The following is a 461,373-nucleotide window of genomic DNA, read 5'->3' on the forward strand; positions in this document are numbered from 1 at the left end:
CTTCGAATTTAGCAATTCTTTGTTTCAGAAATAAATTTAAGTTTTCATGATAAGCTAGACTTTTTAAATACAAGTATGCTTTTTCAACATGCTGAATGCTAATTTTCATCACGCCACCCCAACCCGAACCTTCCCTGTCAACAACACCTGCATCAACGCCTTTTTCTCTTGCTGTAAATCGGCAAGCTGTTGTTCCAGCAAGTCGATTTCTTTATCGGCATTAGTTAATACCGCAGCGATTTTTTGTTGTTCTTTGAGGGTTGAAGGGATTTTGATAAGTTGTCTTTCAACATCTTTCTTACCTAAGCCTAATTGAGCTGTACCATTAGCATGTCTTCTAAGTTGTTTATTAACTGGGAACGAGTTTATTAAATAACTTAGAAATAATGAACATCCACTTCTTGATGTTAGACAATATACGTGGTCAGATAGAATATACTTAAAGTCTTTGTCGACATACCCAACTCTACCAATGATTTGACCACCACCGATATCATCTTTTGGCATTATTAACTGACCCTTCGATAAGAAGTCTTTATTAATTAATGTTTTCTTAGTGGGCTTGAGTTTACCATCTCTTGTTACAGAACCCATATCAAGTATGTAGTTTGTTCCAGTTTGATCGATAAACTTTGATTTGGAGGATGAGGTAGAAAATTCAAATAAATCTCCTAACTTAACTTCCTCCCATTCACCCTCAAACCGCTTACCGTCCTCATCAAGCAAACGCTTTTTACCAGTCAATAGCTGCTGCATTAATGCTTTTTTCTGCTGTTTGCTGTTATCAATCAAACGCTCAGTAGTATCAATCGCTTTATCCCAAGTGGTTAGGATTGTGGCGATTTTTTGTTGTTCGGGTAGGGGCGGAAGAGGAATCTCCATGCTTCCGTACTCTTTAGCATTAATATTAGGTTGAGCTCCTGCTCTTAGCTGGGACTGAACCCATTTATGATAATACTCACTAAAGCAATATTGCTTTAAGTATTCAGCTAAGAGAAGCTTTTGATTCGGTCTATATCGAATTAAATATCCTGCGTAAGCAGATTTTGGGTGAATATTTTCATCAAATAAAAAAGTTTTACCAACAGTATTTCCACTTCTTGCAAATAAAAAGTCATGGTGCTTGAGGCTATAATTTATACCTACACTCTCTTCGATACCAACACAGTCTTCGTTTAGATTTCCAAAGTCATTGATGTCAGTAATTCTTATATACCTTAAAGCGTTTTCTCTATATTTACATGAAGGTGCATTAGCTCCATATGATAGTTTCTCATTAGTAAGTTCAGTTAATGTTTTGATCTTCCATCCATTAGGCATCATAACCAAGCTCCTTAAGATAGTGTTCCATCTCAGTCTCTAAGCTGGCAAGCTCAGCTTTGAGTGCCAAACGCTCTTTGCGAACGGCTTCCAGATCAACCTCTGCCTCAGGCTCAAAGGTATCGACATAACGCGGAATATTTAAGTTAAAGTCGTTCTCTTTAATCTCATCAAAGCTGGCAACATACGCATATTTATCGACAAAGGCGCGGTTGTTATAAGTCTCAATGATTTTTGCTAAATTGTCCTCAGTCAGCTTGTTTTGATTTGAGCCAGATTCAAATTCACGACTGGCATCAATAAACAGTACAGAGTCATCAACTTTACCGCTAACAGGATCCGTTTTGTTCTTCTTAAACACCAATATCGCCGCAGGAATCCCCGTACCAAAGAACAGCTTTTCCGGTAAGCCAATCACCGTATCAAGCAGGTTTTCTTCAATCAGTTGCTGACGGATTTTGCCCTCACTTGAGCCACGGAACAACACCCCATGCGGCACAACCACGCCCATACGACCGGTATCGTTTTTCAGCGTTTCAATCATATGAGTGATAAACGCATAATCGCCCTTGGTCTTAGGCGGCAGACCACGATGGAAGCGGCCATACTCATCATCGGCGGCATCATCATAACCCCATTTAGTCAATGAAAACGGTGGGTTGGCAGTTACGACATCGAATTGTAATAAGCTGCCTTTATCATCAAGCAGTAGCGGATGACGCAAGGTGTCGCCCCATTCGATACGGTGGTTGTCCTCACCATGCAAAAACATATTCATTTTTGCCAATGCCCACGTCGAGCCAATCGCCTCTTGCCCAAACAGCTCATAGTTCTTGCTGCCTGAGTTTTGGCGCGCCATGGCGCCGCATTTGATCAGCAAAGAGCCAGAACCGCATGCTGGGTCGCATATCGCATCACCAGCGACAGGATTTAGAATAGTCGCCAGCAAGCTTGATACCTCAGGCGGCGTATAGAACTCGCCAGCACTGGCGCCAGAGTCAGCAGCGAAGTGCTTAATCAAGAACTCATACGCATTACCAATCACATCAAGGCTACCCACACGTGACGGGCTTAGGTTGAGCATTGGCTTACCGAAGTCCTCTAGCAGGTGACGTAATAGCTCGTTTTTCTTCTTCTCATTGCCCAAGCGGTCGGTGTTAAAGCTGATGTCTTGGAATACGTTTTTTAGCTTATTGCCATTGGCTTCCTCTATCGCGTGTAATGCTTCATCGATACGCTGACCATTGCCTGGCTGATGACGCTGCTCGTATAAGTCCCAGAAGCTGGCACCATCGGGTAGCACAAAGCGCTGATTGCTCATCAGCTCTTTTACCAGCTCTGCATCGCCATACTCAGCCATAAGCGTGTCGTGCTCATCTTTATACACATCGGACAAATACTTCAAAAACAGCATGGTTAAGATAAAGTCTTTGTAAGTATCGGCGCTAATCACACCGCGGAAGGTGTCACACGCATTCCAGACGGCTTTGTTAATCTCAGATTGACTGATGGGGGTGCTCATGGATGAGGTGGCGGAAGTCATATAAGGGTCTTTCCTTAAATAAAATGATTTTTAATTATTATCGGTACGGTTAATTGGTGAGTGCATCAAGGCATGTGCGGCTGTTTATTTGTACATCTGCAAGCCTTCGGTAATCTTGATCATGGAATGAATATATCAACGTGTAATTATTCGCCAGCATGAAATCATTAGGTATAAAATAGTCTATGCAGAGCTCTTGCAGTAATTGTTTAGAAGAGAAGTTATTAATCACTTCGCGTCTCTCATCCTCCGTGAAATGTATGGTGTACATTGCTTGCACATCGGCAAAGTAGGGGGTAAACATGGCGCTTTGAATGCGAGTGAAGCTATTGATATCACTAGGTAAGGATTGAGCATATTGAGTAGTCGTTAATCGAAAAAATGCCGCAGCCAGATCATCATCTGTATATTTGTAATCTTCATCGATTACGCCGATAGCTTTTAACGCCAAATCCACGTCAGACTCTGCCAAAGCAGAATGAGAAAGAACTAAGCTAAGTAAAAATAGAAAGCCTTTTTTCATCATTATACTCACTCTATGCGCATGGTTGTTAGGTTTTGGACGATATGAATATAATAGGTGAGCATCCAAAATTAGTCTATCGCAATAGCACGTTATACGACAATATATGTCGTCAAAGAGCCATCTACATTAAAGGCAATGCATCATGCGCGGCTTTGGACAATCGCCATAATACAGGACGACCTGAGTTTTCAATAAAAACTCAGTAACAAAGCCAACCTGCCAATCACGCCGCACCATCCATTTGCCAGAACGACAGTACACACCGGCTTTGCTTATCATTTACAAGCAGTTAACATACTTATAATCATAGCAAATAACCCAATTTTTCACACACAAAATCAATAACCTTGCTAAAGTCCTACTGCTAGGCAGAGTTATTGATAACAGCCATGGTTGTTTTGGCCAAATATTTATATACTGAGGGCAACTAGGAGTAATTATTATGATCAAATCTATTTCATCAAAGACAATCACACCGACTCTCAAAGCCAGCTTTATGGCCGCTGCCGTAATGTTCGGTAGCCTAGGCGCGTATGCAGCCGATACCCAAGACGATGCGCCCGATGAGCTGTGTGTCGATATCGCTGCTATGGCGGGCAAGGTAATGCAGGCCCGCCAAGAGGGCGCTACCAAAGCACAATTAAATAAAGTTGCGCAAAAGGCCGATGAAACCTCACAAGCCTTGGCAGCCGGTATCATCGATAAGGCATTCACCGTTAAGCGCTATGAGAACAAAGCCGATCAAGAAGCCCAAATTGATAAATTTATCTCGCAGTACTACAACACCTGCTTTAACGCACTAAATAAAGGCTAAGCGCCCAAGCACACCAAGATACAAGTCGTCTAACGCACATAAGCTGTCTAAAAATAGCCACCATAAAGCGCTATTTTGATTTTGCCTAAATCCATAAGCTCTCTGGGATTTAGGCTTTTTTTGTGCTCAAATAATGTGAGATGTTAAGCCAAAGCCTAACGCAGCCAAGAGATGACGACTATCATAAGCCAGCCCATGCTCAGTACCCGAGCTGTGGTGCTATAGCCCTCACGCAGTACTAGCCAGCTAAAGATATAGGGAATAAATAAGATACCCAGTAGCAGGCCAAAGGAGACTTTGCGGTACTCGTGATCAGGGTAAGTACCCTGCGTATCAGTTGCACGAGGAGCAGGCGGGCGAGAGGTGGCTGTCGATGACAGCGCATCGGGCGAATGTAGATCGGGCGAATATAGAGAAGAGGGCGGTACAGGCGGCGGTGCAGGATGCGCAGTGTCAGCTTTGGCACTGCGAGACTTGGCGCTGCGAGATTTGACGCTGCGAGATTTGGCGCTGCGAGACTTGGCCGGGCCGCTTAACTTTTGAGTATAAGATAAGCCGGTGCCGGGCAGCCCAGTGCTGGCAGTGGTGCCACGCTTACCGATATTGATACGGGCACCTCGGCCACCGACAGAGACACTGGAGATGCCTTTTTTGCCGATATTTAGGCGCACACCAGGTGCAATCTTAATGCTTTTTCTAAATCTAAATCCCATGCCACACTCCCAGCTGTATTTAGACCTTAATGTGTTAATTTAAAAAGACGGCTTGAGGCGACGGCCACCGTTGAGCGCTGCCATCTTAGTCTATTTGGACATAGTCCCCTTTTAATACCATATTGCCCTGACATAACAGCCCCAACGCTTGCGGATTGTTGCTATCAATGCTTAGCACATTGTCTTTAAAGCGGAAAAACAGCAGCCCATTGCTGTGATCGGCATCTAATAAGGCAGAGCTGGTGCCGCTATGGATTAAGCTGCTCACTGGGGCGGTATAGATAACACCATGCAGGGCGTCTTGGCCCATCAGCTTGGCTGAGCCGTGGTAAGTACAGCTTGAGGCCGCGTCAGTAGTGCTGGCGCTGAGTGCTGGTGGGGTAGCAGAGTCAGTGGTTATGTCGATTTTGATGTCTTTGGCTGGGGTAAATAGCCCGACTTTTTTGACAGTTACGGTTAGATTGGCAGGATGCGCCCCAGAGTGCAGTAGGCGGTAGCGGCCTGAGATCTGCGGGTGTTCGTCGCTATGTTGCATTTGGGTGGCGTGCGTCTGCCCAGCCAGACCAGACTGAGAGTGAGGCTGCACATAACAGCCCGATAAGGATGTGGCGCAGACAGTGGCTAATAACAAGAATTTTAAACCGTTGATACGGGTCACAATCGAACTCATAGACATACCGCCTTACCTGATATAGCGCTTAATTGCGACAAGCAGCATCCTTGCTACTAAAGAATGACGCCGCATGGCACAGAAGCTTGGCTGCTATATAACGTGATCGCTATATGATTGCTCCTAGCCATCGACATGATGAATTAAGCAAGATATTCACTCAACAATTAGCGTGACAAAAAACTACAATAATTAACAATATAAATAAATTAGATTATGCCATAGAATCAAAAATTATTCCCATTTATTGTGGCTAATTACGATATGGTGAGTCATTTTTTGTATGTATATTCTATTTGTTCACTAAGATAGCCAAAATCATCATTAAACATGATCACAGCGTCTTGTTACCATGGCACCCTAAAATTACTTTTGTATCTAAAAGTATGGTGACTCATGACTACTACTCATGACTACTATGGTTACTCATTACTAAATAGATAGCTCTTAAGTTTTATCCTATAAGTTTGCTAATAAAGGACACAGACCATGGCGATCAGTTTTAAGCTTAGCCAAGCCCCTCTTACCCAAGCTGCCAAGCTTGCCTCTATTACCACAGTGGCGACCCTAGCTTTAGGTCTGGCTGCCTGTGGCAATCAAAAAAACACCGAGACTGAAGGCACTGATAAAGCAGGTGATACCGCCGCTGCCAGCACAGATGCTCAAGACATCGAGCTGCTAAACGTCTCTTATGACGTGGCGCGCGACTTCTATAAAGACTACAACCCCATGTTCATTGAGCACTACAAGTCTGAGCATCCTGGGGTGAATATCAATATCAAGCAGTCGCATGGCGGCTCAAGCAAGCAGGCCTTATCTGTGGCCAATGGTCTACAAGCCGATGTGGCAACCATGAACCAAGGCTCAGACATTGAGCTACTACAGAAAAAAGGCCTTGTGGCAGACACTTGGGAAGACGCTTTCCCAGATCACGCCGTACCTTTTACCAGTACCATTGTATTTTTGGTACGTAAAGACAATCCAAAAAACATCACCACTTGGGAGGACTTAACCAAGCCGGGTGTTGAGATTGTTATGGCCAACCCAAAAGTGACGGGTAACGGCCGTTATGCATTCTTAGGTGCCTATGGCTATGGTCTACATGCCTTTAATAAAGATGAGGACAAAACCAAATCTTTTGTTAAAGATGTGCTAAAAAACGTCAAAGTTTATGAAAATGGCGGCCGTGCGGCAACCACCACCTTTATGCAGCGCAACATCGGTGATGTGCTTATCACTTTTGAAAACGAGTCAAACCTAGCCGCGACTAAGTTTGGTAAAGGCCAAGTACAGATCGTGTATCCTAAATACTCTATTAAGTCAGAAAGCCCTGTGGCTGTAGTCAACACAGTGACTGACAAAAAAGGCACGACTGAAGCGGCCACTGAATACCTAAACTATCTATGGAGCGAGCCGGCGCAGCAGTTAGCCGCAGACTTATACCTACGTCCTAGCGTACAGTCTGTTCTTGATGCCAACAGCGATAAGCTACCTCCGATCGAAACCTTCCGTCCAAACGATGTATTCGGTACTTGGGATGAGATTATGGACACCTATTTCAGTGATGGTGGTGTGTTTGATCAATTGGCAGTGAACGCCCCAAAATAAGCACATCGCTCTAAAAGCCGCTATTTATAAGCCCTTTCAAGCCAGCCATCTATCTAAGATTGCCTAACTTGAAAGGGCTTTTTTGTGCCCAAAAATCACTCGTTTTATATTCCTATTATTCATTAAGATAGATATATTTATCACTAAATATAATAACGAAGCCCTGATAGCATAACCTTATGGTTTTATAACTGTCTGTAAATACACTATTTAATTATAAAGCAGACTCACTTTTTTAAGGACACACGCTTCATGGCAACTTTTAATATTTATCGCCGATCTGCTGCTGTGACGACAGCTGCATTAAGCGCCCAGATTACACCTTCTGCCACAAAAAAATGGGCCAGCGCTGCGCTAATGACGACGCTTGCCTTTGGACTCATTGCCTGTGGCAGCCAAAAACAGACCAATGCCGATGGCAGCGTCAGCACAGTGGACAGTCACAATGTGCAGTTATTAAACGTCTCTTATGACATCTCACGTGACTTTTATAAAGCGTACAACCCGCTATTTGTGGCGCAGTATAAGGCGGCGCATCCTGATAGCAACATCAGTATTAGCCAGTCGCATGGCGGCTCAAGTAAGCAGGCTTTATCAGTGGCCAATGGCCTACAAGCCGATGTGGTCACCATGAACCAAGGCTCAGATGTGGCGCTGCTTGAGAAAAAAGGCTTAGTGGCCAATAACTGGGCAGAAGCCTTTGACAATCATTCGGTGCCCTTTACCAGTACCACGGTGTTTTTGGTACGTAAGGGCAACCCAAAGCAGATTAAGGATTGGAATGACTTAACCCAGCCTGGTCTTGAGCTGATTATCGCCAATCCCAAGGCGTCAGGCAGTGGCCGTTATAGCTTCTTGGGCGCTTATGGCTACGGCTTACATGCCTTTAATAACGATGAGGACAAGACCAAGGCATTTGTTAAATCGCTTTTGGGTAATGTCAAAGTCTATGAAAATGGCGGGCGTGCGGCCACCACCACCTTTGTGCAGCGCAACATCGGTGATGTGCTTATCACCTTCGAAAACGAAGCCAATTTGGCCGCCAATAAGTTTGGCAAAGGTCAGGTGGAGATTGTCTATCCAAGCTACTCAGTACAGTCCGAAAACCCTGTGGCCGTTGTCACCTCAGTCACTGATAAAAAAGGCACCACAGCGCCGGCTGCCGAGTACCTTGAGTATCTGTGGAGCACGCCTGCGCAGCAGTTGGCCGCCGATCTGTATCTACGCCCAAGCGTAGCATCTGTTCTTGAAGCCAATAGCGATAAGCTACCTGCCATGGATACCTTCCGCGCCAATGACGTATTTGGCAGCTGGGATGAGATTATGAGTAAGTTCTTCGCTGAGGGCGGGGTGTTTGATCAGTTGGCCAGTAGCCAAAATAAGCCGCAATAAGCGACTGCACCATCTGCCTCACCTGTAGCACCGACTTAGCGGCCGCAAAACAACGGCGCCTATCGTGCTAATAACAGTCAGCTCAGGGCGGCAGTTAAGGTGAGCGTAGCCGCCCAGTATATTCCTTTTATTCACTACGATAGCCTTATTCATCATTAAACTTAATAACTTTGCCCTGTTAGCATGAGCAGCACCATATAAAAGCATGACCCATTTTCATCAATGCAGTGAGACCTTCATGAACCAGTCAGCCCCATCGACAGCTCCTATCCGCAAGCGCTCTTGGCTTACCCGATTGCGTCAGCGCAACGTGTTACCCGGTTTTGGCTTGTCTATGGGTATCACCGTATTGAGCTTATCGTTATTGGTTATTCTACCCTTTGCGATGATGGCTTATACCACCACCCAAATGGGGCTAAGTGGTTTTATTGAGGCCATCAGTCAGCCTCAGGTGAAGGCTGCGATTATTTTGTCACTGAAGATGTCGTTTTATGCCATGTTGACCAATATGGTGTTCGGTACCTTGGTGGCGTGGGTATTGGTGCGTTATGACTTCATAGGTAAGTCGCTGATTAATGCCTTGGTGGATCTGCCTTTTGCTTTGCCCACGGCAGTGACTGGTATTTCACTGGCCACCTTGTATGCGCCCAATGGCTTAATCGGTCAGTTCTTTGACAAGGTGGGTATTCAAGTTGCCTTTACTCCCATTGGTATTTGGCTGGCCTTGGTGGTGGTAAGCTTTCCATTTATCGTACGTGCTGTACAGCCGGTATTAGAGGAGCTGTCAGTTGAGTATGAGGAAGCGGCTGCGGTACTTGGGGCCAATCGCTTGACCACCTTTCGTACGGTGATACTGCCAGAGCTGTTTCCTGCCTTATTGATGGGTGCAGGCATGATGTTTGCACGCGCCACCGGAGAGTATGGCTCGGTTATCTTTATTGCTGGTAATATCCCGATGCAGTCTGAGATTTTACCGCTGATTATTATCAGTAAGCTTGAGCAATTCGATATCCAAGGGGCATCCGCGGTGGCGTTATTTATGCTCATGATCTCCTTTGTCATCTTATTGGCCATCAACCTACTACAGTGGCGTTTGTCTCGCCGTGTCGGGGCTAAATAAGCCACTCTAGGCCAATTTATAGGCCAGGTTAGGCCAAGTTATGGGTTACGTTGTGAGTCAAGTTCAGCCTGCTTTATACAGTACATTCGGATAATTAGGACAGCATATGCAAATCTCAAATGGGTATAACTATCAAGACAATGCCGCCACCCGCGATGCCCCTTGGGTGCGGGCGCTATTTATCGGTATCGCCTCGATATTTATGATTGTGATGCTGGTTATCCCGTTGTTGGCCGTGTTTTATGAGGCGTTTAAAGGCGGCTGGGACTTGTATGTGGCTGCGCTTGTAGAGCCTGAAGCGGTCTCTGCCATTAAGCTGACCTTACTGACTGCGGCCATCGTGCTGCCGGTGAATATCGTGATGGGTGTGGCCATTGCTTGGCTGGTGACCCGTTATAAGTTTAAGGGTAAGCAGCTGGTCACCACTTTATTAGACTTACCGTTTTCGGTATCGCCGGTTGTGGCGGGTCTGATGTTCGTGATGCTGTTTGGTCTGAACTCGACCATGGGCGGCTGGCTTGAGTCGATGGGCATTCAGGTGATCTTTGCGGTACCTGGCATTGTGTTGGCGACCTTGTTTGTGACCTTTCCCTTTATTGCCCGTGAGCTGATTCCTTTGATGCAGTCACAGGGCGACAGTGAAGAGCAGGCGGCATTAACCTTAGGTGCGTCAGGCTGGCAGGTGTTCTGGCACATTACCTTACCCAATATTAAATGGGCGCTGCTGTACGGCATTATCTTAACCAATGCTCGCGCGATGGGTGAGTTTGGTGCGGTGAGCGTAGTATCAGGCCACATCCGCGGTGAGACCAATACCATGCCGTTGTTGGTTGAGATTGCTTATAACGAATATAACTTTACGGCAGCGTTTGCCTTATCGAGCCTACTTGCAGCCTTGGCACTGCTGACGCTTATTGTGCAGCAGATTATGTCAAAATTGCAGACACGCAAATACGCCAAAGGCAATGACCGAGAAGCGATTACCGCGCCCGCTTTGGTGATTCCGGCCACTGAACCGGCCAAAGCGACTGATGCCAAAAACTAAGCCAGCGTAGTTATCATTTAGGCCACAAGTTAAGTCATAAGCCAAGCCATAATAGACCGTTCACTATTACGCTAAGGCTTGCCGCACCGCTATATACACATTAAAAAAATGAGGGTAAAGATGAGCATTGATATTCAAAACGTCCATAAAAGCTTTGGCAATTTTGTTGCCCTAGAAAACATCTCGCTAAGCGTACCAACCGGTAAGCTGACCACATTATTGGGCCCCTCAGGCTGCGGTAAGACCACCTTATTACGTATTATTGCCGGTCTTGAATACTCAGACAGTGGCCGTATCTTATTTGACGGGGTGGATGTGACGGATACGCCAGTACAAAAGCGTCATATTGGCTTTATGTTTCAGCACTATGCGCTGTTTCGTCATAAGACCATTGCGGAGAATATTGCCTTTGGCCTCAAGCTATTACCCAAAGATCAGCGCCCAAGCAGCAGCGATATTAAAAAGCGGGTAGAGCACTTGCTTGAGCTGGTACAGTTGCCGACTTTGGCCAATGCGTATCCGCACCAGTTATCCGGCGGTCAGCGTCAGCGTATTGCCTTGGCACGTGCCTTAGCCGTTGAGCCTAAGCTGTTATTGTTAGATGAGCCATTTGGGGCGTTAGATGCCAAAGTGCGTAAGGAGCTGCGCACTTGGCTTAAGACCATTCATCATGAGCTGGGCGTGACCAGTATCATGGTGACCCACGATCAAGAAGAGGCGCGTGATGTGTCGGATGAGATTGTGGTAATGAATCATGGCTCGGTAGAGCAGATTGGCACCCCAGAGGCACTTATCGCCAAGCCTGCCAACGCGTTTGTGGCTGACTTTCTAGATTTGGTCTAAACGGCTTATGAGAGCGAATAGCGTGAATAGAGCGAGTACTGGTATCCGGTATCGGTGAATCTATAGCATGACTTTGTACCATGATTCTGTCCCATGACAATAAAAAAAGACCCAGCGCTATTGCTGGGTCTTTTTTATGGGGTATGTGTAGCAGCGTAGCGCCGCCGCTTATGAGGTTACCGCATCGCTATATTAACGCAGCAACATCACAGGCGCTGTGGTCTTCGTCAAAAGCTTGGTGGTGGTGCTACCGACGAAGAAGCGCCGCCATTTGGCATGGCCATAGGCACCGATAACGAACATGCTGATGTTGTGCTGGTTACGAAAGGCTGTGAGGGCTGAGACCACATTACCCTCACCATATTTTTCACTGCTGATTAAATGGGCTGTGACCTCGAAGCCGGCATCGCTAAGCTGTTTTTGTGCTTTATACAACGCGCTTTCGTGCACGCTGTTCTTATTATCGACCATGACAATGTGGCCGGTAAGATTTTTGGCAATTTTATTGTCGCATACTTTTTGTACGGCTTTTTTTGCCGTTTCGCTGCCATCGAAAGCTATCATATAAGAGTCGGGGGTAATAAAGCCATCTGAGCAGATCAATATCGGGCAGTCCACGGCGCGTACCACACTCTCAATCTGGCTGCCTATGGTCATGTGATCGCCTTGATGATCGCGCCCACGGCGTCCTAAGATGATCATTTTGCTGTCATCAATGAAGTGTTGAATGGCGGCAAGCAGCTTACTACGGCGCAGATAGCGGTAGACATTGGCTTGGGGGAGATTGATTAAGATATGGGCTTTGGCATCTTGTAGTAGCGCCTCACCGTGCTGGTTGGCCACGCGCGCGCTTTGTTCATCAAGGAGGGTAAGCTGTTGTAGCAAGGTATTGCGGCTATCCATGCCAATAGAGCCGCTTAAATCATGACGATAGCTTTTGGGAACATCAATCACATGCAGCAGGCTAATAGGCAGCTTAAGCTCTTGGGCATACCAGGCGGCGTAGTCACAGACCGACTCTGTCACGCTCGAGCCATCGATACAGGCCAATATGGCAGGCTTATGAGGGGCTGGTGTAGAGCTTGTATCAGGCTCGGGTGTGATGGCCGTATCCACCGCCAAATCCAAGGCAGAGTCTGTCGCAAAGCGTGTCATGGCAAAATCCTTTTTTTTATAACGGGTCTATAAACACTATAGTTTGACGTTTTTTAATTATCAATGACTAATCCGTTGTGAGCCGTAATTAACCGATGTTTATATCTGACGCTTATAACCGATGTTTATATCTGAGGCATGCGATAAATGATGTCTTGGCACCACTGCGGCAAGTCAGGGTTAATGGCATACCACATCCAAGTGCCACGGCGCTCGCACGTCACAAGCCCCGCTTTTTTTAGGTGACTTAGATGACGAGAGATGGTCGGCTGCGGCTGCTGTAAGTGTTCAGTTAAGTGACACACACACAGCATGTCTTGCTCACGCAGCTGTAACATGAGCTTTAGGCGTGTGGGATCTGATAATGCTTTAAAAAATGTAACCGATGACACCATAGTCGACCCTCTGTTTTATGCAGACTTTAAGCAGTTTTATCACATCAGGGGTTATATCCGCATAACCGAATATAGTATACTCGGTTTTATACTATAAAGATAATCTATTAAAGCAAGCCATCTGTGGTCATTGTTGGCGTATTTTAGCGCTAGATTTTATAGCTTTTATGCCCTGCTGTTATGCCATCAATCGCTTTATCAATAGTACGAACTTTCTTAGTACGGATTCCCTGATTGATAAATAGTAGCACAGGCTTATGCGATATTTTTGAATATATATAGTTTAAATATAGTTATTTAATTCACTACACAATAGAGAGTGGTTATGGTACTTGCGGCGCTTATTTTTGTGGTTACATTGGTGCTGGTTATCTGGCAGCCCAAAGGGCTTGGTATCGGGGTAAGCGCCAGCCTAGGCGCACTGGCGGCGTTATTAATGGGGGTAATCTCCTTAGCGGATATCCCTGTGGTCTGGGACATCGTGTGGAATGCTACCTTTGCGTTTATTGCCATTATTATTATCAGTCTGCTTCTGGATCAGGCCGGGTTTTTTGAATGGATAGCGCTGCATGTGGCACGACTGGGCGGGGGTAATGCCAAGCGGTTATTTGTGCTTATTGTGCTACTTGGGGCTGTGGTATCGGCGTTGTTTGCTAATGATGGCGCAGCGCTAATTTTGACCCCTATTGTGATAGCTATGCTGCTTAAAATGCGGGTGTCTGCCGCCACTACCTTGGCTTTTATCATGGCAGCAGGTTTTATTGCGGATACGGCAAGCTTGCCGCTGGTGGTATCCAACCTGGTTAATATTGTATCGGCAGATTTTTTTAACTTAAGCTTTGATCGTTATGCTCAGGTGATGCTGCCGGTGAATATGGTGTCGGTACTAAGCTCACTTGCGGTACTGTACTTTTTTTATCAAAAAGACATTCCCGCCACATATGAGGTGGCTAATTTACCAAGTCCGCATAGTGTCATTAAGGATAAGGCGACCTTTGTTACTGGCTGGGCGGTATTGGCTGCCTTATTGGTGGGGTTCTTTGTACTAGAGCCTAGAGGCGTGCCCATTAGCCTAATCGCAGCCATAGGGGCGTTGGTGTTAATCTTGACGGCATTGGCCAATAAAAAACTGTCAGTATCTAGTGTATTAAAAGGGGCACCTTGGCAAGTGGTGGTGTTCTCACTGGGCATGTATCTGGTGGTTTATGGCCTAAAAAACGAAGGGTTAACCGGTTATCTTACCCAAGCTCTAAATGCTCTGGGCGGGCAGGGGCTGTGGGCAGCCACAATTGGCACCGGCTTTATGTCGGCGGGTCTGTCCTCGATTATGAATAACATGCCCACTGTATTGATGCAGTCGCTGGCCATTGCTGATGTAAATACATCGACCTTTAGTGAGCCTGAGCAGATACATCAAGCGATGGTCTATGCCAATGTGATTGGCTCAGACTTAGGGCCAAAGATTACGCCCATCGGCTCACTGGCAACCTTGTTGTGGCTACATGTGCTGGCAAGTAAGGAGGTGGTCATTACTTGGGGTTATTACTTTAAGGTGGGCGTTATCCTAACGGTGCCGGTACTGCTGGCAACTTTAATGGCACTGGCGCTTTGGCTACCTATGGTCAGTTAGTAGTTGGCTAGTAGTTGGCTAGTAGCAAGTAAGTAGAGAATAGGGCGCAGCTAGTAAATAATAGAATAGAGCGCACTAAACAAGCGCTGTAATATGGCCTTAGCCAAACGGCCTAATAAAATAGCCTAAGCAAAAAACACCTATTTATACTCACTGTTAACACTATTTACTCATAGCCATTCACCCATTGCCTATTCAACAACACACAATCAATACGCAAGCCCTACTTTACCAACACTCATTACCAATGGACTAAGAGAGCGATATGACGCCCCTAAAAATATTATATATATGCACCCACAACCGCTGCCGTAGTGCCTTATCAGAGGCCATTACCAATCAATATCAGCCTCAACAAGACGCACAGAGCAAGAAAGACCAGAAGTTATTAGTGGCTAAGAGTGCAGGAAGTGCGCCGGTGGGGCAGGTACATCCTTTAACTTTAGAGTATCTAACGCAGGCAGGCTATAGCGTAGAGGGGCTAACCAGCAATGGTTGGGATGATAAGGAGTATATGCAAGGCTTTGAGCCGGATGTGTTAATCACTGTGTGTGACAATGCGGCAGGCGAGCAGTGTCCGCTGTGGCTAGGTAATATCCCTAATCTGGTCAAGCTACATTGGGGGTTGTCTGATCCTTCAAAAGATACGCAAGATGCAACAAAAACTGCTCAAAACTTCGCTAAGACCATTGCTATCATTGAGCAAAGAGTCGCCAAGTTACATCAGATTGCCAGCGCTGAGCTGTCAGCTGAGGCGCGCAAACAGGCGCTGCTTGATTTGGTACATCACGTTTAATCACCACGGCTGACTGATCAAAGAATGAAAGAATGTGAGCCACTCTGGATTAGAGCGGATGACCCACAGACATGGCTTTATATTAAAAAATAGCCTAAGCAAAAAAAGTAAAACCCCCCCAATCCAGCGCCATTAACAAAACAACCATCACACAGGACACCACTTATGAGCAAAATCCGAGAATTTGACGATTTACCAAACATTGACCCTGAACAGTTTCATATACCGCACACCAATGACTTCAAGCTAGAGCTGTCGAGTCATAAGCCAAAGTTTGTATTGTTATATGGCTCATTACGAGAGGTGTCTTATAGCCGTCTGGTGGTAGAGGAGTGTGCTCGTATTCTGCAAGCGATGGGGGCAGAGGTTAAGATATTTGACCCAACTGGCCTGCCTTTGCCTGATAGCGAGGAGGTCACTCATCCGAAAGTTAGCGAGCTGCGTGAGTTGGTACAGTGGAGTGAGGGGATGGTGTGGTGCTCACCTGAGCGTCACGGTGCGATGACTGGCATAATGAAAGCGCAAATCGATTGGATTCCGTTGTCGCTGGGCGCAGTTCGGCCAACACAGGGTAAGACCCTTGCTGTGATGCAGGTCAATGGTGGCTCTCAATCATTCAATACGGTCAACCAGTTACGTATCTTAGGGCGCTGGATGCGGATGATTACCATACCCAACCAATCTTCGCTGCCCAAAGCCTTTTTGGAATTTGAAGACGTTGAAAACACCGATGGTAGTATTAGCAAGCGTATAAAGCCATCTGGATATTACTTACGCATTGTGGATGTGATGGAAGAGTTGGTACGATTTACGTTATTGACACGCGATCATGCACCTTATTTGGTGGATCGATATTCAGAGCGAGTAGAGAGTGCAGAAGCGCTGATGCAGCGTGTCAATCAAAACAATCTTTGAGTATTAAAAGATGACAATATGAATTAGGATAATTTACAAAGGAAGTAATTTATGCTGGATTTAGATATTAACTTCGGGTTGATGGGCTACCATTTATTAAAGCTGTTTATTGCTTTTTTATTGTCATTGCCTATTGCTTTGAATCGCGAGATGAAGGACAGTGGCGCAGGGCTTAGGACGTTTCCGCTAGTCAGTATTGCCTCATGTGCCTTTATGCTAGTAGGCATGGACATTTATAAAGGCGATGCCGAGGCGCGTATTATGTATGCGATTATCACGGGCATGGGGTTTATCGGTGGTGGTGCAATATTTAAGACAGAAGATGGGGCGAGGGGCACGGCAACCGCGGCAAGTTTATGGAACACGGCCGCTATTGGCATCTCTGTGGCCACGGGCCGATACGAAATTGCCATCATTTTATCTGTTGTGGGCTTCGTTATCTTGCAGTTCTCCGAACCCTTTAAAGTAAAGGACAACAGGCTACCTTAAATGTTAAAACTGATCAGTGTGATGATAATGAGCAGCGCTATGATGGCAGGCTGTAGTTCAGCCCCATTTAGCCAACAATACTCAGGCCGAGCTGCAAACGCTATGAGTGCTGCCTCCCTGGACCAAGAAGAGACCATTTTAGGTATGGCCTATCCAGTATATGACGGGGCACGCCAGCCTGGTATAGTGCTCATCGGTAGCCAATACAGCTATCTGATATCCAGTGGCACTCAGGCACTTGATCAAGTGACTCAACTGAATGGGGGGAATAGGTTGAACGGGTTAAATAGGCTGAATGGACAGCAATTAGACATCCATGAGCCGATAATTATCAATAAATACCCCGATAACAGCGTTCAAATCCAGCTTGCCTTTGAGATCCAGAGCGCCCATAGCACCAAAAACAGCCTACCTGCACCGCTTAACAGCAGCTGTAAACTCACTGATGCGGCACACTATAGCTGCAACTTATCCTTACAAGGCGGTATGTATGCAGCACTAGATAATCACAGCTCAATGGGGTTTAAACTCGGTGAGGGGGTAAAAGCGCTGATACATCCTACGGGTAGTAAACGTTTTAAGACACAAGCTGAGCTTGGGGTGGTTCCACTAAAAGTCTTATTAGAGACTCTAGCGCTGCCGCTGGAGATTATCTCTATTTTTAAATAAGGTCTTAAAAAAGATAGCGTCATAAAAAAAGGGAGAGCCGCTTGGCTCTCCTTTTTTTAGTGCATCATTAAACACTCAAATAAACACTTAAATAAGCACTGAAAATCGCTTAGTTGAGTAATCCATACGCCATTAAGGCATTGGCCACACGGATGTAGCCGGCAATATTCGCCCCTGACATGTAGTCAATACAGTCATCAGAGTTATAGCCATACTCTTCAGACGCCCGAGCGGCATCATCATGGATATTTTTCATGATGATTTGAAGCTGCTGATCCACATCTTCAAACGTACGATACTGACGTACGGAGTTTTGTGACATCTCAAGACCAGATACTGCCACACCGCCAGCATTGGCCGCTTTGCCTGGCGCATAACGCATTTTTTTGTCACGAACGACGTCAATGGCTTCGGCATCAAGAGGCATATTAGCCCCTTCAACCACATAACGAACACCATGCTCGTACATGGCTTCGGCATCAGCCGCGGTCACTTCATTTTGAGTGGCGCAAGGGATAGCGATATCGCCATCGAACTTCCAAGGCTTCTCACCAGGTAGCCATACGCCGCTGCCTGAGAATCTTCTATGGTACTCAAATAAAGGCTGACGATTGGCTTTTTGTTGTTTTACCCAATCGAGTTTTTCTTGATCAAAACCAAATTCGTCGTACAACGTGCCTTTTGAGTCTGATAAAGTAATGACTTTGGCACCCAAAGCAATGGCTTTTTCGGCGGCATGGACGGCCACATTACCAGCACCTGAAACCAGTACCGTTTTGCCTTCCATGCTGTCGTTGTGAGCGCTTAGCATGTTTTGTAGGAAGTAAACGGCCCCATAGCCAGTAGCTTCTGAGCGACATAAGCTGCCCCCAAAGCCGACGCCTTTACCGGTCAATACCCCAGTGTATTCATTGGTAAGGTTCTTGTACATCGCAAACATATAGCTGACTTCTCTGCCACCAACCCCGATATCACCGGCCGGTACGTCCATGTCTTTACCAATATAGCGATACAGCTCACGCATAAAGGCATAACAAAAACGGCGGATTTCGCTGTCTGATTTACCATGTGGGTCAAAGTCTGAGCCACCCTTTGCACCGCCCATAGGCAGACCGGTTAGGGCGTTTTTGAAGATTTGTTCAAAGCCTAAGAATTTTAAGATAGACTCGTTAACGGTGGGATGGAAGCGGATACCGCCTTTGTAGGGACCTAGAGCATTACTAAACTGGACACGCCAGCCGCGGTTGATTTGAATGTTACCTTCATCATCTTCCCAGTTAACACGGAAGCTAATAATACGATCAGGCTCAGTCAGACGCTCAAAAATTTTATATTTCGCGAAGTTCGGATCACGATCATATACAACGTCAATAGTGCTCGCTACCTCTTTTACTGCTTGAATAAACTCCGGTTGGTGTGGGTAGCGTTCTTCAATACGTTTAATGACGTCTTGCATGCTCATAGGGCCCTGTCCTTATCAGATTAAATTAACATTACAGTATTGTTACATTAAAAAATTACTCTAATTTCAGTGTAAATTCAACATTTTTTTATATCTTTTTAACCACTCATTACTAAATTCTATAAGTGCCTTAGGAATAAGTTATTAAAAGTATGATTTTAAAGTAAATTTATGATCTAAACAGACAAGGTTTTTCATCATTTTATCGACAACTCGTTATGGGCAATCACTTAGTATAAGCCGCGGCCATCTTCAGGTTTTAATCTTAAAAATGACAGCCCAGAGATGATGGTGATAATACCCAGCACATAGTAGGTGGCATGAAAGGCACTGACAATCTCAAAGTTAAGCCTATCGCTAAAGACGCTCAATATGGTGGCGCCAAAAGCAATACCAAAACTAATGGCCAACTGCTGATTAACAGCCATCAAGCTATTACCACTACTGGTTTGACTGCCTTCTAGATCACCGATAGTAATGGTGTTCATGGCGCTAAACTGCATGGAGTTACATGCCCCCATAATCACCAAAAGCGGTGCAATATAGTACCAAGGTATCGAGGCATTTAGCTGCGCCAATAAAATAATCAAAATACCAAGGATGGTGGTATTGGTGACTAATACTTTGCGGTAGCTAAAGCGCTGAATGATTTTACTTACCCAAGGCTTGATGCCCATGGCGCCGACAGCAATAGGAGTTAACAACCAGCCTGCCTGCGATGGCGTATATTTAAATGCCACCTGTAACAATAGTGGTAATAAATAGGGCACAGCACTGATACCAAGTCGGGTAAATAAGTTGCCGGTGATACCAATTCTAAAGGTTCGAACATCAAATAACGACAGTGGAAAAATAGGGTTGCCTGCCTTTCGGGCATGGCGCACGTACATGAGTAATAAGCCAAGTGCTGCCGCGATAAGAACAAAGCCTGGGATGGCCTCTCCTGGCTTGGATAACAGCTCAACTGCCAGCGTCAATAATCCAGCGGCGAGCGCAAATAGACCAAAACCAAACCAGTCCAACTTGCCAGCGGCTTCTTTGATATCAGGTACCAATTTAAAACCAAGGATAAAGCCCAGTATCCCCATCGGAATATTAATCAAAAAAATCCAGTGCCAGCTGGCATATTGCACCAGATAACCGCCAACCAGCGGGCCGACAAGGGGCGCTATCAAAGCTGGGATAACGGCAAAGTTCATCACCGTCAGTAGCTGGTTGCGCGGATAGGACTTGACCAATATCAAGCGGGCCACGGGTGTCATCATTGCTCCGCCCACACCTTGTAGTATGCGAGAGGCGACCAAGATATCCAGATTAGGGGACATGGCACAGAAAATTGAGCCAATGCTAAACAGTACAATCGCAGTTAAGAATACTTTGCGAGTCCCATACTTGTCGGCCATAAACCCGCTTATTGGGATAAAGATGGCTAAAGTTAATGCATAGCTGATCACAGCCCACTGCATCTTGAGCGGCGACTCACCTAACGCCAGCGCCATTTCAGGCAGGGCCGTGTTTAAGATAGTCGCATCCAAAATCTGCATAAACAAAGCGACAGCAAGAACATAAGGCAAAAACTTGGCTTGAACCGCAGATAAAGTGAATTTGGGCTGTAAATCTGATGCCAATGAAGTGGCGGTGGTGTTAGTGATTTCTTGATTATTAGAATTATTGGGCATAAGACGACCTAAAAAATTAGGTTTAACTAAGAAAATAAAGTTGTCTATAGTACCACGGCCGCCGCACGAACTATTTAGTGTTAATGTTAGTAATGGGCTGTCAATTAATCTGTAACTGAACTTAACCAAAAAATTGTTTATGATAGGCTAAATCAAAATATATAAAGCCAATAAAACCTCAATAACACGTTAATAAAAAAGGACTTATCATGAGCTCAAACAACACCTTAAACAACACCTTAAATAACACCTTAAATAACACCTTAAATGATACCAATACAGATTATGTACCCCCTAAAGTGTGGCAGCCAGTAGAGGGCAATGGCGGCAAGTTTGCCAATACCAACAAGCCCACAGCAGGCGCCCGTCATCAGCAAACTCTACCCAAAGGCGACAATCCCCTACAGCTGTATTCGCTGAACACGCCCAATGGCATTAAGGTAAATATATTGTTAGAGGAGCTCGCTGAGCTTGGCATAGAGTCGGCTAAGTATGATGCCTATAAAATTGACATTATGGAGAATGATCAATTCGGCTCAGACTTCGTGGAGATTAATCCAAACTCTAAAATTCCTGCGCTTATCGATTACTCTGATGCCAACAATCCTGTCAAATTGTTTGAATCGGGCGCCATCTTGATGTATTTGGCAGAAAAATTTAATAAATTTAAGCCACAAAACACACAAACCCAAAAATACGCCACCTATCTAAGCTGGGTGATGTGGCAAATGGGCAGCGCGCCTTATTTGGGCGGTGGTTTTGGTCATTTCTTTAGCTATGCGCCATATCCGATGCAGTATCCCATTGACAGATTTACGATGGAGACCAAACGACAATTAGATTTGCTAGATAAGCACTTAGCCCACCATGAATATATGATTGGCGATGGCGAGGACAACTATAGCGTGGCTGATATGCTCATCTGGCCTTGGTATGGCCGCTTGGCGTTGGATGAGTCGTATGAGCGCGCTGGAGAATTTTTGCAAGTGGACAGCTACACCCATCTACGGCGCTGGGCGAAGCAAATCTCTACACGTCCTGCGGTACAGCGTGCGGTCAACCTTGAGCTAAAGCCGATTAAATAACCGTCTTTAAAGTAACTATCTTTAAAATAGTAAGCTTTAAAATATCTCGCTTTAAGACAGTAAATTTTAAGATAGCAAATAGCGTCGGACAAAGGGCAGGGTATGCGATACTGAGTGAGCTAGGTGGATGTTTTTAAATATAATTTTAAATTAGTCCACCTATTTAAATTAGTTGTGTTATACTCTGCGCTTGCTGATTGATAACATCGCCCGCAATTGTCGTCTGGAGAAGACACCTTTTAAAATTGTTGCCGATGATTTTGCTGTTAGCCTAACAAAAGATAATTATGTCTCTTGCTGCTAACGACCTCACGGTAACAACCACCAAAATACGTTGCTAACTTGTACATAGGATGTACAGCTTAACTAACGCTTATCTGTGTTGTGCCTTATAACTTTAACTGTTTCACTACTTGCCCTCAGCATTGGCAGGATACTCAGTGGCAGTATTTAAATGGACACACATTTATGTCAAACTTAGACACTCTTTTAGACAATGCCGCAAACGAAGTAGACGGTATCACCACCACTCAAGATTTAAACGATAAGACCCATCCTAACAGCGAAGTAGACACTGAAGATAAAGTGACCTTTGTTGACCTAGAATTGGCGCCAGAGCTACTTGAAGCATTAACTTCAAGCGGTTACAAGCACCCAACACCTATTCAAGCCCTATCTATCCCGCCAGCACTGGCCGGCCGTGATTTATTGCTATCTGCCCAAACCGGTAGTGGTAAGACAGCCGCTTTCGTACTACCTATGCTGGATAAAATCATTCGTGATAAAGCCACCAATAAAGTGGTACATACCGTAATTTTGACCCCAACACGTGAGCTTGCTAACCAGGTGAGTGATAGCGTACGTCAATACAGCTCAAAAACCCGCAATATCTTCAGTGTGCCTCTTGTGGGCGGCGCCCCTTACGGTGGTCAGATTCGTGCGCTAAATAAAGGCGTTCAAGTGATTATCGCCACACCAGGACGCTTTATCGATCACATGAATTCAGGCCGTATCGATTTATCTGAATTAGATATTCTAATTCTTGATGAAGCCGATCGCATGCTTGACATGGGTTTTGCTGAAGACATCGAAAAAGTCATGAAAGCGGCACCAAAAAATCGTCAAACCATTATGTGTTCAGCCACTTGGGATGGCCCGGTAGGCAAAATTGCCGCCAGCTTCACCAACAACCCTGAACGTATCGATATCAAAGCTGAGACCAAGCACATTGATGAGTCGGTATATTACGCTGATGATTTTAATCATAAAAACCGTATCTTAGATAACCTATTAACTCAAAAAGATGTGAACCAAGCGATCATCTTTGCTGCCACCAAGCGCAGCTGTGAGACATTGGCTAAGAGCTTAAAAGAGCAAGGCCATAAAGCCAGCTTCCTACATGGCGACTTACCACAGGCCAAACGTAGCCGCATCATTAATGATGTAAAAGCAGGTAAAATTACTATCCTAGTGGCAACTGATGTCGCTGCCCGTGGTATCGATGTTAGTGGTATTACGCACGTATTCAACTACGACTTACCACGTCAAACAGAAGACTACGTGCATCGCATCGGTCGTAGTGGTCGTGCCGGCCGTACCGGTATCGCTATCAACATCTGTAGCATTGATGACCGTGCACAGCTTGATGCCATCAACCGTTATCTAAAACGTACCATGTCGGTTGAAGAAATCGAGGGTATGGAGCCTAAGAAAAACACCAAAGACATGCACGTCGGCACAGCAGCCAAACGTGGCCGTGGTGGCAATCGTCGTGGTGGCCCAGGCGCGGGTAACCGTCGTGGTGGTAACGGTGGCGGCGGCTACCGTGGTAAGTCTGCTGACAATGCCAGCGGTGAGAAACGTGGCGCAGGCGCTGGTCGTCCTAGTGGCAAACCTGCCGGTCGCCGCTTTGGTGGTAAACCTACCGGTGCAAGCGCTGGCAAACCAGGTGGCCAACGCCGCAGTGGACCAGCTCGCTCAGGTGAAGGCCGTCCAGCCCGCCGTAGCAGCAATGGCTAATTAAATAGCTGATTAAATGGCTAGTTAATGGGTTCACTCTCATTAACTGCTAATAAAAAAGACCAACTTTAACGAGTTGGTCTTTTTTTATGCCTGAATGTTATTCATAGCAGCTGCTGTTTAAATGGCGGCTCATTACCCTTATATAAGACGTTAAGATTTTATACACAGGAATTTATTATGAAAATTAGTTATTGGTCGGACTATGCATGCCCATATTGCTACATTGGTGAAGTACGACTGGATAAAGCCATCGCTCAGTTACAGACGCAAAATGAGATCACTACCAATGTAGATATAGAACTCAAAGCATTTCAATTAGATCCCAATGCACCACTAAAGGCGACTGCTTCAACTTTAGAACGCTTGGCGCACAAATATGGTATCAGCGATGAGCAAGCTCGCCAGCAGATTGCAAATATCTCTCAGACTGCAAGAGAAGAGGGGTTAGACTTCGATTACACCGATACCTTATTTACCAATACGATGGATGCGCACAGACTGACCAAATATGTGCAACAAAACAAACCTGAATTGGCGGACCGCTTTAAAAAGGCGGTCTATAAAGCTTATTTTATTGATAAGAAAGAGTTGGCCAATCGTCAGGTATTAGCCTCAATTGCCAGTGATATTGGTTTAGATATTGATGTGAATGCACTGCTTGATAGCGATGAGTATAAAGATGAAGTCGCTATTGACCAACAACAGGCAATGCAATTAGGGGTACGCGGTGTGCCGTATTTTGTGATTAATGATAAATATGCGATTCCAGGCGCGATGGCACAAGCAGACTTTGAGCAGGCGCTCAGACAGATTCATCAAGAGCAGTTAGCGGACAGCCAAGCTGATACTACAAGCTGCGGTATTGATGGCTGTCAGATAACCGATGAGTAAACAATGAATAACGACTCATAAAAAGACCCGCCTTATTAATAAGGCGGGTCTTTTTTAGCTAAAATAATAAGCCAGTACTAATGACCTAGCACTGCGGATAACCCACACCGACCTCAACCATCTCAATGCGTGAACCATCAACGCTACCATCTTGAGGGTTATACGCATGGACAGCAAGCCCGCCCATGGCCGTCTCTTTATATTTATCCATCATATCAGCGCCAGTAGCTTTCATGGTAGCAATGGCCTTATCTAGCGACACATGATGCTTGCCGTCACCGCGGCTGGCCAATCTTGCCGCGTTAATGGCCTTAACCGCACCCATCGCATTGCGTTCAATACAAGGCACTTGCACCAGCCCGCCAATAGGGTCGCAAGTCAGGCCTAAATTATGCTCAATGCCAATCTCAGCGGCGTTGGTGCACTGCTCAGGGGATAGATTCATCACATGGGCCAGACCGGCTGCCGCCATAGAGCAGGCTGAGCCTACTTCACCTTGACAGCCCACCTCGGCACCGGAGATTGAGGCGTTTTGCTTGATAATGGTACCGATAGCGGCGGCCGTCAACAAAAACTCACGCACCCCTTGCTGGCTGTAGCTGGGTAAAAAGTCGCGGTAATAATGTAATACAGCAGGGATAATACCAGCTGCACCATTGGTGGGGGCAGTGACCACACGCCCGCCATTGGCATTTTCTTCATTGACCGCGAGAGCAAAAAGATCTACCCAGTCCATGGCCATGAGCTTATCACTGGCTTTTTTGGGACTTTCAAGCTCATTTAACAGCTGACGGTACATGTCTTTGGCTCGGCGCTTTACTTTTAACCCGCCCGGCAAGATACCCTCTCCTTTACAGCCGTTTCTGACGCACTGCTGCATGACTTCCCAGACCTCATCTAAGTAAGCATAGATGGTGTCTTTATCACGGATAGACAGCTCATTGGCCATCATGACCTGACTGATACTAAGATTGTGCTTAGCACACTGCTCTAGTAGCTCATTGCCATTGCCAAAAGGATAGGGTACTGTGCGATCACTGGTAATGGCCACGTTGTCAGCGGCATGGGCAGCTTCAGCTTCCGTCTCACCTGCCTGCGCCTTAGCGGGAGTATCAAACTCCTCTTCGGTGGCCACAAAGCCGCCCCCGATAGAGTAGTAAGTCTTAGACAGCTGCTCACCGCTGTTATGATACGCAGTAAAGCTCAGGCCATTGGGATGATGCGGCAAGCTGTTGCGCGGATGCCAAATGATGTCATGATCGTAATCAAAGCTTAGGGTGTGCTCACCATTTAGATTCAGCGTGTGCTGCTGTAATACGGGCGCTAAATACTCGCTCACTTTGGTGGTGTCGATTTTGTTGGCCTTAAACCCCAGCAGGCCTAAGATACAGGCAGTATCTGTGGCGTGTCCCTTACCGGTCGAAGCCAGTGAGCCATAGAGATCCACTTGTAGGCGCACGATGTCTTGCAATCTAAATTGCTGTTTTAATTCATCGATAAACATGCCAGCTGCGACCATAGGTCCCATGGTATGGGAGCTTGAGGGGCCAATCCCAATTTTAAACATATCAAATAAGCTGATCATTTATAAGTAGTCCATTGTTCTTTTATTTAAAAAATTATCTAAAACATTAAGTATAAAATTATCTATACAAATAGTTAGACCTATTATAACCAATTGGCTATAAATAATATGCAGTTTTCTCAAAAGTGGCTATTTTAGAGCACAGGCAGGCAAGTTGTCAGTGAACTTGTGAGTATTTTTGGGAGGCGACTTTGAGATAAGCGTGGCATTTACAAACAATTTGGTGTGCCAATAGTAAGGAGAGTGCAGTTTTGGCAGATAATTTTGTTAGAATGGCAGGTCAGTGCCCTTTGCTCTGTATGCATCTGATTTATATGCATCGTCTATCATAAAAAGCGCTAGCATAAAAAGTAATATATAAATGCAAAATCGGAATTAGGGTTATCATTGAATAATTTATAGCTGTACCCATCAAGGGCTACTCCTGCAAGATGGTTAAAGTGGTCACTTATTTTGGATGGAATACCTTGCTTGGTTTGGACATCTTGCAACGGGTTCAATCCAGATTATATTTTTTACTGATGTTTTTTTATTTTATTTATTCAAGGAATTGCTATGTCTTATCGTGGATTAAGAAATCTAACCGTAATGGCAACCGGCGCCATCTTATTGGCCGCTTGTAACCAAACCCCCTCAACCGATAGCGCCAAAGAGGCAGAGGCGACACAATCTACAGGCACAGACTCTGACTTATTAAGCCGCATCAACAGTGGTGGCACCATCAACGTAGGGACTGAGGGCACATACCCTCCATATACCTATCATGATGAGCAAAACAAACTGACCGGCTATGATGTGGAAGTCACCCGTGCTGTGGCAGATAAGCTTGGTGTAAAAGTTGAGTTTAAAGAGACCCAGTGGGATGCGATGCTTGCCGGCCTAGATGCCAAACGCTTTGACATGGTGGCCAACCAAGTGAGTCTTACCACCCCTGAGCGTCAAGCCAAGTATGACAAAGCAGAAGCTTATAGCTGGTCAGGCGCTGTGGTACTTGCCCCAAAATCAGACAGCCGCTTTAACTCTTGGGAGTCTTTAAAAGGCTTAAAATCAGCGCAGTCACTAAGCAGCAACTATGGCGAGTTGGCCAAAAAATATGAAGCTGAAGTGGTGCCTGTAGATGGTATGGCCCAAGCGGTGGAGTTGGTCAAACAAGGCCGTGCTGATTTTACTTTAAATGACAATCTAGCCGTGCTTGATTATCTAAAAAAATTCCCAGACAGCTCACTTGAAATTAAGCTAAAAGCCCCTGCTGAGGAAATGACTGGCTCAGGCTTGGTGATGCTAAAAGGAGATGATGCGGCACTGGCAAAAATCAACGAAGCGATGGATGAGCTACATAAAGATGGCACATTAACCCGATTAAGCGAGCAGTTTTTCGGTGAGGATATCAGCAAAAAATGATCTCTTCGCTGCTAAACGCACTACAAAGTCTGCTCGCCATGCTGCCATTTATGTCACCAGCGCGGGCTGATATCGTTATCCAGTCGTTTTGGCCGATGCTAAAAGGCGCCATTTACTATTCCATTCCGTTGGCCATTGCCTCATTTATTATTGGTATGGCCATCGCCTTGGTGGTGGCGCTGATTCGAGTGGTGCCACGTCAGGCACTTTGGCATAAGATTGCGTATAGGCTGGCACGTATTTATGTGTCGGCCATACGTGGTACGCCAATGCTGGTGCAGCTTTTTATTATATTTTATGGTCTGCCAAGCGTTGGGGTCATGCTTGAGCCTTTCCCCGCAGCAATTATTGCCTTCTCGCTCAATATTGGTGCTTATGCATCAGAGACTGTACGTGCCTCTATCTTATCTATTCCTAAGGGGCAGTGGGAAGCGGGCGCTACCGTGGGTCTGACTTATTTGCAAAGCTTTCGTCATGTCATCTTGCCGCAAGCACTGCGAGTGTCTGTACCACCCTTGTCGAACACCTTTATTAGCCTTGTAAAAGACACCTCTCTTGCCTCACTTATCTTAGTCACTGAGATGTTTAAGCAGGCTCAAATTATTACTGCGCGAAACTATGAATTTATGCTGGTCTATACTGAGGCGGCTTTAATATATTGGGTCATCTGTCTGGCTTTGAGCGCCGTGCAAGGTCGACTCGAGACCCGTTTGGATCGCTACGTGGCCAAATAGTTTGGTCAGGATATGGCCAGCAGCACTCATTAGGAAACCGCTATGATAAAAATAACTAATATTCAAAAAGCCTTTGGCGACAATGAGGTGCTCAAGGGCATTGATTTGGATATCAAAAAGGGCAGCGTGGTGGTGATACTGGGGCCGTCGGGCTCAGGTAAAACCACTTTTTTACGTTGTCTCAATGCCCTTGAAGTGCCTGAGCAGGGGGTTATTGAATTTGATGATGGCAGCTTAAAGGTCGACTTTGGCGCTAAGCCCTCAAAGGCTGTGATGCGCAAGTTACAACAAAAGTCCGGCATGGTGTTTCAGTCTTATAATTTATTTCCGCATAAGACGGCCATAGAAAACCTGATGCTTGGCCCTGTGGTGGCGCAAGGCAAAAATAAGGCAGAAACTCGAGCCAAAGCTTTACAACTGCTTGAAAAAGTGGGGCTATCAGACAAGGTGGATTTATACCCATTTCAGCTATCAGGGGGCCAACAGCAGCGGGTAGGTATTGCTCGAGCGCTGGCCATTGAGCCTGATTTGTTATTGTTCGATGAGCCCACCTCAGCACTTGACCCAGAGCTGGTACAAGAGGTACTAAAAACCATGCAGCAACTGGCCTCTGAGGGCTGGACCATGGTGGTGGTCACGCACGAGATTAACTTTGCGCGTCATGTGGCCGATGTGGTGATGCTAATGGAAGATGGTTATGTGGTCGAGGTCGGTCCACCAGAGCAATTGTTCGAACACTCCCAGCATCCGCGGACGCGTGCCTTTTTACAGCGTATTGCGTCTTAATTTAATGATTACATGCCCAATAATAAAGGAGCCCAGCTGCATGCAGCTGGGCTCTTTTATGACCGATGTCCCGTCCTAAAATAAGTTTACATAAAAGAGGCTTATACCTGCAACAAAAAGTTTGACAGCAAGCGCTTGGCGCCCTCAGTGGCAAACGACTCAGGATGAAACTGCACCCCTTGGATGGGATATGTTTTGTGGCGAATGCCCATAATCTCCTCACCATTTTTGACATGGCTCATTAAGTCTTGACCGGCATAGGCTTCATTGGATACCACAGAGGTGACCGTTAAGCACTCAGGCAAGGTATCTGCTTTGACCATCAATGAGTGATAACGCATAATCTCAATGTCTTGTGGCAGCCCTTGATACACCCCTTGCTCATCATGGCGAATGGGTGAGGTCTTACCATGCATCGGCACGCCAGCGCGCACCACATCACCGCCGAACACGTGTGCGATGCCTTGCATCCCTAAACACACTCCCAATAGCGGTATCGTCGGCCCAAGCTCGCGGATAACCTCAGCACATACCCCAAAGTACGCCGGATCATCCGGTGAGCCAGGACCAGGAGAGATGATGATGCGGTCATAATTGGCCGCCTTAATATCGGCTAAGCTGATCTCATTATTGCGCTTAACAGTCACTTGAGGAGCCGCCGCTTGGTCTGGCTGCGTGTGTAGTATCTCGCCCACATATTGATACAAATTAAAAGTAAATGAGTCGTAGTTGTCTATGATTAATACATTCATCGGTAATCCTTGAGGATAGTTTTTAGCTATTTTTTTGATATAAGTATAGGCTCGATAAGGCGTCTGCCTATGCTAAAGACAGATCTATGCCAAAGACAGCTTTAGCTATGAATAAAACTGTCTAGCACCACCTTCATCGCTGATAATTTGCGCTGAATCTCTAGATACTCATCTTGTGGGTTTGAATCATAGACATTGCCGCCACAAGTTTGTGCATAAGCGGACTCACCATTGATAAACAGACTGCGAATGGGAATGGCAAAAATACAGTCGCCATTGAAGTTAAATGAACCCAGCGCTCCGCCATAAGCACCGCGGCCATCGGGCTCTAGCTCATTAATAATCTTAATGGCTTCAATTTTTGGGGCGCCAGATAAGGTGCCGGCTGGGAAGTTGCTGGCAAGTGCGCTGAACATGTCCTCATCAGGGTGTAATACGCCGACAATCTCTGATGAGATGTGCTGCACGTGAGAGTAGCGCTTAATGTCCATTAGGCTGCGTACTTTGACCGTACCAAAGCGGGCGACTCGGCCAATATCATTACGGTGCAAGTCAACGAGCATATTGTGCTCAGCAATCTCTTTGGCATCGTTTAGCAAGGCGCGCGCCAATTGACGGTCTTCAACCTCATCTTTGCCGCGTCTGGCTGTACCTGCCAGCGGATAAGTCTCCATCTCACCTTGACGCAGGCGGAACAACAGCTCAGGTGAAGCACCAATAATGCGCTGGGTACCGAATTTCATAAAGTACATGTGCGGTGAGGGGTTTACCTCACGCAGCTTTTCATAAATAGGAATGTGATCACCGCTAATCTTATATTTGGACTTAAAGCCGACCTCACACTGAAAAATACGCCCTGAGATGATGTCCTCTTTGACCTGCATTACCGCTTGGGCATGCTGCTCACGACTCATGCCATCACCTAAGAATTCAACGGTAGGTGTGCTATAGCTGGGTACAGGTGAGCTTAGAAGCTGTTTTACGGTATCGATGCGGTTTTGCTGCTGATGAGTGGGGTAATAAAAATAGAAGATTTCACCGGTCATTTTATCGAGGGTTAGGCCATCTAGGTAGACGCCAAATTTGAAGGCTTCGAAATGCTCGCTGGCTTTGGCATTGAGGCTAGGCTCAAAAAAATTGACGCTGTCATACCCAAGATACCCCACCAGTCCACCGGTTTGATCACGAGCAATCACATGCTGAGGGGTGATGCTGCGCAGCAGCTGGTAAGGATTGTCGGTGGGATAGTCGGTTACCTCACCGCTGTGATTGTCAGTAATGCGTAAGGTTTGGCGATCGGGTGCGGCGATTGTCATGGCTGGCGAGAAGCCAATGGCATGATGACGAGACATATGACCTTCTGCGCCCAATGACTCAAGCAGATAGCAGGTATCAAACTGCGCTTCAATGCGCTTAAATAACTCAAAAAAATCAATGTCTTGGGTCAGTTTAATACGAACCGGCTTGCTGGGTATGGCAATGGGATCAGGCTGCTTTACGGTGGCTGTACTCATAAATAAATTCCAAAAAAGACAAGGGTGTAATCAGTAAATATGCAGTAAAAATGAGGATAAAAGGTCATGTGTGTTAAGATAACTTGATATGAAGACAATTTGGTATAAAGACAATAAGATAGATTTATTCTATCTTACTATTGGCCGCCTCTTGCTGACGATGAGTGGCCAAAAGCTTATCAATGGCTGTCGCATCTTGTTGCTGTAGCGCTCTGGCACCGCGCGATACTGTGGCGATCCCCACGCCCAGTTGCTGAGAGATAACGCGCTGGGTCACCCCTTGCTGTAACAAATCAAAGATACGCACACGATTGGCAATATCTTGCTGCTCTTTATCAGTTAAAAGCGCTGACAATACTGCATCAATCTCTTTGTCGCAGGTCAGATGTGCCAAATGGCCAAGTAGGCTTTTATAAGCGGGGTTTGGGGTGGTCATAATACTGTCCGTTAAAACTATGTTTCAGTATTCTAGTACAGTAGTACATCAATGTAAACCCTCAATTTTATGTCACAAAAAAAGCAGCCTGACACAGGCTGCTTTTTTTGTGGTGAACTAACGCAGTCTACCGCAGTAACTTTACGTTGAGTCTTCTTAACGCTTAGCCTTATTTGTTTAGGCAACTGGGATCAAAATCTTCATTGATTAAGATGGTGCGGCTGATATGACCTTTGGCATCTTTTTCATAATCAATAATCACAGGGCGGCCCAAATCTGGGTCACACTGAGCCAACAGCGCTTTTGGGGTTAGGTAGCGCATGGTGGTTATTTTGGCATCATTGGGGATGTTTCCCTTAAACCAGCTTTGATTTAAGCTCTCTGGAGATTCATCATAAAAATCGTCGCTATACGCGTACAGCTCATTGCTTTGCGCCAAAAAACAGCTGGTCTGATCATCTAAAGCGGATAAAGGCTGCGGTGTGCGCTCATACAAATTCACCCAGGTATCATCTAGGTAATATTTTTCACTTTGCTGCTTAAGCTTGCTCAAGTCACAGCTGCCGGGATGAAACGCGGCGCTGATGTCTTTGATCTCATTAGCAGTAAAAGGGATGGGGGCATCATTTTTTACCACAGGTTTGCTTGAGCTCGGTGTGCTGATCACCGGACGTTTAGCGGCTGTGTCTGGGGTAGAAGCACAGCCACTTAGGGCTAAAAGTAGGGCGGAGTAGCTAACATACTGCAAAACTTTGGAACGATTCATGGATAAGTCTCAGTGACGAAAAAGATAAAATATGACCTTTGTTAGTGAGTTTATAACAGGTATCGCCTAATGCCACAAGCCAAAGGTCAATTGATGCTATTTAAAACAACACATTTTAAGACAACGCATTTAGACTAAATATGACCAAAAGGCGTCAACGCCTCTTGTCTGTCTTCAAAAGAGGCTGAGTCGTGATAAGGCTCAATCTCGCTAGACGCTTTGTAAGGTAGTGGCTCGGCAGGGATAGAGTCATCTTTTAGCACATAAGCCCATGCCTGCTTGCGGCCTTCTTCATTATACTCCCAGTACACGCCTTGAACCTCCGGCTCAAAGCCTGGCAAGGAATTAACCCCTTCTTCTAATGCTAAGAAATAATCCAGCACTGCGCCGCCCCAAACTTCACCAGGCACGATACAATAGACGCCAGGCGGATAAGGCAGGGCACCTTCCATCGCAATACGGCCTTCAATATGCGCCAAAGGCACCAGCTCAATGTCATTACGAATAAAGGCATTGTGCGCATCAAAAGCACGCATCGCAAACTTAGGACGGTGCTCACGCTTAAACATTTGCTGCTGTAACTGGTTCAGCTTGTGCTTGGCATAAAAATCATGCAGACGCTGACACAGCTCATTGATACCTAAGCTTCGATATTGTGGGTAAGCTTTGGCCAGTGAGGGCAGCACCTCGCTCACCGGACTGTTAGACTTAATGTGCGCCTCAAAGCGTACAATACGCGCCACCAGATGCTGGAACTTGGCCAGCGTCTCGGCAGGGGTTAGCAAAAAAAGAATGGAGTTTAAATCCGCTTTTTCTGGAATGACCGAGCTTTCACGCAGATAATGCGCCAGCAGCGGGGCGGGCACACCAGTTGCTTCATATTCACCTGTATCCATATTGATGCCAGGGGTGGTCAATAGCAGCTTACAAGGGTCAATAAAGTACTGCTTGTCGGCATATTGCTCGAAGTCATGCCAGCGCTCACCTTCTTTAAATTCAAAGAAGCGAATGTCATTGGCAATTTGCTCAGTATCGTAATCTTGCCACAGCTTGCCATCAATGGTTGGCGGCACAAACGGCTTAATTAAAGTGCAGGTATCGAGCAGCATTTTGCGCGCTTCAATCCCCCCAATGACACACTCATGCCACATACGCTGACCCGCTTTGCCCTCGTGCATCTTAGCGTTAACATCCAAAGAGGCAAACAGCGGATAAAAAGGGCTGGTCGACACATGCATCATAAACGCATTGTTAAAACGCTTGTGGTTGACATAACGCGCCTGCCCACTGATGTGATTGTCTTTTTTGTGGATTTGTGAGGCTTGTGAGAAGCCGGCTTGCTGCTTGTGCACTGACTGAGTCACAATAATACCTGGGTCATCTGGCGTCAGCTCTAATAATAGCGGTGAGCAATCTTGCATCATAGGGATAAACTGCTCATAGCCAACCCAAGCGCTATCGAACAAGATGTAGTCACATAAATGACCAATCTTATCCACCACTTGGCGAGCATTATAAATGGTACCGTCATAGGTACCCAGCTGGATCACGGCCAGACGAAAAGGGCGCTTTGCATCAGCACGTTCTGGAGATACCTCACGAATGCGCTCACGAATCTCCGCCTCATCAAAGCAGTGTGAGGCAATGCCTCCTATAAGGCCGTATGCATTACGGTCAGTCTCAAGGTATACCGCCGTACCGCCACTCATAGACAGTGCACTTTGATACACAGACTTGTGGTTATTGCGATCAAAGAGTACCAGATCATCATGCGCCACAAGGGCACCAATGGCGATTTTGTTCGAAGAAGACGTACCGTTTAATACAAAATAGGTTTTGTCGGCGTTAAACACTTTGGCGGCATGGGCCTGCGCTTGAAAAGCAGGGCCTTCATGAATCAATAAATCGCCTAAGCCCACATCCGCATTACAGGAGTCAGCACGAAATAGGGTCTCACCGAAGTATAAAAAGAAGCGGCGACCTGAGGGATGGCGGCGAAAAAACTGACCACCTTGATGACCCGGGCAATCAAAGGCGGCATTGCCATAATCGGTATACTCACGTAGCGCTTGGAAAAACGGAGGATCTAGGGTGTCTATATAGTGCGCTGCTGCGGCATTGACCAACTGGCCGTTATAGTATTTTTGATCATCAGCCAGCTCTAGCACGCCGTATACGTGAGGCAGCCATTCATCAGGAACGCTATCGCCATACTTGATGGCCACAAAGATAGGAATGCTAAAGCCCAAATCTTCAATTTCAGCATGCGCCTTGGGCAAATCTTCCATAGTCACCACAATGACGGCAATATTGGTAAAATCAGTGGCTTCAACTTCCGTCAAACGGTAGTTACAATTGAGCGCGTATTCGATGCCATCGCTGACGGCTATTTTCATTATACTTTCCTTAATTCTTTATAAGCGGGTATGCTGATATCTAAGATAGGCTACTATTAAGCAGCAAGGGTGCGTATTATTCCCAAGATGCTTTCATTTAGCAAATTTGTCCGTCATTTTACGCTAATTATCTGACTCATTCATTGCTTTGTGTTTGCCTTTGATAACCTGTGCGCCATTCGTTTAGGTTGACGGCGGGCTTTATTATGCTTATAGCGGCAGGCGGTATTGTGCTGGCAGGCCATATTAAGCTTTATTACGATTGTGTTGCAGCAAAAATAGGGCTTCTTTATACTGACGTGATTTTTTTGCAATAAACGTTGCTTTTTAGCAGTCCATTTTATTTTGCTATCCTGACCGGAGTTAGCCAATGCCTGATTTATCTCATCTACTTGCCTCAGTCACGGCCATTGAAAGCTTGCCATTAGCTTTTGGCATCATCATGGCCATTATTGGCTTGGTTTTTTATACCCAAGGCCTACCGGGCAAATTCTGGCGCAGGTTTTATGCGGTATTACCCGGCATCGTACTGTGCTGCTTTATTCCTGCTACTTTAAATAGCTTAGGGGTGTTTGCAGAAGGTATTGGCTCGCAAATATATAACTTTACCGCCACTTATTTATTGCCTGCCAGCTTACTGCTGATGACACTGTCGATGGATGTGCCTAAGATTTTGGGATTGGGCTGGAAAGCCATTGCCATGTTCTTTGCAGCAAGCTTTGCCATTATCATCAGTGGGCCGATAAGCTTAGGCATTGCCAAATGGATCTCTCCTGAGATGTTTATGGATGACACTTTATGGCGGGGGTTTTCGGCAGTGGCCGGCAGCTGGATTGGTGGTGCGGCCAACCAAGCGGCCATGAAGGAGCTGTTTGGGGTCAGTGATGACTTGTTTGGCATGATGATATTGGTTGATACCACCAATGCCTCTTTATGGCTATTGGCTATCTTGGTGATGGCCAAACACAGCGAGAAAATTGATAAGTTTTTGCGTGCAGATACCGGCAGTATTGAAAAAGTGGTGGCAGCGGTTGAGAGCTATGAGCGCGATAATGCGCGCCCCGGCAGCTTAAATGACTTGATGGTAATGTTTGGTCTGTGCTTTGCTATGGTGGGTTTGGCGCACTTCTTGGGCGCAGAGATTGCTGGCTTCTTCTCGCCGTATACTTGGGCGGTGCAATACAGCTTTGCCAGCTCGTTCTTTTGGATGGTGGTTATCATTACCTTAATTGGTGTGGGTTTCTCCTTTACGAAGGTGCGCCGCTTAGACCATATTGGCGCCTCAAAAATGGGCACAGTGTTTATCTTTATTCTGATTGCTGCCATTGGCATGCAAATCAACCTAAATGGCCTCGTCTCTCAGTGGCGCCTGCTACTTATTGGTCTATTATGGATGTGTATCCATGTGGTGATTGTCTTTATCGTGGCAAGGCTTATCCGGGCGCCTTTCTTCTTCTTAGCCGTGGGCTCGAATGCCAATACTGGCGGCGCCTCTTCAGCCCCTATTGTGGCCACGGCCTTTCATCCATCACTTGCGCCTGTGGGGGTCTTCTTGGGAATATTGGGCTATGCGGTGGGTACTATTGGCGGTTATGTTAGTACACAGCTTATGCGTTTGGTTGTGGGGTAGAGCGATAGTAGGACAATAAGACAGTAAGATAGGATATATCTAGGGCAATTGGTGTCCGCCCTGCCATAGGAGGTTATTCATGTTCAACCTGATAAAAGACTGGCGAGAACAGCGTATATTAGAGGATAGTCGCTTTAGTGAGGATGATTGGCGCCAAGTGGCGGGCAAGATTGCTGTCTTAGATAGCCTATCTGAGGCTCAGCGATTAAAACTGTTTGATTTGGCCACTTTGTTTTTGCATGAAAAGCATATTCAAGGGGCAAATGGCTTTGAGGTGACAGATGAGATGCGCCAGTCCATTGCACTACAAGCCTGCCTGCCCATACTCAATTTGGGGCTTGAGTGGTATAAAGGCTGGTCATCGGTTATCGTCTATCCGAGTAGTTATCGTACTAAGAGCACCACGACCGATGAGATGGGGATTGTACATGAAGGACATCAGCATCGCAGCGGTGAGGCATGGCTACGTGGTCCGGTGATTCTATCATGGGAAGATGTTAAGGATGCGGGCCGGCGTGATGGGCACAATGTGGTTATTCATGAATTTGTGCATAAGCTTGATATGCTAAATGGTCGTGCCAACGGCTTTCCGCCAATACAGTCAGATATGGATGCTACTGAATGGACCAAAGTTATGGAGCAGGGGTTTGCTGATTTTCAATACAGCCCTAAGGCTGGCATTGATGATTATGGGGCGACCAATCCAGCTGAGTTTTTTGCGGTATTAAGCGAGGTGTTTTTTGAAAGACCCAATGATCTGATGGCAGCTTATCCGGATATTTATCAGTTAATGGTTGCGTTTTTTCGGCAACAGCCGTTGTAATCAACTGTAATCAACGCTCATTTTGGGCATGTTTTAGTGGCTATATAACACTAATTAGTGACGGGCTATTTTGGTTGTTGTGTTTTATCCAGTCGATATCGTTTTATCCAGTCGTTATCCTTGATAAATTGATAAATAGCTATTCTCGGTAAGCACGGCCATTATACAGCAGTGTATCAGCAATCGCCTTCGCGTAGCTTTCTATACTGACGCTTGAGCCTGCCTGCACCAGCGCATGGGTGTTTACCGTGACATTCAAATCAGACTGTGAGGTTATCTCAAACTCACCCCATTGTTTGTAAATAGGGTCAAGTCCATAATCGCATACTTGAGGCATCTCTACCCAGTATGCATCAGGGTGATGCTGGGTTAAATAATGCCACAAAACGCTGCGTGTGTGTTTTGCAATCTTGGTGCCCGTATCGTGCTCATCAAAGGCTTGCTGATATTGATTTTCATCAAGTAGTGTCTGCTCAGTGAACTCAACATCCACATCGTGCCATTGATTATAAACCAGAGCGTGTAGCGACAAACCACGTCGTGCTAAAGTCTCAAGCACCAACAAGGTGTAATCAATACTTTGTGCTTGCCCAGAGGTGATGACTATTACCGGATAGCCCTGCGAGGCCATATAATCTATGGTCAGTACGGATTCATTTAAAGGCGACATAATGCCGCCCTCAATTTCTAATAAGACTAATTCGTGCTTCAGCTGTAGTTGTTTGGTTGCGACGGCAAGTCGTCTGGGATGAATACTGACATTTTGTAACTGTGAGGCCAGAGACGGTGACGCAGAGAAGGGGAATACAAAAGGGCAGCTTTCAGATGCTTTATCAACCATTTGCAACGGCATTTGCATTATTTTTCGATGAATCATGATGTCAGTAGCGATGTCGCGATCACAGCCAGTTTGTACCAGTTTTTGAGTGATGACATTGACGCCTTGTTCCATAAGCTGTTTGCCAAGATAGCCGGTTGCATAAGTTTTGCCAATATGAGGACCGGCGCCAGTAATAAAAAATACGCTCATGATTTTTGCTTCTGTTATATATTTTAGTACTTGGTTATTATATCCGAACAGCTTACTTAAAAACTCATCTTTAACATGGTATCGTAGGTTAAATAGCCCACACCATAAAGCTGACCATAAGGCTTTAACCTCGCTTTATTTTATTATTAAATCTCAATGACTCCACTTAAGTAACGTACAGCATGCCCTGATATCAGCACTCTATCGCCTTGTAGCTCGCATTGCAGTTCGCCGCCACGGCTTGATGCTTGGTAGGCGAGCAGCTGATCTTTACTAAGTTGTTTGCCCCATAATGGTGCCAGTGCCGTATGTACAGATCCGGTTACCGGGTCCTCAGCACCGCCTAAAGCCTGAGAGAAGTACCGCGAAATAAAATCATACTTGCTGTATTTATTTGATTGCGCTTGGGCAGTTAAAACCAGACCTAGCGGCGCCAATTGTGTCATCAACAGGGTGTCTGGTTCAAACCCTAAAACCGCCGCTTCATTATCAAACATAATAAAATAAGCCTGATGGTTTTTATAGATTTTATAAGGTGCGTTAGGTAAGTGCGCTAACACTGTATTTATGGCGGGATCTACATCTGCTGCAAGCTCATGAGTGGCAGAGTAAATCAGCGACGGCAGGGTATTTGGAAAATTCATACGAATTTTACCCTCAGGCGTCTTTTGAATGATTAAGCTTCCCACGGCTTCGGCATAAAAATGAATGCTTGTGGCGGTACTATGCTGTTCAAACAATAAAAATGCAGACGCTAAGGTCGCATGACCACAAAAGTCCATCTCTTTAAGCGGCGAGAACCAGCGAATATGGTAATCAAGCGTCGCCTTATCTTCTAAATCGGTCTCATTTTTTACCAAAAAAGCCGTTTCTGATAGGTTGTTCTGACTGGCTATAGACTGCATGACCGAGTCTTCTAACCACTGGTTTAGGATTATAACTGCTGCTGAATTGCCTTTAAAAACCGTGTCTGTAAAAGCATCTATTATGTGTATATCTAATGGCATAGGGTTCTCTTTTTTTGGTGCGGTATCACAGTTCAAGGTCATGATACTTCTTAATACTTATTAGACCGTTTAATACTTGTTAAACCGTCCACTGATCGTTAACGATGGCGACCAGATAGGATTTACCTTGGTAATCTTCAAACACTAGGCGCATAGCACGCCAGTCCATCCCTTGATACTCAGGGTTTTTTCCGGAGTGATAAAATTCAACAAAGTCGGCATTGGGATACACCTCTTTAAGGTTATTCAAGCTATTGCCTGAGCCTTGAAACTGATTAAATGTGGCGTCTTTAAAGTCATATTGTTGTGCGGCCACCCAGTGATCTAAAAAGTTAGGTAGGGTGGTGATGTATAAGTCGCCTGTACCGTCTTTGGCGCCCCAAGTAAATTTCACCCGAGACTGCTGTAAGTAAGTGGTGAATTGCTCACGGCGAAACACCTTGTCAGCATCTTTATGTATATAAGCATACATACTAAAGCGCACACCTTTAACAGGATGGATATAAGGGGTTAGCGCCTCATAGTTACCCGCAGCTAAGTCATCTTTAATCTGCTTGGCCTGCTGCAAGACCTGTGTCTCTTTGTTTTGTGCGACTGCATCGTTATTGCTAACATCAGAGTGATTTGCCTCATGCTCCGGGCTATCGGCAGGGATAGAGGCTGCTGTACAGGCGCTGGCAAGTAAGCAGCTGGTCAATATCATCCCTAGCTTAGCACTAATCTTGACACGCTTAGCATGTCTATTGGGGTTTAGCAGCTGAGTCATAGCGTTTTATCCTTGATGTCTGGGTTAACCATATTTTAAATGTGTTATCTAATTTTTATGATCATTATCAAACAGTCGGTAGTGCATCGAGTAATTCGCTAGCATACTTAGCCATCGACTGTGATGTGTTTTGGGAAGTATCTACCGAATCTGTGTCTGTTATGTGGGGTAGATTTACCCAATAAGTCTGTGGATGGTGGCGTTCTAAATAGCGCTGTAAGTAAATCTGGGTGTTTTGTTTAATAGCATTGTCAGGCGTATACGCTGACGCAAGATACGTATTAGGCTGCCACTGATTATAGATCACTGCATGTAGCGGTATCTGGCGCTGAGACAATGCTTCAATACTTAATAACGTATGGCTGATGCTGCCAAGACGTCCTGAGGTCACCAAAATAACGGGGTAGCCCATAGCTGCCACATAATCTAGGGTAAGCAAGGACTGACTCAGCGGCACCATCAGTCCGCCAGCACCTTCTAGTAATACGATATCATAGCTTGTCGCTAACGCCTGAGTGGCTTTGGTAATCACAGCGGGGTCAATAAAAGTATCTTCTAGGTAGGCCGCTAGATGCGGTGAGGCAGGTTTTGTAAATACATAAGGGCAGGTTAAGCCGTCATGATCTGCCGGTTGTAGCGGTATGTCCATCATTTTTCGATGGCTAATAATATCCTCGCTAATGCCTAGGCAGCCAGTTTGTACCAGCTTTTGGGTGATAACCGACTTTAGGCGTTGATTAGACGCCATTTGCCGCAATAGTGCTTGCGCTAAAGCGCCTGTCGCATAGGTCTTACCAATATCGGTATCGATTCCGCTGATAAAAAATACACTCATGACCAATACTCCGCCAAGACTTGGGTTAGCCGCTCACATAATAGAGCCAATTCTTCATCGGTCATAATTATCGGCGGCATAATATACACAAGCTTACCAAAAGGTCTAATCCAGACTTTGTGCTTGATAAGCAGTGCTTGAAACCGCGGCATATCAACGGTGTCATACAGATCTATAACGCCAATCGCACCTAATATGCGTACATCAGCGACCTCATGATTGGTGGCCAACGGTTTTAGATATTGCCGTAACAGCTGCTCAATGTGGCGGGCACGTTTGGCATAATCACCTTCAATAATCAGCTCTAAAGAAGCCAATGATACAGAGCAGGCGAGGGGATTACCCATGAAAGTCGGCCCGTGCATTAACGCCGAATACTCACTATTGGCAATACTGTCTGCTACAAAACGTTGGCATAAGGTCGCCGCAAAGGTCATATAACCGCCAGTTAATGCTTTGCCCACAGTCATAATATCAGGTGATATATTGGCATGCTGGCAGGCGAACATCTTGCCAGTACGGCCAAAGCCTGTTGCTATCTCATCGGCAATTAATAACACCTGATACTCATCACACAGTTTACGCAAAATTTGGAGATATTCAGGGCTGTAAACCCGCATACCACCGGCACCTTGTACCACAGGCTCAATGATAAAAGCGGCCATTTTATGCTGATTTTGTTCAAAAAATGTACACAAGCTTTCTTTTATACAGGGTGTTAATGCCGTGTCGTAACCGGCTTCTGGCTTGTCCGTGAACAGCTGTATCGGCAGCTGTTTCCCATAGATACTGTGCATTCCATTTATAGGGTCACAGATGCTCATGGCATGCCAGGTATCGCCATAATAGCCGGATCGAGTGGTTGCTATCTGATTGCGCTCAGGCTTATTCTGAGACAATTGATATTGTAGCGCCATCTTTAAGGCAACTTCGACAGCAATGCTGCCGCTGTCAGCATAAAAAATGGCATCTAGGCCATGAGGTGTAATGGAAAGCAATTTTTTGCCCAAATCAATGGCCGGTTGATGGGTTAAGCCGCCAAACATGATGTGGGCCATATTAGACAACTGAGCTGTAAGCGCTGCGTTTAATTTCGGATGATTGTATCCGTGCGTGGCTGCCCACCAAGATGACATTCCATCGATAAGCTGCTCACCAGATTTGGTATACAGATAAACGCCGTCAGCTTTATCTATGACCACATTAGGATATGATGGCGGCAGACTTGCGTATGGATGCCACAGATGGCGCTGGTCAAAGTTATCGAAGTGCTGATTAAATAGATTAAAATTATTATTGTGCATAACGTTGGCAAACTTATGATTAAAAATCTCAAAGCGAAATAAAAAATAGCCGCAACATGTTAGCATTATTTAGAATCATATTAAGAGATAGATTCTGCATAACAATAATTGTTCCAAAAGTGAGTCATGACAGTCATCTTGAATCTTATAAAAGCGGTTGGTTTGTTTTCGCATAATGTATATTATGTTAAACTAAGGATACCAGACAATAACTTCATGGGATTATAATTATGTGATAAATCCTTATAAAGATTGGTTGATGATTGATTAATTCTCATACGTACTACCTACTCATAAAGACATCTTAATCACCACTAATAAAGTTACTAGCTGAGCTGTCTTAAGGAGTTAATGTGCAAAGCTATCATTAATCCTATTGTATTTGTAATCGAGCTTAACGTATTAAACCATGTCGCTAGTTAACCTGTTTGATAAACTTGTTCTACTCATCATTGCTAAGTTTACTACCTTCATACTGCACAATGAGCCCTCTGAATAATCTGTCACTCCTAATCATCACCTAATAAACAAATCACCCATCAATCGATTGTTGGTAGCTTAGCCGACTTCCTGATTAATGCGAATGTGATTGAACTATGTTAGGTACAGAAGTATTCGCCACCAAGTGACAATCAGCTCAAAGTAAAAGCAATAACCCTTCTGGATGCCTATTACTCTATATCATCGATAAGAACGTATACAAGCTCTGATAATGCTCCTACTTGGCATCTCAGTAAGTCCAAGTCTATATACACCTTATAGCTGCTATTATCATAGCTAACTACGTTGTAATACGTTTTCATTTAGAGTCACCAAAAGAGTCTTGAGCCGTCCCGGGATTGTCGGAGACCCAAAACTCTGAGACAATACCCTTATGAAAAACACACAATACTCAACAGAAGTTAAGACACGAGCCATCGAATTATTGATTGAATCACAAAAAGATTATCCCTCACTGTGGGCGGCCATCCAAGCCATAGCACCTAAATTTGGCTGCACACCCGAAACCCTACGCTCATGGCATAAAAATCACCTAGACTAGCAAAATCCTGTTATCGTTACTGCTCAAAGCCAAGCTGCTCGTATCTCCGAGCTTGAGCGAGAAAACCGAGAACTCGAACAAGCGAACAAAATTATTCGCAAGGTAGCCGCTTTTTTCGCCCAGGCGGAACTCGACCGCCCACGCAAGTAATGGTCAAATTCATCGATGATGAAAAGAAAAAGTATGGGGTCGAGTCGATTTGCAGAATCCTGCCAATCGCCCCATCCACCTACTACCGCATCAAAGACGAGCAAGCGAACCCAGAGAAGCAAAGCCGACGCAAACAAAGCTACAAACACCTTATGGAGCAAATCAAACAGATTTGGCAATACCGTGGCTGTCGCTATGGCATTCGTAAAATCTGGCACAAGCTCAAACAAGACGGCTTACCTACATTGGCTCGTTGCACGGTCGAACGTCTGATCAAGAAACTTGGTATACAAGGCGTATGGCGGGGTAAAGGAAAAATCACCACCAAACAGCGAGATGACCAAGACAAGCCAAATGACCTTGTCAAACGCAACTTTACCGCAGATGCCCCAAACAAGCTATGGGTGGCTGATTTTACCTACATCAAGACCAAAACAGGCTAGGTCTATACTGCCTTTGTCATTGACGTGTTTAAACGTGTTATCGTCGGTTGGAAAGTATCTACCCGTATGGACACTCAGCTTGTACTCGATGCGTTAAATCAAGCGTTAGATGCTCGTGGCAGACCAAGCCGGGGGATTCATCATTCCGATAGAGGTAGCCAGTATCTATCGATTAAATACGGCGAACGGCTGAAGCAATCTGGGCTTGCTGCCTCGGTAGGTACAACAAACAGGTGATTCTTATGACAACGCCTCGGCTGAAAGCGTCAATGGGCTATATAAAGCGGAGGTGATTAATTACTTAAAAGAAGAATGGGATCGCGTAAATGATGTTGCTCTAGCAACCCTCGATTGGGTACGCTGGTACAATCATGAACGATTGCATTCTACCAATGGATATGTATCGCCTATTGATGCGGAAAATATCTACTATTGTTCATTGATTCCGTCAGGTTATGCTGCCTGACTCAAGTAAACCTGTCTCCGATAAAACCAGGACGGTTCAGTTGCCTTAAAACCGCTGCGTTGGGTATTATTGACTAATATACCATCCCAACAAAAGATGATAGGATGTAAAATTTATCATACCTCTTTAAATTGATTACCTTTACTGGTGGCGGCCTCACCTCACCTCCCCTCTCCCTTGAATATCAGCTAAATTTTTTCACACAATAAAACCCTGGAATTTATAACAATGGCATTTATAGACTCAATAGATGATGAATTCAAGCTTAAAATTAAAGAAGAATCGCAGACTGATTTACTAGAAGTGTGGAAGTATTTAGATAATGACACAGTGTTTAAACTGAAATTTTGGTATGCAAAAAACTCACTTAATGAAGAGTTGGCCAAAGAGATTTGGTTAAATGAAACTCGGCAATTAAATAAGCTAAAGTCTGTTACTAATGCAGAAAAATATCTTGAAGTAATACATGACAGCTTCATTGATGACAGTGGTAATTACTGCCTAATCTACCCCACTGATCAAGACTCTAAAGCACTGGATACTAAGCTAATAGAAATAGAAGCCAAGCCCACAAGGATAGGTTTGTTTTCTAAGAGCAAAAGTCATTGGTTAAGCAAAAACAAGATAATGTCTACTATCAGTAGAATGCTTTTATGGAAAAATGTATTAAGGCTGATAGAGGGCATTGAGATATTGCATGGCCAGGATATCATTCACAGAAACATCAATACTAATAGCGTGATTTATAAAGAAAGTGAAGAAATTGACGACACCGAAAGATTTGTGCTGAGTGGTTTTGAAAAATCATTAGATTTTAACAAGATTAATAAACCTATATTTATGGGTGAGCACAAGGATGTTATTTGCACGACTCACCAAGACTGGAGCGACTTAGGTGTTTTAATATTAGAATTATTGGGAATTGAGTCCAACAGTTTTCAAGAAAAACTACTGCGCAACGAAGCATTGGCGGTAAGACTTCTACTAGAGGGTCATTCAACTGGCCATACTAAATTAGTGGATAAGACTCAGCTAAAGTTATTGGTAGAGCAAGCCGTTACAGACTTGTCAGAAGTTGATAATTCATTCTCGCCGGTATTTCACATCGCAATAACAGGCTTTAATTCTGTTCACTTTAGTGGTATCAGGAACACTATAAAAAATTATCTAATCGATAATCAAAGTCAAAATTATGATGCTCATAATTTAACAAATACTGATGTCGTCGACATTATCAAAGAGGATCTTAAATTAGACCCTTTCACTGTATTTAACGATAGATATGGCAATGAATTTATCTTAAAAGGGAGGAATTTCCTATATAGATTTAAAGAGTTCAAGCACGATAACTTTGGTGATTGGTATGTTTCTAATATGACGGCAATATATGATAGCGTCCCTGACTGGCTCAACTATAGAGAATCCATCGAAATTAAGGGGAGCTTGGTTTTTACACCTAATGCATTTAGGCTTATGCAAAAGAACGAGTTCTCGGATGAAAACTCATGGAAGCTAAAGTTAATACAGTTCAAAAAAGAGCAGAAGTATACAGATTCTGAGCTAGAATGCCTTCAGGGGTTATTGTTATCTTTTGCGATTGACGTAGCGCGCTCGGAAACGGAAAAGTACCTAATTAGCCTAGATCGCATTGAAAATGACCAACTAAAAGAGGGAAAAGGGTTAATCCTAGATGATGGGCTCTTTTATTATACGTTAGAGTACAAAAAAGAAAATAATGATATTAACAGCAAGCTATCAGACTCACTAAGCCTAAGACAGCCTTTTGATAGATTTAAACAACACTTTAGCGATCCATCTAAACTTACTAACAAATGGGTTATTGAGACTAACACCAAGTCTAGTAGAAGCATGGAAAGAAAAGATAAGTTAGATGCGCAGTATGTAGGGCAATCACCCAATCTAGACTATATATTCTCCACAAAACAACCGTTAGAGCGGAGCATAAATAATTTATCAGAAGAATTGGTTAGAATTTACCCTAAGGACCATGATGGAACAATCGCTCAACTTGAAAGGCGGCAGAGAATATTTTATTTTTTACTCAATCAAAGCTCTTTAATATCAAGTATCGCAGACCCGTCCAAAAAATTCTTTGTTACCTCTCGCAAATTTGATCTTGCGGCTTCTCTTATTTCATTAGATGAATCCAAAAAAGAAGTGTTTTCTTCTTTGGTGAAAACCCAACCAAATTACTTCATTGAAGGCCCTCCAGGTGTGGGTAAAACACACCTTATAACCAGCTATGTTGATTATCTTTTCCACGAAGAAAATAGTTCAAAAGTTCTTTTGTCTGCTCAGAGTCATGCCACTGTCAATATGCTTTATGATGAAATCACTGAAAAACTAAAAAAGCATGAGTCTTTTGATAGCCTAATTATCATTCCAAACTTTAAGGCTGAAAAAAATGACGATGGTAGTCATGTAGAAACATTCATTCAAAACGCGACAAACCCTTATATTGATAAATTCAAAAAAAGTGAAATGTTTAATAAATATTCCAAAGAACCGCTTATTAAGCAGAAGCTCGATAAATTTATTAGTAAATCAGACGCTAAATTTTTCAATCAAGTTTTACGTGCTGCCAATCTAGTGTTTACAACCTCTAACTCTAAATTAATGGAAGAATTAATAGAGAATAATATCAATTTTGATGTGTCTGTTATGGAAGAGTGCGGCAAGACATCAGGTATCGAATTGGTGTCACCAATGATAGTATCGAGAAAAAGAGTTCTTATTGGTGATTACAAGCAACTTCCAGCATTTTCAGAACAGCATGTCAAAAAGATTATTAGAAACCCTGGTAATTTCGATATGAACTTGGTTGTAGAGCAGCTGTCAAATATAGGGTTTAGAAAAGGCGTCATTTTTGATCTTGATTTTAACGATGCTGATATAAACAAAGCCTCTAAAGCTGAGCATTTTAGCAACCTTTCTAAATATTTCTCTTTATTCAAAAGTCTGTGTCAAAGTGCAGAAAGTATTAGGATTCGAGGAAAAGAAAGTTTTGGTAGCATGATCGATACACAGCATAGAATGCACCCTCAGATTTCTCGGATTGTTTCTAACGCTGTATATGAGGGTAAATTAAAAGATTATCCTCAAACCGCAGATTTCTATAATAGCGCGTCCCCATTTATCTTTAAGGACTCTAAATTAGAAGGATTGAATAAAGATAATGCAGTAATATGGATCGATTTACCTGATAAAAATAGTGATGTTAGGATGCGTAGTCTTGAAAATAAGAACGTCAATAAACACGAAATCCGTATTATTAAAGAATTATTATCCAAAATACATACTAATAGTGATAAAGATTATTCAATCAAAATACTCAGCCCTTATGTAAATCAAGTGAATATGATCAATAACCTGGTTGAAAAGAGTGAGATAAATAGCTGTTTTTCGAGCACACATAACGATCAAGACATAGCAAAAACAGTAGACTCTTATCAGGGTGATCAGGCCGACGTTATTATCATTAGCCTAGTAAGGCATAATAGTTATCAGCCTATTACTTCTGCTTTGGGTTTTTTATCAGATATGCGCAGAATGAACGTACTGCTGAGTAGAGCTAAACATAAAATGATTATTGTTGGCTGTTTCGGTTTATTCAGATATTGGCAGCTGCTTGAAAATAAAGCTTATACTAACAATAGGGGTTATTTGGACGATATAGATAGGGAATTTTTGAATCTCTTTGTTGAAATGTTTGTTAATGATTTTGAATTAATGAACGATCATTCAATTGATACTGAAAATAAGGTGTTTAATAACATCAACTTTGTTCAATCAAAATCATTTTTGGGCCTCTAATGAATAAAGAAAACACTATAAAATATACGATTGCTATCCCATTCCTCACTAATGAATATACATTTAGCATTAGTAGAAAAACCAATTGGTCAATTATCGATTACCTTTTCTTAAAAGAATTAAGTCAAAGAGAGATGACTGTTAAGAGTCTTAGCGACTTCTCCAATCTAGAAACTCAAGTTGTCATTCAGATTTTACTACCCATGTGCAATGTCGGGTGGATTGATATTGTTACTTCTAGAGACAGTTTTATTTTTAGAATAACGGAAATGGGTGAGATAGCTTATTCTTTAAGCGTTAAAGAACATGAGCTAATTTGTAAGGTCGATAAATATCAAAAAAGAAGAGAAGTTTTTGTAGATTATTTTGATAACTATTACAGCTTTTATAGTTTTGACTCCCCTTTGCTTACTCATGCAAGATATATGAGTGAGATTAATAAAAACAAGAATATAGTTACCTTGCCTATAGATGCTAGCAATTCTTATCCTAAGTACACAAAAATGTATAGCGTTATGGCCAGAGAGCATGAAAAAATAGACAACGTACATGACGAGGCTGTGTATGCGTTAACTACTAAGAAGTATTTACTGGTAGATATGTTGTATATAGAGGGTCGTAAGGAAGGAAGGATAATCGATGACAATAAAGTAAAAAAGCTGAATAACAAGCTTATTAGACAAATCAAAAATACACTTCCAACTATAATCAAAGACGATAATTCTTTGCTTAAAACACCTTTGACTAAAGATGAAAATAACTATGAAATCAAGGTCGTTGCCAAGAAATGTGATGTAGATTTTGTTTACGGCGGTCACAACACTAAAGCCAAGCTCATTGAGCTAATCCAGTCCTCTACTGACTTTTTAGTCATTCACTCTACCTTCATAGGTAAATGGTGCATTGTCAATGACGATGGCTATACTCATTTTTTTCTAGAAATTAAAGAGGTTTTGAAACGAGGCGTTCAAGTTTATATATTATGGGGCAAAAGTAATGCCGAAGAAACAGATGAAAACTTTGAAAAATCAGATAGTGAAGATAAGGCTGTTGAAAGCAAATTAAGAGATTTTAATGAAAGCTGCCACCAGGAAGGCATACTAAATGTTGTAAATTATAATGACTTCAGACGTACCGACTCGCATGCAAAGTTCGTTATAACCAATCACACAGACAGGGGGTTGTGTACTATGGTCAGCTCATGCAACTTCTTATATGCAAAATTTGAAAGATTTGAGGCGTCAGTTATTGTTTGCAATGATCAATTTACTAAATATTTTTTAGAGATCGCCGCTAATATTTGCTGTGGAAAAAGCACTTTTGACAGCAAAGTGCGTAAGGAGTTTCGGGGGTTTTCAAGCAATATAGCCGATACACCAAATGACGTTGATATTCCTAACAATGAAAAGCTGGAGCTGCGATTAGTGCTAAAGCACCAGCATCATAGTTATATTGACTTAGCTGCTCAAGCAAAAGACAGGATATATATTATAAGTGACTTTATAAACACCTCACCTATAAGGCCTATATTTGATGCTTTAAAAGAGTCAGAAGCTAAAAAATATTATTATTACTCTAAGAAATCAAGCTATATCGATCATTCAGAAATTGTTGAGATGCATGATGATCTGAAGTCTGCCGACTCTTTATCTCAATTGGGTGCACATCATTCCAATAGTCATGCCAAGGTATTAGCTTGGGATAATAATGACTTGCTGATTACTAGCTTAAATTGGCTGTCTGCAAGTGCCCCTGATAACCTTGTAGAGGTTTATCATGAGATAGGTATTTATGTTCAAGGTTGGGATATAGCTAAAGATTTTATTAAAGTATTTAGAAGTCTTTAAATCCGAATTAACGCTATGAATTACCGAAAAACGATTTTGAGACAATCCAGCATGCCAGCCAAAATGATTTGTTAAGCATGTTAATCGCCTCTATGAGCGTTGTTAGCTCGGTTTAGTGTAGTATCGCCCTAAACTAAAAACAGCGGCTATAAGCGGCTATTTTTTGATGCTGGCGGGTATGATCGTCGGTGCCTTGACTCTTATTGTTTGGATATACGACGGCTTTATTGGCAAAATCAGACAGGTCATCATCAATTTGTCGATAAACATGGAAATTTGAACTGTTGGCAAAAACCTGTGAGTCCTCCTCTAATCGATGACAGGTTAAAGACTTATCAGTTATAAAATCGAGCACTATTAAGCGGCTTTGATCCTAAATTTGCGCACTACCGCTCACCACGTTACCGCTTAGGTCCAAAACTGCATTATCAGTATAGCGGACAAGTTCTTTGGCGTATAAGTCTTTAACGCCTGCCAAGTACAACCAACTCTCATTTATCCAGATATAGGTGATGTCACTGACCCAAGACTCATGAGGACGCTTAGCATCAAATTGCTGGTCAATCACGTTCGAATAGACCAGCTTATTGTGATTTGAGTCCGTAGTGACTTTAAAGCATTTGTCGCTTGAGCTGCTTTATTTCTTGAAGAGCACTCATAAGATCAGGATCATATTGTTCTGTGCCGATAAGCTTGCCTTGATTGGCTTTGTTGTTCCAGTTCGATAAGGCTTGCATGGCGATACCAAGCTGCTTCGCAGTCGCTGAAATATTTCCATTGTTGTCCGCTATCTTCTTGACGGCTTCTGCTTTGAATTCTGCACTGTAGGTTCTAATTTTCTTGACAAGGATAAACTCCGATTAATACGCTTAGTTTACCAAGTTTATTTGTACGGTTTCTTCAACATAGCTCAATTTGAGTATTAGCCCAAGATTCTTGAAACCCAATAACTTGTTAAATAAATCCCTTTAACCCGATTCTAGGCCAAAAATAGGCTCTCAGATTTGCACAGAACAGCACTAACCTAACACCTTGCTTTTATAATTCTATGCAAATACAGGTACCTATTATTCGTATGAAAATTTGTTTTTCTATCTAGTAAACTGTCACTTGCCAGCATTTATGTGTTATTTGCTCTATAATAAACTAAATTATCCCCAAGGTACACTTGGGGATGATTGTGCATAAAAGCTTTTATATATAAGGGTTTTATTTTTATAAAGATGATTTTGGTGTCCAGTTTGGTGTCCAAATAATAGGATATTTAGTACTGGATTTTAGAGGCAAGACTACAGATAAAAGACGGTGATTATTAAACTGTATGCCTTTAATGCTAGGCGTTAGGCGTGATGAAGATTACTAACAATACTTTAGCACAATAAAAGCGAAGATTGTACAAAAATGTGTGCTCCTATTTATATGACAAAACAACAAAGTGAGTAGTATGGTTATTCATAATAGACGGGATATTAATAGACTTGAGTGCCGTGACAAAGATTATTTGGTCGCAGTCGCTGGCGTACCCGGACTTAGTGTACGTATCTATCCCAATGGAAAAAAAGAATATTATCTGCGTTACCCCCATCCACATCAGCCCAATAAACGTCCGCGTATGAGGTTGGGTTCTGTGGAAGATATCAGCCTGCATGAGGCAAAAACCAAAGCTGAGTCTATATTGGATATGGTGCGAAATGGCACCGACCCTAAAGCCATACGTCAGCAAAAGCAGGTGAATAAATATGCGCATCTAAAAAACGCCACGTTTGCTGAGATTGCTGCAGCTTGGCGTGATAATAAAATCAATAGCCGCCGCCAACGTAAGACCGGCAAGCGCACCTTTAGCGAGTCAACCTTAAAGTTTTGGGATTTGTGTCTGGGTTATATGTGCGCCGAGATTGGTAACTTGAGGATGAATGACATCACCAGTGAAACCATCTTGAATGTTTGTGAGTCTATTCAAAAGAACGATAATGAAGCTGCCTTCGTGGGTGCCAGTACCCGTTTATATACCGAAAAGGTGTTTTCATTCGCCGTGGCTCGTGGGTTATGTGACACCAATGTCGCCATTTATACCCGTGGAGAGCTGGCACCAGCGGGCTCAGGAAAACACTTGCCAGCACTGACCAAACCCGATGAGTTTGCCGCTTTATTGAAGGACATGGCGACGTTTACTGCAGCAAGTGAGCTGACGTTAATGGCAATGAACTTATTGCCTTATGTCTTTGTGCGCAGTATTGATTTACGCTCTATGCGCTGGGATGAGATTGATTGGGCGCATAAGCTCTGGGTTTTTTCACCAACCAAAGGCGAAGGGCGTGAAGATATGGTCTCAAGCTTGGTGGTGCCTTTAGCAGATCAGGTGATGACTCGCCTGCGTGACATCCAAAAAATAACCGGTGATAAGCCTTATGTGTTCGCCTCGATACGCAGCTCAAGCAATGCTTATATGAGTAAGGCCACTTTGGTTCAGGCATTTCACCGGCTGGGTTACAAGGGAAAACATTGTACGCATGGATTTCGAGCCGCCGCCAAGACACTGCTTATGGAGCAGCCCGAGCTTCGCTATTCAGACATTGTCACTGAGCTACAGCTCGGCCACAGGATCAAGGATACCCATGGCGGAGCGTACAACCGATTGGATGAAATAAGCACACGTACTCAAATGATGCAGCACTGGGCTGACTATATTGATAGTCTGCGCAGCCGTTAATACCAAGTGGCCTGCTCTACTAGTCTTTCGCTACTAGTCTTTTTTCATTTTTACCACATTCATGCTGGGATAAGCTAAGTCAATCTTGTATTTTTTGCCACCTCGATAAGCGGTGGTTTTGACAATGCCTTGCTTTTGTTTATAGTCGACTTTCTGTACTTGGTAACCCATTGCATTTAGCTTACGTGTGGCCAGTCGTTCGGCATTACCTTGGTTGTACTCGCTCTTGTTATATTTTTTGTTTTGATGCTTTTTGTTCTGCTTATAGGTATTATGCCCTTTTTTATCATAGGTACCATTAGGATAGTGCATCCCTCGAGTATCCAGAGGTGTCGATGCACAGCCCACAACAGCTGCACTCAAAAATATAGCAGTAAATCCTGTGGCCAATGTTTTAAGTTTTATCATGCGGATTTATCCTTATAAAATCAATTTACCCAGTACTCTTTAGCTAAATCAGGGCTTGAAATATTTCATTACAAATATATGACTATGATAGCTGTCTTATATTGATAGTTAGTATCTTAAGCGTTATAAGTTGTAATTGCTCAGTCTATGTGTCGGCCGGAGTCAATGCAGAGCATAGGACCATATAAATGGAAAAAACCGAGCGGTTTAGACTCGGTTTTTTAGATGATTTACTACAAATAAATTAACTTTTTTTAGTACTTAGAGCGGGCTTAACTTTAAATCTGACAAATCTCAGAGCGCACAATAAAGCGCTTGCCCTCAGGTATCTCAAGCGAGAAGCTAGCACCGCGTCCGGCCACAACATCTATCGTTAAGTCAGTATGCTGCCATAGTTCAAACTGAGCCTTGCCCATATAAAAAGGACAGCCGCCAATCTCGCCTACCAGCACATCCTGCCCTCCTGTCTTAAACTCACCAAGCGGATAACACATAGGTGAGCTGCCATCACAGCAGCCGCCAGATTGGTGGAACATCAGCTCGCCATGCTTAGATTTTAATAACTCAATGAGCTCAATGCAGGCTGGCGTGGCATCAACTTTCATAATTTGTACTCCTAAAATATTCAGCCTTGTCATTATGGTTTGGTAATGAGCACCTTAAAATTAAAAAAAGCAATCCACCTGACGATAGATTGCTTTGGTAAGTTGATACAGAGTTGAATTTAGGTTTTAAAAGAAGCCCATCGCCTTGGTGCTATAAGAGACCAGCATATTTTTGGTTTGCTGATAATGATCTAGCATCATTAGATGGTTTTCACGACCAATACCTGACTGCTTGTAGCCACCGAAGGCTGCGTGTGACGGATATAGGTGGTAGCAGTTGGTCCATACACGGCCTGCTTGGATGCCACGGCCAAAGCGATAAGCTTTATGCACGTTGCGGGTCCAGATACCTGCGCCTAAGCCATACAAGGTATCGTTAGCCAAGCGTAATGCTTCCTCATCATCCTTAAAGGTAGTTACCGCCAGCACAGGTCCAAAGATTTCTTCTTGGAAAATGCGCATGTCGTTGGTGCCCTCAAAGATAGTAGGCTGCACATAATAGCCGCTGGCAAGATCGCCTTCATGCTTGGCCTGCTCACCGCCGACCAGCACTTTAGCACCTTCTTTTTTACCAATATCTAGATAAGATAAGATTTTTTCTAACTGATCTGAGCTGGCTTGGGCACCAACCATGGTTTCGGTATCTAGCGGGTTGCCAAGTTTAATGGCTTTAACGCGCTCAATACAGCGTTTGATAAATTCATCATAAATGCTCTCATGCACCAGTGCACGTGAAGGACACGTACAGACTTCACCTTGGTTGAGCGCAAACATCACCAGACCCTCTACCGCCTTGTCTAAGAAATCATCGTCTTCATCCATGATGTCTGCAAAGAAGATATTAGGACTCTTACCACCAAGCTCTAGCGTAACAGGAATAATGTTTTCACTGGCGTATTGCATGATTAGGCGACCGGTGGTGGTTTCACCTGTGAAAGCGATTTTGCTAATACGAGGGTTTGACGCAAGTGGCTTGCCTGCCTCTACCCCAAAGCCATTGACCACGTTTAATACGCCTTTTGGCAAGATGTCTGCCAGCCCAATGGTTTCAATTAAATACAAGATTGAGGCAGGCGTCTGCTCAGCCGGCTTAAGTACGATACAGTTACCTGCAGCCAATGCCGGAGCAATTTTCCAAATCGCCATAAGTAGAGGGAAGTTCCAAGGGATAATCTGACCGACCACACCTAAGGGCTCATGGAAATGATAGGCTACGGTATCTTCATCAATTTGACTGATGCCGCCTTCTTGAGCACGGATGGCGCCGGCAAAATAACGCAAATGATCGATAGATAAAGGGATATCTGCTGCTAGGGTTTCTCTAACTGGTTTGCCGTTTTCATAACATTCGGCCACCGCGATTTTTTCAAGATTTTCTTCCATCTTGTCAGCGATTTTTAGCAGGATATTTGAGCGCTCTGTGACACTGGTTTTGCCCCAAGCTTCTTTGGCCGCATGTGCAGCATCTAGGGCTTTTTCGATGTCGGCAGCTTTTGAACGGGCAACTTGGCAAATGAGTTTGCCGTCGATAGGACTGGTGTTATCAAAATACTCACCATCAATGGGAGCAACCCACTCTCCGCCAATAAAATTATCGTATTTTTCGCGGAATTTAACCAAGCTATTGTCAGTATTTGGGGTTTGGTAAAGCATGTGACGCTCCTTGTGATTATTATTAAGCCTTAACCTTTTGTTATTTTTGAATAAATAAGCGTTAAGGCCGGTTCTTATAAGCCGCAATTCTCCTTTGCGTGCTTGCTTATCCTAATCCCTAATTAGTTAGAAGGGAAGTTACTTATTTTATGCGGTGCTTGCTTAATAGATAAAATATAGTTATAAAATATGCTATCAGCAAACTTAGGGTTAACTTAAGTGTATTTTTAATGATACGTTCTGCTTCTGCTGTGGGTTTTATAACTAAAGGAGTGGTCGGTCATAACCATATTCAATTAGTTGCAATACTATACGTGATAGTATATTGAGTTTTTTGAAAGCTGAGCTTAGCGCTTATGATTACTGCCACCACTGCCAGTTGCGCTGATCTAAGCTTTCTGACTCATTCGAGGTATTTATGAGCGCAGCATCCCCTAATTTAGATCAAAACTCGGATAAATTTAACTGGCGTATCTTCGGCCCTGGCATCTTGCTAGCTACTGGCGCTGTTGGTGGCTCACATCTTATTTCATCGACACAAGCTGGCGCGTTATATGGCTGGCAATTGGCGATTATGATTATTCTCGCCAACTTTTTTAAATACCCCTTTTTTAAATTCAGCACCGACTATGTGTATGACACAGGGGAGTCACTAATTGCCGGTTACGCCAAAAAATCGCGGGTATATCTTTGGTTATATACCTTGCTTTTGTTAGCGTCAGCGCTTATTAGCGTGGGTGCTGTGGCCTTGTTAACCACGGTTATTTTGGGCTTTATGTTGCCCTCAAGCATCAGTCCCTCGATGACGGTACTGTCATTTATCGTTATGGGCGTCTCTTGGCTGTTTTTGGTGTTGGGCCACTACAAGCTGCTCGATAAGTTCAATAAGTGGATTATGGCCGCTTTAATTGTCTCAACCATTGCTGCTGTTATGATTGCAGCGGGTAAGCCGACGGTTATGGCACCAGATTTCATAGCCGCTTCGCCTTGGAATATGGCTTCGCTGGGCTTTATCGTGGCCTTAATGGGTTGGATGCCAGCACCGCTTGAATTTGCGGCCATGACCTCGATGTGGACCAAAGAAAAGGTAAAAGCCGATCACACTACCCACCGCCAAGGTTTAATTGACTTCAATGCCGGCTACATCTCAAGTGCCATTTTGGCGCTGTTTTTCTTAGCGCTTGGGGTCTTTGTACAATATGGCACAGGGACCGAGATTCAAACCCAAGGCGGCGCTTACATTACTCAATTAATGAATATGTACACCGCCACCATTGGCGATTGGTCCAAGTTATTGGTGGCGTTTGTGGCCTTTATGGTAATGTTTGGCACCACCATTGCCTGTGCCGATGGTTATGGCCGCTCTATTGCTGAAGGGATGCGTTTGATTAATAACAATCCAAACGAGGCCTCGCAAACCCAGATTTTTTGGTGGACCACCTTTTCAGCCTTAGGCGGCTTTGTTCTTATCACCTTTTTCAAAGGTCAGCTTGATATCATGCTTAAGTTTGCGATGATTTCAGCCTTTGTGTTAGCCCCTGTGTATGGCTGGCTCAACTATTCATTGATTAAAAGTCAGCAACGACTGTCACCGCTTATGACCTTTTATAGTATCTCAGGCCTTATCTTTTTAGCGGGTATCGCTTTATTGTTTATGGCACAGCTGACAGGGATTCTTGCCTAGCGCTTTGCTAGTAAAAACTTAAATAAATTTAAAAAACACACCTACTGCACCTATGAGTAATCTTATAAACCAAGCCCTTTAAAATAAGCACAAATTAAGGTTAACCTGCTATGAGCACATCTTCGACTCACGCCTCGCCCAAAGACAAAGGCATTAATTGGCAAGCTTTTGGTCCCGGTATCTTACTGGCCTCAGCGGCCATTGGGGGCTCACATCTTATCTCATCGACACAAGCTGGCGCGTTATATGGTTGGCAATTGGCGATTATGATTATCCTCGCCAACTTTTTTAAATATCCCTTTTTTAAATTCGGTACCGACTATGTTTATGAAACCGGAGAGTCGTTGGTTGCCGGATATGCCAAAAAATCACGCCTATATCTGTGGGCATTTTTTATCTTATCTTTGGCAGCTTCGATCATTAGCACCGGTGCAGTGGCGCTATTGGCGGCAGTTATTCTAGGGTTTATGTTGCCTGAAAGCTGGGGGCTATCTAATGGTGTTTTGTCGATTATCGTCATGGGCGTGTCTTGGCTATTTTTGATTCTCGGTCACTACAAGATGCTTGATAAGCTTACCAAATGGATTATGGTGGCGCTGACTGTGACCACGTTAGCTGCGGTGATTATTGCGGCAGGCAAGCCTACCATTATGGCACCAGATTTTGTGGCCGCCTCACCTTGGAATTTGGCCACCTTGGGCTTTATTGTGGCCTTAATGGGCTGGATGCCAGCACCACTTGAGTTCTCAGCGATTAATTCTATGTGGATTTCGGCCAAAGTAAAATCGGACCACACCACGCACCGTCAGGGCTTAATTGACTTTAATGTCGGTTTTATCGCCACCTCTTTATTGGCACTGGTATTTTTGGCATTGGGTGTGTTTGTACAGTATGGCTCAGGCGTTGAAATCCAGACCCAAGGCGGTGCTTATGTGGGGCAGCTGATTAGTATGTACACGGCCACCATTGGTGAGTGGTCACGTTTCTTGGTAGCCTTTGTGGCCTTTATGGTGATGTTTGGTACCACCATTACCTGTGCTGATGGTTATGGCCGTATCAATGCCGAAAGCTTACGATTAATCAAAGACGATGCCAATATTTCACAACAGCAAATCATCCTGTGGACCACCTACTGTATTGTGGGCGGCTATATTATTATCACCTTCTTTACTGGGCAGCTGGGCGCTATGCTAAAGTTTGCTATGATTACAGCTTTTGTTTCAGCCCCAATTTTTGGTTGGTTAAATTACTCACTAGCCAAAGATCAGCAGCACCTATCAGCTGGCATGAAGCTGTACAGTATTGCCGGCTTGATCTTCTTAGGCGGTATTGCTTTGTTGTTTATGGCGCAATTATTTGGCCTAATCTAAAAAAACCTCTCTGTTTAGCCTCTTTAAAAGACCTTACAATAGCCGTAAGGTCTTTTTTTATACCCCCTTTTATACCCCCTCATATTTAGCTGGCTTAAGCGCAGGGTTGGATTAGGGTTAGAATTGTAATTACAATCCAAAGGTTTCGTTGTATGCTATCTTAATAGCGACAATACGCCTTTTTTGGCACGTTTTTTGGTGATTTTCTTTTGGCCCCTTAGATAGATAACTGGAGTAAGTGCCATGACCTTAATTCCCGTACGTCCTTTTGTGAGCGCAGTTGTACTGGCCACCCTCACTGCTTTGGCAGGCTGTGATACGCGCACCCAAAACCCAATGATGCAGACCATTCCTACCGATGCCGAGAAGTGGCAAGACAAATTGGGTGACACCTTAGAGCAGCTTTCAGAAGAAGATCGCCAGCTTCTAAGCCGTTATATGCTACGGATGCGTTTAAGTGACGCTTATGAAAAAGGCGCTGTCCCTAGAATTACCATTGGCCGGGCATTAGAGCAGCAGCGAAAGTACGAAGCACTGCATCCGGATAATCCCACAGGTAAAAAAAGCCCAGTAACCACAGCTGTGCAGCCTGATAACTATCCGATAACCCTACTGCCGGCCAAAACCAGTGAAAACGACAGTTTGAATAATGTTAAATTGTCTTTTGTGCTGTCAAATGAAGGGCAAACAGCTGTAAAAAGCTTTAAAGGTACCTTAATGCTGCGTTATCCGGCATTCAAAAAACCCAAGCCGGTGGTCATTCCTTTTACCCTATTTGATCCGCCCATGTCGCCCAAACAGTCTCGGAAAATGGAGGCGGATGTGAGCATAACTGACATCAATGTGATGAAAGCCATTCAAAATCCACAAAATATTGAAATTGAGATAACCAATGGCGCTATGGTATTAGAAGATGGTCGCGAGATTGTGTTTAAGTAAGCACTATTTGGTGCAATTTATGTGTTTTAACGTATGGTGAGTGAGTGATGCAGTTAAAAAGATTGACCGCCTTTCATAGCGTAGCACGCTTAAAAAGCTTTAGTGAGGCAGTATCACAAACCCAGCTGTCACAGCCGACTTTAAGCCGCTTAATCAAGCAGTTAGAGGATGATCTGGGCGTTATCCTCATTGACCGCTATCATCGTCCGTTACAGCTGACTGAGGCGGGCAGATTTTTTTATGAAAAAATTGATATCATCTTAAAAGAGCTCGATAGCACCATCAGTCTGACCCAAAAAATCGCGCATCCGCCAGATACCCTAAACATTGGCTTTGTGCCCTCAGTGCTTTATGGCTTATTACCGACGGTTATTTCAAGGTTAAAGCAGCGCTTGCCGAATTTGGAGGTGCATTTAAAAGACATCAGTTCCTTCAAACAGATCGGTGCGCTCAAGGCCGGCGAGATTGACGTGGGTTTTGGCCGATTTGCCCATAACGATGAGCATATTTATCAGCTGTTACTACGTCATGAACGCTACGTCGCCGCCCTTCCCAATACTCATGAACTGGCTGGCAGCCATGATATTCACTTATCACAGCTGCAAAATAGCCGAGTTATCTTATACCACCAAACCCATCTTCCTGTCCCTCAACTTGCCAGCGCTTCAACAACTGAGGCTCAAAACACAGACCCTAGTCTTATTAGCGAGCCGCTGCTGCATCTTTTTGCCAAGCGCTCAGCCTTACCGCATCACACCACCTCGGTTAGTGACATTCAGTTGGCATTAGGCTTGGTAGCCGCCGGTGAAGGCATAACGTTAGTGCCTGATAGCCTAAAATCAGTACGCTCTGAGCAAATCAGTTACCGCACCTTAATTCATGAAGATGCCACCTCACCGATTTACATCTGTAGCCTTACTACCCCCACGCACCCAGCCTTTACTACCTTACTTGAGGTGATTTATGCCATTTATGAAGAGCGTGGTATCACCTATCGCCGAGTGATCTAATTCTTTATCAGCTGTATTTTCTACACAAATTGTAATTTTTTGTAAAAAAGCATCTGGTTTTTGATTGCTCTATTTTGCATATTTTAAATACGGCTTAAGATAAATCATCAAAATTCAAATAACCATACTCATTTTATGAATAGTATTAGTAAAAATACATCTAATATTTAGTATTTGTAATTAATATCGCTTTATACCCCTCTTCCTTATTGGCCAATTTAGGGCTATTCTTATTGAAAATACAATCTGCATAAAAATAAGTTATCCCTCCCCCTTCTATTCAAAGGACTGATTATGAGCACTTATTCTGCCGGCAAGCGCTTTCGCGAAGCCCTCTTAGCACAAAAATCAAATAACCAGCCGCTACAAATTGTCGGTACCATCAACGCCTATACCGCCATGATGGCCAAACAAGTTGGTCACAAAGCCATTTACTTATCAGGTGCTGGCGTGGCAAACGCCTCATACGGTCTACCAGATTTGGGTATGACCAGTCTTGATAACGTATTAGAGGACGCCAGCCGTATTACCAATGCGGTGGATACACCACTATTGGTCGATATCGATACCGGTTGGGGCGGTGCATTTAATATCTCGCAAACCATCAAAAAGATGGAAAAAGCAGGTGTTGCAGCAGTGCATATCGAAGACCAAGTGGCGCAAAAGCGCTGTGGTCACCGTCCAAACAAAGAAATCGTGTCAACCGCCGAGATGGTTGACCGTCTTAAAGCGGCGCTTGATGCCAAAGTCGATCCAGACTTTGTGGTGATGGCACGTACTGATGCCCTATCGGTCGAAGGCTTAGAAGCAGCTGTTGAACGTGCCGTGGCTTTTGAAGAAGCTGGCGCCGATATGATTTTCGCTGAAGCATTAACCGATATCGAGATGTATCGTAAATTCACCGATGTATTAAACATTCCGGTACTCGCCAACATGACTGAGTTTGGCCAGACTGACTTATACACCACAGAGCAGCTATTTAATGTGGGCGTCGATATGGTGTTATACCCACTATCGGCCTTTCGTGCGATGAACAAAGCGGCGCTAAACGTGTATCAGCATCTATTAAATGATGGTACTCAAGAAGCTGTGGTCGATACCATGCAGACGCGTATGGAGCTATATGACTTCTTAAATTATCACCAGTTTGAACAAAAGCTAGATGAGCTGTTTGCTCAAAAGAAGTAAACATCTTAAATGTGAAAAGTTTTAAGAAGGTATTTTCGAGTAAACCAAATATTTTAATTTAATAATAGTTTGAAGGTTTGTAGCGTCACAAGGCGGTTGACTGCAGATTGTACAAATCGTACATCTAAGGAAACCAACACAGTGACGCTGCAACATACAAACTATTTCAGCCACCAAACAAAAAAAGGATTTTTACTATGGCAGCAGGTAAACAACTATCAGGCGCAGGCTTACGTGGTCAAGTAGCAGGTAAAACGGCATTATCAACCGTCGGTAAATCAGGCTCGGGCTTAACTTACCGTGGTTATGATGTCAAAGACTTAGCCGAAAATTGCATCTTTGAAGAAGTCGCCTATTTATTGTTATACGGTAATTTGCCTACCCAAGCCCAGCTTGATGACTACAAAGCCACGCTAAAACAATTGCGTGATCTACCGCAGCCTCTAAAAGACGTATTAGAGCGTATTCCACAAGATGCGCACCCAATGGATGTGCTGCGTACGGGCTGCTCGATGCTAGGTAACTTAGAGCCAGAAGACAGCTTTGATGAGCAGCTGGACAAAACCAACCGCATGCTATCAGCCTTCCCAGCGATTATTAACTACTGGTACCGCTTTAGCCACGAAGGCGTCAAGATTGACTGCGTGACCGATGCCGAAACCATTGGTGGTCACTTTTTGCAATTATTAAAAGGTGACAAGCCAAGTGAGCTACACGAGCGTGTGATGAATGTGTCGCTTATCTTGTACGCTGAGCATGAGTTTAACGCCTCGACCTTTACCGCGCGTGTCTGTGCCTCCACCCTGTCAGATATCTTCTCTTGTATCACAGGTGCCATCGGCTCGTTACGTGGTCCGTTACATGGCGGTGCCAATGAAGCAGCGATGGAGCTAATCGAAGGCTTTGAATCGCCAGAAGACGCAGAAGCTGGCTTGCTGCGTATGCTAGATAACAAAGACAAGATTATGGGCTTTGGTCACGCCATTTATAGCGAATCAGATCCACGTAACGTCATCATCAAGCAGTGGGCTGAAAAACTAGCCGCCGATGTCGGCGATGAGGTGTTATACCCAGTATCTGTGCGCTGTGAAGAGGTGATGTGGCGTGAGAAAAAACTGTTCTGTAACGCAGACTTCTTCCATGCCTCGACCTATAACTTTATGGGTATTCCAACCAAGCTATTCACGCCAATCTTTGTCTGCTCTCGCCTAACCGGCTGGGCTGCACACGTATTTGAGCAACGCGCTGATAACCGTATTATCCGTCCAAGTGCCGAATATGTGGGCGAAGCGCCACGTGAGGTAACGCCTATCGCTGAGCGCGGTTAGTTTATAAAGTAGAGTCAGATTGTTTAGGGCTCTATCTTTTTTATTGAAGATAGGGCCTTATTTGTTAGATGATTATTTTGTTAGATGATTGCATTTAATGACCGTTAGCGCATTAATATTTTATTGATTTCAAAATTTAGCGATTTTAGCAATTAGGGCTACTTACTGCTAAGTGTTAAATTTAATTTAAGGACAGCCAGTCATGTCAAATCAGAGTATTGAAACAAACCAGCCAGAGCTGACCCACAAACATCCCCAGCCAATGAATACAGAATTTAAAAAACCACTACCTTTGCCAAATGGTGAGGACAGTGGTCTGTATTATTTTGACGTTGAACAAGCAGTTAATGCTATTGAACCAGGCGCTTATGCCAAGCTGCCTTTTAGCTCAAAAGTTCTTTGTGAAAACTTAGTACGCCGCTGCCCACCAGAAGATTTGACCGAGGCGCTATCACAGCATATCTACCGCAAACAAGACATTGATTTTCCTTGGTATCCGGCGCGTGTGGTGTGTCATGACATCTTGGGCCAAACCGCCTTTGTCGACTTAGCTGGCCTTCGTGATGCCATCGCTGCTGAAGGCGGTGACCCGGCGAAAGTTAACCCCATTGTGCCGACCCAATTGATTGTCGATCACTCATTGGCGGTTGAACACGCCGGCTATGAAGAGAATGCTTTTGAGAAAAACCGGGCCATTGAAGAGCGCCGCAATGAGGACCGTTTCCATTTTATCAACTGGTGTGAATATGCCTTTGATAACGTTAACGTGGTGCCGCCTGGCAATGGCATCATGCACCAAATTAACCTTGAGAAAATGTCACCTGTGGTCCAGGTCATTACCGATAAAAACGACGGCACACCTGTGGCCTATCCAGATACCTTGGTCGGTACTGACAGCCACACGCCCATGGTCGATGCCTTAGGCGTTATCTCCATTGGTGTGGGCGGGCTAGAAGCTGAAAGCGTGATGCTGGGCAATCCCTCATATATGCGCCTGCCTGATATCATCGGTCTAGAATTAACCGGCAAATTACAACCTGGCATTACCGGTACAGATTTGGTACTGGCTATGACTGAATTTTTGCGTGATGAAGGTGTGGTCTCCGCCTATGTCGAATGCTTTGGGGACGGGGCTCGTAGCTTATCTGTAGGCGATCGTGCTTCAATATCAAACATGACACCTGAATATGGCGCAACCGCTGTTATGTTCTATATTGATGAGCAAACCATTGATTATCTACGTTTGACCGGCCGTACAGAAAAGCAAATTAACGTCGTTGAGGCCTATGCTAAGCACACGGGGCTTTGGGCAGATGGCATGCAACAAGCCAAATACGAGCGTGTATTAAGATTTGATTTATCAAAAGTGGTGCGTAATATCGCAGGCCCCTCTAAGCCGCATGCTCGTGTATCTACCACAGATTTAGTTAACAAAGGCATCGCTCAAGAGCACTATGACCCCACCGCACCCGCAGATGGCTCAATGCCTGATGGCGCTGTGATTATCGCCGCCATCACCAGCTGCACCAATACCTCAAACCCACGCAATATGGTTGCTGCGGGGATTGTGGCCCGTAATGCCCTCAAAAAAGGTCTGGTGCGTAAACCTTGGGTCAAATCATCGTTAGCACCGGGCTCAAAAGCGGTAAAACTGTATTTAGAAGAAGCCGACTTATTGCCTGATTTGCAAGCCCTTGGTTTTGATGTGGTGGCCTTTGCTTGTACGACTTGTAATGGTATGAGCGGTGCGCTTGAACCTGAAATTCAGCAAGAAATCATCGACCGCGACTTATTTGCCACAGCAGTGCTCTCAGGTAACCGTAACTTCGATGGCCGTATTCACCCCTACGCCAAGCAAGCATTCTTAGCCTCGCCGCCTCTGGTTGTCGCCTATGCAATTGCAGGTTCTATTCGCTTTGATATCGAAAAAGACCCACTGGGTCAAGATCAAGATGGCAATGATGTCTATCTAAAAGACATCTGGTTTGATGATGCGGAAGTTGATGCCATTGTGGCCTCTGCGGTGAAGCCTGAGCAATACAGCAAGGTGTATATCCCCATGTTCGATGAAGGAAAAGTAGATGCTGAGCGTCACGATGCTGTCACTGACCCTCAATACAACTGGCGAGAGATGAGCACCTATATTCGCCGTCCGCCTTACTGGGAGGGTAATATGGCTGAGGCCAACCAGTTAAAAGGTATGCGACCACTGGCAGTATTAGGAGATAACATCACAACTGACCACTTATCACCCTCTAATGCCATTATGCCAGATAGTGCTGCTGGCGAGTATTTGGACACCATGGGCTTGCCTGCTGAGGACTACAACTCCTATGCCACTCACCGTGGTGATCATTTAACCGCTCAGCGTGCAACTTTTGCCAATCCAAAACTGTTAAACGAAATGGTTCGTGACGAAAACGGCCAAGTCATTCAAGGCTCTCTGGCCCGTGTTGAGCCAGAAGGCGAAACCATGCGCATGTGGGAAGCCATTGAAACGTACATGAAACGCAATCAGCCGCTCATCATCATTGCAGGTGATGGCTATGGTCAAGGCTCTAGCCGTGACTGGGCTGCTAAAGGGGTTCGTTTAGCTGGGGTTGAGTGTGTGGTCGCTGAAGACTTTGAGCGTATTCACCGTCAAAACTTAGTGGGTATGGGTGCGCTACCGGTTCAGTTTGAAGCTGGCACGACCCGCAAAACCCTAAACATCGACGGTACAGAAGTGTTTGATATCGAAGGTGAAGTGTCTGCAGGTGGCACAATGACACTCGTGATTCACCGCAAAGATGGTAGCGTAGATAAAGCGCCAGTTAAGTGTCGTCTAGATACCGCTGATGAAGTTAAAATGTATCAATCAGGTGGTATGTTACAGCGCTTTGCTAAAGAGTTCTTGGCAGGCAATGTGGCTTAGTTTATTGAAGCTAATTCGCTGATAAATCGCGTCTTAATTAAGCGCATAAGCCACCTTTTATTGTGCTTGTGCGCTTTTTTAATAAAAAATAATACCCCCCTCATAAGGATTTGTCATGACCCAATCTAATACACCCTTTGCCCCCCAAATTTCAGTACCTGCCACCTATATGCGTGGCGGCACCTCCAAAGGCACGTTTTTTAAATTAAGTGATTTGCCTGAGCGTTGCCAACAACCTGGCGAGGATCGCGATAACTTTTTAATGCGCGTCATTGGTAGCCCCGATCCTTATGGCAAGCAAATCGATGGCTTGGGTAATGGGTCATCTAGTACCTCAAAGACGGTTATTCTCTCTAAACCTGATCAAGCCAAGTCTGAAAAAGATAGCCACGATGTGAATTACCTGTTTGGGCAAGTGAATATTGCCAAGCCCATGATTGATTGGGGGGGTAATTGTGGTAATTTAACCGCTGCAGTGGGTGCTTGTGCCATCAATATGGGTCTGGTCAATGCTGATAAAGTAGCTGCTAGTGCCAAGAGCGGTATTTGTGAAGTGCGTATTTGGCAGCAGAATATTAGCAAAACTATCATTGCCCATGTGCCGGTCTACACTGATGAGCAAGGACAAGTGCAGGTACAAGAAACCGGCGATTTTGAATTAGATGGGGTTACCTTCCCTGCCGCAGAGGTAAAAATTGAATTTATTGATCCGGTTGACGCGTCAAGCGCTATGTTCCCAACAGGCCATCTGGTTGACGACTTTGATGTCTCCGGGTGCGGACTGGATAAAGACTGTGTTCAAGCCACCTTTATCAATGCCGGCATCCCCACCATATTTATGAAAGCTGAGGACTTAGGCTTTAATGGCACTGAGCTTCAGTCTGATATTAATGGCAATCAAGAGCTGCTTGATAAGCTTGAGACTATCCGCGCCAAAGGCGGTGTGGCTATGGGCTTATTTCAGGATGTAAGTGACGCACAAAAAAGCCAGCATATCCCTAAGATTGCTTGGGTGGCACCTGCTCAGTCTTACACTGCCTCAAGTGGTAAGGTGGTCGATAAAGACGACATTGACTTGGTGGTACGTGCCATGAGTATGGGACAGCTGCACCATGCGATGATGGGTACAGCGGCGGTGGCCATTGCCGCTGCTGCCACCACGCAAGGTACATTGGTTAACCAATCAGCTGGCAATGGCTCAGCAACACAGCTGTCTGAAGTACGCTTTGGTCATCCCTCTGGTACACTGCTTGTGGGCGGTAAAACTGAGCTGGTAGATGGCCGCTGGCAAGCCAAAAAAGTGTCTATGAGCCGTTCTGCTCGCCGAATTATGGTCGGGCAAGTGTTTGTGCCTGGTGACTGCTTTTAGAGTTTTTGGGATGACAATTGGCCTCTATAATGACCTTGGTGAGCGGATATAAAGAGTCACCATAGGGCTTTGCTTTCAAAAATATTACAATGGCGCCATAGTAAGCGTTTATGATTATGAAGGTATAATTACCCAAGCCAAGAGCGCGAATGGTAAACTTCATAATCATCCGCTTTATATTTAATCTTATTTATAATTAATGAGCTAGAGATAATATGGCCTCACCTCCAAAACGTGTCCCCCTAGATATCAAACCGCCCACCAAAAAAACCGAACGGGGGGCATTGCTGTGGTCGATATTAAAACGACTGGGTGAGTTTGCTCGCCCTTATCGTGGCCTGTTTATCCTAACCTTAATTTTGACGGTATTGGGGTCGTTTACCGCTCAGGTTAACGCATTCGTGCTGCAGTACACCATTGATACTTTAACGGGTATCGTGGGTTTACCTGACCCGTGGATTAAAGGCCTGAAGCTATTAACCTTAATTAGTAGTATTTTATTGGCTAAAGAGGTGCTCAACGTTTTTATCACCTTCGGTCAGCGCTATTTTGGTGAGCGTATTCGTATTAACTTATCGCGCGATTTATCACAAAAAGTCGTCGATCGTATTTTGTCCTACAAAATGTCGTTTTATACCAGTGATGAGAATGCCAGCGGTAAGCTGCAGACCCGTATTGACTTGGGCGTTAGCAGTTTGACGCAGCTGGTACAAAACTTCTTTATCGACATGCTGCCTCTATTCGCCAGTGCCATTGTGTCCTTGGTGATTATGTTTAATGCCAACTTTTGGGTGGGCATGGTCGGCCTAATTATTGTGCCGATTTATTTCTTTGTTAGTCAACAGCAGGCCAACCGCTTACAAGGGTTTCGTAAGCAAATGCGCCAATATCGAGAGACCAAAAGCGGCCTGGTGATCTCAATTATTGACTCTATCACCGTGATTAAGTCCTTTGTGCGTGAGCCGATTGAGTCGGATAAGCACTGGGAAATTCAAAAAGACATGACCACCAATCAGCTACGCATCCGCAGTATTGCGTTTATGTATAATGCCGGCAAGAGCTTTATCGAGCAAATCGGGGTGGTGGTTATTATCGTCTTGACTTCATATTTTGTGCTTAATGGCCAGATGACCATTGGTGCGATTATGTTTCATATTTTGCTGTTTCAAAACGTCGCTGCACCTATTCGCGAATTACACCGTATTTATGACCAAATCAACAACGCCCTAACCTACGCTGAAGGCTTCTTTGATATTTTAGATGATGATGACGCCATTGAACGTGCTGGTGAAATTGAGTGTACGGATTTAAAAGGCCATATTGAGCTTAAAGATGTCAATTTCTCCTATCCTAATGGCAAGCAGGCGTTAAAAGATGTCAGCTTTGAGATTCATCCCAATCGCATCACCGCATTGGTCGGCTTAAGTGGCGCTGGTAAAAGCACCATTATTAATCTACTGGTGAAGTTTTATGACCCCAGCAGCGGTACTATTTGTCTAGATGGTCAAAGCCTAGATAACTACAATACGCATAATTTGCGCGAACAAATTGGATTGGTACTGCAAAAGAACCATATTTTTTCGGGTACCATTGCTGATAATATTCGTTATGGTAATATGCAGGCCACCGATGATGAGATTATGGAGGCGGCCAAGCAGGCGTCTATTCATGAGCAGATTATGGGGATGCCTGAGGGCTATGATAGCGAAGCAAAAATGCTTTCAGGAGGACAGCAGCAGCGGATTGCGCTGGCACGAATGTTCCTAAAGAACCCGCCTATTGTGTTCTTAGATGAGCCTACAGCAAGCCTTGATGCCATTGCGACCCAGCAGATCAAACACAGCTTGGACTTAATCAAAAAAGACCGTACGGTAATTATTGTCTCACACAATATTTCCCAAATTATCGATGCTGATGATTTGATTGTGATTGATAATGGCCGCGTGGTCGAAACCGGTACCCATGAAGAGCTGTATGCCCAGCATGGCGCGTATTATGATATCTTTAACGCCATGTCAGACAGCTTAAATTTAGATAAAATAAGCCACACTCTCAAAAGCGATGTCTAATTTATAGCGGCTTTTTAGTTTATAATTTTTGGCTGATAAATAACCGATAAGATGTTTTTCAATGACCGTTAAATTCACTATAAAAAACTTCGATGAGCTCACTGCCGTCGATGTGTATTACATTTTACAAGCCCGCTCTCAGGTATTTGTAGTCGAGCAGCACTGTCCTTATCAAGATGTTGATGACATTGACTTTGAATGCCTACACTTGGTGGCTCATATGGACAAAACCTTGGTCGGTTATTGCCGTATTATTCCGCCCAATGTCGGTGGTGTGGCCTCCAATCCAAATCCCCGCATCGGTAGAGTGTTGGTGCTACCTGAGTACCGCCGCAATGGGCTGGCGCGCGATATCATGATGCATGCCATTAAGTATTGCCGTAGCAAGTATGGCAAAAAACCAATTAGAATAGCGGCACAAACTTATTTGACCGAGTTTTATCAATCTTTAGGTTTCGAGGCCATTGGTGAGCCGTATGAAGAAGATGGCTTAAGTCATATTGATATGGTGCTACAGCAAAATAAGCGCAAAATCAAAGCGGCTTCTGTTCCTGCCATTGCAGAAGGCGTCAGCGCCAAAAGTGTGCTGATGAATTTAGTACTGTTTATTATCGCGGTGGCCATTATAGGGGTGTTGTATCTGTTAATCTAAAGGATGGCGGGCCGGTTTGCTATGTGTGCCTCTTTTGCTGGGCAATGACGCCCTTAATCACTTTTTATTTGATTTATTTGGTATCGCGTAGCGTGATCGGCTGCCATCGACAAGGAATATCATGTTATCCAAACAAGACCAATTGACTGAGCTGGTACGTAAGCTTGAGTCGAAAAATCATGTGTTCTCCACCGATCCGCTGCTGATCACAGAGCGCTTGCAGGATGAGGCTGCCACACCCCTTCAAAAAATACGTCGCCGTGCTGAACGCATTGATAGCAATGGCGCCTTGGCTGGTACGTTAAATAAAATCGATGGCCGTATTAAAGGCATTATCCTAATCATGAGTGTGCTGTGGTGCATCTCAGGATTTTTGGGGTTGTTTGCGCTGCTACAGGCCAATGTGGTCAACTTCTTTTATGTACTGGTGTGTTTGCTTGGTTTTCATACTGTGATGCTGCTTGGGTGGCTGATCTTCACGGTCATTAATCGCGGCAGTCAATCACCCAGCCTGATTACCAGCTTTATCAGCCCCAAGGCTTTAATTCGCGGCAAAGATGATGTGACCCAAGCGGCGGTAGAGCTATATGACGAGCAATTGCACCACACTGGCATGCGCTGGTATCTGAGTAAGTTTAGCCATCAGCTGTGGCTGGCCACTTTAACCGGTATGCTGTTTGCTATCATCTTTTTGTTAATTGTGCGTCAATACAGCTTTAGCTGGGAGTCTACCCTACTCTCTGATCAAGCGTTAATGAGCTTGACACATTGGCTTGGGTGGCTACCAAGTTTGGTGGGTTTTCACGTTCCTGATACTGAGGCGATTATCCAAAGTCGTCTGGCCACAGAGGCAATGCCCTTATCTATTGCCCGGCAATGGGCGAGCTTGCTTATTGGCAGCTTGCTCATGTATGGCATTGTCCCAAGGGCCATCGCTTGGGCATTGTGCGCGCTGATGTTTAATCGCCAAAAAATGAAGATTGACTTAAATCTACCTTACTATCAAAAAATCCTCAATTTTTGGCAAAGAAAAGTGGTGGATGCAGATGACTTTGTCGAAAAAATACAGGCTGTCGCCCCTGTCGCAAAAATAAGTACGGGCAATAAACTGGTGGTATTGCTTGAGTATAAACACAGTGATCCTCATTGGTATCATACCGCAGGCCAGGCCTTTATTCATCCTGCACCTGTTGAATTTGGGGTGCTAGATGATAGGGAGGATATGGATAAAATCCTGCAGTATCTTGAGCAGCATGAGGTTCAAGTTTTGGTGGGTATTCATGCCAAAGCCTTGCCTGATCGTGGCACCATGCGTAAGTTAGATAAGATTGTCACTCATGCCAAACAAGGGGTTATTGTACAGCTGCTAGAGGACACCTCTAGTATGGAGAAGCAAGACAGCGTGCGCAGACAACAGTGGCAGGCGGCACTGGCTGAGCGCAATATTGGTCTGGTCTCATAGCCATTATTTATACTTAATTTAGAAAAATTACTTGATAGTAAAAACTTTTTAATGGGTTGCCTCCCTGATAACTGCTAAACTCAGAGAGATACTTGTGCTTAACGCCGTTATCTTTAACAGCGACGTCATATTTAACAAGGTAGTGAGGTAACTATGAATGGAATCACGGAGCAGTTAAATGCTCTAAAAGACACATTAAATGATGGTGTTTTAACTATCGCTCCTGAAGCCATACACCCTACTTTGGTGAGTATATTGCCCCAACACTGGCAGGAGTGGTTATTGCCTTTAATGGGTGGGCCCTTTGTTTTGATATTTCTACTTGAGTGGTTTTATCAAAGCCGCCGCGGGCAAGCTGAACAATTTTCAGCCAAAAGAGCCCTGACTAACTTTAGCTTAGGCGGCACCTACATCACTTTTGAGCTGATTATTCAGGCGTTGATAGTGCTGCCAATTTGCTTGTGGTTGTATCAGTTTCGATTATTTACCATTGATGTCACTTGGCTTAGTGCCCTGCCTATCTTTATTGCCGTTGAGTTTTGTTATTACTGGTTCCACCGCGCCTCGCACCGGATCAGCTGGTTTTGGTCGGCACACATAGTGCATCACACTGATGATCGTATGAATTTATCGACTGCCATGCGCCAAAGCTTACTGTATTCGGTTACCGGTTGGTGGCTGTTTTTTACCCCGCTGATGCTGCTAGGTGTGCATCCGGTCTGGGTGTTCTTCTTCTACGCGCTTGATTTAATTTATCAATTCTTCATTCATACCGAAACTGTCGGCAAGCTCCCTAAATGGGTGGAATATGTCTTTGATACCCCCTCTAACCATAGAGCCCATCATGGCACCAATGCCGCTTATATCGATAAAAACTATGGCGGCGTACTGATTATTTTTGACCGCTTATTTGGTACTTATGTTGAAGAAGACCCCCTCAATAATCCTGTACGATTTGGCGCTTATGGTGAGAAAAGCAATGACAACCTCTTTGGGCTGATATTTTCTTTTTTTGGTCGCATGTGGCACAAAGCCTTAAGCGCTCAAGGGCTAAAACAAAAACTAAAGGCCTTTATTCATCCCCCCAGTGAGATAAAATAACAAAACAAGAGACACTGCTAACTTGGTAAACGTTAACTTAGTAACCGTATTTTTCGCTTTGATGTTTACTGTGATTTATACTATTAATTTGATCAATATTTGAGTCCTTTATGACCATGCAAGATGATACCCCACAGCAAAAAAATTCGATAGCGCCGGCTAAATCGAATGTAGACTTGCTCAAAGATACGCAAAATACCAGTGATGACTTGCATGGTGATGCCGTATTGACGGACCCCCATGCCAGCTCACAGTCAAAAAAGGCGACCTTAGCCACAGGAGAGGCCCTAAAGCTTGCGGTAGTGGGACATACCAATACCGGAAAGACCTCAATTTTACGTACCTTATTGCGGGATATGTACTTTGGAGAAGTAAAAAACGAAGCAGCCACTACCCGTCACGTGGAGCGAGCCATAATCAGTGACAGCCAGACTGATGAGCCGCTAGTGGCCTTGTTTGATACACCAGGGTTAGAGGATGCTTCAGGTTTGATGGACTGGCTTGAAGATCATACAGCCAGTCGCCGTGATGGCATTGAGCGCCTACAGCAGTTTTTGGCCAGTGATAGTGCTCAAGGCGGTGAGGCGGTCGCTGCTTTAAATGATTACTCCCAAGAGGCGAAGGTAATACGCCAGTTATTGGCCAGTGACATGGCCATCTATGTGATTGATGCCAGAGAGCCGGTGCTAGGCAAATACAAAGATGAGTTGGCGATTTTGTCCTGGTCCGCTATTCCGGTTATGCCTGTGTTTAACTTTACTGATAGCCAAGAAACCAATATCACTGAGTGGCAGACGATGCTGGCAAGGCGTAATCTGCACATCTCAACTCGCTTCGACTCCGTGGCCTTTGAGTTTGAAGATGAGATGAGGCTTTGGCAGAATTTGGCCACCATGCTGACCCATCCGGAGACCTTAAATCAGCTAATTACCCGTCGCCGTGAAGACTGGATACAGCTATACGAGCAGGCAGGCATCATTATCGCCCACTTCTTATTGGATGTGGCCGCTTATGTGCGCGAGATTGATGAGGACGATGATCCGCTACCTGTACTCAATGAGATGCAAGAGGCAGTCCGTCAAACAGAGCGGGCCATGCAAGGCAAATTACTTAATTTATATAAGTTTTATGATAACAGTGCTGTGGTCACCCCACTTGAGCTAAGCGAATATCAGCAAGACCCCTTTGACCCTGAGCTGCTCAAAAGTTATGGTCTACGCACCACCTCAGGAGCAGCTGCAGGCGCCTTACTTGGTCTGGGTATAGATGCAGCTGCTTTAGGCACTACCTTTGGACTAGGTGCGGCCATTGGCGGATTAGCAGGCGGGATATTGTCTAATACTGGCAGTATCGCCGATAAGATTAATGGCGTAAAACGTCTGTATATTGATCCAGCCACCTTAACCTTACTGGCCACTCGCTCACTGGATCTATTGGCCTCGCTGCGCCACCGTGGTCATGCCGCCAATGCCGACACGCCCATCACTGAGTTACAAGAGGCCAATACGCCACCTTGGAATCCCAATAAGCTACCAAGCGAGCTTAAAAAAGCACGTGGCAAACCTCAGTGGAGCAGCCTATCGAGTGGCAAAAGCGACTTGGCCGCTGAGCTTAGAGCAGATGCTGCTTGGTCATTATCCTCTAAGCTCAAGCGCTCTCGCCTGGAAGATAAAGAATAAGCCTTGATTGGTTGGCACTGCAGCTTGGGTTGGTGCTAGCTTAAATCAACTGCTGCAGCGCTTCAACACCACGAATATCCGAAGGCTGTAGGTATACCCCATACAAAGGGTATTGCGCAAAATCTTGCTCAATGTGTGCGAGCAGTGTTTGCTGGCGCGCGGCACGGGTTTGCCAGAAGGGATCACTTTGTGTTTCAGCAATTAATTGGTTCACCACTAAAGCTGCTGGTGCCATATTCGCATGCCTTAACTGCTCGGCGGCTCGCCGCGTCTCCTCTATAGGTAAATTATCGGCAGTTAATACCAGCACCACAGCTGTGCTACGTCTATCATGCAATAGCGCACCAGCTTGCTTAAATAGCGTTTGGCGTTTGTTAAGTACCTCAACCGCCTGCTGCCATTTGTCTACCGGCTTGGCATCGGCAAAAGGATTGGTCAGAGCTGACTTAGGCTTATGTGGGCGTAAGTTATCAGCAGCGCCTTTTAGCTTAGCTTGACGGCGCTGCTGAGTTAATAACCCGTCGGTCCAAGCTGCCATCATTTCAGGCAGCATAAGCAGGCGCAGTGTATGACCTGTAGGCGCCGTATCAAAAATAACGTGCTGATACTCACCTGTTTGTACGGTGTCTACTAGATATCGACAAATGGCCTCAAGCATCGCCGCCTCCTGTGCTCCAGGCGCACTTTTGGATAACTGCAGATGCTGCTTAATCTTCGGCAACATATCTGGATGAGCATAACTGCTAATCGTCTGCTCTACTCTAGCAAAGTGTTCCTCAATAATTAAATCAGGATTTAATTCTAAAGCATCCAAATTAGCCGCTAAGCTGCTGATGGTATTGCTTAATTTTTTATTTAACACATCACCTAAGCTGTGCGCTGGATCGGTTGAGATGACCAAGGTTTTTTGACCGCGTGCTGAGAGCTGGCTGGCTAAAGCTGCTGCGGTAGTGGTCTTGCCCACCCCGCCTTTACCGCCCACAAATATAATGGGGAGATGCTGTAGCTGATCGACCAATTGTATGAGTTTTTGCATGTTTTTCTTCTTAAATTAACAGATGATGGGTCTGAGTGAACTTAGCAGCAGCCCCCATGTTGCAGTGGACAGCGCGGCATGCCCATACGCTGATGCCACTCATGGAACTTTTCTAAAAATATAGGCTGTAACTCCAACGTATAAAAGCTTGCAGGATTATCAATACCCAGACTTTCACAGAACAGTAGCAACATAAATAAGTCCTCTTCCTCGCGAGCTGCGCGGGCCAAGGTCTGCCGATAAGGGGCGTGATAAAACTCAGTCAATCCTTCTACAAAACGCTGCCATAGCGTAGGCTCTATACTCATGGGTTTATCTCCTTAGCTTGCTTCAGTCTTATTTTAATTATACAGACGTATTTGACATCCACCATAGTCGCCTATCAAAAATTGGTTAATAAAAATGCCGGCCTAAGCCAGCACTTTTATGTTTTTATACTTATACCATTCTTATTAAGCTTTGTTCTGTTTCCACTCGCGGCGTAAAACTGAGAAGCTCTCAAAGGTGACCATAATTGTTGCAATTAAAATGATGATATCCATCACGATTAACAGCCAGTTACCATCTGTATAGAAAGTTTTTAGCTGTAAAATAAGCGCAAATACGGCCATAATTAGCAAGAAAGACAGCGGCGCTAAAGTATACCAAACCGTCTTGCCTTTACGTAACAAGATAACCGTGACAATCATTAAAGTTAAGGCCGCCATCAACTGGTTAGTGGTACCAAATAGAGGCCAAATGATCATACCACCTGAGCCATCGATACCACCGGCACCAAAGGCGATTAACAAACAGGTACCTACTGCAAGCAAAGTCGCTACCACGCCTTTTTTCAATGCTGGCAAGTTATACACCTCACCGAACTCTTGGAAAATATAGCGCTGTAGGCGCACACCAGTGTCCATAGTGGTACCGGCGAATAGTGCAGCCATAACGGTCAAGATGGTCTGCGATAATACAATCTCAATGCCCATACCATTATTTAAAATAGTCGCACCACCATCGATAAAGGCACCGATAGAGCCGTCACCAAATTTTTGGTAGATGCCTTCCCATTCCGCTAGGCTTGCAAAACCGGCTGTTGTCGCTAAGATAGCCCCTAATGCCAGCAAACCTTCACCGACTGCACCGAAGTAGCCCACGAAGCGGGTGTCTTCTTCTTTATCGATCTGTTTAGAGGTGGTACCGGTTGAAACTAGACCATGGAAACCAGAGATTGCACCACAAGCCACCGTCACGAATAATAGTGGCATGATAGAGGGCGTGCTAACTGGCAAGTTATGGTTAATGGCAGGTGCGACAATATCTGGTGTGGCAATCAAAATAGCACCAAATAATAAAATTAGACCCACAAATAGCTGTAGACCATTGATGTAGTCGCGTGGCTGCAATAGCATCCAAACTGGCAATAAAGAGGCCACAGCGGCATAGAAGAATAAGAATAAAATCCAAACCGCATTGTCAGGTAGACCAAACATAGTCTCAGGCAATACTACAGGTACCAAGGTTCCAATATAAATGAGGCCATATAACGCAATAACACCCAAGGTTGAGACGATCACCAAATTCATTTTAAAGCGGTAGATACACTGGCCAATAATAAAGGCCACTACCAAGGCGCCCCATACTGGGATAACCGCTGTGGGCGTTTTGATCATCATATTGGCGATAACCACACCAAATACGGCGTTTACCATCAATAACAATAAGAAAATCACAACCATCATCAAGGTGCGCACACGGCCACCCATAACCGATCCAGCAATAGAGCCAATGGACTGGCCTTTGTTACGCATACTGGCCCAAACCGCCGACATATCATGAATACCGGCCATAAAGATAGTACCAAATACTACCCATAATACAGCTGGCACCCAGCCCCAAATCACAGCAATAGCTGGACCAATAATAGGTGCGGCTCCTGCAACTGATGTAAAGTGGTGTCCCCATAGCACATACTTGTTGGTCGGCACATAATCGATGCCATCTTTCATAGTATGGGCAGGCGTGGGAATTGAGTTATCTAGACCTAAAATGTGTTTTGCAAAGAATTTAGAATAAAATAAATAGCCACCAAGCATGGCTAAGACACCAAACAGTAAAACCACTGCACTGTTCATTTATCACTCCTTGAAAAGCCGAACGTTAGGATAGCCACTTAACAAGCACCATAGCTTGTGGCACTTGGATTAGCTTACTTTTAACAGGCTAATAAAATAAAGGAAATTACTTTTTAAGAAGGCTGAATTCAATCTTATACTTTAAAGATTTGCAACAGCTTTCTTGCTCAATTATTACGCTAAGGATTTATTATACCGAATAAAAGGCTCGGTAAGACAGCTGACAATGGGTTTTATTCGCAATTGCCGCTCTAAATGATAGGCACATTAAAGGTGTGTTAATTATTAATTAATAGCGATTTGTGACCCTATAGTTTTGAAACACTTTAGGTGATTGGGAATTAATTGAGTTATATTAGAACTACTTATGACGATTATTAAGCGTATTGACGATCGTCATTTATTATCTATAGGTTATAAAAGGACTTAAAATGACCCATTATTTCGGATTTGAACCCACCAATAAATTATCAAATATGATCGAAGAGGCAGAATTAAAAATCTCTTCCAATAGTGATGAGGCTTATTATCCGCTTCGTAACAGCATCTCACATCAAATTGGTCTTGAGATTATTGATAACTTGCTGGTTAATTTAATTAGCGTGATTCCTGATGAAGAACGCAAAGCGAAAATGAAAGGCATCGTCAATAAGATTGAGAGCGCAACTGATACCATGCTCAACATCTTATTGGGTAAAGACAGCAATAAAGAGGTGCTACCAAACTTTGATTATCTAAAGAACGAAACTTATTTTGAAGACCCCAATGGTATCATGCGTGTCGGCTTTAAACTTGATGAGGCGACAGCAAAAACCATCAACGAAGGTTTTGATTCAGTTACCGAAACGTCAGTAGATAAAGAAAAGCTGCAAGCAGCCCTCATGGCAATGAACCACGCCGTGGTAGACCATTTTATTACTCGCTTCTCTGAGACTTTACCACTTGGTATGTTCAAGCGTAAGTCTATCCCAGTTGCCAAGGCAGGCATTAATAAGGCACTAGAGGTGGCTATTAATAAGCTGTTTCCGCAATTACCCTTAGAGTCTTTAAATCGTTTGGTGGCGTTTTATAGACCTTTTATCATTGAAAAGCAGTAAATATTGATGGATAGCGTTAACAGGGTTGGCTCAAATTGGCTAATCCTGTTAAAATAGATCCTTTCAACAAAATAACTGCGTGTCCTTACTATGAGCCAAATCAGCAATCAAGAAATCGAGAAAACACTACGCAATTCAGAATGCTTAATCAGTAGCATTGAAGTGGCTGCTGCTTATGAGCGCCTGGCTGCTCAATTAAACCTACATTATGCAGGCCTGAACCCAATTGTTATGGTCGTTATGAATGGTGGCTTGATTCCAGCCGGTCAACTTCTGACCCACCTAACCTTCTACCATCGTATGCATTACATCCACGCAACTCGCTATCGTGACAACCAAGGTACCAATGAATTAATGTGGGCTTTTAAGCCAGACGTTAACATTGAAGGCGAGCATGTGCTTTTAATTGATGATATTTTTGATGAAGGCATCACGTTAAAGGCTATCGTACAAGAGCTGAAAAAAGAAAACCCAGCGTCAGTAGATTGCTGTGTGCTACTAAATAAGAAGCATGATCGCAAAGTAGAAGGCTTCAACGTAGATTTCGTTGGTTTGGATGTTGACGACCGCTATGTTTACGGCTGTGGTATGGATTTTCATGGTTATTTACGTCATCTTCCTGGCATCTATGCCATCAAAGAAGACAAACTGCCTTAATTGAAACACCCTATCAATTAACCAGTCTTTTAACTCAAAAGCACCTATATAGGTGCTTTTTTGTGCCGAAAACTTAGTCGCTTTAATATTTAATCAACAGCCGCCTTTTGCTCAAATTGTAAAGCAAGACCTGTATAGCGCTGCGTCGGCGTCTGCACCGCTTTTTGTAACGCACGTTTGGTACTAAAAATACTTACCTTTTTCTTAGCGCGGGTCACTGCAGTATAAATCAGCTCTTTGCTAAGCAGTCGGCTGTTGCTATTATCAAAGGTAACTGCAACATGATCAAATTCAGAGCCTTGCGACTTGTGAATAGTCATGGCATACGCGGTAGCAATCAGCTCATCATTAAGCAAATTGACCGCAATACCTTGGGTCTTATTCTCAAAAAACACCTCTAAACGGCCACCCTCACCTTTTTGCTGTGTCTGCAAACAAATACCAATATCTCCGTTAAATAGACCCAGCTCATAATTATTCTGTAACACCATAACCGGTCTGCCATGAAACCAAGGACTTTTGCCCAAAGGCAGCTTAAGCTGCGTCATATGCCAGTGGGTCAGATAGTCATTGATATTATGATCTCCCCACTCCCCATTGTGTCCGGCAGTTAAGATCCGAAATCGGTTAAACTCACTCATAAGCTCAGAAACAGTAAGGCTTACTGCTTCTGGCACGGATTTTGCTATGGGATGCTTTATTAGTTGACGGATTTTATTTAAATATGGAAGGTAGTTTTGGGACAGTTTTGAAATAATTTTTTTATTGCTTAGGCTATTTATTAATTGATGATTAAAAACAGCCGCCTCTACATCGTCAGTCTCCCTATCAATAGCATCACTGCCCAGTTGAATGTTAACGCTTTGGAACTGTAACGCCTCGTCATGGGTTAATAGCTGCCACACCTGCTGCATGTCCGTTGGTGTTGTATTAATCTGCGTGGCCAATTTACCAATACCCGAGTCGGCATGGAAGCGGCGGCTCTCTGTCAGCTGTGCATGAATGGGCTGCAATACATCAATACGGCATAAGTCCGCGAGCACTGCTCCAGCATCCACTGCGGCCAGCTGATTGGCATCACCTAATAAGATTAGCCTTGCCCCTGGCTTAATGGCGCTCACTAAGTAATTGGCCAACTCTACGCCGAGCATTGAGGCTTCATCGACAATAATGATGTCCTCCCCCAAAGGATTACCTGCATGATAGCGTGGTCTGCCATCTCTACCGATCCCCAGCAGACGGTGAATGGTCTTTGCTTCTTGCAGCTGCACCTCTACTTGAGCGTTGTCTAAAGCCGCTTGTAGTGATTCTTGCATACGCTGTGCCGCTTTACCCGTTGGTGCCGACAGAGCAAGCCCTGCGCTGTCTGTGCTAAATCTAATCGTAGCGCCCTCCCCTAATGCTTGCTGTGCATCGCTATTTGCCTGAGCCTGCTGTAAGGCAATCACAAGCTGTGCCACGGTATAGGTTTTTCCCGTACCAGGCCCGCCCGTGATGATGCTAAAAGCGTTCTCATTAGCGACTTTAACTGCTTGTACCTGCTGAGCATTGAGATTGTCAGGAATATGGATATCTAAGGGTTTTATTGGCTGGTTTAAGATATTTTGTATGGTTTTAGCGAGGTTAAACTCAGCTTGCCAAGTACGATGCAGCCAGAAAGTTATTTTTTTGTCTGTATTTAAGTGCTTGTCTAAATGATTGTTGTGCGGCTGATTGCTGTGGTAAATGATGGGTGTTTGTTTTGAAGTTGAGATATTTTTGCTTAGGCTATTTTCTTTGGCTAGCAGTGCCGATGACATCTGGGTAAATAAAGGGTGCTGATCTACATGTTGCATAAATTTGCTTAGGCTATTTATCAACCCTTTTTCACTCAACTCATCTGCCTTATTATCATTTTGCATTAACTCGTATAGCTGCTGAACCAACTTAAAACGCTCAACCAGCTGAGCTTTACTGCTATTAGGAAGGCTTAACTGTAACCACAGCTCATTACCACGGGTCATCAAAATATTAAGTAGGTTAAAGATAGGATCACTGTCCTCAGAGTGCGCAAGCTCGCCTTGAGTATCCTCTTGCGACTGTGCGATAGCAGCCAAAGCCGCATCACTGTCAATCAGATCAAACAAAGGCCCTGCCAAACTTTGTAGAATATCGCGCTGCCACGCATAAAGCTTAGCTACCTTGCCCGCTACCCTGCCCTGTAATGCCAGCTCAGTACTATTTTGGCGCAGAGTTAATACAGTATGCCCCTCCTCCAACTGCTTAGCCAACACCATAAACAGCGATTTGAACAAATAACGGTCAGTCTCTACAAAATTTGTTGACGTGTTGGTGTCACTTGGCTGTACATATGCCGCATACGTCTGAGCTCGGCGCTGTAAAATATAGTCACTAATGGTATCAGCCCAGCTCTCTTCAACGCGCATAGTTGCCGTATTGTTATTGGATTTCATTAAGTTATCAGACCTATTATTGGATGAAAGGTTTAAGGGTAATGGCTCAAAGGCTAAAAATGGATAATCAACTGTCAGCGATGCTACTGAGGCTTACCAAATAGCTTATCTAACGCTTTTACAAACTCAATGGGAATATCCCAAGCAACCAGTCCATAACGTGGGGGGTAGTCCTCAGCGCGCTCTGTCATTGCTGGCGCATAAGTCCCCCGCAAAAATACATATTCAACAGGGCCCAAATACTTAGCCTCATTACCTGTATAATCGGCGATACGCATCGATAAAAAGCGATGCAGCGCCACTTGATAAATCGCGGCTTGTAGCCAATAGCCTGCTTTACTCATCGCTAATTTTAGGGTGGTTTCATCGTAATTGCTTAGGCTATTTCCTAAAAAGTTACTTTTATAATCAACCACATAAAATTTGCCTGCATGCTCATAAACCAAGTCAATCTCACCGCGCAGATAACGATATAACTGGCTGCTACTTTGAGCTGTTAAGCGGATGTGTTTGTCAGGCTCATGGGGCAAATAACGCTCAAATAAGGTGTTAATTTGCTGCGCCTTAAAGGTTTCAGATAATCCCATATTAAAGCCCATCTCTGCAAAGCGCTGCTTGGGTGAGATGTCCACCAACCTCTGACCTGAAGCCAATAATGGCGTGTGCAAAACCTCATTAATCCAGCTCATTAATGCCTGATGCTGAAGCCCCCGCTCATCGATATGATAAGTCTTGTTATTCGCCCCTTGTCTGCTGGCTTCTAAAATGCGCTTTTGATGCGCCACACTGGCGTAGGCCAGGGGTAGCTGATAGCCACTGACCGCTCTGTCTATCACCGCAGGCCATTGCTCAGGATTGGTAAAATGTATCTTCTCAAAGATTTCATGCAAAAACGTACCCGCATTAGCGCCTTTAACAAAGCTAAAGCGAATGTCATCTACAGCTTTAATGGCTAGTCCGTGCTCCTGTATCTGGGCATTTAAAGCGCCATCTGCCTCGCTAATATCAATATATGTGGCATCATCGATACGCTCATCGACCACAGCCATCGCTTGTGTGGATTCATCCAATTGACGGGCAAGCGCGGTGAAGCTGGTCTTGGCCCAGCCATAAAAGTAATTGTCTCGCATCACATCAGAAAATTTATCGTATTTGATCGGCTCTAAACGCGGCTGAGTAAGGGTAGCCTGAGTACTGTCCGTTAAGTGATGAGTTTTGGCCTTAGTATCATTGTCTTGATAAAACTCATGCACTTTTTGTCCGCGTACCATGCCTATTGATCCTTTGAGTCTATCAGGTAGCTCAAACTTCGGCTCTGATGAATCAAACCAATAAAACACCGGCTTTAGATCAAACCCAGTCTTATCTTTTGGGTCTCGCAGCACCACATAAAGCAGCTCACTGGCACGGGTAAAGGCCACATACCCGAGGCGACGAAACTCCTCAAAATCTTCTTGGGTCTCGATATCTGTATAATAGCCTGGTGTGGTCGCTGAGTCTTTTACCGCTGAAAAACGGCGCTGATTACCAGAAGAGCCCTGTACCCTCTGCGCCCTCTGTACCAAGGCATTAGGCGCTTGCTGAGCATTATACAAATACAGCCCATAGTCTTCTTTATTGCCCGACTTGCGGCTGGCACTGCCCATGCCAAGCACATAGACAATTGGGAACTCAAGCCCTTTAGATTTGTGAATGGTCATTAGCTGTACGCCAGATTCTGTCGGCAGTGGGTACTGCTTGGCCCAGTCACTGTTGGGTGCAGCGTCTATGTTTTGTCTAAACCACGCCAGCAGCTCATGTTCACCCATACCCATACCATACTGCGCCAAGATATCCATCACATGGCGCAAATCCATGATATGTCGATCGCCTTCAGGATGAGCCGCTAAAGCTTGCCAAACACCTTGCGGCTGAACACTGCTTTTATCTAGCAAATAGTGCATCGCTGATAAGATGCCGAAATTCTGCCAACGCTGAGCCGCTTCTTTAAGATAGCTGATGACATCTTGATAGCTTTTTTTGCCAGTATCCCCTTGGATACTACCGTTAGTGACACTATTGGTATGAGCAGCTACTTTGACGGCTGCCTCATCGCTTTGAGCGACACCTGATTCATGGTCGGTCATCATCGCTTTGACCTCTTTGATGCTCAGCCCATACAGATGGCTGGTCAGTACGCGATTAATCATGTCGTGACGGTATGGATAGAGCATGGCGCTCAGTAAAGCAGCCACGTCTTCAGCCATGATGGTCTCAAAGATACTCACGTCACTGGTGGTCAAAGTCGCTACATTTAACTTAACCAGCTCATCCTCTACCCGCTTTAAGTCTTTTTTGGCACGTGCCAGCACCCCAATGTCACTAGGCTGAATAGGTTTACCTTTTAAGGTCTGGCCGCTGTTTAATAAAGCAGCAATATGGCGTGCTGTCACTTCATGCTCATCGTATTCAAGCTCTTTGTCATAAGGCAGATGCAAGACGCTGACAGGCTTAGCAGATAGCACGTCAGTAACTAAATCAACATCTGTTGTTGCAGCGCTGCTTGATGTAGCGGCTTGATGACTGTCTAAGTCATTAAACCAGGACAACTGCTTCTCAAGCTTGGCTGCAGTAATGTGCTGATAATAAATGTGACTGCCGAGCTCAGCAAATTTGTTCTCGCTTGTCGTGGGCGTCGGCATACCAAACCAGCAGTTTAAGGCGTCAATGACCCCTTTGTTAGAACGGCGGTTGATATCTAGTGTCCATAGACTACTTTTATCAAACTGGGCTTTCATATAATTATAGTTGGCAACATCGCCGCCGCGGAAGCCATAAATGGCTTGCTTTGGGTCGCCAACCAACAACAAAAACTCTTGATTAGACTTGGTATTAGTCGACTGCTTATCCTCATCGCCTGTCTGACTGCCTGAGTGCTGACGTTTATGGCTCGGCAGATAAATACTTTCAATCATAATGGCTTGCTCGCCATTGATGTCTTGTGATTCATCAATAAGCGCAACCGGATAATGGTGGCGGATATAACGTGCCAGCTTCTCTCCCTGACGGCCGGTCAATGCCTGATTCAGACGTACCATTTGCAGGCTAAACGTCGTCTCGCCACGCTCTTCTAAAATGATCGGTAACCTGTCACGGACAGCCAGTACAATATGACGATTAAGCGTGGCCAACAATAGCAAAATATGCTGATTTAAACGATCCATCTTATCCATAATGGACATTAACTGGCAGATGGTTTCTAGCTCGAACAAGGCTTGATGCTGTTTTTCTTTATTCTTATTAAAGTTCTTTATTTTTCCGTCATCATTGGGGAACTGAGCATCTCTTAATGACCCCAATAGTTTTTTAGCATCTTCACTTAGGTAACTCTCAAAGCTCACGCCTTTGTCAGCGATTACCTCATGAATCTCAGTAATAAATTCAAACCGAGTCTGTAGACTAGATCGACCATTAAATCCTTGTGACTTTCGATAATCAGGATTTAAGTACGGCTGAATATCTGTCAAATCAAGCCTAGCAAAACCCTCTAGCAGCTGCTCCAAATCAGCGAAGTCAAAAGCCTCATTTAGCGCCACCTCATCAATAGGTGCAGAAATAAAGTTAAGCGAGCGGCTCACATAGGACTTATGATCACTGACATCGGTCAGCTTGCCTTGCTGCTCCATGAGTGCATATAGCTTAGGCTGCTCGTAATACAAACGGCTTTGAAACTGTCGCAGCTCATCATGAATAATACTGTCGGTCACCTGCTCAATCTGACTGTCTTCAATAATGGCCATACCTTGCTGATGACCTGTCTCACTGCTATATTCTGCCAGCCATTTTTGTGCCAGACTATCAAGCGTGCCCACAAACAGTTTATCAAGTGTGGTTAATACCAGTGCGGTGCGGCGAATGGCATCTGTCATCGGATAACTGTGTATATGATCCAGCAAGTAACCCACCAAGTGCAGGTTAATCGGGTCTTGCATGATGTCATCTAAACGGGCATTTTTTGCCTGCTCTACCAACCACTTGGCACGAATTTTCTTGGCAGTGGCTTTGTGCGCTGCTTCTCGCTGTTTGTCATGCGCTAAGTCTTGGTTAAGCTCATCGTCAGCAAGACTAGCATTAGCCGCTTTGTCTGCCTGTTTATCTGCCTGTCGTTGATCCTTACTGGCCTCAGGGGTGACCTGCAGGATATCTGGATATAAGTGCTCTTTATTGGCCAAATCTGCACTTAGGTTATTGACCCATTGCAGCAGTTGATAAAAATCCACCAAGCGATCATGAATACGCTGACGCATCTCAGCCGCTGCCGCTCGGGTAAAAGTGGTCGCTATAATTTGCTCAGGCGCACGCCGCGCCTCGATAAGTAACCGCAGTACAATACCAGTTAAGGTCCAAGTCTTACCTGTGCCCGCTGACGCCTCGATAAGATGTCGACCGCTTAACGCCACATCAACAGCCGGTATCACCTCCTTGTTATGCTCCTGATGCGACTCATTGGGCACATCGCTGTCAGCATGCGCATACGAGGCTAAATCATCCGCTAGCCCTTGTGCTTGGGTATCTAAGGTCGTGTTATCAGTGATGTCTGTCATAGGTAGATATACTTTTTTAATTATTGTCTATAGGATCAATATCGTAGCTTAATTACTCAATGTGCCGGTCTAACTGGCTGATCTTATCCCTCTAGCCCATTAAGCGTGTCAAACATAGGCGAATACAAAGGCTGTGCCAAAGCCATCAAAGCAGTGGCTAGTGCGCTAAAGGCATCTTGATCGCGCAGAATATATTGCCAAATAGCATGCTGCGAGCAAGTGTCATAGACCGAATCTGACGTGTAGTTAGGGAACAGCCACTCTAAGAAATCGCCTCGTTTTGGCCAATATTCAGCGCCCTCATCTTCTTGCGCTTTTAGGCAGTTATCCAAATAGCCAAGCGCATACTCTGGTAATAAGGTGAGCGGTATTTGACCAGATAGATTGGCAAAAATGGCCCACTTAACCAGCTCAATGACAGCATCCTCATAAACGATGGGGCCAAACTTAAATGCTGTGGCTTTCTCAAGCTTTTTGGCCTTAGTGCCTGACTTATTAAAGCGCCAAATGCTCATACCATCATTTAATGCCGCCTGCTCAGCTGTGGTGCGTCTGGCAACCTGCCAATACAGGTGCGATAACCAAAACTTAAGCAGATGTCTGGGACTGGCAGAATTGGGCAGGATATTAAACCAGTGCTTAGGCGACTGCTCGGCATAAGAGATGCCTGCTTGTAGCTGCGCGCCTTTATCATTAACCTGTATGGGTACCACACCTTTGATCTTAATTGTTTGGGGTAAAAGGGCTAGTAAAGATGCGCTCTGTTTTTGTGGCAACACACGTGCCAAATCTACTTGTACAGGATGCTCGATAGTGGGGCTGATAATCGGCAAGCCCACATCCGCCTCGTGAACTTCAATGCCGTTAGCGAGCAACTGCTCTTGAAAAGCTTGGCATTGCTGCTGCAGCTTTTGTTGTTGATTGGGTAAAGTGGTATGGCGTGCTACCCCAGCTGGCATGATTTTTTGATACATTAAAATTGGTGTGGCTTGAGCCGCTGATGTCTCTATACTTTGGGCGTTGTCTGAACCCATCGCTGGCGAAGCATTTGCCAATTGATGAATCAAATAATCTTTGATCTGGTAGGTGCTGAGGCTATTCAAAAACAGCGGCTCTTGATGTGCCATCGCCTCCTCACCTTGAACCACATGCACCTCTTGTGCCCGTAAAAAGGCCTTGGCAGGATGGCGTACTTGATAGGCAAGCGCCCCTTCAACGTCAATCTCACCAATATCAAACAGCCGTTGGGCTAAGGCTTTATTCTGCTCATTACCATTTAAATCAGCATCAATTGACAACAGATCAGTTAAGGCAGGCAAATTTTGATTGTCGATACCCCCCAATTGTCCCAAGCCAGATCCCAATAACTGAGCGATTGCTTCATAATGCGCTTTATTAGGTAAGCTGACCAGCTGCGGATGTGCCTTAGAGTCTCGAGATTTTAAGGTATGAAATACCGCTTGCCATAGAGGGGCTGGTGGGAACTGACGCTGCTGCGCCAGTTTGGTTTTTTGCATCGCTTTATTTAATAGGCCCTCTAAAGCGTCAAACTCAGACGGCTCATCATTGGCACCATTTAAGTCAGCTGAATTCTTCTGAGTTAAATCCTTTTTAGCGGAATCCTGTACTGCTACCTGCTGGGTGTCATTTTTATTGCTTAGGCTATTTTTTTGTAATGCAACACTGTCTTCAACTGCCCTACCATTTTCTAGCGGTTGCTCAAATAAGCGCTTATCAAAGGGCAGTGCGGGATGCTCGGTCACCAGCCACTGTTTGACAAGCTTTGGTAAATGACGCTTTAGGCTCTCGGTAGTGGGGTCTACCACCTCTGACAAACTGTCGAGTGAATTGACTTGCCACTGCACCTCGCCTTGCAAGAATTGCAGCAGCTCGCTGACAGGGTTGGCCGGTAAATGCTCATGAGTATCGGTTAAACTTTGACCGTTATAAAATATCCAGCAGGCACTGCGCGCGCATAATAACGCATCTAAAAATGCACCATTGTCATCGTCTTCACTCACTCTATCGCCACGGCGTGATAGGGTCGCCTTCATCAAGTCATAGCGATTGTCACGGTCACGTGCGGGAAACTCAGAGAGATTCATATTGAGCATGACCACCAAATCAAAGGGCACATTTCTTAATGCCCCAAAACGGCCGAAGGTAATCACCCCTGTCGGCTCGGCACTCACCTGCTGACTCTCAAGCTCCGCCTCGATACTATCTAGCATAAAGCTGAGCTTCAAAGGTAGCTGCTCAACCCTTGCCAGCCTTTGCTCAACCTCTTGGTTATTGGTATTGTCACTACTGGCATAGTGTCGATAATGACGGTTGGCGCGCAGGCTCGATTTAAAGCCGTTCATGGCATTATAAATGGCGCGCATACTGCGGGTTTGATCCACATCGCCAAAATAACGGTGAATCACTTGTCGCTCAATTTGATTCAGCCAATCCTCTGCCTTTAGCTTTTGTTTGTGATCATTACGTCTTGCCAGTAGCCCGCTATAAATGCGGCATAGGGCCTCAATAATCGGGGCATCATTGAGGCTCACTTCAGGCAATGGCAAGCTCATCTCAGCAATGGCTGTGCTTGGCCATTGCTGGGCATCAAGCGGATACAAGCAATCGCTCATTTGTGCCTCTGGCATAATCAGCCCCAACGTTAACCTATCTAGCGCTTGGGCGAAACTAAAGCGGTAATCAAAGTCATTGCCGTCTAAGGTTTGCTTAAGATGCTGCTCATCAAAGCCTCTAATGAAGCCTGCCTCTACCAATAAATCACAGCCACGGCTCATCTGATCATGGGTCAAACCAAAGCTTTCATATAGCGGCGGTAGCATCAGCCAATCTAGCACCTCCGCGGCTTCAAAGCGGGCACTGTCACTGCCAAGCAGTTTATAAAACCCAATAATCGCCTCCCATAATTGGCGAATGGAGGCGTCAACCACACCGGTGACTTTGGCCGGCAAGGTCAGCCCATCTTGACCCCTACCATTGACAAAGATTGAGCTAATCAGTGCATGATGGCGCTCCACATCGGGCAGCAGCACCACGATGTCAGAGATATGACGCTTTTTTGTACCCGGCGGCAGTGGCTCATTAAGCCAGCGTCCAATCATAATACGCAGCACCTCGAGCTGACGCTGCAAGCTGTGGCACGAATGAATACTGAGGCTATTATCTTGTGAGGATATTGACCACAGACGCTCTTTTTCAAAGCGTTTGTTCTCAAGTACCTCATCCTCATACCAGGCAGCAGCATTGGCATCATCGAAGCTTAACTCGATTTGCTCGCTAATAGCCTGTGACACTTTAACTGCTGTGGCTTGCTGGGTAGAGCGCTCATCAAGCATCAGCACATCATTTTGTAGCCGTCTTAATAAGCTGGGGCTGTTGTGAGGTTGATAAGAGGGGGCGTCATGTGCGTTATCATCGCTATCAATATCTGCCTTAGCACCAAACTCATCGCTCAAGTCCCCAAACTCGCCATCTTCAAAATTATCTTGCCAATCCACAACGGCATCACCATGCAGCTCGTTACCGGATAAATTAGCAAGCATGGCAAAAGTATCACGAGACTGTTTACCCAGACGTGACAGCAAACTGTGCCCATAATCACGTAAAAACACACTCTCAGGGTTAATAATCTGCTGGCGCTGTAGCCACGACTTATCTACGATATCTGCCCAAAATAGCTTAGAGGGGTTGTAGTGCAGTAAGGTGATGTCCATGTAACGTGACAAACGCTGCAAAAAATCAAGCTCAGTCTGCGGTAGCTGCTGAATGGTAAAAATACGCAGTACTTTGGGCAACTGATCTTGCTCGCCCGCCTTATTGCTCTGTAATGCGTGCCAAAAGGTTTTTTCTAACTGGGCACGGTACTGATGCACATCAGCGAACAATTGCGACCACAGATAACGCTGAGCCGCTTCCAATTCTACATAATGCGCCACCAGCCATTCTGGAGTACCGCGTGCATATTGATCAAAGCGCAAAGACAACGTATCTTTTTCTGCAATCAACGCATCCACATCAAGTGGCTTATTAGCCGACCACAGGCTTAACCAGTCCTCACGGTGGGTTAAATAGCGGTTAAACACCCGTGCCAAATCACTTGCCAGCTGCCAGATACGCGCATCTTGCTGTGCTTGGTCTGGCTCAACACCTTCTTGTGGCGCATCCATCAATGAGGACAACAATGGATATACCGGATGCTTATCATCCTCAATGATAGTGTGCTGATAATAGGTCAGATAGCCAAACAGACGCCACTGCATGACCGTGGGTGACAGCACAGCCACCTCAGGCACGTTAAGCACCGCCGCATCAGGATCAGATTGCAGCAGATAAGCATTATGCTGACTGAGTACATCTTGCATCAGTGTCCACTGGTATTGACCCCAGAACTTAGTCATCACAAGCGTACTGATACCAGCACGGCTGGCAATGGTTTTATCAAGCCAATCACCTAAGACCATTGACGGCACAATCACCACAAAGGGATCAAAAATAGACTGCTGCACTGATTGGTATTCGACCAGCAGTTCATCGACTAAGTTTTCGGTGCGATGTGATTGGATAATCTTGAACATAAGGAGGCAATCTTTTGTTAATGGAAGTTCAAATAAATACAGTCATAGCAAAGATACAACGCTCATATAAGCATAACCCATTATGACAAAAAGAAAACCATCAAACACCACTATAACGTCAACTACTGTCGCAAAGAGTTGACACCATTTTTATTGTTATTATGATTGTGATTTATGTTCTGAATATCGTCAGAATTACACAGCATTGCTACCTTTGACTTCCTCCCCTCGCTAAACCGAGGGGATTCCTACAACTAGACGGTCAAGCCCGACCGCAAGGATGTTCTTAGCAGCATTGATATCTCTATCATGCCATGTGCCACACTCAGCACACCTCCATCCTCTTATTCCAAGACCTGCTCTACCTTTTGGACTACTATCACTTATTTTAAGGCAGCACGAGCAGGTTTGGGTAGTGTAACTCTCATTTACCATCTCAAACTGACAACCTGCATGCTTGCATTTATATTCCAGTTGTCGTTTAAGTTCAAACCATCCTGCATCGTATGTCGATTTAGCCATTTTGGTCTTTTTAGTTGTAAATGAGCGTGATTTAACATCACCGACCACAATTAAGGCATTACTCTGCACTAGCTTGGTGGTGAATTTATGAATTAAGTCTAATCTTGTATTTTTAATTTTGGCATGCATTGCTTTGACATGCTTTTTATTCTTAGCACGCTGGGCGACTGCTAATTTATTCGCCCATTTTTGCGTTTGCTTAATAGTCAGCTTGTCACCGTTTGATGTAGTGGCAGACTCTGTTAAGCCCAAATCAATACCAACGCTACCTTTACCACTTGCTTGTTTGGGGTAGTCTTTAACAGTGATACACGCATACCAACGATTACGGCTGTCTTGTACTATCTCAAGCGTGTTTATTTGATATAGACTGAGGTTGTAGCTATCGAATACATCTATAATAAGCTTTTGACCTTTGGATAGTGATAATTGAAGAGTTGATTTAAGTGCCTTTTTGCCTGTTTGTCTTGTGCTTAGGTATTTAATAGCCGATTTCTTAAAAGGTATCCACCCAAGGGATTTACGCTTGGCATCAGGACGATTGCTGCGCCAGTTAAGTTTGGCTTTTTTAAATTGCTTACGAGATTTGGCGTGAGTCTCATTGATAGCTTGTAAAGTCTGACTGTGTAATCCTAAATACTCACCGCTTCCTTTGGTGTACTCACTTAGATCATAAGCACTAAAAAACTTACCAGTACGTTTTAGATGCTCAAAGCACAGCGCATTAACATAGTTCCACACGAAGTTTACCGAACCGCTTATCCGATTCAGTTCTTTTATGTGCTTGTCTTTAATGCGTAGTTTGAGGGTTTTCATAGGGTCAGTATGGCGAGGTTAATTTTAACTTGCAATACTTTAAATACTGATAACGACAGTGTGTGTCGCCTTATATCCACCCCCTAAAGTGGGTGGTTTTACGGCGACCGGTGATAAATACAAGGTTAACTCCGACGATGTGTCGATGAGAGGAGGTTTGATTAACTCAATTATCACATGCTAAGGGTTTGCACTATCTATCCAAGAAAACGCTTCCAAAATTCGAGTCCATTGATCGTCAAAACCTGCTTCGAGCATCAACGGCTCACCAGTAACAGGATGAGTGAGCGATAAAGTCTGAGCATGTAACAGCATGCGCGTGCAATCATATTGAGTACGAAAAAATTTATTGTGGCGTCCGTCACCGTAGCTGGTGTCACCTATGATGTGATGGAACAAATGTCTCATGTGACGGCGTAGCTGATGTTTTCGCCCCGTCTCAGGTATTAAACGCATGAGACTATAGCGGCTAGTATCGTGCTTTTTTGATACTGCAAATGGCAGCTCAGTCTGGGCTAAGCTCTGCCAGTGAGTGACCGCTTCTTGAGCAGGCTTGTCTAAGTTGGCAAACTTATCAGCGATGGCATCGGGCTTAAAGCTTAACGCATAATCAACGCTGCCCTGCTCTGTCATAAAGCCGCGCACCACCGCTAAATAGCGTTTAGTAACCTTGCGCTCAGTGAAAGCTTCGGTCAAGCTGCGTGCCACAGCAGCGCTCTTAGCAAACAACAATACGCCCGATGTTGGCCTGTCTAGCCTATGTACTGGAAAGACATGGCAACCTACGGCATCACGGGTTAGTTGCATTGCAAATCGTGTCTCACCCTTATCAAGCCAACTGCGATGCACCAATAGACCCGCTTCTTTATTAATTGCGACCAGATGCTCATCTTCATAGATAATATCTATTTTATTGTCAATTTGGTTATCGGTGCCGCTTTCAATATCCATCTTTATCCGTCTTTTTTAGGCCTTAATTTTAGATAGGTCACCTTTAAGTCCTATCCTCATCTCAACTGTGTTTGCATAGCCTTTACTGTTCAGGCTCAGATTATAGTGCTTAGTTTCTGTAAAGCACTTTAACCACATGCCAACCAAATTTTGTTTTTACCAAATGCGGTGTCAACAGCTCGCCATTGAAGCAGACTTTATCAAATGCTGGTACCATTTGACCTTTTCTGAATTCACCTAAGTCGCCGCCCTTTTTACCTGATGGACAGGTTGAATGCTTCTTAGCCAGCACATCAAAATGTGCGCCCTTATTAAGCTTGGCAATAATCTCTTCAGCCAGCTCTTTGTCTTTTACTAAGATATGTAATGCGCTTGCCGTACGAGCCATAATGTACATCCTCCATAACTATCGATTATCGCGGCATTATAGCACTAGTGACTTTGGTTTTTAGTCCAACGGGTAGATCGTTGTTATTTTATTTACAAAATAATCTGATGGTTTTTAACCAGTAAGATACACTGAGGCCTGCGGTTTATGTTTATCTATCAATGCCAAAAAAAATGGGTAAAACGCTGGGTTTGTTATGATAAAATAGCTTTATTTATGTGCCTATAGCTCAACAGGATAGAGCAGTTGCCTCCTAAGCGACCGATCGAGGTTCGAGTCCTCGTGGGCACACCAAACATTGTATTTCAAACTTACCTCGCATTACCTCAAGCCCCTTGATACCAAACACTTTAGTCTTTTGGTATAACTTGTCATTACCTATTAACACCTATAAAATGTTGTACATACTGTTGTACACGACCGCAAACTATATTTTTAATTGGTGTAGTGATGAATAAGCGAAAAAATTATCTGTTATCAGACAATGGCATCAAATCACTCGCTAAACAGTCACCACCAGCCAAACGTATGAGGCACTCAGATGGTGACAGTCTGTATCTAATTCATGACCCTAAGGGATCACTCTACTGGGTTATGGCATATCGCTATCAATCTGATAAAGATATAAAACCTAAACAAAAGACATTACACATTGGCTCATATAAAACTGCCAATCAGACTATTGATGGTAAATTCACACCTGAAATATCTCTGAAGCAAGCTAGGATAGAACGCGACAAAGCTAAAGAGTTATTAGCTAATGGTATTGATCCAAAAGAGCATAGAGAAAAAGAAAAAAACTGCTTTGAGCAAAAAGACCTATTCAGAGTTATAGCAAATGCCTATATCTCAGAGAAACAAGATACCACCCCAAAAAATGTCCAAAGGCTTAAAGGCTATTTGAATAATCATATTCTTAATCATATCGGTGACTACCCAATCAGTGCTATTACAGCTCAAGATGTAATTCAGACAGGGTTAGCTATTCAAATGTAACTATCCCCTAAAATAACACAGCTCAAACGTAGAATTTCTTATAAAATACCCATAAGGAGTTTTGATATGAGCAAACGAATGACTGAGACCCAAATCGTATCGATATTAAAAGAAGCAGAAGCTGGGGTACCTGCTAAAGAGCTGTGCCGTAAATACGGGATTGCTAGCTCGACCTTTATAATGAGGAACGTCAAGAAACAGTCTGGGAGACTGTTTTAGTGACGCAAGACGGAGCGATAGCGAAGTTAGATCCAAGTACGGCGGTATGGAAACCTCTGATGTTAAGCGACTAAAAGAGCTTGAAGAAGAAAACCGTAGGCTAAAACAGATGTATGCTGATTTAAGCCTCAAAGCGCAGATGCCCGAAGATATCATAAAAAAGCTATAGCGCCTGCCCTTGAGCGCAAAGTCTGGGCACAAGAACTGCAGGCGCAGTATGGTGTCAGTATTGCGGTAAGTTGTCAGGTTGTCTGCATGAGTCGAACCGCTTACTACTATAAGCCTAAGCTATCTGATGATAGTGAGATTATTGATGTTTTAAATGAGCTTACTGACAAGCACCATTGTTGGGGTTTCCCAAAGTGTTTTAAGCGTATACGCAAGCTTGGCTATTCATGGAATCATAAGCGAGTACACCGTGTTTATACAGCGTTAAACTTAAACCTACGCCGTAAGTCTAAAAGACGGCTACCAACACGTAATCCCCAGCCGCTAAGTGTGCCAAACGCATTGGGGCATACTTGGTCTATGGACTTTATGAGCGATAAGCTGCACAACAATATTCGCTTTCGAACCTTTAATGTGATTGATGATTACAACCGTGAAGTATTAGGCATTGATATTGGTACCAGCATTCCATCACTCCGAGTGATTTGCTACCTCGACCAGTTAGCCGAGTGGCATGGTTATCCTAAGCAAATTCGTGTGGATAACGGCAGTGAGTTTACATCTAGCACATTCACTGATTGGGCATCAGCTCATGGTATTTATATTGATTATATCGAGCCTGGCTGTCCTTATCAGAATGCTTATATTGAACGGTTTAATCGCAGTTACCGCAATGAGGTTTTAGACTGTTATCTTTTTAATAATTTAAACGAGGTTAATAAGCTGACTGAGGACTGGATCAAGGTTTATAACACTGAAAGACCCCATGATTCACTTAATGATATGACACCTGCCGAGTACAGACAGGTGGCTTAATTATTCTACGATGATGTTGTGTTAAGAATGGGGTATTTACACATTCATACCATACTAATTCTAGGTAGATTAAAGAATGATTATATTTGAAACTGAAAATTTATTTTTAAGAGCATTTACTGAAGAAGATTTAGATGAAGCTATTTCGCTGTTTCGTGATAGGGATTTTATGGTATTTTCACCTAATGGAGCCTTAAATATTAAAGACGCTACAGACCGTTTTTATGAAATTTTAGAACATTATGAAAAATATGGCTTTGGAAAATTAGCCATCATACCTAAAAATACGAGTAAGATTATTGGCTACTGCGGTTTTGAGACATGTTTATTAGATGGAAGAAATGAAGCAGAATTAGGGTTTAGATTGATCAAAAGCGAACGACGTAAAGGATATGTCATTGAAGCGGCTTCTAAATTAATAGAAGATATGAAAAATAGGGGTTTTCAGAATATAATAGCTTTTTCCGAAGATCTAAATTATCCTGCTCATAATCTTCTAAAAAAACTAGGGTTTAATAAAACATTTTCATCTAATTATCTTAATATGAATGTTGTATTCTTCAGTAAGAGCCTCTAAATCAACTTTTTGATATAACAATCTGTAAACAAAGCTCAGTTTTTTATAATCAAGATTTAAATTAATGTTGGTATATTTGTTGGTATAAAGAAATAAAATTAAAACTAATCCTTTATATATTAATGATTTACGTCATCAGTATGGTTGATACTGGGCACACCAAACATTGTATTATGCTCTCTTAACCATGTTCTATGAATCATGCTCTCTGAATCACGATAAGTATTAAAACGTATAGCTTAGTTTTCCAGATAGTGTCAGCGGCTTACCATAATTGATTTGACCAAAACCGAACCCCGTATTACTCAGGTATTCTTCATCAAATAGGTTTTCTACATTGAGTTGCGCCGCCAAACTGTCTGTAATGTTGTAACGCGCCATAATATCTACTAAAGTCACGTTATTCTGCTCATACTTCTCCAGCGTCTGCGTTGCTGGATTGGTCAGTAAGGTGTGGCGTTCATCTGACCAATTAATACCACCGCCTACCGTTAAGCCGGGTATCCATGAAGACATGTCATAAGTGGTGAACAGTTTGAATACTCTGTCTGGAAACTGCGGATTAACTCTATCGTCATTATCATCTTTTGCGATAAACTGGGTAAAACCAATACTGGTTTGCCAATCAGGATTAATACGCCCCGTCACCTCGATGTCTACCCCCTTGCTGGTTGCGCCATCTGCTTGTATATAAGCTTGCTGCGGCGGATCTGTATTAATAATGGTTGTGCCCGCCACTGGCTGTGCTAAATTATCTTGCTTAATACGAAACACACTAAATTGACCTTGTAGCGTGCCCGTCACGTTACTGCTTTTAATACCCAATTCATAGTTGTCGCCATCAACGGGGTCAAGCAAATTGTTATTAACATCCCGCTCTATTTGTGGATCAAAAATGCTGGTATAACTGGCAAATACGGTGTGGTTATCATTGATGTCATAGGTGGCGCCTACATAGGGCACCCATTTATCATCGTGTGACACATCAATATCCACGCCTGAATCAAAACCTTCACTGTCATAATCGGTTACTCGTGTACCCAGCACCAACGCTAACGGGTCTGTGAGCTGGAAACGACCCGAGACAAATAGACTCTTTTCTTTAGTATCAACATCAGCGGTAGTTCTTTTATCACTCCAAATGGGCTCTGGATAATCGCCATTCCAAGTATAAAAGTTTATCGGCTCATAATTAGGCGTAGCCGTGTGCGCGTAACTCTTTAGCTCATTTTTGTTATAGCTGCCGCCAAATTGCACTGTATGGGTTTGACCAAAGGCATCAAAAACACCATTTACAGTGGCTTTCCAGTTGTCTTGATTACGGTCGCCACCAGAGTAACTATTGTAAGTAGCTGCACCCATGCCTGTTTCTCTGTCGATCGTATTGCTTAGTAAATAAAGCAGTTTGTCATCTGCTTCATTTTCACTACGACTGCCTTGCAACATAAACTGCCAATCAGGGGTAATATCGTAATTTAATGTACCAAAATACGTGCGATTTTTATTGTCCCATTCTACCCAGTCCACACTGCTATTTCGGTCTACATCCCAAGACGTTTTTCCGCCATCTGAGTAGTATGCAGGCAATCCGCCCCACATGCCCGAATCTATCTTGGTATCTTGTTGCGATGCCCCTATACTAAGTGTGGCTTTGTCGCCTATATCAGCATCGACCACACCATATAATAAGCCAAGCTGTTTTTCTTCACGATCAATAAAAGTATCACCATCTTTATATTGCGCGATAAAACGCCCTCTTATGTCGCCCCCTTTTATTAATGGCGTACTGGCATCGAGCATTGCGCCATATTGACCATGATGATCACCTTCAACACGAATCATGGCTTCAGGGTTACGGCTATTGGCACGTTTACGAATCAGATTAATAGACGCTGAAGGCTCACCTGAGCCACTGGTTAATCCTGTTGCGCCGCGCACCACTTCGACACGGTCAAAAATAGCAGTACTGGTAAAGTCTTCGCCCTTTGTCCAAATACCATTAAAATCAACATCTTGACCGTCAATTTGATATTGAGTGATATCAAAACCACGTGCAGACGACATGGTACGCCCACCGTCAAAGGTCAGCAGGCTAACCCCTGGCGTGTGCCGTAATACATCGGCAACATCTTCTAGGTCTTGATCTTCAATCTGCTGATGGGTAATGGTCGTGACCGATTGCGGTGTGTGCTGTGCAGACAAAGCCAAACCCGTTGCAGTTGATGCATTCTCAAAAACGTAACTATCACTGTCTTCACTAATATCGTTGTTAGAGACTACCACTTTTATAGTATCTAGCGTGACAGTGGGTGCGGCCGCCCGATCTATTCGTTCATTTGCCTGCGTTTTAGGTGTTGGTGTTGTCGTAGCATTTTCTACTGTATTGTCTGCTTCTGCATTATTTATTTCTACTGCACTGGCTATTGATGGCAGTGTACCTAGCATCGCTGCCCCCACACAAACGGATAAGAAACGGGGTGATGTCAATGTTATGGGACGTGCAATTTGACTCATTACGTGTATAACGTTACTCAACCTGTTGTACTCCATGACATTGATTGCACTGCTGGCCTGCTTAAATAACTTGATAAATTTCTCCATAAAATAAGACTGATAATTGTCTAAAATGCTATTCATTATTATTTAGTTACTATAATGTATTGATTATGATACTAAATATTAACTAACAATAACACAAATGATAATTGTTTTCATTTAAAGCATGATTTATTTGTTAGAAATATTTATATTAAAGAAAAATCGTTATTTGAGCCCATCCTAGACTCTGTGTCATACAATAGAATCGCTTATACTATAACGAATTCACTCTCTTAATAGACTCCTCCTGGGTACACCATCTTAAGTGCTGTTACCCTCTGTCAATACTTGATAATTTCTAATAAATACCTATATAACCATAAACCTATGTGATAAAAACACAACAAGAGAGAATTAAATTATGCCAAACAAAACAAGAACAATTACCGAGGTTTTATCAGCACACAAAGCCATCGATGACGGGGACATGCTGTTATGGCGTGCCCTGCCTCAGCGTGACCGATTTTCTATTGGGCCCTATGTATTCGTTGATCATTACAAACACCAAAGCATGCGTGGTATTGGGGATAAACCGCACCCACACGCTGGGATTGAAGTGATTAGCTACCTTTTTGAAGGCGGCGTTGCCCACCGTGACAGCAAAGGCCTAAAAGGCGAGTTGAACGCACTTGATGCCCAATATATTAATGCAGGACGCGGTATGATCCATGCCGAACAGCCAACCAGTGGTCGTCACGGACTACAGTTATGGACAAGCCTACCCGCTGACAAAAAGCTGATGGAACCCAGCTATCAAGAATATCATAGCGACAAAATCCCTGAGTTTAATAAAGATCAAGCCACCATCCGCGTTATTGCAGGCCATCTTGAAGGTCATAACGGCCCCATTCAGACCCAAACCACCAACCTATTAGCGCATGTTCGCCTGCCTGCCAATCAAAGTGTTACTTTGGATGTGGATGAAAAAAGTGCCGAAGAGCTTGGGATTTATGTGGTGATTGGTCAATTGGTTTTAGCTGACGGACGCAAACTTGGTTCAGAATCTATTGCCGTTTTATCTACGGGCAATAGTGTTACATTGATAGCCAGTGATGCCGATGTCGAGTTGGTGCTACTAGGTGGCGATACCATCAAAGATAACATTATTTTTGATGGTCCATTTGTTATGGATACCGAAGAGCGTATCGTACAAGCTTATGAGGATTATCACAGCGGTAAAATGGGTCAGCTCGTATAACCGGTTTATGATCGTCTGTCGTTATGGCATACCTGCTGTATCGACAGACTTAGACTAAAAGATAGACTATTATAAGTAGCTGATTATAATGGTCTATTTTAGATTTTATGGACTGATTTTAGGTGGTTTCTCTAAGGTATGCTACATGCCTTTTTTTGAATATTACCGAAATATTCATAAGTGTTTGAGGCAGTATAACTATGAAAAAACTCAACGTGTTAGGGACATCGGGTTCAGGGAAATCTACGTTTGCCAAAGCTCTAGCAGATAAGCTTGACTGTTCATACGTTGAAATGGACGGATTATTTTGGCTCGATAATTGGCAGCATGTTGATGATCAAACCTTTATCAAAAATATTGAAAAAGCGCTAGATAAGCCAGCATTTGTATTAGATGGTAATTATAGTCGGACAATACCTATCAAATGGAAAGATATCGACACCGTCATTTGGCTGAACTATTCGTTCCCATTAGTGTTGTTTCGTGCTTTTAGGCGTGCCATATTTAGGACTATTAGTAGAAAGAAGCTGTGGGGTACTAATAATGTAGAGAACTTAACAAGACTGTTTTCCAAAAAATCTATTATTTGGTGGACGATCACAACGCATCATAAAAATCGTAAAAAGGTTCGTCAATTAATAAACAAACCTGAACACCAGCATATTAAATTTATTGAACTGACCAAACCCATTGAGGCCAAAACGCTTTTAAAAAGTTTATAACATTGGGAGCGATATGACTTATGGTATCTTTCTAAATAGGCTATAGACGAGTAGCTGCTTTATTGGCTATTATGGTTTATTTCATTTAGAGTTAAACACACCAAAGTTAAGTCACTCAGGCAACAGGGAAATATATCATGACAGACCTTGCCAACCTTACGCCTCAAAGCGCTCGAATTCTCATTAGAGCAGGCAAGCTCAATCAGCCCACATCTGGGTTGTGTAAAGGTCATGTTCAGGCCAATCTGGTTATCGTCCCTAAAGCCCTTGCCTATGACTTCTTATTATTTGCTCAGCGCAACCCAAAACCCTGCCCCATCTTAGATGTAACCGATATCGGCAGCCCAGAGCCTAAGTTTATGGCAACAGGTGCCGATCTTCGCTACGACTTAGCAAGATATCGTATTTACAAAAATGGCAAGATGGTCGATGAGGTGTCAAATTTAGAAGATTATTGGCAGGATGATTTGGTCGGCTTTTTGTTAGGCTGTAGCTTCTCATTTGAATCCGCCTTAATCAATGCATCTATCCCAATCCGTCATATTGAAGACAATCACAATGTGCCGATGTACATTACCAATATAGATACCGTACCTGCTGGCAGCTTTAGTGGCAAGATGGTGGTCAGTATGCGGCCGATTCCCTACCATCAAGTCACTCGTGCGGTGCAAGCGACGTCACGCTTCCCGCAAGTGCATGGTGCGCCAGTACATATTGGTGATCCAAGCTTAATCGGTATTGATGATATTAACAGCCCTGACTTTGGTGACGCTTCACGTATCAAGCAAGGCGAAGTGCCTGTGTTTTGGGCGTGTGGTGTCACTCCACAAAACATTGCAATGACATCAAAGCCTGAGCTGATGATCACCCATGCACCAGGTTATATGTTTATTTGTGATCCAAAAGATGAAGATTTGGCGGTATTGTAAGGCGGTACTGTGACTCATGCTCTGAGCAGCCACAAATGATGCGCCGCTCATTGAACCCATTTTTTTTTAGCTACTACATACGTTTGCTTAAATCCACCAACATATCGTAAATGATGTTTGAAAACTTACTGTGTGCCTGCTTATCTGAAAACAGGTGCATCATCATCTTCTCGTGCGCCTCTTTACTGTCAATCAAAGCGTCATCAATGGCTATCGGGAAGTCACCTAGCATCGCCTGATCTTTGGTATTATTACGAACTTGAGTCATAACAATCTCGCTTTCTGCCATCTTATCTCTGATGGTCTCGGCATAGTTGACAATATCACTGTCCGTAAACCCCTCGCCTGCAAAGATATCATTAAGCTGACGGATAATCTCTGACAGATAATCCTCCTTTTTATCTTTCGGCGCCGCTGTACCCAGTCCGCTGGCAGGATCGAGTTGATAGTCCTCAGAGTATTCTTGTAGCTTTAAGTCCTGCTGTTTAAGCTTAGACACACGGTAATGCGTCATCTCGATATTACTCAGATCAATCTCATCCTCTGGATTAAAGTCCTCACGTAATAGTGGTAGCAAGTGACGAGCATACAGACTTAGCTTCTCTAAATCACGGTCATCATAGTCTACGATCTGCGACATGAACTCATAGAAGCGAGCAAAGCTGCCTAAGTCCTTCTTAAACAATACCAACTCATCTTTCGCTTTTTTACATTCTTTATAGTCATTATCTGCATTACCAATCAGTACTGCATCATTGGTCGCCTTAGTACGCTCTAATATACCTTTGGTACGCTTTACGTCCTCACTGGCCCTCTGATACTGATATCGCCAGCGCTCAACCGCAGGCTTACAGATATTACTGATAGCAGCATTACTTTTATTCTTACTATAAAAAGCATCTGCCAGATTATTGACTTCATTCCATCGAATAATATCATTAGCACGAAGCTTTTCAGCCAAATCAAACACCTTATCAGGGTCGGTCACATCAGCAAGCTCGGCTGTCTCATAATATGGCTGGAAGGCAGCTAAGATATCTTCTGGGTCATTAAAGAAGTCGAGTACAAAGGTACCGGTCTCTTTTTTGCCAGGATAGATACGATTCAGGCGTGATAAGGTTTGTACGCAGTCAACACCCGCTAACTTCTTATCAACGTACATAGCACACAGCTTAGGCTGGTCAAAGCCTGTTTGAAACTTATTAGCCACTAGCATCACTTGATAGTCATCACTATCAAAGGCTTTACGCATATCACGGCCCTTTAAATCTGGGTTCATATTAGACTCAGTAAAACTTTCACCTAATAAACCACTGCTGTCAGGATCAGACTCGTTAAACTCCACTTCACCTGAGAAGGCTGCCATAGCGTTGATACCTTTATAGCCATGCTCAGCAACGTATTTATCAAAAGCAAGTTTATAGCGTACCGCTTCTTTACGAGAGCCGGTAACCACCATGGCTTTAGCTTGTCCGCCCAGCAGTCCTTTAATGTTCTCATTAAAGTGTTCGATAATGACCTTCACCTTTTGCGAGATATTGTAGTCATGCAAGCGTACCCAGTTATTAAGCTTAATCTTGGCACGCTTAGCATCAACTTCTTGGTCTTTAGCCAATTTCTGATTGAGCTGATAAACCACTTTGTAGCTGGTATAGTTTTTGAGCACATCTAAGATAAAGCCTTCTTCAATCGCTTGGCGCATAGAATACACATGATACGCTTCAGGCTTGTTATCTTTTGAGGCTGGCAAGTTTGGATTAGGCAGACGTCCAAAGAGCTCTAGGGTCTTAGACTTAGGGGTAGCGGTGAACGCATAATAGCTTAAATTGTCACTGCCACGACGTGCGGTAATGGTTGCATCCAGCATATCTTCGGCAGATAACCCTCTGTCAACTTGCTCTTCAAACCCATTTTCTCCAAAAGCGTCTCTAAGCTCATCACTGGCTGCTGGACTGGCGATAAGTATTTCTTTTAGCTTACGAGCAGTAGTGCCTGACTGTGACGAGTGTGCCTCATCAGCAATAATTGCATAGCGTCGCTCTTTTAATACGCTTGAGTCCTCAATGGCTTTTAGCACATGAGGGAAGGTTTGGATAGTAACGATGATAATCGGCTGAGAGTTCATCAAAGCTTCGGCAAGCTTCTCAGATTTAGATCCCTCACCTTCTTTGCGGTTAATACGCCCAACTACCCCATCAGCATGTTCAAACTGATAAATGGTATCTTGTAGTTGGTCATCGAGTACCGTTCTATCTGTCACCACGATAACTGAGTCAAACAATTTAGTGCCTGAGTCGTTATATAGCGTGGATAATTGATGCGCTGTCCAAGCAATCGAGTTAGATTTACCCGAGCCAGCACTGTGCTGAATTAGGTAGCGATTTTGGACCTTCTTGTTTGAGTTCGGATTGTCTTGTTTTGCTTGTCTGACCTGATCCTGATTAACGGCATCATTAATCAAGTTAGTCACCACGTCCCACTGGTGATAACGTGGGAAAATCATGGTTTCTTTTTTGGTTCTGCGTCCTAGTGCATCTTCCTTCTCTTCTATCTGTAGGTGCATAAAGCGGCCTAAGATATTCAGCAGGTTGTCGGTAGTTAATACGTCATTCCATAGGTAGTCGGTGGCGTAGCGGTTATGGTCTTGCGGTATGTCATTACCTGCCCCGCCATCACGAGTACCTTTGTTGAATGGTAGGAAGAACGTATCATCACCTGCCAGCTTGGTGGTCATAAACACATCATACTGACTGACAGCAAAATGTACCAAAGCACCACGCTTAAAGCTGAGTAGTGGCTCAGGCTTACGGCTGGCAGGGTCAACAGGCAGTCTGTCACGTTTGTATTGTAGCTTGGCATTTTCAACGGCTTGCTTAAACTCAGACTTAAGCTCCATTGTCACCACAGGCAGACCGTTTACAAACAGCACCAAGTCAATGCGATGCCGTTTGGCTGACTTCTTAGCATTACCTGTCGCCTCATTAAGCTCTTTAGAGCTTAAATGAGCGCTGTAAACCACTTCAGGTACAACACGGCAGATATTACCTTCATAACGTGCCAACACCTCAGGGTTCAAGCTGTGCTCTGGCTTGAACTGACAAAGGCTAAATCGAGTATTACGAATCTTTAAACCATGACGCAGCACACCCAAGGTGCCATAAGTCCGTGACGCTCTATCCGTCGCTTGCTCACTGGCTTTACTTAACTGCTTCACCAGTTGCTTAATGAACTCACGCTCTGGGTCTTGCGGAAACAGACGGCAAAACTTCTCCCATTCATCAGACTGTGTACGCTGTACGTAATCTAGCGCATCACGCTCATACAAGGCGGTGTCACGATGGTAGCCAGTAGCAGTACCTTGTACCCAGCCATTAGCCACCATCTCATTGATGATGTCGTTTTGAAAGGTTGATTCACGAGTTATGTCTGTCATGGTTTATCCGTATAATTATTTTAATATTGAGCAGTCAATATCCTATGGTGCTTCACAGACTTCTTTAAAGCTCTTACCAAATATTGACTTATTTAACTTTTGAGTATTGGTATATACGTTTTCTATTTCTGGATTGTAGAACTGGTGCACTAAGCAGTTATTGAAGTGATAAGAGATTAAGTCCTTGCGAGCATAGAACGATGCATTAGTGGCTTTCTCTTCTTGATAACGTTGCATTGCTAATTCTCGTTGTGAGCGCATAAACTCTCGATCATCAGCATAGTCTTTCGCTTGTTCTTTAATGCTTTCCTCAACTGCCTTCAGCCATCTATTTTGTATAGCAGTCTCATTTTGTAATAAAGGCTCAATATAGCTTTTACACATGGCTGGGCTTTGTTTAATTGCTTCGGCTGGGTTGGTATAAGCTAAAAGTACTAGTTTATTAGTTGTATATTCATTATTAATAGACTTAAGCAAATCTTGTTTGTACTTTTTAGCTTGCGGAACAACGTTAAGCTTTTCAACCTTAGTCTTAACTTGAGCATATTCATTATCCAAGGCACTCAAGTTCTTATTAGACAACTGTTTCATTTCTGCAGGACTTTGCGGACCATGCTGAACTTCAAGATTTAAAGTGCCTAATTGTTGCATTACATAATGTGAGTTCTTGATCTGATTAAGGGTATATTTTTTATTATCAAAATCACCTTTATAACTGCAATAATCTGCTTCCCACGAGTAAGTTTGTGCTTGCGCACTAGTGATGACTAACATGGAAGCCACTAATGCTGTCGTTAAAACTTTTTTCATCATAAACGTCCTTATTTAGCATTCAGTCTGGTATGTTGATGCAATCAAGTACATCATTTAAAAGTAAAACCTATCAGGTTTTACCTAATCTTAGAATAAACAAAAACACAACCTACTACTTTCTTAACCCCTCTATTAACACATCTTCAAGCTCATAAAGGGTATCAAGCCACATTACAGCATCTTGATCACCTTGAGCTAAGGCTTTATTTAACCAATACTCTGCAGCTTCAATATCTTGTGGTACTCCATACCCTGTAGAGTAAATCATTCCTAAACCAACTTGAGATTCTGATTTTCCGTTTTTAGCTTCTAATAGCAGAGTAGACATCATAGAATTGAAATCTTTCTTATCAGTGGGATGATACGTAATACTCGCTTGGGGATCTCCCTTCTTATTTAGTGCTATCAAATTATTAAGATTTTCAGCAGCTAATGCTGATGAACACCATCCTAATGCGAGAACTATAGTTATCTTTTTTAAAACAAACATACTTTTCCTTTTAATATTAAATATATACTGCTTAATAATGTAGATGTTCGTTTGATCTATAGTCTTAATATGCCAACTTATGATCTAAGTGCTTAATGAATACATCAAGCTAACTTATTTTTAGCCTAGCTATCAAACTTATATCACCTCCCTTTTTATATAATATTTAATTTCACACTAGAACGATGTCCTGTCTAATCCTCAATCTCAATTTTCTTCAAATCCAAAGGCTTAGTAAATTTAAAATAAGAGCTTGAATCTCCACAGGTAATTCTGAAAATAGCGGTGTATTGGCTATGGCTTCTTCTTGACTTTGTGATTCTTTAGCATATAGCTGCTGATAAGGCACAATTGTACTTATTACAACACTCAGTATTAAAAGCCATCTTTTCATTTTTTTATCCGATTACTAAGTTTTTTATGAGGGCCTCACCCAATCCCGAACATCAATCTTGCCTGTTACCGCAGCAGAAATTAAAGCCGTTCGGCGTTCTTGCATGAGCTGGATGGCCTCTTGAGCTTTGATAAGCAAATCATCAAAGCCTTTCATTTTTTTTGTCAAAAAACCTATAATCTCTATTTGCTCATTTCTAGGAGGGAGAGGTACTTCCATATTATGAAGATTTCCCATTGTTAACTGGTTAATTGTTGAGGTTAGAAATGATCCAGACTGATACTCAAATAAAGGAGAGTTTAGAACCCAGTAAAGATATGCATTAATATCACTACGAAAAACTATCATAAATGCTCCAAATGTCTGTCCAACTGCTTCCTCAGTGATTAGAGCATTTTTACCAATTAGTCTTCTACTCCCATTCCTAGAGCAAATTAGAATATCATCTTTAATAGTTCTCATGCGCTTTGGAATTTTCACATTGACGAAAACATTATCATTGAATGATAGCTTTGCATTTTGGATGTTTGATGACCTAAGAACCAATGTTCCTGAATCAGCGTCAGTTACATCATTAGGAGAGTAAGTTAATCCATTTTTAGCTTCACCTATATGTTTTAATTTTTTCATTTCCCAATGCGCAGGCACCTCACCCAACCACTCAACTCCTGAATCTTTCATCGGCACATCAGGGTTTAAGCCTTTGGTCACCGCATGACTAATCACCGCTTGACGCTTTTCGGTTAATAATTCGATAAGACGTTGCTGCTTTTCGATAAGCGTGTCTATTTTGGCAGTCTCATAGTCTAGGAAACTGGCTATTCTCTCTTGTTCATATATAGGCGGCGAAGCATATGAGAAGTTTACAAATGTTGCTTGATACAAATGAATAATTGTACTTCCAGAAGCATAGTAGTCTACGAAATCTTTAAAGACTCGTGACTCTAATAACCAATAATAAAAGCGTGTAGTAAAGTTATTACTTAAAGGTCTAACAACGAATACACCGCTATTCAAAGTAGCCTTATCATCATCCTTTAAACCATCTACAAGTGCGACCTTTCCAATAGTACCGTCTTTAGTTAAAAGCAAATCACCATTTTTTAGCTGAATATAAGGGTCTTGCTCATATCTTTTTAAGTCACAGTGATAGCAGTCTTCCCATTTAATAGTAGAGCCCTTAAAATCACTTCCTGTAACTAAATAAGGTCCTACATCTGTGAAGTCATTAGAAGTTAAACCATGCCACCCTACTCTAGCCTTAACATATGCTTCATATTTGACTCTAGTTAAATTCCAGTGTGCGGGATAATCCTTAACCCAAATTAATTTAGAGCTGGTGTATTCTTGATATCTTTTATCCGCCATTACGAATGCACCTCGCTAAGCAGTGCCATAATTTCTGTACTTACCGCATCAAGGTCGGCATCAATCTCGCTAAGCGGTCTTGGTGGCTCATACACATAGAAGTGACGGTTAAACGGTATCTCATAGCCGACAATACCAATCTCTTCATCGATCGCATCACGCTTGCCAGCATCAATCCACGCATCCGCCACATGCGGCTGTACTTCACGTTTAAAGTAGCTTTCAATCAGCTCATTGGTACTCACACTTGGGTCAAGCGGAATGTTCTCATAATCTCGTAAGTCGCTATCGGTCTCAAACTCAACGATTTTGGTTTTGCCTTTGCTGTCGCCCTTACTTTTGTCAACAACCTCAAATGCACCGTATAACGGATTGGCCTCTTTGGCTGACTTCTTAACCACACGCTCAGCGTCAGGGTTCTTCCACGTTACCGCATTTAGGATTTGCTTTTTGTCTTTGGCGCTCAGCTCAAGCCCAGTGTCTTTTATCGCTTGCTTAAAGATGACATCAAACTGGTTATAATCATCAAACTGCTCGGTACCAATCTCATCTTGTAATGCCTTAGCAGCGTTCATAATCGCTAACTGCTCACGCCATAGCTTAGGGTTTAGCACCTCTTTAATTTGCTTCTCTTTTAGCTCACTAAAGTCAGCTTTTATCATGGCACGGGCTTCGACTTGAGTGTCGCTAGTGAGGTCACCAAACTCGCCATAAGTTTCCTCAGTCCACTGCTCACCAAACTTCTCATATAAGGCAGGCATGACCAAATCATAGGTACGCTCCGCATAACGCAGTGACTCAATCGCCGCATCACTCAATTGTGCTGATAAGCGTAGAGGGCGCTCAATGGTCACACGGCGATAGCCAAACTCGTGAGTGGCAAAGATTTTACTGGCAAAAGTCTTAGCCGTTTCCGCTTTAGGCGTCGCTGATTGACGACCACGATTTGATTTAACATCGGCTGGCTTGTCAAGCGTACGAGCATCCACTACCTCAAAGTCGCCAAAGGTGCGCGTGATAATCTTGATATCCTCTTCGCTCATCTCGTTACGCTTAGAGCCAAGTGACTTACGCATCTTGCTATATAGGTTGGTTCCATCAATTAGCTGCACCTTACCCTTGCGTTCAGGCGCTTTGTGATTGGTTAATACCCACACGTAGGTGGCAATACCCGTGTTGTAAAACATATCTGTGGGTAGCGCAATAATCGCCTCAAGTAAGTCCGACTCTAAGATATAACGACGGATTTCACTCTCACCACTGCCTGCACCACCTGTGAATAGTGGCGAGCCATTTAGAATAATACCGATACGGCTGCCAGTAATGGCAGTATCATTGCTTGGCGACTCTGCTGAGACCGCCCCTTGAGAATGGGTGTGCGACTGCACAGGGCGCACCTTACTGATTAGATGCAGTAGGAATAACAATGAGCCGTCAGAGACACGTGGCGTACCTGGACCAAAGCGACCATCAAAGCCTTTTTGCTCATGCTCATCTTTAATCTCGCCAGCAATCTTCTTCCAGTCCACACCAAATGGTGGGTTAGATAGCATGTAGTCAAACTTATCAGCAGGCAGTTGGTCATCTGATAAGGTATTGCCCAGCTTAATACGGCTGACTTCCTGACCTTTGATCAGCATATCCGCTTTACAGATAGCATAAGACTCAGGATTAAGCTCTTGACCAAAGGCACGCATAACCGCATTGGGGTTTAGCTCTAGCACATACTCCATACCTGACGATAAAAACCCGCCTGTACCTGTCGTTGGGTCATAAATGGTACGGATAATACCGTCTTTACTCAGCGCCTCATCATCTTCCATGAATACCAGTGAGGTCGTTAGACGCACGATATCACGTGGGGTAAAGTGCTCCCCTGCTGTCTCATTCGAGCTTTCAGCAAAGCGGCGGATTAACTCTTCAAACACCAGACCCATTTCGTAGTTAGACACGTTATCAGGACTCAAGTCTACGTTTTGGAATTTTTGGACTACTTTATACAGCAGGTTAGCGTCATTTAAGTAGCCCACAAACTCTTCAAATCTAAAGTGTTCAAATATCTCACGAGCGTCTTTTGAGAATTACTGGATATAGTGGCTTAGGTTGGCCTCGATATCGCTTTGACCCATCTTAGCAAGCGTCATTGGCGAGGTGTTATAAAATGCTAGGCCATTTGTTTTACGCAATAAGAACTTGGCTTCTGCTTCTTCATTAAGACTCATAGCACTGATTTTTTGAGCCTCTTCAACCACCGCATCTTTTGACGCTTCTAACACACACTCCAAACGGCGCAATAGCGTAAATGGCAGAATAATACGGCCGTACTGTGATTGTTTGAAGTCCCCTCGTAGTAGATCAGCCACTGACCAGATAAAGGCAGCTAGGTTGTTGGAGGTTTGTGATTGCTTAGTATCAGAGTTAAATATGCTCATAAAGTTCTTATTTTAGTAAAACAAACGTTTGGTTATGGAGGTATACAAATGGGCTATGCAAATAAGGCGGTAAATGCCTTTGCAGCAATTGACAAAAATCAATGTGGTTAGTTTAGGTGCAACGCTCTGGTTTGTCTATATTCGACAGTAAGTTCGGGCTTATTTTGCTGTTATATCGGGCTTATTTTGCCGTTATATAAGTCATCAAATGCAAAAACCCTCGTATTGGGTTAAATACGAGGGTTGAATGGTGCTAAATAGTATAGAGTACTATACCGTATTTTCTAGCGACAACATATTCATAATCAGCTTAATGAGCGTCTCCTTTTGTTCAGGATCAGACTCTGCAACCAGCAAGGTCAGTGCAGCAAGCCCCGTATCATTAATGACCATTTCGCCTCGGCTATTCAACAAGCGCTGATTACGGTGCAAAAAGTCGACAAACATAAATGCGCCACTTCTCTTATTACCATCGGTAAATGGGTGGTTTTTTACCATAAAATATAGCAAATGCGCCGCTTTAGCCTCTATAGACGGATAAGCAGGCTCACCAAACACCGTTTGCTCTAAGTTACCTAGTAGACTTGCCAGCCCATCGCCACGAGGGCTAGCAAACAGCTCAGTCGCTTCACCTTTTGCTATCAATTGTGCTTTTAGCTCATTGAGTAGTGCCATCGCTTCGGTAGGCGTGGGTAACACACCACCCTCCTCAACGTCTGGTTCATCAAGCAAACCCTCATCGTAGCGCTGCAACCACAAAAAAGTTTGTGTATAGCGGCTAATGATTTCAACCAACCCTCTACCCTCATCTGTCTGCAAATCAGGGCTTTGAGCGGTTTTTTTGATTAATTCTAAAGCGTGTTGTAGCTCTTCAGCATTCTTTTCAAAGCGCTGTTTATCTATAACGTAGCCTTGTTGCAAATACTCTTTTAATCGATTGGTTGCCCAGATACGAAACTGTGTGCCACGCTTTGACTTAACCCGATACCCAACCGAAATAATCACATCGAGACTATAGTATTCAACTTGATATGTTTTACCATCATCAGCAGTTGTCGCAAATTTTGCGACAACTGCATCTTTATCCAATTCACCTTCTTTAAACACATTATTAATATGCTTACCGACTGTTTTTACATCTCTATCAAAAAGCTCAGCCATTTGTTGCCGATTAAGCCAAACACTGTCATCTTCAAACTGTACTTTGATATGCGCTTGCCCGTTATCTAATTGATATATTTCGATGCTTGAGCTGTCTTTATTATTAATTGTCATCATTAAATCCCTTTATACCTTAGATTTTTATACCTTTGTACATTACAGTGACTATCTCACAGTTAGCCAGATGAATACAGTCATAAGCCATGAGAATATAAAAAAACCTCCCAAACCCATATAATAAGTTTGGGAGGCTTTAGTAATATGGTCTAACGGTCTAACTGTTTAAAGCACTCAACTAACGCAGCTCATCTACCACAGCAAGCATAGCAACTAATGATGCTTCACCCAGTTTGATAGAACGCTCAGGCGACCAGCCGACCAACTCATCTGGGGAGTTGGCATTGTCTTTAAACGGCATCTCAAGCGTATTCGCTAAGCAATCAAAACGCTCAGCGACTGCATTGGTCGCTACCGTCATATTGGCTTCACCTGGTGCATCAATCTCATAACCATATTCAGTTTGGAAGTCAGCACTGGCAAGGGTCAATACCTCAGAGAATTTATCACGCAGATTTGCCAATCGCTCACTGTAGCTTGGCGTCCCTTGCGAGCCTGCTAAGAAGACGTAAGGCAATGCTTCATCGCCATGCACATCATAAAACAGGTCGACACCTGTCTTATCCATTCTGTTGAGTACATGGTACACCTCAGGGCTCTTCTCCAGACTTGGGCTCTCCCACTCACGGTTTAAATTTGTGCCTACTGCATTGGTACGCAAGTGTCCACGCACACTACCATCTGGGTTCATATTTGGCACGATATAGAAATTAGCCTTTTCGAGCAAACGTCTGCCAGTGGTATTGTCACTGTCTAACAAGCTATAAAGCAGACCTTCCATCAGCCACTCAGCCATGGTCTCACCCGGATGCTGGCGAGCGATAATCCATATGTTACGCTTCTCTTCTGAGCCATCCTCATCACTACTGACTTTGACCAAAGTTAACTCCCGTTTATCAAGGGTTTCACCCAGATGCTCTAGAGTGACCAATGGATGAGTCTGAACCGCTGCCAATAAGTCTTGATGACGCTCATAGCTATAGGGGGCAAAATAGGCAATTTGGATACTTTCACACTCAAGCTCAACATCAATGGTCAGTTTGCCCTCTTTATAAGACGTCGGTAAGCGGAACCAATATTGACGGTCATAAGAGGCGACGGCTTGATAACCCTCCCAACCTTCGACATACGAGGACTCGCCAGCATTGACAATATTGAGCACATACTGCTCACCGATGTCACCGGTCAGACGAAAATTAAACCACTGAAAAAACTCATCACCAACATCTGGACGAATAGCCAGTTCAATATTTTTAGGATTGTCGGCATTTAAAACCTCAATATTACCGGCATCGAAATTGGCAGAAATATGCATAATAGGGTCCTTGATTGGAGGGTATACAATAAATGGTCATCATAAAAACAGCAAAATCTGTTAGTAATATAAGAGTGTAACACTGCGCCTAGCTATGGCTCAATATGCTTAAAAATGCTATAGTTATCCTCTTGTTTATTGGTTTACTTGGTATAAACAAGCCACTTCTTTTGAGCGCTATACGCTATATAGCGTAGCTTCGCCACATCCTCTCTATTTTAATCAGTTAATCAGGTCATTTATGGCGTTTGTACATCTTGGTATTCACAGCGAATTTTCTATTACGGACTCTATTATCCGTATCAAACCTATGGTCAAGGCGGCCGCTGCTGATGGACAGATGGCACTGGCATTGACAGATTTATCGAATTTGTATGCCACTGTTAAATTCTATCGTGCCTGCCTAGATGCGGCGATAAAGCCCATTATTGGTGCTGAGATTATTCTTGATGATGAACATACTCGTTTAACCCTGCTTGCCATGAATAACGAGGGTTATCAAAGCATTACCCGTATTGTCTCGCTAGGCTTCACTGATGGCCGCATGAATCCTGATAACCGAGGAACACCTATTGTCAATAAAGCGCATTTGCTAGATAACAGCGCAGGGGTTATTGTACTATTCACCGAAAAGTCTGATGTGGGTCAAGCATTATTAGGCGCAAACCCAGAGCGTGGACATCAATTAATTAGCGAGTATCAAGCAGTATTTGGTGATCGCCTGTATTTTGCGATAAAGCGCACCAAACGGGCTTTGGAAGATACTTTTATTGAACAGGCCATATTGGCAGGTCAGCGTCATGGTATTGCCACAGTGGCCCATAATGACGTGCGCTTTTTGGAAGAAGAGGACTTTGATGCTCACGAAGCTCGAGTGTGTATTGCCTCCTCCCATGTATTGGCTGATCCCAATAGGCCACACGACTACTCAAGTGAACAGTATCTAAAGACTCAAGCCCAGATGACTGAGCTATTTTCCGATATCCCTCAGGTGGTTCAAAACACGGTCATTCTAGCGCAGCGCTGTAACGTTACTTTGACACTGGGCATAAACGTATTGCCTGAATTTCCAGTACCAGAAGGTGAGACCATTGAGTCTTTCTTCAGAGCTGAGTCGCAGCGCGGGCTGGAGGCACGTTTGGATAAGTTATATCCAGTAAGCGAGCGTGATGAGACGTGGCCTGAGATTCGCAGACCCTATGATGAGCGCTTAAACCATGAGCTTAATATTATCTTGGAGATGGGATTTCCGGGCTACTTCTTAATCGTTATGGACTTTATTCGCTGGGCCAAAGCCAATGGCGTACCTGTCGGCCCAGGGCGTGGTTCGGGCGCCGGCTCGTTAGTGGCCTACGCCTTGAACATCACCGACCTTGATCCGCTGCATTATGATCTGCTGTTTGAGCGCTTCTTAAACCCCGAGCGTGTGTCCATGCCTGACTTCGATATCGACTTTTGTATTGAAGGGCGTGACCGCGTCATTGAATACGTGGCCAGTCAGTATGGCCGTGAAGCGGTATCGCAGATTATCACCTTTGGTACCATGGCGGCTAAAGCTGTGGTGCGAGATGTGGCTCGTGTCCAAAGTAAATCTTATGGCTTGGCTGATAAAATCTCCAAGCTTATTCCAAAGACGCCCGGTATCTCTTTAAAAGACGCCCTACTCGAGGAGCCTCAGCTTAAGGATTTGCTGTCTAATCCGGACAACATGGACTATGAAGATGCCAATGAAATCTGGGAGATGGCTATTAAGCTTGAGGGCATCACTCGTAACGTCGGTAAGCATGCCGGTGGGGTACTAATCGCCCCGAACAAAATCACCGACTTTAGTGCGATTTATTGTGATGAAGAGGGTCACCGTGTCAGCCAGTACGATAAAGATGATGTTGAGGCCGTTGGTCTGGTTAAGTTCGACTTCTTAGGTCTACGCAACCTAACGGTTATCAATGCCGCTGTCAAAAACATCAACGAGCGCCGTGCCCGCGAAAACAAACCCGCTTTAGAGCTTGAAGACTTACCGCTTGATGATACAAATGCCTATAAGCTGCTACAAGACGCCAAAACCACAGCGGTATTCCAGCTAGAGAGCTCGGGGATGAAAAAATACCTGGCTAAGCTGCAACCGACCAACATCGAAGACGTTATCGCCATGTGTGCGTTGTATCGCCCCGGCCCATTAGACGCTGGCATGGTAGAGATGTATATTGACCGCAAACATGGGCGTGAAGAGGTGGTGTATGATCACCCAAACCTTGAACCCATTTTAGAAAACACCAATGGGGTTATTGTCTACCAAGAGCAGGTAATGCAAATCTCACAGGTCATGGCTGGCTATAGCTTAGGCGGCGCTGACATGCTGCGCCGTGCCATGGGTAAAAAGAAACCTGAAGAGATGGCCAAACAGCGTGACATTTTTGTGACCGGTGCCACAGCACAAGGTATTGACCCTGTCATCTCTGGCGGTGTGTTTGATTTGATGGAAAAATTCGCCGGTTACGGCTTTAACAAGTCGCACTCAGCCGCTTACGGGGTACTTGCCTATCAAACGGCTTATCTCAAATATTATTACCCAGCTGAGTTTATGGCAGCAGTCCTTACCTCAGATATGAACAACACCGATAACGTGGTGTTCTTCATTAACGATTGCCGTGAAAACTTCGATCTTAGCGTCGATAACCCCTCAGTAAATCGAAGTGAATGGCACTTTGTGGCCGATACTCCCACCAACATCATCTATGGTTTAGGTGCCATTAAAGGCGTCGGTGAAGGTGCGGTAGATTCTATCGTGCAAGCACGTCGTCAAGGGGGCAAGTTTACAGATCTTTATGATTTTTGCCGCCGAGTAGATATCAAAAAGGTAAACAAGCGCACCTTAGAGGCGTTAATTAAATCTGGCTGCTTTGATGACTTTGCCATTACCCAGCGCCCAGATTTAGCAGCAGATGAGCGCCATCAGATTCGCGGTGCGTTAATGGCACAGCTGCCAAGTGCAGTACAAGCGGCGGAACAAGAGCGTCAAAATAACGAAATGGGCATGATGGACTTATTCAGTGAAGTCGATAATGCCACCACCGCACCGCCACTGCCTACAGATAGCGGTCTGATTTGGGGAGACAAGCACCGTCTCAAAGCTGAAAAAGACACCCTAGGGCTTTATTTAACCGGTCATCCCCTAGATCAATACCGCAAAGAGGTGGCTGTTTATACCTCAAATGCCCGTTTAGATAGCTTGGCAGATACTGGCTATAACGGCAGTACTTTTTTTGCCGGTTTGATTATGGACATCGCAAACTTTGGTAACCGCTGCGTCATTACACTTGATGATGGCACAGCCCGTCTTGAGGTTAGCTGCTATGCTGAGCGTTTTAACCGCATTAAAGACAAGCTCAAGGTCGATGAGGTAATTGTTATCAAAGGCGGTATTCGAGACCGTGATGGCCGGTTATTCGCCCGTTTAGACAATGCTTATACCCTGCTTGAATGCCGTCAACGTTGGGTAAAAAAGATAAGTATCAAGATTCACAGCCAAAACACCTTGTTGCTTGACTCACTACAACCCTTACTAAAGCCTGCTCAGAGTCATCTCATTCCAAATCATCAAAGCCCCGCCTTCGATGAAGACAGTGATGACGGCAATTCAATGGAAGCTTACTATAACGGCAACTCGGATATGACAGCGGCTCCGGTAGCACAAAACGATGGCTGTATTCCTATCGCTCTAAACATTTATACCGACTTTGCCATTGCCAATGTCAGTTTAAATGACAACTGGCGTCTGTACCCCACAGATGACAATTTAATACAGCTGGGCACCTTAGTACCCCAGGACAACTTGTATTTCCATTACCAGTAGCCTTTAAACCAGTAACCTCTAACACGCCTAATATTTGGCGTTTTAATCGAAAGATGCTTAAGCTTTGTTTGAAAGCTTAAGTATTTTTTTGTGTGTCGAACAAATTTAAGCACCTCTTGTTCCTATTAAGTAAGACTCTCTCAAGTTATCACCAATCAGCTCTAAAAAGGTTGCAAAATAACCTATCATAAAGACGACTCAAATGAGCTGATCGAGATTAATCGTGCCACTTCTTCGTAATTTGCTGATTATATTTTGGGATTTTATTGGCAGATCAGTCAATTTAGACCTAGATTTGTTATCCAAATTGGCTTCTTAATAAATAAATTCGAGCTCTATTTACCGCATAAAATCTCGAAAATTAATTATTTTATACCTCATTTTTACTTAATTTAGTCTAATATTGGTTCATTAAATTATAAACAAACTAAATTTAAAATCTAAATAATACAAGATCACTATGTACTCACAAATAAAACCAATTTTTATTTAAAGCCATTAAAACTTCGATGTTTTAAAAGAAAATTATTTATTAAAACTAAATAAAATATTGGGGCATATTTTAATCTAAATGACAACCAATACCCAAAAAAATAGCCTAAAAATCACAAAAAACCCCTAAACATCTTCGGTAATTAAATCAAAAAAAATAGCCTGCAAACCCTTTTATAACAGTGTATAACAACTGTAACACGGGACTTGTCAGTATTTAATTCTACTAATATAATGACCCTCGACGGCACTTAGCACGCAGAGAAATACTGATTGTATAAATCCGTTATAAGACCTGCTTTTAGTTAAGCTATATTATTAAATAGAATACTAGCCTAACCCAGGATGCCCAGCCACGTTAATTGCTAAAGCATTTATCTAGCAGCTCTGTAATTAACTCATTTAAATTCTAATTAATCATATAAATAGGAATAAAAACTATGTCTACTTCATCTAAAGCATTATTAGAACTTTTAACGCCAGAAAATTGCCAAGTAATCTTTATTGACCAACAACCACAAATGGCATTTGGCGTACAGTCTATCGACCGTCAAACTCTTAAAAACAATGTTGTTGGTTTAGCCAAAGCTGCTAAAGTTTTCAATATTCCTACTACTATTACTACTGTTGAGACAGCCAGCTTCTCTGGTAACACCTTACCAGAACTATTAGAAGTGTTCTCAGATAACGATCTTCTTGAGCGTAGCTCAATGAACTCTTGGGATGACCAAAATGTTCGTGATGCTTTAGCCGAAAATGCTAAAAATGGCCGTAAGAAGATTGTTGTGTCAGGCCTATGGACTGAAGTATGTAACCTATCTTTCGCTCTTTCTTGCTTACAAGATACTGATTATGAAATCTATATGGTAGCTGACGCTTCTGGTGGTACTACTGTAGAAGCACATCAGTGGGCTATGGAGCGTATGCTTCAAGTAGGCGTTGTTCCTGTAACTTGGCAGCAAGTGCTTCTTGAGTGGCAACGTGACTGGGCTAACAAAGCAACTTATGATGCTGTAATGGACATCGTACGTGAGCACTCTGGTGCGTATGGTATGGGTGTTGACTATGCCTACACTATGGTTCATAAAGCGCCTGCGCGTGTTGCAGCTAAAGGTAGCATCGGTCCTAACCCTGCTCCAAAAAAATAATTAACGATTAAACGTTATCTTTATTTTTAAATAAAAAAGGGCGAACTTAGCTTGTGAACTAACTTAATCCTAGTTATATCGAGCTCAGTTAGTCCTTTTTTGCATTCACCCACCCGAGTATATCCCTCATGAAAATCTATTTAGCTTCTTTAATTGTCGGTATTGTTGTTGGTGTTATCTATAGTGTTGTCAATGTTCGCTCTCCTGCACCGCCTACTTGGGCATTGGTCGGGCTGTTGGGAATGCTGATTGGGGAGCAGCTCATTCCTTTTGTTAAGCAGCACGTATTTCACACGCCACCGTCTGCTGAGCAAGTAGTACAACAAGATAGCTCTCAAAATAATATGCAGTAATCTCTGCTTGCTATTCATAGCATACAGACAAGTAAATAAAGCCTAGTCTCTATGGCTCAATAACTTTTATTTTCTTATTTGTATTTGTGAGTTTAACCAAGCATTATTATAGATTATCTAAACTATTTGGGTTGTCTAAATTGCAAATCATAGGGATTAACCTTTAGTGCATGAAATGTCACATAGGTAATCTATGACTGTGCTCACATTAAGCGATATAAGATGTAGCGAGTCGTTTTGTAGATTACGAAAAAAATATTGTATGGCTTTAGTGTTGTTGTGTATTGAATAAATACTTAATAGTTGCGACTCACTGATATCTTATATACGATAATAAAGCGATGACGATAAGATCTAATAAGTAATCATCCATGGAAGTCGACAAGTCTGTGAAATTGCACTGTAATCAATCATACCTTGTTGAATAATGTTTTACTTCATTATAATTAGGATAATAATATGACAACTCCAGACATTATCTATCATAACGGGAAAATAACCACTTTAAATCGCTCACAGCCTACGGCAGAAGCGGTCGCTATTAAAGATGGTAAGTTTGTGGCCGTAGGTAGTGATTCAGAAATTCTTTCAATGGCAGGCAGCAATACTAAGTCGATTAACCTAAAAGGACGTAGTGTACTACCAGGCTTATTTGATAATCATACTCACGTCATCCGCGGTGGCCTCAATTACAACATGGAACTACGCTGGGATGGTGTACGCACGCTTGCAGATGCTATGGCGATGTTGAAGCAGCAAGTGGCAAATACCCCTTCTCCTCAGTGGGTACGTGTGGTTGGTGGCTTTACTGAAAATCAGTTTGCTGAAAAGCGCCTTCCTACCATTGATGAAATCAACGCCGTTGCTCCAGATACGCCCGTATTTATCTTACACCTATATGATCGCGCTTTACTGAATGCGGCTGCTTTACGTGCAGTAGGTTATACAAAAGAGACGCCAGAACCACCTGGTGGCGAGATTCAACGTGATGCCAATGGCAATCCAACAGGCCTACTGTTAGCCAAGCCAAATGCTTCAATTCTTTATGCTACTTTGGCCAAAGGTCCAAAGCTACCCTTTGAATACCAATTAAATTCTACGCGTCATTTTATGCGTGAGCTGAACCGCTTAGGTGTGACTGGTATTATTGATGCTGGTGGTGGCTCGCAGAACTATCCTGATGATTATGAAGTGGTTCAAAAGCTTCATGATGAAGGTCAGCTGACTGTTCGTATGGCCTACAACCTATTTACTCAAAAGCCAAAAGAAGAAAAAGAAGACTTCTTAAACTGGACGTCATCGGTCACTTATAAGCAAGGTGATGACTACTTCCGCCATAATGGCGCAGGTGAAATGCTGGTGTACTCAGCTGCTGACTTTGAAGATTTCCGTCAGCCACGTCCTGAAATGCCAGCTGATATGGAGCATGACCTTGAAGAAGTGATTCGTATTTTGGCTCAAAACAAATGGCCATGGCGCTTACATGCTACTTACGATGAGACCATTGAGCGTGCCCTTAATGTTTATGAAAAGGTGAACGAAGAGATTCCTTTTGAAGGTCTAAACTGGTTCTTTGACCATGCTGAAACCATCTCTCAAAGAAACATTGACCGTATTGCCGCTCTAGGTGGTGGTATTGCCGTACAGCACCGTATGGCTTATCAAGGTGAGTACTTCGCTGAGCGCTATGGCACAGCAGCCGCTTCTAACACCCCACCTATTAAGCAAATGCTAGACAGTGGTGTTAAAGTTTCTGCCGGTACTGATGCGACACGTGTTGCCTCTTATAACCCCTGGGTATCGCTATCTTGGTTGATCAGTGGTCAAACCGTTGGCGGTATGCAGCTTTATGATCAAGACAACCTATTAGACCGTGAAACAGCGCTACGTATGTGGACTGAAAAAGTCGCTTGGTTTACCAATGAAGAAGGCAAACGTGGTCGCATTGAAGAAGGTCATTTAGCAGACTTCATCGTACCAAACAAAGACTTTTTCGCCATTCCAGAAAATGAAATTCCTTATCTTACCTCAGATTTAACAGTCGTGGGCGGTAAGACGGTATATGGTGCGGGTGAATTCTCAGACTTCGACTCACCAATCCCCCCTGCTATGCCAGATTGGTCACCTGTCAATCAGTATGGCGGCTACGCTGCTTGGGGTGATCCTGAAGGGGCTGGCAAGAACTCTTTAGCGCCAAACAGTGCTGCCATGGCCGCCTCTTGTGGCTGCTCAAGCGCCTGTAACTTGCATGGCCATAATCATGCCAAGGCTTGGAAATCGAATGCACCTGTCTCTAACATGAAAGACTTCTTCGGTGCCTTTGGTTGCTCTTGCTGGGCTGTTTAAGCACTTTTAATAAACGCCTAGTTTGGTTTTTAATAACGAGAAGCCCGCTGATTAGCGGGCTTTTTTGTATTTTGAATTATAACTTGATGAGTATAGAGTAATAATAGCAGAGTATTCACATTATACGCCACCAGCACCTCTCATTGACTGCTCACTGTTCTTTACTAACATATGCTTAGCGGTTTCTTTCAAAATATCCCACTCTACGGAGTTAACTTTAATTCCAGTATCCCAAGATAATTGATGGCGCTTTAAGATCTCCTCTGAGCTTAGATAGTCCACGTGGTTTTTTCCATAGCGCTCTAAGACAAAATCATTATCAGCAAGCTCAATAATCATGTCTTGAGGCCCATCTATCTCATCGACCTGTTCATCAAAGAAGTAAAGTTCAGGATAAATATTACCTAAGTTTAATATGAACAAAGTATGTCTGGGTTCTGCTCCATTATCCCAGCGTGCCATACAAGCAATACCTTTTACAGCAAGCCTGACTAACTCCCCGTAAGCCAGCCAGCGATTATGGCAGTTTTTTAGCTCAATCTTAATATGATGGTGCTTATCATCTGCAAAATGCTCTAATGCATAGTCTAAAACTGCCGGTAGGTGATAAGCGATACTATTACCATGAAAATCAAACGTCAAAGTTAATGAAGACTTAGACTTCTCATCATTTTCATCTAATACCACTTCATCAACAATCTGATTATTGATAATATCTAATTCGACTTCTTGCTCATTGAACAGAAAATCACTGGCATTGTTAAATTGGCGAATACCTTCAAGCCCAGCCATCTGTAGCTCTGCCACCATGTTGGCAATGAGATCGGCCTCGCCATATTCATTACGCGTGCCCAAAAAAGCCTTTTGCACCAAGCTTATAATTTCATTATGCGAGACTATCATATTGCATCTCCTTGCTGTATTTCTGCTTCTGTCGGCAACAAAGGAAATAACCACTCTGCTTCATGAGCCTCTTCAAATAAAGGCGCGCCTTGGAATAAAGTAATGCGTACCCACCGATCTGAACGCGGATCAAATTTAGTCGCTCCAAATATAGATAATTTACAGCGCAGTAAATTCATAGGTAGTGCATCCTTATGTAGCACATTCATTTGAATATCACCCATTGGCTTGTTACCCATATTCCACACACGGCGAATAATACCGCGATACTTTGGATGCTTTAAGACAAACTCTGACAGCTTTTGCGACTCATCAGCCTGTTTCATCGCCAAATAAAGATTGCGTGCTTGCCTACCAATATCTAAAGGCAATTCTTTTTCAACACCTTCCTCTACACCTCTAACACCAAGCCTTGGCTCTTCTTTATCTTCAGAGCGATACCAAAACCAGTAAGCATTATTAGAATCAGTGAAGTCGGTATGAATTGCCCACTGATAACGAGCTTCCAAGATACGGATAATGTCGCTCACCTTTTTACCTAAAGGCACCTCCATGGTTTCATCAGCATTCATAAGTGACTCAAACGCATCTACTTTTTCAGGATACAGCTCCATTAAGCAGGCGATTAAGACCTCCTGCGCCTCATAGCTCATATATTGATAATGTTTGAGCAGCTCTCGCCAAGTGCATAAAGTTGATGCAGTCAACTCAACAGACTTAAGCAGCTCTTCAAGTTCTGATACTGCCGTTTGATTCTTTTGTTGCTGTCGCTCATTGATAGTAACAACTTGCTGTAGGTGTTTTACAGCTCGCTCAAGGTATTGTTTTAATGTGGCAAACTTGTTCGTTTCAATCTTGCCCTCTAATACAGTGGCTAATGCCTGCTCTCTGCTACTTAGCCACTGATCAACAATACAAGGGTGGTTAATGAGGTAAGGCGCCATACCCAAACCCGTTGCATTGCCCACACCTAGATAACGTTGTAGTTTAGGATGCAAACCAACTGCGGTCTCCCCGCCTCTATTCTTCGCTAAGAAATCCACCAAATCTAGGCTGAACTGGCGTAATAAATAGACGGCACACATCTGAGCACTAAATGACTGACCAAAGTCGATGGTTTTTTCTAATGGTTTAAAATCATGGATTCCAAATTTGCCATTGCCATAGACAGCAGTCGTTCTTAGAATATACCCCACTTGTGCTAGCACTTCAGGCTTTGGCTGATTGCCACTCGCTAAGCTGTCAACAATGTGCTCAAACACGCGCATACTCTTATTCGCCCGTGCCAGAACAATTACTTTATTTGAGTTACGTCCCGCCTCTTGCAGCGGCACATTTGCACGCAGCTGCTCAAGTAGCTCATCAGGCACCTCACCTAGGACGAGGCAAAAAGTCACATCCCACCGCTCTGCAATCACACGATCATTTCTCTCTTCATCTGCAATCTGATCACAGAAGACTACTAAGTGATAGACACCATTGTCAGTGGTTAAGCGATAGATGGCATGTCCATACCCATCACTTGATAAACACCAACTTTGTGTACTAAGCTGCCAGTTTTCTCGACTTATTTTTCTGAGCAGCGTTCGAACAAAGCTAATTCTGGTTTGATGCATGGCACCAAGTCTATCTGGATGCATAACATCACTTGGATCTCTCAGATTCAGTGGCTTGATGTCACATATCAAATCACTTGGTTTATCACTATTACTAATCGTCACATTCATATCCTTATCATCCTTAATACTACCGATTAAAAGCTACTGTATTTCCTTTACGATAATCTTGGGCCCTCATCTTTTAGCTATCACATCCGATTTAACAGCAGCTTGAACTATAGGCTGCCCAGTTAATAAACGATTGGGGCGATACAAGTCTTGATCTTTTGCCATTTGCTTCGCTATTTGAGGGCCATTCCATAGTGCTGGCAGCATAATAAAAGAGACAGGTACGGCAGTAATCACAATAAATGATTGTAGTGCTGTGACGCCGCCTGCGCCGATAGAAATGAGTGCAATTGCAGTGACCCCCATCATGACCCCCCAAAACGTGCGGATAATGGCATTTGGCTCTCGCTCACCACTAATCACCACACTGATGGTATAAGTCATAGAGTCACCTGTCGTCACAATGAAAATGGTCGTTAAAATTAAGAATAAGATCGAGGTAACCATAGGAAACGGTAACTGCTGAGTAATGGCTAATAAAGCCCCCGGCAAGTTAAACCCTTCAAATGCTGCGCTCACGCTACCTGGGTTCGCAATTTCAAACGCAAGCCCTGTTCCGCCAACAATAGTAAACCAAAAGCAGGTCACTAAAGGCGCTACAATACAAACTGTCGTGATTAGCTGGCGAATGGTGCGACCACGTGAAATACGAGCGATAAAGATGGCCATCATAGGACCATAACCTAAGAACCAGCCCCAGAAAAATACGGTCCACCAGCTCAACCATCCCTCATCACCTCGGAAGGTCGCCATAGGCAGAAAGTTATTAACCATACTACCCATACTTTGAATATAACCATTGACAATAAAATTACTTGGACCAAATACTAAGATAAAAAGCATCAATGCAAATGCTAAGATAACGTTAAAACGGCTAAGCAGCTGCATACCTCGAGCAAGGCCACTGATGGCTGATAAGGTATATAAAGCAATGGCGAACAAAATAATGATAAGCTGGGTGATGAAGGTATCTGGAATACCAAACAGTGTGTTTAGGGCATAACTGATTTGTAACCCTAAAAAGCCAATGGGACCAATTGTTCCTGCTGCTACAGCAATAATACAGCAGGCATCGATAATGGCACCTGTATGACCGGTTAAAACACGCTCTCCCAATACTGGATACAGAAAAGTACGCGGCTTTAATGGTAATCCTTTGTCGTAATGCAAGTGCATAATGACAATAGCAGATAAGCTACCCACAATCGCCCACGCTAAAAACCCCCAATGCATAAAAGATTGTGATAATGCATTGAAAGCTCTTTGCTGGATATCAGCCGTCTCTGCAAATATTGGCGGCGGCGTGACAAAATGTGCCATAGGCTCAGCTGCTGCCCAGAAAACACCGCCACCTGCCAGCAATGTACAAAATAAGATAGCCATCCATTTAAAGCTATCCATTTCAGGCTGTGCTAAGTTTCCTAAGATAACTCTGCCAGTGCGGCCCGCACCCACGGCTAAAGCAATTAAGAAAGTAGCTAGCAACAGTATCTGCCAAAAAGGACCAAAAAACTTCACTGACCAATTAAAGCCTATTTCAACTGCTTGAGCTAAATACTGCTGACTAAAAATAGCCATCAATACGAATATAATAATAAAACCACCGCTATACCATAGGGCTGGGTTTTTCAGGCCCAGCGCATCTTTCGACTCTAAATGAGGCTGCGGTGTTTTGTGTACGTTTGAGCTCATATTTGGCTCAGTGGCAGGTGTTATCTCTATATCAGTCATAATCGTATTTCCTTATACTAGATTGGTATTGTTTGTCAGATATGCATTCTTTAATAGCCACTCACCTAGGGCATCCGAGCCCAGTTAAGATCTATAACGGTGTGATATCAATCAAGATTCAATTGTCATTTAATAATTTAAAATAGCATCACCTAACCGGTAGTTTATTCCCTAAGGTATAAACTACTGCGGCCAATCAAACGCAAGTTTTGAATAAAACTGACTACAAAATAAGTGATGTGAAAAGCTAGAATGCCAGCATGAAGTATCTATTAAGCGATTACTTCAGAACGTTGACGGTCTTTTTGGTAACTGCTGTTAAGCTCTGGCATAGGTACAAGAGAGCGCTCTAAGAATTGATACCAATTACCGCCAATAATTTGCCCTGCCTCATTCTCGCTAAAGCCAGTTTTGAGTAGACCCTCATAGATATTACGCATACCATCCCTGCCAGCAAACCACGGCAGAGAGTCTGGCCAACCAGAATTATTGGCAGAGCCTTCGCCATAATCCATCTGCTTAGACCAGCGCCCATTACGCATCCATTCCAGCACAGATTGCGGCTGATTTAGGCACAAATCACTACCAATACCTAAGTGATCCACACCCACCATGTCTGCTGTCTTGGCGACCATCGCACAGAAGTCCTCTAAACGGCAATCACTGCCATTGGGCAAATGAAAAGGATATAAGCTAAAGCCTAATAGACCACCGCGCGAGGCTAACGCTTTAATGACTGTATCTGACTTATTACGTAGCGCATCATGAGCAAAGGTTGGATTAGCATGGCTGATACAGATAGGACGCTCAGACAAATCAATGGCCTCAAGCGTTGAGCGCTCTGCACTGTGCGACATATCGATAATCATACCAACACGGTTCATCTCCTCGATGACTTGCTTACCATAACGTGTAATACCCGAGTCATTGGCTTCATAACAGCCCGTTGCCAATAGACTTTGGTTGTTATACGTCAGCTGCATGATAAGTAGGCCTTGCTGGCGCATCACACTAACAAGGCCAATCTCATCTTCAATTGGAGAGCAGTTTTGTGCCCCAAATAAAATACCTACCTTACCCAGCCCTTTTGCTTTTTGAATATCTTGAGCACTGTATACCGGCATGATGACATCAGAGTTTTGCTCAAAGCGCTGATCCCACTCGGCAAAACGTGTTAGTGTTGCTCGGGCATCTTCATGGTAAACCAAGGTTGCATGTACCGCATGAATACCGCTGGCTTTTAGCATCAAAAAATAATCTCTGTCCCAATTGCTGTATTGCAGCCCATCTATAACTATCTGATTTTCAAACATGGTACTTCCTTGTATCCGACTTTAATAAATATCCCTTTCGCCTTTATGACTAAGCGCTTGAACATTATTTGGCACTTAAAACCATCAGTAAGCGCGCTGATAAGCAGTTTTAACAATGGTATAAAACTCTTTGGCGTATTGACCTTGCTCACGTGGACCAAAGCTTGATGATTTACGACCACCAAAAGGTACGTGATAGTCGGTACCCGCTGTGGCTAAGTTCACCATGACACAGCCTGCTTCAACTCGCTCTTTAAACAAGGCACTGTTGCGTAAGCTTTGAGTAATAATGCCGCCTGTTAAACCAAAGCGTGTCTCGTTAGTAATCGCTATCGCCTCTTCAATATCATCACTAATACGAATGACGGATGCTAATGGTGCGAAAACCTCTTCTTGGTTAATTTCCCAGTCGTTTTGTGTGCCGAGCAATAAGGTAGGTGCCATATAGTAGCCTTCATGTGGCATGTCTAAACGCTCGCCACCTAAAGCGATTTCAGCGCCTTGTTTTTTGGCTTTTTCAACCCAGTTAAGGTTAGAGGCCAGCTGCTTATCGTCCACAACAGGACCCATAAAGATACCTTCTTCTAGTGCATGACCAATCTTAAGCGTCTTCATACGCTGAGCTAATCTCTCAACATATTCATCATAAACACTGTCCATCACTAGCAAACGTGAAGAGGCGGTACATTTTTGCCCCGCACCTGAGAATGAACCGCCAATAGTCGCTTCAATAGCAATATCTAAATCGGCATCATTGGCAATCACTAAGGCGTTTTTACTGCCCATCTCTAACTGACAGCGTACAAAGTTTGGTGCAGTTGCTGCCGCTACTTTACGACCTGTTGGTACAGAGCCTGTAAAGCTCACCGCATCAATATCTGGTGAGTTAATAAGGGCATCACCGACGCTACCGCCACTACCTAACACAAGGTTAAAGGTCCCTGCTGGCAGGCCATGACGATGGATAATTTCTGTTAATGCCACAGCACTGGCAGGCGTTAAGTTAGCCGGCTTCCAAATCACACTGTTGCCAAAAGCCAAAGCAGGTGCAATTTTCCAAACCGCAGTCGCTGTTGGAAAGTTCCATGGTGAGATAATAGCAACCACACCCACCGCTTCGCGTGTTACTTCAATCTTAACGCCAGGGCGTACCGAATCAGCTAGATCACCCATTTGACGCAGCACTTCTGCCGCAAAATAATGAAAGAACTGACCTGAGCGATAAATCTCGCCACGCCCTTCAGCAAATGGCTTACCTTCTTCACGAGAAAGCAGACGACCTAACTCATCACAGCGAGCGATTAGCTCATCACCAATAGATTGTAAAATAGCTTGCTTACGCTCCATTGGCACACGCGCCCACTCAGGCTGAGCACGGCGAGCAGCAGCAATGGCTTCTTCTACATGAGATTCATCTGCTTGAGCATACTCACCAATGGTTTCACTGATATCTGATGGATTAATATTGGCAATAGTGTGCGTACCTGTACGCCATTCACCGTTGATATAAAGTGCATTATTAGTTGGTAGATTAGTCATAGTTGCATCCTTTGCAAAACATTCAATAAAATGAAATAAGTTAGTATTTAAAATAATTTATATGAGTCATGATTTCTTGCACGCATGTCTGTAATATCATGCGATGTTATATGGTGTATTGATCAGCTGTTTACTGTCCAACATTTGCATAAACCACCAGCTCTACTAGCATCTCTTCACGTGCCAGCCCAGCCACAACCACTGCGGCTCTATTGGGATAAGGCGCAGTAAAGTACTCTGCATAAATCTTATTAACCGTCGCAAGATACGCTCGATCTGTCACATAGATCAAAGCCTGTACCACTGAATCCATATCTTCACCAGCACAGGAAAGTGTATGCTTTAAGTTTTCCATTGTTTGACGGGCTTGAGCCTCAATACCACCTTCTACTACCACGCCATTTTCATCAATAGGGATTTGAGCGGTATATAAGGTGCCATTGCTGACCACTGCCCACTCTAACGGGGCTTTTGAGGCATAAAGATCGGTTTTCACCGCGGTTTTTTTGATAGATTGTGACATGGCTCCCTCCAAAATCAGTAAGAAGTTGGCAATCGAATCAGCCCATCCTAGAGCTATATTTTGATTGCCTTATTTGGTTAGCTGCTATATTAGGCAAATTCAAGTGATAAATCTAACAAATAATATCTTATATATGATAGATTTAATCTATCGCTAAAAATAGCAATCAAATATAAGCAACAAGGAGGTTGTCGTTATGAATATCAAGTTACAACAGCTGCGTCATTTTTTGTATGTGGTAGAAGAGGGTGGCTTTCGGGCAGCCGCTTCTCGTGCCAATCGCTCCCAAGCTACGTTGTCCTCTTCTATAAAAGCCTTAGAAAGTGAATTAGGACGAGCCTTATTTGAACCTGGTAACAACTCGATCTTAACACCCTTTGGCAAAGAGTGCGCACCCAAAATCGATCAGTTTATGCAGCTTTATCATCGCCTTGAAACCGACCTACAGTCTACTGCTTTAGGAAAATACGGTAAGATAAGAATAGCCACTGTTCCCTCTATAGCCACCAAACTGCTGCCTGACGTCTTAGCAGAATACTCCAGACGTTATCCTGATGTAGAGATAAGCTTGGTTGATGACAACTCGGTAGGTGTTTGCAACCGTTTGCTTGCTGGCGAGGTCGATATTGCGCTAGGTAATTTAGACACCACCCATGAGCAAGAGGTGACTTTTATGCCGTTACTTGCTGACCCTATTGGCGTGGTCTGTACCAAAAACCATCGACTTGCTCAGTTTAAAGAGGGCGTTGTCTGGCAAGAGCTGTTAGGCGAACCTTTTATTTATAATGGTACCTGTCAGTTACTCAGCCATACCCCTGCTTATGAGATAAATATCAAGCCTAGATATGAAGTGGGCAATATTACCTCCTTATTCTCATTGTTAAGAAATGAGCTCGGTGTGACGACCTTACCCAAGCTTGCCTTTCCAGAGTACGATAACCATTTGGTATGGATACCGCTTATTGACCCTATTGTAAAACGTCAGATAGGCATGTTTAGCATTGCTGGCAGAACATTACCACCGCAAGTACAGCTCTTTACTCAGCTTTGCTCCAGTTATATAAAAAGCTTAAATTGAGTGTAGACTCATTGAGTTAATGGCCCAGCTTACTTATAAAGACAGCACTTATAAGGAAAGCCCCATAGATTTTCAGCCCAGTTTTCATTAAACTTAACCGCTTAACTTAGCAATAAACAACCTAAAGATACCCTATGACTGCTCCTTTTGCTTCAAAGTCTGCACCTATACACATGGATGTAGACCGCCACAGTCCTGATTTACGTCAACGTTTAAATAGCGTTCGTATCGTTATGGTCAATACCACCCTGCCTGCTAATATAGGCTCTGCAGCTCGTGCCATGCTCACCATGGGGCTAACAGACTTGGTTGTAGTCAACCCTAAACACCCGATTGACGAGGACAGTATCGCTCATGCTGCAGGCGCTAAATCAGTGTTAGATAACTGTGCAGTAGTGGATACCTTAGATGAGGCTTTGAGCGACTGCCAGCTGGTATTTGCCGCCAGTAGTCGCCAACGTCACATTCCGCGTCCTGTGGTCACCCCAGATGAAGCAGCTCAATTAGTTTTAGATAGACCCATCGGTGAGACCAAAGTTGCCATTTTGTTTGGCAGAGAGGACCGAGGGCTTACCAATGAAGAGCTGGCACTGGCAGACTATCATATTCAAATTGATGCCAATCCAGACTACCCAGTGCTTAATGTGGCCTCAGCAGTTCAAGTAATTGCCAGCTTTTTTTACAGCCGTTTCTTGCAGCACAGCCATAGCAAGCTAAATCAAACCAATGAAACTGCTGATAAAGACGGTACTGATATTGAGGTAATGATACGCCAAAAATGGGATGCACCGGCTGTCAATCAACAACAAAAGCAAATCTTACAGTCTCGTATAATAGAGCTGATGCATAGCCTAGAATTGGTAGAGAGTACAGAGCATGATAAGCTAAGAGAGTTGCCCAGCCGACTATCACGGCTGCTATCTCGACTACAGCTTGACCAAAAAGAGTATGAGCTGTTAAGTGCCATCATTGCTAAAGTACAGCGCAGACTCTAAAATGAGCGTTTACCTTGTTTTATTACTTCAAGGGATTTAGCACTTTTACGTACGTATAAGCACTCTTAAGTTGTATAATCTAAATAAGATTACTTACCTATTTCATTTTAAACAACAAAATAAGACATCGCCATGAGACTCATTAAAGCCATTAAAAAAGCCAAGGCCTCATTACAAGAAGACATTGCCGCTGTATTCAATCGTGACCCTGCAGCCCGTAACAGTACCGAGGTACTGCTGACCTATCCCGGTATTCATGCCTTAATATTACACCGCGGTGCCCATTATTTATGGAATAAAGACTACAAGTTCTGTGCTCGCGCCATCTCATATGGTTCACGCATGGTCACTGGTATTGAGATCCACCCAGCTGCTCAAATTGGTCGCCGTTTTTTTATTGATCATGGCATGGGTGTGGTTATCGGTGAGACCGCCAAGATTGGCGATGATGTGACTTTATATCATGGAGTTACCTTAGGCGGCGTCTCCTTAGGTCAAGGCAAACGCCACCCTACTTTAGAAGATGGCGTGATCGTTGGTGCGGGTGCAAAAGTATTGGGCCCCTTCACAGTAGGTAAAAATGCTAAGATTGGCTCTAATGCAGTGGTTGTCAAAGAAGTGCCTGCCGAAGCCACCATGGTGGGCAATGCGGCGCGTATGATTACAAGTAGTGCTGAGGATGAAGCGAACAACACTTCGGCCGCGTTAGAGGCGACCAAACAAAAGCCGACAGCTAACAATGAAATCAGCTGCCCTGATGAGATTATTGCTAAACCGCAAAAGGCGCATAAAAAACGTCTGTCAGAGCGGGTAGACTTTAATGCTTATGGCCTCAATCCAAACTCTGAGGACCCAGTAGCAGAAGCCTTTAGCAAGATGCTCAGCCATATTCAGCAGTCTGAGACACGTATTAGCGAGATGCAAGAGGCGCTGTGCCGCTTGGACCCCAATTTTAAGCCCAAAGACTGTCATAAGATTTCAGCCGATGAGATTGATGTTATTAATAATTAGTCAGATGCGGCCGCAAACCCATCGCTAAAAAGCCGCAACGTAAAAAAGGCCACTTACTCTAAGTGGCCTTTTTGATGCAGCTCTTGTAATCCTACCCACTCATGATGCTTAAAGGGATAGCGCTCTGCGATACCAATCAGCTCATTATCGGCTGTTTTAATAGCCAGTACATCTATATCTATAATCACCCTGCGATTCTTAGGCTCACTCATATTATGAATCACAGAATGCACATCAAGCTGACTGAGTTTTTGGGCTTCAAAAAACTCATTTTGTATCTGTTTTTCAATAATCTTCGTGGTTTTTATCAGCTCCCCCAAGCTTGGGTTATCCAAGACGGTGTTTACACCCATAATCAGATAGCCACACTGATTGGTATAATCGGGTTTGGGATTATCTTCGGTGGCAGTATAGTCTGGATTGACAAACTCAGTTGACCACACGCTGTTTTTGGCAAGCTGAGATAAGCACTGCCGAGCCTGCGCCAGATGTTTATCAGCCGCCTCATTGCTACCCAGCTCAACCACATATCCTATTGGTTGGGTCTGGCAAATCTGCGCTAAAGGCTCAATGGCACTCAACACCTTTACCAAAGAGGTATCAGAATCATCGGCAGGTGCAGATTTGCTTTTTTCGCTTATGCTATTTTTATAAGGCACTATACGGCTCATGACACACCACTCCTATGTCCATCTAGGCGCTTACTCTGCTGTTTTGGCAGTACGCGTAATTTGTACCGCAACGTAATCCGCCTCTTTAATGGCCGTGGGTTTGGCTACCGTAACCGTCACTTGAGTGGTGGCATATTTTTGTAAGATATTTTGAGCAATTAATTCAGCCAGTGTCTCAATCAGCATGGCTTTGGCCTGCTGACACCACTGGGTGATGTCATCACACACGGCTTTGTAATTAATGGCATGGTCAATATCATCACTACTTGCCGCCTCCCTGATATCCGTTGCCATCGTCACATCAATCACCAAGGGCTGAGTAATTACCCGCTCCCAATCAAATACCCCGATTACTGCCTCAACTTTTAAGCCGTTAACTTTGACAAAATCAGTGGGGTTGTCTTTTTTACTCATTACAGTCTACTTTTATCAATTATTAGGAAGTTAAATTATTCGCAAATTCAATTATTAACAAGTTAATTAGCACGCTTATTGAGCTGTTTGCTGGGGCGATTTTGCCATAAATCTATACTAAACAACAAAAGCCCAAACCAGATAAGACCAAATATCATTAGCCGATGTGTATCAAAAGGCTCATGGTAATAAAATATTGCCAATAAGAAAATAATCGTTGGGGTCAAATAGTTCATAAAGCTTAAAATACTATAGGCCACCATCTTGGTCGATTGGTTAAACAGCAGCAGCGGTATTAGGGTGATTGGACCTGCCAACATCAAAAACCAAATATTATCGCTCCACCAAAATGACAAACTTGAGCTGGCCACATTGGATGTCATAAACCACCAAATACATAGCGGCACAAGTAGCGCCGTTTCCAAAAACAGCGAGTCAAGCGCAGGCAGTGGCGTCCGTCTTTGCATAACCCCATACACACTAAAGGAGCACGCCAATATTAAAGACACCCACGGCAAATTACCCAGCATAATTACTTGGATAAGTACCGAGGAGATAGCAAAGCCGACCGCTATCCATTGCAGCGGCCGCAAACGCTCTTGCAAGAATACCAAAGACAATAAAATACCAATTAACGGGCTAATAAAATAGCCCAAACTGGCCTCTAAAATCTGATTGGCATTGACCGCCCAAACATAAGTGAGCCAGTTAGTGGCAATGATAAGGCTTGATAAAAAGGTAATCCAAATCAGCCGCGGCTGCGCCTTTAAAGTAGCAATCCACTGCCAGCGCTTGCTTACTATCAGCACCAAACTTAGGCACACAAAGGTCCAAATAATACGGTGGCCGATAATCTCTACGGCATTATACTCACCCAAACGCTTGAAATAAAAAGGAAAACTCCCCCATATTGAAAAAGCAATTAAAGCGGTGATGATGCCCTTACTGGTGGTATGAACCACCGCAGGCTTGGGCTTACTGGGTGTGCTATTGGTGGGAGTGGCTAATGACATAAGACATCCAAAGGGCTAAATGCAGTCAGCTATATTAAGATATAGGCAGTGTTAATAAAGACTATGATAAGCAGCAGAGATACAAAAAATATTGAAATTATAACTCGAGAAACCGCTCAGCGTTGTATCAACTGCTTTTGACTTCCTCCCCTCGCTAAACCGAGGGGATTCCTACAGCTAGACGGTCAAGCCCGACCGCAAGGATGTTCTTAGCGGCATTGATATCTCTATCATGCCATGTGCCACACTCAGCACACCTCCATCCTCTTATTCCAAGACCTGCTCTACCTTTTGGACTACTGTCACTTATTTTAAGACAGCACGAGCAGGTCTGGGTAGTGTAACTCTCATTTACCATCTCAAACTGACAACCTGCATGCTTGCATTTATATTCCAGTTGTCTTTTGAGTTCAAACCATCCTGCATCGTATGTCAATTTAGCTAGGTTGGTCATCGAATTGGTGAATGAGCGTGATTTAACATCACCAACCACAATTAAGGCATTATCCTTAACTAATTGGGTGGTGAATTTGTGTATGGCATCTAATCTTGAGTTTTTAATTTTGGCATGGATTGCCTTTACCCGGCTTTTATTGTTTGCACGCTGGGCGACTGCTAATTTATTCGCCCATTTTTGAGTTTGTTTGGTTGTCAGCTTGTCACCGTTTGATGTGGTAGCAGACTGCTTTAAGCCTAAGTCAATACCAACGCTGCCTTTGCCAATTGCTTGTCTAGGATAGTCTTTGACGGTAATACAGGCATACCAACGGTTACGGCTGTCTTGCACTATCTCAAGCGTGTTTATTTGATATAGGCTTAGATTATAGCTATCAAATACGTCTATGATAAGCTTTTGACCTTTACAGAGCGATAGCTGTATGGTTGATTTAAGTGCTTTCTTTCCTGTTTGTCTGCTACGTAGATACTTGATAGCAGACTTTTTAAAGGGTATCCAGCCTAGGCTTTTGCGTTTGGCATCGGGTCGGTTGGTTCGCCAATTGAGTTTGGCTTTTTTAAACTGTTTACGAGATTTGGCATGAGTTTCGTTGATGGCTTGCAAAGTTTGCGAGTGCAAGCCTAAATACTCTCCACTGCCTTTGGTGTATTGGCTTAAATCATAGGCCGAAAAGTACTTACCTGTGCGTCTTAAATGCTCAAAGCTTAACGCATTAACATAGTTCCACGCATAGTTAACACTCCCAGCTAGTTTGTTTAGCTGGTTTGCATGTTTGTCTTTGATGCGTAGCTTGAGTGTTTTCATAGGGTTAGTATGGCGAGGTTAATTTTAACTTGCAATACTTTAAGTACTAATCACGACAGTGTGTGTCGCCTTATATCCACCCCCTGAAGTGGGTGGTTTTACGGCGACCGGTGATAAATGCACAGTTAAATCATAACAAACGTTTTGGCTGTTCTAAACAGCAAAGCCATCTCATAACAGATGGCTTTGACTTACACTGTGCAGCTAACAGCAGATAACTTAGCTTTTTAGCCTTGACGAGTGGCTAGGTTCATACCAATTTTATTTGCCAACTCCGCAAAGCCTGGGAAGCTGGTATTCACGGTTTCTACCCCTTGAATGGTAATGGTGTCAGTAGCACGCAAGCTTGCCACAGAGAAGCTCATCGCGATACGGTGATCGTGGTGAGAGTAGATTTCACCGCCGCCAAACACCGCTTGATGAGACTGACCATCGCCTTTACCCTCGATAATAATGCCATCTGCAGTTACTGTACAGTCCACACCCAATTGGGTCAGACCATCTGCCATTACTGCGATACGATCTGATTCTTTTACACGAAGCTCTTTGGCTCCCGTTAACACGGTTTGACCTTGGGCACAGCTGGCGGCAACGAATAGCACTGGAAACTCATCAATCGCCAAGGGCACTAGCGCCTCTGGAATGGTAATGCCTTTTAACTGAGCCGACTTGATAGTGATATCTGCCACAGGCTCACCGCCCACAAAAGTCTCATTACTTAGGCTAATGTCTGCACCCATAAGCTTTAAGATATCAATGATACCAGTACGTGTCGGATTCATACCCACTTGAGTGATGGTAATTTGGCTGTCTTTGGCAATAGAGGCCGCCACCATAAAAAATGCTGCTGAGGAGATATCAGCAGGTACAGCAATATCACAAGCAGTCAGCTTACCGCCGCCCTCAACGCTGATGGTATTGCCCTCGACTTCCACATCATAACCAAACGCGCTTAACATACGCTCGGTGTGATCACGGCTAATCTCTGGCTGAATTACGGTGGTCTTCCCCTCAGCCCATAGACCGGCCAAGATCAAGCAAGATTTTACCTGAGCTGATGCCACCGGCATGTCATAAGTGATGCCATGCAGCTTACTGCCACGCTTGTCGCTGCCCGTGATGCTAATAGGCGCCGTGCCTCGCTCTCCTGTGGTCTGTAAGGTGGCACCCATTTCACGCAGCGGCTTGGCCACACGCTCCATCGGGCGCTTAGATAAGCTTGCATCGCCGGTTAATACGCTATCGAAGCTTTGGGCGGCCAAAATACCCGATAATAGACGCATGGTAGTGCCTGAGTTCCCCATATATAAAGGGGTGCGACTAGGCTTTAGACCATTGATACCTACCCCATGAATGACCACATTACCATTTTCTGGCCCCTCAATAGTCACGCCCATGTCTCTAAAGGCTTGCAGTGTCGCTAGGGCATCCTCGCCTTCTAAAAAGCCACTTACCCGAGTCACGCCTTCAGCAAGGCTACCAAACATGATGCTACGATGTGATATTGACTTATCACCCGGCACAGCGATAGTGCCATTAATGGTTGAGCTTGGAGTAATAATGTATGCACTAGAGGCATGGGTTGAGGTTGCCATAGAGTTTTCCGTATTGGTTTTTGTGTTAGATATTTCCGTGAGATTTTTAGTATAGGGGGTACCGGTTAGCATATGCCCAAAGTGCTTTCTGGCAGACTGAGCGCGGCCCAAAAGCCCCAGTAGCTGAGTTGAATCCTCATCTTGAATAAGGCGGCGCAGCTTAGCTAGATATTGACTGTATTCATCTAATGCATTTAACAAAGCAGGTTTGTTGGCAATAAAAATATCATGCCACATTACCGGATCGCTTGCGGCAATGCGGGTAAAATCGCGAAACCCGCCAGCAGCATAACGAAAAATATCCATATTATCATCATGATCCGCCAACTGCTCAACCAGATTAAAAGCCAACAAATGCGGCAAGTGACTGGTGTAAGCCAATACTGCATCGTGATGTGCCACATCCATTTTCATGACTGTCGCGCCCACACTCTGCCACAACTGGCTGATTTGAGCAATGGCCTTAGGTGTGGTGCTTTTTAACTCACACACAATCAGGCTGTGATTGACAAACAAATCACTGCGGCGGGCATGAAACCCAGACTGCTCGGCACCGGCTATTGGGTGTGCAGGCACAAACCCTGTGGGCAGCTGACCAAAAGCCTTTTGTGCGGCATCTACCACGTTCTGTTTGGTACTACTGACATCGCTAATTAAACACGCTGTCGTAATCAGACCTTGCTGCATAGCGCTGTTAATATCAGCAAATACAGCACCCACTGCCTTGACCGGTACCGCTAGGATAATACAATCACTGCCTGCGACCACCTCAAACAGTGAGTCGCTCCCTTTATCAATAACGCCTGCCTCTATCGCTGACTTAATACTAGGAGCATGTCTGTCTACGGCCACAAGCTTTGCAGCCAACTGTCTGTCCCTAATTGCTTGAGCAAGGCTTGCGCCAATAAGGCCCAGACCAACAATACAAACCTGTTCAAACAACATATGCGCCAAACCTATCTTATCTTGTTATGTGAATAATCAATAAAACCACGTCAGTATAACCGACTACAGGGACTGCAACGTATCACGCAGGGTATCTATCAATCTTGTATTGTCCTCAGGCGTTCCCACAGTGATACGCAGCCACTCGGGCAGACCATACGCAGTCAGTGGATACACAATCACTCCTTGCTCCAATAAGGCCTGATTAATACTTTGAGCATCCCCCACGTTGACCATCACAAAGTTGGCATAGGATTTGACGAAACCCAAACCCAGTGCATCAAATTGCTTGCATATCCAGCGCATCTGACCATCATTGATTTTATGCACTTTGGCAATAAAGTCTTGATCGCCCAAGGCCGCCACAGCAGCTGATTGCGCCACCAGACTCACATTAAAAGGCTGACGCACTCTATCAAGCATAGTTGCCACTTCAGGATGGCTCAACGCATAACCCACGCGTAGACCTGCCAGCCCATAAGCTTTAGAGAAAGTGCGCACAATAATCACATTATCAAAATCCTCAAGTAAAGCGCGATTATTACTCTCAGGGCTATACTCGACATAGGCTTCATCTAGCACCACCAACACATGTGAGGGCACTTGAGCGACAAAATCACGTATCTCTTCACTGCTTAACAAGGTGCCGGTCGGGTTGTTAGGATTGGCAATAAATACCAAGCGCGCATTGGGGGTATGTTGAACCGCATCAAGCATAGCCGGTAAATCATGACCATAGCGCTTAGCGGGTACTTCAACACCCTTAGCCCCTAGTATCTTAGCCAGCATAGCGTACACAATAAAAGCATATTCGCTATAAATAATGGCATCTTCATGGCCCACAAAGGTACGGGCTATCAAGTCGAGCAAATCGTTAGAGCCATTACCTAAAGTGACCTGCTTACTGTGCACCTCATTAAAATACGCTAACGCTTGTTTAAGGTCATGCCCTTTGCCATCTGGGTAGCGAGCCAATTGCCCCAGCTGCTCAGTGATGGCCAAGGTTACGTAAGGCGAGCACCCTAGCGGGTTCTCGTTGCTGGCAAGCTTTAAGACATCATTTACCTCATACTCACGTTTGAGCTCCTCCACAGACCTACTCGATTGATAAGCGCTTAGGGTGGCTATGCTGGCGTAAGCTGGGGTTGCAAATGTCTTTTGACTCATGATACTACCTTTATAAGTGGGCCTTTATAGGGCTATTGAACGTTTAGCTTTTAGGTTTTTTAGGTTAATGGCTAGCGCTTAAATCACAGCTTGCGGATAAGAGCCTAAGACACGAACATCTCGAACTAAAGGACGAATCTCTTCAATGGCCGCGCGCACATTTTCATCCTCAATATGACCTTCCATATCAATAAAGAACACATAAGACCATTTATTAGGGCGCTCAGGACGGGTCTCGATGCTGGTCATAGATACGCCGTGCTTAGATAATGGCTTTAAAATCTCAATTAAGGCGCCCGCTTTATTATGCGCTGAGACCAAAATAGAGGTTTTGTCTTGGCCTGAAGGCGCAATATCTTCATGACCTATGATCAAAAATCGAGTGGTGTTACCTGGATTATCTTCAATATTTTCATGCAGCTTATGTAATCCGTATTCTGCGACAGCCACATCACCGGCAATCGCCGCTGAGTGCCATTCGTTCTTAAGACGGCGCGCCGCCTCCCCATTGCTTGACACTTGAACACGCTCAACATTAGGATAATTCACATCTAGCCAATGACGGCACTGTGCCAACGACTGCTGATGTGAATAAATACGGCTTAGACTATCCACCTTGGTATGCTCAGCCACTAAGAAGTTTTGATGAATGGGCAGCTCCACCTCACCAATAATCTTTAGAGTAGAGCCTAAAAACCCATCGAGTGTGTGGTTAACAACGCCTTCAGAGGAGTTCTCAACAGGCACAACCCCATACATAGCAGAACCCGACTCCACCTCACGAAATACATCGGTAATGGTGGTTAACGGCACGGTGGTTGACGCTTTGCCAAAGTGTTTCAGCGCAGCAGCGTGAGTAAAGGTACCGACTGGGCCCAAAAAGGCAATTTTTTGCGGGGCTTCTAAGTCCAAACAAACCGACATAATCTCACGAAATAAGCGCGCCATTTTTTCATCACTAATGGGACTGTCTGACGCTTGATTGCGCTTCATGATGTTTTTTAGCACCTGTGCTTCTCGCTCTGGGCGATAAAAGATAGGATTAGACTCTACCTCATCGGCGTGCTCTTTTTTAAAGATGGCCACTTCTTGAGCCAATTTGGCACGGTTGCTAATAAGTTGTAAAATCTCGCCGTCTACGTGATCAATTTTTTGGCGAAGCTCACCTAATACATTTGTCGAGGCTGCTTGAGCCGCATTATTATCGTTATTTGTTGACGAAGTCATAAAAAAGCCTATAGGTCATGTTATGATAATTGGATAAGTTACACGTCATAAAAATGACGTTTCATCCAAGCGACTTTATAAAAAAAAGTCCTAATAAAGTAACTATAACAAACTTACGCCCTGTTAAGATAGCGCCGTTTAAATACCAACTTCACTGAGCTTCCATTGTACCGTACGGTTTTTGGAATGTTTAGCATATTTTTAATGGTATTAAGCACATAGCTAGTTTAATATGCAGGCGAAATTAACGCTAGGGTGTCCTGCCTGATTGCTCAAGTTAGCACAAAATCAGGCCAAGATACCCTTGATATTTTTTAATCTCATAGAAACAAATTAGGAATACATGATGAGTGCCTTATCTCAATTACAGACCATGACCACCATTGTTGCTGATACCGGTGATTTAAGCGCCATTGCACGCTTAAAACCAGTTGATGCAACGACCAACCCTAGCCTCATTACCAAAGCACTCACTCACCCTGACAAGCAGGCCATGTTATCTGACACCCTAAATCGCTACTCAAATCATGGCGAGGATATGATTGATAAAGTAATCGATGACTTGACCATCCAAGTGGGCTTAGACATCCTAAAACTTATCGATGGTCGTGTGTCTACTGAAGTTGATGCCCGCTTATCTTATGATACTGAGGCCACCATTGCCAAAGCGCATGAATTTATGGAAGCGTATGCGCGTGCCGGCGTGGATAAAGAGCGCATCTTAATTAAGATTGCCGCCACTTGGCAGGGTATTAAAGCGGCTGAACAGCTTGAAAAAGAAGGCATTCATTGTAACCTGACGTTGATTTTTGGTCAGCATCAAGCCGTTGCCTGTGCTGAGTCTGGCGTGACTTTGATTTCACCTTTTGTGGGCCGTATTCTAGATTGGCAAAAGCGCGAGCAAAACCGTCAAATCATCCCAATTAGCGATGATATGGGCGTGCAATCTGTGAAGCGTACGTATCAGTATTACAAACAGCACGGCTACAACACACAAGTAATGGGTGCAAGCTTTAGAAGTGTAGAGCAAATACTTGCCTTGGCCGGTTGCGATTTATTGACCATTTCACCTGACTTACTTGATGAACTAGCGGCTTTAGATACCCCAGTTGAGCAAGTATTATCACCTAAAATGGCAAGTGACATCATGCCAAAAGTCAGCCTAACTGAAGCGCAGTTTAATGCCGCTTACGAACAAGATAGCATCACTCAGCACTTATTGCCCAAAGGTATCGATGGCTTTATCGCTGCTCGTGATGAGCTGGCCAAAGCCTTACAGCAATTGGTAAAGTAATGAATCGATAAGCTTTAGGCTTATAAAAATCCAAAAAAAAACTCTACTGCCTAAGCAGTAGAGTTTTTTTTGTATCAAAGAGATTTTAGCCTTCAAGCACAGTATAGACGGGTACTGGGAAGGTATCATGCAAATCTACCAAGTCTAGCAATACCAACACTCCCGCCACGCTATGACCTGCTTCGATGCACAAATGATAAGCTGTTTTTAAGGTGCCGCCAGTGGCTAAAATATCATCAACCAATAGCACATTACAGGCATGTAGGCCGTCTTGAATCTCTAACGTATCACTGCCGTACTCAAGGGCGTAAGACTTATTGGCTACCGGAGGTGGTAATTTACCAGGCTTACGTAGCAGCATCATGCCTTTACCCAAGCGGCCTGCCAATAAGCTGGCAAATATAAAGCCGCGCGCTTCGATGGCCACAAAGCAATCAATCTCCTCTAACATACCCTCTGGCAAAGCATCCAACATGGCATCAATGACTTCATTGACATGATTAAGCAGTAAAGGGGTAATATCATAAAAATCAATACCAGGCTTTGGAAAATCAGGCACAGTACGAATGGCTTGCCAAAGCGGATGCTGGCAGCGCGTCGACTGCTCTACGCTGGCCTGATTAGAAGGACTAGAAGAATTAGGGGTTTGATTACTCATAAATGATTTCCAATACTCATTGGTCTATTAGGTCATACTATATTTTAACATATCTTGAGTTGCGCGTGCGGCCGCAGCGGCAGTTACTGGTGAGCGGTTAAAGTGTAATTGTGGGCAATGTAAGCTCACTAACAGTTACACTGCAAGATTTGGTTTGCTATAATCAGTCTGTGAAATTTGAGTTTATCCTTGTTTACTAGAATCTTGATTCAGATGAGAGTTTCTAGCTCAAGCAGGATGGTTACTTTGTTTATTAAAGAGTGCTTTTATGAAAAAATGGGAATGTATCATTTGTGGCTGGGTATATGATGAGGCGTTAGGCTGTCCAGAGGAAGGGATTGCGCCAGGAACCAAATGGGAAGATATCCCCGATGACTGGACGTGCCCTGAATGCGGCGTAGGCAAACTAGATTTTGAGATGTCAGAAATCTAAAGGCTCAGCTCAGCTGCCATACCTCTAGGATGTACCAAAAGGATTCCCCTTATGCGCAAGCGCTCAACAGACTATCAGTGGTACCCCTCACCCGTCTCTGACTTTATGCAGCAGGCCATCATTCCGGTCTCTGATGAGATTGAATTGTGTGTTGAGGTGGGGGGCAACCCGAACAATCCGCCCCTATTACTGATCATGGGACTGGGCTCGCAGCTGATTTTTTGGCCCGATTCGCTATTAAAGCGCCTTATCGATGCCGGCTTCTACATTATTCGCTATGACAATCGTGACATTGGCTTATCAACTAAGATTAAGCGCGATGATCTGCCTCGGGTCAATACCTTGTCAGCCATGTTTAAGCTGCAGTTTGGACTCGATAACTCGCAGACGCCGGTGCCCTATCGCTTAACTGATATGGCAGATGATGCCGCCCATTTAATTCAAGCTCTGGGTCTGTCTCAAGTGCATGTTCTAGGGGCATCTATGGGCGGTATCATTGCTCAGATTTTATCGGCAAAGTATCCTCATTTAATCAATCGCTTGGCGCTTATCTTCTCAACTAATAACAAACCATTATTGGCCCCGCCACGTCCAAAGCAGTTGTATACCTTAATTAAGCGCCCTGATAGTCATGCTGAAGAGGACATTGTCAATCATGGCAAATGGTTTATAAAAACGGTGGGCTCCAAAGGCCATATTAATGAGCAAGCAGTGGCTGATATTGCCCGCCTACGCTATCAGCGCTGTTTTTATCCAGCCGGCACGTTACAGCAGCTGACGGCTATCTTAATGACCGGCTCAATTCAGCCTTACAGTAAAGAGGTCAAAGCCCCTACCTTGGTGATGCATGGCAGTAATGATGGCTTATTACCTCCCTCACATGGCAAAGCTGTGGCCAGTGATATCCCCAATGCCAAATTCAAGCTTATAAAAGGCATGTCTCATGATTTGCCTGAGTATTTCCAGCCGTTTATCGTCAGTCAACTAAAGCGCCACATGCTACAAATATAGCGCAATACCTGCTGTGCTTGGTACAGGTTGCAAATTAAGACGCCTCACAGCGGCGTCATAAAACTGAAATAGCCCTGCTTTATGGTAGAGATAAGCTGCCGGTCGTATAACACCCGGCGTACTTAAGCCTGTCCACACCACTTTAGGTGCTTTGTTTATGCCATGCTCTCACACTCCCTATCAAATCAAGACCAAGCCCTCCAAATACGCTGATTTTATGCAAGCGTACAAAATAAAAACCCCAAAATATAAGTTTTATCTGGAGCGTGGCGGCGATACAGAGGATCCTATTATATTGCTGGTTATGGGGCTTGGTGCCCAGTCTTTGGTATGGTCAAATGTATTTTGTAAGCGCTTAATAGACAATGGCTTTCAAGTTATTCGCTTTGACAACAGAGACATTGGAAAATCCAGCAAGCTCAAACACAAAAATCCACTCAATCAAGTCTACAAGGCGCGCCGTAAAAAGCTGAAGCTGCTTGCTAAATTCAAACTCGGCCTACCCCTAAAGCTTGATGATCAAAGCATTCCTTATACTTTGTATGATATGAGTGAGGATATCAACCAACTGCTTAATGCGCTACAAATTGAGCGATGTCATGTGCTAGGTATGTCTATGGGGGGTATGATTGCACAGATTTTGGCCGCTCACTATCCGCACCGAATAGATAAACTCGGCTTACTTGCTACCAGTAATAATAAGCCGTTATTGCCGCCGCCCAAATGGGATGCGCTAAGAGCCTTGACTCAGCCTATACCCGAAGACAAAGATCCGCAGCAAATCATCAATAACCATTTGCACCTACAAAGAACGATTGGCTCACCGGACTTTTTTGATGAAAATCTTGCTTTAAGTCGCACTAAGCTGCTGTATAAGCGCCGGTTTTACCCCAAAGGAGTATCACGTCAGCTGCTGGCTATTTTGGCCACAGGTTCTTTGACCAAGATAGACAAGCTTATAAAGCAGCCTACTCTTATTGTACATGGTGCTTGCGATCGACTCCTGCCACCGGCACATGGTCACAGTTTAGCCAAAACCATCGCTCATGCTAATTTTAAACTGATACCCGGACTTGGCCATGATATCCCCTACCCTTTAGCCCGCTACCTTGCCGACCTATTCAGTGAGCACTTTTATACCCCTGATTCAGATGTCACCTAATTAGACAGTGAGCTGTTTTCGACCGTTATTTTCAAAAAAAAGCGCCCTTTAAAGATATAAAGGGCGCTTTTTAAGCAGATATAAGCTTAGCAAATCATTAGTAGCTGATTATGCTATCAATAAATTATAGCTGCTCAGATTTTTTTGATAATACTTCGTTTAAAATCCAAACGGGTCTTACCACACCAGAGACTTCATCAGCCACAGCTTCTTGACGAATGTCTAGTAAGTAGCGGTAACCTGGCTCAAAGGTAAAGCCTTGGATATCACCTGATAGCGTATTGAAGTTCTTTTGGAAAGGTTGACGATATTGTAAGCACTCGCCCTGAACCATAGTACCGTTAGCGGCAGGAATGTCACACACCGCTTTTTTTGGATCAACTTCAATCTTGATGCTAGGAATATTAATAACCTTAACAACTTGAGCCTCACCGTCCACAACCATAGCGCGTTCGTCGTTAAGTTGAGTGGTAGTACAGCCTGCTAAAGCAACCGTAGCCAATAAAACTGAAGATAGTAATAGTTTCATAAATACCTCTAAGTATAGTCAACTCAAATGAGTGAAAAGTTAAATAAATTAAAATCGTTCTTTTGTTCTTTTAGAGGCAAGCGATGCCCTCTAATTATGAACCAATTATAAGGGCAATACTGTGTTGCTATCCACTCACTATTTGTAATATTAGGTTAATAATGTCAATGGATATGGGTAATTCACTAAACTAATTACCCATTGATAACATTTTAATGAATTAGCTGCGGTAGTCGGCATTAATAGAGACGTATTCGTGTGATAAATCACAGGTGTAGACCGTATCTGTGGCTGATCCCATACCCAAATCAATGTGAATGGTAATCTCAGGTCGACTCATTACTGCTTGGCCTTGTGCTTCACTATAACTGTTATCCAACTGGCCACGAGTACAGATTGCCACATCATCTAGCTTAACGCTCACTAAGTTGGCATCTAAGTTTTTTGCCCCAGAGTAACCAACGGCTGCTACAATGCGGCCCCAGTTTGGATCACTGGCAAAAAAGGCTGTTTTAACCAGTGGCGAATGAGCCACCGCATAAGCCACGTCACAGCAGTCCTCTGTGGTCTTACCGCCCGTAACCTTAACGGTAATAAACTTGGTCGCCCCCTCGCCATCTCTGACAATCAAGGTTGCCAAACGCAAAAATACTTGCTTTAACGCCTCATAAATAGCAGCATAATGCGGATGCTGCTCTGAATCAATCACATGACTGCTGTCTTCACCCGTCGCAATCAGCACACAGCAGTCATTGGTTGAGGTGTCACCATCAATGGTGATACGGTTGAACGATTGATTGGTCAATTCCACCAATATCTGCTGTAATAAAGGCTGAGCAATAGGCGCATCTGTTGCCACAAAGCCAAGCATGGTCGCCATATTCGGGCGAATCATGCCCGCGCCTTTTGAAATACCAGTAATATGATAAGTGATGCCATCTGCCACTTGTACTTGTTGACTGTCAAGCTTAGGAATGGTATCTGTAGTACGAATGGCATTGGCGGCAGCCAGCCAATTATCTGCTCCTAATGCAGCCAGACATTTATCTAGGCCGGTAATAATGGCCTCACTATTAATAGTCTCGCCAATCACACCCGTTGAAAAAGGCAGCACCTGTGTGCTCTCTACAGCGCCTTTATCTGCCAGCGCCTGACAAGTTTGTAAGGCACGTTTATGGCCTTCATCACCTGTCGCAGCATTGGCATTACCGGTGTTAATCAGCAGATAACGTGGCGAGCTGTTATTGGCGGCTAACTGAGCCAAATGCTCACGCACCAATAATACCGGCGCTGCGCAGCACTGATTGCTGGTTGTCACACAGGCTACCGCGGCGGTCGGGCTTAGCTCAAACACCACCAAATCATCTCGATTTTTATAACGTACGCCAGCGGCAGTAATACCGATTTTAACGCCTTTGATGGCATGAATGGTGCTAGGTGGGGCAATATTTCCTACTGGCATAGTGGTCCTTTTTATAACTGATTAATGATTTTTCTTAGATAACATACAGCTCTATTATATTAGAACTTAAATGAAGCCCAAATTGGCGCATGATCCGAGGGCTTCTCCATAGCACGCAGCTCATAGCTGATACCAGCATCAATACATTTGTCCTCAATATCATGAGTACACAAAATATGATCAATCCTTAGGCCACGCTTAGGGTCATCATCAAAGCCGCGACTACGGTAGTCAAACCAGCTAAAGGTGTCATTGGCGTCTGGATAATGAATACGGTAAGTGTCTGATAACTCACGGCTCATAAGCGCACTGTACCACTCACGCTCCTCAGGTAAAAACGAGGTTTTGCCTTGGCTTAACCACCGCTTGGCATTTTTTTCACCAATGCCAATGTCATTATCTTCCGGCGCAATGTTCATATCACCCATAATGATAAGAGTGCGACCTTCTGCCTTTAGGGCATCAATATACTGGTTTAAATCAGCATAGTAAGCGCGCTTCATAGGAAACTTGGTTTCATGATTGCGGCTTTCACCTTGGGGAAAATAGCCATTTAACACATCCACCTCTTGCCCGTTAAACACATAGCGGGCATGAATGAAACGTTTTTGGGCATCTTCTGGCTCATCAGGAAAGCCTTTTTGGACGAATATGGGTTTTACTTTAGACACCAAAGCCACCCCATAATGAGCTTTTTGACCAAAAAACTCCACATGATATCCCAGTGACTCTACCAGTTCTAAAGGGAACTGCTCATCATGAACCTTGGTTTCTTGCAGTCCCATCACATCAGGGTCGATAATATCTCTTACCGCTTCTAATTGATGTTGACGGGCTCTAATACCATTAATGTTAAAACTGACAAAACGGGTCATTAATACATCCTAAACCATCGAATTTAATATCTACTAGATTTATCACTTGGTAATTACCAAGGCGTTTACTGCGCTAGCAATCATCGACTAGGGCAATAAACGGGTAATCTGCCACGTGTCTTGGGTCGATGCTCTTGAGTATAACAAACGGTCGTGCAACCTATTGGCTCGTCCTTGCCAAAACTCAATTTCAGTAGCAGCAATCTCATACCCTCCCCAAAACTCAGGGGTGGGTACTGTATCACCTTCTGGGAATTTTTGCTTTAAGTTGGCAAAGATCTCATCCATGGCCTCACGGCTGGCGACCTCCCCGCTTTGAGGCTGACTCACCCAAGCGCCCACCTGACTTTCATAAGGGCGCTTTTGAAAATAAGCCTCAGTCTTGGCGCGATCGACTTTAGTAATGACGCCGCGCACACGCACTTGACGCTGCATGTCATGCCAAAAAAACAAAGCTTCAGCATGCGGGTTTTGCTCGATATCTTGACCCTTATGGCTTAAGTAATTGGTATAAAATACAACGCCAAGCTCAGTAACTTCACGTACCAATACGGTTCTGACCGCTGGCATATTATCCGAGCCACAAGTCGCCAAACTAATGGCATAAGGCTCGGGTACGTTTTGTTCTATGGCCTCATTAAGCCACTGTTTTAACATAGCAAAAGGCTCTTGTGGTAAGATCTCTTCGTGCAAAGCGCCTTTTTCATAAGACAGTCTTTTATCGCTAAAATCCATCATGCATCCTTAATATGTGAGTATTCGCTTAGAGGTAGTCAGACAGCTCATCGAATAAGCCATCGAACAAGCCATCGAATATCAAGAGCCGTTGGAGACTCCCAACAGCACTGACTGATTAAGCCATCACCTGTTTGACTTTATCTGCTAATTCATGTGCTAATTTGTCGCACTCTTCTGCATTATCCAGCTCAACCATCACTCGAATGAGCGGCTCAGTACCTGACTTGCGAATTAAGATACGGCCACGCCCTTCAATCTGTTTTGAGGCCGCCTCAAAGGCTGCCACCAACTCAGGGAAGTCATAAGGATCTTGCATTTGCTCTAAACGTACGTTGACTAGGCATTGAGGCAACAGCTTAAAGCCTTCTGTCAGCTGGCTTAAGCTCTTTTGAGTTTGCGCCATGACCGCCAGTACTTGAAGGCCGGCAATAATCGCATCTCCAGTGCGACTTTTATCTAAGCACAAGATATGACCTGATGGCTCACCGCCCAAAATCCAGCCTTTGGCCTCTAGGCCTTGCATCACATAGCGGTCTCCCACTTTGGCTCGCTCTAAAGCTATACCGGCTGCCTCTAATGCCAATTGCAGCCCCATATTGCTCATCTGAGTACCTACCACACCTTCAGCCTTGGCCTCTGATTTAGTGGCCAGGATATATAAGATACCATCGCCATCGACCACCACCCCTTTTTCATCGACCATAATAATACGGTCACCATCTCCATCTAAGGCAATACCCACATCAGCCTTGTGCTCAAGCACCGCCTTTTGTAGGGTTTCTGGATGGGTTGAGCCGCAATTATCATTAATATTAATGCCATTAGGCTTGTTGTGAATGGCAATAACGTTGGCACCCAGCTCACGCAGTACTCGAGGCCCCACACTGTAACCAGCACCATTAGCGCAGTCGATAACCACGGTCAAATTAGATAAGTCATACTGATAGGGAAAGCTGCCTTTACAAAACTCGATGTAACGGCCTTTGGCATCATTAATACGAAAATGCTTGCCAAGCTGAGCAGGATCATCTTGCGTATAATCGGCATGGCCTTCAACCACTGTTTTTAGCTTATCATTGATGGCATTTTGCATCTCATCGCTAAGCTTGCGGCCGTCCGCAGCAAAGAACTTAATACCATTGTCATAATAAGGGTTGTGTGAGGCTGAAATCACCACCCCAGCATCTGCATGGAAGCTGCGGGTTAAGTGCGCAATAGCCGGAGTTGGCAACGGACCAATCATGTGCACATCTACCCCAGCCGAGTTGAATCCTGCCTGTAGGGCTGCTTCGATAACATAACCGGATAAACGGGTATCTTTGCCTATCACCACGCTCGGCTTTTTCTTAGGGTTGGGGTTTTGTTCCACCAATACCTGACCGGTGACATAACCCAGCTTTAAGACAAAATCTGGGGTAATAGGAAATTTGCCAAAAAGACCACGAATACCATCTGTACCGAAATAGCTCATAAATACCTCAAATAATTAAAAATCAGTCAACACTTTATTATGCCTTAATATACTACAAAAAAAAGACCAAAAGATATTCTCTTTTGGTCTTTTTCAAAGCTTATCAAGCAGAGTAAAGCTTTTATTATCAAGGTCAAACAGCCAGGCCAATGTATTGTATATTAGCCCAGCCTTAGCAACTTTATACTAAGCCCTACCTTAGATTAGCTAATACGGTAGTTTGGTGCTTCTTTGGTGATTTGCACATCGTGAACATGCGACTCTTTCATACCTGCAGAAGTAACTTTGATAAACTCAGGCTTAGTACGCATCTCATCGATGGTAGCACAGCCGGTGTAACCCATTGAAGAGCGTAGGCCGCCCACCATTTGGTTAACAATACCGCTTACGGGGCCTTTATAAGGAACACGGCCTTCGATACCTTCTGGTACCAGTTTTTCAACACCGTCTTTGGCATCTTGGAAGTAACGATCTGATGAGCCGTTAGAGCCTGACATCGCACCCAAGCTACCCATACCGCGATAAGCCTTGTAATAACGACCTTGGAACAGCTCAACCTCACCTGGCGCTTCTTCAGTACCGGCTAATAATGAGCCTACCATGATGCATGACGCGCCAGCAACAATGGCTTTGGCCATATCACCTGAGTAACGAATACCGCCATCAGCGATTAATGGAATACTGTCTTTTAGCGCTGATGCTACGTTATCAATCGCTGAGATCTGAGGCACACCCACACCAGCAATGATACGAGTAGTACAGATTGAACCTGGGCCAATACCCACTTTTACAGCGTTGGCACCGGCATCACGTAAAGCCAATGCCGCATCGCCTGTTGCAATGTTACCACCAATAACTTGGATGTGCGGGAAGTGCTTTTTCACCCAGCGTACTTTATCAATAACGCCTTGTGAGTGACCGTGGGCTGTATCGACCACAATCACATCCACTTCAGCTTCTGCTAACGCTTCTACACGTGCTTCAGTGTCTGCACCTGTACCAACTGCGGCACCTACACGTAAGCGACCTTGAGAATCTTTACAAGCGTTAGGGTTGTTCTCCGCTTTGTTAAAGTCATTAACGGTGATCATACCTTTTAGGCTGAAGTTATCATCTACTACCAACACTTTTTCGATACGGTGCTCATGGAGTAGCTTCTTGATATTTTCGTTGCTTTCGCCTTCTTTGACAGTCACCAGCTTGTCTTGCGGGGTCATCACGTTACTTACAGGCTGGTTGTGATTGGTCTCAAAGCGCACATCACGGTGAGTAACAATACCCACGACTTGGCCACTACCGGCTTCTACTACCGGTACCCCTGAGATATTATTTTCGTGAGTAATGCGTAGTAACTCACCCACGCTAATGTCTGGCGTCACTGTGATGGGGTCAACCACGGTACCGGCTTCAAACTTTTTGACACGGCGCACTTGCATCGCTTGGCGATCGATATCCATGTTCTTATGCACGATTCCCATACCACCAAGCTGTGCCATGGTGATGGCCATCTCTGACTCAGTCACTGTGTCCATTGCTGCAGAAATGATTGGAAGATTCAATGAGATATCTTCGGTTAATCGCGTCGTCAATGAAGCTGATTTAGGAAGCACATTAGAATATGCTGGTAAAAGTAATACATCATCAAAAGTTAGGGCATCATCTACGATTCGCAACATACAAACCTCTTGGCTGGGAAAAATAAGCAATCTATTATAGCAAAATAATTGTTTTTTGAGCAGGTGAATTTCACTTGGTAAGCGGTCTAAATACTTAAAAGATAACTACTAATAAATAAAAGCCATGCCAGTGAGGATGATCACCGCATTCCGTCACTATAAGTTGGCATAAAGACATAAACAGATAAAGACTTAAACAGATAAATACAAAGCTATCTGCGACATTGCCATTTTAATCCGTCAGTGTTCACTTCATTATTACAATAGTCACACTTAGCAGCGTGTCATTCACTGTAAGCCTTTAATGGGGCGTGTTTTTTAAAAATAAACCGCTCGAAGTAAAAAGTTAGGGTTTAGCGGTTGTCAGAGCCGTGTCTTAGCGGTCTAGGGGTTAAAGTAATGCGGTCAGTGGGTAGATGCATGTGGTGCTGCTGATTTAAATACGCCAGCATCTGCTGACGGATATCACACTCTAAATTCCAAGCATTTAAAGGTCCATCAGAGCTGACTTTTCCGCGTAAGGTGATGCCATCTTTAGTGGCGTCTATGACTCTAAAATCTGGCTCAACCTCTACATTATAAAGCTCATGTGCTCTTACCAACTCAAAGAATTTATCGGATATGGCATCAATGTCGGCCCCATAATCGACATACAAATAGATGGCGCTTGATTGTTGGGTATTGGTGTGCGACCAGTTTTCCAACACCTCGGTCACAAAGTACTTCATGGGCACAATCAGGCGTCTGTCATCCCAAGTTTTGAGCACCGCATAGGTATAGCGTAAATCCTCAACCTCACACCAAATGTCATCGACCATAATGGTATCACCGATTCTCACCGGCTGCGTCACTGCCACCTGAAAACCAGCGATGATATTACCAAGCGTGGGCTGTGCCGCAATACCTATCACCACACCGGCAATACCTGCTGAGGTCAGCAGCGTGGTACCTAGCCCCTCTAAGTCAGTAAACTCAGCCAGACTGATCCACAGCCCGCCCATGACCATGACAAAGATAAAAATGCGTCTAAAGATAGACACATAAGTCATACGCTCACGCTGAATACTAAACTGCTCTTCATCGAGCGCATCGATTTGATAATCTTGATAACGATTGGCAAAAAAATTAATACCACGTATGCCCAGCCACAACCCGCTTATGATCAAACAAATCCAGATAATGGGACGTGTTGAGGTACCTATGGCCTCAACCTTAGGCAGGCTCCCTGAAACAAGGGCAAACATTAAAGACAAGCTAATAGTGACCGTAAGCGGCACGGTAATTTTGTAAAAAAAGTCAGTAATACCCTTACTGTGTAAAGACAACTCCTCAGTATTGCCGCGCTTTTTGGCATGAGTGACATACCAATCACTAAGTTTTGCTACCCCTTTACTAAGCGCAAAGCCAAGTCCCATAGTGGTGAACATAAATACGATGAGCACCAGTATCTCCCAGACACTGATACCAAGAACTTTGGCCGTTAATACCTCTGGCAGATAGCGCTCAAAGCCGGCAGGCTTATGGATGCTATATAGCGCCTCAATATTGGCGACAGTTTGTGAAGAAAAAACCCAAACTGGTGCTTCACCCTCGACACGCACCCGCTCTAAATAAAGCGGTACGCTGCGATTTTTGTAATTGATACTGCCAAGCTTAATGGAGCGCCTAGCGATACCTTGTATGGGATTAGAGCCGCCCAATGCTGGTTCAATCAAGCCATCTGAGCGATCAGGCAACTCATCGAAGACATACAGGCCTTGCTCACTTAGCAAGTAATCCAGCTTCTGTGCCAAATCTGAAGCATGACTAACCTGTAGGTCATCTTCTATAGAGTTGAGGTTGAGTGCATAACTTGCCAGCGCAAAGTCACTTTTTAGACTGGCACTGTTAAAAAAATCCAGCGTAGCCAGTGGTGTCTCTAAATTTGGCGGAGGATCAAGCTTAGGTAGCCCTGCATTGAGCTTATTAACCGCAAAATAAGCATCATTAAATTCGCCAGTCAGCTCATTTTGGGCCAACAAACTGCGGGTGGGTGTCAGCGTGTCAGCTTGGGGCTTCTGCATCTGCTGCTTGACATAGGCCACTAAGCTAACGGGCTGCTCGATAACACTAGACTCAGCAGCATAGGCGCTTAGGGGACTAGCCATCAATACAACGGCGATGCACACCGCCCAAAGCGGTATCAGCAGGCGCAAAAAAGTGCCGTTAGAAGGATATTGGTCTGTCTGCGATGTCATAGCGCTCTACCTTTATCTGATTTCTAATGACACTTTTATGGTGCGTATTTTAGGGTACGTATTTTATGGTACGTAAGTTTGCTAATAGTGGCCATTTTTGGGTTTGACGCTACCGCCAATTTATTTGGGGCCACTTAATCTTCAAGCAGCCTAACAGATTAGGTGCGGCGCCACGTGGTACCAAGCTTACCATCTTCAAGCTCAATACCGCTATTTTGCAATAAATCACGAATCTCATCAGCACGTGCAAAGTTTTTATTGGCCTTAGAGTCGAGGCGCTCTTGAATTAACGCTTCAATTTGCTCATCACTCATTTGGCCCTCTGCCACCTCACCAATTTGTGCCTGTAAGAACTCGGCAGGATTTAACTGACCAATATTTAAGATGCCTGCCAGCGCTCTTAGTTGAACAGCTTGCAGTTGTAATTGAGCCTGTGTGTCAGCATCATCCGCGTCACGGGCCAGTTTATTGACCTCTTTTGCCAAGCTAAATAACACACTAATGGCCTGGGGGGTATTGAAGTCATCGTTCATCGCGGCGATAAAGTCAGCACTGTGGGTACCGGCGTGCTCAGCATTGATAGACTCAATAGACTCAGCAGCACTCACTGAAGTATTTAGTACGGCATCGGCTGCCTTTAGGGCTTGATAGATACGGGTCAAACCAGAATGTGCTTCTTTTAACGCCGCATCAGAGAAGTTCACCTGACTGCGATAATGGCTTGATAAAATAAAGAAGCGGATGGTCTCAGGATGAAACTTCTGCATCACTTCACGAATGGTGAAGAAGTTGCCCAATGATTTGGACATTTTTTCGCCATCAACGTTAATAAAGCCCACATGCATCCAGTTATGAGCATACGTGCAGCCCGTAGCCGCTTCGGATTGGGCAATCTCATTTTCATGATGCGGGAACTGTAAGTCGTGACCGCCGCCATGGATATCAAAGCTATTACCCAAGCACTTAGTCGACATGGCCGAGCACTCAATGTGCCACCCAGGTCGGCCACCACCCCAGCTTGATGCCCACTGAGGCTCACCGGCTTTGGCCGCCTTCCATAGCACAAAGTCAAATGGGTTTTTCTTATCGGTGTCCACATCCACACGTGAGCCAGCTTGCAAGTCCTCTAGTTTGCGCTTAGACAGCTTGCCATATCCTTCAAAGGTATCAACGGCATAATAGACATCACCATTAGAGGCGGCATAAGCATGCTGTTTTTGCTCAAGCGTGCCAATCATATCAAGCATCTCATCAATGTGCTCGGTGGCGCGTGGCTCAGCATCGGGGTTTTCACAGCCCAAAGCCGCCGCATCTTCATGCATCGCTTTAATAAAACGATGGGTCAACTCACCAATCGGCTCACCATTTTCATTGGCACGCGCAATAATCTTGTCATCAATATCTGTAATGTTGCGCACATAATTGACCTCATAACCCAGATGACGCAACCAGCGAGACACCACATCAAAGGCGACCATAACGCGCGCATGACCAATATGACAATAATCATAAACTGTCATACCGCACACATACATGCCAATTTTACCCGCTTGTAATGGCTCAAAGCTGCGCTTGTTGGTGGTCATCGAATCATAGATCTTCAATGCCGCCTGCTGTTGCAGTAGCTGTTTTGATAAAAATTCAGGAGTTTGTGCGATTTTGGCAGGTGAGGACATAATAAAAAAACCTTAAAGTTCAAATGAGTATAAAAAGCCAACAACTGATTATTGTTTTAATGACGGCCATCTTACCTAAGCTTGACAAAAATTGCTATATTTCATGGCCATGGGTTATGATGCGCCTAGCCTATTTGGCCCCTTTTTATTACTAACGGAGTTCCTTGTTATGGGTAACCGATTAACCAAGATATATACCCGCACAGGTGATGATGGCACCACTGGCCTAGCCAATGGCAATCGCGTCAGCAAATCTGATCTTATATTTGTCGTTATGGGGGATGTGGATGAGCTAAATGCTCATGTGGGTATGATTAGCGCCCATCTCAATAACCTAACACGCTTGCCTAAGCCATTAGATAATCAGCCCACGCATGCCCAATTACAAAACAGCTTAAGCACTGTGCAGCATTTATTATTTAATGTCGGTGGTGAGCTGGCCATGCCTGAATATAAAGGCATATCCGATCAACACATCACTTGGCTTGAAGATCAGATTGATGCGCTCAATCAGCACTTGCCAGCGCTCAAGGACTTTATATTACCAGCAGGGTCTATCTTGGTCAGCCAAATACACATCGCTCGTACCGTTTGTCGCCGTGCTGAGCGCCAAGCGGTACACCTAGTCAATCACAGCTCTGACGCTTTATCTAGCCCCTCTCTTAAGTTATTAAACCGCTTGTCTGATTGGTTGTTTGTACTCTCAAGATATTGTGCCAAACTTGAGCAGTCCCAAGAAGTCTTATGGGACAAAAACATCTTAGATAAATTCAATGGCTAAAAAAATAAAAATTAAGCATAAAACAGCCCTCAAATTGAGGGCTGTTTTATGCTAGGCAAATAATACCAGCAACGCTTCAATGCTCATCATGGATGGCGAGAAGCTGCGTCTTAGTAGGTACCATCTTCTTCAATAATCACCATTTCTATGTTGTCATCTTTTGGCACAACCAATTTAGGTTTTTCAGCAGACTGAGCAGGTGCGGTAGTGGCTGCAGGTTTTTCGACACTGGGCTTAGTGTTGTCAGTAGACACAGAAGGCTCTGTTGGCTTGGTGGCAGCTTTTGGCTCAGCGCTACGGGCAGGCTGCGTTTCACGAGCAGGTGCTTTTTGCTTTTGCTCAGGCTCTGGACGCACACGAGGCTGGGCGGGCTGCTTAGGCTCAGCAGGTAAGGCTGGTGCCGGTCTTGGCTTATTGGTCTGCGGGGCAGCGCGATTGGCTTCTAATACCGCTTGGAATTGAGATTTTGCAATGATATCTGAAGCGGCGGTCAATATAGCAGGCTGACCGACTAAACGCGCTGTTACTTGCCCTCCTTGCATACCAACCACATAATTGAAGTTATTGCTCACCAACATATTGTTGTTTAAGGTAATGTTCTCTGATTGCAATAAGTCGGCTAAGTTACGGTCTTCTAAAGAGGCATAGACCCGGGTAGCACGCGCTACATCTTGATTGGGTAAGGTTAAGCTTAAGCTTGCGTTACAGGTCACCATACCTTGAGCATTGGCTTCTTGCAAAATAGTAGGATTGGCAATATCCACCAACACAGAGCCCACAGCGGTATTGACATTGTTTAAGCTCAAGCTTTCGCCTGCACTTTCAGCATAAGCGCTAAATAGCTTTTGCGATTGACCGGTCAGCGTTGATTGCACCATATTAGTCAACTGAGCTAAGGCCACTTGATCATTACATGCCACGACAGGCGCTGGCGCCACTTCAACTTTGGCCTCTTCTGCTTTGTCAGCGGTAGACTCCTCTTTTTTACTACACCCTACTGCGGTTAGGCCACACAGTATCACAACACCAACTAAGCTGGCAGGACGAGAAACGCGATCAAAACTTAACTTCATTGTAACCTCTTAGATGACCCACATTAGCTTTTGCAAGGTAAGTCGTATATTTAATAATGTATTTATGCTCGTCAAACTACGAACTAAGGAGTCTTACTAATATAATACTTGCTATTTACTTAACAAATCCATTTTTGAAAGTGTCCGTAAAAAGCTGCTACCAGACTGATACATAAGTCTTTTTTAAAAAAGACAAGCTGATAAGCCATGTCGCTTGGTATTATACGCCAAACATTTAGCATTTGTTAATTAGTATTACTGTAAGCGTATTGTAATGCCGGTGTGTGTCAATTTATATCTACAGTTTGTAAAATGATTGTCCTACCTTCAAGATATGTTCAAACTTTTATCCACTTTAGCCATTAATTTATGCGAGTGCTTATCTATGAGCCGTTCCTGCGTAACCTGCGCCCTTGATACTCATAACAGCCACCTGCTCGGACACCGAGGGGCACGGGGCGAATACTTTGAAAACACACAAGCTGGCTTTCAGCACACCCAGCGGTTACAGCAAAGCTTTCCAAATCACTTAGTCGGCATAGAGTTCGATGTACAGCTGACACTCGATGGCCATCTTGTGGTATTTCATGATGAATCTTTGCTTAGGCTATATGGTAGACAATCGCGTATAGATCAGTTGAGTACCGCTGAGATTAAGCGTTTAAATAAAAAAAATAGCGCGGCCAGTCAGCCGGCCATTGTCACTCTTGATGAGATGCCTAAATGGCTGAGCACTTATCAGCACATCGAGCTTGAGATCAAAACCCACAGCCGCACTAACTATCAAGCGCTGATCAAGGCTCTAAGACGATGCTTAGCGCACCCAGACTTTGACAGCTTGCCAATTACCTTAACAAGCTTTGACTTACACCTTCATTATTATTTGCAAATTGATTCATTTTTAAGCCACCTACCCCGAGGGCTTTTGGTCGAGCCGCTATCTTGGTCAATATCTGAGCTACCGTCTGTTTTTTCGCCCAGTGGGACCCTAACTGAGTCCTCATCTGCTGATCGTTTAAACACGCTACCGCTTAGCACTCATCAGATGCTGTATGACACCCCATCGCTTGCCGCACGCTTAGGCTGTAGCAGCCTCGGTCTTTATTATCCTTTGTTTAATGCCTCAGTTATCCAAAGGTGCCAATATTATGGATTGTCGACCACAGCTTGGACAGTAAATCAACCGCAGCAAGCGATCAACCTCATTGAGCTTGGGGTGAATTATGTCATTACCGATTATCCCACTTTATTTTTACAGCAATAGCTGTCAATATCCTGGTGTATAAGGGGTAGTTGCTTTTGTTACCCTGCTATTAATTGAGTGTTTAATATAGGTAACTAACCCCTTATTTGCGCCTTATTTCTTCAAATTCTTAGTGTATAAGTGTTCACTTTATCGCTGATTTGAGGTATCCTACTTCTATCAAGTCAAAACTATGTATATGTAATGCAAGGAACGCCCCAAGAATGCCTACAAACAAAACAAGCCTTTTAAGTATTTTGCGCTCAAGTGCTCAGCTGTCCAAGCTAAGTGCCAGTCGTGCGGTATTTACCGGCAAAAAAATAGCCAATGCTTTGGCCAAAATCCCTTTGTCTGTGCTAAATAAAAACAAGCCAGTCAATGAGGGTCAGCGTTTGAGCTATCAGCCTGGGGTTACACTATCGGCAAAAGGTGCTGACGCTTACGCCCATCTTGAAACCAACGAGATAAACAGTGAATTGATGGCCAAAGAGCTTGAGTTTAAGCGCGCCCCCATTAACTGGATTCCTGCCGCTGTCTTAGTAGCCACGCCCATTGCCGCAGCTTTGATTACACCTTGGTATCTTGCTACCCATAAGGTCAGTGCCCCTGTTTGGCTCACTTTCGGTGCCGTGGCGGTTTGGACCGGGATGAGTATTACCGCAGGCTATCATCGCCTCATGTCGCATCGTGCTTACAAGGCACATCCTGCTGTACGCAACTTTTTCTTATTGGGTGCCACATTAGCAGTACAAGGCTCTGCTTTTGATTGGTGCTCGGGCCACCGTACTCATCACCGCCATGTTGATGACCCTATGGATGACCCTTACTCAGCCAAGCGTGGTTTTTGGTTCAGCCATATCGGTTGGATGTTAAGAAACTACCCAAGCGGTAATTTTGACTATAAAAACATCCCTGACTTAACCAAGGATAAGGTGCTGCAAATTCAGCATAAATACTATGGTCTGTGGGTAGTGGCTACCAACGTGGGACTGATTGGTGCTATTGGCTGGCTTATCGGTGATGTCTGGGGCACTTTATTGCTTGCAGGTCTGGTGCGCTTGGTCATCAACCACCACTTTACTTTCTTTATTAACTCTTTATGCCATATGTATGGTACACGCCCTTATACAGACACCAATACTGCGCGTGATAACTTCATACTTGCCATTCCTACTTGGGGTGAGGGCTATCATAACTATCACCACTTCTTCCAATACGATTATCGTAATGGCGTCAAATGGTGGCAGTACGACCCCACGAAATGGTTAATCGCAGCATTGGCAAAATTAGGCTTAGCTTCTGAGCTTCGTACCGTTGATGATATGACTATTAAGCATGCAGAAGTACAAATGCAGTTTAAACGTGCTCAAAATAAGTTGGCTAAGATTACCAATGAGCAAGGACAAGTGTTAGACAGTAACTTGCCAAGCAACTTACAGAAGTTTAGCGATAGAATCAACTTTGAGTACCAACAGTTTAATGAGACAGTCAAAGAATGGCAGGCCCTAAAAGCCAAAGCCATTCAAATGAAGAAGGCGGAATTCTCTGAGCGTCTGCATGAGGTAGATGAGGTGTTAAGAGACCAATACAAAATCTTGGAGCAGCGCATATTCGCTCACAATCGTAACTTAAAGCAGGCGTTTAAACAATTGAATTATAAGCCCAGTTAGCCTCGTTAACTAAGCTTAGCCTGGTAGAGCAGCTTGCTGTAGAAGTACTGCTCTACACCACCGACCCAATAAAAATAAAATACAATAAAAATAAAGCTCAATATTAAAACAATAATAATAACAAGCGTATGCTTTCTCCACCCCTTTACCTCTGGTGAAGGGTTTTTTTTGCTTAAACTGTGCAACCAACCATAACAGTCAGACCACAATAAGCGGCCATCAGGTTTGTTAAACTTCTGTTTGTTAGACTTCTATCAGACAACTTATCATCCATCTTTTTATCACCCATCTTTAAATTCTTAAAAAGTCGATACTTATGCAATACCATAATAGCTACGCCAAACTTGATCCTCGCTTGTACAACCAACAAATGCCCACAGCTTTGGATAACCCAAAAGCTGGACACTTTAACCCAATAGTTGCCGCTCAAATTGGTTGGGATCAATCTTCTGAGCTTATGGACAACTGGGTAGATATTTTATCAGGCAATAAGGTTCCTGAAGACTTCGAGCCACTGGCTATGGCTTATGCCGGCCATCAGTTTGGTCAATGGGCCGGTCAATTAGGTGATGGCCGCGGGCTATTAATGGCACAGGTCATTGACAAAAACTCAGAGCTGACCGATTTGCATCTTAAAGGTGCCGGCTTGACACCCTACTCTCGCATGGGCGATGGTAGAGCCGTTTTGCGTAGCACCATAAGAGAGTATTTGTGTGGTCATGCCATGAGCGCATTGGGTGTCCGCTCTTCAAGCTCACTGGGCTTTGTTACCTCACAGACTCCCGTACGCCGCGAGACCGTAGAGACTGGCGCCGCTTTAATGCGCGTAGCCGATACCCACATTCGCTTAGGTCATGTCGAATGGATTGCAACCTTTGCCCCAGACTTATTGCCAAGCTTTACTCAGTATATGATTGAGACTTACTATCCTGAGCTGACTACCTCCAAGACGCCCGTCGCGGACTTCATTGCTGCTGTAGTGGCCAATACCGCTACCATGATCGCTGACTGGCAGCTCGTTGGCTTCGCTCATGGTGTTATGAATACAGACAACCTATCTATTACCGGTACTACCTTAGATTATGGACCATTTGGTTTTTTAGAGCGCTTTGATCCTGCTTGGATTAACAACCACTCTGATTACTCTGGCCGTTATACTTATCAAAATCAGCCCGCCATCGGCCATTGGAACCTAAACGTGTGGATGATGCATTTTATGCAGCTGTCGGATAAGGTCTTATTCGGCACGTGCAAAGAGCGCTTAGACCGACAAACTTTGGCCACCGCCTTATCTGAGTATGAAACTCACTTTATGCGCCACTATCAACACGGTATTTGTCGTAAATTAGGACTGCCTTGGGAAGGGCTTGGTGATTTACAAAATAGTCAGCATCAGTATCAGCGTAGCACCGAAAGCATCAATACCACGTTAAAGCTGGCCTTTGAACTGCTTGAGATTATTGAGCACAATAAACTTGACTATACCAACAGTTTTCGCGCTCTTATGGCTGTGCTTGAGCCAGGTAGTCACTCCCATGAAGATCAGCTACTTGCCAATATATCTCAGGAGCTCAGTGCTGAGCAGCAAACATTGTGGCAAAATTGGCAACATAAATATCGCGCTCATATCAATGAGCAAATTGCGATAAATGACCACCGTTTTTCGGCCACACAAGTGGTCGAGCAACTCGCCCAAGCCAACCCTGTCTATGTGCTGCGTAATGGCATGGCACAGCGCGCTATTGAACAGGCGCAGGCGGGCGACTTATCTGAGGTGGATCGCTTATTTAAGCTGCTAAGCACCCCTTATAACGTCAATGACATGGCGAAGCTAACAGACTATACACCGCCGGCCAGAGAAGATAAGCCGCTGGTAATTAGCTGCTCATCATAAATATTTTGGGCGCCATTAAATATTTTTCATGTAAAAAACACCTTCTATAGCTGCTTAAGCACCCTATATGAGATGTAAACCTGTATAATTGTGCTATTAGTGACTTAGCGAGCAAGCTGTGGCTTACCTAGCTTGGTTAGTAATACGATAATACTTATAAAATGAGTGTCGCCTCTTTGGTTAGTATAATAGCTAGAAAAATGCTAAAATATGAGGCGCACAATAACATTGAATCTCCGGTTACGGATTTCCTTTCTCAAGAGATAATTGGTCTTAAACATGAGCGATAATACTTCAAATTCTATTCCTTCAGATCCTAATTCCATTAATGCAATGAACAAAGAGCAGTTTGAACAATCCGCTTTGCATTATCATGAGCACCCAACACCTGGTAAGATCTCAGTTACCCCAACTAAGCAGATTGCTAACCAACATGACTTAGCCTTGGCCTACTCTCCAGGGGTAGCTGTTCCTTGCTTAGAAATTCAACGAGATCCAAAGCTTGCGGCAAAATATACCGCACGCAATAATCTAGTTGGTGTTATTACCAATGGTACGGCCGTACTGGGTCTAGGTAACATCGGTCCTTTGGCATCAAAACCGGTTATGGAAGGTAAGGGCGTATTATTTAAACGCTTTGCAGGTATCGATGTATTTGATATCGAAATTGATCAAAATGACCCTGACAAATTCATTGAAGCTGTGGCCTCTTTAGAGCCTACCTTTGGTGGTATCAACCTTGAGGACATCAAGGCGCCTGAATGTTTCAAAATTGAGCGCGAACTACGTAAGCGCATGAACATTCCTGTATTCCATGATGACCAACATGGTACGTCAATCATTGTGGGCGCCGCTTTAATTAACGCTTTAAAACTGATCGACAAAAAAATTGAAGATATCAAAGTGGTGTGTTCTGGTGCCGGTGCAGCCGCCATCTCATGCTTAGACTTAATTTGTGCGTTAGGCGTTCAACGCTCTAACATCTTTGTATCAGACTCACGCGGTATCATCTCTACCAAACGTGACAACTTAGATGAAAGCAAGCAGCGCTTTGCTCGTGACACAGAAGCCACAAGCCTTAATGATGTGATGGACGATGTGGATATGTTCCTAGGCTTATCTATGCCAGGTATCTTAACCCCTGACATGATTAAGCGTATGGCTCGTGACCCTATTATCTTTGCACTGGCTAACCCTACTCCTGAAATTATGCCTGAGGTTGCGCATGCTGTTCGTGATGACGTTATCATGGCAACCGGTCGCTCAGACTATCCTAACCAAGTAAACAATGCCTTGTGCTTCCCTTATATCTTCCGTGGTGCACTAGATGTGGGCGCAACCACAGTAAACGAAGAAATGAAGATTGCTTGTGTGCACGCTATTGCAGCCATGGCTCATGTAGAAGCCACGCCACTGCAAGGCCAAAAATATGTGGATAGCTCTAAGATCTTTGGCCGCGAGTATCTGATTCCTGGCCCACTTGAGCCAAACTTAATCGTTGAGATTGCCTCTGCGGTAGCAAAAGCGGCCATGGATTCGGGCGTAGCCACACTACCGATTGATGACTTTAGTGCTTATCGTCAAAAACTTTCAGCCTTTGTGTATAACTCAGCCTTTGTAATGAAGCCTTTGTTTGCGCGTGCCAAAGAAGATCCAAAACGTATTGTCTTCTGTGAAGGTGAAGATCCTGACGTACTGCGTGCAGTTCAGGTAGTGGTTGATGAAGGCTTAGCTCAGCCAATCTTAGTGGGTCGCCCTGCAATTATTCAATCACAAATCAATGCCTTGAGCCTGCGTCTAAAAGCAGGTGAAAACATTGAAATTGTAAACCAAGATGATGATCCACGCTATAAAGACTACTGGCAGACTTATTACGAGCAAAATAAACGCAAGGGCGTCAGTATTGAACTTGCTCGCCGTGATGTGCGCCGTAAGACCACTCTAATCGGCTCTTTGTTGGTCGAAAAAGGTGATGCTGATGGTATGATCTGTGGTACTTTCAGTCACTACAACTTACACTTAAACTACGTAGAAAGAGTCATTGGCAAGCTTGAGGGTGTTAAAAACTTCTACTCAATGAATGCCGTATTGATGCAAAACCGCAACCTGTTTATTGCCGATACCTATATTCATGAAGACCCAACCGCTGAGCAGTTGGCAGAAATGACAGTACTGGCTGTAGATCAAATGCGCCGCTTTGGCATTACTCCACGTGTTGCTCTGCTTTCACACTCAAACTTCGGTACCTCTAACCGTGATAGCGCCATTAAAATGCGCAAAGTGTATGAGCTGCTAAATGAAATGAATGTGGACTTTGAGTTTGATGGCGAAATGCATGGTGATTCAGCACTAGATGACCGTATCCGTAATCAAGACTTCCCACACAGTGTGTTAAAAGGCCCAGCTAACTTGTTGATTATGCCAACCCTTGATGCCGCTAACATTGCCTTTAATTTGTTAAAGACAGCTACAGGTAGTGCCACCATTGGTCCAATCCTATTAGGTGCCAGCAAGCCTGTACATATCTTAACGCCTTCTGCTACTGCTCGTCGTATTGTCAACATGACTGCCCTAGCGGTTACAGAAGCTCAAGATATCGAAGCCAACGCAAAAAACTAATCTTAGCTTATAAGCCTTAAGTCAATAAAAAAGCCAGCAATCGCTGGCTTTTTTATTGATAAACCTAGATTAAAAAATTGAGCCGTATTTTAGCAGTACGCCCAACGTAATAACCACGAGCCCAAACAGTAGCCAATGCAATAATCCTGAGTCCATAATGCTGACCACATCATTTTTAGGATCTCTGATGATGTTATAAACTTCTTGATACTGTGGGTCATTAACGGTATTGGCTTCAAGTTTTTGCATCACACAAATAAAATGCTCAACGAACCAAGGCGACCAGGTTAACGGCTTGAAGGGTAAAAACTGATTTAACTCAGGAGTATGTGCTTGCATCGAATCAGCCGTCCATGCTGTTTTATCAAAGCTTAAACTGCTCATCTGCCACTTGTGGAAGCTGTATTTATTAATGTGCTTTAACAAAATAACTTGCACCTTTTTATGACGCTTGTCGACAAATATTCGAGCCATAAGTGGTACAAGTACCTTTTTTTGACCCTCTAAACACTGTAAAAAATGACGATGATCATTACAGAGCACCCCTTTAATAGAGTTTTTAAGATTATAATCTTCAGCATGTACTCTGATGTGTTCGAACAACTGCGGGTCTGAGCTGCTTTCCTTACTAATTATGCTCACATAAACCAGCCTAATAAGCTCACCATCTTTAACATTTTCAAGGGCTTTATCTAGCTGGTTAGCATTTGAGATCATCATTTACATCAACTCCACTATCGCTTAAGTATCATCTATAGGATGAATAGCATCCCAAATAATGCGTTATACTCCTTATAGATTTTAATCGCTTAGTCTCTTGGAGCCTTGAGAATAAAGCGGTTGATTATATCAAAAACATTATTGATACTGATACTTTAATTTATACGCTCTTAATAATAAAATTAAAACATAAGGATGACTATGCAAGTTTATATTGTGGGTGGTGCAGTCAGAGACGAGCTACTCAACAGACCCTATACCGATAAAGACTTCGTTGTGGTAGGTGCCACACCCGAGCAAATGATTGAAGCCGGCTTTATCCAGGTAGGCGCAGATTTTCCTGTATTTTTGCACCCTAAAACCAAAGAAGAGTATGCCTTAGCACGTACTGAGCGTAAATCTGGTAAAGGGTATAAAGGCTTTGAGGTGTATGCCTCACCCGAGGTGACCATAGAACAAGATCTTTTACGCCGCGATTTGACCATTAATGCCATGGCCATAGAAGTCAAAAGCCTGATGGACGACACCATTCTCACAGGTGAAGTCATTGATCCTTATGGTGGCCGTGAGGACATTAAAACTAAAACACTAAGGCACGTGTCTGAAGCTTTTAGTGAAGACCCTCTGCGGGTATTACGCATTGCTCGGTTTTATGGACGATTTTATGATCCAAAAGCTGATCATAACTTCAGCATTGCACCAGATACCTTAGCGTTAATCGCCACCATCAATGACAGTGATGAACTTGCATGCCTGACTGCTGAGCGTGTATGGCAAGAAACCAGTCGTGCATTGATGCAAGACACACCACACGCTTATTTTGACTGTTTACTAACCGTAGGCGCCCTACCCCATATTTTTCCCAGTATTGCCACTGCGTTAGGCGATGACAAGATAAAAGCATTGGTGTTTCAAGCCCTACAATTAGCAGGCCAACTGAACTTAAGCTTGCAGCAGCGCTGGGCGATAATCATGTTAAGCTTCGCACAAGAGGTGATAGATGTGCTTAATCCACGCCATCACTCAAATCATCATCCGCATCAAATCGATGAGGCCTTATTCAGCGCCTGGGCAAGCAAGCTTAAACAGGTGAGCCATAACTTGAAGGTACCCAAAAAAACCACTCAGTTTGCTGCATCTTATGCCAATTGCTCAGGGTATTTAGCAACCTATCCATACCTAGGGCAACACAGCGACTCTGATGCCAATTCGTTGACCAAGCTCATCGTGCTCACTAAAGCGGATAAAGACCCCTCTGAGCTCCATGAGCTAATACAATTACACAAGGTTATTGAAATGGCGTGGCAGCAGATTGAGATGACTGATTTTATTAAGGCTTATACTCAGATCAGCATGGCGGATATCGACCCAGATTTACAAGGCAGCGCTATTGGTACGGCATTGAGTGCCGCTCGAATAAATGCTATTGCTCAGATTTTATAAAAAAGTCACCCAAAATTAGCGTCTTACCCTTGCAAATTTATAATTTTCAGGTAATATAATGCGTCTAATAAAGTTGATTAAACGGCTTGTTATTAGGGCTCATAGCTCAGTTGGTTAGAGCAGAGGACTCATAATCCTTTGGTCGTAGGTTCAAGTCCTACTGGGCCCACCATATTTTGATTCAAGGCTTACCGTAACATTCGGTAGGCCTTTTTTTATGGGCGTTTGAGAGGTTTAGTGAAGATATAGGGGTATAGCGTAAGGTATAAAACATTGGTATTATCGTTGGTATTGAGATTATGCAGTACCAACAATACCAACACTAGGAGTATTAGCTATGGCCCTCACTCATACCATTATTAATAAGATGACATCTAGTAAAAGATTTGAATCAATCTAATATAATCAACTACCTGCCCGCCAATACGCTTTAATATGGTTGTTTTTACCTGATAAACCGCGCTCATTACGCAAATAATGACGCACCACTTTACAAGATTTATTCTCGAACGCCCCCCAAACCCCATCAATAGTCTCAATGTCTTTTAATATCTCAACGGTCTTGATGCCTTGTTCCTCATAAGGGCTTGTAATACGATGAACAATTGCCCCTTCAGGGAAGTCAGTATCGTCAAAATAATCTTGTTCTGACGCTTGTTGACTCAAAATAATGATATGAGGCGGTATGACATTTTGCCAAAAGTCCAAGATACCCGCCAGCGCAGGATAAGCGGTTTCATCCGCAATCAATACGGTCTGCCCATTATCTAAATGCTTGTGTTTATCATCGGTTTCGTTACGACTAAACACAATATCGCCGACGTTTAAGTCATCTGTCCACACACTACCCGCACTGCCATCATGCGTATATATATCCATATACCCTTCGTCATTAAAGCTGGAGTGACGGCTGCTCCATGCTGAGCGTAAGGTATATAGGCGAATATCTTTATTGATACTCTTTACAATTTTTTCACGCTTTTCACTCGATACTTTTTTTAGTACCCATAAAAATGCTTTATTAACTTGTTTTTTCAGGCGTTTTTCTAGGTTCTCTTTCAGCCTTTTTACATTTTCATTCTCCGCCAGCCTGCCTGACAAATTGCCTGCTACGCTATCTGTTAATTTTGCAAACAGCGATGGTTCTTCTAAAGTTGTTTTATTCAATGTTTTTAGAATCATGCCATAAGCATACCCTGCATAATCCTCAGGCAGCGGTGTTTCACTCTTGAGCGTCAAACGTGTCATATTCGTGGTGAGTCTTTGTTTACCAATGACCTCAAAATAATGTTTTTTATTACCCGTTAAATCACGCCCCTGCTCCGTCATTGCGACATAGGCAAGATATAACACTTGCTCTTCTAAATCTCCCTTGAGTTTAAATTCGATAAATAACTCATCAAGTGTCTCAGTTGCTTGTTTTGTCTGAGCTGATATCAGCATGCCCTCTTCGTAAATATCGACAATGACGGGGTTTTTAATGTTTAAATCAGGATAATAATACTCAGCGATTGACTGAACCTCTTCCGTATGGTCTTGGTTGAGATGCTCAATAATGTCTAATTTAGCATTGATATCTTGTAAAGGTGTGTAGGATGATTTGGCTGACATAGGATGACCTGTGCTTTGCTAGTGAATAAAAGCTAATATCTATTCCATCGTGAATAGACATTAGCGCTCTCATAGTCGGATTTTTGGAAGATAATACTTAAAATAAAGATGCGAGATGTGGCTTATAACAATTAAGCGACTAAACAATTTAACGGCTAAACCTCTTAGCTATTAAACATGGCTTGCTTGCTACGCATAAACAAAACAATGATAAAAGTGAGTACCGTACTTGCCATCAGCACTTTGCTGTAGCCAAACGTATTGGCCGCTGTCATTGCCACAGCTGCGCAGACAAAGCCCATAAAAGAGAACGTCCCTAATTGCAAGGTGAAAAACGTCGCTTTGGCGGTCTTGATGCTGGCTTTATCCATAGCAATAGTGGCAACAGTAGCCATAAGCGCAGGGTTAACCAAAAAGTAAGCGGTCACGGCACCATATACCATCAATTTATTGGTATAACCGTAGCTCAGGGGTAAAAACAAAGCCAGTACCAAAGCCTGCGCCGCCGTGAGAAACAACAAGGTTCTAACACGTCCCATTTTATCAATCAGAATACTGGCACTTAGTGCAGAGATCACACCAACGACTGAGCCAAACACTTTAGTCACAAAACCAATATCTGCAAAGCTCCATTTGGCATCCACCAATATGGGGTTTAATAACGCAAACCCTGCACTAAACCCAATGGGATAGACAATCAATAAAACAAACCATGCTTTGTTTTGTTTGATAAATTGCCACATATTTTTCAACAAATTAATTAAAGATGACAATAGCGACGACGATTTTTCTAACTCTTGGCTAGAAACAGGCTTAACGTCTATTTGTTCCTTAATTGCTGATACCTCTTTTATAGAGGCAAGGCTTGGCTCGGTATAACGTAGCAGTTGCAACCATGCGATACCTGTTAGCAGCGCCAATACTAGTAATGACCCTTGCCAGCCAAGCCAAGAGTACGCCATCAGTATCAATCCGCCGCCAATAATATTACCGACAAGATTGCCCGAAAATTGCACACTATTGGCACGCTGGCGCTCCTCTTTAACAAAGATTTTGTTGGCAAGCCCGTCTATCGCCACATCTTGCACGCTCACGGCTAACGCATAAACCAGCATCAGCGCAATCATTAAACAAAACTGCGCTGCGATATCTAGCATGCCAATAATGACTAATAAAACCATCATTAAAAACTGCGCAGTCAGCAGCCAACTGCGATAACGCCCTTGTAGCTGTCTGCGCATAAATGAGGGTCGCATAAGGTCTATAAATGGTGCGTACAGTATTTTTAGTAATAACGGTAAGGCAATGATGTTTAATAAAGCAATTTTGTCCAGTGGCATCTGCATGTCACGCATGATGGCAATGGAAGAGGCAAAAATAAACGCCAGACCGATATACTGGGTGACATAAATACTGGCAAGCAAAACCCAAGGTTTACGATTGGTGGTTGTGCTCATTTGTTGTTACCTGAATAGTTGATATGACTTTAATAGCAGTTATAAGCGTAAAAGCTTAATAGTAATAACTGTATTTAATGCCATAGCTTCTATCAGGTGCTAATGTGCCGACTTGCATAGGATATATTTTGAAGTATTCATATTTCTCATCGGTTAAGTTTTTACCCCAAATGCTAAGCTCGTGATTGTCGCTTATGATGCCAACACTGGCGTCAACCAAACCATAACTGTCAAGCTCAATACCATTATTAGCTTCCGCATAGCGATCCCCCACATAGCGATAACTGGCATCCACAAACCACTTCGATTTGTTAGCAGTTGAACTATTAAATATAGGCATCAAAAAAGGCACCTCATCACTGTATCTAACGCCTAAACTACCACTCCATTTTGGTACTTGTGGCATTTGATTGCCTTCTGCCGTGAGCGGTAACATGCCTGGTCTTGCAGGATCTGGCACGTCGCTGGCATCAGTTACTTCCGTATCGGTATAAGCAAGCTGGGTTTTTAGTTGCCAGTTGTCTGTCATCCGCCAATTTGCACTAACCTCCGCACCTTGGCTACGTGTATCAACATTTGCAGTCTCACTGCGATATTCAGGCGGCGTCGCCAATACGGTCACACGCTCATCTTTCATTTTGTTGTAAAACAGTGCTAAATCTAGACTTAAACGGTTGTCGGCACTGCGGTATTTTGTGCCAATCTCTGAGGCATCAATTTTTGTGGGTTTGTAATAATCTACAGGAAACCCATAAGCCACATTGGTATCGTAGTCTGGAAAGCCGCCAAATTTATGCCCACGTGATTGCAGGGCGTATACACGCCAATCTGGGGTTAACGCATAGCTTAATCCAAGCCGCCCTGCGGTTTTGGTTTCATCAAGCGTTTTACCGCCAAATTTGATGGGGGTATCACTGGCTAATGGGTTATTACTGTTACCGTACCAAACGGTGTCATTTTTTTGTTTTTCGTTAGCCACTCGAATACCCGCAATCACATCTAAATTATCCATAGCAGGATAGGTAACTTCACCAAATATGGCTTTGGTCGTAGTGTCAAACGTTCTATCTCTAACCGCATTATTAGCGCCACCAACCGTACTATTTTTCAGCATACTATCTGGCAAGTCACTTAAATCCATACGAGCATCGTTTTTCCACTCTCTGTCTTTTTTCGCATAGTACAATCCTGCGACCCACTGTATGTCGCTTTCTGGCTTCGAGACCAATCTGAGCTCTTGTGATACCTGTTTGACTGATTCATCCAAGTATTGAAGGTTGCTATCAGGATTGGCAAGAACCTCTCTAAATATAGGCTGCTGCTCTTCTGGAACTTGGAATCCACGAAACTGTAGTGGTAGCATCTCTGGCGGTATATAGGGTCTTAGAATATTGTTATCATAATGATAGTAGCCTGTTTCTGACTCTATATCAGCAAAGTCAAACATCTCACTGGTTATAGATAAACTGGCACCTTTAGTGGTGTTTTTACTGTCATGTGGTAGCCCAGACGTTGCGACTTTATAGGTATCAAAATCTTGCTGCAACACAGGTACATTATTGGTTTGTTCGTCAAAATAGGCCGTCAATATTGCACTGTTTAGATAGTCATCATCATGCCAGCCAAGCTTCGCTTGTACCCCTTGCTTCTTTTGCTCATTTAGCGGTTTGCCATCTTCTCGTCGCTCTAAGATGTTATCTCGCTTCTCGCTCATCCCTGCAATACGAAAAGCAAAATTATCGTTAATGGGCAGGTTTAGCATGGCCTCACCATAGCGCTGGTCATCACTACCTAGACCGACTGTGGCTTTGGCTTCTACATACTCGACTGGGTCATAGGTTTTGACGCTCACACTACCCGCCTCAGCGCTAGACCCTAAAATCGTTCCTTGTGGTCCTTTTGAAACCTCCACTTTTTCGACATCTATTAGGTTGCGTGCCAACCCCATTTTGCCATTACTGACCCCATCCACACGAATATCAACTGAGTTGTCATCAAGACTTGTGTTACTTAATGAGCCGATGCCACGCATCCATAACATGGCGTAAGATGGGTTGCCACTGCCACCGTCATGCGCATCGATACTAGGCTCATCACGCATGACCTCTTTTAAGGTAACATACTGCCTATCTTCAATCTCTTGCGCAGTTACGGTATCTACCACAAAGGGGGTATCTAAAGCATCCTCTGTGATACCACGAGCATTAACAGTAACCACATCAAGAGTTACGGTTGCACGTTCATTCGTCACACTATTATTCTGACCATCGTCACTGATTTGGATGTGTACTGATTGATTATCATTTATTTGAGCGGCTAAAGCTGCCGGAGAGAAAGATAAACTGAGAAAGGGAACTAAATAATATAAAGGAGGTATATCTCGTAAGCCATTGAACTTTTTACAGTGACTTATTGCATGTAAGTTATGACAACTAAGAGAGTAGTGAGCAGAAGAAGATTTTCTAAATAACATACATAAATCCAAAGTGAGCATTGTGGAATAACCCGATAATGATAATCAATATCATTATCAATGTTAACTCTCTTTTTTAGATTATGCGGAATAATTTTATAAAATAAGGAAAGTCTTTGATTTAAAACGACTTATTATTATATTTATCAGGCGTAAAACCATAGCACTTACAGAATACTCGATTGAAATATTGCGTACTATTAAACCCAAGCTTATTAGCAATCGTAGCGATGCTTAGCCCTTCTTGTAAAAACTTTATGGCTAACTGCATGCGTTTGTGGGTGCGATAATCGCCAATGGTTTGGGCGGTTAACTTTTTAAAGTCAGACTTTAAGTAGCATTCATTTGTGCCGGTTTTCTGAGCCAATTCTCGTATCGTCCAGTTTTTATCATAAAACTCATCAATAAGTAACTTTGCTTGATAAGCATGATTAAAAATAGGTTCTTCGGCATCGGTTATTTCAGATATATACTGCTTGAGCAGCAAGCTGGTAAACGTTAGACTTTGACCTTGTAATGCCATAAATTTTATATCATCAGTAGGAATAGGTGTGTTATAAACCTCCCATCCTTTCACGATAAAGTCTTCAGCTTTGGCAGTGAGATTGAGCGGTAAAATAGTCGCATCTGGCATACTAACTAACTTTGATATAATCAGATTCTGCGCGTCTACTTGATGTTCTACTTGTTTAGCTAGATTGACGACAAAGCGCTCATCTAACTCAATATACAGCGCTTTGATTTCCTCCTTCGCTCTAATAATAGATCCTAATTTTCCTAATCCTCCTTTTATTAACCATACTACAGGGGCATTTATCGTCACCTGTGTAAAGTGTTTTTGTTTCTTTTGTTTTATCGGCCCTGTTATCGAAACTTTGTCATCTATTAGATAATGATAATTACCTTGCAAAACGATATATAAGACATAACTCGTCTGACAATTCGGATTTATAAACTGATGATTACTATGAAAGTAGCAGTCAACTCTTGATAAACCGATACTACCAAAATCATAACATTCAAAATAGCCGTCACCGACGCTCTTATCAATATGAATAATTTGACTTAAATTATTAAACCGTTGCACATTTTTTACCATACACCAGTCGTTAACTATCTGTAATTGTTTATCAAATAGATATTTCATTATGACCCTTTTCGAAGTAAGTTAGTTTTATTTTTAATTAGCATAGTTAGCAGTATTAGGAAATACCCCCAAATTTAAAACACCAAATAAGTAGAACTAAGCTGCCATATTAAGTTTCTGAATTGGCGTAAAGCCACCATCGCCCATATTGGGTCTCTCGTTATTATAGTGATACAGCCAATCGTCAGCCTGCTGTCTCACTTGATCTAAACTATCAAACAGTTCTTGATTAAGCCAGTCATAACGTACTGTCTTATTAAAGCGTTCAACATAGGCGTTTTGCTGAGGATTGCCAGGCTCGATGTACTCAATGATAATCCCTTGTTCATCAGCCCAGTCTTTTAAATGACCCCTGCCGTCAAATCCGTACACCTAAACTTGGGAGATTTTAATTATGCAGCCTGACGGTAGAAATCCATCCAAACTTGTCTTGGCGATCTCATACCTAGACCCTGCTGGATCCTGACTTGATTGTAATCTAACTCAATATATTTGATGATACTGTTGATAGCCTCAAATCGAGTTCTATAATTATGATGATATATCAGCTCATTCTTTAAAACGCCCCAGAAGCTCTCTATTGGCGCCTTGTCATAACAATTTCCTTTAGCACTCATAGATCCTTTAAAACCGTATTTACTGATGATTTTGCGATAATCGTCGCTGCAATACTGGCTGCCTCTATCTGAATGTACAATAAGCCCTTGGCTAGGTCGTTTATCCTTGATTGCTTTATTTAAGGCTCTACAGACTAAATCTGCTTTCATGCGTTTATCGATAGCGTAGCCAACCAATTCTTTGGTATATAAGTCTTTGACGCCTGCTAAATAAAGCCAGCCCTCATCTGTCCAAATATAGGTTATATCACTGACCCAAGCACAATTAGGACGATTAACGCCAAACTTCTGTTTAAGCAAATTAGGATAGACTCGCTTGTTATGGTCTGAGTCCGTTGTCGCTTTAAAGCGTTTATGACGTCTACATTTGATGTCATGTTCTTCCTTGATACTACGTACCATATACCTGCTAATTTCATGCCCTTGTTGGTTTAAATAAGCATGCAGACGCTCATAGCCATATCGCTCTTTGGTTTCACTGTGTGCAGCCTTTACAAGCAGTTCACAGTGATTACGATGTATTTGCTGAGCACTGATATCACGCTTGATCCAGTCATAGTAGTACTGTGCTCAATTAATTGGATTACTATTATTTTAGTAACCTATGTAGTCCCTTTGATTACCTCAGTTTCTATTCCAACCAACCTAAGTAGAGAATCATCTTGAAGTTTTTCATCAGCCTCTATACATTGTTCAGAAGTCGCAAATATGACTACCGCCTTATGTCTATTATTTTTAGAACTAGGATACATCACACCGTCTACTTGCAATCCATTATCAGTTTTAAAAATATACCTGAAGTGCTCGGTAACTATCTGGGTAGGTACATAATCAATATGTGCTTTATCGTCTCTGTCAATTGGCTTAATAAAATCTCGAACGAAACCATTTAAGAATCGCAGATCACTCCTTGTTTCTCGATTATACTCATCAAAAAGACTAGGAATAATAGATTGTTCAGGTAGTTTAATTAATACTAAGTCTCTAAGCGGTCTAAAAATACCACAGGTAGCTTTTTTATCTACTTCACACTTCTGATAAGTTTCACTGATTGCTGTTTCAATCTCAAATGCTCCATAGAACATAGGGATACCAGCCGGACTCATTCTATTAGGCATAGTTGCATATTCAATAGGTGGAGAACCCAATTCCTTTGCTGTAACAAAGCTTTCACTTATTTCAGATATTCTTACTCTTTTTATATCAGTATCTGTATTAAGTACCTCAATCAAATTATATTTATTTATAATATGCTTCAATACATCCAATATCTTAACTGGGTTCATTTCATCATGTTGTCTTTCATCATAATCTGGATTTTTGGCATCCAAAAACAAGTATCTAGCTTTTGATTTGACGAAATCACAAAAATGGCTCCAACCATACATAAACGTTTCATCTTTCTTCAAAGAATAAGGATTTCTCTCACACCATAGTAAGTTGTCTATAGAGTTTATTATATAGTCTTGAAGTTTAGAATTTGGAATACCAACTTCAATCATTTCAAATAATTCCCAACTATCATATGTTGTACCCTGCCAGCCTCCTTCTTTTGTTATGTATGACAAACCTTCGCTGTTTGGATCACTCCATTCGTATGAAATACTTATTAAAATATGTTCAATTACGGAACCTAATGAACAAGCAATCGTGCTTTGACTATCTGTCTGACAGAAGCTACATACGGTAGAATTATGGTGATCTGTAATGAATTGAACTATTCCCTCTTCTTCAAAACAGTCTATACAGACTGTCAAATCATCATCGCAACTAAATCCACGCTCCCAATCTTCAATTTGCTGTTGTTTAGCTCTTCCCATATAACTTCCTGTTAATCAACATATTTAATACTCATTTGGCTTTTATAAGGTAGTATATAATTAAAACTGAGTATTCATCTAGATAATAAATCTAGTTCTGTATTTCCAACACTCTTTCAAAAAATATTGGCTATAAAACTATGTCAAATGAAATCAAACATACACAATTAACTAGAGTTGGATACTCCTACCAGGACCTATGGTGTATAAAGCTATTGATAGATTGGTTTCATCAACCTGAATTATACCAATGGATGACGATAGAGGATTCAGAATCAGGACCGCATAAATTCAAAGGTCTAGATGACGTTGTAGCTCTAAATTCATATGGAAAGTATGAGCTATATCAAGTTAAATTCACTATTGATTCGGAACGTAAAGACCTAAGCTTAAGTCTTGATTGGTTATTAAAGAAAAAAAACGAAGGCACCTCTCTAATACAAAAATGGAACACTGACTTCAAAAAGTATAATGAGGATGGTTTACTGGCTAAAGCAGTCCTAATCACTAATAGAGTACCCGATGATATAGTCGACAATGCTCTTAATAACGAAATCATAGATCTCAAAAAGATCCCAGATGAGTACCTTAGCCAAATTTATGAACAACTGGATGGACAGAATGAAGCAGAGAACTTTTTTAGCCACTTTAAATTTCAACATAGTCAGCCAACAAACAATAACCTTGAAACCTCACTTCGTAATAGCCTTGTGCCAGACCACACTACAGAGGAAGGTTGGTATCGCTTTATAAAAGCTGTAGAAAGATGGGCGACTACAAAAAACCAGCCAGCACCTAATGGCCACATTATGCTATCTCATTTAAAAGACTTATTCAGTGTAGCTATTTCACAACCCTTGTCGCAATTTTTTGAAGTCCCAAACGGCTATTTACCTCCTTCAAAAGATTTTCATCAGATGATTTTAGCTAAAACTAAACAGTCGGGTGCATGGGTTGTCTATGGCCGTCCTGGTATGGGTAAAAGCACATACCTATCGCATTTAACTAATGTATTAGTTGAAAAAGGTGTACCCGTGTTACGCCATCACTATTCTATTCTATCGCAAGAGGAAGTAGACAGAGTCAGTTATACCAACGTAGCGAGGTCAATACTACTTCAAATTAAACAATTTTTCCCTGATTTGATTGATATTTCAGATTTAAATTATAATGATCTTCCTATTTCACTGAATAGTGCTTGTGATAAAGCAGAAGCAAATAATAAGCAACTAGTACTGATTATTGATGGATTAGATCATGTTGGTAGAGAACGGTCTGGCGATATTAGTCAGCTCAATCACCTAATCAATATAGTAAATAAACTTAAAGACAGAATATGCATAATTTATGGCACACAACCAATAAGCAATACAAAACTTCCTGCAATTATGGAAGTAGATACACCTAGAGATACTCATTGGTTTGAACTACCATCCATGGATATGTATGCCATCAGAAGTTGGTTAGACAGTTTAGTTGCAAGTAATCAAATTAAAATAGCAGGTGATGATCAATATAGAAATTCTGAACTAAGTGCTATCACTACTGCATTTCATAAAGTATCAAGTGGTTATCCTCTCTATCTTATTTATTCGATAAGAAAACTGGCGATAAATAAGAACTATATAATCGCTCTTGATGTTGAACGCTTACCTTCGTGCCCAGACGGCGATATTCTTAAATATTATGATGTGTTGTGGTCAAATTTGACTGCTCAAGCACGTGAGGTTCTTCTTCAAATATCATGCGTAGAATTTTCATGGCCAGACAGAGATAGCTTAGCTACTTGCTTTGAAGATACCCTGAGCTTTGCTAATGCTTTTGATGAAATTCGACACTTATTTGACATTCGTCTAAGTGGTATCACCCCTTTTCATAGTAGTATTATTGTCTACTTAAAAAGTAAAGTTGAGTTCACACAGCAATCTAAAACTTTAGTAAAAAGAGCGAAAGACTGGCTTGATACTTACGCACCTGAATATTGGAGATGGGGCTGGCAATGGATTATCGAGAGCTATTTGGGTAATCCACTACCTCTTATGGAAGGTGTTAGCCGTGACTGGTTAATTGACTCTGTATGCAAAGGATACCCTAACTCGCACATTGAACGAATACTATATTTCGCTGAAAAAACAGCTTTTGAGAACAAAAAGTATCCTGATCTTATAAAATTTAGGTTAATAAAAATGCGCCATCTGGATGGACCTGAATTTCAAGCCCAAGATTTTTCTGAATTTTTAAAAATTGCTGTAGAGAATTCAACAGCTGATTATGCAATGCTAAGGCGAATAGATAATCTACACACTTTATCTAATCAAGACATATCTGTGGTTGTATCTTATTCTAAGAGTAGCCCTTATATATTAATGCGTTGTTTTGAAGAGCTAATTAAGCGTATTGAGTTCTATACCATAAGCGGTGACGATCGAGGAAATGCTATAGATACTTTGATAGATTCGGCTTTTGACTGTCTTCTTAATCCCAAAAATATAGATATAACAAAGGCTTTTTGGCTTCTTAATAAGCTTAATGAAAAGGATATTTGGTTTGATAAAACTCTTGAGAAGTTAGTATCATCAGGTAACTCTGATGTTATATTAGACTTCCCGAAAGACTCTATTCCCGAAGATTCAATATCTATGTATTGGAATAGTTTTGTGCTGGCTTGTTGTGATCATGATATATCTTTTATAGACAGACCTGAAAGAGAACTTGCTCTTACAAGTATTTACGGCTCAATAATCGCAATATTGGAAGATAGTAATTTTCAAATAGATTGGACTCACTTTACTAAACCTGAGCCAATAATATATTTTAAACCAATGCCTTATGATGAATATGTGAAGCTGTTTTTCTATTATTTAGCTCAATCTCTATCGTATCCCAAAGTAACTTATAAACTACCAGACTTTACCGATTTAACTATTACTACTTTTCCACAGTATGCTAATACGTTTTTTGAACATATAGCTTCAAATATAGCTGATGATCTTTTAAGCTCGAATAAAATAAACATCTTTAGTATTTATAGAGAAATAGAGGTATTTAGCTTTCCCAACCGAACAGATTGTGATAATGACAAAGCTCAAATATGGCACACTGTATCAAAAGCATTGACTCAAATATCTATTATTCTATACAGATTATTCAGTGGTGCTAATCGAACAGTACCACTTAGTGTGTCTGACTTTGACTATTTAGCGACTAATAGCTTATGGCTCGCACAAAACTGGCTACAATCTGCTTCTGAACATGGTATTACAATGGCTGTTCCTAGAAAAGTTGTTGAAAAAACGATACATAGTTCGTTTGCAGAGCTATCAATAAAAAAAGACCTTACCAACTATTTAGTAAGTAATAATTTAGAAGTTACCCAGCTCGCCTTTCGATATGACTTAAATAATGAAGCAGCAATCGGTTTGAAAAACACGGCGCAACATATGTATGGTTATGGTTGGCGTAAAGACATAACTTTAAATGATGTTTATGAAGCTATTGATGCTTGCGCTAAAAATAATGTTGGTAATATTGAAGACTGGATAATACGACTAACTCCTTTTACTACTGATATATTTGAATACTCTGAGAGAGAAAATAGACATATACCTAGCTGGAGAATCCAGTTAATAGCTCAATATTTACCGGAGCGTCTAGCAGATGAATTTGCATATCACATGAGAGAACATAACTGGTCATTATGTCAAGATGTTCTTGACCAATTTATAATCAACTTCCCTCTTAACTCTGCGGCAGAAAAAGCACTACTATTATCACAAACTACTTATGAGTCTCTAAAACAATTGGAATTAAGGGCTAATAAAAGCCCCACTCTAAAAACCATCCTTGATGAACAATTAGACTTCTTGGGTGGCTTCCCGCCAGCGCCTAGAGATAATAGCTCATCTTCTGATTTTAGTCAGCCTATTGATATTGATGTCTCCCTATATCCGCCAATAAAATTACATGTATTATCGAATGAACTTAAATCTCTAGGTTTATATTCTACTGACGATTTTGTTAATAGTTGGATTGATTATTGGGTAGAACAAAATCAAGCTCTCAATATTATCGAATCTTATGAAAAATTATTAGAAGATGAAGATAATTTTCCTGATAACCTAAGGAGAAGTCTTGATGCAGTGTTTTTACTGAGTTGTAAGCTTAGAGGCACAAAAAAATCCTATTCGATGGCATTGCATAGCATTCGTTTAAATAAGCTATGGAGTCGATTTTGGAGTGGAAAAGATGCCATCCTCATTTACGCTAGAAAATACAAAAAAAATTGGCAACAGTTTTTGGACGATACTTTATCATCTCAGTTTTCCGATACTGGAGATTTAGAATGGTTTCATATACCCACTTATGAACTTGTGAAATTTTTTTTAGTCGTAGAAGAATACGATTTAGCTGTTTCAACGACTGAATCAATGGTTAAATGCTTAGAAAATGAAACCTCTCATCTATCATTAACACCACTGTATTGGTCATCGACAAATCTAACTAAAGAACAAGTGGCAGGCCATATATTATTAAGCTATTACAAATGGCCAGATAGGGTAGCTAGATTAAGAACAGCACATCAAATATCTAGGATTTTAGAAAGCGACACATCATTTAGATCATTCTTTCTACAGCATATGAGAAAATTAAAGTATGAGGTTGATACAGTCGACTATCTTTCAATACTCTTATTAATGGATAACATTATATATAGTCAAAAAGAAATTGAATCAGCTATATTATATCCATCCATTTTATCTAATAAAATTTTGAGTCAGCTTGGCTATGAAAGTAAGAATATCGACGAAAGCTTCTATACTACTAAAAATCAGGTTGAAGACTATTCTCATTCAGACGATTTTGAGAGAGCTCAAAATGGTTTAGCTCCCATGTATTTAAGTTTTTTAGAACACTTAAGTAAAGATATAGGTTACCCTCTATTATCTCACTGTGAATATGAGTGGCAATCTATTAAAAAAAGGCAAGAATTAATTTACTTCGACTATCATGGATTTAGTCGTGACCAATTCTTTCCTAGTGATAAGCTTTTATTTAACTTATCTACTCAAGCAGAAGCAGTTTTGTTATCTGCCTATTTAAGAACACTAGCATTTGCCCACCAACATCTTAGACTACCATTAGAGGTATTAAATGACTTAGCGGAGTTGGTTAAACCATTTGGTTCATATTACACGAAGTTACAGCCTTCTATACCGCCAGAAGGCTGGCCTAAACTTATTGAAATCGAAGAAAATACACCTTTGCCAGATGAAAGTGACTTGAGTGATTATTTAAAGAATTTAGTCAGTAAAAAAGAAAAGACTTTATTTGCTTCGGGACCAGTTATTCGAGTGTCAAATGGTGTATGTATTGACTTAGATGTTAGGCTATTAAAGGTAAACGGTGAATTAACGCTAACTGTAGAGGATATATTTAATAATATTGAACAGGACAATCTCGATATAAAGAATATATATCCTCTGTCAATACGTATGAATCCTTTAAAACTCAATCTTGGCAGACTTGAGATTAATAACGCTCTAAGAGGTATAGAAGCTCCCAATTACAATATAGGGTCCCCCCCACCATCTATTAGAACAACCATCAATTCTACTAATTATTACTATGGAAATCAGTTGCATGCTCAATATAAATTTTGGCAACATCAGTGGTATCCAGCACTCTACGGTGGAATTGGTCCTTCAATGGGCACTTACCTAACAATCCCTGAAGATGTGTGGAAATTATTAAAAAGCGTTCCAGAGAGTAATTTTTATTTGCTGGGTAAATTAACTATCTTAGATAAACGCAACTATAATCATGACGGCGATCTAAAGAAAATTTATAGCTTGGTAGAGATTTAAAGACTGAACACTGAAGTTATTCTAAGGTGTCAAGTTACTTGACACTATCTATGCTTATCAAATCTTATTTATCACTATTAGCACAAATTGTTAAATACAAACTATTTCATTAAAAACTATACATGTTAAAGATTATCCATCTCTGTCTAGGCTAAAATCTTATTAATCAAGTTAGCTAAACCTGGAGTGTAAATATTAGATAAAATAATTTAACCATTTAAATAAATGTTGGTATATTTGTTGGTATAAAGAAATTTATCAATACTAAAAACCTTTTAAATCAAAGTATTAGTAATAGAATATGGTTGATACTGGGCCCACCATATTTTGATTCAAGGCTTACCGTAACATTCGGTAGGCCTTTTTTTATGTAGTTTTGAGAAGGTTTCTGAAATCATAGAACTACAATGGTACGTATAGAATGTTGGTATAGATTATACCAACGCAGGAATATACCAACATGTCCTTAACCCATACGACTATTAATAAATTTACCCCAACTGAGAAGTGCACGCCTAATCGACCTGACAAATATAGTGACGGCGACGGACTACAATTATGGGTAAGACATACTGGAAACAAGGTATGGATTAGTGCTTACCGTTGGCAAGGCAAGCAACAAACCCTAACCTTGGGCAAATACCCTCTCCTTACCTTACAAGATGCTAGAAAGTGTAAATACCCCATTCTCAATACAACATCTTCGTCTACTAATTAATATATTCTCGTACTGCAACGCTTATAATTCGTTTAATATAAAAAAACTGCGTTGCCTTAATAAAGACAACGCAGTTTCATAACACTTGGCGTTTTGTCACTTAAAAATCAGCGTGATTTATTTCTGGCTTTTTAAGTACTCTAACATAGTATCGGCATCTGATACTTCAAATGGATCAGTTGGGCAGTTGTCATCGAAACCTGGCTCCATAAATACTTGTTTGATTTCTTTATTATCGACATACATCGAATAACGCCATGAACGCATACCAAAGCCTAGGTTGCTCTTATCAACCAACATACCCATTTTACGAGTGAACTCACCGTTACCATCAGGCAGCAAGAAAACATTTTCACGGCCTTGCTTCAAGCCCCACTGGTACATAACAAACGCATCGTTTACTGATACACAAACAACCTCATCTACACCTAACGCTTTGAACTCATTGTAAAGCTCTTCGTAGCGCGGTAAGTGACTGGTCGAACAGGTTGGTGTAAAAGCACCCGGCAAGGAGAACACAACTACTTTTTTATTGGCAAATAACTCATCTGTGGTTAAGTCATACCATTTAAATGGATTTTCTCCACCGATAGATTCGTCACGGACACGAGTTTTGAAGGTTACATCAGGTACATGGGTAATCATTCTTATCTCCAATTTAGGTTTTGTGTTTTTGTTGTCGAATTACTGCGGTTATATATTAACAGTTTTAACAGTCTGGGTTCAAATCTTTAGGGCATACCTTATTTATCAGGCTATAATACCCTCTGTGTTTTTCTCACAAGTATCGCCTTCACAGTTTTGAACCTTAACCTCTTTTTTGATATAGACTGATATTATGCCTAAGCCAGACTTATCTCGCCTTGATATACCAGACGCGGACAATAGCGACTTTGATACCCAAGACATAAAAAGCGAGATGCTCATCGATCCGATTGACGATGAATTAGAAAATACCGTGCTTAGGCTCAGTGATTATTTAGCAGCCGTTGAGCTGGTGGTTAAAGAAACGTTTCGCCACAGCGTTTGGGTCAAAGCTGAGATTCGTAATTTATCCAGCAAAGGTGGACATTATTACTTTGAGTTGGCTGAAAAAGATGACGAGGGCAAAGTTATTGCCAGTTGCCGCGGTAACTTATGGCGCTTTAAAGCGGCCAGAGTATTGACCAAGTTCGAGCGCGCCACCGGCATGAAGCTTGACAGAGATGTCACTGTTTTACTCAATGTGAGCGCCACCTTCCATCCTTTATATGGCTTTTCGCTAGCCATTAATGATATAGATCCCAGCTACACTTTAGGCGATTTGGCGCGTCAATATGCCGCCATGCTTGAGCAGTTAAGCGCTGAAGGACTCTTGAATTTAAATAAGCAAGTCCCGCCGCCATTTGATATCGAGCATGTGCTGGTTATCGCCCCTGAAAAGGCCGCCGGTCTGGGTGATTTTCAAGCTGATGCCAATAGGCTTGAGGACACAGGTGCCTGTCACTTTCACTATCATCACGCCACTTTCCAAGGCAATCATGCCCCCAAAGAGATCCGCCATGCCATTACCAAAGGCATGCTTGTCTCCAAAAAACAGTACGAGCGACTGCCCGATGTCATGGTCATTATCCGTGGTGGTGGCGCCGTTGGTGACTTATCCTACCTTAATGATTATGAATTGGCCGCTTTGGTTGCTGAGCAGCCCATTCCCGTCTGGGTCGGTATCGGTCACGAGCGTGACAATGTCATCTTGGATGAGGTAGCGCACACCAGCTTTGATACCCCGTCTAAAGTCATTGCCGGTATCACCAATCACCTTGCCAGCCTAATGCAGCGCACCCAAGACTATGCCGATGCCATTCAACACATCAGCCAGCAGCAGCTTAATCAAGCGGCAATGGCCACCGAACGTCAGTTTAGCACCATTCAAAATTCAAGCAGCTATAACCTGCAGCGCTGGCAACACTTAAGCGACTCACATTTTAATAGTATCAAGCAGCATGCCAAGTTTGAGCTTCGTGAAGCAAGTATGACGGCCAAAACCAATATGCAGCGTATCCAGCAGCTAAGCTATAGCCATTTATCTCGTGCCAATGCGTCAATGGACAGCCTGTATCAAGCCCTAAAAAATAGCAGTTATAAACGACTCGATGATGCTGAAAGGCAAGTACGTTATTACCAACAAGTGGTCTTAATTCAGAACCCAGCCCGCTTACTTGACCAAGGCTATGCGTTTGTCCAAAACTTGGATAATAAATACCTAAGCTCGGTAGCTACTGTTGAAAAAGGTGACTTTTTGAAGATTGCTATGAGTGACGGTGAGCTCAAAGCGGTGGTCTATAAGGTTACCACACTTCCAAATGTTGAATCTGACCAAAGCTAATTGATGCTTATTGACTCTTTTGCTCTTATCTTAATGCTTAATATATTGTAAATCTATCAACCCCTATAAGGACTTTATTATGGCCACACGTACCCGCAAAAAAACCACGCCAAAAACATTTAAAGAAGCCTATCAAATTCTAAAGATTAATGCCGAAGAGCTGCAAAACTCAAATGAGCCCGATATTGATAATCTGATGAATACCGTAGAGCAATCTATCGCCGCTTATAAAGTATGCCAAGCACGCATTGAAGCGGTACAGCAAGCACTTGATGCAGCCTTTGATGAAGATGGGACAACCGCTGATTTGCAAAAAAATGCAGACCCTGCTTTAAAGCCGGATGCAAAGACAAACTCAGCTCAAGAGATACAGACTCAAGTTTCTGAGGAGGATGCTGAATAAGGGGCAACGATAAGTGGTGCTTTAACCCTTACATTTGTTTTGCCTCAGTTTTTATTGTTTTAACGTGGATTAATCTGCCATCACTTATTTATTGCAGCCTATTGATTGAGTGCTGTTACTTTCTAAATCAACAAAAATAGCATTAGATTGCTCAGGATTCTTTATGATTGTATTTTGGTTATTGATGACCATCGTTTTTATTATTTTTACCACTGCTAAGCTAAAATGGCATCCGTTTTTGGTCTTAATTTTATCTGCGTTTTTGGTTGCGATGTTTTATCAAGTACCCATTGCCGATGTCGCCAAAATTATCTCCGAAGGCTTTGGGGGAATTTTAGGCTATATAGGTCTGGTCATCGTATTTGGTACCATCATTGGTTTAATCCTAGAAAAATCTGGTGCAGCAATTGTTATGGCCGAGGCTGTTATCAAGCTCATTGGTAAACGTTTTCCTACCTTGACCATGTCTGTGGTCGGTGCTGTGGTGTCTATTCCTGTATTTTGTGATTCAGGCTTCGTTATTTTAAACTCACTAAAAGAGTCGTTAGCCAAAAGCATGAAGGTATCAAGCGTAGCAATGAGTGTGGCCTTGGCAACTGGCCTATATGCTACCCATACTTTCGTACCACCAACGCCCGGACCCATTGCCGCTGCAGGCAATTTGGGTCTTGAATCAAACTTAGGTTTGGTCATTATGGTCGGTGTTGTGGTTACTTTTGTGGCAGTAATGGCTGGCTGGTGGTGGTCCAACCGCTTTTTAAATGTTGAACCAGATAATATAGAAGCTATCGAGACATTAGAGGCTATTCAGCCTGAAAACCAAAAAACCCGTGCTGATTATCCACACATGCCCTCAGCTACCATGGCTTTCTTACCAATCATCGTACCGATTATCTTAATTTGCTTGTCATCAGTAGCTAACTTCCCAACTGCACCTTTAGGTAGTGGCTTATTTATTGACCTGCTTATCTTCGTAGGCAATCCATTAACGGCGTTATTAATTGGTTTATTTCTATCTTTCTTATTAATTAAAGGTAATGATAAAACACAACAAGTGAGCCAATCTATCTCAGAAGGCTTGGTCATTGCTGCACCAATTTTATTAATCACAGGTGCTGGTGGCGCGTTCGGTGCTATGTTGAAAGCCACTCCTATTGGGGATTATCTAGGCACTACTTTGTCGGCGCTGGGTCTTGGTATCTTCATGCCCTTTATTGTGTCAGCCGCCTTAAAGACAGCACAAGGCTCAACTACTGTAGCCCTAGTTACTACCTCAGCCATGGTAGCCCCACTATTGGGGCAAATTGGTCTAGACAGTGAGCTTGGCCGAGTATTCACCGTAATGGCCATCGGTGCTGGCGCTATGACCATCTCTCACGCCAATGACAGCTTCTTTTGGATTGTCAGTCAATTTAGCCGCATGAGTGTGTCACAAGCTTATAAAGCACATTCTGTAGCGACAGGTATCCAAGGGGTAACCAGTATTATCTTTATTTGGCTACTGACTTTGGTGTTTTTATAATTATTTTATAGTCTGGTAATCCATAAAAGCGTCATCGACATGACCAAGTTTTATTATCTATTTGTCTTTTGAGTACCCCACTGCCCATGAATATTTTAATTGCCCCTGACTCATTCAAAGAAAGCTTAGACGCCATTGGTGTGTGCCGTGCTATTCAAGAAGGGTTTAGCCAAGTTTATCCTGAAGCCAATTACACCCTATTGCCTTTAGCCGATGGCGGCGAAGGCACCTCTGAAGTATTGTCTTATGTACTCGATGGACAGTGGCGAGAGATTGACGTGCATGATCCGTTAATGCGCGCCATTACCGCCAAATACTTGCTCACCGCTGATGCCACTGCCGTTATCGAGATCGCTGAAGCTTGCGGACTGCATTTATTGGCAGATCATGAGCGAAATCCACTCATCGCCAGCAGTTATGGCGTGGGAGAAATGATCCTCGATGCCATTAACCAAGGGGCAAAGCAGATCTTAATTGGACTTGGCGGCAGTGCGACCAATGATGCTGGCACAGGTATGCTACAGGCTTTGGGCGTTAAGATCTTAGATGCGTCTGGCAAGCTGTTGCCGCCAGGGGGTGCCAGCCTTATTCATACTCACAGTATTGACCGTACCGCGCTACATGTATTGTCTGATATCAAGATCACTGTCGCCTGCGATGTGACCAGCCCGCTATGTGGCTCTACGGGTGCCAGTCATGTCTTTGCACCACAAAAAGGTGCTACCCCTGAGCAAGTGCTAAGCTTAGATCAAGCTTTATCGCATTTTGCTGATGTGTGTCAAACCCAGAGCATCTGCGCCGATAGCTGCCGTGTCTCTGCAGGCGCAGGTGCAGCAGGTGGACTTGGCTTTGGGCTAATGGCTTTTTGTGCCGCTGAATTAAAATCCGGCTTTGATACCATTGCTGATGCGGTGGCCCTAGACAAGCACTTGACCACAGCAAGCTTAGCCATTACCGGTGAGGGTAAGCTTGACCCACAGACTGCTATGGGTAAGGTGGCCAGTGGCGTGGCCAGACAAGCTCGAGCACATAATGTACCGGTAATGGCAATTTGTGGTAGTGTGGATCGTCATTATTCGTTACACTCAAAGCCGAGTGCCAGCGTTTGTGCTGACTCTAATGCCAAAGCATTTGCCATGTCACCTTTTGATGTGGTTGTGCCCAGTATTCAAAAACTAGACAGCTTAGATAAAGTCATGGCTGAAGCGTATTCTAATGTGGCACATACCGCTTATCAGTTAGCGGTTACTTTAAAAATTGGCCAACAGCTCAACCTATAGTTTGGTTAACTTTAATGAGAGTTTAATGAGCTTTTAATCAACTTTGCCATTGTGTCATATCGCGCCAGCATGACCGCATCAAGCCACTCATGGAAGAGAGGATTGTTCGATGAAAAAACACCCATTACCGTCTTATCACAAGCTGGTTACCGCTTTAGCGTTATCCAGCTTATTAAGTTTCGGATTTGGCTCAACTGCGGCGGCTGACACCCAAGCGCTACAGATCTTTGAAACCAAAACCTTAAAAGCCCTTCCCCCCTCTAGCCAGACAACTGCTCTTAAACCCACGAGCACCACGGCAAGCTTAGATGACACTGCTATATTTTCACCCGATGCCATTCACCACCCGCTATGGGCAAAAAATGGCATGGTGGCATCTCAAGAAGCACTGGCTTCAGAGATTGGCTTGCAAATCCTCAAAGATGGCGGCAATGCAGTAGATGCCGCCGTGGCTGTCGGCTTTGCATTGGCAGTCACCTTACCGCGCGCAGGCAATATCGGTGGTGGTGGCTTTATGATGATTTATGATGCCAAAACCGGTAAAACTGTGGCTCTGGATTATCGTGAAAAGGCGCCGATTAAGGCATACAAGGACATGTATCTGGGCGCAGATGGAGAAGCAGACGCTGAGCTGTCTCGCTATCATGGTTTGGCTGTTGGCGTACCAGGTACCGTGGCAGGCCTGGTCACAGCACTTGAGCAATTTGGCAGTATGCCGCTAAGTAAAGTCATGGCACCCGCCATTGACTTAGCTGAGAATGGCATTGAGGTGACACCTGGCCTGGCTGATTCATTGAACGCCTTAGAGGACAGACTAAAAAAATGGCCCAGTACGGCTAAGATATTCTTTAAGCCCGACGGCAGTGCTTATGACGTCGGCGAGCGTTTGTATCAGCCACAGCTTGCCGCCTCGCTTAAGCTCATTGCCAAACAAGGTGCCGATGGATTTTATAAAAGCAAAACAGCACAGCAAATCGTCAAAGCAGTTAATGAAGCAGGCGGTATCATGAGCCTACAAGACTTTGCTAATTACAAAGCGGTGATGCGTGAGCCTGTACGTGGTACCTACCGCGGCTATGAGATTGCCTCTATGCCGCCACCATCATCGGGGGGTGCCCACATTGTGCAGATTCTTAATATCTTGGAGGGTTATCCGCTTAAGGACTATGGGCAAAACAGTGCCCAGACCATTCATTTAATGTCTGAGGCGATGCAATTGGCCTATGCAGATCGTGCAGAGTATTTGGGTGATTCAGACTTTATCGATGTTCCCCTATCTGGTATTACTTCTAAGACTTATGCTCAGAAGCTTCGAGCAAAGATTAATCCCAATAAAGCCACCCCTGCTAGCCAAGTTAAGCCAGACAACCCTGTCCCTTACGAAAGCGATGAGACCACGCACTTCTCTATTGTCGATAAATATGGCAATGCGGTGGCCAATACCTATACCCTAAACTTCTCTTATGGCACCGGCCTAGTCGCTGAAGGCACAGGGATCTTATTAAATAACGAAATGGATGACTTCTCGGCCAAACCTGGCACCGCAAATGCTTATGGCTTATTGGGTAATGACGCCAATGCTGTTGCTGCCAGCAAGCGCCCGCTGTCCTCTATGAGCCCGACAATAGTCTTTAAAGACAATCAGCCTTACATAGTAACTGGCAGTCCAGGTGGTAGCCGTATTATCACCACAGTGACTCAGATAATCTCCAACGTCATTGACCATGACATGAACATTGCGGACGCCACTCATGCTCCGCGTATCCATGATCAGTGGATGCCGGATGAAATTCGTATTGAAAAAGCGCTTAATGTGGACACCATCCGCAAGCTTGAATCCATGGGCCATAAGATATCTCCAAAAGAGACCATGGGCTCTACTCAATCCATCATGGTAACCCCAAAAGGCAAATATGGGGCCACTGATCCAAGACAGGTAGATGCTGCAGTAGTGGGCTACTAATCAGCCACTAATTAAACGAGTATTTACTTAACCGCCACTTGATCGACAAAAACGCCGTAGCCTGACTGCGGCATTTTATCGACTGGAATAAACTGTAGCGCGCCGCCATTGATACAGTAGCGCAGACCTGTTTTATCTTTTGGGCCATCATTAAAGACATGACCCAGATGTGAGTCAGCCACGCGCGAACGTACTTCAGTGCGCACCATATTAAAGGCCATGTCCTTATGTTCAGTAACTACTTCAGGGGCAATCGGCTGCCAAAAGCTTGGCCACCCACAGCCTGAGTCATACTTATGAGTGGATAAGAACAAGGGCTCACCGCTCACCACATCCACATAGATACCTGGCGCAAATAAATGATCGTATTCATGACTAAAAGCGCGCTCAGTACCTGCCTTTTGGGTAATGTCATACTGCGCCTTAGTTAGGGTGTTTTTTAACGCATCTTTATCAAAATTTGCATAACGCTTGGGGTTAAGTGCTTCAGCAACTGTATTGGCCGCCGCCAACTTGACTGTTTTATTGGTTGACTGTAGCTTATCGTCCGCTAGACTTAAATCAATATGACAATAGCCATTGGGGTTTTTAGCCAAGTAATCTTGATGATACTCTTCGGCCAATGAGAAGTTTTGTAAGGGCTGGTGCTCAACCACAATTGGCTTAGTATATTTAGATTTAATAGAAGCTAACGCCTTGTCAACTGCTGCTTTATCGGACGCATCAGTATAATAAATACCGGTACGATATTGCACACCACGGTCGTTGCCTTGTTTGTTCAGACTGGTCGGGTCAATTACCCTTAGATAGTACTTTAAAACCGTTTCCAAATCGATTTTATCAGCGTCATAGACTACTTTGACCGTCTCAGCATGACCAGACCCAGCGATCACTTGCTCGTAGCTTGGGTCAGTCACTTTTGGGTTGCCATTGGCATAGCCAGAGATGGCATCTACGACCCCATCAACTCGCTCCATATAGGCCTCTAGCCCCCAAAAACAGCCTCCTGCCAAATAAATGGTCTTGGTATTAATCGGCGTGCCAGCTGAATTGTAATACACCCCGTTTTTATTATTAGGACTACCAGACTTAGCGCTTGCTGTACTATCAGCGCCCGTTTGAGTGGGCTTGGCTTTGCTATTTTTAAGCGCTGCAAAATCATTGTCTGCGTTTTCAGCTAACGCATACGCCTGCTCTTTGCTCAAGTTACCTTTAATCAGGCGCACCAGATTACCGCGCTTATCCAAAATAGCCCAGCTTGGATACACTTGCACGCCCAGCTGTTTAATTAAGCTGCCCGAGCTGTCCGCTAATACCGGCAACTTAGGATAATCTGCCTGCACGCCTGCATACCACTGAGTAAAGTCTGCCGCTTGTTTTTCATTCAGATGGCCAGGGCTTGCCACCGTGACCACATTGAGTCCGTCAAAGGCGTTATCTTTACGCCAGCTTTCGGTCTCCTCAAGCGTCCCTAAACAAAGCGGACACCAACTTGCCCAAAACTTCACCAAAGTTGGCTTATTAGGATCCAAGACCTCAGCCCCATTACGCCCAAGGCCTTGGGTTAGCTGTGGCAAAGCCTTTAGTTGGTTAAGCACGTCGCTTGGCAGCATATCACGGCTGTCAGTAACCCCTGTGTTCGAAGATTCTGCTGTGGGTTTGGGCGTGTTATCTTGAGATACTTTGCCGCAGGCAGGCAATAAGGTGCCACTGGCGACTATAAAGCCGGTTAGAATGACAAGGCGCTTTAATTGCGGGCGCTTGTCAGCGGGTGTTTGAGTGGCTGAGTGTGACATGGGCATAGGGCCTTTTTATTTGCTTAGGCTATTTTACCTAAGCTATTTATAGTGATAACCTGTAGGCTATGTCATTATAATGGCGGCTGTTGATGTAGATTGCAAAGGCTGATTTGTGCAAAATACAAGCCTGCAATATAACTACCACATAAGAGGTCAGCCTCTGGCCACCATAAAGCGTTCCACATACGCATCGGCAGGATGCGCCTTTAATTGCTGCGGTGTGCCTGTTTGTACCAAACGTCCCCCATTTAAGATACTGATACGACTACCCAGCCTAATCGCCTCATCAATGTCATGGGTGATAAATACGATAGTTTTATTAAGCTTATGCTGCAGCTCAAGCAATTGGTCTTGCAATTGACCACGAATTAACGGGTCAAGTGCTGAGAAGGCCTCATCCATTAAGATAATGGGCGTATCTACCGCTAGGGCGCGCGCCAAGCCCACTCGCTGCTGCATACCGCCTGATAGCTCATCAGGATAGCTCGTCTCTATGCCCTCTAATCCCACCTCATGCAACCAATGACGTGCTATCTCATGACGCTTGGACTTGGTCATTTTTCGTACCCGCAGTCCATACGCCACATTTTGAATCACAGTCATGTGCGGCACTAAGCCAAAATGCTGAAACACCATGCTGACATTGTTCTGACGAAACTGCTGTAATGGCTTATCGCTTAGGCTTATCACATTAATCACTTTCGGCTGATCAGAGATATGCTCAGCACCGTCTAAATAATCAGCGCTCCCCACACTGTGCTGAGTGTCTATCCAGATTTTGCCGTCAGTTGGGTCAATAAGCCGATTAATATGACGAATTAAAGTGGACTTACCGGAGCCTGATAGCCCCATAATACAGTGCAGCTCGCCCGCCTCTATACTCAAATTAATATCATATAAGCCTACCGAATATCCGGTCTGCTCACGCACTTCACTGCTGCTCATGCCCTGCTGTAACAGGCTAAGCACTTGCTTAGCCTCATTTGGCGTGGCATCAAAAACTTTACTGACGTTTTGTAATTGAATGTGGCTCATGGCGGTCATCTTTTGCTAAATGAATAAAAACTAAATAGGGCGAATAAAGTGGGTTAAGGCGACAGCTTATGACTGTGGTTTGAGTGCCGAAGCTCATCACGTGCGCGCCGTCCTTGCCCAAAGGCTTGAGTGATACGATCAATAATAATCGCCATAATCACAATGGCGGTGCCTGCCTGCAAACCTTGACCGATATTTAGCGTCTGAATCGATTGCAGCACATCCTCCCCAAGCCCTGGCGCCCCAATCATAGAGGCCAGTACCACCATCGACAGCGACATCATGACCGCCTGATTGATGCCGGCCATAATACTGGGTAGTGCTTGTGGCAATTTGATCCAAATTAGCAGCTGTTTGTGATTGCTACCAAAAGAGCGGCCGGCCTCTATCATCTCATGTGGCACTTGCTTAATACCCAGCATGGTCAGACGAATCAGTGGCGGTAAGGCATAAATAATGGTGGCAAATAAGGCAGGTACTTTACCAATACCAAATAGCATGAGCACTGGAATTAAATACACAAAGCTTGGCATGGTCTGCATCACATCGAGCACCGGAGTGACTACTTTTCTTAAGCTGCTACTGCCGGCCATTAAGATACCCATGGGAATACCCACGACCATAGTCACAATTACCGACACAATCAGCAGCGCCATGGTCTGCACCAAAGCAGGCCACAGTCCAAACGCACCAATTAAGAACAAACCAAGCGCACAACTCACCGCAAACCAAATCTTTCGGGTTGCCAGCCAGCCCAACAGCGCCACTAAGCCAATAATCAGCCACGGCGGTGTCAGATGCATAAGCTTTTCTATCGGCAGTAACAAATAGGTCAAGGTGCCGTGGCTAATTGACCGAAATACAGTGCCAAAGTTTTGTACCACATAGCTAAGTGAGTTATTTAATTGATTTTCAAATGACCACTCAGGAAACCCGCTCAAAGCTGCCGCACTAGTATTGATAGGGTTAGCACCCATATTAGTACCCTTGTCAGCTGTAGAGCCATCTAAAGATACGTTAAGCGCTGTGGCTAACTTTTGTGCTGCTTCAGGTGTCACCCATTGCTGCCATAGCTTAGGGTTCTGTTGTAAAAACAGACGGGCTTGCGCCTCCCCACTGCGCTTATTCTCACTCATCTGCAAAATAGCGCCGTTTAGGGTATCAGGGGCGAACTGTACTTTTTTAAAGGCAGTGGCCAGCTGTGGATAGGTATTTATAAAAGGGGTGGAGACCGCAATCCCTAGATTGGATACCGGAAAACCTGACACACAGTCGGTCTGACTCTCTGCATCAAGCAGCTTATCCCAACACAGCTCATCGTGTTTGGCAAAAGTAAGTTCAGCAAAGTCATATTTGGCCATAAGACCGGTTGGCTGCCAGTAATAAAACAACAAAGGCCTGCGCTGCTCAAAGGCTGAAGCTATCGCAGCATCTAGCGCCGCACCGGTGCCTGGATGGACGTTATTAAATTTTATGCCCTCACTATTGGGTGTGGTCAAGCCGGTGTTTTTTAGCAAATGCGTATTAAATATCTCACAAGTCCACCCCGTGGGACAATTTAAAAATCGCGCATTGGTAGGGTCTTCAGGATCGGTGAATAGATGGGCATATTTAGGTAAATCTTGATAGCTTTTTAGCCCAGGATTGTCATCAAGGACGTATTTGGGCACATACCAACCTTGAGTAGCACCGCCCTGTAACGTATCCCCAATGACGGCAGCCTTATTTGCGGCAATCGCCTCCTCCATGATAGGCGAGCGCCCCACCCACTGCTCGCCAATCACTTGTATGTCATCTTGTGCCAATGCCGTCTCTAACGCAGGGCCTGCACCCGGCACCAGATCGGTATCACAACCATAGCCATCTTCTGCGATGATTTGTAGCACAGAGGAGATAAATTGGCCACTCTCCCAAGTTAAGGAGCCAAACTTCACCGGCTTGCCATCGCCTGCACCACAAGCGGCCATAACCGGCGCAGACCACATAGACAGACACAGTAGCAGCAAGCCCATCAGGGAATAATGTTTGATAGAGCGAGGGTAATGCAATTTAAGTGGGCGCAAGGGAGTACCTATTTTATTATGGGAATCAAAATTTTTTTATATCATTGTGAAAAATATCTATATTGTTTATACCGTAATCTGTTAAAAATTACCAATACAGAGTGTAGCGTTACACTTGATGATCACTAAACAACGCCTGCCCCACAGCCTGCCCCTCAAGCCAGCATTGTGTCCTACTCAAAATCGACCTTACCACGTAGCGCCTTGGTTCTGCCGCGCTGCACTTTACTGTCGGTACGTTTGCGTTTGGCACTGCGGCTAGGCTTGGTCGGTGTTCGAGTTTTGCTAACCTCAGTACCCTTTTTTATAAAGTCTTTTAAGCGCTCAATAGCATCAAGTTTATTGCGCTCTTGGGTGCGGTGCTGCTGCGCTTTTATAATAAGCACGCCCTCTTTGCTAATGCGGCTGTCTTTGCTATCAAGCAACCGCTGCTTGACAGCATCACTCAGACTTGAGGCAACAATATCAAAGCGCAGATGAATGGCAGAGGACACCTTATTCACATTTTGGCCACCCGCGCCTTGCGCCCGCATTGGGTGAAGCTCGACCTCTTTGTCGGTTAAATGAATATGTTTATTGATAACAATCATAATTTCCTTTTATCTCTTTGTTTTAGTTAGGTTTTGGTGTTGATCATAGCTATCAAAAACAAAGGCCCCTCTATGATAGAAGGGCCTTTTATGAGACTAATATAGACTTGGTAAATTGGGTGTGGTTATTGTCTTGAGTCTCTTAGGTTAATTCACAACCTTTACTTAGACAAAAAGTCCAACCCTTTTCTAAATAAGTCGCTATAAGGCGGCAACATGATGTTTAGCGCATTGAATTTTGATTGCACAAACACCGGCTTCATGTGACTTAGACGCTCAAAACCTGCTTGACCATGATAAGCACCCATGCCTGAATGACCCACACCACCAAAGGGCAGCTCATGCTGAGCCACGTGCATAATCACTTCATTAATGGCCACACCGCCCGATACGGTATAATTACGCACATACTCAATATCTGAATTGTCCTCGCCAAAGATATATAATGCCAAAGGTCTGGGACGGCTATTGATAAACTCTACCGCATCACGCACCCCATTGACATGCACTAGCGGAATAATCGGTGCAAACAGCTCATTTTGCATAACCTCACTGTCAGGGGCTGGATTAAGTACCGCTACCGGCGGCATAAACTGGGTATCTGCATTGGCCGCGATGTCGGTTAACGGGACCAGTTGCTCATGTGGCAATTTCTCAAGATAGCCTTGCACCCGCTTAAACTGACTGGCATTAATAATACGTGTATAGTCAGCATTGTTGGCAATATCTGGATAATGGTTAATCATCCACTCTTTAGCAAGCTTCACAAACTTGCTGTGCAGATTGGAATGAATAAGCACATAATCCGGCGCAATACAGGTTTGGCCAGCATTAAGCGTCTTACCCATCATAATACGATTAACCACTGTCTCTAAATTGGCATCTTCTAGTACCACAACTGGAGATTTGCCGCCAAGCTCTAAAGTTACTGGGGTTAAATTCGGCGCTGCTGCCGCCATAACCTGCTTACCCACATTGGTCGATCCAGTATAGAGCAGATGATCAAATGGCAAGCCACTAAAGGCCACTGCCAAATCTAACTCACCGACTGCCACAGACACCACATCAGACGGAAAATATTCAGCCACCGCTTCGGCAAAGGTTTCGGCAAATAACGGCGCCGATTCACTCATTTTTATCATAATACGGTTGCCTGCAGTCAGCGCATCAATCATTGGGCCGACAGCTAAAAACAGCGGATAATTCCAAGGCACCATAATACCCACCAACCCTAAAGGCTGCGGCTGAAGCTCATTATGGGCAGGGCGGTAAAAGGTAGAAATAGACACGCGGCGGGTCTTCATCCAAGACTTGCCATGTTTTTTGGCATGCGCGATGCCTTGTAAGCTTGGAAAAATTTCTGCAAACTGAGTTTCATCTTGGCTACGATTGCCAAAATCTTGGCTAATCACTTCGGCAAAACGCTTTTTGTTTTCGGTAAGCATCGCCGACAAACTATTTAATAAAGCCTCTCTATCTGACCAGTCGTTAATGGGCTTTTTTCGAGTCAGCTCACGCATATGCTCAAATTGAGCGTTCAATTGCTCAGTGGTCTTAACTATACTTTGACTCATTCAAATATCCTTTTGATGGTTGTGAGTAAATTTATGCAGCATAACGCGATAATCCAAGAGTGAACAACCCGTTATGATCCGGCCAATAACACCAAGCTTTAGCTAAACATAGGTTAACTTAAACTAATGACTAAAAAAGATAGCATAAATAAGAGTCGTATTCTGCTTTAAATCATTCATATAACGTAATAAATTATTAATGTGGCTCACCAGGCAAAATCCGAGCAAAGGCTCTTTGAAGCACATTGGGCTTCGCATTTTCCTGCTTAGCGGCCTTAAAGTCTGGGAAAATGCGATAGCCCAAAGACTGAATACCTAAGTTAAATTTGGGCACTAAAGAATAGGTGGCTGATGCAAAACGGCCCATGTTGCTTGAGATGCTGACCGGCTTTTCGATAATGGCCTTGGCCACCAAGTTTGCCGCTTCTTGCGGGCTTAGCGCGGGCATGTAGTTGTACATCTTGGTCGGTGCAATCATAGGCGTACGCACCAGAGGCATATAAATAGAAGTCAGATGGATTTTTTTGCCTTTTACTTCAGCAGCCACACAGCGGCTGAACGCATCAAGGGCAGCTTTTGATGCCACATAGGCCGAAAAACGAGGCGTATTGGCCAGTACCCCAATCGATGAGATATTAATAATCTGACCCTTTTTGCGCTTTATCATACCTGGAATAAACTCTAACACCAACTTAACGGCACCAAAATAGTTGATGCTCATGGTCCGCTCAAAGTCATGAAAGCGATCGATTGACTCATTAACAGAGCGGCGGATTGAGCGGCCTGCATTATTGACTAAGATATCTACATGCTTTTGCTCTTTTAAAATCTGTTGGGCTGTCTCTACAATGGCGTCCATGTCCGTTAAGTCACAGCTATAGATACTGGCCTTACCGGCAAAGGCTGTAATTTTGGCCTGTACTGCTTCAAGCTTATCGACAGATCGGGCAATTAAAATCACATGCGCGCCCGCCTCTGCTAGCAAGTAAGCGGTGCTCTCGCCAATACCACTAGAGCCCCCAGTGATTACGATGTTTTTGTTTTTTACAGCTTTACGTAAGGCAGATTTTTTCATTGAACAAAGTCCTTTTAAGGCATCGACTGCATGGAATCGATACAACAAAGTAGAAGAATTAGGAAGACAACAGGTTTACAAATAATACAGAGCAAAGTCAAACAAAGGTCATAACATGAAAGTTTTGGTCGCTTATGCGACACTTAAAAAAAGCAATCAATATAGCAGTGTTCAGCTATGGCGAGCTCGATGACCCCATGATATGCTATAACCTCCAAATAAAACAATAGCTGATTATGATTTCTACTCACAACCAAACCCAAAGCGACGCTATAGGCGACGCCAAAGCGCCAAGCGCTTTTAAGTTACGTACCTTAATTGATGCCGATTATGAGCAGACGCACGCTGCTATGCTGAGCCATACTTTAAAGCGTATCGAACAAAAACGCCAAGGCATTATCACCCCCGATGAGCTGTGGATTGTCGAGCATAAGGATGTCTATACCCTCGGTCAAGCCGGCAAAGAAGAGCACATATTACAGCGCGGTGATACACCCATTATCCATACCGATCGTGGTGGCCAAGTCACCTGGCATGGCAAAGGGCAATTGGTCATTTATTGGCTAATTGACTTAAATAATGCCGGCTGGTCGGTGCGAGACTTGGTATCACATGCAGAGCAAAGCATTGAAGATGTGTTAAATGCGGTATTAAGCCGTCAGCCAGCCGCTACAGAGTTTTATGCCAAAGCCCGTAAAGATGCGCCCGGTGTTTATATTTATAACAAAGATGAGCTGATGCTCGGTAAGATTGCCTCATTGGGCTTTAAGATTAAGCACGGCTTTAGCTACCACGGCATTGCCCTAAACCTCACTTGTGATCTGGGTGCCTTTAATGCCATTAACCCTTGTGGTTATGCCGGCATGCAAATGCTTAGATTGGCTGATTTTGTGGCGTTAAATAGCATTGACACTTCCCCATATCATGGCTTTGAGGTGCTGCCAGACGCCGTCACTGAGCTTGAGGTGACCAAGCTGCTGCTGACGAATATTATCCAGCGTGATATGGGTGCCATTTCTTTGCGCAGCGCTGCTCCTTAATTCTACGCTACTTTTGAGAGCCTGTTATGAATACAGATTTCCCCGCCCCTAATTTACAAGCATCCCATCTGAGCCTAACGGATGCACCAAAGCTCACCGCCGATCCTAACACCTTGATACTCAATGACTTACTCACCAATGATACGCCGTGGCAGATTCACAATTGCAAAATTATTGACAAAAGCATCAGTCAAGATGAGAAGTTGCCATTTTTATATCATTATGATGCGCTAAGCGATGATATTAAGTCCGCTCATCCCCTAAATGCTGAGCTATTAAAACAGTTTCAAACCCCTATGTTTGCCGCAGACGCGGCCAAACTTATAGGCATCAGTGAGGACTTGGTAAAAACCCCTTGGCAAGTAAAAGTCACCGGCACCTTAGTGATGTTTTGTGATCGGTTGCAAATTGCACTGCGCCTAAAATTCACCAACACGGCTAAAGATCGTGATCCTATTTATACCCAACATAAAGCCGAGGCCCTACAAGCCTCTATGCAAGATTGGCACTTTTATGGCGATGTGTTTGTACTTAATAAAAGCACTCAGCCTTTAGTAGTCACAGCAGAGGATGAGTGGATGGCGCTTGAGCGCTTAGAGGGCTATCAGGCACTACCGGCTCAATATGCGCTGACAATATTGGCATTACTTGAGGATCAAAAACCACAACTTACCCAATTACAAGAGGCCATTGAGCTCCGCTTGGTCTAATATTTTTTGAGTTAAATCATAATTTTAATTTATACTTAATCAATATTTTTTGCTTTAACCAAATCTGTGTTTATAGGTTACAATACCTATTGAGTAATTCAATACCTAAGATAAAAAGGATGTTATATGCAATACCGCTCTAAGACCTCAACTTCAGGCCGCAATATGGCTGGTGCCCGTGCATTATGGCGTGCCACAGGTATGACTGATGGTGACTTTGATAAGCCAATTATCGCCATTGCCAACTCCTTCACCCAGTTTGTTCCAGGTCACGTCCATCTAAAAGACATGGGCCAACTGGTTGCCCGTGAGATTGAGCGTGTGGGCGGGGTTGCCAAAGAATTTAACACCATCGCGGTCGATGATGGCATTGCCATGGGTCACAGCGGTATGCTGTACTCCTTGCCAAGCCGTGACTTAATCGCAGATTCTGTAGAGTATATGGTCAATGCCCACTGCGCAGATGCGCTAGTGTGTATCTCCAACTGTGACAAAATCACCCCAGGTATGTTAATGGCAGCCATGCGCCTAAACATCCCAGTTATCTTTGTCTCGGGTGGCCCTATGGAGGCCGGCAAGGTATTGGCTGAAGATTTAGCGCCCAGTCATAATCTTGATTCCCCCGTCAATGAAGACGGCAAAAAAATCCGTAAGCTTGACCTTGTTGATGCCATGATTGACGCCGCTGATGACAACGTAAGCGATGCTGACGTGTTAGAGATTGAGCGCTCCGCTTGCCCAACGTGCGGCTCATGCTCAGGCATGTTCACTGCCAACTCAATGAACTGCTTAACCGAAGCCTTAGGTCTATCTTTGCCCGGTAACGGTTCATTGCTAGCCACTCATGCCAAGCGTGAAGCCCTGTTCTTAGAAGCCGGTCGCCGTATTGTTGATTTAGCAAAACGCCGCTATGAGCAGGACGATGAGTCAACCCTGCCACGCTCTATTGCCACCAAAGAAGCCTTTGAAAATGCCATGAGCCTTGATATCGCAATGGGCGGCTCAACCAATACCATCTTGCATTTATTGGCCGCTGCGCATGAAGCGGAAGTTGACTTTAAAATGGCCGATATCGATCAGTTAAGTCGCCGCGTGCCTTGCTTATCAAAAGTGGCGCCTGCTACCCAAAAATACCATATGGAAGATGTGCACCGTGCCGGTGGTGTACTCGCCATTTTGGCTGAGCTAAATCGTGCCGGTCTATTGCACACAAACTTGCCAACCGTTCACGCCAAGACCTTGCAAGAAGCGCTTGAGATGTGGGATGTGATGAATACTGATCATCCCAATCATGAAGCGGCACGTGATTTGTATATCGCAGCACCAGGCGGCGTACGTACCACCCAAGCTTTCTCACAAAATAAAGCCTGGTCCAATCTGGATCTAAACCGTGAGTCTGGCTGTATCCGCTCTGCCGAGCATGCTTATTCTAAAGACGGCGGTCTGGCCGTATTGTTCGGTAACATTGCTGAGCGTGGCTGCGTGGTAAAAACTGCTGGCGTTGATGACAGCATCCTAACCTTTACTGGCCGTGCCCGTGTGTTTGAGTCACAAGATGACGCCGTAGAGGCCATCTTGGCGGACAAAGTCGTGGCCGGTGATATTGTCATTATCCGTTATGAAGGCCCGAAAGGTGGCCCAGGCATGCAAGAGATGCTCTACCCGACTTCTTACTTAAAATCAAAAGGCTTGGGTAAAGAGTGTGCGCTATTAACCGATGGCCGCTTCTCAGGGGGCACCTCGGGTCTATCAATCGGCCATGCCAGCCCGGAAGCTGCCGAAGGTGGCGCTATTGGTCTAGTAAATGAGGGTGATACCATCCACATCGACATTCCAAATCGCAGCATTAACCTGGAGGTCTCTGACAGTGAGCTTGCCCGCCGCCGTGAAGAGATGGAAGCACGTGGTAGCAAAGCTTGGAAACCTGAAAGTCGCGAGCGCCATGTCAGTCAAGCCCTACGTGCCTACGCCGCCATGACCACCAGTGCGGATACCGGTGCGGTACGTGATGTGAGTCAAGTTGAACGTTAATACGCTGTAAAATGAATAAAAACTCAAAAAAAAGCCAGCCGATGCTGGCTTTTTTTGTACAGTGTTAGGCCACAGCTTATTTTAGGCCAGACGCTAATGGTCTATAGCATCTAATCCCAGCCGCATCCAACGAATGGCCTGCTCTTGATGGTCAGTTAATGCACTCCATAGCGCATCTTCGCTGAGGATAGAGTGCACATTATCTGCACACTCAACAGCGACGTTGTTTTCATAATCTCTTCGCCACTGCTCACTTTGGTAATACGTTTGCAATTCAGACAATAAGGCACTGGCTTCTCGCCATTTCTCCTGAGCTTCATGTATCTGCTGATGCAAATCATGCCAATGCTCATATTTTTTCTGTAGTGCTTGTGCATCATAATTTTCCATCACATTACCCTTTTTTTAGTATAAAAAATAATAAAACTACGTTGGTTTATGCTTAATGCCACTATCGACTCTCATAATCCTTATAGACAATAACACCGGCAGAGGTTATCTTACAATCCTATAAATAAAGAGAAGTTGGAGATATTATGAAACTTGCCGAAGCCTTACTTATTCGCAGTGACTTACAAAAAAAACTGGCTCAGCTTAACGCCAGAATTGCCAATAATGTCAAAGTACAAGAAGGAGACACTCCCAATGAAGCACCTGAAGAGTTGCTTGTCGAGGCCAATCAAGTCATAAGCGAGCTTTCCAATTTAATAGAGCGCATTCATCGCACTAATGCCATTGCCACCACGGAACAAGGTCAGTCCATGCTAAGCCTATTGGCACAGCGCGATATGCTGCAGATGCGTCACAAGTTGCTTGTCGAGGCCATAGCAGCCGCCAGTAATGAGGTGGACCGCTATAGCCCGCGCGAAATCAAATGGCGGGTTATGATTTCAGTATCCGCACTTCAAAAACAAGCAGATGACTTAGCAATGAAGCTGCGTAACTTAAATCTAATCATTCAAGCCAGCAATTGGCAAATCGACTTAGTACAAGAGTAACGCATAATAACTGCTATTTTATCCGCTTTATTTGTTACAATACTTTTGAGGCCGACTGGGCGAGTGACAGACCCCTTATCTCCACAGCAGGGGGTTGAAAATATACTGCAGTGGCAGACTATGCGTTGTGGGCAGACGTTTTTTTACCTCTTATGCCCCGCACTTGTCACTTAGCATAAGTCACTATTTAAAGCTCACTACCCGTCACTGACAGTCGGCTTCTTTCGATAAATATTACCTAAAAACAATGTTTAATGCCGGGCAGATACGCCATTATTAATCTCTGTTACTGACCAATACTAAGCCCTACTATTGACAGTGTTTTTTCTTCTTAACTCAAATTATCGATACTCTGATGCTTGAAAACTACAATCAGTTTCTTCTAGTGTGTGGCATCGCCTTTTTGTTTGGTGCCCTATCCCCTGTTTTTTTAAAACGTCTGCCCTTATCTTTGCCGATGCTACAGGTAAGCTTTGGCTTACTCATGGGTTATTTTTGGTCTGCGCTCCCCTTTTTAAATCCTATCGCCAATGGTGAGGTGGTCGAAAAGGTATGTGAGCTTGTGGTACTGGTATCCTTAGTTGGTGCCGGTATAAAGATTGATACCCCGCTTAGCTATAAGCATTGGCGGCCCACCTTTCGGCTATTGCTCATCACCATGCCTTTATGTATCGCGGCAATGGCAGCGCTTGGCTATTATATTTTTGGCTTGAGCTTGGCGGCAGCTATCTTACTGGGTGCTATTTTGGCGCCGACAGACCCGGTATTGGCCTCTAGCATTCAAGTAGGCCCGCCTAACTCTGGTAATGAGGACACCCCGCGCTTTACCCTTACCTCTGAGGCAGGACTCAATGATGGTCTGGCCTTTCCTTTTGTCTATCTGGCAATAAAAATTGCGGAGTATTACGGTAAGGCAAATGAGCTGTCCTTGTCTCTTTTAGTCGACTGGCTTAGTGTAGATGTGCTCTGGAAAGTCGGTGCTGGTGTCGCCGTTGGTGTCTTGGTTGGTAAGCTGCTTAGCAAGCTGGTTTTCTCAAAAAGCAATAAAGACACCGTTATGTCGCAAGGCTATGTGGTCATTGCGATGACGTTATTGGCTTATGGTGTGGCAGAATTTGTGCATGCCTACGGCTTTATCTCTGTGTTTATTGCCGCTTTCACCTTCCGTCACAGCGAGCACACTCATGATTATCATACCGCATTACATGACTTCTCTGAGCAATCAGAGGGGCTGCTTATGTCCTTGGTATTGGTGGTATTTGGGATGGCGTTGGGTCAAGGTTTAAGCTCAGATGTAAGCTTAAGCTGGCAAGTATATGCCACAAGCTTACTGTTCTTGTTCGTGGTAAGACCGGCTGCTGGGTGGATAGGACTAGCAGGGCTTAATTTGCCCAATAAGGAGCGTTTTGTCATCTCAAGCTTAGGCATCCGCGGTATCGGATCTTTTTATTACTTAGCCTATGCTCTAAATCAAGACGTCTTTGCACTCGATGATGCCACAGACTTATGGATTATCTGTAGCATCGTCATTATTGTCTCTATATTTTTGCACGGTATAGTGGCACCCAGACTTATTGATGACGCTAAACCTAGCAGCACTAATAAACCTGCTTAACGGCAAAGGCATCTCGCCAAGCGGCCCACCTCTAGCAGATCTTGTAAAATCGCCAAGTAAATTAAACCTGACTGGTTTTATTTTCAGGTTTAATTTACGAATCTACGCTTAATCAATTGACTTGCTAAAGTGCGCCAAAATAGCCTCAATTAAAGCGAACTGACGAATGTCAGTGGTCATAGTAACGTCATAATTGTGCACATAGGCCACCGCCAGCTGTTTTTGGGTATCACACCAAGCCATAGACCCGTTGTAACCCATATGACCGAAAGCATACTGCAGATTCTCAGCAGGCTGACAGCGGCTAAATATACGGTGATACCCTAGGCGCCAATGCATGCTTTGAGGATGAGTGGCCGGCATAATCGCATCACTGCCTGCCACATGAACACTCGATAACTCATCAAACACCGACTCATCAATCAACCGTTTGCCTTGCCAAATCCCTTTATTGGCAAGCATGGCGTACATCTTGGCCAAGGCGTCGGCTGAAGCCACATTATTGGCCGCCGGTATTTTTGCCATCAAAGATTCAGGGGTATGATAATTAAATTCAGAGCGGCCGGCAGGCACCAACGCATACTTGAAGTCTTGCATCTTAACGCCACTCATATCAAAGTATAAATTGGCAATCTGCAAGGTTTTAAGCGGTGCATCAGACTGCTTTTGACCCAGTAGCTGCTGCCAGCAGCTGTAGCTTGGCAAGCTTTGATAAGCGGCCAAGGTAGCCTCTGAATCAGAGCGCAGCTTGGGTTTAGCACTTCTTTTTTTGACAGCTTTGTCAGCCTCATCTTCATTGATAGCGTCAGCTTCTACTAAGCCCATCACCGTATCAAAGTCGTCAAAGTTGCTAACCACCGTGCCCACCTCACCAATCTTATCGGCCGGCACCCCAAAATACATACTGTCACTGATACCTAAGGGCTCAGTCAAATACTGCTGTAAGGCTTCATTTAGAGACAAGTTAGTGGCTTTCTCGATTAAGCCCCCTATCACCCATCCCGAGACTAAAGCACTATAGGCACTTTCGGCCTGCTCATTAAAGGTGGCTTGGGGCGGCATCTGCTCAACACGCTGCAGCATCAGTTGCCAATCTGTCAGCTCTGGGGCAAAGTCAGTGATGGCTTGAATATTAAACAGTCCTGAGCGGTGAGTCAGTACTTGTCTCAAGGTAATTTGTTGCTTGCCATTGGCGGCAAATTCAGGCCAGTACTGGCTAATGGGCTGATCATAAGCCAAAATCTTATTAGAGACTAAGATATGGACTAAAGTTACCAATACGCCTTTCCCAGTCGAAAAATTCAGCCCCAATCTGTCTTTGTTCCAGCTTAAACGCGGGGTCGCTTGCCCCACAGAAGCCTGGGCCACAAGCTGCCCTTTATGATAGACCACCACAGCGCCGCCAACAGGGGCATCTTCAAGCTGTAGCTGGGTCATGATTTGGGTCAGTTGGTTTTGCAAGTTATCCATAAAGTCACTCAATGTATCGGCAAATAACGTGGTAAAGGTAAAAGCATTAAGCTTATTAGCGCTCTTAATCAATCAGCGAGGTACCAATAAGCGCATACGCACCTCTTCTTCTAGCCCCGTTAGCCCATGTTCTTTGCCTTGCTGCATGGCAGTGTCCATCTTGCGACCTCTTAACCAGCCCGCTCGCAGCGCCATACAAGCCCCGACACGATTGCCTGAGCCGCAGTGTATTAAGGTTTTTTTGCCATGATGGGTGCGCAGGGCTTTATCGAATTCTAATAAATTGACTTGTTTTAAGTCCTCTGCGCCAGCAATGGGCAAGTGAGTATAGTTGATGCCCTGAGCCTCTACCGCCGCTCGCTCATCAAAGCTTAGCTCAGACTCAGGTTGCAGGTTTATGATATGCTCAATACCCGCTTCAGCCGCTTTTACTACCTGTTCAGCAGACAGCTTGCCTGATACCACAGTCTGAGCATTGGGGAATTTGGCATTTTCTAATACTGGGGCTAAAGCAGCTTCAAGTGATATCTCAGCAGACTCACTGACACCTTCATCCTTAGTATCAGCAGATAAATTTTCGGACGTTGCCTCATCTTTTGACATATTAAATCCTTAAAAACACAACAAATTCAGCTAAGGAGTCCCTCCCTAGCTGACTAAACAGCTTCTTTTATACCAGCCGCTGTGCCTTTATTACCAATAAAACGTCTGGTATAAACATCAGCGTACCTGTCATCTTACAGTTTCTTGATAACACCGGTTAAATGGGGTCTTTTATTTTTAGCATTGTATAGATTAAATACAACCTGCTCTGAGTCTTTTAGGTTGTCTGCATTGTCGCCAATAAGCTCAACTTCTGATGGCAAGAAGATAGGCAGCTTAAAGGTAACATCCACACTATAAGCTTCTGGCAGATCCATAAAGCTTAAGCATTTAGCTTTTGACCACATCCCATGTGCAATGGCTTTCGGAAAGCCAAAAGCTTTCGCGGTCACAGCATGCAAATGAATTAAGTTAAAATCCCCTGAAACCATAGCATAACGGCGACCGATATCTTCTGGCACGGCAAAGATACTGTGAATATCGTTTTGCTGAGCCTCAAGCGTTTCGCTCACGATTTTTGGTTTTTTGGTCGGACTACCGCCCTTGGTCTTTTGGCGGGATAGATAAGTAGAGGTGCCTTCCCAAACCAGCTCATCTGCGCTGTGAACTTGGGTAACAAAGTCAAACTGCTTGCCTTTGTCATGATCACGTAAATTGGCAAAGCTCACTTCCATAGTGACCACTTCGGTATCAGCAATGCGGCGATATTGAGTCACTGAGTTGGTGACATGTACTAGCCCTAGCATAGCAAATGGGAAGGCTTCATCAACCATCATGTTCATCTGCAAGGTTTGAGATAAAACCGCAAAGTAAGTGGGCGGTACTTGACCATTGTCGGCAAAGCCACAAATGCGGCGGTAATCTTGTAGATTTGACTGATCAATGATTAACTCACCGACCTTGTAGCTGGCTTCTGGTAGAGCTTGTTGTTCTTCCTTATGGCTCTTTCCTATGACCGGTAATAATGATTTTAGTATTTTGGTATAGGTTTTACTGGCTTCAGGCAAGCTCTTGAATTCACGGGCTGTCATATAAAATCCTTGTTAAAATGTCATCTCAACTTTGTAAAATAGCCATCACTTCGATGGCTATTTTACAATACAGCGGCAGGTTTGGGTAAATTACTGCTATTTAGTTACGGCTTAGAACCTAGCATGACTGGGTTCATGTCAAATAGCAATAAAATTTATAGGCAATTAAGCGCCCAATAGACTTTGACCACAGACACGTACGATGTTGCCATTTACGCCGCCTGAAGCAGGTGCTGCCAACCAAGCAGTGGTTTCTGCCACATCAATGGGTAGACCACCTTGACTCATAGAGTTCATACGACGGCCCGCTTCACGGATAGTCAAGGGAATGGCGGCTGTCATTTGGGTTTCGATAAAGCCAGGTGCGACTGCATTAATAGTGATGCCTCTACCTTCAGCTTTTAGCTTCTTAGCGGTGGCTTGAACCAAGCCGATTACGCCCGCTTTCGAGGTGGCATAGTTAGTTTGACCTAGGTTACCGGCGATACCTGAGATTGATGATACACAGACGATACGTGCATTTTCATTCAATACATCATTATCAAATAGGTAATCGTTAATCATGGCGATACTTTGCAAATTGATGTTGATAACCATATCCCACTGCTTGTCATCCATCTTAGCCAGTGTCTTATCACGGGTTATCCCTGCGTTATGAATAATGGCATCTAGACCATTACGTTTGGCTGCAGCTTCTGCAATCTTCTCGCCAGCATCATCAGCTGTGATATCTAGAGCGAGGGTTGAGCCACCAATTTCGCCAGCCACTTTTTGTAAATCGGCTTGCTGCTGCGGCACATCTAAACAAATAACATGTGCGCCATCACGCGCCAATACGCGTGACATAGACTCACCAATACCACGGCTTGCGCCGGTCACAAGTACCGTCTTGCCAGCCAGTGGCTTAGACCAATCTACATCAACCACACTGCCTGCACCCACACGAACCACTTGACCTGAAACATAAGCAGAGCGTGCCGACATAAAGAAGCGTAGCGTTGAGTCCAAATTCGCCTCTTCACCTTCACTCACATAAATAAGCTGCGCGGTAATACCGTTTTTGAACTCTTTACCGACAGACTTTACAAAGCCTTCTAGGGCGCGCTGTGATAATGTTTTGCCAATACGGTCGCACTCTTCTGGTGGACGACCAATAATGATCACACGGCCTGATTTTTCAACTTGACGTGCCACAGGATGGAAAAAGTCATACATCTCTTTTAAGTCAGGGGCATGAGCAATGTTACTGGCATCAAAAACCAATACTTTATATTTTTCAGTGTGCCCTTCGCTGTCTTTGGCTTCTACACCTGCGCCTGACAAAACGTCTTTGTGTGCATCATCGCCAGCAACGTACACGTCAGCATGTAGTGAATTTAACACTTGGGCGATGGCATCACTTAGACGGCTATCGTCTCCTGAGGCTGAGCCAAATAATACGCTACCACGGACGACTTTTTCACCCGGCTCAAAACGATCTAGTTTAGTCGGTAAAGGCAGTCCTAAATTTTTAGCCACTTTTTTTCCTAGCGGTGACTGTACAAACTCTCCATAGCGATCTGACATAATATCTCCTAATTTATAATATGATGGATGAAACAATAGAATGCTTTAGCAATTCAGGGTCATGATGATGAGTGATATTTTCAGATTTAATAAGGGTTATTACTCAGAAAACTGCGACTGATCAGTTCATATTTACTACCAAATCGTGCACAGCTCACCCACCTCACGACGCCTTAAAACTTACTAACTACTACCGCTGATTATCAGTGCAACCCTTAATCTCAAAGAGATACGGCCCTCATGTAAATGCAGGGTATCTAAGTTTTATCTTAGCAACATTCGCTTCACACTGGTAACGAGTTGCCCACTAACAGAAACGATATAAGATTGCCTATTATTAATGATGTGATAAAATAAAACCTAATGTTATGAGTGCACTTAACAACGATAACATTATATTATTATAGACCAACACGCCATACAATGCTTTAGTAACAATGTTAAAATTATCTCTACTTACCTAACAAGTATATTGCTGTAATCTAAACAACAATTTGAATAACAATGAACTGGGATTATATACGATTATAGCAAGCACCTAAAGCAAACAGGCCCTGCAAATGACCGTCTTTGACTCTCATTGGGTGGCTTTTAAATAAAACTTTTGGTAAATAAAACTTTTGGAATATAAGGACGTTAAATGAGTAATTCTAATCAATCAAATAAATCTGCTGACAAATCCTCTGCGGTGACCTCCACTGTGGTGAACAAAGCGGGTGAGTCATTACTAAACGATACTAACAATGCCGCCCCGACCAAAGACTCAAACACCACATCAAACTTCTCAAAATTACAGCAAGAAGTCGTCTCCACCTCAAAAACTGAGGCAGATACCGTCATCAGCGAAGATCGCGCTGCCAAACAAAAGATTATTGCCGAAGCCAAAGCACAAGCACAACAAGAAGACAATCTGTCTCAAATCGATGAGCCTGCGCAAGAAGCCACACAAGTTAAAGACAATAAAGCTGACGACGCTCAAACTCAAAAAGAGTCTAATCAAACTGAATCTAAACAAGCGCAAAAACAAGCCACCAAATCTACTGCTGAAGCGCCCAAGCAAGAAGCTTCAGACAACACCAATCAAACCCAAAAACAGTCTGGTGATAAGCCCGCTAACCAATCACCTGCTGATAAGTCAAAAACCAACAAGGAAAGCTCAATGTCAGACAATTCAAAAACCTCGAATCTTCCTCGCCGCGTCGCTATTTTAGGCGGTAACCGTATTCCATTTGCACGCTCTAATGGTCCCTATGCTGACGCCAGCAACATTGACATGTTAAGCGCCGCTTTAAACGGTCTGGTTGAGCGTTATGAATTACAAGGTGAGCGTGTTGGTGAAGTCGTGGCCGGTGCGGTATTAAAACTAAGCCGTGACTTAAACCTAACCCGTGAGTCAGCGCTTAATACCGCTCTTGACCCACAAACGCCTGCCTATGATGTCTCTCAAGCCTGTGGCACTGGTTTACAAGCCACTTTTGCTGCCAGCAATAAAATTGCTCTAGGCATTATCGATTCGGCCATTACTGGTGGTGTGGACACCACTTCAGATGCCCCTATTGCTGTGGGTGATGGTCTACGCAAAGCCTTAATCAAACTGGGCGCCGCTCGCAATAACAAACAGCGCCTAAGCGCCCTAACCAGCATCAATCCAAAAGAGCTTATCGATGCGCCGCAAAATGGTGAGCCACGTACCGGTCTATCTATGGGCGATCACCAGGCCATTACCGCTTTAGAATGGAACATCGGCCGTGAAGCACAAGATGAGTTGGCAGTAAAAAGCCATCAAAACCTAGCCCGTGCCTATGAAGAGGGCTTCTTTGATGACCTAATTACCCCATACAAGGGCTTAACCCGTGATAACAACTTACGTCCAGACTCTTCACTAGAAAAATTAGCAACGCTAAAACCTGTATTTGGTAAACGTAACGCTAACCCAACCATGACAGCAGCCAACTCTACCCCTCTAACCGATGGTGCTTCTTGTGTCCTACTGGGTACAGATGAGTGGGCTGAAGCTCATGGCCTAAAACCACTGGCTTATATTGTCCATCAAGAAACTGCTGCTGTTGATTTTATTGGCAAAAATGGCCCTAAAGAAGGTCTGTTAATGGCACCTGCTTACGCTGTACCTCGTATGCTTGCACGCGCCGGCCTAACTTTACAAGACTTTGACTTCTATGAAATCCATGAAGCCTTCGCCTCACAAGTACTGTCGACTCTAGCCGCCTGGGAAGATGAGACTTTCTGTAAGGAGCGTTTGGGTCTTGATGCCCCACTAGGGTCTATTGACCGCAGTAAACTAAACGTTAATGGCTCATCACTGGCTGCAGGCCATCCATTTGCAGCAACCGGTGGTCGTATCCTAGCCACTGCTGCTAAGCTACTGGATCAAAAAGGATCAGGCCGTGCACTGATTTCAATCTGTGCAGCAGGTGGTCAAGGTGTCACTTGTATTTTAGAAAAATAAGCCCTTAGCTATTTTTATAAAGATAAAATAAGTTAAGCACAGCTAAAAAAAAGAGCCTCGGTAATGAATCGAGGCTCTTTTTTTATACGGTTATAACAAGGCTAACGCTGCCAATAATTGATCATAAGCCATTTTATCGTTGACGTTTTGCTGACACGCTATTTTCACATCCTCAATCACAGTCATTAACGCTTGGATGGACTCAAGCTGAAGCTCAGTAATAGATTGATATTGCGCCAATGCCAAATCTTGCTGCAAGGTGGGCATCCCTAAGCATTGACGGCTAAAATCCATCAGCATAAATTCTGATAGTTTAATAAAGTCATCCAAAGACAGCTGCTTTTGCCAATAATCACTGGCCGCTATGGCGCTGCGCTTGCCGGCTCTGAGTGCCAGCCAAACCTTAACCCAAGTACCACGCTGCTGGTACCAAGCACTGCTTAGCATCTCTAAGGCAGCCAGCGGCGCGCCATTAGACAGCTTCAATGCTTGGGCCACTTGCTCAGATAAAGGTGCCGCATTATCCGATTGAGCGGGGTTTTGAGTGTGTTGTGAGACATGATTCTCTAAATAAGCAAAAACCTGTTCATACGCCATAGGATCCATCGCCACTTGCTGCACCCGGCTTCTGATGGTGGGCAATAATTTGGTAGGCATATCGCTAATCAGCAGCAAATGAATGCCCTCACGCGGCTCCTCTAAGGTTTTAAGCAGCGCATTGGCTGCAGCCACTGTCATCTTATCGGCATAATCAATAACGCAAACCCGGCGTCCACTACTGCCCTGGCTAATAAAAGGCTGCAGCTCTCGAATGTCATCAATCTTTATAGACGGCTTTACAGAAGCTTTAGCCGCCCCATTCTCAGACGCTTTTTTGGTATTGGATTTACCGCCTTTGGTTGCAGTTGCGGCCTCCACCTCTAAACTTGGCAAACTGCTGATGGGCAACACCTGCAAATCAGGATGCGTCCCAGAGGCGAGCCATTGACAGCTTTGACACTGACCACATGCGCCTTGCTGAGAGCTTGGCTGCTCACGATTATCACAAAGTAGCCAAGCCACAAAGCGCCATACAAAAGCACGTTTACCAATCCCCTGCATCCCAGCAAATAACAAGCCATGCGGTAGACGCTCATAGCGTGCTATCAAGTTGTCCCAAGCAGTTTGCTGCCAAGGTAATACTGGGGCAAAATAGACCGGCTGCTCAGTGCTCATGATTTATAGATTTCCTAATAAAGAATGGGTGGAAGATGTTGACTTCCTCCCCTCGCTAAACCGAGGGGATTCCTACAGCTAGACGGTCAAGCCCGACCGCAAGGATGTTCTTAGCAGCATTGATATCTCTATCATGCCATGTGCCACACTCAGCACACCTCCATCCTCTTATTCCAAGATCTGCTCTACCTTTTGGACTACTGTCACTTATTTTAAGACAGCACGAGCAGGTCTGGGTAGTGTAACTCTCATTTACCATCTCAAACTGACAACCTGCATGCTTGCATTTATATTCCAGTTGTCTTTTGAGTTCAAACCATCCTGCATCGTATGTCAATTTAGCTAGGTTGGTCATCGAATTGGTGAATGAGCGTGATTTAACATCACCAACCACAATTAAGGCATTATCCTTAACTAATTGGGTGGTGAATTTGTGTATGGCATCTAATCTTGAGTTTTTGATCTTGGCATGGATTGCCTTTACCCGGCTTTTATTGTTTGCACGCTGGGCGACTGCTAATTTATTAGCCCATTTTTGAGTCTGCTTAATCTGTAGTTTATCGCCCGTTGATGTGGTAGCAGACTGCTTTAAGCCTAAGTCAATACCAACGCTGCCTTTGCCACTTGCTTGTCTAGGAAAATCTTTGACGGTAATACAGGCATACCAACGATTACGGCTGTCTTGCACTATCTCAAGCGTATTGATTTGATATAGGCTTAGATTATAGCTATCAAATACGTCTATGATTACCTTTTGACCTTTACAGAGCGATAGCTGTATGGTTGATTTCAGTGCCTTTTTGCCTGTCTGTCTTGTATGTAGATACTTGATAGCAGACTTTTTAAAAGGTATCCAGCCAAGCGATTTGCGTTTGGCATCGGGTCGGTTGGTGCGCCAATTAAGTTTGGCTTTTTTAAACTGCTTACGAGATTTGGCATGAGTTTCGTTGATGGCTTGCAAAGTTTGCGAGTGCAATCCTAAATACTCACCACTGCCTTTGGTGTATTGGCTTAAATCATAGGCCCAAAAGTACTTACCTGTGCGTCTTAAATGCTCAAAGCTTAACGCATTAACATAGTTCCACGCATAGTTAACACTCCCAGCTAGTTTGTTTAGCTGGTTTACGTGTTTGTCTTTGATGCGTAGCTTGAGTGTTTTCATAGGGTTAGTATGGCGAGGTTAATTTTAACTTGCAATACTTTAAGTACTAATCACGACAGTGTGTGTCGCCTTATATCCACCCCCTGAAGTGGGTGGTTTTACGGCGACCGGTGATAAATATAGACTCAAACCTATCTAACCCTCTGCTTACTGTAGCTCGCTAATCGGCAATGCGTTAAGACGGTCTAAATCCTCTTGCAGATCTACTCCTGGCGGCAGCTGAACCGAGGCAGCTTCGATGGCAATTTTGCCTCCATTTTCAAGCACCCGCAGTTGCTCTAAGCTCTCTAAATTCTCCAAGATGCCCGGCGACCAGCGCACAAAGTCTTGCAGTAGTTTTACACGATACGCATAGATACCTAGATGACGGTAAGCCTGCTTAGGCACTGTCAGCGGTGGCTGATGCGATCCCTCAGGCTGCTGCACCATCGCCATCGCATGATCTCTATCACAAGGGATAGGTGCACGACTAAAGTATAGGGCATGCTTTAAGTTATCAGTCACCACTTTGACGACCGAAGGACGCATGAATTCTTGGTAATCTAAGATAAGCTCATATAAGGTGGCCATCACGCAATCGGGTTTATTTACTAACAAGTCTTTGACCTGCTCTAATAGCTGTGGCGGCACCAAAGGCTCATCACCTTGCATATTGACCACGATATCCTCTGCGTCCCAGCCTTTTTTTTGTGCCACCTCACTGAGTCTATCGGTACCTGAGGCATGATGGGCATCGGTCATCACTACCTCATAACCAGCTTGCTGGCATACTACTGCAATGCGCTCATCATCAGTGGCAATACACAAGTCATCCGCAAAGGTAGCTTGACTGGCTTTTTGTGCCACCCAAAGAATCATAGGTTTACCATGAATCTCTAATAGCGGCTTACCGGGCAAACGGGTGCTCTTAAAGCGGGCTGGAATTACAATATGTACTTTTGGCTTTGGGAGGGCTAAGTCAGATACTAAGGTCATAAACGCTCTCTTTATTATTTAATGCAAGCAGATTATTTAGTGCAAGCAGTGACCGCTAAACATACCGCACTGCACATTATTGGCTTCAATTATCCATAAAATCATATCAGCTGAATATACTTAGGCCCGCAGTCTACCTGTTAATACCCAGCGAGGCCAGCTGACTCATTAAAGTGCGATAACAAGGCTGGGATAAGACCGCTTGTACCGGTAACACCCAGATAGACAACTGCTGCAACTCAGGGCTAGAGGCCACCAAAGGCGCAATTTTTACCGCATCTTTTGAAGTAATAACTACCGGATACTCAGTCAAACTGGCCAAATCTTGAGCAGTAAACTGATGATGGTCGGGCATGGGTTTTTCAATCACCTCATAGCCTAGTGCGCTTAGGGTATTAAAAAACCGCTGTGGATAACCAATCCCGCTCACAGCATATACTTGATTAACAGTAGCAGGATTGATAGCCGCTTGATGGGCTAATAATGGGGTAAGCTTACCCGGCTGCAAATGCATGGTGAGCTTGGGCTCCGCTGAGGGCGCGCTATCGGCGTTAAACTTAGTGGGCGACTGATGATGAATCACCGTACCTTGCCTGAGTCGGCGAATCGGCTCACGCAAAAACCCAGTGGGCAACAGCTGTTTATTACCAAAGCCACGTGCGCAATCTACCACAATCCACTCAAGATCACGCTGCAGCTTATAGTGCTGTAAGCCATCATCAGCGATGATAATCTCGGTGGCAGGCTGATATTGCATGATACTGGCAATGGCCTGCTGACGATTGGGGCATACCGCAACCACTGCTTGAGTCTCACGTACAATTAAGCAGGGCTCATCGCCCACCTCACTAGGCTTACTGTCTACGGTGACGACCTGCGGCATCGCTGACTCATCTCCACCATAGCCACGGCTTATCACTGCAACAATGATACCTTGCTGTTGTAGATAATTGACCAGTGCGATGATCAATGGCGTTTTACCACTACCGCCCACTGTGATGTTTCCCACCACCAACACTGGGACAGGCGCTTTATAAGAGGACAATACCCCTGTTTGATACAGCTTACGTCTAAGATAAGTTACTGCCCCATATAGACCACTGATCGGCCATAATAACCACAGCCACCAAGCCTGCTTTTGCCATGCATTAACCAGCCCAAGCTCAAGATTTGAGGCGCTGTTCTCTGCGCGACTCTCAGCTTGCGCCTTAGCTGCATGCGTCGTTTGGTTGGCATTATTTTTTGATGGCAGTGTGGTCATAATGAAGGCTACAAAAGTAGAAAAGAGAAGATGCCTAAGCGAGTATTAACAAGACATACGCTTCGTAACACGGCCCATTTTAAACAGGGTAGCTTACGAAGTGTGTATTTTACTGCTTAGGCTATTTTAGATGTTAATCCATATGTTAGGTTATCACTGTATTTATAACCTCAGTGGTTTTTATTAAACTCACTCTCTGCAAAATCTCTATCATACATGTGCGCATAGTGCCCCGACAAGGCCATCAAAGACTCATGTGTGCCTGATTCAATAATGCGCCCACCTTCCATCACTACAATTTTGTCAGCGGACTCAATGGTGGTTAAACGGTGCGCAATAACCAAGGTGGTTCTGTCTTGCATCACGTTATCCAATGCCTGCTGAATATAGTACTCAGACTCGTTGTCCAAAGCACTGGTGGCCTCATCTAATATCAGTACCGGTGCATCTTTTAGCAAGGCGCGTGCAATCGATAAACGCTGACGCTGACCGCCAGATAGCTGTAGGCCTTCGGCACCAATATTACTGTCATAGCCTTGCGGCAATGCCATGATAAAGTCATGCGCAAAAGCAGCTTTGGCTGCCGTCACCACTTGCTCATCAGTCTTGGTAGATAAGTCGCCATAAGCAATGTTATGGCGCACTGTATCATTAAATAGGACCACTTGTTGATTGACCATACCCACCTGAGCCCGTAGCGCCGTTAGTGAAATCTGATTTAGAGGTAGACCGTCTAAATAGATGGTGCCTTCAGTGGGGTCTAAAGTACGTGTTAATAAGTTGACCAAGGTGGTTTTACCGGCGCCACTTTTGCCGACGAAGGCGACTGTCTCACCAGCGTTAACTGTCAGATTAAAGTCTTTTAAAGCCTGGGTACCATCAGGATACTGCATAGAGACATGCTCAAAGCGAATCTCACCTTTGGCCTTATCTAAATGCTCTCCTGTATCCTGCTCTTCAGGCTCATCTAAAAGCGCAAAGATAGATTCACCAGCGGCAATACCACGCTGTAGTTTTTCATTGACATCTGTCAGATTACGTACTGGCTTACTAAGTAGACCGGCGGCGGTCAAATAGGCAATAAACTCACCTGCCGTGGTATTGGAGATCACATCAGGACGCAGCGCCAGCCAAATCACAACGGCCAAAGCAGAGGCCATTAACAGCTGTACTGCAGGGGTATTAATGCTATTGGTCACCACAATTTTCATGCCCTGCTTTAGGTTTTTTAGCGAGGCTCTTTCAAAGCGGCCTTGCTCGTAGCTTTGACCGCCATAGTTTTTGACCACCTGATAGCCTGTGATAACCTCATTGGTAATGTGGCTGACATCCCCCATGGTCTGCTGAATACCTTTTGACAGCTTAAGATAGCGCTTAGACGCCTTTTGTACCAATAACAAAATCGGTGGTAGCACCACAAATAAGATTAAGCTTAATCGCCAGTTGGAGTACAACAAATAACCCAATAAAGAGACCACCGTTAAGCCATCACGCAGCATGGTCTTTAACGAGTCGGTACTGGCAGATGTCACCTGCTCGACATCAAAGATAAGCTTGGAGGAGATGGTGCCTGAGGGATTGGCTAAAAAGAAGGCGTTTGGTAGCCGCAGCAGCTTATCGAACACTTCAACACGCAGTTTATAGACGAGGTTTCGTGAGATTAAAGCTGAGAAATAGTTGCCCAAAAAAGAGCCTAATCCCCGCACAAAAAATAGCAACACAATCAAAAAGGGAAACAAGTTGCGCTGCGACTGATTGCCGTGGTTAATGGCATCTGTGATGTACTGAATTAACTTAGCAATACCCACCTCAGTGGCGGAGTTGATTGCAAAGCCTACTATGGTTAAGGCAATCGCCCACCAATAAGGCTTGATATATTGCATTAAACGCAAATAAGTTTGAGTACGGGTTTTTGTTTCTGGGTTGCCAGAGACAGGCTTTGGCGGGTGACTCTGGCCAGAAGAAGTTGACGACGCCTGATTAGCCGATGGATTAGTCATCATATGCCTTATTATCAATTATAATTTAAAGCGCTAGCAAAACTGCTGACAGCTTTAAGCTAACTATATTATATGGCTCGCCTTTGACTGGCTTGAATAATAACAGTAAAGCTGTCCTTCAAGCTTTTGGACTATGTCTTAAAGTGCTGTAGCAGTGACTCAAGCTCTTCGTGACTTTGGAAGAATATCTCCATACTGCCCTTGCCACCTTTTTTCTGCTTTAATTTTACGGTAGCCCCCAGATAATCTGATAACTGCTGACTGAGCTTTTCCACTTCTGCATCTGCTTCAAGTGTGGCAGGCTTACTGCTTTTTTCAGGGTTTAAAATAGACTTTACAAGTTTTTCTGCATCACGGACAGTCATAGAAGACTCTATGATCCTCTCAGCGATGATCGGCTGCTGCTCAGAGGACAGTGATAAAAGTGCGCGCGCATGTCCCATATCTAAGTGGCCTTCGCTTAAATGCGTTTTGACCTCTTCATGCAAGTGATTAAGACGCAGCAAGTTTGATACCGTGGTTCTCGCCTTTCCAACCACGTCAGCAATCATGGCATGGCTCATACCAAACTCGGTATGAAAGCGCTGTAAAGCAGCAGCCTGCTCTATCACAGACAAGTCTTCACGTTGAATATTTTCGATAAGCGCCAGCGCAATGGCCAGCTCATCAGACAAGGCGCGTTCAATAGCAGGGATGGTCGGCTGTCCTGCCATTTTTGCGGCCCGCCAGCGGCGCTCACCAGCGATGATCTCATGGGTGATACTGTCTGAGACCTTCTCTTCTGTGGCCAAAAGCGGGCGAATGACGATTGGCTGCATCACGCCATGCTGTTTGATAGAAGATGCCAGCTCGCTAAGCGCTGTCTCACTCATATCACGTCTGGGCTGATATTTACCAGCCTGTAGACGCTCCACCGCCATCTGCACCAAAGTCATCTCTTCTTCGGCATCACTGGGCAGCACCTCAGATTTCGGGCTAACCGCCGCAGCTTTTGGCCCCGCTATTTTCTTTTTTGGTGCCGCTTTTTTGGCACCATCAGCCCCTAAGCTTGCCACTGATTTTTCAGCAGAAGGGGTTGTCTGAGCTAAGGCTTCTTTGGCCTCGCGCTCAACTTGTCTATCGTCACGTAAGGCGGCAGCTGTGATTGCTTTTTCTTTTTTAATAGACCCGAGTAGAGCATCTAACCCTCGGTTTGCAGCTAATCCACGCTTTTTTGCCATGTTGGTTATCCTCTACTACCTGCTTACCTGATCTATGAAGTTATTTGTTGGCTGCTGTATCATTTAAGCCGTTTTATCACAAATAACCAAAAATCTGAGATGATTAATGATATTAAACCCCGTCACTTAAGGGGGGTTCATTTTAATGAATTGTACGCAGCTTGCAAGGGCAATCCTCACTTATTGCCGTGTTTGCCCCATTTATTTTACCCATCTGTACCAAATACTGGCGTATAAAAACTACTCAGGCGTTATTTGCAATTGACGCGATTGCTTAATAACTTCTGTGGCAAGCTTGCGATAAGCCTGTGCCCCTTTTGAGCTTTTTTCATAATCTAGTACTGGCATACCATGAGCCGGCGCTTCGGCCAAACGTACGTTTCTTGGAATAATGGTTTTGAACATTAAATCGCCAAAATGTGCTTCAAGCTCAGCCGATACATCATTGGCCAAGGTATTACGTGAATCAAATAAGGTTCTCAACACGCCACGGATATGCAGCTGCGGATTAAGCTCTTTGAGTCTATCAATGGTCTGTGACAAGTCAGCCAAGCCCTCTAGTGCATAGTACTCACACTGCATAGGAATGATGACCCCTTGAGTGGCTACCATGGCATTAATGGTGAGCAAGTTTAAACTTGGCGCACAGTCAATAATCACATAATCATAGCCTCGTAGCGATGTCATGGCTTGACTGAGCAGTAAGTGACTGTCGCTTTTGCCCATCAAAGTGATATCAATACCTGACAGATCACGATTTGAGCCAACCACATCAAAGCCGGCAGGGCTTGGGTATACCGCCTCAGTTAACTCAACCCCATCAAGCAGCACATCGGCAATGGTCAACTCAAGCGCCCGCTTCTCAAGACCAGTACCTGATGTGGCATTGCCTTGCGGATCTAAATCAATAAGCAATACTTTTTTGCGGCGGCCTGCCAAGCTTGACGCTAGGTTTACGGCTGTGGTGGTCTTTCCCACCCCGCCTTTTTGGTTTGCAATTGCCAGAATTTCCATAGGGTTACTCGTGTTACCTCAATAAAAGCAGGTTGGTTTAAATGTTAGGATAAAAACGATAGATTAAAAATTTTACTTAAGATGTTGCAAGCAAGCGCTATAAATACAGGTGCCAATACTTAGATCACAATTTTATGTAACTCAGTTAAATGCCGTGTCTCATGCAAATAAGGCACACTCAAAGCGATATTATCTATTTGCCATTGATCTTGAAGCACCTGAAGCTCTTGTGGCTCAGGTATCAAGCCCTTCATGGCTTGTAGCCAACCGCCTTGTGCTAATCTTGGCGCCGCCGCTTCTACAAAATCTGTCGAACTGGCAAAGGCTCGAGAGGTCACCACAGCAAATTTATCCCCTTCATCAGGATTAAAGTTCTCAATGCGGCTGGCCACAGGTGTGACATTCGTCACTTGCAGCTCGCTTATCGACTGACGGATGAAGCGAATCTTTTTTTGATTGCTATCAAGTACAGTAATGGGTCGCTCAGGCTCACAAATGGCCACGATAACGCCCGGCAAGCCGGCACCGGTACCAATATCTAACAGCTTACCTGGCTTTAGATGCGGTAAAATGGCTAAGCAGTCAATGACATGCTTAATCAATGCCTCTTTTGGCTGCTTGATTGCGGTCAAATTATACGCTTTATTCCAAAATAATAGCTTGTCTAAATATAGCAATAATTTGCGGCGTTGTTCAGCGCTAATGTCTATTTTTAATTGAGTAATCGCCTCTAATAACAGCGTATCAAGCTCATCGTATTGATTAAATATCACTTTAAATTCAGCGGTGTTCATCATCTTATCAGTACCATACTGTATTATAATACAGGCAAACCCTGGGTTTAATTAAAGCCAAACAGCCTAGCGGGGCATTATAACACGTTCATGATTTTTTTAGATGTTATCCCCAATTTATCCTACGAGATACTCAGCAATATTTCACTTTTTGTTTTACTATTTGATTTGAGCCAATTATGTCTACCCCTAAGTCGCCGAGTGCTACTACCAAAAAAATGTCTGATAAAAAAAATAGCCCATCAAGCTTAAACTGTCATTCCGGCGCTGCTCGCTTTGATAAATCAGGCAATCGTACCAACAAATCTAAGCCAACTGAGCGAACAGTAGCGCAGATTAAGCATCACTGCAAAGTGGCCGCTAACAAACTCAAAAAGCACACTGACCCCTCACAGCTACCGACATCTACCCAAGTAGCAAATAAGCTTGAGCTAGGCTTCGGTCAAGCGCGGGCAGTTCATGCCCTACAGACTGCCTTTGATATCTGTGCCAATGGCTACCATGTGTTTGCGGTGGGTGAAAATGGCCTGGGTAAACGTACCTTTATTACTCAGTATCTCATAAACCAAGGTCATAACTGTCAAAAATATACAGACCCTTTAGACTGGATTTATACTTATAACTTTATCGAGCCTACTAAGCCTTGTGCCTTGGCGCTAAAAGCTGGGCATGCACGCGTCGTCGAGCAAGCGTTATTCACCATTTGGCAGACACTTAGCCAAGCGCTTGCCGATCAGTGGCAACAAGCGCAACACAACGCCCAAAGCGCTCATTGTAGTGTCTTAGCCGCGTCGCTGCAACAAAGCGCAGATAAGCTATTAACCTCTTTATTCACACAACACGTTGATGCGCTGCTAGATCAGTATGCTGATGACACAGCGCTTGCCGAGCCTTTTATGCGCTATCTGGCTCAGGTTAAGCAAGATATGATCCAAAATGCGGTGGCCATCGCTTGCAGTCAAATTGCCAACCAAGCCCACAGCCATGACAGTCGCTTTTATGTAGGGCCATTACAGCGCTTACCGGAGCGCTACAGCCTGACGATTATGGTCAGCCCAAGCTTAGCATCGACGCCATCGCTGACCAAGCCTTTAGTGCAGCACACACCGGATGGGGCACCAATTGTATTTGAGCCTTATCCCAAGTTATCGAATTTGCTTGGATATATAGATCAAGCCCGCCATCATGGCAGCGATGTGAGCAGCCATCGCTTGATTCAGCCAGGCGCGCTGCACAGAGCAAATGGGGGCTATCTGCTTATTGAGGCGGCAAATCTGGCCAATCATCCAGAGGCCTGGCAGGCCCTTAAGCTTGCGTTACAAACTGACCGCTTAGATTTGGCCCATTACCGTCAAAGCGATCATATTGGTGGGTGGTCGCTTATCCCCGACCCCATAGCCTTGAATGTCAAAGTTATTTTGTTGGGCGATTCAGAGTTATATGATCAGTATGCTGAGCAAGATACTGAGTTTAATGCACTATTTAAGGTGCGCGCGGACTTTCATGAAGAAATCAGACGCACCGCCGACAATGAGCACGCCATGAGTGGCAAAATGGCTGATATTGTTACCAAATATCAGCTCAAGCATTTTGACAATAAGGCGCAAGCTGTCGTACTTGAGTATTTAAGTTTGCAATGTGAGGATCAAAACAAGCTAAGCTTACACACCGATAGCTTAATTCAAGTATTGCTAGAAGCCAATCGTCATGCCGAACTTGCTCAATTAGCTTTGGTGGGTGCCGCTCAGGTCAAGCAGGCGCTACAAGACATCAGCTATCGCTCAAGTTATCTAAAAGAGCTGTATTTGCAAGAAATTACCGATGGCCAGCAGCTCATTAATACCTCAGGCACGGCTGTGGGACAAATCAATGCGCTGACCATTATTGACTATGCCGACAGCGAATTTGGTATGCCTGCACTGCTAACTGCTGTGGTGCAACACAGTGTCGGCTCATCCGGCGATATTTTAGACATTGAGCGTGATGTGGAGCTTGGCGGCAGTCTTCATGCTAAGGGCATGCTGATTATGAACAGCTATTTGCGCGCGCTATTTAGCCCTTATCACCCACTAAATTTCACCGCTTCACTGGCCTTTGAGCAAAGCTATGCTCATATTGATGGAGACAGCGCCACTTTGGCTGAAGCCTGTGCACTACTGTCTGCGCTGGCAGACATCCCCATCTCTCAGGCTTTAGGCATCACCGGCTCAATGAACCAATTAGGCCGAGTACAAGCGGTCGGTGGTATCAATGCTAAGGTTGCCGGCTTCTTCGATGCCTGCCTGCACCAAGGTTTAACCGGCAATCAAGGCGTTATTCTACCGCATGCCAATATCTCTCAGCTGATGCTACGTGATGATATCATTGCTGCCGTAAACGCCAAAAAATTTCATATCTATGGGGTAAAAAGCTTGAGTGACGCACTGACCATCTTAGCCGACATGCCGGTGGATACTTTAAATAAAAAGGGCCGTTATCACAAATCAAGCTTATTTGGCAAAATCATTAAAAACTTAAAAAAATGGGAAGAGCAGCTCAATCCGCCTGAGGAGATGGAAGATGAGTCAAATTCTGGAGAACAAAAACCAACCAAGCCCAATAAAACCCAGTAACCAGTATAAGCCCTACTACCTGCTGCTAAAATGTGCTATTTTTTGATAGGTGGTATGTGTTTTATTAACCAATCTATAATTGATGATGACCTTTGTGAGCATAAGATATGAGCCTAAGTAAGGACACCTCCAATGATAAAAGCGGTGCGACAGAAGCCAAGCCTGCCAATAACAGTACCGCTACCACAGCCCGACAATGGGAGTTACTGAACCTATTAGAACGTGGGAGCTGGCGGGGCACCCATCATTTACATGAGCAGCTGCGCTTGGCCAATTTCGATGTCAGTCTACGCACTGTACAGCGTGATCTTAACGCGTTATCCAAACGCTTTCCTATCGAAAAAAACAACGCCAACCCCCAAGGCTGGCGCTGGAAGGAAGATGCGCCTGTACAAAGCTTACCGCACATGAACTTATCGCAGGCTGTGGCGTTCAATATGGTTGAAGCCAATTTAGCCCAGCTGTTACCACCGGCCATATTAGATGAGCTTTTCCCTTGGTTTGACTTGGCGCGCCGTCAGCTTAAAGACAGCAAGATTACCCACAATTGGCTAGATAGAGTCCGCATTGAGCCCGCCACTCAGCCCCTCATTGCCCCTGAGATTTGCCGCGAATCCAAAGACTCTATTTATCAAGCCATTTTTTATGAGCGTCAAATCAGCGCGCACTATACCCGCCGTGATAAAGATACCGCCGGTGAATATCATCTCAACCCCATTGCCATTGTGCAGCGCGGTGTGGTGATTTATCTGCTTGCCACTAAGGTCGATGACCCTGATGAGGTGATACGCACCTTTGCTCTACACCGCTTTACTGAAGTTAAGGTAGAAGATACTCAAGCCGTCATTCCTGCCAACTTTGACCTAACCACCTATCTTGACTCAGGCGGTATGGGCTTTGCGCACTACTTATTTAGAGAGCTGCCCAATCACGGTAAAAACACTCAGATAAAACTGGTCTTCAATGGCAAAGCCGGCACCAGCCTGACTGAAAGTCGCCTCAGTGAAGATCAAAGAGTGGTCGATGATGAGCAAAGCAATACGCAAACCATCACGGCCACTGTGAACTTGACCTCTCAGCTGGTATGGTGGCTGCGCGGCTTTGGCAAACGACTGATTGCTATTGAACCTCAGATATTGGCTCAAGCGGTTTATCAAGATGAAGCTGCTCAATAGCGGATAGACTCAAAAGCTAGCAAAAACCAACAAAGTGCGATAATCTTATTTATGACACTGCCTTTAAATGGTCTAATTTTTTTTAATTGCCTTAATTCAATCAGGAGTTTCACTTGGCCTTTAGTACTTCAAGCTCAGCTGCCGCATTAGATACCAATAGCCGCACTCCCTCACACCTGCTAAGTGAGCTGCCAATAAAGGGCTCAACCTTGCTGTTTGGACTTAACTTTAAATACACTCAGGTGGTCAAAAAAGGGTTTATCAACCGCATTAAGGGCAATAAACAAACCTTAGATTTGGATTTGTCTTGTCTATTGTTCGATGAGCGGCTGCACTTGGTCGATACCGTCTGGTTCAAACAGCTGCGCGATAACTCCAGCGCCATACGTCACCAAGGTGATAGCCTAAACGGTAAGGACAGAGGCTCAGCTGCTGAGCTTGACCGCAATGTCGATATGGAAACTATAGAATTAAGACTGCCTCGCCTGCCTGATGAGGTGCATCACGTGGCGCTGTTGTTGTCTTCTTATTATGGCTATCCACTCAATCAAGTGGAGCGTGGCAATATCTACATCAGTGACGATGAGGGCAATGAGATATATACCACTGACCTAACCTTACTTAGTGGTGACAGTGCTGCTTTGTGTGTGGCAGTGTTGAGCCGAGAGCTGGGTGAATGGCGCTACACCCAGCAAGAGCTACCGCTAACTGAGTGCGCCATGCCAAAAATGACTGAGCAAGTGCGCCGTGAGTTAGCGCGTATTTACGGTTAAATTAACCCTCAAAAAAGCAGGCCTAGATATGATGTCTAGGCCTGCTTTTTTTGGTCGCTGCGATACTGGTTAGACGCTAAGTCTTGATATATTACAAATGCTCACCGCAATGCGGGCAGTAGTTTTTCTTATCAAGCTCTGCCATTTTGTGCTCGTATTCTTTTTCACGCAGTAGCTGTAATATCACCTCTTCCGCCTGATCTTTACTCAGTCCTAGCTCACGCCTGGTCTGGTCTATTTTAAACCTATCTTTTATTAGGTTCATGCTCTCATCTTCTAACAACAGCTCACGAAATCTTTGTTCCAATTGATCGCGTCGCTGCTCAAGCTCACTGGCCAAGCCTGAGGCTAAAATACCCGCGGGCAAGGCGGCCAAACCCACCCCTAAGATGGTAATCACTGCCCCCAAAAACTTACCCACTGTGGTCACCGGAATAACATCACCATAACCCACTGTCGTTAAGGTCACTACCGCCCACCACATAGACTTGGGAATAGACTCAAATACTTCAGGCTGTGCTTGGTTTTCGACGACATAAATACCACTAGCTGCCGTGACAATCATAATCAGCAAAATAAAAACAACCGCTTTAAACGACTCTTTTTCTTTGTGTAGCACAATCAATAAGATGCGCATAGCCGCAAAGTAACGGGTCAATTTAAGCAATCTAAACAGTCTTAATACCCGTAAGAAGCGCAAATCTACGGTGACAAAGTAATTTAAAAATGCTGGCGCAATAGACACAAAATCAATAATTGCGCCCGGGCTCTTTATCCAGTTCCAGCGGCGGCGCCAATGAGACAGCGTAGGATCAGCATCTTTATCGCGCTCGACAATGGCCCAAAGCCGCATTAAATACTCTACACTGAAAATGACCAAAGAAAAGTTTTCAAAGGCAGTAAACAAAGCTTGATTGGGAAAATACCACGCATCAACTGACTCAGCGATAACGGCTGAGACGTTAAGTAAAATCAGCACTATTAAGAACCGATCAAAGAAACGGCTCAATGACGTCTGATAGGATTCATTTTCAATAATGTTATAAACTCGTTCTCTAAACTGCAGGTATAGCGGATTGGTAAACATAGCAAACTTCAGTGAGTGAGGGTCAAAAGCAAGACAAAAAATGTGTTCTTCAGCCGATATTATAAAGGAGCGCCTGTCGATATACTAACACCCTTTACCAAAGTCAAAAAAAAGCCTTTGATGGGACGCCCATCAAAGGCAATTGTTGTGACTTATTGTTTAGCAATACGCTGTGACTATAGCAAAATACGTCTTGGGTCTGCCAACAGCTTAGCAATGTAGCGGGTAAATACAGCGGCATCTGCACCATTAATAACGCGGTGATCATACGACAAAGACAGCGGCAGCATTAAGCGTGGCTCAAAGTTTTGTGTTTTCTCATTCCAGCGAGGCTGCATGGTCGCTTCAGAAACCCCTAAGATGCCCACTTGTGGCCAGTTGACCAGCGGCGTAAAGTAAGTACCGCCTAGGTTACCTTGACTTGAGATGGTAAAGCTTGCGCCTTGTAAGTCTTTGGCACCCAACTTCTTATCACGCGCTTTGGCAGCCAGCTCACCAATTTCGATGGCGATCTGTTTAATGCCTTTGTCTTGAGCGTCTTTAATGACCGGCACAATCAAACCATCATCTGTCGCAACTGCAATACCCATATTCACCGTTTTTCTAATATGAATTTGAGTATTATCATCACTTAGGTGACTGTTGAACTTAGGATGCTGCATCAATGCGTAGGCGGTGGCTTTGACGATGAAAGCTAGGATTGTTAAGCCAATGCCTTGCGCCTTAAATTCACCTTTTAACTCACCACGCAGTTTCTCAGTCTCAGTAATATCAGATAAGTCAAACTGAGTCACCTGCGGCAAATAAGTGTTGTAATTTAGCTGCGGAATAGACACTTTTTGCAGGCGACTTAAGTCTTGGGTCTCAATCTCACCCCAGATATCTGTCTTACTCATGTCTGGTAAACTTGGCAGACCTGAGCTGACTACAGCACCAGTAGATGCAGCGGCAGAGCCCGTTTGCATATGGGCTTTTACGTAATCAAACACATCTTCTTTTAAGATGCGTGCATTAAGCGCTGTGCCCTCTACTTGAGTGATATCTACGCCTAGCTGACGCGCAAGCTTACGCACCGCAGGTCCTGCATAGACATCGGTAAGCTTGGCATTGACTTGCTGCTCACTAAGCTTCGCTGGTGCCTGACTTTGATTTTGCGCTGTTGGTTTTGGTGCGGCTTGCTTGGCGCTCTCAGGCTTATCTTGTGCTTGAGGCAGCGCTTTATTCGACTCGCTTTCTGACTTAGCCGGCGCGGCGCTTGCAGCAGCTTCTGGCGCACCTGCTGCCTTAATGACAATAAAATCTTGACCGTTGGCTACTTTATCACCAGCGGCCACCAAAATCTTCTCGACAACGCCGGATACTGGCGATGGTACTTCAACAGAGGCTTTGTCTGATTCTACCAATAATAAAGACTGCTCAGCTTCTACGCTATCACCGACGCTGACCATAATCTCAGCAATCTCAGCTTCATCCACACCCAAGTCTGGTAGCGGATAGGTCTGAGAAGTGGCAGCAGCCGGCTTATCTGCTGCTTGTGTTTGAGTTTGAGCTTCAGGCTGTGACGCTTCTTGTGGTGCTTGCTCAGGTTCAGCTTCAGCTTCTGGCTCAGCTTTAGGCTGTGAGTCTGTCTGTGCAGCGTCTGCTTCAATCTCAATAAGTACTGAGCCTTCGCTAACCGTATCACCAAGTGACACCACAATCTTAGTCACAGTACCACTGGCTGAGCTGGGCACTTCTACCGCAGCTTTGTCTGACTCTAATAAGACAATATTATCATTTTCTGTAATGACATCGCCGACCGAGACCATAATCTCGCTTACTTCGGCACTATCCACACCTAGATCGGGGGCTTTAATTTCCATATCTGTTCTCCAGCATTTATATAATTAGACAATGAGCGCTCATTGGATAAGCTCAAGCGATGACTGATCATATCAAGCCAGTTTGCTTTGGCTTTATCCAATGAGGCTTAACGAGAAACTAAGGCTTGCTACTCTTTGACATCATCGTCATTTAACAAAGCAGCATCGGCTTGATCCTCTGCACGCCCTTCATCTCGAATCTCATCATCGTCTTCTTCTACCAAATCTGGTACTGGATTTGGATTTACGTTGTCTGGCGCTGGAGCATCTGGGAAGTGGTCAAACTGTGGCTGTGGCTGCCAAGCAGGTGCTTGATCGGCGTCAATACCTAAGCTGGTAATGGCGTCTTTTACCAAGCGCATCTCAACTTCCCCTTCATCAGCCAAACGCTTCAAGGTAGCCACAACAATGTGCTCAGCATTGACATGGAAGAAGTTACGTAACTGGGCACGGCTATCAGAGCGGCCATAACCATCGGTACCTAATGTAGCATAAGGACGGTTGTCTGGTAACCAAGCACGGATCTGCTCAGAGTAGTTACGCATGTAATCAGTTGCGGCAACCACCACACCTTCATGCTGGGCCAATTGTTCTGTAACCCAAGGCACCTTCTCTTCTTCCATAGGATGCAAGCGGTTGTAATCGTCACATGCCATACCTTCACGGGCCAACTCGTTAAAGCTGGTCACGCTCCATACGTTAGCGCTTACATTGAACTCTTCATATAAGATACGTGCCGCTTTTTGTACTTCACGTAAGATAGTACCTGAGCCAAGTAATTGGACATGCGCGCTGGCATGTAGCTGGCTGTTATCTTCTAACAGATACATACCACGTTTGATGCCTTCTTCTGCGCCCTCTGGCATCGCAGGTTGATCGTAGTTTTCATTCATTAAGGTAATGTAGTAGTACACACGCTCACCTTCACCATACATGCGGCGTAGACCATCATGCATAATGACCGCCAGCTCATAACCGTAGCATGGATCATAGCTGACACAGTTAGGTACGGTGCTAAATAGGATGTGCGAGTGACCATCTTGGTGTTGTAGACCTTCACCATTTAGCGTAGTACGGCCTGCAGTACCGCCCAATAAGAAGCCTTGTGCCTGACAATCCCCTGCTGCCCAAGCTAAGTCGCCCACGCGCTGGAAGCCAAACATTGAGTAGTAAATGTATAACGGAATCATCGGCAAGGCGTTGACCGAGTAGCTGGTGGCCAAAGCAATCCAAGCACTCATAGCGCCTGCTTCGTTAATACCTTCTTCTAGCATGTGGCCATCTTTGGCTTCTTTATAACCCATTAACGCTTCGCTGTCCTCTGGGGTATAAGTCTGACCGGCTGAAGAGTAAATACCTAATTGACGGAACATCCCCTCTAGGCCAAAGGTACGAGCCTCATCAGGCACAATAGGTACCACACGATCTTGAATGTTTTTGTCTTTTAGCATTGCTGATAACAGACGTACGAACACCATAGTGGTCGACTGCTCTTTACCATTACTGCCTTTTAGCACTCTATCAAAGATAGATAAATCAGGAATATCTAACGGAATATGACCACTGCGGCGGTTAGGCAAATGACCACCTAATGACTCACGGCGACCTTTTAGGTACTTCATTTCAGGTGAGTTTTCATCAGGACGATAAAACGGCAGATGCTCTAAATCTTCATCTTTAAAAGGCAGATCAAAGCGGTCACGGAAGTATTTTAGGGCTTCTTTATCAAGTTTTTTGATTTGGTGCGCCTTGTTGACCGCTTGGGCTTGGGTAGATAGACCATATCCTTTAACGGTCTTAACCAAGACTACCGTAGGCTGACCTTTGGTCTTCATTGCTTCACTAAACGCGGCGTAGACTTTGATAGGATCATGGCCACCACGGTTTAGATGGCGGATGTCGTCATCAGTTAATTGATCAGCCATCTCTGCAAGCTCTGGGTACTTACCAAAGAACTCTTTGCGAGTAAAGGCGCCATCACGGGCTTCATACAGCTGATACTCACCATCAACCGCTTCTTCCATACGTTTTTTAAGTACGCCAGTGTGGTCTTTATCCAACAAGCTGTCCCAGCGGCCACCCCAGATAACTTTAATCACACGCCAGCCGGCACCACGGAATACAGACTCAAGCTCTTGGATAATCTTACCGTTACCACGAACTGGGCCATCTAGACGCTGTAAGTTACAGTTAACCACCCAAATTAGGTTGTCTAGCTTTTCACGACCTGCAAGCGAGATAGCGCCTAAGCTTTCTGGCTCATCCGTCTCGCCATCGCCCAAGAATGCCCAGATTTTACGGTCTTCTTTTTCTAACAAGCCACGGTTCATCATGTAGTTGTGCACGTGGGCATGATAAATAGACATGATAGGGCCTAGACCCATAGAAACCGTTGGGAACTGCCAGTAGTCAGGCATTAAGTATGGATGTGGATAGCTTGAGAGGCCTTTACCCCCCACTTCACGTCGGAAGTTCTCCAACTGCTCTTCAGTCAAACGACCTTCTAAGAAAGAGCGGGCATAGATACCTGGTGCTGAGTGACCTTGATAATAGATCATATCACCGCCGAAGTGATCGCTGGCGGCACGGAAGAAATGGTTAAAGCCAGTTTCATACAAAGTCGCACTAGACGCAAAAGTGGCTAAGTGCCCACCCAAATCATCATCGTTTTGGTTGGCACGCATGACCATCGCTAGGGCGTTATAACGAATTAAAGCGCGGATTTTGCGCTCAATACCCAAATCACCTGGGTAAGTTGGCTCATCTTCTACCGGAATGGTGTTCACATAAGCGGTATCTAGGCGGTTAAATGGTAGGCCTTCTTGCACCGCCATATTGTATAGCGCTTTTAATAAAAAGCGTGCCCGCTCTTTATCACTGTGCTTAATAACTGACTCAAATGCATCAAGCCACTCTTGGGTTTCGGTGTGGTCAGCATCGTTATAATAATTCATGACTATTGTCCCTGGTTTTTAATTTGAAAGCATAGCTCATTCACTTGACTACACTTCGTTAAATAATAGCAATTATCGTGTTCTTATGAGTAAACACTTGTAGCACCCCTAAGTATAACGCTATTGATGGCTGTTACCTATCCCTTATAAGAAATGGCTTTGGCAATAGTATTTAGATACTAAATGTTCACAATACGAAAATTAATACAATTGCAGTACAATTAAATTATATATGTAAATAAAATAAGTAAAAATACTTTATTCGTTAACATTTCTCGCTTTAATACAATGATTGTAATAAAATTATAGCAAGGGTACTTGAGACCCGTATCTATCCCTTGCTGAAAAGCAAAATAGTCAATGTCGTGAGCATATAAAAAAGTGACCTAAAAATAAGTTGGTGCCACTATCACGCCAGCTAGCACGTTATGGATAACCTACAGCGTCATTTTTACAGCGCAGAGGTTATTTATAAGCTGATTGGATTAGTTGATTTTTAGTCTGTAGCCTTGGTCCTAGCAGACCAGCTTCAAGTACAGACGCTTGTTAGTTAAACAATTTAGCAAGTATCATAAAGGAGTTCATCTTGACCCCAGTTAATTCAAGAACAGTTTCATTCTTTGCCCGCCCTGCCGCTTTTCATCCGCTAGATTATTCATCATATTATGTATCTTATAAGCGCTTTATAAAGTTTATGCTATCAAGCAGCTTGTGCTTTTTGGTGATGACTCCCGCTCAAGCAAGCCCTAGAGATCCCTTGAAAATGAGCCTGACTGCAAGCAAGGTTGTGGTGGACAAACAAGGTAAAGCCCATTATATTCAGGTAAATACAGCCAAAGTTGGCACTGTCATTCAATACAAAGCCACCTTTAGCAATACGCTACACACAGCGATCCAAAACACCACAGTCACCCTGCCTATCCCCACCAATACCGAGTTTACCGGAGAGGTATATCCACCCAGCGCTCAGGCCTCAGTTGATTATTACAACTATCGAGATTTACCCCTAATGCGCATGGTTGACGGTCAATTGGTAGAGGTTCCTAAGTCAGAATATAAGTCTTTGCGCTGGGATATCAAATACATTCCGCCACGCAAAGCGGTCAATGTGGCCTTTAATACCATCGTGCATTAAAGCGCCTTCAACGCTGCAAAAAAAGGCAGATAGCCGCTATGGGTTATCTGCCTTTTTTGTGGCTAGATTTTACAGTTAGGCTTCTTGTAGCGCTGCAGGATCAACATCTAGGCGATGCTCAAGCTTTAAGTAATCCTCAGATTGCATCTCAAGCAAGCGTGAGCGTGTTCTTTCAATTTCAAAAGCCAGCTTCTCACCTTGATATAACTCTAAGATACTTTGTTCAGCTCGAATCAATAACTTAACACGGCGATCATAAAACTCATCTACCAAGTAGATAAAACGGCGGGTTGAATCACGCAGCACGTCGTTTAAGGCGGGCACGTCATCGACCAAGACTGTGGTAAAGTGATTGGCAATTTCAATAAAATCATTGGCCGATCTAGGCTCCATACACAGCTGTCTAAAGTCGCAATACAAGACGGTTTTGGTACGGGCATTGATTTTAATCTGACGACCATTAATCTCAATAGGCTCTTTAGATATTTTTTGATTGTTGGCCAAAGAGGTAAAGCGGTTAGCCAGCCAGTGACTGTTTTCTTTGGTCAATGGGTACTTATAAAGCTCAGCTTGCTGTAGTAAGCGCAAACGATAATCAATGCCTGAGTCGATATTCATTACTGTGGTGTGTTTTTCAAGCTCAGCAACGGCCGGCATAAAGCGGTCACGGTGCAGACCATCTTTATAAAGGCCCGTTGGCTCAATATTTGAGGTTGCCACCAGCGTGATACCGCGCTTAAATAGCATGGTGAATAAGTCGCCAAGTATCATAGCATCTGATACGTTTGACACAAAAAACTCATCAAAACAAATCAGTACCGCTTCACTATGGATAATATCAGCCACTTTTTCGAGGGGATCACTGCGGCCTTGTAGCTTATTAAGCTCTTTGTGTACTCGTAGCATGAAGTGATGAAAATGCATGCGCATTTTACGCTCAATGGGTACGGACTCGAAGAACATATCCATCATCCAAGTCTTACCTCGGCCAACCCCACCCCACATATACAAGCCTTTAGGCGGCACAGGCTGTGATTTAAAAAAGCCAAACAGCCCCTTTTTTTCTTGTGAATTTTCTAATAACTGATGATAAACCCCATCAAGATAGGTCATGGCCTCTTGCTGAATAGGGTCGTGGTTAAACTCATCCGTGGCAATGGCTGCCTCATACCTTTGTAAGGGGGTTTTATTCATAGTGTCATAACCAGTTGTGTTAAAGGGTTGTCAATTAGGCGACGTGTTATCGTCAGTTATAGCGCGTGCTGCTCTAGTAAAGATCTAATTTCAGTCAGTCGACCATGGAAGAAGTGACCTGCCCCTTCTACCACATAGCTGGCAATTTGCTTATCATCGGCGAACTGCTGCATCAGATGTGGCTTGATGACGTTATCAGCATCTCCGTAAATCTCGAGGGTCTTTTGAGTCGGCAACAGCACATCAGAGGCGTCGTTATTCTCTACAGAGGGCGCCATTAATACCACTTTCACCAGCTCCATATCGCTTAGGCCCCAAATATGTGGAGTGACCATCAGCTGCTCAGCGACGCGGGCGGTAATATAGCCCCCAAAAGAAAAACCACCAAGCCATAGCTTGCGCGCAGGGGTTTGTAGGCTAATCCACTGTAGCACTGCCATGGCATCTTCAATCTCACCTTTGGCATAATCGTGCTCACCAGTGGACTTACCGGCGCCGCGAAAGTTAAAACGGACCACATGCATGCCAGCATCGCGAGCAAAGTTGAACATAGTGGTCACCACCTTATTGGTCATGGTACCACCGAATAAAGGGTTGGGATGACATAATAACGCCACACCCTTGGTGTTAGCATCTTCTGGGTTCTCATGTTGCCATAGTGCTTCTACTTCAAGCACACCAACTGGGCCATCAATCAATAATTTTTGTGATTTTGTCTTCATAATTTTATCTTGTCATTATCAAAGTGTGATATTTTTTCATAATATTAGTGTAGATCCTTGCCGTAGCCAATATAGCGCTTCAGCATAAATGTCGCTTCAGCCACGCTACAACCTACTAAAATCAAAGCCTCTATATTAGCAAAAATTGGCTTCAAAGTGGGTAAGGCTGTGTTAATGGCCGGCTTATTTAAGGCTTATGGGCCGCTTGTGAGCCTCTTAGTTATCATCTATAGCCCAAGTTTTACGCCCACTTGCAATACTCAGGCAACAAGCTCTACATATTTGATGCATAGCTATGTAATTAGGCAAGTGTGATGTCTTATACTATCGTCAGGGCCCTGCTCATTCAAAAAGTGGTGTGGCTTTAATTCATTGAAAATGGCTGATAGATTAAAAATTAATCAATATCCCCTATTCACTTTCTAGCATTTATAGTTTTTTCGCTAAATATTTGAGGTTTTTATGACAACATTGGCTTGGAAGAAAATAACCAAATTAACCACCTTAGGTGTACTCGCCTCAGCTGCCATAGGCCTTAGTGCCTGTCAGTCCACCCCGACAGCGCCGGTCATTCAACGCGCTGACTCAACCTTTGAGACGACAGGTGTGGGCAGCACTAAAGTACAAGCGCAGGAAAATGCCTTAGCCAGCGCCAAAAAAACCTGTGGCATGCGCCAAGCCATCATCGTAAAAGATGAATTAAAGTACAACGGTGTTTTTGATGAAAAAACAGGCCGCATGATTGACCAAGTCGGCTCAATTGCCGGTGTGGTACTCGGAACAGGCAAACCCAACTTATCACGCAGTGATGATTTTGAGTATAACATTAGCTTCCGTTGTCAGTAGCGTAGATCGGTGTCACTCAAACTGGTGGGCTGATGGCTACATAGCTAACATCAGCTCGCCATTAACGTCTGGGGTCAAAGGCATCTCGCAATGCTTCACCAATAAAGATCAATAAAGACAGCACCACAGTCAGGCTAAAAAACGCCGACAATGCTAGCCAAGGCGCATCTAAGTTATTTTTACCTTGGTTCATCAGCTCCCCCAATGACGGTGAGCCTGGCGGTAGACCATAACCTAAGAAATCCAGTGAGGTTAAGGCCACGATATTAGCAGTCAAAATAAAGGGCAACTGCGATAAGCTTGAAGCCAGTGCATTGGGCAGGATATGGCGCCGCATAATTTGCCAATCTGATACCCCTAAATTATGCGCTGCACGCACATAATCAAAATTACGCGCCCGCAAAAACTCTGCCCGTACCAGTCCCACCAAGCTCATCCAGCCAAACAGTAGCATAAGCCCAAACAGTACCCAGACACTGGGGCTAAATAAGCTTACCAAAATAATAATCATAAACAGCTGCGGCAAGCCTGCCCATACTTCCATAAAGCGCTGACCTATCAAATCTGGCCAGCCCCCAAAATAGCCTTGGATGGCGCCCACCACGATACCGATCACAGATCCGGCCAAGGTTAATGCCAACCCAAATAATAACGAAATGCGCATGCCGTACAAGATACGCGCCAATACGTCTCGGCCGGTGTCATCAGTGCCAAGCCAATTACTGGTATTGGGCGGTGCCGGATACGGCATGGCAATCTCCACGCTTGGCGTCTGATCGGCAAATTCAATAGGCGGCATAATCATAAAACCGTTTTGCTCAATCATGTGCTTAACCGCAGGATCTTTATAATCTGCCTCGGTTTCAAATACTCCGCCAAAAGTAGTTTCAGGATAAGCTTTAACAATAGGCACATACAACTCGCCGCCGTATTTGACCAGCAAAGGTTTATCATTGGCCACGACATTTGCCCCCATACACACAGCAAACAGCATGCAAAACAGGGCCAGCGCCAAGACGCCGAGTCTATTTTTTTTGAAGCGGTTAAGGCGTGCTTGCCAAATAGGGTTTAGCCGGTTTTTTGAAGCAGTCTGTGCCATTTTAACGTCCCTCAAAGTCAATGCGAGGGTCAATCAGATGGTAGCTGATATCACTGATGAGCTGTAACACCAATCCCACTAAAGTAAAGATAAACAAGGTACCAAAGATTACCGGATAATCACGCTGCACAATGGCTTCAAAGCCAAGCAAGCCCAGACCATCGAGTTTAAAGATAATCTCTATTAGGAAGTTGCCGGTAAAAAAAATGCCAACAATCGCAGCCGGAATACCAGCAATGATAATAAGCATGGCATTACGAAACACGTGCCCGTAGAGCACTTGATGGCCGGTTAAACCTTTGGCCCTTGCGGTTAATACATACTGCTTGGAGAGCTCTTCCATAAAGCTAAACTTGGTCAAGTAAGTTAAGCCGGCAAATCCACCGACTGTGCTGGCCGCTAAAGGTAATGCCAAATGCCAAAAATAGTCTTTGATTTTGCCAAGGGCACTTAATTGATCGAAATTCTCTGATACCAAGCCTTGCAGAGGAAATAGTTGCCAATAGCTACCGCCTGCAAATAACACCAGTAGAATAACCCCGAATACAAATACCGGAATAGCATGCCCCACTGCCAGCATAAGGGCGGTCAGCTTATCGAGCCCTGACCCATTGTGCATGGCTTTATAGATACCCAAAGGAATGGCGATAAGATAAATGAGCAAGGTACTCCACAGCCCTAAAGATATCGACACTGGCAGCTTTTCAATGATCAGCTCTGTGACCGGCTTACCTTTAAAAAACGACTCGCCAAAGTCAAGCTGGGCATAGCTTTTTAGCATCAGCCAAAAGCGCTCAGTCGCTGGTTTATCAAAGCCATATTGAGCTTTTATTGCCTCAACCATCTCCTGCGACAGCCCTCGAGAGCCGCGGTAGCTGTTGTCCGACATAACTGCGCCGCCCATAGCCGCCCCTGGCGCTTCAGCGTGGATTTTTGACTGTTCAATTTGAGCAATTTGCTGCTCAACCGGTCCCCCTGGCGCCGCTTGAACCAACACAAAGTTGGTCAACAAAATCAAAAACAAAGTGGGGATAATAAGCAATATACGTTTTAATATATAACGACCCATAATGCCAATCCTTAGTTTTTGCGGGGGCAAGTTGACCAAATATGACAGTCAATGAACTGAATAAGCGACTTAGAATTCATCCTTAAGCGCTCTTAGCGCAGCAAATACCGTAAGCGGCTTGGTATCTGCCAAAGTGACCTGATTTTGTACACCATCAATGACCGATAGCTCTTGGGTACGCAAAAACACATTGACCTGCTTTTCATGCGCTAATGTGACAGGTAGTGATGACTGACCTAGGGCCGTCATGCTCTCAACTTCAGTCAAACACTGCTGCATAGCCGCGTTATCAGGTTCGATGCTTAGGCCAAATTTTAAGTTGGCAGCCGTGTATTCGTGCGCCGGATAAAACAAAGTGTTATCAGGCAGCTTGTTAAAGCGCTTAAAGCTGTCATGCAGCTGCTCAATAGTACCGGTGAAGACTCGGCCACAGCCGGCGCTAAACAAAGTATCGCCACAAAATACTTGCTTATGACCCTCTTTATCCAGCACATACGCCAAATGCGACTCCGTATGGCCTGGTACTGCCCACACTTGTGCGGTATAACCCCATGCGCTGACCGAGCTGCCCTCTTTGACGACTTGATCCGGCTTAACCCCATGCTCAGCGCTTGCCACCACATGCGTCATTGGATATAGCTCACGCAATTCAGCGACCCCGCCCACGTGGTCATGATGATGATGAGTGATCCAAATTGCAGTCAGCTCAAGGCCATACTGCTCTAAATAATCCGCTACCGGCTGAGCTTGACCGGGATCAATCACAATGGCTTGTTTATTAGTGTCGTTTACCAGTGCCCATATGTAATTATCGGTAAAGGCTGGAATTGGCGTGATAATTAAGCTCATGTGGCTTCCTATTGGTCTATTATTAAATGGATTTTATCAGCGTTTTTTTAGCGTTATAAAGACGTGGCATCAGCGTTTTAAGTACTTAGCAATGGTCGCATCGGCGGATTTATCAACCCACCAATAATCAACCCCCACCGCATTGTCAGGCAACTGTTTATGGTGACGATACTTATCCCAGTACACGACACGGGTTTGGGTCGAGCCATACATAGGCACCATATAATAGCCTGCCCGAAGCACCCTATCTAGCACCTTAGTGTAGAGCACAATCTGCTCTCTATTATCGGCTAGGATTATTTTAGAGATAAGATCATCAATGGCCTCATTTTTTATACCACTATAGTTCTGATTGCCCTGTTGATCAGCTGCCTCACTGCCCCACATATAACTTTGTTCTGCCCCCGGAGACAGGCTTTGTGGGTAGCCGGCGATAATCATATCGTAATCAAAACGGCGCAGACGCTCAAGATACTGTGGCGCATCCACTTGACGGATTGAGGCATCAATACCCAGCTTTTTTAAATTGCGCACATAAGGCAACAATACTCGGCTAATCTTATCATCAGCAATGAGTATCTCAAGCTTGGCTGGCTGCCCATCCGGCTGATAGAGTTTCATATCTTGATAATAAAAACCTGCCTGTAGCAGCTTTTGGCGCGCACTTAATAAGGCTTGGCGGTTATAGCCTTTGCCATCTGACTTAGGCAGCTGCCACTCTTTGAGTACCTCGTTCCGCTGAATGGGCTCAAGTTTTGCTAATAAAGGCGTCAGCACTGCTTTTTCTTGCTCAGTCGGTACGCCAGTGGCCGCAAGTTCTGAACCATAAAAGTAGCTGTCTAGACGCTCATACTGATTATAAAATAAAGTGTTATTCATCAGCTCAAAGTCAAAGGCGTCCGTAAGCGCCTGCCGCACCCTAATGTCTTGAAATAGTTTATGACGCAGGTTCATCACTAAAGCCTGCATCATCACTGGATTTTTACTGGCGATAGATTCTTTTTTGATCATGCCTGCTTTGACGGCGGGGAAGGTATAGGCTGTGGCCCATTTTCTGGCTGAGCTTTCTTGACGGAAATGATATTGACCCACTTTAAAGCCCTCAAGCGCCACTTCATCACTGCCGTAATACACGTACTTGATAAACTCAAAGTTATAGCGGCCTTTATTGGCCATCACTTGCTGTCCCCAATAATTGGGGTCTCGCTGATAAGTGACACTGCGTCCTTGCTCTACCTTAGCAAGCTTATAAGGCCCACTACCCATTAATGGCGTTAAGCTTAACTGCTCAAAATGCTTATCAACGGCAGCCTTTTGAAAGATAGGAAACTGACCAACTGTCAATAAAATCTCTTTATTATCGGCAGACTTAAAATAAAACTTTACTCGATGTGTATCGAGCGCTTCCACTTTATCTACCCCAGATAAATAACTGCGCACCTGCATTAAGCCCTTAGTTAATAGGGCATCGAAGGTAGCTTGCACATCTTTTGAGGTCACGGGCGTACCATCCCAGAATCGAGATTTGGGATTGATGTGATAAATTACCCAGCTGGTGTCATAAGGATCGTAAGTAATTTTGTCCGCCAGCTGCGGATACATGACAAACGCCTCATTTAAGGAGCCGGTGAGTAAAGTATCATACATATAATCGGTACCGGCCATAGCGATGCCAGTGGTCATCCAAGGGTTGGCACTATTAAAAGTGCCTATTGCAGCTTGTGATAGCGTCCCTCCCTTAGGTGCACTTGGATTGGCATAGGGCATGGCCGGGGCTTTGCTATAACGTGCCTCGCTATTGTGCCCTATGGCGGTGACGGTGATGGGCTTAGCCTCTAAAGCATGAGGTAGGCCCAAGCTGAGTGCGGCAGTTAATACCGCCACAACTTGCCATGATTTACGCTTTGGATGCTCAGAGAACTGTGTCATCACCCTCTCCGCATAAGGTTGGTGCAAGCTGCTAATCTAAGCGTGCTTGTTGGCAAAAGCCACCATAAAGTCACACAGCGCTTGTACTGACTCAAGGCTCACTGCATTATAGATGCTGGCACGCATACCGCCCACATCACGGTGACCTTTTAAATTTAACAGCCCAGCTTGCTCCGCTTCGGCCAAAAATTTGGCATCTAAGCTGCTGTCTTTTAGGGTAAAAGGCACATTCATAATTGAGCGATACTTAGGCTCTACTGGATTATGATAAAAGCGGCTGTCATCAATGGTTTTATATAACAGCTGCGCTTTTTGGCGGTTGATTTTTGCAATGGCCTCTAAGCCGCCCTGCGCCTCTAACCACTCAAATACTAATCCAGCCAAATACCAAGAATACGTCGCTGGCGTGTTGAGCATAGAGTCTTTATCCGCTTGGCTGGCGTAATCTAACAAAGCGGGACACCAAGCGCTGGCTTTGCCAATTAAGTCGTCACGGATGATGACAATAACCAGACCGGCAGGACCGATGTTTTTTTGAGCACCGGCATAAATCATACCAAATTTAGAAACATCAATAGGTTCAGACAAGATGCAAGAAGACATATCGGCAATAATAGGCGCCTCTACCTCTGGCGTCTCAAAAATTTGTACGCCATGGATGGTCTCATTGGCACAGTAATGAAAATACTGAGCACCTTCAGTTAACTGCCAATCACTACGATCTGGCACAGTGGCAAAGTTTGAATCTTTACTAGAAGCCACTTCATTGATCTCGCCCAGACCAAGCTCTGCATAACGCTTGGCCTCTTTAATGGCTTTACCAGACCAAGCGCCTGTGGTGAGATAATCAGCGTTGCCTGGCTTATCGCCATCAGACAATAAGTTTAGCGGAATGGCGGAAAACTGCAGCGTTGCCCCACCCTGCAAAAACAGCACTTTGTAATTGTCAGGAATATTCATCAAGCGGCGCAAGCTCTGCTCAGCAGCTTCTGCCACCTTAATATAGTCGCCACTTCTGTGACTCATCTCCATAATAGACACACCTTTGCCCTGCCAATCTAGCATCTCAGCTTGGGCTTTTTGTAGCACTTCGGTCGGCAATGAAGCAGGACCGGCACAAAAGTTATGTAAACGATGTAAAGTATGGGCTGCATCTACTTGGGCAGAGGTTGTCTGGTTCATAATATTCCTACTAAAAACAAAGATGTGAGGGGTGATAAAACGCTTATAAGACTAAGCTTGTAAGTATAATACAATTATCAGTGCTAAAAACACAGTTAACTGGCTGATTATATTTAAGAGGCGTCATCTCTTTGGTTAAGCAATTGCCACAGCTGTCTTTTTTTATCACTATCAGCCAGCATTTGTGACAATGAGGGCACGTCAACTGAGCAAGGATGGGTAATGGCGTCAGGCATGCGTGTCAGACACCCAACTTTAGCATGATTGTTTTTGGCCAAGCAAAATACAAAGCCTGCCACACTAGCATTGGCCGACTCCTTATCACTGATACCCGTACAAATTGGGAACTTTAGCCCTTGCGAAGTTAACGATAATGCGATCAGCAAGCTTTGCCACAGCTGACGTACCGACTCATTTTCAAAAGCAGCAGTGTCAACGAGCAGTACCCAATCTCGATAATAAGCCCCCATAATCTCAAAAGGCGCTACCTGTTGCAGAGCATCTGTCAAAGCCGCTTTGGCTACCGTTGGCGGCGCTTGATGTACGTCAAGCTTCTCCTTGAGTGCTTGAATAGGATCCTTTATCGAGCGACCTTTTATCAAAGAATGTTTCGGCGATGTCCTCTCTACAGAGGCATCATTATCAGATACAGGCGCCGTAGAGGTTGCGTCGCTCTGATCGGCAGTATCTAAGCTATGTTTTGGTTGTAAGGACTGGGGCTGAGAACGGCTATAGCTTTGAGCGTCGCTTTGTTGCTGAGCGCTATTTTTTGATGCTTCACTGCGTTGCTGCTGATCCGCAGCCTGTTGCTGAGTAGTGCCCAGTAATGGTTGTTCATCTAGCGCATGACTCAGCGCCTCATAGTCGACACTTAGTGTAGCACGGTCACGCTGCACCCAAATATCTAGGCCCATAAGACCCAGAATCTGCCTTTGCTGTGCCATTATTGGCGACACCGGTGCAGGCGCTCTTATCCCAGCCATAGCATTTAAAGCAGGATGAGAGGATGTTTGAGAGGAAGCGGTTGGCGCAAAAGTCATAGCATTTCAAAATCTTGAGGTAATCGCTAAAAAAAAGGGGTACTTATTTATGATTTAGCAGTTTAACAAAAATCGGGGGACATCTCGATGTTATTTTAGCCGCTTAATAAACCGCTCACTTAAAATCTTAGAGGGCAAAGCCAAATCAACAGACAAACAAAAACCCGATACCCAATCACATATACGCTTTTGCGTCATACAATTGGATATCAGGTTATTTATAGCACTTATTATAGCATTTAGTTTAAATAAACTAAGCCAAACAATTACTTAGCAGCAGTGTCTGCTTCCGCTCCCTGCTCTTCACCCCAGATTTTTGGATATTTGTAGCCTGGGAAAGATTTATGTGCATAAGCTTTGAAGCTGTCTGAGTTATAAGCGTCGGTTACATCTTGCACCCATTTTGCGTCTTTATCTGCTGTCTTAACGGCTGACCAGTTAATATAAGCAAAGCTTTTTTCTTGATATAAGGCCTCAGTTAATTTGATGCCCGAATCGGTTGCATAGTTGCCGTTAATCACAGCAAAATCAACTTCATCACGTGCACGTGGCAACTGAGCGGCTTCAAGCTCAATGATATCAATATTCATTGGGTTGGTGGCGATATCAGATTTTGAAGCAGTTAGTGGATCTACATTGTCTTTTAGTGTAATCCAGCCCAAATCATTCATCATTACCAACGCACGAGCGAAGTTACTCGGATCGTTTGGCGCAGAAACCTTCATGCCATCATAGGCTTGGTCAAGTGAGGTTTTTTTACCGCTGTAGATACCTAAAGGTGCGGTAGGTACTTGGAATACTTCGGTTAAATCCAAGTTATTTTCAGCTTTAAAGGTATCTAAGTAAGGCTTATGCTGGAAGATATTGATATCTAAGTCGCCTTCAGCCAAAGCCAAGTTAGGACGCACATAGTCAGTAAAAGTCGTCAGCTTAACGGTATAACCTTTGGCTTCTAATTCACCTTTTACTTGATCACGAACCATATCAGCGAAGTCACCTTCGGTGGTACCGATAACGATGGTCTTTTTGTCTTCAGCAGCAGGTGCCTCTCCAGCTTTTGCTGTTTCTTCATTGGCGTTGTTGCTACAGCCCACCAATACCAGTCCTGAAATACCAGCGACGGTAGCGGCGGCCACAATTTTTTTGCGAATATCAACTAATGTCATTGAGCGTCCCTTATTAACATTGAAAAATTACTATTTAAAATAAAATAGGCGAAAAATCAGCTTAGTAAAATATGTTACTACAGTTTGCATAAATGTTACTGCAGGTTATAGCGCCATTGTACCTGATTAATTGGTTTGGCTTCATGAAAGTTTTGTCAGTACTTATGAGATAAATTCATTAAGCAAACTTTTTTTATTCAACTGGTACGCCATTTAGTAATCCGCATTTTATTGCTACTTTGATTAGCGCTTATCAAGCTTAGCGGCCAACCAGTTACCGATACCTTGAATACCTACCACCATAAGTGACAGTACAATCACGATAAAGATCATAACCTCAGTTTGATAGCGGTAATAACCATAGCGAATCGCCAAGTCACCTAGACCGCCACCACCAATCATACCAGCAGCGGCTGAATAGGACAGTAAACTGATACATAAAATGGTCACAGATAATACCAAGCCTGAGCGGGCCTCAGTCAATAATACCTTGATGATGGTCATGGGACTGGCGCCCATTGAGTCAGTCGCCTCTACAATACCACGGGGTACTTCACGCAAGTTTTGCTCTACCAAACGGGCAAAATAAAACGAGCCTGCCAGCGCCAATACCAGCGAGGCGGCCACAGGACCGATACTGGTACCAATTAATGACTTAGTAAACGGACTCATCGCAATCATTAAGATCACGAAAGGAAAGGCGCGCATAAAGTTGGTAATACCGCCCAGTAGTGCATAGAGGCTTTTATTTTGCAGCAGCTGTTTATCACTGGTTAAGAATAAAAACACCCCAAACAGACCACCGATAATAATAGCCGCTGTGGTAGAGATACCCATCATGACTAAGGTATCTATCGCAGCTTGCCCAATCTCGCTACGTAACTCCCATAGTCGGGCGGTGGCATCATTGAACGTCATTGCTAGCATTGTCTAGTCCTCCTGAACCAATCCGCGGCCCACTTCAGTGTTGGCGATAATTTGACCATCGATAATATCCGCCACTTCCAATAAGTGGCCCTCATGCAACAAAGCGGCTCGATTACATATACGGCGAATCACGCTCATCTCATGGGTCACAATCACAATGGTCACCCCAAGCTTCTCATTGACCTCTTGTAAAGTGGCCAATAATGCACGAGTGGTGGAAGGATCTAACGCACTGGTTGGCTCATCTGCCAATAATACTTTAGGGTTTGGGGCAATAGCACGGGCAATACCCACACGCTGCTTTTGACCACCGGACAGCTGGGCAGGATAGTGATTGGCTCTATCGGTTAGATTGACAATCTCAAGACACTCCATCACCCGCTGATAGATATTATTTTTGGCGTAGCCGGATACTTTAAGATTAAAAGCGACGTTTTCAAAAACAGTTCGGTTAGACATCAGATTAAACTGCTGAAAAATCATACCCACATTATGACGGGCTACTCGCAGCTGCTTTGGATTCATATCCGTCAGTACATCACCATCGATAGTTACCGTGCCACCATCAGGCCGCTCCAGCAAGTTCATTAAGCGTAATAAGGTGGATTTACCTGCCCCGGAATACCCCATCAACCCAAATATCTCTCCCTGCTTTACAGTTAAAGATATGGGCTCGACAGCAGTAAACCACTGAGTTTGGCCATCTTTTTGTGTCTGGAATTTTTTATACACTTGATTTAGAACAATCATATCGCTCATGGCAGTCATCTTGAATTACGAGTTTACAGCTAAAGAAGTCACACTGGAGTTGAGTGAAATATACAGTATGAGACGCACTGTTATGAAAAATTACAAAGCGCAGTAATATAGCATATTGAGCTATTTATGGCATCCAATTATGCAAAATAAACTCATGCAGTAGCGGAATATGGTAATTCTATATCGCCTACTTTTATTGAATAAGCACCTTGTCAAATGATATCCGTTGCTTAAAATCTCTAGTTTGCAAATTAGCGCCGAAAAATAGACAGTAATAAGCTGAGCACAACACTCACCACAATCATAGTCACAATTGGAAAGTAAATACGGGTATTGCCCGACTCATAGCGAATATCGCCAGGTAACTTGCCAAACCAAGATAAGGCGTTCGGAAATAAGGTCAATACGATACCAATGATGACTATTATTAACCCTATCGTCATAAATACTTTGCCCATCTCACCATACCTCATGTTGATGATAAATAATAATATGTTAGATACTGTGTTAAATACTGCTGACATGACTTTATCATGATAATTACTAAATTATTGAGTCTCTTAGGTCTCAATACTCTGAGTATCTGAGTAAATGCCGTATGATTGATATAAAAAACCACCGACTCACTGCTAAAAAGACCGTGGTTTTAGCCCTTATTGGTAATTAAGCGCAACAAACCTGCCCCAACCTGTTAGATTTTGATAAAATGACTGCGCTTGTTGCAGCCTTAGCCTTCAACAACCTCCCATAACACACTGATTGATCAGCATCCATAATGATCAACATACACAATATAAAGCAAACAAGGGTTTTTTATGAATATTTTAATTATTGGTTCTGGTGGTCGTGAGCATGCACTGGCCTGGCAATGTGCAAAAGATGCCGATGTCACCACAGTCTATGTGGCCAATGGCAATGCTGGTACAGCCCTTGAATCAAAATGTGAAAATATTGACCTTGACACCACAGACCATCAAGCGGTGATTTCTTTTTGTGGTCAACATAGCATTGAGCTTATTATTGTCGGCCCAGAAGCGCCTTTGGTCGCCGGCCTAGTAGATGACTGCCGTAACGCAGGCATTGCCACTTGGGGACCTACTCAATACTGTGCCCAGCTTGAGGGCTCAAAAACTTTTGCCAAAGAGTTTATGCAAGCGCATAACATCCCTACGGCCAAATATGCGGCGTTTACAGACATTGAAGCCGCCAAAGCTTATGTTATCGACAATGGCGCACCTATCGTGGTCAAAGCCGATGGTCTTGCCGCCGGTAAAGGGGTAATTGTCGCTGAAACCATTGAACAAGCTCATGACGCCATTGAAGACATGCTGGGTGATAACAAGTTTGGTGATGCCGGTAGCCGCGTGGTTATCGAGCAGTTCTTGCAAGGCGAAGAAGCCAGCTTTATTTGTATGATTGATGGCGAAAATATCCTACCTATGGCCACCAGTCAAGACCACAAACGTGTGGGTGAAGGTGATACGGGCCCGAACACCGGCGGTATGGGTGCGTACTCACCTGCTCCTGTGGTCACAGATGAGGTGCATAAAAAGGTCATAAGCCAAGTGATCGAGCCTGTGGTGCACGCTATGAAAGCTGCCGGTCATCCTTACACTGGGTTTTTGTACGCTGGTCTTATGATTGATGACAACAATGACCCTTACGTGATTGAATTTAACTGCCGCTTTGGTGACCCAGAAACTCAGCCCATCTTAATGCGCCTAAAAAGCTCATTAGTCAAACTGGTTCAGCAAGGCATTGAGGGTAAGCTACCTGCGACTGCTGAATGGGACAGCCGCGCCGCTTTAGGCATTGTACTGGCCTCAAAAGGTTATCCTGAATCCTCATCAAAAGATGATGTGATTACGGGTCTGCCTGCTTTGAACGAAGATAACAGCGTTAAAGTCTTCCACGCCGGCACCAAGCAAAACGGCGAACATGTGGTGACCAATGGAGGGCGTGTACTATGTGTGACGGCGCTAGGCGATACTATTAGCGAGGCGCAACAAGCCGCTTTAGCGACCATAGCGACTATCGAATTTGAAGGGGCGCATTATCGCCGCGATATCGGATATAGAGCCATTAACCGCTAATCAATCTTAGATAAAAAGTAGTCACAAATAGGCTAACGCTGTGACTCAGATAACACTTAAGGCCACTGACTTTAGGATTGTAATTGTAACCAAAACTGAAAGGTCAGTGCGCCAATAAGTTAACAATGTTACTCTATGTCAAAGAGACCGTGGATTGTATTTGGTGCTTAAAACACCCATGATAATAAATACTGCCCATTCATGGTCTTACTAGAACCTCCCATCCTAATTACTTATATTGCCCTCTCATTGGCACATGCCACGAGATGGCTTTAGTTTCCAATATGGTTAAAACATGGCAAATTCATCATCCTCGATACCACCACAGCCTGAGTTACAAGCCACTACCCAAAATGAGCTAAGTGAGCTTAAAACCTCTCGCTTAGACCGTCGTCTATCTATGGCCAAAACCTCGTTAAATCTAGGCAGACGCTGGGCGGGTAATAGCTTTAGTGGGCTGTTTTTAAGTAAAGAAGAAAAAGCCTCGCGCAACCAAGCCTTTATGAAAGAGCAAGCCGCTTATCTGGCAGATGAGCTTGGCAAGCTTAAAGGCTCTGTGGTGAAGATTGGCCAAATGCTTGCCTTATATGGAGAGCATTTTTTGCATCCTGAGATTACCGAAGCCCTACATCGTCTCAATGACAGTACAGCAAGCTTGTCTTGGCCGGTGGTGGAGCGTGCATTAATCGAGCAGCTGGGTCAGCAGCGTCTTAATGAGCTCGACATTAGCCGCACCCCTATTGGTACCGCCTCATTGGCACAAGTACACCGTGCCACTATCAAGGCCACTGGCAAACAGGTGGTGCTCAAAGTCCAGTACCCAGGTGTGGCCGATGCCATTGATTCAGACTTAAGCTTATTTAAGCATTTGCTAAAAGTTACCAATGCTGTGCCACAGACTAAAGCATTAGATGAGTGGTTTAATGAAATCAGTGACCTACTAAAAGTTGAGGTGGACTATCTGGCTGAAGCCCAGACCACCATCCGCTTCTACACACGCTTAAAGCAAGATGAGCGCTATGTGGTGCCAGAGGTGATTGAGGCCTATTCTACTGCCCGCGTATTGTGCTTAAGTTTTGAGGAGGGGGTGCCGGTCACCAATGCTAATTTAAAAGCTCTGCCGCAAGCCCGCCGTGACGCGCTAGGCAAAGCTGCCATTGACATTATGCTCAATGAAATCTTTGTTTGGGGCGAGATGCAAACCGACCCAAACTTTGGCAATTATCTGATTCGCTCAGAGCCTGCTGATAAGCCTGATGGCAAAGACAAGCTGATTTTATTGGACTTCGGCGCCATGCGTCAGTTCGATGAGCATCTGCTTAAGATTGCCCGTAACTTAATGCTGGCAGGCTTTAATTATGATAAATCGCAAATGATGCAGGCCATGCAGGGCTATGAGTTCTTTGATGGTATGAGTGCTGAGGTTAAAGCCAATATGGCTGATGTATTCTTATTGGCCACCGAGCCTTTTAGAGCGCCTAACCTGCAGCAGACGACCATTCCCTCACTCGTTGATGCCCAAGGCTATTATCATTGGGCCAAAAGCAACTTACATAAGCGGTTAATGGAAAGCTCAGGCAATGCCATGCAGTCTCGTGAATTTAGCTTACCTCCCAAAGAGTTTATGTTTATTAGTCGCAAATTTATCGGTGCTTACACCTTTTTAACGGTATTAGATGCACGCACCAATACTTATGATACCTTGAGTAAGTTTGTGCCAATTAACATGATTGCCAGTGGTACCCCTAACGCTTAGTCGTCTTATATGAGTTTAAATCGCTCATTCAAAAAGCGGCCAGATCACAAGATTTGGCCGCTTTTTTGTCAGTTTTTATCTGCTTTATCAAAAGCAAACTATCATTTAAGCCACTCACTGTTCCAATTATCAAAGCGGGTCACATAGGCTTTAGGTTTTGTCATTTGTAGCTCCCAGCAAGTCTCACCACGAGCCAAATACTTAATTTCAAAGTGAGTACGTCTACTGTCCACAGGCACCAGCGTGCGCTCAGTAGGCAGCTGCCAAGTTTGTAGCGACTGCTGGTAAGCGTTATCAATATATTCGGGTATATTACTCGCTAAGATGATCTGACCTTGAGGCACCAATCTAGACAACAAAAACTCAAAAAATGGCATGTTCAACCACTGCTGATTCGGGTTTTTAGGCTCTGGATTGGGATAAAGCAGATAAATAACCGATACACTCTGGGCGGGTAGCGCAGACACACAATACGGAATGGCATCGGCATGCACTGGCAGTAAGTTATCAAGCAGTGCCACCTCTTTACTCACTGAGCTTGCCAGCGTCTTAAAGGCACTAAATTTATTTTGAGTGCGCTCAATGGCAATGAGATCATGATCACCGTGCTGCTTGGCATATAAGCAGGCATGCATCCCTTTACCTGCCCCAATCTCCACCACCAAAGGGCGCGCTAATAGTGCTTGGTGCTCTTTTTCATTGAGGTTATGGCATGCATTTAAGCGCTGTGTGACAAAGATGGGCACCTCAAAGTCTCTAGGTGCCTTAAGCTTTTCGGGCTTAAACTGGCGCGCTTTATGGTGACTAACAGTTGGCTCACTTTGCAGTGCAAGGTGATCGGGTGCTGGGCTTGGTATAACCGAATCGGATAAATTAGAGCTTGGCATAATTTTGGTAAACACTTAAGTGAATAATAAAAATAAGGACATTTAAGTCGGCTTAATATAAGGCCTTGGCATCTCGTGCTATAATTTCCTCATCAAGCAGTTGAAACCCACTGGCTATTATAACACTGTACCACCTGCCTTTATTAGGATAAGACGTTACTTATGAGTAAGCCTGCCCCAACCGCTCAAGCGGTCTCTCGCCCAAAAAGCTACCCTTGCCCTCAGTGTCAGAAGTTGACCGTTTGGCAAGACAACCCTTATAAGCCCTTTTGTAGCGACCGCTGCAAGCTCATTGATCTGGGCGCTTGGGCCAATGAGGATTATAAATTACCCGCACAAGATTCGCCCTTCTCTCAAGATTTAGAATAAATTTTGTATTATCATGGTTAAGTCAGCTCAAGACTTGCTGCACCATTATGTATAGCCCCTTACTTTCACTCAGTTCATTGCCTCAGGCTTTGCCTTAGGTTTATTTTAAGGATTTATTATGTCAGTGTCTGCCGCCCACTCTTATATCATGCCCACTTATAGCCCTCAGCCCATCAGCTTTAGCCGAGGAGAAGGCAGCTGGCTATATACCGCTGACAACACCCCTTATTTAGATGCGTTAACCGGTATTGCTGTTTGTGGCCTAGGTCACTGCCACCCTCAAGTAACCGAAGCCATCCAGCAGCAAGCCGCCACTTTGGTGCATACCAGCAATTTATTCCAGATTGAGTGGCAAGAAAAAGCCGCCGAAGCCTTATGTACCGCAGCAGGCATGGACAGCGTGTTCTTCGCCAACAGTGGTGCTGAGGCCAATGAAGCTGCCCTAAAGATGGCACGTCTGTATGGCCATAACAAAGGCTATCCTCACCCAAAAGTCATTGTCATGGAGCGCTCATTCCATGGCCGTACTTTACTTAGCGTTTCGGCCACAGCCAATCCAAAAGCCCGTGAAGGTTTCTTTACCTTAGATGATGACTTTATCCGGGTACCTTTTGGAGACATTGAGGCCATCAAAAAGGCCGCTACAGAGCATCAACAAATCACCGCAGTATTACTCGAGCCCATCCAAGGTGAGGGCGGCCTTAATACTGCCAAAGATGGCTTTAGCTACCTAGAACAAGTACAGGCGGTGTGTGATCAAAACGAGTGGCTGTTTATGCTAGATGAAGTACAGACTGGTAATGGCCGTACTGGGCAATACTTTGCGCATCAGCACAGCAGTGCCAAACCTGATGTATTAACTACGGCCAAAGGTCTGGGCAATGGCTTTCCTATTGGCGCCTGTATGGTACGTGGCCGAGCGCGTGATTTGTTCCAAGTTGGCAGTCATGGCTCAACCTATGGCGGCACGCCTTTAGGCAGCCGTGTGGTACATACTGTTTATACGCTATTAAGCCAAACTGACATCATGCAAAACGCAGCTATCGAAGGCGATTATATTCAAAATAATTTGACCGATGAGCTCAAGTCATTGGGCGTCAGTACCCGCGGCTATGGGATGATGATAGGTGTGGTACTGCCTGAAGCGACCGACTGCAGCACCTTGGTCGATGAGGCACGCCGTACTGAGCAGCTGATTATCAATGTTACTGGCAGCCACGTTGTGCGCTTACTTCCGCCTTTAAATTTAGCCCGTAGTGAAAGTGACCAGCTTATTGAACGATTATCACGCTTGATTAAAAACAAGCTGGCTTAACTGTCACATAAATGCTTAGGCTATTTTGAACACATGAGTTTTGGTAATAAAAAATGGCGCTGTGCTTTTTATAGCACAGCGCCATTGTTGTCACTGCTTAAAAATTAGATAACTGTTTAAGGGTAAGCTTTAACAGGCTTTGGGTATCAACAAGCTGCTGGCCGGCATCCGTCTCACGTGCCGCTTTAATCGCTTGTTGAGCCTCTTTATCACGGTAACCCAGGCTTATAAGTGCTGACTCTACCTCAGCGAGTATCACCCCTTCACTATTGGCCGCGATGCCAATCTGCTGCTCCACTTCAGTTAACAAACTCATGTCGCTTTGGATATGATCGAACTTGCCTTTTAATTCAATCAGCAAGCGCTGCGCCGTTTTTTTACCGATGCCAGGCACTCGGGTTAACGCTGCATCATTTTCGGTATCTATACAGTGCTTAAGCTCAGTGGCCGAAAAAGTCGACATCATGGCCAGCGCCATCTTCGCACCTACCCCATTAACGCGAATGAGCTGACGAAACACATCGCGCTCAGTAGGATGCAAAAATCCATACAGCAACTGTGCATCTTCTCGCACATGCAAATGGGTCCATAACGATGCCATGGCCTCCAGTTGCAATTGACAAAAATCAGGTAAAGGCAGCTCGACCTCATAGCCCACCCCTGAAGCGGTCATTAAGCAAGCCACAGGAGCAGATAAATGACACACACGTCCTTCAATTAGTCCAATCATAGCACTCTATATTATTATAAAATTTAAGATAACCGCCATTATAACAAAGTTAACCGAGCCTTGAGCCAAATTTGGATGCATAAAAAAAGCCCTGAGAATATCAGAGCTTTTTTTGACAGTTATTTTTTATGATTTAAAAGTTAACTCACTGATTAGTGGCTTACTTATTAGTACTGTTGATCTTCAGCAACGGCTTCAGCTACGTTTGGATCTGCTTGAAGGTCTACTTGATCAGTAGTTTTGTTAGCAATATTGTCTGCGCCTTCAGCAACAGCAGTGGCACCGTCAGCAACAGCAGTGGCAGTCGCTTCAGTGGCCGCGTTAGCACCTTCTGCTATCGCTTCACCTGCATTCACAGCAGCGCCTGTGGCTACCGCGCCAGCAGTCTTAGCGTTGTCAACAGCATCATCGCCTGCGCTTTCAGCAGCAGTCTCAACAGCGCCAGCATCTGCAGCTTCTTCTGTCTTTTTGCTACAACCTGTGATTGTAAATGCGCCAGCTACTAATGTTGCCACTAAAAGGTTACGGTATAACATGTGAACTCCTCACAAATGTGATATTAGATATTTTGCAGCATTCTAATGACAATGACCACAAAATACAAGTAGTAATTCGAAAACTTGAATTAAGATAAACTAAATTGGCTTAGGATTAGCAGAGCCATAACTTGAGCTTAATTCATTAATTATTCAGCATGGATTGGGCATTATAGTGACCAATCAAATATAAGGCAGCCCTAAAACCACCTTATCAATTATATGATATGCTGTCTACTGAAGTTTATTTCAAGCCCCAAATGCACGCCGTTATACCCTATTATTGTAAGCCTAAGCCTAGCCTTGATAATAGGGTATTAGAGGCTATTTAGGTAATTTGTAAACCTATTTACTGTGGTTGGCTTCTAGCGCAGCCACTGCTGGCAAGGTTTTACCTTCAACAAATTCTAAAAATGCACCACCGCCGGTTGACATATAGCTCACACCATCTTCTACATTAAATTTATGGATGGCTGCTAATGTATCACCGCCACCTGCAATAGAAAATCCAGCACTGTCTTTAACCGCCTCTGACAACAAGCGAGTACCTTCACTGAACGCTTCTACTTCAAATACGCCCACAGGGCCATTCCACAAGATAGTAGCCGCATTTTTTACCGCTTCAAAAATATGCTCAGCACCTTCTGAGGCGATGTCTAAAATCATCTCATCTTCGCCCACTTGCTCAATACTTCTGTGAATAGGGGTTGCTGATTCTAACGAATTTAAGAAGTCATCAAAGTTAATTTGATTTTTGTCAGCCACTACAACATTTTTTGGCAATAAAATGTCAGTTTGCTGCATAATTTGTTTGGCGGTATCTATCATTTCAGCTTCATATAATGACGCACCTACTGAGTGGCCTTGGGCAGCAATAAAGGTATTGGCAATACCGCCGCCAACAATAATTTGATCACAGATTTTGGCAAGGCTGATAAGCACATCTAGTTTGGTAGAGACCTTCGAGCCACCAACGATGGCCACTAGCGGCTTTTTAGGTTTGTGCAAAGCTTTGTCTAACGCATCTAATTCAGCGGCCAATAATGGACCGGCACACACCACTTTACCTGCTTTAGCAGCGGCCTGAATCACACCTTCTGTAGACGCTTGTGCTCTATGCGCAGTACCAAAAGCGTCCATGACAAACACATCACACAGATCGGCATAATGCTGTGACAAAGAGTCACTGTTCTTCTTCTCGCCCACATTAAAGCGGACATTCTCTAATAACACCACGTCACCTGGTGCCACAGTCACCTCTTGCTCAGTATAGGTCTTATCCAAACGCACAGGTTGATTTAGATGCTCGCTTAAATAATCGGCGACTGGCTGCAATGAGTATTTTTCTTCATAGTCACCTTCAGTTGGACGGCCTAGATGCGAGCAAACCAGTACAGCAGCCCCTTTTTCAAGCGCCAGTTTGATGGTTGGAAGACTAGATTGTAGACGGGCATCATTGGAGATTTTGCCATTTTGAACTGGCACGTTTAAATCTTCACGGATCAATACGGTTTTGCCTGATAAATCTTGGTTTTCCATTCTAGCGAAGTTCATGTCATTACCCTGTGTCAATATAAAGAAAAAGCTGTGCGCTTACACAGCTTTAAAAGATTAGGTTGATATAAATTTGTGGCAATTTTAGCATATTTTGTTATAAATTTTGGCCCAAGTTGCAGCAAAATCTATTGTCTGATTATTACAAGGCGTATGCTGCAATCTCAACGCTTGAAACAGGCGCTTTTAAAGACTTATTAGACAATAAGTGCTACTATAATAAGTATAAATAATAAATCATAAATCTACCCTAATTTAAGGAGAGCACCCATGAGTAGAGACTTTACTAAGGCAAAAGAGCGCTTATTAGAGCTGCAACAAGAATATCAAAACCGCATCGATAAGATTGAAGACCACATTCACAATCCGCAAGATGACTTAAACAGCCACTGGGATGATCAAGCCATCTCTATGCGTGAAAACGAAATGCGCAAAACCTTATTGGTAGAGGCTCAGCAAAGCTTAACTTACGTCAATAACGCCCTAAGCCGTATCGACAATGGCACTTATGGTGAATGTACGGTTTGTGGCGAAGATATCGAGGACAAAAGACTTGAGGCTGTGCCCTACGCTACGCTTTGTATGCAACACGCCTCTTAGGCTTAGCCGGTTTCCATAATAAACCAAGTAATACAAAAAAAGATTGCCCTACTAAGTAGAGCAATCTTTTTTTGTAAAGCAGCCAGTGATCATCATCAACCACCGCGGCTAATTGGCTTTATAGATATCACTGTATTAAATAGTACGACGTGAGGCTAAGTTGGTTAAGATGGTTTCGGCATCATTCCAGCGGGTATTTGAGTTATCTGCCCCTAATATTACGATAATGGCCGGCTTGTTATTCACTCGAGTTTCCATCACCACACACTGACCCGCTTCATTAATAAAACCGGTCTTTGAGATGCCAATAGGATAGGTGCCGCTACGTACTAACTTACTGGTGTTGTTAGCAGGGTACGTACGGTTACCCGCTGAGTAGTTGGCCACATAGAAGTCATAGTTTTTGGTGGTGGAGAAGCGGCGAATCACTTCATATTGACCAGCAGCTTGAACCATTTTCGCTAAGTCTACCGGAGAGGCAACATTACGCTTGTCTAGTCCAGTGGGGTCACCAAAAAAAGCACTGGTCATGCCAAGTGAGCGGGCTTTGGCATTCATAGCACGCATAAAGGCATCATAGCCACCTGGATAGTTACGTGCCAAAGATTTTGCTGCTGGGTTTTCTGATTTCATCAAGGCCATTAACAAAAGCTCAGCACGGTTCATGCGGTCGCCTGATTTTAAGCGTGAGCTGGCACGCTTAGGGCCCACAAAATCTTCTGGATCAAGTTTAATCTCTTCACGCATATCAAGGCCGGCATCTAACACCACCATAGCCGTCATGATTTTGGTGATAGAGGCGATGGGACGTGCCACATCGGCATTTTTTTGATAAAGAGGCTTGCCTGTTTCTACATCGAGCACGATAACACCGCGCGAGCCGGTCGAAATAGGCAGTGAATCGTAGTAGCTTGTGCTGTTGGTGGCAAAGTTATTGCTTGAGTAAGAAGGACTGGTGGTACTGTTGTATGAGGAGGTATTCGGGTTTGAGTACATGATATTGCGGGCTTCAGAGAGGCCGCCTGCGTTACCCCACTGAACTTGCGCATTGCCTGTCTTACCTGGCTCAACTATTGTCAGTGCAGCATTTGATGCTGAGCTTAAAGTACCCAGACCCAATGCGATGCAGACAAAGATAAAAGATTTGTTGAAAGATTTATTTATGCTCATAAGTCATCCCACTTGAGTCGTAAAATTATAGTGTAAAAGCTTTAGCTAGGTATTAACGCAGATTAGTATGAGGCGCCACTGGTTCAGCCAGCACCTTTAATAAAAATCAGTACAAAATGATACTCAACCTAACAAGATTGAACTTCTAATATCACAACCAGTACCACAAATTTTTATACAAAATTAGCCATATTATGTTTTAAACTTAACGATATTTACAAACTTGAATATCATTTCATAAATTTAAACACCATACTAATACTAAATATAGCCTGTGTGTTAATTATCTTAACATCATTGGTTAATGTCGTTAAGCACTAATTCCCAAGTTAGGCCTGGGATTAAGGTATGTTGTCAATTCAAAACATTCCTTTTACGCTACAGTAACATAAAAATACTGGTATCATAGCTTTATAAGTTTTTTTAGGATGTATATATGATTAAAGTTTTGGTGGTTGATGATCATGACCTCGTAAGAATGGGGATTAGTAGAATGCTCGCTGACGACCCCGAGATTGAAGTAATAGGTGAGGCTGATAGTGGCGAAGCTGCGATTAGAATGGTTAAAGCGCTATCCCCAGATGTGGTACTCTTAGATGTAAACATGCCTAATATTGGCGGTGTAGAAACCACAAAACGCTTGCGTCAATTTGATGAAAAGGTAAAAATATTAGCAGTCAGTAGTGTCTCCTCACAGCCCTACCCCTCTATGTTATTAAAGGCGGGGGTTAATGGCTACATTACCAAAGGTACACCACTTGATGAGATGATTAAAGCCATTAAAAAAGTGTATCAAGGCAGCAAGTACTTTAGCAGTGATGTCGCTGAGCAGTTGGCCGATATGCTACTGACAGACAATGAAGAATCCCCTTTTGATAGATTAAGCGAGCGCGAAAAACAAGTGGCAATGATGGTAGTCAACTGTCAAAGCCCGCAGCAAATAGCCGATCAGCTTTTTGTGAGCGTAAAAACTGTTAACACTTATCGCTACCGAATTTTTGAAAAAGTCGGTGTCGACAGTGATGTAAAACTCACTCATTTAGCAATGCGTCATGGACTGATTACCCCTTAACGCTGCCATGTGGCTATTTTGGCTAAAAATCTATAAAAACCTCAATATAATCAAAAGCCGCTAATCTATTAGCGGCTTTTTTTATAATTTCTGGTGGTTATCTAAGCTAGTAAGCGGCTTAATAATCATTGGTGATGGAGATACCATTTAATTTATCATCAAACTTAATACCAAGTGGTCTGTCTTGCGACAGCAATAAATTAACCGCTTGCTGCTGCCAGTCTTGACCATCATGAGGCAACACCACATCAGGTTTGACCCCAACACCATCGATAAGCTCACCTTTGGCACTGCGATACTCGGCCACAGTCAGCTTTAACGCCCCGCCGGCCTCTAAAGGCACCACCTCTTGTACCGTGCCCTTACCAAAGCTTTGCTCACCGACTATCTTAGCGCGTTTATTGCTTTTAAAGCTGCTTGCCAATACTTCAGCTGCAGACGCAGAATAGCGATTTTGTAATACCACCACCGGCAGGTCCGCCAAATAAGGGGTACCATTAGACTTAATCAATTGACTGTGATTGGTTCTATTGCGTACCTGAATCAGCCCAGCGTCGCTCATAAATAAGCTCACAATGTCAATGGCTGATGACAGTACGCCACCTGGATTATTACGCACATCAAGTACAACGCCCGTTATCGGTACACCCGTCTGCTTTAAGGCTTTAATCAACTGATCTTTTGAGCCATTTTGAAACACAGGCAGGCGAATAACGGCAATACTGTCTTGCACGGTGACCCCAAGCTCATTGTCTGAGGCCAAATTGCGCTGCAATAACATATTGCGTCTTGGCCCCTGCTGTCCGGACACCGTTATCTGCACTTGCGAGCCGGCAATGCCTGATAGCAGCTGCTGAATGTCTTGTTCACTCATATCTGAGGTAAGATCTGCGTTTTTTATGCGTAAAAGCTTATCGCCGATAGCAATACCAGCTTCTTTGGCAGACGACTGCGCCTCAACTTTAGTGATTACCCAGTTTTTTATGGCCGCATCGTATTTAACTGACAATCCCACCTGACCAATTTCACCATCCGTAAAGCTGCGCAAATGCTCATAGTTCTCAGGCGTGAGGTACTCAGCATGCTTATCAAGTCGCTCTAGCATGCCGCTGATGGCTTGTTGAAATAAGGTTTCGTCATTCACCGGACGCACATAATCGTGGCGGATAACATCGATAACTTCTACAAAGGTTTGAATAACTTGTGGCGAAATGGCATTTAAAGGCACATGCTCTACCCCCAAGCGATGTTGCTCGTTGTCATCCATTTCTTCATCAAATTCGACGTCATCAAGTACGGGCTGCGCATCGATATCATCATCACTGACACCATCACTGATGTCCTCTGGATGGGCGACAGCATCTATGTCATCGCACTCTTGCCCACAAAGCGCTTGAGTTTGCTGTGCGCTTTGAGCCAAATTACCTAATTTAACCGCCGCTTCTGTACCTGATTTGGCAGGCGTTGATAATGATGAGCGGTTACTTGATGTGGCAATATCATTGTCAGAGCCTACATCGACAGTAGCACAGCCGCTCAAAGCCAGTGCTGTGGCCAACACTGAGCTATAAATTACAGCTTTTATCGCTAATACACCCTGATGTGGGGTCCGGGCTCGACACTCAGAAGGCTCAACGCTCATCATATACTCTACGGTTGGTTAAAATAAAAGCTTATTTGGCTTCTAACAAGTTAATACCAGTCATTTCAGTCGGCACGCTTAGTCCCATTAGACCTAAAAGGGTTGGCGCAATGTCACTCAATTTGCCGCCTTCACGTACGCTTACCTTTTTGTCACCCACATAGATTAAAGGCACATGCTCGGTGGTATGCTGGGTGTGTACCTGCCCGCTTTCATAATCTTGCATCTGTTCACAGTTGCCATGATCGGCTGTAATGAGTAGATGTCCCCCCGCCTTAATGGTCGCTTCGGCTACTTCGCCTACAGCCACATCGAGCGCTTCGACGGCTTTAACTGCTGCCTCAAAATTACCCGTATGGCCGACCATATCGCCATTGGCATAGTTAACCACCAGCACATCATATTTACCCGATTCGATGGCTTCTACTAAGTTTTTGGTCACTTCAGGCGCGCTCATTTCAGGCTTTAAGTCATAGGTTTCTACATCAGGTGATGGGATCAAAATACGCGACTCACCGGTGTACTCATCTTCTCGGCCGCCACTAAAGAAGAAAGTGACGTGTGCAAACTTCTCAGTTTCTGCAATTCTAAGCTGAGTTTTATTGTTGTCTTGTAGATACTCACCCAAGGTATTGTGTAGCGTAGTGGGCGCATAAGCCACAGAAGTCTTAGGATTGGCGGCCAGCTCATCAGAGTAATGCGTCATCATCACAAATGCTGATAAGTTCGGCTGTTTTTGTCGCGCAAAGCCTGCAAACTCATGATCAGGTAATACAAAGGCTTGTGTCAGCTCACGTGCTCTATCAGCACGGAAGTTCATAAAGATAACCGCATCATTATCATCGATAGTTATTGGTGTCTCGCCATGCTCAATCACATTGGTGGGGCTAACAAACTCGTCCGTTTCTCTTGATTTGTAAGCGGCCTGTACCGCACCATCAGCCCGTGTCGCCATACGCTCAGACACACCCAGCGTTAATAAGTCATAAGCCTTTTGTACTCTATCCCAGCGATTATCACGATCCATGGCAAAGTAGCGGCCGATGATACTGGCAATTTGTACATTGCTTTCATAATACCCGTTTAAATTGGCTAAGAATTCTTTTAGGCGCTTGATGTATTTATCAGCAGATTTTGGTGGTGTATCACGGCCATCTAAGAAGCAGTGTACATACACCCCTTTTGCGCCGTGAACCACAGCGGCATGACACATGGCTTCAATATGATCTTGATGCGCATGCACACCGCCATCTGACAATAGACCCATGATATGTACATTGCCGCCAGCGTCTGTCGCCGCTTTTACCGCATCTACTAAAGCGGGGTTCTTATAGAAGTCACGGTTTTTGATATCGCGCGAAATGCGAGTAGAATCTTGGTATAGCACACGGCCAGCACCCAGATTCATATGACCCACTTCCGAGTTACCAAATTGACCCTCTGGTAGGCCAACATCTTCACCTGAGCCTGAGACTAATCCATGCGGATAAGCTTTATTGATACGGTCTAAGTTTGGTGTATTGGCAGCAGCGACTGCATTGTCCTGCTCATCCTCACGATACCCAAAGCCATCTAAAATCATCAGAACGTGTGGAATTTTTTTATTGTTATCTGCTGCTACCATTTAGTTTTTCTCCAGTTATATTACAGTTATTTTTAAATAACTATTGGCAAGGACTATCGGCAGGTTATGTCTAACCTGATCCTGCCAGTCTATAAAATTGACAAAATTTTGATCAAACTTGAACGCCCATATTCTACCACATAAGCGGCATTAACTATAATGCAAGATTGTGAACGCTTATTATTTAAAGGCTTGAGGCTCACTTATGATCATTTAGCTTAAGCTAGGTGCTGCTAAAATTTTTTATAAATTTTGGGTTAACTTTAAGGTTAATTGTCTTTAAGCTATTACCTTTGTTAACAAAGTTACCCCCGTTTTTATTTGCAACTCGTATCTTTTTTGGTTAGAATCTTTAGACTCTGAAGTGTTCGCCAGTGGATGTTATTCCCTGAGCCGATAATGCACTAAATGGATGTGCTATCTATTGTCTTATTGTGTATGCCTGCACTGCTTGCAGTGACTCAGGAAACCTTAAGAGGCAATGACGCATCCGCCCTGAACTTCACGGTTCATGGGTCCCCATCTTACAGCGGCACTTCGGTCCTCATTAAAAAAAAGCCCTTTATGCTCAGTGCATAAAGGGCTTTTTCGTGACTAGAGGTGGAGGACTTAGCCAGCAATTCTAGTCGTCATTGGCAGGCTTGTTTAGCTTTTTAACATCTTTTATCACAGGCTTAGCTGAGCCATCGACTGTGGTATTTCTTTTGTAGACATTACCAAAAGGATTGGCGCCTTTAGGACCTGATTGACCACCGAAAGGGTTTGGACCGCCAAATGGATTGCCACCAGCACCGCCCATACCGCCAAATGGATTTTGTCCACCCATTTGTTTGGCCATCATTTCCATCATTTTTTGTTGGTTATTCATCACATAGTTATTGGCCATGTCTTTTAGTTTCTTCTGGACTGGTGGTAGTATCACCAATAATGCCAGTAAGTCAGATAACAACCCAGGTATCAGCAATAAAATACCGCCGACAGCCATGGCTACCGTCTTAATAATGGTATTCTCTGGTGGACGCATTGCAGGGTTCATCATGCCACCTGCCTTCATTTGCTGCGCCATAGGATTAAGGGTCGTCATACCTCGACGAATTAGGCTTATGCCAATCACAGCAGCGATGATAAACCAGATAAACACCCACCAGCCGCTAATGAACTGGGCAACCAGATACCACAGTAGCATTTCAATGATAAACCATACGATGGCTAAGCCAACTAACTGACCCATAATGTGTCGTCCTTTTTAAGTTGCTAATAATCTAAGTAATAAAAATTTTAAATGGCGAAAACAATCAAAATATAAATTTTGTATAGTGGTTAAGTATATGGGGATGGCTTGCTATACTATCAAATATAAAGCTTGTTTTGTTGCGCTTTAGCACAAAAAATCTCAAATAAAGTCAACAAGATGAGCGAAGAATAATTTTTATTTTTTGAGGATTAAAAATAATAATATGGCGATAATCATAGGTATTGACCCCGGCTCAAGAATGACCGGATATGGCATTATCCATCAAAAAGGCGATACCCTACGCTATCTTGATGCAGGCACCATTCGCACCGATACTAAGGAGATGCCAGAGCGCTTAAAGCGAATATTCCAAGGCCTGACCCGCATCACTCAGTACCATTTAAAATACTCAGATGAGCCCATCCACGCCGCAGTTGAACAGGTATTTATGGCCGAAAACCCCGACTCTGCCCTAAAACTTGGCCAAGCACGTGGCGCCGCTATTGCCGCCTTGGTCGCCTTGGATTTGGAGGTATCAGAATACACCGCACGTCAGATTAAGCAGTCGGTATGTGGCTATGGCGCCGCTGATAAGGTACAAGTACAGGAGATGGTGTGCCGTATACTAAAACTTGATGTGACCCCTCAACAAGATGCAGCAGATGGTCTTGCTTGTGCGATTTGTCATGCTCACTCAAGCCACTCTATGAATAAGCTACTGATGAACAGTACACTACGTGGCCGCGGCACCTCTAAGAAGAAGGGCCGCTGGCGTTTAACTGAAGAGGATTTAGCAAGCTTGAAATAGCACATTTAAGGCGTATCAGCAATGCCGTAAGGCGTATCAGCAATGGCGCTCTCCACCACGGCATCTAACACATAAACAAACTGCTTGCCCTTAACATCGACAGGATCCACCACAAAGCGCTTGAGACGCAGCACTGTGTTTACGGTGCTATCATGGGTATAGCCCTCGATATCACCCACAAATAGCGACCATGGCCCCTCCCCAGTCTTGATACCTTTATCATCGTAGATAACTGGACGTACTTTTAAGCAAGTTTTGGTGCTGCCATCAGGACAGGGCGGCTTATGGTGATCCACACGCCAAAATACAATATCAGGGTGTTGTTTATAGCGCGCTTCTGCCGTTTGAGCACCTTGCCATACTAAGCTGTGGCCATTGGCTGTGGTCTGAGTCAATAATGGCGCAGCATCTTTTTTATAAATCAACTGACTGCTGCCTTGCATGAGCTGTGCCAGTAACCGCTCAGCATCATTAATCTTGGGCTCACACATCATCTCAGTGCTTGCAACCGTTGTGACCACCAGCACATTGCTATTGAGTGAGTAGCTGCCGCCCATACGGTTACAACCAACGCCAAAACTAACCCAGCTCTCGCCTGGTGACTGACCAAAGTCCAAGGCGACCTGTTGTTTAATATCATCAAGCACAGTAACAGGATGACCGCTGCCATCATTCACACTAATTAGCTGCCAATGATAATAAGACAGATCGGTGTGCTTGAGGGTAGCGACTGCTGTGGTATCTGGCATCACAACTGCTGTGTCCTTGCTATCTTGACCAGCCAGAAGCGTGCCTTGACAGCTGGTTAAAAGTAACGTACTGCTCAGTAACCCCAAGCTTAGCGCTGATGTTTTTAACATAGTCTATCCCTTGGATATCGCGACCCTTGAACCAATTATTTTTTTAGCCCAAAGCGCTCATTCATATTTTTGTAAAAACGGGCAATGCCATCACCATGAGCGGTGGGATCGAACTTTAACAATCGGCCAAAGTCTAATCCTATATATAACACAATATCTGCATAACTTAGCTGGTTGCCCACCAGGTAATCATGCTCGGTTAAGATATTGTCAAAATAAGGTAAGCTTTTTTCTGCGCGCGCAATAGACTTAGCAGCGAACTCAGGAACTTGATCGACTCGATGTGCTTTTGAGGGATGACTATGCTGAAAAGCCAACATGAAGTTATATAGCACTTCAAATTCAGCAGCTCGGCGAATTGAACATACTTGCGCCCGCTGCACCACGTCATTACCCATCACTGAACGCTCACCGTATACCCTATCCATATACTCACAAATGGCCTGCGAATCATTTAGCACAGTGCCATCTTCTAGTACCAGTACCGGTAGCAGTTTAAGCGGGTTTATCTTGGCAAACTCTTCAGTCAGATGCTCGCCTTTGGCCATATCAATATCAATTACTTCGATATCATCAATGTCATCGATATCAATGCCTTTGGCTTGTAATAAAAGTACCACTTTGCGTGGATTTGGCGCTTTACGGGTTAAATATAATTTTTTCATCTCAAACTCCTTTTGAGTGGGGTTACTGCTTAGCCAAGGTGACTAAATCTTTGTTAATCATACCAAATTATAGCCAAAACACCATCACCATATTTATTATGCTGCTGAATTTATTTACTAAAAGTTTGGCTCAAAAAAAGCCCCCACGGCTTAACGTCATGAGGGCTACAAAACTTGTTACATACTTGTATCGACGTTTAAGTGCTTCTATTCACGCTCAGAGGCTATTTTTAGCACCATAGACGAACCGCTTTATTTGTTTGGCTGCGGCGTCGTACGTAAGTAAGGCTTAATTTCAGTAAAGCCTTTTGGATAGTCTTTTTCTGAGATATCTTGGGTTTTAATGCTTGGTGGGATGATAACGTCATCGCCATCTTTCCAGTCTACAGGCGTGGCCACATTATAAGCATCGGTTAACTGTAGCGCGTCAATGGCACGTAAAATCTCATCAAAGTTACGGCCCACACTGGCAGGATAAGTTAATACAAGACGTACTTTCTTTTTGGGATCAATAATAAACACACTACGTACTGTGTGAGTGGTTGCTGCATTTGGATGAATCATGTCGTATAGCTCAGCAACTTTTTTATCTTCATCGCCAATAATTGGGAAGTTCAATGCGGTGCCTTGAGTCTCACCGATGTCGTTGGCCCACGCTTTATGATCTTCTACATTGTCTACAGAGATACAGATAGGCTTAACACCACGCTTTTGAAACTCACCATTTAACGCAGCAGCACGGCCTAATTCAGTGGTGCATACTGGCGTAAAGTCAGCAGGATGGGAGAAGAAAACCACCCAGTTATCACCTGCCCAATCATAAAAGTTAATATCACCATCAGTAGTGGGTGCATTGAAATTTGGTGCATCATCGCCTAGACGTAAATGTGCCATAATCTAAATCCTTATTTATTGTTGGTTGGTTTGCTTCTGCGCCGCAGCGGGCTGTGCCACTGGACTACTGTGTTTATAGTAGCAAAACAAACCCGCTAAGACTATGCTAGATTGTAAAGCCAATATCGATATCGATATCCCATAATTGCAATAAGCCGCTTCTGCTAATCTTTAGTCTTGACCTCCTCCCCTCGCTAAACCGAGGAGATTGCGACAGCTAGACGATAAAAAAAACCCGCCAGCGCACTGACGGGTAATCTTAATCCGTAATCAAACCAATTTTTAGCTGTTTATTAAGCCAGGCTCTCCTTGCTCAATACTGCCTCTACTTAGTGATTTGATTATTTTTCAATCCACTGACGGATTTTTTCACGCTCACTTGGTGTCGCTTGTAACCATAGCTGCATAAAGTTATCTAGCGTATCAGTATTTTGCTGACTGCTGCTAACGGGCGTGCTTATAGGCGCGATAGCTGCCGAGTTTGAACTGGCTTGAGTGGTAGATGAGCTGTTAACAGCAGCAATGGCTTTTTGGTTTTCAACCTGCGCTGAATCACCACCACCAAAAATACTGCTTAAACCTGAAAACAGTCCATTTTGTTGTACTTGAGCTTTCGATTCAGCCAAGACAGTTGAGCCTTTCATAACCGCTAATGTAGGCGCTTTAGCGTATTTTTTGGCCTCTTCATATTCTTCTGGCTGACCTGGCATGGCCAAACGATAGGTCTGATTGTCTTGCAAATCAGCGGTTACTGTTATATTAGCCGAGCGTAAGTAATCATGATCATCACCGCGCAAGTTGTCATACAGACGTTCGTATTTGGCAGTAATGACATGCTTACCTGGCTGTAACACAAAGGTCTGCTGTAGTGGCTGAAATATGCTCGTATTGTACTGCTGACCGTTTAATACGGCTACCTTAATATTATCGTCCACTTTTAAAGTCACATCAGCATGAGCCAATGTCATTGACCCTATACCTAAAGCGGCCAGTGCAACTAGCGGTTTAACAAAAGCATTACTTCGACAGTCATTCATAAAAAGGCCTTAAAGTTTATAATTTAATAATAGAGGCAATAAGAGAGTCAAGACGGATACGGGGCAATGTTACGCCTTGGCTTTAATGGATGATTTTAACGGCAGCTTAGCCATTATGAAAGCTTTTATTGTACTAAGCTGTCAATAACCAGTCTAGGCTTAAAAATTAAAAGTCATATTGTCGCGGTAAGCGCTGTTTTCTTCAGACTTAGATAAAAAGTCTTCTTGTGCTTCTTGATGAATATCCTCAAGCTCAGCCATTAAGGTATGCTCATCAATCATAGTAATCGCTTGGCTAATCACAGATTTTGAGACATAAGCACGGTTTAGATTAGAAAATAGCGGTTGAATTACGTTGAGCACATCGAGCATACCACCGATACGGTGTGGTCCCTCTTCTAATAAATGCTCTGTAATACGTGAATCAAACTGCCAGCCCCGCCTGCGCATAATTGACTCAAGCATGGCCTTCCTATCTGCTATATCGTGACCTTCAGGCACTCTAAAGGCCGGAGACTGAATGAGACGGGTCAATAAATCAGGCAACTCAAAAGGCAGCTCGGTCGCGGGGGTTTTGGCCGCAAAAATAAGCTGACCACGTCCCTCTCGACTACGATTAATCAAGTGAAAGATGGCCTCTTGCCACTCACGGCTGTCTTTAATTGCCTCCAAATCATCAATGGCAACCAAATCAAAGCTCTCTAATGAAGCTAATACCGCCACATCAGTATGTAGCAGCTCTTTTAAAGACAGACAGATTGCCGACTTATCCATCTCCATATAAGACTCACAAATGGCCGACAATAAATGGGTTTTACCAGTAGCAGCACTGCCAAAGATATACATCTGCCCGATCAAACCCACATGCATCTGACGCACAGCATCTATTAAAGTCGACCAACCCGGGCCAGCAAAATCACTTAGGCTAGCATCTTTTTTTACTTCTAGATTTAAACTTAATTGATTTGTCATCAGGCTAGTATCTCGGCTCGATATCACTTTATAACGCTTATTTATACCACAATTTTCTTAACAATAATATGGCATTAGTTGCCAATAAGCCAGTGAAGCGTAACAAACCGCTGATACACGCAGCGGCTTGGGATAAAAAACAGCTTGTTAAGTGAGCTTGAGTGCTCTAAATGGACTTATTTAAACAGCTTATACTGTTTACGACCTTTGTAAAAATCAGTCTGTTTATACGCCTCATAACCATGATGGAATAACACATTTAAGATGGCAGAGACTGGCAATGCAATCAGCATACCCACAAAGCCCATTAAACTTGCACCTGCCAATACCGCAAAAATCACCCAAAGCGGTGACAGGCCAATTTTATCACCTAACAGCAGCGGCTGTAATACATAACCCTCTACCGCTTGCCCCACCATAAAGGCGCCCGCAATTAGGCCAAGATGCACCCAATCCATCCCAAACTGGAATAAGCCGGCGATGATAGCGGCGATAAAGCCAAGCCCAAAACCTAAATAAGGCACAAAGCTTGCGATACCAGCCACCATACCGATAATCAGACCCAAATCCAGTCCTATCAGCTGCAGCTGTACAGCATAGACCACACCCAGCAAAATCATAACCAGCAGTTGACCCTTAATAAAGGCCATTAACGCATTATCACAATCATGCACGATTTCAATAATTTTAGGGGCACTGGCTTTTGGTAAGGCTTTTTTCCAAGTCTGTAAGCGCTGATTCCAGTTAAATAAGAAATAAAAGGTCAAAATAGGCACTAAGACCACCAAACCGGTGCTATTAATCACTGCCAGACTTGAATTTAATACCTGCATAAAAAAGGACTGCGCATCCGCTACATTATAGTTCTTATTTAGGTAATCAAGCGCCGTCTCAGAGACAATATGACTCTCTAACGGCGGCAAATGAAATTGACTGTTGTTATTCACCCACACTCGAATATCATTGTTATACCACTCCACAACACGTGGTAAATACTCCCAAGCAGACTGAAGCTGTTCCCACAAAGTCGGCAGCAACCACCATAACAACGCACCAAATCCCACAATAATCGCTGTATACACGAAAATAATCGCCAGCCAGCGTGGCATAAAGCGCGCCATACGTGTCACGACAGGGTTAAACAAATAAGCAAGAATAAACGCACATAAAAACGGCACAATTACCGGAATGAGCAAATACAATAACCCCAAACCAATAACCATTGCCACGACTATAAATAATCGCCTAAAAAACGGATCTACTCTTGCAACCTGCATAATTTTTCTTCTCTTAATCAAGGGGCAGCCTAGGGATAACCAACTGGTTAAAGCATAACACGTGCAAAAGTATAATCACCCCCTACCTGCCGCAACTATTCACGATAAACTTGACTCTATGGCCCAGATACAATGTTAAATTAACTGTATATTAATCTTAAAGCGAGTAATGATTAACTAGATTTTGGTCATTTTTTGTTTTTAATCACAATTAGGGGCTGTTAAATTTTGCCAGCCTTGCGTTTTTGCGTATAATGCCACCAGGTAATTGGTATTTGTCAAAATGCGCTGAGCAGATTGGTTAAACTGGTTATCCTACCTTCATATTTTTTTATTCATACATTCGCTTATTAAGGTCTGCTGCTACCATGAGCCATCCAAATTCTAATGCATCTGCTAACTCATCCACTCAAGATAAGCCCACTTCACTGAGCTACAAAGACGCTGGTGTAGATATTGATGCAGGTGATGCCCTTGTACAACGCATTAAATCTGTTGCCAAGTCAACCACTCGCCCAGAAGTTGTCGGCGGTTTGGGTGGTTTTGGCGCACTGTGCCGTATCCCTACAGGCTATAAGTCACCTTTATTGGTGTCAGGCACAGATGGTGTGGGCACCAAGCTTAAGCTTGCCCTGCAATTAAATCGTCATGACACCATAGGTATCGACTTGGTGGCCATGTGTGTTAATGACCTATTGGTATGCGGTGCTGAGCCTTTATTCTTCTTAGACTACTATGCCACAGGTAAGCTTGACGTGGACACTGCCGCGTCTGTGGTAGGCGGTATTGGTGAAGGCTGCAAACAGTCAAACTGTGCACTCATCGGTGGCGAGACGGCTGAAATGCCAGGCATGTATCAAGACGAAGATTACGACTTGGCCGGTTTTTGTGTTGGCGTGGTAGAAGAGTCTGAGGTAATCACAGGAGATAACGTAGCAGCGGGCGATGTGATGATTGGTATTGCTTCAAGCGGTGCGCACTCAAATGGCTACTCACTCATTCGTAAAGTCATTGAAGTCAGCGGTGTGGATATCGAAAACACCGATGAGACTTTAGACGGTAAGCCACTGGCTGACGCTCTGATGGCACCTACCAAAATCTATGTAAAATCTATCCAAGCACTACAAAAAGCACTGGGTAATAGTAAACTACATGCGATGTCACATATCACTGGTGGCGGCTTTACAGAGAACTTGCCTCGCGTACTGCCAGAGGCATTAGCCGCAAAAATCGATACTCAAAGCTGGCAGATGCCTGAGCTATTTAACTGGTTACAACAACATGGCAATATCGAGCAATCTGAGATGTACCGCACCTTTAACTGCGGCGTAGGCTTCGTGGTCGTCGTACCTGCAGATGTGGCCAATCAAGCCGTTGATATTTTAAATGACGCTGGCGAGAAAGCCTTTATCTTTGGTGACATCATCGAGCGTACAGATGATGCTGTGGTTTACGCCTAATATGTCGGTATCTACTGTATCTACCAACCCCTTAAAAGTTGCCGTCTTAGTCTCAGGCAGTGGCAGCAATCTGCAAGTCCTGATTGATGCCATGCAGGCCGGTAGTTTGCCCATCGAGATTGTCGGTGTCATTAGTAATGTCAAAGACGCTTATGCGGTGACCCGTGCACAGCAAGCGGGGATCGCTACAGCGGTATTCTCACACATTACTGAAGGTGAGAATGCCGGCAAGCGCATGGGTATTAAAACTTTTGAGCGTCATGCCAGCGCCCAGCTTAACGATTGGCAACCAGACTTAGTGGTACTGGCAGGCTTTATGCGTGTGTTAAGCGATGACTTCATTAGTAGCTCGCCTGCTCCTATGATTAATCTACACCCCTCTTTACTACCTAAGTATAAGGGTTTAGATACCCATCAGCGGGTCTTACAATCAAGCGATGTCCATCATGGATGCAGCGTTCATGTGGTAACGGCTGAATTAGATGCGGGTCAAGTATTGACTCAAGCCATGCTGGCTGTGGATCACAGTGAGTCAGCTCAAGCGCTACAAGCCCGCGTACAAAAGCTTGAGCATCAAGTCTTGCCTTGGACCATATTACTGATTGCCCATGGGGTGTTAGACATTAAGGCCATCAATGAGCAAACAGCAGCAACCGCTTATTTGCCTGAACTGCCCTTAAAGCTTTGGCTAGACAGCTAACTTGCCACTTCAATATAACAACAAAGCCCAAATCTATAGATTTGGGCTTTGTTATGTCTATCTATCTAAAACTTGGTATGTTAAAGCAGTGCGTTTAAAGTTTGGCGCCCATCAGTCGGATACCCAAACCAATAAAAACCACCCCACTTATCTTATTGAGTACGGTTTCGATACGGGGGTTTTGGCGCAACTGCTCACTAAATCTTGCAGCCAACAGTGCTAAGCTGATACACCAAGCTAAACTTGTGGCAGCAAAGCTTAGCCCCAATAGTGAAAAAGACAACATAGCAGACCCATAGTTGGCATCGATAAACTGCGGAAAAAAAGCCAAAAAGAACAGCGCCACCTTGGGATTAAACACATTGGTGAGCACGCCCTGCTTGTAGATTTGCCAACCATTGACACTGTCCCTACTTCGGCTAGGTATATCCTCTGCTAACTGCTCAGCGACTTGTGCACGCTTTTTGGGCCATAATAATCGGATACCCAGATAACACAAGTATAAAGCACCGATATATTTGACCATATTAAATGCCATTGGGTGGCGTGACAGCAGCACAGACAGTCCCAAAGCTGCCAATAAGGTATGTACCAAGATACCTGAGGTAATACCCAAGGCTGAAAAGACGCCGGCCTTAGACCCCTGTGAAATACTGCGCATGATGATGTATAAACTGTCCGCACCTGGCGTCAAGTTAAGCAGTAAGCCTGCCGCCAAAAACCCCCAATAATTCTCAATCCCAAACATTATTACATCCTTTTAGCTTAGTATCACAAAGTACGGGGCATCCGTGAGCCTAGAGCATGAGCTCAAGCAGTGTTTACCTTGAAGTCATGCGCCAAAACTTAGAGGGTTTGAATGGCCGTTAAAATCTGCTTTTTTAACATCAAATACTCTTCGCTGTCCAAAAACCCGTCATGCTTAGGAATAGCAAATTGCTCGGTTAACTGAGCCGGCGTGCCTTTTAACACATACAGATGATCAGACAAATAGATCGCCTCATCAATATCATGGGTAATGATGAGACAGGTTAACGCTAAGCGTTTTTGTAGCTGACTAAACCAGTGATACATCTCATCTTTGGTCACAAAATCTAAGGCTGAAAATGGCTCATCGAGTAGCATAATTGGGTTATCACTTAAATAAGTGCGCAAGAGTGCTGCACGCTGACGCTGACCACCCGATAAGGTCTGTGGATACTGATCTCCCAAACCTTCTAAGCCAAAACGTGCCAACTGCGGTGTCACAATCTGCTTTATCTTGTCTTTGCTATAGCCCCTCAAGGTCAAAGGCAAAGCAATGTTATCAAACACCGTCTTAAACGGCAGCAGCAAATCTTTTTGTAGCATATAGCCGACTGTACCCGCCTGCCCTGTGGTATCCACCCCATTAATAAACACCTTGCCCAAGCTTGGGGTCAATAGGCCAGCTGCGATGTTAAACAAAGTGGTCTTACCCACACCGCTGGCACCGACAATACTCACCACATCATTCTTAGCCACTGACATCGTTAAATTGTCAAAAATGGGCTTATCGCCAAAGCTGTGGCTAATACCTTCTAATACCAAGACTTTATCCATAATACGTCACTCACAGCAGCTTAAGCGCTAAGCCATACAAACCCAAAGTTATAAATAGTCGTTACTGACACCTGCCTGTGGTGGCAGAGGCTTATCAATAAGACCTTGTTTATACACCCAGTCATAGAACCTATCCCAGCGATCATAATCAAACTTACCCCAGTCGCCCTCGTCATCTAGATACTGTTTTGAGATGTATTTTTGACTGGCAAGCGCAAGCTCTTTATTAGTCTCAGGCGCATATTTTATTAAGATATTCGCGCTCTCTTCTGGATTTTTAGCCGCATAAATATAGCCTTTTTTCATGGCCGCTAGCGTCTTTTTAACCAGTTGTGGATTGCTGTTAAGTAGCTTATTATTGGTAATTACCACAGGCGCATAATAATCAAAGATAGGCTCATAATCTCTTAAGAAGAAAAAGTTAGTGTCCACACCTTTTAACTTGGCATGAACCCCATCCCAGCCATAATAAGCCAAGATATAGTCAAACTGATTCATACGAAGTGCCACAGTGGCATCGGTTGCTTCACCAGGAATTTTTACCAAATCGTTACCCACAATATGCGACACGGTGGCATCATCAATCGGGTCTTCCCAAGTAGAATAGCGTTTACCATTTAAGTCCTTTGGAGACTTGGCACCCAACGACTTCAAAGACAATAAACCTGCTGGGTTATGCTGTAGTATTGCCGCTACTGCGGTAATGGGTACACCTTTTTCCAAACGACTGACCATATTGGGCTGAAAATAAATCCCAAAATCAGCTCTGTCATTGGCCACCAAAGTTGAAGCACTGTCTTCGCTCGGCTGTACGATTTGGACCTCAAGACCTTGTTCTTTAAAATACCCCTTGTCTTGTGCCACATACAGACCCGTATGGTTGGTATTGGGCACCCAGTCTAATGAGATAACCACTTGAGTTAGCGCATCTGTTGTGTCTGAAGCTGCCTTTGTAGATGTCTCTTTTGGCTGGCAGGCCATTAAACTTAGCGCCATAATTGCCATTAACATCAGCCCTATCACTGAGTAACTTCGACTGTGCTTATAACCGTTTATGCTTAAAATAGACACTATAAATCCTCTTTAAGTAGCTTGACCAGTAAGCTTTGAATTGTTTTTAAAAGTCATTTTTATTAAAAAACATTATAAATAATTGTGTCTTAGAACCCGTCTTTCTAACCACTTAACCAGTGCAATCAATAAAATGGTTAGAAAACTAATCAAAAAAATAACCGCAAACATGCTATCTAAATCATAAGACTTACGCACTCGGGTCATATAAACACCCAGCCCATGATAGCCACCCAGCCATTCTGCAATCACCGCTGAGATGAGGGCATAAGATAACGCCACTTTTAGGCCGGTAAAAAAAGAGCCCATGGCAGAAGGAATTTTTAAATGACGATATAGCTGATACGTTGACGCTTTCATCGATTTAAACAAATTTAAGTGCTCACGGCTCACCGATTGATAGCCGTCAATTAAAGCAATGGTTATGGGAAAAAATACCGCTAAAATGACCAACACCACTTTAGGGGTAATGCCGTAGCCAAGCCAAATAATAAGCAAAGGCGCAATGGCAATAGTGGGAATGGTCTGATTGAGCAAAATCACCGGATAGACCAAATCCCTGATGGTTTTTGATAAATCCATGCAGATAGAGAGTACAAAACTTACAATCAGACCAATGGTGGTACCAATAATGGCTGTGGCCAACGTATATTTAGCATGTTCCATCAATAACCCAAAATCCTCAATAAAGGCTTGAACAATTTGTAAGGGTGAGGGCAGCAGATAATCTGGAATAACCTCAAACTGTACGCACAGTTGCCACACCAACAATATCAAAATCACTAACACGTGGCTTTTGATAAGAGTCAATGCTTGCTTGCCCACTAGTAATATTTTTTGGTTGAGTGTCATTATCTGGGTTCTCAAGAAAAACTTGCTTAAAATCAAGGCAAAAAAATGGCATGTCATTGCGATTAGAATTCTAGCAAAATAATTGCTGTAAGATGCATTAATAATTCATAGTATCAGACTAAGCCATTGGCTTTTAAGTTTAAATATAAAAATACTTAATCCATAAAAAAGTCCTTGGTAATACAGTTACCAAGGACCTGATGACACATTAAAAATAAAAGACGGTCTATTTAGACTTAAGCGGGAGCTTTGCCCACCACATGTAACGCTTTGATATTAACAAACTCTTTCATACCAAAGCCGCCGTGCTCACGACCAAAGCCTGAATCTTTCACACCGCCAAAAGGCAGACCTGGATGTACTAGGCTATAACCATTGATATAGACCATACCTGTATCAAAATATTGGCTGGCCAGACGGATGGCTTTATCTTCATCTTTTGAGAATACACCGCCACCTAGACCATAACGGCTGTCGTTGGCAATACGAAAAGCATCTTTTTCATCTTTGGCACGAATTAACGAGGCCACAGGACCAAATAATTCATCTTTATAAGCAGGCTGATCTTCAGAGATATTCTCCAAAATTACCAGCGGATGATAAGCACCTTCTTTGGGCAGGCTCTCATCAAGCTCGCTGCTATAAGCCACTTTTGCACCCTTATCGATACTCTCTTGCATCTGCTTTTGCAGTGTGTCACGCTGACTTGAGCTTGACATTGGACCGACATCGGTAGAATCCTGCATAGGATCACCTACGCTATAACCCTTAAACTTCTCAATCAATAGCTCACGGAACTTATCATACACAGCATCCACTACCACGAAGCGCTTAGCTGCCACACAGGTCTCACCATTGTTATACAGTCTTGCATAAGCACAGGTGGTGGCTGCTAAATCTAAATCTGCATCATCTAAGACGATAAACGCATCGTTTGAGCCGAGCTCCATCACTGTTTTCTTAAGCACTTTTGCAGCTTGCTGAGCCACGACAGCACCTGCTTTGTCACTACCGGTCAGGGTGACACCACGAACTTTTTTATTTTCAATAATTTTGCCAGATTGATCATGGCTAATTAACAAGGTTCTAAATAAGTCTTTAGGCAAATCAGATTCATGTATAATTTTTTCAATAAGCAATCCAGAACCTGTGACATTCGAAGCATGTTTTAATAAAATGCTATTACCTGCCATTAAATTTGCAATGGTATAGCGGAACACTTGATAAGCAGGATAGTTCCAAGGCTGGATACCATAGATGATACCAATGGGCTGATAAGTAACGATACCTTTTTTGAGTCCTTCAAGCTCACGCTCATCATCCGCCAGTGCCGCTACGCCTTGGGCAGATGTAAAGTCACAAATACTCTTACACAGATCAATTTCTTGTAAGCTGTGCTTATAGGTCTTACCTCGCTCCTGTGTCATTAACTTTGCTAGCTCTTCTTTATACTCGTTGAGCTTTTCACCAATGGAGTTGATGACCTTAGCGCGCTCTTGTGTAGACACTTCTCGCCATTTCAAAAAAGCTTCGTGTGACGCATCAATAATGTCATTAACTTGCGACTCATTCATATAGTCATATGAGGTAATCTCTTCGCCTGTGGCTGGGTTTATAGTTGTAATATCTGACATGTTATTTATCCTTTTTATATTTATGCGATTGTCATTATCAGCTGATGTACTTTTCGCTCGTCGATTGCTTCTCGCTTACCGACTGCATTGAATAGCATAACAGGGTCAATGACTTACAGCATTATGAGGATGTTAATAACTGTGTGGGATATGTTAATCAAACTAACCGAAACATAAATCTAATTTAGAACAAATGACTAATCATCGGAATGTCATCTTCTTTGGCCTCTTCATCGGCCACTACTTGACGCGCCACATGCATAATAAGTTGGCGTAACCAGCGATGCGCAGGATGATGCTGCAATAAAGGTGACCAAGCCATGGTCAGTTCAAATTCAGGTATAAAAAAGGGCGGCTCTTTTAACACAATGCTGTCATTGGTCGCTTGCATGCGTGCCACTCGTGTTGGTAAGGTCGCTATCAAGTCTTTATTGGCAGCAAGCATTGCCGGCATCTGGTAGTGACGGGTAAACACACTGATTTGACGTTTTTGACCCAAGCGCTGTAGAGCCTGATCAATTGAACCAAGACCACCTGACTTATCTGGATTCACACCAAAGCCTACGCCCATACCTGTTTTGGATACCCAAACATGCTGCGCTTTTAAATAATTCTTTAAGTTAAAGCGGTGCGCATAAGGACTCTCTGCCGACAATAGGCAGCTAAAAGTATCTCGCCAAACCAGTACCTGATGGAAGCTTTGCGGTATCTCATTAAAACGGTTGATCGCCAGATCCACACGGCCTTGCTCCATATCACGATAAGAGACATCAGAGGGCGTCAAAAAGTCCAAAATCACATTGGGCGCCTCTGAGCGCAGCGCTTTTACCAGACGAGGGACCAAAGTCGCCTCAGCATAATCTGAGGTCATAATCCGAAACACACGAGAGGTACTATAGGGTCTAAACTCTGTACGCGGCTCAAGAAGCTGGGTCAATTCAGCCAAGATTTCACGCACTCTGGGCTGTAATTCTAAGGCTCGTTCAGTCGGTGTCATTCCCTCAGAGGAGCGTACCAAAAGTGGATCATTAAACAGCTTGCGCAAGCGGCGTAGGATATTACTCATGGCAGGCTGCGTGATGCCCAGTTGTTCAGCGGCGCGAGTCACATTCTTTTCACGCAATAACACATCTAAATTTACCAATAAATTTAAATCGACTCTTTGTAGGTTCATAACACTCTCTGTAATTGGTATGGTTTTGGCTTTTGGGTTGCCGATTTTTAGGCTTTTTGGCGAAAATTTTAAACTTTTTAACGTCAATACGGTCAACTGGCACAGGTTGCAATAATCAGGCCCAAAACTTAGGTTTTTGAAGTTAATTGATAAAAAAATAGCGGCACAATCATTTATTAATGCCTCTTATTATAGCTCAAAATCGGCTGTAAACCGTTTCTACCATTGTACTATAATTTAAATAAATACCCAAGATAACCTTCATAAACTAGATAAATTACCCTAATGTGGTTATAGTGATTATCAAGTGTTAAGGGCATAGTGATTAACCACTATAACTTCAGATAATCTGTAATAACGTTCAAGAACGATAAAAAGATTTTCTTTAGAAACAAACATTTACAAGTTTTATAACCGCATATCGAGGTTTACTGCTAACTTCTTAGCCTTAACCTCATATTTTAAAGAGAGTTAAATAAAACTTCTTTATCTAACCGTTCAACATCTAGTAGTAAGAAGTATTTATTTCGCCTAACCCATCCTCAATCAAGGAGACAATTGATGTCAACTTATAAATCAGCTATTGACCATATCCGTGAAATTAAAGCAAAGCATGGCAACTGGCAGAATATCAGCGAATCTGATGCTGCTCGTATGATGGTTCAAAACCGCTTCAAAACCGGTCTTGATATCGCTAAATACACGGCTACTATCATGCGTAAAGATATGGCAGAGTATGATGCAGATACATCTAAGTACACTCAGTCTCTAGGCGCATGGCATGGTTTTGTTGCACAACAAACTATGTATGCTAAGAAAAAATACTTCGGTACGACTGCTAAAACCTACATCTATCTATCAGGCTGGATGGTAGCGGCTCTACGCTCAGAGCTTGGCCCTTTACCTGACCAATCAATGCACGAAAAAACAACGGTGCCTGCGCTAATCGAAGAAATCTACACCTTCTTACGCCAAGCAGACGCGAAAGTATTAAACGATTATTTCCGTGAGCTTAACGCTGCTAAAGAAGCCGGTCAAGATACTTCTGAAATCGAAGAAAAAATCAATAACTTTGATTCACACGTAGTGCCAATCATCGCTGACATCGACGCAGGTTTCGGTAACGAAGAAGCAACTTACTTACTAACTAAAGCCATGATCGAAGCGGGTGCTTGTGCTATCCAGATCGAAAACCAAGTATCTGATGCCAAACAATGTGGTCACCAAGCCGGTAAAGTCACTGTACCACATGAAGACTTCATCTCTAAGCTTAACGCTATCCGTTATGCATTCTTAGAGCTAGGCGTTGATGATGGTGTTATCGTTGCCCGTACCGACTCTGAAGGTGCCTCACTTACTCAAAAGATCCCAGTATCTGAAGAGCCAGGCGACCTTGCTTCTAAATACATCGACTTCATCGACGTTGAAGAAATCGACATCGCTGATGCCAAAGAAAACGACGTACTATTAAAGCGTGACGGTAAATTAGTTCGCCCAGTTCGTCTAGCAAACGGTTTATATCAGTTCCGTGAAGATACCAACATCGACCGCGTTGTACTTGACTGTGTAACCGCTCTTGAAAATGGTGCTGACCTTCTATGGATCGAAACACCAACGCCAGACGTTGCACACATCAAAATGATGGTTGACCGTATTAAAGAGCAGCAGCCTAAAGCGAAGCTTGTATACAACAACAGCCCATCATTCAACTGGACGCTAAACTTCCGTAAGCAAGTGATTGCTCAGTGGGAAGAAGAAGGCAAAGACATCTCAGCATACGACAAGAACAACTTGATGAGTGCTGATTATGATGGTACTGAGCTTGACGCTGCTGCTGACCAAGCTGCGAAGAACTTCCAGAAAGATGCGTCACGTGAAGCGGGTGTATTCCATCACCTAATCACGCTACCAACTTACCACACCACAGCTCTTAGCGTTCATGAGCTTGCTAAAGGCTACTTCGGTGAAGACGGTATGCTTGCTTATGCAGCTGGCGTACAACGTAAAGAAATCCGTGAAGGCATCTCTTGCGTTAAGCACCAAGCAATGGCTGGTTCAGACTTAGGTGATGATCACAAAGAGATTTTCTCTGGTGACAACGCACTTAAAGCTGGCGGCGAGAAAAACACAATGAACCAGTTCTAAGAACTCTTTAGACCAAAGCTCTTTATAAAAGACGCTTCGTTCATCATTAACAAAGTCGCTCTAACCTCGGTTGGAGCGACTTTTTTTATGAACCTAGGCGCTTAAAGTACATACAAACTGCCCTCATTGTCTAAATTCTTATGCTCTTTTGAGCTATGATGATGCTTACAGACATTGTCATCAATCTGTCACGTTAATCCGCTTGTTATTGTGTCTAACATATCCTAGGATATTGAATAAATAGCTTCTTTTTTATAGCCCTACCCTTACAAAAATTATTAACCACAATAATTACTTATATAACTATTTTTATAACTGCTTCTATGAGTTTAGACTCGAGGACACATCATGCAAGAAATTGAGCTTAAGTTTTTAGTGCCAGAATATCGATTAGACGGCCTAATGCGTCAGACCAAAGTTAAATCCTCTCTCACCTCCTTACTCGCCGCCCATTATTTTGACACGCCAGATCAAGTTTTGGCTGCCAATGGTATGGCATTAAGAATACGCAAAGAAGGCGATCGCTGGGTGCAGACTCTAAAGTCTAATGGCGATGGTATGGCCTCACGCGGTGAGCAAAATAACGTCTTAGACAGTCAAATGGTCGCTGAAGCTTTGGCAACAGATAGCCTCTCTCCTGATTTATCACTTTACGATACCTTAGATATTACTCAGCTCGTAGCCTCCCCCGATACCCGGCCCACCACTGATGCCCTAGCCTGCCAATACATCACAGAGGTACAGCGCACGACCCGCTTAATCAAAAAAGACGACAGCACCATTGAGCTTGCTTACGATGAAGGCAGAGTGATACACGGAGAAGACTCTCAAATCAGCCAGCCTATCCATGAAATTGAATTTGAGCTGATTGAAGGCGATGTGCATTTTTTATTTGAAACGGCTAAGACGTGGTGCCGACGCTACAACCTGTGCTTATCAACGGTAACCAAAGCTGAACGTGGTGGACTGCTGCTGGCCGGCAAGCAGCATGCTGAAGCAACAAAAGCTGATTTACGACAATTGGCTGTGCATAAAAAAATGAGTCAGCCACAGTTTCTGCGTGCTGTGGTGCATAACTGTATGATCCAAATTCTGCCTAATGCCAGTGCTATTGCTGATGGCAGTACCGATGGCGCGCATGTACACCAGTTAAGAGTGGGTATCCGTCGATTGCGTACCGCTTTGAGATTCTTTAAGGACTTCTCCTCTCAAATTAACCCTGAGTGGGCACCTATCCTTAAGCAAACCTTTAGCTTATTGGGTGATTATCGAGATCGCGAGTTGCTACAAACCCGCACTCAGCCTATGCTTGAAAAACTAGGCGGTCCGGCAGTAGATTGGTCTGAGGAACGGGCTGCCATCCGCATTAAACCCATCGATGCGGTACGTGCTAATGACTTTCAGATTACCTTGCTAGAACTGATTGAATATACCATGAGTCCTGCCAAAAAAGATCGCCCCCTAATAAAGCACAGTGGGACGGGCAGTAAGACTAAGGGCGCAAAAAAGAACCCAGCAAAATTAAGCACTCAGCAAGCCACCTCTGAGCTATTAGAGGCCTTATATACCAAGATTAGCCAAGCAAGCGATCAGTTTGCCAGTTTATCTACTGACGCTCAGCATGACGTCAGAAAGCGCTTAAAAAGCCTGCGTTATGTCAGTGAATTTACCGCTGCGCTTTATAAGGACAAAAAGTCCAAGGCATTTTTAAAGTATCTAGAGCCTGCACAAGAGATATTGGGAGAGTATAACGATGATATCGTGGGACAATACTTTTATGGTCAAAAGGCACAGCAAGACCCCAATGCTTGGTTCGCTGTGGGCTACTTTAGTGCGCAAGAGGTACACGCCGCTAATCAATGCGCTCAAAGCCTTAAAAGCATCAAAGACGCGCCTAAGTTTTGGTAGTCTGTAAAACCCTAGTTGGCGAAGCTAGCTTAGCTTAGTTCACTCAACATAAACATAAACATAAACATAAACATAAACATAAGCATAAACCACAAATGCTCTTATTAGGCTTTAGCAGCAATAAGAGCATTTTTTATAAGCTGACAAAACCCATTATTATTTAGCAATAATATCTACCGGCATACCCTCTTGCACCTGATCGAATAACCAAATCACATCCTCATTGCGCATGCGTACACAGCCATGGGACATAGGTACGCCCATTGGCTCAGTATCTGGCGTCCCATGAATATAAATGTAGCGACGATAGGTATCACAGCAGCCTTGCTCATTGTCGCCCTTATTTATCCCTTGTTCACAGCCACTAAGCCACAATATGCGGCTCAGTATCCAGTCTCTATCTGGGTGCTGCTGTGCCAATTGCTCATGATAAATTTCACCAGTTGGCAAGCGGCCCACAAACACGCTATTGATTGGCATTTGATCGCCAATTTTGCTGGCAACATAATGCTTACCAAGTGGGGTACATCCTGTGCCCTCTAAGCTGCCGATGCCGTTTTTGGCAGTAGATACAGAGAATATGCGCTGCGGACGTACCGCATCAAAGCTTGGGTTATAAAAAGCCAAAGTCTGCGTAGCGATGTTGACCGTGATTCTTGAGGTAGATTTTTCGACCATCTTTAAAGTAGGCATAACAGGTCACCTGATTATTAGAATAAAAACTTTACAAAACTAAAATTGTGATAAGCTGACATCTTATATAAGGACTTGTAACTGAGTATAATCCCCCTTATGATAACTGCAAATTATGCAAACTTGTAGGTCTCATGACAGCACTTGTCCCAACCCGTGTATCACTTTATGACTTTCTTATTAAAGACACCTTGCCTATAGATGCGATATTCGCAGATTTGGGCACGATCTCTTTGCCACAAGCCCGAATTATTATCGAGCAAGGCATTCAAGCAGTGATTAGCGCCTTATTGGCCTATAACCAACTACAAGGTGCGGATGCGGTTCTAAAAAAACTGTTAAACCGCAGTCAAATCAAAGAGCTGCGCAAGTATAATGCTTTTAATTTCCGTACGATGCAAAGCGCTTTGCAACACGGCCAAAATGTCAGCGAAGCCTTGTTTTCCTCAAGTGATATCCAGCGCGCTGTGTGTCACAAATTAGCCGAGCAGGCTCAACTTAAGCCCGGTCAAGCTCGACCTTTACTGTCGGCGCTGAGCGTCTTGTGTCTACGTGAAATTGCCATATTGGCAGATTTTGCTCATCTAGATGCCGCAGATCTTGATCAGTGGTTTAAGCAGCAGCCGCAGTTTTTGTGGTTAAAGCGTGACCAGGCTGCCCTAGCCTCTGCACAACATATCTGTGACACCTACGCCTATCAAATACCAGATTTTGACCCTGACTGGCATTCAATCACCGGTTATAAGCTACCCGCTGCCACCCCCACCTTAAGCTTAGATCAGATGCCACATTATGCCAAAGTCATTGGACGCACAACCCAGCCATCTGCTGTGCCTAGTAATGAGCCGCTTATTGTGGATACTGCTAATAAAAGTGATATTCTCACCTTTTGTGCAATGGATAATATCGCCCTGCCTTATCAGCGCTGGATGCTACAGTTGGCTAAAATCTCAGAAATTTACCTTAGCCGCAATCGCTTAAAAATTGCGCCTGAACCGATCCAGCCTCCCTCTCGCCCCTTTGTCAACTTTATTTTTATGGACAAAGAAAAAGAAGAAAAGGCTTTCGCTTCTGCCTCTAACTCTACTGAGCCTACATCCTCTACCGCTTTTTGGAAAAACCCTGTGATTATCTTATTGGTGATTGTAATTGGCGGCTTAGGACTTATGGCTGTGGGAAAATATCAGTATAAAAAATCTAAAATGATGCAAACCCCGAGCCCCTCTACTCAGATACAAGTACGTGATACTACAGCTGATTAGCACCCCTACTATTTATTCTACTGTTGTTCAATAGCGGTACGCACTGCGTAACCTGGCATAAAAAAGGACAAGTCTAATCAGCTTGTCCTTATTATATCTGGATATGACTGCCGCTTAGAGCTGATCAATGGCCATTTGAGTCAGTACTCGGCCACGAGCAGTACGTAGAACATAGCCTTGTTGGATAAGATAAGGCTCAATCACATCCTCTAGAGTGCCTCTATCTTCAGCCATCGCCGCAGCAATGGCCTCTACACCTGCTGGACCGTTATCAAAGCGGGCATGTACCATTTCAATATAGCGGCGATCAAGATGATCTAAACCGCGTCTGTCCACTGCCAGCATATCGAGTGCACTGTCTGCAATATCACCAGTTACCTCACCATTTGATTTCACCTGAGCATAGTCACGTACCCGGCGCAGCAAACGGTTGGCAATACGCGGTGTGCCTCGTGAACGACGTGCCACCTCCACCGCCCCTTCAGGCGTCATCACCACATTCATCAGACGCGCTGAACGGCTAACAATAGTCGTCAAGTCTTCAATATTATAAAACTCTAAGCGCTGTACAATACCGAAGCGATCTCTTAACGGCGAGGTCAATAGGCCGGCACGTGTGGTGGCAGCTACCAAAGTAAAGGGGGGCAAATCAAGCTTGATAGAACGGGCTGCTGGCCCCTCACCTATCATGATATCAAGCTGGAAGTCTTCCATGGCAGGATACAAGATCTCTTCAATCACCGGGCTTAAACGATGGATTTCATCAATAAAAAGCACATCGCCTTCTTCCAAATTAGTGAGCATAGCTGCTAAATCACCGGCACGCTCAAGTACCGGACCTGAAGTGGAGCGAAGATTTCCGCCCATTTCACGCGCAATAATATTGGCCAAAGTGGTCTTACCCAGACCCGGAGGCCCGAAAATTAACGTATGGTCTAACGCCTCATTCCTTCTACGAGCCGCTTCAATGAAAACCTCCATCTGCTCACGCACCACCGGCTGACCAATATATTCTGCCAATGTACTGGGGCGAATATTATTATCTACGCTATCATCCACCCGCTCTACAGGATTTATAAGTCTATTTTCCATAAGATATTTACATTCAATTTTGCAAAAAAGAGAGCAAGCTAAGCCTGCTTAAAAGGAGCGTTACATCATCCCTCACTGAGGGTTAAAACGTAAGTGAATAAGTTTCATAAAACTGGCGTCTTAGGATCGTTCAACATACTCGAAAGCGCATATTCTAAAAACAAAACACACAGACAAAAAAATTACGCTCTAGTAACAACTTACGATATACAATAAATAATCGCAAGTCATTACTATAGCGTAAGACTTAAAAAGAAAGAACCTTTTATATAATATAGATTTATCTTTTAAGCTTGACTGTGTCTATTGACTAGGCAGCAGCATGAAAATGCTTCTTTAAAACCTCAAGACAACGGGTAATTTTTGCCGGTTGTTGCTCGCGATCTAAAGTAACTGCATATAAAACGAAATGAGGTAGTGAATATTCTGGAATGACTTCTACTAGCTCACCAGAAGCCAATTCTTTTTGCACATCTAAAGACATCACACGTACTAAGCCATGGCCTTCTTTTGCCAAGGTTGTTGCTAAAAACACATTATTGGTTTGAATTCTAGAGGTGATCTTAACGCGGTTTTTCTTACCGGTTTCGATGCTGCTAAAATCTAGCGTATTAGGATCTTTCATCAAGTCAATGCTAATTAACTGATGGTTGGCCAGATCTTTTGGTTTAGTGATTTTTTCGTGCTGTCTTAGATAGTGCGGAGAAGCCACAAGCATCTGCTTAACTTCAGCCAATGGATAAGTAGCTACCGAGCTATCTTTGATTTGTGGGCTCATACGAATAGCAATATCCGCGCGCTCATCAATCATATCGATATAATGGTTATCTGCTAGGAAGTAGATACTTAAGTCATCATGAGCTGACATCCAAGTCGATAGAGCGGGAAGGATGTGGTTAACACCCAACTCTGGCGTCGTTGCAATACGCAGACTGCCTGCTAGCTCATCACGCAATTGGTTGACTTTGATACGCCCTTGGTCTGCAGCAGTTACCACATCTTTGGCTGACTCATAAAAGCTTGCACCAGCTTCAGTCAAGCTAAGCTTACGAGTCGATCTGTGTAACAGTACTACGCCCAAATCTTTTTCAAGAGAGCGAATTTGTTGGCTCACTGCACTGGTAGTGATACCTAATTGTCGAGCGGCTCCACTAAATGAACCATGGCCGACAACACTGGCGAAAACCGCCATTCCTCGTAAATTGTCTAACATCATTCTTAACACCTAACTATGTAATTTAAGCAAGACAGTATACTTCATTTAAGTAGACAATTGTTGAGAAATTACAGACAAATGCCTACTTTTTTAGTTTTTTAGGTTTACTTTTTGTGTAAGACTATTACAGAATGCATTCAGAACAAATTAACAATTTTTTTGTGGGTTTTTTTCGACCTCAAAAAGCTTCAAACTGGTTATTTTCCCTTGTGCGTCATGGATAAGACGCTGCATCACAGGACTGTTAGTGATGAGCTCTTGAGCATAATTTTTGGCCTGAATTTCACGATTTTTTTGTCTGCTTTGTGGCAAAAGCTCAGCTTGCTCCGAGCTTAATGAGGTATCGATGGCAATCGATACTTGTGCCCCAAATTGCTGCGTCAAATGATTGGCCAAATGCTGAAAAATGCTCTGCATGTTTTTGGTATCAAAGGCAACTTTAAACTCGCTACGACCACTAATTTCACCAGTCATAACCCCTTGTCGGGCCATTGCCAGCTGATCCTGCGCCAAGGCACCTGATTCACGAGCGGTTTGTAACCAATAGTCCCATTTATCTGGGGTCCACTCGCCCTCTAAAGTTTGCTCCGGGCATTTTAATAGACTACGCGGATCCTCAGCAGATAACGTGATCTGCGGATCTTGATGTTCAACAGTATTTGAAATCACTGAATCAACCGGCGCCGCGTGTTCGGCTTCCGGATGTGAGTTTTCAGTGGGCTGGGCTGACGATAATGATGTAACTGATGAACTGTCCTTCGTCTTGACTTGATCTTCCTGGTCTACAGAGATTAGCGGCTCTGAGTCGAGCGCCGATTTGGAAAGGCGTAATTCTAAATCACTTTTTCTCTCAAGGGAAGTATTAGTTGATAAATAATTACTATTATTTTGATAGTCACCATCAAAATCAGAATCTTCCTTAATATCAACAGCTTGCTCCTCTAATTGCGGCCTAGTATCTTGAGCCGTTGGCTCAGAGGCTAATGGGGTAGCAAAATCTGTTTCATTCAATGACGCAGGATTGATATCAGCACCAGATGTACTGCTCAGTTGATAATCGTCTTGATGGGTTTTAACATCGATATTTGCTGTATTATTAATATCAGCATCATTAACATTAGGCGATTGTGGCTCAATATTTGTATCCGCCATAGACTCAGTGCTTGTGGCGGATAAGGCCTGCTCAGTTAAGTAATCTTCAGCCTGGTCAGCGTTAGTATGTGGTGCCTGCATCTCGATACTCGCCAGCTGGTCAGAGGATGCTTTATGCGCAGGTGTGTTTGAGCTCGCCACCGCCACTTCATTTAGCGCCAGCGGTCTAAAGGCCAGCAATCTTAATAAGCACATCTCAAGCGCTTGCAAGGGTGTATTGGCAAGCTTAATCTGCTCACGGCCTTGAATGACAATCTGATAATATAGCTGCAAGACATCCGGACCAATCTGCGCCGCCAATGCTGTAATCTGCTGAGCTTGCAGGTCATTGACGTTGAGTGAGACATTAGGCAGCAGCTGCACCATAGCAATTTGATGCAATAAATCAGCCAGTCCATCAAACATACTGCCTGCATCGACCAACTGCGCCCGCATCTGCTCAATGTGTGCTGAGAGCGCAGGCGCATTACCTTGATAGATATCCAGTAATAGGCTAATTAAGTCTGCACTATCAATAAGCCCCAACATGTCATTAACCGTCTCATCGGTCAATCGACCTTGACCAAACGCAATGGCTTGATCGGTTAAAGATAAGGCATCACGCACCGAGCCTTTGGCAGCATTGGCCAACTGCCATAACGCCGGCTGCGTAAAATCAATGTTTTCTTGAGTCAACAAATTAGCAATATGGTCACTAAGCGCTTGCTGCGGTAACGGTCGCAGTACAAATTGTAGGCAGCGACTGATAATGGTGATTGGCAGCTTTTGGGGGTCTGTGGTGGCCAATAAAAACTTAACATGCGCTGGCGGCTCTTCTAATGTCTTTAATAGAGCATTAAAGCTGTGGGTTGAGAGCATGTGCACTTCGTCGATTAGATAAACTTTGTATCGACCTTGAGTAGGCGCATAAGGCACATTATCAATAAGCTCACGCGTATCCTCTACCTTGGTGCGAGAGGCGGCGTCGATCTCAATTAAGTCAATAAAGCGGCCTTGATCAATAGCAACGCAGCTGCTACAAACCCCACAAGGCGTACTGGTTACCCCAGTTTCACAGTTTAGGCACTTGGACAAAATACGGGCGATGGTGGTCTTACCCACTCCGCGAGTCCCAGTAAATAAGTAGGCATGGTGTAGCCGATTATGATCAATGGCATTAATTAAGGCTTTAGACACATGTGACTGTCCAACCAACTCGTGGAAGTTCTTTGGACGATACTTACGTGCTAAAACTTGATATTGCTGCGACATAATAGACAACCAAACCTATAACGATTAAAAAAATTGTGGATTAAAAGTGGCAAGCCCACCTAGGTGACTTGCCACTGATTTAATACATTACCTTAAAAGCAGACTACTAGTATACAGCCGCTGATACTAATTAAGCATGGGCCTGCTGATAATATCTTTTTTCAATATCAGACATCACTGAGCCTGACTGATGAAACACATCCATCTGTACCGTGACATTACCTTTGCCATCATGATTTGACATGTCAAAGCCTAGGATAAAATACTCTTTCATTGCCGGATCTTGTAACTGAGCATTGATATCCATGAGTAAGTTTTGATGATTTTGTTCAATATACTGACGAGAATACTCAGCATTGGCATCAAGCCCATAAACCACAATGACGTAATGATGACCAAAGTCATTATAAGAGTGTTGATGACACAAGTAGCCGTTTAAACACTCTTGTTGTGACCGGGTCTCATAAGCCATCATCTCTTCGATGATACTCATGCGAGTATACATAGACTCAGCGACCAACAATTTAACTTGTGGTAAAGGTAGCGTATCTTGAGCGTCATGACGGCGCTTAGTCGTACCATTTAACAGCTTTTGAAAGATGCTAGAATAGCTTTGCAGCTTTTGAGACAATTCGGCATGCTTTTTTTCAAGCTCAGCTGGGATCTGGGCATTATCAGGCTGTGCCACCATATCACTCAAGCGGGTCTCAACCTTTGATAGTAGACCAATTTCTACCAGTTGTTGCTGTACTGCCACGGCGCGCTTAAAAAAAGCAGGACTTGCCAAAAAGTGCTGTGCTAAGGCGTATTCACCCGAAAAATCATGAAAGTTCACCAACTGTTCTAAGTGATAATCAAAGAAGCTTAATAAATCACTCGGCGTCTGCAGCAGCTTTATCATCTGATAAAAGCCATTTAAACTAAACAGCTGCATCACTCGGCTTTCATCATCTAAATCTAGCACGCAGTCTTCTTGAAAAAAAGTGCTGCCAAACTCGTGCTCTATTTGATAGTCCCTACCTTCATGGTTTAGGGTAATGGCAGTCAGACCCACATAGTGCACATTTGCCAAACCGTCATCACCCGATACCGGCAGCTCAAAGCGGCTGCTGATTTGTTGATAGCGCTTATTAATATAAGTGGCGGCTTGCTGAGTTAGCTGCGCCATAAACGATTTGGACACACTGGTACTTTCAACCTTCTCTACTTCTTCGTGGGTGAGCACATATAAGCGCTGATTGCCAATTTGAAAAGCAAAGTCGAATTTTCCTGCACCGACTAAAGCATCGTCTGCAATTAAGTAAACCGATAAAAAGGTACGGTGAAACATCTGTAACCAATTAAAGCTTGCCACAGCAAGTGATTGTATATCCATCTCAGGCTGCGGCTTGGATACTTTAGGCGCACCGCCTTCAGACAATGGATTAATTAACGGCCTTTTATTGCTCATATTGCGAGGGGTCGTGGGTACTGTGGGTACTGCCTGAATCGGCTCAGGGGCGTCTTCTGAATCCTGTTTCGCATAGCGTCTTTTATCATTATTTAACGCCACACTTTTTATTCTTTGGGCTGAGTAATTTGCCATAACATCCATTTAACCTAAACTGTGAATATATAATCAAGAGACAACGATTATTACTATACCGCTTTTTTATTCCTGTTGCACATGTGTTAATGGATTTATGGCAATTTTGGGCTATTTTTTACTCAAGTATAAGCGCCACTGTAAGCTCTGTATCTCATTGAAGATAAGGGTTTTCGCTATTTGTGACACCTATTTACTAAAAAAACATAGGACTGCCCAAGTAAGCAGTCCTATTAATTAAACTAAACACTGTATGGTTGTGCTCAGTCAGTCTGATAAGTAACTCACTGAGCAGGTAAGTGTCAAACTTACCGCTTATCTTTTAGTGCTTGATGCGCATGTGCGGGAATAAAATCACATCACGGATGCTGGCTGCATCTGTAAATAGCATGACCAAACGGTCGATACCAATACCTTCACCCGCTGTCGGTGGCAGACCATAAGCTAAGGCTTCGACATAGTCTGCATCAAAATGCATCGCTTCATCATCACCTGCGTCTTTTTCGGCCACTTGGTTATGGAAGCGTTCAGCTTGGTCAGCGGGATCATTTAACTCACTAAAGCCATTGGCAATCTCACGACCGCCAATGAACAACTCAAAGCGGTCAGTAATCTCAGGATTTTCATCGTTGCGGCGTGCAAGCGGTGAGGTCTCAGCAGGGTACTGGGTAATGAAGGTCGGCTGACGCAGCTTATGCTCAGCAGTCTCTTCAAAGATAATGGTTTGCAGTTTACCAATACCGAAGCCTTCTTTGACTTGCTGCTTTAATACATTTTGAGCATAGTCAGCTAGGTAATCTCTGTCCGCTACTTTAGACATATCGAAGCCTTCGGCATACTGAGCAATGGCATCTGTCATGCTTAAACGAGCAAAAGGTGCTTTGAGACTGATGGTTTCTTCTTGATAGGTCAGCTCAGTCGTCCCTAAAATATCCATCGCCAGTTGGTTAAATAGACGCTCAGTTAAATCCATCAAGTCCTTATAATCGGCATAGGCTTGATAAAACTCAATCATGGTGAATTCAGGATTGTGGCGGGTAGATACCCCTTCATTACGGAAGCTACGGTTAATCTCAAATACCCGCTCAAAGCCGCCCACGACCAAACGCTTTAGATACAGCTCAGGGGCAATACGTAAATATAATGGCATATCTAACGCATTGTGATGGGTAATAAATGGACGCGCCACAGCACCCCCTGGAATGGGATGCATCATTGGGGTCTCAACTTCCATAAAGCGTTCATTGAGCATGAATTTACGGATGCCACTAATCACTTGGCTACGAATCATAAACGTATTGCGGCTAGATTCGTTGGTCATTAAGTCTAAATGACGGTTGCGATAGCGTGCTTCTGTGTCTGCTAGGCCATGGAACTTATTTGGCATAGGACGTAAAGACTTGGTTAATAAAGTAATTTGTTCGATATGAACGTATAAATCACCTTTACCCGAACGGCCAATATAGCCGCTCACACCAATAATATCACCCAAATCTAGGGATTTGATTAACGCTAGGCTGTCTTCATCGAGCTCTTTGCGCGCCACATACAGCTGAATACGTCCTGTCATGTCTTGAATAACAATAAACGCGCCGCGGTTTAGCATCACACGACCGGCAATGCTCACCTGAGTTTTGTCGCCATTGGCGGCATTTTCTTCGATTTCTTGCTTTGTAATGCCTTCGAACTGTTTTTGTAAATCCTCAGCATAATCAGTGCGCTTGAACTGATTCGGATAAGCGATTTTGCCAGCAGCGCTGATCTCGTCAAGTTTGGCTTGGCGCTGAGCAATCAGGTCATTGGTATCTTCTGCTGATGGGATTTGATCTTGATCGTTCGTTGATTGGTTAGACATTACAGTTTCCAAAGTTATTCAAAAAGGTAAATGGTAATAAGGATAAATGACTAATTTGACACGCTTAGCTGCTGTGCTTCAAGCGTTAAATACGTAATCAGCCTGAAGCACCATCATAACAAAGCGGTGAATTAATCGTCTCCACCCCCGATACTGGCCATTAAATCGGCCTGGTGTTCACGATTTAACGCATCAAGTAGCTCTGTTAAATCGCCTTCCATAATAGCATCTAACTTATATAGGGTTAAGTTGATACGATGGTCGGTCATACGACCTTGTGGGAAGTTGTAAGTACGAATGCGCTCACTGCGATCGCCACTACCCACTAAGTTTCGGCGTAGGGCATCTGCAGTATCGACCTGCTCTTGCACTTTGGCTTGCTGAATACGGGCGATTAGCATTTGCATGGCTTTGGCACGGTTTTTATGCTGACTGCGCTCTTGTTGACACTCAGCGACCACACCCGTTGGAATGTGAGTCAAACGTACCGCCGAGTCGGTGGTGTTTACGTGCTGGCCACCGGCGCCGCTTGAGCGGAAGGTATCCATACGAATATCGGCTGGGTTTAGCTCTACCGTATCATCAATCTCCACCTCGGGCATCACCGCAACCGTACACGCTGATGTGTGAACACGGCCTTGGCTTTCTGTTTCAGGAACACGTTGTACTCGGTGTGCGCCTGATTCAAACTTTAAGCGGCCATACACATCATTACCTGATACTCGGCTGATAATCTCTTTATATCCGCCGTGCTCGCCTTCGTTGGCTGACAGCACTTCGATAGTCCAGCCTTGTGAAGAGGCATAACGCTCATACATACGAAACAGATCGCCTGAGAAAATAGCCGCTTCATCACCACCGGTACCGGCACGGATTTCTAAGAAGGCAGGTACTTTATCATTAGGATCTTTTGGCAGCATCATGACGTTCAGCTCTTCTTCCATCGCCTCAATATCACGGCTGGCTGAGTCAATCTCCTCTTGCATCATCTCTTTCATATCAGGATCTGATGCGTCGTTGATCATCTCTTGTGCATCTTTTTTATCAATTTCAGCCTGACGATAGCGCTGCCACAAAGCGGTAATCTCTGACAGCTCGCTGTGCTCCATAGATAACTCGCGAAATTTATTATTATCGCTGATGGTATCAGGATCAGACAACAAGGCAGTCACTTCTTCAAAGCGGTCTACCATTTGATCTAAGCGTTCTCTTAACGAGTCTTTCATAAGTAATCTTTTCTTCAGTGAAGTTAGTAACGAGATATAGGGTCATACTTCAGTAACTATCGATAGTTAAGCTTAAGGTTGAAAGCTTATTAGGGTCATTAGTTTACTGATTTTTGATAATTATTTCGGTAATTATACGAGGAAGCTTTGTATAGGCTTTGCGCTATAAAAATGTAGCGACTTACACAAAGTGGCTAATTATAACAAATTTTGGCGAAAATACCGATACTCACGATGTTAAATTCATGGCCTAACGAATTAAGCAGGCCCAATGACCTGCTTAATCTTAGATAAAATGCACTTTATAACCAATGAGTTAAACTTTGCGCACCAGCACTGAGCCGATTGAGTAACCGGCACCAAAGGAGCACATGACGCCCAAATCGCCTGATTGCAGCTGATCTTTAAAGCGATGGAACACAATCACAGGGCTGGCTGAACTGGTGTTACCAAATTCATCAATCACAGTGGGCGCAAGCGCAGGGTCAGCATCTTTACCGACCACACTGCGTAAAATTAGATTGATCATGTTTAAGTTGGCTTGGTGTAGCCACATCATTTTTACTTCTTCAGGCTTAAAGTTGTTCTCTTGCAAATGCTCACTGATCATCTCAGAGACTTTAGGACATACTTCGCGAAACACCTTACGGCCATTTTGTAAAAACAGCTTATCCGTTACCGGTTCTTTTAGATCATGATACAGCTCAGTACCTGCTGCTAAATACTCGCATCTGTCTAAGAAGCTGTATTCATTTTTGATATTGATTGAAAACTGAGTAAACAGTTTGCTGTCTAAAATCTCATAGCCTTTTGGTGTATCTAGCTGCTCAATAATAGAGGCCGTCGCCACATCACCAAAGATAAAGTGGCTATCACGGTTACGGAAGTTTAGGTGCGAGGTAGTAATCTCAACGTTTACCACAGCAATTTTAGTGCCTAAGCCGCCTTTAATCGTACCCACTGCTTGAGCGATACCAAAGGTTGCGGCGCTACAAGCCACGTTCATGTCATAAGCGAAGCCGCCCACCATACCGATGGCATGTTGAATCTCAATGGCCAATGCAGGATAAGCGCGGGGTAAGTTTGAACAGGCCACAATAATTCCGTCAAGCTCAGTGGCCTCAAGGCCGGCTTCTGCTAAAGCTTGTTGTAGGGCATCCACCCCCATCTCAGCCATTAAAGACAGCTCTTCACCCAGCTTACGAGCCGGCAATACAGGTGCCATAATTTCAGGGTCTAAGATGCCTTTTTTGTCCATAACATATCGCGACTTAATACCCGATACTTTTTCAATGAACTCAGCCGATGAAGGCTCTAGTGCGTCACGGGTCCCTGCTTCAATTTCGCTGGCGTATTGAGTATTATAATTAGCGACATACTGGTTGAATGAGTCAACAAGCTCTTCATTACTGATGCTATATGGCGGAATATATAGACCTGTCCCTGTAATATATGTTTTCATATTGCTTCCTATTATTCTTAGCAAATTAATTATGTGTCATACTAAAAGTTATCACGCTCAAAGAGGTGAAGCTGTTTTTTTTATTGCGGTGTCAAGTGACTGAAAAACTGAGTTGCAGTATTTGACCCTCGGTTGGCATTTTAAGCACAAGCCTAATATTATGCCTGTTTTGTGTCATTATTCCTAATACTGAGTGTGATAAATTCTTTATCTTTTTCTATCTCAGCTTATTTATGGCGCAATTGATAACTATAAATTGCTATTGTTCAGTGTACAAGCGTTTATTAATATAAAAAGGTTATTTTAAAATGCCTATTAAGGTATCACAAGCTCATATAGAAGCCGAGTTACAGCAGCACACGCCAGCCGGTATTAAAAAGGTGCTTATCCTTGGTGCCGAAAGTACTGGCAAAACGACCCTATGCCAAGATTTGGCTCAGCATTATCAGACTCAGTGGGTAATTGAGTACATGCGCCCCTATTTGCAGCACAAATGGGACACCACTCAAAGCGTTTGTGAATGGCAGGATTTAATGCCGATCGCCTATGGGCAAGTTGCGAGCGAAAATCAGCAGGCAGCGGTGGCCAATCGCTATCTGTTTTGTGATACCGCTTTATTTGAGATTATGGTGTATGCGTATTGGTATTATAATGAGTGTCCAGCCGCGCTTAAGGCTGCAGCACTGAGCCATCATTACGACTTGATCTTGCTAACGCAGGTGGATGTGCCTTGGGTGGCTGATGACTTACGTGACGCGCCCCAGCAGCGAGAGCAGATTACCCAAGCGTTTATCGATGCCTTAACTGAGCACAATAAGCCATTTTTACGCATTGGTGGGACACGTCAAGCACGGGTACAGCAAGTTACCCAGTGGCTTGACGCTGGTTTATGATAAGACAGCTTTTGGATAAGCTGCGACTATACCTTAATTTTCTGTAATACAAAGTCAATGTCTTTATCACCTCGACCGGACAAGTTGACCAAGATGCTCTGATCAGCCGGCATGTCTTTGGCAATCTTCATTGCATAAGCCACCGCATGTGAGGACTCCAGTGCTGGGATAATACCCTCCAGGCGAGACAGGGCCATGAACGCCTCTAAACATTCTTTATCTGTGATTGCTTCATAAGTGGCCAAATTGGCATCGCGCAAATAAGAGTGCTGAGGACCAACGCCCGGATAGTCTAGCCCTGAAGCGATAGAATGCACTTGTGCCGGCTCGCCTTTGTCATTAAGTAGCACATAGCACTTAAAGCCTTGTATCTCACCTTTGACACCTTTAGTCATGGTGGCCGCATGATTCGGCGTATCTAACCCCTCACCTGCCGGCTCAACACCAATCTTCTCAACGACATCATCTTCCATAAAGCCGCTGAATAGACCCATGGCGTTGGAGCCGCCACCGACACAAGCCACGACTTTATTAGGTAAACTACCAGTCGCCTGTAAGAACTGCTCGCGCGCTTCATGGCCAATAACCGATTGAAAGTACCCGACCATCTCAGGATAAGGCGCGGGACCAACCACTGAGCCAATGGCAAACATACTGTTTTTAATATCGCCCAAATACGCCTCAAAAGCACTATCAACCGCCTCTTTTAAGGTACCAGCTCCTTGTGATACGGGCACCAGATTGGCGCCCAATATTTTCATACGGCTGACATTAGGATGCTCTTTTTTGATATCGACCACCCCCATATGAATCTCGCAGGCCACGCCCATAAGTGCTGCCGCCGTCGCCAATGCTACCCCATGCTGGCCTGCACCGGTCTCAGCGATTACCTTGGTTTTTCCCAGTTTTTTGGCCAGTAGCACCTCACCTAAGCAGTGGTTGATTTTGTGGGCGCCGGTATGGTTTAAGTCCTCACGCTTTAGATAAATTTGCGCACCGCCGCAGTGCGCTGTCAGTCGCTTAGCATGATAAATCGGGCTAGGTCTGCCTACATAGGTCTCACGCAGGCGCTTCATCTCGGCGATAAAATCATCATTTTTAATAATTTCACGAAATCCAGTCTCTAGCTCATCTAGCGCTCGTGCCAGTTCAGGATGACTAATTTTTCCCCCAAACTCGCCATATAGACCTTGGGTGTCTGGTAGTGTCGATGCGTGTAAACCATAGCTGTCTTTTATCTGTGTCATATTTGCCCCTAGCCTGCTATAAAAAATATTTAAATAATGCTTTGTATCTACCTATCTATGCTTTATATGCCTTAGTGTTTTTGTGTTCTAGTACACTGATACGAATTCTAAATTAACTTATTCTTCCGGTCAAGCCACAATATGACCTAAATTCTTGTAAACCCAACGCCGCAACTACAAACAAAAATATACATCCCTTATAACCTAAAGGAATAATAACTCCTCTATTTAGCGCTAGACCTTATCCTACAAGTCTGGATAATAGTCCGTTTGTTTTGATTGCGGAGTTTGAGATGCTTGTTTTTGTCTTATTGATCCTCTTTGTTGGCCTGCTGTACGGTCTATGGCGTTATCATCGTCAAAGCGATTCGTTAAGCCGCAGTGTGTTTTTAGGCCTATTTCTTGGGGTGATCTATGGGCTGGTAATATCGAGCCTAGGATTGGATACAGAAAGCTTTTTACCTTGGGTAAATATCGTTGGTAATGGCTATGTGAATTTATTAAAAATGATAGCAATGCCTTTGGTATTTATCTCCATCTTGGCAGCCATTGCTCGATTAGAAAAAGCCTCTATGATTGGTTCGATGAGCTTTTGGATTATCAGCACCTTAATCATTACTACCGGTATCGCAGCCTTTGACGGGGCGATTATTGCCAATTTATTCCACCTTGATGCCAGCTCTATTGTGGCCGGTGAGCAAGAGATAGCTCGTAGCCAAAGTATCATAGAAAGCAGCAGCCAAGTGGCCGATTTGACCATTCCGGGCCTGATTTTAAGCTTTATACCGACCAGCATTGGCGGCACCTTAGCCGGTCTTGAAAGCACCTCAATGATTTCAGCTGTGGTCATCGCAAGCTTATTGGGTATCGCCGCTTTAACCGTTAATAAAAATGACCCTGAAAAAGGTGCCATGATTATCAAAGGTATCGATATCGCTCAAAGCTGGGTTATGGCGTTGGTACGCTTAATCATCCGCCTAACGCCTTATGGTATCTTAGCGCTCATGATTAAAGTCATTGTCACCACTGATGCCGGCGCTATTTGGCAATTGGCCAAATTCTTAATCGCCTCTTATGTTGCCCTATTTATTATGCTGATTGTGCACGCCTTGATTATTACGCTTACTGGACGCTCGCCCATTAGCCACTTTAAGAAAATCGCTCCGGTATTGACCTTTGCCTTTACCTCACGTAGCTCTGCGGCAACCATACCGCTAAGTATCGATGCGCAAGTCAATGAGCTGGGTATTGCCAAGCCAATTGCTAACTTTTCAGCATCCTTTGGTTCAACCATTGGTCAAAATGGATGTGCAGGTGTGTATCCTGCGATGTTAGCAATGATGATTGCCCCCACTATGGGCATTGACCCTTGGTCTATGAGTTTTATTGCCTCCGTCGTGGGCATCTCTATGATTGCCTCATTTGGGGTGGCAGGTGTCGGCGGTGGCGCAACTTTTGCAGCCATTATCGTGCTGTCCACATTAGGTATGCCACTAGAGCTGGCTGGCCTGCTGATTTCTATTGAGCCACTTATCGATATGATGCGTACTTTGGTTAACGTTAGCGGCTCGATTACCGCAGGTGTGGTCGGCAATAAGGTACTGGGTGATGTGGCGCATCATGCAGACTATCAAGGCCAGCCTAGCTGACTTTAACGCTGACTTTAACGCTGACTTTAACCCAGCCTATATTTAAGCTGTTACAAATCAGCCCAGCCATTAAATCTTACCGATATTCGCCCCATAATTTGACCACAATTTATGGGGTATTTTTATGCCCACACCCTTACGACTCTTTATACCTTCAATACAACAACACTACATTTAACAAACTATATTGGCTTTAATATTATTAACAGGCAAGCCCCGTACTGTGAAATTACTCTAAACCTGTCCAATTAAAAAACCTATTAATAATAAATATAAGGAGCTTTATAAACATGACTCACCCCAGCACAGACATTAACGCCGATTATGAGATTAATGACTTGTCGCAAGTCACCAATCTTTTTGACTTTGAAGTATTGGCAAAAAAGAAAATGAGCAAAGGCGCATTTGCCTACGTCTCAACTGGTGCCGGCGATGAAATTACGCATCAAAATAACCACCGTGCTTATGACCACATCACCTTAAACCCTAGAGTGTTAAATGATGCAAAAAAGCTAGATACTAAAGTGACCTTATTTGGTGATGAGTTGGCCTATCCAATTTTAGTCGACCCTTTTGCTTTCCAAAAAACCATGCATCCTGACGGTGAGCTTGCTACTGTCAAAGGCGCTGGAGAGGCCAAAACAGCTTGTGTCATTAGCTCCTTTACCACCACCTCTTTAGAAGACATCCAGCAAGTTGCGACCACGCCGATTTGGTTTCAGTTGTATATCCAAGATGACTTAGAATTTGCCAAAAAAGTGCTAAAACAAGCAGAAGCGGCCGGCTGCAAAGCGGTGTGTATTACCCTAGATTCTGTTGCCGCGGCTGTACGCAATGAAGAAGACAAGGTCGGCTTTGAGCTGTCTAAAGACTTGAACATGCCTTATAAGATTGGCCGGCCAGCACCTGTCTCTTGGCAAGAAGTGGAAATGCTGATTGCTTATACCTCCTTGCCGGTACTGATTAAAGGCATCGTTAATGCTGAAGATGCACAACGAGCCCTTGATATTGGCGCCTCTGGTATTATTGTTTCTAACCACGGAGGGCGTAAATTAGATACCGCGCCGCCAACCATTGAGGCATTACAGCGAGTAGCTGAGCGTGTCGACCATAGAGTTCCCGTGCTCATCGATGGCGGTATCCGCCGTGGTACGGACGTCTTAAAGGCTTTGGCTTTAGGCGCTGACGCAGTGCTATTAGGCAAACCGATTGCTCAAGCATTGGGAGCAGCAGGATCAGAGGGTGTGGCCAAAGCGCTTAAAATCTTACAACATGAATTTGAAATGGCAATGACATTAACTGGGTACAACACCATTAATAGTATTGACCATTCGGTAATCTGGAAATAGCCCAATGATATTCATATTTTAATAGGGCGATCCAAGCGCTTATCCCTAAGTTTTATCACTAAATATTTAAAAATCGGTCTGTCTTGCAGGCCGATTTTTTTATCAAAAGAAGCGCTGGGCGCGGTTATAGATAGCCACAGATAACGGTTAAACTATTTACTTATGGATAAATATCTGTAATATAAACTCTACATTAATTGACATATGTCACCAAATTTTGGTCATCTCTGCTGATTCTTACTTCAATAAAGAGTTTTATTTATGAAAAAGATCGTTGCTCCTCTTGCCTTGTTTTATTTTTGTTGCCCTGCCGCTTATGCAGAAGCGCCCAAGCTATTCGGCAACTTGTTTGTACAAGGCTATTATTCTGACGCAAACTTTGATGCAGATAAAAAGCAGTTAGCAGATAAGTATCCTACCTACCAAGGCAGTGGTAAATACGGAGAAGATGACTTTCATATCAAAACTTATAAATCAACAATAGGTCTTCGAGGTTCAGAGCCTATTAGTGCGACCACAGACGTGGTTTACCAGTTTCAATTTGGTGTGAATTTGACCGAAAGTAATGGCTCAAGTGTTGATTTGCCCAATCGTAGTAACTATTTAGGCTTAAAAAATGATACATGGGGCACAATAAGAGCCGGTCGCTACTGGACCCCTGTGGATTTGATTAACAATGTCGTTGTTGCTAAAGGCATCTGGGACAATAACGGCACGACTCAATTGTCAAAAACCACACAATCTGTTAACGCACTAAACATGACCGATGCCGTACCTCGTGTATCTAATGTCCTCTTCTGGCAGTCACCAGAGCGTAAGGATTTGCCATTTGAGCTGTTTGTGATGTATCAGGCGGATGAGGATAATGAATACCACAATGGCGAAGGCTTTGGCAGCTATCTCACCTATAAGCCTAATAATGGCTTGGTGGCAAGCGTTGCTTATGACAAGGACCTAGAAATCTCAGGGTCTCTTGTGCGCGGTACCGCTACCTATGATTTAGCCAAATCCACTAACGTGCCTGTTACGTTAGGCGCCTTATACCAAGTGGCTGATTATGACGGCTACTCAGAAAAAGAAAAAGGCATGGTACTTAGTGCAAAGCTCGGCTTAAGCAACTTCGCAAGACCTGCCTCAGTATATGCTCAGTACAATAGAAGTACTGATTTACATGGTATCTCTGGCGCAGACTCTAATCAGATTGCGATCGGTGGTGAATATAACTTTAAAGATAACGTCATTGCCCATGCTTATATGGGTTATAACAAGGCAAAAGGTGTGGAAGGATATCTTGGCACACAAGAGGATGCCAACGGTGAATTAACCCCTCTGTATGCCAAAGGTGACTCAGATTATTTTGCTATTGGCACAGGTCTTCAATACAAGTTCTAGTCCGCCGCTCTTAGCACTTATTCATATAGATTGGGTTGGTGTAAAATCTAAGGCTGTTGTCCAACAAAGTCGCAAATGGCCCTAAAAACTGTCTTATGTTCTATTTTTCTGCCGATTAATTGGTTTTTAGGTTTGACAAGGGTCATAAAATCTATATAATACACATCCACAGAGCGAGGGTGATTAGCTCAGTTGGTAGAGCGTCTGCCTTACACGCAGAATGTCGGCGGTTCGAATCCGTCATCACCCACCACTATATTAGTTAGTGTTTAAACTTACTAATCGACCTAAGCAGCGGTAGTTCAGTTGGTTAGAATACCGGCCTGTCACGCCGGGGGTCGCGGGTTCGAGTCCCGTCCGCTGCGCCATATTTTAAAACTTAATAAGCTTTTTTAGTTAAGCACAAAAGTTTCAACCTCAAGTATTGATTTACTTGAGGTTTTTTTGTATCTGTATATTCATATAAATTGTTGATTTATATATTTTTAATTCTAAAAATATATTACTGATCTACAGGTATCTTATTCTCTGATTTTATTTATATGAGTCTATTAACAGATAAGCTGGCTTGACCAAATAGTGGCTTTCTCGACCCAAATCAGGTGTTTTATCGTATTGCTTGATATTAATAATAGTCTCAAATCGGGCTTTCTATTCCCCACTATCTCATAAAACAAACCCTCACGTTCATCATTTTCAGCCTAGCAATACTATATTAGCTAAAAGCAGTTATTACTTATCTTAAACGTCACTAGCTGTCGTTTAGTGCTGTCAGCTCTATTGTTTGATTGTCTTTTTTTAAGTAGTATAAAACCATGTACTAAGAATGGCTTTATATGCGAAGGGATATGATGACCAATAAAAATGCTTATACCGATAACAGCTTTTTCTCCTCTGATCTGAAGACTATCCTGCACTCTAAACGTGCCAATATTTATTACCTTAGCCATTGCCGCGTCATGCAAAAAGATGGGCGGGTTTTATACCTGACCGAAGACGACAAAGCCAATCAGTATTTTAATATCCCCATCGCCAATACCACCTCTATCCTACTTGGCACAGGTACATCCATCACCAATGCTGCCATGCGTCTGCTGTCTCAAGCCGGCGTGTTGGTTGGGTTTTGTGGCGGTGGTGGCACGCCGCTATTTATGGGTAGCGAAAAAGAAATCTTTATCGAGTGGCTGACCCCGCAAAGTGAATACCGCCCCACCGAATACATTCAAGGCTGGATGAGCTGGTGGTTTGATGATGACAAACGCTTGCAAGCGGCGCAAATTATGCAGCTGGCCCGCATTGAATTTTTGCGCTCAGTTTGGCAACGAGACAAAGACTTTAAACAACATGGCTTTGACAGTCAGCAGCCAGATATCGCAAGCTTGCTAGATACGCATCAAAGCCAAATTGTGGTGCAAGATAACGTTATGCACCTACTACAGCTAGAAGCCCGATTAACCAAAGCACTGTATAAACTTGCTGCGCAAAATACCAATTATAGTGGTTTTACTCGTGACCACGATGGTCTTGATAAAGCCAATAGCTTCCTAAATCACGGTAATTATCTCGCCTACGGTCTGGGCGCAACCACCGCTTGGGTGCTCGGTATTCCGCATGGCTTTGCCGTCATGCATGGCAAGACTCGCCGCGGGGCATTGGTGTTTGATATCGCCGACATTGTCAAAGATGCACTGGTACTGCCCCTATCCTTCATTTGCGCCAGTGAGAACCTCAGCGAGCAAGAGTTTCGCCAAGAGTGCTTAAATTATTTTACCCAATATAAAGCGCTTGATGTGATGTTTGAGGTAGTGAAGGGTTTGGCTTTGCAGACGGACTGGGAGATATAAATCATGCTCGTCACTTTTGTCTCTCAATGTGAGAAGAAAGCTCTCAAACGGACTCGGCGTATTTTAGATGCCTTTGCCAACCGTATTGGCGATAACGTGTGGCAAACTGCCATTACTGAAGAGGGGCTAATAACGGTTAAACGGTTATTACGCCAATCTGCCACCCGTTCAACGGCAGTCAGTTGCCATCGTGTACGTACTCGCCAGCGTACCGAACTGGTATGGATAGTGGGTAATAAACGTAAATTTAATGAGGTGGGTTTTGTGCCTGTGAATTGGACAGAAGATGACGTGAGTATCTATCAAGACAGCCATGAATGGAAAAGCTTACCGCTTATTCAACATGCCAGCGCCATCGCAGGACTGTTTCATGACTTTGGAAAAGCAAACAAGCTGTTTCAAGATAAAATCAACCCAGAAATTAAAACAGAGACGTTTGAACCATATCGTCATGAATGGATATCGGTGAGGCTATTTGAAGCATTCGTAGGCGATAACGATGATGCAGCGTGGTTAAACCGTTTGGTCAATGGTGATTTTGCAGATACGACAGATGTTTTTCGTGATGGCATCGATAAATCTATAACAAAATCAAATAATCCCCTAGTAAACCTACCGCCATTGGCACAATTGGTGGCATGGCTTATTGTGACGCATCACAAGCTACCTACTTACCCTGAATATAAAGATGGATTTGATAACGAACCATCATTTATAGATATATCACATTGGTTTAAAAGCTTTAGAGACTTTTGGAACTCACCAAATTGTCTTGATGAGGATCAAGCCTCTCGTATAAAAGACAACTGGTCGTTTAGTGGTGACGCCCTACCTTATCATAGCCATCAATGGCGTTCTCGTGCTTGCGATGTTGCCAGTGACGCAAAAGCAGATCTCTTACCCTTTTTAAGCAGCTTACAAAAAGATGCTCAAGGTAACCTTAGCCTAATAAATGATAGACTATTTAGTACCCACCTATCTCGTTTAGCGTTGATGATGGCAGACCATTATGTTTCCTCTCTAAGTTTTGATACCAGCAATGACCCCAAGCACTTAGGTAGGTATAGAGATGACAATTATAAAGTATATGCCAATACAGGTTATGATGAAGCGGGTAAAAAGGTTTATAAACAACAGTTAGACCAACATCTTATCGGTGTCGGTTATGAAGCTAGAAAAATCAGCACACAATTACCGCAATTAAAAAGAAAACTGTATGGATTAGAGAATAATGACTTTTTAAAGAATACCCTTAAACAAAATCTTAAAGAAGAAAAACTCAGTAAAGATAAATCCGAACAGTTATTCAAAAAGTTTCGCTGGCAAGATGATGCACAAAACCTTGCTGAAGCCATCGGAGAGCAGACCAAAAACAGTGGGTTTTTTGGTATCAATATGGCATCTACTGGTAGCGGTAAAACCTTATGTAATGCCAAGATTATGTATGCCATTGGTCAAAAGACGGGAAAAGTACGCTTTAATGTGGCATTGGGTCTACGTACTTTAACTCTGCAAACAGGGCGTGAGTTTCAAAAGGTGATGAAGCTTAATGAGGATGAACTATCCATCGCTGTAGGCGGTATAGCCGTCAAAGCATTGTTTGAAAACCAGCAAAATAAATATACCAGCACAACAGCAAGCGATGAAAAAGAGGCTGATAATGCCGAACTAATGGGCAGTGAATCTGCCGATGACTTTATCAACCCTGAGTTATACCTCGACTATCAAGGTAAAATACAAGACCACTCTTTATCAAAATGGACTAAAGACAAGCCCCGAGTCAATAAATTATTACTACCTCCCGTATTGGTATGCACCATTGATCATTTAATTCCTGCAACCGAAGGTATTAGAGGTGGTCAGCAAATCGCACCCATGTTACGGCTTTTGACTAGTGACTTGATACTAGATGAACCTGATGACTTTGGATTAAGCGATTTGCCTGCGTTATGTCGACTGATTCATTGGTCAGCCATGCTTGGCAGTCGTGTTTTACTGTCGACAGCCACTATGCCACCTGCCTTGGTTTATGCCTGCTTTGAGGCTTACAAAATGGGTTGGCGTGCTTATGCCAAGGCGAATATAGCCGACTGGGACAAGACAATACAGTGTGCTTGGTTTGATGAAACACAACAGCCTATTGAACAGCTAGTGAATTTTGATAGCTTTAAAGACTTTAAAAATACACATGACAACTTTGTGACTAATCGTATCAATCACCTTAAAAAACACCCACCAAAACGCTTAGGTAAAATTACGCCTGTCATTGAAGCCAAACACTTAAGCATCAATGAAAATAGCGTCAGTGAAAACATGGCAAATACGATATTTAATGAAATTATTGCGCTTCATCAAACCCATCATTTGAGTCGAGCGGATAAAGCCGTTTCTATTGGCTTAGTTCGTATGGCTAATATCGACCCCCTTATTCAAGTGGCTAAGTATCTATTGGCTAAAGATGCGCCTAACGATACCTGTATTCACTACTGCATTTATCACAGCCGCTTTCCGCTCGTCATTCGCTCACATATAGAGGATAAGCTAGACAATATATTGACCCGTAAAGACCCTGAGCGTATTTGGCATGACACCCAAGGTGTTGGCAGTATTATTAAAGAAACAACACATAAACATCATATCTTTGTAGTATTAGCCTCGCCCGTTGCCGAGGTCGGGCGTGACCACGATTACGATTGGGCAATCGTTGAACCCAGCTCCATCCGTTCAATGGTGCAACTGGCAGGGCGTATATTACGTCATAGAGACATCACCCCTACCTCGCCGAACATTAGCTTACTCAATAAAAACATCAAAGCGTTGAAAAATAATGAGGTTTGTTTTACCAAGCCAGGATTTGAAGGTGACGGTCTAAAATTAAGTCAACATGATTTAATTGAAGTGTTAGAGCAAGCGAATTATCAAACAATAGATGCCACACCCAAGCTTTTATTTCCTGAAAACTTTACACCTAAAAGTGACGATGTTCAAAACTTAAATGAGCTAGAACATAAAGCTTTATATAAAAGGCTTCTTAAAGATACGTCACACAATCAACAAGCATCAAATTGGTGGAAGCATTCAGTACAGTGGAGTGGAGAGGTACAGCGTCAGCAAAAATTCAGAAAGTCTGTCAAAGGTGATTCGTATCATTTATGGCTAACTGATACGTTTAATAAACCGACATTTAAATGGGCAGACCCCAAAGAGTTTGATCCCACCAAACGGTTTCATGATGCCAAAAATTTTGGCACTGAATTTACGATAACAGATAACAGTCAATTATTACTCGGTTCTGGCATTCAGTTTTGGTTGGATTTAACGCCATTAACTATTTATCAAAACCTTATTGACGACTTCGCTCAGCAAGACAAAAACTATAGCCTAGAGGATATTAGTAGAAAGTTTGGAGAAATCAAACCATCGCCCTATCACACAGCTAATGTTGCTTTAACTTATCAATATCAGTTGGGTCTGTATTAAGAGTAATGATAAAAAATTCTAGAAATTAAGCCACCTATGCGGTGGTAAAAAAGATTTATTAAGCTACTACTGTCTAAGCCACCTAATATTCTTCTATTAGGTAGGCAAACAACCAAACAAATATAAGGATTTAATATGTCGTCTAACAATGTCAAAACGTGGCAAACGGTTATCACTGATTATATAGATGAGGTAAATGAACAAGATAAAGTAGAAAAAATGAAAGGCGCTATCCTTGCAACAAAGCTATTTGACCACTTGATGACAGCGAAAACCGAAGATGATAACCAAAGTAAAGACTTACACAAACAGTTAAACAAACTGAAAAAGCTGTCGCTAAATGAGCGAAATTTACCAAAGATTAAAGCGTTGTATCAAGAGTTTGTTAAAAATGGATGGATAACGTCTGTAGATAACACCATCAATGCAATCAAAAAAATGTCGGATTATTATAGTGTATGGATTAATCATGCCCTACTACAAATTGACTATGTCACGCCAGCCACCCATGTGGCGAAGCTTACCCACTCTAGTAGTGGTGGCTCATCTATTATGGATGAGATAGATGATGTACAAGCGGGCTATTTGACGACCAGCGCCTTGCCCCATGTCATTTATGATGGCGCTTATCCTAATGCCAGTTTATCAAAAATTGCAAAGTTTCTACTATTAAGTGTCGATGGCGACCCTTTAGGCAAGTTGCTCAAAGCAGGTGATAGCTCGCCCCTTAAACATATAGTGGCTGATGATAACTTAGCAGATTGGACAGCAACGTTTAAACAAAAACTCAACCCACACCCCAAAGCGGACTCACTTGCCAAACAAGTCTACTTTCCTGTTAAAGATGACTATCATTTGCTAGTTGTACTGAAACCCTCCTCACTTATTCAAGCTATTTATGCCACCTACTTTTTTAAAGACGTCAGAAAAGCACGAGATAAAATATATAAGCAAAAGGAGAAAGAAAAATACAGCCCCGAGGTATATCAAAGCCTACCAAACGTAGCGACCTTAGCCACAGTGATGAGCCAACCACAAAACGTATCAGTAAATAATGGCAGCCGAGGCGGTAATATTCGTCTGTTTAACAGTGCGCCACCTGTTTGGCAAAACCAATTAAAACCACCTCTACACTTAGAAACTATGTTTAATGCCCGTCTATTAAATCGTTATGCTTTTGACAATATTAAGCAACTGCGTGACTTATTGCTTACTTTTGAAAAGGCGGAGATTAGCTTTAAAGACCCTAACAGGCTTAAAGGCGTGCGTAACTGGGTAAAAGCAATTGCTAATAATGTCATTGACTACTCACAAACCTTAGCTATCTTGCCTGCGGGATGGAGTGCCAATCCTGAATGCCAACTGCCTATAGAGCAACAAATATTTCTAGACTTCGATAGACAGGATGCAGAGTTTAACAATGTAAAACGACAAAGCGACTGGCAAGGAAAACTGGTTAAAGGCTTTGTACTTTGGCTTAATAAATCTCTTACAGGAAAAGATAATAAGTTCATTTCTACTAATGAGCATAACCGTATTTGGCGAGATGTTTTTGCCAATATTTTACGTGAACATATTGATATGCTAAAGATGGCTTATGATGAGCAAAGCGTTAATTTAGATAGTGTTATTGATAGTCATACTGCTGATAATACTGATAACCCTAAGGAGACGACAGTATGAAGCTGATTTGTATTAATCGTATTAAAGTTCAAAATGCCAATGCTGTTGCAGGTCTTACAACAGGTTCGGTCAGTCCTACCGCAGTTATGGGAGCAACACATACACTCCAACGTAAAATAGATCAGCATTACTCCCAAGAACCCATAAAGTTACTGGGCACAGCAATGATCGTTCATGATCATCATCAGCATACTTTTAAAAACGACAACGGTGCGATTAAATTTACCCAGTCTCGTAACGCACCCTATCTACATGGCTTAACAGATGACAAAAAGAGTAGCCCTGCCTCGGTTATCGAAGAGGGTAAAATGAATGTCACGTTATCTTTGCTCATTGCCTATGATGGTTTTGTTGCAGATAACAAGCAACTTGAAGCATGGTTAGATACTCACTGTCGTCTGCTTCGTATTGCAGGCGGTAGCATTTTGGATATTAAAGATATTAGCTTAGTGAATATCACAGGCAGTGATAAAGCAGGAACACAAATTAAACGCTTAGTACGCTCATTGCTTCCTGGCTTTGTTTTATATGACCGTAATGATCTGCTTGCCTCACATGCAAATGAACAAGATATAGATACGCTCACCGCTTGGATAGACTTTGTATCACTAAAGCAAGTTGCCCGACCCGAACATAAATTAATCGATAAGCATCTTAGCGGATTAACAGATAATAAATTATGGACAGTTTGGCAAAAGTATTTAACAACACCTTATCTAACCACAGATATTCCTGACGCCATCACTCAGCACTTTGATACGCTTAATGATAAATCCTTTAAGGCGCTATTAAAACAGTGGCAAAGCTATCTAAACCCTGACAGTAAAACACCAGCACAGTGGGAATATCAACCTAAACCTGCCTCGGGATATCTTGTGCCAATTATGACAGGTTATAAAGCCATTAGCCCAGTGTATAAAAATGATGAAGTCGATAATACCCGTGATGCCACGACTGACGTCTGTTTTGTGGAGGCAGTACATACTGTTGGTGAGTGGCAAAGTGTCCATCGTATTAAAGAATTAGTGCAACTTGAGCAAGCTTTGTGGTGCTATAACTACCAGCCTAACTGGTATTTATGTAAACAAAACTATCAACCCCCAACCATCAACAACAATGATGATGAAGATTATATATAGGAGTACATCCCATGACTATTGACTTACCGAGCTTACTATCTTTTGAACGCAAAATTGAAAACTCAGATGCCTTAATGTTTTCAGGCAACTGGGCAGAACAAGATAAAGAGGGTTGGCGTGCCATTAAAATTATTCCTCGTCTTAACCGTTCTACTCAAAGCGCTTACGGTATTAGCGACGACAAAAAAAACCAGCCTAACCCAGTTGCATCAAGCAATGATGATGCAAATTTACCACTTGAGCATGATACTTTAAAAGTTAGCTTTACCTTACGTTTAATCGGTAATTTAGGTTTGCCGTTTGCTTGTAATAGCCCTGAGTTTGAGACGGCAATTAAACAAAAAGTAGATGAGTTTAAGCAAACGGATATGTTAGATGAGTTAGCCAAACGTTATGCTTATAATATTGCCAATGGTCGCTTTTTGTGGCGTAACCGTGTCGGTGCAAAAAACATTACCATCAAGGTAACTATTGATAGACAAGATAGTGAGGATGCCGAAGTATTGAGCTTTAACGCTTATGATTATAGTTTAAATAACTTTGACAATGCAGATGAGAAAATTAATAGGCTAGCCAGCGCCATCAAAGAAGGACTTGCTAGTGAGACATTTATATTTATCTCTGTAGAAGCGTTTGTTGAGCTTGGCAATGGACAGCGTGTTTTTCCTTCGCAAGAAATGAATATGGGTGAAAAACGTAAGGTCTTATTTAAAATACATGACCAAGCAGCGATGCACAATGTGAAAGTAGGTAACGCATTACGGACAGTCGATGACTGGTACCCCGATGCACAATTCCCAATTGCAGCAGAACCTTTTGGTGCAGTAACCCAGCGCGGGCAGGCGTATAGAAAAAGCAAAACTGACCTTTATACACTCATGCAAGCATGGGTTAATGATACAGAATTAGAAGATGAACAAAAGGCGTATGTGGTCGCTAATTTAATTAGAGGCGGTGTGTTTAGTAAAGGTGGTGACTAATGAATTATTACCAAGAAATTACCATCCTACCCGACCCTGAGATAACGGCTTACTTCATTTGGAGTAAGCTATATAACCAGCTTCATATTGCATTGGCGGATGTGAAAAATACACATGGTATTGAGTCAATTGGTGTGAGCTTTCCTGATTATTACTTTGACAGTAAAAACGGCAAGTCATCCAAGCTCGGCAATAAACTACGTGTATTTGCACCCAATGCCGATGATTTAACGAAACTTGATTTGAACAAATGGTTAGCCCGCTTAACAGATTATGTACATATCAAGCCAATTAAAGATGTACCTGTTAATATAGAAAGTTATGTCAGCGTACATCGTTATCGCTTTAAACCGACCGATGTGCAAGCGCAATCATTGGCTGAAAAGCTGGATATTAGCCTAGATGATGCACTGGCAACAGTGGCGAAACGCACGCCTGAAAAGCCTGTACCTTATATTAGGTTGACCAGTGAAACCAATAAATCACCTTACTTACTTAAAGTGTTACAACAACCTGCGGATACGCCGAAGTCAGGCATATTTAATACTTATGGTATGAATGGCATGCGTAATAAAGTTACTCTACCGCATTGGTAAACCATGATTCAACTGGTCATGATGAATGACCCAAAAAGAGGATGTAAAAACCCTCTTTTTGACCTATTTAAAAACTCGCAATAAAATCAAAGGTTTATGATATAGCCAAAAAAGAGGGTAAAAACAGAGTTTTGCCCTCTAGGCTTTGTCATAACTTACTTTTTGGAGGTATAATTCCTCTTTCACACCGCACAGGTGGCTTAGAAATATCGTCATCAGCACTTAGTAATGAATTTAATCTTTCACACCGCACAGGTGGCTTAGAAATGATGTTAAGTTGCCGAATAAAGGCAGTACGACTTTCACACCGCACAGGTGGCTTAGAAAATCGACAACGTCTTGCACAAACTTAGTAAGTGCTTTCACACCGCACAGGTGGCTTAGAAAAAACATTCGCTTCCAGTCCTCAAACAGATCAACTTTCACACCGCACAGGTGGCTTAGAAATCGCTAATGGCTAAGTTTGATGACTTGGGTGTCTTTCACACCGCACAGGTGGCTTAGAAAATCCACAATGCAGGCGATGCAATCTTAGGTCACTTTCACACCGCACAGGTGGCTTAGAAATTGCATATCGCTCCAATGCTTGACAACCCCACCTTTCACACCGCACAGGTGGCTTAGAAAAGTTTATAATGGTTACTGCGGACTCTGATGTGCTTTCACACCGCACAGGTGGCTTAGAAAATGCAGGTAATCGTCTTGATACTTGCTCACTCCTTTCACACCGCACAGGTGGCTTAGAAAATCATAAGATGGCAGCGGCTTACCAAGCAGTTCTTTCACACCGCACAGGTGGCTTAGAAAGACGGTGAGGAAGCCGACAGCCAAGATGATAGCTTTCACACCGCACAGGTGGCTTAGAAATTATCAAGAGCTTCTGCAAACAGTCTCTTTTTCTTTCACACCGCACAGGTGGCTTAGAAATTGAGCTTCTTCTTTGTCTAGCTTGATGCGTTCTTTCACACCGCACAGGTGGCTTAGAAAAGCTTCAATAGCCGCTTCAGTGTTTGACAAGCCTTTCACACCGCACAGGTGGCTTAGAAAACCTTGTATTGCAGCGGATGAGCAATCACCTTCTTTCACACCGCACAGGTGGCTTAGAAAATTTCGCAATTCTGCAAATTGCATTTTGCATTCTTTCACACCGCACAGGTGGCTTAGAAAATTTCTGCCTCAAACTGCCATTCCACCAACAACTTTCACACCGCACAGGTGGCTTAGAAAATCAAGCGGCTTGCTCAGTCGATTAGCTGACACTTTCACACCGCACAGGTGGCTTAGAAAGCAGCGAGTACACAACGCTGCACAAGGTTGAGCTTTCACACCGCACAGGTGGCTTAGAAATTACTTAGATACTGGCGGTGGCTTTTCAGGGTCTTTCACACCGCACAGGTGGCTTAGAAAGTCAAATCCCTCAATCACCCTTAGCAGAATTTCTTTCACACCGCACAGGTGGCTTAGAAAAATATAACTTACAGCGAGTGGATTAAGCAAAACTTTCACACCGCACAGGTGGCTTAGAAATGCGGATGGATAAGCATGTTACGTCTTGTCCACTTTCACACCGCACAGGTGGCTTAGAAAAGAGCCTACTGCTGTCACTGTAATATCACACACTTTCACACCGCACAGGTGGCTTAGAAAATTCCCGCGTAAAGGTGTAGGAGTGCCACAGGCTTTCACACCGCACAGGTGGCTTAGAAACTCACGTTTCATGGGCTTTGTGATTTTTTCTTCTTTCACACCGCACAGGTGGCTTAGAAAATCACAGGCGCACCACTTGACGATATGCCAGCCTTTCACACCGCACAGGTGGCTTAGAAAAACAGATTACTGGGCGAGCTTAATTGGTGGTGCTTTCACACCGCACAGGTGGCTTAGAAAGCATCAAAACCAAGCTTGAGCTTGCATCAGTTCTTTCACACCGCACAGGTGGCTTAGAAAGTAGTGAGGGCTTGATTATGACTACTTGGATTCTTTCACACCGCACAGGTGGCTTAGAAAATTCCCACGTAAAGGCGTAGGAGTGCCACAAGCTTTCACACCGCACAGGTGGCTTAGAAAGAAAGGCAGCCGCATCAAAACCAAGCTTGAGCCTTTCACACCGCACAGGTGGCTTAGAAATCAAGCACTGTTTGCTCAGTCCAGTTTTTGCGCTTTCACACCGCACAGGTGGCTTAGAAAGTGGCGGCAACCCAACAGCAGAGCAGCAATCACTTTCACACCGCACAGGTGGCTTAGAAATCAAGGAGTATTTAACCATGACTGAGGTAGAGCTTTCACACCGCACAGGTGGCTTAGAAAATGAATTTGTGCGCAACAAGGGCGATGTATCACTTTCACACCGCACAGGTGGCTTAGAAAAAAAGAGGATTAGATAAACCGGGCCTTTTTGCCTTTCACACCGCACAGGTGGCTTAGAAATTGGTGATAAAAAAGACTGGAAAGTGGGCAATCTTTCACACCGCACAGGTGGCTTAGAAAAACCGGCAAAAAGTCATGGACTCTAACACTTACTTTCACACCGCACAGGTGGCTTAGAAAATAGCCATTAGCTTGTTTAGTGGCGGAGTCTTCTTTCACACCGCACAGGTGGCTTAGAAATGCCACGCTTGCTCTAGCTTCTCAATATCGCCCTTTCACACCGCACAGGTGGCTTAGAAAATTAGCCTTGAGCGTCAAATTTTAGTCAAAATCTTTCACACCGCACAGGTGGCTTAGAAACATTAGACGGCAATCTTGAGTCTAACTACGGCCTTTCACACCGCACAGGTGGCTTAGAAAACTGGCTTTCATAATGTTGATAAACTCGGTCTCTTTCACACCGCACAGGTGGCTTAGAAAAGAGATTGCCAAGACGTTTATGCCAGAGTTCACTTTCACACCGCACAGGTGGCTTAGAAAAGCACAAGGATTTGAGGGCTACAGCGGTAGGGCTTTCACACCGCACAGGTGGCTTAGAAATTGCGCTTTGGCATTCGCCCCACCTACCAGTCCTTTCACACCGCACAGGTGGCTTAGAAAATGACTTTCCATTCAACCGGCTCATAATTGCCCTTTCACACCGCACAGGTGGCTTAGAAATCACTGTGTCGAGCGCCTTGCCACATTCAGATCTTTCACACCGCACAGGTGGCTTAGAAACAGTCCTTGCCAACGTGAAATGGGGTTAGCTGCTTTCACACCGCACAGGTGGCTTAGAAACTTGAGCATCACCTCAGTCATAGCGTCCTTAGCTTTCACACCGCACAGGTGGCTTAGAAACAATGACACCCAGTTAGCGTTGTCTGTCTTGCCTTTCACACCGCACAGGTGGCTTAGAAAAAAGGACGGCCTTGGTAGGTTCTGCGGCTGAACTTTCACACCGCACAGGTGGCTTAGAAAGTTACCGTTGGCAGCGCTGGGCGCGGCCCAGTCTTTCACACCGCACAGGTGGCTTAGAAATTACATTAACGAGGGTGATGAGGTGGGCATTGCTTTCACACCGCACAGGTGGCTTAGAAAGTGAGGTTAAGAATATGCCGAGCCTTGCGTTTCTTTCACACCGCACAGGTGGCTTAGAAATATGGTGGCAAAGATAATCTGCGACTCTAAGTCTTTCACACCGCACAGGTGGCTTAGAAATATCCCTTGGCTTTGGCTTGGTTGGCAGCTTTCTTTCACACCGCACAGGTGGCTTAGAAATGAAGATTTAATTATAGGCATTACTCAAGGCTCTTTCACACCGCACAGGTGGCTTAGAAATTAAATCGACTACGAGTTACAGCGCTGAGCCGCTTTCACACCGCACAGGTGGCTTAGAAAAGTAAGGTTTCGTTGTGTTTCAGCAGACGCTCCTTTCACACCGCACAGGTGGCTTAGAAATTGAGTCAGCCGCTTGTCATCTTGCTGCTGCCCTTTCACACCGCACAGGTGGCTTAGAAAAAAAGCGTAGGTTGTAGAGAATTACCGCTTTCCTTTCACACCGCACAGGTGGCTTAGAAATGATTGTCTTGCTCACTCAGCACCTCATTGATCTTTCACACCGCACAGGTGGCTTAGAAATGTGGCAAAAGAGCCACTAGACGAGTCAAGGGCTTTCACACCGCACAGGTGGCTTAGAAAATACTCGTACAAATTGCCGTCTAGCGACCTGCCTTTCACACCGCACAGGTGGCTTAGAAACTCAATGGTCGGCTTAGGCTTGGCCACTTTAACTTTCACACCGCACAGGTGGCTTAGAAAACTGCTCAACAATATCCGCCCACCACTGCATCCTTTCACACCGCACAGGTGGCTTAGAAATCTCGGCATCCTGCACTGCCTCATGCTCGCTACTTTCACACCGCACAGGTGGCTTAGAAATAAAAAAGAGATATGCAAGCAAGCACGCCATGCTTTCACACCGCACAGGTGGCTTAGAAAAACAGTCTACAAACTAGGCTCAAGCGAGATTTTCTTTCACACCGCACAGGTGGCTTAGAAATAAGCGACCTAAGCGCAGACGCAACAGACCGGCTTTCACACCGCACAGGTGGCTTAGAAAAGTAAGGTTTCGTTGTGTTTGCGCAAACGCTCCTTTCACACCGCACAGGTGGCTTAGAAATTAGCGAAGAAAAAGCACAAATCATACTTGACCTTTCACACCGCACAGGTGGCTTAGAAATATAAGGAGTGGTAACGAGGTTTACACTAATACTTTCACACCGCACAGGTGGCTTAGAAATATAACTCTCCAGATTTGACCTGCTTTAATCTCTTTCACACCGCACAGGTGGCTTAGAAATCAAGGCATGGCTCGCAAGAACGTACAGCGTACTTTCACACCGCACAGGTGGCTTAGAAATGCCGTTATTGAGCGTGACGAGTTTGGGAAGCCTTTCACACCGCACAGGTGGCTTAGAAAATTAGTCAGCCGGTAAAGATAGCGAGTGCGTCCTTTCACACCGCACAGGTGGCTTAGAAACTCACTACGGCATAAGACTGCGTTGTATCAACCTTTCACACCGCACAGGTGGCTTAGAAACCGTTTTTACATTGCGCCGGGTCAAGCATACGACTTTCACACCGCACAGGTGGCTTAGAAACGGACGTTTTCGCCGGGATAGACGCGGATAATCTTTCACACCGCACAGGTGGCTTAGAAAAGTGAGAGTCGATACGGATTAAGCGGCTATTCCTTTCACACCGCACAGGTGGCTTAGAAACTCGTAAAAATCAAAAAGCGGTACTCGATGAACTTTCACACCGCACAGGTGGCTTAGAAATGAGCAATTTAAACAACTATTTAATCTATAAGCTTTCACACCGCACAGGTGGCTTAGAAAATCCGCTAAGTTTGGTGACTTACGCATATTCTCTTTCACACCGCACAGGTGGCTTAGAAATAATGCCGTGGGTCAAGATGTTTTTGAGCATACTTTCACACCGCACAGGTGGCTTAGAAAAAGCAATCGCCTTGTCTAAGGTCAATCATAATCTTTCACACCGCACAGGTGGCTTAGAAATGTTTGCAGGTCTGGGCTAAAGTTAATGATGACTTTCACACCGCACAGGTGGCTTAGAAAACATTTGCAGCGCCATAAATTGTTTTAGTTTCCTTTCACACCGCACAGGTGGCTTAGAAACTAGCACCACTGGTAGTAGATAACAGCACACCTCTTTCACACCGCACAGGTGGCTTAGAAAATTATGAAAAAATCTAGAGCCATTAAGTGTGTCTTTCACACCGTACAGGTGGCTTAGAATTAAAAGCTATCCCCCACTCAATCGGTAATTTAAAGCAGCTTAAAGAGCTTATACTTTATAGTAATGGCTTACAAAGTTTACCTGACACCCTCACTAATTTAAAACAATTAGAGCGTCTAGATATTAGTGACAATCCATTATCTCACTTACCTGACTCAGTAAGACAGTTTATTATTGAATTGGGTAATAAGGTATTTAGCGTGAAAGATAAATAGACTGTACTGATTTTAGCTAATTGTGATATAGCCTTTAATTTTAGAAGCCCTTTAAATTAAGGTTTGTAGTGGCATGGTCAAACTAAACCATGCTTTGGACCAAAAAAGAGCTCTGACCTAATACAATCAAGTCAGAGCCTTTTATGAGCGAATCAATTACTAGAATCCTCTAGCGTTATCACTGTCAACGGTATAGAAGATATTAAAAGCGCTATTCGCCCCAGTTTTTATCTGCTTACCGGCTACTGTAGCACTGGCCTCAAAGTCCACCCCGCCTCCTGCACTTTCACCACTGGCGATATTGGGTAGAGTTAATGAGCGTATGGTTACTTGTTTATTAGTAACTGGCGTATCTGCTTTGGTAAGTTTTTGGCCGCGTGGTTTGACCACCTCTCCTGTTGCTAAGTCCTTATTGACATCATCATAAATAATATCGAAATCTAACAACTGAGCTTGATCAAGTTTTGCTTGACCATCTACCACAGGAATACCCACCAAAGACTTGCTACCACGGTGAATCATTCGATTTTCAATAACCTGCCCATTATCCAGCTTTCTACCTTCTGCTGCTACTGAGTTGGTTCGCACTATGAACATAACTTTATAGCCTGGTACTGCAGACTCTGCTTTTCCATCAAAAATATCTGCTACCAATTCTGGTGAGTTCTTCGCCTTATTAACCACGATACGGGCAGAGTTTTCGTAAACAGGATAATCCTTGCCATCAATGGTCAAATAACGCGTGTCTTTATAACTGCTTTGCGTACTCATTATCCCATGGGTCATAGTCGTAGAGGTTGCGACAGGCGCATCGCTCACTACGGATGTCGTACTTTGACATCCAGCGGCTCCTAGAGATAAGAAAGCGATAGATAAGAGTGACGCAGCAGACAGTAACGTATTGCGATAACCTGAGTGTGGTGTTGTTAACATATTTTAGTCTCATAAAAAAAGGGGTTATAACATAAAAACGTCCCAAAACAAATGATATTGATAACTATTATCATTTGTTTTATTATTACTATAATGTTACAGATTGTCAACTCTCTACGCAGCTTAAATTTATTATTTTTGACTCTATTGGATGTCAGCGCACCTAACCTTATTAGATAGCTGGGCTGTTGCCAGATAGGTTAAATCTTTTGAAGGATTACTCATGTCAACAACGCAAGCCAGCCGATCGATAGCAATGATGATGGCGGTTTTAGGAGCAGCAATGACGCCCAGCCATGCCAAGCCAGATTTAACACAGACAACAGATATGACGCTGCTCAGTGCAAAAGATATAGGATATAAATTTGTCTATCATGATTTTAGCGCAGTAGCCCCTAAGACCTCACAGCAAGATAATTTGGCCGCGATACAAGCTTATGCTAAGCCTCGTCATTATCGAGTATGGCTGGCTATTCCTTGCCAACCAAGCTTGTCACCCTCACAAGAGTGTTTAAGCACCGCGACCAAAGTACTGTATATGCTTGATGGCAATGCTGCTATTGATGATTTAGACCAAGAGACACTGCACGCTTTATCTCAGGCTCAATCAAGCAATATGGCCCCAGCCTTAGTCTTTATTGGTTATCAGACGCCCTATCGGTTTGATGTGGATGCCCGAGCCTATGACTACACGCCGCCTTTATTTGATGACACTCATGAGCAAAAACAAAGCAGCGCTAATAGCAGTAAGGCATTTCAGGAAAAAGGTAGAGCGCGATTAAATGGCGGTGCAGAGCAGTTTTATGAGCTTATTGAACAAGAGATAAAACCTTGGGTCTATGAGCAGCTGGGCAACAAGCCGACACAGGAGGCGATCTGGGGGCACTCTTATGGTGGTCTTTTTGTGTTATATACCTTATTTGAGCATCCACAGTCTTACCAGCAGTATTTTAGTGCAGATCCCTCATTATGGTGGCAAGATGGTGAGATGACTCAGTACTGGCAGGCATTTCAAAACCAGCCTATAACGCAGCTATCTATCCTCTCAACAACCAAGCAGTTACGACTTACTTTTAGTCAATCACAGCAGCAAGATGCGCCTGTCGCTAATACCTCCACAGCGAGCACAGCCGCTGTCAGTGGCCTAAATAAAAATGAGTTTGCCAATAATATCTGTACCATGTTTCAAAATAACGCGAGCTATCAGTTTTATAATGAGTCGCATGGAGAGCTATTTACCACCTCCCTGCTTGACAGCTTACAGCGCTTTTGACACCTTCTTGCTATCATAAAAAAAAGATCTGAACACGTGGTCCAGATCTTTTTATTCCATTAACAGCTGACTTTTAACGACTAAAAATCAAAACTGACATCAAATATATAAGCTCGGCCTGGCTCATTAAAGGTTCGAGCACCGGCATTGGTTCCTGTGCCCTCACGCATGATTTGCTTGTCAAATAGGTTTTTGATGCCTGCACCCACGGTGATCATATCGGTTAAATTATAGCGGGTGCTGATGTTAGCTAACGCATAAGGCTCGCGGTCTAACTTCAAGGTAGTTAGCTCATCGCCTGTCGTGACAGAGACTTCAGGGGCTTCAATAGCGCCATAATAGCTGACACCAAAATCAGCATTCCAGCGAGGCGTAATGTCCCAGTTTATATTGGAGTTCACCGTATATTTAGGAATTAACGATAGAGGCTCGCCATTGTCTTTACGCTCTGAGCGAATATTACCAGTTAGGTTGGTTGACCATAAGATATTATCTGTCACAGGGACTTTGACAAAGCCCTCTAGCCCTTCAATAATCGCCTTTCCTTGGTTCTCCCACTGGAAGACAGAGCGCTTAGTGGCTGAGTCTACTGCTACTCGGTTGATACCAGCGCCAATACGGTTATCGTAAGCGTTATGATAATAGGTTAAGCCGGCATTGAGACCTGTACCATCTTCATAAGTAAACGTCAGCTCTTTGTTCCAAGAGGTCTCATGCTCAAGCTCTGAGTTACCCAGTACCTGACAGCCTCGTTGATCGGTAGGCACCCAAGAAGGACAGCCATTACCCTTTGTATAATAAATATAGTTGGGGTCTAATCGGTATAGATCTGGCGCCTTGAAAGCGCGACTTATCCCTGCTTTTACAGACCAATTGGGGCTAAAATGCCACGTAGTATTTAGACTCGGTGACCAGTTGCTACCGGCCTCACTATGATAGTCATAACGTAGTCCTGGAGTCACATACCAATCTGGAGTGAGTTGATAGTTATCCTCTATATAAGCACCAATCAAATAAGCATCCGACTTTGGATCGCGCTTAGCAGGGTCGGTTTCTACATCGCCAAAAGCAAAGCCATCATCAAACGTCAGCTCAGATACCCAGGGGTTATTTAGCTTTTCGCCCCGAAATTCAGCGCCTGTAGTTAAGGTGTGATTGTCATAAAAGATATCCCACTCTGATTTGGCATTTAGCGTATCATAGGTCGCTTTTTTCCAGTTAAAGCCCTCTCCCTCAGGCGGCGTTTGAATCTGTCCTTCAACACCACCTGCAGTACCTTCAGCCAAGCGCTCATTATCGGTACGACTGAACTCTAGATAACTATTGCTACGGGCATCATCGTAATTGCCGCGATGGGTGAAGGCTGCACCATAGCGGCGCATCTTATTGGTAGAGTCACCGGCCAATAAATCCACTAAAGTATCATTAACGTTTTGAAACTGCGAATCACCTGCCCAGTGGTTGTCTTGAGTACTATAGCTCACCTCAACCCCGACAGTATTCATGGCATCTACGGCATATTCGAAAAGCTGACGCACATCTATATTCTCAACGCCTTCAACACCGGCCGCCACAGAGGCTGATGGCCCATCACGCCCCTCCACAATTTGTGCATCCTTGGCATTGATATAAGGATCATCTCCGTCGCTATCGTGGTAGCCAAGTGTGGTACGGAAGGACAGCTTATCGGTTAACGGACCTGCCATATTTATATTGGTGCGCCAGTCTTTGCCTTCCAAGTCACTCTCTGGAGACTCGTAATGGCCCGTGATTGAGAATTCTTTTTTTGTGGGAGATTTGGTAATGATATTCACGACACCGCCCATACTACCAGACCCATATCTGGCTGCAGCAGGACCTCGTAATACCTCAATACGTTCGATAGCACTTGGCGGCACCCATTGAGAATCACCGCGTGTGTCTTGTTCGCTGGCTCTACCAGGTCGAACTGCATTGCGAGAAGTCACAGGGCGACCATCAATCAAAATTAAAGTATTGTTAGGTCCCATACCGCGTAGGTCAATCTGGCGCTGGTTACCCCGCTGGCCGGAAGTTGAAGAACCTGACAGATTAACGCCCGGCATCTTACGTACAATTTCTGCGATATCATTAGAGACTGATGCTTTTTTAATAGCCTCTTCACTGATAACGGATAGACCGGCAGCTTGTTCAAGCTCCTCACGAGCCGCCTTCACCACAATAGCGTCAAACTCAGCAGAAGGTGTGTCTTGTGCGTCAGTGGTTTGTTGAACGTTAGCTTGCTGCACCGTAAGGTTATCGCTTTCAGCCGCATAAGATGTGGTACTAAGGATAGAGGCAACACTCAGGCTAAGCAGTGCTTTTGGTGTAATTAAATGAGCTCGTTGTTTTAAGTAGAGGTTTTTTGATTCAAAGAAAGCGGACAATGTTGGCATAAATGACAATCCTAATAGCACTTAGATACTATCAATACTTTTCAACAATACCGTTAGATTGCGATCGCTTACCCTGTGCTTAGACTGTAGCAAGATAAGTAAAAGTCAGTTGAAATAATAGCGTATTGATACCCACAATTTTCTCAAGACATTCCATCCTCCCACTGTATAGAACAGAAAAGATGGTAACTGTTTGATAATAAAGCAGGCATACTTTAGCAACATTTTTGTAATATTGCAAATGGTAATCATTATCATTAGCTTTATTGTTTATGATAAAACTTAAATTTTTTTTGAATCTCGGCTAAAAACAATGGATAATTAAATAGATATTAAATCTAAGCTTAAATAACATTCCCATAATTATGTCCAAGGATGATAACCAATGAATACTGTGATAAAAAAAGCCGCCACCTTAACCCTAGCACTAACCTGCCTAAGCCTTACCATCCCAGCTTCTGCCACATTAAAATCCTTTTCAAACGACGATGCTTGTGGCTTTAAAAATGAGAAAGGCCAAGTGGTCGTGCCGGCCAAATATGATTTTTGTGGTGATATCTCAGACGGTATGGCATACGTGGGTAAATCTGCGAACAACCCTGATAAAGATGCCTACTATACCGGCTATATCAATGAGTCAGGCAAATTGGTCATTCCCGTTAAGCTTAATACCCAGATGTTCTATCCAAATATCATCTTTAGAGATTTCCACGAAGGTGTTGTCGCCGTCTATAAAGATGGGCCTATGGGCGAAGATGGTAAATATGGCTATATGAATAAAGCTGGAAAACTGGTTCTTCCTTATCAATATCAAAAAGCTGGCGACTTTAATAAAGGTCGTGCTGTCGTCTGTAAGAATGACAAATGCGGGGTAATTGATAAATCTGGCAAAACCGTTATCCCCTTCAAATTCAATGATCTAGAGGACTATTCTGATGGTTTGGCAAAGTTTAGCACAGAGCCATGGGGTCAAGGAAAGTCAGGCTTTATCGATACTAACGGCAAGGTGGTAGTCAGTGCTAGATGGGATGCTGCGATGCCTTTTTCGCAAGGTTTAGCTGCTGTTCGAGTCGGTGATTATGAAAATGGCAAATGGGGCATTATTAATAAAACAGGCAAGGTAATTGTGCCACCTATTTATGACAATGCCTATATCGAACCTGAAGGCGACGCTATGGATGTAGATGGCGGGGTTTATGAAAATGGCATTATCAACATGTATAACGTCGGCAACAATGGCTCTGTAACCCGCTATACCCTTAATACCCAAGGCAAGGTCATTAAAAAGAAAGTCTTCTCAGACTGGTATGAAGCACAAGCAGATCTTTATCGTTAAGGCCACGCTCTATCTACTTTCTTGCAAATGCGCGTTTTGCTTATGATGCTTGACCATATATTTACCAAGCAGTGGTAAGCAAAACGCCGGTAACTGAAAGGCGCCTAATAATGGTAAAAACAAAGCACCCATAAACGGAACGGTAATGGTATAAGCCAGTAACACATTACGCCCACCACATACTATGGCTGCGACAATGGCATTCTCATAGCCAAAGCGCCGATAGATAACGTAAGCGCTGAAATAAAAGAATAATGCCAATACAGAGCTAAGCGCTAATAAAGATAGCGCCTGCCACGGATCTTGATCAAAGGTACCTCGAAACCCTGCCATGAGCCCCAGCGGAAAAAGCATGAGCAGTAAGATATTGAACTGTCCAATTTTGGGATAATAGCGGGATAAAATGGTGGGGGCAATGAAGCGGCGTGCCAGCACAGCCAGACCCATCGGCATGATTATATACACCACCAAGCGCTTGACATAAGTCGCCAGATCTAAATGAGCATGTTTATCCCCTAACGCCCACAACACACCCAGTAGCGCACACGGCATTACCAAGGTAGCGGCAATGGTCTTTGCCATAGCCAGCTGAGCATCAAACCCCACCGCATTGACCAGTGCGCCACTGCCAAATAAAGGCGCTGTGGCACCAAGCCCAGCAATGGCCAACAGCAAATCACCTCGCACACCCAGCAGGTAACTTATGAACACCAGTATTAGGCTCATGCCCGCACTTTGAAATACAGCAAAGCCCCACACATAGCTTGTTGCAATGCGCTTGACTAATGCGTATTGATCAATACCCAGCAACGTAAAAAACATCAAGAAGAACAACACTTCAGGCAAATAGGCCAATACCGCATTGGATAAACTTGGGAAAATAAAACCCACAACTGCGCAAAGTGGCATAATTAAGGTGCTATGACGCGCAATAAAACGAAGCATGGCCTTGTTCCTAAAACGTATATTCATCAACGCTTATTTAGCCTACTGCCTGTGTGATACACATCAAAACAGCAGTAAGGTCTAAGCAATTCTTATTTTTAGACCCTACTTTATACAGTGATTCTTATTAGGTTACAAACCCTATCACTGTTTTGGTGCATAATCCTAAATGACAACCCAAAACAGCCCTAACATACCGGTTAAATTAACGCTCAATCCAGGTTTGGGCATCAATCACTTCACCATATAAAAATTCAATAGCAGCCATAATGGTGGCATGCGCCTGAGCTGCTGGAACTTTGGTACCCTTAAACTCAAGATCAAGGGTGGCGCAGGCATCATGGATTGTGGTGGTGGTATAACCAAAATCTACGGCGGCGCGGACCGTGGCGTCAATACACATATGACTCATCGCACCAATCACCGTTACCTGCGTTATACCCGCTTCATCTAGCAAAGTCTTAAGAGAGGTCTCACGAAAAGAGTTGGGGTAATGCTTCACAATAACCGTCTCGCCATCTATAGGCTTTACCTTGTCATTAATGGCCACACCCTCAGTGCCAGGTGTAAAAATTGGCGCATCGGCCGAGGGCATCTCATGACGAACATGGATAACGGTATGACCTTTTTGTCTGGCAGACTCAATCACCAAAGCTGCTTTATCTGCAGCAGCATTGATACCTACCAGCGGCAGTTTACCTTGCTCAAAATACTCATTTTGGATATCTACAACGATAAGGGCTTATGGGTTCATAGTCGTTTCTCTTTTTTTTAAATTAAGTGTGAGTCTCTATCATACAAGCACAGCGCTAAACTAACAAGTGTCTATATGGACACATAACAGGTCAATAACGACATCTGAACCAAAACCCACTGTTGAAACTGATAGGGTGCTCTATAAACGCACCAGATAGCAGCCGTAGTTGGCCGGCGCAATATGGTGGTGATCTGTGCGTCTCTTAAACCACACCTAAAAACCTACAAAAACTTAACGCTTTTTTAACTGCTTATCCTGTACTATCAAATCAATAAAGCCATTTGGTATCTTTCCAATACAGCGTTAAAAACTGAATTATTAAATTCTTAATGCCGGCATTTATAGGATGTAAAACAATTTTAATTCATTCAAGGATATCATTATGAAAGCTTTATTACTTACCGCTTTGGTAGCTGGCAGCATGGCTTTTACAGGCTGTACTACTCTAAAAAATGTCGCCGGTGAAGACACAACAGGTACGCATGACGTACATAGCATGCAAAACAACTCATCTCCTGTCACCAAAATGAATGGTGTATTAGTAGACTCAACCAACCATATGACCCTATATACTTATGACAAAGACGATCTTAACAAATCTAATTGTGGCAAAGTATGTCTGGTTGCATGGCCTGCCTTTTTAGCGCCTAAAGCTTCAATGACTAAGGGTCAATTGACCACAATCAAGCGTGATGATGGTCAATATCAGTGGGCAATGAATGGTAAGCCTTTGTACTTCTATGCGAATGATACCAAGCCAGGTGATAAAAATGGTGATGGTAAATTTGGCGCTTGGGATGTTATCAAAGCTCAATAATTATTTTATCATCGAACAACTTAGCCTATGTTTGCGAGTTTTTTAACCCACTAAGTTTATTTAACCCACTAAAGAAGACGCTAGTATTATGGATGCTCGTACAAATTAATTTTTGTTCGAGCATTTTTTATGGTCAAATTAGCTGACAAAAATCACTATAAAAAATATATTTGACACCTTGGAAATATTCTATATAATACGCTCCTACATTCAGGGTGATTAGCTCAGTTGGTAGAGCGTCTGCCTTACACGCAGAATGTCGGCGGTTCGAATCCGTCATCACCCACCACTATATTAGTTAGTGTTTAAACTTACTAATCGACCTAAGCAGCGGTAGTTCAGTTGGTTAGAATACCGGCCTGTCACGCCGGGGGTCGCGGGTTCGAGTCCCGTCCGCTGCGCCATATTTTAAAACTTAATAAGCTTTATTTAGCTTAACAGTTTCAACCTCAAGTAGAAATACTTGAGGTTTTTTTGTGTTTATTGGTTCTACACTTACCTCTTTTCATCCCTTTATCTATACAGTCTAATCGTAGTTTTAGAGATTCAGACAAACTCTCTCCCCTTTTAATTTAGTAAGTACTGGCTTGGATTTGGTTTAAGAAATGATTGTTAATTAATCCTAATTACTAATTATTAGTTACTAGTTACTAGTTACTAATTAAGCTGGTCTATGGTGACCAATCGCTCAGTGACCAAATGGTGACCATTTTGTGACCAAAGTTGTTAAAAATTGGTTATGCTAACTGATCCCAAATTCACCCTTATCGTTAAGCTGCTTAATTAAAACCTCTCAAATTTAGGTGTGCGGATTTGACGACCGGGGTCAGTCTACCCTTGGCTCAAATATATCTCGATTAATGTTGTAACTGTTATTTAAAAAAACACAGCTCAGAAATAACCGCCGTGATGCGGGTCGAATCTAAAGTAAAGTGCACCTTAGTAGCTTCTTATGCGTTAACCTGTAACGCTTAACGCTTTTTTCAGAGCAAATGATATAATATCTACAAGTTCAAGCCTTTAAACTGTAAGTATAAGGATACACCGCCATGTTAATTATTAAATTGACAGACAGCAAAGAGTCTATAGAAGACGTAGAAAGAATCTGCCGTCATCTAACCGAACACAAAACAATAATAAATTTGTTATCTCAAGAACAAGCTGAGGACATCACCTATATTCTAAAGCCTACTTTCGCCAGAAATCACAATATCGATGAGAAGATGGCACACTGGCAAAAGCTATTACAAGAATTCACCATGACCGATCATAAAGGCAAAGAGCTTAGATTTTATAGAGACAACCAAACCCAAGCTTTATACTTTGGTACTAAAGACGGGTTTGATACTATTGAGAGTCTGCCTGAGCATTAGACACCTGCCCAAACCGACAAGTCTCACTCCCTACCCCGACAACCCCACTCCCTAGCTGCCAAAATAAAAAATGATGCCATCAAATACCAAGCGCAAGCTTGTAAATTTTTGGTTGCATCTGTCTGTTATTACGCCTAGTATCTTGACGCTTAATATATTTTCTTTTCTTGAGTCGATTACAATTAAAGGCCTCCTGTATCATGTTACCACTAAGGCGCCATCAAGTGCCGCGCCTACGCAGGGTCCACTATTTATAATAAAAAGGAGCTTATGATGTCAGTTAAGGCAATTACAATTATTGATGGGGGTATGGGCAGAGAGCTTGCCAAACGCGGCGCACCATTTCGCCAACCTTAATGGTCAGCACTGGCTATGATAGAAGCGCCAGAGATTGTACGTGATGTGCATCGTGACTTTATTCGAAGCGGTGCTGGCGTTATACCACCAATAGCTATGCGCTTGTCCCCTTTCATATTGGCGAGGCGCGCTTTGCTAAGCACGCTCAAGATTTAGCAGCCTCAGCAGGAGAAATGGCCCGCGCTGCTGTCGAATTAGAAAATACACCCACCAAAGTAGCCGGCTCTATTCCTCCTTTATTTGGCTCCTACCGAGCAGATTTATTCCAAGCTGAACAGGTAGAATATATTGCCACGCCCTTAATTACAGGGTTGCGCCCGTATGTCGATTTTTGGCTGGCAGAAACTCAAAGCCTAATCGCAGAGTCGGTGGCCGTTCGTAAACTACTTACTAAGCTTGATACAGACAACAAGCCGGTATGGGTATCTTTTACTTTAGAGGACAGTGAGCACCTTGATGTGCCTCGCTTACGATCTGGAGAGACAGTGGTAGAAGCCGTGACCACACTGGCTGGCCTAAATGTAGAGGCGATACTATTTAACTGTTGTCAGCCTGAAGTGATTGAACAGGCACTAGAGGTGGCTCAAAGTGTGCTACAACAAAAAGATGCTGCCCACATTAAGCTTGGTGCTTATGCCAATGCCTTTCCACCACAGCCATGATGGGCTAGATGAGGTCCGTGAGGATCTTACCCCACCGGCTTATCTAGACTGGGCAAAAAAATGGCAGGCCCAAGGGGTTTCACTAATTGGCGGCTGCTGTGGTATTGGCCCTGAGCATATTAATGAGCTAAGCGGCTGCTTCACCAAGGCGGGCACGACACAGAGATAACACGATGCTAAATGGACAAAAAATCGGGTTGGCCATGCTCACTGCCATTGTGTTCAGCTCAATTGTGGGTGTCGGTATCTTTAGCTTACCGCAGAACATGGCCGAGGTTGCAGGCGCAAATGCCATTATTACCGCTTGGCTTATCACCGGTGTGGGTATCTTATTTCTCGCCGGCTGTTTTTTGCACTTATCACGTCTTAAGCCCGAGCTTGATGGCGGTATTTATACTTATGCCAAAACCGGCTTTGGCGATTTGGCAGGTTTCTTTTCGGCCTGGGGATACTGGCTGTGTGCCACCATTGGCGTGGTGGGCTATTTGGTGGTCGCATTTGCCGCTTTAGGCAGTTTTGTTGATACCCCCAATCAGGTTATCTTTGGGGAGGGCAATACCTTATGGGCCTTATTGGGTGAGTCTTTTATCTTGTGGCTGGTACACTATCTGGTGCTGCGCGGTGTCAAACAAGCGGCTTTTATTAACTTGCTAGCAACTTTGGCAAAAAGCCTACCGCTTATCGCTTTTATCATATTTGCGTGCTATGCATTTGATATTGACACCTTTAATACTGATCGTGCTGGCACCAGTTTAGAGGTGCCTTTTATGGATCAGGTCAAAAGCACCATGCTGATCACTTTATGGGTGTTTACCGGTATTGAAGGGGCCACTGTACTATCACAGCGGGCCAAAAGGCGCGCTGAACTGTGCAGCTGTGTCTATTAATGATATTTTTGACAGGCGAAGGCTACAACCTATTGGTGCGCATCTCAACCTCTATGATTTTAATACCCTACTTTTTGGTCGGAGCCTATTTGGTTAAGCTATCTTTTGCCCAGTCAGAGCGGTGGCATATCAAGGCGGTGGGGCTAGGCGCCATTATATATGGTGTTTGGCTAATTTATGCCGCGAGCATTGATAACCTATTGCTGTCACTATTATTGTATGCACCTGGCCTGATGATTTTTTATTATAGCCGCTATCAGGCAGGCCAGCAGACACTACAGCCCCCATCTTAGACGGTGTTTGCGCCTGTTTTAATAGGTGATAAACCTAAAGAGTGAGCAATGGTAGCAAAAAGCCCCTTTAATTTAGGGGCTTAACTTGTTATCTTGTCATCCTTCATCTCTATCTGTTAGATTTAGCAGCATTTTTCTTAATTAAAACTATTCTTCTTTAGGCTAATTATTAGTAATTAGCCCCTTTTTGTATTTGATTTTATGACACATACCTCTCAGGCAGATACCCTGTCTCGCCGAACTCAATATATTCAAGTCCTATTAATGGGCATCAGTGCTTTTGTTATGAATACCACTGAATTCGTGCCTGTGGCTTTATTAAGCGATATTGCCAAAGACTTCTCCATCACCACCGCCGAAACCGGCTGGATGCTCACCTTATATGCCTGGATTGTGGCGGCCATGTCGCTGCCATTAATGCTACTCACCAGTAAGCTTGAACGCAAAAAGCTATTACTGGGTATTTTTGCATTATTTATCGTCAGTCATGCGCTATCCGTATTTGCTTGGAGTTTTAATGTTCTATTAATTAGCCGAGTGGGTATCGCTTTTTCTCATGCTATATTCTGGTCAATCACTGCAGCGATTGCCATTCGAGTGGCGCCTGAAGGCAAAAAAGCCTTCGCCTTAAGCGTGGTGGCAACCGGCACTTCCTTGGCTATGGTACTGGGTGTTCCTTTGGGCCGAGTGATCGGACAGTGGTATGGCTGGCGTACTACTTTTGGCGGCATAGGTATTGTGGCACTGGTGGTTTGCTTATTACAAGCTAAGCTACTACCGTCATTGCCTAGCATGTTTAAAGGCTCTTTTAGAAAAGTGCCAGAACTGCTAAAAAACCCACTTTTGGTCTGTCTGTACTTGCTTATCTTTACCGTATTTACCGCCCACTATACCGCCTATTCATATATCGAACCTTTTATGCGTGAAATTGGCTCAATTAGTGAGAACTTGGCAACCTTTGTATTATTATTATTCGGGGGCGCAGGCATCATCGGTAGTATCTTATTTAGCCGCTGGGGAGACAGACACAGCACCTTATTGATGCTGGGCTCTATCATAGTCATGCTAGTGTCTATGCTTACCTTGTTATTGGCGGTCAACTCTATCTGGGCGCTTAGCCTTAATGCCTTGTTATGGGGCACGGCATTAATGCTGTTAATCATCTCTATGCAGGCCAAAGTACTTATGGTGGATCTGCATGCCCAAGATATGTTGATGTCTATGTTCTCAGGCATTATTAACTTAGGTATTGGTACTGGCGCCTTATTTGGCGGTTATGCAGTGACCCACATCTCGTTATCCAGTGTGGGCTATGTTGGCGCGGTGATTAGTCTAATCGCCTTATTGCTGGTAGCATTTATGATTAAGCGCTTCCCCGCTTTACGGGCCTCTTAGTTATTTTTAAGTCAGTGAAACCTGTTTTAATGACGGCTTAGTTAATGACAAAAAATTTTAGCTTGTCTGTGTAAAACTTATTGTAATGAAAATCATTCACATTATAATAAGCACTTTCACTAACAGGCTGGATACTTTCATGCAACTGTCTCGTCTATCCTCAGCATTATTACACATTCATCATACTTACACCGCAGGCTCTTTTAAGCCTTTGTACTGTCTATCAGCATCTGTATTCTTGCTAGGCGGCAGTCCACTGGCCCTAGCGCAAACTGATGAAGCTACTGAGACGCCACCAAGTGTTATGTTTGACTCTATTGTCGTTACTACGAGCGCTGACGCTTCGGCACAAGGCTTACCCGTCGCCTATGAGGGTGGACAAGTGGCCACCGGTAGCCGTGTTGGGCTACTGGGCAACCAAGATATCATGGACACCCCTTTTTCGACCACCGCTTATACCAATGAGTATATAAAAAATCAACAAGCGCACAGTGTGGGAGACCTACTTAAAAAGGATCCGACTGTTCGTGTGGCAAGAGGCTTTGGTAACTTCCAAGAAGCTTATTTAATGCGCGGCTTTGTGACCAATTCTGATGACACTATGTTCAATGGCCTGTATGGTATTTTGCCGCGTCAATACATAGCCACAGAATTATTCGAGCGTGTGGAATTACAGCGCGGTGCGTCTGCTATGCTTAATGGTGCCGCGCCCAGTGGTGGTAATGCTGGTGGTAGTATCAACTTACTGCCAAAGCGTGCCGGCAATGAGCCACTGCGCCAGTTAACCTTAGGCTATGGTGCCGGTGACCAAGGCCGAGTGGGCATCGATGTTAGCGACCGTTTTGGTCAAGATGACGCCGTAGGGGTTCGCTTCAACGCCGCCTATCAAGACGGTGACAGTGCTGTTGACAATGAATCTGCCAAATTGGGCGTGGCAGCTCTTGGTCTTGATTACCGCGCAGACAAATACCGTATTTCAGCGGACTTCGGCTGGCAAGACAATAAGCTTGATGAGACACGCCCTAATGTAACCTTAAGTGGCGTCACTGCTGTTCCTGAAGCACCAAAAGGCGACAAAAACTGGGCCCAGCCTTGGAGCTACTCTAACGAAAAAGACCTATTTGGTACTGTCCGTGCTGAATACGACTTCCAAGATAACTTAACTGGTTATGCCGCTTATGGCGCCCGAAAAGGTGAAGAAGAGAACTCTTTGGCCAACCTTACGGTCACCAATACCGACGGCACTGGTAGCACTTACCGCTTTGATAACACCCGTGAAGATAAGGTGCAAAGCGCGCAGCTGGGCTTGCGTGGCAAACTACAACTTGGCAACACTCAGCACAACTGGACTTTAGCTGGCGACTTATACGATCAAGAAGAAAAAGGGGCTTATGCCTTTGATTATGGCAATCAACTGCCCACCAACTTGTATCGTCCGACCGCTCATAAAGGTAATAGTTGGACTGATACTACTGTCTATGGCGGTAACTTAAGTGATCCAAGGCTTGCCTCTGAGACTCAGTTAACCAGCGTGGCGCTAGCAGACACCATTAGCTTGATGGATGATAAATTAAAAGCCACCTTGGGCGTGCGCCATCAAAACATCGAAACCCGCAGCTATGACTATAGCACTCAAGTCAAAACTTCAGATTATGATGACAGTGAATGGACCCCAAGCGTTGGCCTAGTCTATCAGCCTAATAAAGACTGGTCGGTGTATGGCAACTATATCGAAAGCTTAAGTAAAGGTGAGACTGCGCCTGCTGAATCAGCAAATAAACCAGTGACAAATGCTGGTGAAGCCTTATCACCTTATGTGTCCAAGCAATCTGAGATTGGTTTAAAGTATGACAACGGTACCGTGGGCAGTAGCCTTGCGATCTATCACACGACGCAGCCGCGTGCTTACGTGAATGATGCCAATACCTTTGTAGAAGCGGGTGAAAACCGCCATCAAGGTGTTGAGCTTACTGTGTTTGGTAGCCCAGCTGAGAACTTGCGCTTTAACGCGGGGGTGAGCTACTTAGACGCCAAACAAACTGATACCGGCTCACAAGTATTCGATGGTAAACGCGTGATTGGTATTCCTAAGCTTCAAAGTAACTTCAATTTAGAATATGATGTTGCCTCTATCTCTGGCTTAACTTTAACTGGTGATGTGATTCATACCGGCAGCCGTTATGCCGATGCGGCCAACACCCTAAAAGTTGATAGCTACACCACCTTAGACTTAGGTGCCCGCTACCGCACTAAGTTAGGCAAGCAAGATATGACATTAAAAGGTGTGGTGAGCAATGTGACGGGTGAAGATTACTGGTCGGTAGGAAAATATGCAGGTAGTGAAATGGGTTATCTTAGCGCTAACGAGCCTACCGCAGTTAAAGTGTCAGCGACTTTTGATTTCTAGTGGTCGCTGCCCTACCATAGACACATGAGCACCAGACTTATGTGTCAGGCGGCGCACTGAGCACTTCATAAAAGGGATTAGGTCACGCCTACTCCCTTTTATTCATTATATAGGTATTGATTTATATAGGGCTGTTGTTACCACAAAGCCCATGCCTAAATAGGCGTTATGCCTCCTTCTGTTACCCACAAGTTACTTATCGAGTTACTATGTCTGCTATCTCACCACCGCCCACCTCCTCCCTGTATACGCTTATCTGGACTCAATATCGCTTGGGTTTTGTTAAAGTCATTATCCTCAATCTTATAAATGCAGCGGTCAGTGTGGGCATTATTGCTTATATCAATCACACCTTTTTAAGTGGTCAGATTTTTGAGGCATTATCTTGGCAAAGCTTCGCTCAATTTTTGGCCATGGTACTGCTGCTACTGCTGACCTCTTTTGCGTCGCAATACGCCCTAACCTGCTTGGGCCATCAGTTTGTTTATCAGTTGCGTACTCAGCTGGTTAAGCAAATTCTAGACACACCCGTAGCACAGGTAGATAACTTGGGCAGTGCCCGGCTCATGGCCAGCTTATCGACTGATATCCAAGCCCTAACCACAGCCTTTGTCAGAATGCCGGAGCTGGTACAGGGTATTATTTTGGCAGTGGCCGTGTCTTTATATCTGGGCAGTCTGTCTTGGCCCTTATTGCTGATTATTATGCTGTGGATTGCTTTGACCATATGGATAAGCACTTTATTGGTAAAACATGTCTACCAAAACCTCACCCACATTCGCGATATTAATGACGCGCTTTATCAAGATTATCAGTCCGTTATTGAAGGGCGCAAGGAGCTGGCGCTCAACCAGCAGCGCGCCAAGCAGTTATACACGCAAGACCTTGTTGGCCATGCTAAGGCCTACAAAAAAACCATTATCAAGGCCGATACCTATCATTTATCTGCCGTGAATTGGTCAAATATCATGATGTTTGCAGCCATTGGGGTTATCTTCGCTGTGGCCAGCTACCTTGGTTTATCGCTTGGGGTGGCCACCACCTTTGCATTGACCTTGCTGTTTATGCAGTCGCCGATTCTGCATGCGGTCGGCGCCTACCCCACCCTACAGACGGCGCAAGTGGCGCTCGATAAAATCCAATCTTTACAACTGGCTGAATATCAGCCTGAATTTATCAGCCCCACAGCCAATAAAGCTTGGCAGACCCTAACCCTGCGCAATATAAATTATCAGTACTCAAGCCAAGATTTGATTTTAAAGCAGGTAAATTTGACCTTAAACAAAGGCGATGTGGTGTTTTTGATAGGCTCAAACGGCAGTGGCAAATCCACACTGGCCAAAGTACTTACGGGCATCTTCGCTCCGACAAGTGGCGAGATGACTCTTGATGGCCGCTTAATCACCGAGGCCAACCGTGCTCAATATCGCCAGCTTTTTTCAGCCATCTTTAGTGATCAGCATATCTTCAAACAGCTGATTGGCAAAGACGGCAACGCCGTAGACATGGACTTGGTACAGCACTGGCAGCACCGCTTGCAACTACAAAACAAAGTCAGTATCGATGGCGATAAGCTCTCAACAGATAAGCTGTCGCAAGGCCAGCGTAAGCGTCTGGCCATGCTAACCACCGTGGCTGAACAAAAAGACATTTTGCTACTCGATGAGTGGGCCGCCGATCAAGACCCAGCCTTTCGCCGAGTGTTTTATCAACACTTAATTCCTGAGCTAAAAGCTTTGGGTAAAACGTTATTTATTATCAGTCATGACGACAGCTACTTTGAGCATGCCGACCGCCTACTACTTATGAAACAAGGCAAGCTTGTGGAGCTTGACCCAGAACAAAGAAAGAAGGCCAGCAGCGATGCCATCTCTATGTTGTAAAAGAGCGGCAAATTTGTCTCGGTGCTGGCTCTTGTACTGATACTAAAAATGGCACTAAAAATTAAGCTGAATTTTGCTCGCAAATAATAATGAAAACTATTATCATTAGATATTATTTATGTGAGTTTAGCAAATATTGGAGTGACTTATGGCTGCTGTTTTAATGCCTGAACCTGACTTAACCCCCAACGATTTAAAATATACGGCACTTGAGGGGGAAGAAAAACAGCGTATCATCGACCATATCAATGAGGAGCACTTCAGCGAGCTGGTTGGATTTATCAAAGCGTTCACGCCGCTGACCGACCTCTCCCCTAAGCAACATGACGTTAGGTTAGTTGATATTTATGCCCAAGGTATTGGCCTTCAAGTCTCAGCCCTACCAAGCTTAGCAAGTGATGCCCCCCAAAGCGATACTCACTACTTTATCGCTTTTCCTGAGGTCATTACGCATTTAAATGAGCTACAGTATCAGTACATTACGTTAAAGCAACAAGCGGATAAAAAGCTTCGAAAAAAGACCATCATACTTGCAGAAAAATTGTTTCAGGTAAAATCAGGTTTTGCTGTTACCGATAATATGTATCGCTTGCTACTAAGCGCGCCTGCCGCCGCCTCTGATAACAGCTGCTTTCCTGCCTCTGAAGCAGGGTATGCGTATTTATTTGATTTAAGCCACAACCTATCATTACAGACCGCTTCTAATAGCGATACCGCCGCCGCCCAGCGTACGCATCGTTACTACACCCTGCGCAAGGTGTCTACAAACCCAACAACAGGGGATGAGGAAGCTTGGGTTGATGTGTTTTTGCACGGAGAGACATTGGGCGCTCAGTGGCTAGCTGCATTAACACCTAAAGATACGGTCAAAACCAAGCGAGAAGTACCGGAGAACATCGCCCATTTACAGCAAGGGCAAAGCTTATTGATAGCAGATGAGACCTCGATACCGACGGTGGCAAGACTGCTTGAGCTATGGCAGAACCCTATCGCCCCCCTTATCATTTATATCACTCAAAAAGCCGCTGACCAGGCCTACTTACAAGACAGACAAGCCAATCCGCTAATAGATGATGCCTTGACTGTATTGCCTGTAATGAATGCTGATTTGGCTCAAGGCGCGCCTTTAGCTGAGCTGATTGCGCATACCTTAACTCAGCATCTAAAGAGCAATCCGATTCATATACAGAAAGTTTGGGGTGCCCTAGAGACCTCTACTAGCAAGGCATTAAGAGCCTTATTAAAACCAACACTAAACTTAGATCGCTCAGCTATGATAGTCAAAGGCTATTGGCGTCAAGACTAACAATCACCAAACAAATAACAGCTGTTTGATACAGGTTGTTTTCTCATGACGATAAACACAAAAGCTGCGGCTATGTAGAATAACCGCAGCTTTTTTGATGCTCATCAGGTGCCATACCGATTGTATTAGAACTTGGCAGTAGCACTTAGGCTCATTTGACGCTCAGGCCCCATCCAGCAGTTTGCCTTATCATAACAGCTGCCCACATAGGTCTTGTCAAATAAGTTACTGATATTTGCCTCTATGCGCCATCTGTCATTTAATTGATATGACCCTCCGATATCCACCAGTGTCACACTGGGCAACTCATCACTGTTTTCTCTATCGACTTGCATGCCTTGTTGATAGCGTACGCCGGTGTTGAGCATTATCTTATCGGTAGGATAAAAAGTAGACCACAACGTGGCTTTATGTTTGGCCACCTGCTCTGGCGTATTGCCCACATATTGAGGATTGATGTCATCTTCGCTGATTTCGGCATCGGTAAAGCCATACCCTACTGATAAATCCATCCAGTCATTAACCTTGCGGCTGCCAGATACCTCAAAACCTTTGGATGTAATTTCACCAGTTTGGGTCTGATTGCGATAATTAACGTAGTCGCTGACTACCACATTGTTTTTGGTAATGTCATAGGCGGCCAAGGTGGCTTTGGTCTTCGAATCGGCAGATAAATATTTAACACCTATTTCAATTTGATCCGCGGTAGTAGGCTCAAAGGCCTCTCCTGTAATGAAGTTGCTGCCCACCACAGGCTCAAAAGATTCGGAGTAACTTAAATAAGGAGAAAAACCATTGTCCAAATTATAAATTGCCGAAAGACGACCACTGGTTTTTTTGGCTTTATTGTTGACCGTTGATGCCACACCATCGGCCACTTTATGATTGTTACTGTCAAAGTCATCATGGCGCAGGCCTGCCACCACAGTCAAATCCTTCCACTGTATCTCATCTTGTAAATAAAGACCCAGCTGCTTTTGCTTGATATCAGCCGTTTCAATATAGTTATCTAAAGGCAGTGTCTCGGGATTGACAAGATGATAGTCTGGATGACTCATATCAAGTAGCGGTGTTCCTGCAGCACCTGCATCTTTATACAGAGCCTTACTATCGGTGGTTTGGTACTCTGCCCCCAATAGTAGATTATGGCTTACATCACCGCTATTGAACTGATAGGCCAACTGATTGTCGGTGGTAAAATTGGTCATCTCCTCATCTGTGGTATAAGCGGCGCGGATCAGCAGGTTATCGGTATCCTCTACCAGCCCCCGATTGTAGATATTACGCTGCTTACCCTTCGCATCGGTATAACGAATCACATTCTTAAATTGCAGGTTGTCCTTGATATCCCAGTTGGTGGTCAGACTTGGCATCCATACTTTTTTACGATAATTAGCCCATACATCTCCTGCATACGCATCACTATCAAGCTTGCCATAGCTAGAATTATACAACGTGCCTACTGAGTGCAGCGGCGTTGAAGGTAGCATGTGGGGGTCATCTTGATAAAACATATTGGCAATCACACTTACCTTATCATTGGGCTGCCACTGCAAAGAGGGATTTATCATAATCCTCTCCTCTTTAGTGGTCTGCATTTGACCCTCTTTTTTTCTGGCCAAAGCTACCAGCCGGTAATTTAAGGTATCTGTAACAGCGCCTGTATGGTCTGTGGCCACCTCTTTTAGGTCTTGATTGCCGACTCTAACTTTTAGTTCATGTGCCTCTTGGCTACTGGGCGTTTTTGCAATTTGATTGACTAAGCCCCCTGGTGAAGCATACCCATACAATGAAGAAGCAGGCCCTTTGACGACTTCTACCGCTTCAGTTGCATAGACATCTACCTGAGGCGTCAGGTTCCAAAAGCCATCATAAGCCAATCGCATGCCATCATAAAAGTTAGAATAGGTTTTAAAACCACGAATATTGTATTCATCAAATAACGTGGTGGTGCCTCGGCTTTCACTGGTGATGCTGGGATCATAACGCAACGCGGCATTGACGCTATCGGCCTGACGACTTTGTAAGACTTGTTGGTCAATACGCTCATAACTCATCGGCGAATCTTGCGGATTCAGATTGGTTTTGGTACCCGTGGTGCGATAGCTATTTGCATACACGCTGATGGCGTCAAATGTCGCGGTGGGCTGTGAATCAGTAGCGTGTTCTGTCGAGCTGGCGACCGCTTCAACTGCCGCCGCCTGCGCATAGTGACTGATGCCAGCCATCAACAGTAGCTGTACGCTCATTGTTAAGCGCTTTTTATTGAATGTTAATCTCATACAATCTCAGTGTAGTATATAAATGATAAAGCCGTAAGCCGCGGGTGCGCAGCGACTCTACTACCAGTGATAACTGGCACCCACTAACCACTGACGGTTATCAATAGGCCGTTGATCGTTGGCATCACTGGCACTGCGCTGCTCATCAAGTAAGTTGTTGATTGCCATATATAGATCTAAATTCGGACTGGCTGTATAGTTAAAACGGCTATCAAGCCCCCACCAGTGAGGTGAATAGCTACTGGCAGCGGTATCGGTTAACTGTTTGGACTCATACCGTACTTGTTGTATAAATTGCAGTTTATCGGTCACTTGATACTGTACATTGGCGGTTACCTTATGCTCAGGACTATAGGTAAGGTCGCCACCTGTGGTTTTGTTTTTGGTGTGCAAATAGCCATAACCCAAATTGAGCATCGCTTTATCATTTAGCTGCCAATCGACCCCTATATCTCCGCCATAGGTCTCGGCCTTATCGACGTTGTCATAGCTAAATACCTTTATGCCACCGTCCATTACCGGATGGTTATTATCGGTTTGGATCAGGTTTTTGACATCGTTATAAAAGCCGTTAACACTCACGCCGACTTTATCGTTTAGCTGAGTCTGATAGCCCAGCTGATAACTTATCGACTCTTCAGGCTTCAAATCAGGGCTGCCCATGACTTTATAGCCATACCTGCTGTGGTCAAATAGATAGTATCGCTCTTTTAAATTGGGTACTCGGTAGCCTTGACCGACACTAGCACGAAACACATGCTTGCGATTATTGGCATCATAATAGTCGTGTTTTAAGGCAAGTTTTGGCGCAAAATGACTGCCAAAGTCACTGTCATCTTGATAGCGCACGCCCGCCACCAGCTCAGTATTGTCACTTAATGCCCAATCATCTTGAACATAAGCCTCAAGTACATCACGATCGACTTTATCGGTGATAAACTCTGACACGCCATCTATTTTTTGATCGAGCTTATCTTTTTGATACTTCAAACCCAATTGCGGCGCATGCCACTGGTTCTCTCCACTATAAATAAGCGGAAAATCTAGCTGTAGCTGTGCTAAGTTGGTCGTTAAATCAAAGTCACGCACATCACTGACTTTGCCACTGGCCGTATTGTGCGACTGACTGTCATAGTTCTCATACAGTGCTGAGCCTGATAGCTTGTACCCCTCTGCATTGCCTGCAAAAATCTTAGTCTCACCGCCGGCACTGACTCTTTTTCGCTTAATATCCTCATCTCGCTGCTGCGCCTGTACCGCGCCATTACGGGCAACATAATTGAAGCGACTGCTGTCCTCTTCTTCATAATATCCCGCCTCTAGCCAGTATCGGCTATTGGGGTTGGCTGTATCCACTTCATTGATATCAGGAGTAAAGCTGATTTTGGCCTGCACCTGTTTTTGTTCGGTGGCATCTTTTAGACGAGGCCAAGCCTCATTATCTACGCTAAGCCCCTTATCATCACGATAAGCCCCCGATAAGCGCGCTTTTAGACGCTTGTCATCTGATAAAGCACCCTCGACACTGCCCTCTACGAAGCTATAGTTGTTATCAAATTTTTTGTCTGAAGGGTTTTGTGAGGTATTGGTACCAAGCTCTGCGGTAATAGAGGCATGGGTGTCACTGATGGGCTTAGTAATGATATTGATGACACCACCCATCGCTGAGCTACCATATTGTGCAGAAGCAGCCCCTTGAATGACCTCAATTTGCTCTACTTGAGTATTGAGGTATTGAGCGATATTGAAGCTTGAGCTGGTGCTGGCCGATACTGGCAGACCATCGATAAGTACCAGTACTTGATCGCCTGATAAGCCCTGCATTCTGACCTCATAGCCAGTTTTGCCGCGCAGCTGGGCCAAATACACATTGGGCAGCAGCTCTAGTGCTTGCTTTAAGGTCTGGGCATGGTTTTGTTTTAATTTATTTTTATCCAGCACCTGTACTGGTATCGGCGTCTCACTTAAATACTTATTGCTTCGCGTGGCAGTCACAACAATAGGATCAAACTTTGTATGCTGCAGCGCAGCATTTTGAGTGTCCGTGTTGTCATTAATTGCTTGGGTATCATTGATTGTATGATTTTGTGCTTGAGCACTAATGGCATATCCAGCGCATAAACCCGTTAAGGCTAATAAAATAGCTTGCTTTAGGGGGTGAGTGGCGTAAAACGTTTGGGTCATAGCAAACCTTATCAGTTAGTTTGTGTCAAAAAGAAAAACAGCTTTCACTCTTGTCTGTATTTGTAGCGTACTGTATATTAATCGTAAATGATAATCAATACCTATTGATAATAATTATCATTTACATATTAATAATTGACGGTTATACTCTTCACCCTAAAACAACTGGCCTTACGGTCATGTTGCCGTTATACAAAAAACTGTTTTGAATCAATAGCCATTTGCCATTTTTATGGCTCATTAATATGTTATTTATCTGCTAACCCAATAAGGATCACTATGAGCACCCTAGCCAGCGCAGACACCCCCGCCCCCTTTGATAGCCAACTTGCTAACAATACCTCAGTACAAAAAGACACAGCCCTATGGAATCGCTATGTAGATCAAAAGGCCCAACGCAAGCTGTGGTTCCCTTTAGAAGCGGCAAAAGAGTTAAAGGTCAGTGAGCTTGAGCTGTTATTGGCCTCGCCTTATAGCCAATATATGGGCACCCAGTGCACTGACGTACTACAGGCACTGACCGGATTTGAAAAGCTTGAGAGTATTGTAAGAAATGAGCTTGCGGTACACGAAAAAACCGGACAACTAAAGAACCTAAAGCTCAGTGGCCACACAGGGCTTGCTATTGATGTGGGCGGGCTGGACTTAAGATTTTTTGTCCATAAGTGGCAGCACATGCTTGCCTTTACAGATGATTCGAAGGCGGATGAGAACTCTCCTGGCTCCTTGAGCATCCAGTTTTTTGATGAGAGCGGTGCGGCCATTGCCAAAGTATTCTTGCGAGATTACAGTCCTGCTGCCATCACGCAGTGGTTTGAGCTGATCGCACAGCATACCGCTCAAGCTGAAGCCAATCCTCAAAATGTGATTGTTAACTTGAAGCCTGCAGCGGTTAATGAGCCTTGGCAGTACCACGCCTTAAATGATGACGATAAAGCCAAATTGCAGCAAAAATGGCTGGGATTAACCGACATCCATCAGTTTTATATCTTGTTAAAAAAACTCGGTATCGACCGTGCCAGTAGCTACCTACAAGCACCTGAGAACACCACCTATCAGCTTGACCCAAAGGCGATAGAGAGCCTGCTCACCCTAGCACAGCAGCAAGCTGAGCCCATCATGACCTTTGTGGGTAACAGCGGCGTGGTCCAAATCCAAACTGGTGTGGTACATCAAGTAAAACGCATGGGCAGCTGGATTAACATCTTAGATAAAAAGCACACTGACTTTACCTTACATCTTAACGATGAGGCGCTGGCACAAGTATGGTGCGTAAAAAGACCGACCAAGGACGGTACAGTCACCTGCATTGAAGGCTTCGACGCCTACGGCAATACCATCGTGACCTTCTTCGGTCAACGTCAAGAGGGTGAACCTGAAAAAGACTATTGGCGCAAGCTTACTGCCTCTTTAGTTGAGCAGCATCTACTTATCGAGTCACCCGCCACTGAGCTTACCAAATAGCCTTTTATATCAGCAGTCATAGCCTAGCGCCACACTGTGCTAGGCCTTTATATAGGATGTTTTTATGCGACCTAAGCTTTTTTTTAATACCCTAGCTTTTGGCACATTATTGCCCCTAACCTGTCTTTCGGCACAGGCTTACGAGCGCGTTGTGGTGCTTACCCCTGATGTGGCCGATATTGTGGTCGCTTTGGGCAGTGCCAATAAGGTAGTGGGTAAAGACCAATTTAATACCAGCCCGCGCTTGGCCAAAGCAGCCAGTGTCGGCAACCACCGCAACATCACAGCTGAGCCAATAATGGCGCTCAAGCCTGACTTGGTATTGGGCAGTTATATGGCTCAGCCAACCAGCATTTATCAGCGTCTTAACCGCTTAAACGTCAAAGCGGTCAATGTGGCACCAAAAGAAGATATCACCAGCTACACCAACAGTATTAGACAAATTGGCAGCTACTTGGAGCGCAGCACACAAGCCAACCGTTTGGCGACCAATTGGAGCCAAAAAATGGCACCAAAACCTGCGACCAAAACCCGCTACTTGCTAAGCTATGATGGACGTATTGTGGCTGGTGCAGGTACTGTGGGTGATGAGCTGATCAAACGTGCAGGTGGGATAAATGCTGCCAATGTCTCAGGACTTAAACCCTTATCACGCGAAGGCTGGATGGCAGCTAAGCCTGATGTGATTATCATTGCTGACCACAACAAACCGGTCATTGGCTCCATTGCCAGCTTCCGGCAGCGCCCAGAGGTGGCCAATAGCCCCGCGGCCAAAAACAACCACATCTACTTTTGGGATGCCGATGAGTTCTTACGCTACGGACTCGCCTCACCTCAAGTAGTCGATAAGCTACATAAGCTGGCCAATTAGCAACTTGACTGAGATCTATTATGTCCAATTTTGTACACCCACATAAGCGATTCTTGTCTACAACCGTAATCAGCTATGGCGGTGCTGTCTTGGTATCTGCCCTATTGATTTGGTTGAGCTTGGGCGTGGGATTTGGTCAATGGTCTAGCCCCTCACAACTTGATGCCACCTTATGGCAGCTGCGCTATCCTCGGGTAGTCACCGCCTTATTGGTGGGCTTAGCCCTGTCAGTGAGTGGCGCTGCACTACAAGCTTTATTCGAAAATCCATTGGCCGATCCGAGCTTAATTGGTACCTCTGGTGGCGCAGCCTTAGGGGTGGTATTGATACTGGCTCTGGGCATCTCTGGCATTGGGGTGCCACTGGCCGCCTTCATAGGCAGCTTGGTGGTATGTCTGTTGGTGCTGGGTTGTCACCGATTTTTGGGTGGTGGTCAGATGGGGCTGCTTATCTTAGGCTTTGTGATCAGCGCCTTTTGTGGCGCTTTGGTGAGTTTAATTTTGTTTTTGTCCAATGACATGGTGCTGCGCAGTGCCACCAATTGGCTGGCAGGTAGTATGGCTGAGGCAGGCTTTGTACCACTGCGCTATGCCTTGATAAGCATTGCTTTGGGATTGGCCATTATTTTACCATTCGGACGGCAATTGGATGGACTAATGCTGGGGGAAACCACCGCGCTGTCTTTGGGTATAAAAGTCGGTCAGGTTCGGGCACTGGTCATCATTGCGTGCGCCCTACTGACTGGGGCAGCGGTATCTATGTCTGGGGTGATTGGATTTATTGGAATGATGATTCCCAATTTACTCAGCCTATTGTTTGGCGGTGGTCGAATGCGCATTATGTTTTGGTCCGGCTGGTTTGGGGCCTTGTTTTTATTGGTCATAGACAGTCTGGCGCGCCATGTGGCCTACCCCGTGGATGTGCCCATTGGCATCGTTTTGGCCTTAATCGGCGGCCCATTTTTTATTTGGTTATTTATTCGCAGCACCCGTAACTGACCAAGTGATTTTTTTGTACTGGCTAGCGCTGCTCTAGTCTTTTTTATGGCGGGCAGCTGGTTTTTTTGTGCTTAGTTATTATGCACTCTTTTCTCTGAAGCCCCCTACTTTTAACCCATTATCTTCTTTAATAATAGGTATGTTATGACCGCAGACTTGGCCACTTCTTGCTTAGAGCGCTCCGCAATGTCCTCACCTTTAACTCCCAAAAGCTTACAAGCCACTGAGCTATGTCATATCCATAACTTACAAGTATGTGCCGGTCAAAAAAAGCTGCTGGATGTACCGCATCTACAGCTATACGCGAAACAGCTGACCACATTTATTGGTCCCAATGGCGCCGGTAAAAGCACGTTGCTACATAGCTTATTAAATTGTACTGGGCACACCAGACTCAAGACCACAGGTACTATCAATTACGTGATGGCTAACACTGATGGCAGCCCCCATCGCAACACACCGCACTCGCTTATTAGTCAAGGTAAGATTGCGTGGGTGGGACAGCATGAACAGTTTGAACTGCCCTTAAATGTTTTGCAGTATGCTTTACTTGGGGTCTCCCCGCAGCTTGCGTGGTATCAAACCCCAAACGTGGCACAAACCACAAAGGCTCGTGAGCTGCTACATCAGTTTGAGCTCATACATTTGCAAGACAGACGCGTGTCCGGCTTATCCGGTGGTGAAAAACAGCGCTTGGCGGTGGTACGCGCTTTAATGCAAGACACCCAAATATTGCTGCTCGATGAGCCGACCAATCATTTAGACATTCGTCATCAACGCTTCTTATTACAATATCTTAAAGAGCTCGTAAGCATCGCACACAAGACATTGCTTGTGGTGCTACACGACTTAACCCTAGCTTACCGTTATAGTGATCATGTGGTATTAATGGATAAAGGTGCCGTCGTGGCTCATGGCTCACCTGAGCACGTTATGACGCAAGAGCGTCTAAGCGGGGTGTATCAGACGCCAATTGAAACTTACGACACCCCAAACGGCCGACTGTTTGTCTCCTAACTGATCGGTTACATACCGCGCATGGCTTTGGTTTTGCGCGCTCTGTTGCCGCGCCACCACAGATAAACCCCAGTAAACGATAATGCAGATACCGCTATACCTATCAGCGCCAAAAACACTTGATAAATCCTATGTACCACGTCGCCTCCGATATGGCCCATATGCAGACTGTTGAGCCATTCATTTATTTTATTACCCGTAGGGCTTTGGTGACCTAAGTTAATTTTGACCATCTGTCCTGTCACCGCATCTATATTTAATGAAGACACCCCGCCTTTATTACCGATATCTTTATTGGTCTTAAAGCGCATCTGCCACTGTTTATCCTCATCTACCCAGCGCAGACCCAATATTTTCTCAACTTTTAAGCCGTGCTCTAAACTGACCTTCTGTGCTTGAGCAGATAGATACTCGATACTTTGAGCTTTGGTGATTTTAAGCGTCACATCATGAGCTTTAGATACTGCCTGGTTATCAGGCTTTGTATCAGACTTTGTATCAGGCTTATGTCTCCCCCCTTTTTCAAAAGGCTGTAAACCTACCACTGCCTGCATAACGGGCTGATAGACGGATCTTAAGTTAAAGCCAACGCTCGACCAAGCAATGACGAACAGCATCACACAAAGCCACAACCCAAAGGCTTGGTGCACATCATAATTAAACTTAAAAAAGTTAGATTTTCGGCGGATTTTCCAAGCAGGCAACCAGCGCTTAAACCAAGAGGCTCTGTTATGACTACGCACGGCGCTCTTACTAAGATTGGCTTTCGCTTTCGCTTTAGATTGAGTCGCGCGAGGCAAGGTCAAGTAAATACCAATAAAGCAGTTAATGGTCCACAGCAATGCCACTATGCCCAAAATTAAGTTGCCCACCTTGCCCATTAAAAGCTCACGATGTAACCAAAATACCTTCCACATGGTGTTATTGAACGCCCAAGCTTCCTTGTCACGACTGCCGATGATTTCTGCAGTATACGGATTGACGTAGACCTCTTGAAAGGGCGCCGTATTTTTGTTTTTCTGGCGTTTGCCCCGTGCTCTATCTACCACGAACACTGCTGACTTATTAGGCTCAAGCATCACCGGCATACTAGAGAACTTATATTCAGGATAAGCCTCAATCACTTTATCATGCAAAGTCGCTATGGGCAGCTGCGGACGCGGCTCAACGTCCACATAAGCTAATTTGTGATTAAATACATCATCAAGCTCTTGATGAAAAGCCAGCAACGCGCCGGTAATGCCTGCCATAAATAAGAAAGCGGCCATCACAAGCCCACTATAACGATGAACCCAAAGACAAGCTTGACGTATTTTTATTGCCATAAATAATCTGATTCCGTGGTGTATGAATGCCCAAGACCGGTGCATGGGCGCTATAAAGTCATTGTCTGAACACGCTTAAAGGTTAGTTTTTTAGTACCTACTGCCAAAAATTAGGCATAAAATAACCCTACTAAGCCGAAGCCTACTAGGGTCAGATAACACAAAAGTTGCTATTTACTGCGGGTCACTACTGTATAGCGATAACCCGCTATTTAAACCTCTTATATCTTGAGACTATTCACTGACAAAAGCGATCTTATCCATTTGAGCTTGACTTGCCAGAGCCAATACTTGTGCCACAGTCTCATAGCGCGCATCTTTATCGGCGCTTAAGCGGATAGAGGGCTGCGGCTGTTGTTGTGATTCGCTTGCCAAGCGGCTCTCTAGCTGGGTCAAAGTTATGGGCTGATCGTCCCAGTACACACCCGCATCTTTATCGATGCTAATTTGCACCACTTTTGGTGGAGTTTGCTGCACACTAGCACTGGTCTTTGGCAAGTCTAAAGGCACCGTAGGGTTTAGAACGGTGGCCGTTACTAAGAAAATAATCATTAATACCAACATGATATCAATCAAAGGAATGAGGTTAATCTCATTCATAGATTGCATATCGTCATCACCTAACTGAAAAGCCATATAACGCTCCTATCTGGTTGGCCTACCGATTACTGCTCGTGTCTAGTGAGTGTTGGCAGTGGATGTATTTAACGAGGCATAATCGCCATCTTTACTGCTTTGAGCCTGTGTCTTTAGCGCTACCTGAGCAGCGGCGCCGCTATTCATAGGCTTAGCTGTGTCACCGAGTAGACCATAAGCGGTGTCATTGGCAATAAATAAGGTGTGGCGATTAATACGAATGGCGATGTTATAAAAAATAACTGCAGGAATGGCCACAGCCAGACCCAGACCTGTCATGATGAGCGCCTCACCTACAGGACCTGCCACTTGACTAAGACCGGCTTGACCTGACTCACCAATGCTATGTAAAGCATGGAAGATACCCCAAACCGTCCCGAACAACCCAATAAAAGGAGCAATGGCGGCTGTGGTACCCAGTATGGCCAGACCCTTTTCCCCCGAATAACGATAGCGGCCAATCTCTTTCATCAACACCTGCTCAACCACAGTTTTGCGCTCTGAGCTACCAAGTGCTGACAAGTTTTTTGACTCTGCACTGACCGCTTGCGTCAAATCTGTGGCCACTGTGCTTTTCAGCTGGCTACTTTGGTAAAGGCGCAAAATGCCTGCAATCCACGAGGCTATTGATAAGCCTAGCAAGCTAAAGAACAAAAACTTAGTAACAATGTCGGTATATTGCCAATATGCTGCAAAATCCATGGGGAGTCCTTACAAAATGGGAAGAAATTAACTTTCAATCAATTCATTGAATCTAGAACTAAATCTAAAATTATTTAATTTAAAACCGCCTACTAAGATAGCAATCTTTCTAACGCCTTTAGTGGGTAAATCTCATGTCAACTATTGGCTCTAACAGCCATAGCCATAATGTGTCCCCCTAAGAATGTACCCCTAAGGACACAAATCCGGACTAGTTAACCTGATAATCTATGGGCAGTGTCACCACCCCGACCACAGGCTGACCGCCTTTAGTGAAAGGATTAAATTTACCTTTTTTTGCGGTATTGACGGTGTAATTATCTAGCGCGGTGTTGCCTGAAGACTTGGCTAAGGTGGCGCTTGTTACCGTGCCGCTCTTATCTACCGTTAATCTGACCATAACCCGCAGTCTGTCTCCTGGATTTAGCCTTCTAACTACCGCAGGCGGAATAGAAAAGTTTGGTTTGCTTCTCCAGCTGGCCTGATTGGCAGAGAAGTTCTGCGGAGTATTACTGGCAGCGGCAGCCGCCTTTTCAGCAGCAGCCTTTTCAGCAGCAGCTCTTTCAGCAGCAGCTCTTTCAGCAGCAGCCTTTTCAGCAGCAGCCTTTTCAGCAGCAGCCTTTTCAGCAGCAGCTCTTTCAGCAGCAGCTCTTTCAGCAGCAGCCTTTTCAGCAGCAGCCTTTTCAGCGGCAGCCCTTTCAGCGGCAGCCCTTTCAGTAGCGGCCTTTTCAGCGGCAGCTCTTTCAGCGGCAGCTCTTTCAGTAGCGGCCTTGTCAATAATACGTTGCTGCTCAGTGTTATCAAGGACTGGCTTAGGATCAGGCTTAACGATGGGGGTCTTTTCTATTTTTGGCTCAGGTTTTGGCTCAGGCTGCGTTTTAATCTTTTCGACAGGTTTTGGCTCAGGCTTTGGTTCGGGCTTGGTAACTTTGGCTGGCTCAGGTTTGGGCTCAACTTTTTTTACCGGGGCAGGCTTTGGTGGCTCAGATTTTGAGACAGGCTGCTGCGGTGGCGGGGTGACGACTGGCTGCGGTGCAACCTCCACTACCTCTGGCTCTGGCTGCTCAGCTAAGGTTAATAACTCAATTTCAATCGGCTTTTCAATCTCTGGCTTTTTTGGCATGGGTTTTGGCATATCTAATGCCACTAATGCTGCAGCCACCCCCATATGCAGCGCCAACACAGCAATAATCGTGGCAGTATTAACTTTAACTGGGCTAGAGCTGGTTTTATTATTCATAGAAGTAAAGTGAAATTTATTAGTGGATGCCAAGTGCCTAATGGGACAATGAAAATGGACAAACTTTTTCGCTGCTACGTTTCATTGTGTTTTGTACTTTGTTTATAGGGTGTCATATCCTATATAAAATGTTACATACCACCGCCACCTTGATAAGTTTGCTTATTTTTATTGTTATAAAGCAGAAACTTATGCTGCGTAGGTTGCTATGCTATTTCAAAAAAGAATGGTATAACAAAGCCGCTTCAATGTAAATAAGAATTATTACTATTTGCATTCAGTTTTGTAAAATATTAGACTGATAGCACCATATGAACACATAGTATTGTTATATTATAACATAGCATATTAACGCCGAACAATATTTGCAATTTTGAAGTTATTCTCAATAAAGCCGCGTGGTATAATGTCTGATTTTGACTGCTTAGCTCAACAAGTTATCTGTGCTAACAGCTAAGATTTTTCTGACCGAATGGATTTTATTATGCCTATCACCACCACCCCTGTTCTGAGCGTTGTTACTGCTTGTGCGCTTTTAAGTTTGCCGCTGCTGGCTACCGCTGCGACGCCACAAAAGTGGCAAATTAACCCGCAAAAGACCAAAGTGGGTTTCTCAGTACCTTATTTAAAAAAGTCTATCATTGAAGGCACTTTTCATAAGATAGAGGGCGTGATTAATTATGATGAGAGCCGACCACAAAATACCGTCATACGCTTTACAGTGTATACTGATAGTGTGGATACTGACTTAAAGCCGAGAGATTATTTTATCCGCAGAAAAGAGCTGCTCAATACCAAGCAATACCCCACCTTAAAGTTCACCTCTTCAAGTGTAAAGCTTAACAATCCTAGAGAGGGTTACGTCAATGGCAGCTTCAATGCGCTAGGCCAGACCAAGCCGATGACCGTTAAAGTGAACTTAACAGATGTTTATACGCTTTCTAAGAGCCAACCTAGCGCCTTAAAATTTAAGGCCACTGCCACCATTAACCGCCATGACTATGGGGTGACTGCCTTTCCAGGCATCTTTGGCACCACTATTCCTATTGTCATTACCGGTGAGCTGATGCCTGCCAAATAAGCGCCTCCTTAAAGCACCTCTCCCCTAGAATGAAGAGCCCGGTTGTGTCAAAAACTCAAGCTCCTCTTGGGTCGAGGGGCGCCCCAAGATCTTATTACGATGCGGATACCGGCCAAATCTATCAATAATGACTTTGTGCCGCACCTCAAAACCGTAGACACCCTCGTCTGTGTGCTGTTTAAACAATCTATCTGCGTGCGTATGGATAAGCTTCGACTCACTGTGCATATAAGGCATTAATAATAAGTGACGCGCCTCTACACTGTGTAGCTGTTGCAACACGCCAGCCGCCACAGCTTCTTGAGCCAATGCCAAAGCCATGGGGTCTTGAGCAAAGGCTTGCGGCGTGTCGCGGTAGATGTTGCGGGAGAATTGATCAAGTACGATAATCTCAGCCAGACGTCCCTCAGGATGCGCCCGCCATGCAAATAACTCGCCAGCTGCTGCCTGAATTAACGTACCGCTAAAACGCTCGGCTAACACGGCATCAAAAGCGTCACTTTTTTCAAAAAACTTCTGCAGTCCCGCCTCATGAAAACAAAATTCGATAATCTGTTGATACATAGTTCACCTTGGTGTCTTTTATTGCGTTGGCTTAACAGTTGACCACCTTACCCAAATCCGCTCAAATTAACAACCAGACTGTACCACTTACCAAGCACTTTTAAACTCACAACAACATTTATGCGTGTGTACATACTTACATCATGCAAATGAATCACAACAGTGTAAAATCTTAAGCTTGATATACTATGTCGGTACATACGTACACTGAAATTATAAGAGGAAAGATGATGACGATCAAAACACACCCATTCAATAAAAAAACGCTAAAAACCAAGCAACTGACTTTAGCTGCCCTGTGTACCTCTGTTTTGGCCTTGGCGGCTTGTCAGCCGAAAAATCAGGAAAACACCGACTCTAATGACGCTCAAAGTACGGAAATGACTGACCATGAAAAAATGGGGCATACAGATGCTGATCATGACAGTGATGAGCATGAGCTACAGATGCAAGATAGCCATGAAGGCCATGATATGAGTACTGCCGCCACTACTGAGTTTGGTAAGGAGTACATGGACAAGATGGATGACATGCATGAAGATATGATGGAAGCATTACAAAGCCATGATGCTGATGTCACTTTTGCCAAAGGCATGCTTGCTCATCATGAAGGCGCCCTAGATATGGCAGAGATTCAGTTAAAGTATGGCAAAGACGACACCATGCGTAAATTAGCTCAAGACGTTATGAGCGCCCAACAAGCCGAAATTGATCAAATAAAAGCGTGGCTTAACGCCCATCCTGACAGCACAGAACAAGACTATAATCAAGAGATGCAGCAAGCCTATAGCAGTGGTATGGATGCCGTGCATGATGAGATGATGCAAGGCTTACTTGAGGCAGATGCCGACATGGCATTTGCCAAAGGTATGCTTGCACATCATAAAGGTGCGATAGCGATGGCTAAAACTCAGCTAAAATACGGTAAAGATGAGGCCATGCGCAAATTGGCTGAAGACATTATCAGCGCCCAGCAAGCCGAAATTGATCTGATGCAAAAATGGGTAAGTAAGTCTGCTTAAGCGCCGTTTTTTATGGCTAAAATTACAAACCGCCTTGCGAGCTTAAACCGCGTTTGAAACATTTAAAAAGAGTTTGAGGATTATCGCCTTGAACTCTTTTTGTGTTTTTTGCTTTATTTTTTAATTAAATTTCTATCAAATTAATCTAAAATCAATATCTTATAATATTAAACCCTCTATTTAACAAAAACTAAACCCTACTTTTATCATTCCTAAGTCTTATCAACCACACCGCCACTTTAAAACCACATATAAAAATATCACATTCATTTTTTCTTAATAAACTATTGATTAAAAAGTGATTGTTTGACTCATAAAAAAGTTTGTTTATACAAATTCGTTCACGCCTGCCCCCTTGTATTCTTATAACTTATTGTTAAGATACCTCTCAAAATTTGTTGCCTATCAAACTATCAAAGCAACTGTCTTTTCATCAGCAACCTACTTAATAAAGGTTATGCGCCAGCTGCTTAAAGGCGGCAGGCGCTCAAATAGGGATATCAATATTATGAGTAGTTCAGTAATCAGGGCCATTAGCTACGCAGGGGTTTACGTCGGGGCAGTCATTGGCGCAGGCTATGCCAGTGGTCAAGAAGTGATGCAGTTTTTTGCCGGTTATGGCTTAGTGGGTATCATTGGTGCCATTATTACCACGTTGTTATTTATTTGGTACGGCTCAGTATTTATGGAGCTGGGTAACCGATTGCAGACCTGCAGTCATCGCGATGTATTGAACTACTTATGTGGTAATAAGCTTGGCTTTTTAGGGGACTATGTACTGCTGTTTTTTATGTTCGGCTGCGTCAGCATTATGTTCTCAGGCGGCGGGGCGGCCATTCATGAATATTGGGGATTGTCTGTGACGACCGGTAAGCTGATTATCGCAGCCATGACTTTAGCTACCGTAATATTCGGCTTCTCCTCTTCGGTGCGCGCACTCGGTATCGTCTCGCCCATTATTATCTTTAGTGTGATAGCCATCTCAATCATGACCCTAAGCACTCACTATGACCAGCTAGGTACGGTTGATGAGAGCCTAAAAAGCCTGACCCCTACTTTGGCAACCCCAGTCTGGTGGACCTCGGCCATCGTCTATGTGTCCTATAACGTCAGCTTGGCCACATCTACTTTAACGGCGATGGGCGGTAAAGAATCCAATCTAAAAACCCTACGCAGCGCTGGTATATTAGGCGGGTTTTCACTAGGGCTATGTTTGTTATTCATCACCGTCGCCTTGCTGTCAGACTTGAGCAATGTGATTGAATATCAGATTCCTTTTTTACAAATTGCCACCAATATCAGCCCTCTAATTGGTATCTTGTTTAGTGTGGTTTTGGTCATTGCTATCTTTACCACAGCGGTTACCAACTTATACGGCTGCGTAATCCGTTTTTATGACTCTCATAAAAACCCCACTCAGTTTCGCACCTTGACCGTAAGTTTAGTGGCTCTGTCGCTACTGGCTTCCCTATTCCCTTTTAGCACTTTAATCAACGTGCTATATCCAGCCTTAGGCTTACTGGGCATGGTGATTATGGTATGTGCGCTATACAAAACCTTCACCGGTCAAGTCTTCTTAAAAGATGATGCCAAGCTATAATAAGTGATTAAAAACAGCCAGCGCTAAACAATAAAAATCCCGCCATATAAGATGGCGGGATTTTTATTGTTAGCTAAGGTACTAATCTATTGGTACTAATCTAAGAGTACTAGTCTATTGGTTAGAACTGGTAGGTTAAAGAGACCTTGATATTACGACCTGGCTCAAAGTCAGTTGCTGCATCGCTGTCACTTAAGCGTGAAGAGTGATTGGCATAGGTCTCATCAAAGATATTATACACACCAAGCGTGGCTTTTATATCTTTAAACTGACGAGGTGCATAACTCATATAGACATCATGGACATCGTAGCTTGGCTTAGTAATGCCGTTATTATCCGTAATTGAAGCCACATAGGTGCTGCGCCAGCCTAGACCCAGCTCGTTAGTGGGATCATAATTCAAGTTAACCATGTAACGGTCACCTGAGTCTGCAGTGCCGCCACTGACAGAAGGAATGCTATTACCTGTTTTATCACCTTCACTACGAGCGCGAGAGTAGCTTAACTCCATACCAAAATTATTAGTGGTGTAGTTAGCTGCTAACTCTACCCCTTTGATTTCATAGTCTTCATCAGAGTTCACAGAACCCTGACAATTGCCGCCTGGTCTACCTGTGTTACAGTCTAGACCCTCACGCCCACCACCTGTACGTACGAACTGTAGATAGTTTTCGATATTGGTCTTAAAGTACTTGGCACTTAATTGCAGCGCATCATTGTCTAAAGTTAGACCGCGTAATACGGTGCTGATACCCACCTCTGAGTTATCCCCTTCTTCTGGCTTAAGACCTTTATTTACAAAGGTATTTGCGCCATCTGAGTTAAAGATAGTCTGGCTTAGGTCTGGGCCATTAAATAGTTGAGTATAGCTTGCAAATACTTGTGTGTTTGGAGCGATTTCATAGCTGGCTGCTAGAGCACCTACTACATTATTATAGGTTTTGCCATCTGATACAAATTTGGGTGACTCATAACGATCATAACGAACACCAGGCGTTAAGGTAAGTTTGTCCAAGTGCCATTGATCTTCTAAATATACGGAAGTATTTTTGGCCTCATCATTGCTTGCCTTAGCAAAGTCACGGCTCATTGCTGATTCTTTTTTGTAATGCTCCACACCAGCGATTAGCTTATGATTGCCAACACGGCTCTCAATCATACTAATATTTTCAACTTTAGCGCCTGTCGTTTTTACTTCCGCATCGAACTCATAACCGGCTTTGCCATCTGAATCACGTAAAATCTGGGTCTTGGTTTGATAAGCATTGGCAGAAACGTCAATAAGTGGGTTGGCAGGATTAAAGCCATAATCTACATTGTAAGTGTCACGCTTAACTTGCTGTGGAATAGGATCTTCAGGTCTTGAAGGAAAATCTGGGCGAAATGGAAAAATACCTTTCTTCTCAGTACGACTAAAGCTCGCACCAATACGATGATCATCAGCGATAGTAGCGCCCGCTTTTAATAAAATATTTTCGCCTTTACTGTCCTCAAATAGCTCACGGCCGTCGCCATCTTCACCAGATTCCACGTCTCGCTTACCATAGTAAGCCAACAAATCCACATTTTCAGCTGGAGCAGCAAAGACAGTCGCTGAAGTTAATACCTCATCGTTATTGCTGGCATAACCTGCATGAAGCTTGGCACCGATTTTTTGGCCTGGTTTTAGTAAGTCAGCAGCATCTACTGTTTTAAAGGCTACTGCACCGCCTAACGCATCATTACCTAAGGTTACTGAGTTATTACCCACAGCCACTTCGGTTTGCTTTAACAGGTCTGGGTCAATGGTCACATCACCCATGTGGTAAAACAAAGCACCTTCTTGACGTGCCCCATCAATGGATACTTTTAGATTGGTATCATCCAAGCCACGCACACGAATACGTTGGTTAACAGATGAGGTACCACCGACGCTCACACCAGGCACAACTTCTAAGAAGTCACTTAAATGGGAAGCTTGCTGAGCAGGTGTGTACTCTTCAGTATATAACGAATCATTCTGAGCTCTATCACGGGCTGAGCTGTTGGCTGTTACTGTGATAGTTTGAGCCGTCATACGTGGCGTGTCAGTCTGAGCGCTAGCTACTTGAGCAACAAGCGCTGAAGCAACTGCTAAACATAACGGAGATAAACGATTAGAAGATGAGGTACGCATAAGAACTCGCTATAGACAAAATAGGTTAAGAATAAAAAGAGCTAACAGTGAGCATTGTTAAGTTATCAGTATTAATAATACTAATAATAACTATTATCATTTATGTATTGCGGTTGCAGATACTACTCAATTACGACTTTTAATTCAATAGAAAAATTGGCTTAATAATTTTTTACTAGGTTTTAACCCCTCAAACACACTTAGGTAATATTGGTTAACGCCTGACATTATTAATGCCACTCTGGTCATGACAGTGGCATTTATCAGATAAAGAGGAGACTGAAATCTAAAAATTTTGGGTGAAAATAGAATTTTCTTATAACATTCATTTTAAATGAATGTTATAATTTGAAAAATTGTTACGCAAAGGTACCATTTAGATTTTGTTATTTAATTAGTCACCGTTATCCGCATGTTTTTATGGGGTCAACACAGATCCGTTGCTCTACCCATAAACATTCATTTTAAATGAATCTTATATTTATCTAGGTATATTCAGGAGTAAGAGATGGGCGAATATAAAAAGTATTGGTGGGGTTTAATCGCCATTCTTATTGTCACTTTTTCATTCTTAGGCTGGGGCGGTGTAGAGATTTATCGCACTGCACCCCCCATTCCAGAAAGATTTGTGGACAATCAAGGTCAGACGATAGTAACCAAAGACGATATCATGGCCGGTCAATCTGCTTGGCAGCGTACGGGTGGCCAGCAGTTGGGCTCAGTATTAGGCCATGGGGCTTATCAGGCACCAGACTGGACCGCAGACTGGCTGCATAGAGAGTTGGTAGCTTGGCGCAATATTAAGTCTAATGAGCTATACGCAGTAGACTATGATGCGGCCACAGAAGATCAAAAAGCCGTATTAGATGCTCAGGTCAAAAAAGAATATCGCAGCAGTGCGGTAGATGAGCACAATACAGTGGTGCTTTCTAAGACCCGTATTGAGGCCATCAATCATATTGCACCGTATTATATGAGCGTCTATGGTGATGATCCAGAGTTTCAAAAAACACGTGAAAACTTTGCTATGAAAAACAACACCATCACCAGTGTTGAAGCGCGAGAAAAGTTAACCAATTTCTTCTTTTGGACCGCTTGGGTCGCCTCCGCTGAGCGCCCTGGCACTACCGCTACTTATACCAATAACTGGCCACATGAGCCTATTATTGGCAACAAACCCACCACAGAGAACCTAATGTGGTCAGTTGCCAGTGTGGTGTTCTTGATTGCTGGCGTGGGTTTACTGATTTGGGGCTGGGCCTTCTTACGTAAAGAGGACCATATTGAGCCTAAGCTGGTTACTCCAGAATCAGACCCTCTTACCAAAATTCAACTCACCCCTTCTCAAAAAGCCTTGGCAAAATATGGCTTCTTGGTAGTGGCTTTGTTTATTTTCCAAGTATTTATCGGTGGCTTCGTCGCTCATTATACGGTCGAGGGTCAAAACTTCTATGGCATCCCTGTAGCTGACTACTTCCCCTACTCTTTAGTGCGTACTTGGCACATTCAATCCGCCCTATTTTGGATAGCCACAGCCTTCTTAATGGCCGGTTTATTCTTAACCCCAATCATTAATGGCGGTAAAGATCCTAAGTTCCAAAAGCTAGGCGTTGATGTACTGTGGGTGGCATTAATCATTGTTTGTGTGGGCTCTTTTATCAGTCAATACTTCTCCATCGCTGAAATCATGCCCGCCAAATATAACTTCTGGTTTGGCCATCAAGGCTATGAATTTATTGACTTGGGTCGTTTTTGGCAGATTCTAAAATGGGTGGGCATCTTAATCTGGTTGGTGCTTATGTCTCGCGGCATCTTGCCTGCCTTTAAGAACAAGGGCGATAACAACCTTTTGGCCATCTTCTTCGCCTCCGTGGTGTGTGTGGGTCTATTCTACGGCTCAGGCTTATCTTACGGCGAGCACACTCACTTGACCATCATGGAATACTGGCGCTGGTGGGTAGTTCACTTATGGGTTGAAGGCTTCTTTGAGGTATTCGCCACCGTATCATTGGCCTTTATTTTTTACAATTTAGGCTTAGTGAACAAAAAAATTGCTACAGCATCCTCTATCGCTTCTGCAGCATTATTCTTACTAGGCGGTGTACCTGGAACCTTCCATCATTTATATTTTTCAGGTACCACAACCCCAATTATGGCCATTGGCGCCTCATTTAGTGCGCTAGAAGTGGTTCCTTTAATCGTGCTGGGTTATGAAGGCTATGAACACTGGTCTATGCAGCATAAGTCGCCTTGGATGCATAAGCTAAAATGGCCGATTATGTGCTTTGTGGCAGTGGCCTTTTGGAACATGCTTGGCGCAGGTGTCTTTGGATTTATGATTAACCCTCCGGTGTCTTTATTCTATTTGCAAGGCTTGAACACCACAGCAGTTCACTCACATGCAGCATTATTTGGGGTATATGGCTTCTTAGCACTCGGTTTTGTATTACTAGTCATGCGCTATATTCGCCCAGATTATGTCTTTAGTGATACGCTGATGAAAACAGGGTTTTGGCTGCTAAACTTGGGGTTGGTATTGATGATTGCCACAAGCTTACTGCCCATTGGTATTTTCCAGGCACATGCTTCAATCACCGAAGGTCTATGGTATGCGCGTAGCGAAGGCTTCTTACAACAAGATTTCCTAGTGACGCTAAGATGGATCCGCACCTTTGGTGACGTCATCTTTATTACTGGTGCTGTCTGTGTGGCATTACAGGTGGTTAAGCTAACCTTTGCCAAACCTTCACATACCAACTATCAGCCTAATAGTCCTGTGAATAAGTAAATACATTATCAACACACCCAATCACAAAGCGCACTGTGAATCATGCACTCAACCCCATAAGTTGAACACAGCTTATGGGGCTGATTTCATAACTGGGCTTTTTTGTGCCCGCTAGCTTAAATAAACAGATTTAATAAACAGCTTTGATAACTCGTTTTATTTGTCTGAATTAATCACTTAAAAACCGTAAATACAGATACAGTCAATTAACGACTCTCATGCATACGCTAATTGATGTAAGATAATAAATCAGGTCTTAATTCACTTAAGCTACCCACCCCCAAGATGGCCATGGTCACCTCTAGCTCTTCCAAAAGCAGCTTATTGACATGTGCCACACCAAGCGCACCTGCCAACGCTAGTCCATAAATATAGCCGCGTCCTATGCCCACTGCATCAGCGCCAAGAGTTATCAGTTTGGCCATATCACTACCTGAGCTGACCCCGCCATCAGCGATGATAATCATATCATCACCTACGTATTCTCGAAGCTTAGGCAAACAGCTGGCAACCGGCATAATATCAGCCAGTACCCGCCTACCATGATTGGAGGCAATAATACCGGCACAACCACTGTCTTTGGCCAGCTGCGCGTCTTTGGGATGCAAGATACCTTTAAGCATCACGGGTACTCGGCAGCGAGCAACCAGCCAAATAATATCCTCCCACGTCGGTGCTTGCGCTAATAAATGGGTTAAGCTATTTTCCGAGACATTCAGCGATGAATGATGATGCGAAAAACTGGGCATATTGACCGCTTGGCAATAATCAGGCAGTTGTGCGCCCAAACGCCGACTGACTGCACGCACCCCTGTATGCGGTGCATCGACGGTCAGCACCAACAGCTGCAGACCGCCCTCGATGAGCTCATCAATCAGTTGTAAGTTGTATTCACGCCGTGCTTGGGTGAGTGCGCCAGTTGATTGAACAGTTATCTGTTGTGCGGGTGGCAATGCCTGCCAATACCACTGCACCACACCGACATTAGCTTGTGGCAATAATTGATTAAAAGGTGTATTGCCAAAGCTGCTTAATACGATAGGTGTGTTCATTACTTGCGCCGCTTGCATTGTCTCAAGCTCAGCTTGAGGATGATATAAGCCTTGATGCGCAACCGGTGACAGCCACAGCGGATGAGTAAGATGCATATCGATTGGCACAGCGCTATGCGGATTATATAAATGGCAACTGGTATCAATCGGTTTTGAGTTTAATACTCTAGGCAACCAATGATAACGATCTAAAGCGTCTTTATTGCTATCACTAGTAAGGTTGTTCTCAAACAGTAACGCCTGCATCTGTACCGGTAAATGCTGACGTGCAGCGTGCTCATAGTCTGCCAAAGTCACCAGTTCATTTGGAATATGTGACCATAATGGCTGCCAGCGCTGCTGCTGCTGATATGTATGATTATGTGGCTGCTGATGCGTACTAGACTGAAAATAAGCGCTCATGACAGATACTGCCTTTGTTGAATTTATAGCCGCTGTTAGATTAGCTTTCTGCCCATAACCTTAGCAGATTGTGATAACTTTGATTGAGCTTTTCAATGGCTTGATGGGTTAACTGCTGATCTGTACTATGTTGCTCACTAAGCTGACCACGTTGAGCCTGAGTACGTTGAGCCTGAGTGCTTTGTGCTTGGTCGCTGGTGGCCAACAGCTTCTGCCTTAACAAAATATGACTCACATCTAAATCATGTAATATCTGGCGCTGCTCATCGCTGCGCACCAAGCTTTGTACCCAAGTCACCATGGCCAAGCGCTGACCTGAAGTCACAGTATTAACCCGGTGTAAGCTGGTCGATGGGTATAACACCGCATCTCCAGCACTTAGTTTAATGCTGTGCTCACCATATTCATCACTGATAACCAGCTCACCACCTTCATAATCGGCAGGATTATTCAAAAACAAAGTTAATGATAAATCCGTACGCATTAGCTGCTTACTATCTGGATGTGTTTGTAGTGCGTTATCAACATGCATCCCGTAGCCTTGCCCCAGCTGATAGGCACTAAATAAAGGCGGCATAATCACTTTTGGAAGAGCTGCAGACATAAAGACAGGATGCTGCTGCAACGCCTCAAGACATAAGTTCGCCATGGCTTGATAGCTTGGATCTTGACGACTTAGCTGCCAGTTGTTTTTTTGTTGCTGTGCACTGATACCAGCGGTTAGCTTCCCATCTTGCCACTGCGCATGTTGATGCGTCAATATGCTTGTGAGTTGAGACAGCTGGGCCGTATCTAATAGATTTTCAATAATATGTAGCATGGTGGTCTCCCCATTCACAGCGGTGTCAATCACTTATTGAATATATCACTTACTCAAGACGAAAAAGCCACTTTTAAATCTCAGCGTATCACTTGTGCTATTTGCAATCGTTGATAATAGCTGGTCATCAAAAGTGGCTTGCTCTTTATAAGTTTAAGCTTGCGATTTACACAAGCTCGCTTAAAGGTTTTAGCGTCTTAAAACTGATACTTCAGCGTTAACATCGCATTTAATGGCTCACCTTTATTCGCTCTAAAGCCCATGATATTAACTGACTCTAAATAGTCTTTATCAAACACATTGTTGATGTTTAAGTCAGCAGAGAATGCATCATTAAAGCGATACGAAGCAAACAAATCAAATGCCCAGTAATCTGGAATAACCGGCATTGAAACCTGACTTAAATCGACATTAGGATCTGCTTCACGTTTTTGCTCATCCACATAACGCACACCGCCGCCTAAAGTGAGCTTGTCATTATAATCATAGCTGGTCCACAAGGTACCCGTTAGCTCAGGTGACCATCTGCTTGACGCACCCACTGCTCCTGGTCCGCTAACACTCCCTTTTTTGATATCTGTATCCATAGTCTGGATACCTAAGTTTACCCGCCAATCTGGCGTAATCTCACCCTGCGCTGAAAACTCAAGACCTTTAATCTGGCGTTCACCAAACTGTACATAGTTTCGGTTTTCATCAAGCTCTGCCAGCTCATCTTCATGAGTGGTATGATAATAGGCTAAACCAAGCAATAATCGCTCATTAAGCACATTCCATTTTGAGCCAATCTCCCAGCTTTTGGTTTTTTGAGGGTCAAAAATTGGGTTGGCATTGGGGTTAGCCGCATCGCGACCAGTGGTACCAAAGGTGAAGTTCTCACTGCCCGGTGGGGTTTCGGTTCGACCATAGCTGGCATAAATACTAGACTGCTTGGTGGGTTTAAATACCAGCGCACTTTTATAACTGTATAAGGTACCGTCATCTTTTAGCTTACTAGAATTGCCATCGGGTCTACGGGTAACAAAGTCTGTTTTGTATTTATCCACACGACCACCAAGCATCACATCCCACTGCTCATTTAAAGCGATAGTATCAAATAAATAAGCCGCTACTGTTTTGGTTTCACCATTGGTTTTAACACCATTTGAAACAGTCGGCTCCTGTGGCTCACTTGGATTTGGTTGATATAGACTTGGGAAGTTATTAGCCAATGAAGAATACGTTAATCCATTATTTTTTTGTTCTTCTTTAATAAACTCCACCCCAGTACTGATGTCATGACTTAATGCTCCTGTTTTAAAGTCTAAAATATTAATATTAGTCATGTTCGCTAAAGTGGTGTTTTCTCTATCTACCCCTTGTCTAATCGCACTAATTCGCCAAGTGCTGGGATCATTTTTATCAACATTTAAATCAACCAGCTTGTCATAGACTTCAAGTTTATTGGTGCCGCGACGGATATTAATCGGCGTATTAAAGGGAATATAAGGTGCTGACGATCGACGATCCATGGTCGTCTTAGAATATCGCGTGGTGTTGGTAAGATGAATGTCATCATCAAAGTCATGCTCAACAAACACGCTATAGACATCACTGTCGATATCTTCAAAGTCACTGCTCATTCCGTAGTAGTTTTTGTCATTGACTTTGGGTGCTGCATTTCTTGCAGCATTAGCCGCATTCAGCTCAGCCACGACCTCTTCAGGCGTTGAGGCATTTACCCGTGAATAATCAAATTCAGAAAAATCAAAGTCATCCACCGTATAATCAGTACGACCATAAAAGTAACCGTCCATTCCTATGGATGGAATACCTGTCTCTGGCGTATTACGAGATCTTAACATCTCAGCGCTAGCAGTGACTCGGGTTGCTCCGCCATTATTCCAAGTAATACTCGGTGCAATACCATACTGCTTAACATCCACTTCATCACGTTTTACCGCATCACCCTTTTCAAACATCAGGTTTAATCGACCGTTAAAATCATCATTTAAGGGGCGGTTTAGATCAGCCACAGCCCGTGTTTTACCTTCGGTATCTATGCTGACTTCTGTTTTATAATCCTCATAAGACTTAGGCTTTTTCGTTATGATATTAATGGCCCCGCCGGTTGCACCACGGCCAATTTCAGCACCTGCCAGCCCCTTGGTCACCTCGATAGACTCAACATTAAATGTATCGCGATTAACGGCGCCTACTTGACGCACGCCATCTACCAAAAACAAGCTATTGCCTGAAAAACCGCGCATACTAATCGCATCACCCTCAGTACTATTGGCATTTTCGCCCATTTGCATCGTAATACCTGGAGTATTACGCAGCGCATCGATTAAACTGCCTGCTTTTTGTTCTTCAATTAAACGATCACCCAGTACAGTTACCGTTTGTGGTACCTCGACTAACGGCCGAGTGTACTTTTGGTTTTGTAACTTATCGGTTTTGAATTCGGCAGGGCGCGAGGCTTTAACGGTGATGGCATCTAAAGTGATATGCGGCTCTGAATTAGGATTATTAGGACTAACGGCACTCATCAATTCTGTTTGTGAGTCTGCTTGAGTACTCGATTGCTCAGCTGCTAGAGCCATAGAGGACAGAGGTACAGCAGAAGCCATAAGTAATAATTTAGATAAACTGTTTTTCCGAGTACTGACAACTGCAGAAGGTTTTTTTGCTGCACACAGGACAGCATTATTGGCTGTCTTTGTCTTTGTATTAATGATTAATCGGTCACACTGGTTATCATGCATAAGTTAAAGTCCTAAGTTTTAAAGTTTGGCTAACGGCATGATGCGCTTATCACGTCAACCACTTAAAGGGTTATAAAACGAAAACCACATCATTGAATGAGTAACGAAAAAGCAGCCGCTCAGGTCATTGTTTATCAAGCCCTGTTTGAGTCTTGCTCAATGGTGCTTAAGTTAACAGATTTGTTACCTAAATCGGCTGCAACTAGTTTTGATAGTTAATTATCGTTATCATTTGGGAATTATTGTCATTAATATGTTTTTAATTTGCAAGTATTTTTTAAATTTTTTTATCATTAATGCAATGATTTAGCCTTATTACTCCCTTTTTATTGCTCTTAACCCATCACTCAAGCGCTTCAAAACCATAGTGTGAACTCACCGTTTAAAATATTTACCTATTTGATACCTTGCGTAACTTAGTATTTACATAGTATATTCGTAATACTCGATATTTAAGAGACCTTATTTACCCAACATACATTTGTTAAGTGGGGCATACAGGTAGGTTAAAATCGTATTTTTTAGGGTGGCCGTTCTGGCCAATATACTAGGGTTGGTAATTATATTAATGACCCATTTTAGACAACAATCTTACTAATTGACTGCATAAACGGATTTGAGCGGCACCCAAAGACAGCCTGTCGGGCTTGGGCTGAATGACTCGAGAAACCCTCCGCGAGATTCAGTCAACTAGCGACACAGGAAGTTTTTATGAAATACCCTATTTTTAAGCTTAGCCTATTAGCCGCAGCAACCATTGGTATCACCGCTTGTGGCGGTGGTGGTGATAAAGCGGCCTCATCTGCCGGTGCTGCTGAAGGCGGCAAGACTTTAATCTACTGCTCTGAGGGTAGCCCTGCAGGCTTCGACCCTGCTCAATATACTGCCGGCACCGATTTTGATGCCAGTGCCTATCCTATCTACAATGGCTTGGTTGAATTCAAACGTGGTGAAACAGAGATTCAACCTGCTCTAGCAGAAAAATGGGACATCAGTGAAGACGGAAAAACCTACACCCTACATCTACGTAAAGGGGTTAAATTTGGTAAGACTGACTTCTTCACCCCTACCCGTGACTTCAATGCTGACGATGTGGTATTTACCCTAAAGCGTCTGACTGACCCTAATTTTGAATTTAATAAAGCATACCCAGCTGAATTTCCTTATTCAGTCGACATGGGCCTTCCTGATAACATTGCCAATATCGAAAAAATTGACGACTACACGGTAAAAATCACCTTAAAAGAAGTGAACGCGCCTTTCTTACAAAACCTTGCCATGCCGTTTGCTTATATTGACTCTGCTGAATATGCGCAGTCTTTAATGGATGCAGGCAAAGCAGCTGACTTAAATACCAAACCTGTGGGCACCGGTCCGTTTATCTTCAATTCATACCAAAAAGACTCACAAATTCGCTATACCAAAAACCCAGATTATTGGAATAAAGACGACATTCACATTGATAACCTAGTTTTCGTTATCACCAAAGATTCAGCCGTACGTGCTCAAAAAGTACAAGCGGGTGAGTGTCATGTTTCCGCCTATGCCAATCCCTCTGAGGTTGAGTCTGCTAAAGCCTCAGGTAAAGCAAAAGTACTAGAAGAGCCAGGCTTTAACGTAGGTTATATTGCCTATAACACAGAGCGACCTGAGCTAAAAGATCCTAAAGTACGTGCAGCGCTTGATATGGCAATCAATAAAGACGCACTAATCGATGCTGTTTATCAAGGTGCTGGCGTAAAAACAGCCAATCCGATGCCACCTACTCAGTGGGGCTTTAACGATCAGCTAAAAGATGCCCCTTATGACACCGAAAAAGCCAAAGCATTAATGGCAGAAGCAGGTGTTAAAGGCTTTGATATTGATCTGTGGTATATGCCTGTTCAACGTCCTTATAACCCCAACGCTAAGCTGATGGCCGAAATGCTTCAAGCTGACTGGGCAAAAATTGGGGTCAAAGCCAATTTAAAAACCTTTGAATGGGGCGAGTACTTAAAGCGTGCCAACAAAGGGGAACACGACATTATCCTAGCTGGCTGGACGGGCGACAATGGTGACCCTGATAACTGGTTGGGCGTCTTATTATCTTGTGATGCCGTCAATGGCAATAACTATGCTCGCTGGTGTAACAAAGACTTTGATAAGCTGATTATGGATGCCCGCTCTAACACCAACCAAGAAGAGCGCATTGCTAATTACAAACAGGCTCAGGAGATTTTCAAGCAAGATCTACCCTGGACCACAGTGGCCAACTCAGTAGTAACGGTGTTAACCACACCGAATGTGAAGGATTATAAAATCAGTCCTTTAGGCTCAATTCGTTTTGATGGTGTGGATGTCGAATAATCGATTTACTCCATACCAGTAAACAACCTAACTCTATAATTTAGGTAAGACGGCTGGTTCAGAAACCTCTCTGTTCCAGCCTTTTTTGATTTTGAGGATAGCCAACTCTGAACTTAGTATTAGATGCCCTATTTGATACTTCAGACTCAGCCATCTCCTTTCATCCTAGTGTTATAGCAAACTCTTTGTTTTAAAAAATCGAGCGCGCCCATGCTACTGTATATTCTTCGTCGAATTTCGATTCTTATCCCTGTGTATATTGGTCTGACCCTCTCCACCTTCACCCTCATTCGACTCGTCCCTGGCGATGCGGTAGAGATTATGATGGGGGAGCGTATGGTCGATCCGCAAATGCACGCCCAAGCACTTGCCCGCTTAGGCTTAGATAAGCCCTTGCCTGTACAATATTGGGATTATATAACCAATATTTTACAAGGTGACTTTGGGGCTTCTTTTCGTACCCGAACCCCAGTTTTACAAGACTTCTTCGCCCACTTCGTGCCCACGTTAGAGCTGGCGCTTTGTGCCATTACTATCGCCAGCATTGTCGGCGTTAGCCTTGGCATATTAGCCGCCTTAAAGCGTGGCAGTTGGCTGGATTATACTCTGATGTCCGGCGCCCTAGCCGGCTACTCTATGCCCATTTACTTACTGGGCCCTATTTTAACCGGTATCTTTGCTCACTATTTGGGTCTATTACCGGTGTCTGGTGTCATCTCTGTTGCTCAGTTTTTGGACGTCAAACCCTTATATGGCTCTTGGCTACTCGGCTCCTTAACTTCAGGGATACCTGGCGCTTTTTGGAACGTAGTGAAGCACTTTATTTTACCCTCTATTGCGTTATCTACCATTCCTTTGGCAATGATTGCACGGATGACCCGTTCTGCCATGCTTGAGGTGTTGGATGAGGACTATGTGCGTACTGCCCGAGCTAAAGGGTTATCACCTAAGCGGGTTATTTTAATTCATGTTATGCGCAACGCACTCATTACTGTGGTTACTGTAGTCGGACTACAAATGGCCACCTTATTAGCCGGTGCAATCATTACCGAAACTATCTTCAGCTGGCCAGGTGTCGGCAACTGGCTTCTCGATGGGTTTTTCACGCGGGACTACCCTATTGTTCAAAATGGCATTTTATTGGTCGCGACGGCTCTGATCTTGGTCAGTCTATTGGTCGATATCTTATACGGGCTAATCAATCCCCGTATCAGACATACCTCATAGGCTATCTGTTATGCAGCCATTATTTATGAGCTTATTCGTCCTATATAACCAAAAAAATTTATTATCAAATCGCCTTAGAAAAATAGGAAAATCCAAATGAAGACTAACGTACTTCCCGAAGATATCGAGCTTGCCGCAGCGCCCCCCTCCTCATGGCGGCTGTTTGTCGCAACGTTCTGTCGCAACCGAGGCGCCGTGCTTGGCCTACTGGTATTAGTGCTCATGGTCATAGTGGCACTGCTTGCGCCCAGCATTGCACCACATGACCCTTACGAGCTATTTACAGGAAAAGAGCAGCTCCCACCGTCGTTTATGAGTGGCGGCGATGCCATGTTCTTTTTAGGCACCGATGATGCCGGCCGTGATACATTGTCTCGGGTGATGTATGGCGCTCGCTATTCATTATTTATCGGCCTAAGTGCCACAACTTTGGCCATGATTACTGGCATCAGCCTAGGCCTTAGCGCCGCCTTTTGGCCCAAAGTTTGGGGTAAGGCTGTGATGCTTGTTAACGATATTTTGATGTCGTATCCAAGCTTATTATTGGCCATTATCATTGCGGCCATTTTAGGTCCAAACATGACCAATACCATCATCACCATTGCCTTGGTGTGTACCCCGCCTTTTATTCGTTTGACCCGAGCCACTGCCATGGTCGAATTGCAACGAGAATACTTCACAGCCTCTAAGGTGATGGGCGCTGGCGTACTTAGGCTATTATTTATCACGATTTTGCCTAATTGTATGGCGCCGCTTATTGTGCAGGCCACCATGATATTCTCCTCAGCCATTTTAGAAGCTGGCGCAATTGGATTTTTGGGCTTTGGCGTACAGCCGCCAGACGCAGAATGGGGTGCAATGCTGGGTACCGCTCGTCAATACATTCAAAGCAATGTGTGGCTTGCCATTTGGCCCGGTTTGGCTATTTTCTTAGCCGCTTTATCTATTAACTTAACCGGAGATGGGCTACGTGATGCTCTTGATCCTAAACTAAAGCAGGTGAGCTAATGACAACTTTAAATTCTAATCCTGCCACCTCAACGCTTAGCTCTGATCACCTTGTGAACACCCAAAATGAGGCCACTGGCCAACACGCTGCACCGCTGCTTTTGGATATTGAAAACTTATCTGTCACCTTCGGTAAAGGCGCGCGCGCTTTTCGTGCCGTTGATGATGTATCACTGCAGTTAAGACAAGGTGAGGTATTGGCCGTCGTCGGTGAATCTGGCTCTGGTAAATCAGTAACCATGATGGCTTTAATGGGCTTATTGCCTTCAAGCGCCACTGTGGCTGCCAACAAAATGGACTTCGATGGCCAGCACATGCTGAGCTTATCAGGACGTGAGCGGCGCAAAATTATTGGTAAAGACATCTCCATGATTTTCCAAAATGCCATGTCTTGCCTAAACCCCAGCTTCACGGTTGAATATCAATTGGCAGAAGTATTAAAAACCCATTTAGGCCTCAAAGGTGACGCTGCCCGTCAGCGTATTTTAGAGCTGTTAGAGTTGGTTGAAATTCCTGATGCCAAAAACAGACTATCGGTATATCCGCACCAATTATCAGGCGGTATGAGTCAGCGCATAATGATTGCTATGGCACTGGCTTGTGAGCCTAAGCTATTGATCGCCGATGAGCCCACTACCGCACTAGATGTGACCGTACAGGCGCAAATCATGGACCTGCTCGCCCGACTACAACGTGAAAAGCAGATGGCTATGGTGTTAATCACTCATGACCTAGGACTGGTGGCACAAAATGCCCGCGACGTGGCGGTTATGTATGCCGGTCAAATGGTAGAGACCAACAGGGTACCTGAGATATTTGATCAACCCTCACACCCTTATACTGAGGCGCTTTTACAAGCCATTCCTGAGCTTGCCATAGGCCAAGAGCGTTTAAACAGCTTACCGGGTGTGGTACCCAGTCAATATGACCGTCCCAAAGGCTGTTTGCTCTCACCGCGCTGCCCTTATAAGCAAGACAAGTGTGATGTGCCGCCGCCTATCCTACCGACCCCCAATGGTCTGGTTAGATGCATACAGACGGATTTTCCAGCCCGTACCTCTACCCGTTTTTCAAACCCCTCTTCTGAATCAATGGGGAGCGCACTATGATGACTGATGCAACTTCCACCGCTACTACGGCAAGCGTGAATACACAAGCCAAAATAGTGCTGAAAGCCGACAACCTGCACAAGCACTATCCAGTCTCGCAAGGTATTGGGAAACCCAAGGGTTATGTCAAGGCCTTAAATGGTATCTCCTTTGAGCTGCAGGCCGGCAAAACCTTGGCCGTGGTGGGTGAATCTGGCTGCGGCAAATCAACCCTTGCCCGACAATTGACCCTAATTGAGCAGCCCACTGAAGGTGAGCTATACATCAATGGTGAGGGCACCACCCGTTATAGTCGCCGCGAGCTAAAACAGCTTCGTACCGAAATCCAGATGGTGTTCCAAAACCCTTATGGCAGCTTAAACCCTCGCCATACCATTGGCTATCAGCTAACCGAACCGCTGGATATTCATACCAAATTGTCTGCTAGCGAGAAAAAAGAGCGGGTCCACCAAATGATGCGTCTGGTGGGGCTGCGTCCTGAGCACGCCGGCCGCTATCCGCATATGTTCTCAGGTGGCCAGCGTCAACGTATTGCTCTGGCACGGGCGATGATGCTCAATCCAAAGATTGTGGTGGCCGATGAGCCCACCTCAGCACTAGATGTCTCTATTCAAGCGCAGGTATTAAACCTGTTTATGGATTTGCAAGATGAGTATCAGACCGCCTATGTGTTTATCTCACATGACTTATCTGTGGTCCGCCATATCGCCGACGACTTGATGGTGATGTATTTAGGTAAAGTGGTCGAGCACGGCCCCAAAGAAGCCATTTATAATGATCCCCAGCACCCTTATACCATTGCTTTATTATCGGCGGCACCCAGTATCGGTGAAGCCAAAAAAGAGCTTAAATTACAAGGTGAGCTGCCCAGCCCTCTAAACCCACCTTCAGGCTGTGCCCTCCACAAGCGCTGCCCTTACGCCACAGCCCAATGTAGCCAAGTAGAGCCTGAGCTGCGTGAATGGAGAGGACGCTTGGTGTCTTGTATCCGTTTAGAGGAGATTTATGGCTAGACCATCAGCCATTGACTTCGGATTTTTTATAAAAAAAGCTCTGTCAATTTGACAGAGCTTTTTAGTATTGTGTTAAAAGCATTGGATTTTACGAGAAGCTAAATGAGTTTGTTATCTTTTAACCACTGAATATTCATCTCTTTTACAGCAACGATTTCAGCATCCATATAGGCTTTACTCTTGCCAGGATTTTTTGACATCGAGTATAAGTACAATAAGATACCAAATAACGTCCAGCCTAGGAAGATGACCCATTCAACACCAGTCAAGGCAGAAGGCATACCGGGTAAGTATAAGAATAATAGCCCCAAGCTTAATACGATAGTAATCAGACCCACCAATTTGCCCGCAGGTACTCTAAAAGGTCTTACCATATTAGGCTCGCGATAACGCAATACTAAGAAGGAGATGGCAACGCAGGTATAGGCAATCACAATACCAAAACCGCCAGCATCCACGATCCAAACCAACATTTTACGGCCGAATAAAGGGGCAAAGGTTGCTAGACCACCGATGAGTAAGATAGCATTTACCGGGGTATTATACTTGGGATGCAGCTTGGCTAAAAAGCTTGGTAGCATGTGTGATTTTGCCATGGCAAATAGTAACCGGCTGCCACCCACTAAGAAGGCGTTCCAACTGGATAAAATACCCAATACACCGCCCATGACCAGTAAGACACCAGCCCATTTTCCGCCCCAAGCATTGGTCATGGCATCGGCTGTGGCAAGCGTTGAGTTTTGCGCTTCGATTAAAGGCAATGTTTTACCCACACTCCATGCCACGCCAGCGTACCAAGCCACGGCAACTACCAAAGATACCAATAAAAATATGCCAATTTTGGGCCGAGTCAAATCAATCTCTTCTGCTGCCTGAGGAATAACGTCAAAGCCGACGAACATAAAAGGCACCATGACAATAACCGCCATAATACCACCTATACCACCAATAAAGGCTGGTGCCTGTACCGCAGTAGATTCAGCAGGACTATATAAAATGGCACCTAATATTAATAAAGTACCCACAAATAAGATGCCGCCTACGGCAAGTTTTTGGAACCAAGCACTGACTTCCATACCGCGGATATTTAGCCATGTTACCAATATAGAGCCCAACATACCCACAGCTGCCCATGAGGCATAGACATCCCAGCCGGCCACATTCCATAACAAACCTTGGTTAAAATTTGGAATGAGGTATTCAATAACGGTTGGCAAGGCAACCGCTTCAAAGGCCACTACCGACAGATAACCAAATAAGATACTCCATGAGCAGATAAAGGAGACATGCACCCCAAGCGCCCTATGAGTATAAGTATGCTCCCCGCCAGTGATGGGCATGGAAGCTGCCAGCTCGGCATAAGCAAAGCCAATAAAGATAACCGCAAGACCACCAATTAAAAAGGCCAGCACTGCACCCCAGATGCCAGCCGAAATAACCCAGCCACCAGCCAACACAACCCAGCCCCAACCTACCATGGCACCGAAGGCCAAAGCAATAATATCAAATCGCCCTAAAGACTTTTTCAATCCAGACATATCAACTCCCTGATTATCTGATTATTTAAGTGCCCCAATGCCCCTCACTTTTACATGACGGGCGTTGAAGTCATTATTTATTATAAAAAATTAAGCGTAAGTGCTTTTATCCCATTACAAAGCCGCTTTAATAATCTCAAGACCCTCTTGCAACACGTCATCAGAGACAGTCAAAGGCACCATCACACGAATGGCGTTACCATGACGGCCACATGACGCCAATAGAAGACCTTTTTCAAAGGCATTGGCACGCAGCTTGGCCGTGGCTTCAGCGTCTGGCTTACCTTGAGCATCCACTATATCAAAGGCCAGCATAGCGCCCTTATGGCGGATATTGGCAATTTTTGGATTATCTAGTGCCGCTAAGAAGCTGGCAATGGTATCGCCAATCACTTTACTGCGCTCAAGCAGACCCTCTTCTTCAATCACTTCGATGACTGCCAAAGCAGCCACACAAGCCAATGGGTTACCCGAATAAGTACCACCCAATCCACCAGGCTGTGGTGCATCCATAATGTCAGCACGGCCAATCACAGCTGAAATAGGATACCCACCAGCCAAGCTCTTAGCGCTGGTCATTAAGTCAGGCTCAACACCCAGTTGCTCCGTTGCAAATAAAGTGCCAGTACGACCAAAACAGGTCTGTACTTCATCAAAGATCAGCACAATACCGTGCTCATCACAGATCTTACGTAGCGCCTTAGCAAATGAGGGGGTAACTTGATGGAAGCCGCCTTCGCCTTGAACCGGCTCTATAATCATGGCTGCCACATCGCTTGGGTGAATAGAAGCTTGGAAAATCATCTCAATACTTTCAAGCGCTTGTGCCTCTGTCACTCCAAGCTCTGGTGCTGGAAATAACGCATGGTGAATGGAGGCTGGCATAGGACCAAAGTTGTTTTTGTAAGGTACCACCTTACCGGTAAGCCCCATACACATATGAGTGCGGCCATGCCAGCCACCGACAAAGGAGATAACGCCGTGACGACCGGTGTGTGCACGGGCAATTTTCATGGTGTTTTCAACCGCTTCAGCGCCCGTGGTAAAAAACACAGCCTTTTTATCACCGCTGATAGGGGCAAGTTCACACAACTTCTCAGCCAGACTCACATAGCTTTCATAGTTCATGATTTGGGCAGCGGTATGAGTGAATTTATCCAACTGCTCACGCACACGCTCAGTGATTTTTGGATGATTATGGCCAGTGTTTAGTACCGATATACCACCGATAAAGTCGATATAACGATTGCCTTCAACATCCCATACCTCTGAATTTTTGGCCGTCTCGGCAAAGACTGGGAAAGCCACGCCTAAGCCTTTAGGTAATACTTTGGTACGGCGCTCTAGTAATGACTGATTGGTTAGCTTGCTCATATCTACATCCTTTGTATCAAATTTAATGCCTGTGCATTTGGGAAAATATTAAGTGGATTATCCCACTTAGGTTACCAACTTGTAGCTGGGGAGGTATCCCCTGTTATGATCAATAGTTGACCGTTTTTTAAATCAAAGATAGTTAGCCCAGCTCTTGGGCCCAGTATTTAGTGACGACATATTCATCTATGCCATATTTAGAGCCTTCACGGCCAAATCCAGATTGCTTAACGCCACCAAAGGGTGCAACCTCTGTCGATAAGATGCCTGTGTTTTGACCCACCATGCCATAATCTAGCCCTTCACAGACGCGCCATGAACGGGCCAGGTCATTGCTATAAAAATAGGCAGCCAAGCCATAAATAGTGTCATTGGCATGCTTGATAACTTCTGCTTCATCACTGAAAGTAAAGATGGTACTGATTGGCCCAAAAATCTCTTCGTGAGCAATGTCCATATCTGCTGTGATGTCACTAATTACTGTCGGGTTCATGGTCAAGGGTGAGATATCATTCACATCACCCCCAGCCAGTAAGCTTGCGCCTTTATCTAACGCATCTTGTAATAAAGCGGTGACCTTATCTAGGGCGCCTTGGTTGATTAAAGGACCGATATCTACCCCCTCTTTTAGACCATCACCTATCGATAATTGGGCGACTTTTTGTAGATAAATGGCCAAAAACTGCTCTTTGATACTGTCTTGTACATAAATGCGGTTGGCACAGACACAGGTCTGACCGGCATTGCGGTATTTGGCTGCGATTAAGCCATCGGCCGCTTTTTCAAGATCGGCATCATCAAAGACGATAAAGGGTGCGTTACCGCCCAGCTCCAAAGACAGTTTTTTGATGGTGGGCGCACATTGTGCCATTAAGGTACGGCCCACCTCTGTTGAGCCGGTAAAAGACAATTTGTGCACGCGGTGGTCTTGCGTTAATACCCCGCCCACGACAGAGGACTTGCCAGTGACAATTTGTAGCACACCTTTTGGAATACCCGCTTGCAGCGCAAGCTCGCCTAATGCCAGTGCAGATAACGGGGTCTCAGTGGCAGGCTTTACAATCATGGTACAGCCGGCCGCTAAGGCAGGTGCCGCTTTGCGGGTAATCATGGCTGAGGGGAAGTTCCAAGGCGTGATGGCTGCGCAGACACCCACCGGCTGCTTTAGAACTGTAATACGCTGAGTGCTTTTGGTAGAGGGAATGACATCGCCATACACACGCTTGCCTTCTTCAGCAAACCAGCGAATAAAGCTGTTGGCATAGGTAATCTCGCCACGAGACTCTTTTAAGGGCTTACCCTGCTCAGCGGTCATTAATACCGCCAAGTCTTCGTGATTGTCATCAATCAGATCGGCCCATTTATGTAATAACTTGCCCCGCTCAGCTGCGGTAAGAGCAGCCCAAGCCACTTGAGCAGCTTCAGCATCAGTGACAGCTTGCTCAACTTGAGCTTGAGTTAGACTTGGCACAGTGCCGATCTGTTGGTTATTAAAGGGATTGGTCACCGCAATTTGGCTACCATCTTGGGCATCTACCCAGCCTTCGCCCAGTAGACAATGTGATTTTAATAATGCAGGATTTTTTAAACTTAACATAAAGACCTTCCTTGTCGCTTTGGGTAGCCAAGCTAGATGCTTGTGAGGGCAAACTGGCTACTTAATTAAATATCTATTTCATCAAGTGAATACCTATGCCTTCAAGACACAGTGTATGAGAATTTCCCTACTCTTCTTGGTTCAGTATATTGAATTTGTATTTCATATACAGGATGATTTATTATAGGTTTAGTTTCCTTTAAATTGCAACCAAAAATTACATATAATTAGCCCTATTTTTATTGGTGAGTTATTGCCATCCGTATCCCTTTCAAATTAAATAACGACTCATCGTTACATACTTTCAATGACATATTGTCATCCCGCTCATTGAGCCGAGTAAGCTTGGATTACTTGAGTATTAAATAGGAAAATTCGACTTGAAAGACAATACCTCTAAGCCCTCTGTTAGCGTACCTGCCATAGATAAAATGTGCCTTATTTTGGATCTGATTACAGAAGCCAATTACCCGCTTACCTCAGCTGAAATCGCGTCGCAATTGTCACTTCCCAAAAGTAGCACCCACAATATCTTGCAAAGTCTATTGGCCAAGCATTTGGTGTTTAAAGACCGTGACAACCGTTTTCATTTGGGGTCTTATCTGTTGTACTGGGCTGGCAAGTATGAAAAGCAGCACAGTATTATTGATGTCTTTCACGAGGTCATTGTCAATCACCCCACGCTATTGCAGCACACGGTGACCTTATCGAAGATTGATGGCAAGGAGGTGGTATTTTTAGCCTGCCATGAGTCGCCCGCCCCACTAGGTTTTACCTTTCGCTCAGGGGTGCGAGTGCCTGCGCCTTTTTCTGCCACTGGCAAAGCCATGTTATCCACTTATGACAATAGCACCATAACTCAGCTGTTTGAACAGCAGATGCCGGCGCCATATACCTCAAGAAGTGTGCAGCAATTAGATGTGCTACTTAAAGAGTTGCAGCAGGTGCGTGATACCGGCATCTCACTTGATGATGGTCAGCTGCGAGAGGGTATGTATTGTCTGGGAACCTGTGTGGTCGATACGGAAGGACAGCCGATTGCTGGTATGGCCATCAGCTTCGTTAAAGAGGAGTATGAAAAACAGCGCGAGGGCGTCAGCCAAGCCTTACTGGCCTTGGCCAAAGACATCTCCCAGCGCCTTGGCATCAGCAGCCACTAATTCATTGCGCCAATAGCCAGCGCTTATGTGTTGACAGGCATGGACGCAGATATTTTGTCTACACGATATTCTGAGCCCGCAGCTGCTGTATCTTCTCATCGCTAAGTCCCATGCTATGTAATACCGCCTCAGTATCTGCGCCTAGCGCCGGCGGAGCACTATGGTAGCTCACCGGCGTCCCAGAGAGCTTTATCGGACTGCCTAAAGCGCGCACCGGACTACCCTCGAAGCTGACAATCATATCGCGAGCCTGCACCTGCGGCATTGCCAGTGCCTCAGTGACATTATGAATAGGACCGCAAGGCACACCGGCTTGCTGCAGCAGCTGTAGCCACTGCTCACGGGTTTTGGTCTTAAATACCGCTGTGAGTACTTGCTGTAAGCTTTCGCGGTTTTGCACTCGAGCAGGGTTAGTGCTATATCGGTGGTCTTCATGCAGTGCTATTCCAATGACATCACACACTTTGGCAAATTGGCTGTCATTGCCACACGCCAAGATAAAGTGACTGTCATCAGCGGTAGCATATACTTGATAAGGCGTAATATTAGGATGGGCATTTCCCAATCTAGGCGGCGTCTTGCCTGAAGCCAAGTGATTCATACCGATATTGGCCAGCATCGCAATGGCACTATCGAGCAAGGCGACATCCACATGCTGTCCTTCACCTGTATTGGCACGCGCCAAAAGCGCTGCTTGAATGCCCACAGTCAGCTGCAAGCCTGCGAACAAATCCACCACAGCCACGCCCACTTTGTGCGGCTCTCCACCGCTTGGGCCTGTGATGCTCATCAGCCCTGATAAGCCTTGAATGATATAGTCATATCCAGGTTTATGTGCCTCAGGCCCTGTCTGCCCAAAGCCGGTCAAGGAGGCATAAATCAGTCGATGATTGAGCGCTTTTAATGACTCATAATCTAGCCCGTATTTTTTTAACCCACCCACTTTGAAGTTCTCTACCAGCACATCACTGTCTTTTGCCAGCGCTTTAATCAGCTGCTGTCCCTCTGCTGTGGTGATGTCCACGGTGATTGACTTCTTATTGCGGTTGACAGTGGCAAAGTAGGCGGCGGTCTGCTCCCCTGTCTGCTCATCAGTGAAGCTTGGCGGATTCCAGTGCCGAGTTTCATCTCCAACCACAGGGCGCTCTACCTTGATAACCTCAGCACCTAAGTCTGCAAGCATTTGGGTACTAGACGGCCCTGCCAGCACTCGAGATAAATCCAAAACCTTAATACCGCTTAAGGCCTGTATGTTTTGCTCTGTGCGTCCTGACTCAGTTGATTCATTATGTAACATATCATCCCTTATCTCTGTTTTGGCGATAAAAAAAGCCGCCCTAAGTGGAGAGTGCTCCGCTAATGACAGCCGAAACAAAACCCTGCTTATGGCGGCCATTGCCTTCCATGTCTACTGCTATAAAATTATCTAACCAAAAGCTTGAATACCCGTCTGAGCACGGCCTAGAATAAGGGCATGTACGTCATGAGTGCCTTCATAAGTATTCACGGCCTCTAAGTTCATAACATGGCGAATCACATGGAATTCATCACTGATGCCATTACCGCCGTGCATATCACGTGCCACACGAGCAATATTGAGTGCCTTACCACAGTTGTTGCGCTTAATCAGAGAAATCATCTCAGGCGCCGCATTGTGCTCATCCATCAAGCGCCCTACTCGCAGCGCAGCTTGCAAGCCTAGAGCAATTTCAGTTTGCATATCGGCAAGCTTTAGCTGCACCAATTGAGTGGCGGCTAAAGGACGGTTAAACTGTTTGCGATCTAGGGTATATTGGCGGGCCGCTTTCCAGCAAAACTCAGCTGCGCCCATTGAGCCCCAAGCAATGCCATAACGTGCTTTGTTTAGGCAACCAAACGGCCCTTTTAGACCACGAATGTCTGGAAAAGCATTTTCTTCAGGGACAAACACATCATCCATCACGATTTCACCAGTGATAGAGGCGCGCAGCGAGAATTTACCTTCAATTTTAGGTGCTGATAAGCCTTTCATGCCTTTTTCTAATACAAAGCCGCGGATTTCACCCTCATCATCTTTGGCCCATACCACGAAGACATCGGCAATCGGACTGTTAGTAATCCACATTTTGCTGCCTTTAAGTTGATAGCCACCATCTACTTTTTTGGCACGAGTTTTCATTGAGCCAGGATCTGAGCCAGCGTCAGGTTCGGTTAAGCCAAAGCAGCCCACATACTCACCTGTTGCCAGTTTGGGCAGGTACTTTTCTTTTTGTGCCTCTGTGCCGTATGCCCAGATGGGATGCATCACTAGGCTTGACTGCACACTCATGGCGGAGCGGTAGCCTGAGTCAACTGCCTCTACTTCCTTGGCAATAACACCATAAGCCACACTCGATAAGCCGGCACAACCATACCCGTCAATGGTAACGCCAAGCAGACCCAGCTCGCCCATTTGACGCATGATATTGCGGTCAAAATTCTCATGACGGTTGGCCTGTAAAATTCCTGGCATAAGCTCGCTTTGACAGAAATCATGCGCCGATCTTTGCACCATCTGCTCTTCTTCTGTGAGTTGGTCATGTAATAAAAAAGGATCTGACCATTCAAAAGTAGGTCTGTGGGTGGCGTGGGCATTACTTGACATAACGAACTCCTTGTTTTTATCAACTGTCATTTATACAAATGGGCTTATTAAGAGTGCGAAATAAAAAAGCTAGATTACTTTACTTAAAGCTGCTAAACTTAATATGTTCCGCATAGTGAAACTGTGTTTCATTTAATGGATTAATTAAAACAGAATTGATTAAGTAAGTAAAGCAGTTTTGACAGCCATCGACTAAACAACTAATTATGTGTTTTATTATCAATGGTTTAACTGCTATTTAAAATAAATATAAGCGGCGATGACTACCTTATGACACACCCTAAAAAGCAACCAAATGGCTTAAATATAGCTACTGCCTCAGATCAGTCTGGCAGCGATCATGACCCACGCTTTTATAAAGAAACAGTATCTAATAAAGACATAGCATCTTTACCGACCCTAAAACCATCAGCAAATATTGGTCTACTTGACAGCCTCAGCCGCAGTTTAGAGCATGCCAAAATAACGGATGACAAGGCCTTTATTACAGCACTTGGACGAGGACTGCTGTTGCTAAGTGCCTTTGAAGATGAGCAAGAGCTGACCCATCAGAGGCTGTGTGATAAGACCGCTTTGCCTAAAGCCACTGTCAGCCGCCTATTGCATACGTTGCAGCAGTTAAACTTTATCAAGCGCAATAGCAATGACAGCTATAAGCTTGGCAAAAACCTGCTCAAATTAAGCAGCAGTGTCTGGCAAGGGCAAGATATCGTTGAAGAGGCGATGCCGTTACTGCGAGAGTTTGCACTCACTCATCAGGTGTCGGTCAATATTGCGACCGAAGATGAGGGCGAGATGCGTTATGTGGCGTGTTATCGCAGTCCAGCACGATTGGCGGTGAATCTGTCAGTGGGGTCAACGGTGCCACTTGAGAAGACGGCTTTAGGGCGGGCTTATTATGCTGCGATGACGCCATCTATGCAGCAGCAAGTGATAGATACTCTGCCCTATGCTGATGACTCTGAGCAAAAACTTGTGGCAATAAATAGGCTTAATCAGGCAGCTGATTTTTATCACCAGCACGGCTACAGCTTGTCCGATGGGGAGTATTCACCCGATATCTTGGCAGTGGCAATGCCGCTATACGACAGCATTCAGGGTAAATACACTCACGCCTTAAATGCCAGTGTTCCAAGGGCACTGTGGGAGGCCGACAGCTATATCAGTTATATTGTGCCGCACCTACAGGCTTTGGCCAAACAGATTGAGTCATTGTAAACAAAAGGGTTTTATTTTATTGATGATAAAAAAAGAGTTGCCAGACATGTCTGACAACTCTTTTTTATTCAGTCAGTAAAAGCTTATTTAACTAAGCTGTTTACCGCCTCTACCACAGCTTCAGTAGTGATACCGAACTCTTTGTACAGCTCGCCTGCAGGGGCTGACTCACCATAAGTGGTCATGCCAATCACTTTACCATCAAGACCCACAAACTTAAACCAATAGTCCACATGTGCAGCTTCTACTGCAACGCGAGCACGAATGCTTGATGGTAATACTGCCTCACGATAGTCGCTGTCTTGCGCAGTAAATACTTCAGCACAAGGCATAGACACCACGCGCACACCCACACCGTTTGCCGTTAATGTCTGGTATGCGTCCATCGCTAAGCTCACCTCTGAGCCTGTCGCAATGATAATGGCCTGAAGCTCAGACTGCTCTTTGGCCAGCACGTAACCCCCTTTAGCAATATTGGCCACTTGCTCGCTATCGCGTGCTTGGTGCGGCAAGTTTTGGCGGCTAAAGATCAGCGCAGATGGGTTGTTCTTAGCTTTTAGTGCTTCTGCCCAGGCCGTGGCCGACTCTGCGGTATCACAAGGACGCCATGTATGCAGATTTGGTGTGGTGCGTAGGCTGGTCAACTGCTCCACAGGCTGATGCGTAGGACCATCTTCACCCAGACCGATTGAGTCATGCGTATACACATGGATAACACGCTGTTTCATTAACGCGCCCATACGTACCGCATTGCGGGCATATTCCATAAACATTAAGAAAGTAGCAACGTAAGGAATAAAGCCGCCGTGTAACGCAATACCGTTAGCAATCGCGGTCATACCAAATTCACGCACACCGTAATAGATGTAGTTACCATCAGCATCAGTTTCAATACCTTTAGCATCTTTGAACAAAGTCAAGTTAGACCCTGCTAAGTCTGCTGACCCCCCCATAATCTCTGGCAGTAGTGGCTGGAAAGCATTAATAGCATTGAAGCTGGCTTTACGGCTGGCGACGTTCTCACCTTGCTCTTGGCACTGCTGGATGTATGCTTTGGCTTTTTGCTCAAAGTCGCTTGGCAAGTCACCGCTTAGACGACGTTGTAGCTCCTCAGCAAGCACTGGGTAGGCTTTTTTATAGGCTTCAAAATCCGCTTCCCAGTTTTTCTGCTGAGCCTCACCTTTGGCTTTAGCATCCCAAGCTTGATACACTTCTTCATCGATTTCAAAAGGAGCGTGTGCCCAAGCAAGCTCACCACGAGCCAATACGATTTCATCATCGCCCAGTGGCGCGCCATGGCTTGAGGCTTTGCCTTGTTTGTTGGGGCTACCCACACCAATAATGGTTTTACAGATGATTAAGCTGGGTTTACTGGTTTCAGCAATCGCTTGTTCCGTGGCTTTGGTAATAGCATCCGCGTCATGGCCATCAACCTTAATCACTTGCCAGCCATAGCTCTCAAAGCGCATTTGCGTATCGTCAGTGAACCAGCCTTCTACGTTACCATCAATTGAGATGCCGTTGTCATCATAGAAGAATACCAACTTGCCCAAGCCCAAAGTGCCAGCAAGTGAGGCCACTTCATGGCTAATGCCTTCCATCAGACAGCCATCGCCTAAGAATGCATAGGTGTGGTGATCAATGATGTTGTGACCGTCACGGTTGAACTGAGCGGCCAATGTTTTTTCGGCAATAGCAAAGCCCACAGCATTGGCAATACCTTGACCCAATGGACCGGTCGTGGTTTCAACACCTGGCGTATAGCCAAACTCTGGGTGACCTGGGGTTTTTGAATGCAACTGACGGAAGTTTTTTAAATCATCAATGCTAACGTCATAACCCGTTAAATGCAGTAGCGAGTAAATCAACATTGAGCCATGACCATTTGATAACACGAAGCGGTCACGGTTTGGCCAATTTGGATCGGTTGGGTTGTGCTTTAAAAATTTACGCCACAATACTTCTGCAATATCTGCCATGCCCATCGGTGCGCCCGGATGCCCTGAGTTGGCTTTTTGAACCGCATCAAAAGAAAGCACACGAATGGCGTTAGCTAGTTTGCGTTCAGATATAGGTGTTGACATAAAAAATCCTAGGTTTTGGTGGTCTATTAAAACGAAAGGTTAATAGTGAGAGGAAAAACGACTAAAAATAAGCAATAAAAAAACAAACGACTTAGCATCCTGTCACTCCTATGAATGGCAGGATGTCTCAAATTATACCAATAAAGTTGTCTTAGGCTGAAATAATCTCAGCACCGCCCATATAAGGACGCAGTACTTCTGGAATGGTGATGCTGCCATCCGCGTTTTGATGGTTTTCCATAATCGCCAATAAGGTGCGGCCCACAGCAAGCCCAGAGCCATTTAGGGTGTGCACAAGTTCAGTTTTTTTGCCTTCTTTTACACGGGTACCCATGCGGCGGGCTTGGAAGTCACCACAGTTTGAACAGCTTGAGATTTCACGGTAGGTATCTTGGCTAGGTACCCACACTTCGATGTCATAAGTACGCAGGGCGCTAAACCCCATATCGCCAGTACACAACTTAACCACCCGATACGGCAGCTGTAATTGCTGCAAGATATACTCAGCTTGGCCAGTCATTTGCTCAAGCAGTTCATCAGATTGTGCAGCGGTAGCGATATTGACCATTTCCACCTTTTCAAACTGATGCTGACGGATAAGGCCACGGGTGTCACGACCATGCGAGCCGGCCTCACTTCTAAAGCAAGGGGTATGTGCGGTAAATTTTAGCGGCAGCTCACTGGCATCTAGACGCTCACCACGTACCAAGTTGGTCATAGGCACTTCAGCGGTTGGGATCAGATAAAATCCCATTGCTTCATTGTTGGTGTGGTTGGTCAGCTTAAATAAATCTTCTTCAAATTTTGGCAGCTGGCCAGTACCCTCTAAGCTATCTGAGTTGACAATATATGGGACATAACACTCGGTATAACCGTATTTTACGGTATGCGTGTTGAGCATAAACTGGATAAGGGCGCGGTGTAATTGTGCCAATTGACCCTTTAATACGCTAAAGCGGCTACCCGTTAGCTTAGCAGCAGCAGCGAAGTCTAATTGACCCAAAGCCTCGCCTAAGTCGCTGTGTTCTTGGACCTTAAAGTCGAACTGACGCGGCGTGCCCCATTTACGCACTTCAACGTTATCCTCTTCAGAGCTGCCCTCTGGCACGTCATCGGCTGGAATATTTGGGATTTGTAATGCCGCTTGATTAATCTTGTCTTGTAGCGCTTTTAGCGACTCTTCAGCCTGTTTCATCTCGCTGCTGATATTTTGCATCTCAGCCAGTAGCTCAGTGGCATCTTCCCCATTTTTCTTGAGCACACCCACTTGCTTAGCCCCAGCATTACGCTTGGCCTGTAAGTCTTCGGTGATCACCTGAAGCGATTTGCGCTGCGACTCCATCTGTTGCCAAAAATCCACATCCAGCTCATAGCCACGCTTGGCAAGCTTCTGTTTTAGCTCAGTTAAATCTTGGCGTAATAACTTAGGATCAATCATGCAACACCTTTTTTAGGAGATTAAGAGAGTAAGGTGACTATCATACCAAGACCGAGCATTTTTGACCACGTTTAAAGCGCTCTATGCACCCAATTAACCGATAAAAATCTGCTTTTTTGGTTTTTTTGACCCACCCTAGCCTATTTTTCGCCCACTGATTTTGACCACGCTTCAATCTAAAACATCCCTCTTATCGTCTTAGGCTATTTTTTGAGTACTTAAATCCGCCGATTACGTACTTACATCTTTGAATAAAAATTACAAGCACAGCTTGGGTTAAAAGTTTCAATTGCCCCCAGTTTTCGGTAAGATAGCAGGGTATCTATGACAGCTAGGCTTTGGTCTAAAAAAAGTCATACTCCTTTTATTATTATTTTGCCCAATTAACATCCTATTCGAGTAATTATATGGCTCTCTACCCTTACACGCTGCAACCTGTTGACATTAATTTGACTGAAGATGAATTTCAACAAGCACAATTTGAGTTGTTTGAAAAAAGTAATCCCTCATTTGGCCTAAATAGCATCAAACTCAAAGAGTGGATTGTGATGGCACTGGTGGTCATCGCAGCCGTTGCCGGCTTGGTTTTTGTAAAAGGCTACTCAACATTTATCTTCTACCTGATGTTAGTGCTGGTCGTGGTATATCTGCTGGTGCGTACTGTCGGTATGAAATGGTATGTCAAACGCGAGTTTGAAAAACAAATGGCCGAACAAGAAATGCCAGAGGAAATGAAGCAGTTAAAATTGGGCGTGCAAAAACACGGTCTGGTTATGGCAATGCCAGCACCTAATGCCGGTATTCAGCCCAATATGTCAAAGGCAATGCGCGGCATGCAAATGCGTGCAGCATCCACTCAGCAAGCTGTCATTCCTTGGAGTGCTGTCAAGAGCTGGGAGGAGACGGATGATTATATCTTTATGTTATTTGAAATGCAGGGGCAGCAAGGCAGTCAGATTATCCCAAAACGTCTGCAAGCACAAAAGTTCCCGATTGACACTGTACGCACGCACCTATTAGAAGTCATTCCTCAAAAAGGGTTAAATCCTGTGGCTTTAGGTCAGCAGTAGCAACAGCAGATAACGTCTATTATCGTTAATCATAGCTTAATTAGCCTCTATTGGTCATGGACTAATTAATGCCTTAAGGCGGCCTTCTGGCTGCCTTTTTTATTGCCATTTTTAGCAGCCATTTATAGCGCATTGCCTGGTTCATTTTTTAGGTCATGCCTAAGTTTATATTTGTAAAAAACCCTTAACTTAATCTAGATTTTTGATTATGCTATAAACGTTTATTCACTATAACCATTAAGGATATAACACCACACCGCTATGGTTTTATAAAACCTATCAACACTATTAAAACGTTTCATTTAACTAATACATTTAACTTTGCTACTATTAACAGTACGGAATAGGAGCGCTTCTAGCCTCTTTCATTTGGACTTCGCTGTCGTTGTTTATAGCAAGTCATTTATAGAAAGTCACCTCAAAGCTAAGATAGCTTAGAGCAGTCTTTCAACAATTAAAATTTAATCACTTAACACTCACAAAAAAAAGGATAATAACTATGACTACCAATCAAATCGGCCTAGAAAAAAAAGACATGTCAGCTGTCATCGATAAACTAAACAATCTATTGTCAAGCTACCATGTATTTTATATTAATGTGCGTGGCTACCACTGGAACGTAAAAGGCGAGCACTTCTTCTCACTACATCAAAAATTTGAAGAGCTATATACCAGCTTACAACTTCAAATCGACGAAATCGCTGAACGTGTATTAACTCTAGGCGGCACGCCACTACATGCCTATAGCGACTTTGCTCAGCACAGCAGCATCAAAGAGCACAAAAACGTCTTTAACGGCAAAGAATGCGTTAAAGGTCTGGTAAGTGGTTTACAAGAGCTTATTGAAGAGCAGCGCCAAGTATCTGCAGTAGCAGAAGAAGCTGAAGACCAAGGTACCGCTGATTTAGTGGATGAGTATGTACAGCAGCAAGAAAAACTGGTTTGGATGTATAACGCTTTCTTAGGCTAACTCACTGTCTAGACTAAGCTAGTGTGTCACTTGGTGACAAGCCAGTTTTACTAACACCAAAATCCCCGCTCACTGAGCGGGGATTTTGGTTATCTAATGACAAGAATCTTCTTGTTAACAGGCCTTACATTAAGAAGAAGTAGGCCCAGCAGGCCACGACAATAGAGGCAACGATATTTAAAACCAGACCAACCCGCACCATCTCAGATTGCTTGATCAGGCCGGTACCAAATACAATGGCGTTTGGCGGTGTGGCAACAGGCAACATAAAGGCACACGAGGCACCAATACCGATAATAAGGACGAGCACTTCTTTTGGCAGACCCATTTGCTCAGCAATGGCCACAAACACAGGGACCAGTAGTGCCGCCGAAGCGGTGTTCGAAGCAAACTCCGTTAAAAAGATAATAAAGGCAGAAACCGCCAGCAACACTAGGAATAGAGGTGTGGTCATTAGTGCCTGTGCGACGGTTTCCCCCATGACTAGTGAGGCGCCTGAGGTTTTTAAAACGTTAGATAATGCAATACCGCCCCCAAATAGCATGAGCACGCCCCAGTCGGTATTATCGGATACTTGTTTCCAAGATACCAACCCTAAGCTGACCACAGCCACCGCTGCCGACAAGGCAATAATAGAATCCATGTCACTAATATCTAGCATCTCACCTAACTTATTACCAAATATCCATGATAAAGCGGTGACTAAGAATACAATAATAGTAATGACTCTAGGCTTAGTCCAAGGAATATCAGGCTGATCTACGCTACTGATACGCACATTAAGATTGGGCTTTAACACCAGATACATAGCACCTAATAACAGAGGCGTCAAAATAAAGGTAATGGGTAAACCAAACTTCATCCAATCTACAAAAGAGATGTCTAAAGCTTTGGCCGCAATGGCGTTCGGCGGTGACCCCACAATGGTTCCTAGACCACCCAAACTTGCCGAATAAGCGATACCTAACAGGACAAACACGAAGGTGCCACGGTCTTTTTGACGATCCACTTGGGATAGCATACCAATGGCCAGCGGTAACATCATCGCCGCAGTTGCAGTATTTGAAATCCACATAGATAGCATCGCTGTGGCAATGAATATAAGCACTACTGCGTTGCCTAAACGCCCACCGGACATTGAGATTAAACCCAAAGCAATTTTTTCATCCAGCTTTTGTACATGCAGTGCCGCAGCCAATGCAAAGCCACCAAAGAACAGATAAATGGTGGGATTAGCAAAGCTTGATAAAGCAGTTTTGGTATCAAACTCAGGAATACCAATGGCGACCCCAACGATCACTACTAAAATGGCTGTGATGGTCACATGCAGCGCTTCGGTTAGCCATAAAATACCAATAAATACCAATAGGCTCAGACCCTTATTAACGTTGGCTTCAAAAGGCAATACATTAAATAGCATCACGCTAATAAGAGCAGCAATCGCTGTGATAACCAGTCCCTTTACGGTGCCTTTAGGAAAGGTATCGGTAAATAGATACTCATTGCCATCATGGGGCAGATGCCCATCTAAGGCATCGTTGGGCCCTTTGGGCGTAATATTCGGATCGGACATAAAATCTCCTTATAAATGTAAGCCCAAATGTGTCATTACGGGCAAAAGAGTAATCGTGGTAATAAATCACTCAAATATCAAAAATACAATAGTTAAATGGCGTAGGCAAAAATAAGCGGCTATAAAAAAACAAGGCACTCATAACAAAAAATAATAGGTTAATTGTTGCTAAATATTTCTATATAGCTACTATTATAGCTAAGTGTATAAGAATTGAAAAAAAATTTATATAGGCTTGACGATTAACGGCTTTGTTATAACAAAAAGCGCAGGTTAATTTGCCCATTAAGGACAGGCTACTTGGATTTCATAAGCTTAAAATATAGTCAATATTAGGATGCCCTGTGACTTCTCATTCCAACACCTCATCTATCGGACACCAGTCCCAACATGATTGGGCACAAGGATTCAAAAAAAGCATACCTGTCGCCATGGGGTACTTACCTGCCGGTATAGCCTTTGGCGTATTAGCTCAAGTGGCAGGCCTTCCTTTTTGGGCCACCATCATGTTAAGTGTGCTGCTTTATGCCGGTGCCGCTCAATATGCTTGCCTGCCTATGCTCAGTGCCGGTATGCCCATTGGTAGTATGGCCACCAACATTGCCGCCATTAATTTGCGTCACGTCTTTTATGGCATGCCCCTATTACAATCTTTGCCCGATAACAAGCTGGCCAAAACTTACTGTCTGTTTGCGCTTACCGACGAGACCTTCTCCGTCATGACCAGCTTGCCTCAACCCTTGCGCAAAACTTTAATGCTACCTATTAGCCTTTTTAACCAAAGCTGGTGGGTAGTAGCAGGTGGCATCGGCTTCATACTCGGCGGCACCCTAAGCGACTTAATCCCCAATTTGGATTTTGCGTTGGTGTGCTTATTTGCCATCTTGGCCTATGAACAGTTTCAAAGCATCAAACGCTATTTTCCTATTGGCATTGCCATCTTATCTTTAATCATTGCCTCGCAATTTACCAGCAGCTGGGTACTGTTAATGGCCATTACGCTGTGTATGTTATTTATCTTAGTACGCGGATTTTGGGCAGCGCAGCACCCCCCCGAAATAACCCATAAAAAAGGAGATGGCCATGAGCAGTAGCTATCTGATTTTTGCCACGTTAGCGATGGCCGGGGTGACCTTTATCACTCGGGCGCTGCCTGCATTAATTCCTAGACGGCTGCTGGACACACCTTGGCTGCATAGACTCAATGAAAGCTTGCCGCTATCGGTGATGGTATTGCTGATTTTAACCAGCTTATCTTATCAGGATATTTCAGCCAAAACTGGGCTGCACAGTGGCGAGCTACACCTACTTTTGGCACAAATTGGTGCATTAATATTGGTGCTGCTGGTATATCACATCAGTCGTCAATTGTTGGTGAGCATGGTAGTAGGCATCGCTGCTGTCAATGGGCTGCTACGGTTATTTGCACACCTTTTAAGCTAATATTTGGCTATATTCCAAAGCTTTTTAGGTCAACTGTTAGCGTTTATTTGTCCCTAATTCGGCTCCTATTTGGCCTCATACAATCTGTCGCCATAGCCAATTATAAGTTATCTATTTTCTATATAAGCCATTGATACATAACCTTTATCTATCATGGTAATCAAAACCTTTTATTCAGCTTAATTATTTTTTTAACTGTGCTATGGTATAAGGCTTAACTTGTTTAAGATCTCTTTTTAGGATGATATACGTATGACTGTCTCTACTCGTCAAGAAAGCGACCTTCTGGGCAATCGTGATATTCCCGCTGATGCTTATTATGGCATTCAAACCCTACGTGCCTTTGAAAACTTCCCCATCAGCGGTGTGCGCTTGCACCAATTTGCCCCATTTATCAGAGCCTTTGCTACCGTAAAAAAAGCGGCAGCCATTACCAACCATAAAGTAGGCGTATTGGATGAGAAAATCAAAGATGCCATCTGCGCCGCTTGTGATGACTTAATTGCAGACAAATACCACGATCAATTTATTATTGATATGTTCCAAGGCGGTGCTGGTACCTCAACCAACATGAACGTTAATGAGGTAATTGCCAACCGTGCGTTAGAGATTATGGGTCACAACAAAGGCGAGTATCAGTATTTACATCCGAATAACCACGTGAACCTGTCACAATCGACCAACGACTCCTACCCCACCGCCTTAAAGCTGGCACTAGATCACTACTGTGAACGCTTACTTGCTAAGATGGACATCCTGCTTGAGAGCTTCTTAAATAAAAAGCAAGCCTTAGGCGACCGCTTAAAGATGGGACGCACTCACTTACAAGATGCTGTGCCAATGACAGCGGGACAAGAGTTCAATGCCTTTGCCACCATGATTAAGGCTGAAAAAAAGCGCATTGAGCAAGTGCGGGAGCTGTTGTATGAGATTAACATGGGTGCCACTGCCATCGGTACCGGCATTAATGCGCCATCTAATTATCCTGAAACCTGTGCTGAGGTTCTAAGGCAGCTTACGGGTAAACCCTATTACACCTCAGATGACTTAGTGCAAGCCACCCAAGATACCAGTGTCTATGTCGCACTATCAGGTAACTTGCGCCTACTCGCTACCCGGTTATCAAAGATTGCCAATGACATTCGCTTGCAATCTTCTGGACCGCGCGCCGGCCTAGGACAATACCGCATTCCGCAAATGCAGCCTGGTAGCTCTATCATGCCTGGTAAGGTTAACCCTGTCATTCCAGAAGTGGTCAACCAAGCGTGTTTTCATGTGATGGGTATTGACCACACCATTGCTATGGCATCAGAGGCGGGACAATTGCAGTTGAACGTGTTTGAACCTGTGATGGCGTTCAACTTATTCACCGGCCTATCTATGATGGGTAATATCTGTGAAACCTTTGCGACTCGCTGTATCGATGGTATTGAGATGAATGAAGATTATTGTCGTCAGCAAGTGCTGAGCAATATTGGTCTGGTCACAGCGCTTAACCCGCATTTGGGCTATGAAGTTTCGACAAGAATTGCCAAAAAGGCGCAAGAAAGTGGCGGCAGTGTGTACAACATAGTACTAGAAGAAAAACTGTTAGATCAGTCCACACTTGATGAGATTATCTCACCTGAAAACATGGTGTATCCGCTGCTCAAAAATAAAGCTTAAATCGATTCTGCAACAACAGGCACAAAAAGGCAGATTATCTATTGATAATCTGCCTTTTTTTAAGTAGCCTATTTTACTTTAATAACCTTCAAGGACTTGGTCTATGAAAAAGATTCTGGCAGCTTCAGCTATGATGGCAACTTTGGCACTATCAGGCTGCGCTTCAACAGGTACAGGTAGCACAACCAATGCAGGCAATGCCGTGGGTACAGCCACCAACGTGGGTATGAATATTTTTAAATCCGCAGTAGATGCTCAGTGCCGTAGCGAGCTTGAAAAACAAAGCGCTTGGCGCTTGGCCCGCGTGGCAATGACACCTGAGCAAGAGCAAGCCGCTGAAACCAAAATCTGTGGCTGCGTTAGTGAGCAAGCCCCGCAGCAAGTGACTGTGGTTGATATGACCAATGCCGCTTTAGACCCTACCTATCGTGCGCAGTTGGTGACAAAAGTGGTCGCCAAATCCTTACAAACTTGCTATACCAACCTGACTAAATAAGGCGTCATACAGCACAGCTCTTATAACCGAAATAAAAAAGAGAGACGTCAACACGCCTCTCTTTTGTTTTTCTCTGTTTTTTTATTTAAACGTTAGTTTTTAATTCCTGTCCTATATTAAACCACCAAGTCGCCTTCAATCGCAGTCTCATCACTGCCCGTTTCCAAGCCTTTACGACCGTGCTCCTTATATTGCTCAGTGATAGACCTGCTTTGAGCTCGTTGATCTGCCAAATTAAAGTGGCTCAACTGTTGATATAAATTTACCACATCACCCATAATCAGTAAGGCCGGTGTCGGTAGCTTGGCCATGGCTTGCTTTGAAGCGATATCTTGTAAGGTGCCAATTAACACTTGCTGCGTCGGTAAGCTTGCGTGACTGACTACAGCAAATGGTGTCAGTTGGTCTCGCCCTGCTTGTATCAAGCCCTCCGTAAGTCCGGCCAGACGATTCAACCCCATATACAGCACGACTGTTTGAGAAGGTTCTAGCATCTCACTATAGTCTTGATTTGGACAATTGGTTTTTTTAAAAGCCGTCACAAATTTGACGGACTGCGCACATTGTCTGTGAGTTAAGGGAATACCCGTACTACTCGCAGCAGCACTAGCAGCGGTAATCCCAGGTATCGACTCAAAATACACCCCATTATCAACCACAGCCTGCAACTCTTCACCGCCTCGGCCAAAGATAAAAGGATCGCCGCCTTTTAAACGAACCACGCAATTACCAGCTTGAGCATAACGCACTAACAGCTGATTAATATCCGCTTGTGGCATCGCATGATTATTACAGCGTTTACCAACAAAAACCTTAGTTGCGCTAGGATGACACAAGTCTAAAACGTCCTGTGATACTAAGCTATCATAAAGAACGACATCCGCTTGCTGCATGACACGATAAGCTTTTAGAGTGAGTAATTCAGGATCACCAGACCCTGCCCCTACCAAATATACGGCACCTTTTGTTGCGGGCTTTGAGACATCGTCAGGCCTGTGTGTTAACTTATTTTTTAAAGCAGATTGTGACAGGGTAGGATCTAGCTGTATCGCCTTGGTCATGCTGTGTATGCTCCTGGCATCTTAAAATGTAGTGTGACTCATACTAAGTATGCTGCAACTAACATGCCAGGTTCATTGATATACGCTCGCTAAGCTAAGAGCGCTTATAATCCCCTTAAGCCAAAGCCGCTTTTTTAATGGGGCTGTGCGCTTTAATCAACTCGTTGATCTGGCCCACACATGAGCCACAGTTGGTTCCCGCTTGACATAATTTGCCAACGTCACTGGCATCGTTACACCCATGAGAGGTAATGGCATCAATGATGGTATTTTCGCCCACCCCCATACACGCACAGACTAAACGGCCTGGATCCACATAGCCGCTTGCCGGCCTTCCTGCCAGCAACCATTTAACCGAAGGCACTTTGCTCATATCTGCAAAACAGCTGTTTAACCAATGAATACTGGGCAGTTGCTCTCGCTTAGGGGCAATATAAATCGTCATGATTAAATGCTGTTTAGCAGTGTCAACAGTAGGATTTTTTGTATCTGCATTTTGACGAACTACAAAGCGTAACTGTTTATCAGACTCACTCATCATCATACTGCTGTTTAGTGAGTTTGTAGCTGCCATAGGCTTATGTTTGGTACTTTTAGCAATCCGTGCTACAAAATCTTGCCAATACGCTAAGGTTAACCACTCACTGCCGACAGACTCACTACCTGTCGCTAAATGAATTAACACGCTGTCTTGTTGACGACTGATACTCCAAATGAGTTTTGGCATCCCTGCTTTATCTTGTTGAGATGACAGTTGACGTAATTGCACCAATAAAGCCTCTAGCCAATCTAAATGCACTAAAATACGGCCAAAAGCAGTTATGTTGACGGGTGTGACCATTATTGCCGAGTTTTTCAGCTCAGGCTGTGACGATATTGGATCAACTTTCGTGGGTATTACCGTCCCTACTCTGGCCAAGTTTGCAAAAGCATCACTCCAGTGCATGGGCATAAAGGCATCCCCCATACGCACCTCATCACTGACTGCAACTTGTGCCATTACTTTTGAAACTTGGCTCTTAAAGTCTGTCTGTGCACCAATACAGACAAAGTCATTATCAATGACGCCTAGATTTTTAGCAGCCTTAGGATGGAGCGTTAACGTAGGTACAGATTGCTGCTGGTTCAACTTAGGCGCTAAAGCTGTTCGCGTCATGGTGTGCCATTGATCACGCAGTCTGCCTGTAATTAATCGTAAAGGAAGGCTGGTATTATCACTGGGCACTATATGCACACCATCTGCGGACAGAAACTTATTAACAGCACCGGCTTGTTTGGGCGGTGTAATGGCGATGAAATTCGGTGCTTTATGCTTAAAATTAGCATGAACAACATCAATATGTTTTCCCCCCCATTGTAGCGGCTGCATAGATTCATAAGGCTGGCCATGAGCGGCTATCTCAGCCAATAAATCCAGCTGGCGAGGATAGTTATGCTGTTGATAGCTGGTTAAGGCGGCATGCTCTAAAAAAATTTCACTAGGATCATTGTATTCAAACCCTTTAAATCCCATGCGTTTTGCCACTTGAGCAAAAATCCACCAGTCCGGTTTTGACTCACCCACAGCTGGCATAAGGCTGCGTTGACGAGAGATTCGGCGTTCAGAATTGGTCACACTCCCAGATTTTTCACTCCATCCTTGCGCGGGCAAAACTATATCTGCGCAGCGTATGGTATCACTGTCTTTTGAACACTCTGAGACGATAACTAGGTCGCACTCGGCCAAGGCTTTTTTAAATTTATCTGCTTCTGGCAAGCTTACCACTGGGTTGGTGGCCACAATCCAAATGGCTTTTATGTTACCTGATAATATGGCATCGGCAGCATCACAGGCTTTGATACCGGTATTGGCTTTAATCGAGTCAGGCGACTGCCAAAACTCAGCAACCGCTTGGCGATGCTCAGCATTGTCCAGCTCTAAATGCCCCGCCAATAGATTAGCTAAGGCGCCTACTTCACGCCCGCCCATGGCATTGGGCTGACCAGTTAATGAAAAAGGACCGGCACCAGGCTTGCCAACACGTCCCGTTAATAAATGGCTATTGATTATGGCATTCACCTTATCCGTCCCACTACTGGACTGGTTCACCCCCATACTAAATGCAGAGACGGTCTTGCTGTTGGCGGCAACCAGCTGATAAAACTGTTCAACTTGCTCGACCGTCAGCTTGGTAGCACTGGCCACGGCTTGTAGTGTCCAAGCTTCAGCAGCAGCCAATGCTGCCTCTAAGCCTTCGCACTTTGCGGCGTAACTGGCATCTTTATGGCCATTGTCTGTTAAGTATTTAAGCAAACCGTTATATAAATGGGTATCAGTCCCCGGTGCTAAAGGCAGGTGTAAATCTGCAAACTCACATGAGTCTGTGCGCCTAGGGTCTATCACCACCAGCTTTTTATTAGGATTTTCTTGTTTGGCTTTTAAAAATCGGCCAAATAATATGGGGTGACACCAAGCCATGTTAGAGCCTACCAATACCAACAAATCACAATCTTCAAAGTCGGTATAACTGCCCGGAACCAAATCCGCTCCGAACGCTCTTTTATGCCCGGCCACCGCCGATGACATACACAATCTAGAATTTGAGTCGATATTATTGCTCCCAATAAAGCCTTTCATTAGCTTATTGGCGACATAATAATCCTCAGTTAGTAGTTGCCCCGACACATAAAACATTACGCTTTGGGGGCCATGTTCTGTGATGGTACGGCTTAAACGATGGGCCACATCATCAAGCACCGTCTCCCAATCTACGGCTTTTATTACCGTATCGTTATCTACTAATGTCGATAAGGTTGTTAGGGATGGGCTGGGAGATAAGCCATTCATAGCCGCCAGTTTGTCTTGATAATAAGGATGGGTCAAGCGACGTTCTACGCCCAAGGTTTCAGCCAGATTGCTGCCCTTAGAGCACAGTTTACCGAAATTGGCCGGATGCTGTGGATCACCTTTAACTGTGACTTTAGCTGTTGAGTTATCTACGCTGGCCAATACCCCACAGCCTACGCCGCAGTAAGGACAAGTCGTGCGAACCGTGCGTATAGAATCATGACTGGCGGCTGCAACATGGGCGTCATTGTCGAGAAATAAGGTCTTAATCTTATTCACACTGGGGGTCACTTCAACGAAATTGGTTTGACTGTTTTTGATAATATTCTCACTATTTTGCTTTGATATCTTTTGTATAAAACGTCTACTCTTTAGGCACAGGCGATTGTCTGTAATGCGGCAGTCTCTTGCTGTGCGACAGCCGTCTGTTCACCTGTGCTCACTGGGCTGATGGCAGCATTATCACTGTCTTGATTTTCAAGCTTTGATTGACAATAAGCTGCCCCAAATATCAAATCCTGTTTAACGCTTGAAATATCAATTTGCTCATTAATCAGCTTACTATAAAAAGTGCCATCGCCAGTTTCTCCATACAACACAGCCCCAATTAAATGGTCCGCCTTCACAAATAGGCAGTGGTACTGATTATCCTCAATGTGTCTATAAACAATCTGCTCTACGAAAGCCAGCTCTTCGTCATCAAATTCAATTTGACCTGATGAGAATACAGCAATGCCTGAGACCTTAAGTTTTAATGCCAATGGTACGCTGACAAAAGGAGACCAATTTGATTCTACCGCAGGGTGCGTTAGCACTTGAATTAGGCTATCTACGTGTTGATTGACAGACGATACCATGCCAAAAAGCTCGTCATTAATTTCGACACATTCGCCAATGGCATAGATGTTCGGACAACAGGTGTGCATGTTCTCATCTACCACTATGGCTCGATTCACCTCAATACCACTATCAGCTGCCAACTGAGTATTCGGAATAATACCGACGGCCATGACTATAAAATCAGCGGCCAAAGTACGGCCATCTTTTAGACTTAGACCCACGACTTCATCAGCGTCGTTTACCTCAATGGTGGTCGATGCAGCAGACACCTCAAGCCCAACACCACGTCTGACCAGCTCTTCTTGCAGCATCAGTGCAGCCGGCAAGTCTAACTGACGGTTTAGTACATAATCATCGACATGGATCACCGTCATAGCAGCCCCCTGCGAAGATAAGGCACAAGCTGCCTCTAGGCCCAGCACGCCGCCGCCAATCACTAAGCCTGTCTTACCTTGTTTGGCATACTCACTTAGCAAATCAACATCTGCCACGTCCCGAAATACGTGAACGCCTTTGGCTTGGTGATTTGGAAAAGGGATAACCCGAGCAGTTGAGCCCGTCGCAATGACCAGCTTGCCATAGCTGAGGCAGTCACCATTGTCTAAGGACAACTGTTGATTGTTGGTATCAATTTTATCGACACCCACTGCCGCTAGAACATGAATACCTAGTCTTTCATAGTCCCCTTTATCATACAAATAGGTGTCTTCAAATGAGGTCTCGCCTGCCAAGACTGGAGATAGCATGATACGGTTATAACCCACCTCAGACTCTTTACTAATTAAAGTGATTTTAGGCGCTTTATTTTCCTGAGTGTTGTTGCTGTGATGGCCATTGCTGTGCGTGTTACTGTCATTTTGCTGCCAAACAGTGGCTAATTTAATGGCTAAGCGACTGCCTGCCATACCGGCCCCGATAATAACCACACCATTAGCTGAGTCGTTATGCTCCTGAGCATTTATGGCTGATGCCTGAGCATTTATGGCTGATGAGCGTGTCGTGGGGCTGGCAGTTTCGGGAGCTGGCATGAGAGACCTTAGCCACTTAAGCGGCAGTTGAGATAATTATTACCCATTATGTTCTCAACCTAAGTGCTTAGATGGCTCATGTAGACGCATCGAACTAGAGACTAGGCAGGAATTTAATCAGTAAAAAAAGGATAACTATGCCTTGTAACAAGCAAATACTATGCCACACCAATAAAGGGTTTCTTTTGATAAGCGGTTCAGGATCAGATAATGAGGCGCTGTTATCTGGATTAAAATCTTGTAAGAATTCACCAATTGCTTGGTGACGAACGTTGGTATTGCGATGAAGAGCACGCAGTAATGCTTGCTGACTGGTGGCTGGGACTTGTTTTTGACGCAGTAAATTGGCAGGTACCACTAAGACAGCAGAGGCTGACATGAGCATTTGTGAGGTGAAGGGACGATGACCAGTAAGCAGCTCAAAGCCGATGACAGCAATTGAAAACAAATCTGAATGCACCCCTTTAGGGGCATCTGTGTAATATTCTGGTGCAGCATAATGCAGGTCACCTACCGGAGGTCTAGTGTTGTCTTTAAGAATTGAAGAAGCGACCGACCCAAAGTCAATCAGCTTCACCGCGCCTGACTTGGTCAATAAAATATTTTCGGGTTTAATATCTTGATGCAATAGATAGTTACGGTGCATGACCCGTACAGCCATACCAATTTTGGTCAACAAATCATGGGTCTGCCACACATCACAAGGACCATTGCGCTCCATAAACGCTCGTAGGCTCTCCCCTTCTATGTACTCAGTCAAATGATATAGATATATGGAGCTGGCAGGTACCGGATAGTAACGTAATAATCCTGACTCCCCAAGAGCTGAGCCACCTAGGGCTGTTGTGGTCACTTCAACAGAAGTTGTGGTCGCACCTTTCGTCTTTAATGGCGGCATGACTTGTTGGATTAGGTTGGGATTGGTCTGATTGTAAGCTGCTTCTCCAGCGCGCCGATGCTTTGATAAACTCAGCCCAATTTTACGCTCTTTTAAAAAGCTGCGCAGATACTCCCCATCATCCACAGCTCTTAGGCTGGGTGACTTTAAAACATACTCATGACCTAAGCTATCTTCCACCAGATACACTTCACTGCGGGCGGTTCTAGCGATGATAGAGGTTACCTCAAAGCCGTCGATACTGTCCCCAACCCGCAGGCCAGTTGGTAACTTATATTGAATGGGTATATGACTTTTTTTGTTGCGAGCATCCATGAATACTTCGCCGTCATTATTCATCCCTTGTGTATTGCTGTTAATCTTAATCGCTGATGCGAGTCCCATGCCAAGCATAATGATACTTAGATTATCATTGCTGCCTTCAGCATACGCATGTTGACAAAGCTGATGGCTTAAATGCCAATTCTTTAAGTCATGCCAATTAGGTGTATTTTCTAATTGAGTGGCCGCTGCACTAAACTCAAATTGCATCTCTATCGGGTCAATATGTTCATAAACCCCATCTGTCATCAACGCCAAATATTCATTTTGGTGCATGGTAAACACCGTTTGCTGTAAATCTACGCCGGTATCTGCACCAAGAGCTGCTGATAATGCACCTTTGTCCTGCCCATGATGAATGCGATGATCTTCGCTCAAAACCACCATACTGTCTTTACTGAGACGATAAATTCGTGAATCGCCTGTATGGAATAGATGCACTCTATCACCAATGCACAACACCCCTGATAATGTGGACAATAATGGTGCAACACGTTGATAGGACTGTGAAAAATACATTGAATCATTGGCTTTAATGACGGCTGACTTAATAATACCAGCCACACTTTCGTCATCAAAAATCTGTTTGGATAGGTGTTGATTAAGCTGCTGTTTTTCAGCTAACGCTTGATTGTAAATATGATTTAGGCCTTTTATGACATAGTCAGTCATGATCTCAACCGCCAATCGGCTGGCTTGCTTAGGGAATTGACAGGCACTAACCCCATCAGCCAATACGCACAGCACAGGCAAATGCTCTGGCTTGAGGCTTAATTTGTGCGCTTGATTTTTATTTTGCAGCTTGATTTCATCTAGATGATTTAATAAACACGTACTGATCAGTAGACTGTCTTGATTTTCCAACTTGCGCCCAGCCATGCTATAAAAATCAAACCACCATCCTGCGGATTGATTAGGCCTACCCTCAGCGGTGCAGGTAGCAGCTTGGGCTTTGATCTTATGGATAGGTTTGGCAGATACTGTCTTAAGGGTAGCCACTGGTCATCCTTTATTAAGTTTTGAGCATTTAGTGTTTATGTTGCTAAGTTTTTTATTTATTGCTCATTCATTTAAGGCTTAGCGCTCACGTGTTTAACCTGATAGCTATCGAAGCAAGTGGCTTATAGAAGCAAGTTGAGGTATAAAACCTATACGCCGGCTTTATACCTCATTTTAAATCTCATTCAAATACAGCTTAACGTTTTAAATCAATGCTCTCACTTGATATCAGCTGATATTTTCCACTCAAAATCTAATAGATATCTCCATTAGGTCACACTAATTTCAGCAAAGGTGCCATCTGGCATCTCTTCTACGATAACACCTGAAGGCTCTTTTAATAAGAATAAAGCCAAAAATCCAATCACGGCGGTGACTGCGATAACCATAAAGAAGGTCTGATAAGAAACTAGGCTTAGTACAGTAAGATAAACCACTGACCCTACGTTACCATAAGCGCCGGTCATACCCGCAAACTGCCCTGTCATGCTGCGTTTGATCAAAGGAATGACCGCAAATACAGCGCCTTCACCCGCTTGCACAAAGAATGAGCAGAACATAGTAATTAAAAGGGCTAAAGCAATGGGCCAAGTTGAGTCAACAATACCCATTAAGAAATACCCCACTGCCAGACCTGCCGTTAAAATAAGTAAGGTACTTTTACGACCAAATCTATCACTTAACCAACCACCACCAGGACGAGACATTAAGTTCATAAAGGCATATGATGACGCCAATAGACCTGCAGCAACCACAGATACCTCAAAGGTTTCTAAGTAGAAAAGGGGCAGCATGGACACCACTGCCAGTTCTGAACCAAAGGTTGCAAAATAAAGAATGTTTAACACGCCTACTTGTTTAAAATCATAACGCTGTGACTCTGGTACTTCGGTGGTGAATACCTCTTTATTAAAGCGATAGCTACTCACAAACTCATAAACATACAGTAAAGCCAGACCGATATAGATAAAGTTTACTGCGCTTTGGCTGAGTAAGCTTACGCCAGCGGGAGACAGCTTCCAGGCTAGAAGTGCTAGAGCCAAATACATAGGCAATTTAAAAATCATCATTAACCAGAAGTCACCCTTTGAGGTTACTGCCATGGCACCAGATTTTTTTGGTTTGAAATAGGTTGAGCCTTTGGGGGTATCGCGTACGAATTTATAAAATAATATGCTATACAAAGCCATGACGACGCCAGATGTGGCACACGCATAACGCCAGCCTTCATCACCGCCAAACCAAGCAGCAAAACCGATGGCTATTGTCGGTAATAACATGGCTGCTGCGGCAGAACCAAAGTTACCCCAACCGCCATAGATACCTTCTGCAGCACCTAGCTCATTGGCAGGGAACCAATCGCTGATGAGACGAATCCCGACGACGAAGCCTGCCCCCACGAACCCTAGAATAAAGCGCGATAAGGCAAGTGTTGTATAGTCTTGAGCAAATGCGAAAGTAAAACAAGGTATCGCACCAAGCGCTAAAATGCAGGTGTAAACGATTCTGGGCCCAAACTTATCAGTAAGCATTCCTATAATGACTCGTGCTGGAATGGTTAAAGCCACGTTTAAAATAAGTAAGGTTTTAACTTGTTGTTTGGTTAGATCCAAGGTCTCTCCAATCGCGGAGAGAAAAGGAGCATGGTTAAACCATACGAAAAAAGTGAGGAAAAATGCCATCCAACCTAAATGAAGGATTTTATTTTTACCAGCGAAGGATAAGACATTGAGTTTTTCCTTGCTAGGTGGCACAGGGGTTGCGGACGACATGCTTTGCTTCCTTGTATGAATAATAGTCTGTAGTTAATGCTTTAGTTGCAGACGGCTTTACATTAATTTATTTATTAATTCAAATAAAATAAAAATAAAAAACAAATTAACAGTTACTTAATGTAATTGGTTGCAAGCTCTGTGCCAGGTACTGATTTAATTCCCCAAAGCATGTGCATCTGTGCGCATACACCGCTCTTATTCCCCACAGTCTTATAGATGTTGTTCACTCGATTTGTATTTTAAATTCATAAAGTGTCAGCTCTGGCATGATTATTGAATGTATTACGGTAGGCACTAAGTGGCTTTCACTTTAATAAGTGATTAAAAATAGCTACTAGACACCCACTAAAGGACACATTCATGATTAAGGCAAATATGAGTAATATAAATAGTAAACAAAAAAACAAACCTAACCTTGTTGTGGTCGGTAACGGCATGGTGGGACATCACTTTGTAGAGAAGGCCATTGAACTTGGCTTAAACACCACCTATGACATTCATGTCTTTGCTGAAGAAGATCGCCCAGCTTATGATCGTGTCTATTTATCAAGCTATTTTGAACATAAAGATGCCACCAAGCTAAACCTAGTGGATATGGCTGACTATGATGCCACTGGGATTCAGCTGCATCTAAATAAGAAAATTGTAGATATCAACAGCGAGGCTCATACCCTGACCGTAGAAGGCGGCGAAAGTGTTGAGTATAAAAAGCTAGTTTTAGCAACTGGCTCATACCCGTTTGTGCCCCCTATTGAAGGTGGTGATCATGCTCATTGTCATGTCTATCGTACCATTGCTGATTTGGATGATATTCTTGAAACCGCCCAAAAACCCAGTGCTAAAAAAGGGGTGGTCGTCGGTGGCGGGTTGTTAGGGCTAGAGGCTGCCAAAGCATTGATAACCTTAGGGCTTGATACTTACGTGGTTGAATTTGCCCCTCAGTTGATGGGTGTTCAGCTAGACCCTGCTGGTGGTGAAATCCTAAAGAAGAAGATTGAAGCATTGGGCGTCACCGTATTAACGGGAAAAAACACCAAAGAAATTGTTCATAACCGCAGTGTTTCCTTACACCATGACATCCATCAAAAAGACAGTCAAAATGAGGTGCATCTGGAAAAAGATACTTTCTTAACCATGAAGTTTACAGATGATACCGAACTAGATACCGATTTAATCTTATTTAGTGCCGGCATCCGTCCGCAAGATGGCATTATGAGAAGTAATCCTGAGTGCGGAGTCACTTTAGGAGGCCGTGGTGGCATCTTAATCAATGATCATTGTCAGACCAATAATGAAGATATCTATGCTATCGGTGAATGTGCAGTTTGGGACAATAAAATCTTTGGTCTGGTCGCCCCTGGCTATGCCATGGCCAGTATATGTGCCGCTCAAATAGCGGGTGACACTGAGCAAACCTTTACTGGCGCAGATATGAGCACCAAGCTTAAATTAATGGGTGTTGATGTGGGCAGTATTGGCGATGCTCATGCCACAACTGAGGGCAGCCTAAGCTACATTTATCAAAATCCCAATGAAGGCATCTATAAAAAGCTGGTTACCAGTGGCGATAATAAAAAGCTGCTGGGCGCTGTCATGGTGGGTGATACCGAAGACTACAATAATTTATTGCAGTTATTCTTAAATGACATCGACCTTCCCGCTCATCCAGAGAGCTTGATTTTACCCAATGTTGAAAAACCCTCAATGGGCATTGAAAACCTTCCTGATACAGCCACCATTTGCTCTTGTTTTAATGTATCTAAAGGTGCCATTTGTGGTGCGGTTGAAGACGGGGCTTATTCACTGGCAGATGTCAAAAGCTGCACCAAAGCAGGTACAGGCTGTGGCGGCTGTGCCCCTATGGTGAAAGACGTGCTGGCTTATCAATTAACCGACCTTGGCTTTGAGGTCAATAATGATCTGTGTGAGCATTTTTCTTATTCTCGCCAAGAGTTATATGGCTTAGTACGTGTTAAAGGCATCAAAACCTTTGATGATTTATTAACACAGCACGGCACAGGCCGTGGTTGTGAGATTTGCAAACCTGCAGTGGCTTCCATTTTATCGTCTTGTTGGAATGACTATGTCCTTAAAACAGAGCTTGCGCCGCTGCAAGAAACCAACGATTACTACTTAGGCAATATCCAAAAGGATGGCACCTACTCTGTTGTGCCGCGTGTGGCTGGCGGCGAAATTACCGCTGATAAACTTATCGTATTGGGTCAAGTGGCCAAAGACTTTAACCTTTATACCAAAATTACCGGTGGTCAACGGGTTGATTTATTTGGGGCACGGTTAGAACAATTGCCTGATATTTGGGAGCGCTTAGTAGAGGCAGGCTTCGAAACTGGCCATGCTTATGGTAAATCACTGCGTACTGTTAAGTCATGTGTTGGTGAGAACTGGTGTCGTTATGGTGTGGCCGATAGCGTCGGCTTAGCCTTAACTTTAGAGAACCGATACAAGGGGGTGCGCTCACCGCATAAAATCAAAATGGGTGTTTCCGGTTGTACCCGAGAGTGTGCCGAAGCCCAATCGAAAGACTTTGGGGTTATTGCTACCGAAAATGGCTGGAATTTATACGTGGCCGGTAATGGTGGCATGGTACCTCGTCATGGAGAGCTATTCGCCACCGATTTAGACACTGAGACCTTAATCAAATATATCGACCGTATCACGATGTTTTACATCAAAACCGCGGATAAGTTACAGCGCACCTCAAAATGGCGTGAAAGCTTAGAAGGCGGATTAGAGTATTTACAACAAGTTATTATCGAAGATAGCTTAGATATTGCTCAAGAGCTTGAAGATCAAATGCAGTTGTTGGTTGATAATTATGTCTGCGAATGGAAAGAAACCATTACTGACAAAGAGAAGTTAAAACGCTTCCGTCATTTTGTTAACAGCGAGCTAGGTGATGACAATGTGGTATTTGTGACTGAACGTGAACAAATTCGCCCTGCGACTGAGCTCGAAAAAGAAGCGGTAGAGGCCGTGGTCTAATCATCCTAATTACACCCAAGCCACTATTTTTTATCCAGCGTTTATCCAGATTTTATCCAACTGTTACGCTCACCCGACTAAAAAAGGACGTCATTATGACCATTCAACTTATCTGTACTTTGAACGATATTATCCCTGAAGGCGGCGTTTGTGCGCTCATAGAGGGCAAACAAGTGGCTATTTTTCGCACCAAGGACAATCAATTATTTGCCATTGATAATCTTGACCCTTTTAGTAATGCCAATGTCCTCTCTCGTGGTCTGATTGGAGGCACTGTTGTCAAGACTGAGCTTGAAGATGGTAGCGTGTCAGAAGACGAGGTCATCTATATCGCCTCACCCATCTATAAGCAACGATTTGATTTGGCAACGGGGCAATGCTTAGATGATGAAACCGTAAAATTAGACTCATACGAAGTCAGCCTTGATGGCGATCAGGTTATGGTCAGTCTAAAAAATGCAATAGCGGCCTAATTTTGTCCAAAACATGACCATTTAATCTAACAAAAAAGGATAAAAGACAAGCTTTTATCCTTTTTTATTTTAGGGCGTTTATGATAAAAACCCTATGACTGAGCCTAACTTAAATAGACTTACTGAACAATATAAGCCCGAAGCGCCAGCACCTTGTCACGTACTTTTGCAGCATCCTCAAACTTAAGCTCACGGGAGAATTGTTTCATCTGCTTCTCTAACCGATTAATCTCTTTGGCCAGCAAGTCTGGACTACGTAAGATTTCAATATCCACATCCGGCAAGCCACTGCTACTTGGAATTGGCTGATTGTCATTTACATCCTCCTCTACTTCACCAGTATCAATCTTATCGGTAATACTACGGGTGGCAGATTTAGGCGTAATGCCATGCTCTTTGTTAAAGGCAATTTGTTTTTCGCGTCGACGATCTGTCTCTTCAATCGCCTTTTGCATACTGGGCGTAATTTTATCGGCATATAAAATAGCCTTACCGTTTAAATTACGAGCTGCCCGGCCAATGGTCTGAATCAACGAGCGCTCTGAGCGCAAAAAACCCTCTTTATCGGCATCAAATATGGCCACCAGTGACACCTCAGGCATATCTAGACCCTCGCGTAGCAGGTTAATACCGACCAACACATCATGCACACCGGTACGCAGCTCATGGATAATTTGCATCCGCTCCACAGTATCAATATCAGAATGCAGATAAGCCACTTTGACATCATACTCTTTTAGATAATCGGTTAAATCTTCTGACATACGCTTGGTCAAGGTGGTAATTAATACCCGCTCATTGACTTCACGACGCTTAGTAATCTCTGATAACACATCATCAACTTGGGTTAATACAGGTCGAATCTCAATCTCAGGATCAATAAGACCGGTTGGACGCACTACCTGCTCTACAATTTGTTCACTGTGTTCAAGCTCATATTGCGCAGGCGTTGCTGACACAAAAATTGTTGCCGGTTTAATTCTTTCCCACTCTTCAAATTTCATTGGACGATTGTCCATGGCACTGGGCAAGCGAAAACCATAATTCACCAAGTTCTCTTTACGAGAACGGTCACCTTTATACATGGCTCCGATTTGGGGCACGGTGACATGTGATTCATCGATGAAAAGTAGCGCATCTGGAGGAATATAATCAAACAAGGTAGGTGGCGCTTCGCCGGCAGGACGACCCGATAGATGCTGCGAGTAGTTCTCAATGCCGTTACAGTAGCCCAGCTGCTGTATCATCTCTAGATCGTACTGGGTGCGCTCTTTAATCCGCTGAGCTTCAATTAACTTGTCATTGGCTCTAAAATATTCCAATCTGTCATCAAGCTCTGCTCGAATGGTCTTACTGGCGGCCTCTAGTTTTTCACGCGGCGTCACATAGTGAGATTTTGGATAAATGGTGATGCGCGGCACACTACGCACAGTCTTACCCGTTAATGGATCAAACCAACTGATTTTTTCAACCTCATCATCGAACATACTAATACGCACTGCCAATTGCTCAGATTCTGCAGGATAGATATCCAAAAGCTCGCCACGTAAGCGGTAAGTACCCCGCTCAAAATCAAGCTCATTACGGGTATATTGCAGCGCAACCAATCGCTTAATTAAGGCATTGCGGTCTACCACATCACCCACAACAATGTGCAACAGCATTTTTAAATAACTCTCTGGGTCACCCAAACCATAAATGGAGGACACTGAAGAGATAATTATCGCATCACGGCGCTCTAGTAAAGCGCGAGTCGCAGACAGTCGCATTTGGTCAATGTGATCATTAATGGCACTGTCTTTTTCAATGAAAGTATCACTGGCTGCGACATACGCCTCAGGCTGATAGTAATCATAGTAACTGACGAAATACTCTACGGCATTATTAGGGAAAAAGGACTTAAATTCTCCATATAACTGGGCGGCCAATGTCTTATTATGCGCCATAATAATGGTTGGACGCTGTGTTTCACTAATCACTTTGGCCATGGTATAGGTTTTACCAGAGCCAGTCACCCCAAGCAATAACTGGGCATCCATGCCAGCCTCAACCCCTTTTACCAGCTTTTCGATGGCTTGTGGTTGATCGCCAGCAGGCTCAAAGTCCGTTACCATTTCAAAAGCGCGGCTGGAAATCAAGGTACCGGAGGCATTAACCCCTGTAATCTCAGCTTCGTCTTGCAATTGAGTGGCCAATTGATTTAATTGACGTGAAGATCTAGGTTCAGGCATTCGCATAATAATTGTCTTTTTTGATATCGGTGTTTGTTGCCTCTAATATGGGGACAAAAGTGTGCGTTTTAAAGCCCTGCGCTTCAGCAAATTATCCGCTATACGTACATTACCCTAATCTATTTATCCCCATAAAATAGATATGCTGAACCAAAAAAAAGAGCCACTTAATCAAGCCGCTCTTTTATTGATAAACAATAATTTTAGTTAAAAGACATCTTTAAAGATCTGTTTGATCTGCGGTAGCATCTGCTCTAGCTCACCGCGCGTTTGCTGCATCTCTTCCTCACTGGGTAGGGCAGCTTGCAGAAAATCAGCACTCACCTTAGGATTTTTTGCCAAGATGCTTTGACCCACTGGGGTGTCATAAAAGCCAATTTGCGCCTGTACTTCTTGCTGGGTGTAATGGGCTCGTGCAGCACTGATATAAGCAGCCGTCAGCTCTTCACGACTGGCTGTACTGCTCATCCGTGTCCCTAAGACTTTGCCATACTGAGCCAATATCCCTTGTAAGCCCTCAGCCAATTCCCGTTGACGCTTATTAAGACCAGCTGTGTCATTGGCCGCTTTATCTTCTTGGCTATTTAGGATATCTCTCGCAGCTTGCTGACCATTCACAATGGCATCGATTTGATCATCAATGTGCATCACTTGCATCAATTTAATAACTAAAGCCTCAGAGGGTACCTGATTGCTCTGAGCCTTTTGAAGCTGCACGTCATGCGGCGCTTGTGAGTCAGCGGGCTGAGTGGCGACCCCTTGATTGGCCGCACTGCTACCTGTACTACTAATAATGAGCTCAGCTTGAGCAGGTATCACTGAAGCGGCTGCCATAGCGGACACCAGCACTACCCTCAGTAGCGGCTTAGATGCCGATGTTAAAAAAGGATGAAAAATTGACATAAATAGTCACCTAATTTTTATTACAAATTCTAATTATTACAACATCAAAGCCCCATTTTATGTGTCGGCTGCCCAGCGTACTACTGACAGTGCGTTACAGCATCTTACCGCTCATTACCGCTCACAGATGGTGGCTATTTTAAGATAGCGTCCAAGTCTTTTATCAGCTTTGGCATTAATTTTTCACTCGTGGCATTGGTCACCTGCATCACCTCCGGCACAAGCACTTTCATATACTCTTGCATCAGTTTAGGCTGCTTATCGAGTATGCTTTGACCGACCTCTGTACTATAAAAAGCGATTTGCGCATCAACCTCTGCTTGCGTGTAGTGCTTTTTTGCCACACCAACAAACTGTTTTTGAGCCACATCTAGCAAAACCTGATTGGTATCAGCAAGCAGCTGCTGAGAGTACTGGGTCAACACCCGGCTCACCTCTTGGCGCTGCTGATCGGTCATTTGCGCTAAGTCTTTTTGCTTTAATGCAGACTCAATAATAGGCGACATCATCTCACTTTGAGTGCTCGACATAGATTGCATCATATCTGCCATACGAGTCACTTCAAGCAGCTTAATCAATGAGGCTTCTGAGGGCACCTGTTGAGCATGACTAAGCGTCTTTATTGAGCTTGGCGCCGTCTTGCCCGTTGAGCTATTGATGGTTAATTCAGCATATGCTGGCGTCACTGCCATCAGCACCACACTGGTCACTGACACTAAGCTTTGAGCCAATATTTTTTTCATTAAGTATCCCTTTACGCTTTGGTTTTATAAGTTGAGTCTATCCATTTAAAGTTATTTTGGCTCATTGTATTGATCACTGGGCTTAGCTGCCCCCGATAAATTGCCCGCAGACTCTACGCCGCAGCTAGGACGATTGGCCTGCTCTAGACGCATTTTTTTGCGCTCAATCGCAGCATCAAAGCGGCACTGCTGCAAATGGTTCTTAATATCTAAAGGCGGCACAGGCGTGGGTTTACCATTTTCATCCACTGCCACCATTGTAAAATAACAACTGTTGGTGTGGCGTACTGTCCGCTGCTGGATGTTTTCAGCCTCTACACGTATTCCAACCTCCATCGAGGTTCTGCCCACATGATTAATATTGGCAGCAAAAGTGACCAGCTCACCCACATAAATTGGCTCTAAGAACATCACCTGATCCACCGACAAGGTCACCACATAACTACCACTATAGCGACTGGCGCAGGCATAAGCCACCTGATCGAGCATTTTTAGCAAATCGCCACCATGTACATTACCAATAAAGTTTGCCATATCGGGGGTCATTAGCACCGACATATACAATTCATGTTTAAGCGGAGCGCTTACTGCCGTACTTGAGGTATTAATTTGTGACATAGGATTCCTTTTTTCAAAATAGATGGACAAACAAATCAGCCTTTTTTTGTTAATGATAACAAGCAAAGCTCTCTACTCTAGCTTACCGTCAATTCTGACATCAAAACAGGTCTTAACTTAACACTCATCGGTTACTTTTTAGTCAATTTGTGTCAAAAAACAGCCAAAATATAAAAAAATGACAAAAATTTGAATTTTTTTTTGCAAAAAGGGTTGACGCCTAAATTTTATCTGCTAGAATACGCCCCACTTAACGCAAACAGCTTAACACATAAGCACGTTAACCCAGCTATTCCCTAATAGCTCAGTTGGTAGAGCATCGGACTGTTAATCCGTGTGTCCCTGGTTCGAGCCCAGGTTAGGGAGCCAAATTCTAGCAATACCTTTATGGCAATATGCCAAAGTCCTTATCTTAGATGATAGGGACTTTTTTTTAGCCGAAGTGGCAGGTATGGTAATTAGCATTGGCTAACGACGCTTGTAAATTTTGCTGTTTAAGTTTTCAATATATTGCAGTAGGCTTTGTCATTTAATGCTCGCTGCCGGATGCCAGTTGACCGTCAGGGTAAAAAAAAGCATCTTTTTAAAACAAAGTAATAAATTTGCGCTATATTTATCAATTTATTCACTTTTTTTGATTTAGTGCTTGACACCCACCCCGACATTGTCTAAAATACGCATCACTTAGTTAAGACCACTTCTTAAAAAGAAGTATCAATTAAGTTCTTCCCTAATAGCTCAGTTGGTAGAGCATCGGACTGTTAATCCGTGTGTCCCTGGTTCGAGCCCAGGTTAGGGAGCCAAATTTTAAAAGGCTTTACCTCTTTATAGCACCACATGTTAAAGCCTTCAGGAAGTCCTAATCTTTGATTAGGACTTTTTTTTATGGCGTTTATATTTATTCCAGCTTGATGCTGACGGGTTACCCCTGCTTCTGACTATCAAGCGTATGGATAGCTGTTTAATATATTGCCCATCTTATGCTATTTATTACCTTAAGGTGTTGTTTTGTAGGCTATCTTTTCTAAAGCTTGATAATTTAAGTTTTGGCTTAAGATAAGTTATAGAGCGGCAAAACTGCCAAGTTAGCACATAAGTTTGTGTTAGCTTGTAATTCCCCTATAATAAATAGACTTATTTAACCAAAAAGAACTGATATGGCTATGATCCCTCCACATATTCGCAATAAATTCTCTGACCATCCGCAAAAGATCACCCGCCCTATTAGCATTCGTCTTTCAGAAGAGATGATTACCTTGCTAACTGAGACGGCTCAAGAGCATGGTTTTAAACGTATTCAGGGTTTAATTCGACTCTATATCCGTCAAGGCCTAGATAGAGATAATGATGGTTATACCTTGGCTGATGATGAGGTATTTATCGAAAAATTACGCGCTAATGGCGTGAGCGCCTCTATCATCGAAAAAGCCATTATTGACACTCACAGCAGCTTCAAGACCAAAGGCTTACTCGAAGAGCAATTAGAGCCAAAAAAATAGCCTTGATACCTTTTGAGACCTAAAGACAGTAGCGTCTTGAACTTTTTTTGTAGAAATTAAAAAATAGTGCTTGCAATACCGCCAAAACACTCTATAATACTGCACCTACGGAGTCGTGGCAGAGCGGTTGAATGCACCGGTCTTGAAAACCGGCAAGGGTTCATAGCCCTTCGAGAGTTCGAATCTCTCCGACTCCGCCAGATACCAAAAAGCCCACTTATTAAGTGGGCTTTTTTTATGGCCACAACTTATACCCAAAATACGATGCCCAAAATAAGAAAGCAAACTGTATAGAGGCCGCATACAAAAATAATTGCTCAATAAATCAATAATCTGCCATTACACCCTTGCATTCAAAAAAAAATTCATTATAATAGGCGACCTACTGGAGTCGTGGCAGAGCGGTTGAATGCACCGGTCTTGAAAACCGGCAAGGGTTCATAGCCCTTCGAGAGTTCGAATCTCTCCGACTCCGCCAGATACCAAAAAGCCCACTTAATTAAGTGGGCTTTTTTTATGTGTTGTATCCTCTACTCTTGTTGCTTATGTCATTTATCGTTTACGAGCGTGCTTGCTGCAAATGCAAACACATGTCTAACAAGCGATTGGCATAACCCCACTCATTGTCGTACCAGGCAAAGACCTTAACCTGATTCCCCACTTGCATTAGCTGCTGGCCATCTATGATCAGTGACTCAGCCTGATGTATAAAGTCGCTGGAGACCAAGGGTAGGTCAGTGTAGCCCATAATGCCATATAGGCTACTTCCTGGCTCACACGCAGCTTTTAGCACCGCTCTCACCTCCTCTAAGCTGACACTTGTATCAAAGACTAAATTGACATCAATAGCGGCGACATCAATGGTTGGTACCCGTATCGAATGACCATTAATTTTGCCCAACATATGCGGTAAAGTGCGCTCGGTGGCAGCAATGCTGCTTGAGGTAGTAGGAATAATATTGTGCCCTGAAGCGCGCGCCCTACGCTTGTCTCGATGTGGCTGATCTAATACGTTTTGATCGGCCGTGACCGCATGGATTTCAGTCATCATTACCGACTGCGTACCAAAGGCTTTATCTAGCACATAAATTAGCGGTACCAACGCCTGAGTGGTGCAAGAGACACTGGAGATAATGGGCAAATCACGCGTCAGCTCAGCATCATTGACGCCCATCACGATACTGGCATCGACCTTATCAAAAGGTGCAGCGCCCACAATGACCTGCTTGGCGCCAGCAGTTAAATGGCGACTGGCATCTTCATACGACCGAAAATGACCGGTACACTCTAATACCACATCCACACTCAGTGCGCTCCACGGCAAGTGCTCCGGCTGTTCGGTACTTAATAGGTCAATACAATACGTGGTGTTGTTTTTGGATAAACACAACTGATTGGCTAAATGGGCGCTATTGATATTAGTGGCGTGATGATTGGCCTCAGCGCTCAGCGCCTCACCGCTTACATCAATATTTTTATTAATTGATTTGATACTGGCACTCACCCCCAATCGGCTTAATCGGCCATGGGTGCTGTCAAATTGTAATAAATGCAGCAATGTATCGACATCGGCCACATCATTGATGGCCACAATGTGTACCAATTTGCCCAGTACCTCAAAGCGCTCAAGTAAAGCGCGCAGTACATTACGGCCAATACGACCAAACCCATTAATCGCAACACGCAGCGGCCGATACTCGCCGGTATCATCCTGCGATGGCTGGGTAAGAGGATACAAAGAAGCGCTTGAAGCGGACAGCTCTAAGCTTGGTGCGGCAAAAGAAGACATAACAACCACTTAATATTAAATACACAATAAGGAGGGGATCACGCCAAGCTCAGACCCATCAGAGCAGACAGGACTTGATGAATAAATACGCTGATCCCTCCATGAATCAATCAATAAAGACAAGCGCTAAGCGGATGGTATTATAATCTATTTGCTGTTTTAAATACTCATAGATAGGACGCAGTTTGATACGCTGTTTATCAAAGTCATCCCCGCCCTTCACGCTTTGAGTGCTGTCATCAGCCGCATTAAAATCATTAGGATCGCCAGCAGCAACAATGGCATCCACCGCTTTACTGACTTTATTTAAGATTGCCTCATCTGGGCGCAAATGATCACAGTTTAAGCTTGGATCTTGGCGTCGAAGACGCGCCACATGCCCCATAATGGTCGACTGAGCCAGCCCTCGACTTTGAGCAATCTCAGCAATGCTTAAGCTCTCCTCTAGCAAGATACGAGTGGCCATTAAGGTACTCTCAGAGTGATCGCTTAATTGATTGCTTAGCTTATCTTTTTGAGCCAGCTTTTGCGCCTGCTTTTTTTTGCGGTTTTTATACTCTTTTTCAAAGGCGGCAATATTGGCCTTATTTAACGTGCCGCCTGAGGCAATCACAAATCTTTCATGCGACTCTTGTAGTACCTCACGCTCGATATCTTCAAAGGCTTGCTGCGCCTCTAAAGACAGATCCTTAAAGCGTGAATCCGCCCCACGTGCTAAGGGGTCTAAGCGTAAACTTAAATCATTCATACCCAATAGCTTTAGACCCTCAAGCGATTTTAAGCGAGATAAGGCCACATAGCCTTGACCCAGCTCAAAAGTCTTGGATAAATCGATTTCGGCAGCATCTAGTGTCATGCCTTGTGATTTATGAATGGTAATGGCCCAAGCCAGCGTCAGGGGGATTTGAGTATAACTGGCTAAAATCTCGCCGCTCTCATCTTCAACTATCCACTCCTCGCCCTCAGCGATCACCTGCCGGCCACTATTAAGTCGGACAATAGGATAGCGATCAGTAGAGACTAAGGGCTTATCAGATTCATTGTGCGCCAATGCCTCAGCATCCTCTAACGTTTCTAGAGCCTCATCTAGGGCTTCTGCCGAGCCATCCTCATCTGCGCTGCCATCATCAATGGTCGCTATGCTCGACTTGAGCGGTTTGATGGTGGTAAATCCAATCAATTCGCCCATGGTGCCGTTTGACACCCCAAGCTCGCTATTATTTTTGATGAACATCACTTTAGCACCCGTCTTTAGGGTCAGCTCATCACTGGTACGCACTGATTTCTTTAGGGTTTCTACCAGTTTATTATCACCATGAGCAATGGCATTATAGGTGACGGTTTCGCCCTCTAACAATGCCAGCTCATGCTCATTGATTTTATTAACGTTGACGTTATGAGTATATAGCCGAGTACGATTGACATCGACATCTTGGTAAAAGGTGTTTTGCAAGGCTGCAATGGCCGCAGCGGATACCCCGTTTTCACCTCGAATTTGATTGAGAATATTATCCAGTGTGATTTGAGCATCTTCTCCTTCACCGCTTTGTTGACGATGCTGTTCGCTCAGATAACAAATCTTAAAGCCGGCATCCAGCCAAGCTTGCGACATAAATGCAAACTTATCGCGGTTACTCTCACCTCGGCTGCCCACAGGCGGCAGCTGAAAAAAGTCACCGGCCACCACCACCTGAATTCCCCCAAAGGGCTTATCGTTTTGGCGCATGTGCTTTAGGACTTGGTTGACCAAGTTCAACTGCTTAGCATGCAGCATAGAGATTTCATCAATAATCAGTACCGCTGTTTCTTGCAGCCTGTCTTTGAGCACTTTTTTGCGAGATAAATTCACCAAATCACGCTCAGTTAGCTCATCTTTGATGCCAATCCCTGACCAACTATGGATGGTGATACCGTTCATATGGGTCGCAGCAATGCCGGTACTGGCTGTGGTGGCTACTGGCACACGGCGCGCCCGTAGATAATGGATATACTCATTTAGCGTATAGGTCTTTCCTGAGCCTGCAGAGCCGGTCAAAAATACATTCTTGCCCGTTTTTAAAATATCCAGTGCGGTCGCTTGTTTCATGTATGCTGTCTTTTATGTATCAATTAAATAAGAAAAAATAGTCAAAGGCTAAATATAACAAAGCCACAACAAGGGTGTGTGGCTTTTTATCATAGCATCTGATGACCTAAATAACAGCCCAATTAAGGCCGTAATTGGTGAAAAGTCATAAAGCAGTTGTCGCCGTCTTTGTCGATACACCAACGCATCTTGCTTTGCTCAGGCTGATAATCGACAAACGCAATAATCGCCTCACCTTTTTGATCCACTTGTCTGCCAGAGCAGTCTGGCTCATTGTTGTCATAAGTGGTGGTAATGGCAATAATTGGTAGCCCCTCTTCTTGATGCTGATACACATACTTGCCATATGTCCACTCAGCCCCACTGGTGGTGATTAGGGCACTATCAGCGCCAAAGTTATAGCGCTCTCGGCAGCTGTCTTTAGCCAATAAATCCTGACGGGCTTGTACATCGCCGGCGGCTGCCGCTTGGCTTTGAGCCTTTGCTAAGGCATCATCGGCCGCTTGGCTAGCGCGGCTAGATTCCTTAATGGCAGCAAGTAAGTCTTGCATCTCTTTACTTTGTCCTGCTTTTACCGCACTGTCTTTTGTGTCAGCAAAGTCAGGGGTAGCTTGCAAATCAAGCTCCCATAAGCCTGCAATCTCAGGACTGGTATGGGTACTAATTACGGCTTCTTCTACAGTTCCGTTGGTTCCAGTAAATGATGACAAAACCGAAGCCACAGTTAACGGTATGAAAGATAGTGATTCCATATTTGAGTTATATCCTTTTTAATATGTGCCTTCAGATTAAGCAATTTTTAAGCGCATAACAAGGCAACAATCGTTAACTTTGGTTTTTATACGTCAGTTAATGTCGTTTTTGATGTTGAGATGATTGATATCTGAGGGGTCAATTGAGCGGTCAAGGTACTCGTTGAATGATTTTGTAAATGTTGCATCAAGCAGCTTTGATTTATTTTTGCTTAGGCTATTTTTTATTAGACCACCAAGATAGCTTATGCTTTATGGTGCGCTTGACAGTGAATGGCTGCTTGGGAGCTTTTGCAATTAATTGATCAAACAGCTCCGGCTCGATATATCTTGCACCACCATGGGCCATCATCACTTGCTTTGGTCGAAGTTGTTTAATCATCTCGAGCGACTGCCGGTAACGCTTCGGCCAATAAACGGGCATCGGTGCGACGAATTTATGACGCAGCTTGACAATTAAATCTGCGGTATATACCACTTCAAGCTCAGGATGATAAAGGGATAAGTCGCGGTCGGTATGTCCTGGGGTAGACATCACTTGCCAATCCTCAAAGCCTGGTAGCCTATCGCCCTGTTTTACCTGAATGTCTGGGGTCAAATATGCCGGATACCACAAGTATTTAAGCGGCTTACCTAAGCGTCTGGCCACATAATAAGCCAAGCCGATATCAATCACATGCATCGCACGCCCATGAATACCCTGATACCACTGCGTATTATTGTCTGAGGAGACAATAACGCAGCCGGTCTTTTGCTTAAGGCTTACTGCCCCACCTGCATGATCCACATGCATGTGGGTAACCACCACCATTTTTAAATCAGTAATGGGCCGCTTGAGCTCATTTGTTATATAACTTAATACCAAAGACACATCACAGCGGCAGCCACCATCTAACAGCAGCAACTTGTCCGGATAGACGGCCAAATACAAGGTTTGAATGTGCCCATCTAGCTGAATAATATTCGGCAAACTCATAAAATATCCTTATTCATCATCACATACACACCATCGCTTATGGCCAGCTTCCCATAGTAACACAAACACTTTTTTGGCTTTACGGCTCAGTTTGACTGCCTTGACCAAATTAGATAATGCCTGACGCGATGCCTTAAAAAAATAAGGCCGTGCAATACTCAAATAGGTATTGCACGGCCTTAGCGTTAAGCTCAATCACAGCGTATTCACGCATAATTTATTGACTTAACCTTGCTAAATCACCACCAGCAAACTAGCCCATACCGAGCTCAATTAAGCTGGCATTACCACCGATGGCGGTGGTGTTTACTGTCTTCACACGCTCACTGCAAAAGCGCTCCAGATAATCTGGCGCAAACATTTGGCTAAGCCCCTCAAGATCAGTGACCGGCACCAACTGGGTTAGTATGCCATCCGTTTCGGCAAGGTTTTGGCCAATTTGCGCCAGCTGTGGTAGCGACCCTGCAGCAGCAATTACCGCCAGACGGCTAATGTGTAGCAACGTGGTCAGCTCTGAGTCATTGGCAATACTCATTACCCCAGGATAGACACCGGCCTCTTGCAAGGCAGCAATTGCTTGCTCGCATACCTGCTGCTGATGAAAACGTAAAATCACCTCGTTACCCGTCAGCAATACAGCCACAAGCTGTCCCAAGACGGCAGTGGCTGAGGCTGATTCGGTGCCAAGCACCATAGATTTGCCACGTGGAGCCAAATACAGATCATTCGACTCACCAGTAGCACCGCTTAAGCGATTTACCGTATCGAGCGACGCCGCTTGCGCTAATAGATGATTAAATAAATAAGTGGCCTTAACACTATCTTCACTAAGCGCGGCTAATTTGTCACAGGCAGCGGCCAGAATTTGACTGCGTTTGACCGCACCAAGCTGTGCCCAAGCTTCACACTGCTTGGCTTGATCTTGTTTAAATACTTTACTCATGAGCGTTCCTTGATATCCTTATTGAGGGAGCATAAGCTCCCCTGTATTGAGTGAGATTGAGTGCAATAATGGCGCTTATAGCGTCTGCCACTGGGTCAATCTGGCCACATAGCGAGGGCCACCGGCTTTGGGACCGGTACCCGACAAGCCACTACCACCAAACGGCTGCTCATCTACCACCGCACCAATCTGGTTGCGGTTAATGTAGGTATTACCCACTTTGGTACGGCGCTCAATGTGATTGGCCACAGTCTCAATACGGCTGTGAATACCCAAGGTTAGGCCATAACCGGTGGCATTAATTTCATCAATCAGCTCATCTAACTTGCCCGCTTTGTAACGTAGCACATGCAAAATAGGACCGAAATGCTCACCACCAATCACATCAATGCTGGCCACTTCAACGGCTGTCGGCAATACAAAGGTGCTGTTACTGAGGTTATGAGCGGCGTCTGCACTGATCGGTGTCTGGGCAATAATGCGTGCTCGGTCATCTTTACGCATCTGCTCTATATGGGCACGCAGACCTTTTTGAGCGTCTTGGTCGATAACTGGGCCCACATCAGTCGATACTTGGGTTGGGTTACCCACGATAAGCTGAGCCATATTGCCTTTTAGCAGCTCAATAACACTATCGGCCACATCTTCTTGCAAGCACAAGATACGGCATGCCGAGCAGCGCTGGCCGGCAGAACCAAAGGCTGACATTACTGCATCTTTTACCACCTGTTCAGGCAAGGCTGTCGAGTCGATAATCATGGCATTTTGACCACCAGTTTCTGCAATCAAAATAGGCAGTGGTTTTTTATCACCAAACAGCTCAGCCACTTGCTGCAAGCGCTCCTCAGAGTGTAGCGCACGGTTAATTAGCTGCGCGGTCTGAGTTGATCCGGTAAATACCACCCCATCAATGTGCGCTGATGAGGTCAAGGCACCGCCCACTTCACCGGCACCGGTCACCAATTGTAGCGCATACTCAGGTACGCCGGCTTGATACATCAACTGCGCCGCAAAGTAAGCAATTAAGCTGGTTTGCTCAGCTGGTTTGGCCACCACAGTATTGCCAGCTGCCAAGGCACCCATGATCTGACCGGTATAAATGGCCAGTGGGAAGTTCCAAGGACTGATACATACCATGGTGCCGCGAGGCGCTCTTTTTTGGGTGACTTGCTTACCATTGATATCAGTAAAGCTGTGAGTCTGTTGCTCTAAACGCTCAGCTTCTTCGGCATAATAACGACAAAAATCAACCGCCTCTCGCACCTCATCAATGCTGTCTTGTAAGGTCTTGCCAGCCTCTTTGTGACACATGGCCACAAGCTGAGCATAGTTGTCTTCATACAAGTCAGCGGTACGCTTCAATATGGCCGCACGCTCGCTGGCAGAGATTTGCTGCCACTTATCTTGGCCTTGATGCGCCGCTTCAATGGCCTGTGCAGCCAACTCAGCATCAGCAAACACCACCTCACCAACAGCCACTTGATGGTTCCAAGGCGCCACCACGTTATTAAGCGTTAAATGTTGATGGCTGTCTTGAGTGATTTGTTGACCACTGATAATCGGATTGGCTTGCCAAGTCTGCGCTAGGTGCGCATCAACGGCCGCTTTAAAGGGTTGCCACTGCGATTCAACGAAGATATTAGGCCCAAAGCTTGCCAAGCGGCCACCATAGATATCAAGCGGCATCGGAATACGAGGGTTATGCAGGGTTTCATGTGCCGTCAATTTATCGTAAGGATGTACGGTCAGCTTCTCAACAGGATGACTCTTATCGAGTAGCTGATGCACAAATGAGCTGTTGGCACCGTTTTCTAATAAGCGGCGCACCAAATACGGCAGCAAATCTTTGTGGGCACCCACAGGCGCATAGATACGCACCGGAATATTGTACGCTTGCAAAATATGATCATACAGCGCATCGCCCATACCGTGTAGACGCTGAAACTCAAAGTCTCTATGATCACTCATGGTCATCACAGACGATAAAGTGTGGGCATTATGTGTGGCGAACTGTGGCCACAACACACCACGAATTTGCTCAGTTAATAAGAAGCGGGCACACGCCAGATATGCCACGTCGGTACCCTCTTTGCGGGTCCAGACCGGATAGCCGGTAATGCCTTTTTGCTGAGCCAGTTTAATTTCATAATCCCAATATGCGCCTTTTACCAAGCGTACAGGGATACGGTCGCCCACCTCTTTTGATAAGCTTGCCAGCCACGCCAGCACCGCCAAAGCACGTTTCGAGTAGCCTTGTACCACCAGCCCCAAACCATCCCAGTCTTGAGTCATGTTGTCTCGGTATAAAGACTCAAATAATTTTAACGACACCTCTAAGCGGTCGGCCTCTTCTGCATCAATACTGATATCGACATCTACCTCACGCGCCGCTTCAATCAGTAAGATACAACGCTGACGCAGCAAGCCTAGCACCTGATCAATTTGGGTCGCTTCATAACGTGGATGCAGCGCAGATAACTTAATAGAAACCGAAGGCTTAGGCATACCCTCTTTGACTTGCACATGCGCCGCTGAGCGAATGGCATGCAGATAATCACTGAAGTACTTTTCGGCATCTTTATGAGTAACCGCCGCTTCACCAAGCATATCAAAGGAGTAAGTATATCCTTTATTACGATAAGGCTGACTGTTGCGATTGGCATCCTCAATGGTCTCACCCAGCACAAACTGATGGCCCATAATCTTCATCGCACGCTGCATGGCGCTACGAATCACAGGCTCACCCATCTTCTTGGTCATGCGATCTAAGAAGCCTGCTGCCGTGGTTGAAGAATCCACGCTGACCACACGGCCAGTCATCATCAGACCCCAAGTTGAGGCATTAACGATAAAGCCATTGTCATCTTTTAAGTGTTTTTTCCAATCGGCAACGCTCATTTTGTCACGGATAAGCGCATCGGCTGTGGCATTGTCTGGCACTCGAATCAAAGCTTCGGCCAAGCTCATGAGCAAAATACCCTCTTGGGTATCTAGGCTGTACTCTAATAACAGCGAGTCCACCATTTTGACCGCTTTGTCATTGCTACGCACATGCTCCACTAAGCTTTTTGTCTGATCGCTAATGGCCAAACGCTCGTCAACACCTTCTTTAAGCCTAGGCTCAGCTAGGGGTAATAAAGCCTCAAGCCATTGGTCCTCATCGGCACTATATAAGGGCGAGATTAGCTTAAATAGCTCGCTTGGTGGCCTATTAATAAAAGCGGGGTCCAGCACCTGTTCTGGCGAAAAAGAAATGGGGTTTTGCGGATAAAACGGATTGGGGAAATTCATATCAACTCCATTGATACTCAGGTGACACTAAAATGGTCTAAAAATAGGATAAAAGAATAAAAACACAAAAAAATCAAAGTCTAAATTTAAAAGATAAAGCCCATACCACGAGCACCCGCTAGCGCACCTATGAACAGACCATTGGCGAACAGGCAGTCGACGTTAACTTTGGGCAAAGTAAGGCTAACAAAGTAATGAGTTGAAGAATGTTTGGCTTAGTGAACACAAGCTGTATTACTTTTTAGCCACCTAAGTTATAGGCAGTATCGGTAAAACAAACTCACTAATGCCTTCTTCTTTATTGAATCAGGCCATAAGAGGCGCAGAATGCCTACTTATGACCTGATAAAGAAAAACCTCTACGGCGTTGATTGAGGTTATGAGCTTGATGGCTGAATATTATCATACCTATCAAGCCCAATGCTAGAGATTATAAAAAGACGATTTTAGCCAATAAGATAATCGTCAATACCCACACCGCAGGGCCAACTTGTTCAAACTTACCGGTCAACACTTTTACCACAGTGTAAGTGATAAAACCTAACGAAATACCATCGGCAATAGAATAAGTCAGGGGCGTTAATAATAACACCACGGCCACAGGCGCAGCTTCCGTCAAATCTTCCCAATCAATATCTTTTAGAGTGTATAGCATCAATACAGAAACGTAAAAAATAGCACCTGCTGTGGCGTACGCAGGAATCATACCGGCTAAAGGAGCAAAGAAGATACTTAGTAAAAACAGCACACCCACAGTCACAGCCATCAAGCCTGTACGGCCGCCTGCTGCCACACCTGCAGTACTCTCCACGAAGCTTGTGGTCGATGACGTACCCAGTAATGAGCCCGCCACTGTCGCTGTAGAGTCAGCCAGTAGTGCCTTGTCAAGGTTTGGAATTCTGCCATCTTTGTCCACCAAGCCCGCTTTATTGGTTACCCCAATTAATGTGCCTGAGGTGTCAAACAAATCGACAAATAAGAAAGCAAAAATGACACTGATCATACCAATATCAAAGGCACCAGCGATGTCTAACTGTAAAAAGGTTGGCGCGATAGCCGGTGGCAAAGACATGATGCCTTGGAACTCAACTTGACCACTTAGCAAAGCGATGATAGTCACTGCCAAAATACCAATGGTTACCGCCCCTGGAATATTGCGATAAGCCAGACCGATAATCAAGAAAAAGCCCAAAGCCGCCATCACAGGAGAGAACTGCTGTAAATCTCCTAAGCTTACAAAGGTCGCTTCATTGGCCACAATAACGCCTGAGCTTTTTAATGCGATAAACGCTAAGAACGCACCGATACCAGCCACAATGCCTTGCTTTAAGCTATTAGGGATGGCATCAATCACCCATTCACGGATTTTAAATAAGCTTAAACAGATAAAAATACAGCCAGATAAAAACACAGCACCTAGCGCCGTTTGCCAGCTATATCCCATGCCTAACACTACGCCATAAGTAAAAAAGGCGTTTAATCCCATGCCCGGTGCTAAAGCCACAGGCAGGCGGGCATAAATACCCATGATAAAACAGCCCACCGCAGCGGCCAAACAAGTTGCCACAAACACAGCCCCTCTATCCATTCCTGCATCGGATAAAATATTGGGGTTCACAAAGATAATGTATGCCATCGTTAAAAACGTGGTCAATCCTGCTAGGATTTCTGTTTTTATCGTGGTGTTTTGACCGTCAATGCCAAAATAGCGCTCAATTGCATTCATAAGTAATAGCCTGCACAGATAGTAGCCTGAGTTTATTTGGGTTGAAAAACCAAAGGATAGCGCCTGTTTTTCACAGTTTAACTGAAAACAGACAAAGAGAAATAAAGCATTAAGATAAATAAAAAAGGTGGAATTATAAAGGATTCACGCCAAAACTAGTACACCTTTACTAATTTTGCTAAAAAAATACACGCAAATTTGTCAATAATCACTATTTTTAATGAGCTCAGTTCAGCCATAACTGCTTTATAGGTTGTTTTGACTGACGTCATCTTGGCCTTGTGTTGGCTGTAATGATGTTTATCTTGACTGTTTTAGCGAGCATAATGGGCCACTAAAATAAGGAGGCACTGTTAGATTCAGGTATAATAAACCTAAAGTAGCACCCAATTGCGCAGCGATTGAGTTTGCCTAATCCTTGAATGAGTCTGTCTATTAGTCTACCTTTTTTAGCCGATGGATATGCTTTTATAACTTTTAGCAGCTATATCTTATATTTTTTACTTTATATTTAATATCAGTTGTTGTTATCACGCTTTATTTTTAAAGCTTTATCACCGGTCGCCGTAAAACCACCCACTTCAGGGGGTGGATATAAGGCGACACACACTGTCGTGGTTAGTACTTAAAGTATTGCAAGTTAAAATTAACCTCGCCATACTAACCCTATGAAAACACTCAAGCTACGCATCAAAGACAAACACGTAAACCAGCTAAACAAACTAGCTGGGAGTGTTAACTATGCGTGGAACTATATTAATGCGTTAAGCTTTGAGCATTTAAGACGCACAGGTAAGTACTTTTGGGCCTATGATTTAAGCCAATACACCAAAGGCAGTGGTGAGTATTTAGGCTTGCACTCGCAAACTTTGCAAGCCATCAACGAAACTCATGCCAAATCTCGTAAACAATTTAAAAAAGCCAAACTAAATTGGCGAACCAATCGTCCTGATGCCAAACGCAAAAGCCTAGGCTGGATACCCTTTAAAAAGTCTGCTATCAAGTATCTACGTAGCAGACAAACGGGCAAAAAGGCACTTAAATCAACCATACAGCTATCGCTCTGTAAAGGTCAAAAGCTTATCATAGACGTATTCGATAGCTACAATTTGTCTTTGTATCAAATTAATACGCTTAAGATAGTGCAAGACAGCCGTAATCGTTGGTATGCCTGTATTACCGTCAAAGATTTTCCTAGACAAGCAAGTGGCAAAGGCAGCGTTGGTATTGACTTAGGCTTAAAGCAGTCTGCTACCACCTCAAACGGTGACAAGCTGACAACCAAACAAACGCAAAAGTGGGCTAAAAAGCTTGCAATAGCTCAAAGAGCGAAAAACAAACAGCGAGTCAAAGCAATCCATGCCAAAATCAAAAATTCAAGACTAGATGCAATTCATAAATTTACCACCCAGTTAGTGCAGAGCAACGCCTTAGTTGTGGTTGGTGATATTAAATCACGCTCATTCACCAATTCGATGACCAACCTAGCTAAATCAACATACGATGCAGGATGGTTTGAACTCAAAAGACAACTGGACTATAAATGCAAGTATGCAGGTTGTCAGCTTGAGATGGTAAATGAGAGTTACACTACCCAAACCTGTTCGCACTGTCTTAAAATAAGCGATAGTAACTTGAGCGGTAGAGCAGGTCTTGGAATAAGAGGATGGAGGTGTGCTGAGTGTGGCACATGGCATGATAGAGATATCAATGCTGCTAAGAACATCCTTGCGGTCGGGCTTGACCGTCTTGTAGAAGGAATCCCCTCACTTTAGGGAGGGGAGGAAGTCAATGGTCAATCAAGCTTTGAGCTGCAATTTATGCCAGCACCATAAAATCTATTAACAATACCTTTAAGTATGCGACACTATACTGCATAATCTGCAATATTGGATTATGTCGATGCTAACCCCCTTTTATCTTGAGTTTTTTATTACAGCGAGTATTTCATTCATGCCAGAGTCTATCAATCTTATTGCCCTCATTACCGAGGCCAGTTTACTGGTTCAAATCGTCATGGCTATTTTGCTGTTGGCGTCCGTTATCTGCTGGGTATTAATTTTTCGCTTAAGTGCCCGATTGGGGACTGCTAAGCGTCAAGACCAGCATTTTGAAAACTGGTTTTGGTCCGGTGAAGACCTCTCTAAGCTGTATCAGGGGATCCAAAATTCACCAGACAGACATGGTTTGGCCAATATCTTTTATGTGGGTTTCTCTGAATTTTTGCGTATGAATAAAAAGCGTCAGCCTAAAGACCACATTATTGACGGTGTTGAGCGTAAGCTACGTGTCGGCTTAGGTCGTCAGCAGCAATCATTAGAGTCAGGCCTTGCGGTACTTGCCAGCATCGGCTCAGTCTCCCCTTATATTGGACTATTTGGTACGGTCTGGGGGATCATGAATGCTTTTTTGGGTCTGGCTCAGGTAGAACAAGTCAGCTTATCGGCTGTCGCACCAGGTATCGCTGAGGCCCTCATTGCCACCGCGATGGGATTATTTGCTGCCATCCCTGCGGTATTGGCTTACAACCATTTTACCGCCAAAGCTGCGGGCATCTATGACAGCCGCGCCTTATTTTGTGATGAGATGACCGGTATGTTACAGCGTGAAACCTATGAGACGGGCGCAGCGCCTGTCGCAAGCTCAAACGACGTACCCACAGCGGCTCAAAATATTCAATCCCCTTTGGTATAAAAGGAGCATTTTATGAAAGCTAGCCCCTTTTCTCGCCATAAAAAAGAGCTCAATGCCAGCATGAACGTCGTGCCTTATATCGATGTGATGCTGGTGCTTTTGGTTATATTTATGGTGACCACGCCCATGCTCACCACCGGCGTCGATGTGGACTTGCCAAAAGCCAGTACTGAGAATATCGCGACTGGCGCTCAAATGCCGGTGATCGTCTCCCTAAAAAGCAATGGGGAGATTTTTATGAGCTTTGAAAACGACATTGATATGCCCGTCTCAGAGCAAGAACTGATTGATACCTTGGTGCGTCTGCAAGCTCAAGCGGGCGGCGATCAAGTAAAAGTAATGATTAATGCCGATCAAAACAATCAATACGGTATGATCATGCAGCTGATGGCCAATTTGCAACAAGCGGGGGTCGAAAAAGTAGGCCTATTAACCGCTCAGCCGCTGCCCTCTAGACCTTAAGGCTCAGATAAAGCCTTTATAAGTTTTAAGCTTGCGAGCCAATAATCCCTATCCGCTTTATTTTTATTTAATTTGAGATGATATCCGTGCTAAATCGTGCGCCCAGTGTTTATATCCCTGTAGAGCCTGAAGATAACGGCATCTTATTGCCGGCCATCTTGAGCCTAATCGTGCATGGCTCGATATTGGCCCTTATTATCTTTTTGCACCGCATTCCTCAGCTAGAGACGACACCTAGCATAGAGACCAGTATTGTCACCCCCGAAGAGTTGGCGGCCATGCAAGCAGAAGTGCGCGCCAATCGTGACAACATGATGGCCTCAGGCGTGCCGGTTACCCCCGAGTTTAGCCCCCAGTCAGTGCCAGAGTCTACGCACACCGCAGAGCTAAGCCATGAGTCAACTTTCTCTAAGATGTCTTCATTTTTTCGCAATGAGCCACTCCCTGAGCCTGTGCCTCAAAGCAGCGTAAGCTCGGAGCCTGAGCTAAGCGAGCCATTAGAGGCACCTGATATCACGCAGCCTGATGATTTAACCGACTTTGCTGGCGAGCAAAATCCACTAAGCTCTCAGCCTACAAGTAACACCCCCAAAGTAAAAGCCAATAGCCAAGATTCAGGTCAAGTGGCCGCCACCTTTGCCTCAGGAGCTGAAGGCTCAAGCACTAAGTCAACTGCCGCAAGCGGTTCGGCCACAGGCAGTAGCAATAAAGCCAGCAGTGGCGATATCAGTGGGGCTTTAGTCGGTATGATTAAGCCCTTGTGGAACCCTCCTGTAGGACGTGTAGGTACTCGGGTATCCGTATCAGTGACCGTCGATGCCAATGGCAGCGTTCAGAGCGTTAATGCCAACACCTCAGATGAGGCGCTAAAACAATCACTTGAGTCGGCGATCCGTCAAGCCAGTCCCCTAACCCCTGTGGTCGGCACCAATACCCGTAGAATTAAGCTCAACTTCGTGGTTGAATAGCCTAGCAAGCAGCGCTAGTTACACGGCTGCCCTTTACATCCCAATCACGTCTTAATATGCTTTATTTCATTAAAATAACAAAGATAGGACTTGTGTACTCATGACTTTAACACCCTTACAACAACAGCCTAACCTTTTTGGTCATACCGCCGCTCGCCGTAGCTTTGCGGCAATGACTACCACACTGCTGATATCCTTACTTGGTGCCAGTGCTGCTTTGATGAGCGTGAGTGCTCAGGCAGCTGAAGAAGAGTATGACCTTGAGGCCACCATTACCAAAAAGGGGGAGACCAATCAAAACCAGGTGGCTTTTGTCCCCTTTGCTGGTGACAGTACTGTCTCAAGCTTGATTGAAAACAACTTACAAGCCACTCCTTTAAAGATTACCAGCCAAGGCTTAATCGGTCAGCCACACAGCCGTGATGATCTGGCTGTCACCTTGCCAGCTTGGCAGCAACTGGGCATTCCTTATCTGGTTATTGGCAGCAGCAAGCAACAAGGCGGCAATACCAGCATTACCTTTGAAGTCATTGAGGTGGCCCAAGGCCGCATTATTAAAGGCACTCAAATGGTTCAGGGTGTCGATAAAAAAACGGCTGCCAATAAGGCAGCAGGTCGGATCTATGAGCTGCTAACCGGTAAACAAATCGACTTAAACGCTCGACTGGTCTATGTTGAAGAAAAAGGCAGTGGCAAATCAAAAACCTCATCGCTGATATTAAGTGATGCCGATGGCAGTAACAAACGCCTATTGGCACAAGTGATCGATGCGGCTATCTATAGTCCAGCCATCTCTCCTGACGGCCGCTTTGTGGCTTACTCAGTACAGTTAAAAGACAACAGTGCCAACTTGTGGAAGCAGGATTTACAGACTCGCCAATTAACCCGCTTGGTCGACATGAAAGGCAGTAATCTTAGCCCTAGCTTCTCACCAGATGGCAGCAAGATTTTATTCTCAAGCACAGTCAATGGTGACTCTGATATCTACCGAGTCAGTAGCCAAGGCGGTAAAGCAGAACAAATCATCAGTCTGCCTTATGATCAGCTAAGTCCAAGCTACGCTTCAAATGGCAGCTTTGTGTTCGTCTCCGATCATGCCAGCCCCAATCGCCCCAATATTTATCGCTACAGCTTCTCAGGATCGCCGGTACAAATATCACGCGGTGGATATGCTGCAAACCCAAGCATAAGCCCGGACGGTACAAAAATTGGCTATCTAAGTGGTCGTAGTGCCGCCATTATGAGCAGTAATGGCTCAAATGTTGCCAACTACGGTGCCACTGGCATCGATGCTGCCCCTAAGTTCTCACCCACCGGTGAGCGTGTGGTATATTCACAAGGTACCAAAAACAGCAATCTGGTTATTCGCTACGTCGATGGCGGTAAGACCATAACGCTACCCACAGAAGGTGTCGCCAAATTCCCAGTTTGGGTACCCAGCGCCCAGTAATCTGATGGGGGTGCGTCGTTACGCTATAACCCACAAAAAACAAGCATAAAAATACCCCATAAGTTGTGTCCAACTTATGGGGTTCAGTTCAATATACCAAGATATAAACACCGCATATTTGGCCTGTTATCCGCCTGGCTGCCCTTATCAGTTATCGCTACTACCTTGAAGATTGAAGCTATGTTATCTACCCCTATCCTCTTTGTCCGAAAACTTATCACCGTAGCAAGCGTCACGGTTATGCTATCGACACTTAGCGCTTGTCAACACATTCAGATGGCAGGAAGCCCGATACCAGTCACCTCAGGACCTGGCTCATCATCCCCCTTATCGCATCCGCTGCCTAGTCTATCCAAAACGCCTATGCCTGCGGCTCAGACAGCTGCGGTAAATAAGGCGGCTGACTGATTAAAGTCTGCACCAGATGCTCGCCGAACAGCTTAGCTGACTTGATATCGCCCTCGCCTGGGGTCACCTCAGGTGAGGCATCTCCTGACTGCGTCATCAGCCCCAAAAAGCTCGACAGACGGTTAATGTCTTGCTCAGTATGGCCTGTCGGCATAATCGGAAAGCCGGCCCAGTTCATACCATGCTGCATGCTAAAGCCACAAATCTGCTGCAATGCGGCCAGCTTATCCCCACTTAATCCACCTGAGTTGGCAAATCCTGCTGCCCACTTGCCATGCCATTTACGATGGAACCAGCGCTTTGAGGTGCTGTCCATAAAAGTCTTAAACTCAGCAGTAATGCTGCCCATATAAACCGCACTACCAAACACCATCATTTGAGCGGCATCAGCAAACTCCCAATCCATCTCATCCACATCCAGCGCTCTAACTTCCACATGCCGCTTAGCGGTCGACTGCACATAGGCCTGTGCGCCCGCCTCGATAGCCTTAGCAACTTTGCGAGTATGGCCATAGTTACTATGGTAGATAATGGCCATCTTTAGCGCCGGCTTGGACGCAACATGAGAATCAGTAGGGACATTGGATACGGTCATGAGCTAAAACTATCCTAATTTTATAAAGGGCCTATTTAACCTAACCTAGACCAAATTTGCAAATATTGCTAACAAACTACAACATCTTAGCATGCTAATGCAGACGCACAATAACCAGCGCCATACGCCCAGTATGCGTCTCATTTAAATGGGTCTTGCGCCGATAAGAGTAATACTGACGATTAGCATAACTACACGCATAAGCAATCGGTGTATAGCTTTGCTCGTCCTTAGACATATGTCGCTCAGCTTCGATGACAGGCTTAATGTCTAAATTAGTTTGCTGGTTGGTGGCAGAGATCAGCGCAATACCCAACTCTGCCAATTGCAATTGGGCAAGCTTTGGTAAGTCCAGCCAAGCTTTGTCCGGATCATCATGCGGCGCCACAATTTGTGCTTTGATAACCTCAAGCTGCTTGGCATCCATACCGCGCTCAGCACAGCCTAAAAGCAATTTATCCACCACCTCAGAGGAGACTTCATAACAAGACTGACCAATACAAGCACCTATCCAGGCCTCAATGGCCGGTTTTTGAATCGTTAAGCGACCACTTGCTCCACTAACCTGTGTCGCTTCACCCTTATGCTGTAGGGCATGTTGTGATAAAGCGGCATAGGTCTTGGCAATGACGCCATTGGCCAGACCCTGCCAGCCGGCATGAATCGCTGCGATCTGCCCTGTAGTAGGATCATGTAAGACAATGGGCACGCAGTCTGCCGTCATAATCGCCAAGGCTTGCTGCGGCAAATCTGTTACCAAGGCATCGGCTGAAGCCGGTACTAATGATAGCGAGGCGGCACTTGAATCTACATGCTTATCGCCAATGCGGCACACTTTATTGCTGTGAATCTGATTGAGCCAATGGATACTTTTTATTGCCTGTAGGCTTTTATCAACGTCATCTTCTTGCAAGCTATTTTGCTGCAAATAGGCATTGACATACTGTAGCAACTGCGCCCGGTTGTGTAGTACTTGGCGCGGATCATCTTGCACATGCAGGCCTAAATTGAAGTTACCAAAGCTTACTCCCTCTGGATTGGGCGTCAAAATCTCACCGGCATCGGTTTGCAATACCAAAACCGCTTTGGTATGCGCCAATACCTGATAAGGTGCAGCAAGGCTGTGCTCATCACTGAGCTGCACATCAGGCGTCGTCTCACACTTAGGTGTATTCTCAAGGCTCATGACCCATTACCCTTTTGCTTGTATATTTATCCCATCGCAGACCAGCACTTACGCTTTGGCCAGTCACTGACCACACCGCTTTTTAGTGATTATAAGCTGCTATTAATTAGACTCCATTATCGTCTTTAGGCCACACTGTGTCAGGCGGTAAGCCTAGAGCTATATCGTAAAGCTGCCATCACTTAGGGTGTGTGCCAGCTCAACAATATCCTGTGGTAGTGGCGCGGTTAGCTCTATTGACTCACCCGTCTCAGGATGAATAAAGCCCAGCTTGTAAGCATGCAGCGCTTGGCGCGGGAAGCTTTGAATGGCTTGGCGCTGCTCAGGGGTAAGCCCTGCTCTGAGCTGTTGACGATTGCCATAGATATCATCACCGATAATAGGATGGCCGATGTGGCTTAGATGTACCCGAATTTGATGGGTACGTCCCGTTTCGAGGCGCACATCGAGCAGGCTATAAGTGTCACTCAGCGGCGTGATTTTCATAATATGAGTAATGGCGGTTTTGCCGGTACTGGTCACCGTCATTTTTGTACGCTGGGTGCGATGACGGCCAATGGGGGCATCAATGGTACGCTGACGGGCTAGGCTTGGGGCATCACCAGCCACCACACACTGATAGTGGCGATAGACGCTTTTATCTTTTAGCTGCTCTTGCAGCTCTAGCTGCGCCGCTTTGGTTTTGCCAATAACCAATAAGCCAGAGGTGTTTTTGTCAATACGGTGTACCAGACCAGCTCGGGGCAAATGTGCTTGATTGGGGTAATGATACAGCAAACCATTCACCAAGGTGCCACTCCAGTTGCCCGCACCTGGATGCACCACCATACCGACCGGCTTATTAATCACTATCACGCTGTCATCTTCATAGATGATATCAAGCTTAATATCTTCTGGCTGATCGCTGCCGTGTTGCTCAAGCTTGGCCTCTAGACGAACAATATCTCCGACTTTGACCCGATATTTGGCCTTCTCATTATGGTCATTGACTGTCAAGTTGCCGGATTTTAGCCAGTCTTGTAACTGAGCACGCGAATGCTCAGTAAACATATCAGCGGCCAGCTTATCAATACGCTGTCCTGCTTGCTCTTGAGTGACGGTATGCAGCTCAGACACCTCTAACGCATCACCTTGAGCGCCGCTATGGGCTACAGTGGCGGCTTCATCATCAAAAGCCAACACCTCCTCGTCATCTAGCTCATCGTCATACTCAGCATCATCATATAGGCCCTCATCTTGAGTACTGCTGGTCTGCGTCTCAAGTGGCTCATGCTCTAGTGAGGCATCATGGTCCGTATCATCCCTCTGGTTTTGCTGAGTTTTGGGGACATCGGAGGCGTGACAATCTTGGCCTTGTGGGTGATTAGGGTAATTTGGGTTGTTTTGCAGATTTGATGCTGAAGACATAATAAGTGTGACCAATTTGAGTTGCTATTTAATGTGCTAAGTGTAGCATGATTTGACCAAATCTTAGCGCTTTACCCGCAGCTGTTGGGGCAATATAGTGCTATTATTGTCCTAATTAAGCACAATACCCCTTTAGCTTAGATAGTTTTAGCTTAGATCATTTACAACCGATGACCACAAAAACATTATCGTTGTAATCACTAACAATCCTATACCAAAATATGATTGTAGCGTGCTACACTAGGGCGACTAAAATTTGACTAAAATATTCTGCGGAGATTTCCATGCAGCGTGCTTCAACTCCTTTTTTTACGGCATCAAATCAAAAACCATCTCACTCACCTGCCAAAAATAAACTGGCTTTTGCCATGCTGACAGCAGGCCTATTAAGCTTAACTGGCTGTCAGACACTAAAGAATATCACCGGTAAAGACAGTGACACAGTGGCCACCGCAGAGAAGACTGATGCACAGTACTACCAAGAAGCTGTAAAAGCTATGGACAAAGGCCGTTACATTTATGCCTCTGAACAGCTCACTGAACTTCGCACCTTCTATCCGACAGGCGCTTATGCTGAGCAGGCTTTACTTGACTTGATGTACAGCCAATTCCAGACTAAAGATTATGAGCTTGCTGCCACCAGTGCTGAGCAGTTTATCAAACTCTATCCACGCAACCCTCAGGTTGATTATGCTTACTATGTGCGCGGTGTGGCCAACATGCATGCCGGTACCAGCAGCCTCTTGAGCATTGCTCGTATGCAACAAGCGGACCGTGATACCTCTTATTATCGTTTGGCATTTAGCAACTTCCAAGATCTTTTATCGCGCTTTCCAAACAGCAGCTACGCCCCAGACGCCGCTCAGCGCATGACATATATCTACAATCAGTTTGCAGAAAGTGAGCTGAGCGCTGCACGTTGGTACATCAAGCGTGAAGCTTATGTCGCTGCAGCCAACCGTGCTAAATGGGTATTCCAGTACTATCCTTTAAGCCAACAAATCCCTGAGTCTATCGCTATTTTGGCGTACAGTAATGAGCAATTGGGCTTAACTGACCTTGCCAATCAGTACAAAACCCTATTACAAATTAACTATCCTGAGTGGCTGACCCGTGATGGTGGCGTGCGTATTAACAGCAACCGCACTGCCAGCTTATTAAACAAAATCACTTATGGTAAATTAGGCCGATCTAATAATGGCAATGATAGCCTTGCAGCTACAGGTGAGTACACAGGTCCTACTAAGCAGCAGGTTATCCAGCAAGCTGCGCAAATGCAATTGCCTAGCGATAATGCGGCAACTTCGCAAGCTGACTTACCAACCATTAATAGCAATCGCCGCGGTGTCAACTTAGGCCTTGGCCTGCCAGATGATGCAAGTGCACAGCCTGTTCCAAGCCCGCAGCCACAAACTCGCATTACAAGCCCAAGCCAGATGTACCCTGAACAAATGGATCCACAATAAGCCATCGATACCTTTTAGATATCAACCTATAAATGATTATAGTATAAATACTAAAAGGTCGGCGATGTAGAGTTGGCCCTGACCCCTGACCCTATCTAGGCGCCAGGGGTTATTGCGCTTTAATGCTCTATCATGTCACTTGTCTCTTGTGAATTTAAGTGATTGACCTCATCTTCCTCACAACCCACTTTGTCAGATAAAGCGCCGTTATGAGCATCCCTAACCACATTCTTGATCAGCTCAATAGCCAAGCCGACTTGGTAGGGATTATTGGCAAACACACCACGCTTAAGCGCGCGGGAAAAGAGTTTAAGGGCAATTGTCCTTTTCATGGCGAAAAAACGCCCTCTTTTTATGTTAATCCCCAAAAAAATGTCTATAACTGCTTTGGCTGCGGTGTGAGTGGTAATGCCATTAAGTTTTTGCGGGAATACGAAAACCAAACCTTTATGGAGGCAGTACAAGAGCTGTCACGCCAGACGGGTATAGAGATTCCTAAAGAAGACAACAAAGACTTGCGTTATAAACGCAGCGCCAAACCCACGCCCACGGCCCCTGCGCCCTCGTGGACTGGCAATGGCAAACGCTTAAATGACACGCACACTGCGGCGACGACACCACATTCGGGCCAAACTAATGGCTTAGCCACTAATACGACATCAGTGGCTGACGCGCCCCCTGCTTATTTCGATGAAGACAGCTATTTTAATTTAGATTCAGCGCCGCCCAGTGATTGGGATATGGGCGACACACCCGGTGATAACCTTGGTTATGACAGCGGCTTTACAGATATGCCTCCCTCTAACTTTGGTGGTCAAGCTACCCTAGAGCAAGACGGCAACTTATATGAGCTACTGATCCAAATTGGTCAATTCTATCAAAACAACCTGCGTAATAACCTGCACGCCATGGCGTATTTTACAGAGCGGGGATTAACCGATGCCACCATTAATGAATTTGGTCTGGGTTATGCACCCACCGGCTGGCAGCATTTAGAAGAGGCCTTTCCGCAGGATATTGCAGGTCTAAAAGCTTTGGGTCTGGTGCGTCAATCTGAAAAGGGTCGCGACTATGATCTGCTGCGTGATCGGGTTATTTTTCCTATTCGCGACAATCAAGGTCGGATTATTGGCTTTGCCGGTCGGGCATTAGACAACGAAGTTAAGCCCAAATACATCAACTCCAGTGACTCCCCTGTCTTTCATAAGCAGCATGTACTCTACGGCTATTACGAGTCACGCCAACAGCGAGCGAACGATTGGCTGGTGGTTGAAGGGTATATGGATGTCATTGCCTTATATCAAGCGGGTATCTATGGCGCAGTGGCCTCAATGGGTACCTCGATTAACGAAACCCAAATCGCCCGCTTATTGCAAATGAACCCCACCTTAACCTTATGTTTTGATGGTGACAGTGCCGGTCAAAAGGCCGCTTGGCGTACGCTTGAGGTGGCCTTACCTGTGCTAAGCGATGACAAAGAGCTGCGCTTTTTAACCCTACCAGGTGGGCATGACCCAGACACTTACATTGCCATGCAGGGTGTGGAGGCGATGCGAGAGCAGATTAAGCGCGCCATGCCGTTATCGCAATACATTTTTGCTTATCTCAGCGAGCGCTATGACTTAAGCTTAGCCGAAGGTAAAGCCAAGCTGATGTCACAAGTACGTCAGTTGACCAATAATCTGCCCAAGGGTTCAAGCTTTAAGTATCTGCTTAATAACGATATTTATCAAAAGCTTGGCGGGCGCAAAAATCAAAAAAACTCCGCCCATGATGTCTTATTAGACTTCGACAGCGACATGACGGTGAGCCGACAGCTCGAGTTGTGTTTGCTGTTTGCCCCGCACTTATTGGCAGAAGACCCCATCAAGCGACTGTGGGAGGTATCTGGTGTGGCAGATATTAAGATACCTGAAAAATCGATAGGCACACAGCAAGCACCCGTAGCGACCCCACCTTTGCCAAGCTGGGAGGATTTTAATAGCCCAAGTCTTACCCAGCTGACTCAGACTATCATTGGTCTTACCCCTTATTTGCCTGAGGACACCAATGCGGCCGCTCACTTTATTTTGGCCAATTTGCCAAGTGGCCTACAACAAAATCTTGCCACCCGCTGGCATCCATTTTGGTCCAATCTCAACCAGCGCGGGATTATTGACGTAGATGATTTGGTAGATGACTTGTTAACTCAGCTGATGCTACAAGCCTTATCAAAACAGATGAGTCAGTCACCAGGGCTGGTGATTACTAGCCATCTGAACCGGCAGCGTCAGACCTTAATGAACTGGCTTAAAAAGCAGCAAGCTGAGCAGTCCTCCAAGATATAATCCTGAGGGTCTAACAATCTTGAGGGTCTAACAATCTTGAGGGTCTAACAGCGCCCCTACACTGATAACTGGTTTTAAATTGTACTTTAATCTGGCATTTATCAACCTTTTTAGACCAAAAACTAGCCGTGGCTTTAAAAAAAGGGTTATGCCCCCATATCATTAATATCGCCGGGTAGTACCCAAGTAAATACCCCCTAAGTTTAGACTCAGGTTTGGCAAGTTAGTTTTTATAGCTTGCGCTGTATTTGCGGTGCTGTTTTGGATATTATGTTATAATATCGGACTCATTTTTGATTTTTGGCTACAGATTTAGTTGCTCAAATTTACGTAAATAGCTTTGGCAAAAACTAAAACAATAAGACAACCATCTGGCCATCTAAAAACCATGTGCACCCCTCACTCTACCTTTAACCCACATCTTCTATTGCAAGCGAGATATTATGACCGATAAGGCAGCCTCTCAATCTACCTCTCAACTAGCCACACTTATCCAGATGGGTAAAGAGCAAGGCTATTTGACTTATGCTGAGGTTAACGACCAACTTCCCGCCTCAATCACCGAAAGCGACCAAATTGAAGACATCGTTCAAATGCTTACGGATGTTGGTATTAAAATCTTTGAATCAGCGCCAGATGCTGATGATATCTTGATGAACGATGGTGCTAACGATGACGACATGGCCACAGATGAAGCTGCTGCTGTATTGGCTGCGGTAGAAACTGAGCCTGGTCGCACCACCGACCCTGTGCGTATGTATATGCGTGAAATGGGTACGGTTGACTTATTGACGCGTGAAGGTGAAATCGTTATCGCCAAGCGTATCGAAGAGGGTATCCGTGATGTCCAGCATGCCATGGCTTACTGGCCCGGTACTGTGCAGTTTATCCTAGATGAATATGACTTAGTAGAAGCGGGCGAGAAAAAACTCTCTGACGTCATCACTGGTTTTTTAGATCCTGAAGAGATTGAACCGGCAGTTGTGGAAGAAGACGAAGAAAAAATCCCCGTTATCACCACCAAATCTAAAGCTAAAGATGTCGATGACGAAGATGATGAAGAAGAAGCTGAGGAAGAGGAAGAAGCTGAAGAAAGCGGTGGCCTAGATCCTGAGCTGGTTCGTCAACGTGTCGAGGAGATCCGTGAATTATTTGCGGTGGCAAAACAAGCCCTAGAGCAGTATGGTCGTGGCAGTGCGCAGGCTGAAGAAGCCTATGCTCAGCTGGCCGAACGCTTTATGCTATTAAAGCTTAACAACCGCATGGCGGATAATGTTATGGCTATTATGCATGATGTTTATGACGATGTGCGTAAGCAAGAGCGTCAAATCATGCGCTTGGTCATTCGCCGCGGTAAAATGCCTCGTAGCGAGTTCCGTAAGACTTTCCCAAGTAACGAGACCAACGTAGATTGGCTAACTGATCGCCTAAAAGGCAACCCTAAATTTGCAGATAGCTTAGCCAAAGTGGTCGACGATGTGGTGGTGTTACAGCGCCGTATCCGCGACCATGAAGACAAGCTGGACATGCAAATTACCGAAATGAAAGAAGTGGCGCGCCGTATGGCCATCGGTGAGGCAAAAGCCCGCCGTGCCAAAAAAGAGATGGTCGAAGCCAACTTACGTTTGGTAATCTCTATTGCTAAGAAATATACCAACCGTGGCCTACAGTTCTTAGACTTGATTCAAGAAGGCAACATTGGCTTGATGAAAGCGGTAGATAAATTTGAATATCGCCGTGGTTATAAGTTCTCAACTTATGCCACTTGGTGGATTCGTCAGGCCATTACCCGCTCTATTGCTGACCAAGCCCGCACCATTCGTATTCCAGTGCATATGATTGAGACCATCAACAAAATCAACCGTGTGTCTCGTCAATTGTTGCAAGAGATGGGTCGTGAGCCCACACCTGAGGAATTAGGCGAACGTTTAGAGATGGATGAGGTTAAGGTTCGTAAGGTATTAAAAATTGCCAAAGAGCCTATCTCTATGGAGACACCCATCGGTGATGATGAAGATTCACACCTAGGTGATTTCATTGAGGACCAGACCATCTCAAGCCCTGTAGAAGATGCCACCTCAGCAGGTCTACAAGAAGCGACTCGAGATGTGCTGAGCAACTTAACAGAACGTGAAGCCAAGGTGCTACGCATGCGTTTTGGTATTGATATGCCAACCGATCACACCCTAGAAGAGGTTGGTAAGCAGTTCGATGTGACGCGTGAGCGTATTCGTCAGATTGAAGCCAAAGCGTTACGTAAACTGCGTCACCCTTCTCGCTCTGAGCATTTACGTTCGTTCTTAGAAAACGACTAAGCCAAGGTTGAGTCAACGCCCATAACCTGTTGTAGCAAAAAAGCTGAGAATCTCTCAGCTTTTTTGTGTTTAAAGCCTATGAATACCTCAGGCTAAAGCAGGTCTTAGCGCTCTGCTTTACCCCTTGAAAAACTGAACAATACCTCCATATAGTATTCATACAAAAAGCGATTTAACAAAATATAAACGGAGACATTATGTCTAACAAAAACATCGATTTAAGCCGTGAATTAACCTTACATACCGATCCACTGGCCAAAAAAACGGACATCCAAAACCCAGGTCTTTGGGCATTTCCAATGGATTATCCGATGAGCATTATTGGTCATGAAGGTGAGCATGACACACTTTTAAATGAAGTTAAGCTTATTTTAGGCACTCAGTTTGAGGACTTCGATATGGAAACTTTAGTCGTCAAACAATCCAGCACCGGCCGCTTTACTTCAGTACGTGCCAAATTACACTTTACTGAAGCAGCTCAAGTCAATGACTTATACGCAGCCCTTGATCAGGCCAAAACTGTCCGTACTGTCGTATAAGCAGGCCATCTAAATAGCAGTTGGCCACTGTATCGCCCTTATTTTACCCAAAAAAGCAGTGTTAGCTGCTTTTTTTTATGGGTGAAATTTAACGCGGTATTAACTGTTTTGTGCAAATGGCTGTAATAAAAAGGGCATGTTTTAAGTGTAAGTTACCAGAAGTCAATAGTGACACAATGAATTTAATTTTAGCCGATTTGATTTGGCTGAATAAACTTTGAGCCTGACTTTGTGGTTTACAATTTAATTAAAAAAGTTTTTTTAATCGTTTTTAGCCGTATTTTTTACTTGACACATGCGCTAACCGGCAGCGTTTCAACGGTTGCCAATTTGCAAGTTTTTTTGATGTCTGATTATTCATCATAAATCACCTACTTGAACTGCTAAGCCGTAGTTTGTCAAGATAGCAAAAATTCTTTTTTTCCTTTATATTGTGCCTACAACATAAAAACCACCCCATATATTGTGTTTAATATTTTAAGACACACACTATATATTGGGGTATTATTTTTCTGATTGCCAGGTTTTTGACCGGCAATCTGGTGACAACGAGCGGAGAGAGCAATGACACATATGGATAATATTAAAGTAATGAAACGAGACGGCCGTCTAGAGCCCATCGATTTAGATAAAATCCATAAGGTCATTACTTGGGCAGCCGAAGGATTAGACAATGTTTCTGTATCTCAGGTTGAGTTAAAGTCGCACATTCAGTTTTATGATGGCATCAAAACCCGTGACATTCACGAGACCATCATTAAGGCTGCTGCTGACCTAATCTCTGAGGATACGCCAGATTATCAATATCTTGCGGCACGTTTGGCAATCTTCCACTTGCGTAAAATTGCCTACAATCAATTTGAGCCACCTCACCTATTTGACCATGTAACCAAATTAACCGAGGCGGGTAAATACGATCAGCACATTTTACAAGACTACTCACGTGAAGAGTTTGATGAGTTAAATGACTACATCGACCACTGGCGCGATATGAACCTTGCTTATGCCGCTGCCGAACAAATGGCCGGTAAATACTTAGTACAAGACCGTGTGACCAAAACCGTTTACGAAAGTCCGCAGTTCTTATATGTACTGGTGGGCATGTGTCTGTTCGCCTCATACGATAAGTCTGAGCGCATGCACTATGTGAAGCGTTTTTATGATGCCGCCTCTACGTTCAAAATCTCATTGCCCACCCCCATTATGTCCGGTGTGCGCACCCCTTCACGTCAATTTAGCTCGTGCGTACTGATTGAATGTGGTGATAGCTTAGACTCAATCAACGCCACAACCAGCGCCATTGTACGCTATGTATCGCAGCGTGCTGGTATTGGTATCAATGCCGGTAACATTCGTGCGCTAGGCAGCCCTATCCGAGGCGGTGAAGCTCAGCACACCGGCTGTATCCCTTTTTATAAGCTGTTCCAAACCGCAGTTAAATGCTGCTCGCAAGGTGGCGTACGTGGCGGCGCAGCAACCTTATTCTACCCACTGTGGCACTTAGAAGTAGAGTCGCTATTGGTTCTAAAAAATAACCGCGGCGTAGAAGACAACCGTGTGCGTCACATGGACTATGGCGTACAAATTAACCGCACCTTATATACCCGTTTGATTAAAGGTGAAGACATCGCTTTATTCTCACCCTCAGATGTGCCTGGTCTATATGAAGCCTTCTTCGCTGACCAAGACAAGTTTGAAGCGCTATACACCAAGTACGAAAAAGACGACAACATCCGCAAACGTCATGTGCCTGCAGCCGATCTATTTAGCTTGTTGATGCAAGAGCGTGCCAGTACTGGTCGTATCTACATCCAAAACGTGGACCACTGCAACACGCACAGCCCATTTGATCCAACTGTCGCTCCTATCCGTCAGTCAAACCTATGTATGGAAATTGCGCTACCAACTAAGCCGCTGGATAATATTAATGACGAAGAAGGTGAAATTGCACTGTGCACCCTATCTGCGGTGAACCTTGGCGAAGTCGATAGCTTAGAGGATATCGAAGAGCCTGCAGAATTAATCGTGCGTGCCTTAGATGCGCTACTTGATTACCAAGACTACCCAGTAAAAGCCGCTGAAAATGGCAGCATGAATCGCCGTACGTTGGGTGTGGGTGTGATTAACTATGCTTATTACTTGGCTAAAAATGGTACCCGCTACTCGGATGGCTCAGCGCTTGGTCTGACGCACCAGACTTTTGAGGCATTGCAGTACTATTTACTAAAAGCCTCGAACAAACTGGCCAAAGAAAAAGGCGCTTGCCCCGCCTTTAATGAGACCACTTACTCACAAGGTATTTTGCCGATTGATACTTACAAAGCGGACTTAGATAAGGTGTGCAATGAGCCATTGCGCCTTGATTGGGAAGCGTTACGTCAGGAGATTAAAACCCATGGCCTACGCAACTCTACTTTGTCAGCCTTGATGCCTTCTGAGACCTCAAGCCAGATTGCTAACGCCACCAACGGTATTGAGCCACCTCGTGGTCTGGTATCAGTAAAAGCGTCAAAAGATGGTATCTTAAAGCAAGTGGTGCCCGATATCTTAAACTTAAAAGGCAAATACGAGCTATTGTGGCAAATGCCAAATAATGATGGCTATCTAAAGCTGGTGGCCGTGATGCAAAAGTTCATTGACCAAAGCATCTCCGCCAACACCAACTACGATCCAACCCGCTTCGAGGGCAATCGTGTACCTATGAAGGTATTGCTAAAAGACTTGCTAACTGCTTATAAACTGGGCGTTAAGACACTTTACTATCACAACACTCGTGATGGTGCTAATGATGCTCAAGCCGATATCGATGACGGCTGTGCCAGCGGTGCTTGTAAGCTGTAATGCTATAGAATCAGTGTCGCATAAAATGGTTTATTGTATTGAATGCCCCCTTAAATTAAGGGGGTTATTTCGGATATAAAAACACCATGACCCATTAAGTTTTGTTGCCCTACTTTGCGATGAAATCTATCCAACTTTATCGCAACTGCCTATTAGAACTCATAACACTTAGAACCTCTCATAAATATAAAAGGTAGAATCATGACGTACTCAATCTTTAGCCAAACAAAAAATGACGCGCTTAAAGAGCCGATGTTTTTTGGTCAGCCCGTTAACGTAGCACGCTATGACCAACAAAAGCACCCCATCTTTGAACAACTTATCGAAAAGCAGTTGTCATTTTTCTGGCGTCCAGAAGAGGTTGATGTATCAAAAGACCGTATCGACTACGGCAACTTGTCCACGCATGAGCAGCATATTTTTATCAGTAACCTAAAATACCAAACCTTGCTAGACTCCATTCAAGGTCGTAGCCCAAACGTGGTGCTATTGCCGTTGGTATCTATCCCTGAGCTTGAGACTTGGATTGAAACATGGTCATTCTCCGAGACCATCCACTCACGCAGCTATACCCATATTATTCGTAATATCGTCAACGACCCTGCTGTGGTATTCGATGACATTATGGAAAACGAGCACATTCTACAGCGTGCTTCAGACATTGCTTATTATTATGATGACTTGTACCAACATTCACAGCTATATAGTCTATTTGGCCCAGGTACACACATCGTCAATGGTGAAGAAAAGTATGTCGACTTACGCAAACTAAAAAAACAGCTTTATCTGTGCTTGATGGCCGTTAACGTATTAGAGGCCATTCGCTTCTACGTATCATTCGCCTGCTCGTTTGCCTTTGCTGAGCGCAAACTGATGGAAGGTAACGCCAAGATCATTAAGCTTATCGCCCGTGATGAAGCGCTGCATTTAACCAGTACCCAGCACATGATTAATATCATGGCGTCAGGCAAAGATGATCCTGAAATGGCAGAGATTGCTGCACAATGTCATAACGAGAGTATTGAGATTTTCCGAAAAGCGGCTGAACAAGAAAAAGAATGGGCAGGTTATCTGTTTAAAGACGGCTCTATGATTGGCCTAAACAAAGACATCCTATGCCAGTATGTCGAGTATATTACTAACTTACGTATGGAAGCGGTCGGCTTACCGGGTATCTTCCCTGAATCTAAGAGCAACCCTATTCCTTGGATTAATACTTGGTTGTCATCAGATAACGTACAGGTCGCACCGCAAGAGACTGAAATCAGCTCCTACCTTGTCGGCCAAATTGACTCTGACTTATCAGACAGTGACTTTGATGACTTCGAGTTGTAATACTATAAGCGTATAAACTTATTAGATACTGGCTTATTTAAACTTACTGACTGTTTTAAACTTACTGACTGTGGTTTTTTGCTATGACTTGGGTATTTACCTCAAAGACACGCTTTTATCTACACGATGATGAGACGTTGCTCGATGGTCTACTACGTACTGGACACGATATTAATTATCAATGCCGTGAAGGGTACTGTGGCAGTTGCCGTGTTAAGCTAACCGCTTCCTCTTTTCCTATCAGCTATGCTAAGCCGCCTTTGGCCATGCTAGAAAAAGGAGAGATACTCGCCTGCTGCTGTCAGGTTAAAGGCATGATCCGTCTCAAAAACGTTAGTTAATTACGCCATAAGTCAGCGCCTATCATCTTTGGATATTCAGCAGTATTTGGATTGTCAGCACAAAAAACCCGCGAGAAACATCGCGGGTTTTTTATCACTTATTATTAGCTATATCGCTACTACTGATGAGGCAGTGGGTCTACTTTGGGTCTTGCGCCATTTTCAAACAGCTCAATGAGCTCCTCTCTTAGCTGAGCACGCTGCTCATCACTTAAAGGATTGGCATTGCCTTCTGGTGACTCTAAATAAAGCTCAGGGTCGTCATTGGACATGGGCATCTGAGGTGGCACAACTTCAGTCTGAGTTGGACGCTCCGCGAGGGTGATATCGATGTTCATATTCTTTGAATTACGCAGCACTTGTACCTTAAGGGTATCATGCGGCATCTTTCTGGCCACATGCTGAATAAGGCGATTAGAGTCAGTCATCTCAACGCCATCGATAGATAAAATCACATCCCCAACTTTTAGGCCACTTTTGGCGGCAGGGCTACCGGCAATGATATTACGCACCACCACCCCTGTGGTATTATCAATTTGTGAAGGATCACGCAGCTGAGATAATACTTCTATACCTAGCCAGCCGCGACTGACCTTACCATCTTTGATAATGGCATTCATCACCTGCTCAACCAAAGCCGTTGGAATAGCAAAGCCAATCCCCATTGAGCCGCCTGAGCGCGAGAAGATAAGGGTGTTAATACCCACCAATTTGCCTCGAGCATCTACCAATGCCCCGCCAGAGTTACCTGGGTTAATAGCAGCATCCGTCTGAATGAAGTCTTCATAAGTATTGACGCCAAGACCGGTACGACCTGTGGCTGAGATAATGCCTTGGGTAACGGTCTGACCCACACCAAAGGGGTTACCAATGGCCAAAGCCACATCGCCCACTTCAATAGGCAGCTCTCTAAACGCTAATGGCTCAAGACCACTCATGTCGACTTTAATCACTGCCAAATCACTATCAGGATCAGTGCCCACAACCTTGGCCACCGCTTTGCGGCCGTCATTCAATGCCACCACAATCTCATCGGCTTGGGCAATCACGTGGGCATTGGTGACAATATAGCCATCGGTTGAGACGATAACCCCTGAACCTAGATTGGTCTCTTGGCCGGCTTGTGGCGTTTGGCCATGAAACTCGTAAAAACGACGCAATACGGGGTCGTTCATATAAGGATTTTGTACAATTTGGGTCGTATAGATATTCACCACAGAGCGAGAGGCTCTGGCCACAGCATTGTGATAAGAGGTAACCGGCTCCGGTCTATCTGACACGCGGCCATTATTGAGCGGAATAGAGGTGGTCTCGCCACGAGGCGGCTCCCAAGCACTTTGTTGGCGGGTTTTTTGGTCAATATATACCCAAATAAAAGCCGCTAGAACTGCTATTAGTAATAACCAGGGTAGAACTTTCCAAATAATATTTGTTTGTGATGATGCAGACATGTCACTCCTCGATGCTCTCAACTTGGCACAGCCGGCAAACCTGTTTATCCTACCCCCTACTTTAGATGAGCAGTAAAAAATGTCTGAACTCAGTAGGTTTACCGCATATGTTGGCGTTGCTATAGTTTAATTATTTAATTGCATACCAATAAATAGCTATTAGTTTAACATTTGTTAGGCTATTACTGGGAAACCTCTCTGCTATTTTGCAACATATATTGTTCAGTTCCTGTTACTTGCCGGCCATATCTTATACACTGGCCACCTCTTATTGCTATCGCTTATGTATCTTTATTTAGGAGACTTACTATGACTCAATCCTATGACCCTCAAACAGCGGCTAATATCCCTCAAACGGCTACGATGACCCCATCAGCTTTGGCGCAGTGGTGTAATGACTATCTGCAAGCAGATGCCTTTAAAGATTACTGCCCAAATGGACTACAAGTCGATGCGGATGCCCCCATCCATAAGATTGTCACCGGAGTGACCGCCACTCAAAACCTTATCGACGCAGCCATTAGTGAGCAAGCTGATGCCATCTTGGTACATCATGGTTATTTTTGGAAAGGTGAAGATCAGCCGTTAGTGGGCATGAAGGGCAAGCGTATTCGTAGCTTACTACAAAACAATATCTCACTACTTGCCTATCATTTGCCGTTAGATGCGCACCCTGTGATCGGTAATAACGCCACTTTAGCCCAGCTATTATCGCTTGAGATTACCGGTGCACTGTATCCTGAAGATAACTATCCTGTGGGCAATATCGCACAGTGTGAGCCTACCGCTATTGAGGACTTTATAGCGCGAGTCACCACCCAGTTACAGCGCACCCCAACCCACATTGCAGCGGGCAATAAGCTGATTACTAAAGTAGGGCTGTGTACTGGTGGTGCTCAAGATATGATTGAACAAGCTGCGAAGATGGGCTGTCAGCTTTATATATCAGGAGAGATATCAGAGCGTACCACTCATGCTGCCCGTGAACTGGGCATTGATTATCTAGCCTGCGGTCATCATGCTACAGAGCAAGGAGGCATTAAGGCGTTAGGCGAGCTTATTGCACAGACGCACGGTGTACAAGTACGCTTTATCGACGATCCTAATCCTGCATAGTGACTCACTTAAAATTCTTAGTTAAATTGCTGCTTTGATATCATTAAACCTAACCATTCATTTTATAATTCACATCAATAAAATATTTTTTAGTATAATAAGCCAACATAAGCTGGGTTTTTAGTGGTTTTGGTTCTGATATGTGGCAGCAATCCATGACAGTGGCTGTCAAATATCATTACCTATTGAGTTATGACTAATAGCCCCCATCTATCTGCTTATCCGTTTCACTTACTGTTTTTTTCAAAGAACAGTAGTTGTTTTTAGTTATTTAGCAAACCTCGTTGCCATATGATCTTAGTGGTTTTGGCTCAGCGGCACAAAGACGGGGAATGCTCTGCAGTGAACTGCCAAATTTTACAAATCATCGCAAGTGCGGATTTTGATAAGTGGCACTAAGGGTGCTATTAGCCTCCTTAGTGCCGCTCGTCAGTGGCCAGTATATTTCTAAAAGTAAAGGACTGACTATCAAGGCAGCTATAGCGCTTTGACGCTCAGTCCTGCCCATTTGATTATACTCGGTTAAAAATCAGCTTGAGATAAGTGGCTTAATTACACGACTTAAAACGATCAGGCCTAAAGGTTAAGTTTTTAGGTCCGAATCAGTCCGGCTTGATAGGCATTGAGTCACTATGCCAGATGCGGGACAAGTTGTAATTTGCCACAAGTGGGTTTTTACTATCGCCTGCCCTTATTAGGTAAGCTTTAGGCTAAAGCCGGCTTTGTCATCGTCTAGCCATAATAAGCCTGTACTTGGTAAATTGTACAGGCGGTTTTGTGTTTTGGTCAGTCTATGATATTTATTCTTGCTGTTTTTAATTCGTCTTGCTAGCAGCCTATTTAACCAAGCTTGTTTTGTTGTTTTTTGAATATGGTCTTATGCCATCGCACCAAACAACCGCCCCCTTAGGGCGAAGCGAAGTTAAATCGTTATATGTCTTATTAAGTGGTTATTTGTGTTTTTGCACCCTTAATCAAACGCTTAATAGACATCAAAGATAGCGCTATTGTGCAGGATATATTGGTACATACAGATGTCTATTGAGTCACTATAACGCTCGCTGCTCATAGCTGTGGCTTTAACGAGACCTTAATACAATGGTGTATTAACCTCTACACAGTATGGATGGTTGGACGAAGGAGACATCCATGCAACGCATCGCCGATAGGTTAAAACGCAAAGACAAATCCCATTCAAATCCAGTTGTATCACACCTACCCTCTCAAAGCTTCAAACGCGTTAACCGCTTTGTACCTACCCTGTTTTATACCGCTTTCGGTACTAAAAAACCCCTTGCGAGCAAGAAGTTTGCAAAGACCAAGATGCTGGTGCAAATCTCCAGTATTGCGCTACTGTCTTTGCCGGCCAAAAGTTTAACCACCTCCTTATTTAGCACAGATTCTGTAGCATACGATAAGGTTATGGCGTCAAATACTCTCACCTTAGCCTCAGTCAAAGGTGATAGCACTTATTTTGCGACAGATGGCTTTCAGCATGGCTTTGGCTATGACATTGCGCGCAGTTATGCCAATCAATTAGGGGTGACGCTGCAGGTGCAAGACTACGCCAATGAAGCACAAGCACTGCAAGCTGTGCGTCAAGGCAAAGCAGATATGGCGCTGACGACAGCCAGTACAAAGCTAACCGAAGATACCGGACTTAGCGCCATTAACATCAGTTGCGGCTTTGACACCACTTTGGCCACTAATGGGCTACATCCTAAGACCAATTGGGCTTTTCGTAGTGGCAACGACCCGCTTGCCATTAAAGCCAGTGATTTTTTGTGCGAAAATGGCCAGTTAATCAACACCGCCAAAATTGCCAATTTTTATGATCAGACGTTATTAAAAGACGATTACAATCGCGAGCACTTTGAGCAAGCGCTCACTGCCAATTTGCCTCATTATAAGACCTCCTTCCAGCAGCAAGCCGACACTTATGACCATGATTGGCAGCTGCTTGTCGCCATGGGCTATCAAGAGTCGCATCTGGATGCTAATGCCACCTCACCCACAGGGGTACGCGGGCTTATGATGCTGACCAATAACACCGCCAAAGCCATGGGCGTCTCTGACCGCATCGACCCCTATCAAAGCATCGGCGGTGGTGCACGCTACTTAGAACAAATGAAGGCCGAATTTAGGGATGTGCCAAACCCAGATAGACTGTGGTTCGCCCTCGCCTCTTACAACATGGGTCCCAATGCGGTTAAGAGCATCCAAAGCAAAGTGGCTAAGGCCGGACAAGACCCCAAAAGCTGGACCAATGTGTATGCTTATATGTCCGACCATGCCGCAAGCAACTCACGCTATACCCAGTGCATGCACTATGTGACCAACATTCGCAGCTACTTAGAGTCACTAAAAATGCGCACCGCTTAACTGCTTGTCGGCATCACATTAAAAGGTTCACCAAAAAAAGAGCTCACATTGAGCTCTTTTTTTATTCTGCTTTTATTCACCAAGCCTTTTTATTGAACAGGTACTTTTAGAGTCTGGCCCAGCTGTAGCATAGCTGTGCTACTGATACCGTTTAGCTCAGCGAATTTTTCTGGGGTCATGCCATATTTTTTGGCCAGACCAATCAAGCTATCTCCTGACTTCACTTTATACGTGGTGGTGGTCGCCGGAATGGTGATTTTTTGACCGATACGTAACTGTGCATTTGAACTTAAGCCATTGGCGCTGGCCAATTGACTCACACTCAAGCCATTTTGGTTGGCCAAGCCAATTAAAGAATCACCTGATTTAACCGTATAATTGCCACCTTTACTAGAGACTGCAGCTGCCGAAGTCGCCGAGCTGCTGGCGCTTGAAGCACGGCTTGAGCTTGACGCAGCGCTTGAGTTGTTGGCCTTGGTATTAGGTACTTTGAGCGTTTGGCCTACAAATAAACCTGCGGTGGCGCTGATATTATTAGCCGCAGCTAGATCTGCAGTCGATACCCCGTAGTCACGTGCTAAGTTGATTAAGCCATCACCAGCCTGCACCTTATAGGTACCGGTATAGTTAGGCTTTGATCCCGAGCTCGAACTACTGCTTGAGCTCGAACTACTGCTTGAGCTCGAACTGCTGCTTGAACTACTTGCCGATGAGCTTGCACTACTTGATGACGATGAGCCTGCTCCACTGCCTGGGATGGTAATAACTTGACCGACAAATAGGTTTGAGGTTACCCCCAAGTTATTGGCTTTGGCCAAATCAGCGATAGACATATTGTATTTATTGGCCAGTGCTGTGAGCGAATCACCAGACTGTACTTTGTATTTGATACTTTGATTATTTAAGCCACGCGCGACTTGTTCTTTGGTCACAGGCAGCTTAATCACTTGACCACGCTGTAGCTGAGTGGTCGCTGAGAAGTTATTTATATCCGCAATTTGAGTATGGGCCACACCAAGCTTATTCGCGATACCAATTAAGCTATCACCAGATTGTACGGTGTAGCGGGTAGTCTCACCCGTATAGCTACTGCTTGAGCTAGAGGTGGCCGGCTTGCTCGATGAGCTTGAGCTGCTACTGCTCGCTGTGCCTGTAGGGACTGTCAGACGCTGACCGACTAGCAACTGCTCTGTTGGACTTAAGTCATTCATTGCCGCTAAAGTTGTGACTGGAATATTAAAGCGAGAAGCAAGACCAATTAAGCCCTCACCACGCTTCACCGTATACGTCTCTGTTTTGCCTTTATAAACGGCATCTGAGCTGCTTGAGGCAGCAGGGCTGGTGTCATTGGTTTTGACCATGCCAGGGATTAGCCAGAGCTTCTGACCTGCGCGTAGCTGAGCATTGGTCGATAGACCGTTATAGCTTGCCAGACGGGATACGTTTAAGCCCACACGGTTGGCCGTACCAATTAAAGTGTCGCCTGGGCGCACAATATAAGTGTTAGGCTGCGCGCCACTTTGCGTGGTATCCGGCTTGGCAGAGGCAGAATCTAAAGGCGCAATCGGCTTGGCATTGTATAAATATAAATTGGTGCCCGCAAGTAATGTAGAGTTGGGGTTAATTTGGTTCCAATCAGCAATATCACGCCAATTTAGACCCGCACGTGAGGCGATATTTACCAAGGTATCACCACGTTTTACGGTATAAACGGTTCGTGTTCCGGTTGGCTTTGGTGGTGTTACTTGCTGCTGCGAGGCAGTTGGACGATCAAAGCTAATTTTCTTCTCTTCACCGCGTGCCTCTAAAATAGACTGCTGAGTCTGAATGGCTTCAAGCTTAATATTACCATCCACTGAGCTTACCACCTCGCCCACATCAGGTGACTGCTGGCGAATTTGCTGCGAGATAAACTTCTTCTCTTCAGCAGATAAAGGCGGCTCTTGAACGATGGTATCGTTACGGGTTAACTGAGCAGAAGTCGTGGGCAGTGTATTTGAACGAGCAAACTCTGACTCAATGCGCTTTTTCTCACTTTCACTAATGGGGGGCTCTTTAAAGGTTGAGCTTGATGAAACGGTAGGGTTTGGCGCAATATAGCTGCTGTTTTGGGTGGGCGCACGTGCTTTATTGGCGAACTCAGCCAAGCCTTCAGGCGATTTGGCCAATACCTGATATTGTGAATCTGGAATGCTATAAGGGGAGCTGCTACTGCCGCTGTTACTGGCTAAAATAGTGCCACCATTCCCATTGAGATTACTGATTTTTGAGTCAACCAAGATATTCACTTGGTTTGGAATGATCACTCGGTTTGGACCTGAGGTATCTACACGGCCGCTGGTCAATGAAGGGTTAAGAGCTTTTAACTCATCATAGCTCACCCCTGTGATTTGTGAGATTTCATTTAGACTGACCCCATAGTTGACCGGCACACTTCTAAAATGCTGACGGTTGGCAATGGCAGGCAAATAAATACTATATTGACCCGTGTCTTTCACGATCTGAGCCACGGCCATAAAACGAGGGACATAATGCATGGTCTCAGTCGGTAGTGACAACGACCAAAAGTCAGTGGGCAGACCGCGGGCACGGTTGGCATCAATCGCCTTTTGAACCCGGCCTGGGCCCGCATTATAAGAGGCTAAGGCCAGCTCCCAGCTGCCAAATTGGTTATGCAGCGAGGTCAAGAAGTCATACGCAGCTCGGGTGGATTCAATAACGTCACGTCGGCCGTCATAAGTAGGCGTCTGGGTTAGGCCATAGATACGGCCTGTGCTTGGGATAAACTGCCACAAGCCTGCAGCCGCCGCGTTAGAAGTACCGGTTGGATCGTAGGAGCTCTCAATGACCGGAAGTAGCGCCAGCTCAGTTGGGATATTGCGGCGCTCAGCTTCACGTACCGTGTGGTATAAGTAGCGACTGGCACGGGCGGTTAAACGGTTGATATAGTCTTGACGGGTAATAAACCAGTTCTTTTGTGCATCAATACGCTGCTGTTGGCCATAGCCATATTGGCTTTGATCGATACGGAAACCGGCACGCATACGGTCCCACAAGTTACCATACTGCTGAATGGCCAACTTGTCATCTTCCACCATTTTCATATCGGTGGCTTCTAATAGGTTTTCAAGCTCATCTAAGCTGTCATCGTCCAATAATGCTGTGCTGTAGCCATCGGTAGCTGGCACATTAGACACCGCTTCGTTTTGTGCCACAGGGATACGAGTTCCCTGTGCCGTACCACTTTGTAGAGGCGCTGTATTATTACACCCTGCCAAAATAACAGAGCCTATCGCCACTACTAACGGCAGTTTACAAAATCGAATGGAGGTTTTTCTAAAGTTCATGACAATAACAACCCAGTGTAAGAAGTGAAATTTTATTAAGACAATTAGGTATATAATATAATGCGAAAAAGCTTGCACAAAATACAAACTTTTTCATTACTGCTATTTCATAGCTATCGAGTATGAATTGAGCAGCTATTCAATAGTCACTTGTGAGACGGCTCTTAACAGTACCGCATTATTAGCACCTGATTTGAGCGTCGCTCTTGAGGTGGTGGTCAATACTCTTTTTTGACCATCTCTGACCCAAGTTTCTATCGTTTTAACATCGGCTTTTGCTTGATCTCCACTGATGACCACATTAGATATATTAATATCATAGGTATAGCTGCTTGATTTTGACCAACTGTCTTGTAACAGCTTTAAATAGGCCGCTTTATCAAGGCTTGTGGTCTTACCACGGCGAGACAATGAAATTAAGGCTTCATCTGCCACTAAACTTGAGACCAAGCTTAGGTTTTCGCTATTGGCCGCTTGCTTCATCTGTGCCGCATAGCTTTGCACGGCGGCCTCAGTTAATGGGGCGGCTTGGGCAGCAGTGGCTACCATACTGACCGCGGTGACCATAGCTGCAGGTGCAAGCACGGCTGACATTGATTTTTTTGAGCTAAATAGACCCTTTAGCATAGAGACTTCCTTATTGTTGTAAACAGTTATAAAAACCTGCTTAACTTTGTGAGTTCATAGCTTCAATTTTTCGGCTAAATGAGCTTAACTGGCTGATATTTATGTATCCATCTGGATGAATTTTATGCCTATAAATTGTAATGCACCCTTATGGTACTATACTTAAGTTAACCCCATCCTAGGTAAATATTAACGGCTTGTAATATTTGGTCACAAAAATCAGCTTTGCTTGATGACGTCGATTAATGTTTATTGGGTCAATAAAACATAGGCACTAAGATGCCACTTAGCTTTAAGGGTCTATCGGCGTATCATCATCTTCTACCAACATCCCTAACCTCGCTGAACGGCGCTGCATCATCTGACGCGCCAGTACCTGCATGTCCTCAACGCGGTCGACTTCATCGACGATTTCAAGACCCAATAAGGTCTCAAGCACATCTTCCAAAGTAACCAAACCTTTGACCTCACCATACTCGCCCACAGTCACTGCAATATGAATGCGGCTATTGAGCATTAGATCTAATAAATCAAACAGCTTCATTTTGGAGAATACAAAGGTAATCTCGCGCTTATAGCTCTCTAAAGGCTTATCCATATGATTGTTAGCTTTGGCCAATAAAATATCCGACTTTAAAACAAAGCCGGTCACCTTATCTAAGTCCTCATCATAAATGGGCAATCTTGAGAACATCAGCTTAGGACGATTGGCCAATAGTTCAGCAACCGTAATCGACTGATTAAACGCATGCATGACTGAGCGCGGCGTCATGATATCCTCAACCTTAATCGCACCGAATGCCAACAGGTTACGGATAATTCTTGACTCTAATGGATCAATTTGACCCGACTGTTCACCCACACTAGCAAGCGCAGCAAACTCATTACGACTAAAGGTATTGGCCTTTTTGCCACGGGTCAATAAAGTGGTGATTTTTTCGGAGAACCAAATAAGCGGATACAGCAAGAATATAATGGCTTTAACAAAATACGCCACTGGACCTGAAAGTTGACGCCAATAGACCGTACCAATGGTTTTAGGAATAATCTCAGAACCGACCAATATCAGCAAGGTCATAAAGGCTGAGAACACGCCAAACCACTCACTACCAAAAACGATAGTGGCCTGAGCCCCTGCTCCCAAAGAACCGACCGTATGTGCCACTGTATTTAAGGTCAAAATAGCCGCGATAGACTGATCAATCTTATCGACTTTAACTTCTTTTAACATCGCTGATTTTGTGGGGTTTTCTTCTGCAATAGAAGCCACATAAGAGGGTGTCATGGTCAATAAAGCTGCCTCAGAAACCGAGCAGATAAAGGACACAAACACCGACAATACCATAAAGGCAATAAGTAGCACCAAATGCACCCCATAAGCAAAAGTCTGCACGGGTGCATCTATGGCACCACCAGCAGCATAAGCCACTAGTGGTATTGAGGTAATAAAAGCGATTAAAAATACAGTGTTACGGGTAAAGCGTGGTGATGTTCTAAATCGAGCTTTCAAGTCAAACACCTAATGTAGTTGAACCAAATGTCGTTAAACATAAAGAAGAAAAGTAACAGGATATCACTAAACTTAACTAGTTTACATGCATTTATGATTAACCCCTTCACGTAACGCCTTACCGGGTTTAAAGTGAGGAATGGCTTTTTGGGGAACCAAGACCATCTCGCCGGTCTTAGGATTACGACCTTGACGCGCCTCTCTGTGATGCAAACAGAAGGTACCAAAGCCGCGCACTTCTATTCTATTATTTGAGATGAGCTTCTCTGAGAGCAGTTCTAATATCTCACGGACGGCATTGTCTACATCTGAATCTGCCATATAGTCGCATCGAGCGGCAACATCTTGTATTAAATCTGATTTATTTATAACTTCTGTCATATCCATGTGACCTTAATAAATAATAGTATGAAAAACAATTGTATTAAACTGCTTTAAATCGCTAGTCCTTTAACAAATTTTAAGCAAATGCCTTACGCGCAGTAAAGGCTATTTTACTCACCAAATATCATATGCCTTAAATAGACTTATGATTTAACTATGAATATTCTAACTTTCATAGTCTATATTGATATTAAATCATAAGTTTTGGCTGCTGTGGAACTAATATTAGACTTTTTAACAATTTAGGCCAAATATTGAGGCAATCTATTAAGTTTTTGCATTAAAAAAGGAGCAGCCTTTTGGCCACTCCTTTTCTTTAGACTTTTACGTTATCAATAACGTGTACCTTAGAAGCTATTTAGCTAAATAGCACTCTAATATTAGTCTTGCATTTGCTCTTTGATCAAGTCACCAATTGTTTTTGGCTGTGCTTCAGGAGCAGCTTGAGTGCTACCAAGCTCTTTAATCGCTTGACGCTCTTCAGCTTCATCTTTCGCTTTGATTGATAAGCTGATGCCACGTGATTTACGATCAACGCTGATGATTTTCGCTTCAACGCTATCGCCTACGTTTAGATGCTTAGTTGCATCTTCAACTTTGTCACGCTGGATTTCTGATGCGCGTAAGTAACCTTCAACTTCGTCTGCTAAAGTAATTGTAGCGCCTTTAGCGTCAACGTCTTTAACGGTACCAGTTACGATTGAACCACGGTCGTTACCTACTAGGTACTCGTTGAATGGATCAGAGCTTAACTGCTTGATACCTAGGCTGATGCGGTTGGCTTCAGCGTCAACTGATAGAACCATCGCTTCAACAGTGTCGCCTTTGTTGTAGTTACGGATAGCTTCTTCGCCAGCTTCGTTCCAAGAGATATCAGATAGGTGAACTAGACCATCGATACCACCGTCAAGACCGATGAAGATACCAAAGTCAGTGATTGACTTGATAGTACCCGTTAGCTTATCGCCACGGTCATATTTCTTATCAAACTCTTCCCATGGGTTTGGTAGAGTTTGTTTGATACCTAGGCTGATACGACGACGCTCTTCATCGATATCTAGGATCATAACGTCAACTTCGTCACCAATCTGAACGACTTTAGATGGGTGGATGTTTTTGTTGGTGTGATCCATTTCTGATACGTGTACCAGACCTTCGATACCGTCAGAGATCTCAGCGAAACAACCATAATCAGTTAGGTTAGTTACGCGAGCTTTAACGATGCTACCTACTGGGTAAGTACCGCCAACGTTATCCCAAGGATCTGTACCTAGTTGTTTTAGACCTAGGCTTACGCGGTTGCGCTCACGGTCAAACTTAAGTACTTTAACTTTAAGGTCTTGACCCACTTCAACCACTTCTGATGGGTGCTTGATGCGGCGCCATGCCATATCAGTGATGTGTAGTAGACCGTCGATACCACCTAAGTCTACGAATGCACCGTAGTCAGTTAGGTTTTTAACGATACCTTCAACTTCGATACCTTCTTCAAGCTTATTAAGTAGCTCTTCACGCTCAGCTGAGTTTTCAGCTTCCATAACCGCTTTACGGCTAACAACAACGTTGTTACGTTTTTGATCTAGTTTAATAATTTTGAATTCTAGCTCTTTGCCTTCAAGGTGCGTTGTGTCACGGATAGGACGAACGTCAACTAATGAACCTGGTAAGAAAGCGCGTACTGAACCTACATCAACAGTAAAACCGCCTTTAACTTTGCTTGAGATGATACCTTTTACAATTTCATCGCCTTCAAATAGTTTCTCAAGCGCGTTCCAAGTTTCTACACGTTTTGCTTTTTCACGTGACAGTAGGGTTTGACCCATACCGTTGTCAACAGCTTCAACAACAACATCAACGCTATCGCCCACTGCTACTTCAAGCTCGCCATTGTCGTCTAAGAACTCTTCACGAGCAACAACACCCTCAGACTTCAAACCAGTGTCAACTGTAATCCAATCGCTATCGATTGCTACAACAGCACCGCTGATTACTGAGCCACGCTCAATATCAAGACCTTGCTCTTCTAGACTCGCTTCAAATAGTTCAGCAAATGATTCCATTATGATTACCTTAATATAGCCGTATCCTGTCCAGCACAGTACGGTTCAAGTTAATGAGGATAAAAGATTGACGCTGGTTTTGCTCTTTTTATCTTCATTTAAAAAAAATGTTATTTTAAGCGCCTTAAGCCAAACACGGTATGTATTAAGCCAAAGCCTTAAAAGCTAATGGGTACTGCAAATAACCTATAAGTGACTGCTTATAAGTCAATTGTACTGCAAAAAATCGCTTATAGAGCAATTTTTATCTTAAAAGCTTATGCCTTTTTGCTGACAAAACTTTTTAATCTGGGCAAACACATCGTCTGCATTCATGCTTGAGCTGTCCAATACCAAAGCATCTTTAGCGGGCTTGGACGGAGCAACACTGCGATTCTCATCGCGCTCATCTCTTTCTTGGATGCTTGTTAATATGGCGGCATAATCTGCACGTTCACCCGCTTGTTGTAACTGAGCCACTCGGCGATCAGCTCGGGCTTCAGCGCTGGCTGTCAAATAAACTTTGGCATCCGCATTAGGAAACACCACAGTTCCCATATCACGACCGTCAGCAATTAAACCGGACTCATTGGCCATGTTCTTTTGCAAAGCCAGTAGCGCTTCTCGCACGCTAGGCAAAGCGGCAACTTTTGAGGCATAGCCTCCGACCGTTTCATTGCGGATTTCACCGGCGACATTAACGCCATCAACCACAATATCTACGTCACCTGTGTCACGTGGCAAAAACTGAATATCCAAGCTTTGAGTAAGCTCAGTAATATCGGCCACCACTTGCTCAGTCAAAGATAACTCATTTAATAGACCTGCCTCAAATGCCTTGAGACCGACAATACGGTATAGGGCGCCTGAGTCTAATAGTCGATACCCTAAAGCTTGTGCCAGTTTTAGACAAACTGTGCCCTTTCCTGCGCCGCTTGGGCCATCAATGGTAATAACAGGAAAGCTCATGAGGTATCACCTACTACTTTTTATTTTATCAAATGAATGGCTTGGGCTTAAATTATTTTTTAAGCAAGTCCGCAAAATAAGCTCTTTTCTTGCGCGTATTTGCCGCCATCTACCCGCTTTATTCAGCAGCCAAACGCAAATAGTGCAAGATTATAACAAAATATAGTAAGCATCACTAGTTAATTTTTAGAATTTTTTGCGCATTTAACTTAGTATGGGCAAGAGTTTGGTTAAAAGTCTGGTCAAGAGTATGGATCAGAGCATAAGTAAAGTATAGGCAAGCAGCCTGAGTTCATTTATGTGCAATGACCAATACCTTAAACTAACAGATGCATCCCTACTGTTAATGCGCTAAGGCTTTTTATCATTGCAATTTTTATCATTGCGGTTTTAATCGGACTGCTTTTGAGGCTTTTTTTTGCCACGTCTGGCCCGAAAAAATGAGCGCAGCTGGGTTTGGCTCTGCTGCTGCAGTAGCCCTGAATACGCCTGCATTTTATGATTGTAAAAGTCCATTTCGGTTAAATTCAGTTGACTGCCTACCATACCTGCCCGCGGCTCAAAAGTTGCAAAGACCAGCCTTGCTAGCCGAGCATGTATCAGTGCTCCAAGGCACATGGTGCATGGCTCTAAGGTGACATACAAGGTGGTGTTGGGCGGCAATCTATAATTTTGCAGCGTCTGACAGGCACAGCGCAAAGCCACCACCTCTGCATGAGCTGTTGGGTCGCTTGTGGTAATGGGCTGATTAAACCCCTCGCCTATAATCTTATTGTCACACACCAAAACCGCGCCCACCGGCACCTCTTCTTGACTTGCGCCTTGCTGCGCCAAGGCTAAAGCTCGGCGCATAAAGCCCACATCAGAGAGTAGCCAATAGTTAGCAGCGGTTAGATCACCAGGGTAGGCCTCACTTAGTAAAGCGCTATGAGGCGTCAATAAATTCACAGCAGTCACCGTCATAAGTTACAAATAAAATAAATAGTCAATAGATAAAACTTAGACCAATCAAAGCACAAAGATAACCACGCGCATTGAGCCTTATATTAGCCATTAAATGCTTAGGCTATTTTTAAACTTATTGCGGTAATTGCCAATCAATGGGAGTCTTGCCATGCTGCTGCAAATAATCATTGGTTTTTGAAAAAGGCTTGCTGCCAAAAAAACCACCTCTATTGGCCGCTAAAGGTGAAGGGTGCACCGCAGAGAGCACCAAATGCTTATCAGTGTCAACGAACTTTCCTTTAAGTTTGGCTTTGCTGCCCCACAAGATAAAGACCGTATTATTGGTCTGCTGATTGACCACATCAATGACCGCATCGGTAAACTGCTCCCAACCTTTACCCTGATGACTGCCTGCCATGCCCTCTTCTACGGTCAACGAGGCATTTAGTAGTAAAACGCCCTGCTCAGCCCATGAGGTTAAATCCCCATGCTTGGGCGGGACTGTACCAATATCATCGGCCATTTCTTTTACAATATTACGTAAGGAGGGCGGCATCGGAATCATCTTAGGCACCGAAAAAGACAGCCCCATTGCCTGACCTGGGCCATGGTAAGGATCTTGACCTAATATCACTACCTTAACTTGCGATAGCGGGGTTAAATTAAAGGCATTAAACATTTGGCTGGCTTTGGGATATATACTTTTGCCAGAGCCATACTCTTGACGTAAAAAGTCACGCAGATTGTCCATATTATCCGAGGTCAACTCATCTGCTAAGGCCTGTTTCCAGTCCTCTGGCATCTTAACTTTGGCTAAAATGGCCTGCTTCTCGGCTGCACTTTTTTGGCCTTTGGGCTCATTCACTAATGACATAGTAGACTCTTTTTTAATTTGTTTTAGGTATGGGCAATCAAATGTATCATAGCGCCCATTGTATAACATCGCCTGTCACACTGCGAAGCCACTTTCTATTGAAAATAAAAACGTGTGCTTGAGAGGTTTTTGGGCTCAAAGTAACACACATAAAAATATAAATAAAAAAGGGGCTAACTCAGTGGTTAGCCCCTTTTTTGCGATTTATAACAATGACAACGCTTTTAGGCTATTTGAAATTTAGCCTTCTTCGTATTCAACGCCGCGCTGACCATGCTTCTCGACCACTGTAAGTAAGATACGACTGCCTTCTGCAGCGGCCTTACTGCCATCATCTAGAGCACTGTCAAAAACGTCCTCGCTTAAGGTCACATGCACCGCACCACCTTCTGCTAAATCTCCGAACAGTACCATATTGGCCAGTGGCTTTTTAATCTCATTTTGGATCAAGCGCTGCATTGGACGCGCTCCCATTAAGCGATCATAGCCTTTTTCAGCCAAGTATTCACGTACCTCATCATCAATCTCTAGCATCACTTGCTTATCATCTAGCTGAGCTTGCAATTCCACTAAGAACTTATCTACTACCGATACTACAATAGAGGGATCTAGAGGGTTGAACTGAATAATGGCATCGAGACGGTTACGGAACTCTGGCGTAAACACACGATTCATCGCCTCAGTGTTGTCTTTACTGTGATCTTGCTTAGTAAAGCCCATCGATGAGCGGCTGATGTTCTCGGCGCCCACGTTGGTAGTCATAATCAAGATGACTTGCTTAAAGCTTGCAACGCGGCCATTATTATCCGTAAGCGAGCCATGATCCATCACTTGCAGTAGCAAGTTGAACACATCGGGATGCGCTTTTTCAATCTCATCGAGTAGCAAGACACAATGCGGATGCTGATTGATTTTTTCAGTCAGTAAACCACCTTGATCAAAGCCCACATAGCCTGGAGGCGCACCAATTAAACGAGAGGCGGTATGCGCTTCCATATACTCAGACATATCAAAGCGTATCAGCTCGATGCCCATCAGATTCGCCAGCTGCTTAGACACCTCGGTTTTACCCACACCGGTAGGGCCAGCAAACATAAACGAGCCAATCGGCTTATCTGCAGATTTTAGACCCGCACGAGACAATTTAATCGCATCTGACAAGGTTTTTATGGCTTCATCTTGGCCAAATACCAAGCGATTTAAATCACGCTCTAGATGCTGTAACAACGACTTGTCATCATTAGACACTGATTTTGGCGGAATACGAGCAAGCTTGGAGATAATCGCTTCGATATCCTCTACATCAATAACTGTAGGTGCCGCTTGCGTCTCATCATCCAATGCCTCATCCGTATCTTCAAAGTCAGACTCTACCGACTCTAAAGCGTCATCTTCATTATCACCATCAGCTTCGGCGTCTAAACCGCTCTCATCAGCATCAATTTGGGCATCATAATCGGTCTTGTTACCCAAAACGTCATCGCTTAAGTCTACCGCATTGACATCTGTGCTGTTGAGCTCATCAATTAACTGATTTTCCTCTTCAACCTGAGCGGCATCTGGCGTCACGCCCAAACGCTTATAAGCACCTGCCTCATCAATCACGTCAATGGCTTTATCTGGCAAAAAGCGCTCATGAATGTGTTTGGCTGATAGCTGAACTGCGCTCACTAAAGCGGCATCTGTGTACTTCACATTATGAAACTCTTCATAACGTGATTTTAGGCCACGCAAGATTTCAATGCTGTCATCCACACTCGGCTCATTGACATCGATTTTTTGGAAGCGACGTGATAACGCATGATCTTTTTCAAACACCTGACGATACTCTGTAAAGGTGGTTGATCCGATACATCTAAGCTCACCATTGGCCAGTGCAGGCTTGATTAAGTTAGACACATCCATATTACTGCTCATGGATGAGCCAGCACCAATAATCATGTGCACTTCATCAATAAACAAAATGGCATTGGGCTTTTTCTTAAGCTCATCAAGCAAAGCTTTCATGCGCTTTTCAAAGTCACCCCGATATTTGGTACCAGCAATTAATGAGCCAATATCTAGGCTATAAATCACGCAGCCCTGTAAAGGTTTGGGTGCTTTATTGTTAATAATTAACCAAGCCAAACCCTCTGCAATAGAGGTTTTACCCACACCAGGATCACCGACTAACAGCGGGTTATTTTTGCGGCGACGACAAAGTACCTGTGCGGTACGCTCGATTTCACTTGAGCGGCCAATAAGTGGATCCGTTTTGCCTTCTGCGGCCCGTTTATTTAAGTTAACCGCAAATTCAGTCAGTGGGTCTTTTTTGGCACGAGCGGCTTTAGGGTCTGCGCCTTCATTGTCTGACGGACCTTCACGAGTCTCATCACCCTCATTGCCATGTGACAAATATTGAGTCAGCTCAAGACGGCTCACACCTTGTTTTTTAAGCAAATATACCGCATAGGTATCATGCTCTGAGAACATAGATACTAAGATATCCGAGCCTTGTACTAGGCGGCCTGAGCCAATAGATTGCACATGGAAAATGGCGCGCTGCAAAATACGATCAAAGCTTTGGGTTGCTTGCGGTGTTTGCTCAAGATCAGCATCAAGCTTTGGCGTATGTTTGTCGATATAGGCTTCTAAATCCGAGCGCAAGCTGCTGATATCAGCGCCGCAAGATTTAAGGGTGGTAACTGCATTATTGTTTTCTAATAAAGCCAGCAACAAATGTTCAACGGTTAAATACTCATGTGACTTTTGTCGGGCCAGCGTCATGGCTAGACGCAAGGAAACTTCGAGGTGACGACTTAACATAGAGGTATCCTGATAATTGTTATTTTTTAATAGGTAAGATCATTACAAATATACGTTTGATAGACAGTTAACTAACTATAGCAAGTTAACACCAAGTTGGGGTTATTTAATGACCATTAATATGGATCACACCATGAACTGCGACACAATGATCTTACGCACATACTCATTAGGTAGGGTTGTTGAGTATAAAAATCAAGCCTATCGCCAAACTTTGTACTTATCAGATACGCAAAACATACGTAATTTTTGGCTATCATTTCAGACAGTTATAGGGCGCTTTTTTATTATGATTAAAAATAATACTGACAGCAAAAATAAAAAAATCTCTTAGCGCCCACGTGAGTACTAAGAGATTTTTTTAGCTTTAGTTGTCTGCTTAGTGCCTACTTTTTTAAGGCTTTAAGCAGCGTGTTAGCCCTTAAGGTACCAGCCAGCCCAAAAATACTGATATGGTGATAATACCAATCAGTGACGATACCAATAACGTCGCCCCTGAAACTGCTGGGCGTACATTAACGGTTGCACCAAACACCAACCCAAAGAACGCAGATGGAATGGCCATTAGGATAACCGCTTGTACCACTGCTTCATGGTTAATACCAATTAATACCGCAATACCAAATGTCAATAAGGGCTGAATGACGTTACTCAATAAGGTACTGACTGACACGTTGGTATTTATTTTAATTTTTTGAGCAGATAGTAATAAGCCTGTTAAGAATAAGCCAACGCCACCCGTCGCCATCGTAATGGGCTGGAAGGCTGTTGCAGCAAGTTTAGGCATAGGAATACCGATAATTGCCCATATCAAACCAATAACCGGTAAGAAAAATACAGGCGTTTTCACCGCTCCGATTAAGCCTTTAATAAATTCTTTTTTGACCGATACTTCTTCATCAGGAGCAGAGGTGCCCATTGCTAACTGTGCCAAGGCTATGGGGGTCACAAAGATAGAACCTGCCGCAATAGCTATCGCTACCAATAACGCTGCTTGATCACCAAATAGCGGAAGTGTTAGCGGGATACCAATTGACGCATAGTTCGGGAACGCGATAGTTAACGACTGCACAACCCCTTCAGCTAAGCTTAGTTTAAATACTTTTTGCTGAATCCATAGCGATGCTAAATATAAGATAAGCATCGACACCCCAATCACTAAGATCAGTGTGAGGTTCGGGATGATGACATCCCGGGGGGTTCGTGCAATAGCAATGAACATGGTCAACGGTACCATAAAGGTCATTAACATGACATTGATGGTTTTGACGTTTTGATTGTCGACCATACCCCGCTTACCGGCAACGTAACCAATTAGTAAGCCGACATAGATGGGCAATAAGGCGCCAACGATGATATTAAACATGTGGCTTCTCCGGTTTTAGGTTTAGTAAACGTTACCTTGATTAGGATCAACAATGACATCAATCACATGAGGGCGTGGGTCATTTAATGCTGCGCTTAGCGCCTCATCTAACTCATCCACATTGTCCACCTTAGAGGCGTTACAACCATAACCGAGAGCAATTTGGGTAATATCAATTTCTGGCAAGTCCATACCTGGGGTATTAGAAGTGCCCATGATGTCTGAGAACGCTTTTAGTGCACCATAACCACTGTTATTAAGCACGACAACGGTCAGTGGTAAGCCATGCTGAGCTGCGGTCCACAATGCTTGAATTGAGTACTGCATTGAGCCATCACCAATCACTGCGACCACTTTGCGCTCATCTTGCGCAAGCCCGATACCCACTGATGCGGGTAAACCATAACCCAGACCGCCACTTGACATGGTATAAAAACCGCCTTTTTGAGTCACTGGCAAGTTCTTTTGCAGTGCAGGACGGTGAGACGGTGCTTCCTCTACCAAAATCGCATCTTTTGGCATAAGCTCGCTGAGTCTAGATAGCACATAAGCAGCTGAAGGT

Annotated in this window: 333 protein-coding genes, 10 tRNA genes, 1 other RNA gene, 9 pseudogenes, 1 CRISPR repeat array and 1 other annotated feature (2 of these 355 only partly in view); of the genes and pseudogenes, 161 read left to right on the top strand and 192 right to left on the bottom strand. The window is 44.2% G+C overall.

From position 1 onward, the window contains the following. From DLE54_RS05570 to DLE54_RS05585, 4 genes are all read right to left on the bottom strand, one after another. On the bottom strand, positions 1 to 109 hold the 5' end (the start) of the coding sequence (locus tag DLE54_RS05570; RefSeq protein ID WP_110816534.1) for an RNA-directed DNA polymerase. The gene continues 2,873 nt to the left of window position 1, outside the view; only the first 109 of its 2,982 coding nucleotides appear in the window; it begins with the start codon at positions 107 to 109; its stop codon lies off the left edge, out of view. Beyond that, complete coding sequence (locus DLE54_RS05575) at positions 109 to 1,323, bottom strand: restriction endonuclease subunit S (RefSeq protein ID WP_110816535.1); 1,215 nt, start codon at positions 1,321 to 1,323, stop codon at positions 109 to 111. The genes DLE54_RS05570 and DLE54_RS05575 overlap by 1 nt, the downstream gene beginning before the upstream one ends. Beyond that, entirely contained in the window at positions 1,313 to 2,842 is a 1,530-nt protein-coding gene (locus DLE54_RS05580) for a type I restriction-modification system subunit M (protein WP_110816536.1), read from the bottom strand. Before DLE54_RS05580 ends, DLE54_RS05575 begins: the two co-directional genes overlap by 11 nt. A 70-nt stretch (positions 2,843 to 2,912) precedes the next feature. Continuing rightward, positions 2,913 to 3,389: a hypothetical protein gene (locus tag DLE54_RS05585; protein ID WP_227535593.1), complete on the bottom strand. Its 477-nt coding sequence runs from the start codon at positions 3,387 to 3,389 to the stop codon at positions 2,913 to 2,915. A 442-nt stretch (positions 3,390 to 3,831) separates the two neighbouring features. Between DLE54_RS05585 and DLE54_RS05590 the strand changes: the two genes are divergently transcribed. Beyond that, entirely contained in the window at positions 3,832 to 4,203 is a 372-nt protein-coding gene (locus DLE54_RS05590) for a hypothetical protein (RefSeq protein WP_011960385.1), read from the top strand. A 155-nt stretch (positions 4,204 to 4,358) separates the two neighbouring features. Here the strand turns inward: DLE54_RS05590 and DLE54_RS12245 are convergent, their stop codons facing one another. After that, on the bottom strand, positions 4,359 to 4,916 hold the full coding sequence (locus tag DLE54_RS12245; RefSeq protein WP_413775368.1) for a DUF4236 domain-containing protein: 558 nt from the start codon (positions 4,914 to 4,916) through the stop codon (positions 4,359 to 4,361). Positions 4,917 to 5,001: 85 nt separating this feature from the next. Then, positions 5,002 to 5,586 (bottom strand): hypothetical protein, encoded by a 585-nt coding sequence (locus DLE54_RS05600; protein ID WP_227535595.1) that lies wholly within the window; start codon positions 5,584 to 5,586, stop codon positions 5,002 to 5,004. A 489-nt stretch (positions 5,587 to 6,075) separates the two neighbouring features. On the opposite strand from DLE54_RS05600, the gene DLE54_RS05605 reads away from it, so the two are divergent. The 5 genes from DLE54_RS05605 (at position 6,076) to DLE54_RS05625 (ending at position 11,594) form a co-directional block, all read left to right on the top strand. Further along, the gene (locus tag DLE54_RS05605) at positions 6,076 to 7,194 is read left to right on the top strand and encodes a sulfate ABC transporter substrate-binding protein (RefSeq protein ID WP_110816538.1); all 1,119 of its coding nucleotides are present in this window, start codon (positions 6,076 to 6,078) and stop codon (positions 7,192 to 7,194) included. 357 nt (positions 7,195 to 7,551) lie between these two features. Further along, positions 7,552 to 8,586: a sulfate ABC transporter substrate-binding protein gene (locus DLE54_RS05610; protein WP_197708936.1), complete on the top strand. Its 1,035-nt coding sequence runs from the start codon at positions 7,552 to 7,554 to the stop codon at positions 8,584 to 8,586. Between the two features lie 238 nt (positions 8,587 to 8,824). Beyond that, positions 8,825 to 9,706 (top strand): sulfate ABC transporter permease subunit CysT, encoded by an 882-nt coding sequence (gene cysT, locus DLE54_RS05615; protein WP_110816540.1) that lies wholly within the window; start codon positions 8,825 to 8,827, stop codon positions 9,704 to 9,706. Between the two features lie 106 nt (positions 9,707 to 9,812). Further along, the gene (cysW, locus tag DLE54_RS05620) at positions 9,813 to 10,751 is read left to right on the top strand and encodes a sulfate ABC transporter permease subunit CysW (protein ID WP_011960391.1); all 939 of its coding nucleotides are present in this window, start codon (positions 9,813 to 9,815) and stop codon (positions 10,749 to 10,751) included. A gap of 120 nt (positions 10,752 to 10,871) precedes the next feature. Beyond that, entirely contained in the window at positions 10,872 to 11,594 is a 723-nt protein-coding gene (locus DLE54_RS05625; protein ID WP_011960392.1) for a sulfate/molybdate ABC transporter ATP-binding protein, read from the top strand. A gap of 192 nt (positions 11,595 to 11,786) precedes the next feature. Here the strand turns inward: DLE54_RS05625 and DLE54_RS05630 are convergent, their stop codons facing one another. Next, entirely contained in the window at positions 11,787 to 12,749 is a 963-nt protein-coding gene (locus DLE54_RS05630; protein ID WP_227535609.1) for a universal stress protein, read from the bottom strand. A gap of 125 nt (positions 12,750 to 12,874) precedes the next feature. Next, a complete protein-coding gene (locus DLE54_RS05635) occupies positions 12,875 to 13,144 on the bottom strand; it encodes an ArsR/SmtB family transcription factor (RefSeq protein ID WP_110816541.1) in 270 nt (89 codons plus the stop codon). 325 nt (positions 13,145 to 13,469) lie between these two features. Between DLE54_RS05635 and DLE54_RS05640 the strand changes: the two genes are divergently transcribed. The 5 genes from DLE54_RS05640 (at position 13,470) to DLE54_RS05660 (ending at position 17,643) form a co-directional block, all read left to right on the top strand. Next, on the top strand, positions 13,470 to 14,774 hold the full coding sequence (locus DLE54_RS05640) for an arsenic transporter (protein WP_110816542.1): 1,305 nt from the start codon (positions 13,470 to 13,472) through the stop codon (positions 14,772 to 14,774). Between the two features lie 265 nt (positions 14,775 to 15,039). Continuing rightward, positions 15,040 to 15,570, top strand: a complete 531-nt coding sequence (locus DLE54_RS05645; RefSeq protein ID WP_110816543.1) for an arsenate reductase ArsC — start codon at positions 15,040 to 15,042, stop codon at positions 15,568 to 15,570. Between the two features lie 165 nt (positions 15,571 to 15,735). After that, entirely contained in the window at positions 15,736 to 16,485 is a 750-nt protein-coding gene (gene arsH / locus DLE54_RS05650) for an arsenical resistance protein ArsH (protein WP_110816544.1), read from the top strand. 51 nt (positions 16,486 to 16,536) lie between these two features. Next, positions 16,537 to 16,974: an MgtC/SapB family protein gene (locus DLE54_RS05655; RefSeq protein ID WP_110816545.1), complete on the top strand. Its 438-nt coding sequence runs from the start codon at positions 16,537 to 16,539 to the stop codon at positions 16,972 to 16,974. Next, entirely contained in the window at positions 16,975 to 17,643 is a 669-nt protein-coding gene (locus tag DLE54_RS05660; RefSeq protein ID WP_110816546.1) for a hypothetical protein, read from the top strand. Between the two features lie 109 nt (positions 17,644 to 17,752). Here DLE54_RS05660 and gdhA read toward each other — a convergent pair whose 3' ends face one another. Further along, entirely contained in the window at positions 17,753 to 19,105 is a 1,353-nt protein-coding gene (gdhA, locus tag DLE54_RS05665) for an NADP-specific glutamate dehydrogenase (protein ID WP_041773311.1), read from the bottom strand. Between the two features lie 230 nt (positions 19,106 to 19,335). Continuing rightward, positions 19,336 to 20,784, bottom strand: a complete 1,449-nt coding sequence (locus tag DLE54_RS05670; protein WP_193564703.1) for a DHA2 family efflux MFS transporter permease subunit — start codon at positions 20,782 to 20,784, stop codon at positions 19,336 to 19,338. A gap of 209 nt (positions 20,785 to 20,993) precedes the next feature. On the opposite strand from DLE54_RS05670, the gene yghU reads away from it, so the two are divergent. The 3 genes from yghU to DLE54_RS05685 all read left to right on the top strand — a co-directional run bounded on the left by yghU (position 20,994) and on the right by DLE54_RS05685 (position 24,782). Next, entirely contained in the window at positions 20,994 to 21,869 is an 876-nt protein-coding gene (yghU, locus tag DLE54_RS05675) for a glutathione-dependent disulfide-bond oxidoreductase (RefSeq protein WP_110816547.1), read from the top strand. A 468-nt stretch (positions 21,870 to 22,337) separates the two neighbouring features. Next, positions 22,338 to 23,888, top strand: a complete 1,551-nt coding sequence (locus DLE54_RS05680; RefSeq protein ID WP_011960403.1) for a DEAD/DEAH box helicase — start codon at positions 22,338 to 22,340, stop codon at positions 23,886 to 23,888. A gap of 180 nt (positions 23,889 to 24,068) precedes the next feature. Further along, positions 24,069 to 24,782: a DsbA family oxidoreductase gene (locus DLE54_RS05685; protein WP_110816548.1), complete on the top strand. Its 714-nt coding sequence runs from the start codon at positions 24,069 to 24,071 to the stop codon at positions 24,780 to 24,782. An 85-nt stretch (positions 24,783 to 24,867) separates the two neighbouring features. Here DLE54_RS05685 and DLE54_RS05690 read toward each other — a convergent pair whose 3' ends face one another. Then, positions 24,868 to 26,367, bottom strand: a complete 1,500-nt coding sequence (locus DLE54_RS05690) for an L-serine ammonia-lyase (protein ID WP_110816549.1) — start codon at positions 26,365 to 26,367, stop codon at positions 24,868 to 24,870. A gap of 555 nt (positions 26,368 to 26,922) precedes the next feature. On the opposite strand from DLE54_RS05690, the gene DLE54_RS05695 reads away from it, so the two are divergent. The 3 genes from DLE54_RS05695 to DLE54_RS05705 are packed head-to-tail and all read left to right on the top strand — an operon-like array spanning position 26,923 to position 29,288. Continuing rightward, entirely contained in the window at positions 26,923 to 27,768 is an 846-nt protein-coding gene (locus DLE54_RS05695) for an amino acid ABC transporter substrate-binding protein (protein ID WP_011960406.1), read from the top strand. 50 nt (positions 27,769 to 27,818) lie between these two features. Then, positions 27,819 to 28,502: an amino acid ABC transporter permease gene (locus DLE54_RS05700; protein ID WP_197708937.1), complete on the top strand. Its 684-nt coding sequence runs from the start codon at positions 27,819 to 27,821 to the stop codon at positions 28,500 to 28,502. A gap of 42 nt (positions 28,503 to 28,544) precedes the next feature. After that, positions 28,545 to 29,288, top strand: coding sequence for an amino acid ABC transporter ATP-binding protein (locus tag DLE54_RS05705; protein WP_011960408.1), 744 nt, complete (start codon positions 28,545 to 28,547; stop codon positions 29,286 to 29,288). Positions 29,289 to 29,389: 101 nt separating this feature from the next. Here DLE54_RS05705 and DLE54_RS05710 read toward each other — a convergent pair whose 3' ends face one another. From DLE54_RS05710 to DLE54_RS05730, 5 genes are all read right to left on the bottom strand, one after another. Then, complete coding sequence (locus DLE54_RS05710) at positions 29,390 to 30,040, bottom strand: anthranilate synthase component II (protein WP_011960409.1); 651 nt, start codon at positions 30,038 to 30,040, stop codon at positions 29,390 to 29,392. Positions 30,041 to 30,141: 101 nt separating this feature from the next. After that, entirely contained in the window at positions 30,142 to 31,554 is a 1,413-nt protein-coding gene (locus tag DLE54_RS05715) for an anthranilate synthase component I (RefSeq protein ID WP_011960410.1), read from the bottom strand. A gap of 124 nt (positions 31,555 to 31,678) precedes the next feature. Continuing rightward, positions 31,679 to 31,990, bottom strand: a complete 312-nt coding sequence (locus DLE54_RS05720; RefSeq protein WP_011960411.1) for a Trp family transcriptional regulator — start codon at positions 31,988 to 31,990, stop codon at positions 31,679 to 31,681. Positions 31,991 to 32,159: 169 nt separating this feature from the next. Beyond that, positions 32,160 to 32,756: a hypothetical protein gene (locus DLE54_RS05725; protein WP_110816550.1), complete on the bottom strand. Its 597-nt coding sequence runs from the start codon at positions 32,754 to 32,756 to the stop codon at positions 32,160 to 32,162. A gap of 134 nt (positions 32,757 to 32,890) precedes the next feature. Beyond that, entirely contained in the window at positions 32,891 to 35,152 is a 2,262-nt protein-coding gene (locus DLE54_RS05730) for an ornithine decarboxylase (protein WP_110816551.1), read from the bottom strand. A gap of 370 nt (positions 35,153 to 35,522) precedes the next feature. On the opposite strand from DLE54_RS05730, the gene DLE54_RS05735 reads away from it, so the two are divergent. Both DLE54_RS05735 and DLE54_RS05740 read left to right on the top strand, forming a co-directional pair. Beyond that, entirely contained in the window at positions 35,523 to 36,782 is a 1,260-nt protein-coding gene (locus tag DLE54_RS05735; protein WP_110816552.1) for a DUF819 domain-containing protein, read from the top strand. Between the two features lie 79 nt (positions 36,783 to 36,861). Beyond that, on the top strand, positions 36,862 to 37,605 hold the full coding sequence (locus DLE54_RS05740) for a zinc-dependent peptidase (protein ID WP_011960415.1): 744 nt from the start codon (positions 36,862 to 36,864) through the stop codon (positions 37,603 to 37,605). Between the two features lie 139 nt (positions 37,606 to 37,744). On the opposite strand, the gene bioD (DLE54_RS05745) is transcribed toward DLE54_RS05740, so the two are convergent. From bioD (DLE54_RS05745) to bioA, 5 genes are all read right to left on the bottom strand, one after another. Then, positions 37,745 to 38,635, bottom strand: a complete 891-nt coding sequence (gene bioD / locus DLE54_RS05745; protein WP_011960416.1) for a dethiobiotin synthase — start codon at positions 38,633 to 38,635, stop codon at positions 37,745 to 37,747. Between the two features lie 146 nt (positions 38,636 to 38,781). Further along, positions 38,782 to 39,684 (bottom strand): PhzF family phenazine biosynthesis protein, encoded by a 903-nt coding sequence (locus tag DLE54_RS05750; protein ID WP_264755968.1) that lies wholly within the window; start codon positions 39,682 to 39,684, stop codon positions 38,782 to 38,784. Between the two features lie 37 nt (positions 39,685 to 39,721). Next, positions 39,722 to 40,408: a hypothetical protein gene (locus DLE54_RS05755; protein WP_011960418.1), complete on the bottom strand. Its 687-nt coding sequence runs from the start codon at positions 40,406 to 40,408 to the stop codon at positions 39,722 to 39,724. Positions 40,409 to 40,475: 67 nt separating this feature from the next. After that, positions 40,476 to 41,243 (bottom strand): dethiobiotin synthase, encoded by a 768-nt coding sequence (gene bioD, locus DLE54_RS05760; protein ID WP_011960419.1) that lies wholly within the window; start codon positions 41,241 to 41,243, stop codon positions 40,476 to 40,478. Beyond that, the gene (bioA, locus tag DLE54_RS05765) at positions 41,240 to 42,547 is read right to left on the bottom strand and encodes an adenosylmethionine--8-amino-7-oxononanoate transaminase (protein ID WP_049751067.1); all 1,308 of its coding nucleotides are present in this window, start codon (positions 42,545 to 42,547) and stop codon (positions 41,240 to 41,242) included. The genes bioD (DLE54_RS05760) and bioA overlap by 4 nt, the downstream gene beginning before the upstream one ends. A gap of 874 nt (positions 42,548 to 43,421) precedes the next feature. Between bioA and DLE54_RS05770 the strand changes: the two are divergent. The 3 genes and pseudogenes from DLE54_RS05770 to DLE54_RS05780 all read left to right on the top strand — a co-directional run bounded on the left by DLE54_RS05770 (position 43,422) and on the right by DLE54_RS05780 (position 50,329). Beyond that, positions 43,422 to 44,648: pseudogene (locus DLE54_RS05770) on the top strand (IS3 family transposase). After that, positions 43,697 to 43,813, top strand: a sequence feature (AL1L pseudoknot). Its footprint overlaps the pseudogene before it by 117 nt. A gap of 228 nt (positions 44,649 to 44,876) precedes the next feature. Next, positions 44,877 to 48,482 (top strand): DEAD/DEAH box helicase, encoded by a 3,606-nt coding sequence (locus DLE54_RS05775; protein WP_110816553.1) that lies wholly within the window; start codon positions 44,877 to 44,879, stop codon positions 48,480 to 48,482. Continuing rightward, entirely contained in the window at positions 48,482 to 50,329 is a 1,848-nt protein-coding gene (locus DLE54_RS05780; protein WP_110816554.1) for a hypothetical protein, read from the top strand. Before DLE54_RS05775 ends, DLE54_RS05780 begins: the two co-directional genes overlap by 1 nt. A gap of 133 nt (positions 50,330 to 50,462) precedes the next feature. On the opposite strand, the gene DLE54_RS05785 is transcribed toward DLE54_RS05780, so the two are convergent. Beyond that, complete coding sequence (locus DLE54_RS05785) at positions 50,463 to 50,684, bottom strand: hypothetical protein (RefSeq protein ID WP_110816555.1); 222 nt, start codon at positions 50,682 to 50,684, stop codon at positions 50,463 to 50,465. 69 nt (positions 50,685 to 50,753) lie between these two features. After that, a pseudogene (locus DLE54_RS05790) lies at positions 50,754 to 51,180 on the bottom strand (transposase); the annotation flags it as partial. Positions 51,181 to 51,773: 593 nt separating this feature from the next. On the opposite strand from DLE54_RS05790, the gene DLE54_RS05795 reads away from it, so the two are divergent. Continuing rightward, positions 51,774 to 53,039: a tyrosine-type recombinase/integrase gene (locus DLE54_RS05795; protein WP_110816556.1), complete on the top strand. Its 1,266-nt coding sequence runs from the start codon at positions 51,774 to 51,776 to the stop codon at positions 53,037 to 53,039. A gap of 33 nt (positions 53,040 to 53,072) precedes the next feature. On the opposite strand, the gene DLE54_RS05800 is transcribed toward DLE54_RS05795, so the two are convergent. From DLE54_RS05800 to adh, 3 genes are all read right to left on the bottom strand, one after another. Then, positions 53,073 to 53,447 carry a PepSY domain-containing protein gene (locus DLE54_RS05800; protein ID WP_110816557.1) on the bottom strand — a complete coding sequence of 125 codons (375 nt, stop codon included), beginning with the start codon at positions 53,445 to 53,447 and terminating at the stop codon, positions 53,073 to 53,075. Between the two features lie 278 nt (positions 53,448 to 53,725). Further along, positions 53,726 to 54,052 (bottom strand): DUF779 domain-containing protein, encoded by a 327-nt coding sequence (locus tag DLE54_RS05805; RefSeq protein WP_011960447.1) that lies wholly within the window; start codon positions 54,050 to 54,052, stop codon positions 53,726 to 53,728. A gap of 126 nt (positions 54,053 to 54,178) precedes the next feature. Beyond that, the gene (gene adh, locus DLE54_RS05810; RefSeq protein WP_011960448.1) at positions 54,179 to 55,705 is read right to left on the bottom strand and encodes an aldehyde dehydrogenase; all 1,527 of its coding nucleotides are present in this window, start codon (positions 55,703 to 55,705) and stop codon (positions 54,179 to 54,181) included. A 418-nt stretch (positions 55,706 to 56,123) separates the two neighbouring features. Here adh and DLE54_RS05815 point away from each other — a divergent pair, with 418 nt between their 5' ends. The 13 genes from DLE54_RS05815 to DLE54_RS05875 all read left to right on the top strand — a co-directional run bounded on the left by DLE54_RS05815 (position 56,124) and on the right by DLE54_RS05875 (position 74,470). After that, on the top strand, positions 56,124 to 57,389 hold the full coding sequence (locus DLE54_RS05815) for an NRAMP family divalent metal transporter (protein ID WP_110816559.1): 1,266 nt from the start codon (positions 56,124 to 56,126) through the stop codon (positions 57,387 to 57,389). A gap of 110 nt (positions 57,390 to 57,499) precedes the next feature. After that, complete coding sequence (locus tag DLE54_RS05820) at positions 57,500 to 58,759, top strand: NRAMP family divalent metal transporter (protein ID WP_110816560.1); 1,260 nt, start codon at positions 57,500 to 57,502, stop codon at positions 58,757 to 58,759. A 243-nt stretch (positions 58,760 to 59,002) separates the two neighbouring features. Further along, positions 59,003 to 59,698, top strand: coding sequence for a hypothetical protein (locus DLE54_RS05825; protein ID WP_110816561.1), 696 nt, complete (start codon positions 59,003 to 59,005; stop codon positions 59,696 to 59,698). Between the two features lie 47 nt (positions 59,699 to 59,745). Then, complete coding sequence (locus DLE54_RS05830) at positions 59,746 to 60,708, top strand: LysR family transcriptional regulator (RefSeq protein ID WP_110816562.1); 963 nt, start codon at positions 59,746 to 59,748, stop codon at positions 60,706 to 60,708. A 294-nt stretch (positions 60,709 to 61,002) separates the two neighbouring features. Continuing rightward, positions 61,003 to 61,896, top strand: a complete 894-nt coding sequence (gene prpB, locus DLE54_RS05835) for a methylisocitrate lyase (protein ID WP_011960453.1) — start codon at positions 61,003 to 61,005, stop codon at positions 61,894 to 61,896. 197 nt (positions 61,897 to 62,093) lie between these two features. Next, positions 62,094 to 63,224: a 2-methylcitrate synthase gene (gene prpC, locus DLE54_RS05840; RefSeq protein ID WP_110816563.1), complete on the top strand. Its 1,131-nt coding sequence runs from the start codon at positions 62,094 to 62,096 to the stop codon at positions 63,222 to 63,224. Between the two features lie 262 nt (positions 63,225 to 63,486). Continuing rightward, positions 63,487 to 66,138 carry a Fe/S-dependent 2-methylisocitrate dehydratase AcnD gene (gene acnD, locus DLE54_RS05845; RefSeq protein ID WP_110817327.1) on the top strand — a complete coding sequence of 884 codons (2,652 nt, stop codon included), beginning with the start codon at positions 63,487 to 63,489 and terminating at the stop codon, positions 66,136 to 66,138. 115 nt (positions 66,139 to 66,253) lie between these two features. Then, entirely contained in the window at positions 66,254 to 67,507 is a 1,254-nt protein-coding gene (prpF, locus tag DLE54_RS05850; protein ID WP_110816565.1) for a 2-methylaconitate cis-trans isomerase PrpF, read from the top strand. A 215-nt stretch (positions 67,508 to 67,722) separates the two neighbouring features. Then, positions 67,723 to 69,576 (top strand): ABC transporter ATP-binding protein, encoded by a 1,854-nt coding sequence (locus DLE54_RS05855; protein WP_110816566.1) that lies wholly within the window; start codon positions 67,723 to 67,725, stop codon positions 69,574 to 69,576. 61 nt (positions 69,577 to 69,637) lie between these two features. Next, the gene (locus DLE54_RS05860; RefSeq protein WP_011960458.1) at positions 69,638 to 70,228 is read left to right on the top strand and encodes a GNAT family N-acetyltransferase; all 591 of its coding nucleotides are present in this window, start codon (positions 69,638 to 69,640) and stop codon (positions 70,226 to 70,228) included. Positions 70,229 to 70,349: 121 nt separating this feature from the next. After that, complete coding sequence (locus DLE54_RS05865) at positions 70,350 to 71,690, top strand: DUF2868 domain-containing protein (protein WP_110816567.1); 1,341 nt, start codon at positions 70,350 to 70,352, stop codon at positions 71,688 to 71,690. Positions 71,691 to 71,843: 153 nt separating this feature from the next. After that, a complete protein-coding gene (locus DLE54_RS05870) occupies positions 71,844 to 72,791 on the top strand; it encodes a sterol desaturase family protein (RefSeq protein WP_197708916.1) in 948 nt (315 codons plus the stop codon). Between the two features lie 116 nt (positions 72,792 to 72,907). Then, the gene (locus tag DLE54_RS05875; RefSeq protein ID WP_110817329.1) at positions 72,908 to 74,470 is read left to right on the top strand and encodes a DUF3482 domain-containing protein; all 1,563 of its coding nucleotides are present in this window, start codon (positions 72,908 to 72,910) and stop codon (positions 74,468 to 74,470) included. 40 nt (positions 74,471 to 74,510) lie between these two features. On the opposite strand, the gene DLE54_RS05880 is transcribed toward DLE54_RS05875, so the two are convergent. From DLE54_RS05880 to DLE54_RS05890, 3 genes are all read right to left on the bottom strand, one after another. Then, entirely contained in the window at positions 74,511 to 75,506 is a 996-nt protein-coding gene (locus DLE54_RS05880; RefSeq protein WP_110816568.1) for an ArsA family ATPase, read from the bottom strand. A 41-nt stretch (positions 75,507 to 75,547) separates the two neighbouring features. Beyond that, positions 75,548 to 75,814, bottom strand: a complete 267-nt coding sequence (locus tag DLE54_RS05885) for a cory-CC-star protein (protein WP_011960463.1) — start codon at positions 75,812 to 75,814, stop codon at positions 75,548 to 75,550. Between the two features lie 144 nt (positions 75,815 to 75,958). Further along, the gene (locus DLE54_RS05890; protein WP_011960464.1) at positions 75,959 to 77,626 is read right to left on the bottom strand and encodes a carbon starvation protein A; all 1,668 of its coding nucleotides are present in this window, start codon (positions 77,624 to 77,626) and stop codon (positions 75,959 to 75,961) included. A gap of 431 nt (positions 77,627 to 78,057) precedes the next feature. Between DLE54_RS05890 and DLE54_RS05895 the strand changes: the two genes are divergently transcribed. Both DLE54_RS05895 and DLE54_RS05900 read left to right on the top strand, forming a co-directional pair. Beyond that, complete coding sequence (locus tag DLE54_RS05895) at positions 78,058 to 78,723, top strand: hypothetical protein (protein ID WP_110816569.1); 666 nt, start codon at positions 78,058 to 78,060, stop codon at positions 78,721 to 78,723. A gap of 90 nt (positions 78,724 to 78,813) precedes the next feature. Further along, positions 78,814 to 79,380, top strand: a complete 567-nt coding sequence (locus tag DLE54_RS05900) for a hypoxanthine-guanine phosphoribosyltransferase (RefSeq protein ID WP_011960466.1) — start codon at positions 78,814 to 78,816, stop codon at positions 79,378 to 79,380. An 89-nt stretch (positions 79,381 to 79,469) separates the two neighbouring features. Here DLE54_RS05900 and recD read toward each other — a convergent pair whose 3' ends face one another. From recD to ppiC, 6 genes are all read right to left on the bottom strand, one after another. Beyond that, on the bottom strand, positions 79,470 to 81,833 hold the full coding sequence (gene recD, locus DLE54_RS05905) for an exodeoxyribonuclease V subunit alpha (protein ID WP_110816570.1): 2,364 nt from the start codon (positions 81,831 to 81,833) through the stop codon (positions 79,470 to 79,472). Between the two features lie 83 nt (positions 81,834 to 81,916). Then, a complete protein-coding gene (locus DLE54_RS05910; protein ID WP_110816571.1) occupies positions 81,917 to 86,416 on the bottom strand; it encodes a UvrD-helicase domain-containing protein in 4,500 nt (1,499 codons plus the stop codon). 83 nt (positions 86,417 to 86,499) lie between these two features. Continuing rightward, complete coding sequence (locus tag DLE54_RS05915; protein WP_110816572.1) at positions 86,500 to 91,008, bottom strand: exodeoxyribonuclease V subunit gamma; 4,509 nt, start codon at positions 91,006 to 91,008, stop codon at positions 86,500 to 86,502. A gap of 231 nt (positions 91,009 to 91,239) precedes the next feature. Further along, on the bottom strand, positions 91,240 to 92,346 hold the full coding sequence (locus tag DLE54_RS05925; protein WP_110816573.1) for an RNA-guided endonuclease InsQ/TnpB family protein: 1,107 nt from the start codon (positions 92,344 to 92,346) through the stop codon (positions 91,240 to 91,242). Positions 92,347 to 92,526: 180 nt separating this feature from the next. Further along, entirely contained in the window at positions 92,527 to 93,297 is a 771-nt protein-coding gene (truC, locus tag DLE54_RS05930; RefSeq protein ID WP_110816574.1) for a tRNA pseudouridine(65) synthase TruC, read from the bottom strand. 109 nt (positions 93,298 to 93,406) lie between these two features. Beyond that, positions 93,407 to 93,685, bottom strand: coding sequence for a peptidylprolyl isomerase PpiC (gene ppiC / locus DLE54_RS05935; RefSeq protein ID WP_011960471.1), 279 nt, complete (start codon positions 93,683 to 93,685; stop codon positions 93,407 to 93,409). Positions 93,686 to 93,903: 218 nt separating this feature from the next. Here ppiC and DLE54_RS05940 point away from each other — a divergent pair. The 4 genes and pseudogenes from DLE54_RS05940 (at position 93,904) to DLE54_RS05955 (ending at position 96,461) form a co-directional block, all read left to right on the top strand. Continuing rightward, a tRNA-Arg gene (locus tag DLE54_RS05940) sits at positions 93,904 to 93,979 on the top strand. 156 nt (positions 93,980 to 94,135) lie between these two features. After that, entirely contained in the window at positions 94,136 to 94,681 is a 546-nt protein-coding gene (locus DLE54_RS05945) for an integrase arm-type DNA-binding domain-containing protein (RefSeq protein WP_110816575.1), read from the top strand. Between the two features lie 66 nt (positions 94,682 to 94,747). Next, positions 94,748 to 95,884: pseudogene (locus DLE54_RS05950) on the top strand (IS3 family transposase). Between the two features lie 82 nt (positions 95,885 to 95,966). Beyond that, positions 95,967 to 96,461 carry a GNAT family N-acetyltransferase gene (locus tag DLE54_RS05955; protein ID WP_197708939.1) on the top strand — a complete coding sequence of 165 codons (495 nt, stop codon included), beginning with the start codon at positions 95,967 to 95,969 and terminating at the stop codon, positions 96,459 to 96,461. 225 nt (positions 96,462 to 96,686) lie between these two features. Here DLE54_RS05955 and DLE54_RS05960 read toward each other — a convergent pair whose 3' ends face one another. Then, positions 96,687 to 98,975, bottom strand: a complete 2,289-nt coding sequence (locus DLE54_RS05960; protein WP_162617732.1) for a TonB-dependent siderophore receptor — start codon at positions 98,973 to 98,975, stop codon at positions 96,687 to 96,689. Positions 98,976 to 99,420: 445 nt separating this feature from the next. Between DLE54_RS05960 and DLE54_RS05965 the strand changes: the two genes are divergently transcribed. The 3 genes from DLE54_RS05965 to DLE54_RS05975 all read left to right on the top strand — a co-directional run bounded on the left by DLE54_RS05965 (position 99,421) and on the right by DLE54_RS05975 (position 101,908). Continuing rightward, positions 99,421 to 100,257 carry a pirin family protein gene (locus tag DLE54_RS05965; protein WP_110816579.1) on the top strand — a complete coding sequence of 279 codons (837 nt, stop codon included), beginning with the start codon at positions 99,421 to 99,423 and terminating at the stop codon, positions 100,255 to 100,257. Between the two features lie 200 nt (positions 100,258 to 100,457). Beyond that, positions 100,458 to 100,979, top strand: coding sequence for an adenylate kinase (locus DLE54_RS05970; RefSeq protein ID WP_110816580.1), 522 nt, complete (start codon positions 100,458 to 100,460; stop codon positions 100,977 to 100,979). A 137-nt stretch (positions 100,980 to 101,116) separates the two neighbouring features. Beyond that, entirely contained in the window at positions 101,117 to 101,908 is a 792-nt protein-coding gene (locus DLE54_RS05975; RefSeq protein ID WP_110816581.1) for a putative hydro-lyase, read from the top strand. Between the two features lie 73 nt (positions 101,909 to 101,981). Here DLE54_RS05975 and DLE54_RS05980 read toward each other — a convergent pair whose 3' ends face one another. The 7 genes and pseudogenes from DLE54_RS05980 to DLE54_RS06010 form a co-directional block, all read right to left on the bottom strand. Beyond that, on the bottom strand, positions 101,982 to 105,341 hold the full coding sequence (locus DLE54_RS05980; RefSeq protein ID WP_110816582.1) for a type I restriction endonuclease subunit R: 3,360 nt from the start codon (positions 105,339 to 105,341) through the stop codon (positions 101,982 to 101,984). 42 nt (positions 105,342 to 105,383) lie between these two features. Continuing rightward, positions 105,384 to 106,154 carry a hypothetical protein gene (locus DLE54_RS05985; protein WP_162617733.1) on the bottom strand — a complete coding sequence of 257 codons (771 nt, stop codon included), beginning with the start codon at positions 106,152 to 106,154 and terminating at the stop codon, positions 105,384 to 105,386. A 112-nt stretch (positions 106,155 to 106,266) separates the two neighbouring features. Further along, positions 106,267 to 106,644, bottom strand: coding sequence for a tetratricopeptide repeat protein (locus tag DLE54_RS05990; RefSeq protein WP_110816584.1), 378 nt, complete (start codon positions 106,642 to 106,644; stop codon positions 106,267 to 106,269). 418 nt (positions 106,645 to 107,062) lie between these two features. After that, complete coding sequence (locus tag DLE54_RS05995; protein ID WP_110816585.1) at positions 107,063 to 108,406, bottom strand: restriction endonuclease subunit S; 1,344 nt, start codon at positions 108,404 to 108,406, stop codon at positions 107,063 to 107,065. After that, a pseudogene (locus DLE54_RS06000) lies at positions 108,406 to 110,838 on the bottom strand (type I restriction-modification system subunit M). Before DLE54_RS06000 ends, DLE54_RS05995 begins: the two are co-directional and overlap by 1 nt. Before the next feature lie 270 nt (positions 110,839 to 111,108). Then, positions 111,109 to 112,113, bottom strand: a complete 1,005-nt coding sequence (rhuM, locus tag DLE54_RS06005; protein ID WP_110816586.1) for a RhuM family protein — start codon at positions 112,111 to 112,113, stop codon at positions 111,109 to 111,111. A gap of 181 nt (positions 112,114 to 112,294) precedes the next feature. Further along, positions 112,295 to 113,431, bottom strand: coding sequence for a M14-type cytosolic carboxypeptidase (locus DLE54_RS06010; RefSeq protein WP_110816587.1), 1,137 nt, complete (start codon positions 113,429 to 113,431; stop codon positions 112,295 to 112,297). A gap of 241 nt (positions 113,432 to 113,672) precedes the next feature. Here DLE54_RS06010 and dnaE point away from each other — a divergent pair, with 241 nt between their 5' ends. The 4 genes from dnaE to DLE54_RS06030 all read left to right on the top strand — a co-directional run bounded on the left by dnaE (position 113,673) and on the right by DLE54_RS06030 (position 121,623). Continuing rightward, positions 113,673 to 117,284 carry a DNA polymerase III subunit alpha gene (gene dnaE, locus DLE54_RS06015; RefSeq protein WP_110816588.1) on the top strand — a complete coding sequence of 1,204 codons (3,612 nt, stop codon included), beginning with the start codon at positions 113,673 to 113,675 and terminating at the stop codon, positions 117,282 to 117,284. Positions 117,285 to 118,216: 932 nt separating this feature from the next. After that, positions 118,217 to 118,924, top strand: a complete 708-nt coding sequence (locus DLE54_RS06020; RefSeq protein ID WP_110816589.1) for a hydrolase — start codon at positions 118,217 to 118,219, stop codon at positions 118,922 to 118,924. Positions 118,925 to 119,052: 128 nt separating this feature from the next. After that, the gene (locus DLE54_RS06025; RefSeq protein ID WP_011960487.1) at positions 119,053 to 119,277 is read left to right on the top strand and encodes a DUF1427 family protein; all 225 of its coding nucleotides are present in this window, start codon (positions 119,053 to 119,055) and stop codon (positions 119,275 to 119,277) included. 459 nt (positions 119,278 to 119,736) lie between these two features. Further along, the gene (locus DLE54_RS06030; RefSeq protein WP_110816590.1) at positions 119,737 to 121,623 is read left to right on the top strand and encodes an amidohydrolase; all 1,887 of its coding nucleotides are present in this window, start codon (positions 119,737 to 119,739) and stop codon (positions 121,621 to 121,623) included. A gap of 120 nt (positions 121,624 to 121,743) precedes the next feature. Here DLE54_RS06030 and DLE54_RS06035 read toward each other — a convergent pair whose 3' ends face one another. The 6 genes from DLE54_RS06035 to DLE54_RS06060 form a co-directional block, all read right to left on the bottom strand. Continuing rightward, a complete protein-coding gene (locus DLE54_RS06035) occupies positions 121,744 to 122,526 on the bottom strand; it encodes a DUF3726 domain-containing protein (protein WP_110816591.1) in 783 nt (260 codons plus the stop codon). Next, positions 122,523 to 124,253, bottom strand: coding sequence for a hypothetical protein (locus DLE54_RS06040; RefSeq protein WP_110816592.1), 1,731 nt, complete (start codon positions 124,251 to 124,253; stop codon positions 122,523 to 122,525). The genes DLE54_RS06035 and DLE54_RS06040 overlap by 4 nt, the downstream gene beginning before the upstream one ends. A 66-nt stretch (positions 124,254 to 124,319) precedes the next feature. Next, the gene (locus tag DLE54_RS06045; RefSeq protein ID WP_110816593.1) at positions 124,320 to 125,984 is read right to left on the bottom strand and encodes a BCCT family transporter; all 1,665 of its coding nucleotides are present in this window, start codon (positions 125,982 to 125,984) and stop codon (positions 124,320 to 124,322) included. A 272-nt stretch (positions 125,985 to 126,256) separates the two neighbouring features. Continuing rightward, positions 126,257 to 127,297 (bottom strand): membrane dipeptidase, encoded by a 1,041-nt coding sequence (locus DLE54_RS06050; RefSeq protein ID WP_110816594.1) that lies wholly within the window; start codon positions 127,295 to 127,297, stop codon positions 126,257 to 126,259. An 84-nt stretch (positions 127,298 to 127,381) separates the two neighbouring features. Further along, the gene (locus DLE54_RS06055; protein ID WP_011960492.1) at positions 127,382 to 128,836 is read right to left on the bottom strand and encodes an aldehyde dehydrogenase family protein; all 1,455 of its coding nucleotides are present in this window, start codon (positions 128,834 to 128,836) and stop codon (positions 127,382 to 127,384) included. A gap of 130 nt (positions 128,837 to 128,966) precedes the next feature. Then, the gene (locus DLE54_RS06060) at positions 128,967 to 129,359 is read right to left on the bottom strand and encodes a RidA family protein (protein ID WP_110816595.1); all 393 of its coding nucleotides are present in this window, start codon (positions 129,357 to 129,359) and stop codon (positions 128,967 to 128,969) included. A gap of 196 nt (positions 129,360 to 129,555) precedes the next feature. Between DLE54_RS06060 and DLE54_RS06065 the strand changes: the two genes are divergently transcribed. From DLE54_RS06065 to cysE, 3 genes are all read left to right on the top strand, one after another. Beyond that, positions 129,556 to 130,437, top strand: a complete 882-nt coding sequence (locus tag DLE54_RS06065) for a LysR family transcriptional regulator (RefSeq protein WP_110816596.1) — start codon at positions 129,556 to 129,558, stop codon at positions 130,435 to 130,437. A 173-nt stretch (positions 130,438 to 130,610) separates the two neighbouring features. Continuing rightward, positions 130,611 to 131,432, top strand: coding sequence for an RNA methyltransferase (locus DLE54_RS06070; protein WP_197708940.1), 822 nt, complete (start codon positions 130,611 to 130,613; stop codon positions 131,430 to 131,432). Positions 131,433 to 131,564: 132 nt separating this feature from the next. Then, the gene (gene cysE / locus DLE54_RS06075; RefSeq protein WP_110816598.1) at positions 131,565 to 132,443 is read left to right on the top strand and encodes a serine O-acetyltransferase; all 879 of its coding nucleotides are present in this window, start codon (positions 131,565 to 131,567) and stop codon (positions 132,441 to 132,443) included. 53 nt (positions 132,444 to 132,496) lie between these two features. Here the strand turns inward: cysE and DLE54_RS06080 are convergent, their stop codons facing one another. The 7 genes from DLE54_RS06080 to pheA form a co-directional block, all read right to left on the bottom strand. Beyond that, positions 132,497 to 133,114 carry a hypothetical protein gene (locus DLE54_RS06080; protein ID WP_110816599.1) on the bottom strand — a complete coding sequence of 206 codons (618 nt, stop codon included), beginning with the start codon at positions 133,112 to 133,114 and terminating at the stop codon, positions 132,497 to 132,499. 30 nt (positions 133,115 to 133,144) lie between these two features. Next, complete coding sequence (folB, locus tag DLE54_RS06085) at positions 133,145 to 133,528, bottom strand: dihydroneopterin aldolase (RefSeq protein WP_011960498.1); 384 nt, start codon at positions 133,526 to 133,528, stop codon at positions 133,145 to 133,147. A gap of 62 nt (positions 133,529 to 133,590) precedes the next feature. Next, positions 133,591 to 134,541, bottom strand: a complete 951-nt coding sequence (gene rarD / locus DLE54_RS06090) for an EamA family transporter RarD (RefSeq protein ID WP_011960499.1) — start codon at positions 134,539 to 134,541, stop codon at positions 133,591 to 133,593. Positions 134,542 to 134,695: 154 nt separating this feature from the next. Then, positions 134,696 to 135,802, bottom strand: coding sequence for an RNA-guided endonuclease InsQ/TnpB family protein (locus tag DLE54_RS06100; protein WP_110816600.1), 1,107 nt, complete (start codon positions 135,800 to 135,802; stop codon positions 134,696 to 134,698). 227 nt (positions 135,803 to 136,029) lie between these two features. Then, positions 136,030 to 138,342 carry a bifunctional prephenate dehydrogenase/3-phosphoshikimate 1-carboxyvinyltransferase gene (locus tag DLE54_RS06105; RefSeq protein WP_110816601.1) on the bottom strand — a complete coding sequence of 771 codons (2,313 nt, stop codon included), beginning with the start codon at positions 138,340 to 138,342 and terminating at the stop codon, positions 136,030 to 136,032. A 63-nt stretch (positions 138,343 to 138,405) separates the two neighbouring features. After that, positions 138,406 to 139,509 carry a histidinol-phosphate transaminase gene (gene hisC, locus DLE54_RS06110; protein WP_110816602.1) on the bottom strand — a complete coding sequence of 368 codons (1,104 nt, stop codon included), beginning with the start codon at positions 139,507 to 139,509 and terminating at the stop codon, positions 138,406 to 138,408. Positions 139,510 to 139,587: 78 nt separating this feature from the next. After that, positions 139,588 to 140,736, bottom strand: a complete 1,149-nt coding sequence (pheA, locus tag DLE54_RS06115; protein ID WP_011960502.1) for a prephenate dehydratase — start codon at positions 140,734 to 140,736, stop codon at positions 139,588 to 139,590. Between the two features lie 346 nt (positions 140,737 to 141,082). Between pheA and DLE54_RS06120 the strand changes: the two genes are divergently transcribed. After that, the gene (locus DLE54_RS06120) at positions 141,083 to 142,030 is read left to right on the top strand and encodes a transaldolase (protein ID WP_041773315.1); all 948 of its coding nucleotides are present in this window, start codon (positions 141,083 to 141,085) and stop codon (positions 142,028 to 142,030) included. An 85-nt stretch (positions 142,031 to 142,115) separates the two neighbouring features. Here DLE54_RS06120 and DLE54_RS06125 read toward each other — a convergent pair whose 3' ends face one another. After that, positions 142,116 to 142,688, bottom strand: coding sequence for an adenine phosphoribosyltransferase (locus tag DLE54_RS06125; protein ID WP_011960504.1), 573 nt, complete (start codon positions 142,686 to 142,688; stop codon positions 142,116 to 142,118). 268 nt (positions 142,689 to 142,956) lie between these two features. Here DLE54_RS06125 and DLE54_RS06130 point away from each other — a divergent pair, with 268 nt between their 5' ends. The 3 genes from DLE54_RS06130 to DLE54_RS06140 all read left to right on the top strand — a co-directional run bounded on the left by DLE54_RS06130 (position 142,957) and on the right by DLE54_RS06140 (position 145,294). Next, positions 142,957 to 143,121: a rubredoxin gene (locus DLE54_RS06130; RefSeq protein ID WP_011960505.1), complete on the top strand. Its 165-nt coding sequence runs from the start codon at positions 142,957 to 142,959 to the stop codon at positions 143,119 to 143,121. A 51-nt stretch (positions 143,122 to 143,172) separates the two neighbouring features. Further along, positions 143,173 to 144,132: an alpha/beta fold hydrolase gene (locus DLE54_RS06135; protein ID WP_011960506.1), complete on the top strand. Its 960-nt coding sequence runs from the start codon at positions 143,173 to 143,175 to the stop codon at positions 144,130 to 144,132. Positions 144,133 to 144,289: 157 nt separating this feature from the next. Beyond that, the gene (locus tag DLE54_RS06140; RefSeq protein ID WP_110816603.1) at positions 144,290 to 145,294 is read left to right on the top strand and encodes an alpha/beta fold hydrolase; all 1,005 of its coding nucleotides are present in this window, start codon (positions 144,290 to 144,292) and stop codon (positions 145,292 to 145,294) included. A 124-nt stretch (positions 145,295 to 145,418) separates the two neighbouring features. Here DLE54_RS06140 and DLE54_RS06145 read toward each other — a convergent pair whose 3' ends face one another. The 8 genes from DLE54_RS06145 to cysS all read right to left on the bottom strand — a co-directional run bounded on the left by DLE54_RS06145 (position 145,419) and on the right by cysS (position 155,958). Then, positions 145,419 to 145,823 carry a DUF4377 domain-containing protein gene (locus DLE54_RS06145; RefSeq protein ID WP_011960508.1) on the bottom strand — a complete coding sequence of 135 codons (405 nt, stop codon included), beginning with the start codon at positions 145,821 to 145,823 and terminating at the stop codon, positions 145,419 to 145,421. 220 nt (positions 145,824 to 146,043) lie between these two features. Further along, positions 146,044 to 147,285 carry a bifunctional glutamate N-acetyltransferase/amino-acid acetyltransferase ArgJ gene (gene argJ, locus DLE54_RS06150; protein WP_110816604.1) on the bottom strand — a complete coding sequence of 414 codons (1,242 nt, stop codon included), beginning with the start codon at positions 147,283 to 147,285 and terminating at the stop codon, positions 146,044 to 146,046. A gap of 59 nt (positions 147,286 to 147,344) precedes the next feature. Then, positions 147,345 to 148,160: an exodeoxyribonuclease III gene (gene xthA / locus DLE54_RS06155; RefSeq protein ID WP_110816605.1), complete on the bottom strand. Its 816-nt coding sequence runs from the start codon at positions 148,158 to 148,160 to the stop codon at positions 147,345 to 147,347. Between the two features lie 87 nt (positions 148,161 to 148,247). Continuing rightward, positions 148,248 to 148,895: a pyridoxamine 5'-phosphate oxidase gene (gene pdxH, locus DLE54_RS06160; RefSeq protein WP_110816606.1), complete on the bottom strand. Its 648-nt coding sequence runs from the start codon at positions 148,893 to 148,895 to the stop codon at positions 148,248 to 148,250. Between the two features lie 118 nt (positions 148,896 to 149,013). Next, positions 149,014 to 150,369 (bottom strand): phosphoglucosamine mutase, encoded by a 1,356-nt coding sequence (gene glmM / locus DLE54_RS06165; RefSeq protein WP_011960512.1) that lies wholly within the window; start codon positions 150,367 to 150,369, stop codon positions 149,014 to 149,016. 203 nt (positions 150,370 to 150,572) lie between these two features. Next, positions 150,573 to 152,045, bottom strand: coding sequence for an IMP dehydrogenase (gene guaB, locus DLE54_RS06170; RefSeq protein WP_110816607.1), 1,473 nt, complete (start codon positions 152,043 to 152,045; stop codon positions 150,573 to 150,575). A 353-nt stretch (positions 152,046 to 152,398) separates the two neighbouring features. Then, positions 152,399 to 154,282, bottom strand: a complete 1,884-nt coding sequence (locus DLE54_RS06175) for a mechanosensitive ion channel family protein (RefSeq protein ID WP_110816608.1) — start codon at positions 154,280 to 154,282, stop codon at positions 152,399 to 152,401. Between the two features lie 158 nt (positions 154,283 to 154,440). Further along, positions 154,441 to 155,958: a cysteine--tRNA ligase gene (cysS, locus tag DLE54_RS06180; RefSeq protein ID WP_110816609.1), complete on the bottom strand. Its 1,518-nt coding sequence runs from the start codon at positions 155,956 to 155,958 to the stop codon at positions 154,441 to 154,443. Positions 155,959 to 156,127: 169 nt separating this feature from the next. Between cysS and DLE54_RS06185 the strand changes: the two genes are divergently transcribed. After that, positions 156,128 to 156,739 (top strand): cob(I)yrinic acid a,c-diamide adenosyltransferase, encoded by a 612-nt coding sequence (locus tag DLE54_RS06185; protein WP_110817330.1) that lies wholly within the window; start codon positions 156,128 to 156,130, stop codon positions 156,737 to 156,739. 110 nt (positions 156,740 to 156,849) lie between these two features. On the opposite strand, the gene DLE54_RS06190 is transcribed toward DLE54_RS06185, so the two are convergent. Next, positions 156,850 to 157,812 carry a hypothetical protein gene (locus DLE54_RS06190; protein WP_011960517.1) on the bottom strand — a complete coding sequence of 321 codons (963 nt, stop codon included), beginning with the start codon at positions 157,810 to 157,812 and terminating at the stop codon, positions 156,850 to 156,852. A gap of 385 nt (positions 157,813 to 158,197) precedes the next feature. Between DLE54_RS06190 and DLE54_RS06195 the strand changes: the two genes are divergently transcribed. The 4 genes from DLE54_RS06195 to DLE54_RS06210 all read left to right on the top strand — a co-directional run bounded on the left by DLE54_RS06195 (position 158,198) and on the right by DLE54_RS06210 (position 165,238). Further along, entirely contained in the window at positions 158,198 to 159,076 is an 879-nt protein-coding gene (locus DLE54_RS06195; protein WP_162617734.1) for a glycerophosphodiester phosphodiesterase, read from the top strand. A 458-nt stretch (positions 159,077 to 159,534) separates the two neighbouring features. Continuing rightward, positions 159,535 to 160,725, top strand: coding sequence for an acyl-CoA desaturase (locus DLE54_RS06200; protein WP_110817331.1), 1,191 nt, complete (start codon positions 159,535 to 159,537; stop codon positions 160,723 to 160,725). Between the two features lie 316 nt (positions 160,726 to 161,041). Beyond that, a complete protein-coding gene (locus DLE54_RS06205; RefSeq protein ID WP_110816611.1) occupies positions 161,042 to 162,619 on the top strand; it encodes a protein adenylyltransferase SelO in 1,578 nt (525 codons plus the stop codon). Between the two features lie 279 nt (positions 162,620 to 162,898). Next, positions 162,899 to 165,238: an NADP-dependent malic enzyme gene (locus DLE54_RS06210; RefSeq protein WP_011960521.1), complete on the top strand. Its 2,340-nt coding sequence runs from the start codon at positions 162,899 to 162,901 to the stop codon at positions 165,236 to 165,238. Positions 165,239 to 165,307: 69 nt separating this feature from the next. On the opposite strand, the gene DLE54_RS06215 is transcribed toward DLE54_RS06210, so the two are convergent. Beyond that, positions 165,308 to 165,958, bottom strand: coding sequence for a BLUF domain-containing protein (locus DLE54_RS06215; RefSeq protein WP_110816612.1), 651 nt, complete (start codon positions 165,956 to 165,958; stop codon positions 165,308 to 165,310). A gap of 201 nt (positions 165,959 to 166,159) precedes the next feature. Here DLE54_RS06215 and DLE54_RS06220 point away from each other — a divergent pair, with 201 nt between their 5' ends. After that, on the top strand, positions 166,160 to 167,401 hold the full coding sequence (locus DLE54_RS06220; protein WP_110816613.1) for a tRNA cytidylyltransferase: 1,242 nt from the start codon (positions 166,160 to 166,162) through the stop codon (positions 167,399 to 167,401). Between the two features lie 95 nt (positions 167,402 to 167,496). Beyond that, a tRNA-Ile gene (locus tag DLE54_RS06225) sits at positions 167,497 to 167,573 on the top strand. Between the two features lie 233 nt (positions 167,574 to 167,806). On the opposite strand, the gene DLE54_RS06230 is transcribed toward DLE54_RS06225, so the two are convergent. The 7 genes and pseudogenes from DLE54_RS06230 to DLE54_RS06260 form a co-directional block, all read right to left on the bottom strand. Beyond that, entirely contained in the window at positions 167,807 to 169,012 is a 1,206-nt protein-coding gene (locus DLE54_RS06230) for a siderophore-interacting protein (RefSeq protein ID WP_110816614.1), read from the bottom strand. Between the two features lie 164 nt (positions 169,013 to 169,176). Then, on the bottom strand, positions 169,177 to 170,469 hold the full coding sequence (locus DLE54_RS06235) for an MFS transporter (RefSeq protein WP_110816615.1): 1,293 nt from the start codon (positions 170,467 to 170,469) through the stop codon (positions 169,177 to 169,179). Positions 170,470 to 170,524: 55 nt separating this feature from the next. Next, entirely contained in the window at positions 170,525 to 172,720 is a 2,196-nt protein-coding gene (locus DLE54_RS06240) for a TonB-dependent receptor (protein WP_162617735.1), read from the bottom strand. A gap of 343 nt (positions 172,721 to 173,063) precedes the next feature. Then, positions 173,064 to 174,089 (bottom strand): helix-turn-helix transcriptional regulator, encoded by a 1,026-nt coding sequence (locus DLE54_RS06245; RefSeq protein ID WP_110816617.1) that lies wholly within the window; start codon positions 174,087 to 174,089, stop codon positions 173,064 to 173,066. Between the two features lie 96 nt (positions 174,090 to 174,185). Then, positions 174,186 to 174,434 (bottom strand): annotated as a pseudogene (locus DLE54_RS06250) (integrase core domain-containing protein); the annotation flags it as partial. Between the two features lie 47 nt (positions 174,435 to 174,481). Further along, a pseudogene (locus DLE54_RS06255) lies at positions 174,482 to 175,267 on the bottom strand (IS3 family transposase); the annotation flags it as partial. Positions 175,268 to 175,308: 41 nt separating this feature from the next. Then, positions 175,309 to 176,526, bottom strand: a complete 1,218-nt coding sequence (locus tag DLE54_RS06260; protein WP_110816618.1) for a HEPN-associated N-terminal domain-containing protein — start codon at positions 176,524 to 176,526, stop codon at positions 175,309 to 175,311. Between the two features lie 140 nt (positions 176,527 to 176,666). On the opposite strand from DLE54_RS06260, the gene DLE54_RS06265 reads away from it, so the two are divergent. Continuing rightward, on the top strand, positions 176,667 to 182,390 hold the full coding sequence (locus DLE54_RS06265; RefSeq protein WP_110816619.1) for an ATP-binding protein: 5,724 nt from the start codon (positions 176,667 to 176,669) through the stop codon (positions 182,388 to 182,390). A 460-nt stretch (positions 182,391 to 182,850) separates the two neighbouring features. Next, on the top strand, positions 182,851 to 183,108 hold the full coding sequence (locus tag DLE54_RS06270) for an Arm DNA-binding domain-containing protein (protein WP_110816620.1): 258 nt from the start codon (positions 182,851 to 182,853) through the stop codon (positions 183,106 to 183,108). Between the two features lie 117 nt (positions 183,109 to 183,225). Here DLE54_RS06270 and DLE54_RS06275 read toward each other — a convergent pair whose 3' ends face one another. After that, a complete protein-coding gene (locus DLE54_RS06275) occupies positions 183,226 to 183,753 on the bottom strand; it encodes a peroxiredoxin (protein ID WP_011960609.1) in 528 nt (175 codons plus the stop codon). Between the two features lie 193 nt (positions 183,754 to 183,946). Here DLE54_RS06275 and xseA point away from each other — a divergent pair, with 193 nt between their 5' ends. From xseA to ggt, 5 genes and pseudogenes are all read left to right on the top strand, one after another. Next, positions 183,947 to 185,473 carry an exodeoxyribonuclease VII large subunit gene (gene xseA, locus DLE54_RS06280; RefSeq protein ID WP_110816621.1) on the top strand — a complete coding sequence of 509 codons (1,527 nt, stop codon included), beginning with the start codon at positions 183,947 to 183,949 and terminating at the stop codon, positions 185,471 to 185,473. 79 nt (positions 185,474 to 185,552) lie between these two features. Beyond that, positions 185,553 to 185,762: pseudogene (gene xseB, locus DLE54_RS06285) on the top strand (exodeoxyribonuclease VII small subunit); the annotation flags it as partial. Between the two features lie 277 nt (positions 185,763 to 186,039). After that, on the top strand, positions 186,040 to 187,398 hold the full coding sequence (locus DLE54_RS06290; protein WP_110816622.1) for a GntP family permease: 1,359 nt from the start codon (positions 186,040 to 186,042) through the stop codon (positions 187,396 to 187,398). Between the two features lie 86 nt (positions 187,399 to 187,484). Then, positions 187,485 to 188,678 (top strand): glycerate kinase, encoded by a 1,194-nt coding sequence (locus DLE54_RS06295; protein WP_110816623.1) that lies wholly within the window; start codon positions 187,485 to 187,487, stop codon positions 188,676 to 188,678. A 109-nt stretch (positions 188,679 to 188,787) separates the two neighbouring features. Beyond that, complete coding sequence (gene ggt / locus DLE54_RS06300; protein ID WP_197708880.1) at positions 188,788 to 190,641, top strand: gamma-glutamyltransferase; 1,854 nt, start codon at positions 188,788 to 188,790, stop codon at positions 190,639 to 190,641. Between the two features lie 23 nt (positions 190,642 to 190,664). Here the strand turns inward: ggt and msrAB are convergent, their stop codons facing one another. The 6 genes from msrAB to DLE54_RS06330 form a co-directional block, all read right to left on the bottom strand. Further along, the gene (gene msrAB / locus DLE54_RS06305; protein ID WP_110816624.1) at positions 190,665 to 192,437 is read right to left on the bottom strand and encodes a bifunctional peptide-methionine (S)-S-oxide reductase MsrA/peptide-methionine (R)-S-oxide reductase MsrB; all 1,773 of its coding nucleotides are present in this window, start codon (positions 192,435 to 192,437) and stop codon (positions 190,665 to 190,667) included. A gap of 156 nt (positions 192,438 to 192,593) precedes the next feature. Then, a complete protein-coding gene (locus DLE54_RS06310; protein ID WP_110816625.1) occupies positions 192,594 to 193,475 on the bottom strand; it encodes an ATP-binding cassette domain-containing protein in 882 nt (293 codons plus the stop codon). A 53-nt stretch (positions 193,476 to 193,528) separates the two neighbouring features. Continuing rightward, a complete protein-coding gene (locus tag DLE54_RS06315; RefSeq protein WP_110816626.1) occupies positions 193,529 to 195,487 on the bottom strand; it encodes a glycine betaine ABC transporter substrate-binding protein in 1,959 nt (652 codons plus the stop codon). Between the two features lie 224 nt (positions 195,488 to 195,711). After that, positions 195,712 to 196,128: an alternative ribosome rescue aminoacyl-tRNA hydrolase ArfB gene (gene arfB, locus DLE54_RS06320; RefSeq protein ID WP_011960618.1), complete on the bottom strand. Its 417-nt coding sequence runs from the start codon at positions 196,126 to 196,128 to the stop codon at positions 195,712 to 195,714. Between the two features lie 161 nt (positions 196,129 to 196,289). After that, positions 196,290 to 197,702 carry a coniferyl aldehyde dehydrogenase gene (locus DLE54_RS06325; RefSeq protein ID WP_110816627.1) on the bottom strand — a complete coding sequence of 471 codons (1,413 nt, stop codon included), beginning with the start codon at positions 197,700 to 197,702 and terminating at the stop codon, positions 196,290 to 196,292. 196 nt (positions 197,703 to 197,898) lie between these two features. Further along, positions 197,899 to 198,777 carry an SDR family NAD(P)-dependent oxidoreductase gene (locus DLE54_RS06330; RefSeq protein ID WP_110816628.1) on the bottom strand — a complete coding sequence of 293 codons (879 nt, stop codon included), beginning with the start codon at positions 198,775 to 198,777 and terminating at the stop codon, positions 197,899 to 197,901. Positions 198,778 to 199,013: 236 nt separating this feature from the next. Between DLE54_RS06330 and lipB the strand changes: the two genes are divergently transcribed. The 3 genes from lipB (at position 199,014) to ilvD (ending at position 202,558) form a co-directional block, all read left to right on the top strand. Then, positions 199,014 to 199,817: a lipoyl(octanoyl) transferase LipB gene (gene lipB / locus DLE54_RS06335; protein ID WP_413775355.1), complete on the top strand. Its 804-nt coding sequence runs from the start codon at positions 199,014 to 199,016 to the stop codon at positions 199,815 to 199,817. A gap of 26 nt (positions 199,818 to 199,843) precedes the next feature. Next, complete coding sequence (locus tag DLE54_RS06340; RefSeq protein ID WP_110816629.1) at positions 199,844 to 200,527, top strand: hypothetical protein; 684 nt, start codon at positions 199,844 to 199,846, stop codon at positions 200,525 to 200,527. Positions 200,528 to 200,653: 126 nt separating this feature from the next. Continuing rightward, entirely contained in the window at positions 200,654 to 202,558 is a 1,905-nt protein-coding gene (gene ilvD / locus DLE54_RS06345) for a dihydroxy-acid dehydratase (RefSeq protein WP_110816630.1), read from the top strand. 93 nt (positions 202,559 to 202,651) lie between these two features. Here the strand turns inward: ilvD and DLE54_RS06350 are convergent, their stop codons facing one another. Further along, positions 202,652 to 202,948 carry a DUF4298 domain-containing protein gene (locus DLE54_RS06350; RefSeq protein WP_011960624.1) on the bottom strand — a complete coding sequence of 99 codons (297 nt, stop codon included), beginning with the start codon at positions 202,946 to 202,948 and terminating at the stop codon, positions 202,652 to 202,654. A 146-nt stretch (positions 202,949 to 203,094) separates the two neighbouring features. Here DLE54_RS06350 and DLE54_RS06355 point away from each other — a divergent pair, with 146 nt between their 5' ends. Together DLE54_RS06355 and DLE54_RS06360 are read left to right on the top strand one after the other, a co-directional pair. Then, a complete protein-coding gene (locus tag DLE54_RS06355; protein WP_011960625.1) occupies positions 203,095 to 203,556 on the top strand; it encodes a DIP1984 family protein in 462 nt (153 codons plus the stop codon). 355 nt (positions 203,557 to 203,911) lie between these two features. Continuing rightward, positions 203,912 to 205,171, top strand: a complete 1,260-nt coding sequence (locus DLE54_RS06360) for a cation:proton antiporter (RefSeq protein WP_110816631.1) — start codon at positions 203,912 to 203,914, stop codon at positions 205,169 to 205,171. A 108-nt stretch (positions 205,172 to 205,279) separates the two neighbouring features. Here DLE54_RS06360 and DLE54_RS06365 read toward each other — a convergent pair whose 3' ends face one another. The 4 genes from DLE54_RS06365 to DLE54_RS06380 all read right to left on the bottom strand — a co-directional run bounded on the left by DLE54_RS06365 (position 205,280) and on the right by DLE54_RS06380 (position 209,841). After that, positions 205,280 to 206,641: a serine hydrolase domain-containing protein gene (locus DLE54_RS06365; protein WP_110817335.1), complete on the bottom strand. Its 1,362-nt coding sequence runs from the start codon at positions 206,639 to 206,641 to the stop codon at positions 205,280 to 205,282. A 72-nt stretch (positions 206,642 to 206,713) separates the two neighbouring features. After that, positions 206,714 to 207,244: a beta-lactamase hydrolase domain-containing protein gene (locus tag DLE54_RS06370; protein ID WP_011960628.1), complete on the bottom strand. Its 531-nt coding sequence runs from the start codon at positions 207,242 to 207,244 to the stop codon at positions 206,714 to 206,716. Positions 207,245 to 207,378: 134 nt separating this feature from the next. Continuing rightward, the gene (locus DLE54_RS06375; protein ID WP_110816632.1) at positions 207,379 to 208,275 is read right to left on the bottom strand and encodes a MaoC family dehydratase; all 897 of its coding nucleotides are present in this window, start codon (positions 208,273 to 208,275) and stop codon (positions 207,379 to 207,381) included. Positions 208,276 to 208,440: 165 nt separating this feature from the next. After that, positions 208,441 to 209,841 carry a 3-oxoacyl-ACP reductase gene (locus tag DLE54_RS06380; protein WP_110816633.1) on the bottom strand — a complete coding sequence of 467 codons (1,401 nt, stop codon included), beginning with the start codon at positions 209,839 to 209,841 and terminating at the stop codon, positions 208,441 to 208,443. A 640-nt stretch (positions 209,842 to 210,481) separates the two neighbouring features. On the opposite strand from DLE54_RS06380, the gene DLE54_RS06385 reads away from it, so the two are divergent. Continuing rightward, positions 210,482 to 212,308: an acetyl-CoA C-acetyltransferase gene (locus tag DLE54_RS06385; RefSeq protein ID WP_110816634.1), complete on the top strand. Its 1,827-nt coding sequence runs from the start codon at positions 210,482 to 210,484 to the stop codon at positions 212,306 to 212,308. A 90-nt stretch (positions 212,309 to 212,398) separates the two neighbouring features. Here the strand turns inward: DLE54_RS06385 and DLE54_RS06390 are convergent, their stop codons facing one another. From DLE54_RS06390 to rsmG, 8 genes are all read right to left on the bottom strand, one after another. Next, positions 212,399 to 213,526, bottom strand: a complete 1,128-nt coding sequence (locus DLE54_RS06390; RefSeq protein ID WP_227535664.1) for a DNA polymerase III subunit delta' — start codon at positions 213,524 to 213,526, stop codon at positions 212,399 to 212,401. Between the two features lie 52 nt (positions 213,527 to 213,578). Continuing rightward, positions 213,579 to 214,685 carry an RNA-guided endonuclease InsQ/TnpB family protein gene (locus DLE54_RS06400; RefSeq protein ID WP_110816636.1) on the bottom strand — a complete coding sequence of 369 codons (1,107 nt, stop codon included), beginning with the start codon at positions 214,683 to 214,685 and terminating at the stop codon, positions 213,579 to 213,581. Between the two features lie 147 nt (positions 214,686 to 214,832). Next, positions 214,833 to 215,660, bottom strand: coding sequence for a 3-deoxy-manno-octulosonate cytidylyltransferase (gene kdsB / locus DLE54_RS06405; protein ID WP_110816637.1), 828 nt, complete (start codon positions 215,658 to 215,660; stop codon positions 214,833 to 214,835). A 133-nt stretch (positions 215,661 to 215,793) separates the two neighbouring features. Further along, positions 215,794 to 216,921 carry a tetraacyldisaccharide 4'-kinase gene (gene lpxK, locus DLE54_RS06410; protein ID WP_197708881.1) on the bottom strand — a complete coding sequence of 376 codons (1,128 nt, stop codon included), beginning with the start codon at positions 216,919 to 216,921 and terminating at the stop codon, positions 215,794 to 215,796. 170 nt (positions 216,922 to 217,091) lie between these two features. Next, on the bottom strand, positions 217,092 to 218,924 hold the full coding sequence (gene msbA / locus DLE54_RS06415) for a lipid A export permease/ATP-binding protein MsbA (protein WP_413775356.1): 1,833 nt from the start codon (positions 218,922 to 218,924) through the stop codon (positions 217,092 to 217,094). A gap of 128 nt (positions 218,925 to 219,052) precedes the next feature. After that, entirely contained in the window at positions 219,053 to 220,141 is a 1,089-nt protein-coding gene (locus DLE54_RS06420; protein ID WP_110816639.1) for a ParB/RepB/Spo0J family partition protein, read from the bottom strand. 240 nt (positions 220,142 to 220,381) lie between these two features. After that, complete coding sequence (locus DLE54_RS06425; protein ID WP_011960638.1) at positions 220,382 to 221,155, bottom strand: ParA family protein; 774 nt, start codon at positions 221,153 to 221,155, stop codon at positions 220,382 to 220,384. Positions 221,156 to 221,274: 119 nt separating this feature from the next. Beyond that, positions 221,275 to 221,952, bottom strand: a complete 678-nt coding sequence (gene rsmG / locus DLE54_RS06430) for a 16S rRNA (guanine(527)-N(7))-methyltransferase RsmG (RefSeq protein WP_110816640.1) — start codon at positions 221,950 to 221,952, stop codon at positions 221,275 to 221,277. Positions 221,953 to 222,128: 176 nt separating this feature from the next. Between rsmG and DLE54_RS06435 the strand changes: the two genes are divergently transcribed. From DLE54_RS06435 to DLE54_RS06445, 3 genes are all read left to right on the top strand, one after another. Next, a complete protein-coding gene (locus DLE54_RS06435; protein ID WP_110816641.1) occupies positions 222,129 to 224,561 on the top strand; it encodes a Lon protease family protein in 2,433 nt (810 codons plus the stop codon). A gap of 107 nt (positions 224,562 to 224,668) precedes the next feature. After that, positions 224,669 to 225,736, top strand: a complete 1,068-nt coding sequence (locus tag DLE54_RS06440; protein ID WP_110816642.1) for a helix-turn-helix transcriptional regulator — start codon at positions 224,669 to 224,671, stop codon at positions 225,734 to 225,736. A 113-nt stretch (positions 225,737 to 225,849) separates the two neighbouring features. Beyond that, complete coding sequence (locus DLE54_RS06445) at positions 225,850 to 226,509, top strand: TerD family protein (protein WP_110816643.1); 660 nt, start codon at positions 225,850 to 225,852, stop codon at positions 226,507 to 226,509. 91 nt (positions 226,510 to 226,600) lie between these two features. Here DLE54_RS06445 and DLE54_RS06450 read toward each other — a convergent pair whose 3' ends face one another. The 3 genes from DLE54_RS06450 to aceE form a co-directional block, all read right to left on the bottom strand. Then, positions 226,601 to 227,596 carry an ion transporter gene (locus tag DLE54_RS06450; RefSeq protein WP_011960643.1) on the bottom strand — a complete coding sequence of 332 codons (996 nt, stop codon included), beginning with the start codon at positions 227,594 to 227,596 and terminating at the stop codon, positions 226,601 to 226,603. 176 nt (positions 227,597 to 227,772) lie between these two features. Continuing rightward, entirely contained in the window at positions 227,773 to 229,458 is a 1,686-nt protein-coding gene (locus tag DLE54_RS06455; RefSeq protein ID WP_011960644.1) for a 2-oxo acid dehydrogenase subunit E2, read from the bottom strand. A gap of 128 nt (positions 229,459 to 229,586) precedes the next feature. Further along, positions 229,587 to 232,412, bottom strand: a complete 2,826-nt coding sequence (aceE, locus tag DLE54_RS06460; RefSeq protein ID WP_011960645.1) for a pyruvate dehydrogenase (acetyl-transferring), homodimeric type — start codon at positions 232,410 to 232,412, stop codon at positions 229,587 to 229,589. Between the two features lie 586 nt (positions 232,413 to 232,998). Here aceE and DLE54_RS06465 point away from each other — a divergent pair. Beyond that, on the top strand, positions 232,999 to 233,547 hold the full coding sequence (locus DLE54_RS06465) for a hypothetical protein (RefSeq protein ID WP_227534982.1): 549 nt from the start codon (positions 232,999 to 233,001) through the stop codon (positions 233,545 to 233,547). Positions 233,548 to 233,622: 75 nt separating this feature from the next. Here DLE54_RS06465 and zapE read toward each other — a convergent pair whose 3' ends face one another. Both zapE and DLE54_RS06475 read right to left on the bottom strand, forming a co-directional pair. Next, positions 233,623 to 234,741 (bottom strand): cell division protein ZapE, encoded by a 1,119-nt coding sequence (gene zapE, locus DLE54_RS06470; protein WP_110816644.1) that lies wholly within the window; start codon positions 234,739 to 234,741, stop codon positions 233,623 to 233,625. Between the two features lie 56 nt (positions 234,742 to 234,797). Next, positions 234,798 to 235,463 (bottom strand): alpha/beta hydrolase, encoded by a 666-nt coding sequence (locus DLE54_RS06475; protein WP_011960648.1) that lies wholly within the window; start codon positions 235,461 to 235,463, stop codon positions 234,798 to 234,800. 462 nt (positions 235,464 to 235,925) lie between these two features. On the opposite strand from DLE54_RS06475, the gene DLE54_RS06480 reads away from it, so the two are divergent. After that, positions 235,926 to 236,309 (top strand): hypothetical protein, encoded by a 384-nt coding sequence (locus DLE54_RS06480; protein ID WP_110816645.1) that lies wholly within the window; start codon positions 235,926 to 235,928, stop codon positions 236,307 to 236,309. 61 nt (positions 236,310 to 236,370) lie between these two features. On the opposite strand, the gene DLE54_RS06485 is transcribed toward DLE54_RS06480, so the two are convergent. From DLE54_RS06485 to DLE54_RS06530, 10 genes are all read right to left on the bottom strand, one after another. Further along, positions 236,371 to 237,408, bottom strand: a complete 1,038-nt coding sequence (locus tag DLE54_RS06485) for an ABC transporter permease (protein ID WP_110816646.1) — start codon at positions 237,406 to 237,408, stop codon at positions 236,371 to 236,373. Position 237,409: 1 nt separating this feature from the next. Further along, complete coding sequence (locus DLE54_RS06490; protein ID WP_110816647.1) at positions 237,410 to 238,477, bottom strand: microcin C ABC transporter permease YejB; 1,068 nt, start codon at positions 238,475 to 238,477, stop codon at positions 237,410 to 237,412. Positions 238,478 to 238,546: 69 nt separating this feature from the next. Next, a complete protein-coding gene (gloB, locus tag DLE54_RS06495) occupies positions 238,547 to 239,326 on the bottom strand; it encodes a hydroxyacylglutathione hydrolase (RefSeq protein WP_110816648.1) in 780 nt (259 codons plus the stop codon). Positions 239,327 to 239,395: 69 nt separating this feature from the next. Further along, the gene (locus tag DLE54_RS06500) at positions 239,396 to 241,255 is read right to left on the bottom strand and encodes an extracellular solute-binding protein (RefSeq protein ID WP_197708882.1); all 1,860 of its coding nucleotides are present in this window, start codon (positions 241,253 to 241,255) and stop codon (positions 239,396 to 239,398) included. 36 nt (positions 241,256 to 241,291) lie between these two features. Next, a complete protein-coding gene (gene serC, locus DLE54_RS06505; protein WP_011960654.1) occupies positions 241,292 to 242,437 on the bottom strand; it encodes a 3-phosphoserine/phosphohydroxythreonine transaminase in 1,146 nt (381 codons plus the stop codon). A gap of 113 nt (positions 242,438 to 242,550) precedes the next feature. Continuing rightward, positions 242,551 to 243,477 (bottom strand): hypothetical protein, encoded by a 927-nt coding sequence (locus DLE54_RS06510; protein WP_162617736.1) that lies wholly within the window; start codon positions 243,475 to 243,477, stop codon positions 242,551 to 242,553. Between the two features lie 266 nt (positions 243,478 to 243,743). Continuing rightward, positions 243,744 to 244,643, bottom strand: a complete 900-nt coding sequence (locus DLE54_RS06515; protein ID WP_110816650.1) for a MetQ/NlpA family ABC transporter substrate-binding protein — start codon at positions 244,641 to 244,643, stop codon at positions 243,744 to 243,746. A 243-nt stretch (positions 244,644 to 244,886) separates the two neighbouring features. After that, positions 244,887 to 245,570, bottom strand: coding sequence for a methionine ABC transporter permease (locus tag DLE54_RS06520; RefSeq protein WP_011960657.1), 684 nt, complete (start codon positions 245,568 to 245,570; stop codon positions 244,887 to 244,889). A gap of 3 nt (positions 245,571 to 245,573) precedes the next feature. Beyond that, complete coding sequence (locus DLE54_RS06525; RefSeq protein WP_110816651.1) at positions 245,574 to 246,329, bottom strand: methionine ABC transporter ATP-binding protein; 756 nt, start codon at positions 246,327 to 246,329, stop codon at positions 245,574 to 245,576. A gap of 251 nt (positions 246,330 to 246,580) precedes the next feature. After that, positions 246,581 to 246,853, bottom strand: a complete 273-nt coding sequence (locus DLE54_RS06530; protein ID WP_264755941.1) for a DUF2905 domain-containing protein — start codon at positions 246,851 to 246,853, stop codon at positions 246,581 to 246,583. Positions 246,854 to 247,144: 291 nt separating this feature from the next. Between DLE54_RS06530 and purD the strand changes: the two genes are divergently transcribed. Both purD and DLE54_RS06540 read left to right on the top strand, forming a co-directional pair. Continuing rightward, positions 247,145 to 248,422 carry a phosphoribosylamine--glycine ligase gene (gene purD, locus DLE54_RS06535; protein WP_110816652.1) on the top strand — a complete coding sequence of 426 codons (1,278 nt, stop codon included), beginning with the start codon at positions 247,145 to 247,147 and terminating at the stop codon, positions 248,420 to 248,422. A gap of 295 nt (positions 248,423 to 248,717) precedes the next feature. Further along, entirely contained in the window at positions 248,718 to 250,178 is a 1,461-nt protein-coding gene (locus DLE54_RS06540; protein ID WP_011960661.1) for an ABC1 kinase family protein, read from the top strand. Positions 250,179 to 250,279: 101 nt separating this feature from the next. Here the strand turns inward: DLE54_RS06540 and DLE54_RS06545 are convergent, their stop codons facing one another. Then, the gene (locus DLE54_RS06545) at positions 250,280 to 251,065 is read right to left on the bottom strand and encodes a methyltransferase (protein WP_011960662.1); all 786 of its coding nucleotides are present in this window, start codon (positions 251,063 to 251,065) and stop codon (positions 250,280 to 250,282) included. Positions 251,066 to 251,227: 162 nt separating this feature from the next. Here DLE54_RS06545 and DLE54_RS06550 point away from each other — a divergent pair, with 162 nt between their 5' ends. Further along, positions 251,228 to 251,434, top strand: a complete 207-nt coding sequence (locus DLE54_RS06550) for a DNA gyrase inhibitor YacG (RefSeq protein ID WP_011960663.1) — start codon at positions 251,228 to 251,230, stop codon at positions 251,432 to 251,434. Between the two features lie 118 nt (positions 251,435 to 251,552). Further along, positions 251,553 to 252,749, top strand: coding sequence for an aspartate aminotransferase family protein (locus tag DLE54_RS06555; protein ID WP_110816653.1), 1,197 nt, complete (start codon positions 251,553 to 251,555; stop codon positions 252,747 to 252,749). A gap of 97 nt (positions 252,750 to 252,846) precedes the next feature. On the opposite strand, the gene ruvA is transcribed toward DLE54_RS06555, so the two are convergent. The 3 genes from ruvA to DLE54_RS06570 all read right to left on the bottom strand — a co-directional run bounded on the left by ruvA (position 252,847) and on the right by DLE54_RS06570 (position 255,569). Then, positions 252,847 to 253,479: a Holliday junction branch migration protein RuvA gene (ruvA, locus tag DLE54_RS06560; RefSeq protein ID WP_011960665.1), complete on the bottom strand. Its 633-nt coding sequence runs from the start codon at positions 253,477 to 253,479 to the stop codon at positions 252,847 to 252,849. A 167-nt stretch (positions 253,480 to 253,646) separates the two neighbouring features. After that, positions 253,647 to 254,015 carry a hypothetical protein gene (locus DLE54_RS06565; RefSeq protein WP_011960666.1) on the bottom strand — a complete coding sequence of 123 codons (369 nt, stop codon included), beginning with the start codon at positions 254,013 to 254,015 and terminating at the stop codon, positions 253,647 to 253,649. Positions 254,016 to 254,360: 345 nt separating this feature from the next. Continuing rightward, positions 254,361 to 255,569 (bottom strand): phosphoglycerate kinase, encoded by a 1,209-nt coding sequence (locus tag DLE54_RS06570; protein ID WP_011960667.1) that lies wholly within the window; start codon positions 255,567 to 255,569, stop codon positions 254,361 to 254,363. A 270-nt stretch (positions 255,570 to 255,839) separates the two neighbouring features. Here DLE54_RS06570 and DLE54_RS06575 point away from each other — a divergent pair, with 270 nt between their 5' ends. Next, complete coding sequence (locus tag DLE54_RS06575; protein ID WP_011960668.1) at positions 255,840 to 256,169, top strand: TraR/DksA family transcriptional regulator; 330 nt, start codon at positions 255,840 to 255,842, stop codon at positions 256,167 to 256,169. A 135-nt stretch (positions 256,170 to 256,304) separates the two neighbouring features. Here DLE54_RS06575 and DLE54_RS06580 read toward each other — a convergent pair whose 3' ends face one another. Beyond that, positions 256,305 to 257,339, bottom strand: a complete 1,035-nt coding sequence (locus DLE54_RS06580; protein WP_110816654.1) for a serine hydrolase — start codon at positions 257,337 to 257,339, stop codon at positions 256,305 to 256,307. 436 nt (positions 257,340 to 257,775) lie between these two features. On the opposite strand from DLE54_RS06580, the gene DLE54_RS06585 reads away from it, so the two are divergent. Further along, a complete protein-coding gene (locus DLE54_RS06585; protein ID WP_011960670.1) occupies positions 257,776 to 258,411 on the top strand; it encodes a response regulator in 636 nt (211 codons plus the stop codon). Between the two features lie 118 nt (positions 258,412 to 258,529). Here DLE54_RS06585 and DLE54_RS06590 read toward each other — a convergent pair whose 3' ends face one another. Beyond that, entirely contained in the window at positions 258,530 to 260,053 is a 1,524-nt protein-coding gene (locus DLE54_RS06590) for a S41 family peptidase (protein ID WP_227534983.1), read from the bottom strand. Positions 260,054 to 260,084: 31 nt separating this feature from the next. Further along, on the bottom strand, positions 260,085 to 261,677 hold the full coding sequence (gene gpmI / locus DLE54_RS06595) for a 2,3-bisphosphoglycerate-independent phosphoglycerate mutase (RefSeq protein ID WP_011960672.1): 1,593 nt from the start codon (positions 261,675 to 261,677) through the stop codon (positions 260,085 to 260,087). Between the two features lie 353 nt (positions 261,678 to 262,030). Here gpmI and ssrS point away from each other — a divergent pair. Beyond that, positions 262,031 to 262,223, top strand: a non-coding RNA gene (gene ssrS, locus DLE54_RS06600) — 6S RNA. A 76-nt stretch (positions 262,224 to 262,299) separates the two neighbouring features. Here the strand turns inward: ssrS and DLE54_RS06605 are convergent. After that, the gene (locus DLE54_RS06605; RefSeq protein WP_011960673.1) at positions 262,300 to 262,908 is read right to left on the bottom strand and encodes an FxsA family protein; all 609 of its coding nucleotides are present in this window, start codon (positions 262,906 to 262,908) and stop codon (positions 262,300 to 262,302) included. Positions 262,909 to 263,134: 226 nt separating this feature from the next. Here DLE54_RS06605 and ruvC point away from each other — a divergent pair, with 226 nt between their 5' ends. Next, positions 263,135 to 263,719, top strand: coding sequence for a crossover junction endodeoxyribonuclease RuvC (gene ruvC, locus DLE54_RS06610; protein WP_011960674.1), 585 nt, complete (start codon positions 263,135 to 263,137; stop codon positions 263,717 to 263,719). A 5-nt stretch (positions 263,720 to 263,724) separates the two neighbouring features. Here ruvC and DLE54_RS06615 read toward each other — a convergent pair whose 3' ends face one another. From DLE54_RS06615 to DLE54_RS06640, 6 genes are all read right to left on the bottom strand, one after another. Continuing rightward, positions 263,725 to 264,579: an META domain-containing protein gene (locus DLE54_RS06615; RefSeq protein WP_110816656.1), complete on the bottom strand. Its 855-nt coding sequence runs from the start codon at positions 264,577 to 264,579 to the stop codon at positions 263,725 to 263,727. 35 nt (positions 264,580 to 264,614) lie between these two features. Beyond that, positions 264,615 to 265,244, bottom strand: a complete 630-nt coding sequence (locus DLE54_RS06620) for a glutathione S-transferase family protein (protein WP_110816657.1) — start codon at positions 265,242 to 265,244, stop codon at positions 264,615 to 264,617. 252 nt (positions 265,245 to 265,496) lie between these two features. Continuing rightward, positions 265,497 to 266,138 carry a peroxiredoxin gene (locus DLE54_RS06625; protein ID WP_110816658.1) on the bottom strand — a complete coding sequence of 214 codons (642 nt, stop codon included), beginning with the start codon at positions 266,136 to 266,138 and terminating at the stop codon, positions 265,497 to 265,499. Positions 266,139 to 266,479: 341 nt separating this feature from the next. Continuing rightward, positions 266,480 to 267,175 carry a DUF2057 family protein gene (locus DLE54_RS06630; protein ID WP_041773329.1) on the bottom strand — a complete coding sequence of 232 codons (696 nt, stop codon included), beginning with the start codon at positions 267,173 to 267,175 and terminating at the stop codon, positions 266,480 to 266,482. 159 nt (positions 267,176 to 267,334) lie between these two features. Further along, positions 267,335 to 268,147, bottom strand: coding sequence for a DnaA regulatory inactivator Hda (hda, locus tag DLE54_RS06635; RefSeq protein ID WP_197708883.1), 813 nt, complete (start codon positions 268,145 to 268,147; stop codon positions 267,335 to 267,337). 176 nt (positions 268,148 to 268,323) lie between these two features. Beyond that, positions 268,324 to 269,424, bottom strand: a complete 1,101-nt coding sequence (locus tag DLE54_RS06640) for an AI-2E family transporter (protein ID WP_110816659.1) — start codon at positions 269,422 to 269,424, stop codon at positions 268,324 to 268,326. A gap of 368 nt (positions 269,425 to 269,792) precedes the next feature. On the opposite strand from DLE54_RS06640, the gene purM reads away from it, so the two are divergent. Further along, a complete protein-coding gene (gene purM / locus DLE54_RS06645; RefSeq protein WP_110816660.1) occupies positions 269,793 to 270,884 on the top strand; it encodes a phosphoribosylformylglycinamidine cyclo-ligase in 1,092 nt (363 codons plus the stop codon). 1 nt (position 270,885) lies between these two features. Beyond that, positions 270,886 to 271,584 (top strand): phosphoribosylglycinamide formyltransferase, encoded by a 699-nt coding sequence (purN, locus tag DLE54_RS06650; protein WP_110817340.1) that lies wholly within the window; start codon positions 270,886 to 270,888, stop codon positions 271,582 to 271,584. Between the two features lie 94 nt (positions 271,585 to 271,678). On the opposite strand, the gene DLE54_RS06655 is transcribed toward purN, so the two are convergent. From DLE54_RS06655 to DLE54_RS06680, 6 genes are all read right to left on the bottom strand, one after another. Further along, positions 271,679 to 272,332, bottom strand: a complete 654-nt coding sequence (locus tag DLE54_RS06655) for a LysE family translocator (RefSeq protein WP_011960683.1) — start codon at positions 272,330 to 272,332, stop codon at positions 271,679 to 271,681. A gap of 98 nt (positions 272,333 to 272,430) precedes the next feature. Then, on the bottom strand, positions 272,431 to 273,165 hold the full coding sequence (locus DLE54_RS06660) for an ABC transporter ATP-binding protein (RefSeq protein ID WP_110816661.1): 735 nt from the start codon (positions 273,163 to 273,165) through the stop codon (positions 272,431 to 272,433). 48 nt (positions 273,166 to 273,213) lie between these two features. Continuing rightward, a complete protein-coding gene (locus tag DLE54_RS06665) occupies positions 273,214 to 274,170 on the bottom strand; it encodes an ABC transporter substrate-binding protein (protein ID WP_011960685.1) in 957 nt (318 codons plus the stop codon). Between the two features lie 138 nt (positions 274,171 to 274,308). Further along, positions 274,309 to 275,088 carry an ABC transporter permease gene (locus tag DLE54_RS06670; RefSeq protein ID WP_110816663.1) on the bottom strand — a complete coding sequence of 260 codons (780 nt, stop codon included), beginning with the start codon at positions 275,086 to 275,088 and terminating at the stop codon, positions 274,309 to 274,311. 236 nt (positions 275,089 to 275,324) lie between these two features. Beyond that, positions 275,325 to 276,722, bottom strand: coding sequence for an NAD-dependent succinate-semialdehyde dehydrogenase (locus DLE54_RS06675; protein WP_110816664.1), 1,398 nt, complete (start codon positions 276,720 to 276,722; stop codon positions 275,325 to 275,327). Between the two features lie 184 nt (positions 276,723 to 276,906). Next, the gene (locus DLE54_RS06680) at positions 276,907 to 277,896 is read right to left on the bottom strand and encodes a LysR family transcriptional regulator (RefSeq protein WP_011960688.1); all 990 of its coding nucleotides are present in this window, start codon (positions 277,894 to 277,896) and stop codon (positions 276,907 to 276,909) included. A 561-nt stretch (positions 277,897 to 278,457) separates the two neighbouring features. Between DLE54_RS06680 and DLE54_RS06685 the strand changes: the two genes are divergently transcribed. Both DLE54_RS06685 and DLE54_RS06690 read left to right on the top strand, forming a co-directional pair. Next, a complete protein-coding gene (locus DLE54_RS06685; RefSeq protein WP_110816665.1) occupies positions 278,458 to 280,041 on the top strand; it encodes an isocitrate lyase in 1,584 nt (527 codons plus the stop codon). Between the two features lie 348 nt (positions 280,042 to 280,389). After that, positions 280,390 to 281,949: a CYTH and CHAD domain-containing protein gene (locus tag DLE54_RS06690; protein WP_110816666.1), complete on the top strand. Its 1,560-nt coding sequence runs from the start codon at positions 280,390 to 280,392 to the stop codon at positions 281,947 to 281,949. 156 nt (positions 281,950 to 282,105) lie between these two features. On the opposite strand, the gene DLE54_RS06695 is transcribed toward DLE54_RS06690, so the two are convergent. Further along, the gene (locus tag DLE54_RS06695) at positions 282,106 to 282,642 is read right to left on the bottom strand and encodes a L,D-transpeptidase (protein WP_110816667.1); all 537 of its coding nucleotides are present in this window, start codon (positions 282,640 to 282,642) and stop codon (positions 282,106 to 282,108) included. A gap of 134 nt (positions 282,643 to 282,776) precedes the next feature. Here DLE54_RS06695 and DLE54_RS06700 point away from each other — a divergent pair, with 134 nt between their 5' ends. Next, complete coding sequence (locus DLE54_RS06700; protein ID WP_110816668.1) at positions 282,777 to 283,904, top strand: hypothetical protein; 1,128 nt, start codon at positions 282,777 to 282,779, stop codon at positions 283,902 to 283,904. A gap of 114 nt (positions 283,905 to 284,018) precedes the next feature. Here DLE54_RS06700 and ruvB read toward each other — a convergent pair whose 3' ends face one another. The 7 genes from ruvB to DLE54_RS06735 all read right to left on the bottom strand — a co-directional run bounded on the left by ruvB (position 284,019) and on the right by DLE54_RS06735 (position 294,743). Then, positions 284,019 to 284,996 (bottom strand): Holliday junction branch migration DNA helicase RuvB, encoded by a 978-nt coding sequence (gene ruvB / locus DLE54_RS06705; protein WP_110816669.1) that lies wholly within the window; start codon positions 284,994 to 284,996, stop codon positions 284,019 to 284,021. A 310-nt stretch (positions 284,997 to 285,306) separates the two neighbouring features. Continuing rightward, positions 285,307 to 286,209 carry a LysR family transcriptional regulator gene (locus DLE54_RS06710; RefSeq protein ID WP_041773683.1) on the bottom strand — a complete coding sequence of 301 codons (903 nt, stop codon included), beginning with the start codon at positions 286,207 to 286,209 and terminating at the stop codon, positions 285,307 to 285,309. 150 nt (positions 286,210 to 286,359) lie between these two features. Then, positions 286,360 to 288,615, bottom strand: a complete 2,256-nt coding sequence (gene dnaX, locus DLE54_RS06715) for a DNA polymerase III subunit gamma/tau (RefSeq protein WP_110816670.1) — start codon at positions 288,613 to 288,615, stop codon at positions 286,360 to 286,362. Between the two features lie 130 nt (positions 288,616 to 288,745). Beyond that, positions 288,746 to 290,200 carry a hypothetical protein gene (locus tag DLE54_RS06720; RefSeq protein WP_110817341.1) on the bottom strand — a complete coding sequence of 485 codons (1,455 nt, stop codon included), beginning with the start codon at positions 290,198 to 290,200 and terminating at the stop codon, positions 288,746 to 288,748. Between the two features lie 322 nt (positions 290,201 to 290,522). Beyond that, the gene (lysS, locus tag DLE54_RS06725) at positions 290,523 to 292,055 is read right to left on the bottom strand and encodes a lysine--tRNA ligase (RefSeq protein WP_110816671.1); all 1,533 of its coding nucleotides are present in this window, start codon (positions 292,053 to 292,055) and stop codon (positions 290,523 to 290,525) included. A gap of 131 nt (positions 292,056 to 292,186) precedes the next feature. Beyond that, entirely contained in the window at positions 292,187 to 293,281 is a 1,095-nt protein-coding gene (prfA, locus tag DLE54_RS06730; protein WP_011960698.1) for a peptide chain release factor 1, read from the bottom strand. Positions 293,282 to 293,597: 316 nt separating this feature from the next. Then, positions 293,598 to 294,743, bottom strand: coding sequence for a beta-ketoacyl-ACP synthase III (locus tag DLE54_RS06735; RefSeq protein WP_011960699.1), 1,146 nt, complete (start codon positions 294,741 to 294,743; stop codon positions 293,598 to 293,600). Between the two features lie 308 nt (positions 294,744 to 295,051). Here DLE54_RS06735 and DLE54_RS06740 point away from each other — a divergent pair, with 308 nt between their 5' ends. Continuing rightward, positions 295,052 to 295,636, top strand: coding sequence for an AAA family ATPase (locus DLE54_RS06740; protein WP_110816672.1), 585 nt, complete (start codon positions 295,052 to 295,054; stop codon positions 295,634 to 295,636). A 26-nt stretch (positions 295,637 to 295,662) separates the two neighbouring features. Here DLE54_RS06740 and trpB read toward each other — a convergent pair whose 3' ends face one another. Beyond that, entirely contained in the window at positions 295,663 to 296,883 is a 1,221-nt protein-coding gene (trpB, locus tag DLE54_RS06745; RefSeq protein ID WP_011960701.1) for a tryptophan synthase subunit beta, read from the bottom strand. A 293-nt stretch (positions 296,884 to 297,176) separates the two neighbouring features. Between trpB and DLE54_RS06750 the strand changes: the two genes are divergently transcribed. The 12 genes from DLE54_RS06750 (at position 297,177) to DLE54_RS12250 (ending at position 316,940) form a co-directional block, all read left to right on the top strand. Then, positions 297,177 to 298,532, top strand: a complete 1,356-nt coding sequence (locus tag DLE54_RS06750) for a cation:dicarboxylate symporter family transporter (RefSeq protein ID WP_011960702.1) — start codon at positions 297,177 to 297,179, stop codon at positions 298,530 to 298,532. Positions 298,533 to 298,822: 290 nt separating this feature from the next. After that, positions 298,823 to 299,881 carry an alpha-hydroxy acid oxidase gene (locus DLE54_RS06755; RefSeq protein WP_011960703.1) on the top strand — a complete coding sequence of 353 codons (1,059 nt, stop codon included), beginning with the start codon at positions 298,823 to 298,825 and terminating at the stop codon, positions 299,879 to 299,881. Between the two features lie 261 nt (positions 299,882 to 300,142). After that, positions 300,143 to 301,273, top strand: a complete 1,131-nt coding sequence (locus DLE54_RS06760; RefSeq protein WP_110816673.1) for a porin — start codon at positions 300,143 to 300,145, stop codon at positions 301,271 to 301,273. 177 nt (positions 301,274 to 301,450) lie between these two features. Continuing rightward, positions 301,451 to 301,526: transfer RNA gene (locus tag DLE54_RS06765), tRNA-Val, on the top strand. A 38-nt stretch (positions 301,527 to 301,564) separates the two neighbouring features. Then, positions 301,565 to 301,641 (top strand) — tRNA-Asp (locus DLE54_RS06770). Between the two features lie 483 nt (positions 301,642 to 302,124). Beyond that, complete coding sequence (gene cas1f / locus DLE54_RS06775) at positions 302,125 to 303,117, top strand: type I-F CRISPR-associated endonuclease Cas1f (RefSeq protein WP_110816674.1); 993 nt, start codon at positions 302,125 to 302,127, stop codon at positions 303,115 to 303,117. Between the two features lie 3 nt (positions 303,118 to 303,120). After that, entirely contained in the window at positions 303,121 to 306,597 is a 3,477-nt protein-coding gene (gene cas3f, locus DLE54_RS06780) for a type I-F CRISPR-associated helicase Cas3f (RefSeq protein WP_110816675.1), read from the top strand. A 135-nt stretch (positions 306,598 to 306,732) separates the two neighbouring features. Further along, on the top strand, positions 306,733 to 308,280 hold the full coding sequence (gene csy1, locus DLE54_RS06785; protein WP_110816676.1) for a type I-F CRISPR-associated protein Csy1: 1,548 nt from the start codon (positions 306,733 to 306,735) through the stop codon (positions 308,278 to 308,280). Continuing rightward, on the top strand, positions 308,277 to 309,419 hold the full coding sequence (locus DLE54_RS12065) for a type I-F CRISPR-associated protein Csy2 (protein ID WP_110816677.1): 1,143 nt from the start codon (positions 308,277 to 308,279) through the stop codon (positions 309,417 to 309,419). Before csy1 ends, DLE54_RS12065 begins: the two co-directional genes overlap by 4 nt. Positions 309,420 to 309,430: 11 nt before the next feature. Continuing rightward, positions 309,431 to 310,399, top strand: a complete 969-nt coding sequence (csy3, locus tag DLE54_RS06795) for a type I-F CRISPR-associated protein Csy3 (protein ID WP_110816678.1) — start codon at positions 309,431 to 309,433, stop codon at positions 310,397 to 310,399. Further along, the gene (gene cas6f, locus DLE54_RS06800; RefSeq protein WP_110816679.1) at positions 310,399 to 310,995 is read left to right on the top strand and encodes a type I-F CRISPR-associated endoribonuclease Cas6/Csy4; all 597 of its coding nucleotides are present in this window, start codon (positions 310,399 to 310,401) and stop codon (positions 310,993 to 310,995) included. Before csy3 ends, cas6f begins: the two co-directional genes overlap by 1 nt. A gap of 179 nt (positions 310,996 to 311,174) precedes the next feature. Then, positions 311,175 to 316,725: direct repeats of the CRISPR family, unit length 28 nt; unit sequence CTTTCACACCGCACAGGTGGCTTAGAAA. Positions 316,726 to 316,745: 20 nt separating this feature from the next. Continuing rightward, positions 316,746 to 316,940 carry a leucine-rich repeat domain-containing protein gene (locus DLE54_RS12250; RefSeq protein ID WP_227535667.1) on the top strand — a complete coding sequence of 65 codons (195 nt, stop codon included), beginning with the start codon at positions 316,746 to 316,748 and terminating at the stop codon, positions 316,938 to 316,940. A gap of 159 nt (positions 316,941 to 317,099) precedes the next feature. Here the strand turns inward: DLE54_RS12250 and DLE54_RS06810 are convergent, their stop codons facing one another. Beyond that, positions 317,100 to 317,873 carry a hypothetical protein gene (locus DLE54_RS06810; protein WP_162617737.1) on the bottom strand — a complete coding sequence of 258 codons (774 nt, stop codon included), beginning with the start codon at positions 317,871 to 317,873 and terminating at the stop codon, positions 317,100 to 317,102. A gap of 223 nt (positions 317,874 to 318,096) precedes the next feature. Here DLE54_RS06810 and DLE54_RS06815 point away from each other — a divergent pair, with 223 nt between their 5' ends. Continuing rightward, on the top strand, positions 318,097 to 319,146 hold the full coding sequence (locus DLE54_RS06815) for an alpha/beta hydrolase (protein WP_110816681.1): 1,050 nt from the start codon (positions 318,097 to 318,099) through the stop codon (positions 319,144 to 319,146). Positions 319,147 to 319,226: 80 nt separating this feature from the next. On the opposite strand, the gene DLE54_RS06820 is transcribed toward DLE54_RS06815, so the two are convergent. Further along, positions 319,227 to 321,560 carry a TonB-dependent siderophore receptor gene (locus tag DLE54_RS06820; protein ID WP_110816682.1) on the bottom strand — a complete coding sequence of 778 codons (2,334 nt, stop codon included), beginning with the start codon at positions 321,558 to 321,560 and terminating at the stop codon, positions 319,227 to 319,229. Positions 321,561 to 321,945: 385 nt separating this feature from the next. Here DLE54_RS06820 and DLE54_RS06825 point away from each other — a divergent pair, with 385 nt between their 5' ends. After that, complete coding sequence (locus tag DLE54_RS06825) at positions 321,946 to 322,896, top strand: WG repeat-containing protein (RefSeq protein WP_110816683.1); 951 nt, start codon at positions 321,946 to 321,948, stop codon at positions 322,894 to 322,896. A 9-nt stretch (positions 322,897 to 322,905) separates the two neighbouring features. Here DLE54_RS06825 and DLE54_RS06830 read toward each other — a convergent pair whose 3' ends face one another. Further along, positions 322,906 to 323,841: a lantibiotic ABC transporter permease gene (locus DLE54_RS06830; RefSeq protein WP_110816684.1), complete on the bottom strand. Its 936-nt coding sequence runs from the start codon at positions 323,839 to 323,841 to the stop codon at positions 322,906 to 322,908. Positions 323,842 to 324,046: 205 nt separating this feature from the next. Beyond that, entirely contained in the window at positions 324,047 to 324,577 is a 531-nt protein-coding gene (locus tag DLE54_RS06835; RefSeq protein WP_227535669.1) for a cysteine hydrolase family protein, read from the bottom strand. Between the two features lie 403 nt (positions 324,578 to 324,980). Here DLE54_RS06835 and DLE54_RS06840 point away from each other — a divergent pair, with 403 nt between their 5' ends. The 10 genes and pseudogenes from DLE54_RS06840 (at position 324,981) to DLE54_RS06885 (ending at position 335,978) form a co-directional block, all read left to right on the top strand. Then, positions 324,981 to 325,415 (top strand): hypothetical protein, encoded by a 435-nt coding sequence (locus DLE54_RS06840; protein ID WP_011960721.1) that lies wholly within the window; start codon positions 324,981 to 324,983, stop codon positions 325,413 to 325,415. A gap of 213 nt (positions 325,416 to 325,628) precedes the next feature. Then, a tRNA-Val gene (locus tag DLE54_RS06845) sits at positions 325,629 to 325,704 on the top strand. 38 nt (positions 325,705 to 325,742) lie between these two features. Further along, positions 325,743 to 325,819 (top strand) — tRNA-Asp (locus DLE54_RS06850). Positions 325,820 to 326,464: 645 nt separating this feature from the next. Continuing rightward, a complete protein-coding gene (locus DLE54_RS06855) occupies positions 326,465 to 326,788 on the top strand; it encodes a hypothetical protein (protein ID WP_110816685.1) in 324 nt (107 codons plus the stop codon). Between the two features lie 273 nt (positions 326,789 to 327,061). After that, positions 327,062 to 327,976, top strand: a pseudogene (locus tag DLE54_RS06860) (homocysteine S-methyltransferase family protein). Positions 327,977 to 327,980: 4 nt separating this feature from the next. Beyond that, a pseudogene (locus DLE54_RS06865) lies at positions 327,981 to 328,987 on the top strand (amino acid permease). A gap of 201 nt (positions 328,988 to 329,188) precedes the next feature. Next, complete coding sequence (locus tag DLE54_RS06870) at positions 329,189 to 330,382, top strand: sugar transporter (protein ID WP_041773334.1); 1,194 nt, start codon at positions 329,189 to 329,191, stop codon at positions 330,380 to 330,382. Positions 330,383 to 330,521: 139 nt separating this feature from the next. Beyond that, on the top strand, positions 330,522 to 332,789 hold the full coding sequence (locus DLE54_RS06875) for a TonB-dependent receptor (protein ID WP_110816686.1): 2,268 nt from the start codon (positions 330,522 to 330,524) through the stop codon (positions 332,787 to 332,789). Between the two features lie 209 nt (positions 332,790 to 332,998). Next, positions 332,999 to 334,672 carry a multidrug ABC transporter permease/ATP-binding protein gene (locus DLE54_RS06880; protein WP_110816687.1) on the top strand — a complete coding sequence of 558 codons (1,674 nt, stop codon included), beginning with the start codon at positions 332,999 to 333,001 and terminating at the stop codon, positions 334,670 to 334,672. Positions 334,673 to 334,820: 148 nt separating this feature from the next. Continuing rightward, positions 334,821 to 335,978: an SIP domain-containing protein gene (locus DLE54_RS06885; protein WP_110816688.1), complete on the top strand. Its 1,158-nt coding sequence runs from the start codon at positions 334,821 to 334,823 to the stop codon at positions 335,976 to 335,978. Between the two features lie 125 nt (positions 335,979 to 336,103). Here DLE54_RS06885 and DLE54_RS06890 read toward each other — a convergent pair whose 3' ends face one another. Together DLE54_RS06890 and DLE54_RS06895 are read right to left on the bottom strand one after the other, a co-directional pair. After that, positions 336,104 to 338,227, bottom strand: coding sequence for a TonB-dependent siderophore receptor (locus DLE54_RS06890; RefSeq protein ID WP_227534989.1), 2,124 nt, complete (start codon positions 338,225 to 338,227; stop codon positions 336,104 to 336,106). Positions 338,228 to 338,320: 93 nt separating this feature from the next. Beyond that, positions 338,321 to 340,444 carry a TonB-dependent receptor plug domain-containing protein gene (locus DLE54_RS06895; RefSeq protein ID WP_011960731.1) on the bottom strand — a complete coding sequence of 708 codons (2,124 nt, stop codon included), beginning with the start codon at positions 340,442 to 340,444 and terminating at the stop codon, positions 338,321 to 338,323. Positions 340,445 to 340,723: 279 nt separating this feature from the next. Between DLE54_RS06895 and DLE54_RS06900 the strand changes: the two genes are divergently transcribed. The 4 genes from DLE54_RS06900 (at position 340,724) to DLE54_RS06915 (ending at position 344,794) form a co-directional block, all read left to right on the top strand. Next, positions 340,724 to 341,908: a ChuX/HutX family heme-like substrate-binding protein gene (locus DLE54_RS06900; RefSeq protein WP_110816689.1), complete on the top strand. Its 1,185-nt coding sequence runs from the start codon at positions 340,724 to 340,726 to the stop codon at positions 341,906 to 341,908. Between the two features lie 64 nt (positions 341,909 to 341,972). Further along, positions 341,973 to 342,779: a heme/hemin ABC transporter substrate-binding protein gene (locus DLE54_RS06905; RefSeq protein WP_110816690.1), complete on the top strand. Its 807-nt coding sequence runs from the start codon at positions 341,973 to 341,975 to the stop codon at positions 342,777 to 342,779. A 20-nt stretch (positions 342,780 to 342,799) separates the two neighbouring features. Continuing rightward, entirely contained in the window at positions 342,800 to 343,777 is a 978-nt protein-coding gene (locus DLE54_RS06910) for a FecCD family ABC transporter permease (RefSeq protein WP_197708884.1), read from the top strand. Between the two features lie 144 nt (positions 343,778 to 343,921). Beyond that, positions 343,922 to 344,794, top strand: a complete 873-nt coding sequence (locus tag DLE54_RS06915) for an ABC transporter ATP-binding protein (protein WP_110816691.1) — start codon at positions 343,922 to 343,924, stop codon at positions 344,792 to 344,794. A gap of 8 nt (positions 344,795 to 344,802) precedes the next feature. On the opposite strand, the gene DLE54_RS06920 is transcribed toward DLE54_RS06915, so the two are convergent. From DLE54_RS06920 to DLE54_RS12020, 4 genes are all read right to left on the bottom strand, one after another. Beyond that, positions 344,803 to 346,119 (bottom strand): PepSY-associated TM helix domain-containing protein, encoded by a 1,317-nt coding sequence (locus tag DLE54_RS06920; protein WP_110816692.1) that lies wholly within the window; start codon positions 346,117 to 346,119, stop codon positions 344,803 to 344,805. Positions 346,120 to 346,353: 234 nt separating this feature from the next. Continuing rightward, positions 346,354 to 346,755 carry an ExbD/TolR family protein gene (locus DLE54_RS06925; RefSeq protein ID WP_110816693.1) on the bottom strand — a complete coding sequence of 134 codons (402 nt, stop codon included), beginning with the start codon at positions 346,753 to 346,755 and terminating at the stop codon, positions 346,354 to 346,356. Positions 346,756 to 346,797: 42 nt separating this feature from the next. Then, positions 346,798 to 347,457, bottom strand: a complete 660-nt coding sequence (locus tag DLE54_RS06930) for a MotA/TolQ/ExbB proton channel family protein (protein ID WP_110816694.1) — start codon at positions 347,455 to 347,457, stop codon at positions 346,798 to 346,800. A 211-nt stretch (positions 347,458 to 347,668) separates the two neighbouring features. Then, positions 347,669 to 348,697: an energy transducer TonB gene (locus DLE54_RS12020; RefSeq protein ID WP_162617738.1), complete on the bottom strand. Its 1,029-nt coding sequence runs from the start codon at positions 348,695 to 348,697 to the stop codon at positions 347,669 to 347,671. Between the two features lie 484 nt (positions 348,698 to 349,181). Here DLE54_RS12020 and DLE54_RS06950 point away from each other — a divergent pair, with 484 nt between their 5' ends. Continuing rightward, a complete protein-coding gene (locus DLE54_RS06950; RefSeq protein ID WP_227534991.1) occupies positions 349,182 to 349,778 on the top strand; it encodes a YceI family protein in 597 nt (198 codons plus the stop codon). A 24-nt stretch (positions 349,779 to 349,802) separates the two neighbouring features. Here DLE54_RS06950 and DLE54_RS06955 read toward each other — a convergent pair whose 3' ends face one another. Continuing rightward, positions 349,803 to 350,342 carry a DUF924 family protein gene (locus DLE54_RS06955; protein WP_110816697.1) on the bottom strand — a complete coding sequence of 180 codons (540 nt, stop codon included), beginning with the start codon at positions 350,340 to 350,342 and terminating at the stop codon, positions 349,803 to 349,805. Between the two features lie 227 nt (positions 350,343 to 350,569). On the opposite strand from DLE54_RS06955, the gene DLE54_RS06960 reads away from it, so the two are divergent. Together DLE54_RS06960 and DLE54_RS06965 are read left to right on the top strand one after the other, a co-directional pair. Continuing rightward, complete coding sequence (locus tag DLE54_RS06960) at positions 350,570 to 351,364, top strand: DUF305 domain-containing protein (protein ID WP_227534998.1); 795 nt, start codon at positions 350,570 to 350,572, stop codon at positions 351,362 to 351,364. 508 nt (positions 351,365 to 351,872) lie between these two features. Continuing rightward, on the top strand, positions 351,873 to 352,964 hold the full coding sequence (locus DLE54_RS06965; RefSeq protein WP_011960743.1) for a beta-carotene 15,15'-monooxygenase: 1,092 nt from the start codon (positions 351,873 to 351,875) through the stop codon (positions 352,962 to 352,964). Between the two features lie 121 nt (positions 352,965 to 353,085). Here the strand turns inward: DLE54_RS06965 and DLE54_RS06970 are convergent, their stop codons facing one another. After that, complete coding sequence (locus DLE54_RS06970; RefSeq protein WP_110816698.1) at positions 353,086 to 355,119, bottom strand: TonB-dependent receptor domain-containing protein; 2,034 nt, start codon at positions 355,117 to 355,119, stop codon at positions 353,086 to 353,088. Between the two features lie 508 nt (positions 355,120 to 355,627). Between DLE54_RS06970 and DLE54_RS06975 the strand changes: the two genes are divergently transcribed. Then, a complete protein-coding gene (locus tag DLE54_RS06975) occupies positions 355,628 to 357,907 on the top strand; it encodes a nitric-oxide reductase large subunit (RefSeq protein WP_011960745.1) in 2,280 nt (759 codons plus the stop codon). Positions 357,908 to 358,134: 227 nt separating this feature from the next. On the opposite strand, the gene DLE54_RS06980 is transcribed toward DLE54_RS06975, so the two are convergent. The 3 genes from DLE54_RS06980 to DLE54_RS06990 form a co-directional block, all read right to left on the bottom strand. Beyond that, a complete protein-coding gene (locus tag DLE54_RS06980; RefSeq protein ID WP_110816699.1) occupies positions 358,135 to 359,361 on the bottom strand; it encodes an alpha-hydroxy acid oxidase in 1,227 nt (408 codons plus the stop codon). Between the two features lie 40 nt (positions 359,362 to 359,401). Next, the gene (locus tag DLE54_RS06985) at positions 359,402 to 360,181 is read right to left on the bottom strand and encodes a Fe2+-dependent dioxygenase (protein WP_110816700.1); all 780 of its coding nucleotides are present in this window, start codon (positions 360,179 to 360,181) and stop codon (positions 359,402 to 359,404) included. Between the two features lie 197 nt (positions 360,182 to 360,378). Next, positions 360,379 to 362,793: a TonB-dependent siderophore receptor gene (locus DLE54_RS06990; RefSeq protein ID WP_162617739.1), complete on the bottom strand. Its 2,415-nt coding sequence runs from the start codon at positions 362,791 to 362,793 to the stop codon at positions 360,379 to 360,381. A gap of 846 nt (positions 362,794 to 363,639) precedes the next feature. Here DLE54_RS06990 and DLE54_RS06995 point away from each other — a divergent pair. The 5 genes from DLE54_RS06995 to DLE54_RS07015 all read left to right on the top strand — a co-directional run bounded on the left by DLE54_RS06995 (position 363,640) and on the right by DLE54_RS07015 (position 369,631). After that, positions 363,640 to 365,274, top strand: coding sequence for an ABC transporter substrate-binding protein (locus DLE54_RS06995; protein ID WP_011960748.1), 1,635 nt, complete (start codon positions 363,640 to 363,642; stop codon positions 365,272 to 365,274). A 210-nt stretch (positions 365,275 to 365,484) separates the two neighbouring features. Beyond that, positions 365,485 to 366,501, top strand: coding sequence for an ABC transporter permease (locus DLE54_RS07000; protein ID WP_011960749.1), 1,017 nt, complete (start codon positions 365,485 to 365,487; stop codon positions 366,499 to 366,501). A 96-nt stretch (positions 366,502 to 366,597) separates the two neighbouring features. Then, positions 366,598 to 367,509 (top strand): ABC transporter permease, encoded by a 912-nt coding sequence (locus tag DLE54_RS07005; protein WP_011960750.1) that lies wholly within the window; start codon positions 366,598 to 366,600, stop codon positions 367,507 to 367,509. Beyond that, positions 367,509 to 368,618, top strand: a complete 1,110-nt coding sequence (locus tag DLE54_RS07010; protein WP_197708885.1) for an ABC transporter ATP-binding protein — start codon at positions 367,509 to 367,511, stop codon at positions 368,616 to 368,618. Before DLE54_RS07005 ends, DLE54_RS07010 begins: the two co-directional genes overlap by 1 nt. After that, entirely contained in the window at positions 368,615 to 369,631 is a 1,017-nt protein-coding gene (locus DLE54_RS07015) for a peptide ABC transporter ATP-binding protein (protein WP_319922120.1), read from the top strand. Before DLE54_RS07010 ends, DLE54_RS07015 begins: the two co-directional genes overlap by 4 nt. A gap of 98 nt (positions 369,632 to 369,729) precedes the next feature. Here DLE54_RS07015 and DLE54_RS07020 read toward each other — a convergent pair whose 3' ends face one another. From DLE54_RS07020 to DLE54_RS07030, 3 genes are all read right to left on the bottom strand, one after another. Continuing rightward, on the bottom strand, positions 369,730 to 371,169 hold the full coding sequence (locus DLE54_RS07020) for an APC family permease (RefSeq protein ID WP_110816702.1): 1,440 nt from the start codon (positions 371,167 to 371,169) through the stop codon (positions 369,730 to 369,732). 114 nt (positions 371,170 to 371,283) lie between these two features. Continuing rightward, positions 371,284 to 372,543, bottom strand: coding sequence for a 4-aminobutyrate--2-oxoglutarate transaminase (gabT, locus tag DLE54_RS07025; RefSeq protein ID WP_110816703.1), 1,260 nt, complete (start codon positions 372,541 to 372,543; stop codon positions 371,284 to 371,286). Positions 372,544 to 372,685: 142 nt separating this feature from the next. Next, entirely contained in the window at positions 372,686 to 374,140 is a 1,455-nt protein-coding gene (locus DLE54_RS07030) for an NAD-dependent succinate-semialdehyde dehydrogenase (protein WP_011960755.1), read from the bottom strand. Positions 374,141 to 374,520: 380 nt separating this feature from the next. Here DLE54_RS07030 and DLE54_RS07035 point away from each other — a divergent pair, with 380 nt between their 5' ends. Further along, positions 374,521 to 375,300, top strand: a complete 780-nt coding sequence (locus DLE54_RS07035) for an IclR family transcriptional regulator (protein ID WP_227535005.1) — start codon at positions 374,521 to 374,523, stop codon at positions 375,298 to 375,300. Positions 375,301 to 375,358: 58 nt separating this feature from the next. Here the strand turns inward: DLE54_RS07035 and DLE54_RS07040 are convergent, their stop codons facing one another. After that, positions 375,359 to 376,552, bottom strand: coding sequence for a CaiB/BaiF CoA transferase family protein (locus DLE54_RS07040; RefSeq protein ID WP_264755978.1), 1,194 nt, complete (start codon positions 376,550 to 376,552; stop codon positions 375,359 to 375,361). A 174-nt stretch (positions 376,553 to 376,726) separates the two neighbouring features. Further along, positions 376,727 to 377,923, bottom strand: a complete 1,197-nt coding sequence (locus DLE54_RS07045) for an acyl-CoA dehydrogenase (RefSeq protein ID WP_110816705.1) — start codon at positions 377,921 to 377,923, stop codon at positions 376,727 to 376,729. A 270-nt stretch (positions 377,924 to 378,193) separates the two neighbouring features. Between DLE54_RS07045 and DLE54_RS07050 the strand changes: the two genes are divergently transcribed. After that, positions 378,194 to 379,141, top strand: a complete 948-nt coding sequence (locus tag DLE54_RS07050; RefSeq protein ID WP_110816706.1) for an IclR family transcriptional regulator — start codon at positions 378,194 to 378,196, stop codon at positions 379,139 to 379,141. An 83-nt stretch (positions 379,142 to 379,224) separates the two neighbouring features. On the opposite strand, the gene tkt is transcribed toward DLE54_RS07050, so the two are convergent. Together tkt and serS are read right to left on the bottom strand one after the other, a co-directional pair. Continuing rightward, the gene (tkt, locus tag DLE54_RS07055; RefSeq protein ID WP_110816707.1) at positions 379,225 to 381,225 is read right to left on the bottom strand and encodes a transketolase; all 2,001 of its coding nucleotides are present in this window, start codon (positions 381,223 to 381,225) and stop codon (positions 379,225 to 379,227) included. A gap of 151 nt (positions 381,226 to 381,376) precedes the next feature. Then, positions 381,377 to 382,663: a serine--tRNA ligase gene (gene serS / locus DLE54_RS07060; RefSeq protein ID WP_110816708.1), complete on the bottom strand. Its 1,287-nt coding sequence runs from the start codon at positions 382,661 to 382,663 to the stop codon at positions 381,377 to 381,379. Between the two features lie 407 nt (positions 382,664 to 383,070). Between serS and DLE54_RS07065 the strand changes: the two genes are divergently transcribed. Beyond that, positions 383,071 to 383,733, top strand: a complete 663-nt coding sequence (locus DLE54_RS07065) for a YcxB family protein (RefSeq protein ID WP_011960762.1) — start codon at positions 383,071 to 383,073, stop codon at positions 383,731 to 383,733. A 499-nt stretch (positions 383,734 to 384,232) separates the two neighbouring features. Then, a complete protein-coding gene (locus tag DLE54_RS07070; RefSeq protein WP_011960763.1) occupies positions 384,233 to 384,703 on the top strand; it encodes a Dps family protein in 471 nt (156 codons plus the stop codon). Positions 384,704 to 384,827: 124 nt separating this feature from the next. On the opposite strand, the gene DLE54_RS07075 is transcribed toward DLE54_RS07070, so the two are convergent. Then, a complete protein-coding gene (locus DLE54_RS07075; protein ID WP_110816709.1) occupies positions 384,828 to 386,276 on the bottom strand; it encodes an SLC13 family permease in 1,449 nt (482 codons plus the stop codon). Between the two features lie 344 nt (positions 386,277 to 386,620). Here DLE54_RS07075 and DLE54_RS07080 point away from each other — a divergent pair, with 344 nt between their 5' ends. From DLE54_RS07080 to DLE54_RS07095, 4 genes are all read left to right on the top strand, one after another. Continuing rightward, the gene (locus tag DLE54_RS07080) at positions 386,621 to 387,370 is read left to right on the top strand and encodes an AzlC family ABC transporter permease (protein ID WP_110816710.1); all 750 of its coding nucleotides are present in this window, start codon (positions 386,621 to 386,623) and stop codon (positions 387,368 to 387,370) included. Then, positions 387,360 to 387,719 carry an AzlD domain-containing protein gene (locus DLE54_RS07085; RefSeq protein WP_011960766.1) on the top strand — a complete coding sequence of 120 codons (360 nt, stop codon included), beginning with the start codon at positions 387,360 to 387,362 and terminating at the stop codon, positions 387,717 to 387,719. The genes DLE54_RS07080 and DLE54_RS07085 overlap by 11 nt, the downstream gene beginning before the upstream one ends. A 252-nt stretch (positions 387,720 to 387,971) precedes the next feature. Beyond that, a complete protein-coding gene (locus DLE54_RS07090; protein WP_110816711.1) occupies positions 387,972 to 389,384 on the top strand; it encodes an aspartate ammonia-lyase in 1,413 nt (470 codons plus the stop codon). Positions 389,385 to 389,487: 103 nt separating this feature from the next. Continuing rightward, on the top strand, positions 389,488 to 389,880 hold the full coding sequence (locus tag DLE54_RS07095; protein WP_011960768.1) for a hypothetical protein: 393 nt from the start codon (positions 389,488 to 389,490) through the stop codon (positions 389,878 to 389,880). A 116-nt stretch (positions 389,881 to 389,996) separates the two neighbouring features. Here the strand turns inward: DLE54_RS07095 and cobA are convergent, their stop codons facing one another. From cobA to DLE54_RS07120, 5 genes are all read right to left on the bottom strand, one after another. Then, on the bottom strand, positions 389,997 to 390,941 hold the full coding sequence (cobA, locus tag DLE54_RS07100; RefSeq protein ID WP_110816712.1) for a uroporphyrinogen-III C-methyltransferase: 945 nt from the start codon (positions 390,939 to 390,941) through the stop codon (positions 389,997 to 389,999). 115 nt (positions 390,942 to 391,056) lie between these two features. Further along, on the bottom strand, positions 391,057 to 394,047 hold the full coding sequence (locus DLE54_RS07105) for a nitrate reductase (RefSeq protein WP_227535007.1): 2,991 nt from the start codon (positions 394,045 to 394,047) through the stop codon (positions 391,057 to 391,059). Between the two features lie 92 nt (positions 394,048 to 394,139). Then, positions 394,140 to 395,636, bottom strand: a complete 1,497-nt coding sequence (locus DLE54_RS07110; RefSeq protein WP_110816714.1) for an NAD(P)/FAD-dependent oxidoreductase — start codon at positions 395,634 to 395,636, stop codon at positions 394,140 to 394,142. 94 nt (positions 395,637 to 395,730) lie between these two features. Next, entirely contained in the window at positions 395,731 to 397,734 is a 2,004-nt protein-coding gene (locus DLE54_RS07115) for a bifunctional protein-serine/threonine kinase/phosphatase (protein ID WP_110817349.1), read from the bottom strand. Between the two features lie 389 nt (positions 397,735 to 398,123). Next, on the bottom strand, positions 398,124 to 399,626 hold the full coding sequence (locus tag DLE54_RS07120) for a NarK family nitrate/nitrite MFS transporter (protein ID WP_110816715.1): 1,503 nt from the start codon (positions 399,624 to 399,626) through the stop codon (positions 398,124 to 398,126). 363 nt (positions 399,627 to 399,989) lie between these two features. On the opposite strand from DLE54_RS07120, the gene nirB reads away from it, so the two are divergent. Both nirB and nirD read left to right on the top strand, forming a co-directional pair. Further along, a complete protein-coding gene (gene nirB, locus DLE54_RS07125) occupies positions 399,990 to 402,632 on the top strand; it encodes a nitrite reductase large subunit NirB (RefSeq protein WP_227535009.1) in 2,643 nt (880 codons plus the stop codon). A gap of 95 nt (positions 402,633 to 402,727) precedes the next feature. After that, positions 402,728 to 403,105: a nitrite reductase small subunit NirD gene (gene nirD, locus DLE54_RS07130; protein WP_110816716.1), complete on the top strand. Its 378-nt coding sequence runs from the start codon at positions 402,728 to 402,730 to the stop codon at positions 403,103 to 403,105. A gap of 119 nt (positions 403,106 to 403,224) precedes the next feature. On the opposite strand, the gene uvrB is transcribed toward nirD, so the two are convergent. The 4 genes from uvrB to DLE54_RS07150 form a co-directional block, all read right to left on the bottom strand. Then, entirely contained in the window at positions 403,225 to 405,342 is a 2,118-nt protein-coding gene (gene uvrB / locus DLE54_RS07135) for an excinuclease ABC subunit UvrB (protein ID WP_110816717.1), read from the bottom strand. A 201-nt stretch (positions 405,343 to 405,543) separates the two neighbouring features. Then, positions 405,544 to 406,239: a DUF2059 domain-containing protein gene (locus tag DLE54_RS07140; RefSeq protein WP_110816718.1), complete on the bottom strand. Its 696-nt coding sequence runs from the start codon at positions 406,237 to 406,239 to the stop codon at positions 405,544 to 405,546. 134 nt (positions 406,240 to 406,373) lie between these two features. Beyond that, entirely contained in the window at positions 406,374 to 406,982 is a 609-nt protein-coding gene (locus DLE54_RS07145; protein WP_110816719.1) for a DUF2059 domain-containing protein, read from the bottom strand. Between the two features lie 51 nt (positions 406,983 to 407,033). After that, a complete protein-coding gene (locus DLE54_RS07150; RefSeq protein ID WP_110816720.1) occupies positions 407,034 to 407,600 on the bottom strand; it encodes an acyl-CoA thioesterase in 567 nt (188 codons plus the stop codon). 293 nt (positions 407,601 to 407,893) lie between these two features. Here DLE54_RS07150 and DLE54_RS07155 point away from each other — a divergent pair. The 5 genes from DLE54_RS07155 (at position 407,894) to DLE54_RS07175 (ending at position 409,577) form a co-directional block, all read left to right on the top strand. Next, a tRNA-Asn gene (locus tag DLE54_RS07155) sits at positions 407,894 to 407,969 on the top strand. A gap of 358 nt (positions 407,970 to 408,327) precedes the next feature. After that, a tRNA-Asn gene (locus DLE54_RS07160) sits at positions 408,328 to 408,403 on the top strand. 360 nt (positions 408,404 to 408,763) lie between these two features. Then, on the top strand, positions 408,764 to 409,099 hold the full coding sequence (locus DLE54_RS07165) for a CopG family transcriptional regulator (protein ID WP_041773710.1): 336 nt from the start codon (positions 408,764 to 408,766) through the stop codon (positions 409,097 to 409,099). Positions 409,100 to 409,208: 109 nt separating this feature from the next. Beyond that, positions 409,209 to 409,299 (top strand) — tRNA-Ser (locus DLE54_RS07170). A 187-nt stretch (positions 409,300 to 409,486) separates the two neighbouring features. Beyond that, positions 409,487 to 409,577, top strand: a tRNA-Ser gene (locus DLE54_RS07175). Positions 409,578 to 409,658: 81 nt separating this feature from the next. Here the strand turns inward: DLE54_RS07175 and DLE54_RS07180 are convergent. The 7 genes from DLE54_RS07180 to DLE54_RS07210 all read right to left on the bottom strand — a co-directional run bounded on the left by DLE54_RS07180 (position 409,659) and on the right by DLE54_RS07210 (position 420,662). Then, positions 409,659 to 410,888 carry a type I glyceraldehyde-3-phosphate dehydrogenase gene (locus DLE54_RS07180; RefSeq protein ID WP_227535011.1) on the bottom strand — a complete coding sequence of 410 codons (1,230 nt, stop codon included), beginning with the start codon at positions 410,886 to 410,888 and terminating at the stop codon, positions 409,659 to 409,661. Positions 410,889 to 410,994: 106 nt separating this feature from the next. After that, positions 410,995 to 412,974, bottom strand: coding sequence for an ATP-dependent DNA helicase Pif1 (pif1, locus tag DLE54_RS07185; RefSeq protein WP_110816721.1), 1,980 nt, complete (start codon positions 412,972 to 412,974; stop codon positions 410,995 to 410,997). Between the two features lie 122 nt (positions 412,975 to 413,096). After that, on the bottom strand, positions 413,097 to 413,726 hold the full coding sequence (locus tag DLE54_RS07190) for a hypothetical protein (RefSeq protein WP_110816722.1): 630 nt from the start codon (positions 413,724 to 413,726) through the stop codon (positions 413,097 to 413,099). Positions 413,727 to 413,943: 217 nt separating this feature from the next. Next, a complete protein-coding gene (locus DLE54_RS07195; protein WP_110816723.1) occupies positions 413,944 to 414,702 on the bottom strand; it encodes an MBL fold metallo-hydrolase in 759 nt (252 codons plus the stop codon). A gap of 253 nt (positions 414,703 to 414,955) precedes the next feature. Then, on the bottom strand, positions 414,956 to 415,645 hold the full coding sequence (locus DLE54_RS07200) for a 1-pyrroline-5-carboxylate dehydrogenase (protein ID WP_110816724.1): 690 nt from the start codon (positions 415,643 to 415,645) through the stop codon (positions 414,956 to 414,958). Between the two features lie 75 nt (positions 415,646 to 415,720). Continuing rightward, positions 415,721 to 418,936 carry a bifunctional proline dehydrogenase/L-glutamate gamma-semialdehyde dehydrogenase PutA gene (gene putA / locus DLE54_RS07205; protein WP_110816725.1) on the bottom strand — a complete coding sequence of 1,072 codons (3,216 nt, stop codon included), beginning with the start codon at positions 418,934 to 418,936 and terminating at the stop codon, positions 415,721 to 415,723. 430 nt (positions 418,937 to 419,366) lie between these two features. Further along, entirely contained in the window at positions 419,367 to 420,662 is a 1,296-nt protein-coding gene (locus DLE54_RS07210) for an NCS2 family permease (RefSeq protein ID WP_011960787.1), read from the bottom strand. Between the two features lie 668 nt (positions 420,663 to 421,330). Between DLE54_RS07210 and DLE54_RS07215 the strand changes: the two genes are divergently transcribed. From DLE54_RS07215 to DLE54_RS07235, 5 genes are all read left to right on the top strand, one after another. Beyond that, entirely contained in the window at positions 421,331 to 422,437 is a 1,107-nt protein-coding gene (locus DLE54_RS07215) for an RNA-guided endonuclease InsQ/TnpB family protein (RefSeq protein WP_110816726.1), read from the top strand. A gap of 178 nt (positions 422,438 to 422,615) precedes the next feature. Beyond that, a complete protein-coding gene (tolQ, locus tag DLE54_RS07220) occupies positions 422,616 to 423,356 on the top strand; it encodes a protein TolQ (RefSeq protein ID WP_041773711.1) in 741 nt (246 codons plus the stop codon). Between the two features lie 12 nt (positions 423,357 to 423,368). Next, positions 423,369 to 423,818 carry a protein TolR gene (gene tolR / locus DLE54_RS07225; RefSeq protein WP_011960789.1) on the top strand — a complete coding sequence of 150 codons (450 nt, stop codon included), beginning with the start codon at positions 423,369 to 423,371 and terminating at the stop codon, positions 423,816 to 423,818. Positions 423,819 to 423,895: 77 nt separating this feature from the next. Next, on the top strand, positions 423,896 to 424,786 hold the full coding sequence (locus DLE54_RS07230) for a cell envelope integrity protein TolA (RefSeq protein ID WP_110816727.1): 891 nt from the start codon (positions 423,896 to 423,898) through the stop codon (positions 424,784 to 424,786). 100 nt (positions 424,787 to 424,886) lie between these two features. Beyond that, entirely contained in the window at positions 424,887 to 426,236 is a 1,350-nt protein-coding gene (locus DLE54_RS07235; protein ID WP_110816728.1) for a PD40 domain-containing protein, read from the top strand. Between the two features lie 361 nt (positions 426,237 to 426,597). Here the strand turns inward: DLE54_RS07235 and DLE54_RS07240 are convergent, their stop codons facing one another. The 3 genes from DLE54_RS07240 to DLE54_RS07250 all read right to left on the bottom strand — a co-directional run bounded on the left by DLE54_RS07240 (position 426,598) and on the right by DLE54_RS07250 (position 429,832). Beyond that, positions 426,598 to 427,239: a flavodoxin family protein gene (locus DLE54_RS07240; protein WP_110816729.1), complete on the bottom strand. Its 642-nt coding sequence runs from the start codon at positions 427,237 to 427,239 to the stop codon at positions 426,598 to 426,600. A 94-nt stretch (positions 427,240 to 427,333) separates the two neighbouring features. Beyond that, entirely contained in the window at positions 427,334 to 428,425 is a 1,092-nt protein-coding gene (locus DLE54_RS07245) for a polyphenol oxidase family protein (protein ID WP_110816730.1), read from the bottom strand. A gap of 159 nt (positions 428,426 to 428,584) precedes the next feature. Next, positions 428,585 to 429,832, bottom strand: coding sequence for an RluA family pseudouridine synthase (locus DLE54_RS07250; protein WP_110816731.1), 1,248 nt, complete (start codon positions 429,830 to 429,832; stop codon positions 428,585 to 428,587). Between the two features lie 284 nt (positions 429,833 to 430,116). On the opposite strand from DLE54_RS07250, the gene DLE54_RS07255 reads away from it, so the two are divergent. The 7 genes from DLE54_RS07255 to yfaE all read left to right on the top strand — a co-directional run bounded on the left by DLE54_RS07255 (position 430,117) and on the right by yfaE (position 440,996). Further along, on the top strand, positions 430,117 to 431,298 hold the full coding sequence (locus DLE54_RS07255; protein WP_110816732.1) for an outer membrane protein assembly factor BamD: 1,182 nt from the start codon (positions 430,117 to 430,119) through the stop codon (positions 431,296 to 431,298). A gap of 209 nt (positions 431,299 to 431,507) precedes the next feature. Beyond that, on the top strand, positions 431,508 to 433,625 hold the full coding sequence (locus DLE54_RS07260; protein ID WP_110816733.1) for a DNA primase: 2,118 nt from the start codon (positions 431,508 to 431,510) through the stop codon (positions 433,623 to 433,625). A 443-nt stretch (positions 433,626 to 434,068) separates the two neighbouring features. Continuing rightward, the gene (gene rpoD, locus DLE54_RS07265; RefSeq protein ID WP_011960797.1) at positions 434,069 to 435,940 is read left to right on the top strand and encodes an RNA polymerase sigma factor RpoD; all 1,872 of its coding nucleotides are present in this window, start codon (positions 434,069 to 434,071) and stop codon (positions 435,938 to 435,940) included. Positions 435,941 to 436,137: 197 nt separating this feature from the next. Then, complete coding sequence (locus tag DLE54_RS07270) at positions 436,138 to 436,479, top strand: DUF493 domain-containing protein (RefSeq protein WP_011960798.1); 342 nt, start codon at positions 436,138 to 436,140, stop codon at positions 436,477 to 436,479. Between the two features lie 564 nt (positions 436,480 to 437,043). Further along, complete coding sequence (gene nrdA, locus DLE54_RS07275; RefSeq protein WP_110816734.1) at positions 437,044 to 439,320, top strand: class 1a ribonucleoside-diphosphate reductase subunit alpha; 2,277 nt, start codon at positions 437,044 to 437,046, stop codon at positions 439,318 to 439,320. Between the two features lie 201 nt (positions 439,321 to 439,521). Further along, the gene (nrdB, locus tag DLE54_RS07280) at positions 439,522 to 440,655 is read left to right on the top strand and encodes a class Ia ribonucleoside-diphosphate reductase subunit beta (protein ID WP_110816735.1); all 1,134 of its coding nucleotides are present in this window, start codon (positions 439,522 to 439,524) and stop codon (positions 440,653 to 440,655) included. A gap of 83 nt (positions 440,656 to 440,738) precedes the next feature. Then, entirely contained in the window at positions 440,739 to 440,996 is a 258-nt protein-coding gene (gene yfaE, locus DLE54_RS07285) for a class I ribonucleotide reductase maintenance protein YfaE (protein WP_011960801.1), read from the top strand. A 119-nt stretch (positions 440,997 to 441,115) separates the two neighbouring features. On the opposite strand, the gene DLE54_RS07290 is transcribed toward yfaE, so the two are convergent. Then, the gene (locus DLE54_RS07290; protein ID WP_110816736.1) at positions 441,116 to 442,447 is read right to left on the bottom strand and encodes a S1C family serine protease; all 1,332 of its coding nucleotides are present in this window, start codon (positions 442,445 to 442,447) and stop codon (positions 441,116 to 441,118) included. A 363-nt stretch (positions 442,448 to 442,810) separates the two neighbouring features. Here DLE54_RS07290 and DLE54_RS07295 point away from each other — a divergent pair, with 363 nt between their 5' ends. Beyond that, positions 442,811 to 443,563: a Nif3-like dinuclear metal center hexameric protein gene (locus tag DLE54_RS07295; protein WP_197708943.1), complete on the top strand. Its 753-nt coding sequence runs from the start codon at positions 442,811 to 442,813 to the stop codon at positions 443,561 to 443,563. Positions 443,564 to 444,712: 1,149 nt separating this feature from the next. Beyond that, entirely contained in the window at positions 444,713 to 445,945 is a 1,233-nt protein-coding gene (locus DLE54_RS07300) for a transglycosylase SLT domain-containing protein (RefSeq protein WP_110816738.1), read from the top strand. Positions 445,946 to 446,034: 89 nt separating this feature from the next. On the opposite strand, the gene DLE54_RS07305 is transcribed toward DLE54_RS07300, so the two are convergent. The 11 genes from DLE54_RS07305 to mdlC all read right to left on the bottom strand — a co-directional run. Further along, positions 446,035 to 449,292: a lytic transglycosylase gene (locus DLE54_RS07305; protein ID WP_110816739.1), complete on the bottom strand. Its 3,258-nt coding sequence runs from the start codon at positions 449,290 to 449,292 to the stop codon at positions 446,035 to 446,037. Positions 449,293 to 449,427: 135 nt separating this feature from the next. Further along, positions 449,428 to 449,919, bottom strand: a complete 492-nt coding sequence (locus tag DLE54_RS07310; RefSeq protein ID WP_011960806.1) for a hypothetical protein — start codon at positions 449,917 to 449,919, stop codon at positions 449,428 to 449,430. A gap of 292 nt (positions 449,920 to 450,211) precedes the next feature. After that, complete coding sequence (locus DLE54_RS07315; protein WP_227535013.1) at positions 450,212 to 451,429, bottom strand: hemolysin family protein; 1,218 nt, start codon at positions 451,427 to 451,429, stop codon at positions 450,212 to 450,214. 81 nt (positions 451,430 to 451,510) lie between these two features. Beyond that, entirely contained in the window at positions 451,511 to 451,810 is a 300-nt protein-coding gene (locus DLE54_RS07320; protein ID WP_110816740.1) for an integration host factor subunit beta, read from the bottom strand. A gap of 383 nt (positions 451,811 to 452,193) precedes the next feature. Then, positions 452,194 to 453,873, bottom strand: coding sequence for a 30S ribosomal protein S1 (gene rpsA, locus DLE54_RS07325; protein ID WP_011960809.1), 1,680 nt, complete (start codon positions 453,871 to 453,873; stop codon positions 452,194 to 452,196). Positions 453,874 to 454,122: 249 nt separating this feature from the next. Next, positions 454,123 to 454,821: a (d)CMP kinase gene (cmk, locus tag DLE54_RS07330; RefSeq protein ID WP_011960810.1), complete on the bottom strand. Its 699-nt coding sequence runs from the start codon at positions 454,819 to 454,821 to the stop codon at positions 454,123 to 454,125. A 390-nt stretch (positions 454,822 to 455,211) separates the two neighbouring features. After that, positions 455,212 to 455,769: a tRNA adenosine(34) deaminase TadA gene (tadA, locus tag DLE54_RS07335; RefSeq protein WP_227535015.1), complete on the bottom strand. Its 558-nt coding sequence runs from the start codon at positions 455,767 to 455,769 to the stop codon at positions 455,212 to 455,214. Between the two features lie 130 nt (positions 455,770 to 455,899). Next, positions 455,900 to 456,640: a uracil-DNA glycosylase gene (locus DLE54_RS07340; RefSeq protein WP_110816741.1), complete on the bottom strand. Its 741-nt coding sequence runs from the start codon at positions 456,638 to 456,640 to the stop codon at positions 455,900 to 455,902. 240 nt (positions 456,641 to 456,880) lie between these two features. Beyond that, complete coding sequence (gene clpA, locus DLE54_RS07345) at positions 456,881 to 459,445, bottom strand: ATP-dependent Clp protease ATP-binding subunit ClpA (RefSeq protein ID WP_110816742.1); 2,565 nt, start codon at positions 459,443 to 459,445, stop codon at positions 456,881 to 456,883. A gap of 421 nt (positions 459,446 to 459,866) precedes the next feature. After that, positions 459,867 to 460,811 carry an AEC family transporter gene (locus DLE54_RS07355; protein ID WP_110816744.1) on the bottom strand — a complete coding sequence of 315 codons (945 nt, stop codon included), beginning with the start codon at positions 460,809 to 460,811 and terminating at the stop codon, positions 459,867 to 459,869. A 21-nt stretch (positions 460,812 to 460,832) separates the two neighbouring features. Beyond that, a protein-coding gene (gene mdlC, locus DLE54_RS07360) for a benzoylformate decarboxylase (protein ID WP_110816745.1) crosses the window boundary here: on the bottom strand, positions 460,833 to 461,373 show its 3' portion. Its footprint extends 1,064 nt past the window's final position; 541 of the gene's 1,605 nt are visible here — the last part of the coding sequence; its start codon lies beyond the right edge, outside the window; the stop codon is at positions 460,833 to 460,835.

The sequence above is a fragment of the Psychrobacter sp. YP14 genome, assembly GCF_003209315.1.
GTDB lineage: Bacteria > Pseudomonadota > Gammaproteobacteria > Pseudomonadales > Moraxellaceae > Psychrobacter > Psychrobacter raelei.

What these genes read in the sequence shown, in the direction of transcription:
- DLE54_RS05815 (WP_110816559.1), top strand. Translation starts at nt 56,124, where the DNA reads ATGAGCGCAGCATCCCCTAATTTAGATCAAAACTCGGATAAATTTAAC.
- DLE54_RS12065 (WP_110816677.1), top strand. Translation starts at nt 308,277, where the DNA reads ATGAAGCTGATTTGTATTAATCGTATTAAAGTTCAAAATGCCAATGCT.
- DLE54_RS07270 (WP_011960798.1), top strand. Translation starts at nt 436,138, where the DNA reads ATGTCTAACAAAAACATCGATTTAAGCCGTGAATTAACCTTACATACC.
- DLE54_RS06135 (WP_011960506.1), top strand. Translation starts at nt 143,173, where the DNA reads ATGCGCAAGCGCTCAACAGACTATCAGTGGTACCCCTCACCCGTCTCT.
- DLE54_RS07090 (WP_110816711.1), top strand. Translation starts at nt 387,972, where the DNA reads ATGACTGTCTCTACTCGTCAAGAAAGCGACCTTCTGGGCAATCGTGAT.
- DLE54_RS06065 (WP_110816596.1), top strand. Translation starts at nt 129,556, where the DNA reads ATGAATATCAAGTTACAACAGCTGCGTCATTTTTTGTATGTGGTAGAA.
- DLE54_RS06010 (WP_110816587.1), bottom strand. Translation starts at nt 113,431, where the DNA reads ATGCATATTTCTGCCAATTTCGATGCCGGTAATATTGAGGTTTTAAAT.
- DLE54_RS06120 (WP_041773315.1), top strand. Translation starts at nt 141,083, where the DNA reads ATGAGTGCCTTATCTCAATTACAGACCATGACCACCATTGTTGCTGAT.
- DLE54_RS06710 (WP_041773683.1), bottom strand. Translation starts at nt 286,209, where the DNA reads ATGTTAGACAATTTACGAGGAATGGCGGTTTTCGCCAGTGTTGTCGGC.
- DLE54_RS06820 (WP_110816682.1), bottom strand. Translation starts at nt 321,560, where the DNA reads ATGCCAACATTGTCCGCTTTCTTTGAATCAAAAAACCTCTACTTAAAA.
- DLE54_RS06245 (WP_110816617.1), bottom strand. Translation starts at nt 174,089, where the DNA reads ATGAAATATCTATTTGATAAACAATTACAGATAGTTAACGACTGGTGT.
- DLE54_RS06265 (WP_110816619.1), top strand. Translation starts at nt 176,667, where the DNA reads ATGTCAAATGAAATCAAACATACACAATTAACTAGAGTTGGATACTCC.
- zapE (WP_110816644.1), bottom strand. Translation starts at nt 234,741, where the DNA reads ATGAATAAAACCCCCTTACAAAGGTATGAGGCAGCCATTGCCACGGAT.
- DLE54_RS07355 (WP_110816744.1), bottom strand. Translation starts at nt 460,811, where the DNA reads ATGTTTAATATCATCGTTGGCGCCTTATTGCCCATCTATGTCGGCTTA.
- DLE54_RS06675 (WP_110816664.1), bottom strand. Translation starts at nt 276,722, where the DNA reads ATGTCAGATATTACAACTATAAACCCAGCCACAGGCGAAGAGATTACC.
- DLE54_RS05605 (WP_110816538.1), top strand. Translation starts at nt 6,076, where the DNA reads ATGGCGATCAGTTTTAAGCTTAGCCAAGCCCCTCTTACCCAAGCTGCC.
- csy3 (WP_110816678.1), top strand. Translation starts at nt 309,431, where the DNA reads ATGACTATTGACTTACCGAGCTTACTATCTTTTGAACGCAAAATTGAA.
- nrdA (WP_110816734.1), top strand. Translation starts at nt 437,044, where the DNA reads ATGACACATATGGATAATATTAAAGTAATGAAACGAGACGGCCGTCTA.
- DLE54_RS06515 (WP_110816650.1), bottom strand. Translation starts at nt 244,643, where the DNA reads ATGACATTAGTTGATATTCGCAAAAAAATTGTGGCCGCCGCTACCGTC.
- DLE54_RS06625 (WP_110816658.1), bottom strand. Translation starts at nt 266,138, where the DNA reads ATGGCACATTTACGTCTAGGCGATGATGCACCAAATTTCAATGCACCC.
- DLE54_RS06475 (WP_011960648.1), bottom strand. Translation starts at nt 235,463, where the DNA reads ATGAAGACAAAATCACAAAAATTATTGATTGATGGCCCAGTTGGTGTG.
- nrdB (WP_110816735.1), top strand. Translation starts at nt 439,522, where the DNA reads ATGACGTACTCAATCTTTAGCCAAACAAAAAATGACGCGCTTAAAGAG.
- DLE54_RS06030 (WP_110816590.1), top strand. Translation starts at nt 119,737, where the DNA reads ATGACAACTCCAGACATTATCTATCATAACGGGAAAATAACCACTTTA.
- DLE54_RS06035 (WP_110816591.1), bottom strand. Translation starts at nt 122,526, where the DNA reads ATGATAGTCTCGCATAATGAAATTATAAGCTTGGTGCAAAAGGCTTTT.
- DLE54_RS05730 (WP_110816551.1), bottom strand. Translation starts at nt 35,152, where the DNA reads ATGAAAATAGCCGTCAGCGATGGCATCGAATACGCGCTCAATTGTAAC.
- DLE54_RS06210 (WP_011960521.1), top strand. Translation starts at nt 162,899, where the DNA reads ATGAGCGATAATACTTCAAATTCTATTCCTTCAGATCCTAATTCCATT.
- DLE54_RS07240 (WP_110816729.1), bottom strand. Translation starts at nt 427,239, where the DNA reads ATGACCGTATCCAATGTCCCTACTGATTCTCATGTTGCGTCCAAGCCG.
- DLE54_RS06545 (WP_011960662.1), bottom strand. Translation starts at nt 251,065, where the DNA reads ATGCCAAGCTCTAATTTATCCGATTCGGTTATACCAAGCCCAGCACCC.
- DLE54_RS06200 (WP_110817331.1), top strand. Translation starts at nt 159,535, where the DNA reads ATGGCCAAAGAGCTTGAGTTTAAGCGCGCCCCCATTAACTGGATTCCT.
- DLE54_RS07095 (WP_011960768.1), top strand. Translation starts at nt 389,488, where the DNA reads ATGAAAAAGATTCTGGCAGCTTCAGCTATGATGGCAACTTTGGCACTA.
- DLE54_RS05585 (WP_227535593.1), bottom strand. Translation starts at nt 3,389, where the DNA reads ATGATGAAAAAAGGCTTTCTATTTTTACTTAGCTTAGTTCTTTCTCAT.
- DLE54_RS06270 (WP_110816620.1), top strand. Translation starts at nt 182,851, where the DNA reads ATGTCCTTAACCCATACGACTATTAATAAATTTACCCCAACTGAGAAG.
- DLE54_RS05600 (WP_227535595.1), bottom strand. Translation starts at nt 5,586, where the DNA reads ATGAGTTCGATTGTGACCCGTATCAACGGTTTAAAATTCTTGTTATTA.
- DLE54_RS06130 (WP_011960505.1), top strand. Translation starts at nt 142,957, where the DNA reads ATGAAAAAATGGGAATGTATCATTTGTGGCTGGGTATATGATGAGGCG.
- DLE54_RS06580 (WP_110816654.1), bottom strand. Translation starts at nt 257,339, where the DNA reads ATGAGCATAAATAAATCTTTCAACAAATCTTTTATCTTTGTCTGCATC.
- DLE54_RS07230 (WP_110816727.1), top strand. Translation starts at nt 423,896, where the DNA reads ATGATATCCGTGCTAAATCGTGCGCCCAGTGTTTATATCCCTGTAGAG.
- DLE54_RS12020 (WP_162617738.1), bottom strand. Translation starts at nt 348,697, where the DNA reads ATGAATAATAAAACCAGCTCTAGCCCAGTTAAAGTTAATACTGCCACG.
- DLE54_RS06540 (WP_011960661.1), top strand. Translation starts at nt 248,718, where the DNA reads ATGGCAAATTCATCATCCTCGATACCACCACAGCCTGAGTTACAAGCC.
- DLE54_RS05910 (WP_110816571.1), bottom strand. Translation starts at nt 86,416, where the DNA reads ATGACAGACATCACTGATAACACGACCTTAGATACCCAAGCACAAGGG.
- DLE54_RS07000 (WP_011960749.1), top strand. Translation starts at nt 365,485, where the DNA reads ATGCTACTGTATATTCTTCGTCGAATTTCGATTCTTATCCCTGTGTAT.
- DLE54_RS07210 (WP_011960787.1), bottom strand. Translation starts at nt 420,662, where the DNA reads ATGAATGCAATTGAGCGCTATTTTGGCATTGACGGTCAAAACACCACG.
- DLE54_RS06630 (WP_041773329.1), bottom strand. Translation starts at nt 267,175, where the DNA reads ATGAATGACTGTCGAAGTAATGCTTTTGTTAAACCGCTAGTTGCACTG.
- rarD (WP_011960499.1), bottom strand. Translation starts at nt 134,541, where the DNA reads ATGTCATTAGCCACTCCCACCAATAGCACACCCAGTAAGCCCAAGCCT.
- DLE54_RS06670 (WP_110816663.1), bottom strand. Translation starts at nt 275,088, where the DNA reads ATGACACTCAACCAAAAAATATTACTAGTGGGCAAGCAAGCATTGACT.
- DLE54_RS06760 (WP_110816673.1), top strand. Translation starts at nt 300,143, where the DNA reads ATGAAAAAGATCGTTGCTCCTCTTGCCTTGTTTTATTTTTGTTGCCCT.
- DLE54_RS06455 (WP_011960644.1), bottom strand. Translation starts at nt 229,458, where the DNA reads ATGGAAATTAAAGCCCCCGATCTAGGTGTGGATAGTGCCGAAGTAAGC.
- DLE54_RS05800 (WP_110816557.1), bottom strand. Translation starts at nt 53,447, where the DNA reads ATGATAAAACTTAAAACATTGGCCACAGGATTTACTGCTATATTTTTG.
- guaB (WP_110816607.1), bottom strand. Translation starts at nt 152,045, where the DNA reads ATGTTGCGAATCGTAGATGATGCCCTAACTTTTGATGATGTATTACTT.
- DLE54_RS06235 (WP_110816615.1), bottom strand. Translation starts at nt 170,469, where the DNA reads ATGAGCACAACCACCAATCGTAAACCTTGGGTTTTGCTTGCCAGTATT.
- DLE54_RS05890 (WP_011960464.1), bottom strand. Translation starts at nt 77,626, where the DNA reads ATGAACAGTGCAGTGGTTTTACTGTTTGGTGTCTTAGCCATGCTTGGT.
- DLE54_RS06890 (WP_227534989.1), bottom strand. Translation starts at nt 338,227, where the DNA reads ATGAGCGTACAGCTACTGTTGATGGCTGGCATCAGTCACTATGCGCAG.
- DLE54_RS06895 (WP_011960731.1), bottom strand. Translation starts at nt 340,444, where the DNA reads ATGACCCAAACGTTTTACGCCACTCACCCCCTAAAGCAAGCTATTTTA.
- DLE54_RS06190 (WP_011960517.1), bottom strand. Translation starts at nt 157,812, where the DNA reads ATGAAGTTAAGTTTTGATCGCGTTTCTCGTCCTGCCAGCTTAGTTGGT.
- folB (WP_011960498.1), bottom strand. Translation starts at nt 133,528, where the DNA reads ATGAGTAAAAAAGACAACCCCACTGATTTTGTCAAAGTTAACGGCTTA.
- DLE54_RS06525 (WP_110816651.1), bottom strand. Translation starts at nt 246,329, where the DNA reads ATGAGCGATATGATTGTTCTAAATCAAGTGTATAAAAAATTCCAGACA.
- hisC (WP_110816602.1), bottom strand. Translation starts at nt 139,509, where the DNA reads ATGAGTCAAAAGACATTTGCAACCCCAGCTTACGCCAGCATAGCCACC.
- purN (WP_110817340.1), top strand. Translation starts at nt 270,886, where the DNA reads ATGTCGGTATCTACTGTATCTACCAACCCCTTAAAAGTTGCCGTCTTA.
- DLE54_RS07115 (WP_110817349.1), bottom strand. Translation starts at nt 397,734, where the DNA reads ATGGCTGGGCGCAAGTTGGAAAATCAAGACAGTCTACTGATCAGTACG.
- DLE54_RS06840 (WP_011960721.1), top strand. Translation starts at nt 324,981, where the DNA reads ATGAAAGCTTTATTACTTACCGCTTTGGTAGCTGGCAGCATGGCTTTT.
- bioD (WP_011960416.1), bottom strand. Translation starts at nt 38,635, where the DNA reads ATGAGCGTATTTTTTATTACTGGCGCCGGTCCTCATATTGGCAAAACT.
- DLE54_RS07190 (WP_110816722.1), bottom strand. Translation starts at nt 413,726, where the DNA reads ATGGAATCACTATCTTTCATACCGTTAACTGTGGCTTCGGTTTTGTCA.
- DLE54_RS06950 (WP_227534991.1), top strand. Translation starts at nt 349,182, where the DNA reads ATGCCTATCACCACCACCCCTGTTCTGAGCGTTGTTACTGCTTGTGCG.
- DLE54_RS06020 (WP_110816589.1), top strand. Translation starts at nt 118,217, where the DNA reads ATGTCTACTTCATCTAAAGCATTATTAGAACTTTTAACGCCAGAAAAT.
- DLE54_RS05990 (WP_110816584.1), bottom strand. Translation starts at nt 106,644, where the DNA reads ATGTTTGTTTTAAAAAAGATAACTATAGTTCTCGCATTAGGATGGTGT.
- DLE54_RS05860 (WP_011960458.1), top strand. Translation starts at nt 69,638, where the DNA reads ATGACCGTTAAATTCACTATAAAAAACTTCGATGAGCTCACTGCCGTC.
- DLE54_RS06055 (WP_011960492.1), bottom strand. Translation starts at nt 128,836, where the DNA reads ATGACTAATCTACCAACTAATAATGCACTTTATATCAACGGTGAATGG.
- rsmG (WP_110816640.1), bottom strand. Translation starts at nt 221,952, where the DNA reads ATGATGAACACCGCTGAATTTAAAGTGATATTTAATCAATACGATGAG.
- DLE54_RS05945 (WP_110816575.1), top strand. Translation starts at nt 94,136, where the DNA reads ATGAATAAGCGAAAAAATTATCTGTTATCAGACAATGGCATCAAATCA.
- DLE54_RS07020 (WP_110816702.1), bottom strand. Translation starts at nt 371,169, where the DNA reads ATGTCTGGATTGAAAAAGTCTTTAGGGCGATTTGATATTATTGCTTTG.
- yfaE (WP_011960801.1), top strand. Translation starts at nt 440,739, where the DNA reads ATGACTTGGGTATTTACCTCAAAGACACGCTTTTATCTACACGATGAT.
- DLE54_RS06755 (WP_011960703.1), top strand. Translation starts at nt 298,823, where the DNA reads ATGACTCACCCCAGCACAGACATTAACGCCGATTATGAGATTAATGAC.
- lipB (WP_413775355.1), top strand. Translation starts at nt 199,014, where the DNA reads ATGATTTCTACTCACAACCAAACCCAAAGCGACGCTATAGGCGACGCC.
- acnD (WP_110817327.1), top strand. Translation starts at nt 63,487, where the DNA reads ATGAATACAGAATTTAAAAAACCACTACCTTTGCCAAATGGTGAGGAC.
- DLE54_RS07245 (WP_110816730.1), bottom strand. Translation starts at nt 428,425, where the DNA reads ATGAGCCTTGAGAATACACCTAAGTGTGAGACGACGCCTGATGTGCAG.
- prfA (WP_011960698.1), bottom strand. Translation starts at nt 293,281, where the DNA reads ATGAAAGACTCGTTAAGAGAACGCTTAGATCAAATGGTAGACCGCTTT.
- bioD (WP_011960419.1), bottom strand. Translation starts at nt 41,243, where the DNA reads ATGAGTGTATTTTTTATCAGCGGAATCGATACCGATATTGGTAAGACC.
- aceE (WP_011960645.1), bottom strand. Translation starts at nt 232,412, where the DNA reads ATGAATTATTATAACGATGCTGACCACACCGAAACCCAAGAGTGGCTT.
- DLE54_RS05610 (WP_197708936.1), top strand. Translation starts at nt 7,552, where the DNA reads ATGACGACGCTTGCCTTTGGACTCATTGCCTGTGGCAGCCAAAAACAG.
- ppiC (WP_011960471.1), bottom strand. Translation starts at nt 93,685, where the DNA reads ATGGCTCGTACGGCAAGCGCATTACATATCTTAGTAAAAGACAAAGAG.
- DLE54_RS06740 (WP_110816672.1), top strand. Translation starts at nt 295,052, where the DNA reads ATGCCTATTAAGGTATCACAAGCTCATATAGAAGCCGAGTTACAGCAG.
- DLE54_RS06875 (WP_110816686.1), top strand. Translation starts at nt 330,522, where the DNA reads ATGCAACTGTCTCGTCTATCCTCAGCATTATTACACATTCATCATACT.
- DLE54_RS06825 (WP_110816683.1), top strand. Translation starts at nt 321,946, where the DNA reads ATGAATACTGTGATAAAAAAAGCCGCCACCTTAACCCTAGCACTAACC.
- DLE54_RS06350 (WP_011960624.1), bottom strand. Translation starts at nt 202,948, where the DNA reads ATGGAAAATTATGATGCACAAGCACTACAGAAAAAATATGAGCATTGG.
- DLE54_RS07250 (WP_110816731.1), bottom strand. Translation starts at nt 429,832, where the DNA reads ATGTCTTCAGCATCAAATCTGCAAAACAACCCAAATTACCCTAATCAC.
- DLE54_RS05925 (WP_110816573.1), bottom strand. Translation starts at nt 92,346, where the DNA reads ATGAAAACCCTCAAACTACGCATTAAAGACAAGCACATAAAAGAACTG.
- DLE54_RS06080 (WP_110816599.1), bottom strand. Translation starts at nt 133,114, where the DNA reads ATGAGCCGTATAGTGCCTTATAAAAATAGCATAAGCGAAAAAAGCAAA.
- DLE54_RS06485 (WP_110816646.1), bottom strand. Translation starts at nt 237,408, where the DNA reads ATGGCACAGACTGCTTCAAAAAACCGGCTAAACCCTATTTGGCAAGCA.
- DLE54_RS06025 (WP_011960487.1), top strand. Translation starts at nt 119,053, where the DNA reads ATGAAAATCTATTTAGCTTCTTTAATTGTCGGTATTGTTGTTGGTGTT.
- DLE54_RS07085 (WP_011960766.1), top strand. Translation starts at nt 387,360, where the DNA reads ATGAGCAGTAGCTATCTGATTTTTGCCACGTTAGCGATGGCCGGGGTG.
- DLE54_RS05690 (WP_110816549.1), bottom strand. Translation starts at nt 26,367, where the DNA reads ATGATCAGCTTATTTGATATGTTTAAAATTGGGATTGGCCCCTCAAGC.
- DLE54_RS06435 (WP_110816641.1), top strand. Translation starts at nt 222,129, where the DNA reads ATGTCTACCCCTAAGTCGCCGAGTGCTACTACCAAAAAAATGTCTGAT.
- DLE54_RS05640 (WP_110816542.1), top strand. Translation starts at nt 13,470, where the DNA reads ATGGTACTTGCGGCGCTTATTTTTGTGGTTACATTGGTGCTGGTTATC.
- DLE54_RS07050 (WP_110816706.1), top strand. Translation starts at nt 378,194, where the DNA reads ATGACACACCCTAAAAAGCAACCAAATGGCTTAAATATAGCTACTGCC.
- pheA (WP_011960502.1), bottom strand. Translation starts at nt 140,736, where the DNA reads ATGACTTCGTCAACAAATAACGATAATAATGCGGCTCAAGCAGCCTCG.
- DLE54_RS06050 (WP_110816594.1), bottom strand. Translation starts at nt 127,297, where the DNA reads ATGTTTGAAAATCAGATAGTTATAGATGGGCTGCAATACAGCAATTGG.
- ruvB (WP_110816669.1), bottom strand. Translation starts at nt 284,996, where the DNA reads ATGGAAAATAGACTTATAAATCCTGTAGAGCGGGTGGATGATAGCGTA.
- DLE54_RS06440 (WP_110816642.1), top strand. Translation starts at nt 224,669, where the DNA reads ATGAGCCTAAGTAAGGACACCTCCAATGATAAAAGCGGTGCGACAGAA.
- truC (WP_110816574.1), bottom strand. Translation starts at nt 93,297, where the DNA reads ATGGATATTGAAAGCGGCACCGATAACCAAATTGACAATAAAATAGAT.
- gdhA (WP_041773311.1), bottom strand. Translation starts at nt 19,105, where the DNA reads ATGAGCATGCAAGACGTCATTAAACGTATTGAAGAACGCTACCCACAC.
- DLE54_RS06655 (WP_011960683.1), bottom strand. Translation starts at nt 272,332, where the DNA reads ATGTTTGGGATTGAGAATTATTGGGGGTTTTTGGCGGCAGGCTTACTG.
- DLE54_RS05915 (WP_110816572.1), bottom strand. Translation starts at nt 91,008, where the DNA reads ATGTTCAAGATTATCCAATCACATCGCACCGAAAACTTAGTCGATGAA.
- DLE54_RS06045 (WP_110816593.1), bottom strand. Translation starts at nt 125,984, where the DNA reads ATGACTGATATAGAGATAACACCTGCCACTGAGCCAAATATGAGCTCA.
- DLE54_RS06355 (WP_011960625.1), top strand. Translation starts at nt 203,095, where the DNA reads ATGAAACTTGCCGAAGCCTTACTTATTCGCAGTGACTTACAAAAAAAA.
- DLE54_RS06385 (WP_110816634.1), top strand. Translation starts at nt 210,482, where the DNA reads ATGAGTAATTCTAATCAATCAAATAAATCTGCTGACAAATCCTCTGCG.
- DLE54_RS07310 (WP_011960806.1), bottom strand. Translation starts at nt 449,919, where the DNA reads ATGCTAAAGGGTCTATTTAGCTCAAAAAAATCAATGTCAGCCGTGCTT.
- pif1 (WP_110816721.1), bottom strand. Translation starts at nt 412,974, where the DNA reads ATGAAACAAGCGACCGCACTGGATATTTTAAAAACGGGCAAGAATGTA.
- DLE54_RS06380 (WP_110816633.1), bottom strand. Translation starts at nt 209,841, where the DNA reads ATGTCAGATCGCTATGGAGAGTTTGTACAGTCACCGCTAGGAAAAAAA.
- DLE54_RS07165 (WP_041773710.1), top strand. Translation starts at nt 408,764, where the DNA reads ATGATCCCTCCACATATTCGCAATAAATTCTCTGACCATCCGCAAAAG.
- DLE54_RS06070 (WP_197708940.1), top strand. Translation starts at nt 130,611, where the DNA reads ATGGATGTAGACCGCCACAGTCCTGATTTACGTCAACGTTTAAATAGC.
- DLE54_RS05820 (WP_110816560.1), top strand. Translation starts at nt 57,500, where the DNA reads ATGAGCACATCTTCGACTCACGCCTCGCCCAAAGACAAAGGCATTAAT.
- DLE54_RS06855 (WP_110816685.1), top strand. Translation starts at nt 326,465, where the DNA reads ATGTTAATTATTAAATTGACAGACAGCAAAGAGTCTATAGAAGACGTA.
- DLE54_RS06590 (WP_227534983.1), bottom strand. Translation starts at nt 260,053, where the DNA reads ATGAGCGTTGAGCCTTCTGAGTGTCGAGCCCGGACCCCACATCAGGGT.
- DLE54_RS07235 (WP_110816728.1), top strand. Translation starts at nt 424,887, where the DNA reads ATGACTTTAACACCCTTACAACAACAGCCTAACCTTTTTGGTCATACC.
- DLE54_RS06910 (WP_197708884.1), top strand. Translation starts at nt 342,800, where the DNA reads ATGTCCAATTTTGTACACCCACATAAGCGATTCTTGTCTACAACCGTA.
- DLE54_RS06565 (WP_011960666.1), bottom strand. Translation starts at nt 254,015, where the DNA reads ATGTTATACCGTAACCTTTTAGTGGCAACATTAGTAGCTGGCGCATTT.
- csy1 (WP_110816676.1), top strand. Translation starts at nt 306,733, where the DNA reads ATGTCGTCTAACAATGTCAAAACGTGGCAAACGGTTATCACTGATTAT.
- DLE54_RS06145 (WP_011960508.1), bottom strand. Translation starts at nt 145,823, where the DNA reads ATGAAACTATTACTATCTTCAGTTTTATTGGCTACGGTTGCTTTAGCA.
- DLE54_RS06680 (WP_011960688.1), bottom strand. Translation starts at nt 277,896, where the DNA reads ATGAACCTACAAAGAGTCGATTTAAATTTATTGGTAAATTTAGATGTG.
- DLE54_RS07295 (WP_197708943.1), top strand. Translation starts at nt 442,811, where the DNA reads ATGACCCCATCAGCTTTGGCGCAGTGGTGTAATGACTATCTGCAAGCA.
- DLE54_RS05970 (WP_110816580.1), top strand. Translation starts at nt 100,458, where the DNA reads ATGAAAAAACTCAACGTGTTAGGGACATCGGGTTCAGGGAAATCTACG.
- DLE54_RS06665 (WP_011960685.1), bottom strand. Translation starts at nt 274,170, where the DNA reads ATGGCAATTATGGCGCTAAGTTTAATGGCCTGCCAGCCAAAAGAGACA.
- DLE54_RS07015 (WP_319922120.1), top strand. Translation starts at nt 368,615, where the DNA reads ATGATGACTGATGCAACTTCCACCGCTACTACGGCAAGCGTGAATACA.
- xthA (WP_110816605.1), bottom strand. Translation starts at nt 148,160, where the DNA reads ATGACCCGTTTTGTCAGTTTTAACATTAATGGTATTAGAGCCCGTCAA.
- DLE54_RS06885 (WP_110816688.1), top strand. Translation starts at nt 334,821, where the DNA reads ATGGCTGCTGTTTTAATGCCTGAACCTGACTTAACCCCCAACGATTTA.
- DLE54_RS06330 (WP_110816628.1), bottom strand. Translation starts at nt 198,777, where the DNA reads ATGAAAAAATCTGCCTTACGTAAAGCTGTAAAAAACAAAAACATCGTA.
- DLE54_RS06960 (WP_227534998.1), top strand. Translation starts at nt 350,570, where the DNA reads ATGATGACGATCAAAACACACCCATTCAATAAAAAAACGCTAAAAACC.
- cas3f (WP_110816675.1), top strand. Translation starts at nt 303,121, where the DNA reads ATGCTCGTCACTTTTGTCTCTCAATGTGAGAAGAAAGCTCTCAAACGG.
- DLE54_RS07255 (WP_110816732.1), top strand. Translation starts at nt 430,117, where the DNA reads ATGCAGCGTGCTTCAACTCCTTTTTTTACGGCATCAAATCAAAAACCA.
- DLE54_RS07180 (WP_227535011.1), bottom strand. Translation starts at nt 410,888, where the DNA reads ATGTCTTCTTTTGCCGCACCAAGCTTAGAGCTGTCCGCTTCAAGCGCT.
- DLE54_RS07300 (WP_110816738.1), top strand. Translation starts at nt 444,713, where the DNA reads ATGCAACGCATCGCCGATAGGTTAAAACGCAAAGACAAATCCCATTCA.
- uvrB (WP_110816717.1), bottom strand. Translation starts at nt 405,342, where the DNA reads ATGCGAATGCCTGAACCTAGATCTTCACGTCAATTAAATCAATTGGCC.
- DLE54_RS07215 (WP_110816726.1), top strand. Translation starts at nt 421,331, where the DNA reads ATGAAAACACTCAAGCTACGCATCAAAGACAAACACGTAAACCAGCTA.
- DLE54_RS05825 (WP_110816561.1), top strand. Translation starts at nt 59,003, where the DNA reads ATGACCTTAATTCCCGTACGTCCTTTTGTGAGCGCAGTTGTACTGGCC.
- clpA (WP_110816742.1), bottom strand. Translation starts at nt 459,445, where the DNA reads ATGTTAAGTCGTCACCTCGAAGTTTCCTTGCGTCTAGCCATGACGCTG.
- DLE54_RS06975 (WP_011960745.1), top strand. Translation starts at nt 355,628, where the DNA reads ATGGGCGAATATAAAAAGTATTGGTGGGGTTTAATCGCCATTCTTATT.
- DLE54_RS06500 (WP_197708882.1), bottom strand. Translation starts at nt 241,255, where the DNA reads ATGACACAGTTCTCTGAGCATCCAAAGCGTAAATCATGGCAAGTTGTG.
- recD (WP_110816570.1), bottom strand. Translation starts at nt 81,833, where the DNA reads ATGAAATCCAATAACAATACGGCAACTATGCGCGTTGAAGAGAGCTGG.
- DLE54_RS05635 (WP_110816541.1), bottom strand. Translation starts at nt 13,144, where the DNA reads ATGGTGTCATCGGTTACATTTTTTAAAGCATTATCAGATCCCACACGC.
- DLE54_RS05780 (WP_110816554.1), top strand. Translation starts at nt 48,482, where the DNA reads ATGAATAAAGAAAACACTATAAAATATACGATTGCTATCCCATTCCTC.
- putA (WP_110816725.1), bottom strand. Translation starts at nt 418,936, where the DNA reads ATGAATTTCCCCAATCCGTTTTATCCGCAAAACCCCATTTCTTTTTCG.
- pdxH (WP_110816606.1), bottom strand. Translation starts at nt 148,895, where the DNA reads ATGGATTTTAGCGATAAAAGACTGTCTTATGAAAAAGGCGCTTTGCAC.
- DLE54_RS06660 (WP_110816661.1), bottom strand. Translation starts at nt 273,165, where the DNA reads ATGGATAAAGTCTTGGTATTAGAAGGTATTAGCCACAGCTTTGGCGAT.
- DLE54_RS05685 (WP_110816548.1), top strand. Translation starts at nt 24,069, where the DNA reads ATGAAAATTAGTTATTGGTCGGACTATGCATGCCCATATTGCTACATT.
- DLE54_RS06900 (WP_110816689.1), top strand. Translation starts at nt 340,724, where the DNA reads ATGAGCACCCTAGCCAGCGCAGACACCCCCGCCCCCTTTGATAGCCAA.
- DLE54_RS05965 (WP_110816579.1), top strand. Translation starts at nt 99,421, where the DNA reads ATGCCAAACAAAACAAGAACAATTACCGAGGTTTTATCAGCACACAAA.
- ruvA (WP_011960665.1), bottom strand. Translation starts at nt 253,479, where the DNA reads ATGATTGGACTAATTGAAGGACGTGTGTGTCATTTATCTGCTCCTGTG.
- DLE54_RS07305 (WP_110816739.1), bottom strand. Translation starts at nt 449,292, where the DNA reads ATGAACTTTAGAAAAACCTCCATTCGATTTTGTAAACTGCCGTTAGTA.
- nirB (WP_227535009.1), top strand. Translation starts at nt 399,990, where the DNA reads ATGATTAAGGCAAATATGAGTAATATAAATAGTAAACAAAAAAACAAA.
- DLE54_RS07075 (WP_110816709.1), bottom strand. Translation starts at nt 386,276, where the DNA reads ATGTCCGATCCGAATATTACGCCCAAAGGGCCCAACGATGCCTTAGAT.
- DLE54_RS07030 (WP_011960755.1), bottom strand. Translation starts at nt 374,140, where the DNA reads ATGTTAAGTTTAAAAAATCCTGCATTATTAAAATCACATTGTCTACTG.
- DLE54_RS05575 (WP_110816535.1), bottom strand. Translation starts at nt 1,323, where the DNA reads ATGATGCCTAATGGATGGAAGATCAAAACATTAACTGAACTTACTAAT.
- DLE54_RS06425 (WP_011960638.1), bottom strand. Translation starts at nt 221,155, where the DNA reads ATGGAAATTCTGGCAATTGCAAACCAAAAAGGCGGGGTGGGAAAGACC.
- DLE54_RS07150 (WP_110816720.1), bottom strand. Translation starts at nt 407,600, where the DNA reads ATGTCACAAATTAATACCTCAAGTACGGCAGTAAGCGCTCCGCTTAAA.
- DLE54_RS06175 (WP_110816608.1), bottom strand. Translation starts at nt 154,282, where the DNA reads ATGACATCGCAGACAGACCAATATCCTTCTAACGGCACTTTTTTGCGC.
- ggt (WP_197708880.1), top strand. Translation starts at nt 188,788, where the DNA reads ATGAAAAAACACCCATTACCGTCTTATCACAAGCTGGTTACCGCTTTA.
- DLE54_RS07140 (WP_110816718.1), bottom strand. Translation starts at nt 406,239, where the DNA reads ATGTCAATTTTTCATCCTTTTTTAACATCGGCATCTAAGCCGCTACTG.
- nirD (WP_110816716.1), top strand. Translation starts at nt 402,728, where the DNA reads ATGACCATTCAACTTATCTGTACTTTGAACGATATTATCCCTGAAGGC.
- tkt (WP_110816707.1), bottom strand. Translation starts at nt 381,225, where the DNA reads ATGTCAACACCTATATCTGAACGCAAACTAGCTAACGCCATTCGTGTG.
- DLE54_RS05720 (WP_011960411.1), bottom strand. Translation starts at nt 31,990, where the DNA reads ATGACCACCCCAAACCCCGCTTATAAAAGCCTACTTGGCCATTTGGCA.
- DLE54_RS06995 (WP_011960748.1), top strand. Translation starts at nt 363,640, where the DNA reads ATGAAATACCCTATTTTTAAGCTTAGCCTATTAGCCGCAGCAACCATT.
- DLE54_RS05895 (WP_110816569.1), top strand. Translation starts at nt 78,058, where the DNA reads ATGACCCATTATTTCGGATTTGAACCCACCAATAAATTATCAAATATG.
- DLE54_RS05625 (WP_011960392.1), top strand. Translation starts at nt 10,872, where the DNA reads ATGAGCATTGATATTCAAAACGTCCATAAAAGCTTTGGCAATTTTGTT.
- cysT (WP_110816540.1), top strand. Translation starts at nt 8,825, where the DNA reads ATGAACCAGTCAGCCCCATCGACAGCTCCTATCCGCAAGCGCTCTTGG.
- DLE54_RS06360 (WP_110816631.1), top strand. Translation starts at nt 203,912, where the DNA reads ATGCTTGAAAACTACAATCAGTTTCTTCTAGTGTGTGGCATCGCCTTT.
- adh (WP_011960448.1), bottom strand. Translation starts at nt 55,705, where the DNA reads ATGCTTTACCAAACCCCAAATACTGACAATAGCTTGGTTAAATTCCGC.
- DLE54_RS05735 (WP_110816552.1), top strand. Translation starts at nt 35,523, where the DNA reads ATGCCTGATTTATCTCATCTACTTGCCTCAGTCACGGCCATTGAAAGC.
- DLE54_RS06400 (WP_110816636.1), bottom strand. Translation starts at nt 214,685, where the DNA reads ATGAAAACACTCAAGCTACGCATCAAAGACAAACACGTAAACCAGCTA.
- DLE54_RS05960 (WP_162617732.1), bottom strand. Translation starts at nt 98,975, where the DNA reads ATGAGTCAAATTGCACGTCCCATAACATTGACATCACCCCGTTTCTTA.
- lpxK (WP_197708881.1), bottom strand. Translation starts at nt 216,921, where the DNA reads ATGACCACACTGCCATCAAAAAATAATGCCAACCAAACGACGCATGCA.
- DLE54_RS05805 (WP_011960447.1), bottom strand. Translation starts at nt 54,052, where the DNA reads ATGAAAGTTGATGCCACGCCAGCCTGCATTGAGCTCATTGAGTTATTA.
- DLE54_RS06615 (WP_110816656.1), bottom strand. Translation starts at nt 264,579, where the DNA reads ATGTTAAAAACATCAGCGCTAAGCTTGGGGTTACTGAGCAGTACGTTA.
- tolQ (WP_041773711.1), top strand. Translation starts at nt 422,616, where the DNA reads ATGCCAGAGTCTATCAATCTTATTGCCCTCATTACCGAGGCCAGTTTA.
- purM (WP_110816660.1), top strand. Translation starts at nt 269,793, where the DNA reads ATGAGCCATCCAAATTCTAATGCATCTGCTAACTCATCCACTCAAGAT.
- DLE54_RS06570 (WP_011960667.1), bottom strand. Translation starts at nt 255,569, where the DNA reads ATGAACTTCGCTAGAATGGAAAACCAAGATTTATCAGGCAAAACCGTA.
- gabT (WP_110816703.1), bottom strand. Translation starts at nt 372,543, where the DNA reads ATGAGCAAGCTAACCAATCAGTCATTACTAGAGCGCCGTACCAAAGTA.
- cobA (WP_110816712.1), bottom strand. Translation starts at nt 390,941, where the DNA reads ATGACCAAGGCGATACAGCTAGATCCTACCCTGTCACAATCTGCTTTA.
- DLE54_RS06295 (WP_110816623.1), top strand. Translation starts at nt 187,485, where the DNA reads ATGAATATTTTAATTGCCCCTGACTCATTCAAAGAAAGCTTAGACGCC.
- cysS (WP_110816609.1), bottom strand. Translation starts at nt 155,958, where the DNA reads ATGTCCTCACCTGCCAAAATCGCACAAACTCCTGAATTTTTATCAAAA.
- arsH (WP_110816544.1), top strand. Translation starts at nt 15,736, where the DNA reads ATGAGCAAAATCCGAGAATTTGACGATTTACCAAACATTGACCCTGAA.
- DLE54_RS06920 (WP_110816692.1), bottom strand. Translation starts at nt 346,119, where the DNA reads ATGGCAATAAAAATACGTCAAGCTTGTCTTTGGGTTCATCGTTATAGT.
- DLE54_RS05995 (WP_110816585.1), bottom strand. Translation starts at nt 108,406, where the DNA reads ATGGCGGATAAAAGATATCAAGAATACACCAGCTCTAAATTAATTTGG.
- DLE54_RS06215 (WP_110816612.1), bottom strand. Translation starts at nt 165,958, where the DNA reads ATGATGATCTCAAATGCTAACCAGCTAGATAAAGCCCTTGAAAATGTT.
- DLE54_RS06965 (WP_011960743.1), top strand. Translation starts at nt 351,873, where the DNA reads ATGAGTAGTTCAGTAATCAGGGCCATTAGCTACGCAGGGGTTTACGTC.
- kdsB (WP_110816637.1), bottom strand. Translation starts at nt 215,660, where the DNA reads ATGACCTTAGTATCTGACTTAGCCCTCCCAAAGCCAAAAGTACATATT.
- prpF (WP_110816565.1), top strand. Translation starts at nt 66,254, where the DNA reads ATGACCCAATCTAATACACCCTTTGCCCCCCAAATTTCAGTACCTGCC.
- DLE54_RS06230 (WP_110816614.1), bottom strand. Translation starts at nt 169,012, where the DNA reads ATGTCAGCCAAATCATCCTACACACCTTTACAAGATATCAATGCTAAA.
- DLE54_RS06925 (WP_110816693.1), bottom strand. Translation starts at nt 346,755, where the DNA reads ATGGCTTTTCAGTTAGGTGATGACGATATGCAATCTATGAATGAGATT.
- DLE54_RS06750 (WP_011960702.1), top strand. Translation starts at nt 297,177, where the DNA reads ATGCTTGTTTTTGTCTTATTGATCCTCTTTGTTGGCCTGCTGTACGGT.
- DLE54_RS06340 (WP_110816629.1), top strand. Translation starts at nt 199,844, where the DNA reads ATGAATACAGATTTCCCCGCCCCTAATTTACAAGCATCCCATCTGAGC.
- DLE54_RS06695 (WP_110816667.1), bottom strand. Translation starts at nt 282,642, where the DNA reads ATGCCTACTTTAAAGATGGTCGAAAAATCTACCTCAAGAATCACGGTC.
- DLE54_RS06955 (WP_110816697.1), bottom strand. Translation starts at nt 350,342, where the DNA reads ATGTATCAACAGATTATCGAATTTTGTTTTCATGAGGCGGGACTGCAG.
- DLE54_RS05590 (WP_011960385.1), top strand. Translation starts at nt 3,832, where the DNA reads ATGATCAAATCTATTTCATCAAAGACAATCACACCGACTCTCAAAGCC.
- DLE54_RS05695 (WP_011960406.1), top strand. Translation starts at nt 26,923, where the DNA reads ATGTCTTATCGTGGATTAAGAAATCTAACCGTAATGGCAACCGGCGCC.
- DLE54_RS07065 (WP_011960762.1), top strand. Translation starts at nt 383,071, where the DNA reads ATGGCTCTCTACCCTTACACGCTGCAACCTGTTGACATTAATTTGACT.
- DLE54_RS05750 (WP_264755968.1), bottom strand. Translation starts at nt 39,684, where the DNA reads ATGACCTTGAACTGTGATACCGCACCAAAAAAAGAGAACCCTATGCCA.
- DLE54_RS06915 (WP_110816691.1), top strand. Translation starts at nt 343,922, where the DNA reads ATGACCGCAGACTTGGCCACTTCTTGCTTAGAGCGCTCCGCAATGTCC.
- DLE54_RS07340 (WP_110816741.1), bottom strand. Translation starts at nt 456,640, where the DNA reads ATGTCATTAGTGAATGAGCCCAAAGGCCAAAAAAGTGCAGCCGAGAAG.
- DLE54_RS06105 (WP_110816601.1), bottom strand. Translation starts at nt 138,342, where the DNA reads ATGTTGTTTGAACAGGTTTGTATTGTTGGTCTGGGCCTTATTGGCGCA.
- serC (WP_011960654.1), bottom strand. Translation starts at nt 242,437, where the DNA reads ATGAACCAGACAACCTCTGCCCAAGTAGATGCAGCCCATACTTTACAT.
- DLE54_RS05755 (WP_011960418.1), bottom strand. Translation starts at nt 40,408, where the DNA reads ATGACTCAGCTGCTAAACCCCAATAGACATGCTAAGCGTGTCAAGATT.
- DLE54_RS06370 (WP_011960628.1), bottom strand. Translation starts at nt 207,244, where the DNA reads ATGTCAAAAGATGAGGCAACGTCCGAAAATTTATCTGCTGATACTAAG.
- DLE54_RS06870 (WP_041773334.1), top strand. Translation starts at nt 329,189, where the DNA reads ATGACACATACCTCTCAGGCAGATACCCTGTCTCGCCGAACTCAATAT.
- DLE54_RS07195 (WP_110816723.1), bottom strand. Translation starts at nt 414,702, where the DNA reads ATGAGTTTGCCGAATATTATTCAGCTAGATGGGCACATTCAAACCTTG.
- DLE54_RS06375 (WP_110816632.1), bottom strand. Translation starts at nt 208,275, where the DNA reads ATGACAGCCCGTGAATTCAAGAGCTTGCCTGAAGCCAGTAAAACCTAT.
- DLE54_RS06325 (WP_110816627.1), bottom strand. Translation starts at nt 197,702, where the DNA reads ATGAGTCAAAGTATAGTTAAGACCACTGAGCAATTGAACGCTCAATTT.
- DLE54_RS06620 (WP_110816657.1), bottom strand. Translation starts at nt 265,244, where the DNA reads ATGAAAAAATTATATTTAACCCGTAAAGCGCCAAATCCACGCAAAGTG.
- DLE54_RS05740 (WP_011960415.1), top strand. Translation starts at nt 36,862, where the DNA reads ATGTTCAACCTGATAAAAGACTGGCGAGAACAGCGTATATTAGAGGAT.
- bioA (WP_049751067.1), bottom strand. Translation starts at nt 42,547, where the DNA reads ATGCACAATAATAATTTTAATCTATTTAATCAGCACTTCGATAACTTT.
- prpB (WP_011960453.1), top strand. Translation starts at nt 61,003, where the DNA reads ATGAGCACTTATTCTGCCGGCAAGCGCTTTCGCGAAGCCCTCTTAGCA.
- DLE54_RS05580 (WP_110816536.1), bottom strand. Translation starts at nt 2,842, where the DNA reads ATGAGCACCCCCATCAGTCAATCTGAGATTAACAAAGCCGTCTGGAAT.
- DLE54_RS07290 (WP_110816736.1), bottom strand. Translation starts at nt 442,447, where the DNA reads ATGTCTGCATCATCACAAACAAATATTATTTGGAAAGTTCTACCCTGG.
- msrAB (WP_110816624.1), bottom strand. Translation starts at nt 192,437, where the DNA reads ATGTCACACTCAGCCACTCAAACACCCGCTGACAAGCGCCCGCAATTA.
- DLE54_RS05680 (WP_011960403.1), top strand. Translation starts at nt 22,338, where the DNA reads ATGTCAAACTTAGACACTCTTTTAGACAATGCCGCAAACGAAGTAGAC.
- DLE54_RS06880 (WP_110816687.1), top strand. Translation starts at nt 332,999, where the DNA reads ATGTCTGCTATCTCACCACCGCCCACCTCCTCCCTGTATACGCTTATC.
- cysE (WP_110816598.1), top strand. Translation starts at nt 131,565, where the DNA reads ATGAGACTCATTAAAGCCATTAAAAAAGCCAAGGCCTCATTACAAGAA.
- gloB (WP_110816648.1), bottom strand. Translation starts at nt 239,326, where the DNA reads ATGAGCTTAATTATCACGCCAATTCCAGCCTTTACCGATAATTACATA.
- DLE54_RS06720 (WP_110817341.1), bottom strand. Translation starts at nt 290,200, where the DNA reads ATGGCAAATTACTCAGCCCAAAGAATAAAAAGTGTGGCGTTAAATAAT.
- DLE54_RS06555 (WP_110816653.1), top strand. Translation starts at nt 251,553, where the DNA reads ATGTCAGTGTCTGCCGCCCACTCTTATATCATGCCCACTTATAGCCCT.
- DLE54_RS06510 (WP_162617736.1), bottom strand. Translation starts at nt 243,477, where the DNA reads ATGACTTTTGCGCCAACCGCTTCCTCTCAAACATCCTCTCATCCTGCT.
- DLE54_RS12245 (WP_413775368.1), bottom strand. Translation starts at nt 4,916, where the DNA reads ATGGGATTTAGATTTAGAAAAAGCATTAAGATTGCACCTGGTGTGCGC.
- serS (WP_110816708.1), bottom strand. Translation starts at nt 382,663, where the DNA reads ATGATTGATCCTAAGTTATTACGCCAAGATTTAACTGAGCTAAAACAG.
- ilvD (WP_110816630.1), top strand. Translation starts at nt 200,654, where the DNA reads ATGCAATACCGCTCTAAGACCTCAACTTCAGGCCGCAATATGGCTGGT.
- DLE54_RS06550 (WP_011960663.1), top strand. Translation starts at nt 251,228, where the DNA reads ATGAGTAAGCCTGCCCCAACCGCTCAAGCGGTCTCTCGCCCAAAAAGC.
- DLE54_RS06205 (WP_110816611.1), top strand. Translation starts at nt 161,042, where the DNA reads ATGCAATACCATAATAGCTACGCCAAACTTGATCCTCGCTTGTACAAC.
- DLE54_RS06220 (WP_110816613.1), top strand. Translation starts at nt 166,160, where the DNA reads ATGCAAGTTTATATTGTGGGTGGTGCAGTCAGAGACGAGCTACTCAAC.
- DLE54_RS06575 (WP_011960668.1), top strand. Translation starts at nt 255,840, where the DNA reads ATGAGTAGAGACTTTACTAAGGCAAAAGAGCGCTTATTAGAGCTGCAA.
- cas1f (WP_110816674.1), top strand. Translation starts at nt 302,125, where the DNA reads ATGACCAATAAAAATGCTTATACCGATAACAGCTTTTTCTCCTCTGAT.
- DLE54_RS06140 (WP_110816603.1), top strand. Translation starts at nt 144,290, where the DNA reads ATGCCATGCTCTCACACTCCCTATCAAATCAAGACCAAGCCCTCCAAA.
- DLE54_RS06605 (WP_011960673.1), bottom strand. Translation starts at nt 262,908, where the DNA reads ATGGGTCAGTTAGTTGGCTTAGCCATCGTATGGTTTATCATTGAAATG.
- xseA (WP_110816621.1), top strand. Translation starts at nt 183,947, where the DNA reads ATGCCTAAGCCAGACTTATCTCGCCTTGATATACCAGACGCGGACAAT.
- DLE54_RS06700 (WP_110816668.1), top strand. Translation starts at nt 282,777, where the DNA reads ATGACAGCACTTGTCCCAACCCGTGTATCACTTTATGACTTTCTTATT.
- DLE54_RS06480 (WP_110816645.1), top strand. Translation starts at nt 235,926, where the DNA reads ATGACAACATTGGCTTGGAAGAAAATAACCAAATTAACCACCTTAGGT.
- DLE54_RS05795 (WP_110816556.1), top strand. Translation starts at nt 51,774, where the DNA reads ATGGTTATTCATAATAGACGGGATATTAATAGACTTGAGTGCCGTGAC.
- DLE54_RS06100 (WP_110816600.1), bottom strand. Translation starts at nt 135,802, where the DNA reads ATGAAAACACTCAAGCTACGCATCAAAGACAAACATGCAAACCAGCTA.
- rpoD (WP_011960797.1), top strand. Translation starts at nt 434,069, where the DNA reads ATGACCGATAAGGCAGCCTCTCAATCTACCTCTCAACTAGCCACACTT.
- rpsA (WP_011960809.1), bottom strand. Translation starts at nt 453,873, where the DNA reads ATGGAATCATTTGCTGAACTATTTGAAGCGAGTCTAGAAGAGCAAGGT.
- DLE54_RS05725 (WP_110816550.1), bottom strand. Translation starts at nt 32,756, where the DNA reads ATGAATCGTTCCAAAGTTTTGCAGTATGTTAGCTACTCCGCCCTACTT.
- DLE54_RS05670 (WP_193564703.1), bottom strand. Translation starts at nt 20,784, where the DNA reads ATGCCCAATAATTCTAATAATCAAGAAATCACTAACACCACCGCCACT.
- hda (WP_197708883.1), bottom strand. Translation starts at nt 268,147, where the DNA reads ATGACAAATCAATTAAGTTTAAATCTAGAAGTAAAAAAAGATGCTAGC.
- DLE54_RS07045 (WP_110816705.1), bottom strand. Translation starts at nt 377,923, where the DNA reads ATGTCAAGTAATGCCCACGCCACCCACAGACCTACTTTTGAATGGTCA.
- DLE54_RS06640 (WP_110816659.1), bottom strand. Translation starts at nt 269,424, where the DNA reads ATGCAGGTTGCAAGAGTAGATCCGTTTTTTAGGCGATTATTTATAGTC.
- DLE54_RS05875 (WP_110817329.1), top strand. Translation starts at nt 72,908, where the DNA reads ATGCAAGATGATACCCCACAGCAAAAAAATTCGATAGCGCCGGCTAAA.
- DLE54_RS06060 (WP_110816595.1), bottom strand. Translation starts at nt 129,359, where the DNA reads ATGTCACAATCTATCAAAAAAACCGCGGTGAAAACCGATCTTTATGCC.
- DLE54_RS05710 (WP_011960409.1), bottom strand. Translation starts at nt 30,040, where the DNA reads ATGAATGTATTAATCATAGACAACTACGACTCATTTACTTTTAATTTG.
- DLE54_RS07260 (WP_110816733.1), top strand. Translation starts at nt 431,508, where the DNA reads ATGAGCATCCCTAACCACATTCTTGATCAGCTCAATAGCCAAGCCGAC.
- DLE54_RS06905 (WP_110816690.1), top strand. Translation starts at nt 341,973, where the DNA reads ATGCGACCTAAGCTTTTTTTTAATACCCTAGCTTTTGGCACATTATTG.
- arfB (WP_011960618.1), bottom strand. Translation starts at nt 196,128, where the DNA reads ATGATTGTTATCAATAAACATATTCATTTAACCGACAAAGAGGTCGAG.
- DLE54_RS06290 (WP_110816622.1), top strand. Translation starts at nt 186,040, where the DNA reads ATGATTGTATTTTGGTTATTGATGACCATCGTTTTTATTATTTTTACC.
- tolR (WP_011960789.1), top strand. Translation starts at nt 423,369, where the DNA reads ATGAAAGCTAGCCCCTTTTCTCGCCATAAAAAAGAGCTCAATGCCAGC.
- DLE54_RS06195 (WP_162617734.1), top strand. Translation starts at nt 158,198, where the DNA reads ATGAGCCGTTCCTGCGTAACCTGCGCCCTTGATACTCATAACAGCCAC.
- DLE54_RS07320 (WP_110816740.1), bottom strand. Translation starts at nt 451,810, where the DNA reads ATGACAGAAGTTATAAATAAATCAGATTTAATACAAGATGTTGCCGCT.
- DLE54_RS06185 (WP_110817330.1), top strand. Translation starts at nt 156,128, where the DNA reads ATGGGTAACCGATTAACCAAGATATATACCCGCACAGGTGATGATGGC.
- DLE54_RS07110 (WP_110816714.1), bottom strand. Translation starts at nt 395,636, where the DNA reads ATGCCAGCTCCCGAAACTGCCAGCCCCACGACACGCTCATCAGCCATA.
- DLE54_RS06490 (WP_110816647.1), bottom strand. Translation starts at nt 238,477, where the DNA reads ATGGGTCGTTATATATTAAAACGTATATTGCTTATTATCCCCACTTTG.
- DLE54_RS07120 (WP_110816715.1), bottom strand. Translation starts at nt 399,626, where the DNA reads ATGTCGTCCGCAACCCCTGTGCCACCTAGCAAGGAAAAACTCAATGTC.
- DLE54_RS05980 (WP_110816582.1), bottom strand. Translation starts at nt 105,341, where the DNA reads ATGACAGACATAACTCGTGAATCAACCTTTCAAAACGACATCATCAAT.
- DLE54_RS05705 (WP_011960408.1), top strand. Translation starts at nt 28,545, where the DNA reads ATGATAAAAATAACTAATATTCAAAAAGCCTTTGGCGACAATGAGGTG.
- trpB (WP_011960701.1), bottom strand. Translation starts at nt 296,883, where the DNA reads ATGACACAGATAAAAGACAGCTATGGTTTACACGCATCGACACTACCA.
- DLE54_RS06365 (WP_110817335.1), bottom strand. Translation starts at nt 206,641, where the DNA reads ATGGATAACTTGCAAAACCAACTGACCCAAATCATGACCCAGCTACAG.
- DLE54_RS06990 (WP_162617739.1), bottom strand. Translation starts at nt 362,793, where the DNA reads ATGGCTTCTGCTGTACCTCTGTCCTCTATGGCTCTAGCAGCTGAGCAA.
- DLE54_RS06450 (WP_011960643.1), bottom strand. Translation starts at nt 227,596, where the DNA reads ATGTTTACCAATCCGCTATACCTGCAGTTTAGAGAACGAGTTTATAAC.
- DLE54_RS07070 (WP_011960763.1), top strand. Translation starts at nt 384,233, where the DNA reads ATGACTACCAATCAAATCGGCCTAGAAAAAAAAGACATGTCAGCTGTC.
- DLE54_RS06585 (WP_011960670.1), top strand. Translation starts at nt 257,776, where the DNA reads ATGATTAAAGTTTTGGTGGTTGATGATCATGACCTCGTAAGAATGGGG.
- rhuM (WP_110816586.1), bottom strand. Translation starts at nt 112,113, where the DNA reads ATGACAATTAATAATAAAGACAGCTCAAGCATCGAAATATATCAATTA.
- lysS (WP_110816671.1), bottom strand. Translation starts at nt 292,055, where the DNA reads ATGTCTAACCAATCAACGAACGATCAAGATCAAATCCCATCAGCAGAA.
- DLE54_RS05660 (WP_110816546.1), top strand. Translation starts at nt 16,975, where the DNA reads ATGTTAAAACTGATCAGTGTGATGATAATGAGCAGCGCTATGATGGCA.
- DLE54_RS06735 (WP_011960699.1), bottom strand. Translation starts at nt 294,743, where the DNA reads ATGAAAACATATATTACAGGGACAGGTCTATATATTCCGCCATATAGC.
- DLE54_RS05655 (WP_110816545.1), top strand. Translation starts at nt 16,537, where the DNA reads ATGCTGGATTTAGATATTAACTTCGGGTTGATGGGCTACCATTTATTA.
- DLE54_RS06530 (WP_264755941.1), bottom strand. Translation starts at nt 246,853, where the DNA reads ATGTCAGCAGTATTTAACACAGTATCTAACATATTATTATTTATCATC.
- DLE54_RS05700 (WP_197708937.1), top strand. Translation starts at nt 27,819, where the DNA reads ATGTCACCAGCGCGGGCTGATATCGTTATCCAGTCGTTTTGGCCGATG.
- DLE54_RS07200 (WP_110816724.1), bottom strand. Translation starts at nt 415,645, where the DNA reads ATGAGTAAAGTATTTAAACAAGATCAAGCCAAGCAGTGTGAAGCTTGG.
- argJ (WP_110816604.1), bottom strand. Translation starts at nt 147,285, where the DNA reads ATGCCAGTAGGAAATATTGCCCCACCTAGCACCATTCATGCCATCAAA.
- DLE54_RS06980 (WP_110816699.1), bottom strand. Translation starts at nt 359,361, where the DNA reads ATGAGCGCTTATTTTCAGTCTAGTACGCATCAGCAGCCACATAATCAT.
- glmM (WP_011960512.1), bottom strand. Translation starts at nt 150,369, where the DNA reads ATGAGCTATTTCGGTACAGATGGTATTCGTGGTCTTTTTGGCAAATTT.
- DLE54_RS05880 (WP_110816568.1), bottom strand. Translation starts at nt 75,506, where the DNA reads ATGCAAAAACTCATACAATTGGTCGATCAGCTACAGCATCTCCCCATT.
- yghU (WP_110816547.1), top strand. Translation starts at nt 20,994, where the DNA reads ATGAGCTCAAACAACACCTTAAACAACACCTTAAATAACACCTTAAAT.
- purD (WP_110816652.1), top strand. Translation starts at nt 247,145, where the DNA reads ATGAATATTTTAATTATTGGTTCTGGTGGTCGTGAGCATGCACTGGCC.
- DLE54_RS06690 (WP_110816666.1), top strand. Translation starts at nt 280,390, where the DNA reads ATGCAAGAAATTGAGCTTAAGTTTTTAGTGCCAGAATATCGATTAGAC.
- DLE54_RS06520 (WP_011960657.1), bottom strand. Translation starts at nt 245,570, where the DNA reads ATGCTAGCAATGACGTTCAATGATGCCACCGCCCGACTATGGGAGTTA.
- DLE54_RS07005 (WP_011960750.1), top strand. Translation starts at nt 366,598, where the DNA reads ATGAAGACTAACGTACTTCCCGAAGATATCGAGCTTGCCGCAGCGCCC.
- DLE54_RS07010 (WP_197708885.1), top strand. Translation starts at nt 367,509, where the DNA reads ATGACAACTTTAAATTCTAATCCTGCCACCTCAACGCTTAGCTCTGAT.
- DLE54_RS05630 (WP_227535609.1), bottom strand. Translation starts at nt 12,749, where the DNA reads ATGACACGCTTTGCGACAGACTCTGCCTTGGATTTGGCGGTGGATACG.
- DLE54_RS06040 (WP_110816592.1), bottom strand. Translation starts at nt 124,253, where the DNA reads ATGAATGTGACGATTAGTAATAGTGATAAACCAAGTGATTTGATATGT.
- DLE54_RS05975 (WP_110816581.1), top strand. Translation starts at nt 101,117, where the DNA reads ATGACAGACCTTGCCAACCTTACGCCTCAAAGCGCTCGAATTCTCATT.
- DLE54_RS05870 (WP_197708916.1), top strand. Translation starts at nt 71,844, where the DNA reads ATGAATGGAATCACGGAGCAGTTAAATGCTCTAAAAGACACATTAAAT.
- DLE54_RS06315 (WP_110816626.1), bottom strand. Translation starts at nt 195,487, where the DNA reads ATGGGCTTGCTGCTACTGTGTCTGTCTATGTGGTCTGCGCCGGTTATG.
- DLE54_RS05855 (WP_110816566.1), top strand. Translation starts at nt 67,723, where the DNA reads ATGGCCTCACCTCCAAAACGTGTCCCCCTAGATATCAAACCGCCCACC.
- dnaE (WP_110816588.1), top strand. Translation starts at nt 113,673, where the DNA reads ATGGCGTTTGTACATCTTGGTATTCACAGCGAATTTTCTATTACGGAC.
- DLE54_RS06685 (WP_110816665.1), top strand. Translation starts at nt 278,458, where the DNA reads ATGTCAACTTATAAATCAGCTATTGACCATATCCGTGAAATTAAAGCA.
- DLE54_RS06125 (WP_011960504.1), bottom strand. Translation starts at nt 142,688, where the DNA reads ATGAGTAATCAAACCCCTAATTCTTCTAGTCCTTCTAATCAGGCCAGC.
- ruvC (WP_011960674.1), top strand. Translation starts at nt 263,135, where the DNA reads ATGGCGATAATCATAGGTATTGACCCCGGCTCAAGAATGACCGGATAT.
- DLE54_RS06810 (WP_162617737.1), bottom strand. Translation starts at nt 317,873, where the DNA reads ATGTTAACAACACCACACTCAGGTTATCGCAATACGTTACTGTCTGCT.
- gpmI (WP_011960672.1), bottom strand. Translation starts at nt 261,677, where the DNA reads ATGGTAGCAGCAGATAACAATAAAAAAATTCCACACGTTCTGATGATT.
- DLE54_RS05865 (WP_110816567.1), top strand. Translation starts at nt 70,350, where the DNA reads ATGTTATCCAAACAAGACCAATTGACTGAGCTGGTACGTAAGCTTGAG.
- DLE54_RS06815 (WP_110816681.1), top strand. Translation starts at nt 318,097, where the DNA reads ATGTCAACAACGCAAGCCAGCCGATCGATAGCAATGATGATGGCGGTT.
- DLE54_RS06260 (WP_110816618.1), bottom strand. Translation starts at nt 176,526, where the DNA reads ATGGGAAGAGCTAAACAACAGCAAATTGAAGATTGGGAGCGTGGATTT.
- DLE54_RS05830 (WP_110816562.1), top strand. Translation starts at nt 59,746, where the DNA reads ATGCAGTTAAAAAGATTGACCGCCTTTCATAGCGTAGCACGCTTAAAA.
- DLE54_RS06420 (WP_110816639.1), bottom strand. Translation starts at nt 220,141, where the DNA reads ATGGCAAAAAAGCGTGGATTAGCTGCAAACCGAGGGTTAGATGCTCTA.
- DLE54_RS05985 (WP_162617733.1), bottom strand. Translation starts at nt 106,154, where the DNA reads ATGATGAAAAAAGTTTTAACGACAGCATTAGTGGCTTCCATGTTAGTC.
- DLE54_RS05645 (WP_110816543.1), top strand. Translation starts at nt 15,040, where the DNA reads ATGACGCCCCTAAAAATATTATATATATGCACCCACAACCGCTGCCGT.
- msbA (WP_413775356.1), bottom strand. Translation starts at nt 218,924, where the DNA reads ATGATGACTAATCCATCGGCTAATCAGGCGTCGTCAACTTCTTCTGGC.
- DLE54_RS05885 (WP_011960463.1), bottom strand. Translation starts at nt 75,814, where the DNA reads ATGAGTATAGAGCCTACGCTATGGCAGCGTTTTGTAGAAGGATTGACT.
- DLE54_RS06830 (WP_110816684.1), bottom strand. Translation starts at nt 323,841, where the DNA reads ATGCTTCGTTTTATTGCGCGTCATAGCACCTTAATTATGCCACTTTGC.
- cysW (WP_011960391.1), top strand. Translation starts at nt 9,813, where the DNA reads ATGCAAATCTCAAATGGGTATAACTATCAAGACAATGCCGCCACCCGC.
- prpC (WP_110816563.1), top strand. Translation starts at nt 62,094, where the DNA reads ATGGCAGCAGGTAAACAACTATCAGGCGCAGGCTTACGTGGTCAAGTA.
- DLE54_RS06310 (WP_110816625.1), bottom strand. Translation starts at nt 193,475, where the DNA reads ATGAGCCACATTCAATTACAAAACGTCAGTAAAGTTTTTGATGCCACG.
- DLE54_RS05900 (WP_011960466.1), top strand. Translation starts at nt 78,814, where the DNA reads ATGAGCCAAATCAGCAATCAAGAAATCGAGAAAACACTACGCAATTCA.
- DLE54_RS07145 (WP_110816719.1), bottom strand. Translation starts at nt 406,982, where the DNA reads ATGAAAAAAATATTGGCTCAAAGCTTAGTGTCAGTGACCAGTGTGGTG.
- dnaX (WP_110816670.1), bottom strand. Translation starts at nt 288,615, where the DNA reads ATGTCGCAGCAATATCAAGTTTTAGCACGTAAGTATCGTCCAAAGAAC.
- DLE54_RS05775 (WP_110816553.1), top strand. Translation starts at nt 44,877, where the DNA reads ATGGCATTTATAGACTCAATAGATGATGAATTCAAGCTTAAAATTAAA.
- DLE54_RS05715 (WP_011960410.1), bottom strand. Translation starts at nt 31,554, where the DNA reads ATGAGTACAGCCACCGTAAAGCAGCCTGATCCCATTGCCATACCCAGC.
- DLE54_RS06275 (WP_011960609.1), bottom strand. Translation starts at nt 183,753, where the DNA reads ATGATTACCCATGTACCTGATGTAACCTTCAAAACTCGTGTCCGTGAC.
- DLE54_RS06930 (WP_110816694.1), bottom strand. Translation starts at nt 347,457, where the DNA reads ATGGATTTTGCAGCATATTGGCAATATACCGACATTGTTACTAAGTTT.
- DLE54_RS06985 (WP_110816700.1), bottom strand. Translation starts at nt 360,181, where the DNA reads ATGCTACATATTATTGAAAATCTATTAGATACGGCCCAGCTGTCTCAA.
- cas6f (WP_110816679.1), top strand. Translation starts at nt 310,399, where the DNA reads ATGAATTATTACCAAGAAATTACCATCCTACCCGACCCTGAGATAACG.
- cmk (WP_011960810.1), bottom strand. Translation starts at nt 454,821, where the DNA reads ATGAGCTTTCCTGTTATTACCATTGATGGCCCAAGCGGCGCAGGAAAG.
- DLE54_RS06970 (WP_110816698.1), bottom strand. Translation starts at nt 355,119, where the DNA reads ATGCGTACCTCATCTTCTAATCGTTTATCTCCGTTATGTTTAGCAGTT.